The organism is Granulicella aggregans (assembly GCF_014203275.1).
Classification (GTDB): domain Bacteria; phylum Acidobacteriota; class Terriglobia; order Terriglobales; family Acidobacteriaceae; genus Edaphobacter.
This window is the reverse complement of sequence record NZ_JACHIP010000004.1, coordinates 230,687-692,059: the sequence shown is the minus strand read 5'-3', so window position 1 is coordinate 692,059 and position 461,373 is coordinate 230,687. Positions and strand designations below refer to the sequence as shown.

395 protein-coding genes, 6 tRNA genes, 3 rRNA genes and 2 pseudogenes (2 of these 406 only partly in view) are annotated in these 461,373 nt (G+C 60.0%); 184 read left to right on the top strand and 222 right to left on the bottom strand.

From position 1 onward, the window contains the following. Positions 1 to 1,349: the 5' portion of a multicopper oxidase domain-containing protein gene (locus HDF16_RS16715; RefSeq protein WP_184218831.1), read on the bottom strand. It extends 265 nt beyond the left edge of the window; 1,349 of the gene's 1,614 nt are visible here — the first part of the coding sequence; the start codon lies at positions 1,347 to 1,349; its stop codon lies off the left edge, out of view. A 425-nt stretch (positions 1,350 to 1,774) separates the two neighbouring features. Between HDF16_RS16715 and HDF16_RS16710 the strand changes: the two genes are divergently transcribed. Both HDF16_RS16710 and HDF16_RS30220 read left to right on the top strand, forming a co-directional pair. Then, positions 1,775 to 2,521 carry a cyclic nucleotide-binding domain-containing protein gene (locus tag HDF16_RS16710; protein WP_184218828.1) on the top strand — a complete coding sequence of 249 codons (747 nt, stop codon included), beginning with the start codon at positions 1,775 to 1,777 and terminating at the stop codon, positions 2,519 to 2,521. A 425-nt stretch (positions 2,522 to 2,946) separates the two neighbouring features. Then, positions 2,947 to 3,147, top strand: coding sequence for a hypothetical protein (locus tag HDF16_RS30220; RefSeq protein WP_221312812.1), 201 nt, complete (start codon positions 2,947 to 2,949; stop codon positions 3,145 to 3,147). Positions 3,148 to 3,154: 7 nt separating this feature from the next. Here the strand turns inward: HDF16_RS30220 and HDF16_RS16700 are convergent. Continuing rightward, positions 3,155 to 3,230: transfer RNA gene (locus HDF16_RS16700), tRNA-Ala, on the bottom strand. A 268-nt stretch (positions 3,231 to 3,498) separates the two neighbouring features. Between HDF16_RS16700 and HDF16_RS16695 the strand changes: the two genes are divergently transcribed. From HDF16_RS16695 to lepB (HDF16_RS16670), 6 genes are all read left to right on the top strand, one after another. Further along, a complete protein-coding gene (locus tag HDF16_RS16695) occupies positions 3,499 to 4,206 on the top strand; it encodes a sigma-70 family RNA polymerase sigma factor (protein ID WP_184218823.1) in 708 nt (235 codons plus the stop codon). Further along, the gene (locus HDF16_RS16690; RefSeq protein ID WP_184218820.1) at positions 4,203 to 4,922 is read left to right on the top strand and encodes an anti-sigma factor family protein; all 720 of its coding nucleotides are present in this window, start codon (positions 4,203 to 4,205) and stop codon (positions 4,920 to 4,922) included. Before HDF16_RS16695 ends, HDF16_RS16690 begins: the two co-directional genes overlap by 4 nt. A 120-nt stretch (positions 4,923 to 5,042) precedes the next feature. Further along, positions 5,043 to 6,809 carry a hypothetical protein gene (locus HDF16_RS16685; protein ID WP_184218817.1) on the top strand — a complete coding sequence of 589 codons (1,767 nt, stop codon included), beginning with the start codon at positions 5,043 to 5,045 and terminating at the stop codon, positions 6,807 to 6,809. Positions 6,810 to 7,046: 237 nt separating this feature from the next. After that, positions 7,047 to 7,850 (top strand): ribonuclease III, encoded by an 804-nt coding sequence (rnc, locus tag HDF16_RS16680; RefSeq protein WP_184218814.1) that lies wholly within the window; start codon positions 7,047 to 7,049, stop codon positions 7,848 to 7,850. After that, a complete protein-coding gene (lepB, locus tag HDF16_RS16675; protein ID WP_184218811.1) occupies positions 7,847 to 8,749 on the top strand; it encodes a signal peptidase I in 903 nt (300 codons plus the stop codon). The genes rnc and lepB (HDF16_RS16675) overlap by 4 nt, the downstream gene beginning before the upstream one ends. A 125-nt stretch (positions 8,750 to 8,874) precedes the next feature. Further along, the gene (gene lepB / locus HDF16_RS16670) at positions 8,875 to 9,669 is read left to right on the top strand and encodes a signal peptidase I (RefSeq protein ID WP_348641341.1); all 795 of its coding nucleotides are present in this window, start codon (positions 8,875 to 8,877) and stop codon (positions 9,667 to 9,669) included. Here lepB (HDF16_RS16670) and HDF16_RS16665 read toward each other — a convergent pair. Further along, positions 9,666 to 9,863, bottom strand: a complete 198-nt coding sequence (locus HDF16_RS16665) for a hypothetical protein (RefSeq protein ID WP_184218805.1) — start codon at positions 9,861 to 9,863, stop codon at positions 9,666 to 9,668. The genes lepB (HDF16_RS16670) and HDF16_RS16665 overlap by 4 nt on opposite strands. A 46-nt stretch (positions 9,864 to 9,909) precedes the next feature. Between HDF16_RS16665 and HDF16_RS16660 the strand changes: the two genes are divergently transcribed. Next, a complete protein-coding gene (locus HDF16_RS16660) occupies positions 9,910 to 11,556 on the top strand; it encodes an AsmA family protein (RefSeq protein WP_221312810.1) in 1,647 nt (548 codons plus the stop codon). 53 nt (positions 11,557 to 11,609) lie between these two features. On the opposite strand, the gene HDF16_RS31585 is transcribed toward HDF16_RS16660, so the two are convergent. Together HDF16_RS31585 and rlmB are read right to left on the bottom strand one after the other, a co-directional pair. Then, entirely contained in the window at positions 11,610 to 13,649 is a 2,040-nt protein-coding gene (locus tag HDF16_RS31585) for a M1 family aminopeptidase (RefSeq protein WP_184218800.1), read from the bottom strand. Further along, positions 13,646 to 14,470: a 23S rRNA (guanosine(2251)-2'-O)-methyltransferase RlmB gene (gene rlmB, locus HDF16_RS16650; protein WP_184218797.1), complete on the bottom strand. Its 825-nt coding sequence runs from the start codon at positions 14,468 to 14,470 to the stop codon at positions 13,646 to 13,648. Before rlmB ends, HDF16_RS31585 begins: the two co-directional genes overlap by 4 nt. 429 nt (positions 14,471 to 14,899) lie before the next feature. Between rlmB and HDF16_RS16640 the strand changes: the two genes are divergently transcribed. From HDF16_RS16640 to HDF16_RS16615, 6 genes are all read left to right on the top strand, one after another. Then, the gene (locus HDF16_RS16640) at positions 14,900 to 15,682 is read left to right on the top strand and encodes a hypothetical protein (RefSeq protein WP_184218792.1); all 783 of its coding nucleotides are present in this window, start codon (positions 14,900 to 14,902) and stop codon (positions 15,680 to 15,682) included. 13 nt (positions 15,683 to 15,695) lie between these two features. Continuing rightward, positions 15,696 to 16,436, top strand: a complete 741-nt coding sequence (locus tag HDF16_RS16635; protein WP_184218789.1) for a hypothetical protein — start codon at positions 15,696 to 15,698, stop codon at positions 16,434 to 16,436. 79 nt (positions 16,437 to 16,515) lie between these two features. Then, the gene (locus HDF16_RS16630; RefSeq protein ID WP_184219263.1) at positions 16,516 to 17,142 is read left to right on the top strand and encodes an RNA polymerase sigma factor; all 627 of its coding nucleotides are present in this window, start codon (positions 16,516 to 16,518) and stop codon (positions 17,140 to 17,142) included. Then, the gene (locus HDF16_RS16625) at positions 17,142 to 17,540 is read left to right on the top strand and encodes a hypothetical protein (protein ID WP_184218787.1); all 399 of its coding nucleotides are present in this window, start codon (positions 17,142 to 17,144) and stop codon (positions 17,538 to 17,540) included. The genes HDF16_RS16630 and HDF16_RS16625 overlap by 1 nt, the downstream gene beginning before the upstream one ends. A 59-nt stretch (positions 17,541 to 17,599) precedes the next feature. Beyond that, positions 17,600 to 18,145: a zinc ribbon domain-containing protein gene (locus HDF16_RS16620; protein WP_184218783.1), complete on the top strand. Its 546-nt coding sequence runs from the start codon at positions 17,600 to 17,602 to the stop codon at positions 18,143 to 18,145. A gap of 28 nt (positions 18,146 to 18,173) precedes the next feature. Continuing rightward, a complete protein-coding gene (locus HDF16_RS16615; protein WP_184218781.1) occupies positions 18,174 to 19,061 on the top strand; it encodes a LytR/AlgR family response regulator transcription factor in 888 nt (295 codons plus the stop codon). Here HDF16_RS16615 and HDF16_RS16610 read toward each other — a convergent pair. The 6 genes from HDF16_RS16610 to HDF16_RS16585 all read right to left on the bottom strand — a co-directional run bounded on the left by HDF16_RS16610 (position 19,058) and on the right by HDF16_RS16585 (position 24,601). After that, positions 19,058 to 19,633 carry a class D sortase gene (locus HDF16_RS16610; protein WP_221312808.1) on the bottom strand — a complete coding sequence of 192 codons (576 nt, stop codon included), beginning with the start codon at positions 19,631 to 19,633 and terminating at the stop codon, positions 19,058 to 19,060. The two genes, HDF16_RS16615 and HDF16_RS16610, sit on opposite strands and share 4 nt — an antisense overlap. 78 nt (positions 19,634 to 19,711) lie before the next feature. Further along, complete coding sequence (locus HDF16_RS16605; protein WP_184218775.1) at positions 19,712 to 20,560, bottom strand: hypothetical protein; 849 nt, start codon at positions 20,558 to 20,560, stop codon at positions 19,712 to 19,714. 181 nt (positions 20,561 to 20,741) lie between these two features. Beyond that, a complete protein-coding gene (locus tag HDF16_RS16600; RefSeq protein ID WP_184218772.1) occupies positions 20,742 to 22,205 on the bottom strand; it encodes a GGDEF domain-containing protein in 1,464 nt (487 codons plus the stop codon). Positions 22,206 to 22,351: 146 nt separating this feature from the next. Beyond that, a complete protein-coding gene (locus tag HDF16_RS16595; protein ID WP_184218753.1) occupies positions 22,352 to 23,566 on the bottom strand; it encodes a glycosyltransferase family 39 protein in 1,215 nt (404 codons plus the stop codon). A 294-nt stretch (positions 23,567 to 23,860) separates the two neighbouring features. Next, positions 23,861 to 24,241 carry a gamma-glutamylcyclotransferase family protein gene (locus HDF16_RS16590; protein WP_184218750.1) on the bottom strand — a complete coding sequence of 127 codons (381 nt, stop codon included), beginning with the start codon at positions 24,239 to 24,241 and terminating at the stop codon, positions 23,861 to 23,863. A 9-nt stretch (positions 24,242 to 24,250) separates the two neighbouring features. Next, entirely contained in the window at positions 24,251 to 24,601 is a 351-nt protein-coding gene (locus HDF16_RS16585) for an STAS domain-containing protein (protein WP_184218747.1), read from the bottom strand. A 345-nt stretch (positions 24,602 to 24,946) separates the two neighbouring features. Between HDF16_RS16585 and HDF16_RS16580 the strand changes: the two genes are divergently transcribed. After that, positions 24,947 to 25,273, top strand: coding sequence for a DUF2442 domain-containing protein (locus tag HDF16_RS16580; RefSeq protein WP_184218744.1), 327 nt, complete (start codon positions 24,947 to 24,949; stop codon positions 25,271 to 25,273). A gap of 231 nt (positions 25,274 to 25,504) precedes the next feature. Beyond that, positions 25,505 to 26,122: a sce7726 family protein gene (locus HDF16_RS16575; RefSeq protein WP_221312807.1), complete on the top strand. Its 618-nt coding sequence runs from the start codon at positions 25,505 to 25,507 to the stop codon at positions 26,120 to 26,122. Here the strand turns inward: HDF16_RS16575 and HDF16_RS16570 are convergent. The 8 genes and pseudogenes from HDF16_RS16570 to HDF16_RS16540 all read right to left on the bottom strand — a co-directional run bounded on the left by HDF16_RS16570 (position 26,040) and on the right by HDF16_RS16540 (position 33,790). Further along, complete coding sequence (locus HDF16_RS16570; protein WP_184218739.1) at positions 26,040 to 27,134, bottom strand: beta family protein; 1,095 nt, start codon at positions 27,132 to 27,134, stop codon at positions 26,040 to 26,042. The genes HDF16_RS16575 and HDF16_RS16570 overlap by 83 nt on opposite strands. Continuing rightward, positions 27,127 to 27,948 carry an FRG domain-containing protein gene (locus HDF16_RS16565; RefSeq protein WP_184218736.1) on the bottom strand — a complete coding sequence of 274 codons (822 nt, stop codon included), beginning with the start codon at positions 27,946 to 27,948 and terminating at the stop codon, positions 27,127 to 27,129. Before HDF16_RS16565 ends, HDF16_RS16570 begins: the two co-directional genes overlap by 8 nt. A 60-nt stretch (positions 27,949 to 28,008) precedes the next feature. Next, positions 28,009 to 29,955, bottom strand: a complete 1,947-nt coding sequence (gene glmS, locus HDF16_RS16560) for a glutamine--fructose-6-phosphate transaminase (isomerizing) (protein WP_184218733.1) — start codon at positions 29,953 to 29,955, stop codon at positions 28,009 to 28,011. 119 nt (positions 29,956 to 30,074) lie between these two features. Then, positions 30,075 to 30,548, bottom strand: coding sequence for a tetratricopeptide repeat protein (locus tag HDF16_RS16555; RefSeq protein ID WP_221312805.1), 474 nt, complete (start codon positions 30,546 to 30,548; stop codon positions 30,075 to 30,077). Positions 30,549 to 30,599: 51 nt separating this feature from the next. Next, a pseudogene (locus tag HDF16_RS31875) lies at positions 30,600 to 30,662 on the bottom strand (SEC-C metal-binding domain-containing protein); the annotation flags it as partial. 295 nt (positions 30,663 to 30,957) lie between these two features. Then, on the bottom strand, positions 30,958 to 32,298 hold the full coding sequence (fliB, locus tag HDF16_RS16550) for a flagellin lysine-N-methylase (RefSeq protein ID WP_221312804.1): 1,341 nt from the start codon (positions 32,296 to 32,298) through the stop codon (positions 30,958 to 30,960). 231 nt (positions 32,299 to 32,529) lie between these two features. Next, on the bottom strand, positions 32,530 to 33,381 hold the full coding sequence (locus tag HDF16_RS16545) for an alpha/beta fold hydrolase (protein ID WP_221312802.1): 852 nt from the start codon (positions 33,379 to 33,381) through the stop codon (positions 32,530 to 32,532). 52 nt (positions 33,382 to 33,433) lie between these two features. Then, positions 33,434 to 33,790, bottom strand: coding sequence for a cytoplasmic protein (locus HDF16_RS16540; RefSeq protein WP_184218725.1), 357 nt, complete (start codon positions 33,788 to 33,790; stop codon positions 33,434 to 33,436). An 83-nt stretch (positions 33,791 to 33,873) separates the two neighbouring features. On the opposite strand from HDF16_RS16540, the gene HDF16_RS16535 reads away from it, so the two are divergent. Further along, entirely contained in the window at positions 33,874 to 35,058 is a 1,185-nt protein-coding gene (locus HDF16_RS16535) for an acetate/propionate family kinase (RefSeq protein ID WP_184218722.1), read from the top strand. 432 nt (positions 35,059 to 35,490) lie between these two features. Next, positions 35,491 to 37,893, top strand: a complete 2,403-nt coding sequence (locus HDF16_RS16530) for a phosphoketolase family protein (RefSeq protein WP_184218720.1) — start codon at positions 35,491 to 35,493, stop codon at positions 37,891 to 37,893. Between the two features lie 183 nt (positions 37,894 to 38,076). Here HDF16_RS16530 and HDF16_RS16525 read toward each other — a convergent pair whose 3' ends face one another. From HDF16_RS16525 to HDF16_RS16500, 6 genes are all read right to left on the bottom strand, one after another. Next, positions 38,077 to 41,313, bottom strand: coding sequence for a carboxypeptidase regulatory-like domain-containing protein (locus tag HDF16_RS16525; protein WP_184218717.1), 3,237 nt, complete (start codon positions 41,311 to 41,313; stop codon positions 38,077 to 38,079). Between the two features lie 291 nt (positions 41,314 to 41,604). Further along, the gene (locus HDF16_RS16520) at positions 41,605 to 42,432 is read right to left on the bottom strand and encodes a glycosyltransferase family 2 protein (protein WP_184218714.1); all 828 of its coding nucleotides are present in this window, start codon (positions 42,430 to 42,432) and stop codon (positions 41,605 to 41,607) included. Between the two features lie 101 nt (positions 42,433 to 42,533). Then, entirely contained in the window at positions 42,534 to 43,760 is a 1,227-nt protein-coding gene (locus HDF16_RS16515) for a beta-ketoacyl-[acyl-carrier-protein] synthase family protein (RefSeq protein ID WP_184218711.1), read from the bottom strand. A 22-nt stretch (positions 43,761 to 43,782) separates the two neighbouring features. Then, on the bottom strand, positions 43,783 to 44,055 hold the full coding sequence (locus HDF16_RS16510) for an acyl carrier protein (RefSeq protein WP_184218708.1): 273 nt from the start codon (positions 44,053 to 44,055) through the stop codon (positions 43,783 to 43,785). Positions 44,056 to 44,161: 106 nt separating this feature from the next. Next, entirely contained in the window at positions 44,162 to 45,226 is a 1,065-nt protein-coding gene (locus tag HDF16_RS16505) for a type III polyketide synthase (protein WP_184218707.1), read from the bottom strand. A 51-nt stretch (positions 45,227 to 45,277) separates the two neighbouring features. After that, positions 45,278 to 46,150: a hypothetical protein gene (locus HDF16_RS16500; RefSeq protein WP_184218704.1), complete on the bottom strand. Its 873-nt coding sequence runs from the start codon at positions 46,148 to 46,150 to the stop codon at positions 45,278 to 45,280. A gap of 215 nt (positions 46,151 to 46,365) precedes the next feature. Between HDF16_RS16500 and HDF16_RS16495 the strand changes: the two genes are divergently transcribed. Continuing rightward, positions 46,366 to 48,171, top strand: a complete 1,806-nt coding sequence (locus HDF16_RS16495) for a mechanosensitive ion channel family protein (RefSeq protein WP_246409176.1) — start codon at positions 46,366 to 46,368, stop codon at positions 48,169 to 48,171. Positions 48,172 to 48,314: 143 nt separating this feature from the next. Here HDF16_RS16495 and HDF16_RS16490 read toward each other — a convergent pair whose 3' ends face one another. The 5 genes from HDF16_RS16490 to HDF16_RS16470 all read right to left on the bottom strand — a co-directional run bounded on the left by HDF16_RS16490 (position 48,315) and on the right by HDF16_RS16470 (position 54,870). After that, positions 48,315 to 49,988: a hypothetical protein gene (locus HDF16_RS16490; RefSeq protein WP_184218701.1), complete on the bottom strand. Its 1,674-nt coding sequence runs from the start codon at positions 49,986 to 49,988 to the stop codon at positions 48,315 to 48,317. Positions 49,989 to 50,142: 154 nt separating this feature from the next. Next, positions 50,143 to 50,550 (bottom strand): helix-turn-helix domain-containing protein, encoded by a 408-nt coding sequence (locus tag HDF16_RS16485; RefSeq protein ID WP_184218698.1) that lies wholly within the window; start codon positions 50,548 to 50,550, stop codon positions 50,143 to 50,145. 428 nt (positions 50,551 to 50,978) lie between these two features. Next, positions 50,979 to 51,428, bottom strand: a complete 450-nt coding sequence (locus HDF16_RS16480) for a c-type cytochrome (RefSeq protein WP_184218695.1) — start codon at positions 51,426 to 51,428, stop codon at positions 50,979 to 50,981. Positions 51,429 to 51,453: 25 nt separating this feature from the next. Continuing rightward, the gene (locus HDF16_RS16475) at positions 51,454 to 53,700 is read right to left on the bottom strand and encodes a tetratricopeptide repeat protein (protein WP_184218692.1); all 2,247 of its coding nucleotides are present in this window, start codon (positions 53,698 to 53,700) and stop codon (positions 51,454 to 51,456) included. A gap of 255 nt (positions 53,701 to 53,955) precedes the next feature. Further along, positions 53,956 to 54,870, bottom strand: a complete 915-nt coding sequence (locus HDF16_RS16470; protein WP_221312801.1) for an ROK family protein — start codon at positions 54,868 to 54,870, stop codon at positions 53,956 to 53,958. Between the two features lie 200 nt (positions 54,871 to 55,070). Here HDF16_RS16470 and HDF16_RS16465 point away from each other — a divergent pair, with 200 nt between their 5' ends. After that, complete coding sequence (locus HDF16_RS16465; protein WP_184218686.1) at positions 55,071 to 55,346, top strand: hypothetical protein; 276 nt, start codon at positions 55,071 to 55,073, stop codon at positions 55,344 to 55,346. A 203-nt stretch (positions 55,347 to 55,549) separates the two neighbouring features. On the opposite strand, the gene HDF16_RS16460 is transcribed toward HDF16_RS16465, so the two are convergent. Further along, positions 55,550 to 57,265, bottom strand: coding sequence for a SpoIIE family protein phosphatase (locus HDF16_RS16460; protein ID WP_184218683.1), 1,716 nt, complete (start codon positions 57,263 to 57,265; stop codon positions 55,550 to 55,552). A gap of 141 nt (positions 57,266 to 57,406) precedes the next feature. On the opposite strand from HDF16_RS16460, the gene HDF16_RS16455 reads away from it, so the two are divergent. Together HDF16_RS16455 and HDF16_RS16450 are read left to right on the top strand one after the other, a co-directional pair. Further along, positions 57,407 to 59,662, top strand: a complete 2,256-nt coding sequence (locus HDF16_RS16455; RefSeq protein ID WP_184218680.1) for a serine/threonine-protein kinase — start codon at positions 57,407 to 57,409, stop codon at positions 59,660 to 59,662. 13 nt (positions 59,663 to 59,675) lie between these two features. Beyond that, positions 59,676 to 60,050 (top strand): hypothetical protein, encoded by a 375-nt coding sequence (locus HDF16_RS16450; RefSeq protein ID WP_184218665.1) that lies wholly within the window; start codon positions 59,676 to 59,678, stop codon positions 60,048 to 60,050. 17 nt (positions 60,051 to 60,067) lie between these two features. Here the strand turns inward: HDF16_RS16450 and HDF16_RS16445 are convergent, their stop codons facing one another. Then, a complete protein-coding gene (locus HDF16_RS16445; protein WP_184218662.1) occupies positions 60,068 to 61,573 on the bottom strand; it encodes a hypothetical protein in 1,506 nt (501 codons plus the stop codon). 169 nt (positions 61,574 to 61,742) lie between these two features. Next, complete coding sequence (locus tag HDF16_RS16440) at positions 61,743 to 62,600, bottom strand: hypothetical protein (protein WP_184218659.1); 858 nt, start codon at positions 62,598 to 62,600, stop codon at positions 61,743 to 61,745. Between the two features lie 90 nt (positions 62,601 to 62,690). Here HDF16_RS16440 and HDF16_RS16435 point away from each other — a divergent pair, with 90 nt between their 5' ends. The 3 genes from HDF16_RS16435 (at position 62,691) to HDF16_RS16425 (ending at position 67,069) form a co-directional block, all read left to right on the top strand. Beyond that, a complete protein-coding gene (locus HDF16_RS16435; protein ID WP_184218656.1) occupies positions 62,691 to 65,504 on the top strand; it encodes a hypothetical protein in 2,814 nt (937 codons plus the stop codon). Positions 65,505 to 65,518: 14 nt separating this feature from the next. Beyond that, entirely contained in the window at positions 65,519 to 66,127 is a 609-nt protein-coding gene (locus HDF16_RS16430) for a hypothetical protein (protein WP_184218653.1), read from the top strand. Positions 66,128 to 66,220: 93 nt separating this feature from the next. Beyond that, positions 66,221 to 67,069, top strand: a complete 849-nt coding sequence (locus tag HDF16_RS16425; protein ID WP_184218650.1) for a DUF1003 domain-containing protein — start codon at positions 66,221 to 66,223, stop codon at positions 67,067 to 67,069. A 2-nt stretch (positions 67,070 to 67,071) separates the two neighbouring features. On the opposite strand, the gene HDF16_RS16420 is transcribed toward HDF16_RS16425, so the two are convergent. From HDF16_RS16420 to HDF16_RS16405, 4 genes are read right to left on the bottom strand one after another with little or no spacing between them, the layout of a single operon-like run. Further along, positions 67,072 to 68,718, bottom strand: coding sequence for an efflux transporter outer membrane subunit (locus HDF16_RS16420; protein WP_184218647.1), 1,647 nt, complete (start codon positions 68,716 to 68,718; stop codon positions 67,072 to 67,074). Between the two features lie 22 nt (positions 68,719 to 68,740). Continuing rightward, entirely contained in the window at positions 68,741 to 71,884 is a 3,144-nt protein-coding gene (locus HDF16_RS16415) for an efflux RND transporter permease subunit (protein WP_184218644.1), read from the bottom strand. Then, positions 71,881 to 75,255 (bottom strand): efflux RND transporter permease subunit, encoded by a 3,375-nt coding sequence (locus HDF16_RS16410; RefSeq protein WP_184218641.1) that lies wholly within the window; start codon positions 75,253 to 75,255, stop codon positions 71,881 to 71,883. Before HDF16_RS16410 ends, HDF16_RS16415 begins: the two co-directional genes overlap by 4 nt. Next, the gene (locus tag HDF16_RS16405; RefSeq protein WP_184218639.1) at positions 75,252 to 76,508 is read right to left on the bottom strand and encodes an efflux RND transporter periplasmic adaptor subunit; all 1,257 of its coding nucleotides are present in this window, start codon (positions 76,506 to 76,508) and stop codon (positions 75,252 to 75,254) included. The genes HDF16_RS16410 and HDF16_RS16405 overlap by 4 nt, the downstream gene beginning before the upstream one ends. Before the next feature lie 353 nt (positions 76,509 to 76,861). On the opposite strand from HDF16_RS16405, the gene HDF16_RS16400 reads away from it, so the two are divergent. Both HDF16_RS16400 and HDF16_RS16395 read left to right on the top strand, forming a co-directional pair. Next, a complete protein-coding gene (locus tag HDF16_RS16400; RefSeq protein ID WP_246409174.1) occupies positions 76,862 to 78,607 on the top strand; it encodes an amidase in 1,746 nt (581 codons plus the stop codon). Positions 78,608 to 78,873: 266 nt separating this feature from the next. Beyond that, on the top strand, positions 78,874 to 80,184 hold the full coding sequence (locus HDF16_RS16395; RefSeq protein WP_184218633.1) for a glucoamylase family protein: 1,311 nt from the start codon (positions 78,874 to 78,876) through the stop codon (positions 80,182 to 80,184). A 25-nt stretch (positions 80,185 to 80,209) separates the two neighbouring features. Here the strand turns inward: HDF16_RS16395 and ligA are convergent, their stop codons facing one another. Together ligA and HDF16_RS16385 are read right to left on the bottom strand one after the other, a co-directional pair. Then, a complete protein-coding gene (ligA, locus tag HDF16_RS16390) occupies positions 80,210 to 82,330 on the bottom strand; it encodes an NAD-dependent DNA ligase LigA (protein WP_184218630.1) in 2,121 nt (706 codons plus the stop codon). 8 nt (positions 82,331 to 82,338) lie between these two features. Next, a complete protein-coding gene (locus tag HDF16_RS16385) occupies positions 82,339 to 82,794 on the bottom strand; it encodes a hypothetical protein (RefSeq protein WP_184218627.1) in 456 nt (151 codons plus the stop codon). 58 nt (positions 82,795 to 82,852) lie between these two features. Here HDF16_RS16385 and HDF16_RS16380 point away from each other — a divergent pair, with 58 nt between their 5' ends. After that, the gene (locus HDF16_RS16380; RefSeq protein WP_184218624.1) at positions 82,853 to 83,911 is read left to right on the top strand and encodes a metal-dependent hydrolase; all 1,059 of its coding nucleotides are present in this window, start codon (positions 82,853 to 82,855) and stop codon (positions 83,909 to 83,911) included. A gap of 106 nt (positions 83,912 to 84,017) precedes the next feature. Then, entirely contained in the window at positions 84,018 to 84,572 is a 555-nt protein-coding gene (locus HDF16_RS16375) for a DUF6580 family putative transport protein (protein ID WP_184218621.1), read from the top strand. Positions 84,573 to 84,635: 63 nt separating this feature from the next. Here the strand turns inward: HDF16_RS16375 and HDF16_RS16370 are convergent, their stop codons facing one another. After that, positions 84,636 to 86,075 (bottom strand): phytoene desaturase family protein, encoded by a 1,440-nt coding sequence (locus tag HDF16_RS16370; protein WP_246409172.1) that lies wholly within the window; start codon positions 86,073 to 86,075, stop codon positions 84,636 to 84,638. A gap of 14 nt (positions 86,076 to 86,089) precedes the next feature. Next, entirely contained in the window at positions 86,090 to 86,956 is an 867-nt protein-coding gene (locus HDF16_RS16365; RefSeq protein ID WP_184218615.1) for a hypothetical protein, read from the bottom strand. Positions 86,957 to 86,984: 28 nt separating this feature from the next. Between HDF16_RS16365 and HDF16_RS16360 the strand changes: the two genes are divergently transcribed. Together HDF16_RS16360 and HDF16_RS16355 are read left to right on the top strand one after the other, a co-directional pair. Next, positions 86,985 to 87,875, top strand: coding sequence for an alpha/beta fold hydrolase (locus tag HDF16_RS16360; RefSeq protein ID WP_184218612.1), 891 nt, complete (start codon positions 86,985 to 86,987; stop codon positions 87,873 to 87,875). A 9-nt stretch (positions 87,876 to 87,884) separates the two neighbouring features. Then, the gene (locus tag HDF16_RS16355) at positions 87,885 to 88,427 is read left to right on the top strand and encodes a DUF4337 domain-containing protein (RefSeq protein ID WP_184218610.1); all 543 of its coding nucleotides are present in this window, start codon (positions 87,885 to 87,887) and stop codon (positions 88,425 to 88,427) included. A gap of 25 nt (positions 88,428 to 88,452) precedes the next feature. Here HDF16_RS16355 and HDF16_RS16350 read toward each other — a convergent pair whose 3' ends face one another. Further along, positions 88,453 to 89,139 carry a MarC family protein gene (locus HDF16_RS16350; RefSeq protein WP_184218607.1) on the bottom strand — a complete coding sequence of 229 codons (687 nt, stop codon included), beginning with the start codon at positions 89,137 to 89,139 and terminating at the stop codon, positions 88,453 to 88,455. Between the two features lie 350 nt (positions 89,140 to 89,489). Here HDF16_RS16350 and HDF16_RS16345 point away from each other — a divergent pair, with 350 nt between their 5' ends. Next, positions 89,490 to 90,431: a branched-chain amino acid transaminase gene (locus HDF16_RS16345; protein ID WP_184218604.1), complete on the top strand. Its 942-nt coding sequence runs from the start codon at positions 89,490 to 89,492 to the stop codon at positions 90,429 to 90,431. A gap of 258 nt (positions 90,432 to 90,689) precedes the next feature. On the opposite strand, the gene HDF16_RS16340 is transcribed toward HDF16_RS16345, so the two are convergent. From HDF16_RS16340 to HDF16_RS16320, 5 genes are all read right to left on the bottom strand, one after another. Then, positions 90,690 to 90,995: a putative quinol monooxygenase gene (locus HDF16_RS16340; RefSeq protein ID WP_184218601.1), complete on the bottom strand. Its 306-nt coding sequence runs from the start codon at positions 90,993 to 90,995 to the stop codon at positions 90,690 to 90,692. An 82-nt stretch (positions 90,996 to 91,077) separates the two neighbouring features. Next, entirely contained in the window at positions 91,078 to 92,487 is a 1,410-nt protein-coding gene (locus HDF16_RS16335; RefSeq protein ID WP_184218598.1) for an NAD(P)/FAD-dependent oxidoreductase, read from the bottom strand. A 116-nt stretch (positions 92,488 to 92,603) separates the two neighbouring features. Next, positions 92,604 to 95,246, bottom strand: coding sequence for an IPT/TIG domain-containing protein (locus tag HDF16_RS16330; protein WP_184218596.1), 2,643 nt, complete (start codon positions 95,244 to 95,246; stop codon positions 92,604 to 92,606). Further along, positions 95,233 to 96,060 carry a hypothetical protein gene (locus tag HDF16_RS16325; protein WP_184218593.1) on the bottom strand — a complete coding sequence of 276 codons (828 nt, stop codon included), beginning with the start codon at positions 96,058 to 96,060 and terminating at the stop codon, positions 95,233 to 95,235. Before HDF16_RS16325 ends, HDF16_RS16330 begins: the two co-directional genes overlap by 14 nt. Positions 96,061 to 96,273: 213 nt before the next feature. After that, positions 96,274 to 96,474, bottom strand: coding sequence for an allantoinase (locus tag HDF16_RS16320; RefSeq protein WP_184218590.1), 201 nt, complete (start codon positions 96,472 to 96,474; stop codon positions 96,274 to 96,276). Between the two features lie 116 nt (positions 96,475 to 96,590). On the opposite strand from HDF16_RS16320, the gene trxB reads away from it, so the two are divergent. Further along, the gene (gene trxB / locus HDF16_RS16315) at positions 96,591 to 97,568 is read left to right on the top strand and encodes a thioredoxin-disulfide reductase (RefSeq protein WP_184218587.1); all 978 of its coding nucleotides are present in this window, start codon (positions 96,591 to 96,593) and stop codon (positions 97,566 to 97,568) included. A 36-nt stretch (positions 97,569 to 97,604) separates the two neighbouring features. Here the strand turns inward: trxB and HDF16_RS16310 are convergent, their stop codons facing one another. The 10 genes from HDF16_RS16310 to HDF16_RS16265 form a co-directional block, all read right to left on the bottom strand. Beyond that, the gene (locus HDF16_RS16310) at positions 97,605 to 98,612 is read right to left on the bottom strand and encodes a hypothetical protein (RefSeq protein ID WP_184218584.1); all 1,008 of its coding nucleotides are present in this window, start codon (positions 98,610 to 98,612) and stop codon (positions 97,605 to 97,607) included. Positions 98,613 to 98,691: 79 nt separating this feature from the next. Further along, positions 98,692 to 100,245 (bottom strand): MBOAT family O-acyltransferase, encoded by a 1,554-nt coding sequence (locus HDF16_RS16305; protein ID WP_184218581.1) that lies wholly within the window; start codon positions 100,243 to 100,245, stop codon positions 98,692 to 98,694. A 221-nt stretch (positions 100,246 to 100,466) separates the two neighbouring features. Further along, positions 100,467 to 101,636 (bottom strand): glycosyltransferase family 87 protein, encoded by a 1,170-nt coding sequence (locus HDF16_RS16300; RefSeq protein ID WP_184218578.1) that lies wholly within the window; start codon positions 101,634 to 101,636, stop codon positions 100,467 to 100,469. Between the two features lie 40 nt (positions 101,637 to 101,676). Then, positions 101,677 to 104,169 (bottom strand): CHAT domain-containing protein, encoded by a 2,493-nt coding sequence (locus tag HDF16_RS16295; RefSeq protein WP_221312800.1) that lies wholly within the window; start codon positions 104,167 to 104,169, stop codon positions 101,677 to 101,679. A 53-nt stretch (positions 104,170 to 104,222) separates the two neighbouring features. Beyond that, on the bottom strand, positions 104,223 to 105,104 hold the full coding sequence (locus HDF16_RS16290; RefSeq protein WP_184218573.1) for a choice-of-anchor P family protein: 882 nt from the start codon (positions 105,102 to 105,104) through the stop codon (positions 104,223 to 104,225). A gap of 41 nt (positions 105,105 to 105,145) precedes the next feature. After that, positions 105,146 to 105,865 (bottom strand): anti-sigma factor family protein, encoded by a 720-nt coding sequence (locus tag HDF16_RS16285; protein WP_184218570.1) that lies wholly within the window; start codon positions 105,863 to 105,865, stop codon positions 105,146 to 105,148. 86 nt (positions 105,866 to 105,951) lie between these two features. After that, positions 105,952 to 106,560 carry an RNA polymerase sigma factor gene (locus tag HDF16_RS16280; RefSeq protein ID WP_184218567.1) on the bottom strand — a complete coding sequence of 203 codons (609 nt, stop codon included), beginning with the start codon at positions 106,558 to 106,560 and terminating at the stop codon, positions 105,952 to 105,954. 576 nt (positions 106,561 to 107,136) lie between these two features. Beyond that, positions 107,137 to 108,768: a tetratricopeptide repeat protein gene (locus HDF16_RS16275; RefSeq protein ID WP_184218564.1), complete on the bottom strand. Its 1,632-nt coding sequence runs from the start codon at positions 108,766 to 108,768 to the stop codon at positions 107,137 to 107,139. 151 nt (positions 108,769 to 108,919) lie between these two features. Next, entirely contained in the window at positions 108,920 to 109,534 is a 615-nt protein-coding gene (locus tag HDF16_RS16270) for a YqaA family protein (RefSeq protein ID WP_221312799.1), read from the bottom strand. A 41-nt stretch (positions 109,535 to 109,575) separates the two neighbouring features. Beyond that, on the bottom strand, positions 109,576 to 110,145 hold the full coding sequence (locus tag HDF16_RS16265) for a molybdenum cofactor synthesis domain-containing protein (protein ID WP_184218558.1): 570 nt from the start codon (positions 110,143 to 110,145) through the stop codon (positions 109,576 to 109,578). Positions 110,146 to 110,349: 204 nt separating this feature from the next. Here HDF16_RS16265 and HDF16_RS16260 point away from each other — a divergent pair, with 204 nt between their 5' ends. Genes HDF16_RS16260 through miaA form a run of 3 tightly spaced genes read left to right on the top strand, consistent with a single transcriptional unit; the run spans position 110,350 to position 112,497 of the window. Then, positions 110,350 to 111,402, top strand: coding sequence for a TonB C-terminal domain-containing protein (locus HDF16_RS16260; RefSeq protein WP_184218525.1), 1,053 nt, complete (start codon positions 110,350 to 110,352; stop codon positions 111,400 to 111,402). Position 111,403: 1 nt separating this feature from the next. Continuing rightward, positions 111,404 to 111,565, top strand: a complete 162-nt coding sequence (locus HDF16_RS16255) for a hypothetical protein (RefSeq protein WP_184218522.1) — start codon at positions 111,404 to 111,406, stop codon at positions 111,563 to 111,565. Continuing rightward, the gene (miaA, locus tag HDF16_RS16250; RefSeq protein WP_348641340.1) at positions 111,550 to 112,497 is read left to right on the top strand and encodes a tRNA (adenosine(37)-N6)-dimethylallyltransferase MiaA; all 948 of its coding nucleotides are present in this window, start codon (positions 111,550 to 111,552) and stop codon (positions 112,495 to 112,497) included. Before HDF16_RS16255 ends, miaA begins: the two co-directional genes overlap by 16 nt. Positions 112,498 to 112,537: 40 nt before the next feature. Here miaA and HDF16_RS16245 read toward each other — a convergent pair whose 3' ends face one another. Then, positions 112,538 to 113,425 carry a hypothetical protein gene (locus HDF16_RS16245; protein ID WP_184218516.1) on the bottom strand — a complete coding sequence of 296 codons (888 nt, stop codon included), beginning with the start codon at positions 113,423 to 113,425 and terminating at the stop codon, positions 112,538 to 112,540. 206 nt (positions 113,426 to 113,631) lie between these two features. Here HDF16_RS16245 and HDF16_RS16240 point away from each other — a divergent pair, with 206 nt between their 5' ends. Next, positions 113,632 to 114,870: a glycine C-acetyltransferase gene (locus HDF16_RS16240; protein WP_184218513.1), complete on the top strand. Its 1,239-nt coding sequence runs from the start codon at positions 113,632 to 113,634 to the stop codon at positions 114,868 to 114,870. A 58-nt stretch (positions 114,871 to 114,928) separates the two neighbouring features. On the opposite strand, the gene HDF16_RS16235 is transcribed toward HDF16_RS16240, so the two are convergent. The 6 genes from HDF16_RS16235 to HDF16_RS16210 form a co-directional block, all read right to left on the bottom strand. Continuing rightward, positions 114,929 to 116,104, bottom strand: coding sequence for a VWA domain-containing protein (locus HDF16_RS16235; protein ID WP_184218510.1), 1,176 nt, complete (start codon positions 116,102 to 116,104; stop codon positions 114,929 to 114,931). A 121-nt stretch (positions 116,105 to 116,225) separates the two neighbouring features. Continuing rightward, positions 116,226 to 116,492, bottom strand: a complete 267-nt coding sequence (locus tag HDF16_RS16230; RefSeq protein WP_184218507.1) for a CsbD family protein — start codon at positions 116,490 to 116,492, stop codon at positions 116,226 to 116,228. 54 nt (positions 116,493 to 116,546) lie between these two features. Continuing rightward, entirely contained in the window at positions 116,547 to 117,851 is a 1,305-nt protein-coding gene (locus HDF16_RS16225) for a dihydroorotase (protein ID WP_184218504.1), read from the bottom strand. Continuing rightward, positions 117,848 to 118,774: an aspartate carbamoyltransferase catalytic subunit gene (locus tag HDF16_RS16220; RefSeq protein ID WP_246409219.1), complete on the bottom strand. Its 927-nt coding sequence runs from the start codon at positions 118,772 to 118,774 to the stop codon at positions 117,848 to 117,850. Before HDF16_RS16220 ends, HDF16_RS16225 begins: the two co-directional genes overlap by 4 nt. Before the next feature lie 63 nt (positions 118,775 to 118,837). Beyond that, complete coding sequence (gene pyrR, locus HDF16_RS16215) at positions 118,838 to 119,431, bottom strand: bifunctional pyr operon transcriptional regulator/uracil phosphoribosyltransferase PyrR (protein ID WP_281383473.1); 594 nt, start codon at positions 119,429 to 119,431, stop codon at positions 118,838 to 118,840. Between the two features lie 37 nt (positions 119,432 to 119,468). Further along, the gene (locus tag HDF16_RS16210) at positions 119,469 to 120,191 is read right to left on the bottom strand and encodes a hypothetical protein (protein WP_184218501.1); all 723 of its coding nucleotides are present in this window, start codon (positions 120,189 to 120,191) and stop codon (positions 119,469 to 119,471) included. Between the two features lie 236 nt (positions 120,192 to 120,427). On the opposite strand from HDF16_RS16210, the gene HDF16_RS16205 reads away from it, so the two are divergent. The 3 genes from HDF16_RS16205 (at position 120,428) to HDF16_RS16195 (ending at position 126,416) form a co-directional block, all read left to right on the top strand. Further along, the gene (locus HDF16_RS16205) at positions 120,428 to 122,653 is read left to right on the top strand and encodes a glycoside hydrolase family 3 C-terminal domain-containing protein (RefSeq protein ID WP_184218498.1); all 2,226 of its coding nucleotides are present in this window, start codon (positions 120,428 to 120,430) and stop codon (positions 122,651 to 122,653) included. Between the two features lie 6 nt (positions 122,654 to 122,659). Next, positions 122,660 to 123,448, top strand: a complete 789-nt coding sequence (locus tag HDF16_RS16200) for an SDR family oxidoreductase (protein ID WP_184218495.1) — start codon at positions 122,660 to 122,662, stop codon at positions 123,446 to 123,448. A 97-nt stretch (positions 123,449 to 123,545) separates the two neighbouring features. Beyond that, on the top strand, positions 123,546 to 126,416 hold the full coding sequence (locus HDF16_RS16195) for a peroxidase family protein (protein WP_184218492.1): 2,871 nt from the start codon (positions 123,546 to 123,548) through the stop codon (positions 126,414 to 126,416). 128 nt (positions 126,417 to 126,544) lie between these two features. Here HDF16_RS16195 and HDF16_RS16190 read toward each other — a convergent pair whose 3' ends face one another. Continuing rightward, positions 126,545 to 127,645 (bottom strand): aldose epimerase family protein, encoded by a 1,101-nt coding sequence (locus HDF16_RS16190; protein WP_184218489.1) that lies wholly within the window; start codon positions 127,643 to 127,645, stop codon positions 126,545 to 126,547. A 169-nt stretch (positions 127,646 to 127,814) separates the two neighbouring features. Here HDF16_RS16190 and HDF16_RS16185 point away from each other — a divergent pair, with 169 nt between their 5' ends. Next, on the top strand, positions 127,815 to 129,038 hold the full coding sequence (locus tag HDF16_RS16185) for an SGNH/GDSL hydrolase family protein (protein ID WP_184218486.1): 1,224 nt from the start codon (positions 127,815 to 127,817) through the stop codon (positions 129,036 to 129,038). Positions 129,039 to 129,177: 139 nt separating this feature from the next. Here HDF16_RS16185 and ndk read toward each other — a convergent pair whose 3' ends face one another. Next, positions 129,178 to 129,594 (bottom strand): nucleoside-diphosphate kinase, encoded by a 417-nt coding sequence (gene ndk, locus HDF16_RS16180; protein ID WP_184218483.1) that lies wholly within the window; start codon positions 129,592 to 129,594, stop codon positions 129,178 to 129,180. A 134-nt stretch (positions 129,595 to 129,728) separates the two neighbouring features. On the opposite strand from ndk, the gene HDF16_RS16175 reads away from it, so the two are divergent. Then, positions 129,729 to 130,004: an antitoxin gene (locus tag HDF16_RS16175; protein WP_184218480.1), complete on the top strand. Its 276-nt coding sequence runs from the start codon at positions 129,729 to 129,731 to the stop codon at positions 130,002 to 130,004. Between the two features lie 12 nt (positions 130,005 to 130,016). Then, positions 130,017 to 130,412: a type II toxin-antitoxin system VapC family toxin gene (locus tag HDF16_RS16170; RefSeq protein WP_246409217.1), complete on the top strand. Its 396-nt coding sequence runs from the start codon at positions 130,017 to 130,019 to the stop codon at positions 130,410 to 130,412. Positions 130,413 to 130,416: 4 nt separating this feature from the next. On the opposite strand, the gene HDF16_RS16165 is transcribed toward HDF16_RS16170, so the two are convergent. Continuing rightward, on the bottom strand, positions 130,417 to 132,171 hold the full coding sequence (locus HDF16_RS16165; protein ID WP_246409170.1) for a hypothetical protein: 1,755 nt from the start codon (positions 132,169 to 132,171) through the stop codon (positions 130,417 to 130,419). Positions 132,172 to 132,241: 70 nt separating this feature from the next. Between HDF16_RS16165 and HDF16_RS16160 the strand changes: the two genes are divergently transcribed. Together HDF16_RS16160 and HDF16_RS16155 are read left to right on the top strand one after the other, a co-directional pair. Beyond that, positions 132,242 to 133,720 (top strand): glycoside hydrolase family 30 protein, encoded by a 1,479-nt coding sequence (locus tag HDF16_RS16160; RefSeq protein WP_348641336.1) that lies wholly within the window; start codon positions 132,242 to 132,244, stop codon positions 133,718 to 133,720. A 57-nt stretch (positions 133,721 to 133,777) separates the two neighbouring features. After that, complete coding sequence (locus HDF16_RS16155) at positions 133,778 to 136,609, top strand: M16 family metallopeptidase (RefSeq protein ID WP_184218474.1); 2,832 nt, start codon at positions 133,778 to 133,780, stop codon at positions 136,607 to 136,609. A 175-nt stretch (positions 136,610 to 136,784) separates the two neighbouring features. Here the strand turns inward: HDF16_RS16155 and sucD are convergent, their stop codons facing one another. The 3 genes from sucD to sucC are packed head-to-tail and all read right to left on the bottom strand — an operon-like array spanning position 136,785 to position 139,417. Further along, on the bottom strand, positions 136,785 to 137,675 hold the full coding sequence (gene sucD / locus HDF16_RS16150) for a succinate--CoA ligase subunit alpha (protein ID WP_184218471.1): 891 nt from the start codon (positions 137,673 to 137,675) through the stop codon (positions 136,785 to 136,787). Positions 137,676 to 137,692: 17 nt separating this feature from the next. Beyond that, positions 137,693 to 138,241 (bottom strand): hypothetical protein, encoded by a 549-nt coding sequence (locus HDF16_RS16145; protein ID WP_184218468.1) that lies wholly within the window; start codon positions 138,239 to 138,241, stop codon positions 137,693 to 137,695. 3 nt (positions 138,242 to 138,244) lie between these two features. Then, positions 138,245 to 139,417: an ADP-forming succinate--CoA ligase subunit beta gene (gene sucC, locus HDF16_RS16140; RefSeq protein WP_184218465.1), complete on the bottom strand. Its 1,173-nt coding sequence runs from the start codon at positions 139,415 to 139,417 to the stop codon at positions 138,245 to 138,247. A gap of 91 nt (positions 139,418 to 139,508) precedes the next feature. On the opposite strand from sucC, the gene trpD reads away from it, so the two are divergent. From trpD to HDF16_RS16120, 4 genes are all read left to right on the top strand, one after another. Continuing rightward, positions 139,509 to 140,603: an anthranilate phosphoribosyltransferase gene (gene trpD, locus HDF16_RS16135; protein ID WP_184218462.1), complete on the top strand. Its 1,095-nt coding sequence runs from the start codon at positions 139,509 to 139,511 to the stop codon at positions 140,601 to 140,603. A gap of 141 nt (positions 140,604 to 140,744) precedes the next feature. After that, entirely contained in the window at positions 140,745 to 141,098 is a 354-nt protein-coding gene (locus HDF16_RS16130; protein WP_246409166.1) for a YbjQ family protein, read from the top strand. 17 nt (positions 141,099 to 141,115) lie between these two features. Then, positions 141,116 to 141,496: a VOC family protein gene (locus HDF16_RS16125; RefSeq protein ID WP_184218459.1), complete on the top strand. Its 381-nt coding sequence runs from the start codon at positions 141,116 to 141,118 to the stop codon at positions 141,494 to 141,496. 83 nt (positions 141,497 to 141,579) lie between these two features. Further along, complete coding sequence (locus HDF16_RS16120) at positions 141,580 to 142,185, top strand: thymidine kinase (protein WP_184218456.1); 606 nt, start codon at positions 141,580 to 141,582, stop codon at positions 142,183 to 142,185. Positions 142,186 to 142,191: 6 nt separating this feature from the next. Here HDF16_RS16120 and HDF16_RS16115 read toward each other — a convergent pair whose 3' ends face one another. The 3 genes from HDF16_RS16115 to HDF16_RS16105 all read right to left on the bottom strand — a co-directional run bounded on the left by HDF16_RS16115 (position 142,192) and on the right by HDF16_RS16105 (position 146,474). Further along, positions 142,192 to 143,754, bottom strand: coding sequence for a tetratricopeptide repeat protein (locus HDF16_RS16115; protein WP_184219297.1), 1,563 nt, complete (start codon positions 143,752 to 143,754; stop codon positions 142,192 to 142,194). Positions 143,755 to 143,794: 40 nt separating this feature from the next. Beyond that, positions 143,795 to 144,865, bottom strand: a complete 1,071-nt coding sequence (locus tag HDF16_RS30710) for a glycosyltransferase family 2 protein (protein ID WP_184218453.1) — start codon at positions 144,863 to 144,865, stop codon at positions 143,795 to 143,797. 124 nt (positions 144,866 to 144,989) lie between these two features. After that, a complete protein-coding gene (locus HDF16_RS16105) occupies positions 144,990 to 146,474 on the bottom strand; it encodes a S10 family peptidase (protein WP_184219239.1) in 1,485 nt (494 codons plus the stop codon). Between the two features lie 122 nt (positions 146,475 to 146,596). On the opposite strand from HDF16_RS16105, the gene HDF16_RS16100 reads away from it, so the two are divergent. The 8 genes and pseudogenes from HDF16_RS16100 to HDF16_RS16070 all read left to right on the top strand — a co-directional run bounded on the left by HDF16_RS16100 (position 146,597) and on the right by HDF16_RS16070 (position 154,276). After that, a complete protein-coding gene (locus tag HDF16_RS16100; RefSeq protein ID WP_184218450.1) occupies positions 146,597 to 147,127 on the top strand; it encodes a superoxide dismutase family protein in 531 nt (176 codons plus the stop codon). Positions 147,128 to 147,208: 81 nt separating this feature from the next. Continuing rightward, positions 147,209 to 148,054, top strand: coding sequence for an RNA polymerase sigma factor (locus HDF16_RS16095; protein WP_184218447.1), 846 nt, complete (start codon positions 147,209 to 147,211; stop codon positions 148,052 to 148,054). Positions 148,055 to 148,067: 13 nt separating this feature from the next. Beyond that, positions 148,068 to 149,093, top strand: a complete 1,026-nt coding sequence (locus tag HDF16_RS16090) for an anti-sigma factor family protein (protein WP_221312796.1) — start codon at positions 148,068 to 148,070, stop codon at positions 149,091 to 149,093. After that, a pseudogene (locus HDF16_RS31870) lies at positions 149,090 to 149,158 on the top strand (B-box zinc finger protein); the annotation flags it as partial. The gene HDF16_RS16090 and the pseudogene HDF16_RS31870, both read left to right, overlap by 4 nt. A gap of 9 nt (positions 149,159 to 149,167) precedes the next feature. Beyond that, entirely contained in the window at positions 149,168 to 150,463 is a 1,296-nt protein-coding gene (locus tag HDF16_RS16085; protein ID WP_246409164.1) for a hypothetical protein, read from the top strand. A 2-nt stretch (positions 150,464 to 150,465) separates the two neighbouring features. Then, a complete protein-coding gene (locus HDF16_RS16080; RefSeq protein ID WP_184218438.1) occupies positions 150,466 to 152,166 on the top strand; it encodes a DUF4097 family beta strand repeat-containing protein in 1,701 nt (566 codons plus the stop codon). A 208-nt stretch (positions 152,167 to 152,374) separates the two neighbouring features. Continuing rightward, on the top strand, positions 152,375 to 153,223 hold the full coding sequence (locus HDF16_RS16075) for a hypothetical protein (RefSeq protein ID WP_184218435.1): 849 nt from the start codon (positions 152,375 to 152,377) through the stop codon (positions 153,221 to 153,223). Positions 153,224 to 153,295: 72 nt separating this feature from the next. Then, positions 153,296 to 154,276, top strand: coding sequence for a glycosyltransferase family 2 protein (locus HDF16_RS16070; protein ID WP_184218432.1), 981 nt, complete (start codon positions 153,296 to 153,298; stop codon positions 154,274 to 154,276). 94 nt (positions 154,277 to 154,370) lie between these two features. On the opposite strand, the gene rrf is transcribed toward HDF16_RS16070, so the two are convergent. The 6 genes from rrf to tyrS all read right to left on the bottom strand — a co-directional run bounded on the left by rrf (position 154,371) and on the right by tyrS (position 162,275). Next, positions 154,371 to 154,487 (bottom strand): 5S ribosomal RNA (gene rrf, locus HDF16_RS16065). A 174-nt stretch (positions 154,488 to 154,661) separates the two neighbouring features. Beyond that, positions 154,662 to 157,605 (bottom strand): 23S ribosomal RNA (locus tag HDF16_RS16060). A 401-nt stretch (positions 157,606 to 158,006) separates the two neighbouring features. Next, positions 158,007 to 158,082 (bottom strand) — tRNA-Ala (locus tag HDF16_RS16055). A 47-nt stretch (positions 158,083 to 158,129) separates the two neighbouring features. Then, positions 158,130 to 158,206, bottom strand: a tRNA-Ile gene (locus tag HDF16_RS16050). 302 nt (positions 158,207 to 158,508) lie between these two features. Next, a 16S ribosomal RNA gene (locus HDF16_RS16045) occupies positions 158,509 to 160,008 on the bottom strand. The 16S, 23S and 5S rRNA genes sit together here with 2 tRNA genes alongside, the layout of an rRNA operon. Positions 160,009 to 160,991: 983 nt before the next feature. Continuing rightward, entirely contained in the window at positions 160,992 to 162,275 is a 1,284-nt protein-coding gene (gene tyrS / locus HDF16_RS16040; protein ID WP_184218429.1) for a tyrosine--tRNA ligase, read from the bottom strand. Between the two features lie 52 nt (positions 162,276 to 162,327). Between tyrS and HDF16_RS16035 the strand changes: the two genes are divergently transcribed. The 7 genes from HDF16_RS16035 to lpxA all read left to right on the top strand — a co-directional run bounded on the left by HDF16_RS16035 (position 162,328) and on the right by lpxA (position 167,711). Then, positions 162,328 to 163,116, top strand: coding sequence for an SDR family NAD(P)-dependent oxidoreductase (locus HDF16_RS16035; RefSeq protein ID WP_246409162.1), 789 nt, complete (start codon positions 162,328 to 162,330; stop codon positions 163,114 to 163,116). Between the two features lie 21 nt (positions 163,117 to 163,137). After that, positions 163,138 to 163,554, top strand: a complete 417-nt coding sequence (locus HDF16_RS16030) for a DUF2256 and DUF3253 domain-containing protein (RefSeq protein WP_184218423.1) — start codon at positions 163,138 to 163,140, stop codon at positions 163,552 to 163,554. A gap of 512 nt (positions 163,555 to 164,066) precedes the next feature. After that, positions 164,067 to 164,546, top strand: coding sequence for an MmcQ/YjbR family DNA-binding protein (locus tag HDF16_RS16025; protein WP_184218421.1), 480 nt, complete (start codon positions 164,067 to 164,069; stop codon positions 164,544 to 164,546). A gap of 94 nt (positions 164,547 to 164,640) precedes the next feature. Further along, on the top strand, positions 164,641 to 165,447 hold the full coding sequence (locus HDF16_RS16020) for an SDR family NAD(P)-dependent oxidoreductase (RefSeq protein ID WP_184218418.1): 807 nt from the start codon (positions 164,641 to 164,643) through the stop codon (positions 165,445 to 165,447). A 26-nt stretch (positions 165,448 to 165,473) separates the two neighbouring features. Then, positions 165,474 to 166,340, top strand: coding sequence for a hypothetical protein (locus tag HDF16_RS16015; protein WP_184218415.1), 867 nt, complete (start codon positions 165,474 to 165,476; stop codon positions 166,338 to 166,340). Between the two features lie 31 nt (positions 166,341 to 166,371). Next, positions 166,372 to 166,932, top strand: a complete 561-nt coding sequence (fabZ, locus tag HDF16_RS16010; protein WP_184218411.1) for a 3-hydroxyacyl-ACP dehydratase FabZ — start codon at positions 166,372 to 166,374, stop codon at positions 166,930 to 166,932. Continuing rightward, complete coding sequence (gene lpxA / locus HDF16_RS16005) at positions 166,929 to 167,711, top strand: acyl-ACP--UDP-N-acetylglucosamine O-acyltransferase (protein WP_184218409.1); 783 nt, start codon at positions 166,929 to 166,931, stop codon at positions 167,709 to 167,711. Before fabZ ends, lpxA begins: the two co-directional genes overlap by 4 nt. Before the next feature lie 79 nt (positions 167,712 to 167,790). On the opposite strand, the gene HDF16_RS16000 is transcribed toward lpxA, so the two are convergent. The 7 genes from HDF16_RS16000 to HDF16_RS15970 form a co-directional block, all read right to left on the bottom strand. Further along, positions 167,791 to 168,603 carry an SDR family NAD(P)-dependent oxidoreductase gene (locus tag HDF16_RS16000; RefSeq protein WP_184218406.1) on the bottom strand — a complete coding sequence of 271 codons (813 nt, stop codon included), beginning with the start codon at positions 168,601 to 168,603 and terminating at the stop codon, positions 167,791 to 167,793. 115 nt (positions 168,604 to 168,718) lie between these two features. Continuing rightward, on the bottom strand, positions 168,719 to 169,306 hold the full coding sequence (locus HDF16_RS15995; RefSeq protein WP_184218403.1) for a TetR/AcrR family transcriptional regulator: 588 nt from the start codon (positions 169,304 to 169,306) through the stop codon (positions 168,719 to 168,721). Between the two features lie 111 nt (positions 169,307 to 169,417). After that, positions 169,418 to 171,097, bottom strand: coding sequence for a M28 family peptidase (locus HDF16_RS15990; protein WP_184218400.1), 1,680 nt, complete (start codon positions 171,095 to 171,097; stop codon positions 169,418 to 169,420). Positions 171,098 to 171,164: 67 nt separating this feature from the next. Then, on the bottom strand, positions 171,165 to 172,412 hold the full coding sequence (locus HDF16_RS15985; protein ID WP_184218397.1) for an A/G-specific adenine glycosylase: 1,248 nt from the start codon (positions 172,410 to 172,412) through the stop codon (positions 171,165 to 171,167). A gap of 91 nt (positions 172,413 to 172,503) precedes the next feature. Further along, positions 172,504 to 173,166 (bottom strand): YdeI/OmpD-associated family protein, encoded by a 663-nt coding sequence (locus HDF16_RS15980; protein ID WP_184218394.1) that lies wholly within the window; start codon positions 173,164 to 173,166, stop codon positions 172,504 to 172,506. A gap of 39 nt (positions 173,167 to 173,205) precedes the next feature. After that, positions 173,206 to 174,990, bottom strand: coding sequence for a L,D-transpeptidase family protein (locus HDF16_RS15975; protein WP_184218391.1), 1,785 nt, complete (start codon positions 174,988 to 174,990; stop codon positions 173,206 to 173,208). Between the two features lie 69 nt (positions 174,991 to 175,059). Further along, positions 175,060 to 176,274, bottom strand: a complete 1,215-nt coding sequence (locus HDF16_RS15970) for a hypothetical protein (protein WP_184218388.1) — start codon at positions 176,272 to 176,274, stop codon at positions 175,060 to 175,062. A 129-nt stretch (positions 176,275 to 176,403) separates the two neighbouring features. Between HDF16_RS15970 and HDF16_RS15965 the strand changes: the two genes are divergently transcribed. After that, positions 176,404 to 176,841 carry a DUF2251 domain-containing protein gene (locus tag HDF16_RS15965; RefSeq protein ID WP_184218386.1) on the top strand — a complete coding sequence of 146 codons (438 nt, stop codon included), beginning with the start codon at positions 176,404 to 176,406 and terminating at the stop codon, positions 176,839 to 176,841. 73 nt (positions 176,842 to 176,914) lie between these two features. Here HDF16_RS15965 and HDF16_RS15960 read toward each other — a convergent pair whose 3' ends face one another. Continuing rightward, on the bottom strand, positions 176,915 to 177,439 hold the full coding sequence (locus tag HDF16_RS15960) for a 5' nucleotidase, NT5C type (RefSeq protein ID WP_348641335.1): 525 nt from the start codon (positions 177,437 to 177,439) through the stop codon (positions 176,915 to 176,917). Positions 177,440 to 177,476: 37 nt separating this feature from the next. After that, positions 177,477 to 178,256, bottom strand: coding sequence for a zinc ribbon domain-containing protein (locus tag HDF16_RS15955; RefSeq protein ID WP_184218381.1), 780 nt, complete (start codon positions 178,254 to 178,256; stop codon positions 177,477 to 177,479). A 112-nt stretch (positions 178,257 to 178,368) separates the two neighbouring features. Here HDF16_RS15955 and HDF16_RS15950 point away from each other — a divergent pair, with 112 nt between their 5' ends. Continuing rightward, on the top strand, positions 178,369 to 179,022 hold the full coding sequence (locus HDF16_RS15950) for a hypothetical protein (RefSeq protein WP_184218378.1): 654 nt from the start codon (positions 178,369 to 178,371) through the stop codon (positions 179,020 to 179,022). A gap of 12 nt (positions 179,023 to 179,034) precedes the next feature. Here the strand turns inward: HDF16_RS15950 and HDF16_RS15945 are convergent, their stop codons facing one another. Genes HDF16_RS15945 through HDF16_RS15930 form a run of 4 tightly spaced genes read right to left on the bottom strand, consistent with a single transcriptional unit; the run spans position 179,035 to position 181,096 of the window. After that, positions 179,035 to 179,619: a hypothetical protein gene (locus HDF16_RS15945; protein ID WP_184218375.1), complete on the bottom strand. Its 585-nt coding sequence runs from the start codon at positions 179,617 to 179,619 to the stop codon at positions 179,035 to 179,037. Beyond that, positions 179,616 to 180,185 carry a DUF4252 domain-containing protein gene (locus HDF16_RS15940; protein ID WP_184218373.1) on the bottom strand — a complete coding sequence of 190 codons (570 nt, stop codon included), beginning with the start codon at positions 180,183 to 180,185 and terminating at the stop codon, positions 179,616 to 179,618. Before HDF16_RS15940 ends, HDF16_RS15945 begins: the two co-directional genes overlap by 4 nt. Positions 180,186 to 180,213: 28 nt before the next feature. Then, entirely contained in the window at positions 180,214 to 180,588 is a 375-nt protein-coding gene (locus HDF16_RS15935; protein ID WP_184218370.1) for a hypothetical protein, read from the bottom strand. Beyond that, positions 180,572 to 181,096 carry an RNA polymerase sigma factor gene (locus HDF16_RS15930; RefSeq protein ID WP_184218367.1) on the bottom strand — a complete coding sequence of 175 codons (525 nt, stop codon included), beginning with the start codon at positions 181,094 to 181,096 and terminating at the stop codon, positions 180,572 to 180,574. Before HDF16_RS15930 ends, HDF16_RS15935 begins: the two co-directional genes overlap by 17 nt. Positions 181,097 to 181,227: 131 nt before the next feature. On the opposite strand from HDF16_RS15930, the gene HDF16_RS15925 reads away from it, so the two are divergent. The 4 genes from HDF16_RS15925 to HDF16_RS15910 all read left to right on the top strand — a co-directional run bounded on the left by HDF16_RS15925 (position 181,228) and on the right by HDF16_RS15910 (position 185,000). After that, positions 181,228 to 181,797, top strand: a complete 570-nt coding sequence (locus HDF16_RS15925; protein ID WP_184218364.1) for an RNA polymerase sigma factor — start codon at positions 181,228 to 181,230, stop codon at positions 181,795 to 181,797. Continuing rightward, positions 181,794 to 182,411, top strand: coding sequence for a hypothetical protein (locus HDF16_RS15920; RefSeq protein ID WP_184218362.1), 618 nt, complete (start codon positions 181,794 to 181,796; stop codon positions 182,409 to 182,411). Before HDF16_RS15925 ends, HDF16_RS15920 begins: the two co-directional genes overlap by 4 nt. 36 nt (positions 182,412 to 182,447) lie before the next feature. After that, positions 182,448 to 183,185, top strand: a complete 738-nt coding sequence (locus HDF16_RS15915) for a hypothetical protein (RefSeq protein ID WP_184218359.1) — start codon at positions 182,448 to 182,450, stop codon at positions 183,183 to 183,185. 168 nt (positions 183,186 to 183,353) lie between these two features. Continuing rightward, on the top strand, positions 183,354 to 185,000 hold the full coding sequence (locus HDF16_RS15910; RefSeq protein ID WP_184218356.1) for a DHA2 family efflux MFS transporter permease subunit: 1,647 nt from the start codon (positions 183,354 to 183,356) through the stop codon (positions 184,998 to 185,000). Positions 185,001 to 185,027: 27 nt separating this feature from the next. Here the strand turns inward: HDF16_RS15910 and HDF16_RS15905 are convergent, their stop codons facing one another. Beyond that, the gene (locus HDF16_RS15905; protein ID WP_184218353.1) at positions 185,028 to 185,453 is read right to left on the bottom strand and encodes a DUF1761 domain-containing protein; all 426 of its coding nucleotides are present in this window, start codon (positions 185,451 to 185,453) and stop codon (positions 185,028 to 185,030) included. A gap of 212 nt (positions 185,454 to 185,665) precedes the next feature. Between HDF16_RS15905 and HDF16_RS15900 the strand changes: the two genes are divergently transcribed. Both HDF16_RS15900 and HDF16_RS15895 read left to right on the top strand, forming a co-directional pair. Further along, complete coding sequence (locus HDF16_RS15900) at positions 185,666 to 187,960, top strand: DUF6600 domain-containing protein (RefSeq protein WP_184218350.1); 2,295 nt, start codon at positions 185,666 to 185,668, stop codon at positions 187,958 to 187,960. A gap of 110 nt (positions 187,961 to 188,070) precedes the next feature. Next, positions 188,071 to 188,667 carry a putative signal transducing protein gene (locus tag HDF16_RS15895; protein ID WP_221312795.1) on the top strand — a complete coding sequence of 199 codons (597 nt, stop codon included), beginning with the start codon at positions 188,071 to 188,073 and terminating at the stop codon, positions 188,665 to 188,667. Positions 188,668 to 188,743: 76 nt separating this feature from the next. Here HDF16_RS15895 and rpmA read toward each other — a convergent pair whose 3' ends face one another. Both rpmA and rplU read right to left on the bottom strand, forming a co-directional pair. After that, complete coding sequence (gene rpmA / locus HDF16_RS15890) at positions 188,744 to 189,019, bottom strand: 50S ribosomal protein L27 (protein WP_184218344.1); 276 nt, start codon at positions 189,017 to 189,019, stop codon at positions 188,744 to 188,746. A gap of 54 nt (positions 189,020 to 189,073) precedes the next feature. Continuing rightward, a complete protein-coding gene (gene rplU / locus HDF16_RS15885; protein ID WP_184218341.1) occupies positions 189,074 to 189,397 on the bottom strand; it encodes a 50S ribosomal protein L21 in 324 nt (107 codons plus the stop codon). A 449-nt stretch (positions 189,398 to 189,846) separates the two neighbouring features. On the opposite strand from rplU, the gene HDF16_RS15880 reads away from it, so the two are divergent. After that, positions 189,847 to 191,193, top strand: a complete 1,347-nt coding sequence (locus HDF16_RS15880; RefSeq protein ID WP_184218338.1) for an EAL and HDOD domain-containing protein — start codon at positions 189,847 to 189,849, stop codon at positions 191,191 to 191,193. 180 nt (positions 191,194 to 191,373) lie between these two features. Beyond that, positions 191,374 to 193,446 (top strand): S53 family peptidase, encoded by a 2,073-nt coding sequence (locus tag HDF16_RS15875; protein WP_184218335.1) that lies wholly within the window; start codon positions 191,374 to 191,376, stop codon positions 193,444 to 193,446. 63 nt (positions 193,447 to 193,509) lie between these two features. On the opposite strand, the gene HDF16_RS15870 is transcribed toward HDF16_RS15875, so the two are convergent. Further along, the gene (locus tag HDF16_RS15870; protein ID WP_184218332.1) at positions 193,510 to 194,547 is read right to left on the bottom strand and encodes an NAD-dependent epimerase/dehydratase family protein; all 1,038 of its coding nucleotides are present in this window, start codon (positions 194,545 to 194,547) and stop codon (positions 193,510 to 193,512) included. Between the two features lie 74 nt (positions 194,548 to 194,621). On the opposite strand from HDF16_RS15870, the gene dut reads away from it, so the two are divergent. The 5 genes from dut to HDF16_RS15845 all read left to right on the top strand — a co-directional run bounded on the left by dut (position 194,622) and on the right by HDF16_RS15845 (position 201,334). Further along, entirely contained in the window at positions 194,622 to 195,062 is a 441-nt protein-coding gene (gene dut / locus HDF16_RS15865) for a dUTP diphosphatase (protein WP_184218329.1), read from the top strand. A gap of 589 nt (positions 195,063 to 195,651) precedes the next feature. Further along, positions 195,652 to 198,948: a ligand-binding sensor domain-containing diguanylate cyclase gene (locus HDF16_RS15860; protein WP_221312793.1), complete on the top strand. Its 3,297-nt coding sequence runs from the start codon at positions 195,652 to 195,654 to the stop codon at positions 198,946 to 198,948. Between the two features lie 126 nt (positions 198,949 to 199,074). Further along, entirely contained in the window at positions 199,075 to 200,751 is a 1,677-nt protein-coding gene (locus HDF16_RS15855) for a S10 family peptidase (protein ID WP_184218322.1), read from the top strand. Further along, on the top strand, positions 200,681 to 201,187 hold the full coding sequence (locus tag HDF16_RS15850) for a DUF4112 domain-containing protein (protein ID WP_184218320.1): 507 nt from the start codon (positions 200,681 to 200,683) through the stop codon (positions 201,185 to 201,187). The genes HDF16_RS15855 and HDF16_RS15850 overlap by 71 nt, the downstream gene beginning before the upstream one ends. Positions 201,188 to 201,257: 70 nt before the next feature. Next, positions 201,258 to 201,334, top strand: a tRNA-Pro gene (locus HDF16_RS15845). Positions 201,335 to 201,379: 45 nt separating this feature from the next. Here the strand turns inward: HDF16_RS15845 and HDF16_RS15840 are convergent. Further along, a complete protein-coding gene (locus HDF16_RS15840; protein WP_246409159.1) occupies positions 201,380 to 203,488 on the bottom strand; it encodes a phosphocholine-specific phospholipase C in 2,109 nt (702 codons plus the stop codon). A 178-nt stretch (positions 203,489 to 203,666) separates the two neighbouring features. Further along, entirely contained in the window at positions 203,667 to 204,536 is an 870-nt protein-coding gene (locus HDF16_RS15835; RefSeq protein ID WP_246409157.1) for a hydroxypyruvate isomerase family protein, read from the bottom strand. Positions 204,537 to 204,984: 448 nt separating this feature from the next. On the opposite strand from HDF16_RS15835, the gene HDF16_RS15825 reads away from it, so the two are divergent. Further along, the gene (locus HDF16_RS15825; RefSeq protein WP_184218310.1) at positions 204,985 to 206,427 is read left to right on the top strand and encodes a M20/M25/M40 family metallo-hydrolase; all 1,443 of its coding nucleotides are present in this window, start codon (positions 204,985 to 204,987) and stop codon (positions 206,425 to 206,427) included. Positions 206,428 to 206,661: 234 nt separating this feature from the next. Here the strand turns inward: HDF16_RS15825 and HDF16_RS15820 are convergent, their stop codons facing one another. From HDF16_RS15820 to HDF16_RS15795, 6 genes are all read right to left on the bottom strand, one after another. Further along, the gene (locus tag HDF16_RS15820) at positions 206,662 to 208,101 is read right to left on the bottom strand and encodes a hypothetical protein (protein WP_184218307.1); all 1,440 of its coding nucleotides are present in this window, start codon (positions 208,099 to 208,101) and stop codon (positions 206,662 to 206,664) included. Between the two features lie 50 nt (positions 208,102 to 208,151). Continuing rightward, a complete protein-coding gene (locus HDF16_RS15815; RefSeq protein WP_184218304.1) occupies positions 208,152 to 208,457 on the bottom strand; it encodes a hypothetical protein in 306 nt (101 codons plus the stop codon). 334 nt (positions 208,458 to 208,791) lie between these two features. Beyond that, entirely contained in the window at positions 208,792 to 209,970 is a 1,179-nt protein-coding gene (locus HDF16_RS15810; RefSeq protein ID WP_184218301.1) for a YeiH family protein, read from the bottom strand. A 460-nt stretch (positions 209,971 to 210,430) separates the two neighbouring features. Then, positions 210,431 to 211,144, bottom strand: coding sequence for a hypothetical protein (locus HDF16_RS15805; RefSeq protein ID WP_184218298.1), 714 nt, complete (start codon positions 211,142 to 211,144; stop codon positions 210,431 to 210,433). Between the two features lie 143 nt (positions 211,145 to 211,287). Then, positions 211,288 to 211,650, bottom strand: coding sequence for a ComEA family DNA-binding protein (locus HDF16_RS15800; protein ID WP_184218295.1), 363 nt, complete (start codon positions 211,648 to 211,650; stop codon positions 211,288 to 211,290). A gap of 54 nt (positions 211,651 to 211,704) precedes the next feature. Then, positions 211,705 to 211,914, bottom strand: a complete 210-nt coding sequence (locus HDF16_RS15795; protein WP_184218292.1) for a hypothetical protein — start codon at positions 211,912 to 211,914, stop codon at positions 211,705 to 211,707. A 264-nt stretch (positions 211,915 to 212,178) separates the two neighbouring features. Here HDF16_RS15795 and HDF16_RS15790 point away from each other — a divergent pair, with 264 nt between their 5' ends. Further along, positions 212,179 to 212,538 (top strand): hypothetical protein, encoded by a 360-nt coding sequence (locus HDF16_RS15790; protein WP_184218289.1) that lies wholly within the window; start codon positions 212,179 to 212,181, stop codon positions 212,536 to 212,538. A gap of 172 nt (positions 212,539 to 212,710) precedes the next feature. On the opposite strand, the gene HDF16_RS15785 is transcribed toward HDF16_RS15790, so the two are convergent. Then, entirely contained in the window at positions 212,711 to 213,316 is a 606-nt protein-coding gene (locus tag HDF16_RS15785; RefSeq protein WP_184218286.1) for an FmdE family protein, read from the bottom strand. 294 nt (positions 213,317 to 213,610) lie between these two features. After that, entirely contained in the window at positions 213,611 to 214,297 is a 687-nt protein-coding gene (locus HDF16_RS15775; RefSeq protein WP_184218280.1) for a hypothetical protein, read from the bottom strand. Between the two features lie 310 nt (positions 214,298 to 214,607). Here HDF16_RS15775 and HDF16_RS15770 point away from each other — a divergent pair, with 310 nt between their 5' ends. Continuing rightward, positions 214,608 to 215,132, top strand: coding sequence for a bactofilin family protein (locus HDF16_RS15770; protein WP_184218277.1), 525 nt, complete (start codon positions 214,608 to 214,610; stop codon positions 215,130 to 215,132). 73 nt (positions 215,133 to 215,205) lie between these two features. Here the strand turns inward: HDF16_RS15770 and HDF16_RS15765 are convergent, their stop codons facing one another. Beyond that, complete coding sequence (locus tag HDF16_RS15765) at positions 215,206 to 215,649, bottom strand: MarR family winged helix-turn-helix transcriptional regulator (protein ID WP_184218275.1); 444 nt, start codon at positions 215,647 to 215,649, stop codon at positions 215,206 to 215,208. Positions 215,650 to 215,724: 75 nt separating this feature from the next. Here HDF16_RS15765 and HDF16_RS15760 point away from each other — a divergent pair, with 75 nt between their 5' ends. After that, a complete protein-coding gene (locus HDF16_RS15760) occupies positions 215,725 to 216,870 on the top strand; it encodes an FAD-dependent oxidoreductase (RefSeq protein WP_221312791.1) in 1,146 nt (381 codons plus the stop codon). 204 nt (positions 216,871 to 217,074) lie between these two features. Here the strand turns inward: HDF16_RS15760 and HDF16_RS15755 are convergent, their stop codons facing one another. The 5 genes from HDF16_RS15755 to HDF16_RS15735 form a co-directional block, all read right to left on the bottom strand. Then, positions 217,075 to 218,718, bottom strand: a complete 1,644-nt coding sequence (locus HDF16_RS15755; protein WP_184218272.1) for a rhamnogalacturonidase — start codon at positions 218,716 to 218,718, stop codon at positions 217,075 to 217,077. A gap of 61 nt (positions 218,719 to 218,779) precedes the next feature. Continuing rightward, positions 218,780 to 219,241, bottom strand: coding sequence for a DUF3617 domain-containing protein (locus HDF16_RS15750; RefSeq protein WP_184218269.1), 462 nt, complete (start codon positions 219,239 to 219,241; stop codon positions 218,780 to 218,782). 305 nt (positions 219,242 to 219,546) lie between these two features. Next, entirely contained in the window at positions 219,547 to 221,148 is a 1,602-nt protein-coding gene (locus HDF16_RS15745; RefSeq protein WP_184218266.1) for an efflux transporter outer membrane subunit, read from the bottom strand. Then, complete coding sequence (locus HDF16_RS15740) at positions 221,148 to 222,377, bottom strand: efflux RND transporter periplasmic adaptor subunit (RefSeq protein ID WP_184218263.1); 1,230 nt, start codon at positions 222,375 to 222,377, stop codon at positions 221,148 to 221,150. The genes HDF16_RS15745 and HDF16_RS15740 overlap by 1 nt, the downstream gene beginning before the upstream one ends. A gap of 60 nt (positions 222,378 to 222,437) precedes the next feature. Further along, on the bottom strand, positions 222,438 to 225,614 hold the full coding sequence (locus HDF16_RS15735; protein ID WP_184218260.1) for an efflux RND transporter permease subunit: 3,177 nt from the start codon (positions 225,612 to 225,614) through the stop codon (positions 222,438 to 222,440). Positions 225,615 to 225,805: 191 nt separating this feature from the next. Between HDF16_RS15735 and HDF16_RS15730 the strand changes: the two genes are divergently transcribed. Beyond that, on the top strand, positions 225,806 to 226,714 hold the full coding sequence (locus HDF16_RS15730) for a LysR family transcriptional regulator (protein WP_184218258.1): 909 nt from the start codon (positions 225,806 to 225,808) through the stop codon (positions 226,712 to 226,714). Positions 226,715 to 226,720: 6 nt separating this feature from the next. On the opposite strand, the gene HDF16_RS15725 is transcribed toward HDF16_RS15730, so the two are convergent. Further along, positions 226,721 to 227,203, bottom strand: a complete 483-nt coding sequence (locus tag HDF16_RS15725; RefSeq protein WP_184218255.1) for a hypothetical protein — start codon at positions 227,201 to 227,203, stop codon at positions 226,721 to 226,723. A gap of 482 nt (positions 227,204 to 227,685) precedes the next feature. Next, positions 227,686 to 228,303: a hypothetical protein gene (locus tag HDF16_RS15720; protein WP_184218252.1), complete on the bottom strand. Its 618-nt coding sequence runs from the start codon at positions 228,301 to 228,303 to the stop codon at positions 227,686 to 227,688. 192 nt (positions 228,304 to 228,495) lie between these two features. Between HDF16_RS15720 and HDF16_RS15715 the strand changes: the two genes are divergently transcribed. Then, positions 228,496 to 229,035: a DinB family protein gene (locus tag HDF16_RS15715; protein WP_184218250.1), complete on the top strand. Its 540-nt coding sequence runs from the start codon at positions 228,496 to 228,498 to the stop codon at positions 229,033 to 229,035. A 45-nt stretch (positions 229,036 to 229,080) separates the two neighbouring features. On the opposite strand, the gene HDF16_RS15710 is transcribed toward HDF16_RS15715, so the two are convergent. From HDF16_RS15710 to HDF16_RS15695, 4 genes are all read right to left on the bottom strand, one after another. Continuing rightward, positions 229,081 to 230,688, bottom strand: coding sequence for an alpha-amylase family glycosyl hydrolase (locus HDF16_RS15710; RefSeq protein ID WP_184218247.1), 1,608 nt, complete (start codon positions 230,686 to 230,688; stop codon positions 229,081 to 229,083). 168 nt (positions 230,689 to 230,856) lie between these two features. Further along, complete coding sequence (gene gatA / locus HDF16_RS15705; protein WP_432432252.1) at positions 230,857 to 232,299, bottom strand: Asp-tRNA(Asn)/Glu-tRNA(Gln) amidotransferase subunit GatA; 1,443 nt, start codon at positions 232,297 to 232,299, stop codon at positions 230,857 to 230,859. A gap of 97 nt (positions 232,300 to 232,396) precedes the next feature. Beyond that, positions 232,397 to 232,723 (bottom strand): Asp-tRNA(Asn)/Glu-tRNA(Gln) amidotransferase subunit GatC, encoded by a 327-nt coding sequence (gene gatC, locus HDF16_RS15700; protein WP_184218241.1) that lies wholly within the window; start codon positions 232,721 to 232,723, stop codon positions 232,397 to 232,399. 30 nt (positions 232,724 to 232,753) lie between these two features. Next, positions 232,754 to 233,041: a DciA family protein gene (locus HDF16_RS15695; RefSeq protein WP_184218237.1), complete on the bottom strand. Its 288-nt coding sequence runs from the start codon at positions 233,039 to 233,041 to the stop codon at positions 232,754 to 232,756. Positions 233,042 to 233,228: 187 nt separating this feature from the next. Between HDF16_RS15695 and rfbC the strand changes: the two genes are divergently transcribed. Next, positions 233,229 to 233,798 (top strand): dTDP-4-dehydrorhamnose 3,5-epimerase, encoded by a 570-nt coding sequence (gene rfbC / locus HDF16_RS15690; protein WP_184218234.1) that lies wholly within the window; start codon positions 233,229 to 233,231, stop codon positions 233,796 to 233,798. A gap of 64 nt (positions 233,799 to 233,862) precedes the next feature. On the opposite strand, the gene HDF16_RS15685 is transcribed toward rfbC, so the two are convergent. Then, positions 233,863 to 234,459, bottom strand: a complete 597-nt coding sequence (locus tag HDF16_RS15685; RefSeq protein ID WP_348641332.1) for a D-glycero-alpha-D-manno-heptose-1,7-bisphosphate 7-phosphatase — start codon at positions 234,457 to 234,459, stop codon at positions 233,863 to 233,865. Positions 234,460 to 234,560: 101 nt separating this feature from the next. On the opposite strand from HDF16_RS15685, the gene HDF16_RS15680 reads away from it, so the two are divergent. The 5 genes from HDF16_RS15680 (at position 234,561) to HDF16_RS15660 (ending at position 240,766) form a co-directional block, all read left to right on the top strand. Further along, complete coding sequence (locus HDF16_RS15680) at positions 234,561 to 234,779, top strand: hypothetical protein (protein WP_184218229.1); 219 nt, start codon at positions 234,561 to 234,563, stop codon at positions 234,777 to 234,779. 24 nt (positions 234,780 to 234,803) lie between these two features. Then, the gene (locus tag HDF16_RS15675) at positions 234,804 to 237,302 is read left to right on the top strand and encodes a zinc-dependent metalloprotease (protein ID WP_246409155.1); all 2,499 of its coding nucleotides are present in this window, start codon (positions 234,804 to 234,806) and stop codon (positions 237,300 to 237,302) included. A 270-nt stretch (positions 237,303 to 237,572) separates the two neighbouring features. Beyond that, a tRNA-Ile gene (locus HDF16_RS15670) sits at positions 237,573 to 237,649 on the top strand. 78 nt (positions 237,650 to 237,727) lie between these two features. Next, positions 237,728 to 239,191, top strand: coding sequence for an HD-GYP domain-containing protein (locus HDF16_RS15665; protein ID WP_184218226.1), 1,464 nt, complete (start codon positions 237,728 to 237,730; stop codon positions 239,189 to 239,191). Between the two features lie 159 nt (positions 239,192 to 239,350). Next, positions 239,351 to 240,766 carry an HD-GYP domain-containing protein gene (locus HDF16_RS15660; protein WP_184218223.1) on the top strand — a complete coding sequence of 472 codons (1,416 nt, stop codon included), beginning with the start codon at positions 239,351 to 239,353 and terminating at the stop codon, positions 240,764 to 240,766. 181 nt (positions 240,767 to 240,947) lie between these two features. Here HDF16_RS15660 and HDF16_RS15655 read toward each other — a convergent pair whose 3' ends face one another. Both HDF16_RS15655 and HDF16_RS15650 read right to left on the bottom strand, forming a co-directional pair. Further along, positions 240,948 to 241,418 (bottom strand): hypothetical protein, encoded by a 471-nt coding sequence (locus tag HDF16_RS15655; RefSeq protein WP_184218220.1) that lies wholly within the window; start codon positions 241,416 to 241,418, stop codon positions 240,948 to 240,950. Positions 241,419 to 241,486: 68 nt separating this feature from the next. Continuing rightward, positions 241,487 to 242,002 (bottom strand): YraN family protein, encoded by a 516-nt coding sequence (locus HDF16_RS15650; protein ID WP_246409153.1) that lies wholly within the window; start codon positions 242,000 to 242,002, stop codon positions 241,487 to 241,489. A 250-nt stretch (positions 242,003 to 242,252) separates the two neighbouring features. On the opposite strand from HDF16_RS15650, the gene HDF16_RS15645 reads away from it, so the two are divergent. The 3 genes from HDF16_RS15645 (at position 242,253) to HDF16_RS15635 (ending at position 245,620) form a co-directional block, all read left to right on the top strand. Beyond that, positions 242,253 to 243,371, top strand: a complete 1,119-nt coding sequence (locus tag HDF16_RS15645) for a GGDEF domain-containing protein (RefSeq protein ID WP_221312790.1) — start codon at positions 242,253 to 242,255, stop codon at positions 243,369 to 243,371. 216 nt (positions 243,372 to 243,587) lie between these two features. Continuing rightward, the gene (locus HDF16_RS15640; RefSeq protein ID WP_184218214.1) at positions 243,588 to 245,264 is read left to right on the top strand and encodes a CTP synthase; all 1,677 of its coding nucleotides are present in this window, start codon (positions 243,588 to 243,590) and stop codon (positions 245,262 to 245,264) included. Between the two features lie 77 nt (positions 245,265 to 245,341). Next, a complete protein-coding gene (locus tag HDF16_RS15635; RefSeq protein ID WP_184218211.1) occupies positions 245,342 to 245,620 on the top strand; it encodes a hypothetical protein in 279 nt (92 codons plus the stop codon). Positions 245,621 to 245,662: 42 nt separating this feature from the next. Here HDF16_RS15635 and HDF16_RS15630 read toward each other — a convergent pair whose 3' ends face one another. Beyond that, entirely contained in the window at positions 245,663 to 245,839 is a 177-nt protein-coding gene (locus HDF16_RS15630; protein WP_184218208.1) for a hypothetical protein, read from the bottom strand. A 150-nt stretch (positions 245,840 to 245,989) separates the two neighbouring features. On the opposite strand from HDF16_RS15630, the gene HDF16_RS15625 reads away from it, so the two are divergent. The 7 genes from HDF16_RS15625 to HDF16_RS15595 all read left to right on the top strand — a co-directional run bounded on the left by HDF16_RS15625 (position 245,990) and on the right by HDF16_RS15595 (position 253,371). After that, complete coding sequence (locus tag HDF16_RS15625; protein ID WP_184218205.1) at positions 245,990 to 248,209, top strand: S9 family peptidase; 2,220 nt, start codon at positions 245,990 to 245,992, stop codon at positions 248,207 to 248,209. 238 nt (positions 248,210 to 248,447) lie between these two features. Further along, positions 248,448 to 249,104, top strand: coding sequence for a DUF4230 domain-containing protein (locus HDF16_RS15620; RefSeq protein ID WP_184218202.1), 657 nt, complete (start codon positions 248,448 to 248,450; stop codon positions 249,102 to 249,104). A gap of 178 nt (positions 249,105 to 249,282) precedes the next feature. After that, positions 249,283 to 249,567 (top strand): hypothetical protein, encoded by a 285-nt coding sequence (locus HDF16_RS15615; protein WP_221312789.1) that lies wholly within the window; start codon positions 249,283 to 249,285, stop codon positions 249,565 to 249,567. A 43-nt stretch (positions 249,568 to 249,610) separates the two neighbouring features. Then, a complete protein-coding gene (locus tag HDF16_RS15610; RefSeq protein WP_184218199.1) occupies positions 249,611 to 250,648 on the top strand; it encodes an ACP S-malonyltransferase in 1,038 nt (345 codons plus the stop codon). Positions 250,649 to 250,766: 118 nt separating this feature from the next. Beyond that, the gene (locus HDF16_RS15605) at positions 250,767 to 251,243 is read left to right on the top strand and encodes a peroxiredoxin (protein WP_348641331.1); all 477 of its coding nucleotides are present in this window, start codon (positions 250,767 to 250,769) and stop codon (positions 251,241 to 251,243) included. A 4-nt stretch (positions 251,244 to 251,247) separates the two neighbouring features. Next, on the top strand, positions 251,248 to 251,967 hold the full coding sequence (locus HDF16_RS15600) for a polysaccharide deacetylase family protein (RefSeq protein ID WP_184218196.1): 720 nt from the start codon (positions 251,248 to 251,250) through the stop codon (positions 251,965 to 251,967). 120 nt (positions 251,968 to 252,087) lie between these two features. Further along, positions 252,088 to 253,371 carry an MFS transporter gene (locus tag HDF16_RS15595; protein WP_184218193.1) on the top strand — a complete coding sequence of 428 codons (1,284 nt, stop codon included), beginning with the start codon at positions 252,088 to 252,090 and terminating at the stop codon, positions 253,369 to 253,371. 68 nt (positions 253,372 to 253,439) lie between these two features. Here the strand turns inward: HDF16_RS15595 and HDF16_RS15590 are convergent, their stop codons facing one another. The 5 genes from HDF16_RS15590 to HDF16_RS15570 all read right to left on the bottom strand — a co-directional run bounded on the left by HDF16_RS15590 (position 253,440) and on the right by HDF16_RS15570 (position 259,343). Next, the gene (locus HDF16_RS15590; protein ID WP_184218190.1) at positions 253,440 to 253,772 is read right to left on the bottom strand and encodes a hypothetical protein; all 333 of its coding nucleotides are present in this window, start codon (positions 253,770 to 253,772) and stop codon (positions 253,440 to 253,442) included. Positions 253,773 to 253,993: 221 nt separating this feature from the next. Next, on the bottom strand, positions 253,994 to 255,235 hold the full coding sequence (locus HDF16_RS15585; protein ID WP_184218187.1) for a PAS domain-containing protein: 1,242 nt from the start codon (positions 255,233 to 255,235) through the stop codon (positions 253,994 to 253,996). Between the two features lie 118 nt (positions 255,236 to 255,353). Then, the gene (gene hemL / locus HDF16_RS15580; RefSeq protein WP_184218184.1) at positions 255,354 to 256,646 is read right to left on the bottom strand and encodes a glutamate-1-semialdehyde 2,1-aminomutase; all 1,293 of its coding nucleotides are present in this window, start codon (positions 256,644 to 256,646) and stop codon (positions 255,354 to 255,356) included. Positions 256,647 to 256,668: 22 nt separating this feature from the next. Beyond that, complete coding sequence (locus tag HDF16_RS15575) at positions 256,669 to 258,123, bottom strand: hypothetical protein (RefSeq protein WP_184218182.1); 1,455 nt, start codon at positions 258,121 to 258,123, stop codon at positions 256,669 to 256,671. After that, the gene (locus tag HDF16_RS15570) at positions 258,120 to 259,343 is read right to left on the bottom strand and encodes a hypothetical protein (RefSeq protein WP_246409151.1); all 1,224 of its coding nucleotides are present in this window, start codon (positions 259,341 to 259,343) and stop codon (positions 258,120 to 258,122) included. The genes HDF16_RS15575 and HDF16_RS15570 overlap by 4 nt, the downstream gene beginning before the upstream one ends. Before the next feature lie 316 nt (positions 259,344 to 259,659). On the opposite strand from HDF16_RS15570, the gene purM reads away from it, so the two are divergent. The 4 genes from purM to HDF16_RS30705 all read left to right on the top strand — a co-directional run bounded on the left by purM (position 259,660) and on the right by HDF16_RS30705 (position 262,430). Beyond that, the gene (gene purM / locus HDF16_RS15565; RefSeq protein WP_221312788.1) at positions 259,660 to 260,775 is read left to right on the top strand and encodes a phosphoribosylformylglycinamidine cyclo-ligase; all 1,116 of its coding nucleotides are present in this window, start codon (positions 259,660 to 259,662) and stop codon (positions 260,773 to 260,775) included. Next, positions 260,775 to 261,257, top strand: a complete 483-nt coding sequence (locus HDF16_RS15560) for a hypothetical protein (protein WP_221312787.1) — start codon at positions 260,775 to 260,777, stop codon at positions 261,255 to 261,257. The genes purM and HDF16_RS15560 overlap by 1 nt, the downstream gene beginning before the upstream one ends. Then, positions 261,254 to 261,859 (top strand): phosphoribosylglycinamide formyltransferase, encoded by a 606-nt coding sequence (gene purN / locus HDF16_RS15555; RefSeq protein ID WP_184218177.1) that lies wholly within the window; start codon positions 261,254 to 261,256, stop codon positions 261,857 to 261,859. Before HDF16_RS15560 ends, purN begins: the two co-directional genes overlap by 4 nt. 409 nt (positions 261,860 to 262,268) lie before the next feature. Further along, positions 262,269 to 262,430 carry a hypothetical protein gene (locus tag HDF16_RS30705; protein WP_348641330.1) on the top strand — a complete coding sequence of 54 codons (162 nt, stop codon included), beginning with the start codon at positions 262,269 to 262,271 and terminating at the stop codon, positions 262,428 to 262,430. On the opposite strand, the gene HDF16_RS30700 is transcribed toward HDF16_RS30705, so the two are convergent. From HDF16_RS30700 to HDF16_RS15525, 5 genes are all read right to left on the bottom strand, one after another. Then, positions 262,427 to 263,494 (bottom strand): site-2 protease family protein, encoded by a 1,068-nt coding sequence (locus HDF16_RS30700; protein ID WP_348641329.1) that lies wholly within the window; start codon positions 263,492 to 263,494, stop codon positions 262,427 to 262,429. The genes HDF16_RS30705 and HDF16_RS30700 overlap by 4 nt on opposite strands. 54 nt (positions 263,495 to 263,548) lie before the next feature. Beyond that, positions 263,549 to 264,091 carry a hypothetical protein gene (locus HDF16_RS15540; protein ID WP_184218175.1) on the bottom strand — a complete coding sequence of 181 codons (543 nt, stop codon included), beginning with the start codon at positions 264,089 to 264,091 and terminating at the stop codon, positions 263,549 to 263,551. 161 nt (positions 264,092 to 264,252) lie between these two features. Beyond that, entirely contained in the window at positions 264,253 to 265,464 is a 1,212-nt protein-coding gene (locus tag HDF16_RS15535; protein ID WP_184218173.1) for a S1C family serine protease, read from the bottom strand. A gap of 18 nt (positions 265,465 to 265,482) precedes the next feature. After that, complete coding sequence (gene coaE / locus HDF16_RS15530; RefSeq protein WP_184218171.1) at positions 265,483 to 266,151, bottom strand: dephospho-CoA kinase; 669 nt, start codon at positions 266,149 to 266,151, stop codon at positions 265,483 to 265,485. A 2-nt stretch (positions 266,152 to 266,153) separates the two neighbouring features. Then, entirely contained in the window at positions 266,154 to 267,131 is a 978-nt protein-coding gene (locus HDF16_RS15525) for a bifunctional 5,10-methylenetetrahydrofolate dehydrogenase/5,10-methenyltetrahydrofolate cyclohydrolase (RefSeq protein ID WP_184218170.1), read from the bottom strand. Between the two features lie 6 nt (positions 267,132 to 267,137). On the opposite strand from HDF16_RS15525, the gene HDF16_RS31865 reads away from it, so the two are divergent. The 8 genes from HDF16_RS31865 (at position 267,138) to HDF16_RS15490 (ending at position 275,653) form a co-directional block, all read left to right on the top strand. Continuing rightward, positions 267,138 to 267,446 carry a Trm112 family protein gene (locus tag HDF16_RS31865; protein ID WP_432432251.1) on the top strand — a complete coding sequence of 103 codons (309 nt, stop codon included), beginning with the start codon at positions 267,138 to 267,140 and terminating at the stop codon, positions 267,444 to 267,446. Between the two features lie 287 nt (positions 267,447 to 267,733). Beyond that, positions 267,734 to 267,985: a hypothetical protein gene (locus tag HDF16_RS15520; RefSeq protein ID WP_184218169.1), complete on the top strand. Its 252-nt coding sequence runs from the start codon at positions 267,734 to 267,736 to the stop codon at positions 267,983 to 267,985. A gap of 70 nt (positions 267,986 to 268,055) precedes the next feature. After that, on the top strand, positions 268,056 to 270,491 hold the full coding sequence (locus HDF16_RS15515) for a patatin-like phospholipase family protein (RefSeq protein WP_184218167.1): 2,436 nt from the start codon (positions 268,056 to 268,058) through the stop codon (positions 270,489 to 270,491). Between the two features lie 24 nt (positions 270,492 to 270,515). Next, the gene (locus tag HDF16_RS15510; protein WP_184218165.1) at positions 270,516 to 271,343 is read left to right on the top strand and encodes a hypothetical protein; all 828 of its coding nucleotides are present in this window, start codon (positions 270,516 to 270,518) and stop codon (positions 271,341 to 271,343) included. A 44-nt stretch (positions 271,344 to 271,387) separates the two neighbouring features. After that, entirely contained in the window at positions 271,388 to 274,288 is a 2,901-nt protein-coding gene (locus HDF16_RS15505; RefSeq protein WP_184218164.1) for a phosphoenolpyruvate carboxylase, read from the top strand. A 41-nt stretch (positions 274,289 to 274,329) separates the two neighbouring features. After that, positions 274,330 to 274,671 carry a hypothetical protein gene (locus HDF16_RS15500; RefSeq protein ID WP_184218163.1) on the top strand — a complete coding sequence of 114 codons (342 nt, stop codon included), beginning with the start codon at positions 274,330 to 274,332 and terminating at the stop codon, positions 274,669 to 274,671. Next, positions 274,668 to 275,060, top strand: coding sequence for a putative toxin-antitoxin system toxin component, PIN family (locus HDF16_RS15495; protein WP_184218162.1), 393 nt, complete (start codon positions 274,668 to 274,670; stop codon positions 275,058 to 275,060). The genes HDF16_RS15500 and HDF16_RS15495 overlap by 4 nt, the downstream gene beginning before the upstream one ends. Positions 275,061 to 275,098: 38 nt before the next feature. Further along, a complete protein-coding gene (locus HDF16_RS15490) occupies positions 275,099 to 275,653 on the top strand; it encodes a PPC domain-containing DNA-binding protein (protein ID WP_246409147.1) in 555 nt (184 codons plus the stop codon). Between the two features lie 12 nt (positions 275,654 to 275,665). Here the strand turns inward: HDF16_RS15490 and HDF16_RS15485 are convergent, their stop codons facing one another. The 6 genes from HDF16_RS15485 to HDF16_RS15460 form a co-directional block, all read right to left on the bottom strand. Further along, positions 275,666 to 276,388 (bottom strand): hypothetical protein, encoded by a 723-nt coding sequence (locus HDF16_RS15485; RefSeq protein ID WP_184218161.1) that lies wholly within the window; start codon positions 276,386 to 276,388, stop codon positions 275,666 to 275,668. A 31-nt stretch (positions 276,389 to 276,419) separates the two neighbouring features. Next, positions 276,420 to 277,733 (bottom strand): MFS transporter, encoded by a 1,314-nt coding sequence (locus tag HDF16_RS15480; RefSeq protein WP_184218160.1) that lies wholly within the window; start codon positions 277,731 to 277,733, stop codon positions 276,420 to 276,422. Between the two features lie 73 nt (positions 277,734 to 277,806). Continuing rightward, positions 277,807 to 278,607: a GAF domain-containing protein gene (locus HDF16_RS15475; protein ID WP_184218159.1), complete on the bottom strand. Its 801-nt coding sequence runs from the start codon at positions 278,605 to 278,607 to the stop codon at positions 277,807 to 277,809. Positions 278,608 to 278,653: 46 nt separating this feature from the next. After that, a complete protein-coding gene (locus HDF16_RS15470; protein WP_184218158.1) occupies positions 278,654 to 280,249 on the bottom strand; it encodes a flavin monoamine oxidase family protein in 1,596 nt (531 codons plus the stop codon). Positions 280,250 to 280,520: 271 nt separating this feature from the next. Next, positions 280,521 to 281,567, bottom strand: coding sequence for a hypothetical protein (locus tag HDF16_RS15465; protein WP_221312786.1), 1,047 nt, complete (start codon positions 281,565 to 281,567; stop codon positions 280,521 to 280,523). 324 nt (positions 281,568 to 281,891) lie between these two features. Next, complete coding sequence (locus tag HDF16_RS15460; RefSeq protein WP_184218156.1) at positions 281,892 to 282,296, bottom strand: response regulator; 405 nt, start codon at positions 282,294 to 282,296, stop codon at positions 281,892 to 281,894. Between the two features lie 42 nt (positions 282,297 to 282,338). Here HDF16_RS15460 and HDF16_RS15455 point away from each other — a divergent pair, with 42 nt between their 5' ends. Further along, complete coding sequence (locus HDF16_RS15455; protein WP_221312785.1) at positions 282,339 to 283,877, top strand: alpha-amylase family protein; 1,539 nt, start codon at positions 282,339 to 282,341, stop codon at positions 283,875 to 283,877. Here HDF16_RS15455 and HDF16_RS15450 read toward each other — a convergent pair. From HDF16_RS15450 to HDF16_RS15435, 4 genes are all read right to left on the bottom strand, one after another. After that, the gene (locus HDF16_RS15450) at positions 283,871 to 285,037 is read right to left on the bottom strand and encodes a glycosyltransferase (protein WP_184218152.1); all 1,167 of its coding nucleotides are present in this window, start codon (positions 285,035 to 285,037) and stop codon (positions 283,871 to 283,873) included. The two genes, HDF16_RS15455 and HDF16_RS15450, sit on opposite strands and share 7 nt — an antisense overlap. Before the next feature lie 49 nt (positions 285,038 to 285,086). After that, positions 285,087 to 286,259: a hypothetical protein gene (locus HDF16_RS15445; RefSeq protein ID WP_184218150.1), complete on the bottom strand. Its 1,173-nt coding sequence runs from the start codon at positions 286,257 to 286,259 to the stop codon at positions 285,087 to 285,089. A gap of 140 nt (positions 286,260 to 286,399) precedes the next feature. Next, a complete protein-coding gene (locus tag HDF16_RS15440) occupies positions 286,400 to 287,362 on the bottom strand; it encodes a TIGR00730 family Rossman fold protein (RefSeq protein WP_184218148.1) in 963 nt (320 codons plus the stop codon). Between the two features lie 30 nt (positions 287,363 to 287,392). Continuing rightward, entirely contained in the window at positions 287,393 to 287,737 is a 345-nt protein-coding gene (locus tag HDF16_RS15435; protein ID WP_184218146.1) for a hypothetical protein, read from the bottom strand. Positions 287,738 to 287,864: 127 nt separating this feature from the next. Between HDF16_RS15435 and HDF16_RS15430 the strand changes: the two genes are divergently transcribed. Then, complete coding sequence (locus HDF16_RS15430) at positions 287,865 to 288,548, top strand: HAD family acid phosphatase (protein ID WP_184218144.1); 684 nt, start codon at positions 287,865 to 287,867, stop codon at positions 288,546 to 288,548. Between the two features lie 22 nt (positions 288,549 to 288,570). Here HDF16_RS15430 and bla read toward each other — a convergent pair whose 3' ends face one another. The 3 genes from bla to HDF16_RS15415 form a co-directional block, all read right to left on the bottom strand. After that, complete coding sequence (bla, locus tag HDF16_RS15425) at positions 288,571 to 289,473, bottom strand: subclass B3 metallo-beta-lactamase (protein WP_184218142.1); 903 nt, start codon at positions 289,471 to 289,473, stop codon at positions 288,571 to 288,573. A 130-nt stretch (positions 289,474 to 289,603) separates the two neighbouring features. Then, positions 289,604 to 290,608: a S1/P1 nuclease gene (locus HDF16_RS15420; RefSeq protein ID WP_184218140.1), complete on the bottom strand. Its 1,005-nt coding sequence runs from the start codon at positions 290,606 to 290,608 to the stop codon at positions 289,604 to 289,606. Between the two features lie 138 nt (positions 290,609 to 290,746). Further along, positions 290,747 to 292,390 (bottom strand): AsmA-like C-terminal region-containing protein, encoded by a 1,644-nt coding sequence (locus HDF16_RS15415; RefSeq protein ID WP_221312784.1) that lies wholly within the window; start codon positions 292,388 to 292,390, stop codon positions 290,747 to 290,749. Between the two features lie 56 nt (positions 292,391 to 292,446). Between HDF16_RS15415 and HDF16_RS15410 the strand changes: the two genes are divergently transcribed. Further along, complete coding sequence (locus HDF16_RS15410) at positions 292,447 to 294,414, top strand: ABC-F family ATP-binding cassette domain-containing protein (protein WP_184218136.1); 1,968 nt, start codon at positions 292,447 to 292,449, stop codon at positions 294,412 to 294,414. Between the two features lie 106 nt (positions 294,415 to 294,520). Here the strand turns inward: HDF16_RS15410 and HDF16_RS15405 are convergent, their stop codons facing one another. Continuing rightward, on the bottom strand, positions 294,521 to 296,029 hold the full coding sequence (locus tag HDF16_RS15405; protein ID WP_184218134.1) for a hypothetical protein: 1,509 nt from the start codon (positions 296,027 to 296,029) through the stop codon (positions 294,521 to 294,523). Positions 296,030 to 296,123: 94 nt separating this feature from the next. Between HDF16_RS15405 and HDF16_RS15400 the strand changes: the two genes are divergently transcribed. The 4 genes from HDF16_RS15400 to HDF16_RS15385 all read left to right on the top strand — a co-directional run bounded on the left by HDF16_RS15400 (position 296,124) and on the right by HDF16_RS15385 (position 302,689). Continuing rightward, on the top strand, positions 296,124 to 296,942 hold the full coding sequence (locus HDF16_RS15400) for an ABC transporter ATP-binding protein (RefSeq protein ID WP_348641328.1): 819 nt from the start codon (positions 296,124 to 296,126) through the stop codon (positions 296,940 to 296,942). Positions 296,943 to 297,333: 391 nt separating this feature from the next. Then, positions 297,334 to 300,912 carry a TonB-dependent receptor gene (locus HDF16_RS15395; RefSeq protein ID WP_184218130.1) on the top strand — a complete coding sequence of 1,193 codons (3,579 nt, stop codon included), beginning with the start codon at positions 297,334 to 297,336 and terminating at the stop codon, positions 300,910 to 300,912. Positions 300,913 to 301,132: 220 nt separating this feature from the next. Further along, positions 301,133 to 301,687, top strand: a complete 555-nt coding sequence (locus tag HDF16_RS15390) for a hypothetical protein (protein WP_184218128.1) — start codon at positions 301,133 to 301,135, stop codon at positions 301,685 to 301,687. Between the two features lie 207 nt (positions 301,688 to 301,894). Further along, positions 301,895 to 302,689 (top strand): metallophosphoesterase family protein, encoded by a 795-nt coding sequence (locus HDF16_RS15385; RefSeq protein WP_184218126.1) that lies wholly within the window; start codon positions 301,895 to 301,897, stop codon positions 302,687 to 302,689. Here the strand turns inward: HDF16_RS15385 and HDF16_RS15380 are convergent, their stop codons facing one another. After that, positions 302,690 to 303,772: an alkene reductase gene (locus tag HDF16_RS15380; protein WP_184218124.1), complete on the bottom strand. Its 1,083-nt coding sequence runs from the start codon at positions 303,770 to 303,772 to the stop codon at positions 302,690 to 302,692. Between the two features lie 211 nt (positions 303,773 to 303,983). Here HDF16_RS15380 and HDF16_RS15375 point away from each other — a divergent pair, with 211 nt between their 5' ends. Both HDF16_RS15375 and HDF16_RS15370 read left to right on the top strand, forming a co-directional pair. After that, positions 303,984 to 304,550, top strand: a complete 567-nt coding sequence (locus tag HDF16_RS15375) for a TetR/AcrR family transcriptional regulator (protein WP_184218122.1) — start codon at positions 303,984 to 303,986, stop codon at positions 304,548 to 304,550. 38 nt (positions 304,551 to 304,588) lie between these two features. Next, positions 304,589 to 305,623 (top strand): SDR family oxidoreductase, encoded by a 1,035-nt coding sequence (locus tag HDF16_RS15370; protein ID WP_184218121.1) that lies wholly within the window; start codon positions 304,589 to 304,591, stop codon positions 305,621 to 305,623. A 142-nt stretch (positions 305,624 to 305,765) separates the two neighbouring features. On the opposite strand, the gene galU is transcribed toward HDF16_RS15370, so the two are convergent. Then, positions 305,766 to 306,641 carry a UTP--glucose-1-phosphate uridylyltransferase GalU gene (galU, locus tag HDF16_RS15365; protein ID WP_184218119.1) on the bottom strand — a complete coding sequence of 292 codons (876 nt, stop codon included), beginning with the start codon at positions 306,639 to 306,641 and terminating at the stop codon, positions 305,766 to 305,768. A gap of 107 nt (positions 306,642 to 306,748) precedes the next feature. Next, entirely contained in the window at positions 306,749 to 308,539 is a 1,791-nt protein-coding gene (locus HDF16_RS15360) for a DUF885 domain-containing protein (protein WP_348641327.1), read from the bottom strand. A 129-nt stretch (positions 308,540 to 308,668) separates the two neighbouring features. Between HDF16_RS15360 and HDF16_RS15355 the strand changes: the two genes are divergently transcribed. After that, positions 308,669 to 310,330 carry a sensor domain-containing protein gene (locus HDF16_RS15355; protein ID WP_184218115.1) on the top strand — a complete coding sequence of 554 codons (1,662 nt, stop codon included), beginning with the start codon at positions 308,669 to 308,671 and terminating at the stop codon, positions 310,328 to 310,330. A 6-nt stretch (positions 310,331 to 310,336) separates the two neighbouring features. Here the strand turns inward: HDF16_RS15355 and mfd are convergent, their stop codons facing one another. After that, the gene (gene mfd / locus HDF16_RS15350) at positions 310,337 to 314,110 is read right to left on the bottom strand and encodes a transcription-repair coupling factor (protein ID WP_184218113.1); all 3,774 of its coding nucleotides are present in this window, start codon (positions 314,108 to 314,110) and stop codon (positions 310,337 to 310,339) included. Between the two features lie 66 nt (positions 314,111 to 314,176). On the opposite strand from mfd, the gene HDF16_RS15345 reads away from it, so the two are divergent. Both HDF16_RS15345 and HDF16_RS15340 read left to right on the top strand, forming a co-directional pair. Further along, positions 314,177 to 316,582 carry an alpha-L-rhamnosidase C-terminal domain-containing protein gene (locus HDF16_RS15345; RefSeq protein ID WP_184218111.1) on the top strand — a complete coding sequence of 802 codons (2,406 nt, stop codon included), beginning with the start codon at positions 314,177 to 314,179 and terminating at the stop codon, positions 316,580 to 316,582. 102 nt (positions 316,583 to 316,684) lie between these two features. After that, complete coding sequence (locus HDF16_RS15340; RefSeq protein WP_184218109.1) at positions 316,685 to 317,221, top strand: REP-associated tyrosine transposase; 537 nt, start codon at positions 316,685 to 316,687, stop codon at positions 317,219 to 317,221. A gap of 28 nt (positions 317,222 to 317,249) precedes the next feature. On the opposite strand, the gene gatB is transcribed toward HDF16_RS15340, so the two are convergent. Continuing rightward, positions 317,250 to 318,740: an Asp-tRNA(Asn)/Glu-tRNA(Gln) amidotransferase subunit GatB gene (gene gatB, locus HDF16_RS15335; protein ID WP_184218107.1), complete on the bottom strand. Its 1,491-nt coding sequence runs from the start codon at positions 318,738 to 318,740 to the stop codon at positions 317,250 to 317,252. Between the two features lie 85 nt (positions 318,741 to 318,825). Here gatB and HDF16_RS15330 point away from each other — a divergent pair, with 85 nt between their 5' ends. Genes HDF16_RS15330 through HDF16_RS15315 form a run of 4 tightly spaced genes read left to right on the top strand, consistent with a single transcriptional unit; the run spans position 318,826 to position 322,102 of the window. Continuing rightward, positions 318,826 to 319,710: a formate/nitrite transporter family protein gene (locus tag HDF16_RS15330; RefSeq protein ID WP_184218105.1), complete on the top strand. Its 885-nt coding sequence runs from the start codon at positions 318,826 to 318,828 to the stop codon at positions 319,708 to 319,710. A 1-nt stretch (position 319,711) separates the two neighbouring features. Beyond that, on the top strand, positions 319,712 to 321,250 hold the full coding sequence (locus tag HDF16_RS15325) for a hypothetical protein (RefSeq protein ID WP_246409145.1): 1,539 nt from the start codon (positions 319,712 to 319,714) through the stop codon (positions 321,248 to 321,250). 41 nt (positions 321,251 to 321,291) lie between these two features. Next, complete coding sequence (locus tag HDF16_RS15320; RefSeq protein WP_184218103.1) at positions 321,292 to 321,600, top strand: DUF6496 domain-containing protein; 309 nt, start codon at positions 321,292 to 321,294, stop codon at positions 321,598 to 321,600. 19 nt (positions 321,601 to 321,619) lie between these two features. Beyond that, positions 321,620 to 322,102 carry a nucleoside deaminase gene (locus HDF16_RS15315; protein WP_184218101.1) on the top strand — a complete coding sequence of 161 codons (483 nt, stop codon included), beginning with the start codon at positions 321,620 to 321,622 and terminating at the stop codon, positions 322,100 to 322,102. Here HDF16_RS15315 and HDF16_RS15310 read toward each other — a convergent pair. From HDF16_RS15310 to HDF16_RS15255, 12 genes are all read right to left on the bottom strand, one after another. Further along, positions 322,099 to 323,538, bottom strand: a complete 1,440-nt coding sequence (locus tag HDF16_RS15310; protein WP_348641326.1) for an APC family permease — start codon at positions 323,536 to 323,538, stop codon at positions 322,099 to 322,101. The genes HDF16_RS15315 and HDF16_RS15310 overlap by 4 nt on opposite strands. A gap of 117 nt (positions 323,539 to 323,655) precedes the next feature. Next, positions 323,656 to 323,994: an FmdB family zinc ribbon protein gene (locus HDF16_RS15305; RefSeq protein ID WP_184218099.1), complete on the bottom strand. Its 339-nt coding sequence runs from the start codon at positions 323,992 to 323,994 to the stop codon at positions 323,656 to 323,658. A gap of 57 nt (positions 323,995 to 324,051) precedes the next feature. Further along, positions 324,052 to 324,504 (bottom strand): nucleoside deaminase, encoded by a 453-nt coding sequence (locus HDF16_RS15300; RefSeq protein WP_184218097.1) that lies wholly within the window; start codon positions 324,502 to 324,504, stop codon positions 324,052 to 324,054. Between the two features lie 111 nt (positions 324,505 to 324,615). Next, on the bottom strand, positions 324,616 to 326,235 hold the full coding sequence (gene serA, locus HDF16_RS15295; protein WP_184218095.1) for a phosphoglycerate dehydrogenase: 1,620 nt from the start codon (positions 326,233 to 326,235) through the stop codon (positions 324,616 to 324,618). Between the two features lie 29 nt (positions 326,236 to 326,264). Further along, positions 326,265 to 326,483, bottom strand: coding sequence for a type II toxin-antitoxin system HicA family toxin (locus tag HDF16_RS30695; RefSeq protein ID WP_184218093.1), 219 nt, complete (start codon positions 326,481 to 326,483; stop codon positions 326,265 to 326,267). A gap of 5 nt (positions 326,484 to 326,488) precedes the next feature. Beyond that, a complete protein-coding gene (locus HDF16_RS15285) occupies positions 326,489 to 326,689 on the bottom strand; it encodes a type II toxin-antitoxin system HicB family antitoxin (RefSeq protein ID WP_184218091.1) in 201 nt (66 codons plus the stop codon). 85 nt (positions 326,690 to 326,774) lie between these two features. Next, positions 326,775 to 327,959 carry a glutathionylspermidine synthase family protein gene (locus HDF16_RS15280; RefSeq protein WP_184218088.1) on the bottom strand — a complete coding sequence of 395 codons (1,185 nt, stop codon included), beginning with the start codon at positions 327,957 to 327,959 and terminating at the stop codon, positions 326,775 to 326,777. Beyond that, a complete protein-coding gene (locus HDF16_RS15275; protein ID WP_184218086.1) occupies positions 327,959 to 328,339 on the bottom strand; it encodes a hypothetical protein in 381 nt (126 codons plus the stop codon). The genes HDF16_RS15280 and HDF16_RS15275 overlap by 1 nt, the downstream gene beginning before the upstream one ends. 41 nt (positions 328,340 to 328,380) lie before the next feature. After that, positions 328,381 to 329,169 carry a glutaminyl-peptide cyclotransferase gene (locus tag HDF16_RS15270; protein WP_348641325.1) on the bottom strand — a complete coding sequence of 263 codons (789 nt, stop codon included), beginning with the start codon at positions 329,167 to 329,169 and terminating at the stop codon, positions 328,381 to 328,383. Between the two features lie 78 nt (positions 329,170 to 329,247). Beyond that, positions 329,248 to 330,042 (bottom strand): aminotransferase class V-fold PLP-dependent enzyme, encoded by a 795-nt coding sequence (locus HDF16_RS15265; RefSeq protein WP_184218084.1) that lies wholly within the window; start codon positions 330,040 to 330,042, stop codon positions 329,248 to 329,250. Positions 330,043 to 330,174: 132 nt separating this feature from the next. Further along, positions 330,175 to 331,158 carry a ferritin-like domain-containing protein gene (locus HDF16_RS15260; protein ID WP_184218082.1) on the bottom strand — a complete coding sequence of 328 codons (984 nt, stop codon included), beginning with the start codon at positions 331,156 to 331,158 and terminating at the stop codon, positions 330,175 to 330,177. Positions 331,159 to 331,171: 13 nt separating this feature from the next. Next, a complete protein-coding gene (locus tag HDF16_RS15255; protein ID WP_221312781.1) occupies positions 331,172 to 332,092 on the bottom strand; it encodes a ferritin-like domain-containing protein in 921 nt (306 codons plus the stop codon). A 298-nt stretch (positions 332,093 to 332,390) separates the two neighbouring features. On the opposite strand from HDF16_RS15255, the gene HDF16_RS15250 reads away from it, so the two are divergent. Next, positions 332,391 to 332,858: a GatB/YqeY domain-containing protein gene (locus HDF16_RS15250; RefSeq protein ID WP_184218078.1), complete on the top strand. Its 468-nt coding sequence runs from the start codon at positions 332,391 to 332,393 to the stop codon at positions 332,856 to 332,858. 6 nt (positions 332,859 to 332,864) lie between these two features. Here the strand turns inward: HDF16_RS15250 and HDF16_RS15245 are convergent, their stop codons facing one another. Both HDF16_RS15245 and HDF16_RS15240 read right to left on the bottom strand, forming a co-directional pair. After that, positions 332,865 to 334,715, bottom strand: coding sequence for a TonB-dependent receptor plug domain-containing protein (locus tag HDF16_RS15245; RefSeq protein ID WP_184218076.1), 1,851 nt, complete (start codon positions 334,713 to 334,715; stop codon positions 332,865 to 332,867). Between the two features lie 135 nt (positions 334,716 to 334,850). Then, positions 334,851 to 335,546, bottom strand: coding sequence for a ribonuclease HI family protein (locus HDF16_RS15240; RefSeq protein WP_184218074.1), 696 nt, complete (start codon positions 335,544 to 335,546; stop codon positions 334,851 to 334,853). A 142-nt stretch (positions 335,547 to 335,688) separates the two neighbouring features. Here HDF16_RS15240 and HDF16_RS15235 point away from each other — a divergent pair, with 142 nt between their 5' ends. The 6 genes from HDF16_RS15235 (at position 335,689) to HDF16_RS15210 (ending at position 340,908) form a co-directional block, all read left to right on the top strand. Then, positions 335,689 to 336,531, top strand: a complete 843-nt coding sequence (locus tag HDF16_RS15235; RefSeq protein ID WP_246409143.1) for an RNA polymerase sigma factor — start codon at positions 335,689 to 335,691, stop codon at positions 336,529 to 336,531. 121 nt (positions 336,532 to 336,652) lie between these two features. Further along, on the top strand, positions 336,653 to 337,630 hold the full coding sequence (locus HDF16_RS15230) for a HEAT repeat domain-containing protein (protein WP_184218072.1): 978 nt from the start codon (positions 336,653 to 336,655) through the stop codon (positions 337,628 to 337,630). 40 nt (positions 337,631 to 337,670) lie between these two features. After that, positions 337,671 to 338,705: a PDZ domain-containing protein gene (locus HDF16_RS15225; protein ID WP_184218070.1), complete on the top strand. Its 1,035-nt coding sequence runs from the start codon at positions 337,671 to 337,673 to the stop codon at positions 338,703 to 338,705. Positions 338,706 to 338,773: 68 nt separating this feature from the next. After that, the gene (locus tag HDF16_RS15220; protein WP_184218068.1) at positions 338,774 to 339,154 is read left to right on the top strand and encodes a hypothetical protein; all 381 of its coding nucleotides are present in this window, start codon (positions 338,774 to 338,776) and stop codon (positions 339,152 to 339,154) included. A 228-nt stretch (positions 339,155 to 339,382) separates the two neighbouring features. Then, positions 339,383 to 340,378 (top strand): radical SAM protein, encoded by a 996-nt coding sequence (locus HDF16_RS15215; protein WP_184219195.1) that lies wholly within the window; start codon positions 339,383 to 339,385, stop codon positions 340,376 to 340,378. A gap of 95 nt (positions 340,379 to 340,473) precedes the next feature. Then, positions 340,474 to 340,908 carry a hypothetical protein gene (locus HDF16_RS15210; RefSeq protein WP_184218066.1) on the top strand — a complete coding sequence of 145 codons (435 nt, stop codon included), beginning with the start codon at positions 340,474 to 340,476 and terminating at the stop codon, positions 340,906 to 340,908. A gap of 25 nt (positions 340,909 to 340,933) precedes the next feature. Here HDF16_RS15210 and HDF16_RS15205 read toward each other — a convergent pair whose 3' ends face one another. Continuing rightward, entirely contained in the window at positions 340,934 to 341,620 is a 687-nt protein-coding gene (locus HDF16_RS15205; protein WP_246409141.1) for a DsbA family protein, read from the bottom strand. 213 nt (positions 341,621 to 341,833) lie between these two features. On the opposite strand from HDF16_RS15205, the gene HDF16_RS15200 reads away from it, so the two are divergent. Both HDF16_RS15200 and tssD read left to right on the top strand, forming a co-directional pair. Continuing rightward, on the top strand, positions 341,834 to 343,336 hold the full coding sequence (locus HDF16_RS15200) for a TolC family protein (protein ID WP_184219192.1): 1,503 nt from the start codon (positions 341,834 to 341,836) through the stop codon (positions 343,334 to 343,336). A 189-nt stretch (positions 343,337 to 343,525) separates the two neighbouring features. Beyond that, positions 343,526 to 344,017 carry a type VI secretion system tube protein TssD gene (tssD, locus tag HDF16_RS15195; protein WP_184218062.1) on the top strand — a complete coding sequence of 164 codons (492 nt, stop codon included), beginning with the start codon at positions 343,526 to 343,528 and terminating at the stop codon, positions 344,015 to 344,017. Between the two features lie 80 nt (positions 344,018 to 344,097). Here tssD and HDF16_RS15190 read toward each other — a convergent pair whose 3' ends face one another. Together HDF16_RS15190 and HDF16_RS15185 are read right to left on the bottom strand one after the other, a co-directional pair. Next, entirely contained in the window at positions 344,098 to 345,345 is a 1,248-nt protein-coding gene (locus tag HDF16_RS15190; RefSeq protein ID WP_184218060.1) for a dipeptidase, read from the bottom strand. A 128-nt stretch (positions 345,346 to 345,473) separates the two neighbouring features. Then, positions 345,474 to 346,694, bottom strand: a complete 1,221-nt coding sequence (locus tag HDF16_RS15185; protein WP_184218058.1) for a pyridoxal phosphate-dependent aminotransferase — start codon at positions 346,692 to 346,694, stop codon at positions 345,474 to 345,476. 389 nt (positions 346,695 to 347,083) lie between these two features. Here HDF16_RS15185 and HDF16_RS15180 point away from each other — a divergent pair, with 389 nt between their 5' ends. Further along, the gene (locus HDF16_RS15180) at positions 347,084 to 348,661 is read left to right on the top strand and encodes a ribulokinase (RefSeq protein ID WP_184218056.1); all 1,578 of its coding nucleotides are present in this window, start codon (positions 347,084 to 347,086) and stop codon (positions 348,659 to 348,661) included. 87 nt (positions 348,662 to 348,748) lie between these two features. Here the strand turns inward: HDF16_RS15180 and HDF16_RS15175 are convergent, their stop codons facing one another. From HDF16_RS15175 to HDF16_RS15135, 9 genes are all read right to left on the bottom strand, one after another. Beyond that, positions 348,749 to 349,261 (bottom strand): DUF4142 domain-containing protein, encoded by a 513-nt coding sequence (locus HDF16_RS15175; RefSeq protein WP_184218054.1) that lies wholly within the window; start codon positions 349,259 to 349,261, stop codon positions 348,749 to 348,751. A gap of 163 nt (positions 349,262 to 349,424) precedes the next feature. Next, a complete protein-coding gene (locus HDF16_RS15170) occupies positions 349,425 to 351,512 on the bottom strand; it encodes a DUF5054 domain-containing protein (RefSeq protein WP_184218052.1) in 2,088 nt (695 codons plus the stop codon). 75 nt (positions 351,513 to 351,587) lie between these two features. After that, the gene (locus HDF16_RS15165; RefSeq protein WP_184218050.1) at positions 351,588 to 353,999 is read right to left on the bottom strand and encodes a glycoside hydrolase family 2 protein; all 2,412 of its coding nucleotides are present in this window, start codon (positions 353,997 to 353,999) and stop codon (positions 351,588 to 351,590) included. A gap of 44 nt (positions 354,000 to 354,043) precedes the next feature. Then, entirely contained in the window at positions 354,044 to 356,191 is a 2,148-nt protein-coding gene (locus tag HDF16_RS15160; RefSeq protein ID WP_246409139.1) for a beta-galactosidase, read from the bottom strand. Between the two features lie 11 nt (positions 356,192 to 356,202). Then, complete coding sequence (locus tag HDF16_RS15155) at positions 356,203 to 357,849, bottom strand: DUF5597 domain-containing protein (protein ID WP_246409137.1); 1,647 nt, start codon at positions 357,847 to 357,849, stop codon at positions 356,203 to 356,205. Between the two features lie 148 nt (positions 357,850 to 357,997). Continuing rightward, entirely contained in the window at positions 357,998 to 359,218 is a 1,221-nt protein-coding gene (locus HDF16_RS15150; protein ID WP_184218048.1) for a hypothetical protein, read from the bottom strand. Positions 359,219 to 359,220: 2 nt separating this feature from the next. Beyond that, on the bottom strand, positions 359,221 to 360,363 hold the full coding sequence (locus HDF16_RS15145) for a hypothetical protein (RefSeq protein ID WP_246409135.1): 1,143 nt from the start codon (positions 360,361 to 360,363) through the stop codon (positions 359,221 to 359,223). 35 nt (positions 360,364 to 360,398) lie between these two features. Beyond that, a complete protein-coding gene (locus tag HDF16_RS15140) occupies positions 360,399 to 361,703 on the bottom strand; it encodes a tetratricopeptide repeat protein (RefSeq protein WP_184218046.1) in 1,305 nt (434 codons plus the stop codon). A gap of 193 nt (positions 361,704 to 361,896) precedes the next feature. Further along, complete coding sequence (locus tag HDF16_RS15135; RefSeq protein ID WP_246409133.1) at positions 361,897 to 365,541, bottom strand: TonB-dependent receptor; 3,645 nt, start codon at positions 365,539 to 365,541, stop codon at positions 361,897 to 361,899. Between the two features lie 454 nt (positions 365,542 to 365,995). Between HDF16_RS15135 and HDF16_RS15130 the strand changes: the two genes are divergently transcribed. From HDF16_RS15130 to HDF16_RS15120, 3 genes are all read left to right on the top strand, one after another. Further along, the gene (locus HDF16_RS15130; RefSeq protein ID WP_184218044.1) at positions 365,996 to 366,832 is read left to right on the top strand and encodes a hypothetical protein; all 837 of its coding nucleotides are present in this window, start codon (positions 365,996 to 365,998) and stop codon (positions 366,830 to 366,832) included. 337 nt (positions 366,833 to 367,169) lie between these two features. Beyond that, on the top strand, positions 367,170 to 369,287 hold the full coding sequence (locus HDF16_RS15125) for a radical SAM protein (RefSeq protein WP_184218042.1): 2,118 nt from the start codon (positions 367,170 to 367,172) through the stop codon (positions 369,285 to 369,287). A gap of 127 nt (positions 369,288 to 369,414) precedes the next feature. Beyond that, the gene (locus HDF16_RS15120; RefSeq protein WP_184218040.1) at positions 369,415 to 369,981 is read left to right on the top strand and encodes a hypothetical protein; all 567 of its coding nucleotides are present in this window, start codon (positions 369,415 to 369,417) and stop codon (positions 369,979 to 369,981) included. Positions 369,982 to 370,028: 47 nt separating this feature from the next. Here the strand turns inward: HDF16_RS15120 and HDF16_RS31860 are convergent, their stop codons facing one another. From HDF16_RS31860 to HDF16_RS15095, 5 genes are all read right to left on the bottom strand, one after another. Then, a complete protein-coding gene (locus HDF16_RS31860; protein WP_184219175.1) occupies positions 370,029 to 370,223 on the bottom strand; it encodes a PIN domain-containing protein in 195 nt (64 codons plus the stop codon). Between the two features lie 11 nt (positions 370,224 to 370,234). Then, positions 370,235 to 370,450 carry a hypothetical protein gene (locus HDF16_RS15110; protein WP_184218038.1) on the bottom strand — a complete coding sequence of 72 codons (216 nt, stop codon included), beginning with the start codon at positions 370,448 to 370,450 and terminating at the stop codon, positions 370,235 to 370,237. Then, positions 370,423 to 370,611 carry a hypothetical protein gene (locus tag HDF16_RS15105; RefSeq protein ID WP_221312780.1) on the bottom strand — a complete coding sequence of 63 codons (189 nt, stop codon included), beginning with the start codon at positions 370,609 to 370,611 and terminating at the stop codon, positions 370,423 to 370,425. Before HDF16_RS15105 ends, HDF16_RS15110 begins: the two co-directional genes overlap by 28 nt. A 112-nt stretch (positions 370,612 to 370,723) precedes the next feature. Next, complete coding sequence (locus tag HDF16_RS15100) at positions 370,724 to 373,300, bottom strand: hypothetical protein (protein ID WP_184218036.1); 2,577 nt, start codon at positions 373,298 to 373,300, stop codon at positions 370,724 to 370,726. Positions 373,301 to 373,365: 65 nt separating this feature from the next. Further along, positions 373,366 to 374,061 (bottom strand): DUF882 domain-containing protein, encoded by a 696-nt coding sequence (locus tag HDF16_RS15095; protein WP_246409132.1) that lies wholly within the window; start codon positions 374,059 to 374,061, stop codon positions 373,366 to 373,368. Between the two features lie 273 nt (positions 374,062 to 374,334). On the opposite strand from HDF16_RS15095, the gene HDF16_RS15090 reads away from it, so the two are divergent. The 3 genes from HDF16_RS15090 to HDF16_RS15080 all read left to right on the top strand — a co-directional run bounded on the left by HDF16_RS15090 (position 374,335) and on the right by HDF16_RS15080 (position 378,957). Next, on the top strand, positions 374,335 to 375,027 hold the full coding sequence (locus HDF16_RS15090; RefSeq protein ID WP_184218034.1) for a lipid-binding SYLF domain-containing protein: 693 nt from the start codon (positions 374,335 to 374,337) through the stop codon (positions 375,025 to 375,027). A 98-nt stretch (positions 375,028 to 375,125) separates the two neighbouring features. Next, positions 375,126 to 375,839, top strand: a complete 714-nt coding sequence (locus HDF16_RS15085) for a YceH family protein (RefSeq protein ID WP_184218032.1) — start codon at positions 375,126 to 375,128, stop codon at positions 375,837 to 375,839. Between the two features lie 106 nt (positions 375,840 to 375,945). Beyond that, a complete protein-coding gene (locus HDF16_RS15080) occupies positions 375,946 to 378,957 on the top strand; it encodes a PAS domain-containing protein (RefSeq protein ID WP_184218030.1) in 3,012 nt (1,003 codons plus the stop codon). Positions 378,958 to 378,990: 33 nt separating this feature from the next. On the opposite strand, the gene HDF16_RS15075 is transcribed toward HDF16_RS15080, so the two are convergent. Beyond that, positions 378,991 to 380,787: a GWxTD domain-containing protein gene (locus HDF16_RS15075; protein ID WP_184218028.1), complete on the bottom strand. Its 1,797-nt coding sequence runs from the start codon at positions 380,785 to 380,787 to the stop codon at positions 378,991 to 378,993. A gap of 145 nt (positions 380,788 to 380,932) precedes the next feature. Then, the gene (locus HDF16_RS15070; protein WP_184218026.1) at positions 380,933 to 384,256 is read right to left on the bottom strand and encodes a TonB-dependent receptor; all 3,324 of its coding nucleotides are present in this window, start codon (positions 384,254 to 384,256) and stop codon (positions 380,933 to 380,935) included. 528 nt (positions 384,257 to 384,784) lie between these two features. On the opposite strand from HDF16_RS15070, the gene gyrA reads away from it, so the two are divergent. The 5 genes from gyrA (at position 384,785) to HDF16_RS15045 (ending at position 390,419) form a co-directional block, all read left to right on the top strand. Next, the gene (gene gyrA / locus HDF16_RS15065) at positions 384,785 to 387,748 is read left to right on the top strand and encodes a DNA gyrase subunit A (protein ID WP_184218024.1); all 2,964 of its coding nucleotides are present in this window, start codon (positions 384,785 to 384,787) and stop codon (positions 387,746 to 387,748) included. A gap of 32 nt (positions 387,749 to 387,780) precedes the next feature. Then, positions 387,781 to 388,227 carry a PIN domain-containing protein gene (locus HDF16_RS15060; RefSeq protein ID WP_184218022.1) on the top strand — a complete coding sequence of 149 codons (447 nt, stop codon included), beginning with the start codon at positions 387,781 to 387,783 and terminating at the stop codon, positions 388,225 to 388,227. Next, the gene (locus HDF16_RS15055) at positions 388,224 to 388,427 is read left to right on the top strand and encodes a hypothetical protein (RefSeq protein ID WP_184219294.1); all 204 of its coding nucleotides are present in this window, start codon (positions 388,224 to 388,226) and stop codon (positions 388,425 to 388,427) included. Before HDF16_RS15060 ends, HDF16_RS15055 begins: the two co-directional genes overlap by 4 nt. Positions 388,428 to 388,589: 162 nt before the next feature. After that, positions 388,590 to 389,324 (top strand): FRG domain-containing protein, encoded by a 735-nt coding sequence (locus tag HDF16_RS15050; RefSeq protein WP_184218020.1) that lies wholly within the window; start codon positions 388,590 to 388,592, stop codon positions 389,322 to 389,324. Positions 389,325 to 389,333: 9 nt separating this feature from the next. Further along, a complete protein-coding gene (locus HDF16_RS15045; RefSeq protein WP_184218018.1) occupies positions 389,334 to 390,419 on the top strand; it encodes a DUF262 domain-containing protein in 1,086 nt (361 codons plus the stop codon). A 44-nt stretch (positions 390,420 to 390,463) separates the two neighbouring features. On the opposite strand, the gene HDF16_RS15040 is transcribed toward HDF16_RS15045, so the two are convergent. From HDF16_RS15040 to HDF16_RS15025, 4 genes are all read right to left on the bottom strand, one after another. Further along, the gene (locus tag HDF16_RS15040; protein ID WP_246409128.1) at positions 390,464 to 391,306 is read right to left on the bottom strand and encodes a PEGA domain-containing protein; all 843 of its coding nucleotides are present in this window, start codon (positions 391,304 to 391,306) and stop codon (positions 390,464 to 390,466) included. Between the two features lie 106 nt (positions 391,307 to 391,412). Next, positions 391,413 to 391,703, bottom strand: coding sequence for a BrnA antitoxin family protein (locus tag HDF16_RS15035; protein WP_184218016.1), 291 nt, complete (start codon positions 391,701 to 391,703; stop codon positions 391,413 to 391,415). Continuing rightward, complete coding sequence (locus HDF16_RS15030; protein WP_184218014.1) at positions 391,687 to 391,974, bottom strand: BrnT family toxin; 288 nt, start codon at positions 391,972 to 391,974, stop codon at positions 391,687 to 391,689. The genes HDF16_RS15035 and HDF16_RS15030 overlap by 17 nt, the downstream gene beginning before the upstream one ends. A 70-nt stretch (positions 391,975 to 392,044) precedes the next feature. Beyond that, entirely contained in the window at positions 392,045 to 392,479 is a 435-nt protein-coding gene (locus tag HDF16_RS15025) for a c-type cytochrome domain-containing protein (RefSeq protein WP_184218012.1), read from the bottom strand. A 144-nt stretch (positions 392,480 to 392,623) separates the two neighbouring features. On the opposite strand from HDF16_RS15025, the gene HDF16_RS15020 reads away from it, so the two are divergent. Beyond that, positions 392,624 to 393,811: a DUF5715 family protein gene (locus HDF16_RS15020; protein ID WP_184218010.1), complete on the top strand. Its 1,188-nt coding sequence runs from the start codon at positions 392,624 to 392,626 to the stop codon at positions 393,809 to 393,811. 51 nt (positions 393,812 to 393,862) lie between these two features. Here the strand turns inward: HDF16_RS15020 and HDF16_RS15015 are convergent, their stop codons facing one another. Beyond that, positions 393,863 to 395,557: a peroxidase family protein gene (locus tag HDF16_RS15015; protein WP_184218008.1), complete on the bottom strand. Its 1,695-nt coding sequence runs from the start codon at positions 395,555 to 395,557 to the stop codon at positions 393,863 to 393,865. A gap of 368 nt (positions 395,558 to 395,925) precedes the next feature. Between HDF16_RS15015 and HDF16_RS15010 the strand changes: the two genes are divergently transcribed. After that, positions 395,926 to 396,249, top strand: a complete 324-nt coding sequence (locus HDF16_RS15010) for an RcnB family protein (protein WP_184218006.1) — start codon at positions 395,926 to 395,928, stop codon at positions 396,247 to 396,249. 70 nt (positions 396,250 to 396,319) lie between these two features. Here the strand turns inward: HDF16_RS15010 and HDF16_RS15005 are convergent, their stop codons facing one another. Continuing rightward, positions 396,320 to 398,416 (bottom strand): S9 family peptidase, encoded by a 2,097-nt coding sequence (locus HDF16_RS15005; protein ID WP_246409126.1) that lies wholly within the window; start codon positions 398,414 to 398,416, stop codon positions 396,320 to 396,322. Between HDF16_RS15005 and HDF16_RS31280 the strand changes: the two genes are divergently transcribed. Next, complete coding sequence (locus HDF16_RS31280; protein WP_281383472.1) at positions 398,415 to 398,549, top strand: hypothetical protein; 135 nt, start codon at positions 398,415 to 398,417, stop codon at positions 398,547 to 398,549. The genes HDF16_RS15005 and HDF16_RS31280 overlap by 2 nt on opposite strands. Positions 398,550 to 398,614: 65 nt before the next feature. Next, positions 398,615 to 399,718 carry a tetratricopeptide repeat protein gene (locus HDF16_RS15000; protein ID WP_184218004.1) on the top strand — a complete coding sequence of 368 codons (1,104 nt, stop codon included), beginning with the start codon at positions 398,615 to 398,617 and terminating at the stop codon, positions 399,716 to 399,718. Positions 399,719 to 399,721: 3 nt separating this feature from the next. Here the strand turns inward: HDF16_RS15000 and HDF16_RS14995 are convergent, their stop codons facing one another. From HDF16_RS14995 to lpxC, 3 genes are read right to left on the bottom strand one after another with little or no spacing between them, the layout of a single operon-like run. Then, on the bottom strand, positions 399,722 to 400,510 hold the full coding sequence (locus tag HDF16_RS14995) for a hypothetical protein (protein ID WP_184218002.1): 789 nt from the start codon (positions 400,508 to 400,510) through the stop codon (positions 399,722 to 399,724). Between the two features lie 54 nt (positions 400,511 to 400,564). Further along, positions 400,565 to 401,047 (bottom strand): 2-amino-4-hydroxy-6-hydroxymethyldihydropteridine diphosphokinase, encoded by a 483-nt coding sequence (gene folK, locus HDF16_RS14990; protein ID WP_184218000.1) that lies wholly within the window; start codon positions 401,045 to 401,047, stop codon positions 400,565 to 400,567. Between the two features lie 24 nt (positions 401,048 to 401,071). Continuing rightward, complete coding sequence (lpxC, locus tag HDF16_RS14985) at positions 401,072 to 401,989, bottom strand: UDP-3-O-acyl-N-acetylglucosamine deacetylase (protein WP_184217998.1); 918 nt, start codon at positions 401,987 to 401,989, stop codon at positions 401,072 to 401,074. Between the two features lie 151 nt (positions 401,990 to 402,140). Here lpxC and HDF16_RS14980 point away from each other — a divergent pair, with 151 nt between their 5' ends. Continuing rightward, positions 402,141 to 403,292, top strand: coding sequence for a M20 family metallopeptidase (locus tag HDF16_RS14980; RefSeq protein ID WP_184217997.1), 1,152 nt, complete (start codon positions 402,141 to 402,143; stop codon positions 403,290 to 403,292). Between the two features lie 135 nt (positions 403,293 to 403,427). On the opposite strand, the gene HDF16_RS14975 is transcribed toward HDF16_RS14980, so the two are convergent. Both HDF16_RS14975 and HDF16_RS14970 read right to left on the bottom strand, forming a co-directional pair. Then, the gene (locus HDF16_RS14975) at positions 403,428 to 403,991 is read right to left on the bottom strand and encodes a Maf family protein (RefSeq protein ID WP_184217996.1); all 564 of its coding nucleotides are present in this window, start codon (positions 403,989 to 403,991) and stop codon (positions 403,428 to 403,430) included. Then, positions 403,991 to 404,959 carry a D-hexose-6-phosphate mutarotase gene (locus HDF16_RS14970; RefSeq protein WP_246409124.1) on the bottom strand — a complete coding sequence of 323 codons (969 nt, stop codon included), beginning with the start codon at positions 404,957 to 404,959 and terminating at the stop codon, positions 403,991 to 403,993. Before HDF16_RS14970 ends, HDF16_RS14975 begins: the two co-directional genes overlap by 1 nt. A 91-nt stretch (positions 404,960 to 405,050) precedes the next feature. Between HDF16_RS14970 and HDF16_RS14965 the strand changes: the two genes are divergently transcribed. Beyond that, a complete protein-coding gene (locus HDF16_RS14965; protein ID WP_184217994.1) occupies positions 405,051 to 405,758 on the top strand; it encodes a DUF4339 domain-containing protein in 708 nt (235 codons plus the stop codon). Between the two features lie 78 nt (positions 405,759 to 405,836). Here HDF16_RS14965 and HDF16_RS14960 read toward each other — a convergent pair whose 3' ends face one another. Beyond that, positions 405,837 to 406,385, bottom strand: a complete 549-nt coding sequence (locus tag HDF16_RS14960; protein WP_184217993.1) for a hypothetical protein — start codon at positions 406,383 to 406,385, stop codon at positions 405,837 to 405,839. Positions 406,386 to 406,531: 146 nt separating this feature from the next. Then, the gene (locus HDF16_RS14955) at positions 406,532 to 408,331 is read right to left on the bottom strand and encodes a YXWGXW repeat-containing protein (RefSeq protein ID WP_184217991.1); all 1,800 of its coding nucleotides are present in this window, start codon (positions 408,329 to 408,331) and stop codon (positions 406,532 to 406,534) included. Positions 408,332 to 408,744: 413 nt separating this feature from the next. Here HDF16_RS14955 and HDF16_RS14950 point away from each other — a divergent pair, with 413 nt between their 5' ends. Next, positions 408,745 to 411,639: an aconitate hydratase gene (locus HDF16_RS14950; RefSeq protein ID WP_184217989.1), complete on the top strand. Its 2,895-nt coding sequence runs from the start codon at positions 408,745 to 408,747 to the stop codon at positions 411,637 to 411,639. A gap of 213 nt (positions 411,640 to 411,852) precedes the next feature. Here the strand turns inward: HDF16_RS14950 and HDF16_RS14945 are convergent, their stop codons facing one another. The 4 genes from HDF16_RS14945 to HDF16_RS14930 all read right to left on the bottom strand — a co-directional run bounded on the left by HDF16_RS14945 (position 411,853) and on the right by HDF16_RS14930 (position 418,647). Further along, the gene (locus HDF16_RS14945) at positions 411,853 to 412,791 is read right to left on the bottom strand and encodes a hypothetical protein (RefSeq protein WP_221312779.1); all 939 of its coding nucleotides are present in this window, start codon (positions 412,789 to 412,791) and stop codon (positions 411,853 to 411,855) included. 244 nt (positions 412,792 to 413,035) lie between these two features. Beyond that, complete coding sequence (locus tag HDF16_RS14940; RefSeq protein ID WP_246409123.1) at positions 413,036 to 414,436, bottom strand: serine hydrolase domain-containing protein; 1,401 nt, start codon at positions 414,434 to 414,436, stop codon at positions 413,036 to 413,038. Between the two features lie 114 nt (positions 414,437 to 414,550). Next, positions 414,551 to 417,364, bottom strand: coding sequence for a TonB-dependent receptor (locus tag HDF16_RS14935; protein WP_184217985.1), 2,814 nt, complete (start codon positions 417,362 to 417,364; stop codon positions 414,551 to 414,553). 284 nt (positions 417,365 to 417,648) lie between these two features. Then, the gene (locus tag HDF16_RS14930; RefSeq protein ID WP_348641324.1) at positions 417,649 to 418,647 is read right to left on the bottom strand and encodes an SDR family oxidoreductase; all 999 of its coding nucleotides are present in this window, start codon (positions 418,645 to 418,647) and stop codon (positions 417,649 to 417,651) included. A gap of 268 nt (positions 418,648 to 418,915) precedes the next feature. Between HDF16_RS14930 and HDF16_RS14925 the strand changes: the two genes are divergently transcribed. Beyond that, positions 418,916 to 420,220 carry a sensor domain-containing diguanylate cyclase gene (locus HDF16_RS14925; RefSeq protein ID WP_184217983.1) on the top strand — a complete coding sequence of 435 codons (1,305 nt, stop codon included), beginning with the start codon at positions 418,916 to 418,918 and terminating at the stop codon, positions 420,218 to 420,220. A 91-nt stretch (positions 420,221 to 420,311) separates the two neighbouring features. Here the strand turns inward: HDF16_RS14925 and HDF16_RS14920 are convergent, their stop codons facing one another. Both HDF16_RS14920 and HDF16_RS14915 read right to left on the bottom strand, forming a co-directional pair. Next, on the bottom strand, positions 420,312 to 421,016 hold the full coding sequence (locus HDF16_RS14920) for a Fe2+-dependent dioxygenase (protein WP_184217981.1): 705 nt from the start codon (positions 421,014 to 421,016) through the stop codon (positions 420,312 to 420,314). Between the two features lie 164 nt (positions 421,017 to 421,180). After that, on the bottom strand, positions 421,181 to 423,772 hold the full coding sequence (locus HDF16_RS14915; protein ID WP_184217979.1) for a TonB-dependent receptor: 2,592 nt from the start codon (positions 423,770 to 423,772) through the stop codon (positions 421,181 to 421,183). Positions 423,773 to 424,080: 308 nt separating this feature from the next. Here HDF16_RS14915 and HDF16_RS14910 point away from each other — a divergent pair, with 308 nt between their 5' ends. After that, on the top strand, positions 424,081 to 425,292 hold the full coding sequence (locus HDF16_RS14910) for an acyltransferase family protein (RefSeq protein WP_221312778.1): 1,212 nt from the start codon (positions 424,081 to 424,083) through the stop codon (positions 425,290 to 425,292). Positions 425,293 to 425,321: 29 nt separating this feature from the next. Here HDF16_RS14910 and plsX read toward each other — a convergent pair whose 3' ends face one another. From plsX to HDF16_RS14895, 3 genes are all read right to left on the bottom strand, one after another. Next, complete coding sequence (gene plsX, locus HDF16_RS14905) at positions 425,322 to 426,323, bottom strand: phosphate acyltransferase PlsX (protein ID WP_184217975.1); 1,002 nt, start codon at positions 426,321 to 426,323, stop codon at positions 425,322 to 425,324. Between the two features lie 80 nt (positions 426,324 to 426,403). Next, positions 426,404 to 426,589, bottom strand: coding sequence for a 50S ribosomal protein L32 (gene rpmF, locus HDF16_RS14900; RefSeq protein WP_184217973.1), 186 nt, complete (start codon positions 426,587 to 426,589; stop codon positions 426,404 to 426,406). Positions 426,590 to 426,677: 88 nt separating this feature from the next. Next, positions 426,678 to 427,271 carry a YceD family protein gene (locus HDF16_RS14895; protein ID WP_221312777.1) on the bottom strand — a complete coding sequence of 198 codons (594 nt, stop codon included), beginning with the start codon at positions 427,269 to 427,271 and terminating at the stop codon, positions 426,678 to 426,680. A 1,191-nt stretch (positions 427,272 to 428,462) separates the two neighbouring features. Here HDF16_RS14895 and HDF16_RS14885 point away from each other — a divergent pair. Further along, complete coding sequence (locus tag HDF16_RS14885) at positions 428,463 to 428,714, top strand: hypothetical protein (protein WP_184217969.1); 252 nt, start codon at positions 428,463 to 428,465, stop codon at positions 428,712 to 428,714. A 33-nt stretch (positions 428,715 to 428,747) separates the two neighbouring features. Here HDF16_RS14885 and HDF16_RS14880 read toward each other — a convergent pair whose 3' ends face one another. After that, positions 428,748 to 429,320, bottom strand: coding sequence for a thiamine phosphate synthase (locus tag HDF16_RS14880; protein ID WP_221312776.1), 573 nt, complete (start codon positions 429,318 to 429,320; stop codon positions 428,748 to 428,750). 243 nt (positions 429,321 to 429,563) lie between these two features. Between HDF16_RS14880 and sthA the strand changes: the two genes are divergently transcribed. Continuing rightward, positions 429,564 to 430,961 (top strand): Si-specific NAD(P)(+) transhydrogenase, encoded by a 1,398-nt coding sequence (sthA, locus tag HDF16_RS14875; protein ID WP_184217965.1) that lies wholly within the window; start codon positions 429,564 to 429,566, stop codon positions 430,959 to 430,961. 71 nt (positions 430,962 to 431,032) lie between these two features. Then, positions 431,033 to 431,947 carry an ROK family protein gene (locus tag HDF16_RS14870; RefSeq protein ID WP_184217963.1) on the top strand — a complete coding sequence of 305 codons (915 nt, stop codon included), beginning with the start codon at positions 431,033 to 431,035 and terminating at the stop codon, positions 431,945 to 431,947. Positions 431,948 to 431,953: 6 nt separating this feature from the next. Here the strand turns inward: HDF16_RS14870 and HDF16_RS14865 are convergent, their stop codons facing one another. Further along, entirely contained in the window at positions 431,954 to 432,292 is a 339-nt protein-coding gene (locus HDF16_RS14865; RefSeq protein WP_184217961.1) for a PilZ domain-containing protein, read from the bottom strand. Positions 432,293 to 432,429: 137 nt separating this feature from the next. On the opposite strand from HDF16_RS14865, the gene HDF16_RS14860 reads away from it, so the two are divergent. Beyond that, positions 432,430 to 433,068 carry a redoxin domain-containing protein gene (locus tag HDF16_RS14860; RefSeq protein WP_184217959.1) on the top strand — a complete coding sequence of 213 codons (639 nt, stop codon included), beginning with the start codon at positions 432,430 to 432,432 and terminating at the stop codon, positions 433,066 to 433,068. Further along, complete coding sequence (locus HDF16_RS31275) at positions 433,065 to 435,341, top strand: tetratricopeptide repeat protein (protein WP_184217957.1); 2,277 nt, start codon at positions 433,065 to 433,067, stop codon at positions 435,339 to 435,341. Before HDF16_RS14860 ends, HDF16_RS31275 begins: the two co-directional genes overlap by 4 nt. Before the next feature lie 143 nt (positions 435,342 to 435,484). On the opposite strand, the gene HDF16_RS14850 is transcribed toward HDF16_RS31275, so the two are convergent. Then, complete coding sequence (locus tag HDF16_RS14850) at positions 435,485 to 436,396, bottom strand: LysR family transcriptional regulator (RefSeq protein ID WP_184217955.1); 912 nt, start codon at positions 436,394 to 436,396, stop codon at positions 435,485 to 435,487. Positions 436,397 to 436,511: 115 nt separating this feature from the next. Between HDF16_RS14850 and HDF16_RS14845 the strand changes: the two genes are divergently transcribed. Continuing rightward, a complete protein-coding gene (locus HDF16_RS14845; RefSeq protein ID WP_221312775.1) occupies positions 436,512 to 436,910 on the top strand; it encodes a YybH family protein in 399 nt (132 codons plus the stop codon). A 30-nt stretch (positions 436,911 to 436,940) separates the two neighbouring features. Next, positions 436,941 to 437,918 (top strand): zinc-binding alcohol dehydrogenase family protein, encoded by a 978-nt coding sequence (locus HDF16_RS14840; protein WP_184217953.1) that lies wholly within the window; start codon positions 436,941 to 436,943, stop codon positions 437,916 to 437,918. Here HDF16_RS14840 and HDF16_RS14835 read toward each other — a convergent pair whose 3' ends face one another. From HDF16_RS14835 to HDF16_RS14820, 4 genes are all read right to left on the bottom strand, one after another. Beyond that, positions 437,919 to 438,734: a DNA-formamidopyrimidine glycosylase gene (locus HDF16_RS14835; protein ID WP_184217951.1), complete on the bottom strand. Its 816-nt coding sequence runs from the start codon at positions 438,732 to 438,734 to the stop codon at positions 437,919 to 437,921. It lies immediately after the preceding gene. A 9-nt stretch (positions 438,735 to 438,743) separates the two neighbouring features. Then, complete coding sequence (locus tag HDF16_RS14830; protein WP_221312774.1) at positions 438,744 to 439,220, bottom strand: RES family NAD+ phosphorylase; 477 nt, start codon at positions 439,218 to 439,220, stop codon at positions 438,744 to 438,746. Further along, positions 439,220 to 439,630: an antitoxin Xre/MbcA/ParS toxin-binding domain-containing protein gene (locus HDF16_RS14825; protein ID WP_184217949.1), complete on the bottom strand. Its 411-nt coding sequence runs from the start codon at positions 439,628 to 439,630 to the stop codon at positions 439,220 to 439,222. Before HDF16_RS14825 ends, HDF16_RS14830 begins: the two co-directional genes overlap by 1 nt. A gap of 217 nt (positions 439,631 to 439,847) precedes the next feature. Continuing rightward, a complete protein-coding gene (locus HDF16_RS14820) occupies positions 439,848 to 440,087 on the bottom strand; it encodes a hypothetical protein (protein ID WP_184217947.1) in 240 nt (79 codons plus the stop codon). A gap of 87 nt (positions 440,088 to 440,174) precedes the next feature. Between HDF16_RS14820 and HDF16_RS14815 the strand changes: the two genes are divergently transcribed. From HDF16_RS14815 to HDF16_RS31270, 3 genes are all read left to right on the top strand, one after another. Next, on the top strand, positions 440,175 to 441,485 hold the full coding sequence (locus tag HDF16_RS14815; protein ID WP_184217945.1) for an adenylosuccinate synthase: 1,311 nt from the start codon (positions 440,175 to 440,177) through the stop codon (positions 441,483 to 441,485). 22 nt (positions 441,486 to 441,507) lie between these two features. Further along, positions 441,508 to 441,795, top strand: coding sequence for a putative quinol monooxygenase (locus HDF16_RS14810; protein ID WP_184217943.1), 288 nt, complete (start codon positions 441,508 to 441,510; stop codon positions 441,793 to 441,795). A gap of 142 nt (positions 441,796 to 441,937) precedes the next feature. Further along, the gene (locus tag HDF16_RS31270; RefSeq protein ID WP_184217941.1) at positions 441,938 to 442,486 is read left to right on the top strand and encodes a DUF4440 domain-containing protein; all 549 of its coding nucleotides are present in this window, start codon (positions 441,938 to 441,940) and stop codon (positions 442,484 to 442,486) included. Between the two features lie 215 nt (positions 442,487 to 442,701). Here the strand turns inward: HDF16_RS31270 and HDF16_RS14800 are convergent, their stop codons facing one another. Continuing rightward, on the bottom strand, positions 442,702 to 443,268 hold the full coding sequence (locus tag HDF16_RS14800) for an HIT family protein (protein ID WP_184217940.1): 567 nt from the start codon (positions 443,266 to 443,268) through the stop codon (positions 442,702 to 442,704). A gap of 373 nt (positions 443,269 to 443,641) precedes the next feature. Between HDF16_RS14800 and HDF16_RS14795 the strand changes: the two genes are divergently transcribed. Beyond that, positions 443,642 to 445,594: a 30S ribosomal protein S1 gene (locus HDF16_RS14795; protein ID WP_184217937.1), complete on the top strand. Its 1,953-nt coding sequence runs from the start codon at positions 443,642 to 443,644 to the stop codon at positions 445,592 to 445,594. 254 nt (positions 445,595 to 445,848) lie between these two features. Here HDF16_RS14795 and HDF16_RS14790 read toward each other — a convergent pair whose 3' ends face one another. The 3 genes from HDF16_RS14790 to infC all read right to left on the bottom strand — a co-directional run bounded on the left by HDF16_RS14790 (position 445,849) and on the right by infC (position 447,966). Beyond that, a complete protein-coding gene (locus HDF16_RS14790; RefSeq protein ID WP_184217935.1) occupies positions 445,849 to 446,763 on the bottom strand; it encodes a hypothetical protein in 915 nt (304 codons plus the stop codon). Between the two features lie 73 nt (positions 446,764 to 446,836). Next, positions 446,837 to 447,028: a hypothetical protein gene (locus tag HDF16_RS14785; protein ID WP_184217933.1), complete on the bottom strand. Its 192-nt coding sequence runs from the start codon at positions 447,026 to 447,028 to the stop codon at positions 446,837 to 446,839. A gap of 296 nt (positions 447,029 to 447,324) precedes the next feature. Continuing rightward, entirely contained in the window at positions 447,325 to 447,966 is a 642-nt protein-coding gene (gene infC, locus HDF16_RS14780; protein WP_246409121.1) for a translation initiation factor IF-3, read from the bottom strand. A 237-nt stretch (positions 447,967 to 448,203) separates the two neighbouring features. Between infC and HDF16_RS14775 the strand changes: the two genes are divergently transcribed. Further along, a complete protein-coding gene (locus HDF16_RS14775) occupies positions 448,204 to 448,686 on the top strand; it encodes a response regulator (protein ID WP_184217932.1) in 483 nt (160 codons plus the stop codon). A 187-nt stretch (positions 448,687 to 448,873) separates the two neighbouring features. On the opposite strand, the gene HDF16_RS14770 is transcribed toward HDF16_RS14775, so the two are convergent. Next, a complete protein-coding gene (locus HDF16_RS14770) occupies positions 448,874 to 449,134 on the bottom strand; it encodes a hypothetical protein (RefSeq protein ID WP_184217930.1) in 261 nt (86 codons plus the stop codon). Between the two features lie 155 nt (positions 449,135 to 449,289). On the opposite strand from HDF16_RS14770, the gene HDF16_RS14765 reads away from it, so the two are divergent. The 4 genes from HDF16_RS14765 to HDF16_RS14750 all read left to right on the top strand — a co-directional run bounded on the left by HDF16_RS14765 (position 449,290) and on the right by HDF16_RS14750 (position 452,640). Further along, a tRNA-Leu gene (locus HDF16_RS14765) sits at positions 449,290 to 449,376 on the top strand. A gap of 56 nt (positions 449,377 to 449,432) precedes the next feature. Next, positions 449,433 to 450,242 (top strand): indole-3-glycerol phosphate synthase TrpC, encoded by an 810-nt coding sequence (gene trpC, locus HDF16_RS14760; RefSeq protein ID WP_184217928.1) that lies wholly within the window; start codon positions 449,433 to 449,435, stop codon positions 450,240 to 450,242. A gap of 4 nt (positions 450,243 to 450,246) precedes the next feature. Continuing rightward, positions 450,247 to 450,909: a phosphoribosylanthranilate isomerase gene (locus tag HDF16_RS14755; protein WP_184217926.1), complete on the top strand. Its 663-nt coding sequence runs from the start codon at positions 450,247 to 450,249 to the stop codon at positions 450,907 to 450,909. Between the two features lie 117 nt (positions 450,910 to 451,026). Beyond that, the gene (locus HDF16_RS14750) at positions 451,027 to 452,640 is read left to right on the top strand and encodes an EAL domain-containing protein (protein ID WP_184217924.1); all 1,614 of its coding nucleotides are present in this window, start codon (positions 451,027 to 451,029) and stop codon (positions 452,638 to 452,640) included. A 98-nt stretch (positions 452,641 to 452,738) separates the two neighbouring features. Here HDF16_RS14750 and HDF16_RS14745 read toward each other — a convergent pair whose 3' ends face one another. Next, positions 452,739 to 452,897, bottom strand: coding sequence for a hypothetical protein (locus tag HDF16_RS14745; protein ID WP_184217922.1), 159 nt, complete (start codon positions 452,895 to 452,897; stop codon positions 452,739 to 452,741). A 380-nt stretch (positions 452,898 to 453,277) separates the two neighbouring features. Here HDF16_RS14745 and trpB point away from each other — a divergent pair, with 380 nt between their 5' ends. The 6 genes from trpB (at position 453,278) to HDF16_RS14715 (ending at position 458,691) form a co-directional block, all read left to right on the top strand. Continuing rightward, entirely contained in the window at positions 453,278 to 454,528 is a 1,251-nt protein-coding gene (gene trpB, locus HDF16_RS14740; RefSeq protein WP_184217920.1) for a tryptophan synthase subunit beta, read from the top strand. Between the two features lie 26 nt (positions 454,529 to 454,554). Beyond that, a complete protein-coding gene (locus tag HDF16_RS14735) occupies positions 454,555 to 455,442 on the top strand; it encodes a hypothetical protein (RefSeq protein ID WP_184217918.1) in 888 nt (295 codons plus the stop codon). A gap of 78 nt (positions 455,443 to 455,520) precedes the next feature. Beyond that, complete coding sequence (gene trpA / locus HDF16_RS14730) at positions 455,521 to 456,342, top strand: tryptophan synthase subunit alpha (protein ID WP_184217916.1); 822 nt, start codon at positions 455,521 to 455,523, stop codon at positions 456,340 to 456,342. Between the two features lie 63 nt (positions 456,343 to 456,405). Beyond that, positions 456,406 to 456,690, top strand: coding sequence for a chorismate mutase (pheA, locus tag HDF16_RS14725; protein WP_348641323.1), 285 nt, complete (start codon positions 456,406 to 456,408; stop codon positions 456,688 to 456,690). A gap of 67 nt (positions 456,691 to 456,757) precedes the next feature. Further along, positions 456,758 to 457,807, top strand: coding sequence for a 3-deoxy-7-phosphoheptulonate synthase (gene aroF, locus HDF16_RS14720; RefSeq protein ID WP_184217914.1), 1,050 nt, complete (start codon positions 456,758 to 456,760; stop codon positions 457,805 to 457,807). 11 nt (positions 457,808 to 457,818) lie between these two features. Further along, on the top strand, positions 457,819 to 458,691 hold the full coding sequence (locus HDF16_RS14715; RefSeq protein WP_184217912.1) for a prephenate dehydrogenase: 873 nt from the start codon (positions 457,819 to 457,821) through the stop codon (positions 458,689 to 458,691). A 1-nt stretch (position 458,692) separates the two neighbouring features. On the opposite strand, the gene HDF16_RS14710 is transcribed toward HDF16_RS14715, so the two are convergent. Then, positions 458,693 to 459,094: a DUF2809 domain-containing protein gene (locus HDF16_RS14710; protein ID WP_184217910.1), complete on the bottom strand. Its 402-nt coding sequence runs from the start codon at positions 459,092 to 459,094 to the stop codon at positions 458,693 to 458,695. 207 nt (positions 459,095 to 459,301) lie between these two features. On the opposite strand from HDF16_RS14710, the gene HDF16_RS14705 reads away from it, so the two are divergent. Next, positions 459,302 to 459,592 carry a hypothetical protein gene (locus HDF16_RS14705; protein WP_184217908.1) on the top strand — a complete coding sequence of 97 codons (291 nt, stop codon included), beginning with the start codon at positions 459,302 to 459,304 and terminating at the stop codon, positions 459,590 to 459,592. 34 nt (positions 459,593 to 459,626) lie between these two features. After that, positions 459,627 to 460,865 (top strand): threonine ammonia-lyase, encoded by a 1,239-nt coding sequence (ilvA, locus tag HDF16_RS14700; protein ID WP_184217906.1) that lies wholly within the window; start codon positions 459,627 to 459,629, stop codon positions 460,863 to 460,865. Here the strand turns inward: ilvA and HDF16_RS14695 are convergent. Beyond that, on the bottom strand, positions 460,862 to 461,158 hold the full coding sequence (locus HDF16_RS14695) for a hypothetical protein (RefSeq protein WP_184217904.1): 297 nt from the start codon (positions 461,156 to 461,158) through the stop codon (positions 460,862 to 460,864). The two genes, ilvA and HDF16_RS14695, sit on opposite strands and share 4 nt — an antisense overlap. A gap of 86 nt (positions 461,159 to 461,244) precedes the next feature. Next, on the bottom strand, positions 461,245 to 461,373 hold the final stretch of the coding sequence (locus HDF16_RS14690; protein ID WP_184217902.1) for a D-alanine--D-alanine ligase family protein. The gene runs 1,101 nt beyond the window's last position; the window shows 129 of its 1,230 coding nt (coding positions 1,102-1,230); its start codon lies off the right edge, out of view; its stop codon occupies positions 461,245 to 461,247.

Here is a 461,373-nt window from a genome sequence, read left to right as displayed (position 1 = left end):
GGAATACCCAGTGACGCCAGAGTCTGAAACTCGCTTACATCGAGGTCCGAGATCCGCAGCAGGGCTCTCCCGCCAGCGGGAATATTGATAATCGACGGTAGCGGCTGCGAGTCGTGCATTACGCCGTCCGACGAAGGAGTCTGCATCGTTCCCGCAGCAGCCGTATCCGGATAACTCCGTCCGTTCAGCAGGAAATACTTGTCCTTCATGTCCGCAAATCCTTCCGGATTGAAGGTCATGCCCACAAAATGGAAGTTGGGATCGAACCCATGAATCTGGAGCGGATACTCCACGTCATAGGCCGTCGAGCCATCGCCGTCGTTGTAGGCATAAAGGGTGGGCGAATTACTCTTGTTCGCTGTATGAGTGGCCCCATTATCGGTTGGCGGCTGAGGCGTCGTGCAGAGAATATCGCTCTGGCAGCTAGATGCCGTTCGCAAGTCGGTCTGCTGTTTCATAAGCGAGGTGTAAAGGTGAGTTCCGTCCGTCGGCACTCTATTCTGTCTCGGTCGTACATAAAGCTGACCTACCATTCCCATCTGCAGGTGCTCGGGAGGAGTGATGTGGCAGTGCCAAAAGTAGGTTCCCGCATCCGGTGCCAGGTAGTAGTAAGTCATGCTGCCGCCAATATCGACAGCAACTGAAGCGTCCGGCACACCATCGTAAAAAGAAGAAGCGTTTGGATAACCGTGGAAGTGGATCGTATGTTGCTCGAAGAGGTCGGGGCGCATCAACATGCCCACATTGCTCAGCGTAAGAAAGAACTCGTCGTCTTCGTCGATAGCCATCAAGGGCGCCGGCTGGTTGCCGTTCATAACCCCAACGTCCATGATCGGCCGTGGGTCGACGTGACCATCTATCACTCCGCCGTAATCCATATCAGGCGCCAGACCGACCGCTCCGTTATAACCCAGCAGCGCTGGGCCATTCGTCGCGGGATCGCCCACTTGAAGTGGAACTGGGGGCATGGTGTTGTACACGTTCGCGAGTTGTGTACCCGGAAGACCGTTCGAAATGTCGCTCAACCCCGACAGCGGTCCAAACGCGAACATATAAATCTGGTTCCCGTCGCCCATGGTTGCGTACCCATCGCCGCCCGATACCTGTTGGCAACGGATCACGCCGCCGTTGGACGTGTATGTCAATCCAGTACCGTTGGCGGCGGAGTCAGTTATGGTACTGGGTCCTGTGTACGCTGCTCCCGCACCCATAGGCGAACCTGTACCTAACGACGGATGGAGCGATGTAGATGTGGGACACTGCACCCGGAAGGCCTGCGCGTGCGCCATTGCCCCTAGGCTTATAAACATCGACACAACCAGGAACTTTACTTGTGAGCTAGCGCGCATAGGACCTCTCTGTGACATAAGGTTGGAATAAGGCCGAAAATATTCTGGCTTTCCGTGACCCGCAATAGGTTTCGCCGAAGCAGAGCGATGATTGCGCCTAATCGCGGATTGCTCATTGCTTGTGCGCAAGCAAACTAAAAAAATAAAAAATGCCGCCAACCTTTTCGCGACCGGATAGACATGGCCCTGTGCCTGGAGTTAGCAATAGGAAGGAATCGATGTAACTGAAGTAACTAAACCTTGCGGCAGTAACTTACGAAGGTGCGTTGACATTTCGTCGACTTGCGGCTAGCTTCGCTCGCAATGGGCCACATCAAAGTTTTCATCAGTGAAATAGTGACCTTGCGTGATTGTTGAAACATTCAAGTCTGAAGTAACGGAGAAGAGCCTTGGATAACTCGCGTCCACGCTCCAGAAGTTCCCCTGTGGAACCCAGCACCATCCTCTCGTTTGAACAAGCCAAACGGAGTGTAGTAATTGGAGGCTCAGACCTGTTCTCTGGGCTTTCTCAATCTGAGCGCGCCAGAATTTCCGACCTCGCCCGGCCCCGGTCTTTCCTCAAAGGTGACACCCTCTTCTCCCAGGGCCAGCCATTCAGGAAGCTGATACTTATTGAGTCCGGCTGTGTAAAGCTCACCCTTCTTAACAGGCAGGGCAAAGAAGTAATTCTCGCCCTGCGCGGGGTGGGCGATGCGGTCGACCTTCCGATCGGAACTACCCATTCGACCCACTCATGTTCAGCTCAGGCAGTTACTCGCGGGCACGCCCTCACCTGGATGGCCGCTGATGTCGAAGACATGATCGTCAGGTTGCCGCAGTTTACAGAGAATATGTATCTCATCCTCCACCGGCATATGCACGAACTTGAAGAGCGCTATCACGAAAGTGCCTCGGATTCGGTCTCCCGGCGACTCGCCTGCACGCTCATCCGGCTAACAGAGCAGATTGGCATCCCCAACGGCGAAGGGGCCGAAATCCATATCTCCCGCTACGAACTCGCCCAGATGTCTGGCATGACTCTCTTCACTGTAAGTCGGCTCATCTCTAAATGGGCGAAGCTGGGTCTGATTGTGCCTCGCCGCGAAGCACTTGTAATGCTGGATTCGAAACGCCTCGACGACTTGACCTCTTCAGGGGATCCATCCGTTGACGATGCCGCGGCCGCCTTCTGAGCTCTTTCCGGAAGAGGCCATGCCCGGCATCCTTTCCACGCGGCAGCAGTTCGTCTTGAGCACAACCGGTGGTTTCATGTTGCAATTTGCCTGCCTGGAATGTCGCGTTTTGCCAGGCTGCATCTGCAGGTCCATGGGCGTGACATCCGGCCGACGTACACGATACTGTTCGACTGCTTCCGTTCCACTCGATGCCTCGGCGCTCCCGTAGCGGCTTCATGAATTCGAGCAGCTAGCGCCGCACGTTCTACACCAGTGCGCCAATGAGGTCGGGCTTCCGAAGCTGACCTTCTAGATCATCCGGCGCACCATCGCGACGCTGGCTCAGAAAATGGTCACAGTAAGTAAAGGATGTGCAGGATATTCTCCGGCACTCCCGACCAGGAACGACAACCGATGTGTATATGTAGGAGGTCCCAGAGAGCGTGCGGGCGACGGTCATTTCAATCCACACGCAGGTGAAGTCGACCAAGGCAAAGCAACCGGCATCAACCGGCATCGTGAAGGTGACGGTTTCGGCCGAGGAGCCGCTTCTGGCTTCCGACCGGACAAAACCGAAGTCTTTTATCAGGGAAGGTTTTGGAATTTGCGACAAGGTCGCGGAGAGGAGGTGTTCTGAATGCTAGAAATAATTGGTGGACCTGATCGGGATCGAACCGATGACCTCTTCCATGCCATGGAAGCGCGCTCCCAGCTGCGCCACAGGCCCACTCTTGCGGAAGGACTTCTATCATTCTCAGCTACGCCGCCCGTTTCGTCAATCCGCCTTCCTCTGTCACTTTCGAGGCACCCTCAGACTGCGCGGGAACAAATTCCGCCCCCATCGGTGTCTAAGTAAGCAGAGTGGTGCGAGACACTCGGTCGCCGGCGGCGCAGTTCAATCGCAAGTTTTGCCCAATTTCAGCCGCCTCCGGCGCACGTCTCTCGCTCGATTCGACAGACGTACCCCGGAAGCCGTAAGTTAGAGGACACCCGACATGCAGGCGGGCACTACAGTGGCAGATCTAGCGAGCGCAATCGGAATCCGCACCGAGGAAGCATCCCTCGTCGCCGACCTCAAGGCCGGCTCCGAAGAGGCCTTTGCGCAGCTGATCGCCCAGTATCACCAGCCCATCTACTCCCTCATCGTCCGCAGCCTTAACGATCCCAGCGACGCCCCCGATATCACCCAGGAAGTTTTCATTAAGGTCTTCCGCAGCATTCGCAGCTTCCATGGCGATGCCAGCCTGCGTACCTGGCTTTACCGCATTGCGCTGCACGAGGCCTCGAACCAGCGTCGCTGGTGGTCGCGCCACAAACGCCAGGAAGTCACGATCGACGTGCCTGCCGAGTCCGAAGAGTCCGGCGAGACCTTCTCTTTGGCCTCAACCCTGGCTGATCAGGGCGACTCTCCCTTCGACCACGCCTCTCAAAACGAGACCCGCATCCGCGTCGAAGCCTGCCTCCGCCAGCTCCCCGAGGTCTTCCGCACCGTCGTCGTCCTTCGCGAGATTGAAGGCTTCGCGTATGAAGAGATCGCCGAGATCCTCGACGTCAACCTCGGCACAGTAAAGTCACGCCTCACACGCGGCCGTTCCGCTCTCCGCACCTTGCTTCTCGCCCAGGAATCCACAGCCGGAAGCTCACAGATAACGAGTCTGGGCCTGCTGCCGATGAATCAAAGAAACATGGAGTCGGCGCAATGAACCTGAACCCTTCCCAGGAAGTCCAGTTCTCGGACGAGATTCACGTGTGCGATACCTTCCGGGCGTCGTTCTCGGAGTATCTCGACGGTGCGGTCACCGGCCGTGAGATGCACGCCATCGCGACTCACCTCCGCGCCTGCCCGTCCTGCGATCAGGAGTTCTCGAGGCTCCGCGAGATGCAGGCCTCGCTGGCCAGCCTCCGCTCCCTGAAGCCGCCCGCCGACCTTGGATTGAAGCTTCGCGTCGCTATCTCCCAGCAGAAGGCACGCGAAAGCCGCACCTGGGCCGATCGCTTCTCGGTTCAATGGGATAACGCTCTTCGCCCGCTGCTCATTCAAGTCTCAGCCGGATTCGCCGGAACCATCGCCCTCGTCGGCACGATCGCGTTGCTGGTAGGTATGGTCGCTGCTCCTGAGTCCGTCATGGCACACGATGTTCCGCTCAGCGCGATTACGGCGCCTCATTTCCTTTACTCTGCCGCAGCCGAGCGTCCAATCGTCGCCGATCACGACACCACCATTGTCGTCGATGCCGCCATCAATGCGCGCGGCCAAGTCTACGACTACAGGTTCCTCTCCGGCCCCGAAAGCCCCGAGGTCCAGAAGCAGGTCGCCGAGCAGCTCATGCTCAGCGTCTTTACTCCCGCCAGCGTCTTCGGCTCTCCGGTCCGCGGCCACATGATCTTGACCTTCGACGGCATCTCCGTCCGCGCCTAGCCCTCCAAAATCCCCTCAACAACTCTTGCCATCCTTCGCCGTAGGCGGAGGGTCCGTTGCTGCCGTTGCACTTGTTGTTGCCGTTGCATAAGCTAGCTCTGTAGTCGAGAACCCATAACCGTGCCCGCAAAACCCCATCTTCCGCTCCTCGCCTCCGCAGCTCTCCTGCTCACCTTTGCCGCTCAGCTCCCGGCCCAATCATCATCTTCATCCTCCTCGCAGTCCGGCACCGCGCCGCAGGAGGAGAGCCGCTCTACCCCGAAGCGTCCCAGCGTCGAAGCCGGCGGCTCCGCCGTCACCCTCGAGACCAGCGAGCCTCTCTTCTACCTCGCATCCGCACTCAATCTCTGCGGGTATGACGACGGTCTCGACCAGTCTGATCCTGTTCGCGCTAAGGTCCGCGCCGACATCGAATCCGCCGCTATCGCCACGCCCGAGGCTGCCGACTCCCGCCGCGCTCTGTGTGAATACGTCCACACCCACCAGCTCACCGACGCCGGCCTCAACCTCGCCCAGTACGTCTCACTCGCGCTCTACGTCACCCCGCCGCCTGAACTCGCGCCAGCAGCCGACGAGACCGACCTGCCTCCCGACTCCACCCAGGTCGTCAACATCCTTCCGCTGCTCCGCACCTTCGCCGAGCAGGTCCACCTTCACGCAATCTGGATCAAGTACCGCCCGGAGTACGAGGCCCTCATCGACCTCGTCCACGACCCCCTCACCCGGACCATCCTCAACACCAACATCTATCTCAAGCTCCCCGCCAGCAGCTACGACGGCCGTCGTTTCCTCGTCCTGCTCGAGCCCATGCTCGCCCCTGCCGCCACCAACGCCCGCATCTACGGCAATGACTACACCGTCGTCGTTTCGCCCTTGGCGACGCCGCCAGGCACCGTCAAAATGGAGCAGATTCGCCACACCTACCTTCACTATGAGGTCGAGCCGCTCGTCTACTCCCGCGCCACGGCGATGAACCGCCTCCAACCCCTGCTGCGTACAGTGCAGGACGCTCCCATCGACTTCAACTACAAGTCCGACATCGTCTCGCTCATCACCGAGTGCATGATCAAGGCGATCGAAGCTCACACCATGGACGTCGGCCTCCCCAAACCCGTCAGGCCAGAGAGCCACGAACGCGTTGACCAGGAGCGCTACACCGGCGAACTCGCCGTCTACGACCGCCAGACCGAGGCGGCTCGCCGCAGCGCCTCCGACCTCGCCATGCGCCAGGGCTGGGTGCTCACCGGCTACTTTTACGATGCTCTGAACCAGATGCAGCGCGATGGCTCCAGCCTTAAGGACGCCATCGGCCAGATGGTCTACGGCATGGACATTGGCCGCGAAGCTCACCACGACCAGCAGATCACCTTCCTTCCCGAGACCACGCACGACGTAGTCCGCCGCGCCCCGCGCCAGCCCATCGGTCTCGATCTTGCCGAGATGAAGCTCTTCAAGGGCGATAAAGACGGTGCCAGTGAGATCGCCGAAAAGGTTCTCGCCAGTCCAACTGGCGACCACGCCCGCGCCAATTACCTCATCGCCCGCATCAACCTTCTCGACCAGGAACCTGACGACGCCGTAACCCACTTCCACGCCGCGCTAGAGACCTCCCGCGACCCTCGCACCCTCGCCTGGTGCCACATCTATCTCGGACGTCTCTACGACATGCAACAGACTCCCGACCGCAAGAAGGCCGTAGCCGAGTACCACCTCGCCCTCAATCTCCGCGACGACCGCCCCGACACCAAGGCCGCCGCTGAAGCCGGCATCCGCGCTCCCTTCGCCCCACCGAAACGCGAAGCCATGCCTGATACCGACGACAACACCCCCGTCGATCCCACCGGCAAGGCTGAAAAGGACGCCTACAAACCGCCCCCGCCGCAATAAGCCGCTAGGTTCTCCCTCCTCGTCTTTCGATGGAGTCGGAGGATCTGCTGCTGCCGTTGCTTTTGCTTCTTGCCCCACAAAAGAAGCTTGATCTCGACCGTAGCCGAGTTGCATCATCGCTCGGCGCAGTGGAGAGACCCCGCATTGGCATTTCACTTGTCTTCGCCTACACCCTATTCGCTACCCCCTACACCCCGCTTTTCGGTCTAAAGTTAACCAAAGGGGAGAGCCGCTACGATGCCACCAAGAAAATCCACGCGCTCCCCTTTCGGGCACACCTTCCGCGACCCCACCCTCCTCGAGCGCGCCCTCACCCACCGCTCTCTCTCCTACGAAACTAACCCCGAAAGCCTTACCGACACCCAGGCTGATAACGAGCAGCTTGAGTTCCTCGGCGACGCCATCCTCGGCCTCATCGTCGCCGAAGCCCTCTACCGCCGCTTTCCTCAGTCGCGAGAGGGCGAACTTACCCGGCTCCGCGCCTCCATTGTCAGCCGTAAGCATCTTGGCCAGATGGCTGCCCGCATCGATCTTGGCGCGCACCTCCGCCTCGGCAGGGGCGAGGAGCGCAGCGGCGGTCGCGGAAAGTCCGCGATCCTCTCGAACGCCCTCGAAGCCGTCATCGCCGCGATCTATCTCGATGGGGGCTTGAAACCCACCGCTGCCTTCATCGAAAAGAACATCCTTGAACCGGCGTTGCCCGAGATCACTCTCGCCCTTGCAACCCCCAACGGCGTCGGTTCATCCACCTTTTCCGGAGCCGTCGGCGATCACAAATCCGCCCTACAGGAGCACCTCCAGGCCTCCGGCCTCGGCAAGCCCGAGTACGTCTTACTCTCCGAATCCGGTCCCGATCATCAAAAGCGCTTCCATATTCAGGTCGTCGTCCAGGACTCCGCCGGCAATGCAACCACCCTCGCCGAGGCCGATGGCCCGACCAAAAAGGCCGCCCAGCAGGAGGCCGCTCGGCTCGCCTTCCTGCGCATTCTGGCAGACAATCCCCCCGCAACGGCATCCGAAAAGCTTGTGGCCAGTGCATGAGCGATGTTCTTCACAATCCGTCCGCAGCCGTTGCGACTGAAGTCCTAGCCCCCGCAGGCGGCTCCATCGCCTCGACCGAACCCAGCGCCGCCTCCGTTCCGTCCGCCGCGCCAAATCCCCGCTCGCCTGAGTCCCACGGCATGATCCACGCCGTCCAGTCCCTGCTGTACATCATCATCATCGCCATCTTCATCATCACCTTCACCGTCCAGCCCTTCCGCATTCCTTCGGAGTCGATGGATCCGACCCTCCTCGTCGGCGACTTCCTCCTGGTAGCCAAGCAGAACTTCCCCACGACCTCCGGCTCGATCCCGCTGCCCTCCACACCCATCCGCCGCGGCGACGTGATCGTCTTCCACTTCCCCGTCGACCCCTCCATCCACCTCGTCAAACGCGTCATCGGCCTCCCCGGAGACCACCTCCACCTCCACGGAAATCGCGTCTACATCGACGGCCAGCCGCTCCCTGAGCCCTATGCTGTCTACCGTTCCGGCCCCGCCGACCCCTTCCGCGACAACTTTCCCCGGCTCTCCAACCCCGACCCGGACGTCGCCTCCGCCTGGTGGATCCAGATGCGCTCTCTCGTCAACCACGGCGAACTCACCGTCCCCCCACATAGCTACTTCGTCCTCGGCGACAACCGCAACAACAGCGAGGACAGCCGCTACTGGGGATTCGTCCCTGCCTCGGCAATCGTCGGCAAGCCGTTGCTGATCTACTTCTCCGTCAACTCCGCCAGCCGCCCCGACGAAGATGATGACGCTACGCCAGACACGCGTGACCCCGATCCCACACCCCGCGTCTCCGCTCAGCCCATCGTCAAGGCCGCAAAGACCTCCACCCTCGGCGAGATCGCCAACTTCGCCCGCTGGAACCGCGTCCTGCGAGTAGTCCGGTAACCCTACCGCTAACTTGCTGACCAGCTGTCTTTCGCTGACCAGCGTCCTGCATCGGCGATACACTACCTAAGCACCATCGGAGATCCACCGTGACGAAGACCGCCGACCAACCCATCAAGGACGCCATCCTGCCAGCCGAATCGGAACCCGCGCAGGAAGAGCAGGCAGACACCGAGACTCCCCTCGAGTCTCTCGCCTCCATCTGCACCGTCCTCGCCATTGGTCTCTTCGTCATGACGTTCATCTTCCAGAACTTCGAGATCCCCTCGGGCTCCATGGAGAAGACGCTCCTCATCGGCGACCACGTCGTCGTCGACCGCGTCACCCTCGCCCCGCGCACCACCTGGGCACCCTTCCTCGACTACCGCCCCGTACATCGCGGCGATGTCATCGTCTTCCTCAAGCCCAACCCCGAGACCCCCGATCTCTTCCTGGTCAAGCGCGCCATCGGTCTCCCCGGCGACCACATCCACCTCCGCAACGGCATTTTGTATCTCAACGGTGTGGCTCAGGACGAGCCCCAGGCAGCCAAGCCCAACAACAACGGCAGCTACCAGGATGCTTACAACGCATACCGTGATGACTTCCCCAGCCTCATGGCTTCGGTCGATCAAGGCGCGACCGCAAGCTGGTCGCTGGAGATGCCTACGAACGTTGAGAATGGCGACCTCGTCGTCCCACCCGGCAAGGTCTTCGCCATGGGTGACAACCGCACCGAGAGCCTCGACAGTCGCTACTGGGGCTTCGTGCCGCAAGAGAACATCGTCGGTCGCCCCATGTTCGTCTACTGGTCCTTCAACACTCCAGCCGACCAGATCGAAAAGACCAGCGTGGGCGACCGCCTCGGCTTTATCGTCCACATCATCACCCACATCTTCCCCGGGACCCGCTGGAGTCGCACCTTCCACGTCATCCGCTAGCCAACCACAGATCCGAGTGCTTCATCCATCGCGTCTCTGTCGTTCGCGATGGGTGGGAGATTCGTGCGAAACACGAACCGCTTCTGCTTCACAAAGCTCAATACACACTTCCCCTTGTCCTGCTTCGCGTCGTGGAAGCACAGCCTCACCGTGTTTCCGCTACGCGGAGGGTCTGCTGTTGCTCGTTCTCCCATCCCACACCACCTCCCCAAAGAATAGAATTGCCTCTTGAGTACCTTCATGCCCGAGACCTCCACCCCCGCCGAAGCGCCAGCAAGACCCCGCCGCAACTTCTTCTCCTTCGGCTTCGCCCTCCTTTACCTCTTCATCGCCTGCATCATCGCCCTCGCAGTCCTCCCCCCGCTGCTGAACGTCAATCGCTTCAAGCGCCGCATCGTCACCAGCATTAGCACAAGCCTCGGCCGCCCCGTCCATCTTGATAGCGTCACCCTCGTGATTCTTCCCTTCCCCGGCTTCAAGCTCGAAAACTTCGTCGTCGCCGAAGACCCCGCCTTTGGCTCCGAGCCTGTCATCCGCGCCAACGAGGTCCAGGCGACCCTCCGCATCCCCTCCCTCTACAGCAAAAAGGTCGAGTTCTCACGCATCAGCCTCAAGGAGCCCAGCATCAACCTCGTCCACGCGGCCAATGGCCAGTGGAACGTTGAAAGCATCCTCCTCAAGGCCGCCCAGATCTCCGCCGCTCCCACCGCCCAGGCCAAGGCGGGCCCCGACCCGCGCTTCCCCTACATAGAAGCCACCGAAGCCCGCGTCAACATCAAGTCCGGCCTGGAAAAGCTGCCCTTCTCGCTCACCGAAGCCGACTTCGCCCTCTGGCTCCCTCAACCCAGTCAGTGGCGCGTCCGCGTCTCTGGCAAACCCACCCGCACCGACACCAGCGCCTCCGACACCGGCGTCGTCTCCCTCGAAGGCACACTAGGCCGCGCCGAACGCTTCGACCTCATCCCCATCGACCTCTCGGCAGAGTGGAAGAGTGCCCCCCTCGGCGAGGCCAGCCGCCTGCTCACCGGCAACGACGCCGGCGTGCGCGGAGAACTACGCCTCAGCGCCGCGCTACGCGGCACCCTCGGCACCAGCATCCTCAAGACCTCCGTCGATCTCCGCGGCCTGCGCCGCGCCGACTTCGTCCCCGACCGCCCCATCAACCTGCGCGCTGATTGCCAGGCCACCACCGGCGAGACCCTCCATGCCCTCCACGAGATTCGTTGCAGCTGGCCGCCACCCGGCGATCCCACGCTCCTCGCCCTCACCGGCGACCTTCCCAGCCTCCGCGACCCAGCCTCCGCCAGCTTCCAGCTCGGCACTCCGGGTCTGCCTGCGGCCACCCTCCTGCAGTGGCTGCGCGTTGCCAGCCCGCGCGTCTCGCCCGACATTACCGCCACCGGAACACTCACCGGCAGTCTCTCCCGTACAACAGCGGCCAGGCGATCAGTAACATCCTCCGGCCAACTCACACTAACCCCTGTCATCCTCACCGGCGGCCCACTTGGGAAGACACCCATCGCTCTCGGCGGCGCCACCATCTCCTCCGGAAGTCGTGCCGATAGCTTCAACCTGGCGCCAACCTCCCTCGCCCTCGGCGGCAAAGAGCCCGCCACCCTGGAAGGCAGCTTCGACTACGTAGGGTACTCACTCCACCTCACCGGCAACCTCCTGCCTACGCGTCTCCTGGCCCTTGCCGCAGCCGTTCCCCAGTTCGGCGATGGCCTACCGGCCCTCTTCCTCCCACCATCCGCGCCTCAGCCGCCTCCATCGAAGGAACTCCCCATCCACGTCGATCTGACCTCGGTTCGCACCTGGAACGGTGGTCAATCCTGGTCCCGCACCACCCCAACCAAGCCAACCCACGCCAAAACCCACCGACGCTAAACGCCTCTCTGAACTTGCCGTCCCTCTCCCAAGCCGAGCTTAACTCACCCAAATTACTCCGGGATGATCTTCCGCGTGTGGATGTTCTCGCGCAGCTCCGGCACCGTCCCGTCGCCCACCACGACCTCCTCAGGGGTGTCCTGAAAGACGATCCGGATCGCCGCGTTGGAGCGGCCTGGAACCCGCAGCCGTTCCGTCGCCGTGAGCTTGGCGGACTTTACCGTGACCGGAACCTCCGCCGCCGCCGCACCATCGTTGCGCACACTCACCGCCACCAGCCAGCCGTCGGTCTTACCCGACGCAGCTGATGCCGGACGCGGAGCGACGTTCGCGATGCTTAGCTCCGGCAGCCCCTTGTCGTGATAGACCCAGTCGTCGAAGAACCAACGCAGGTCTTCCTTTGACGTCTTCTCCAGAACCTGCTCGAAACCCTCATCCGAAGCGTCCGCAGCCTTGTCCTTTCGGTAGACCTGCAGCGCCTGCTTCAACGCATCGTCGCTCGTGATCGAACGCAACATCCACAGCACCGCAGCCGCCTTCGTCCGGTAGTAGATCTCGTTACTGGCCCCCACCAGGCTCTGCCCCACTCCGGCTTTGTCTCCCTGCGAGAAATCCGGCTCCGCCAACGCCAGCGCCGAGGTCGTCTGATGCAGCCGGTCGAGTCCTGCCTGTCGCCCGTCGTTCGTCTCTACCCAAAGCAGCGACATCAACTGCGCCACGCCCTCATCCAGCCAAGCATGGCTTGACCCAAACCACGCATGAGACAGCGTATGCACCATCACCGGCGTCAGTTCCGCAGGTTCCGCGCCACGTAGCGGCGTCACCAGAAGAGCATCATCTTCGAACGGTTGCCCCTCGTGGTCCAGCACATCGAGCGGCTGCAGCGGACTTGTCCCTAGCCAGTCCATCAGCAGCGGTTGCACCTTGGCCGCCGCCTCCGCATACCGCTGCAGCACTCCGTCCTGGTCCGTCACTGCCCGGATCAGCGCTCCATCGGTGGTCGTCGCAGCCTTCTCCGTGAGAAAGAGACTCAAGCCGCGAAAGCCCATCGGCGTTGCCGAGAACTCCGCCGTCGCGATGCCTTTCCCCTGCGCTACGGGCATGTCGTCGTTGTCACTGACTGCCGCAAACGGCTCTCGCCGCCCATTGAAATACGCCGCGTCGGGAGCGTCGCCCGTATACTCGACCGTCAGCCTAAGCTTAACGGTGGCGCCCTGCTGCCGCAGCTTCGCCCGGCCTACCGAGTCGAACAGCTTCGCGCCGTCGCCCAAAAACACCGGCGCACCCGCCACCGGATACCACATCACGTTCCCATACCCGCGCAATGCCGTCCCACCAGCAGAGACCTGGTCCCAGTCGGCCTTTGCAGCCTCGTCAGTGGGCGCGCCGATCCGCTCCAGCCGTTCCCCCGACTGCGGGATACTACCTGAGTAGATCGCGGTCAGATCGATAGAAGCTCCCGGTGCAAGCGGCTCAGCAAGCGTCAACACCGCCTCGCGCGACACACCGGTGTGATCGGCATCCGTATTGATTCGATGCTGAACGAAACCCCCTACAGCGCCCGAACGCACCCGCAAGGTCTCCCATTCCAGCGACGACGACACCTGCAGCGGAATCTGCTTCAGCGCCACCTTGCCATCGTTCCGCACCGTGAAATTAGCATGTGCTTCAACCGCAGACTTTGCCGTAACCAAGTGCAGATCAAGATCGTAAGCAGTAAACATGACCGACTCGCGCTCCTCATCGGACACGTTGACAACGGCATCCGGGGGCCCGGTCTTTCCGTCCGGCATCGGCTGACTCGAAGACTCACCTGCCGCTTCGGCTGTAGCTGGCTCGGCCGCCGCCGCAGGATCACCCTCCACCGGCGGCGTCTCCTGCCGTTCGAAGATCACCTTGCCCTTGGGGGGCGCGGGATCGCTTGTCACAGGGGCTGTAGCAGTATCCGGAACAACGGGTGCCTGCTGGCTCTGCGCCGGCGGGGCAGCTTCGGTCTGAGTTGGAGCCTTCTCCGGCGGCGTGTACGGAACCGTCTGTTGTCCAAACCCATTTCCCGCCACGCCCAGCAATACTGCCGCTACAAAAGCCTTCACGACCCCAACCCCTTCTGAACCTTCACCTTCTTCGGCGCAGCCACAACCTCCGGAGGCGTCCGTCGCTGCCGCATGGCCTCGTACATCACGATAGCCCCGGCCACCGAGACATTCAGCGAAGACACCGCCCCCGCCATCGGAATCCGCAGCAAGTGGTCGCAGGTCTTCTTCACCAGGTCATGCAGCCCCGCGCCCTCGCGTCCCAGCACCAGCACGCAGTCCGTGCGAAAGTCGAAGTCCATGTAATCCGGCGACCCGCGTTCATCGAGCCCCAGCACCCAAACGTTCTCCTTCTTCAGCTGCTCGAGCGACCGCACCAGGTTCGTCACCTTGGCGATCTTCACGTGCTCGGAAGCGCCCGCCGAAGTCTTCGCCACCGTCGCATTGATCGGTGCGGACCTTCGCTCCGGGATCAACACGCCATCCACGCCCACGGCATCCGCTGTCCGCAGCAGAGCGCCGAGATTATGCGGGTCTTCTACTCCGTCCAGAGCCAGGAAGAACTTGTGCCGTCCTTCCTCTGCAGCCGGAGCGACCTTTGCCTTGCTGCCCTTCTTGCCCGAAGGAATCAGGTCCTCGATGGCAAGATACTGCCGCTCCCGCACCATCGCCAGAACTCCCTGGTGCTGGTCCGTCTTCGCCAGCCGCGTCATCTCGTCGCGCGACTGCGAAGCTACCCGCACGCCTGCGATGCGGGCCAGCGCGATGATCCGTTCCAGCTTCTCGTCCTTGCGCTCCCGCGCGACAATCACGTGGTCCAGCCCGCGCTGCCCAGACTTCAGCGCCTCTTCCACCGGATGAAGACCGTACAAAACTTCCATCCCTCAAGTCTACCGCTCTCGACTCCAACCCCATGCCCATCCGTGGAGTCACAGTCGCTATAAACCCCGACTGATAGTGCGATAGCATGGCTGGCATGACCAACCTGATAGGGGCTTTTCTTGCACTAGTGGTGGCGTTTGCAGCCTTTGTCATTGCGTTCCTGGCGGTCTTCGTACCCATGCTAATAAGTGACATGCACTACGCCCCACACGATGGCCAAGGTGGCATGGGTGGATCTTTTCTCGGCCTACCGACGGGCATATTAGCGGCAGTTGTTGCTGGCGTTTCCTTCTACGTTCGGTCAAAACGACGAAACTTGTTCTCTAATCCGAACTGAGGAGCTCTCCGTTTCCCCTTTGAAACATTGCGAACGACTGCCGCGTCTTCTGCTACGGAACAAGTTGTTGAAGTCGCTGAGGGTTGCACCCATGCAGAGCCTCCCCGCACTCCTTCTCGCGCTGTCCGTCGTTGCCACGCGTCCGGCCATCGCCCAATCCGGTGCACCGACCACGCAACTCCCCACCGGAACCCGAATCCCTCTCGCCGTTATCCGCCCCGTCTGGTCGAAGAGCGTCAAGCCCGGCGACCCCATCTACACCCAGACCACCTTCCCCGCCACCGTCGATGACCACGTCGCCATCCCTTCCGGCACCTACGTCGAAGGCCAGATCGATTCGCTCACCAAGCCCACCCGCAAGCAGAACCACGCCACGTTTGCGATCCACTTCACCAAGATCATCTTCGCCAACGGCTACACCGCCCTCCTATCAGATTCCGCAGCCCGAGCAACGCTGGACATCCAGGCCAGCCCGGCCAACGATCTCCTGCTCGACAACGGCGCGCAGATCGAGATGACGCTTGGATCGGCTCTCACTCTCGACTCCGCACAGGTCGCCGCAGCAATCCCGGCCTCTAAGCCCCTCCAACCCGGAAGCTTCAAGTCCGCCACACTCTGCCGTCCGACGCCCGGATATCCCGGCTCTCCGGGAAGCCCAGACACCGTCATCCCCGGCAGCCCAGGAACGCCATCCACCACGATCCCCGGGGCAAATGGCTCTCCGGACATCACTATTCCCGGAACTCCAGCGACTCCTGCAACCGTCATCCCCGGTTCACCGGGAACGCCGGATACTCCGGGAACATTCTGCCCCTCTCCGCCTCTCGTCCTCTCGAGCAGCGCAGCCTCCCCAACCACAGCCAAGCACGACTAGAAAGCGAACCGTCATGCGCTCCAGTGTCACTGCCACACTCCTGATCGTCTGCCTCGTGTTCTCTCAGCTACCAGCCTCCGCGTCGGGCCAGGCAGCCCAACCCGCGACTGTCACCATCTCTGCAGGAACCGTCATCCCGCTCACCCTTGTCAGCCAGATCAAGAACAAGTCCTCCAAGCCCGGCGACTCCATTCGCGCCGTCGTAGCCTTTCCGGTCACGGTCGGTACACAAATTGCCATTCCTGCCGGAACCTACGTCGAAGGCACCCTGCTCACGCCAGCGCCGACGGTGAAGCACCAGCCCGACCCCGGCGTAAGAATCCACTTCACCCGGCTCGTCTTCGCCAATGGATACAGCGCTTCGCTCGATGCGACCCAGACTGCCGCGCTGGAAATCCCGTCATCCGCTCCATCACCTCAACATGGAACCATGGCGCTCTTCGCCAACTTCGACCCTATCTGCATCTTCCGCTCGATCGGCTTCAGTACGCCCACGCTTCCAAACGGCTGGCGAAGCTGGCTCATGTCGCCCCAGGCCACTCCGCCTATGACTCCCACCCTGCCCAAGACTGGCCCATCACCCGGCATCTTCATCGGCATCACCGCCGGAATCGCCGTCGCAACCATCCTCGCGGCGATCCTGTTCCACCATCGATCCGGCACCTCCGACTTCATCGTCCACGACGCCGGATGGCAGTTCCAAATGAAGCTGGATGCTCCACTCACACTGAATACCGCCCAGATCGTTCCTTAAACTCCACGGAAATCCCCTAAAATTAAGAGAAACCGCGACTTTTGTTCTGAAACCGCCGTCTGATCCTTATATGAAAGCCATGGCCCTACCCCTATCCGCCGCGATGGTCGAGCAGAACGAGCGCGAGAACCTCGCCATTGCACACGGATTGAAGCGGCAGGACCCTGAGCTTTTGGACAAGTTGATCGAGCTCTACCAGCACCGCCTGCTGCGCTATTTGCTGTTCCTGACCGGCAAGCGCGAAGTCGCCGAGGACCTCTTCCAGGAGACCTGGATGCGCGTCCTGCTCCGCGGCGCACAGTACAACGGCAAGGCCCGCTTCGACACCTGGCTCTTCACCATCGCCCGCAATCTAGTCATCGATCTCTCCCGCAAGCGCACCATGGCCAGCCTGGACGAGATGAGCGAGGGCGGCGAGGACGAACGCCCCTTCGAGATCGCCATCGAAGGCCCTTCGCCGCTTGACCAATTCCGCTCCCGCGAGGACTGCGCCGAAGTCGCCGAGGTACTGCTCAAGCTCGAACCGAACTACCGTGAGGTCCTCGTCCTTCGCTTTCACGAGGAGATGTCGCTCGACGAGATCGCCAAGATGACCTCCGCGCCGCTCTCGACCGTGAAGTCACGGCTCTACCGCGGTCTCGCCGCTTTGAAACCGGAGATGGAACGGATCCGCCGGACTCCGCCGGCAACGGGGGTAACCCGCTGATGCAGGATGGAGCTGGACGCGAGACCACACCGAGCAGGCTGGAAGACGCGATCTCTCAGGCTCCGGCTGCGCGAACGGTGCTTCGCGAGATGAATACGAGTGCCAGCTCCGCCATGGTCAACCGGACCCACCGCGTCATCCGGGAACGCGCCCGCACCGTCAAGGAACGCCGCTCGAAGATTCGCAGCCTCTGGATTCCCTTCATCATCTTTTCGTCGCTGCTTATTGGAGTCTGTTTCGCAGTCTGGACCGTCCTTGAAGAGTACGAGCTTTATGCATCCGGCTCGCAGGTTTCTGGCTACCAGGTTGTAGTACCTCTTCTCTGGTCGATTCCTGTTTCAGCCGCGGTGCTGGCCGTGGTATGGTTCCGTCAATCGCGACCCGACACAACTCGTTAGTTCAGCCCGGCACGAGGCATCCCCCAGGAAACATCCAAGAAGTACCCAAGGGAATTTTGATGAGAGCATTCTGGCATCACGAAAACAAAGAGAACGATCGTCAGGAGCCCTCGACCAGCGAACTCAGCCTGATTCCCGGCTGGTCGATCGCGCTCGCCGCCATCGCCTTTCTGGCAGCTCAGTATCTCTTCCACTTTGTTTTGCCTCATCACAAGCCGGACATGCTTCCGATGCGGCTGATGATGAGCTACTCCTGCGGAACCCTGCTTGCCAGCTACGTCCTGATGATCGGCTATGTCAGCCGCGACGTTCGCCGCCGCGGCATGTCGGCCCCGCTCTGGATGCTGATCGTCATCATCATGCCCGGCGGCGTTGGAGCCGTTGTCTACTTCCTGCTGCGCCAACCCATGTTGACGCGCTGCCCACACTGCTCGACCGAGATTGCCTCCACCTTCCACTTCTGCCCGCAGTGCCAATTCCAGATGGCTCCCGTGTGCGGCCAGTGCTTTCGTGGCGTGCAGATCACTGACGTCTACTGCACCCAGTGCGGACATGACTTGGCAGAGGACCACTCGCCCGCACGTCTTCGCGTCTTCCGCGATTAGATCATTCAAGGACTAAACTGGAGATCTGATGGCACCTCAATCCAGTCCGGCCGTAACGCCTGGTCTCAGTGGTCCAATACCCTCTCCGAACCGAATCACCGCCATCGTCGTCGATGACGAACCGCTCGCCCGCCAGGAACTCGTCTATCTTCTCGAACAGGCCGACGGCCTCGAGGTGCTGGCCCAGGGCACGAACGGGATTGAAGCTGTCGATCTCATCCGGTCCCTGCAGCCGGACCTTGTGTTTCTCGACGTCCAGATGCCTGGCCTGGATGGCTTTGCCGTCCTCAAGAAGCTCCTCGACAAGAAGATCGGGCTGCCACAGGTTGTCTTCGCCACAGCCTTCGACCAGTATGCTGTCCGCGCCTTCGAGGTCAATGCGGTCGACTACCTGCTGAAGCCATTCGACCGTAGCCGCGTCCTCAAGACGATTGAGAAGGCCCGGGCACGCATTGCGACGCCTCAGGAAATATCCCAGGAGACGCCCGTCGAATCGGACAGCGAAAGCCGGATCAATGCTCTCTTGAAGTTGATGGAAGAACAGGTCCAGGCACCTCGGCTCTCCTCTCTCAGACCACAGATTGGCAAAGTTGTCGTGCGCGCGCAGAACCGCCTCCTGCTCGTCGATCAGCGCGAGATTTGCTATGCCTCGATCGAAGATGGAGAGATCAATGTCTTCGCCGCCGCAGTAGATGGTCAATCGAACTGCCGCACGCTGGAAGAGTTGATGGACCTGCTCGACCCCGCGATGTTTTGGCGTGTCCATCGATCATTTGTCGTCAATATCCAGCACATTCGCGAGGTCGTTCCGTGGTTCAAGTCCAGCTATCAACTCCGCATGGACGACTCGAAGAAGACGGAGATCCCGGTAAGTCGCGCGCAGACCAAGCGCCTTCGCGAGCTCTTCAATCTCTAGCGCTTCACGTCGTCCGGCGCTACAGATATCAACTCCGCATGCACCACGAATCGCTTCGGGGCCTTGCCGATGTAGCTGAATGGGTAACAGGTGATGAGCACCAGCCCTGGAGTGGACTGGATATCCAGAACGCTCGCCTTATCGGGCGTTACAATCTCGGTGGAACTCACGCGGTAATGATAGGTTCCTATCCGGTCGGTCAGTTGAACATCCATCCCTCTAGCTGCTTTACGAAGCTGGCGAAAGTGAGTGTCGCGGTGCCCCGCAATGCCCACCGTTCCCAATCCACCGGGATACGCCGTTCCAGGGATGTGCCCCGCGCCTTCACTCAAACTTGTAGAGTCGTCGCCAGCCAGCAGCGGTGTGACAAGGCCAATTGACGGGATCTCGACCCTGCCGACAACCTGGGGAGAGACGCCTCCAATGACAGCCCAGCCCTCGCCCTGACCGGGAGCCAGATCCGCTGAACCTGACTCCTTCGACTCCGGCACGAGCTTCTCAGCCGCCTGACGGGCGGAGTGCATTCGAAACCCGACCGCCATGCAGACCGTAAGCAGAATAAGTCCGGCCACCGATAGAAACATCTCAACACGCTGAGCAAAAATGTTTCGCCTTCGGTCCGGCAGTGCCGTGTCGATCATGGCCTGGAATTACGCTTTGCCGCGCGCGAGGCGCAGCGATCCGGCTGTGACCAACATTCCAAATGAAAGAGCCGCCAGTAGAGGCAGGTCGCTCGCAGTCTGAGGAAGACTGGTTGCCACCGGCCTGGGCTTGACCTTCGAGACCCTCGCCGGCGTCGGGACTACGGCCACGGGAGGCGTTGGCCGCTGGCTGGCACTCCGGACTTGCGCTAATTCCTCGGGGGGCTCGTTGCGTGCTACCTGCGTCGTCGTAGCGGGTTCAGCAGGAGCGACGAACCTCTTTGCCGCGATTGCCGGTGTCTCATTCTTCGGCCCAACACGAGTCGCTTCCAGCATCCAGAGCGTGACCACCTCTCGATCCTCCGGCGTTAGCTTTGGATCGGGCTTCCGTCCCTCAGATTCGGGATCGATCGCAGGCACGCTGTAGGTATTGAGCTTTGCCAGGGCGACGGCCTGGTCTTTGGGATAGACGAACTCAAGTGTGTTTCCGCCGGGAAAGGAGAAACCGCGAATCGCCGCAGATCCCTTCGGAGCGTAGGTCCAGAGGATCGGCCCCTGATGGTGAACTGCCACAAAGGGATCGAAATCCGGGTTATGGAGACCGATGAATGTAGCGAGTGCTCGGCCTGCACCGTCATCGACTCGAAGGATGTAGCGATCCTTCAAGTGGTCGAGAATCCTGATCGAATAGGTTCCGGCGCCGAGGACGTGACCTGGAATGGTCGTCTTGGCATCCAGATGAAGAGGTGCCGAGACGAGGACATAGTCTGGATTCTGAGCTAAAGCGGAGGGGGCGGAACAGAGAGCTGGGACAGCCAAAAGGCACGCGGCCAGCACGGAAGGATAAAAGATCTTCATGGGCAACTCCTGGCACAAGCGGACAGGGTTCCCATGGAAACTTGCTCCGGATACCCACATGCACTGGAGAATCGGATGCCGATTCACAGACCGAAGTTAGCGTTGTTGCCTAAGGCCGAAGCGTTGTTGCCTAAGACCGACAGAACGGTAAACGATGCGGAACTTCCTCCTGTACGCACTCTCAAGCACGCATGGGCACAATTCTATGATCAGGATCAGCTCCGTGAACCCGGTTACGTCCCGCAGATTTTGCCTGATAGAGAGCCGCGTCGGCGGCCTCCAGAAGTCTGGACTCTTCTTCGCCGTTCACCGGCTTCAGAGCAGCGCAACCCAGGGAGATCGTCACCTGGCCGTCAGCACCGGCACGATGCGGAATCGCCAGGTCGAGCACGGCAAGCCGGAGGTTTTCCGCGATATGGATCGCCCCCTGCAGATCTGTATGTGGAAGTAGCAGCGCGAACTCCTCTCCCCCGAAGCGGGAGAGATGGTCCTGACCGCGCTGCGTCTTGGCCTGCAGCGCGGTCGCGACTGCCTGGAGACAACGATCGCCCGCGTGGTGGCCGTAGATATCGTTGAACTGCTTGAAGTGGTCGATGTCGATCATCACCAGCGCGAGCGGCGTCCCCACCCGAATGGCACGACTCCACTCCTGCGAGAACCGCTCATCGAGCGCCCGGCGATTCGCAATTCCCGTTAGGCCATCCAGAGATGCAAGCAGCAAGAGCTGCGCATTGCTGTCGAGCAGCTCCGCCGCCATGCGCCGCCGCTCCAGGATCATGATGGAGGCGGGAAAGAGTGCCACCAGGTGGAAGCCGAGGAAAAGCTGGAAGGCGACGTCGCGGGTCACAGGAAGCCCTGCGGGCCATCTGCCGAATGGCCCCATGGCATGGGTTGTCAGATAAACCGAGATAAAGGAGATTACAGCCACGGCCAGTGCAGAACCCGAGAAGCCGAGCATGGAATCAACCAACAGCAGCGTCGGATACAGGAGAAAGAGCAACGGATACTGGCTGACCGAGAAGACAATCGCAGCGCTGGCGAAGGCGACCCCGAGGACCATCAGCGTCCGCCATGCTGTCTTGCGACGAAACAAGCCCCGCATCTCCGGCGAACGGAACGAGAGCGCCAGTGGCATGATCGCCGCGATGCCAAGCGAATCCGCCGTGGCCCAGTCATCGAGCGCCGAGAGGAACGCCTGATGCGTCGTCAGGTGGAAGTACACCGCAGCCATCACACCCGATACGAGCGGGCCAACGACCAGCGCGCAGACGAATCGGACAAAAATTTGCGGCTTGCGCAGCCAATCTTCCAGAACCGTGAATTTAGGAAGGAACCAGGCGCTGAGAGCGACCTCGATGAGCGAGAAGATACGCTGCCAGATGACCGAACCGAGCGCATTGGCATCCAGAAACTCGCCCAGCCCCATTCCCAGCCCGATACCAAGCAGCATCGCTGGCCACTCCGATTTTGGACGGCAGATCAGCAGCGCGATCGTCACGCCGTTCAACGGCCAGAGAATCGTCCATCCCGCGCTGAAAGCAAAAAGATTCAGCCCCGTATCGGCGACGAAGTAGACGAGGAAAAAAATACAAACGAGCTTAGCCCCTCTGAGAGAGGCCACGCGAGTTGGAGCGGCAACGGACAATGGCCCTCTGTCTCCTAGCGCACACAGCTGCGCCGAGTATCGCTCACGCGCTGCAGGATCGGTATGGCACCTTTGGGGATATCTGGATTTCAGTGATGCGCCATTCTAACCCAGTATCGTCTCGCTAAATTGAGCAGGCTCGAGACTTAGGTGAGGCTTATGGCATCAGCCTGCTTGGGCGCGCTCTCACGGACGCGCGGCGAGAGCCGGAAAACTCCAATTGTCGCGAGGATCACGATCACGGGCTCAATGGGCTGGCGGTAGTCCATGGAGGCGTGGGTGATGTAGTAGGTCAACGGGAAACATGCGATCAGAATGACAAATGGCAGCGCCGCTTCCCTGCGCTGTGTCCAAAGACGCCGTGCGCCGCGCAGCATCATCGCCGTGACGCCGGTGCAGAAGAAGAAGTTTGGCAGATCCAGTGGCTCCAGACGGAGATAGGACGGACTGAAGCTCCAGAAGCCGGTCCAGTAGCGAACAAATCGGCGAACGGTCGCCAGCGCGAACCAGAGCGGATGATGCCTGACGAACTCTGCGGCAAGCCGGTGCTTCTCTGCGAGATACCGTATCTCGCCCACGCGCTGGAACTCCGCCATCTCGACCGGGTTGCTGGCCGGGTGCGCCCAGCGGACGTTGGACTCGAAGCTGTCGCCTGAGTTACCGGCGTAGAACTCCAACCAGAAGTTGTCGCGGATGGGAACAGGTGTGCCCATCCTTCGAGAAACATGCACCACCCAAGGCGCGACAACGGCGAGGAGCGCCAGCATGGCAACCAACGTTTTCGCACGCCAGGGCAGGCCTGCCTTGTGGCGCTTTCGGATGACAAGCAGCAGCAGAAGGGGCAGCACCGAAAGAACTGCCGGGTTTACCAGCGCGGTAAAGCCGTAAAGCGCTCCGAAACCGAGCCACCCCCATGTCCGATGGATCTTGTGCAGACGGAGCAGGACCGCGAGGCAGCTTGAGAAGAGCAATGCCGTCAGCGACCACTCCCACACGACGGTAGAGTAGTAGACGGAGAAGGGATAGACCACCCAGGCCCACGCAGCGAAACCAGCGATGCGCGGAGTAGCCGCCGACTTCGCAATGAAGTAGATGGGGATGCAGGTGAGTGAGGAGAAGAGACTGTCGAGGGAGAGGATGACCACGCCTGCATGCAGCGTGTAGATGCCGAAGATGCGGAAGATGCCGGCGAGGAGATACGGAAAGACGGGCGGGACCAGTGCCGTGGGACCGGTGGCCGGCCAGAAGGGCGAACTGAAGCCGTGGCCGTTCGCGATCGAACCGGCGACCCAGCCAAGCTCCCACCCGAAGCTTCCAAAATGTGGACAGGAGTCTTGGAGGCTGCCGTAGATCAACGACACGACGATCATCCGGACAAAGAACGCTACCGAGACCGTGAGAAACAGCAGTGAGGTAGGAGACTTCCGATCATGTCGACGGGCAAGGAAGCGAGCGAAGAGTGATTTCGAACGGGGGCTGGTGCTCTGAAGCTCTAATACCGGCAAACGGAGTCCTTGGTTAGATTCAGATTGAGAGCCCGTGTCAGCAGCCCGGCGAAAGGCAATCTCTGTGCTGATGTTACTCAAATATGAGACGCTCCACCAGAGCAATAGTGATGCACGTGCATCTTGACTTCGCGGATTTGCCTTTTGAATTCAGAGGATAGAACGGTTGTAGGTGTAGACCCAGCAGGCGATCTCAGTGCCCGCATCGGCGCTATCCTGCAGGGTTGCGAGGGTTTGCTGGCGGAGGAAGAGGCTGGCGGCGGGGTCGGAGGTGCGGAAGTCCTCATAGTCGTCGAGGCGGGCGAGGACGGCGGGGTTTTCGGGGAGGATGAAGAGTTCTCCGGAGACGGTGTCGGCGGGGTCATCGCTAAGGACGACGCCGGGATAGGCGCCGAGATCGTAGAGGCGGGCTTGGATGGTGGCCCCGTTTCTCCCTCCGCCGAAGGGCTTCAGGAGGCGGGCGGTGGGGGCGATGGCGGCTGGGGCGCGGTCGGGGTGGAGGGTGCCGTAAATGAAGAGGGGGTCGGGCATCGCTTCACGCTAGGCGACGGTGATGCCATGTTCTTCCGCTACGGCGAAGGTTGAGAGGAGGTTGGTCAGCTTCAGCAGGTTGCGTAACTGCTTGTCGAGATGGAGCAGCTTCAGCTCGCAGCCTGCGCCGCGGGCGTGGACGTAGAGGCGGACCAGGGTGCCGAGGCCCATGCTGTCGACGTAGGTGAGGTCTTTGAGATCGAGGGTCAGGAGCTGGCAGGTGGAGGCGACGTCTTTCAGGTCAGCGTAGAACTCGTCGGTGAGGCCCGCTGTTAGGCGTCCATGGCACTTGACGAAGGCGACTCCGCTCTCACGGATGATGTCGTAGGTGAGCGGCTTGGCGGGTGCTTCTTCGGGCATTGGTGGCTCCGTTTGGTAGAGACAATAGTCCTACCGGAGCATTCTTGCACACTAGCTGTGCCGTCTGTTGCGTCTTTTTTGGATCGAGGACGTGGGTAACCCTCCCCCCATACCTTCTTGTGCAAAATATTCAAACGATGTGGGTTAGGTATATACCACGGGTTGAATTCGGTATGGTTATGCACTCGTCTTTGATGGGAGCAGGTGGAACAGAGAGTCAGGTGTGGGCCGCACGTCTCTTGCTTTTCTTTAAGGAGATCATCGGGTGGATGGTAGCGTCAAGAAGTTTGTTGCGCCGCCCCTGATCTAATTGAAACGAGTTGATGGCAATGGTGGGGACTACGTATGGCTGATTGCACGACGGACGAAGAGATCGACGCGGCGCTGGAACGGGCGAAGGCGTTTGAGAGCTTTCCGCGGATCGTCGAGGCGGTGTATCGGCCTGAGCCGGGGCTTGAGTTCCTGATGCTGCGGCTGAGCGATGGGCGTCGGCTGCTCATTCCGCGCGAGGAGCTTGGGGAGTTGAAGGATGCCACGCCGGAGCAGGCAGTCGATCTGAAGATTGGGCTGCACGGGGTGGATATCTGGTGGCCGCAGTTGGATGATGGACTCTATCTGCCGGATTTTCTGGAGTATCGGTGGGGTAAGGTGCGGGCTGGGGTCGCGGCTTAGTCCGAAGATTTCGGCTTTGAAGCGCTACAAGTTGGAAGGGTTTTCGGTGGAGCGGCCGATGCACTTCGCTACCGCGCGGCGCATGATGTCGTGATCGAGATCAGACCTCGGGCGAAGGCAGCGAAGAAGGGGAGGATTTTGATTGTTGCGGCAGCGAATTCTCGCGAGTACCTCCGAGAGTCCCCTTCGTCAGCTTTCGCCTTTACGTAGTTAGAAATAGTACGATGGGCTATGCGGGATATAGACGTAAGGCGTGCGGTGCTGGCTGAGATGCAACGCATCCATGGCTCAGATCCCGACACCTTGGTCGTTGAGGAAGTTGGGCTATGTCAAGGACTGGCTCGAATCGATATCGCTGTTATCAACGGAAGTGTGCACGGCTACGAACTTAAGAGCGAACGTGACACCCTAGATAGGCTCCCAGCCCAACTCGGCGCATACAGTCAGGCCTTAGAGTTCGTCACTGTCGTTGCAGCTAAGAAACATCTTGCCGAGCTTAAAACCATAATTCCACCTTGGTGGGGAATTTGGGTTGCGTCGCAGAAGGGACAAGTTATGACTCTGACGAACAAACGCGCGGCTCGCCCGAATCCTCAACTCTCGGCACTTGCATTAGCCCAGTTCCTGTGGCGCGATGAAGTTCTTCAATTCCTGGTGGAGCGCCGGATGGATTCGGGATTGAAGAGCAAGTCTCGCCAGCAGCTCTGGGATAAGTTAGCTGCTAACGCCACGCTTGAGGAGCTTAGCGACCTAGTAAGAAAAACGCTTAAGGCTCGCGGTGCGAGTTGGCGATCTGCTCCAAAACAAGAGTTAGATGGTGATTTACACCCACTTTCCTCCATGTCGTAGCATTCCCCGGCCCTTGTGTACCTTCCACGCAATCTGAGATGTATCGATCTCCCCAGCTGAAGTCACGACCGGCATATTCCGGGCGTTCGGTTAGGAGTCGACAGAGTTCGAAATATTGATCAAAGCCGTATTGACGAACATTCCTCGCTTTTAAAATCAGCCAGTCGTCCGCAGTTGTATACCGGATGCTAGCGCTCATCCGCATTTTTCTAGGATCAAGCTCCTTAGTTACAGGATGCGCGATGGAGTAATCACCGAAGATAAGATCGCGCCTCGGCAAGCTAGCTGGCTTGCGTTGCAGAGCTTTCCACAGTTGCCATTCGAGTCGAGGTAAGAGGCTAGTCGACTCAGCATTTACATCACTCAGGTCTTCGGGGAACGAGGCAGCGGCAAGAATAATATTACGCCACTCGTGCTTTCGAGGAATCATAGAAAGAATCGACCTGGCTATAAGAGTCGCCCGGCCAAGATCCGATCCCAGGTCCTTGAGATCAATAATCAAATCCGCAGAAGTAGCTTCGGGTAGGCCCAATCTTGCGATTATCCGATCTACCTCAGAATCTGTTTCAACTTCTTCCCGAAAATCCTCGACAACCAGTCGGACGGCCAACGCGCTTCCCGTGCTGAGGTGATGATTTGCGACAGCTGTCAGATGCTCTTGAGTGCTGCTCGTCAAAATCACTGGCACAACGTCCAGTTCTGCGTTACTGCATCCGCTCAAAATGCCCGCCGACACATTCCCTCCATGATCCAGACGAACACCGTTGTCAAGCGACGACAAATCTAGGAAAAACGGTCTGCGGCCGCACGACCGTTTGAGGCGATCTGGAATACCGGAAACATGCTCCGTAAGGCTCTTGGCCGGCTTACCTACTGCGTGATCGAAGGGAATAGCGGGTGTTTCTATAACAGGCATCAATGCGGTTCTGACATCTCCTGCGAGTTCCTCAAGAGCCGCAAATTCGCCTTCTTTCCCTTTCAGAATCGGCACATAAACAGGTCGGCTACTCATCGTCACCCTCTAACTCAAACCTAAGATTTGTAAACCGTGATGCTCCGATGAGATCGGGAAAGAGAGACAAATGATTGATATTCATTAGATTCAGCGTTCGCAAGCAGTCCAGCCTGCCCGCATCAGGAATCTCAATCTTGATCAGAACCGATTCGTTTGAGTTTTCGAAGAAGTTCGCAACCCATTGTTCAATTGATGTGCCAATCGGTGCTCTCGTGAAGCACCCCCCTTGGCTTACTAAACGCTGGTTCTCATCGTAGAGCGGATCGACGATCTCTATTAGTTGCGGTCTTCCTTTCTCAACGCTCGGCCCATTATTTATCTGCTCCCCAGCAGAAAGCACAGCTGCCTTATTCAATGCGTATACCGTTCTGAATGCGGTAGGATCTGACGCCAATTCTTCAAAAGCGAAATAGGCGGCTGCGAAAGGTGAACGAGTCCAATCGAGTAGCGGCGTCGCTAATCCAAAGTGCTGGCCGAGAGCCCACAATTCGTTTTCAGATAGCTTTGTCGGGCTCGTACCACGACGACCTCGAGCAGCATACCGGAAAGCATCTAATTGCGTCTTGGACTTTTCCTCGAGTGCTTCTGGGCCTGCTGCTAAAAATCCCAATCTACCGAAGAGCCTATCGATTGTGGAACTCAGTGGCCAATCAGACCGGCGCTGGCCGCGCCAAATAAATGAATGGCCCGGAAGCCTTGCAGCTGCTAAGATCTCCGTCTCTATGAGATCAGAGAAGTGCTTCCAACCTTCTAAGCGAAGGGTTCTGACGCCATCCGATGTCTCGACGTGAGTCCAATTTCTGGTTTCCATGGCTGCTCTATGTGTGCAGGATACCTACGATTGAATCGTATAGGACTGTTTATACCGAACTTATTCTACGGTCACGCTCTTTGCCAGATTCCTTGGCTGATCCACATCGCAGCCGCGCCTTACGGCTATGTGGTAGGCGAGGAGTTGCAGGGGGACTACTTCGAGGACCGGGAGTAAGAGCTCCGGGGCCTGGGGGATGTAGATGACGTGTTCGACCAGTTGGGCGATGTGCTCGTCGCCCTCGATGGCTATGGCGATCACGCGGCCGGAGCGGGCGGTGACCTCCTGGATGTTCGAGAGGGTCTTTTCGTACTTCAGGACAGAGGAGGCGTCTGAAGGGTCTTTGGTGGCGATGCAGACGCAGGGGAGGGTCTCGTCGATGAGGGCGTTGGGGCCGTGCTTCATCTCGCCTGCCGGGTAGCCTTCGGCGTGGATGTAGGAGATCTCCTTGAGCTTGAGGGCGCCTTCGAGGGCGATGGGGTAGTGGATGCCGCGGCCGAGGAAGAGGAAGTCGCGGGCGGTGCTGAAAGACTTGGCTAGTTGGCAGCATTGGTCGTCTACAGAGCGCAGTATCTCTTCGATCTTGCCGGGGACTTTCGAGAGTTCGGTGACGAGGTGGATGGACTCTTCCTGCGTGATGGTGCCGCGAAGCTGGGCGAGGTAGAGGGCGAAGACGAAGAGGGCGGTGAGCTGGGCGGTGAAGGCCTTGGTGGAGGCGACGCCGATCTCCGGGCCGGCGTTGGTGGTGATGGTGCCCTGGGCTTCGCGGGTGACGGCGGCTCCGACGACGTTGCAGATGGCGAGGGTCTTCGAACCTTTGGCGATGAGTTCGCGCTGGGCGGCGATGGTGTCGGCGGTCTCGCCGGACTGGGTGATGAGGAGGCCGATGGCGCGGGGGTCGGCGATGGGGTCGCGGTAGCGGTACTCGCTGGCGTAGTCGACCTCGACGGGGAGGCGGGCGAGGCGCTCGATCATGAACTTGCCGGCGAGGCCGGCGTGCCAACTAGTTCCGCAGGCGGCGATGGTGATCTGCGAGGCGGTGCGGAAGTCTTCGGGGGTGATCTGCATTTCCTGAAGAAAAACTTGACCCGTGTCTAAGGAAACGCGGCCTAGCGTGGTGTCGCGGATGGCGCGGGGCTGCTCGTTGATCTCCTTGAGCATGAAGTGCTTGTAGCCGGCCTTTTCGGCCTGGATCGGGTCCCAGAGGATGCGTTGGGGTTTTAGGGGCAGAGGAGCGGCGTTGAAGTCGGTGAGGGTGACGCCGGAGGTGGTGAGGATGGCGACTTCACCGTCGGCGAGGAAGTGGATGTTGCGGGTGTGGTGGAGGATGCCGGGGACGTCGGAGGCGAGGAAGAATTCGCCGTCTCCGAGGCCGATGACGGCGGGCGGGCCCATGCGGGCGGCGACGAGCTTGTTGGGCTCGTGGGCGGAGAGGACACCGATGGCGAAGGCTCCGGTGATGCGCTTGACAGCGCGGCGGACGGCCTCTTCGAGCGGGATGGCGCTGGTGGTGGGGGCGTGGACGACGGCCTCAGCGATGTCGGCGCGGTGGGTGCGTTCGCCGGGCTTGAGGGTGATGCCGCTGGCGAGCTCGATCTCGTCTTCGATGAGGTGGGCGATGATCTCGGTGTCGGTCTCGGAGAAGAACTTGTGGCCCTTGGCGATGAGGGCCTGCTTGAGCGTCAGGTAGTTTTCTACGATGCCGTTGTGGACGACGACCAGGGTGCCGGAGCCGTCGCGGTGGGGGTGGGCGTTCTCTTCTGTAGGCCGGCCGTGGGTGGCCCAGCGAGTGTGGCCGATGCCAAAGGTGCCGTCTACCGGGGAGTTGGCGATGACGGCTTCGAGATTACGGAGCTTACCGGGGGCGCGGCGGAGTTCGAGGCCGTTCGGGCCTCCGGCGACGGCGATGCCGGCGGAGTCGTAGCCGCGGTACTCGAGGCGGCGAAGGCCTTCAATGATGGTAGGGACGACTGACTTGGGGCCGATGTAACCGACGATTCCGCACATAAGGACAGGGTATAGGGTTTGGGGGATAGGGGGTAGGGGCTGTCGGGTGGTGTCTCAGGTTAAGATCGCAGCTTACCGCCGACCACTTCGGCCAAAGCGGGATGATATCCCGCTTATTGTTACAACAGCCAGTCGCTGGGGACCTCATATTTACTTCCCAGCCGGACCGCCACTGCCATATGCGCTTTCGCGCGATGTTCATCTTTGCAGAAGGCGTAAGCGATAGCGAGGTTGTAGTGAGCGTCAGCGTTCTCCGGATCCCGGTCGAGATTGCCGTCGAGAAATTGAATGGCCCTTTTCAATAACTCTTCCTTATGGACTTCGGTCATTTCCCCGCTCTGATAAAGCCGAATGAAGCGGTCCAGGGTGAACTTGCCGAGGTTATACCAAATGGGGGGATAGGTAGAATCTGCTTGATGTCCTCGCCGCAATGCGGAGAACGCTTCTTCCGTTCTTCCCGCCGCTTCGTACTGAATGCCGAGATCATTCCAGATCAATGGATTCTGCGGACTAATTTTCACGAGACGTTCCAATATCTCACTGGCCTCTTGATGCTTGCCCTTGGCTGCGAGCGCCTCCGCAGCCTCACGCAACTCCAGCTTTTCGCTACTGGCGAGGACGAATTTTGTAGGCACGGCGTTAGCTCCGCAGCAAAGCTTCGCGCGCTTTCCGCTCCCACAGGGACACAGATGTTTGTTCTTGCTCATAGCTCCATCATTCAAAATCAATCTTAGGTATCTTACCGATTACAGGGTTGCCATCCAGTGCCGTGCTGACTTCACTAGCGGCTAAGCTTCACGAAACGCCGTAGTGCTAAGCGGAGCCCGGGAGCGTCGTGGGACGACTGGTATCCGCTTTGACAGTTCGCTATCACACGTTCATTCATTCCATGAGGAATAGGGACATTCTTCAGAGGGTGAAGCAAAGACTCTATCTGGGCTTCGACTTGTGATATGACTTCCTGACATCTTCGGGTCACTTCAGCCTCCGATCATAGATCGGTCAGTTCTTCAGCAAGATGGATATTCCAACGAGATTCCCGAGATTGGTTTTCTGCATGAACTCGATCATCGAGTCCAGTGCCGTCGGGTCATGGTCAAGCTCTCTTGCGAACGACTGGATTGTCTTGACGACATGTTCTTCTGAGAACCCCTCTTTGAAGTGTCCGGCGATTCCAATAAGCAAGCCATTGATGATCGCGAACTGAGTCGCCATGAGAATGTATTCGTCGAAGATCGAGCGGGCAACGAAGTCTGCACTCCTTGCACGTCCGAAGGGGAACAGCGTTTTAAACATATGGTTCAGGAGGTAATTTTCAAAGATGTAAGGACGTGCCTCGAAGAAGGGACGGTGGTAGAACTCCTCTGCGTGACGCATCCGTTCGACGTCTTCACCTGGCTTGGCACCCTCCGACGATCCAATGCCTTCAACAAAGTCCCAATAGGTATCGAGAAACCGGGTGCCACATGTTTTGTCCTGAGCGCGCTCGGACACGAACTTGAAGAGAACCCGTAGCTTGAGAGCAAGATCTGTCGGTAGGTTCTCCGTTTCCGAACACCCCCGCTCGGTTCCGACAACACGGTGATAGTCGACTAAAATCGCGAACACTTTCGAGAGGGCGCCGTCGGTGGGGATTTCGTCGAGCTGCTTGCAAAGAGAGCCGATGAGCAAGAGCCGTTCCCATACAGGGCGTGAGCGATCTGTCACAAGCGCGATCATGCATCGGCGCACATCGTGGAACGCTGAGTAAGGCTTGTGACCGTAGCTAGCCTCATTGCTTGTCAGAGTGAAATAGTTGTCTGTTCGAAAAGCGCCAGATAGGAGGTCCGATACGACTTGTGTTGAGTGTGGGACGAGCAAAACGTCACGCGCCGCTTGCGGGCAAGATAAAGAAAGTGAACCTTCCAGTCTGCTGTCTACCAAATTCAACACGCGAGGATAGATCGAACAAGTTGCCGATAGGAGCTGCGGGCCATATTCCTCCTGGATGCCGCACAAACGGCCGGAAGTATAGAACGGACACGCCCCAGAGTCATTACGCGTGATCTGAGCGAAAAGATTGTCATGGGTCTCTGCGGTCTTGACGGACACATATTCCGCTACTACCGATCCTAGCTTTTCAACTGGGAAGTTTTGATACAGGCGGTAAGTGTTTTTATCCAGAGGGATGGTCCAGGTATGACAGCAATCATCTTCACAGCTCGCGCCGATACACTTGAAAGCTCCCGCGTAGGTCGGGCACGTAGGCGCTGGTCCAGCGTCGCCGCTTTGGTTGGCAGGAGGCTTTGCTTGGGGCACTTTAACGTGTCCAACCATAGGTACAAGTGGTTCTGTAATGTCCATGTCCATCGCTCTTGTCTAAGGCTCGACCGTTATGTGGAACAGTGCAATTTTTTCGTTATGACTTGCTTCAAGGAGCGAGACCTGTAACGACAGGAGAGGGCGCGCCACACAGTCGGCCTCTAACCGGATAGACGCGGTTATTCCCAATCCGCTCGACTATTTATTCTTTGATTTCATGACGTCTGTGGCTATTGCTGTGAACGTCGTACCGGTCCCTAGGAGCGGACACTTCTATTCGGTGGGTTTGAAGTCCTTGAAGGGCTGGGTGAAGAACTCGTCTACCTTTTTGTTGACTTCGTCGGCGTGCTCGATGACGGTGGGGTGGCCAGAGTTGGGGACGATCCATAGCTCGGCGTGGGGAAGGTTCTGGTAGATGACCAGGGTGTGCGGGAGCGAGATCACGTCGTGGTCGCCGGCCATGATGAGCGATGGGGTTTGGATGGTGTGGAGCTGGGCCAGGGTGATGTGCGGCTCCCACCAGTCGAGGAGGAAGAGTTTGCGGTCGTTCTTTTCTTTGGGCGTGGTGTAGGTTTTGGTGAGGCCGGTGGTGTATTCGTGCTCCATCTGGTCCCATAGACCAAGGGCGAAGGGGTCGGGGCCTACCCAGAGGTTGGCTCCGGTGGCGACTAGTTTTTTTACTTTCTCGGGGTGGCGCATGGCGAGGAGGAGAGCGTTGATGCCGCCGTCGCTCCAGCCGAGGACGTAGGCGGAGTCGATATGCATGACGTCGAGGAGGGCGGCGTAGTCGTCGGCCATCATCTCGAAGTTGAGGGGATGGTCGGGATCAACGGAGCGGCCTTGGGAGCGACTGTCGGCGAGGATGACCTTATAGTGCTTGGCGAAGTACGGGACGTTGCGGAAGAAGGCAGACATGTCACCGTTGTTGCCGTGGATCATGAGGACGGGCGGGCCTTCGCCGTAGACCTCGGTGTACATCTTGAAGCCGTTGATGTCGTAGAACTTACCGGCGGCGGGATTATGGTCGTAGGGGATGGGCTTGGCCTCCTGCGCGTGGGCCGCGGTACATGCGGCTGTAGAGAGCATGAATACTGTGCTGAGGGCAATCCGTTGCAGCAGGCGCATGGTGACGACTCTCCCGTTGATCGATTGGTGAGATTGTGGCGTGACTCGGATTCTACAGGTGTTTGAGCTCGGTAGTGATTGCGCGGAAGGTCGCATCGCCTACGTTTTCGAGCGTGTGAGGTTGCAGCGCGGAGCCCCACGTGACAACGCCGGCCACACGTTCGATGCCGGAGGTGCGGCTGTCCATAAGGACAGTGCCGCTGGCGTCGCGGCGGAGAATGTCGCTCCAACTGATCAGGTGCAGTGGACCGGGCCAGCGGTGGGTATGAAGCGGCGTTCTTTCGCCGGGCGGAAGGATGGTCTCTACGACGCGGACGGCATCGTTTTCGAAGAGCAGGCGATGGTGTCCGGGGGCGGCAATGAGTGCGTCGAGATGGTCGGGCCAGTCGGATGTTTCAGGCGCAGGCATGATGCGGATTCTAACTCGGCGCGCTGGAGTGCATCGAATGGAGCAATACGACGGTGGTAGGGTGACGGCAGAGGTGTGGCGCGATGCATGTGCTGGTGATCAATAGCGGGTCTTCGTCGATCAAGTTCTCGATGCATGATGTGGAACGTGGGTCGACACCTGTGGAGGTGTATGCCGGTGAGTTGAGTGGGATTGGAGCGAAGCCAGAGTTCAAGTTTCAGGATTCGAAGGGCAAGGACCTTTCGGGTGGGCGGAAGGCCGAGCCGAAGACGGTCGAGGATGCCATTCGCGCGGTTGAGGAGCTGACTTCGGCGGATGGGCTGCCGAAGGTGGAGGCGGTGGGATATCGAGTGGTGCATCCGGGGGCGAAGCTCAAGGGGCACCAGAAAATCACGCCAGAGGTGCTGCAACAGTTGCGGGAGGCGCGGGCGTTTGCTCCGCTGCATGATCCGGTGGCCGTGGAGATGATCGAGGAGATGATGCAGAAGCTGCCGGATGTAGGGCACTATGCGTGCTTCGACACGGTCTTTCACGAGACGATGCCGGAGGGCGCGACGACTTACGCGATTCCCCAGGAGTATCGCGACCAGGGAGTTAGGCGGTATGGATTTCATGGGCTGAGCTGCGAGTCCGTGGTGGCGCAGATTTGCGAGGCAGGGATGGCGATGCCGGGGCGGATGGTGATTGCGCATCTGGGCAGCGGATGCAGCGTGACGGCGTTGGTGGATGGCAAGTCTGTCGATACCTCGATGGGTCTGACACCGACGGGCGGCGTCGTGATGGGAACTCGACCGGGTGATCTCGATCCGGGGCTGCTGATCTATCTGCTGCGGCAGATGAAGGGCGATACGGCTGCGGAGCTGGAGGCGATGTTGAATCATAAGTCGGGGATGGTGGCGCTGTCGGGGATGGCGAACGATATGAAAGCCGTGCGTGCGGCGTCCGCGAGCGGAGATGCGAAGGCGCGGCTGGTGGTGGAGGTATTTGTGCGGAGCGTGCGGAAGGCGCTTGGCGGGTTCGCATTTCTGATGGGAGGGGTGGACGCCGTGGTGTTTACGGGTGGGATTGGGGAGCATGATGAGGCTACTCGGCGTGAGGTGCTGACGGAGCTTGGCGGGGTTGGGATCGTGATGGATAAAACTGCGAATGGCGCGAAAGCAAGCGGGCTGAGGAAGGTGAGTGGGGACGCTTCTGCGACGGCTGTGTTTGTGGTGCCTGCGGAGGAAGATCGGATGATTGCGTGGCATGTGGGCGAGATGGCGGGGTAAAGCAGTTCGCGCCTTCGCGCGAATCGCCCACCCATTCAATATCCCGGCAGAAAGATCCGATCGGTATGGGGGTGTAGAGGGGATGCAGTTCCTTCGACTGCGTCCCTCGCGGTGAAGCATCGCGAGGAACTTCGCTCAGGATGACGGGGTTGTGGCAGTGTGAAGGAAAGAAAGCAGATTCCCTGCGGGAATGACAAGCAAAAGAAACTCATGCAAGCAAGAGCGACAGTACAAAGCCTGACTCTTGTAACCGCTCATTCATGCTCGGCTAGCAAATCGGAGCTAATTTGAAGTTCTGTGACGCGAGTCACAGCGTTCTGTGTTGGACTAGCGTCATATGGATGTAGAAGCAGAGAACTCTGGATTTTCTGCAAGCGCCAGGCGTGAGTTTTCGCCTGCCCACCCCACGGGCCCAAACACAAGGAGCTGCGCATGTCCTCTTTAGCAATTCAAGACGATCTCGAAGTCGAAGTACCCGCACTTACGCAAGAAGAGCTTCGCAAGATGGATGCGTATTGGCGTGCTTGTAACTACCTCTGCGCGGGGATGCTGTATCTGAAAGAGAATCCGCTGCTGCGTGAGCCGCTGAAGGCAGAGCAGATCAAGAACCGGCTGCTGGGTCATTGGGGATCGGACCCGGGGCAGACGTTTACCTGGGTGCACCTGAACCGGCTGATCAAGAAGTACGACCTGAACATGATCTATATCTCCGGGCCTGGACATGGAGCTCCGGCGACGCTTTCGAACTGCTATCTCGAAGGCGTGTACTCCGAGGTGTATCCGGACAAGAGCCAGGATGAAGCGGGGATGCTGAAGTTCTTCAAGCAGTTCTCCTTCCCGGGCGGGATTGGGAGCCACTGCACGCCTGAGACGCCGGGGTCGATTCACGAGGGCGGCGAGCTCGGGTACAGCCTGGTGCATGGATTTGGCGCGGCGTTCGACAATCCTGATTTGATTGTGAACGTCGTGGTGGGCGACGGGGAGGCTGAGACTGGCCCGCTGGCTACGAGCTGGCACTCAAATAAATTTCTCAACCCGATTCGCGATGGGGCGGTGCTGCCGATCCTGCACTTGAACGGGTACAAGATCGCCAATCCTACGATTCTCGCGCGGATTCCGGCGAACGAGTTGGAGATGCTGTTCAAGGGTCTGGGATGGAAGCCATATGTGGTTGAAGGTGACGATCCGGCCGTCATGCATCAGAAGATGGCCGAGACGATGGAGCGGTGCGTGCTTGAGATTCGCGCGATCCAGGAACATGCGAGGACGACCGGCGATACGACTCGACCTTACTGGCCGATGATCATCCTGCGCACGCCCAAGGGATGGACCGGGCCGAAGGAAGTGGACGGGCACAAGGTAGAGGGATCGTGGCGAGCACACCAGATTCCGATTCTTGATCCGAAGACGAACCCGGAGAATCTTGCCAAGCTGGAAGCGTGGATGCGGAGCTACAAGCCGGAGGAGCTATTCGATGAAAGCGGCGCGCTGATTGAAGAGTTGCGCGAGATGGCTCCGAAGGGGCAGCGGAGACTGACGGGTAATCCTCATGCGAATGGAGGGCTGCTAAGGAAGCCACTGGTGCTTCCGGACTTCCGCGACTATGCGGTGGAAGTGAAGAAGCCCGGGCAGATTGAGGTTTCGCCAACCGCTACACTGGCACTATTTCTGCGCGATGTGATGAAGGCGAACATGACGAACTTCCGCGTGTTTGGCCCTGACGAGACGGCCTCGAACAAGCTCGATGGCATCTATGCGGCGAGCCCGAAGACGTGGATGGAAGAGCTGATCGCGCAGGATGCGGACGGCGGCTTCCTGGCCAGAGATGGCCGCGTGATGGAGATGTTGAGCGAGACGACGCTCGAAGGCTGGTTCGAGGGCTATGTGCTGACCGGGCGGCACGGGCTCTTCTCGACGTATGAGGCTTTCGTTCACATCATCGACTCGATGTTCAACCAGCATGCGAAGTGGCTGGAGAAGAGCAAGGCGGAGCTGCGTTGGAGAGCTCCGATCTCGTCGATCAACATCCTGATTAGCTCGGTGGTTTGGCGGCAAGACCATAACGGATTTACGCATGAAGATCCGGGCTTTCTGGACGTGGTGACGAACAAGAGCCCTGAGGTGACGCGGATCTATCTTCCGCCGGATGCGAACTGCGGGCTGAGCGTCGGGGCGCACTGCCTGGCGAGCACGGAATACATCAACGTGATCGTGTCGGATAAGCAGCCGCACCTGAGCTACCTCACGATGGACGAGGCAGTGGAGCACTGCACGAAGGGCATTGGGATATGGGACTGGGCGAGTAATGACGATGGTGAAGAGCCGGATGTCGTGATTGCCAGCGCGGGCGACGTTGCGACGGCAGAGGCACTAGCTGCGGTGTCGCTGCTGCGTGAGCACTGCCCCGAGGTGAAGATACGGTTCGTAAACGTGGTTGATCTGTTCAAGCTGATGCCGGATACCAAGCATCCGCATGGGCTTTCGGATCGCGACTTCGATTCGTTGTTCACCTGTGACAAGCCGGTGATCTTCAACTTCCATGCTTATCCATGGCTGATCCACAAGCTGACGTATCGCCGGACGAACCATGCGAATCTGCATGTGCATGGATACAAGGAGCGCGGCAACATCAACACGCCGCTCGAATTGGCGATCGTGAATAGCGTAGACAGGTTCCACCTTGCGATTGATGTGATTGACCGGGTGAAGAAGCTGCAAGCTACCGCTGCTCATACAAAGGAATGGCTGAAGGGCCAGATCGTCGAGGCAGTGAACTACGCGCATGAAAACGGTATCGACAAGAAAGAGTTCCGTGAGTGGAAGTGGCCGGCCTAAGAGCAACGCCGGCGTGCAGAGCAAAGGCAAAATGCGGGTCTCTACACTACGCATCGCGATAGAGCAGCCATGCTTCGGTCGAGATGACGTTTTTTGACGGGCTCCAGATGTCTTCACAGAAGAGAAAAGCCCCACTCCTTTGCAGGAGTGGGGCTTTTGAGTTGATTCGGGTTGAGGTTTGAGTTAGAAGATGATCTTTCCACCGAACTGAGCGTTGAAAGGTTCACCCGAACCGATACCAGGGGCTCCGTTGTAGTCGCCGATGGTGTCGTTGAGGGTTGCGCTGCCGTTTGAGGGATCGAACTGGCCATTGGGAAGCGCCGCAAAGCTGATGCTGGGTGGAGCGTAATTGATGCGGTTGAATGTGTTGAAGAGCTCAGCGCGCAATTGAACGGTGAGACGCTCATAGACCTTGAAGTTCTTGAACACCGAGAAGTCGACGTCCGAGAAGCCAGGGCCATAGAACTGGTTGCGGCGGAGCGTACCGAAGGTTCCGGCAGCGGGAAGAGCGAAGCTGCTGAGGTTGATCCAAGTTGCATTTGGGCTCTGGCCGTTGATGCCGGTGCGAGCCGATGCGACCTGGTTGACGCGATCGAGGCCTTCGTTGGTTCCGCTGTTGTCTGTACCCGCGAAGATCTGGAAGGGCTGACCGCCGTGGAAGTTCATCAGCGTGTTGACCTGCCATCCCTGCGTGAGAAGCTTCATCCGCTGCGATCCGGGAACCTCGTAGCTTAGGAAGGCAGTGAAGTTGTTACGGGTGTCGTAGTCCGAGTTGCCGTAGTCTCCCTTGAAGTTGGTGCTGTCCTGCGGGAGCGTACCGCGATACTGCGAGACTTCGTCGAGGTTGTGAGCCCAGGTGTACACGGCCTGGGTCGTGAGGTGGTGCCAGTTGCTGACGCGGAGCTGCGCCTGCAAGGAGTTGTAGTTGGCGGTCCCGATGCTCGAGATCTGGTTGATATTGCCGTACTGAGCGTACTGACCATAGTAGGGACGGGTCTGCTGGCGCGCAAAGTCACTCGCATAAATTCCGGGAGCAGCCTGGTTGATATCAAGCAGGCTGAGCAGGTGGCGAGCCGATGAACCGACATAGCCAAGTTCGGCAATGACGTTCTTCGACAGGGTGCGCTCGACATTGAAGGTGTAATTTTCGTTGTAGGAAGGACGGAAGTTCGGAGCCACGGTGAAGACACCGCAAGGCGAGGTGGCCGAGCAGGGATAGCCAGCAGACGACGGGAAGATTGGAACTCCCTGCTGAATGGTGGTGTTCGATCCGCCGTTCGCCGCGCTAACCGAGAAGACGGGATCTCCGCCACCGGGGTTTCCTTCCACTCCGTTCGGGGCCTGGTTGCCAGGGCGATTGTCGAGGAAGGGATTCAGGTTTGGAGTGTCCGCGTACCAGCCGTATCCGGCGCGGAGGACGGTGTTTTCATCCAGGGAGTAGCTGAAGCCAACGCGAGGGCTGATGTTCTTGTAGTACTTCGGATAGAGCGAATCGACCTCAGAACCCTGGAAGGCGAGGCCGTTGGTTGCGGTGAGGGCCGGACGAAAGACCGAGAGGTTTTTGTACTGATTGTGGAGGGGGCCTTCGTAGTCGTAACGAACGCCGTAGTTGATATTCAACTTCTGAGAGACCTGCCAGGAGTCCCCGGCGTTGATGAACCAGGTGTTGACGAAGACCTGACGGTCGGGATCGCCAATGGTGATGCTGGCAGCAGAGGTCTGTCCGGCGAGGAAGTCGGCGAGCGCGTCCACACGGCCCGATCCGCCTGTCACAACCTGAGTGCCATCGAAGGTGAACGAACCGGTCGCATGGCGATGATAGAACTCATCAAGCTGGGCCTGACGGAACTCACCACCGAAGCGGAACTGATGCTTCCCCTTGACCCAGGAGACCTGGTCGGTGAGGTGGCCGGTGATGTCATTACGACCCTCGGGAGGCGTGAGACCCACGGGATCAAAGCCCTTGATGGTGATGTTCGGGGCATTCGGGAAGGTGGCACCGGTGACAAATCCGAGAGCCTGTACATTCTGATTGGTCTTGTAGTCGTTGAAGACCTGGTTGAAGTAGTTGACGCCAGCGAGCATCTCGTTCGAGATGGTGGGCGATATCTGGCGGCTATAGACGATTGCGATGTTCTGAACGTGGATGGGAGCTACTTCGTAATAGGCAAGGAGCTGCGATCCGACGGGAGCTACCTGATTGCCCTGACCGACGAACCAGTGAGCGCTAAGCTGGTCCTTATCGCTGAGCTTGTAGTCCACTTTGCCCAGGCCGTTGTAGCTGTAGCCGAATTCGGGATCGGTGGAGTGGAAGTTGTTGACGGTTCCGGCGGTGTCCGCGGCGAGAACACTGGTTCCCCAGAGATCGTTAAGGACGTTCTGCATGACAGGATTCACTGCGCGGCCCTGCTGATTGAGCAAAGCGATTGCCTGGTTCTGCCAGCCGACGGATGGCTCGGTGGCGGTTCCGGACTCACCAATAACGAAGCGCTGCTGCTCGTAGGTAACGAAGCCAAAGAGCCGGTCCTTGAGGAAGGGGCCGCCGAGCGAGAAGCCGGTGTTGTAGTTGCGGACCTTCTGCTTGGTGTCGGAGAAGGGGCTCTTGGCCCCGAAGAGCTCATTGCGGTTGAAGTAGTAGGCGGTGCCGTGGATGGAGTTAGTGCCAGATTTGAGGGTGAGGTTAACGGTCCCGCCGGGGTTACGTCCGCCTTCTGGGCCGGCCTGGGTCTGAGCAGAGAACTGGTCGACCGCATCGATGGGAAGAATGATGCCGGCGATGCCGGAGACGCCGCCCTGGTTGACGGCGGGAACGTTGTGCCAGAGATCGTTGTTGTCGACGCCGTCGATCTGCCAGTTGACCTGGTTGGCGCGGGTGCCGTTGAGCGATCCGAAGCCGCCGCCGGAGTATCCGCCGAAGCCGGGCGTGAGAGCGATCATCTGGGTGAAGTCGCGGCCGTTGAGCGGAATGTCTTCGACGGTCTTGGAGTCGATAACGGTGTTCTGTACGGTCGAGGTGGTGTCGAGAGCGATGGCGCTTGCTTCAACCTCGATGGTGGTCGCGGACGAAGAAATGGAGAGCTTGACTGGCAGGGTGAAGATGACGCCCGCTGAGACATTAACCTTGTCGGTCTTTACCGTGCTGAATCCGGGAGAAGAGACGACGACCGAATAGGTGCCAAGAGGAAGGTCCTGGAAGAGAAATTCGCCAGCCGAGGTGCTGGGTGCAGTCTTTACCGCGCCGGTGTCTACGTTGGTGATGGTGACGGTGGCGTTCGGAATGACGGCGCCGGAGTTATCGGTGACGGTGCCGTTGACACCGCCGCGATACGTCTGGGCAGTCGCTGTGACCGTCCAGGCGAAGAGCGCGATCAACAGACCGAGCGTGGCGACCTGAAACTTCCTATACATCGTGGGCTTCACGAGTACCTCCTGAAAATGAAAACAGTTTTCCCCGCCGTATATAACGGGTGTTTTTGAGATTGGAATGTAGGGATGCACCAGCTTCTTGGCTGGGTGCTACATAGAAACGGAACGAAATCAGAACCCGGTGCTTACTCGAAAGTGGGGGTACTTGAAAGTTACGTTATGTGAATGAGAGATGAAGCAAAGGTAATTTGATTCGTTTTGAATTGCAAGCTGATTCCGGAGGCGTACGAAGAGGAGCCTGCTTTCGGAATTGCCGGACGAGCGCCAACGTAATCTGCCTGCACACTACTTCGAGGGCGGCCCGGAGCGGCGAAGCTCATCCGTCTTGAGCACGATGAGGTACTCGTAAATGGACTGGAGAGCAGCATAGGTCAGACCGGCCCGGCCATCGAGAATGGCCCGGCGAACCAGCGTCATGTAGAGAAACTTGAGCACCGGGCGAAACGGGAGTCGATAGAAGATGGCCTTCTGATGCAGGCGTCGCTGGTGAAAGCTGCGGTCGAAGAGGGCCGTCTTGAGTGATGGATTGCGCAGGCCCTGCTGGCGAAAGATAAGCTGGGCTTCCATCGTGGAATAAGTGTTGTGCTTGTCCATCCACTGCGCGATTCCCTTGGAGAAGGGAAAGTGATCGAGCGGTGAAGAAAGGTCGCCGATCTCTCCCTTGACCTCGAGAACCTCGTTAATGGCGCGGGTATAGTGCGCGCTTTCGTGGCGAACGAGGCGGATATAGAAGGGCGAGATCTGGGCGTGCTTGAGCCATGTGCCGAAGAGATAGTCGCGGCGCCGGAGGCGGAAACCGGCCATGCCTGCAGGGGCGGTAGCGACAACCTGGAGCATCTCTAAAGCCAGCGGCGGAGCGGCGCGTTCATCGGCGTCGAGCAGAAAGAGCCAAGGATATTTGAAGGGTATCTCGCGCAGGGCGGCGGTGCGATGCTGGGCGTAGTCGTCAAAGGGCCGCTGATGAATGTGTGCACCGGCGGCACGGGCGATCTCGACCGTGCCGTCGACACTGAACGAGTCGAAGACGTGGACGTCATCGGACCATGCAACGGAGGCGAGGCAGGCGGGGAGATCCTGCTGCTCGTTGCGGGTAAGGATGAGGACGGAGATCATGACGGCCTATCGTACTGCTCGACGCATAAAGAAAGAAGCAGATCCTCCACCTTCGCCGAAGAATGACTAGACGTTAGTCGCAGCGGTGATAAACGGTTGGTTCAGCGGTAGCGCTTGAGGGCAACGACCGCGTTCAGGCCACCGAAGGCGAGCGAGTTGGAGAGAGCGATGTCGCGGACGGGATCAGCGGGGCGGGGCTCGTTGAGGATGATGTCGAGGTTGATCGTTGGGTCGACCGTCGTGACACCGGCGTTGAAGGGCAATTGGCCGGTGTGAAGCGCGAGAACGGTGGCGATGGCCTCGACCGCGCCTGTCGCACCGATGGAGTGGCCATGGAGGCTCTTGGTGGAGCTGACGGGGATCTGCGCGGCGCGATCGCCGAAGACTTTGTGGATGGCGGCGGCCTCGACGGTGTCGTTGGCCTGGGTGCCCGTGCCATGGGCGTTGATGTAGCCGACATCGTCAGGTGAAGCGCCCGCATCTTTGAGCGCCTTGCGCATCGCGAGAGCGGCGCCGTCAGACTGTGGCTGGGTGATGTGGTGGGCGTCGGCGGACATGCCGAAGCCGACGATCTCGGCGAAGATGGGGGCGTTGCGAGCGAGGGCAGCGTCGAGACTTTCGAGGACGAGCATGGCTGCGCCTTCTCCGAGGCTCATGCCGTCACGGTCTGCCGAAAATGGCCGGCAGGCGGTGGGGGAGACGACGCGCATGCTGTCCCACGCGCGGAGAAAGCCGAAGGTAAGCGGGGCCTCATGGCCACCGGCTATGGCGGCTTCGGACACTCCGGAGCGAATCATGTGGAAGGCTTGCCCGAGCGCGTGCGTGGAGGAGGCACAGGCAGTGGAGATATTGAGCACGGGGCCGGTGATGCCAAGGTCAATCGAGATGTGACTGCCACCGGCAGAGGCCATGGTGCGCGTTACGGTGAGCGGATGGACGCGGGCGTTGCGGTAGTAGAGCTTCGCGGTCTCAATCTCTTCCGACGAGCGTCCGCCGCAGGAGCAGCCGAGAATCACGGCGATGTCTTCCGGGGCGTAGTGCTTCATCAACTCGCTCTGTTCGGCGGCCTGGCGGGCGGCGACGATAGCGAACTGCGCCGTGAGGTTCGTCGCGGTAACGACGCCGGTGGAGAGGTGCTGGTCGGGGTCGAAGCCGGTGACCGAGGCCATGCGGGTAAAGCGGATGCCGTTCTGGCCTTCAACTGCCTCGGGCAGGATGCCAAACTCTGCGATACCGGTGCGACCGGCGAAGAGGGATGCTTCAAACTCGGGGACAGTAATGCCGATTGGCGTGATGCAACCCATACCGGTGATGACGACGCGCTTCAAGTGGTGATACTCCTGCGAATGATTAGATGGCCGGGGTTGCGAGTTGCACGGCGGCTTGGTGCTGCAGACGGATGACGCCGTCGACGATGTCGCCTACGGTCTTGAGGCTGCCGATGGAGTCGTCGGGAATCTGGATGTTGAAGGTGTCTTCGATCTCGAAGGATATGTTGATCTTATCGAGGGAGTCGATGGCGAGTTCGTCGAAGGTCTGGTCGCGGGTGACGGAGTCTTCGGGGATCAGCTTGGACTTCGCGATGATCGCGATACAACGCTGCTCTACCGTCGCTTCCTCCATGCGTCACGAAACCTTTCCCTAAGTGGGCGTTGCCTGTCGCAGAGCGTCAGAGGCGACGTTCTTTAGGGTACAGCATTGTGCTGAAGGTTCGCTTAAGAGGCGGAACTTACCACTGGAGAAGAACGAGTTCCGAGCAGAAGCCGGGACCCATGGCGGCGAGGATGCTGTAGGTTCCGGGAGCGCCGCGATGCTTCGAGAGATTTTCTTCGAGGACGCAGAGGACGGAGGCAGCGGAGAGATTGCCGACCTCGCGGAGACTCTTCCAGGAGAGGGCAAGAGCGTCTTCAGGCAAGCCGAGGGTGGACTGCATGGCTTCGAGGACCTTGGGGCCGCCGCTGTGGAAGATCCAGCTTCCGATGTCGGAGATCGCGATGTTGTTGGCTTCGAGGAAGCGGGTAGCGTCGCCGAGGAGATTCTTCTCGACGACCTTGGGGACGTCAGGCGAGAGGACGATGCGGAAGCCCATGTCGCCGATGTCCCAGCCCATGACGGTCTCGGTGTCGCGGTAGAAGGTGGACTGGGTGGCGATGACGCGTGGGCCGGGCTGCGACAGGTTCGGGATGACGGCATCTTTGCCGGCGATGACGACGGCGGCGGCTCCATCGCCGAAGAGGCCGCAGGAGATGAGGTTGGCGATGGACTGATCGTCATCCTGCCAGGTGAGGGAGCAGAGTTCAACTGAGAGTAGAAGCGCGATCTGATTGGGGAAGGCCTTGACGTAGTCGGACGCGCGGGCAATTCCTGCCGCACCAGCGACGCAGCCGAGGCCGAAGATCGGCGTGCGCTTGACGTGCGTCGGGAAGGGCAGCAGATTGATGAGGCGGGCGTCTATGGTGGGGCTGGCGATGCCGGTGACCGAGGCGAAGAAGATTGCGGAGATATCGGCAGCGGTGAGGCCGAGGGGATCGAGCGCATTAGCGATCGCGATCTTGGCGAGGGTGACAGCTGCATCGATCCAAGCGGTATTGGTCTGGCCGAAGCCCCTCAGCGTCGGATATACGTCGAGGGGATAGACGAGATAGCGGGTGTCAACGCCGCAGTTGGCGAAGAAGCGCTTGATGAGGCGTGGTTCTTCCATGTTGCCTTCCCAGCGGGCGGTGAGGGCTTCGGCGATCTCTGACTGAGAGTATTTGTTTGGCGGGAAGGCGGTTCCGACGGAAGCGATCTGCATTCTTGTCCTTTGAACTTTTAATTTAGATGGGCGAAGTTATAGGTGCGGCAATTAGTGGATGCGGGCGAGCTGGCGTTCGTAGAGAGTGTTGCCGGGGTATTGCTTCATGAGCGTTGTGAGGATTGACCTGGCCTGCTGGGGATTGCCGTCGCGGATTGCGGCGACGGCGAGCATCATGCGGGCGAAGGGTGCGAGGTAGTGGCCCTGGTTTGCGGTCAGCGTGAGGAGCTTGATTCCCTGCTCCTTGTCGGTCGAGGCGCCGGTGATGCCGAGAATCCAGCGAACGGCTGCGGGCTTGAGGCTGAGCATGTAGTTCTCTACTCCGCTAGCCAGGTAGGCATCGTACATGTGAGGGTCGATCGCTAGCGCCTGCTTCGCGAAGGCGCTAGCCTGCTTGGTGAGCGAGAGGGCGGCAAGGTCTTTCTTGTCGATCATCAACGCATAGTCCGAGCGCATGCCGTAGACGAGGGTCTTGGTGTAAAAGGCGCGGGCGTCTTTGGGATTGCGCTGGAGCGCTGCGTCAGCCAGCTTTTCGGCTTGATTCGTACGGTCATCAAAGGACTTGCGAACGGCTGCGTCGGGGGTGAGCCTGCTGCGGTTGTCGAAGCGGCTCTGGTCGGCGAAAAGCTGGACATCGATGATGTGAAGGCGATCGAACTCGCCGAAGAGGTAGGCGGCGGCATCGGAGGCGGCGGCGAGGCCGTCGTCGGGATGCTGCGCCAGCCACTGTTGAAAGACCTTGTGGGCGGCCGGGAAATTGACGTTATACATGTCGAAGTAACCCTGATCGAGGCCCTGGGAGTGGTCAACGATGGGGGTTGTGGACTGGGCAGGAAGCTGGCCCGGGGGAGCTGCCGTAAAGATAGCGAGGAGCATGGAAGAGACTGTACTGAATACGCGGCCCATCTTCTGGTGCAACTTCATGCTGACTTGCCTCAATTCCATGATGACGGGTCAAGGTTATGGTTCTGTGACCAAGCGGTTAGATGCAGATTTCTCCTCCTGCTCGAAACAGGAGCAAGCGCGGCGTGTTGATCGGCGATTGCAGGCAACCTGCTAGCCTTAAGACGAGCGGATGATCGATGAGTTACGCGAGGGCTGGGTTTCGAATGAAGTGGTTCCTAAGAGATGGGCGGCGGATGCTATTGGCAATCCCTGCGATGGTATTGGTGTTCTGCCTTGTAGGGCTGTATCTGACGCGGGGGGCGATGGCGAACCTCTCGTTCCTGGGTGATAAGAACACAGGGCTGGTCGACCAGCGGCCGTGGCAGACGGTACGGGCGCTGGCGCCGCTGGCGGTCTCGGCAGAGGAGCAGAACTTCGCGCAGGAGGCGGAGCGACTTGCCGACCACGAGGTCGACCAGGCCTTTGCGCAGGCACTGCGCGAGGCCAGCACGCAGGGCAAGACGATGACACCCGAGGCCCAGGCGCTCGCTGCAAAGGTCAGCCAGCTAGAAGATGAAGTGAAAGCGGACAAGGCGCGAGTGGTGGCTCTGGGCGGCGATCCGAAGGCGAAGCTTGATACCGGAACGGCCGCGGCGACCGATAGCGGAAACGACGACCTGGACGCTGCGCAGACACAGCTTCAGCTCGACAGCGACGAACTGGACGATGCGAACGAGAACCTTACCAGGGCTACGGGCGACAAGCGCGGGACGATCCAGCAGGAGCTTTCGGAGCGCGAGACCGCGATGAAGAAGAGCGCGGTGGATGGCGGCGGGAAGACGGCGATCGTCTCAGCGAAGAGCCGGGGGACGCTGGCTGCTCGCATAGCAGGGTGGTTCGATCAGCGCAGCCGGCGAGGGCTGATTCTCGAGGCGAAGCAGCAGGCGGACAAGGATGCAGAGACCTTGAAGGGGCAGCACGCGAGGATCGAGGCGCAGGCAGGAGTTGCAGCGGCAGCAGCGAGCGCGGGCTTGACCACCGCGGGAGTTCCGGCACAGAACGCGCCCAGCGCGAAGACGACAGCAGCTTCGACCGTAAAGCCGACAACGCGCGTCGGCCGGCTGCAGTTGCTGCGGACGCTCTCTGAAGAGCACTCGATTCTGGAAGACAGGCTGGCAACGCAGCAGCAGCTCTCAAAGGTCTATGGCGATTGGGCGGCTCAGGTGGACCGGCAACACAAGATCGTCTTCCACCTGATGCTAAGTTCATTTGCACTGATCGCATTCATCGTTCTGTGCGCGGTGTTAGCTGTCTTTGGAATCGATCTTCTGGTTGATCGCTCGAAGATGGAGCCGCGCCGAATGCACACGATGAAGACGATTGCGCTGCTCGCGGTGCAGGCTGTTTCGCTGTTGCTGGTGCTTCTCGTGGTCTTCGGAACGCCGAGCCAGATGCCGACGATTCTTGGCCTGGCGACGGCGGGAGTCACGGTCGTCTTCCAGGACTTCATCCTTGCCTTCTTCGGCTGGTTCGTCCTAATGGGCAAGAACGGCATCCGGGTCGGCGACTGGGTGGAGATCAACTCGGTCGGCGGCGAAGTGGTCGAGATTACGCTCTTTCGTACCATGCTGATGGAGACGGGCAACTGGACGGACAAAGGCCATCCGACGGGACGGCGGGTCACGTTCATCAACAACTTTGCAATTACGGGGCAGTACTTCAACTTCTCGACCGTGGGGCAGTGGATGTGGGACGAGATTTCGCTCACCATTGCCGCAGGCGACGCCGCTTATAAGACGATCGAGGCGATCCGTGATCGCGTGATCGCCGATACGCGCGAGGATGCCCACCTTGCCGAACAGGAGTGGAAGCTAGCGACGCGGCAGCAGGGGCTGAGCCAGTTTTCGGCGACGCCGTCGGTGGACCTGAGGCCCGGTGCAGCGGGGATCGACATTATCGTGCGGTACGTGACGCGAGCTGGAAACCGGTTCGAGATGAGGACCAAGCTATATCAGGCTCTGATCGACATTCTTCAGTTGCAGCCGGAGAGGCTGGCGTGATTTTGGTTATCTGATATTGCTCAACCGTTTGGGTAGAGAAACGAAATGCGGGAGTCTCTCCTCTTCGCCAAGCGATGCAGCCGCTTGGCTCCGGTCGAGATGACGTTTGTTGGACGAACGCAGAGGCGTCGCTACGACAAGCGTCAGTCGAGGGTGAGGTTGGCGCCCGGAGGCAGAGACGGCTGGAACGCGACGAGATTCTGGTGGACGCGCGAGGCGGTGCCGGAGTCGGTCGCATAGAACTGGACCTCGGCCTCTGCGGCAGAGACCAAGGGTCCAGTGAGCGCGAGTGTGGCGACGTGGGTCCAGCCATTGGGAATCTGATCGGGAAACCACTCCTGGTAGACGATGACGAGGTGGACTCCGTTCGCGGCGACGAAGGCCTGGTAGTCGGCCGGGGACGCATGATGAGCGATCATCAGCCGCGCGGTTTCAGAACCCAGGCCGCCTAGATCGAGCACCGGGTATGGATTGTGATACGAGACCAGGCCAAGGTCATTCACCGCGACAGGCGCACGGTAGTAGCCGTCGATGAACCGGTGCATCTGTAACTGCTGCTCGTAAACATTGTTCGAGGCCTGCGGCACGTGGGCGGTGCTGTTGACGTAACGCGCCCCCACCAGCAGCAGAGCGGCGAAAGCTCCAGCTATGAGGACGGCACGGCTGCGATGGACGACATCGTAGCGCCGCTCGGGGGACATGGCGAAGCGAACGAGAGTCCGCGCGAGGAAGAGGCTCATGAGGCAGACGCCGAGGAGCAGATAGTCCTCGTAGCGTTCGAGCCAGCCGAATCTGCCGGCCACCGCCTGGCCGCCGATCAGGCATAGCAGGGGGAGCGAGATCAGGCCGTTTGGAGTCCACGGGTGGCCGCGCCGGAAGAGGTCCTGGGAGAACCGGGCCGCCGCGAACAGTCCAATAAGCAGGAGCGGAAGTCCGATGGGGTGGCCGATCATGGTGTCGAGCGTCTTCGTAAGGCCGTGCAGGAACTGCTGAGCGCCGCCGCCCATACCGCCTGCGACGACGGACTTCACCATGATCGAACTGGGAAGCGCGGAGAGACCCAGATGTTTCAGGAAGATACTGAATCCTACGATCAGGACCGTCATGGCAGCGAAGGTGGCTAACGCCGTACGTCTGCGACCGCGCAATGCCAACAGAAGGATCGTCCCGATGCTGAGGGCGATCCCCTCGTAACGAACTAAAGGTGCAAGTATCAGGACAAGCGGCAGCCAGCGCGGCATCTGGCGGCGGTCGATGAGTTGAACAGCGCCGTAGACCGTGGCGGCCACCAGAGCAATGTGCAGACTGTGTTCGAGGCCGGTGAAGACAACACCTACAAGGTTGAACGAGATCGCAATGAGCGCTACGGCCGCCGCCTGCGCGAAGGTCGCCAGGTTGTCGCTGCCCAAGCGGAGGTGATGCAGAAAGCGGCGAGTGATCTCAACGGTCGCCAAGAGACAGGCGATGTTGATAAGGAGCGGGAAGTAAGGGTGCAACCGGGTCCCCGATGCGATCGCTAACAGAAAGGGGAACAGGATCGAGGACGACGGAGCCGCGTGCGTACCCGGATAAAGGCCATAGTTGCCATGGCGGATCTGATCGCTGAGGGCGAGATGGATGTAGGGGTCGTCCAGGGTGTAGGTGAAGGTTCCACGATTGATCTTGAGAATCGCCGCGAAGAGAAGCGCGACCAGCACGACGATGACCCCGTACGCGAAGGGTGATGCCAGCCGACGAAGGGTACTCTGTGTTTCTGTCGCTTGCGCTCGATACGGTTCGGCATCGACAGGCTCGGCGAGCCTAAACGGATCGGTCATCAATATCCCTGATCCAGGTAGACCAGGCCCCTCACAACGATACCCGGAATTGTGGCGCGCGGCGCGGACGATGGAGGGATTGACACGCCTCCCTGTTTCCTGCTCCGCCGCCTACGGCGAAAAGCCGGACGACGAAGAGGAACTCGGAAGAGGATTAGAGGTTTTTCAGCAGCTCGGAGAGGGAGACCTTCATCCCCAGCGCAATCACTTCAAGCATCGGCAGGGAGATGGACTTGCGGCCACGCTCGACGTCGCTGATGAAGCTGCGGTCGATGCCGAAGTCACGAGCCATGCGAAGTTGCGTGAGATTGCGCTCGCGGCGAAGCTCGCGGAGCCTGAGGCCGAAACGGCTACTGACATCGAGGGCCGGCGAGTTTGCCGGGGCGCTTGAGGCAGCATCGGGCACGGAGATCTCAGCGGTCCCATCTGCGGACGAGTCTGCGGTGTGGCGCGGCGTCGAGGGGCGTATAGAGTCGCTCCATGAAAAGCTGGAACCGGAAGGCCGGGCGGCTGAGGTCTTTGAGGACTCCGCTACGAATGTCTGAGTCGTTGTAGTTAGCATGGGCCCATTCTTGGTCGAATTTGTTTGAAGCCTTGGAGGCGAAGCGAACAGGAGCCCACTCATCCGCCAGCTGCGAGATCAATCCGATCTAAGCCAGCCAGAAAAGCCCGAGTTACGATGTGATTTCGAAACCCGATCCAGACAAAATTGAGATCTGTTTACGGAAGCTTCTATCAAGCCGCGAGATATTTCCAAGGGAAATCACACAAAGTGACTTTTTTGCTTGAACCCCAGTTACCAGGAGAAATCGGCGCAGAAGCCGTCGTTCGGCTACAGAAGGTAGCCAATTAGCGACAAAGCTTTGTATTTCGAAATAAAAGGGAGCAACTGCGCGGGCAGTGTAAGCCTGGTAACGAGAGGCTGGAGTAACACGATAAATTATTACTTCTGAAAGTTACCCAGCTTGGATAAGCCGATTTGCTTCTGGCTCAGTCGCCCGAATCGTCGTCGGATGGCTTGGCAGGGACAGAAGGAGCGGGTGCCTTTGGGGCGATACCCTTATGCGCTGGCTTGCGCTTTGCGCTGAGATAGTCCACCAGCGACTTGATTTCATCCGGCTGCAGTACATCGCCAAAGGCTGGCATTCCGTTGCCGCCTTCTCGGATCTGCTTTTCGATTCGGCCCTTGTGCCACTTTTTCCCCACGGTGGAGAGATCGGGACCGCGGTCGGTTCCTGTGAGATCGGCACCGTGGCAGTGCTGGCAGCCTTTGTCGTGAAAAACTGCGGCGCCGACGGCCTGGACCCGCTTTGACGAGGCATGGACAGTGTGCGGTGCGGCCGCGAGAAGCAAGCTGAGGAAGATAGCTCCCCCGGCGGCGATGGCCGTTGCGAGGTGGGGGCGGATTATCTGTGGCAGATGGGGAAGGTCGAATCTCATAGGGCCCGAGGAAGTGGTCTCTTCCCTATTGTGTACCACCACCCGCCATGTCCCCCGAGGTCGGGGCAACGGCGTCGACCTTCTTGATCGGAGCGTCTAGCTCGTGGACATGCCAGACGACGCTCTCATTCGCGATCTCGTTGTGGCCGCGGAGGTATTCGAGAGCGTAGGTAGCAGCGGTGGGGTCGTCCTTCTGGTCGGCGAAGATGGCGGCTTGCTCGGCGGCCTTGTCCTTCAGCTTCAGGCGGCGGTAGAGGATGGCGAGGTTGTAGTGCGCTGCGAGGTCGTCGGGGTCGATGCTCTGGACGTACTCGTACTCAGTGCGTGCAAGGTCATACTTGTGCTGCTGATAGTACGAGAAGCCGAGTTCGCGATGGGCGTCGCGGGACTGCGGGAAGAGCTTGATGACGCCCTGCAAGTCGATGATCGCGGTGTCGAGGTCGCCTTCGTTGCGTTCAACCAGAGCGCGATAGTAGAGGGCGCGGGCGTTGCCGGGTGAGAGAGAAAGCGCCTTGGCAAGGCTGGGGCGGGCGTCGTCATACTTTTCCCAGAGGATATCGACGATCGCCTGGTTGGTGAAGGAGTCGGCGTAGTCCGGACGCATCTTCTGGACGTGCTGGAAGGCGGCGACCGAGGCGGCGTACTGCTGCGCGTCGAGCAGAGCGATGCCGTAGTTGTTCCAACGCATCCACTCCTTGTTTTCAAGCTTTGCCTGGGCAGCGTCGAGCGGTGCAGGGGCGTTGTCGCCGATATGGATTGTCCGCGTCTGCGAGACCATGTCGACCACCGGCTGGACGTAGTGCTGCTTGTTCATGCCGAAGTCGATGAAGTGCTGATTGAAGCGGCGGTACTTCACGGTGGCGGTGATAGTCACGTCGCCCGAGGCCGGCAGGTGGAAGGAGTACCGGATGAGCTGCGAACGGCCTGACTGGATGGTGTTGTTGTAGGCGACGACGCGATTGTCCCAGACCTGGTGAAGGCTGTTGAGGCCGCCCTTCACGTTGATGAGGCGGTTGGTGAAGCTGTGGGCGCGCTCGTCGAGTTCGCCATTGGTCTTGAGGAAGCCGCTGTCGTCGATGATCTTGCCGTTTGAGTCCTTGACGGTGAAGGCGACCCAGGACTCGTACATATCGCGCTGCTCGGGAACATGGCTGTGGGCGATGCCCTTGTTCTGGATGATGACGTTGGCGGTGACGAGTTCTTTCGGAGCGACCTCGAAGCTGGTTAGGCCAAGCGGCGCGATGAGGGATTGCGGGTCGCCGGAGCCGGTTTGGGCAGCGACGCCGTCGGGCTGCTCGCCGTGCTCGAGAGCGAAGATGTCGACGTTGAAGACGTTCGCCTGAAGGAACTGCACGATGCGCGTGGCCTGCTCGTCGAAGCCGTAGATCTTCGGGATGACGGTGTTCGCGCCGAGCCAGCGATGCGAGGCGAGTTGGCCATTCTTTGCGCCATAGTCGGCCAGCTTCATGGGCTCGCGCTGCATGTGGCAGGTCTGGCAGGTAGAGACCGAGTCCTTCGTATAGAACGGCAGCGGCGATTGTTTGGCGAAGGAGGAGTTCTGCCACTCATCGTAGAGGAAGATGGCGCGTTGCCATTTGTAGCCGTTCAAGGTTTGCGGCAGGGCGGCCTTGTGGCAGGAGGCGCAGAACTCACTGGTCTTGTAGAAGTCCTTCATCACCGCCTTACTGTGGCGATCGAGGTGGGTGAGGATCTCGGCGTCGGTGACCGGGCGAGTGATGGGCTTGCCGTCTTCGTCGACCATCACGGCGGGAACGCCCATGACGTAGCTTCCGGTGCCGCGGGTGTCGCCTTTGGAGATGGAGTGGCAGACGCTGCAGGTGACGCCGTCCTGGTCGTAGGGTCGCTTCTTCGGTGCGCCTTCGGTGAGGGCGCCGGAGACGAGAGCGATGGGGTCGTGACAGCCCTCGCAGTGGCGGGAGAACTCAATTCCCTTCTCCTTATTCAGAAGGTCGACGTTGCGAAGGTAGTAGGGGACGCGGTTGGCGTTTGAGTGGGCGGACTCACGCCACTGCTGGTGGGCCTCCTGGTGGCAGTGGCCACAGTAGTCGGCGGTGTAGAAGCTTTTGGGGCTGATGAACTCGCCTGTGTCTGTGGTGGCGTTCGAGGGCAGGAACGGCTTGTCTTTGCCATACCGGAAGTTATAGCCGGTTGCGATCTTTTCGCTGAAGGCGTGGCGCGCGGCAGCTGCCTCATCGGCTTCGGTGCCGGCCTTTACCGTGCGATGGACGTCCGCGCCCCAAACCACAAGCATGGTCGCGGCAAGTAGCGCGGCAGAGACGTAAACCAGATGTCTTGAACTGAATCTTGAAAACGACTTGTATCTGCTAGTCAAACCCTGACCCACCCGGTTGCACACCGAAGAATCTTCCGGCAAGTATCCGGCTCCGCTGCTGCCGGAAGATTGCTTCTACGCGTGCTTATGAATGCTATTCCCTGAGTGTAGGGCTGCCTAGGTGGAAACTGGTCTCCACCTTTCGGTGGATGACCAATGGGTGATGCGCGTGAATCACTGCGCGGGCCAGAGCCAGGCAGCTCCTCGCACTCCACTGGAATCGCCGAACTTTGCCGGGACCAGGATCGCGTCCGCCTCGTGGCCAAAGACATACTTCGGCAGAAGGATCGGTAGATTCGTGTAGATGCGCTTGAGCAGCGAGAGACCTCCGCCGAAGACGAAGATATCGGGATCGAGAACGTTGATGATGTTCGAGAGGCCACGGGCGAGGCGGTCTTCGAGCCGGTCGAGAGCTTGAAGTGCCTCGACGTCGCCGGTCTCTGCGAGGGCGACGATTTGGCGGGTCGTGAGTGCCCTGCCGGTGACTTGGAGGAAGTCGCGTGCGACGCCTGTCCCGGAGGCCCACATCTCCATGCAGCCGAACTTTCCGCAGTAGCAGGCAGGTCCAGGGGACTCGTCGGTAGTGGGCCAGGGGAGGGGGTTGTGGCCCCACTCACCGCCGACGCCGTTGGGGCCGGCGTGAACCGTTCCGTCGATGGCGACTCCACCGCCGCAGCCGGTGCCAAGGATGACACCGAAGACGACGTGGTGGCCAGCGGCGGCTCCGTCGGTCGCCTCGGAGACGGCGAGGCAGTTGGCGTCGTTCGCAACACGGACCTCGCGTGCGAGTTCGGCGGAGAGGTCTTCGGCGAGGGGCTTGCCGTTGAGCCAGGTGGAGTTGGCGTTCTTAACCAGGCCGGTCCTGCGGGAGACGCTGCCGGGGATGCCAGCGCCTACGGTGCCAGTAGCGCCGGTCTCTGTCTCCAAACGACGAACGAGGCCGGCGATGGCGGCGATGGTGCCGGGGTAGTCTTCGCGCGGCGTGTCGACACGATAGCGCAACAGTTCCGTGCCTTTGTGGTCAAGTGCAAGAGCTTCAATCTTGGTTCCTCCAAGATCGATACCAATTCTCATCTCGGGGCAGTTCATAGCTCTCCTGAAGCTGGCACGAATTCTCTATCGAAGGCCAGAGCCATGATATCGTTCTCAACTGCTGAATATATCTACAGAATCGCATATTGAAGGGTGGTCCCGCCAGAGTAAATCACCGTTTCGAAGTTGGGCAAGGTTATGGCGATCTATGCTCTGATGGACACGAGGCTGGGCCACGCCCGCTTTTGGATGGAAAGATGCGCCGATTCATCAAGTGGGGCTCGTTGACATTACTGGCTGCGGCCCTGGGTAGTTACCTGGGCGATGCGGTGGTTTTACAGGTGAAGGTGCGGCGAGGGTCGGCTTATCGGGTTGTTCAGGTCGACCAGTTTTTAACCACCCCGTTGAAGGGGCAGAAGAACGAATATGACTATACAGGCCCGGTTCCCGTGACGTGCGTGCGGGCCATGTACCCGCAGCTTGGGTCGCGGCCCTGCTGGTGGGTGGAGCGGCATCGGTCGCAGTGGAATTAGTTTTTCAAACTGCCAAGAGTCATCATGGAACTCGTCAACTCTCTCGGTCATCCTGAGCGGAGTGGCTGGTGGAGATGCCGCAGGTTGAAAGGTCCGGGCGGTTTGAGTGATGTCAACTCTAACGGATCCTTCGACTGCGTTTGGCGCAAATACGCGCCAAACTCCACTCAGGATGACGGCGTTGGAATTCTTCACGGGTCGGATCAGGCGATACGGTCGACCGTGAGGACGGTCTGGTCGTCCTGCGGATGTGCACCTTTGCAGAAGCCGTTCATGGCGCGAAAGAGCGAGGGGACGGGATCCGGGCTGGCGAGGTAGCGGGTCATCTCTTCGGCACCGAACTGGGTACCGCTGGGATCTTCGGCCTCACTGATGCCGTCGCTGAGGAGAACGATGCGATCTCCGGGATCGAGTGTAATGAGTATCGCGTGGAACCGGGCGATCTCGAGCAGACCGACCGGCATGTCCCCGTCCTGGATTGTCTCGACCGTGCCGTTTGCCCGGACGATCATGGGAGAGACATGGCCTCCGTTGACCAGCTCAACCTGGGCCGGATCTCCGGGAAGCAGAGGGAAGGTGTAGCGCAAGATGGCAAGCGTAACGTACTTTTCGACGGGAGCGCGGGAACAGACAAATGCATTGACAGTCTGGACGGTGTTCGCCAGCGAGGTCACATGGGTGGCCTGCGCCGAAATCTGGGCGTGGAGCATGCCCTGCACCATCGAAGCCAGCAGAGCGGCGGGAACGCCCTTGCCGCAGACGTCGCCGACAAGAGCGACAAAGCCATCCTCGACAGGGATGACGTCGTAGAAGTCGCCGCCGACGCCGGTGCAGGGAACGCTGCGGGCGGCGAGGCGCACGCCGGGGAACTCGGGCAGTGTCTGCGGGATGATCTGCTGCTGAATGGCGGCGGCGATCTCCAGTTCCTTGCGGAGCAGGGCGGATTCGCGCTCGGCCTCGATCATGCGCAGGTTTTCGAGCAGCGTTGCGGCTTGGTGGGCAAGCGCCTGGAGGATCTGCTTGCCGGTGCGAGTGAAGTCGTGGGTGATGGAGCGGCTGTCGAGGTAGAGCACGCCAAGCAGGCGGTCGGAGTTCTGGCCGCGCAGTGGGATCGCGACCACGGAGCGGATGGCGTTCAGGATTAGGCTTTCGTGGCCGCGGGCCGCATCAGGGCTGATGTTCGAGAGAATGAAGTCAAGATGCGATTCCGCAGCCTCGCGGACGATGGAGTAGGAGATCGCGGGTCTATCCGACCGTTCGCCATCGATGGGGGCCAGCGGCACGGAGGCGGTGGTCGCGTTTCCATCCTTGTCCTGCCAGCTCTCGAGGCGAAGAGTGTCGGCGGTCGCTCCGAGGAAGACGAAGCCGCGTTCCGCTCCGGTGAGCCGCAGGGTGTATTCCAGCATGGTGCGAAGGACGTCGTTGACCGCGCCGTAGCTATTGAGGCTCTGCGCAGCTTTGAGGAAGAGCGCCAGGGTCTCGAGTTCTGATTGGCCGCCCATGGCCAGGGCAACTTGGGTCTTATCAAGTCCCAGACCAGACCCCGGACCGGAGGACTTGGTGATCTGGGCGAGCAACGTGCGGGTGCTGCTCTCTTCCTCTGCCTGCTCGAAGAGCAGCATGTCGCGCTCCCCAGCATCGGGGAAGAGGGCTATGCGGTCGCCGGGGCGAAGACGGGTGGTCGAGACACGCACGCCGTTGACGAAGGTGCCGTGTCGGCTGGCGGTGTCGCGGAGGAAATAGCCGTCGGAGTCGCGGTCGATCGCGGCGTGCTCGCGCGAGACGTGTGGGTGGCCTATGGTGAGGTGGCAGTCGTGGCCGCGACCCAGCGTGAAGGGCACATGATCCACAGGAACAGTGCGCCGGGTGCCCTCGCTGTGCAGGACAATCTGGGGTGACGATCTGGATGCGGGGGTCATGGCCTGGAGTTACCGCCGGGAATACCCTACGGGCGGGCTTGAATCGGATGGTATCACCGAGGCGTAGTTACGAGGGATTGCGGCATGGTGGCGGTCGATCGAAGGCGAAGTGCATGGGGTCTTATAATCCGATTGACCCGCATGGATGAAGACCGCACGCTCGACATGAATACGCTGCCCTCCACGCCGAGGGACGTTCCAGCGGCGCGCGATGCCTGGGGAAGGTTCAAGCTGCTGGCGCGGGTGGGCCAGGGCGGGTTTGGCGAAGTCTACCGAGCGTGGGACCCGGACCTGGAACGCGAGGTCGCATTGAAGCTGCTGCTGCCTTCGCCAACGGGCAACGGCCAGACAGACGAGGAGTACAAGGCGATGCTGCGCGAGGCGCGGGCGTTGGCGTCGGTTCGGCATCCGAACATCGTCCCGGTCTACGGGATCGACCGGCATGATGGGCGCGTCGGCTTCTGGACGGACTTCGTCAAAGGCAAGACGCTCTCGGCGCTGCTGGGATCGCAGGGGGCTTTCGGATATCGCGAGGCGGTACTGATTGGCCTTGACGTGACGCGGGCATTGAGTGCGGTGCACCGCTCGGGGCTGCTGCATCGTGACATCAAGGCAGAGAACGTGATGCGCGAAGAGGGTGGCCACATCCTGCTGATGGACTTCGGGCTGAGCACGCTGCCGCACCGGCAGGAGGACATTGCGGGAACGCCGAACTACATGGCGCCGGAGTTGTGGCAGGGCAAGACGGCGACCGTTGCGAGCGACATCTACTCCATGGGCGTGCTGCTGTTCTACCTGGTGACGGGCGAGTATCCGGCAAGGCTCGGCGGGCTTTCGCGGGCAGAGGCGACGGCTGCCCTGGCGCAGAAGCGGACGTTGATGGATCTTCGCAGCGACCTGCCAGACCAGTTTTTGCGAGCGGTAGGCCGAGCGATCGAGACCGATCCTGCGAAGCGGTTCAGCAGCGCGGGGCAGTTGTCGGAGGCGCTGGCGGAGTGCATTGGGACGGCGGTGCCTGTAGAGGCTGTTGCTCTGACCCCGCTCCCCGTGGAGCCGCCACGCAATACGAGGCCCTGGCAGTTGAGAGTGGCGGTCGCGGCGCTGGTTCTGGGAGCGGCGGCCTTCAAGACGCCGATGGTGCGGGGATGGCTTCATCTGGATGAGGCATCGAAACATGCGGTCGTGGCGGGCGCTCCGGCAGATATTGACGCGGAGTATTCAGAGGCAAAGGGCCTGCTGAGTAAGTCCTACAAGGACTCGAACCTCACAGAAGCGATAACAAAGTTTCAAGACATCCTGAAGAAGAATCCGGATTTTGCGCTGGCCCAGGCTGGGCTCGGAGCTGCGTACTTTAAGCAGTACAAGAACGACTCGAGCCAAGGGAGCCTGCTGGATTCGGCAAAGAGCGCGACCGACGAAGCGCTGAGGCTCGACCCAGCCAGCGCCCCCGCACTGGTGACGCGGGCGCAGATCGAAGCGGTTGGAGGGAAGACAGATCTGGCGGTGAGGGATGCGAATCAGGCTCTAAAACTCGATCCGAGAAGCGCCGATGCGTATGCCGCGCTGGGCGAGGTCTACCAATCGCAGGGCAGGGGCAAAGATGCGATCGAGCAGATAAAACAGGCGATCGACATTGCGCCTGAGAACTCAATGTGGCCGTTGCGGCTGGGACACTATTACATGCTGGCGGGGGACCTTCAGGATGCGGCGGCGCAGTGGAAGAACTCGGTACGGATCGATCCGCAGAACACCTTCGCGTTATACGATCTTGGTCTCGTGAACATGCGCTTGAACAAGTTAGACGATGCGCGGGAAGACTTCCAGAAGGTATTGAGTCTGCAGCCGGATGCCTATAGCTACCGGGCCTTAGGTACCGTGTTTCAGCTGCAGGGCAATTACACAAGCGCAGCGGAGATGGATGAGAAGGCGATTGAGCTAGACCCCTCGGACTACCAGGCATGGGGAAGCCTGGGTAGCGTCTATATCTGGAGCGGCGACAAACACGAACAGGCGGAAGCAGCCTATCGCAAGGCCATCGAGCTTGCGGAAGGCCAGCGACGGAAGACACCGGAGGACGCAGAGGTGTTGGCGGACTTAGCCAGCCTGTATGCCTCGATTGGCAATGTTGAAAGTAGCCTCCTACTGGCGCGCAAGGCCCTCGGTCTTTCCCCGGATGACCCAAACATCAGCTACTCGGTCGCCTACAGTTACGAAGTTGCGGGGCAGCGCAGCAAAGCCATAGCGCTATTTGCAAAGGCAGTGGCTCGGGGAACACGCGGTAACGAGTTTCAACGAAGCCCGGAACTCGCGAGGCTTCGCAGCGATCCGACGTTTCAAGTCGCGCTTGATAAGGCGAAGGCAGAACTCGCTGTGGACAGCAAGACCAAATTGAACTAACGTGAGGCACACCATGGCGCATACAGAAGTCTTTATCTCGAACGATGCAGGAACGCTGGTACCGAGTCAGCCGTCGGTCGCAGTGAGCAACGGCGATACGCTAGCGTTCTCTGTGTCCAACGCTGGCCCAGTCGTGGCATTCTTTTCACCGGCCGCAATCACCGCACTAACCCCCGCCCCAACCGGACCTATTCCGCTCAATCCGCAAGGCCCCACGGTCTTTACCTTCACAACCTCTGATTCAGGTGCCTACAGTGTCTTCTTTGAGACGACCGTGGATGCCGCAGTTCCCGATTTTCCAGTTACGAAATCGAATTTTCTTCTATTAGAGATTGACACCGACGGAGTCGGTTTTGGAGGCCCCATCAACCACTCAAGGGGTGGCTGACGATTCTCCGTGTGGCCTTAGCCTATTTGGGCTACGCGCAGGCGCACCGCAGGGTCGCCTAGGACGGTGTAGTTGCGGGCGTCGTCGCTGGCGATGTGCATTCGGAGGGCGGCGTTCGCGACTGGGGCTGGGGTAGCGTTGTGCAGCAGGCCTTCGATAGCACCCCAGGTGGTGCTGAAAGAGTCGGCGGCGAGGCCGGCGCGGTTCCCCTGCATCAGGAGTTCGAGCGGGGTGCGGAGTAGCTGGACTTGCGAGGTTCCGCTGGTGTCGACGAAGCCGTATTTGAAGGCGCGGTCGACGTGGCCTATTACGGCTAAGGCTCCGTGGGCGAGCAGCGCCTGTGCCAGCTTCGAAATGAGCGGGGCTTTGGCGATCATTATGGGAGAGCCGTCGGCGTTGGCTGAGTAGCTGTCGATAGCCGGACAGCCGGCGCTGAAGCAGGCGAAGAGAAAGACCATCATGCCGGGGAGGATGTTCTGAGTGGGGATGTCCTCGGCCTGGAAGAGGTCGCCGGAGGCGGCGGGCTGGTTGGGAATCCATGACTGGGTGATGAGCGCGCCTTGCGTGCTGCGCTGATAGGCTATGTCCTCGTCGGTGACGGGTGGTGAAGTTTCGGCTCCATGGGAGCCGGTGAAGAGGACGGAGGCTGCGCCGCGCGTGCCGGTGAGGATGTCGAGCAGGCGGGCCTTGGTGGCGTCGGCGCGCAGGGAAAAGTCGACGCCGAAGCCCCAGTCCTGTCCGAGCGGTGCCTGGGCAATACCGTCGGTGGCCTGGAAGTCTCCGGAGACGGCGTTGGCGAGCATGGTGGTCGCGACGTCGCCCTGGTTGCTGGTGATCCAGACGGCGGTCTGAGCGGGCTGCACAGGCAAGGACGGGGCGGTGGGGGCGGCGGGATCGACCTCCTGCGCGATGACCTGGGCGGCGTAGCGGCCGTAGTCGGCGAGGTCGTCGAAGTAGAGGCGGCCGACGAGCCACTGGGCACTGAGATCGGACTGGAAGCTGAAGGGGATGCGCTCCGGCGAGCCGACGATGAGGACGTAGTAAGGGATAACGCTGGGGACGACGGGAGCGGTAAGTGATGTGCCGTGCTGCTGAGTCCATTGCTGGGCGGTCTGCGATGTTCCGTCGGGATTGAGCAGGACGCCGCCGGTTGCGGGGTCGGAGCCTTCGAAGATGCGGAAGAGCGGCTTGCGTCCCGGGATGGCGCGCTTAGACACCTGGCGCTGGCGGAGGTCGAGCAGGGGCTGAAGCTGCTGCTTGATGGCAGGGTCGGAATCGGAGGCAAACAAGACGGCCCAACCGGTCTGGCAGAGGTTGTTGCGGTCGGCTACGCTGCCGTCGGGGCCGAGGGTCATGACGACCTGGACGCGGGCCAGGGCGGGGCTGATGGGCTGGTCCGATGCCCGACCGGCGAGGATGTGGTCCACGTCGGCTTGTGTGAGTGGCGGGTGGGGAGCTCCGGTGTCGACGCGGACGCCCAGCGGGATTGGGAGAGCGTTCGGGTCGTTGATTGGATCAGGCATCGTTGCTCCTCACTGTTTGCACCTTCTGGCGATCGCGACGGGCGTTCAAGGCTGAAAGGGGCCAGCGGGTAGGGTGTCGCGAAGTCTCTCGGGGTCCTTCGACTGCGTCTGGCGCAAAGTGCGCGCCAGACTTCGCTCAGGATGACGGCTTTAGAACAGGACGCTCATCCTACAGATCGAGCAGGCAGCTTTCTGGGCCGGTCTCAAAGACTACTGGGCCTGTGGATTCAGCGTTTGAACCGCCACCGAGTACAGGTGCCGCAAAGGTGATGTTATCGGCATCTGCGAAGGCCCAGGTTCCGGTTCCAGCTCCCAGATCAGCGCCGGGTGTGGGCTGCCAGGTGAGGAGCATCGCCTTGAAGCCGAAGTTGGCGGCCGTGGGGGGCGTGGTGGCGCTCTCAAAGGTGACGGCGGAGTTGGTGGCGGAGGATGGCTTGACGCTGACATTGCCGCCGATAATGCCGTTGATCTCTGGCGCGCTGAGCGAGACGCCGTTGCCGTTCGAGTCCGTCGCGGTGACGGTAATGGAGGTGGAGCGGATGACCTCGGTGATGATGTAGACCTGTGAGCCTTGGTCGAGGAAGCGGTGCCTAGTCTCGGGGTTGCCCACGTTGAGCTTGCCTTCGGTGAGGTAGTCGCCGATGAGGCCGGTGTCGATGGAGACGGTGGTCACGCCGGTGTAGTTGAACTGGAGGGACTTAGCGTTGGTGTGGCTGAGGTCGAGCGACGGCGCGCTGGCACCGAAGACAGCGAGCGCTCCCTTGAGCAGGTCGAGGCCGAAGCCGAGGTCGAGCTTATTGCTGTGCGTGTTGTTCAAGCTGGCGGCGACGCTGGGTGGGCCGGGGGTGGGGACTGGAGCGGCGGTCTTCCAGAAGGTGGAGATGGTTCCGATCTTGCGCAGCTGAGGACTGGAGCTGTCGTGGGCGAGCAGGTCGAGTGGGGCGATGTCCGTGCGCGGCACCTTGATGACGTTGTAGCCGAGGTCGTTCAACTTCGAGATGCTGGGGTCCTTCTGCTTGGGGCTCATGGCTCGCTCTTTCTCTTGCTGAAGTTCGACACTGGAAGAGTACATGATTGGAAGCGGCCTTCGTGGAAGCGATATGGTAGCGTGATCTCCATGTCGCAATACCGCAAGACGGCGATCGTTCGGCTGGTTTTGCCCAGCGGAGATTCGGGCCAGAGCCTCCCCCTGACGACTGACCGGGCGTATGGGGTCTTCGTCACGATCGACGGGAAAGACTCTCCTGCTGGATACTTTCGATCTCCTATCAACGACGACCAGTGGCGTGACTTCCGCAACAAGCTGAGCAGTTGCAATACCGTCCGTCCGAGCGTGAATGACCCGGCGGCGGACGATCTTGCGTTTCGCAATGCGATGGCGATCCAAGACCTGGGGACAGCCTTGTTCGTAGCACTCTCGGGATTGAATAAGGAGACGGCAGCGTTCCTTTCGCCCGATGGAGGAGTGGCAAGGCGACTGGTGATCCAGACGCAGCGTACAGAGCTTCACCTGTTGCCGTGGGGAGCGATGTGCGATGGCGACGGAAAGCTGCTGGCCTCGCGTGATCTCTCGATTGTGCAGTCGTGGGATGACTTTTCTGACGCGCAGACGGTGACGAAGTCCCGGCTGACGCTGACGCGGGTGCAGGGGCCGGGGACGCCCAACGCGACGGCAAACGCGGTGACGCAGGTGCTGACGCAGTCTGGCGTGATCGACATGGTCAACGCGCAAACTCTTGCAGCGGCGACGGATGTTTTGACGGAAGCCCTGACTGGTCCGGATATTTTGCACGTCGAGGCGCATGGTGATGACACGACCCACCAGGTGGGCGGCGTGAGTTCGACTCGCTTTGCGCAGCAGTATGGCCAGCCCCGGATGGCTATGCTTTGGAGCTGCTTTTCAGGGGCGGCAAACTCGTGGGGAGACTCGCCCGCGTTGTGGCTGCACCGGGATGGAGCGGCGATGGTGCTGTCGTTCCAGGCGGAGTTGCATGTGCTGGATGCCGCGAGCATTTCTCAAGGGTTCTACGGCGAGGTGTTTGGGCCGGCGGCCAGCCGCGATCCGGAGACGGCGCTGGTTCATGCACGTGGCACGAAGTTTACCGAGGCGTTTCAGAACGCTTGCTGGGCTTCGATGACGGTGTATCTGCGAAGTCCGCTGGACCTGAGCGCGCTGCCGCTGAACGGACCCCGCGTGCCAACTTCGCAGTGGGATTTTGCGGCGCTGGCGAGCCCACCTCCGACGCCACCAGCTGTCGCCGCGACCGAGACTGCTCTGCCACCGCCTTCGTTCTCTTATTCGACGCCGCAGGCGCAGAGCAGCATTAGCGTGGCGCTCGGCGATGTGGCAGCGGCGGGCGCTCAGGATAGTGCGGGCGAGCAACCTGCAGCCACGGCGACTGTCGATGACGACCCATGGGTCGCGGTGGAGAAACAAATCTGCACCATGCAGCCGGGATCGTGGAAGCAGATGGCTGAACCGCCGGTGCTCGCCGATCCGGCGGCTCAGATTCCTCTTTGGGTGGCTGCGGGATGGCGTGGCAACGTGATCCGGCTGGACGGCAGCGTCGATCCAATATCGCGCGAAGTCCTCTCCGATCTCGGCCTGCTCAAGTCGCTTCCGGCCAACATCAATGCGGCGGAAAAGCTGGTGTGGTTCTTCGGGAAGATTGCGCGGTTTGGGGCTCCGTTGATTGTGTGGACGAACAGCGAGCCGCTACACATCGAGTTTTTGAAGACGATTGCGCCAAGTCCGGCACTTACGTTTCTTCTGCTGATCGGCCCTGCGCCAGAGGAGACGCTGCCAGGGCTGGTCGACCAGAACCGTCTCGACGATGCCAGGGCGTTCTGCGAGACACTGCCTGCGGATACGGTCTCCGACGAGGTGCTGTCGGCTGCTTACTATGCCTGCGTGCGAGGAGTTCAGCCGGAGCAGGCCAAGCAGTATCTGAACCGCCTCACGAGCTTCCAGGAATGGCTGCTGCTGACCGGTAATCTGTACAGCCGGGATGACAAAAACGCGATGACGCTTGCCGAGCTACTGGAGTTTGGGAGCAGGTTCGTCAGCGGCGATCCAACGACGACGCGGCAGATGGAGTTTTCTCTGTTGCGCAAGCCGGAAGACTTTTACCGGCTGGCGATGAATCAGCCGACAGCTACGAGCTCTCTGCGGGAGACGGCGCGGGGGAAGCACGAACTTGGGTATCTGCTGCAGGAGCAGGGCCAGGCGGGGACGGCCGAGGCGTTCTACCGGCTGGCGATCGCGGACCTGGGAGCTTGCGATGATGCGAGCGAGGGGGCGGCCCACGACTCGCGGTGGTACTTCGCTATGTCGGCTGTGCTGCGCGACCTTGCGGACCTGCTTTCGGAGCGAGCGGACCGGCTCGATGAGGCATTGGCGTTGCTGCAGCGAGCGATGACGATCCAGGCGTTCCGGGGGATGAGTCTGCAGCTTGCGTACTCGGAGACGACGGCGGCGAGGATTGCGCTGACAGGGTGCCACCACACGCTGGCGATCGACCATGCGCTACGCGCTGCGAACCGGATGGAAGAGTGCGTGAATTGGAGTGGCTGGGGAAAGGCGCTGGGGATACTGTTCGACTCGCTGGCCGAGACGCGCGAGACGGCGCGGATGATCAGCCTGGCAAACCTTGCCAACGAAAAGATCCGGGCGACGAACCTGAGCAAAGGCAACATGGAGAAGCTCGAACGGACGTTCAAGTTTGAAAAGGCGAAGGCGCACTGGATCGCCGGCGAGCTGACGGAGGCACGCGACGAGCTGGAGGATATTCACAGAGAGACCGACGAGAACGAAAAGGGAGTAATGGACCGGGAGATTGATCGACTATTGACGTTTCTGCGCGTGGCTCGACCAGCGGTGGAATCTGTACCTCGATCGGTGCAAGCGCCGCGGGCACGCAAGACAATTTGATCGGGGACGGGGCCATGGCGGAGTTTCGACACGCGATCCTTTTCACCGGGCACATGATTGACGCGCCCGGCCGAGTGAAGGAGCGCTTCCCTGCCCGCGCGGAGGATGCGGGACGGCGCGCGATTACGAAATCCGTAGAAAACTTGCTAACGGCGATTGGCCAGGAATCCGTGGTTGGGATTGCGGGAGGTGCCAGCGGCGGCGACATTCTGTTTCATGACGTCTGCGAGAGCTTCAAGGTGCCTACCTTGCTCCGGCTAGCACTTCAGGTTGAAAAGTACCTTGAGACTTCCGTCGCTCCTGCAGGCGGCGATTGGGTGGAGCGATTTCATATGCTGCTCGCTCGACTCGGGCCAGGGGCGATCGCGGTGCTCGATGACTCGGTTGAACTACCTGAGTCTCTGACCGAAGGGGCATCACTGAACATCTGGCAGCGGACGAATCTCTGGATGGTCGATGAGGCGATTCAGCTCGCTCCGCAGCGAACGTTGCTGGCACTGTGGGATGGCAAAGCGGGTGATGGGCCCGGGGGGACGGAGCACCTGGTGCAACTGGCACCAAGTTTCGACATCGACGTCGCGCCCATCATCAGAACGCAAGCCCTGGTTACGCCGCTCGCGTGAACCATGGCAGGAACGATGAGATTCATGTGAAGTAGAACGGGGTTCTCTACAATGGGACGGCCAGCAACCACCATTCATAACGAGGTCCACCAAATGCCCTGTCTTCCCATGGAATTGAAACACATCCCTCTCTTCTCGCTGCTCGATGAGGACGAGCTGGCGATTCTTGCTGCCCAGGTGGAGGTGCGAAAGTTCGCGGCACGACAGCGTATCTACAAGATCGGCGACATTGGCAAGAACGCCTTTGTGGTGATGTCTGGCACGGTGCAAGTGACAACCGTGGATAGCGACCACCAGGAGGTGGTCCTGCACCAGCCGGGCCATGGCGAGTTCTTCGGATTTGCGTCAATGCTGGAAGAGACGCCACACCAGACCAATGCCATGGCGTTGAACGATGTCGAGTGCGTCGAGATCGACCGCAACGACATTTCGGTGCTGCTGCAGAAGAAGCCGATGGCGGGAATGGATCTGCTGACCGTGATCGGACGGCAGTTTCACGCGACCCAGGAGCTGGTTCGGCTACGCGCCAGCAGGAATGCGAATGAGTTGATCGATGAAGACGAGACCTTCGGCGAGAGAATCGCAGACAAGGTGGCGCAGTTCGGCGGATCGTGGACCTTCATCATCGCGTTCGGCATCACGTTGAGCGTGTACACGGCGATCAACGTGTATCTCAGGGGCAAAGCATGGGATCCCTATCCGTTCATTCTCCTGAATCTCTTCCTGTCGATGCTGGCCGCAATCCAGGCCCCGGTAATCATGATGAGCCAGAACCGGCAGGACTCGAAGGACCGTGTCCGCAGCGAGCTTGATTACGAAGTAAATCTGCGCGCTGAGACGGAGATCCAGGCCGTATCGAGCAGGCTGAATCTGCTGACCGATAAGATTGGCGATCTTGACGACCTTCTGCGCGCCGTCAAGCAGGACGGCGCGCAGAAGTAGCGCTACTGCTGAATCGTCGTATCGGGCTTGGTGAGCTTCTGGCTTACCTGCGCGGGGGTTGGGAGTTGGGTGCGATCCCATCCTCCTCCGAGCGCCTGGATCAGATTGACTGAGTAGGTCATCTGCTGAATCTGGAGCTGGGTCACGGTCTGTTGATCGGTGAGTAGAGTGGTCTGGGCGATGACGACGTTCGAGTAGGGATCGAGACCAAGCTTGTAGCGGTCGAGAGCGAGCTGGACGTACTGCTCCGCAGTGACCTGCGCCTGCATCTGCTGGGCGATCTGGTTGGAGCCGATGCGCAGGTTCGAGAGCGCGTCTTCTACCTGCTGGAACGCTGTGAGCACGGTCTGGCGGTAGGTGGCGACGTTCGCGTTGTAGGTTCCGATGTACTGGTTGACCGTGGCGCGCCGGAGGCCGCCATCGTAGATGGTCTCGGAGACGCTGGGCCCGATGGACCAGAAGCGGCTGGAGATGTCGAAGAGATGCTTGAAGGTGGAGCTCTCAAAACCGCCGGTCGCGCTGAGCGTAAGCGCAGGATAGTAGGCGGCGGTGGCTACGCCAATCAACGCGTTCGATGAGGCCATGGTGCGTTCGGCGGCGGCGATGTCCGGGCGCCGCTCCAGCAACTGCGAAGGCACGCCGACGGGAACGGCTGGTGGAGGAATGATGGAGGGCCTTACCGGGATGGTGAAGCTGGAGGCGTTGGTGCCGATGAGAACCGCGATGGCGTGCTCGTACTGCGCGCGGGCGGTGCCGATGCCGATGGCCGTGGCCTGGGCATTCTGAAGTGTGTTCTGTGCTTCGACGACGGAGATCTGGTTATCGACGCCGGTCTCGTAGCGGCTCTTCGTGATGTCAAGGGCGTTCTGGTCGGCGGCGACGGTGTCTGCATAGAGCTTTACCAGGGCGTCCTGTCCGCGGAGTTCGAAGAAGAACTGGGCAAGCGATGCCTGCTCGGTGAGGCGCTCGTTCTCGAGGTCGGCGGCGGAGACCTGGGCGTTGTACTGGTCGCTGCGGATCTGGTTGCGGATCTTGCCCCAGAGGTCGGGTTCCCAGCTTAGATCGAGCGGCAGGCTGCCAAGCGAGCTCTGGCGTCCGGTCGTGGTGGTGACGGTTGAGCCTGTTGTCCCAGTGCCCGTGCCTGTGCTGCCGCTGTTTCCCGTCCCAGTCGAGGTACTGGAATTGGTGAGGTTCGAGGATGAGCGGGTGCGGGTGTACGCGGGCGTTGTGCCCAGCGTGGGATAGAGCTGCGAGCGTGCTTCTGCGATGAGAGCGCGGGCGACCATGAAGTTTTCGAAGAACTGCTTGATGTTCTGGTTATCGATGTTGAGGCGATCTTCGAGTGCGTTCAGTTCGGGGTCGTTGTAGATCTCCCACCACTTGCCACGAAGCATGGCGTCCTGCGGTTCCGCGACCTTCCAGCCATCGTAAGCGGGCGCGGGAACGACCTGGGGATTGGTGGCGTTGATATCAGCTTTGATCACGGCTGGCGGCGGATTGGTCGCTACCGGGAGCTCGCGATAAGCGGGTGGCGCGGTCTGCGCAGCGGTGGGCGGAACGTTGTACTTGGGCCCAACCCGGCATCCGGAGATCAGGCAAAGCAGAGCGACGGAGAGTGCCGTTGCGGTGGGGCGAAGAGCGATTTTCATAGTTGCATTCGATTCGTAAGAGCTAGTCTGCATGGCCGGCAAGCGGACCTCCTGCGTGGAAGCGGCCCTTGCTCCAGCCCCGGTTCTTGACCCAGAGGCGGAGCCGGTCGAGTTCGAGGTAGATGACGGGCGTCGTGTAGAGGGTGAGCATCTGGCTCACGATGAGACCGCCGACGATGGTGATGCCGAGCGGACGGCGGAGCTCTGACCCAGTGCCGGTGCCAAAGGCCAGCGGCAGGGCTCCGAAGAGCGCGGCCATCGTCGTCATAAGGATGGGCCGGAAGCGCAACATGCAGGCTTGGAAGATCGCATCTTCGGTGCTGAGACCTTCGCGCTCGGCCTGCAGCGCAAAGTCGATCATCATGATGGCGTTCTTCTTGACGATACCGATGAGCAGGACGATGCCGATGATCGAGATGACGTTGAGGTCGATCTTGAAGAAGAGCAGGGCCAGCATAGCGCCGACACTGGCCGAGGGAATTGTGGAGATGATAGTGATGGGGTGGACGAGACTTTCATACAGAATGCCGAGCACGATAAAGACGGCAAGCAGAGCTGTAACGATGAGTATCCCCTGCGTGCTGAGCGACTGCTGATACGCGAGCGCCGTGCCTGCGAAGACGCCATGGACACTGGTCGGCGCGCCGATCGTCCTCTTCATCTCCTCGATCTCGACGGTAGCCTGCGAGAGCGGGACCCCTGGGGTGAGATTGAAGGACACTGTCACCGAGGGAAAGAGGCCGGTGTGGTTGATGCTGAGCGGCGTGGTGCCCGACTTCGACGTGGCGAACGTATAGAGCGGCGTGTTTCCCGTGGCTGTCTTGCTGGAGCTGTTCCCGTTGTGGAAGTAGATGCTCTTGAGGCCAGCGGGGCTCTCCAGATACTCAGGCGCGTTTTCCAGGATGACGTAGTACTGGTTGAGCTGCGTATAGATCAGCGAGACCTGAGACTGACCGAAGGCAGCGTAGAGCCCGGAGTCCAGCGACTGTGCGGTCAGACCGAGCCGGGCTGCCGTCGGACGGTCGTAGGTGACAAGCTCCTGGAGGCCGCCATTCTGCTGGTCGGAGTTGACATCCTGAAAGCCGGACAGCTTTCGCATCTCTGCCTGGATCTTCGGAGCCCACACATTGAGATCGGAGACGTTGTCCGCCTGAATGGTGTACTGGTACTGAGCGTTTCCGCCGCGGCCACCAATTCGAATGTCCTGGCCAGCCTGCATGAAGGATGAGGCGATGGGGAGCCGGGCAAGCTTTGGACGGATGCGGCCGATCACCTCGGAGGAGGTGATCTGGCGATCGCCTGGACCCGATCCGATAGGCTTCAGCGAGGCGAAGATAAATCCGCCGTTGGTGGCACCACCGCCGCCGGTGAATCCGATGGAGTGCTTCACTGCGGGATCTTTGCGGATCGTATCGATGATCTGCAGCAGAGAGTCGCGCGTGGCGGGAAAGGATGAGTCCTGCGGCCCTTGAATGCCGCCGAAGATAAGGCCATTGTCCTGCTGCGGGAAGAAGCCGGTCGGCGACTTCTTCACAAGGACGACATTGAATGCGACGGTGAGCAGCCAGACCGTGAGGATCAGCCCGGGGTTGTCGAGTACCCAGTGCAGGCTGCGGCGATAGACCGAAAGCACCCAGTCAAAGAAACGCTCACTAAGGTTATAGAGCCGACCGTGAGTGATGTGCTTCTCGTCCTTGAGCAGGTAGGCGCACATCATCGGCGTGGTGGTGAGCGAGATCACCATCGAAACCAGGATGGCAGTCGACAGCGTGACCGCGAACTCGCGGAAGAGTCGCCCGACGATACCGCCCATCAGCAATAGAGGGATGAAGACGGCGATGAGAGAGATGCTGATGGAGAGGACGGTGAAGCCGATCTCCTGTGCGCCTTTGAGCGTCGCCTGCATGGGTGACATGCCGTCTTCGAGGTGGCGGGTGATGTTCTCCATGACGACGATAGCGTCGTCGACCACGAAGCCAGTGGAGATGGTGAGCGCCATCAGCGAGAGGTTGTCGAGCGAGAAGCCCAGAAGGTACATCACGGCGAAGGTGCCGATGAGCGAGACGGGAACGGCAACAGCGGGAATCAGCGTGGCGCGCCAGTTGCGAAGGAACAAGAACACCACAAAGATAACCAGGACGATCGAGATGAAGAGGGTCTTTTCGACATCAGAGACCGATGCCCTGATGGTGGTGGTGCGGTCCATCATGACATCCATCTCAATGCCATTGGGGATGGAAGCTTTGAGCGCGGGAAGAGCCGCGTAGATACGCTCAACGGTATCGATGATGTTCGCGCCGGGCTGGCGGATGATCGGCATGACCACCGCGCGTTTGCCGTCGAAGTAGCCGGCGGTGCGGGTGTTCTGTACGGAGTCGATAACGTCGGCGACGTCTTCAAGGCGTATGGCCGCGCCATTGCTGTAACCGATGACGATCGGCTTGTACTCCTCGGCGTGGGAGATCTGGTCGTTGGCGAGGATGTCCATCGTCGTCTGGCCGTCGGAGATCTGGCCCTTGGCAAGATTGGAGTTCTGCAGACTGAGGACGGATTGGATGTTCGACATCGCCAAGCCATAGCTGGCGAGCTTGTTGGGATTCACTTCGACGCGGACGGACGGCAACGTTCCGCCGCCAGCGCTGACCTGGCCCACTCCCTGAATCTGCGAGAGCTTCTGCACGATGACTGTGGAGGCTTCGTCGTAGACCTTGTCGGGACCGTACTTGTCGGAGGTCAGCGCCAGGATCATGATGGGCGAATCGGCGGGATTGACCTTGCGATACGTCGGGTTGCCAGGAAGGTTCGCAGGTAGATAGGCGCGCGCTGCGCTGATGGCAGCTTCGACGTCGCGAGCCGCGCCGTCGATATCGCGTGAGAGGTCGAACTGGATGGTGATGTTCGTCGATCCGAGGCCGCTCGAGGAGGTCATCTCGGTGACGCCGGCGATGTGGCCCAACTGACGTTCCAGAGGCGTGGCGACGGAGGACGCCATGATCTCCGCGCTTGCGCCGGGCAGGCCGGCGTTTACGTTGATGGTGGGGAAGTCGACCTGCGGCAGCGGAGCGACGGGAAGGAAGTTGAAGGCGATCGCCCCGGCGATGGCAGTCGCGATCGTCAGCAGTGTGGTCGCTACCGGTCGACGGACAAAAGGCGCGGAGATGTTCATACGCCTGCCTCAGCTTCGGCGTGGGTCGCGTGTTGAGGCTCATTGCCCGTCCGACTTCCTTTGGCGCGCTTCGAGAAGCGGCCTGCAAGGTTATCGAAGAAGATGTAGATGACCGGAGTGGTGTAGAGCGTCAGCACCTGACTGACGAGCAGGCCGCCGACCATGGCGATGCCGAGTGGGCGGCGAAGCTCTGAGCCGATGCCGTGGCCGAAGGCAAGCGGGAGGCCGCCGAGCAGCGCGGCCATCGTCGTCATCATGATGGGACGGAAGCGCAGAAGGCAGGCCTCGTAGATAGCCTCGGTTGAGGACTTGCCGTGCTCACGCTCCGCCTCGAGGGCGAAGTCCACCATCATGATGCCGTTCTTTTTAACGATACCTATGAGCAGCACGATGCCGATGATGGCTACGACGCTGAGGTCCTGCTTGAAGAGAATGAGTGAAAGGAACGCACCCACACCGGCGGAGGGCAGCGTCGAGAGAATCGTGATGGGATGAATGAAGCTCTCGTAGAGCACGCCAAGAACGATGTAGACGGTTACCAGCGCAGCGAGGATGAGAATGGGCTCGTTCGAGAGCGAGTTGCGGAAGCTGGCGGCAGTACCCTGGAAGTCTGCCTGCACGCTGGCGGGCATCTTCGTGCCATTGATGGTGAGTTCTTTCTGGATCTTGTCGACCTTATCGATGGCGCTGCTCAACGACGCACCGGGTGCAAGATTGAAGGAGACGGTGATCGCCGGAAACTGGCCCTGGTGAGTGATCGAGAGGGGCGACGTGGTCGTCTCAAAGTGCGAGAACGCGCTGAGCGGAATGGCATTGCTCTTGGCGGAGCTGGTGGTGCCGGCTGAGCCGGAGCCGCTGGTCGTCGAGGTACTGGTGGTGGACTTCAGGGCATTTGAAGGAGGAGTCAACGACGCTGCGCTGGGCGTGAACAGCAGCGTTCCCGTAAGCGCGTTGGAGCCGGCGGAGGTTGAACCAGAGGCAGAGAACGAAGCTGCCGCGCCCGCGCCGGATGTGCCTGAAGCAGCGTTAGCCTGAATGTAGATGTGGTTGAGCTTGTCGGGGTCGACCTGGAACTGCGGCATGCTCTCGAGCACCACGTGATACTGGTTCAACTGCGTGTACATGGTGTTGATCTGGCGTTGGCCGAAGGCGTCGTAGAGCGTGTTGTCGATAGTGGTTGGAGCGATGCCGAGACGCGATGCGGTGCCACGATCGATGACCAGTTTTACGGCAAGACCACCTGGCTGCTGATCGGTGGCGACGTCTTCGAGTTCGGGCTGCTTCTTCAGTTCGGCGACGAACCTGTTCGTCCAGAGATTGAGCTCAGCCTGGTCGGGATCTTCGAGAGTGTACTGGTACTGGGTACGGCTGACGCGGTCGTCGACCGAGATGTTCTGCACCGGCTGCATGAAGAGCTGAATTCCTTCGACGTTGGCGAGCTTGGTCTGCAGACGACGGATGACATCTGCGGCACTGCGGTCGCGATCTTCGAGGGGCTTCAGGTTGATGGACATGCGCCCACTGTTGGTCGTTGTGTTGGTGCCGTCGGCTCCAATGAAGGACGAGAGACTCTGGACCGCGGGATCCTGCAGGATGACCCTTGCTAGTTCCTGCTGCTTGGCGGCCATGGCCTTGCCGGCGATGGCCGGAGGGGCCTGCGAGATGCCCTGGATGATGCCCGTATCCTGCACCGGGAAGAACCCCTTGGGGATGATGATGTACAGGAAGACGGTGAGCAGAAGAGTAAGTACAGCGACGATGAGGGTGAGGCCCTGGTAGCGGAGAACAGTCCTAAGGGTGCGGCCGTAGAAGTCGATCATACCGACAAAGACAGCTTCGGACTTACGGTAGAACCAGCCCTCTTCAGCCTTGGGATCGTGCTTGAGGATGCGCGCGGCCATCATCGGCGTGAGTGTGAGCGAGACGACGGCGGAGATGATGATGGTGACGGCCAGCGTCACAGCAAACTCGCGGAAGAGTCGACCGACGACATCGCCCATGAAGAGCAGCGGGATCAACACGGCGATCAGCGAGACGGTGAGCGAGAGGATGGTGAAGCCGATCTGCTCGGCTCCCTTGAGAGCCGCTTGCATGGGCGACTCTCCCTCTTCGATGTAGCGCGAGATGTTCTCGACCATGACGATGGCGTCGTCGACGACGAAGCCGGTCGAGATGGTGAGCGCCATGAGCGAGAGGTTATCGAGTGAGTAGCCAAGGGCGTACATCGCGCCGAAGGTACCGATGAGCGAGAGCGGCACGGCGACCGCCGGAATAATCGTCGCCACGACACTGCGGAGAAAGAGGAAGATGACCAGGATGACGAGGCCAATGGTCAGCACAAGCTCGAACCTTACGTCATCGATCGAGGCCTGGATCGGCGTTGTGAGGTCGGTGAGCGTGGTGACATCGATGCCCGCAGGCAGGTTCGCCTTCAGCTGAGGCAGAAGCGACTTGATATTCTTGACGACTTCGATGGTGTTGCCGCCGGGCTGGCGCTGCACGTTGACGATGACCGCAGGAGGGAGGCTGCCATCGGAACTCTGGCCCATCCAGGCGGCCTGGTTGTTATTTTCGATGCCGTCGACCACTTGAGCAACGTCCGTCAGATAGACGGGAGCGCCGTTGCGGAAGGCTACGACGAGGCCTTCATAATCTTTGCTGGTGACCAACTGGTCGTTGGCGTCGATCTGATAGTCCTGGCGCGGCCCGTCGAAGTTGCCCTTGGCGGCGTTGACGCTGTTCTGCGTGAGGGCGGTGCGCAGGCTTTCGAGATCGATGCCGTAGGACGAGAGAGCCGTCGGGTTCGCCTGGATGCGGACGGCGGGCTTCTGGCCGCCGCTGATGCTGACTAGGCCGACATCTTTGACCTGAGAGATCTTGGGCGCGAGACGAGTGTCAACAAGGTCTTCTACCGTCGAGAGCGGAATGTTCTTCGAGGTGACCGCGAGGGTCAGTACCGGCGCATCGGCGGGGTTCGTCTTGCTATAGGTCGGCGGAGCGGGAAGGTTCGCAGGCAGGTAGCTCTGCGCCGCGTTGATGGCGGACTGCACCTCTTCCTCTGCGATATCGATGTCGAGGCTGAGATTGAACTGAAGGACGACAACCGAGGTTCCACCAGAGCTGGTGGAGGTCATCTGGCTGAGGCCCTGGAGTTCGCCAAGCTGGCGCTCCAGCGGAGCCGTCACGGTGGTGGCAACGACATCAGGGCTGGCACCCGGATAGAAGGTGAGCACCTGGATGGTGGGATAGTCCACCTGCGGCAGGGCCGAGATGGGGAGCTGGGTATAGGCAACGATACCCACCAGCAGGATTGCGGCCATCAACAGGGAGGTCGCAACCGGACGCAGGATAAACGGACGCGAGGGACTCAAGGAGCCTGGCTCCCTTTGGCTTCAGGCGCAGCGGCTTTATTGGGAGCAATCTTGACTGTCGCCCCAGGGGCGAGCTTGTCGAAGCCGCTGTTTGCCAGCACATCGCCAGGATTGATCCCCTGTACGGCGGTCGTGTTGCCGTCAGAGACGAGCGCCTTGACCTCTTTCTCCTGGGCCTTCTCACCCTTGGCATCGGAGACGATGACATAGACAAAGGAGGTCGAGCCGTTGTGCTGGATCGCCGAGGAAGGAACCAGCGTTGCATCGTGAAGCGTGTTCACCAGCAGGCGGGTATTGACGAACTGGTTGGGGAAGAGACTGGACGTCTTGTTGGCATAGATCGCGCGACCCTTGACCGTGCCGGTCGTGGTGTCGATCTGGTTGTCGAGCGTGAGCAGGCTTCCGCTCTCAAGCTTGGTGATGCTGGTGCGATCAAAGGCGTCCACGGGAAGTTTCGCTCCCTTGGCAAGCCGCGGCTGCACCTGGCCCAGGCTATCCTCGGGAATGGTGAAGACGACCGTGATGGGCTGCATCTGCGTTACGACGGCGAGCGCCGTGGTGCCGTTCGCCTGAACGACGTTACCGGGGTCCACCAGACGAAGACCGACCTTGCCGGTGATGGGCGAGACGATGTGGCAGTAGCCGACCTGCACTTCGTCGTACTGGACGAGGCCCTCGTCGTTCTTGACCGTGCCTTCGTCCTGTAGGACGAGCTTCTCCTGGTCGTCAAGAATCTGTTTCGCAATGGCGTTGCGGGACCAAGCTGCCTGGTAGCGCTGAAGGTCCATCTTGGCCTGGCCAAGGATGTTCTGGTCCTTCTCGAGGGTGCCTTGAGCCTGCAGCAGTGTTGCGCGATAGCTGCGGTCGTCGATGTCGATGAGCGATTCGCCTTTGCGGACGATCTGACCCTCGCGGTAGTGGACGGCAACGATCTGTCCGGCCACCTGGCTGGTGATGGATGCGGTGTAAACGGGCGTGACGGTACCGATCGCGTCAAGATAGACGCCGATGTCGCCCTTTTGAGCAGTCGTCGAGGTCAGCGTAACGGGACCGCCAGCTCCGGCTCCGCGACCACCGCCGGCCGGCTTGGGCGCGGTCTGCCGGGTCGAAACGAGGTAGAAGGCGACGCCAAAGATCAGCAGTATGATCAGCCAGACAAGAATACGCACGCCGCGGCTGCGGGGCGGTGCAGGCAACTGGTGGTCGAGACCTACGTGAGGTGTCGGGTGGGATTCAATCGGATCGGCAGGCAAATGTCTTTCCTTATCTCGTTGCAGGTATGACGGCAGGGCGATGGTCGCAAGCGATCAGAATTTTACGCGCATTCCTGAGTGCGGGGTTTACGCCCAGCTTCCATTATGGACGATGCAGCCGCCGTGAAAGGACGCAGAGATTTTGAACGTTCACTCGCTTCCGATTTGCCGGTAAAGTCTGTTAATTGTTATGGATGTGATTGAAGCCAAGAAGCTTACGTGTTGGTTTAGATGCCAGCCAGCTAGAATTCGGAGAAAGAATTATGCGGACAGAAGAAAGAAAAATACCTCATTCAGAGCCTACAAGGCGGCAGTTCATGGCGGCCGGAGCGCTAGGGGTGCTTGGAGTTGCGATGACAGACGGTTCAGCGAGCGCCGCACAAAGTACTCCCGCCGCTCCTCCGGCCGGGGCACCGCCAGCGTTTGGGACGGCTCCCGCGGTTGGGCCTGAAGTGTCGCCGGCAACATTTCTTGAGGCGGAGAAGCTGGTGTCGGTCTCCCTGACCGAAGGTGAAAGGGCGCAGGCTGCCGGAAACTGGCGCAACTCCCTGGCACCGGTCTATGAGCGCCGAACAGGGCCGAAGAAGGTTGCCATCGAGTCTTCGGTCGCGCCGTGGTCGCGGTGGGAGTCCGCACTGCCAGGAACCAGCCCAGGGCCAACCGAAAACCGGTTCGTGAGCAGCCGAGTTGAGGCCGGGCCACTGCCTTCCAAGGACGAAGACATTGCCTTCGCTCATGTGACGCAGCTTTCGCAGTGGATCGAGACGCGCAAACTTACGTCGGAGCGGCTGACGAAGATCTACCTGGCTCGGCTGAAGAAGTTCGACCCCACACTGCATTGCGTGATCACGCTGACAGAAGAGCTTGCGCTTGCGCAGGCAAAACAGGCCGATGTCGAGATTGCTGCGGGACATAACCGCGGGCCGCTGCACGGCATTCCGTGGGGAGCGAAAGACCTGCTCGATACTGCGGGGATCCATACGACCTACGGAGCAGAGCCCTTCCGTGATCGGGTTCCGTCTGCCGACGCGACGGTTGTCGAGCGGCTTCATGCGGCTGGAGCGGTACTCGTCGCCAAGCTGAGCATGGGAGCGCTGGCGCTGAACGATATCTGGTTCGGCGGGGAGACTCTGAATCCGTGGCTGCTTGAGGAAGGATCGTCGGGCTCAAGCGCGGGGCCGGGATCGGCGACTGCGGCTGGGTTGGTAGCTTTCTCCATCGGCAGCGAGACCGGCGGCAGCATCGTCTCGCCCAGCATGCGTTGCGGCGTGACCGGGCTGCGTCCAACCTTCGGGAGAGTGCCGCGTACCGGAGCGATGACTCTCTGCTGGTCGCTCGATAAGCTGGGCCCGATGACAAGGGGAGTCGAGGACTCGCTGCTGGTCCTTCACGCGATTACAGGTCCGGATGGCCACGACGTATCGTGCGTACCGTCGAAGCTGGCATTCGACGCGCGGGCGGATATCAAAGGCCTCCGTGTCGGCTATATTCCCTCGTGGATGAAGGAAGCGCCGGCCACGGACGTCGATCGAGCGGCGCTGGAGACGGTGAAGAAGCTCGGCATGACTGCGGTGCCGGTCTCGCTTCCGGACTGGCCCTATGCGTCGCTGAACGTCATTCTCTTTGCCGAAGCCGCAGCGGCGTTTGAGGAGATCACGCTTGATCGTGAGATCGACTCACTGAAGATGCAGGTGCCCGACGCGTGGCCGAATCTCTTCCGGCAGTCGCGCTTTCTTTCGGCGGTCGACTTCGTCCAGGCTGACCGGCTTCGCCGCAAGGTGGCGATGGAGATGGGTAGAGTGATGTCCGAGGTCGATGTGCTGCTGGTTCCTTCGCTGCGTGACGACATTCTGAACATCACCAACGCGACCGGGCATCCCTCGCTTACTCTGCGGGCTGGGTTCGTGGAGGTTTCGGAGGCGCGCAGTGACTGGGCTCCCGATCCAGCGCGTCCGCTGGCAAAGTTTTCTCCTCCGCGCCGGGTTCCCCATGGAATCACGTTGATTGGCAGACTCTTCGACGAAGGCACTTTAGGGGAAGCGGGAATCGCTCTCGAAGCGGCCTTCAACTTAGCAAAAGAACGTCCCCAAAACTTCTAACTTACGCAACTTGCTGACTACAAAGAGGTATGTCCCGTCCAACGACTGGATATACCTCTTTTAGACGTCAAATGCACCGTTGAAGGGATTCCATCTGCTGGTCAGCAGGCATCCAATGTTCAGTTGTGGGACGAATGTTCGATTGCGGGACGCGATGAAATTGGAGCGAATCCTGCTATGTATCCCTGAAGTCTAATCTGCTGGCAACTCAAGGTGGGACGAAGATCCGAGGAAGAGAGACAAGTCGAATCAGTCGCCGAAGCGCAATGGGATTGATCGGGGGCACGGCCCTGTCTACGGTTGCGATGCCGGAAGCGATCGCCGCTGGCCGGACTCAGGTATCCGCAAAGGCACAGACTCCGCCTGTGCGTCTGTCGCGCGAGGACAATGCCTTCCTCGAAGACCTGACGCGCCGAGGCTGCATGTTTTTCATCGAGCAGGCAGACCCCGTATCGGGACAGGTGCTGGATCGCGCGGCGAACAAGGTCTCCACGGGCGACTTCGACAAAGACCGTAGCATCGCGAGCATTGCGGCGACGGGGTTTGGCATCTCTGCGCTATGCGTCGCGGATCGCCGAAGGTACATGCCGACCGAGCAGGTGAAGACGCGCGTGCAGGCCACGTTGCAGTTCCACCTGAACAAGTTGCCGCACCAGCATGGCTTCCTTTTCCACTTCAACAATGTGCGTACGGGCGAGCCCTTCGGCTTCAGCGAAGTCTCCTCGATAGATACGGCGATCTTCCTGTGCGGGGCGCTGACCTGCCGCGCCTACTTCAACGACGGCACGCCCGAGGGCACAGCGATCGGCGAACTGGCGACGCAGCTTTACGACCGCGTCGACTGGCAGTGGATGCTGAATGGCGGAGATACCTTCGCCATGGGATGGCGGCCGGCGAGCGGCTTTATCCGTTCGCGATGGAACCATTATTGCGAACTGATGATGCTTTATCTGCTGGCAATTGGCTCGAAGACGCATCCGGTTGACCCGATCACATGGGATGCGTTTACGCGACCGCCGATGGTTTATGACGAATACTCCTACATCGGCGGAGCTGACCCGCTCTTCGTGCACCAGTTCTCGCACGCGTGGTTTGACTTCGCTAACAAACGCGATGCGTATGCGAACTACTTTGAGAACTCGGTGACAGCAACTGAGGCCCACAAAGCTTTCTGCCTGAGCCTTGGGAGAGGTTACAGCGATGACTACTGGGGTGTCAGCGCTTCGGACTGGGAACATGGATATGTCGCGTGGGGCGGGCCTCCGCTGATGGGACCGGTGAATGGATCAGTCGTACCGTCCGCCGCGGCAGGATCGCTGCCGTTCCTTCCGGCGCAGTGCATCCAGACCCTTCGCGCGATGAAGGACAGGTTCGGCGTCGATGCCTGGGGACGTTACGGATTCTGCGACGCCTTTCATCCGGAGTTGCTCTGGTACGACCCCGATGTGCTCGGCATCGATCTCGGCATCGGAGTGCTGATGGCAGAGAATCTGCGGACGGGTCTCATCTGGAAGACCTTCATGCAGAATCCTGAGCCTGTCGCAGCTATGCAGCTTTGTGGATTCCAATCAGAGTAGTTTCGGTTGCTTGACTGCCCCTTACTCACTTCGCAAGCAATGCGAGCAGTCCAGCCTCATCCAGCAGAGGCACCTGCAACGACGTGGCCTTGTCCAGCTTTGATCCGGCCTCTTCGCCAGCGACGAGATAGCTCGTCTTCTTGCTGACCGATCCCGAGACCTTGCCGCCTGCGGCTTCTATCTTCTCCTTCGCCTCATCGCGCGTAAGCGTAGGGAGCGTCCCGGTGAGAACGAAGGTCAGGCCGGCGAGGGTGTCGGTGGTGACTCGCTTCTCCGCAGTGAATGTGAGGCCGGCGTTGCGAAGGCGCTCGATCAGGGCAATGTTGCGTTCATTCTGGAAGAAGTCAAAGACCGTCTCGGCTACCTTTGGGCCGACATCGTTGATACGGGTCAAGTCTTCGATCGATGCCTTCATCAGCTCATCGAGCGAGCCGAAGGCATCGGAGAGTGCCTGCGACGTTCTCTCGCCAACGTGACGAATACCTAAGCCGAGGAGGACGCGGGCGAGCGGCGCGGTCTTGGAGCGCTCGATCTGCGCGAGCAACGAGTCGGCGGTTTTTTCGCCGATGCGTTCAAGGCCGAGCAGGTCCTCCTTTTTCAACGAATAGATATCTGCGATCGAATGCACGAGCGCTTTTCGGGTCGGCTCTGGTGCAGTTTCGGCCGCGGTTTCAACTTCGGCCTCTGACGCCTCTGCAACACTATGCCCGAGCAGTTGCGCGATGAGCGATTCGCCGAGGCCTTCAATGTTCATCACGCCGCGCGATGCGAAGTGGCGCAGCTCTTCTTCGAGACGCGCGGGGCAGCTCGCGTTCACACAGCGTAGGTCGACCTCGCCCTCTTCGCGGACGAGCGAGGTCTTACAGCGAGGACAGGCGGAGGGAAACTCTATCTCTTTCGTGCCCCGAGGATGGGAGGCGTCTTCGACGACCTCGATGATCTTGGGGATGACATCGCCGCCACGCTCGACCTTGACGAAATCTCCGAGGCGGACTCCGAGGCGAGCGATCTCATCGGGATTATGCAGAGTCGCGCGGGAGACCGTTGTGCCTCCGATGAAGACAGGGTCGAGCTCTGCAACGGGCGTGATCTTGCCGGTACGTCCGGTCTGGAATGCGACGCCGAGCAGCCGGGTAATGCCTCCACGCGCGGGAAATTTATAGGCGATTGCCCAGCGCGGAGCCTTTCCCGTGAAGCCGAGGCGGCGTTGCTGGGCGCGGCTGTCCGCCTTGATGACGACGCCATCGATCTCGTAGCCGAGGGTGTCGCGAAGAGGTTCTGCGGCAGCGATGAATGCTATCACTTCGTCGATGTCCGCGACGGTCTTTGCGTGGGTGTTCACGCGGAAGCCTGCCGCGCGAAGAGCAGCGAGCGCCTCGGACTGCGAGGGCATCAGGTAGTCGCCGTCGCGCAGGAGGAAGTAGGCGTAGAGGTCGAGACGGCGCTGCGCGACGATGTTCGGCTCAAGTGTGCGGATGGTTCCCGCAGCCGCGTTGCGCGGATTTACCGCAGGGGCAAGCCCGGCTGCTTCGCGCTCCTGATTCATCTTTACGAAGGCCGCTTGTGGCAAGACCACCTCGCCGCGCACTTCGAAATCCTGCGGCAGACCAGCGGCTTTCAGCTTCGCCGCTGAGATGGTGAGTGGCACGGACTTGATGGTGCGGACGTTGGAAGTGACGTTCTCGCCGATGGTTCCATCGCCGCGAGTCAGACCGCGTTCGAGGCGCGCCGAGCCGTTCGCTCCGGCGACGTAGTGGAGCGCGAGCGAGAGGCCGTCGAGCTTTAGTTCGCAGACATAGCGGACGACTTCTGTGCTGGGCAGCGCTTCGCGCAGGCGAGTGTCCCAGGCGCGCAACTCGGCTTCGTTGTAGGCGTTGTCGAGCGAGAGCATGGGACGAGAGTGCGGTACCTTGACGAAGCCGTCGGCGGGCTTCCCGCCCACGCGCTGCGTCGGCGAATCGGGCGTCAGCAGCTCCGGGTGCTCCGCTTCAAGAGCCTTCAGGCTGTTCATCAGCGCGTCGTACTGCGAGTCGGTTAGTTCCGGTGCGTCGAGCGCGTAGTAGAGATGCTCGTGGTGATGGATCTCTTCCCGGAGAGCGTTGATCTGGTCTTCGACGGGAGACGCGGAAGTGGGCACGGACGGCATAGGCGAAATTATAGATTCGCGGCGAGGATGGCTTTGACAGGTGGCTCAATCCAGCTCCGCCGGGCTTCGACAGACGCCAGGACATCGAAGTCGTAGAAGTCGCGGAAGACGTCTCTGCGATTGCGATAGGACTGCACAGCATGAGCGGCAAACTCCGCACGGCCAAGGGTCGGATGGGTGGCCCGAACAGCGGCAAGCGCCTTGATCCAGAAGACGGTGATGGTCTCGTGATAGCCACTGATATCTGTATTCTTGCCGCCGACGGCCTCGTTGAAACGGCGCACGCAGAGACGCATATGGCTGATGGCGTTGGCTTCACCGAACATGTGGACATAGCAGGCTCCGGCGGTCAGGTGGCCGGCGTGGGTGAACTCCTCCTTCGGCAACGTTCCGGCTTCGAAGGCTGCCAGGAAGGCGTCAATCTCCAGCTCCGAGGGAGGGCGGGTGTCAGGAAGTATGGGCATGTCTAAAGAATAACGGACACCGCAGGAGGATAACGGAGGCACGCGATATGCTGGCTGCATGGAACCAGTCACCCATTTTCTGACCGGCGCGTGCCTGGCCCGCACCGGGCTGAACCGCAAGGCCGCGTATGCAACGCTGGCGATGACGCTGGCAGCAGAGGCCCCAGACATTGATACTTTATGGTCGCTGGGCGGACCGGTTGTTGGGTTCGAGCATCATCGGGGCTTCACGCATACTTTTTTGGGGCTACCGTTTGAGGCGGCCATCATCGTGGGTGGGGTGTGGATCTTTCACCGATGGCGAACCGGGCGCGGCAAGACGCACCGCTGGCGCGCCGCGACACTTCCGCCGGTGCGTTGGGGACTGCTGTACCTCTTCTGCCTGATCGGGCTGTTGAGTCATATTCTGTTGGACTGGACGAACAACTATGGAGTGCGACCGTTCTTCCCCTTCAACCCGAAGTGGTATGCGGGATCGATCGTCTTCATCTTTGAGCCGGTGATCTTTGCGGTGCTCGTGCTGGCGATGGTCGCGCCCTTCTTCTTTGGCTTGATCGGGAGCGAAGTGGGTGAACGGCGGCAGCCGTTCCGCGGCAGAGGCTGGGCGATCTTTGCGCTGGTGGCGATCGTGGGCGTGTGGGGATGGCGGTGGGTCGAGCAGGACAACGCCATCTCCCTGGCCAGAACTCAGGTGGCGGGTATCAGAGTCTTCGCCAATCCGTATCCCATCAACCCGTATCACTGGCAGGTGATCGCCGAGACTCCTGATGCGTACCACCTCCTAAACGTCGACACTTTGCGCGGCACAGTGAATGAGTCGCCGGAGAAGGATGCTATCTACAAGCCCCCGACCACCCTGGCAACGCTGGCGGCAAAACGGAGCCTGCTGGGAGAGGTCTATCTCGACTGGTCGATGTTTCCCGTGGTCGAGCAGACCGGCGTCGATCCGGATGGCTACACTACGGTCACCTTTCGCGATCTCCGCTTCATGTACGACACGTTTTTGACCAGTGGGAGAATGAACAGCCGAGACAATCCGCCGCTCACAGGGACCGTGACAGTTGGCCCGAATCGGAAGGTCGCGGAGATGGAGATGAACGACCGTCCGCAGAAGTAACGAATTGCCGGTTGACCGGAGACGAACTACCGAGGACAATCAAGACTGGCGCAGGTTTCGGTGTGTTTTGCCATCGGCCAGTCGCCCTCCTTTTGAGGTTCCAACCATGTCCGCATATCTTGTACTCCTGTTCGCTGTCCTCAGCCGCATCCTGCCTCACACGTTTCATGCCGTCGGCATGAACTTTACAGCCGTTGGCGGCAGCCTCCTGTTCTTCGGCGCACGCCGGAGCCGCTGGCAGGCGGTCTTTGCGATTCTCGCGCTGGCTGCGACGGACTACTACCTGACCGTCTATGCCTACAACTTTCCTTTCCATGTGAGCAGCTACCTTGCCACCTGGCTCTGGTATGGCGCGATCTGCCTGCTGGGCAGCGGACTTCTGGCGAAGCGTGCGACCACGTTGCGGGTCATCGCCGGGGTGCTGGCCAGCTCCGTATCTTTCTTCGTGATCAGCGACTTCATGGTCTGGGCGGCTGGCGGGATGTACCCCGCGACGGCGGCTGGGCTCGGTGCCTGCTACGTTGCGGCGATTCCCTTCCTCGCCAACGATCTGATCTCTACGGCTATCGTCGCTGGAGCGCTCTTCGGAGTTCCGGCGCTGGCAAAGGACATCGCACGGACGGTGTGGCTGACGGAAGGTTCGAACCAGCCTCTCGCGTAATACGCGATTCGTTTCATCGGGAAAGGCCGCCATTGTGCGGCCTTTTCTCTTTGGGAAACTCAATCAGGCCAGTTTGAGTTTCTCAATGGCTCGCTTTGCGGCCAGATGCCCGCACATTCCGTGAACTCCGCCGCCGGGAGGTGTCGATGCCGAACAGAGGAAGACCTTCGGCAGACCGGTGCAGTAGAGCGATGGAGTGGGCCGGAAGAGCATCTGCTTCGCCGTCATCGCTCCACCCGAGAGATCGCCGCCGATCAGGTTCGCGTTCCAGGCCTCGAAGTTCGACGGCGTTGTAATCGTACGGGCGAGGATGCAGTCGCGAAAGCCCGGCGCAAAGCGCTCCACCTGCGCTTCGATTGCCTCGAAGTAAGAGGCCGTTGAGCCGTTGCGAACGTGGCAGTAGCCCCACGCAGTGTGTTTGCCGGCGGGCGCTCGGGAGTGGTCGAAGAGGCTGGGTTGCACCAGCAGTACGAAGGGCTTTTCGAGGTCGCGATCAGAGGTCCAGGGCGCGGCCTCAGAGGCGATCATCTCTTCGAGAGTGCCGCCGACATGCACGGTCGCAGCGCGGGAGCAGTCCTTGGCCGTCCATGGGATCGGGTCGCTGAGTGCCCAGTCGATCTTGTAGGCTCCGGGACCGTAGCGGTAGCTCTCAAGCCGGCGACGATACGAAGCTGGCATGGCATCGCCCGAGATCGTCAGCAGCTGCCTGGGCGAGATGTCGCAGAGTATGACGTCGGTGGGATCAATATCTTCGAGGGCGCTTATCTTCCGGTTGAGATGAATGCTTCCACCGAGGCTTTCGAGGTGTTCCGCCAGGGCATCCGTGAGGGTCTGCGCTCCACCCTCCGCGATGGGCCACCCGGTCGTATGCCCGGCTGCGGCGAGCACGAGGCCTACGGCTGATGAGAGCGGGCTTGTAAGCGGCAACACAGTGTGCGCCGCCATTCCTGCAAAGAGAGCGCGCGCCCGTTCGCCTTTGAAGGCACTTCTTGCGAGCGTCGTAGCCGGAAGCATCGCGTAGATACCGAACCTCGCGAGAAGCAGAGGGCTGCGCGGAATGTGAACGACAGGGCCGAGGATCTCGGTACAGAGTGCGGGCCAGTCATTGACCAACGGTTTGATCAGGCTCTTGTACGCGGCGGCATCACTGGCGTTGCCAAGGCCGCTGCATGTCGACGCGAGGTCGTGCTCTAGCATGATTGCCGTGCCGTCATCCAGCGGATGCGCCAAGGGCGCGGGAGGCTCGACCCAGCGATGGCCATGCCGATGGAGTGGAAGCGAGTTGAAAAAGGGCGACGCGGCACCCATCGGATAAACGGACGACCCGAGGTCGTGGCGGAAGCCGGGGAGAGTGATCTCGGCAGTCCGCGCGGCTCCTCCAGGGGTCGAACCAGCTTCGAGCAAGGTCGTCTCAATGCCGGCCTGGGCCATGGTGATCGCGGCGCTCAGGCCATTCGGTCCCGCCCCGATGATCGTCGCCTTCGCCATGCCTGAGTCGAGCATACTCGACACGCCTGCTAGGGGCGCGAGAGCACGGCGGCCTGTTCGAGCGTGGTGCCATGGGGAACCGGGGTGTAATCGGTTTGAACCTCATCCTGCTGCTGACCGATGCTTTTGAAGAGCAGTGCCTTGCCGTCGATATGTACATGGGTCTCGGTAATCTGCCACAGCCTTGGCGCTAGCTGGCGGCGCTCGACCTGGAAAGTTCCACCGCGCAGAAGCCGCCCAAAGAGTCCGAATCCGAAGGTCACATCCTGGGTGAGCCGTCCGCTGATGGTGATGATCCGGTGTTGCGACCTGTCGACGACGACGCTACCATTCATCGCGGCGAGGGCACGGGATTGCAGGGTGGGTGGGTGGAAGTCGGGTCTGGGCTCAAAGTGAAGACGCACCACCGAGGGGTTCTCGGCTTCGATGGACCACGTAAAGGCTTCGGGCAGCATCTCGAGCAGTTCGCGCGCGCTCTTGTCGTCTGCAGCCCCATCCTTCCTCTGTTTCGCGATCTTCGAGCTGTCATGGACAAAGCGGTTGAGACGCTCTTCCTCCTGCGCTGCCTCTTCCGTGGACAGCGGCTTGCCGCTGCGAGAGATGAGCCGCTTGACCGAGCCGAAGTCAGTTTGCACGACGATGGAGACGGTGCCGAGTTCATGTTGCTCATCGCGATACCGCCAGCGCGAGTGGTCATTGTCATCGGCGTCTAACTCAGTCCGAACTGCGACTTTTATGAGGGCCAGGGGATCGTCTATGGGCTGGGCAATGGATGCAGGAGTAGCGACCAGATTCAGGCTGGCGACGACTAAGAGAAGAGCGACCCCGCGAAAGCAATTCACGGAGGAAAGGATGCGACGTGCGGCAGGCAAGTTGGCCCCTGGGGTCAGCTTCATATGGGTTCGACTATAAACTGGGCGCAAGGTGAGGCCGCCAGAACGAGCGACGAACGAGGTTTCCCGGTCGCCGCTGGCGCGGCTGCGATTTCGCATCCTCATCTCGGTGGCGATGCGAGCCATCCTTATCAGAGATGGGATCGCCGGGGTGTTCGTTCGTCCGCCATCTACTCTGCACGCGGGGACCGCGCGGCAGATCGCGATCACCAGTGGATCGCGGCGGCTCGACGGACTCGTCTTGTTGCCTGTGTCGAATTCAAAGGCAGCGGTCCTGATCCTGCATGGCATTGGCGAGCGCCTCTCTTACTGGCGGAAGGCGCAGGAGATGCTGGCGACGAATGGAATCGCTTCGCTGATCTTCGACTACTCCGGCTATGGGACGAGCGCGGGAGCGACGACTCCAGAGAATCTGAGGCAGGATACCCTCGCCGCTTATGACGCGCTTCAAAGGCTGATCCCCAGCACTCGGCCGCCATTCCTTCTTGGGCTCTCTCTGGGAACGGGAGTGGCAGTCGATGCAGCCCCGCACCTGGTTCCAGCGCCTTCGGGCGTGGTTCTCTGCGAGGCATTTTCGTCGTTGCGGAGTGCCGCCCAGGCAGTTCTCGCTGCCATCCCGCTGCCAGAATTTGCGATCCGCGCGCTGGCAAAACTTCTGCCTGATGTCTATCGCACCGCCGTATCAGTTCGGCAGGTGGCATCGCCCCTGCTGATCGTTCACAGCGACGCCGATGAGTTGTTTCCTGTAACGATGGCACATGAGATCTTCTCCGCCGCTCGCGAGGACGAGGGACGGCGCGCGGAACTCTTCGTGCCGCGCAGCTATGCCCACAATGATGCTTACCTGAACCCGGTGCCCGGTTACTGGCAGCCGATACTCGATTTCCTGGTCCCGCCGGATGAGAAGCCCTTGAAGCGCTAAAATGGCCGCATGGAACCTACCGAGATCCAGGAGTTTTCTAAAGAGATGAAGGAAGCGGGTGAGAAGGCTCTGACCAGCGTCTCGCTCGCCATCAGCATCCTCGCAGTACTCGTCGCGATGGTCACCGTGTTGAGCCACCGCAGCCACACCGAAGCGGTGCTGCTGCAGTCGCGGGCCAACGACCAGTGGGAGGAATATCAATCCCGGAAACTGCGTGCGGAGAACCTTCAGGTCACGGTCGACCTGCTGACGCTGCAACCGGTCAACGACAAGGCGGCGACGCAGAAGAAGGTCGACGAGTACACGGCCAAGGTGACCAAGTGGACAGGGCAACTGGAAGAGGACCAAAAGAAGGCCAAGGACCTCGAAGCTGAGGTCGCGGTCGCCGAGGACAAGGCTTCACACTTTGACCTCGGTGAGGCGTTACTGCAGATATCCGTCGTGATGGCGTCGATTACGCTGTTGACGAAGAAGAATGCTTACTTCTTCTTCGGGCTGACGCTGGGCATCGCCGGGCTAGTTGTTGCGGCCCTGGGAGTGGCAATACACTAATCACGCAAAGGCCCGGATGAAGGCGTCAATCCGCGGGCTTCGCGATCACATTCAGATCGACCATGCCGTTGACGAAGTACTGCATCGCGAGCGCTACCAGCAGCAGGCCCATGATACGCACGAGAATGCGGACACCGGTCTCGCCGAGAGCGTTGGATACCTTGTCTGAGTTTCCCAGGACCAAGTAGCAGATCGCAGCGGTGATGAAGATTGCCACAAGGATGGCGACCATCCTCCAGGGGTGATCTTCGACCTGCCCGACCAGCACCATCACGGCCGTAATCGAACCCGGACCCGCAAGCATGGGAATGCCTAGGGGAACGATGCCGGCATCGTCCTTCGAGGTCGCATCCTCGGTTTCTCCCGAAGCCTCCTGCGTGGCGGAACGCTTCGCTTGAAGCATGTCCAGGCCGATGAGCAGGAGGATGACGCCACCGGCTAGCTCAAAGGCTGGCAGGGTGATGCCGAACATCTTGAAGATGTACTGGCCTGCAACGGCGAATGCGGAGAGCACGACCCACGCGGTGAGAGAGGCCTTGCGCGCCATCACCTTGCGGCGCGCCTTGTCTACTCCATCGGTCACGGCAAGGAAGGTCGGCAGCGCGGCGAAGGGGTCGACGAGGAAGAAGATCGAACTGAGAGCGAGCAGCGAAAAACGGACGTACACCGAGTGCTGCAACCCGGAGAGGGAGACACTTGCTGGATCAAACATAAAAATCCTTATTGGGGAGGGACGGGGCCGAATCGTAGAGCTGCTGCCTGTGGAGTACCGGGCTATGCTCTTACTTCGATACTTGTGCCGCTTCTACCTCTGTTGCCGGGCAAAGCCGTCTGGAACGACCGCCACTTTCATTGGATGATGCCCGGTGTCCTTTCGACGCGCACGGACGATCACGACTACTTCTCAAGTATACGGGGCACCTCTGGAGTTCCTGTTACGAGACCGGTAATTTGCCCCCCCGCCGGTACCCAGAAGACCTGGATTTCGTGCGCAGCTATAATGTTAGGTCTAAGACTGACGGATCTCGATACAACTTCCCCGGTACAAATTTAGGAGCGACGATGGCGATACAGGCAACCGACCACATATGGCATAACGGCGAACTCATCCCCTGGGACAAGGCCCAGATCCATGTGATGAGCCACGTCGTCCACTACGGCTCGTCCGTATTCGAAGGCATTCGCTGTTACTCGCAGCCGAATGGCGCGGGTGTCTTCCGCCTGCCGGAGCACATGCAGCGCCTGGTCGACTCGGCGAAGATCTACCGCATGCCGCTGCCGTATACCGCCGAAGAGCTGGCGACTGCAGTAGTCGATGTGATCGAGGCCAACGGCGTAACGCCCTGCTACATTCGTCCCATCGCCTTCCGCGGCTACGGCGAGATCGGCGTCAATCCGCTCCGCTCGCCGGTAGAGGTATACATCGCGAACTTCCCATGGGGTAAATACGTTCCGGGAAATGAAGGTGCGGACGTGTGCATCTCGAGCTGGAACCGTATGGCTCCGAATACGCTGCCGGCGCTTGCGAAGGCTGGCGCGAACTACATGAACTCGCAGCTCATCCGCATGGAAGCCGAGATCAACGGCTACGCGGAGGGCATCGCTTTGGATGTGAACGGCTACCTGTCCGAGGGTTCGGGCGAGAACCTCTTCCTGGTTCGCGGCGACGTTCTCTACACCACGCCGCTGGCGAATTCGGTCCTGAACGGCCTGACGCGCAGCTCGATCCTGCAGCTCGCCAAGCAGCTCGGCATCACCGTGGTCGAGCAGGCTCTGCCGCGCGAAATGCTCTACATCTGCGATGAGGCATTCTTCACCGGAACGGCAGCCGAAGTCACTCATCTGCGCTCGGTCGACCGCATCATGGTTGGTGACGGAACAATGGGCCCAATCACGACGAAGCTGCACAAGGCTTTCTTCGATATCGTGAATGGCCTTGCGCCCGACCGCTATAACTGGCTTACACCAGTGAATGTTAAGGTTGCGGAGACAGTCGGCGCGTAAGCTCTTCCACAAATCAAGAGCGGGATCGGGGCGCACGAGTTTTTCTCGTGCGCCCCGATTGTCTTGCGTTCCGAAATGAAGAATTGATCTGAGGAGAGGATTTTGTCGATATAGATCCAACTGGTAACTGGCCAGTTGGAGTCGAAGGATGAAGATCGAAGACCGTTACACGTTTGGTGCCGCTCTTTTCATGGTGCTAACCTCCGCCGCCTACCTGCTGCTGGCGGGAAAATAGAGGCGGCAATCTGCTTCTCGGAGTTAGAGAAGCTTCCGAAACACCGTCAGCTTCATGTCGCGATCGAGCATCGGCTGCGCCTTCGCCAACGCCGCCTTCGCTCCTTCGCCCGCAAGATGAGCCTCGAGAAATTTCAACTCAGCCCACTCTTCGTAGGTCGAGAAGCTCCCCGGATTTTTCTTGTCTTCGAGCAGATGGTAGAGCTCGCATCCCGGTTCGGCGCGCGATGGGGCGACGATCTCATGCAGAATGACGCGGATCTCTTCCTCGTGACCTGCCTTCGCGATGAACTCCGCTATCACGCTGATCTTCTCGTGGTCGTCAAACATGTGTACTCCATCGGTCATCATCTTTTCCAGCAGTGCTCCCAACATCTTCTTACTACCTCACATATACTCGGATGCAAAAAGGCTACAGGTCGACGTGGACAGCGTTCTCATCGAGCGGCTTCGTCGTCTCGTGGCCGCGATAGACGCCGTCAGAGTAGCCCCAACCGGGAAGGTCTTGCGAGCCGGTGATGAGGCGGACGCCGTCGTTGAAGGTGAGGTAGGTGTAGGCCCATTGGCGGAAGACGCTGAAGCGGTTGCGGAAGCCGATGAGGAAGAAGATGTGCACGCCCAGCCACATCATCCAGGCGGGGAAACCGCTCATGTGGGCCTTGAAGGGCCACTCCACCTTGGCGACGGCGGCCTTGCGGCCGATGGTCGCCATGTCGCCTTTGTCGAAGTAGCGGAAGCCTTTGTCCTGTTTCCCAGCCAGCTTCGCCGAAGCTCCGCCAGCGGCCTGCAGCTTCGCGATACGCTTCGCAGCGTAGGCACCCATCTGCATGGCGGGCTGGGCGACTCCAGGGACCGGCTTGCCATCCTGTTCGACGTGGGCGAGATCGCCGCAGACAAAGATCTCCGGATGGCCCTCGGGATTCAGGTGCGCATCGACCATGACGCAGCCGCGTTTGTCGGTTGGAACGCCAAGCATCTTGCCCAGAGGCGATGCCTGCACGCCCGCTGCCCACAACGTGACGACCGCATCGATCTTTTCGTTGCCAACCATGACATAGCCTGGCTGGACGTCGGTGACATGGGCCCCTGTGCGAACCATGACGCCAAGGTCCTTCAGCTGCCGAAGCGCTGAGGCCTGGAGGTCAGGCGGGTAAGCCGCGAGAATGTGCGGCGAGCCTTCGAGGATGATGACCTGCGCCGAGGAGGGATTGATGTGGCGGAAGTCCTTGGCCATGTAGAGACGGGCGATATCGGAGATGGCACCAGCGAGTTCCACGCCCGTTGGGCCGCCGCCGATGACGACGAAGTTCAGCGCCGGGTGGGTTCCGGTCTCGAGCATCTCGCGTTCGGCGAGCTCAAACGCCAGCAAGACGCGGCGGCGGATCTCGGTCGCGTCCTCGACTGTCTTCAGGCCCGGCGCGAGCTTGGCCCAATCGTCGTGGCCAAAGTAGGAGTGGGTCGAGCCGGTCGCGAGCACGAGATAGTCGTACTCTATCTGCGGGCCGGCCTTGAGCTTGACGCGCTGGTTTGCGGTGTCGATCTCGACGACCTCGTCCATCAGGACGTCTACGTTTTTATGCTCGCGCACGATCGAGCGGATTGGCTGGGCGATATCGCCGGGCGAGAGCACGGCCAAGGCGACCTGGTAGAGAAGCGGCTGGAAGGTGTGATAGTTCTTGCGGTCGATCAAAGTGATATCGACCGGGCAGCCGGCCAGGCCAAGCGTCGCGTTCACTCCTCCGAAACCACCGCCAACCACGACTACGCGGGGACGAACCCGGGCGGTACGAGGCGCTCCTACGGGGACCGCTAAACTTGCCATGCGGATTGCTCTCCAGTGCGCTGGTCGCGCGGTTGCTGTCTGGAGTTTAGATGCGTGCCGCCCGGAAGCGATACAGGCCACGCTGGTTATGCTCGGGATCGCCGAATTCCTTGACCTTACGGAGTCTTCTGCAACATCACCGAAGCAAAGCCCTGGGTTCCGGTAGAGGCAGCGATCACCGCTGTCTGCGGGGAACCGGAGATTTGCTGAACCGTGATTACTATGAGGCCGTTCGAGTCGGAGGTGGCGGTCGCCTGCGACGTGGAGTAGACGGGAGCAACCGGGCATCGCCCCTTATCCGGGCAGACCTGGTAGCCGGAGATCGTTTGATAAACCGTCACTGGCGCTCCGATTACTGGATTACCAGAGCCATCCGTGACCTGAAAGACCACCGGCTGCAGAATGCCGGTCGCGGAGACCGTCTGGGTGCCCCCCTCTATCGATCTGACAGCCCACATAGACGGGTCCACGCCCGTCACTGCAAAGCTGCCGCAGAGGTTTGCCGACGCTCCAATCGCCGCGCAGGCGGAGCCTGTCGCCTGGGTTCCGCCGGAGAGCAATGTGGCGCTCGCCGCGATCGTCGCGAGACCGTAACTGTCCGAGGTGCTCTGCGATCCGATCGGATAGGTCAACGCTGCCGCACTCGATGTCCAGTTGACGGCGATCCCGGGAGCTGCGGCTCCACTTTGCGAGAGGAATGCCAACGGGAAGAGCGGCACCGCCTGTCCGGCGGCGACATAGAAGGCAGGAGTGAGAATGGTCAGTACAGGAGTCTGCGGCAGAGCGGAGCCAGCAGGATATGTGAGTGCGCCGTACAGGGTCGCCGATCCGCCGCTCATGGGATCGAGCACGGTCACATCGGCGGTTGAGGCTGCGTCTGTTCCAAGCGTGGCAAACGGCGGAACGATCGCGAGAATCGTGGTCGAGGTTGCGGCGACGATCTGAGCTGCGGCCCCGCCTACGGTGACGATCAGCCCGGCGCGAAATCCCAGGCCGTTTAGAGTGACCAAGCCTCCGCCTATCGAGGTAGTCGCGGGCGAGATGCTGTCGGCGTAAAGGACGCGCGCGCGAAAGTGATAGTCGGGGCGGCCATCGCCACGCTGGTCAATAATGGCGATGCGCAGCGCGCCGGTGACTGAAGTATCGAAGTTCAATAGCGTAAGACCTGCTGCGATGCTGTTGAATGGCGACACTGCCTGCGCAACGGTAGGCGGAGTGCCAGCAGGATCGCTCTGATTCCACGCACCGATCAGAGGTTGCAGCTTGTTCTCGGTTACAAATGCTGACTCGTCGAGCGCTGTCACTTCTACCGAGAGATTCCGATTTGCCTGCACGTTAACGAGACTCCACGAGGTCGCGCCATAGCCGCAGAGAACATTGGTCCACCATCCCGTGAGGGGAACAGGCGTTGGCGCAGAAGCGGTTCCCAGGGCAGTCGCGTCGCAGGTAGCCTCAGAGCCTGGGACGGCCCAGACGTAGAAGTTTTGTTCGTAGGGCACGACATGGTTGTCGCGCCACGGAAAGACTGGTCCCGAGGGGGTGACGGGTGCTGAGAGATAGGGGCCGAGGCCATACTGCCCGGTGTAGAGCGGGTTAATCGGCTCGCTGGTGATGAATGCGTCCTGGGCGCTGGCGTTCGGCAGCAAGGGTATTGCGATCAGGCTGAAGTCGCCCTCGAGTGGCGGATTGACGTACCCCATGCTGGCGTCGATGGAGCTTGCCGGAGCTCCGGTCACCGGGTTGCCATTGTCCCATCGGTAGAGGTTTCCGCTCACCGCCGAGACGACCGCGCCGCTCTCGACATAAGGGGTCTGCAGGTCCGACCGCCGCACGAGGAGGTTCATCCCCTGCATGCCCTGTCCGTCGCCGAACTCCATCCGCCCGGTGATGGAGCTTGCGTCGCTCAGGGTGTCGGATTTACCCGCCGATGCAGTTCCCTGCGCGATGAAGTAGAGCGCGCTGAGGGAGGCAACGTCGTCTTGACGAAGCGTGAAGGGCGAAGGCTGGCATTGAAAGGTGTAGGGGCCGCAGACCACGTCGATGGGGTGCATGATCGGCCACTTCTGGACTTCGTCCGCCGTTGGCAGTGGCGTGCGTGTGAAGACGTCATCGTTGGTCTGCGACCATGCCAGGCCGAGTACGCGGCCAAAGGCCCGCATCAGTTGATATTGCAGTTGAAGCTGTTGCTCAGGCGCAGATCCAGTGCAGCGACCGTTGAGGATCAGCAGAGCATGCTGGATCGTTCCCGCAGGTGTGATGGAATCGACGCTCTCAGTGACTCCGTTCTGACGGCACTCCAAGGGATCGCTCGCCCCTTGCCCCAGGAGGAGATCGGTGACCGAGCCGTCGGTGTCGTAGATGACAGCGATCTGGATGTTCGCGTAGTTCGAGCTCGAGACATCCGCGGGGAAGATCAGGCCATTTGTGCCGGGGAAGACGTTTGCCGAAGAGACGTGTTCGGCCAGTTGGCCGCCTTGAGCGAGCGCGATGTTCGCTGTTGGAATATTCCATACATTGGCAGCTGCGGAGACGATGGCATCGGCTGCGGCATGGTCCACGTCGGCGCTCAAGTCGCCGGGATCGGTGGAATAGGAGATGTTCGGCGTGTACCAGACGACGGGCTGCGAGGCCACCGAAAAGTACGGCGGCCCGGTGACCCAGCGGGGTCCACTGGCGTACGCGGGCGCGCACGTCAGCCCGGATGCCCAAGCCAATAAGAGAAGCGCGCCCATTGAGGGGCGAACGTCACTTCGAGGCATCTTGCGACCCCGTCGAACTCGCGCAGAGCGCCAGGACATGGGAAAGTGGCTCCGCCTGGGCCACAAGCGGCTCCTGTTTTACCCATGGGCCGGGGAGTGCGTGAACGAGAAGCGGAGTGTCGTTCTGAAGCGCCAGTGGCTTGATCGCGCTGTAGGCCTCCGAGCGTGGGCCTCTGCCTCCTCGTATCGGGATGGAGCCGCGCCCAGGCACGCCGAAAACAATCTGGCTGCGCAATGTCTGCGCCTGGAGCCAGCGTATGTCTACCATCCACTGCGACGCAGGCGAGGAGCCATCATCCGGCCCTGGCGGCTGGCCTCCTCCGCGCAGTGGGATCAATCCTTCTGTGCCGTGCACCGGAGAACTCAGCCCCGCTGAGTCAGATGCGCGCAGCAGCACTAAGAGCCGCTGCCCAATGCGATACCGTCCGGTCCCGCCCGCCCATAGCCCGCCCCACTCCCGCAGGGTGTATACCGAGCCTTGTGCGGGACCGCGCACTGCCTGATCGACGGCAAAGTCCACTTCAACGACGCCTTCGGCGGCGGCCTCGGGAGACCCTGAGAACCCGGTTCGAGGCGGGCGGACCTGCACAACATGGCCCACGAAGATGACGCCCGCAGCCTGCGACATCTGCACAATCAGATCGTCCGGCGTCGCGGGAACCGCATCCGAAGCGAGGACCACAGTGTTCCGGCGATCGCGTGCCTGGGCCGGCGCGGACATACACCCGACAATCTGGTCCACGAGAACGGCCGCAGCCAGAGCCGCGCCTGTGAAGAAAACCGATCTTCCCACTGTCCAGGTTCGAGTAGACAAGCGACACCTCCGCCTGTCTTCAATTCTTAGGGAATAAGAAGAAAGAGCGAAGATACTTTTCGTCTTTTGTGCGCCGGGATTCCCATTCCGGGAACATTGCCGATGCTGGAGACGCGGTTATCCGAGCCGCATACGTCCCACCCATCGCGATGAGACTGCGATGGATGGAGCACCCGAGCTGTTGAGGCCGGGCAGGACTTCTGACGGACTCCCTTAGATCTCCGGGTAGAAGTCGAAAAACGCGTCGATGCTGAGCTTCAACTGGGCCTCGATCTGCTCCCTCGATCCCTCGAGCACATGCATCGTGCAGTGTGCCTCGTTGCCGTTCTTCAACGCGATCGGCGCTTCGCCAACGCTCGCTACTTCTTCCGCCGGCAGCAGCCGCATTCCGTAAACCAAAGTCAGATTCGCCATCTCGTCACCACTTTCCTGTTTATTTTGATTCTTACATCTGCCCTTCGATCCATCCCGTTGCCGTCGCCGAATGAATCCTTTCCTCCCAGCGCGCATTTACACTATGGAAGACCAATATGCCCGACACTATTTCGACGAATCCGACCGCTGCTGAAGTCCGCGACACGGTCATCCTCGGCTCCGGCTGCTCCGGACTCACCGCCGCCATCTATGCTGCACGTTCAAACCTGAAGCCGCTCGTCCTCGAAGGCCACGAGCCCGGTGGGCAGCTTTCGATCACCACTCTGGTCGAGAACTTTCCCGGCTGGCCGGAGGGCATCCAGGGTCCGGAACTGATCGAGAATATGAAGAAGCAGGCGACTCGCTTCGGCGCTGAACTGCGCATGGCTCATCTCAGTTCGATCGACCTGACCAAGCGCCCGTTCGCGCTTAATCTCGGTAAAGAGACGATTCATACGCGGACGCTCATCATCGCGTCGGGAGCGTCGGCTCGCTGGCTGAACCTGCCCAGCGAGCAGGCCCTGATCGGCCATGGAGTCAGTTCCTGCGCGACCTGCGACGGGTTCTTTGCTTCGGGCAAGGAGATTGCCGTAATTGGCGGAGGCGACTCCGCGATGGAAGAGGCGCTGTTCCTTACCCGCTTCGCCAAGAAGGTCACGCTGATCAACCGCAGCGAAAACTTCCGCGCCTCGCGCATCATGCTGGAGCGCGCGATCGCTCACCCGCAGATCGAGTTCCTGCACAACACTGTCGTGGAAGAGGTTCTGGGAGTTGAGGAGAAGGACGTTCGTGGCCTGAAGCTGAAGAACGCGAAGACCGGACAACAGACCGAATTGCCCGTCTCCTTCATGTTCCTCGGCATTGGACACACGCCGAACGCCAGCGCCTTCAAGGGCATGCTGGACCTCGATGACGACGGCTACATTCTGACGCAGGGTAATGTCTTCCCCACGATCAACGGACAGCCTATCCCCGGAGTCTTCGCCTGCGGAGACATTCAGGACAGGCGGTATCGCCAGGCGATCACAGCCGCAGGATCGGGCTGCATGGCGGCGCTTGAGGTTGAGAAGTACCTGGAAGAGCACGGAAGATAAATCACCCCACCCCGCCTTCTTTAGAAGACGAATTGGTCACTTGGTCACAGGCGCTATCGCGGATCGCACGGAGTCGGATAGACTCCGTGTGATCTGCGGTACTGTGTCTGGATGGGTATGGATGTAGCGGATATCGCGAACGAAGGTCTCGGGCGGCAGCACAACGGGTAACGCCGCCGGCAGCGCGTCGTAGCGGTGGTTCAACAAAGCCGACACGTTGGTGCATGAAGGTACGGGAGCCACGAAGTAGAGGACCCTGGTCTGAGGCGACGCGTACTTTTCTCCCAGCGCCTTCACCCAGTCGAAACGGATGTTGTCGAGCAGCAGCGGCGGGAAGGTGCAAGGCGAGGCAAGCACGCTTGGGTCGGTGTTTTCAATGTGCCCGTGAGTCGCTGCCAGAGTCCCTTCCTGACCCTGATGCGAGACCTTATGCATCAGAAACTCCCACGAATCGGCATACAACCTGAGAGAAAAGAGAGCCGCATCCGATGGATGCCAGCGGGCAAAGGAAGAGATCTCTTTGAAGGTTCCCTGCGCCGCGAGCACTTCTTCCCCTTCGAATACCGGGATCGCATCGAATGGCGTGTTTCCGTAGTCGAAGTCCCACGGCGCGAAGTAAAAAACGATGAGCTTCGGGGGCCGGTTGTGCGACAGGTAGCGACGGAGCGTGAGGTCGTCATTGACCATGAGGCTGCCGCGCGTATTCGGGAGGTTCAACACCTCGACTCCGAGATCGGACGACATCTGGCTTGGATCGACTCCTAGCAGGACTGTCGAATCGCCGAACAGGATAACGTCTGCGTCCTTCACGGGAGTCTGGAAGGCATAGTTGAGTGGCCGGGAGTAAAAGGACAGGCTTCGATGCTGGTATGCGTCCGTTCGGACAATCGTCAGGGGAATGATATAGAGCACCGAAACAACGAGGAGTACGTTCAGGAGATAGCGGGTCAATTCCCGCCGGCCCTTGATCGATGAGGACGGTTCCGCCGCTGTAGCCGGTTCCGCCGATGTGGGTCGTTCCGTCGATTGCATCGAAACCGCCACCTCTCCTCCTACAGTATCAACATCCATAACCACGGATATCCCCGTATCCAGGCGTCTTCGACGTCATGATCAAAGCCGCCTAAAACTGAAAATACAAAAAGGTCGAAGGTTGCTGAAGTTCGACCAGGACCATGAAGAACAGAAGACCAACAGCAAGCGCCCATCCAGTTGAAGGCGACCACAGGAAGAGCCGGGGCACACCTTCCTGATTCCACGCCGTCTTTTGAAGCGACGGCTTAAACCTTGTGAGGATCTGCTGGGTGTTGGGTGTGAACCAACCGATGGCAAGTCCCAAAATGACCTCGGGCACCGCGCGGTGCATATTGACGAGAGACATCCAGGCTGCCGGCCCCGATACGCCTGCAGCGCCGAAGCCAGCCATCGCCGCCAGGATCGAGACCGCGCGCGAGACACTGTCGGCGCGGAAGAAGACCAGGGAGATCGTCATGCAGAGAAAGACGGAGCCAACGGAGACTACGTGCTTGATTCGAGCGCGGAGACCGGCCGGGCTCTCCGGCACTCGCCTGGACGGTCGATAGAACTGGCGCCATGCGTTATTGACGGAGAGATAGACACCATGGAGGAGGCCAAAGACCATGAACTGCAGCCCGGCTCCGTGCCAGATGCCGGCGAGGAACATGGTGAGCATGAGCGGCATGACCACGACGCTGATGAAGGCTCCGGGCGTGTTGGAAGCACCTTTACCCTGCTTGCGCCGGCGGCCACCGACCCAGCGGGCGACGGGGTAGTAGATGTAATTGAAGATGTAGCGGCCAAGCGTCATGTGCCAGCGCTGCCAAGCCTCAATGATGCTTGCAGACTTTGCAGGGGAGTTGAAGTTGAGTGGGAAATCGATGGAGAACATGCGTGCCAGGCCGAGCGCCATGTCGGAGTAGCCGGAGAAGTCGAAGTACAGCTGGGTGATGTAGGCCAACGCGCCGATCCATGCGACTGAAATCGGGAGTCGGCCGGGCGCGTGAAAAACAGCGAAGACGATGCCCGCGAAGGTGTCCGCGATTAGGACCTTTTTCGCCAGCCCCAGCACGAACCATGTGCCGCCGACAGTGACATCCGAGAGATTCAACCCAAGCCGCTTGAGTTTGAACTGAGGCATCATCTCGCGATGGTCGAGGATTGGGCCGGCAATCAGATGGGGGAAGAAGGTCACGAAGAGCAGATAGTCAGGAAAGCTCGCCGGCTTTGCGTATCCCTTTTTCAGATCGACCAGGAAGGCTATCTGAGTGAATGTGAAGAAGGAGATGCCGAGGGGGAGCACGACGTCGGCCCAGTGCTTCGAAAGCCCAAAGGCCGTGCTGAGAAAGTTTGCCGACGCGACGAAGTACTTGTAATACCCGAGAACGAGCAGATTTAAACCAATCGCCGCTAAGAGCCACGTACCGGATCCGACACGATTCGGAATGCGGCGGCTGATCAGTGCCGCTGCGAGATAGTTGAGAGCGATAGAGCCGACCAGGAGGATCAGCAGGGACGGCTGCCACCAACCATAAAAGACGAGCGAGATGAAACCCAGCCAGAGCACTACCGCTCGAGAATGCACCCTGCTGGCTAACTCATATCCGGCGAGTGCTACTGGCAGGAAGAGGAAGATGAACTGATACGAGTTGAAGAGCATGAGCCGTCAAATCCCTCGAAGTAGCGTGCACCTTCCCCGTTGACTGCAACTCTCGTTGAGTTCGGGGCGTTTGCCCAAATTCTCTACCGCAGTGTCGTGACACCGCTTTCAGGCAACTGAGGTGTCGTCTTCACCGCTTCAGGCAAAGCAAGCACAACACCGGTTAAGGGTATGGCACCGGGGGCATCCGTTCAACCGGATTCTGACCGAAAAAGCCAATGTTACGCGTAAGTTGTAGACGAATTGGAAGTGCACGATGCCTCTTCTCTGGTCGCCAGCCATGCGATCAATCCCACAGCGAGAACAAGCCGAGGAGTCACGCCGAAGATGCGAACCTGCGAGGGCAGGTAGAGAGGGACTAGAAGCAAGAGTGCGAAGAGCTTTGAGCGCAGTCTTCCGATGGCGACGAGGCAAATGGGGATATACATCACGACACCCATCGTCCAGAGGGTCGTATTCATCGACTGCGAGATCAGCGCCATGCTGAAGAAACCAACCTCGGGAGCCACGCGTTTGAAGTAGAGAAGTAACGCCGCGACCACCGTCAGAACAAATCCAACGAAGATGCCGGCGTTATCGAGCAGGATAAGCGGGTTGTTATAGGAACCGACGAAGCCCGGACTGAGGGACAACCAGGGTCCCGCGAAGGGAGACACCACTGAAGAACTCGAGGACACCTGGGAGTGAAGTGTCGTCAGATTCTGGAGAAAGCTGACATAACTCGAAACGCCAAAGCGCCACGCGGCAAGGAGACTGAGGGTGACCGTGAAGAGAATCGCGGTTGCAGCCGCTTTGAAACGCTTCTCCAGCAGCCACCAGAGCAGCAACGCTGCAGGGAAGATCTTGATCGAGATGGCGACGCCCAGCGGCAGGCCCGCCCAGAACCTGTCGGAGAACCGGTAAGCTACCACGATGCACAGCAGTATCAGCAGATCGACCTGGCCGCGCTGCACGCAGGCAATCGTGGGCAGACCGATACCGGCGAGAATGATCCAAACGGTGGGGATCTCAAATCGTCGACCAAGGAAAAGAAGCACCCAACCCAACCCGGCGATGGAGAGAAGCTCAAATAGAATTTTCGCGGAACTATAGGAAAAATGGCCGAGCGGAGCGACATAAAATAACGCGGGCGGAGGATAGATCCATCGACTTATGCCGCTGTCCGTTGCTACATCGGCAAACTGCGCACCGAAGTTGCGATTGTCGGCATAGGCGTCAAGGTGTGCGGCCGATGCCTTAGCCGCGACGTAAAAGGCCCTGAAGTCCAGGCCCTCACTTCGGAACGCGAGCAAGATTAGCGGAGCCGCGACGAGGATGAGCACCAAAGCCGAGATCAACCGTCCGCGCGGGTGAAGAGAGGGTAAGAGCGATTTTGTTGAGCCGTCTGCCATCTCTTGATTCTGAAGGTATCACCGCGTGCCAGGAACGAAGTCAGCGTCCGGCATAGAGCTGAAACGGAGCCCAGTAAAACGGTCTATTGAAGTGCCCGCCGGAGTGGATAAGAGAGAGTTTGGCCGAGCGCAGGGCAGCGGCCGGTGCCTGCCCTCGACCTAACTCCTGGTACATGGTGCTCATTAATTCGGGCGTAGAGGCGTCACTCACTTCCCATAAGGAGCCGATGGCGTTATGCGCGCCGGCACGCAGGAAGGCCCACGAAAGCCCGACCATCCCTTCGCCAGCAAAGGACTTTGACCCGCTGCTGTTGCACGCGGAGATGGTCACAAGCTGCGCGTCGATAGGATGTTGCAGAATGTCGCGGGCGTAGAGCCTGTATGTATCCTCACCTGCGCCGCCCGGTGAAAGGATCACCGCAGATTCCAGCGGGTCCGTCCGGCTGGCAGTGCCATGGGTGACGAAGTGAATGTACTGAAACTTCTCCGGGCTACTCGCAAGATAGGCCGCCGGAGTCGCTTGCGCACCCTGAAAGATCTTCGCGTTGCCCGGAAAGTAGCTCTCCACTTTTTCCATCTCGAGTGCCGCCATAGGAAGCGCGCGAAACTCTGTGCCGGACGGCGTTGCATCGCCGAAGAGCAGCATCTTCGGCTCGTTCTTTCCGGCAGCGGGCGAGGTGCGGACGGACTCCGCAAACATTCGAATCGATGGTGCTGATAGAACCGTCGCGTCCTCGATCCAGAAGTGCGGAGAAGGCGATGGCACGACGAGAGACTCGAAGTTCAACTGCCCCATTTCGCCATCGACGAATAGGACCACGGGACGATCCTGCCTGAGCTGACCTGCTGCGGGGGTGACCAGATCCCGGTAGAGCGAGGAAGCATCCTTGGCGGCCTCGCCGGTATCGGCTTTCAATGGGTCCTTCAGCGAAAGAATGGCAAGCTTATAGCGCTCGATCGACGGCAAAAGTTCGGACCGTGGGGGCAGAGCGACCCACTGCGTCCGCTCCGGCGTGATGACCCACAGATAGGACTGCCGCTCTCCAAGCCAGTAAAAGAGCAGGCTCGCATTCGCCTTTCGCGCGATCTCGACTTCCTTCAGTTTCGGCGCTGCGGTAAACGTCCCGCTGGGCTGCCTGGCATCCTGCTTTGATAACGACCCCAGCCCCTGCTGCAGGGTGCGAGCGCGGCTCCAATCGGCAGCTTCGAGCGCCTCTTGAGTCTTTCCTTCGCTGACGAGAAGGTGGATGTAGTCGTCGTAGATGCTCGAGGCATTTTCGAGGAAGGTAAGTTGCGAGATCTCCTGGTTCAGATCGGCGCGAGCACCCTCCACAAGTCCAAGAGCCGCCTCGTACGAATGCTGAGCAGAGACCATGTCCCCCTGCGTTTCGTACATACGGCCCAACCCGTGCTCTGCCTGCCACCGCATGGAAGGCTGGCTGTCTGGCGAACTGGCGACCTCTTCGAACAGTTGGAGGGAGCGAGGATAATCACGACGAAGGCTCGCAGCTTCCCCTCTCAGGAGGCTGCAGGTCAAGAGGTCCACGGAGCTTCCCGTCGCGGCAGACATCGAGCTCGCCTGGTTCAGGTATATGTCTGCGGCGTTCGGCTTGTTAAGGCGGATGTAGAGCCGCCCAAGATCCATCGAAGCATCGATCTCAGTCTGTTTCCTGCCGATCTTGCGGGCTAACTCGATAGCTCGCAGATCGGAACGCTCTGCCAAAGTGGACTGCCCGGAGTCAGCATAGGCAAGCGCCGTGCCAGCGAGAATCAGCGAACGCAATCCTAGATCTCCGAGAGACTTGGCCCGGTCTTCCGCGGCAACGTACATCTCCAACGCTTTCTCAGAGTTTCCTAAAGCGTACTGCTCATACCCTTCGCTGAAGAGAGCACGCTGTAGAAGATCGTTTGCGCCGAGCTTAGCGGCGGCTGTGGCGCTTCGACGGTAGTATTCGAGCGCCTCGTCGTGGTGCTCTTCTTCAGAAGCGATATGACCGAGGTTGAGCAGAGCGCTTGCTTCGAGCATGCGATCATGGCTGGCTCGCCCGAACTCCATACTTCGAAGAAACGACTCTTGAGCCTGTGAGGACTTCCCTTGTTCTAACTCATAAAGGCCCTCCGAGAGAAGGACCGTGCCACACTGGCCGGAGCGCGTTGCGCCACAGAGCTTCTGTGCTTCCTGGAGCTTCTCGCCCGCTTCGGGGAGACGGTGAAGCCGAGTCAGGGATCCGACTTCGAGCGCCAACCGCTGGACCTTGTCATCGACATCGACCCAGGGTATCCGGTCGTCTGCGAGAGAGGTCAGAAGCTGCTCATTGAGGCCCCGCCATGCCATTGCGTTTGCCTGAAGAAGTTGAAACCTTCGCCCCCAGGCGGGTTGAGAGAAGATAAACCTTTGGTATCCGACCTCAGCTTCCTTCTGCGCAGCATCAAGATAGCCATGCAGAAACGTCCGGCGCGCATGGTCGAAAAAGGCTGGAGCATTCGCAGGGGCCACATCGGAGAGAGGCAGAACCAGTACAAGCGCGAGCAATGGGATGACGGCGGAGTACCACCTTCGAGGTCTGATTCCGCTGGCCGCCCAGGTTACGGGGCCGTAGCGCCGTTCGTCTTTGCCGACGCCGCTGATGCGCTTCCATGGCCAATGCAGCCCAGAGTCGCGTCGATCATGGTCAACTCGACCGTCGTCTTGTGCGGAACGCCCTTCAGATCGAAGTCGTGCTGCAACAGCTTCACCGTCGCGAAGTGAATCGTCCCGAAGTGGGGAACGAACAGGGCGTGCCCGTATGTCGAGCCCGGGAAGGTCCCCTCGATCTGGTCTACCAGCGAACATTCAATGGTCTCGGTGTAGTTGCCATCTTTGTCTTTACCTGAGACTGCGCCTTGATTGTATAGTTTGTAGCGTTCGAGAGTGGGGTCCTCGAGTTTGCCGAAAGATAAAAGCTTCTCGGCTTGCCTGCCGACACGGCCAATGAATCCGGTGTCTTTCGTGTAATGCCCATCGCCGACGGGCTTGTCCCCGAAGAGATCAATGTTCAGCTTCACGTCCACAGGTACGCCGGCGATGCGGAGGTTCTCGAAGCGTGTCCCAAGAAACGAAATCTTGGGAACATATCCCTCAAGCGGATACTCGGCAAAGATCTGAGCGACGACGCGATCGGCGGTAACAACCTCAAGGATGTTCAGGCCCTCCACCACGGAGGTGCTGACCGTACTCCATCCATGCCCGTCTTTCTTGTCTTTGTTCCCCGCGACCTGGGTGTGCGCGGCGCGGTACGAGACGACTCCCTCGGAGCGGAAGGGCAGAGCGTGCTGCGACAGGTAGCCTCCGGCGGCTTCGAGCGCGGCGACCGCCTGCGGCTCGATCACATGCTTAAGCGGGAGGAGAAAATCTCCGTGAAGCGCCTTCGCTTCGGCGTGATGGTAGTGCGTGCGCTTGACTCCGTTGACGATAGCCGAATCAGACATTGCGGTGTTTTCCTCGGGAGACTCAGGATTGCATGATAACGCTACTTCTTGACTTTGGGGTCAACGACCTGGAGATCAAAAAGGTGTTGTTGGACAGGAACAACTTCACCGGTCGAGTTCACTCCCGATACGGCGAGCTTATAGGTGTCCTGCTTGATGTGGCCGGGCAACCAGATCGTCTGGGTATCTTGCGCGGGGCTGGAGTTCGCCACGGTACGGGTCCAGATCAGTTTGCCGGCCGAGTTGTAGAAGTCGAACTTCCAGGACGCATAGCTTCCGCCCTCCGGAACTTCGACAAGCACGGTGCTTCCCTGCAAGAGGTCGGCGTGAACGACCGGAAGCGCGCTTCGCGTGTCGCCGTGAAGCGGCGTCGGAGCGGGCAGTATCTGGGGTTCGTTCGCGGCAACTTCGAGCGCCGGATAAGTGACCAGATTCTGGTAAGCGATGATGCCGATCAAGCTGGCAAATACCGGCACCATCAATGCAGGACTCAGCCACGCAGGGCGGAGCCACGCAAACCAGTCGCGCTTTGCCGGCTCGGCCTTGGTGGGGACGTAACCGCGCTGCGGCGCGCTCGATGCCTGCATGGTTGGAAGAACCGCTTTGGCGCGGTCGATGAAGGCCGCACCAAGCATCGCGTCGCTCGCGCACTCGGTACAGTCGAAGAGGTGTTCTTCATAGGCGTCGCGCTGCTCCGGGCTAAGCTCGCCCAGGAGATACCGCTCCGACGCCATGGTTTCTAATGCTTCACGGTGATCCATATTTCCTGCTTTCCTGGCAGCACTCTTGGCGCTCCACCCACCCGGAATGAGCCATCCTTCTATTCGCACTGCCTCCGACATAAACATCATGCTTCACCCGTAGCCGGCCCAAAGGGCAACCGGTTTCCGTTCTTCTTCAGGTAAGCCGCCTTGAAGATGTGCTTGGCCCGATGCAGCAGGACTCGGAGATAGTCGCGATCCACGCCAAACTCGCGGCAGACATCGTCGCGATCGCGCTCGTCGAGAAAGACAGCCTTTAGCAGGGAGCGATCGTGGTCGCCCAAATCTTCGAGAACCTTGAGTACCTGTTCCCCAATTTGTTTCGTTTGGACAGCATCGAGGACGCTGCCGCCGGGCGCAACTGGTTCGGGAGATCCCTCTTCATCGAGAGAGTCGCTGCGCGCCGTTTGACGATAGTGCTCTAACAAAACGTTGTTGCAGACAGTGTTTACAAATGGGCCGAGACGGTCAGGCTGTCGCAGCGAACCTTCTTTGCGGATCGCCAGGAGCACGCGCGCAAAGGTCTCCTGGCGCACGTCTTCGATTGCCTGCGGAGAGCGCAGACGCGAGCGCAGCTTCAGGTGCAACAACTCTGTGAAGTAGCAGACGAAGTGCTCTTGCGTCTGGGGGTCTCCGGCACGAAGACTTTCCAGATAGTCTGCATCGAAGGCATGAAATTGCAAGACAGATCCCATCCTTTGAAGAGGCTTCAAGGATAGCATCGCAGGACGCCTGGGGCTGTCGGCAACTGGCTTCATCCCCGGCGTATGTAGTTGTTTCCAAGAGCCCGAAACGGGGGGAGTAACAACAGGAATGGTCTGCGCCACGCTCATGAGCAACTCCCACTCTTTGCCCGGAAGATGGAGTGATCGCACAGCCGCGGTGACAACCAGCGAAGTCTACCGGAAGCATCGGGATCGCTGGGCTTCGCAATGGTTGCTTCAACGGGGCCTGGGCTAACGGCGTCCGTTGACCAGACCAGCCGACAGGCGATGAATGCTACTATCGCCAGCTCCGACATGATCTCTACCGATTCCATCGCGATTCCACTCCAATGCGCCAGCGTGAGTTGGTCCCCCTCTCCAGTGTTGGAAGGGGGACCCGATATCACCGGGAAGGGATTGAGGCTCTGCACCACTCATCCGGCGGCCGATTGCTGCTCAGGTCGGCGACAGAAGGTAGTGCCGCAGAAGCGCAGAGCGTTTCATGAACTGCATTTTTAAATTTTTTGGGCGAGAAAGTGACGGATCTTCGGGGACATGCCGACTGATTTAAAGCGAATTCGGCCGATCCAGACGCGCAATCGGCATCGCATCTTTGCGAGCTAGAAGCGCGAGATACTCCGGAGTCGTCCGCACCTGGCGGAAGGCAACATCGGACTCGAAGCTGAGGAATCCCGGGTCGCGACGGTCGCACGCTACCTGGAGATAGTGGATCGCGCGGCCTTCGTCGCCCGCGATGCCGAAGAGCTGCGCAACAGAGTAAGCAGAGGCATGGCCGCTGTCTGCGAGCGGAGCGTAGCTCGAAGCCAGGTTGCGCAACATGAATACCGGGCCGTGCGTCTCTAGATCTTTGCGCGCTTGATCGAGGAGCGCGACTTTCTCTGCTTCGTTCGACATTGCAGCGAAAGTACGAGACTCCGAGAGGAACTCGGAGTATTCGCCCTGACTGAGATAGACCCTGGATAGATACGAGTGGACCGAGGCGAACTCCGGCTGGCTCTGTGCGACCTGCCTGAGCGCCTGCGCGCCTCGATCAGGATCTTCGGAGCTCAGAATCAGGCCCCGGTCAGCAAGCACGGAGACCGACTGTGGTTCGAGCGACCGGGCCAGATCGATCTGCGCGAGAGCTTCCTTCAGCCTTCCAGCGGAGAACAGCGCCGTCGCGTACCAGTGGTGCGACTGCGAATTCTTCGGGTCGAGTTCGATGGCGCGAAGATATTCCTTCTCTGCCGCAGCCATGTCCCAGTTCCAGAAGCGCAGGATGAATGCGATCGAACGGTGGGCGTCGGGCGACGAGGGATCGAGCACAACGGCTTGTCTTGCGGCAGCCAGGGCGCGTGGATAGGCCTCGGCGTCCGACATATGGCCATACTGGCGTAGAAGAAGATAGGAGTCCGCAAGTCCCGCGTACGCAGGAGCATAGTGCGGATCGTTCACGATCGACTGGGTAAAGAGGTCAATCGCCTGATTGAGGCCGCTCTCTGTCCGCAGATTCCAGAAGTATCGCCCACGCAGGTAGAGTTCCTTTGCCTCAGGGTTGGAATGCGCTATCTCGCGACCGGGTGCATGGAATCTCCGGTAGTGAACGACGGCGAAGCTTGAACCGGCGATGACGCCGACAATCAGCAAGAGCGCCATGCCGTAGAACGCCCATCGAGATTTCTCTACCGGCGGCCTTTGGGGTGGCGATCGTCGCTCGCGGAAAGAACTCGAAGTTAGCAGGTTGGAGAAGCTGCCAGCGTCCTCTTTCGAAGAGGAAGAAGGCATTTGCAATGCTTCGTCCCGAACAGTAGAACCGACCCGCTCCTCTTCTAAGTTGGCGGTAACCGGAGTCAGGAGAATCCCGCCAGGCAAAGACTCGATAATCAACAGCGCACTAGTTACTGGAGAGCTCTCTTCGGCGACAGCCTCTACCTCGGAGGTAATTCTAGAACTCTCAACGGGCACCGCGTCTGAAGCGCGCAACCATCGGTCGAGTTCATCGACGTAGGCGAAGACACCGCTGCGTTCTCCTCCGGGGACCCGGTGGACCGGGAGCCGACGCTCTCGTTCCCAGCGCCGCACGGTTCGCGCATCACGATGCAGGTAGGAGGCAATCTCCTTCCAGGAGTCGAGGCGGACGGAGTCGATTGTGCCAATTGGTGAACCTGGCTGATTGTCCCGGTTGCTGTTCTGGCCCATTGCGTTCGAAATCCCTCAGTTTAGTGACTGCGGAACGAAATCGTTTCACAAGTCTACTAGGGAACGCAGAAACCCCTGATAGAGATTGGCCTGTCGCGACAGCATGACGGCGATCGCCTACCCGCGACGGTAAGCTGTTGATCGTGCGGCTCTAAGCGGGCCGGTCAGCGTCTTCGATCGGAAGCGGCGTGCCGCTACGGCGATCGAAGATCTTACGAGTCACAAACAGAGCGATCACAATGATGATCGCTCCCGCTCCCGCGAGGATAAGGCCGAGATGCACATGGAACGCGTGGCCGATCGTCTGCACGATTGTCGGGCCGTAAAAGACTGTAATTGCCGCCCAGAGGAGGAAACGGAAGAACTTGCCGATGAAGATGGCCGAGAAGAACCACACCGGCTTCATCTCGAAGACACCGGCGGCAAACTCGAAGAGCTTGACCGGCATGGGCGGCGGCATCATGGCAGGGACCATGATCGCGAGGAACTCCTGTTTCTCGAAGCGGTCGCGGAGCTTTTCGTAGCGCTCGCGGTTGACCCGTTTGAGCAGGAAGAGTTCTCCTCCCGCGCGGCCGACATAGTAGGGCACAAGCGAGCCAATCGCCGAACCGAGCGCAGCCATGAACGCGTAGATGACGAATTTGCCATGGTCTGCGGCCACATAGCCGATGACAATGGCGTCGATCGGCATGGGAATCGAGGAGGAGTCGACGATGGCAAGTGCACAAACGCCCCAGACGCCGAGCGGCTTGAGGACAAGCAACATCCAGGCGTTCCATTTATGAAAAAGCGATGCGGGAGCGATCTTCACTTGTATCTATCGATCTTACCTTCATGCGGCAGTCCGGAGGTCAACGCAGCGTGACTTGAGACGATTCCATGCGCGTGGGCGGTCCTGCCTGCAAGCAGATCCAGGGCATGCGGCAACAGAGGAAGCACGGCAGCGAGCGACGTCGTGGCTCCGGCAGGGCTTCCAGGCAGGTTCACGATCAACGTTGAGCCGATCGCTCCGCAGACAGCACGGCTGAGAGATGCGAAAGGCGTATGACGAAGCCCCTCGGCACGCATGAGTTCGGCCAGGCCCTCCACGAGACGGTCGCAGACCAGGCGGGTGGCTTCCGGCGTGACATCGCGTGGCGCAAGGCCGGTACCGCCGGTGGTAAGGATCAGGTTGCATCCAGCAGCATAGCGGCGCAGGGCTGCGGTGATCTGGTCGATCTCGTCCGGCAGGTTTTCGGCGGCGGTGACCGCAACTCCAGCGCCAGCAAGCAGATCGACGACGGCCGGGCCGGAGAGGTCCACTTGTTCGCCCCGGGAGCAGCGGTCGCTGATCGTCAGCACGGCGGCGCGGGTGTCGGGATGAAAGGAAAGAGGCACAGAGGACAGGGTATAGGGTTCAGAGGGTAAGGGGGTAGAGCCGGCCGCCCCCTGTATCGATTAGCTACACCCTAAACCCTGAACCCAACCCCCTGCATTTCCGCTAAAGATGAGAAAATAAGTAGATTCGAACATTTGCGAGAGACCGTAAATCCGACGCCTGAGTAACTTTACCTATCTCCGCCTCGTCAGACAGACATCAACATGCCGACCTTAGAGACGCCGCCCAATCCTGCCCCTCCCTCTTCCAGCCAGCAGGAGGAGAACCGTTCTGGGGAAAAGGTGAAGGCCGGTCGCTTCGGCGAACTGGACCACAGCGACCTCGTCCACCTGCTGGAATCGCTTGACGATGAACGATCCAAGGCGCGGTTCCGCGAATCGATCTACATTTCCCTCTTTTTCTGGTTAACGGTTGTTGTCTTCCTCATCTTCGCGCCGCGCCTGTTTCCGCGCTCACCGGAGTTTGTCGTTCCCATGGGAGATTCGAAGGACCAGAAGTTGACGAGTCTGACGGTTCCACCTGATGTGCAAAAGGCGATCAACAAGGTTCCCAAGCTGAAGCCGATGCCAAAGCCTTCAACTTCCGGCGGCCCATCGGCCCCGGCTCCGCAGGCGGCGACACCTCCAGCTCCACAACCGGCTGCTCAGCAACCCCAGGGACAGCCCCGGCCGTCGCCACAGGCGGCCGCTCCGCCTCCAGTAGTGCAGCAGTCACCATTGCAGCAGCCTCAACCAGCCCAGACTGCCGCGCTTCCATCCGCACCGGCTCCTTCCGCGAATCCAACCAAGCCAAACTTTGGCAATCCGAACACCAGCGCCCGTGACATGGTGCAGCAGGCGACGCGGGCTCCGAGAGGCAATGGCGGCCTGACGATGGGGAGCGGGACGAATGGGCCAGCGGAACATCGTGGACTGGGTACCGGCGTCGATATCCTCTCCGATACCGAGGGCGTGGACTTCAACCCCTACCTGCAGAAGATCATGCGCGAGATCTACGAGACCTGGCTGCCGCTGATTCCCGAAGAGGCGCGGCCTCCTCTGAACAAGCAGGGCGAGACGCAGATTCGCTTCATCATCCTGCCCGATGGCCGGATTGGCGGCATGGCGCTTGAAGGCTCGACGCATGACGACGCGATCAACAAGTCGTGCTGGGGATCGATCACTGGTGTGGGCCAGTTCCCTGCACTGCCGAGCCAGTTCCATGGCCCTAAGCTGGAGCTGCGCGTACATTACCTGGTGAACAAGGAACCGAGGTAGCGTGAAGCCGCGCTCTGATGGCGAACGGCGCGAGCAGGAAGGCCGCGAACGCGTCCGGCAGATTCGCGGGCTGGTTTGGCTGGCGGCGGCGGCGATTGTCTTTGCGGTCGCCCGAGCTGGAGTGCATCGCGTCTTCACCACAGGATGGTGGCGCGTTTGGTAGAGAACCCTCTGATCGTCATCGTTGGAGCTACTGCAAGTGGGAAATCCGGCCTGGCCATCCGGCTGGCGGAGGAGTTCGACGGGGAGATCGTCAGTTGCGACTCGGTGGCTGTCTATCGCGAGATGGAGATCGGTACCGCCAAGCCTTCGTTTGAAGACCGTGCGCGAGTTCCGCACCACATGATCGACGTCGTCTCCCCGGACGAGGCATGCACGGCAGGCGATTACAGCCGGGGCGCTCGAGAGGCGATCGCCGGAGTCACAGAACGCGGCAAACTGCCGATCGTGGCGGGCGGGACTGGGCTCTATCTAAGGGCGTTGATCGACGGACTCTTCCCTGCTCCACCTCGCCAGCCGGAGCTTCGCGATGAGCTTCGCCGTCACGCCGCGGAACATGGAGCGGAGTCGCTGCATCAGCGGCTGACTGCGCTGGATCCGGCGGCCGCAAATCTCATTCACGCGAACGACGTCTCGAAGGTGGTGCGTGCCATCGAGGTAAGCATGGCCGCCCAACAGCCCATGACCGAGATGTGGGAGCAGGGGCGTGACGCTTTGAGCGGATACCGCATTCTGCGGATGGGGCTCGATCCGGGACGCGAACGGCTTTATGAGCGCATCAACCAGCGGGCTGCGGAGATGTTCGAGCGCGGGCTGGTCGAGGAGACGGAACGACTGGTCGAGCGTTACGACTACGATTGCCGCCCACTAAGTTCGCTGGGCTACGCCGAGGCGGTCTCAGTGCTGCGCGGCGAGATGACGCGGGATCAGGCGGTCGGGAAGGCGCAGCAGGGACACCGCAACTACGCCAAGCGCCAGGGAACATGGTTTCGGCGGGACGCGGAGATTGCGTGGCTCCTAGGTGCAGGCGGGGATGATTCTGTGATGGATGAAGCGATGAGGATGGTGGCGAGATGGTGCCCACCCATGCGATGAGACTGCATGGATGGGCACCCAGATTGTTGTGGCGCCAGCTTTAGGAAGCCTGCACCACGAGGTCATCAGCTAATCTAAACCGCACCACGGATTCGGCGGGAATCTCTATATCGCGGTTGCCCGTCAGGCCGCCGATCGCGGTGCCTGTACCTGCACCAGCGAGTCCGCCGACGAGCAAGCCCACTCCTCCGGTGGCTACTCCACCAACCAGCATCCCGAGGCCTGTACCTCCACCGATGAAGGCGGCCGAGCGCTTGCCCTTACCCTTCTTCGTGCGCGTCAGATCATGCGTGTCGAGCGCGTATTGCGAGCCGTTCAACGTAAGCGTGGTCAGACGAAGTTCGAGGATCGAACTGCCCTTGAAGTGGCCTCTGCGATGAGACGCGTCGACGATACCTTCGACGGGAGCTCCGCGAGGAATGATGACGCGGTTGTTGCCATCGACGACGGCCTCTTCGACCTCGCCGGTAAAGTGGTCGCCGGCACGCGTGGTCTTGACGCTGATGTGCTGATCGATTCGAATGGCGAGCGGCGTCCCTGCCTGTACATGGACATCAGCGGGGCGAATCACGGGGTCAGTCGCCAGGTTCGCCGGAGGCGCAGGTTGCGTTCCGGGCTGCGGCGCGGTCGAAGCTGCAGCAACGGGCTGGCCGGGCGTGGCTACTGCGGCGTTGGCGGCGGGAGTCACGGTGGTTGTAACAGCTTGCGTCGTCTGCCCTTGCTGCAAGGGCTGTACGACGGTGGTGCTCACGTTGCCATTCTTATCGGTGGAGACGACCTGCTGGGCCTGGCCGGTTGTGTTCGCCTGCTGTTTGGCTTGATCAAGCGCGGCGTCCTGCTTGGACTTGCAGCCGGCGATGAGTGTGAGAGCAACGGCGAAAGTGGCGATAGAGCGCGTGAAGCGCAGGAATACAAAGGGTGAGTTCATCGTTCGAGCCTCGTGGAGTTCATTTTTGTTCGCTGATGTGAGCGGCTTATGAGTCGTCCATCTCTGTGCCAGATGACGCTTCGCCTTATCAGTCCTTCTGACGAGTTGCGGGCCAAACTCATACGTTCGGCGATGCACAACACTATGTACGATGCACAACGCTCCCGCGCAACCGCCTGCGCCGCAAAAGGTTTACGATTTCATCTATGACGACGACCTTCGAACCCGCGACGATGCCTGCTGTAAAGCGGCAGCAATTAGCCCACCTGACCGCGCAGATGGATGCGCTGAAGCAGGGAGGCACCTACTTCAAGCTGCGCGTGCTGGACGACGAACAAGGCCCGGTGTGCAGCTACGATGGCAGGCGCGTCATCAACCTTTCCTCGAATAACTACCTTGGGCTGTGCGAGCACCCGAAGTTGAAAGAGGCAGCGATAGCAGCGACCCAGAAATATGGTGCGGGTTCGGGCGCGGTACGAACGATTGCCGGGACGATGCGTATCCACATGGAGCTCGAAGAGAAGATCGCCGCCTTCAAGAACGTCGAGGCCTGCGTGGTCTTTCAGTCGGGATTCACGGCCAATGCGGGGACGGTGTCGTCGATTCTCGGCAAGGAAGACTTCATCCTTTCGGACGAACTCAACCATGCCAGCATCATCGACGGCGCAAGGCTTTCGCGGGCGAAGATCAAGGTCTTCCGCCACAAGGATGTAGCCCACGCCGAGGAGTTGCTGCGTGAGATCGAGAACGAGCCGGGACGGAAGCTCATTATCACTGACGGTGTTTTTTCGATGGACGGCGACATCGGGCCCGTCGACAAGCTGGCCGATCTTGCCGAGAAGTATGGCGCGATCATGATGGTCGACGACGCACACGCCAGCGGAGTGCTGGGGCGCAACGGGCGCGGGTCCGTGGACCACTTCGGAGCGCATGGCCGCGTGGATGTGCAGGTGGGCACGCTGTCGAAGGCAATCGGATCGCTGGGTGGCTATGTCTGCGGCAGCCGTGACCTGATTGACTATCTCTACCACCGCGCTCGGCCGTTCCTGTTCTCGACATCGCATCCGCCAAGCGTCGCGGCAAGCTGCATCGCGGCCTTCGACATCCTTGAAAACGAGCCAGAGCGGATCGAGCGGCTGTGGTCGAATACGGCGTACTTCAAGCAGCAGCTTGCGGACGCGGGCTTCGACGTGGGCGGCGTGACTACACCAAAGAGCGAGACGCCTATTACGCCGATCATCATTGGAGACGGACGCAGGACGATGGATTACTCCAAGGCGCTCTTCGAGGCGGGCGTGATGGCTACCGGGATTGCGTTCCCCACCGTTCCCGAGGGCAGGGCGCGGGTTCGGACGATCATGACCAGCGAACACACTCGGGAACAGATCGATCAGGCGCTCGAGATCTTCGTAAGTGTGGCGAAGAAGACAGGCATTCTGTCTTAATTCGCGCATCCCAACGATCCGTCATCACGCGTGTTCACGAGCCACGATGACGGATCGTTTATTTTCCGGTGTAGTAGCCGTCACGGGTCTGGATCACCCACTTCTTCTTGTCGGAACTCGTCAGGCCAAGTTCGAGGCGGTGGTACCCGTCTTCGCTAGCTTCCTTGTCGGGCGTGTAGCCGAGGCGATATTGGGCCCGTAGCTCCTTGCCAATCTCGGCATAGATATCGGCGACAGGTTGTTTCTTGCTGACCTCAAAGAGCCGTCCGCCCGTCTCGTGGGCGATTCGCTCGAGAGTCTTCTTGCCCTCGGCGCGCTGGTCGGGCTCGTTGCTGGGACCTCCACCACGGCGTCCGCCACCTCCACCGCCGCCTGGATAGCCTCCTCCGGGATAGCCGCCGCCCGGATATCCGCCTCCGGGGTAACCGCCACCTCGCGGGTATCCGCCGGGATTATCGTTGAAGGAGTCCCGCCGCGGCGCTTCACCCTTGAAGTAGACGGCGTAGATGATGGTGTCAGCGCGCTGCGCGGCCTCGATGGCGTCAGTAAGCCGTTCCTTCGAGCCTCGATCGACACCGTCCGTTAGTACGATCAGCGCCTTGCGACCCTTCTGTTTGGACATGACCTCATCGGAAGCGAGAAAGACGGCGTCGTAGAGCGTTGTGCCGCCGCGCATTCGATGGGTGCGGCCGTTCTTGTCTGGAGCGGAATCGCCGGTAGTGTCAGTATCAGAGGCCGAGGCGGTCTGGATGTCGAGTTCTTTGAGGCCGGCCTGAAGCTTGGCGCGGGAGCTCGTCAGTTCCTGGAGGAGTTCAACCGAGCGGGCGAACTCGATGACGAAGGCCTGATCCTGCTTGCCGGTCAGCATCTGGTCGAGGAAGGCGGAGCTTGCCGAGCGCTCATCGTCAAGCGCGTTGCGTTGGCTCTCGCTGGTGTCGACTAGAAGGCCAAGCGTGAGCGGCAGATTGTTGTCGAGGTCGAAGTAGCGGATGACCTGCGGCTTGCCGTCGACCTGAAGGCTGAAGTCGGCCTTGGTGAGGTTCTGGACGAGCGCGCCCTTGTTGTCGCGCACGATGACAGGAATGTTCACGAGGCGCGATTCAGCGGTGATGGTCGTCGTCGGAGCAGGCTTGTCCGTCGGGTTGACGAGGACGGGCTTATCGGAATTTTGCGCGACGAGCGGAGCAGGCAGAACGAGAAGGGCGGCGAACGCGAAGCGAAGAGAGCGGTGCATGAAGCTATAGACGGCGAGGTGCGCCGTATGTTGCGGCAGGATTGAGAAGCTTTGTACAAAAGAAGACGGGCCAGCCTGGAGGCTGGCCCGTTGATTTTCGCTTTTCCTGCGCGAACAGGCTTTAACGGGTGACGGCGACTTCGTGGTCGCGCTCGAAGGCAACGGCCTCTTCGGACTTCACTTCAGCGTCATACTTGGCAGCGCGGGCGCGGTCGACGAGGTCTCCGGCGGCATCTTTTACGTTGCCCCAGGCTTCCCGAGCCTTGCCCTTCAATTGGTCTTCGCGGCCCGCATTCTTCAGGGCCGGATCGTTCACAAGGACTCCGGCTGATTCCTCGATGCGGCCGCCGATCTTCTGCAACGTTCCCTTTACGGTGTCGTTATTCATGGCGCACTCTCCTTCTTGCTTTTGTTTGGAGGGGAAAGAGTGGCGGCGGGTTGGCTAGTGGCGATGGACGATCCGGCCTTCGCTAATCGTCGCATGAACACGGCCCAACATCGGGGACTGATCAAAAGGAGTGTTCTTCGACTTCGAAAGCGATTGAGCTGCAGCGAAAGTCCATTCGACTGCAGGATCGAAGAGAACAATATCCGCATAGTTCCCCACTGCCAGACTGCCACGATCCTTGAGACAAACGATCTTTGCGGGGTTGTTGCTCATCAAAGCGACGACGTGGGCCACGGGCAGACCGTGTTCGCGATGGAGAACACGCAACGCAAGTCCCAGCGCCGTCTCGATGCCGGTGATGCCGTTTGGAGCGCGCTCGAACTCGACTTCCTTCTCGTGGGCCGCGTGGGGGGCGTGGTCGGTGGCGATGCAGTCGACGGTGCCGTCCAGAATGGCCTCGATCACGGCGAGACGATCAGCTTCGGCGCGGAGAGGCGGGTTCATCTTGGCGTTCGTGTTGTAGCCTTCGAGAGCTTCATCGGTCAGCGTGAAGTGATGCGGTGCCGCCTCGCAGCTGACGTGAAGCCCCTGTTGCTTGGCCTGGCGAATTGCGGACAGAGCTTTGGCGGTCGAGACGTGTTGGACGTGGAGGTGGGGGCGAAGCCCTTCATCGCTTTCGATCTCGCGGAGGAGAGCGATGTCGCGTTCGACGATGTTCGATTCAGCCTCAACCGTCATACCGCGCAGTCCGAGGCGGAAGGCGACGGGACCGGCGTTCATGCTGCATCCGCCGGTCAGGCGAGTGTCCTCGGCGTGCTGCGAGATAGGCAGACCAAGCCTGGCGGCGACGACCAGCGCGGCTCGCATGACGTGGTCGTCAAGGATAGGCTTGCCGTCGTCGGTGAAGCCCACAGCCCCGGCGATGGCGAGGGCCTCGTAGTGCGTGAGATGTTCGCCCATTGAGCCCTGCGTGGCGGCGGACATGGCGAGCAGATGGATCGCGGAGTTGCGCTCCGGCGCGAGCATCCAGGTCAGGGACTCCACGGTGTCATTCACCGGAACGGTATTCGGCATGGCAACGACGGTGGTGTAGCCTCCGGCGGCGGCAGCGCGGGTGCCGGTCGCGATGGTCTCCTTCCAGGTCTGGCCTGGCTCGCGGAGATGGACGTGAACATCGATGAAGCCGGGGGCAAGAACAAGGCCAGCGGCGTCGATCGTGTCTTGTACTTCGAGTGCGGTGAAACTGCCAGGGTGTTCGATGGCTGCGATGCGGCCATCGCGAACGAGCAAGTCCTTCTGTGTGTCGAGACCGGACGCCGGATCGATGAGGTGGGCGTTGCGAATGAGGAGGTCGGTCATGCTTTTACTCCCAGCGCTCGCACGAGCAGCGCCGTCCGAATGGCGAGGCCGTGACTCACCTGCTCTTCGATGGCGGAGTTGGGACCGTCGGCGACCTCGCTCTGGATCTCCAGGCCGCGGATCATCGGGCCAGGGTGCATGACAAGCGCATTCGGAGCGTGAGCGGCGAGGCGAGCCTCGGTCAGTTGATATCCGTCGATGTATACGCCGAGATCGAGCGAGAGACCTGCGAGGCGTTCCTTCTGAATGCGGAGCATCATCGCTACGCTCGCCTGCGAGAGCGCGCGATCGAAGTCGCGCTCGATCTCAATAGCTGGATGGAGGCCAAGCGCATCTTCGGGCAGCAGAGGCTTCGGCCCGCAGAGAATCACGCGAGCTCCGAGACGCGGCAGCAACATCGCGTTCGAGCGGGCGACGCGGCTGTGGCGGATGTCGCCGGTGATAACGACGGTGACACCTTTGAGGCAGGTCTCACTGGCGGATGTGGCATCGAGGCCGAGACGGATCAGCATGGTGCGTAGATCGAGCAGAGCCTGCGAAGGATGTTCGTGCATGCCGTCGCCAGCGTTGAGCACGGGCAAACCGGTCATACGGGCAAGAAGATCCGGGGCGCCGCTGTAGTTGTGGCGAAGGATGATGGCCTCAGCGCCGAGTGCGCGCAGGGTGAGGCCGGTGTCCTTGAGCGACTCGCCCTTTTCGATGGAGGAGGACTTGTCGCTCACCAGCGTCGTAGTCGCTCCGAGAGACTTGGCGGCAAGTTCGAACGAGGTCCGGGTACGGGTACTGGACTCGTAGAAGAGCAGAGCGACGCGGCGGCCAGCTAAGAGCTTCGCGCGTTCGGCCGCAGAGATGGCTTCAATGCGCGCCGTGGCCGCAAGGATGGAAGAAACTTCAGAAACTGAGAGATGGTTGACGCTAAGCAGCGAGCCGGGGTGGAAGGCGGAGATGGTGCTCGTAGTTGTCAGTTGTTCGTTCTCAGTTGTTGGCTAAGCGGGATCCACAAGTTCAACCAGGATGACTTGCTCCTGGCCGTCGACTTCGTTGAGCTTGACCTCGATGATCTCCCGCTTGGAGGTGGGAATCGTGCGACCGGTGAACGTAGCCTGGATGGGGAGTTCGCGGTGTCCACGGTCGATGAGGACTAGGAGTTGAACACTCTTGGGGCGGCCGTGGTCGAAGAGCGCATCGAGTGCCGCCCGAATGGTGCGACCGGTGTAGAGAACGTCGTCCATCAGGACGATGTCCCGGCCGGTGACGTCGAAGCCGATGGCACCGGGGGTGACGATGGGGCGGGTGCCGGCGGTCGAGAGGTCGTCACGGTAGAAGCTGATGTCGAGTGTGCCGATATCGACCGGCTGCTTCTCGATCTTCGAGATGAGAGCGCCAAGGCGCTGGGCGAGCGGAACGCCGCGGCGCTTGATGCCGACGAGACCAACATTGGCCGATCCGTTATTCTTTTCGACAATCTCATGGGCAAGACGAACCAGGGTGCGTTCGATTTCGGACGACGACATGAGACGCCCTTTTTCGCGGAGTTTTGGCTTGGGCTTCGACTTGATTTCTTCGGTGATTTCGCTCATAAAAGACTCGCCAAATGATAGCAGGTGCAGGATGGGTTCAGGCCTTTCGGCTGATGCGACGGGTGCGCAAGAGGCCTCCGACAGCTCCACCAAAGACCGAGATGAGCAGAACCGCAAAGAGGATCACCCAGAACGAAAACAGCATGCAACCTGTGCGGAACTGAGGCGAATTGAAGAAGGCGAGTTTTTCCGCAGGGATGGATCCGGTCGCTGCGAACTGATCGACCTGCGCCTTCATCCCTAGCGCCATCTTTGCGTCGAAGTCCGCCATCGCGCCAAGTTTGAAGCGGGCGATGCAAAGACCGGCGGAGAGTGTCACCGCAAGGATCGAAACCAGCATGATGCCGACCAGGAGACCGATCCTGGCACCGACACCGGCATTCATCGCGGCAAGTGGACGGCGACGCTGGTAGAGCGCAAGCGTGGTGAGAGACGCGCTGACCACCCAGACCGAACCAATCACCGTAAAGTTCGGCAATCCCGCGGCAAGAAGGCTGAGAGCCGCAGCCACGAGCGAGACAAAGATCGCCCCGCGAAGCGCCATCGGCCAGTCGATACGGTTGGGCCGGGGAGGCGGAAGCGTGCCCGTCGAAGGAGCGCCAGAAGCATCGGTCGACTCGAGCCCGGTCGAGAGCGGCTCGGAGTAATCGGAGAGGAGGAGTTGCGGCGCGCCACAGTGCGGACAGAAGGGAGACCGCATATCGCCGGCGGCTTCAAAGTCCGGCAGATCGCCGCCGCATCGGTGACAGGTTTCACGCATATCTTTTGAGGCTACGCCTGCCGGTCGGCGCGGGCAAGAGAAGTGCGTCCTCGCCGGCACCACCAGTTCTTGAGAAGATCTGCAAAATGCTGCGCCGGGAGCCCGCTGCCGTGACTTAAACGGTTTTAGCAGGTATTTTTTGATTGCCGGGAAGTGGGCACGTTACGCCTGGCCCGCAGCTCGCTATCCTTAGCGGTGAACCCCTTGCTTGTAGGAATACCCGGAGAGTCCAGTCTATGCTTCAGCAGATCAAGAGTTTGTCTTCAGGTGTCGTCTTTGCAGCAGTTCTAGCGGCTGCCCCGGCTGCGATGGCGCAACACGTCATGCATGGAGCAGACACTGCAAAGCCTGTCACCGATCGGCCGTGGATGAAAACCAGCCTCTCGCCCGATGAGCGCGCGGATCTCGTCCTGAAGCAGATGACGCTGGACGAGAAGATCGCCTTGTTGCATGGCAACTCGATGCCGGGATGGCCCGGGCCGAAGTCTCCGTATGCGTATCTGAGCAATGGTGGTGCAGGCTTCGTCTTTGGCGTGGAACGGCTTGGCATCCCGATCATCCAGATGAGCGATGCGGCCTACGGCGTTCGCAGCAGCGGCGAAAATGGCCGCTACTCGACGGCGTTACCCTCACCCGTCGCATCGGCGGCAAGCTGGGATGTCCATGCAGCCTGCGACTACGGAGCACTGATTGGACGCGAGCTCCGCAACCAGGGCTACAACATGACGCTCGGCGGCGGAACCAACGTCACCCGCGATCCGCGCAATGGCCGCACCTTTGAGTACCTGGGCGAAGACCCCATTCTCGCCGGAACGCTGGTCGGAAACCGCATCAAGTGCGAGCAGGCACAACACGTCATCGGCGACATCAAGCACTACGCCGTCAACGACCAGGAGAGCGGACGCAACGAGGTCGATTCCATCATCTCCAAGCGCGCCATGCGCGAGAGCGACTTATTGGCGTTCGAAATTGGAATCCAGGTTGGTGATCCGGCTGCCGTGATGTGCTCCTACAACGCAGTGAACGGCGACTTCGCCTGCGAGAACAAGTACCTGCTGACCGAAGTCCTTCGCAAGGACTGGGGCTTCAAAGGCTTCGTCGTCTCGGACTGGGGCGGAACACATAGCACCATCAAGGCGTCCGAGGCCGGCCTCGACAACGAGGAGCCCCTCGAAGAGTTCTTCGGGCCGAAGTTCAAGGAGGCCGTCGAGGGCGGGAAGATCTCTCAGGCAGCGCTCGACGAGCACGTTCACCGCATCCTACGCAGCGAGTTCCTCAGCGGGATCGTCGACTTCCCCACGAAGAAGAGCGTTCCGGACATCGAAGGCGGATGGGAAACCTCGCGGCACATCGCCGAAGCCAGTACCGTTCTGCTGAAGAATAAGGACGCCGTGCTTCCGCTCGATGCCGCGAAGACACAGACGATTGCGATCATCGGCAAGAATGCGGATATGGGAATGATCTCGGGCGGTGGCTCGGCGCAGGTTGACCCTCCCGGACGGATGCCGGGCAAGTGGCAGGAGCACATCTGGTTCCCAACGTCGCCGCTGAAGGCGATTGAGACCAAGGGCAAGACGATTACTACGAAGTACGCTTCAGGCGAGGACATTGCAGCAGCGGCTAAGCTGGCGAAGAGTTCTGACATCGCCATTGTCTTTGCCTATCAATGGACGAGCGAAGGAATGGACCTGCCGACGCTGTCGCTTGAGGACAACCAGGACAAGCTGATCGCAGCAGTCGCAGCGGCGAATCCGAAGACGATTGTTGTACTGGAGACAGGGACGGCGGTCACGATGCCGTGGGCGGACAAGGTCAGTGGAATCGTCGAGGCCTGGTACGCGGGCAGCAAGGGCGCGGACGCCGTGGCGAACATCCTCTTCGGCGATGTGAACCCGAGCGCCAAGCTTCCCATGACCTTCCCCGTATCGGAGGCTGACTTGCCGCATCCGCAGCTCGTCGTTCCCCCTCCCGGAGCGCAGGGCCGCGAGGCCGTGATGAAGTCCGGCACCGCCAAGCCGACCTTCTCCGTTCACTACGACGAAGACCTGAAGGTCGGCTACAAGTGGTACGACGCGGAGAAGAAGCCGGTCCTCTTTCCCTTTGGCTTCGGACTTTCGTATACGACGTATGCGTACTCTGCGCTTGAGGTGAAGAAGGGTGGCGAGCCTTCAGTGAAGTTCACAGTCCAAAACACGGGAAGCCGCGACGGCGTGGAGATCGCGCAGGTTTACGCTTCGCTGCCGGAAGGCTCGGGCGAGCCGCCGAAGCGGCTGGTGGGATGGAGTCGCGTTGCGCTGAAGGCTGGTGAGAGGAAGACCGTTTCAGTCGCTATCGATCCGAAGTACCTCTCGGTGTACGACGAGGCAGGCGACAAATGGAAGCTGCTTCCGGGCGAGTACACGATGCGCGTCGGCGGATCATCTGCCTCGCTCGAACTGACAAAGACAGTTGAGATGAAGTAGGGCGCGATGGATCTGGGACTAGCGGGGAAGGTCGTAATCGTAACGGGAGGTGGCACTGGCATCGGTGCCGCCATTTCCCATGCTCTTGCAGCGGAGGGCGCGGTGCCCGTCGTCATCAACAACGACAGCCCGGCGGTGCAGGCGAACCTTGCGGTCATGCGCGATAAGGGGCAGGGGTTCGGCTTCCTTGAGATGTGGCTTGACTCGCCGGAGAAGTGCCGGGCAGCGGTAGAGCAGACGGTCGCGGAGTTCGGCCGCATCGATGGCCTCGTGAACAACATCGGCGTGAACGACAAGGTTGGCCTCGAAAACGGAACGCCGGATGAGTTTCTGAAATCAGTGGAACGCAACCTATGGCACTACTACTCTATGGCGCATTATTGTCTCCCGCATCTGAAGGCGTCGAAGGGCGCGATTGTGAACACGGCATCGAAGGTCGGCTACACCGGGCAGGGCGGCACGTCCGGCTATGCGGCTGCCAAGGGAGCGCAATTGGCACTAACGCGGGAGTGGGCTGTCGACCTCTTCCCCTATGGCATTCGCGTGAATGCAGTGGTGCCTTCCGAGGTCGACACACCCGCATACCAGGAGTGGCTGGCGAAGTTCGACGACCCTGCGGGGAAGCTCGAAAAAATCGTCCGAAACATTCCATTGGAGAAGCGGATGACTACACCAGCAGAGATCGCGGCGACGGTGGTGTTTCTGCTATCGCCGGTGTCGGGACACACGACCGGGCAGCATGTGTTCGTCGATGGCGGGTATGTCCATCTCGACCGGGCAGCCACTGCGGAATAATTGGTCGCGTACTGACATAAAAGCCACGCGGCAAATGGTCATCGTCACGACAAAATTGCCTTGACTAGAAGTTCAAAAAGGTGAAATCTCGTGGCCTATGAGAAAGCACCTCAACCCCGCCACTCTGAGCGTCGCCCTGGCTGTGTTGTCTCTTGCCTCTTCAGCCGTTGGCTCCGCTCAAACTCCCGCCGCACCGAATACGAAGCGAGAAGAGTTCGAAGCGCTGGGTGCCTGCGCCAAGGCTGTCACGCAAGGTATCCGGCCCATCGCGACCACTCGCGACTTGCGGTTCCTCGCTAAGGTCAGTGATGAAAACGCCTTGTGCCGAGGCGGCGTACGCAGCGAGATGTTTCGCATGACGCCGTGGGTCGATTGGACCAACTACTGGGGCACGGGCGATATGGCATCACTGCCGACCGGCTTTATCACCCCGAAGGTACCAGCTCTTCGCGGAGTCTCAGGCGCCTTGCTCGATCTCGAATTTGAGCGTGTCGAGCTGATCAAGTTCAACCTCTTCGACAACTCTGAAACCTACAAAGATTACGTGGCTGGCCGCGCCAACATCGATGGGCCCGCGCTGAAGACGTGGCCATCGATGCGCCTGCCGTCTACAAATCCAAGTTATGCTGCAGTTGGCGGAGTCGGAACCCAGGTCTGCAGAGGGGACCTCGTTCGCGGACGGAATCTCACCGGCATCTGCAACGACGTGGTAAATCCGCTCATGGGATCGGTGGGCACACCCTTTGCTCGAAATGTAGAGTTTGAGACTTCATTTCCAGATCTTGGGATCACTCAACTCACGGCGAATCGGCATGGTGGCCGCATCGGCTTGCTGTCCCCTGATCCGCAGGTGATCAGCCGAACTCTCTTCACCCGAACGCAAACCTCCGGCAACAATTGCAGCGCTGGATTCGGCCTGCAGGATAACGCCGCAACGGCTGACTGCGACTACCAGAAGGCCCCTTTCTTCAATGTGCTCGCGGCCTACTGGATTCAGTTCATGACGCACGACTGGTTCTCTCACATGGAGGAGGGCCACAACGCAACCGAGTACATGGATGTAGGGTGCAACACCAAGCTCGTAAACGGGAAGGAAGTCCCCCTTACAAGTGAGGAGGTGGCTCAATACGGCTGCCGCCCGAACGATCGCGTCGATCGCACCTTTGTCCAGCAGGACTCTATGCCGGAGACCTTCACCGCAAACGGCAAGACGTATATGGCGCGAGCTCCTAAAACATTTGCCAACACAAATACCGCGTGGTGGGATGCGTCACAGATCTACGGCTACGATGAGACCTCCGTAAAGCGAGTGAAACGCGATCCGGCTGATCTGGCAAAGCTTCTGCAGGAGCACCTGCCCGGAGCAACCGGCGATCCGGTCACAAGCGGCTATCTGCCACTGCTTCAACCTGGAGATCCTCAACAGCCGCAGTGGGCCGGACAGGAGGCCGTAGGCTTCCCGGACAACTTCACGATTGGTATGAGCTTTCTCCACAATCTGTTCGTCCGCGAGCATAACTCCTTCGTTACCGCGTTCCGCAGGCAGGCCGCTCTTACACCTGGCAATGATTCAGGTCTGCGTAATCCATCCAATCCAGAGCAAGTGATTCGATACAGAGATGTAACGCCGGACGAGTTGTATGCGGCAGCGCGCCTTGTGGTCTCGGCGGAGATCGCCAAGATTCATACCATTGAATGGACGCCGCAGCTTCTCTACAACGACCCTCTCTACAAAGGCATGAACGCCAATTGGAACGGCCTGCTGGGGACCGGAGACCCGCTCGTCTCCGACGCTCTCCGAAACGTGGTGACCAAGGGCTTCGGCACCTCGACAAGCGGGAACGCCGCGACAAAGTGGTACTCCGTGTTTTCGTCCGGCCCGGGTATCTTCGGCCTGGGAAGCACCGCAAGGGGATATGACATCACCAGGCCCGAGAGCATCAATGGCGGTGTCAATCACTTTGGATCGCCGTTCAATTTCCCCGAAGAGTTTGTCTCGGTATACCGCCTGCACCCCTTAGTGCCCGACCTGATCGAATTTCGCGATCTCAACAAAGACCCGAATCGCGTCACTGAAAAGATCTCTGTCATCTCGACATTCGAAGGCCGTTCCGCGGAAGCGATCCGAACGGGCGGCATGGCAAACTGGGGACTCTCCATGGGGCGTCAGCGGCTTGGGCTGTTGACCCTCCATAATCATCCGCAGTTCATGCAGAACATCCTGTTGCCCCGGCTCGATTCCTCAACCCAGAAGATCGACCTGGCGGCACTGGATCTCATTCGCGACCGCGAGCACGGTGTACCTCGATTCAACGAGTTTCGGCGGCAATACGGTCTGCGGCAGCTCACAAGCTATGACGATTTCGTGGACAAGCATCTCGACTCCTCTTCGGCCGCATACAAATCGCAGCAGGAGATCGTCAGCGAGCTCCGGCAAGTCTACGGCACGCATGTCTGCGACAGCTCGAAGATCATCACCGACGCGCAGGTGAACGATGACAGAACGCCAATCAACGATTGCCTCGGCCACCCGAATGGCTCGGTGGTCGACAATATCGAGGACGTGGATACGGTCGTCGGCTATCTTGCGGAGTCGACCCGGCCACACGGCTTTGCCATCTCTGAGACGCAGTTCGTTGTCTTTATCCTCAATGCTTCGCGGCGCTTATTCAGCGACCGCTTCTTTACCTCGAGCTTCCGGCCAGAGTTCTACACCCAGATGGGTGTCGACTGGGTCAACCATAACGGGCCCGGACCAGAGCAGATGGAGAAGGGCACACCAAACGGCTATCGTCAGCCTGTATCTCCGCTGAAGCGAGTCCTCCTCCGGAATATTCCCGAGCTGAAGAACGAGCTTGATCCCGTCGTCAACGCCTTTGATCCCTGGGCCCGCGACCGCGGCCAGTATTACTCGCTCGATTGGAAGCCCCGGGCCGGCGCGGAGACCGATCCAGCATTCAGGCAGTAAATACGCAATGTTTCCCCGCGAAGAACTCTCTTACTTATAAAGACAACGAAAACCCGCTTCCGCCGTGGTCCGAATCAATGGACTGGGCAGAAGCGGGTTTATCAATCGAAGTGCACTACTTCAGAACGCTACTTATCGACGGTGAATGTGAAGATCGTCGTGCTGTGCATGGTCTGGCCGGGCTTGAGTTCCGTGCTTGGGAACTTGGGGTGGTTGGGCGAGTCCGGAAAGTGCTGCGTCTCAAGGCAGAAGCCGGCATTCTTTACGTAGGTGACGCCCGCCTTGCCCGCGAAGGTGCCGGGGATGGAGGTGCCGGCATAGAACTGGACGCCGGGTTCGGTGGTGGTGACGGTGAGGACGCGGCCGGTGGCGGGGTCATGCACCTTGGCTGCGAGGTGAAGGACGCCGATCTTGCCATTGAGGACCCAGTTGTGGTCGTAGCCTCCGCCCAGTTTGGTCTGGGCGTTCGCATTCGGGTCAGCCTTGCCGATGAGCGTCGGCTTGCGGAGATCGAAGGGCGTGCCTTCGACGGGGGCGAGTTCGCCGGTGGGGATCAGGCCGGAGTCGACCGGTGTGTAGTGGTCGGCGTCGATCATGATGTGTTCGCCGAGGATGAGTCCCGAACCTTCGCCCGAGAGGTTGAAGTAGGTGTGGTTGGTGAGGTTGAGGACGGTGTCCTTGGTGGTGGTAGCGGAGTAGTCGATGTGAAGCGCGTCGCCATGGATGGTGTACTTCACATGCGCGGTGAGCGTACCGGGATAGCCCATGTCGCCGTCGGGCGAGACGTGGGTGAACTCGACACCGCCGGGAATCTCTTTCGCGTCCCAGACCTTCTTGTCGAAGCCGACGGTTCCGCCGTGCAACGTGTTGGCGTTGTTGTTGGTGGGGATGGTGTATGCCTTGCCGTCGAGCGAGAACTTACCGAAGGCGATGCGGTTGCCGTAGCGGCCGACGACCGAGCCTACATAGGTCTTGTTGTCGGTGACATAGCCTTCGATGTCGTTGTAGCCAAGGGCGACGTCGGCTACCTTGCCGGTCTTGTCGGCGGTCTTGATGGAGACGATGCGGGCGCCGTAGGTGATGAGACCAACCTCAAGGCTGGCGCTCTTCAGGGTGTACTTATCGACTGCCGTGCCGTCAGGCAGCTTGCCGAAGGAGGCCTTGGTGACTGCGCCGTGCGCCGCGATGGAGGTTGTCATAGTGAGTAGGATAGCGCGTGCCCATTTCATCGTTGGATGTCCCTCAAACGTTTATTTACTGCCAGGATTTGCTTCGGCCGGTAATCGAAGATGGAACGAGACCGGCAGGCACAGTCACTATACGTGATGCATCGAAGGGTAGTGAAGCGCGGGTAGAATGAAGCGGCTGATGTTCGCATGAGATTTTTCGGAGGTTGGGATGAACGGTGTCGGGCGTTCGGTGGTGGGCTTGAGTCTGGCGGTTGCTTTGGGCGTGGGGATGGGTCATGCGGCTTCACCGCAGGACCGCTGGATCGGGACCTGGGCTACGGCTCCGCTGGGTGAAACGAATAAGGCCGACGGACCGGGGTCAGCGGACATGACCCTGCGAGAGATCGTGCATGTCTCGCGCGGCGGCGACAGGGTTCGGGTGGAGTTTACGAACGAGTTTGGAACGGAACCGCTGACGATTGGCGCGGCCCATGCGGCGCTGAGCGCTGGCGGCAGTGAGATCAAGCTGGCGTCGGCGAATGCGCTGACGTTTGGCGGCAAGAGCTCAATCACGATTCCGCCGGGAGCGATGGTGGTGAGCGATCCCGCCGACTTAAAGCTCCCGGCGCTTACGGATCTGGCGATCAGCATCTTTATCCCGACGCAGCCGCTCGCGCGAGTGACGCAGCACACCTTCGCTGACCAGACTAATTTTTCTTCACCAGGCAATGTCGTTGGGGAAAAGACTTTGACTGCCCCGGAGAAGTTCGCGCAATGGAAGTTCGTGAAGGGCGTGGATGTGCTGGGAGCCGCGAACGACGGAGCGATCGTGACGCTGGGCGACTCGATTACCGATGGAGCTTATGCGACGGAGAACGGTAACGCTCGCTGGCCGGACGTGCTGGCGCGCAGGCTCCAGGCGGATAAGAAGTTGAATGGGCTGGGTGTGTTGAACCAAGGCATCGGCGGCAACCGTGTACTGCATGACGGCTATGGGCCTTCGGCCGAGGCTCGCTTCGATCGCGATGTGCTGGCGCAGGCGGGTGTGAAGTACCTCGTCATCATGGAAGGGATCAACGACATCGGCAATGCGACCAACCCGAAGAATCCGCATGATCCGGTGACGGCCGACGAGATGATCGCCGGGCTGGCGCAGCTTGTGGAGCGGGCGCACATCCACGGCATCAAGGTGATTGGAGCAACGCTGACGCCGTATGTCGGGGCCGGATATCAATCGGAGGCGGGAGAGAAGATCCGCGTCGCGGTGAACGACTGGATCCGGTCGAACAAGTCGCTGGATGGATTGATCGATTTCGACATGGTCACGCGAGATCCGGCGAATCCATCGATGTTTCTGCCCGTGATGGATCACGGAGACCACCTGCATCCGGGCGACGCGGGGTATAAGGCGATGGGTGAGGCAGTGGATTTGAAGCTATTCGGCGGGAAGTAAAGCCTACCTCAGCGACTAAAGCCGCGTGGCAGGGGCTGTTTGTGTGGCACGTCTGAAGCCGCGACCTTAAGCGAGACATACGAGCAAAACTGAAACGGCGCGGGAGAGCATTCTCCCGCGCCGCTTCATTTTGCTGCGACTACGCGAGTTCGAGGCCCGCGAAAAAGTATCCGATCTCGAAAGCTGCGGTGTCTTCCGCATCCGAGCCGTGGATAGCGTTCTCTTCGATCGATCCGGCGAACTTCTTGCGAATCGTTCCTTCCTCAGCGTTCGCGGGATTCGTTGCGCCCATGAGCTTGCGCAGGTCGGCAATGGCGTTGTCCTTCTCGAGCACCATCGGGAAGATGGGGCCGCTGGACATGAACTGGGTCAGCGAACCGAAGAACGGACGCGCGGAGTGGACGTGGTAGAAGCCCTCGGCCTGTGCGTTCGAGATGCTGATGCGCTTGATGGCGACGATCTTGAAGCCGGCCTTCTCGAGCTCGGCGAGGATGGCGGCGGTGTAACCCTTGCGGACGGCGTCCGGCTTGATGATGCTGAAGGTGCGCTGTGACATGGTGCTCCGTTTCAGGTTTCTTGATTAATTTGCTCTATTCAGTTTACATTTTACTCGTTAAAACAAGAGAGTAGATACATGGGTATATACTAGGCTTCTCAAGGCAGTCTTGGGCCTTCTCCTGAGGTGGCATCATGCAGACAGTGCGCAAAGCCAAGCTATTCAAGAACGGTGCCAGTCAGGCAGTCCGGCTCCCCGCAGAGTTCCGTTTCGAGGGCGATGAGGTGTACATCTACCGTGATGAGAAGACGCAGGATGTCACCCTTTCTACTCGGCCAGGAGCTCAGGTATGGGCGGACTTCTTTGCCTTTGCGCGAACCGTCGATGTTCCGGAGGATTGGATGAAAAGTCGTCCGATGAACAGACTTCCTGACGAAAATGAAGCTCCGCTATTTCGTGAGGAAGATTGACTCGTGTTGTACATGTTGGACACCGATACGTCGAGCTACATCATAAGAGGCGGTTACGGCTCGATAGAGCGCCGGCTTTCCATAACATCTCCGTCTGACCTGTGCATCTCTGCGATGACCCGCGCAGAGATTACTTACGGACTGAAAGCGCTTCCTCCGCGCCATCGGCTTCATGAGTCTGCGCGGCGCTACTTCAACGTCGTCGCTGTACTGCCATGGAAAGCGGAAGCCGCGGACGTCTACGCGGATATCAAGCACCAGTTGAAAATCGCAGGGACACCTATAGGCGAGTTGGACATGATGATCGCAGCACACGCAGTCGCCGCCAACGCGACATTGGTGACAAATAACACGCGCCACTTTGAACGAATCAAGATGCCGCTGATGTTACAGAATTGGCTGGAATGAGCGCTTAATACTTCCAACTCGTAACGTCAGCCCCAGCGGGTGCGGTCTTCGCGATCCGGTCCATAATCTTCGGCAGGTACATGGTGTTGTAGTGCAGGCGGGAGTAGGCGTTCGACAGCGTCGGGTCGCCGTTCCAGCAGTGTTCGGCGCGGGGGCCGTACAGCACCTCGCCTTCATACGGGACGCCGACGCCCGGGGTACCCGTGGTCTTCAGAAAGTCTTCCATGAGGTAGACGGCGTCATTGAGGAAGTACGTATCGTCGCTGCCGACGTAGAGGTGAATCTTGCCCTGGAGCTTCGGCCCAAGCGTCTTCCAGTCGCGTTGGAGCTTCGCATTCAAGTCGTAATGGTCCTTCCAGTAGGCGGCGACATTGGGGTCAATCTCTCCCGTCTCCTTGTCGAAGATGGGCTGCGGGTAGCCGTCCGCTCCGACTGGCGAGTACACCGCCTGCCAGATGTCGAACTGTTCGCCGGATCTCCCGTGATCGCCTAGCGCGGCTTCGTAGGCGACGTTGTCGCGGACGCTGATCAGCGTGTGGCCTAGGTAATCGCGCATAGCGGGCTGCTCGATCTGCTTCTCCGCACCCTGGATATAAAACATGTTCTTCTGCGAATAGAGGTCGGTCGTCATGTAGGCGTGGAAGTCGACCGGATCAGGGCAGGCGGCGAAGGCGCCGTTGTAAAAGTCAGGATTGAAGAGCTGTACCGCGAGCGACTCCCATCCGCCGGTCGAGCCACCGTAGACGAAGCGAGCCCAGCCTTGGCCGATGCCTCGGAACTGCTTCTCAATCGCGGGAATTAGTTCTTTCTCAATGGCGCTTCCGTAAGGACCCAGATTGGCGGAGTCGACCGCGTACGAATCGTCATAGTAGGGGTTCGCGTGCTGGATCTTCACGACCAGGACGCGCGGAAAGTTGGGGCCACTCCACAGCTTGTACTCGTTATAGGCTTCCTGCTGCTGGATGCGGTTGTAGCCGGCAAGGTGGAAGCGCTGCGAATAATCGGGTTTCAGGTCGGGATCGGGTGGCGTGGTGCGGAAGTCCTCGATGCCGTCGACGAAGTGGTCGTGGAAGATGACGAGCGGGAAGTGCGCCTGTGTGTGTTCATTGAAGCCTTCGGGGACCAGAACAATGGCAGAGAGATACGTCGGCGTACCCCAGAACTTGGTCAAAAGGTCGGACTGAATCTTGATGTGGCGGATGTATTTTGTGTCAGGCTCTGCGGGGATGGGTGGGATGACTTGGTCAAGCGTCAGCTTGATGGCCGCGCCCTTCGGCCCGACATGCAGCTTCACAGGCTTGCTATAGAGATTCCCCGGAGCGATGTTCCAATGCTGGCCTTCGCCGCGATCGGGCGCGAGCTTGATCGTATGACCATCCGCTCGGTGGAAGGTCTCATAGATGTTCAGCACCGCCTGCACGGTATAGTCGCCTTCGGGCACGTCAGAAAGCTTGCGGACGGGATAGCCTGCCGCGGTCGCTTCAAGCTTCATCGGCTGGCCGGGCTTTACGCCATCGACCGTCATGCCGAAGACGATCTGCGAACGCGGGGTGTCATTGATCTGCATACGCGGCTCTTCGCTGGCGTCGTTGGAAAGCAGGAAGAGAAGCCGGCCGTCGAGCGGCTTGGCCGACTGCGCCGCAGGAAACGATACGGTGACCGGCTGAACGCCCCTTCCCTGCGAGGGTGTTTGCGAGGATGCGGCGATGACGAAGGCGGCAAAAATCGCCGGAAGACACGAAAGCACGAGTGGACGCATGCGGAGAGTATACAAATAGCCCGGCATCTGCCGTGACTGCTATTCTTCGGGCGGAATGCAAGGAGTGAGTGTGAAGACGAAGCTATGGACTCGGCGACGGATAGTGGCGACTTCGGTGTGCGCGGCAGTGGCCTCGGCGATGCCCGCAGCAGTGGCGCAGATGCCCGCGCCCGAAGCGCTTGAGGATGCTCGCATCTCCATGGTCACGACGACCGAGGCCAACGCATGGCAGAAGGGCAAAGTCCTCAAGCCCACGTTCCAGTGGGAGTTGCTGAACCTGAACATCGACTCCGCCAAGACAGTGGGACAACCCATGCAGGGCTTCGGGGGATGCTTCAACGAACTTGGCTGGACATCGCTGAGCGCGCTGGATGAGGCCGACCGAGAAAGCGTGATCCGCGAACTCTTTCACCCCACCGGCGGTGCCCGTTTCACCTATTGCCGTATGCCCATTGGGGCCAACGACTATGCCACCGAAGCGTACAGCTACGACGAGACCGATGGGGACTTCGCGCTCAAAAACTTCAGCATCCACCACGACCGCACCACGCTGATTCCCTTCATCCACGCGGCGATGAAGCAGCAACCGAAGCTAAAGCTGTGGGCTTCCCCATGGACGCCGCCGAGCTGGATGAAGCGCAACCACTTCTACGCCGAAGCCAAGGCGTTTGGAGGCATGAAGGAGAATGGCATTCGCCCTGATCAGCTAGGCCACGAAGGCGAAGACATGTTCATTCAGAAGCCGGAGTACTTTAAGGCTTACGCCGAATACTTCGGTAAATTTATCGATGCCTATCGCGTGGAAGGCATCCGCATCGGCATGGTGATGCCGCAGAACGAGTTTAACTCCGCCCAGAACTTTCCCAGTTGCACCTGGACACCGGAGGGACTAGCGCGCTTCGTCCGCGAACTTGGCCCGCAGATGCGGAAGCGCGAGGTCGACATATTCTTCGGCACGCTCGAACGCGGCAATCCGAAACTACTTGAGACCGTGATGGCGGACGAGGAAGCGGTCAACCATATCAAAGGTGTCGGCGCACAATGGGCGGGTAAGAACGCTGTGGCAGCTATCCACGACGCGTACCCGCAGCTTGCGATCTTCCAATCCGAACAGGAGTGCGGTGACGGGAAAAATAGCTGGAGCTACACCGGCTACTGCTGGGAGTTGATGAAGCAGTACTTTCGCAATGGCTCGACCGGATATATGTACTGGAACATCTCCACCGCGGATGGCGGTGTAAGCAGCTGGGGCTGGCCGCAGAACTCGCTTGTCAGCGTGAACCTCGCGGAAAAGACCTTTCGTTACAACCACGACTTTTACCTGCTGAAGCATTTGACCCATTTTGTGAATGTTGGCGCGAAGATGGCGAAAACAACCGGAACATGCGACGACGTGCTCGCTTTCGTCAATCCGGATGGCACGGCTGTCGCCCTGCTGCGCAATCAGCTCTCCGTGCCTCGTCTGGTGCAGGTCGCAGCGGATCGCACGATATTCGCCGTGGAACTTCCGCCGGACTCCATCAGTACGGTTAAGATGAAACTGACGTAAGCACTGCGCCCGTTCGGCAGACCGCCGTCGAATCTGTTTCATCTTTAATGGAGACCTATGAAGAGTTTCACTTCCCCGAAGAGTTTGTTCCGCACCGCTGCATCGCTTCTGCTGCTCGGCGCGGGACTGCCCTGCGTTGCTGCCGATGCACCCGCGAAGCTGAAGCTGCCTGAGCTCAAGTACGAGCGCTTCACCCTGCCCAACGGCCTCGTCGTTTTGACGCATGAAGACCACCGCCTGCCGCTGGTCGCTGTCGATCTCTGGTACCACGTCGGCCCGCTGAATGAGCGCGAAGGCCGCACCGGCTTTGCCCACCTCTTCGAGCACATGATGTTCGAAGGCTCCGAGCACGTCGGCGAGAAGGCGCACATCAAGTACGTCCAGGGCGCGGGCGCGACCGACGTCAATGGCACCACCAACTTCGACCGCACCAACTACTTCGAGACAATGCCGGCGAACCAGCTTGAGCTGGCGATGTGGCTCGAAAGCGATCGCATGGGCTTCCTGCTCGAAGGCCTCGACCGCGTGAAACTGACCAACCAGCGCGACGTCGTCCGCAACGAGCGCCGCCAGGGCGAAGGCTCGCCTTACGACCTGGCTGAAGAGGCCGGCTATCATCTTCTCTTCCCCAAGGGGCATCCTTACTACGCATCCGTGATCGGATCGCATGCCGACATTGAAGCCGCACGCATCGCGGACATTCGCGACTTCCATCAGCACTTCTACACGCCGAATAACGCCAGCATCGCCATCGCCGGAGACTTCAAGCCGGCGGAGCTGAAGGCACTGTTGACCAAGTACTTTGGAGCGATTCCCGCAGGGCCGAAGGTCGAGCCGGTCAACGTCGTCACTCCTGCCATCACCGAGCAGAAGCGCGAGACTGTCACCGACACCGTAAAGCTGACGCGGCTCGACTTCTCCTTCCTGCTGCCTGCCGCATACAAGCCCAGCGACGCCGACGCGCAGTTGCTGAGCCACATTCTTGGCGGAGCGAAGGCCAGCCGTCTCGACCAGGAGCTCGTCTACAAGCGCCAGATCGCACAGGCTGTCGAGTGCTCGGATGACCCGCTGACGCTGACCTCAGTCTTCTCCTGCTCGATCACGGTGAAGCCGAACGTGAAGGCAGACGAGATCGAAGCTGCATTCTGGGAGCAGATCGCCAAGCTCCAGACCGACGGGCCCACGCAGGATGAACTCGACTCCGCCCGCACCGTCGACCTGACCCGTAAGATCACCGGTCTGCAGCGCCTCGGCGGTTTTGGCGGCATTGCCGATACGCTGAACAGCTACAACCAGATCGCTGGCGACCCCGGCTATCTGCCGAAGGACATCGCCCGTTTTGAGGCCGCAACTACAGCCAGCGTTAAGGGCGTCGCCGCGAAGTACCTCAACAAGAACCAGTCTGTCGTTGTGACAACGGTCCCCGGTAAGAAGGTCGTCGACGATGTCCCGCGCAGCCCGGAAGACACCGACGCCACCGTCAAGCTGGTCAATCCCTACACTCCGGACTTTGAAAAGGCGCAGGATTGGCGCAAGACCGTCCCGAAGCCTGGCCCGGAGCTTGCCTTCCACCTTCCTGTGCCCACTACCTTCACGCTGAAGAACGGCCTGAAGGTCTACCTGATCGAAGATTCAAACCTGCCCGTCGTTGCGGCGACGATCGTCTCCCGCGCAGGCAGCGAGGCCAACCCCACAGACAAGCCTGGGCTGGCCTCCTTCACCGCATCCATGCTGGGTGAAGGTACAGAGCTTCGCACCTCTACCCAACTCGCCGAAGCTGCGGAGCGCCTTGGCACTCGCGTCGGCGTCGGTGCCGGTATGGACAGCGCCAGCGGCGGCATCAGCGTACTGAGCAACCATGCAGACGCGGCGCTCGACCTGTTGGCCGATGTCGTTGAGCGGCCCGCATTCCGGACAGAGGACATCGACCGCATTCGCAAGCAGCGCCTCATCGGCATCCAGCAGGAGTCGGATAACGTAGGGGCAATCGCGCAGCGCGTCATTCCGCACGTCCTCTATGGCGATCAACCCTACGGCTTCACCGGCTCCGGAACGACTGCCAGCGTCGAAGGCATCTCTCACGATGAGCTCAAGTCCTTCTGGGCGGGCCACTATGGCCCGGCTGACTCCGCTCTGATCTTCGCTGGTGACATCAAGGAGCGTGAGGCTCGCGAGCTTGCCGAGAAACACTTCGGCGCATGGACGGGAGCCGCAACGGGAGCCGTCACATTGCCTAAAGCGCCTGCTGCTCCGACGCCAGCCGTCATCATCGTGGACAAGCCGGGCTCGCCACAATCCGCGTTGCTCGCAGCAGGGTTGGGCGTGCCACGCACGTCGCCGGACCTCGAAGCCATCCAGGTGTTGAACTACACGCTGGGCGCAAGCTTCGCGAGCCGCATCAACATGAACCTCCGCGAGGTACATGGCTACACGTATGGCGCGCGTTCGGGCTTCAGCCTCTACCGCGAAGGCGGCCCCTTCACCGCTGGCGGCCTGGTGAAGACCGATGTCACCGCCGCGGCAGCGAAGGAGCTGGACTCGGAGTTGAGGCGCATCCTCACCGTGCCTCCGAACGATGCTGAGATGAAGAGCGCCAAGGATGCCTTGGTGCAATCGATCCCAGCGCTCTTTGAGACGACGGCTGCGACAGCTGGTGCGATGTCTTCGATCTTCCTCTATGACAGGCCGCTCGATTACTACTCGAAGCTGCCGGAGCGCTACACGATGGTCAACCTGGGCGATGTGGTGCGCGTGTCGAAGGAGACCATCCATCCCGACCAACTCGTCTACGTCATCGTCGGCGATAAGACGAAGATCGAACAGAGCCTGAAGGACCTCAACCTCGCACCGATCGAGTACCGGGATGCATTGGGGAATGTAGTGAAGTAAAGCAGGGTGTAGGGGATAGGGTTTAGAAGAACATCCCATCCCCTACACTGCCAACAGCAATGGCCCAGAGCATATGCTCCGGGCCATTGTTTTTGCTACACGCTATTCCCTACACCCACCGATCTTCGGGTGCGCCATCCATCGCAGCCTCATCGCGACGGGTAGGACATAAACCCTACCCCTTACCCAGAACCCGCGCCATTGCTTCGCCGATCTCAGCAGGTGACTTCACGACGTGAATTCCCGCCGCCTCCATCGCCTTCATCTTCTCCGCAGCCGTACCTTCACCGCCGGAGATGATCGCTCCGGCATGCCCCATGCGGCGGCCGGGGGGTGCGGTCTGACCGGCGATGAAGCCGACGACTGGCTTCTTCACAAATTCAGCGATGTACTTCGCGGCAGCCTCTTCCGCTGATCCACCGATCTCGCCGATCATGATGATCGCCTCGGTCTCGGGGTCTTCGTTGAGCAGCTTCAACGCGTCGATGTGCGTGGTGCCGATGATCGGGTCGCCACCGATGCCGATCGCCGTCGACTGACCGATGCCGCGCGTCGTCAGCTGATACACCGCCTCATAGGTCAGCGTACCGGACTTCGAAACGATGCCGACCGAGCCTTCCTTATGAATGCGCCCGGGCATAATGCCGATCTTCGCCTTGCCGGGCGAGATGACGCCGGGGCAGTTTGGCCCGATCAGCGTGGACTTCGAGGACTTCACAATCTCCCACACCTTCACCATGTCGAGCGTCGGGATGCCCTCGGTGATGCAGATGACGAGCGGAATATCGCTTGCCGCGGCCTCAAGAATTCCGTCCGCGGCAAATGGTGGCGGGACGAAGATGACCGTGGCGTTCGCTCCGGTCGCGTTTACCGCCTCTTCAACGGTGTTGAAGACCGGCCAGCCTTCATGCGTTGTGCCGCCCTTACCGGGAGTGACTCCGCCCACAACGATGTCGTAGCCAAACTGCTTCGAGTATTCGGAGCAGCCCTTAGCGTGAAAAGTGCCTTCGCGGCCCGTGATGCCTTGAACTATCAAGCGCGTATTCTTATCTACAAGTACAGCCATTAGTTCCTCTTTCTGGGCTATGCTTTGAATAATTTGTTAAACGACTTAGCAGCTTCGCTGCGTTCCTCAACTTCGTCGTTCAAATAGCCTTCAACGATAGCTCTTTTAAGATAAGAAGCCTTAGCTTTGTTTCGCAGATCGGGATTCACGCTGATTGCCGATCCTATCAGCATCGTTTCCAGCCAATGATTTGCTTTGATTCCTAACGAGTCTGTTGGGCGGCGAAACTTGCCTGTTTTGGATTGAAGGGCAAGTAAATAGACTTCAAATTGCGCGTGCGGATCTTCTCTTAGAAACCGGAGAAATGTTGTTTCCTTCTGTTCAAATCGCTTTCTGAATCCCTGCTTATCGGTCAACCCGACGTTCCAAGGTATGCGCTTCCGGCCTTGCTTTACCGTCCAAACATATACACCAATCGCATTAGCGATACCTTCCGGCGTTTTATCATTGTTTCGTTCCACCCAAAATGCGTTCAATGCATCGCGGTGGGTGCTCTCACTGTTGGTGCGGAACGGGAACGGGCCGAAAACTTTATACCTAAGCTTTGAAGGCTGAACTGGCTCCATGATCTATCCTTTAGCTGCGGCGACAGCCAAGTCAGCAGCTTCCTTCATCGTTGCGCCTACTTCGAACTTCAAGCCCGACTCTGCAAGTATCTTTCTACCCTCTTCAACATTCGTACCTTCGAGCCGCAGAATAATCGGTAATTGAACATTCAATTTCTTCGCTGCCGCAACTACCGCAGTAGCCAGAACATCCACTCGCAGAATTCCGCCGAATATATTAATAAAAATTGCCTTCACATTCTTATCGCTAAGCAAAATCCCAAAAGCATTCTCAATCTGCTCCTGGTTCGCTCCGCCGCCTACGTCGAGGAAGTTCGCAGCCTTGCCTCCGGCGTACTCGATGATGTCCATCGTCGCCATCGCGAGGCCGGCACCGTTCACCATGCAGGCGATCGAGCCGTCGAGCTTGATGTAGTTCAGCGCGTACTTCGACGCTTCCACCTCGAGCGGGTCTTCTTCAGCCAGATCGCGTAGCTCCTTCAGGTCCTTGTGCCGAAACATCGCGTTGTCGTCGAAGTTGATCTTGCAGTCGAGCGCTAGCAGCTTTCCGTCCTTCGTCGTGATGAAGGGATTGATCTCCATCAGCGTCGAGTCGGTATCGACGAACGCCTTGTACAGGCCGGTCATAAACTTCACCGCGTCATTGATCTGCGTGGGCAGCAGGCCGAGCTTGAACGCAAGCCGCCGAGCTTGATACGGCTGGAAGCCGACGGCGGGCTCGATGTACTCCTTGTAGATGAGCTCCGGCGTTGCGTGCGCGACCTCCTCGATCTCCATGCCGCCGGACTGCGAGGCCATGAAGACGATCTTCGCGCTGGCGCGGTCGAGCACGAGGCCGAGATAAAGCTCGCGGTCGATCGCCGAACCCTCCTCGATCAGCAACCGCTGAACCTTCTGTCCCGCCGGGCCGGTCTGATGCGTGACCAGCTGCATCCCGAGGATGTCTTTAGACCGCGCCACCGCATCGTCCAGCGTCTTCACAACCTTCACGCCGCCGCCCTTGCCGCGGCCTCCGGCATGGATCTGCGCCTTCACCACGACGGCGGCATTGCCCGCGCTGAAGAGCGACTTTGCGGCGGTCTCGGCCTGCTCGATCGTCATCGCCATCTCGCCGCCTGGGACGGGGACGCCGTACTTGCGAAGAATCTCTTTTGCCTGGTACTCGTGGATCTTCATCGGGGAGCGGTACCGCCTTTTCGCGCGCAATTGTAGCCGGGTAAACGTCTACGCTCCGATACTAGCGGAGGCGTATGAACAGCGGCAACCGATGGTCGGACAGGCTGAGCGTTTATCGGACAGCGCCCTCCTTGCTACTCTTCATAAAGTGATCCTCAGGCCTTACTTGCGCAGATTGATCGAATCTCGAGCCACGCTGACTCGGGAGGAAGCCCGCGACCTGATGCGGCTTGTCCTGCAAATGCAGGCGACCGAGATCGAGATCGCCGCCATTCTCGGAGCGCTCGCGGCGCGCGGAGAGACGGCGGAAGAGATCGCAGGTTTTGTCGACGCCATGCGCGAGGCGGCTGCGATTGTGCTCCTTCATGAAAGCGAGCGGACGCAGTTAGTGGACACCTGCGGCACCGGAGGCGACGGTGCCGACACCTTCAACATCTCTACTGGAGCAGCACTGGTCGCAGCGGCGGCAGGCGCGAAGGTGGCCAAGCACGGCAATCGCGCGGTCACCTCGAAGAGCGGATCAGCGGATGTGCTCGAAGTGCTCGGGATCCCGGTCGGGCTTTCGCCAAATGAGGGTGCCGCAGCAATCCGCAATCATGGCTTCGCCTACCTACACGCGCCCGCGATGCACCCCGCAATGAAGGCGGTGATGCCGGTTCGCCGCGCGTTGGGTGTAAGGACGGTCTTCAATCTACTCGGACCTCTTTCAAACCCCGCAGGTGCGCGGGCGCAGGTGATGGGTGTCTATGCGGCGGATCGGGTCGCAGTAGTCGCAGAGGCGATGGTGCTGCTCGGAGTGCGGCACGCGTTTGTGGTGCATGGATACGTTGACTCAGAACGCAGCGCAGGCATGGATGAATTTTCTATCAGCGCCCCCAGCCTGGTCGCGGAGGTCCGCGATAGCGCGGTTACGCACTCAACCCTGTCGCCGGAGGACGCCGGACTGGAACGATCGCCGATCGCGATGCTTCGCGGCGGTGATGCTTTGGAGAACGCGACTATTCTGCGGGCGGTCTTTGCGGGCAAGCCGGGGCCGTGCCGCGATGTCGTTGTATTGAACGCGGCAGCGGTGCTGGTTACGGCCGGGCTTGCGTCGGATCTCCGCGCGGGGGTGGTGTTGGCACAGGAGACTATCGATGCTGGGCGGGTGTTGCGATTGGTGGAGAGCATCTCGGCTGCGGCCTGAGCTGGTGGCGCTCCGCCTAATTAGGTGCGATGAAGCCGCGCCGAAGATGGGGCACCCAGCCTAAAGGAACTTCCCCGCACACCGCTACGTAGAATGCTGTGCAGGCGGCTCAGGCCGTCCCGCGTATTTAGGAGAGACAAAATGTCTGCACCGCTCGCTGCTCCTTTCAGTCCGTCGATGGTTACCACCGCGCTCGACCTTCCTGGCTTCCGCATCGCGCGGAACTACGGCGTTGTCCGCGGCCTTGTTGTCCGGTCGCGTTCGATTGTCGGTAATGTTGGCGCAACGCTCCAGACGCTGATCGGCGGCAACATTACCATCTATACCGACCTGTGCGAGAAGACGCGCAACGACGCCTTCGTGATGATGATGCAGCACGCGGCGGAGCGCGGCGGCAATGCCGTAATCGCCGTGCGGTATGATTCGAACGAAGTCATGCACGGCGTCACCGAAGTGCTGGCCTACGGTACAGCCGTCTTCGTCGAAGCCTTATAAAACAGGAGATCCCAGTAATGGCGAGAGTGACCGGAATTGGTGGCGTGTTCCTCAAGGCAAAAGACCCGAAGGCGCTTTACGCCTGGTACGCCGAGCACCTTGGCATCAAGATGAGCGAATGGGGCGGGGCGAGTTTTGAGTGGAGCGATGAAGTTCCCGCCGGCACGGGCACGACTGCATGGTCACTCTTCCCGGAAAGCTCCAAACACTTCGGAGATGGCCCGCAGCAGGCGATGATCAACTACCGCGTCGACAACCTCGACGAGCTGATCGAGCAGCTAACCTCCGCCGGCGTAACCATCGACCCGAAGCGCGAGGAAGCCAGTTACGGGAAGTTTGCCTGGATCGTCGATCCTGAGGGTAATCGCGTCGAGCTTTGGCAGCCGCTCGCCGACTAAGTCTTCAACAGCCCATCGGGAAATCATAGCGACTGGCGGAGATTAGGATAGAGAGATATCCCTGCTGAAGGCCTTTCTCCACGATGAATCCAGTCCCACCCGGTCGCATCGAAGTCATCACCGGCCCCATGTTCTGCGGCAAGAGCGAAGAGCTGATCCGCCGCCTGAAGCGGGCGCGCATTGCGAAGCAGCGCGTCGCCTGCTACAAGCCCGACATCGACATTCGCTACCACCGCGACGCCATCGCCTCGCACAGTCTGCACACGCATGAGGCGGTGACGGTGGTGAACGTCGAGCGGCTGCGTGCGGAGCTGTTTCCGATCCTGAATGATGTCGAAGTGATCGGCCTCGACGAGGCGCAGTGGCTCGACGACTCCATCATTCCGCTGACGATGGAGCTGGTACATCTGGGCAAGCGCATCGTGATCGCAGGGCTGGATATGACCTTCTCGGGCGAGTCCTTCGGATCGATCCCGCAACTGATGGCCATCGCTGATGAGGTTACAAAGCTGTCCGCCGTCTGCATGGTCTGCGGCGCCCCGGCCATCCACAGCCAGCGGCTGGGTGCCAGCCAGGAGCTTGTCGTTGTCGGCGCGGCAGGCGTGTACGAGGCACGCTGCAGGAGATGCTTCCTGCCCTATGCAGATGAAGCAGGTTCGGAGCAGTTGGAGCTTCCCGTTGGAAGCTGAACGCGGTTATAGTGCCCGCAACGCGTCGCCCACCTCGGCCACTACGGAACTCCAGTCACCACGCTCTGGCTGCTGAAAGACTCGCATAGACGGATACCACGGGTTGCCGCCGCCGAACTCCGGCCAGCGCCAGTCCGGGGCGAAGGGCAGCAGAAGCCACACGGGGACGCCGAGCGCACCAGCCAGATGGGCGGTCGTATTGTCGATCGTGATGACAAGATCTATGGCGGCAATCTGGGCGGCAAATTCATCCATGTCGCGCAACTGATCAACCTCCGGGTCAACGAAGATCTTGCTACCCAAAGCGGCGATCTCTGCTTCTAACTCCGCCAGATTGCCGTACTGGAGCGAGATAAAGCGCATACCGGGCACGGCAAACAGCGGCCCGAACAGCGCAAGATCCATCGACCTGTTTTCGCCAGTCTTCGCATTGTTCGAAAACCACGACAGCCCCACGGTTCTTTCGCCATTTGCATAGCGGCTGCGGTATTGCTCGCGTCGCGTGGTGTCGGCGCGTAGATAAGGCGAGGACGATGAGGCAAACTCGCTCCACTTCCTGCGATAGAGCCCCGGCAGGCTGCCCAGCGGCAGCTGCGCTACGATCCCCCGTGCCGGGTTGAATCCGGCTTCGCGGTCCGAGATCACTTCGACCTCCGGGAAGGAGCGGACGAAGAGCGGCTGCAGACGCACGTCGCATTCAAGAATGCAGTGGGTGCCGGTGCGAATTACATCAGGAACCGCCGAAGAAAACATAATCTCGTCCCCGATCCCCTGTTCCGGCCATAGCAGGAGGCTGCCCTCAATGGACTCGCCTCGCCATGCTGGCTGAGGATAAGCTCGCATCGGCGTTGCGTGATCAGCCGAGCTCCAGCGACTTTCGTAGGCGGCCCATCCTTCGCGGAACTTCCCTTGCAAAAGCAGTAGCAGTGCCATCGCAAAGCCTGCCCGGGGATGATCAGGTTCGGCTCGCAGCGCCTCTCTAAAGACCGCCAGAGCTCCGTCGAGATCGCGGTTCGCGCGCAGCATCACACCAAGCTCGTGCAGTGCGTCCGCATATCCGGGCTGGAGCGCAATCGCCCGCCGGTACGCGGCTATGGCGAGTTCCGTCTTCAGCTCCACGCGGTATGCGTCGCCCAGCTTCTTGTGGACTTCGGGCATCTCCGGCCGAAGCGCGAGCGCGCGCTGATACCACTCGATCGCATTGCCCGTATCTTTGGCGGCAAGAAAGAGGTGGGCGAGATTCACCTGTGCCTCTACCAGATCCGGTTTGATCATCAGCGCCCGCAGATAGCACGTGCCGGCATCCCGCGCCAGGCTAAGGTGCTGCAAGACGTTGCCGAGATTCAGGTGGTAGGAGGAGGCCCGGGGGTTGATCACGATGGCGCGTCGAATTCGCTCGATAGCGGCGTCGCAGTCGCCAGCCTCGTACGCGATCATGCCCAGCAGATGCAGGCTGTCGGCGTGATTCGGGTCTTCATCGAGCACCTGCCGGTAGCCCCGCTCGGCCTCGGCTGCCCTTCCCTCGCGGTGATGCTCGAGGGCTTGGTCGAAGATCGTCTCAAGGCTCAAGTGCGCTATTTCCGTTCCCTTCAGAATCTTTGTATAGCTCTTAGACCCGGGCGCTTGCGTCAAAGTTTCGGGCACTTCCAGCGATCGCGTCTTTGAGGTGGGCTGCGGCCCGGTCGATCTTCGCCGCTGCAAGCGGAGAACGATTTGAAGCGAGGTAAGCCCGTTGGTATGCGATAAGTGCGTGATCATGCTCGCCTGCCCGCAGGAGCGTATCGCCGAGAGCATCATGCAGTGCGGGTGAGTCTTCCCCGAGAGCGAAGGCGCGCAGCAGACTCTGCCGGGCCTCAGCGATATGATCGAGCCGCAGCAGGCAGATGCCTGTGTAGAGCGGGCCGCGGCCGTCTCTCGGGCGCAGGGCGGAAGCACGTTGTAGGTGCGGCAGCGCCTCTTCCAAGTGGTTCCTCTGCAAGAGCTCCGTAATGCCAAGCTGCAGTTGCGCCTCGAAGCTCTCCGGCTCGTGCGCGATCTTCTCCAGCCCGAGCCGGTGATAGAACCGGGTCTTCGCCTCGGCCGCAGCAACAGAGGTCTCGACGGGGCCGAAGTGGTGGATGGTCAGCGGAGCATTCGTGCGGAGGAGGCCAAGGCGGTCAATGCTACTTGTCACCTGCTCATGAACGCGCTCGCGGAAATAGACATCCGGGTGGCGTCGAAACAGGCGCGTGTGCACGGAGCTAACGTAGCCGGGGTATCGCCGAGCCTCCGGAAGATCGCCGGTGTTGGGCTCAACCGACCAGGCAATTTGATCGAGGTGCAGACGGGCCACATAGTCGCGACGAGGAAGCGTATAGGCATGAACGCTGTTATCGCGAACAAGTCCGGGCAGCACAGACGCAGCCTCAGGGTCGAGCATCTCGTCCGCGTCGAGCACAAGCACCCAGTCGCAGCGAGCCCCATCGAGGACCTGATTGCGTGCGGCAGCGAAGTCATCCTGCCATGGGATCGCGATAACCTCCGCGCCGAAGCTTTCCGCAATTGAGCGCGTGTCGTCGGTTGATCCGGTGTCGCCGATGACTATCCGATCGACCAGAGATCTGGCACTACGCAGGCAGCGTGCAAGCGAAGCACCTCCGTCGCGGACGATCATGGACAGCTCAATGGTCGGGTGTGACATGCCTTCAAACCAGCATCAGGGATGGCAGTATCACTGAGCAACGCCACGAAAGTAGCAGCGAGCGCCACGCGAAGCCCAATACACGTCACGAAGTGACCACCCCGCGCGTAGTGGGCCTTTGCTTCTAATGCTTCTCGACAAGATCCATTACGTCCTTGCGCAGCGCCAGCGAGCTGGCGAGACGCGAGTAGTACATGTGTCCACCAGGGTACTCATGCACCGCTACGCGGGTGGGGTCGCCCATGATCGGAATCTGGCTGACGGTAAGAACCGAGCCCATGAACGGGCAGGAGAGATCCGCCCAGCCATGCGCGATGAGCACGCGCAGCTTCGGGTCAGTGGCGACGGCCGTTCGAAGGTCCGTCGCGGACTCCGCCCCATCGAACGCGCCCCTGCCGCCGGAGCGGTCCCAATTGCGGTTCACCTCAAAGGAGAGCGCGTTGTAGCGGGCATCGGTCTTCCATCCAACGGTGCGAGTGACGAAGTCGACCATTGCGGTCGTCGTCGGCGCGATGATGCTCAGCAGGATGGGATCCTGTGTCTCCTGTGTCGGGTTGTAGGGAAACGGATCGTAGGCGGTGACGTTGGGGTCATAGCGGCTGCCCAGCTTGCCGGTCTCACGGAACTCCTCCCGGAGGAAGGCCTGCGTCTCAAGCCGGCCACCGGACTGTTTGACGAAGGTGGCATCGAGCCCGGTCAGCTCCGTTACTTTCTTCACGACTCGCGGCGTTGCGGCTGGGTCCGAGAATCCCTTGCCCAGATCGACCATGTACTCGCCGCGTGTGTAGTCGATGACAGCGGCCATGTTCTCCGGAGTGAGCTTGCCCTGGCGCTCGTAGTTCGCCGCAACGATCGAGGGCAGCGTAATCATCCACGGAATGGGTGACAGATCTTCTGAGCCGGTGCTTGGGTTCAGCGCGGGAGAGACGAGGACTAGGCCATTTACGCCAACGCCGATCGAAGACTGCAGGTAGCTGGTGAGACGAGGGCCGCGATAGCCGCCGTAGCTCTCGCCGACGATGTACTTGCGCGACTGCAGCCGCTGGTTCTTTACCAGCCAGTCGTAGACGATCTTCGAGAGATAGGCGATGTCCTGGTCGGGGCCATAGAAGAGCTTCTTGGTCTCGTCCATCGCGACCAGCGAACGACTGAAGCCCGTGCCGATGGGATCGATGAAGACGAGATCAGTGAAGTCGAGCCAGGTGCCGGGATTGTCCTTGAGCGTGGCAGGATCCGACGGACTCTGGCCTTCAGCACCAAAGTCGACGCGCTTCGGGCCGATCGCGCCAAGGTTCAGGTAGACGCTGGCGGCGCCGGGCCCCCCGTTGAAGGCGAAGGTGACGGGGCGGTTTGGCGCGTCGATTGTGTAGGAAGTAAAGACGACCTCTCCGACTGACTTACCCTCCCCATTCTTTACCGGCAAGGTTCCAACCGTGGCCGTGTACTTCACGGTCTTACCACCAAGTTCCATCGTCTGCGGAACCGACTTATCGGCCGGAAGGTCATTCAACTGTGGCGACTTCGTCTCCGCCTTAGGGTCTGGCTTCGCTTCCTGGGCGACGACGGTGAAAGGCGCAACGAGGCAGTTGAGACCAAATGCGAGGGTCATGGCAGTTCTGGCAAAGTTCATGAAAGAGAGGATACATCGTGAAGGGTGTCATCAGATTTTGTTAGCGACGAGGCCTATTTCAGCGTTTAATGACATCGAACACACTCAAGGAGAGAAAAAGAATGCGTCTCGCACTGATTGGAATCACGGCCCTGGCCATCGCAACCCCTGCTCTCGCGAAGCCGAAGAACGAGATTGTCGTTCCCCTGAAGACCTCCACCGGCGAGGACGCGGGTACCGCCACCTTCAAGCAGGGCAAGAAGAACCTCACCGTCAAGCTGGACCTGAAGAATCTCCCCTTTGGCGACCACGCCGTCCACATTCACGCCAAGCCGATGTGCGAGGCTCCGGACTTCAAGAGTGCGGGCGGCCACTTCAATCCCGATGCGAAGCAGCATGGGCTGCAGAATCCGATGGGACACCACAACGGCGATCTGCCGCAGAACATCAGCATTGGCGAGACGCACACCGGCACCGCGACCTTCAAGGTCGACTACCTGTCGATGACCGAAGGATCGCCCAACAACATCCTGGCAAACGGCGGCACGTCGATCATGGTGCACGAGAAGGCGGACGACATGAAGACCGACCCGACCGGTAACGCCGGAAATCGGATCGCTTGCGGCGTGATCATGGAGCCGGCCGCAAAGTAAGCCTTTCATTCTGACCTCAAGGTTGTAGAAGCGGCCTTCTGCGGATTGAACCGCCCGCGACGCCCATGCGTATTAGAGCGCATGGGCGTTCTGCATATGGCGATTCCACATTCGATTCCGGTGTCCTCGAACCTTCACGGCATTCTGCCGCGCAAACGCGTAAAGCGGCCCGCCTTCCTTGAGGTAGCAGCGACCGCCGCAGTGTCAGTACCTCCGGTCGCACTGGCATCGGTCGATTCGCAGGCGAGGACGGCCCCCCAGCAAGGTACACTTCTGCCAGCCCCCCCAGTAGAGGTTCAGAACACGTTGGAGCGCACTCCACAGCAGATTGCCGAGCAGGAAGCGATGCAGAAGCTGGTCCGGCAGTGTATTGCCGGCGAGCAGCACGCCTGGGCGCAGCTCGTCGCCAGCCAGCACCGGCGCATCTACGGCATCTGCTACCGCTTCACAAACTCTGCCTGCGACGCCGAAGATCTGACCCAGGACGTCTTCATCAAGGTCTATAAGAACCTGAACAGCTTCGATACACAGAAGGGCAGCTTTCAGACGTGGATGACCACCCTGGCACGCAATCTGCTCGTCGACCACTTCCGCCGAACGCGCCTGGATCGGGCCAGCGACTCGCTGGACGCGAGCCTGGGCAGCGACGACGACGGCCCGACCATCGGCGACCGTTTGATGGACTCCGGCATCTCTCAAGATAAGCATGTTGCCGGTCTCGAATTGAAGGCTACAATTCAGGACGCGCTGAAGCAGCTCTCTCCCGAGCTGCGCGAGGCGGTCATCCTCCGCGACCTCGAAGATATGGATTACAAAGAGATTGCGCAGGTCCTCCGCATCCCGGAAGGAACCGTGAAAAGCCGCATCAGTCGCGGTCGTGGGGAACTGGCAAGGCTTTTGCAACGTATAGAAGGGCAGGTGATGTAACGTGGCCTCAAACATGAATCCGCCAAACCAATTCGGAAGCGCAAAGCCGGCAAGAGGCGGCGAAGGAACCACTTGCGCACAGTGCGAGGCGATGCTGCCCGACTGGATGGACCACGCCGAAGACGGCGAGATGGCGCCGAAGGATCGTGCCGCGTTCGAGCTGCACATTGCCACCTGTCCCGATTGCAGCCAGATGCTTGCCGACGCCCAGCGCGGAGCGGCCCTGCTGCAGATGTTGAGGTCTCCTCGGCCGGAGCCCTCTTCCGCCCTGATGGACCGCATACTCGCCAACACGAGCGGCCTTGCGGGGCCGGCCAAAAGCCGGGTATCAGGCGTAATCGCCATGCCCTCACTCGATGGAGCCGAGGTAGAGATTCAGAGCGTCAACCCGGCCAGCTACATCCTGACCCCGGCCACGGCGCAGCCCACGTTAGCATTGCCTGCCGGCAACGTTCTTCCCTTCCGCAGTCCATCTGCGGCACGGTTCAGCCTCCGCGCCATCACCCACACGATGATGCAGCCGCGGCTCGCAATGACAGCGGCGATGGCGTTCTTCTCCATCGCGTTAACGCTGAATCTCACCGGCGTCCGGCTGAGCCAGCTAAGTGTCAGCGACCTGAAGCCATCGAACCTGCGGCGTACCTTCTATCAGGCCGACGCCAGCGTAGTGCGCTACTACGACAACCTCCGCGTGGTGTACGAGCTCGAGTCGCGGGTGCAGGATATGAAGCGGTCAAACGACAACTCAGAGACGGACGATGCTGCTTCCGGCGCCAAGGCCAGTCCGGACTCTGGAGAGACGAAGGACAAATCGAAGTCGGATCAGCAGCGCAAGAACGCGCCAAAGGCGGGCAGCGGCACGAGCCAGCGGCACAATTACATGCAGCAGAACTTCAGACTAGCGGCATCACAAGACCAAAGCCACCCTCCGCGAAGAGATTCACTCGAGCCAGCTTTGCTCACAAGTTTTCTTGAGCGCAACACATTAGCAACAAGCAATCAGTCGAAAAAAGAAGAGCAGGAAGGGGTGCTGGCATGAACTGCGCAAATCATCAAGATCGGGAACGAGTCGCTTTTTGCCAGAACTGCGGGAAGCCGCTGTGCCAGGAGTGCATGAGAGCCGTTGGCTCGGCCGTATTTTGCGAGCCTTGCCTCGCGGCCAAGCTCGACGCAGCCGGAGCTGTCCCGGCGGGCGGATACAGCTATAGCGACCCGGCTCCCGGCTTTAGCGCGGGTAGCACAGCCGCCGGCGGAGCCTACACCTACCCCGATCCCACGAGTGGCGTTTATACGAGCGGCGTAATCCCTCCGCAGCCTTTTTCCGGAGTTGCAAATCCCATGCTCGCCGGGCTGCTCGGCTTCATCCCGGGTGTCGGCGCGATGTACAACGAGCAGTACGCCAAGGGAATCGTTCACCTCATCGTCTTTGCAATCCTAGTTAGCCTGGCGGACAACCATGGAATCTTCGGCCTATTCATCGCGGGCTGGGTCTTTTACATGGTGATTGAGGCGCATCACACCGCCCGTGCAAGACGCGACGGTCTGCCGCTTCCCAATCCCTTTGGCCTGAACGATCTGGGCGAACGCCTCGGCTTCGGAAAGTCCTGGGGAGTGCCCCATCAGGGTCCCAACGGCGATCCCGCAGCCGCACCGGGAGCAGTTCCACCTGACCCGTACCGCGCTCCGGCACCCGGCGCTGCTTACGCTCCGCCATCTGGAAACCCGTACGTTGCAGGAGCGGTTCCACCCAACTGGTCCTCAGGTCCTTGGACACCTCCGCCGACGCCAGGCTGGGAGCCCTACGCTCCAGTTCCGCCGGTTCCCCCCCAGGTGCCCCTGGACACCCAGGTTCCCTACCCCGGTAATCGTTTCCCTGCAGGCGCGTTATGGCTGATTGGCTTCGGCGCGTTATTTCTCCTCGGGAACGCAGGCCTCTTTCACGGCTTTTCGACACGCCTGTTTCTGCCGTTCCTCCTGATCGGTCTCGCGGTCTTCATCTTCGTCCGGAAGATGACCTCCACGGGTGGCGGCCTTACGAGCGATGGTACCGCGAGCTACCGGCTGCGCGTATTCAGGGCGCTTCGTGGATCGGTATGGATCGCTCTTGTGGGCCTGCTCTTCTTCCTGGACCAGTTCGATATTCTCTCCTGGGGACATAGCTGGCCACTGTTCATCATTCTCGCCGGTGTCATGACGGTGCTCGAACGGGCAGCGTACAGCGCGGCGGTAGCTGCGGGCCCGATGCCCTTCGACCCGAATTATGACCCGAATTATGCGGCTGGATACACCAACTATCCGCCAGCGCCAGCACCACCCGCACCTCCATCATCATCGGTATCGATCGTGCCGGCACCCGAGGACTCCCACGGATTTCACGACTCGGCAATTGACCGCAAGGAAGGAGAGTAACTATGTCTGGCTATCCTCCACCCTATCCACCTCCGGGTTCCCGTCCTCCTTATGGCCCGAACGACTTTCGTGGCGACTGGAAGTACCAGCGTCGCATCCTGAAAGACCAGGCTCGGGCGCAACGCGAGATGTTTCGTGCCCAGCGCGACGCCTACCGCGCACAATATCGTGGGCTTCGTCGCGGCTCAATCGTCGGACCGATCATGGTCATCGCTCTCGGCGTGGTCTTCCTGCTCGTGCAGTTAGGCAAGCTGCCAAGTTTTGCGGTCTGGTCATGGCTGGGTCACTGGTGGCCCCTTCTCCTCATCGGAGTTGGCGTCGTCGTCCTGATTGAGTGGGGCTTCGACCAGACATTCCGCGGAGATACAGGACAGCCCTACGTCCGGCGCAGCCTCGGTGGAGGTGTGATCACCCTGCTGGTGTTTTTAGCCATCGCGGGCGGAATCCACCAGGGAATTCAAGGCAACTTCCACGACGGTCATAGCCTCTTTGGCGACAGCTTCAACCAGGAGAACATCGATCAGTTTCTCGGCGACAAGCATGAGAGCGATCAGACGCTCGATCAGGCCTTTGCGGGCGAGGGCACGCTGCAGGTCGACAACCCCCGGGGTGACGTCACCATCTCGGGCACCAGCGACGACAACCAGATCCACGTAACGGTCCACAAAGAGGTCTACAGCAGGAGCGATTCGGACGCAGCGAACAAATCGGAGCAGTTGAGCCCGAAGATCGACCGCAGCGGGTCCGTCACCCATGTCACCCTGCCAGCTCTGGACGGCGCTCGTGCCGATCTGGTGATTACCGTTCCCTCCGTCTCGTCGAACACCGTAGTTGCCAACCACGGCGATGTGAAAGTGAGCGGGGTGCGCGGCTCTGTGAATATCACGGCGAACCACGGCGATGTTGAACTGAGCGCCATCACTGGAAGCGTCACGACCCACATTCAGAACACCGGATCGGACTTTGCCGCTCACAGCGTTACCGGCCCGGTCACGCTCGAAGGCCGGGGCGGCGGCATCACACTCTCGGACATCAACGGACCTGTCTCGGTCCAGGGCGATTTCTTTGGCGAGACCCACGTCGAACATATTCGGGCCGCCTTCCGCTTTCACACCAGCCGCACCGACTTCCAGCTTGCCCGCCTAGATGGCCAGCTCGACATCAGCTCCGATGAGGATCTCTCAGCCGATCAGTTGGTCGGACCGGTCGTATTGAACACTCGCAACCGCAATATCACTCTCGATCGTGTTGCCGGCGACGTGACGATCACCAACAAGAACGGCAAGGTCGATCTGACCGGCGCACCCCCGCTTGGCAATGTCTCGGTGGAGAATCGCAACGGCGAGGTCACGCTGACCGTCCCTGACCAGGCCGGTTTCAATGTAACGGCGGAGACCACGGACGGCGATATCGAGAACGACTTCGCCCTTCCAGTCTCCGAGAACAACAACCGGAAGTCGATCACCGGGAACGTCGGCAAGGCAGCAGCCAACATCAAGATCACGACCACTCAGGAAGATATCTCCCTGAAGCGCGCCAGCATTGCTCCCTTGCCACCTCTTCCACCCGCTCCGCCTGCCCTGACCGATATGCCCGCGACAGCTCAGCACGCCATCGCCGCTTCACAGAAGACGGCCCGCGAGGCACAAAAGGCCGCTGAAAAGTTAGCCCGCGAAGCATCAAAAGTCGCGCAGCAGCCCTAAACTCTTCGAGCCTTGATTCGTAAAGAGAGGTCTGTTCACACAGGAGCATAACGATGAACGGAACCAACGTTCGCCGTTATGCTCCTGATTCATTAAGTGGGCGCAAACAGAGGAACTCGAACTGGAGTTTTATAATCAGCTGGCACGGATCGTGACACTCGCCCGTCTTCGAGGCTGATCTTCCTAACCGCAGCACATCAGAGGAATCTTGCAAACACTCTACGTCAGATATTGCGCATTTTTTCCGATAACTCGCACCCAGGATATTGCGATCGAGTTATTACTCTCTGTAACGACGTTGGAAGAGCAGGTCTCCCGCTATGCCAACATCACGCTAGTCTTCTATACTCTTTCCGCTTACAAACAGAACTATCTCGATCTATGCGCGATGTTCAGTTTTCCGTCACGAGTCATTGCCCTTGATGAGGAATATCCCGCCGAACTCACAAGATGGGAAGAGATTGCCAACGAGATAAAGCATAAGACCCAGACCGACCACCGCTGCATCATCCGCATGCTCGCCGACTTTCATATTCTTCCCGTCGACCAGCATCGCCTGCTTATCGGTTGCGATGTCTTTTTTCTTAAGGTGCCGCAGGAAGTTCTCGCCTTCACCTGGAACCCTGTGAAGCAGGCTAAGATTCTCTACATGGCCGATATGTTTAGCTTCGGGGGCACCCTCTATAAGCTTCGCCATTATAAGCCGCCCATCCTTGAAGGCCTGCTTGGTGATTTCTATTGCTTGGCTCCTGGAGTTCATCTAACTGAGGAAGCAATCAAAGGCTGTTTGAGGATGATTGATGACTGGCCGGGAGGCGCACATCGATGGGAGCCAATACCTCGCTTTGATGACGCCCATGCCTGTGAACAACAGGCTGCCGCGATCCTCCTTCACCCCTTTGGCGGCCAGCTTTTACCTCCCGTACGTTACTCCCACAACACCATACTGGATGAGCTAGCCGTGATTCATACCCACTCCATCAGCAATATCACGGTCCTTTTGGCAGACAAGATGAAGGCCCGCGCCAGAGAGTTACTTGCCGCTTGGCCTGAATAAATACTGAGTTAGCAACGCTGGGTCAGACTCACGACTAAATACGACAAGAGTAACTAAGAGAGTTATCCATTTATGTCGCAATGTATTCAACTGACCATTGGTATCCCGACATATAACCGCTCCGCCCTCCTGGCTGAGCAGCTAAATCGGCTTAGCCAGGAGGGACTCGGCGATGAAGTTGAGATCCTCGTTTCAGACAACGCTTCTTTGGATTCCACTCTTGAAATAGCTGAGTCCTTTCGTGAGCGGATGGGGCGCCACTTTGTCATCTCCCCCAATGAGCGCAACCTTGGCTTCGACGGAAACATCTTTACCCTCTATAAAAAGGCGCGTGGCCGCTATCTCTGGTTTCTCAGCGACGACGATAGCTTCTTTCCCGGCACCGTCGCCCGACTCCTCCAGGTCGTGAAGTCAGAAAAGGACTGCGGCCTTATCGCGTTGCCCGGTTTCAATATGCTGCCCTACGAATCCCATGAAGGCGGTCACATCATCCAGCTCTTACCTTGGAGTCCCACCGGCAGCGCTGTCTCAATTGTTTTAGGCAAGCGTTTTGGTCTCACTGGAAACGAGTTCGAGCGCTTCGGCCTCGTCTCTGCCACGTCGCAAATCTCTCACTGCCTCGTGCGGCGCGGCGTACGCATCGAAGACGCCGACCGAGGCGGCGGCGTACTGCAAAGCCGCATAGCCAATCTTAATCTCCTCAGCGAGCCCCATTATTACATCCTCTCTGAACCGACTATCAAGCAAGGCGATTGGACTGAAGTCTCCCACACGTTCATGGAGTCCACCTTTTTCGGCATTCGCGAACTCTACAGCAGCCCCGACATGCAATTTACCCGCGAAGTGGTGGACTTCGCCTCAGTTCAAAACTGCCTCTTCGCGATCCGGCTGCTCCACGCCTACTACACCGGCGAAAACCCCACTCACATCAACTTCCCCCCCGTTGGTCGCGGTTTTGCGGACCGTCTCATGCGCCTCTTCGGCGGAGCGTACCATCATCTGGACGCCGCCGTCGAAGACTTGCTGGAAGTCGCGAAAGCACACAAGCGCTAGGACGGCTTTTCTCGAAGCTGCTTTATAGATATCTAAGGATCGATTTGTGACGGAAATAGAAAAGCCCCATCCGAAGATGGGGCTTTCTGTATTATGCCGGCGATCACCTAATCTCCCACACACTTACGCGTGCAGTACCATCGGCCCAACGAGGCTTAACTTCCGTGTTCGGGATGGGAACGGGTGTGACCCTCGCGGTAAACTCACCGGCAAACTTTAGAAATATCGCGCTCGCGATCTTCCACAACTGAATAGATTGGGTGTTCCCAGACGTTTGTTACATTGTTGCGTTTATCCAAAAGTTATAACTACAAAGCTTGTATTGAATGACCCTAGAACAGTGGACAATTCACAAAACGTGAACTCACTGCGCAGAGTAAATTCTATGGACAAGCCGAACGGGCGATTAGTACTGGTAAGCTACATGCATTACTGCACTTCAACCTCCAGCCTATCAAACAGGTGGTCTTCCTGAGCCCTTCATTTCCCTTTTGGGTTGGGAGATCTCATCTTAGAGCGTGCTTCCCGCTTATATGCATTCAGCGGTTATCACAACCGAACTTCGCTACCCAGCCGTGCCATTGACATGACAACTGGAACACAAGAGGTTCGTCCATCCCGGTCCTCTCGTACTAAGGACAGCCCTCTTCAAATCTCCTACGCCCACAGCAGATAGAGACCGAACTGTCTCGCGACGTTCTGAACCCAGCTCACGTACCACTTTAATCGGCGAACAGCCGAACCCTTGGAACCTTCTACAGCTCCAGGATGTGATGAGCCGACATCGAGGTGCCAAACCGAAGCGTCGATATGAACTCTTGGCTTCGATCAGCCTGTTATCCCCGGCGTACCTTTTATCCGTTGAGCGATGGCCCTTCCATACAGAACCACCGGATCACTAAGGCCTGCTTTCGCATCTGCTCGACTTGTAGGTCTCGCAGTTAACCACACTTATGCCTTTGCACTCGACGGTCGATTTCCAAACGACCTGAGTGTAGCTTCGCGCGCCTCCGTTACAATTTAGGAGGCGACCGCCCCAGTCAAACTACCCGTCTTACTATGTCCCTCTTCCAGATAATGGAAGCAGGTTAGAATCACAACAATCGCAGGGTGGTATCTCACCGTTGGCTCCACCAAACCCAAAAGTCTGGTATCAAAGCCTCCCACCTATCCTGCGCAGCAATGGCCGTAACTCATAGTAAAAGTATAGTAAAGGTGCACGGGGTCTTTTCGTCTAGCTGCGGGTAACCGGCATCTTCACCGGTACTACAAGTTCGCCGAGCAACTCGTTAAGACAGTCGAACGATCGTTACTCCATTCGTGCAGGTCGGAACTTACCCGACAAGGAATTTCGCTACCTTAGGACCGTTATAGTTACGGCCGCCGTTCACCGGGGCTTCAATTCAAAGCTTCGCCTTGCGGCTAACCTCTCCTTTTAACCTTCCGGCACCGGGCAGGAGTCAGCCCCTATACGTCGTTTTTGACTTTGCAGAGACCTGTGTTTTTGTTAAACAGTCGCCGTTCGCGTTTCACTGCGGCCCCACCAGGCTTGCACCCAGGGGGCGACCCTTCTCCCGAAGTTACGGGTCTAATTTGCCGAGTTCCTTAACAAGCTTTCACTCGAGCGCCTTTGGATATTCTCCTCGTCTACCTGTGTCGGTTTGTGGTACGGTTCCCAATCTTTCTCCTTAGAGGTTTTTCTTGGCACCATGAAATCAGCTGCTTTCAGCCATACGGCTTACTGCTTTACGCCTCACTGTTAAGTCTCTCCGGATTTGCCTAGAGAAACCAGCTTACGCGTATCGAACCCCATAGTCATAGGAGGTCCAGCTTATCCTTATGCGTCACCCCATCGTGATAACGAATTATTGGGAGGTCCGGAATATTAACCGGATTTCCATCGTCTACGCCTTTCGGCCTCGACTTAGGGACCGCCTAACCCTGAGCGGATTAACCTTCCTCAGGAAACCTTAGACTTTCGGCGTGAAGGGTTCTCACCTTCATTATCGCTACTTATGCCGGCAGGGTCTCTTCTCTAATGTCCACGTATCTTCCCAGTTACGCTTCATCCACGAGAGAATGCTCTCCTACCACGTATCTTTCGATACATTCGCAGCTTCGGTATACAGTTTTAGCCCCGTTGTATTGTCGGCACCGGACCTCTTGACCAGTGAGCTATTACGCTTTCTTTAAAGGATGGCTGCTTCTAAGCCAACCTCCTGGCTGTCTGAGAGTTCCGACTTCCTTTCCCACTTAACTGTAATTTTGGGACCTTAGCTGGCGATCTGGACTGTTTTCCTTTTGACTGTGAAGCTTAGCCCCCACAGTCTGACTGCCGGGCTGGTTGTGATCGGCATTCGAAGTTTGGTTGGATTCAGTAAGCCGGAAAGCCCCCTAGTCCATCCATGTCTCTACCACCGATCCAAATCACCCGACGCTAGCCCTAAAGCTATTTCGGAGAGAACGAGCTATCACGGAATTTGATTAGCCTTTCACCCCTACCCTCAGCTCATCCGAGCTTTTTTCAACAAACACCGGTTCGGTCCTCCAATAGGTATTACCCTATCTTCAACCTGGCCAAGGGTAGATCATCCCGCTTCGCGTCTATTCCTGCCAACTTAACGCCCTATTCAGACTCGCTTTCGCTGCGGCTCGCTCACGCTTAACCTTGCTGACAAGAATAACTAGCCGGCTCATTATGCAATAGGCACGCGGTCAGACATTCCCTTACGGGCATAGTCCTCCCACTGCTTGTAGGCACACGGTTTCAGGTACTTTTCACTCCCCTCAATGGGGTGCTTTTCGCCTTTCCCTCACGGTACTGGTTCACTATCGGTCAGAAACGAGTATTTAGCCTTACGGGATGGTCCCCGTGGATTCAAGCAGGGTTTCTCGTGCCCCGCCTTACTCAGGTACCTGCTTCGAGTCTGGATCGCTTTCGTCTACGGGTCTGTCACCCTCTTTGGATCTCCTTTCCAGAAGATTCGACTAGCAACCAGATTGGTAACTCTACTTTTGCAGGCCCTACAACCCCCGAGACACCGAAATGTCACGGGTTTGGGCTGTTCCGATTTCGCTCGCCACTACTATCGGAATCGAGGTTTCTTTCTCCTCCTGGAGGTACTGAGATGGTTCACTTCCCTCCGTTCGCCTGTTCCAACCTATGAATTCAGTTGGACATACCTAGGTTTTACCTAGGTGGGTTTCCCCATTCGGAAATCTCCGGATCAACGCGTGTGTGCCGCTCCCCGAAGCTTATCGCAGCTTGCCGCGTCCTTCATCGCCTGTTTCTGCCAAGGCATCCACCGTGCGCCCTTAGTAGCTTGACCATAGAATTTACTCGCACGCAGCAGAGTAACAACCCCTGCAACATCGGTAATCTACGTTTTTGATAATTTGTCCACGCCTGTGTCGTACTGCTTCAATCTCAACTTGCGAGATATCAGCAGGTAACACGAAAATAATTATTCTAAAGACACTCAATACTGATTGACAATGTCGCCGCTCAGATACTACCTGAGAAGCTAAATTGCTCAGCCTTGTAGTTATATTTACCCAATCTATTCAGTTGTCAAAAATCGTCGAGCGAGTCGTATAAAACGTCGTCGCTGTCGCGCCCTTGGGCGGCTTGAGCATTCCTGCTCAAGGTTCAACCTCCGTCGCGATGTACAGCGCGGTGGCTCAACCTGAAGCAGATGTGCTTGCTTTGAATCGTTGCCTTATCGAGTGATGGTGGAGCTGACCGGGATCGAACCGATGACATCCTGCTTGCAAAGCAGGCGCTCTCCCAACTGAGCTACAGCCCCATCCTGCGTTACGTCGAAGATCAGAATAACATATCTTCGATATAAAGTGGTGGGCCTGGGTAGATTCGAACTACCGACCTCACCCTTATCAGGGGTGCGCTCTAACCAACTGAGCTACAGGCCCAAACAGCGGCTCGTAGCTTATTGGCTCCTAGCGTTTAGCTAGATAGCTAAAGGCTAGGAGCCTAGCTGGATTTCTCGAAAGGTTTCGAGGACACAGTTGAACGTGCATAGCAGCTACGCCGCTATTGACCATCGGTGTTGACAGATAGCGAAAAAGAGAAGGTTTAGTTCAGGCTCATTCATGCTTGCCGAAGCTCACATGAATGGTACTCGGCAACATCACTATCAAACTCGGATGGTCGTGAGACCAGAGCCGCTCGCGATACGCGAGGCGCTGAAGTGTGCCGAGACGTTCTCTCTTAGAAAGGAGGTGATCCAGCCGCAGGTTCTCCTACGGCTACCTTGTTACGACTTCACCCCAATCATGAATTACACCTTGGGCGGCTGCTCCCTTGCGGTTAGCGCACCGACTTCTAGTGCAACCCACTTTCGTGATGTGACGGGCGGTGTGTACAAGGCCCGGGAACGTATTCACCGTGGCATGCTGATCCACGATTACTAGCGATTCCAGCTTCATGGAGTCGAGTTGCAGACTCCAATCCGAACTGAGGCCGGCTTTTTCCGATTAGCTCACCCTCGCGGGGTTGCAGCGGTTTGTACCGGCCATTGTAGCACGTGTGTAGCCCTGGACATAAAGGCCATGAGGACTTGACGTCATCCCCACCTTCCTCCCCGTTATCCGAGGCGGTTTCGTCAGAGTGCTCAACTAAATGGTAGCAACTGAAGATAAGGGTTGCGCTCGTTGCGGGACTTAACCCAACATCTCACGACACGAGCTGACGACAGCCATGCAGCACCTATACACAAGTCCATTGCTGGACGCCGACGTTTCTGCCGGATTCTTGTGCATTTCGAGCCCAGGTAAGGTTCTTCGCGTTGCGTCGAATTAAACCACATGCTCCACCGCTTGTGCGGGCCCCCGTCAATTCCTTTGAGTTTCAGCCTTGCGACCGTACTCCCCAGGCGGATTGCTTATCGCGTTAGCTTCGGCACGGCAGGATTGGGTACCTGCCACACCAAGCAATCATCGTTTAGGGCTAGGACTACCAGGGTATCTAATCCTGTTTGCTCCCCTAGCTTTCGTGCATCAGCGTCAGTTATTGTCCAGTGAGCCGCTTTCGCCACAGGTGTTCCTTCCGATATCTACGCATTTCACCGCTACACCGGAAATTCCACTCACCTCTCCAATACTCAAGCCCGACAGTTTCGCCTGCAGACTATGGGTTGAGCCCATAGATTTCACAGATGACTTGTCAAACCGCCTACGCACCCTTTACGCCCAATAATTCCGAACAACGCTTGCCCCCCTCGTATTACCGCGGCTGCTGGCACGAAGTTAGCCGGGGCTTCTTCTATGGGTACCGTCATTATCGTCCCCATCGAAAGGAGTTTACGTACCAAGATACTTCATCCTCCACGCGGCGTTGCTGCGTCAGGGTTTCCCCCATTGCGCAAAATTCCCCACTGCTGCCTCCCGTAGGAGTCTGGACCGTGTTTCAGTTCCAGTGTGTCCGTGCGCCCTCTCAGGCCGGATACCGATCATCGCCTTGGTGGGCCATTACCCCGCCAACTAGCTAATCGGCCGCGACCTCCTCCCCAAGCGCATTGCTGCTTTGACTCGTAAGTGTTATGCGGTATTAGCTAAGATTTCTCTCAGTTATTCCCCACTCGAGGGTAGATTAGTCACGTGTTACTCACCCGTGCGCCACTTTACTCAAGACCGAAGTCCCTTTCTCGTGCGACTTGCATGTGTTAGGCACGCCGCCAGCGTTGATTCTGAGCCAGGATCAAACTCTCGTTTAATCTTGGTTTGCTTGCCAACCATCGACAGGGGTCGGGTTGGATCAAGCCTCCCCGGAGCTCGAAAACTCCCGGAGAGTGTAAAACTAGTGAGAATGACTAAACCAAATTTCGTATCATCTCACGACTGGCACGTTCAACTATGTTGTCAAAGATCCGAACTGATTCCGCCTAAGCGGGCAGCTTTGGATCAAGGAACAACCGGGCATAGCCACGGGTGTGTCCTCGAACTTGATGCGCTGTATGTTGACTGGGGGTGCTTGCTGTAACCTTTCGGCTACTTACTCTACTCGGCGCTTATTCAACCTATTCGAGTGTTGCTCAGCATCGTTCCGTCTTGCGCGAACTTTCTAAGATTACTAAGTTTCATCTCGTTTGTCAACCTTTCGTTTCGCTTTTCACTCTCATCCGCCTATGCGGGTAGCAGAGATCGAAGCTACTTATTCAGTCGACAATCGTTCGGCACAGCACAAAATCTCAAAATATCGTAACGACTCTCGAAAGAGGCGCGGAGCACTTAGCTCCAAATTGCTAACGAAAGCCAAAAGGCAATCGCTCAGTTCACTTGCAGTAGCTTGGGCTTGGATTGGGTCGGTCTGGCTTAGCCTAGACTCATAACCACGATCAAACGCTTGGACTGCGCTCCGTCTTCCCCATTACAATCCGCTCTGTACTGCAAGAGCTGGGTGCGAAGCTGCTGTTTGGTACTCACTGAATGTATCAAGCTTCGCAATGTTTTGCAAGTCTCAATCTTCGGCCATCGCTCATTTCCAAACCTGCTCTTTACTTCGTTGCAGTGTGTCTGGCTGTTTGCGACTTCCTGAGATTAGCAGTGGGGCCGGGGTCGCGCAACCCCTAAGTGTTGAAAAGCTGTGCAGGAATTGCCGATAAAGAAGGAATCGTCAATGAATACAGGGTGAATGCGGCCTTCATTTTTCTTACTGGAATTTCGGCCTGCGCCTCGATTGCACCAGAAAGAGGGCAGCCTACGCCCTCTCCCAGGCAACGCGAATCTCTTTCTTCCCTACGCGGATGACGGGCGAGTCCCCAAGTACCCCCATAGCCTCCGCCTGGGCAGTCGTCTTTACTCCATTCAGGCTCACCGCATTCTCCGCCAGCTTCCGCGTACCTTCGCCCGCCGATGCGACAAGTCCGGCTAATTGCAGCAGCTTTGCCAGCTTCACCATCTTCGGGGCATCGGCACCAGCAGATAGATCATGCCGAAAGAGCTCTGGGGTCACGGCGATACGCACCACAAGCGCGTCTTCCGATGACTCCCTCCGCTGGAACTGCCTCGCCCAGTGCTCCGCCGCACCCTCTGCCGCCTCAACTGAGTGAAAATCCCCAGTAATCGTCCGTGCAAGGTCCTTCTTCGCCTGCATGGGATGCAGCGTCCCCGCAGTGACGGAGGCCCACATGGCATCAATCTCCGACTGCCGCAGATCCGTCAGCAGCGTCCAGTAGCGCCACATCAGCTCGTCCGAGATCGACATCAGCTTGCCGTACATCTCGTTCGGCACCTCATGGATGCCGATCGCGTTCCCCAGCGACTTCGACATCTTCTGCACGCCGTCCAGCCCCTCGAGAATCGGCACCATCAGGATGCTCTGCTGCCGCTGGCCAAAGTGCTTCTGCAAGTCGCGGCCCCGCATCAGGTTGAATTTCTGGTCGGTCCCGCCCAGCTCCACATCACATTCGAGCGCGACTGAGTCGTAGCCCTGGGCGACGGGGTACAGCATCTCGTGCATCGAGATCGGCTGCTCCGCCTGGAAACGCTTATGAAAGTCCTCGCGCTCGAGCATCTGCGAGACCGTGAACTGCGCCATCAGCTTGACCATGTCGTAGTAGCCAAGCTTGTCCAGCCACTCGGAGTTGTAACGGACCTCCGTCTTCACCGGGTCGAGGATCTTGAAGACCTGCTCCTTGTACGTCTCGGCGTTGGCGGCGATCTGCTCTGGCGTCAACGGCTTGCGCGTCACGTTGCGCCCGGTCGGGTCGCCGATCAGCGCGGTCGAATCGCCGATCAAAAAGATCACCGTATGCCCAAGCTGCTGGAAGTGCCGCAGCTTACGGATCAGCACCGTATGCCCGAGGTGCAGGTCGGGCGCGGTGGGATCGAAGCCCGCCTTGATGCGCAGCGGCTTCCCGCTGACGATGGAGGCGGCAAGCCGCTCCTTCAACGCTTCGAGGGGAAGGATTTCGGCGGTGCCCTTGGTGATGAGATCGAGCTGGTCTTCTACGGACTGGAACGCTGGCTGTGTGCTTTGCATGGTCGGCTTCAAGTATAAAGATTCGCAAGGCATGTCGTGCCGAGGTGGCTCTTTGGAATCGCAGAATAAAGGCGCAGAACAGTTCGCAAAGTACCCCAGCCTTCAGGACCGTGTCGTCCTCATCACCGGCGGAGCCAGCGGTATCGGCGAAGTCCTCGTCGAAGCGTTCACGCTCCAGGGCGCGCAGGTCGTCTTCCTCGACATCAACGACGAGGCAGCTTCCGCACTGATCGACCGCCTAAGCCCGAACGCGGCACATGCTCCCGTGTACGTCCACTGCGACCTGACGGACTCTGCCCAACTAGCCGAAAAACTCGCTGCGATCATCACCCGGTTCACCACGATCGACGTCGTCATCAACAACGCCGGTGACGATACCCGCCATAAGACAGAGGACGTGACCCCAGAGTTCTGGGACCGCTGCACCGCCGTCAATCTGAAGCACCAGTTCTTCGTCTCGCAGGCCGTCATTCCAGGGATGAAGTGGCAGGGCCGGGGTGTCATCCTGAACATGAGCTCCATCTCGTGGATAATTCCGTCGACCGGCCTGCCCGTCTACGTCGCCAGCAAGGCGGCGATCGTTGGACTGACAAGAACTCTGGCCCACGAACTGGGCCCGCATGGCATCCGCGTAAACTGCATCCTTCCCGGAGCCATCGAGACCGCCCGCCAGCGCGAGAACTGGTACACCGAGGAGTACGTCAACGAGATCCTCGGACAGCAGGCGATCAAGCGCATGCTGCAACCGGAAGAGGTGGCGCGGCTAGCCCTCTTCCTGGCGGCCGATGACTCGAGCGGCATCACCAACCAGAGCTACATCGTCGATGGCGGCTGGGTCTAGGCGATCCGCATCGAAGCACTCATGCCCGACAAGAAACACAAGCCGGAGCGCATCACACCGCACAAGGACAAGATCTGCAAGCGCTGCGGCCGGGCGTTCTCATGGCGAAAAAAGTGGGAGCGCGACTGGGATGCGGTGAAGTACTGCAGCGACGCCTGTCGCGGCGAAAAGGCCGCAGAGACCGATGCCCTACTCGAAGCGGCAATTCTGGAGCTGCTGGCGGAGCGCGGGCGCGATAAGACGATCTGCCCGTCGGAAGCTGCAAAACTCGTAGGAGGCCAAGCCTCGCGGCATAACTGGGAGTCGCTGATGGAACCGGCCCGCGCCGCCGCTCGGCGCCTTGTAGCGGCGGGCAGGATTGTCATCACCCAAAAGGGCGTGGTCGTCGATCCCTCGACCGCCAGGGGGCCCATTCGTCTTCGTCTTTCGAATAAATAACTGTTCTCTGCGAGAACTTCCCAGAGCTTCCCGGCATCGAACCGCGCATGGCTCTGGATAAAACATCGGATTTGGATTCCCGGAAGAGTTCGTCCTGCGGCCTCGTGATTACGATCGCGATCATCATTCTCCTGGCAGTCGGCTATACGGTCTTTCGTACGCTCACAGTTCCAAGGCACGATATCAATCAGACAACACAGCCGACGAAATAGTGCGCCGGGCAGACAGCCGCGACTTCCGTGGGTGAGTCACAGATCAGCATGACAACTGCGAAGAAGTCGGCAAAAAAGTCTGGGACAGAGGAAAATCCCTGCTGGCCAGGATTTGAGCCGGTCCCGGGAAAGAAGCCTCGAACCAAAGGAAGCTGTAAACCCGAGCCAGGCACGCACTCCCCCTCGACCAAACGAGCCACGCAAAAGGCGGCAGCAGCCTCAAAGCTCGCAAAAGCGGGCAAGCCAAACCCAAAGAAGCAAGACCACCTTCGCCCCTAAGAGTGCGGCTATACTCCCGGAATGGACGCCGACCAGGTACGCAAGTTCCTTCTCACCCTGCCTCACGTTGTCGAGACGATGCAGTGGGGCGACAATCTCGTCTATTGGGTTGGCGACAAGGCCGTGGGCGGGAAGATGTTCGTGCTCGTCAACCTCGACAACTTACTCTCCCACGGCGTGATGTCCTATTCAGCCGGCCCCGACCGCTACTCCGACCTGCTGGAGATCGAAGGCCTTTACCCCGCGCCCTACATGGCCCGCATCCACTGGGTCGCCGCCGAGCGCTGGGATGTCTTCCGTAACGCCGAGTGGCAGGACGAACTCCGCGCCGCCCACGCCATCACCTACGCCAAACATCCCGATGAGGTGAAGTCGACGCTCAATCTTCCCGTCGCCCAACTGAAGCGCCTGGTCGCGGAGAACACGGCGATCCGTGCAAAAAAGCAGAAGCCGAGAAGGCAGCGAAGGCCGCAAAGAAATCCGCGAAGAAGAGTGCCGTGAAGGCTGCCAAGAAGTCTGTCCGCAGAAGTAAAGCCTGATCTTTCATGGCACCGTGTAGCTTGCACGGCACCATTCAATTGGATAGCGTCAATCTATGAGCCATTCCTTACCCGGCGTTCCGCTCTCGCTAAATGGACGAGTCGCCTTGATCACCGGGGGCTCGCGCGGCATCGGCGCAGCCACAGTCCGCCTCTTCCGGCAAGCCGGGGCGAAGGTCATCTTCAGCTATCAATCCGCCAAATCGACGGCTGAGGCTCTGGCCGCTGAGTGCGGCGGCACCGAATACTGCGTCGCCATCCAGCAGGATCTCGCCAGCGCAGAAGATGGTCGCGCCCTCGTTGCTGCTGCCGTCGCTGCGTTTGGGAGACTCGATTGCCTCGTTGTCAATCACGGTATCTGGCCATCGCACAATGCGCCCATCGCGACCATGTCCACTGAGCAGTGGCGCAATACTCTCAGCGTCAATCTCGACAGCGCTTTCGGCCTGGTGCAGGCCGGCGTCGCCCAGATGCAGGCCCAACCGGTCTCTGAGGTAACCAGCGCCAGAGGCCACATCGTCCTCGTCGCCTCCACGGCTGCCCAGCGCGGCGAGGCCTTTCACGCCGACTATGCCGCAAGCAAGGGAGCGATGATCTCGCTCACCAAGAGCCTGTCGTCAGAACTCGCCGGCGAGGGCATCTACTGCAACTGCGTCGCCCCGGGATGGGTCGCCACCGAGATGTCGCAGGCTGCCCTGAACGACCCCGATACGTCCAAGAAGATACTGTCGACGATTCCTCTTGGCCGCGTCGGACACGTCGATGAGATCGCCGGGCCCATACTGTTTCTCTGCACCCCCTTCGCCGGGTTCTGCTCCGGAGAGATCTTCAACGTCAACGGCGGCGCGGTGCTTGTAGGCTGAGTGAGTCAATAAAGTTTGGAGTTGGAATGAAGGTTGTACCGAAGCTTGTCGTCCTCGCCCTGACCGCCGCGACCATTACAGCGATGCCGACGCGGCTTCAGGCCCAGGCGTCCGAGATCCCGAGCGCACAAACCGCCGCCCAGAATGGCAGCCAGACCAACGGGGTCGACCAGGATAAGCGCGGCCGCATTCTGCTCGACCAGATGGTCGCCGCCCTTGGAGGGGACGCTTGGCTGAACCGCCGGACAGCGGTCTTCCACGGAAACACCGCGGCCTTCTTTCGCGGACAGCCCAATCTCGGCTCGCCCCCATTCTGGGACTTCAAGCAGTTCGCCGACGCCACCCACCCCGAGGCGGACCGCATCGAGTACACCAAGAAGCGCGATATCGTGCAGATCTACACCGCCGGCAACGGCTATGAGATTACCTACAAGGGCAACAAGCCGCTCCCCGCCGACCAGGTGAAGGACTACTTCCTCCGGCAGAGGCATTCGCTCGAATCCATCATCAACGTCTGGCTCAAGCAGCCCGGTATCGTCGTCCTCTACGAGGGCGCGAGCCAGGTAGAGCGCCGCCAAGCCGAGAAGGTGACGCTCCTGGGCGCCGACAACGACGCAGTCACCGTCGAACTGGACGCATCCAGCCATCTCCCGCTGCGCCGCACCTTCGAGAGCCGAAACGTTCAGTTCAAGGATCACGACGAAGACGTGGAACAGTACGACGACTACCACCTCATCCAGGGCGTTATGACGCCGCTGACCATCAGCCGCTACAAAAACGGCGATCTTGCCAACCAGCGCTTCTATCTCGACGTGAAGTACAACGAGGCGATTGAGCCGACGATGTTCAACACCGACCTCCCGCTGAAGGCCAAGGGCAAAACGAAGAATTAGGAACGAAGAGCAATTTATACTGGTGGCTGCCATGAGCAACCCGACCGAGACAGAAACAGCAGCAACACCCTATAAAACGACGATGGACATCGGCGAGATCATGGCGATCCTGCCTCATCGTTACCCGTTCCTCCTGATCGATCGCGTCATCGAGATGGAGCGTAAGACGCGCATCGTCGCCATCAAAAACGTCACCGCGAACGAGCCCCACTTCACCGGCCACTTCCCCGACTACCCGCTGATGCCCGGCGTTCTGATCGTCGAGGCCATCGCCCAGGCCGGCGGCGCTCTCCTGCTCACCGAGATCCCGGACCGCGACTCGAAACTGATGGTCTTCACCGGCATCGAAGGCGCGAAGTTCCGCCGCCCCGTCGTTCCCGGCGACCAGCTTCGCATCGAAGTCACTGTACTCAACTGGCGCAAGACTGCCGTGAAGATGCTCGGCATCGCGACGGTCGAAGGCAAGGTAGCCTGCGAAGCGACCGTAACCTGCATGGTCGTCCCGCGTCCGGCGAAAGAGGCGGCAAAAGAAGTCGCGAAGCCTGCCGAAGTGGCCACCGTCGTCGCTCAGCCCGAGGTCACGCTCGCGTGAGCATCCATCCCACGGCGATCGTCGCTGAAGGCGCAGTCATCCCGGCAAGCTGCAAGATCGGCCCATTCTGCACGGTTGGCCCGAACGTCCTTCTAGGCGAAGAGTGCGAGCTTGTCTCGCACGTCGTCTTAGACGGGCATCTTACGGTAGGCAAAAAGAACCGCATCTTCTCGTTCGCCTGCATCGGTGTTGCGCCGCAGGATCTGAAGTACGCCGGTGAGCCGACGCGAGTTACGCTTGGCGACAACAACGACATCCGCGAGTACGTCACCATCAGCCGAGGCACTGTCGGCGGCGGCGGCCATACCACCGTCGGCTCCGGCTGCCTCATCATGGCCTACACCCACATCGGCCATGATTCGCATATCGGCGACGGCTGCATCCTAGCGAACTCGGCCACGCTTGCTGGCCACGTCATCGTGGAAGACTTTGCCGTCGTCGGTGCCCTCTGCCCGGTGCACCAGTTCTGCCGCATCGGCAAGTACGCCTATATCGGCGGTGGCACGACGATCACGCAGGACGTGCTGCCTTACTCGCTGACCTCGATCGAGCGCAACAATCACGCCTACGGCATCAACAAGGTCGGCCTCGAACGCAAAGGCTTTACCCCGGAACAGATCAAGACGCTGCGTTCAGCTTTCCGCCTGCTGACGGCTTCGAAGATGAACACCTCGCAGGCGCTCGAAGCCATGCGCGAAAGCCTCGCTGCCGGCGCGGATGAGCATGTGGGCTACCTTGCCGACTTCATCGCGGCCAGCGAGCGTGGCATCATCAAGTAGTTTCGGCCCGTCGGCCATCCATACATTAGCCGCGCTACACAACAGGGGTCTCGGCGTCTCCGCCAAGACCCCCTCTTAGTTACCCACGAACGCCATAACGAGCCGCTGAATGCTTGTGTGAGAGGTTGGGCGCGAGCGCCAAACGCGCAGCGTTGAACTTCTCCCAATCCGCGATTTCCGGCAGAGCCGGAATCGTCACAAGCTCGCCGTGATCGAAGGCGACCAGCGAAGCATCGACCATCTCCTCCGAGCTCATCACGATTTCGGACGGCAGATTCTGGTGGCCGCCGATACCCGCGCGGTTCCAGAACTCAGATGCCGTCGCGCCAGGCAACACAGCCTGAAGTTGAACGCCCTTGTCCCCAACCTCTTTGTGCAGCGACTGGGTAAGATTCAGGACGAAGGCCTTGGTTCCGCTGTAGACGCCATTCAACAGCTCCGGATTGAGAGCGACGATGGACGCGATATTGATGATCGCTCCACGCTTGCGCTCCAGCAAACCAGGCAGCACAGCGGAGGTGAGGCGCAGAAGAGCCGTGATATTCAGATCGATCATGTTCTCCATATCATCGACGTTCGAGTCGAGCAGCGTAGCCACGCCACCGAAACCTGCATTGTTCACCAAAGTCGTGATGGAGGTGTCCGTTCGGAGCCGTTCCTCGAGCTTGAGAAGCTCGGCCTTGTTGGTAAGGTCGGCGGGAAAAGCCTCTACCTTTTGGCCAGTCTTGGCGGCGAGGGAGGTTGCAAGTTCGCTCAGACGCTTGCCATTGCGAGCGACAAGGATCAGGTCATAGCCGCGTTGCGCCAGACGATCCGCATAGACGGCACCGATGCCCGTCGAGGCTCCGGTAATCAGCGCAGTGCCCTTGGAAGAAGTAGTGTGGTTCGACATAGTAGGTCTCCATGGATCGGGATTTGGTGAACCAATTGTCCGGTTCAGGGATAAGAGTAGACCGGTTGGTTCCTGGATTCATTAATCCGTTTATTCGCCATTCTTACCGGAAGAGCTAAGGCTTTAAAAGGACGCCAAAGATGAAGTGGAGGAAGTTCTTCAACGGTCGGCCGCTCTGCTCTGCCTTCATCCGCACCAGCGCGCCTTCGTAGCTGTTCAACACAAACTCCGCCAGCGCATCCGGCTTCACCGAGGGACTCAGGTCGCCTGCCTTCACTGCCTGCCGGAGGACCTCGGCTATCGCATCCTGCCAGGCCGTGTACGTGGATTGAAGTTGAACCTGCAGCTTTGGACTATGGTCTGCCACTTCGAGGCTCAGCCCTCCGATCAAGCAGCCGCTGATCTCCGCCTTATTTCCATAAACGGAGATAAGCTCGTCGAAGTACGCGCGGAGACGCTTGAGCGGAGCGATGGACGTGTCACCAAGAATGCGCTGGGCTCTCTGAATCTCCTGCTCTCCATACCTGGCCAGGAGCTCTCCCGCAAAGACTTCCTTACTGGGAAAGTAATGATAGAAAGATCCCTTTGGAACTTTTGCCAGATCGAGGACCTCCTTCACTCCGGTCGCGGTATACCCGGTGGAGCGAAGTTGCTTGAGCCCGACCTCGAGGAGGTGTTCACGAGTTGTGGCCGATGAAGACATAACCACTTATAATAGACTGGTCGTCTACAACCGTCCACCCCTGATTCCATCTCCGACGCACCCGAAGCCCATACACCGCGCCGAAGCCAACCATACATGGGCATCAAGGAGTTACCGCGTCGGAGTCGCAGTAAGACTGGTTTTCCTCGCCCCCTCAAACTCATCCCCCGCCTTCCACTGCACCGTCGACTTCGCGCTCAACGCCTCCCACCCCAGCTCCATCCCAAACTTCGCCAGCTTTGCATTACTGGTGAAGTCCATGTCCGGCGTGTAGTTGTCGGAGAAGTTGTGATAACGGTGGGCCACGTAGTCATCTTCCTTCGCGAGCCCCCATGCCGCATCGTGCCCGGCGAAGAGCGTACCTTCGCCCACCGAGAACGACGGCACACCGACGCGGGCGAAGCTGAAGTGGTCGCTGCGATAGTAGTGGCCCGCTTCGGGATGCGCATCCGGGACGATGGCGAGATGAAAGCGCTTTGCCGTTGCTTCGACCGTGGGGTAGAAGCTCGTTCGCTCCGAGCCCGCAACGTTCGTCTCTAAGGGATCGCCGAAGGGCTGGATGTCGTCGTAGTTCAGGTCGAGCGCGATCTGCCCGGCGGGGATCGGTGGATGCTGCCCGAGATACTCCGAGCCGAGCAGCCCCTGCTCCTCCGCCGTGACCGCGGCAAAGATGACCGAGTGCGGCGGCTTCAGGCTGGTCTCATTCAACTGGGCCCAAACCCGCGCCAGCTCGATCAGAATCCCGCAGCCGGTCGCGTTGTCGGCAGCGCCGTTGTAGATGTTGTCACCCGCCATGCCGGGAACAAAGCCCAAATGGTCGTAGTGCGCCGAGTACATCAGCGCTTGGTCCTTGCCCTTGCTCTCGCCCGGAAGAATACCGACAACATTCGCTGATTCGAAGGGCCGTACCGTGCTCTGGATATGCGCCTTCAGGTGCACTGGCAATTCAATCGCCTTGAAGCCGCGCTTGCCTGCAGTGGCAATCTCATCGTCCGTTGCAGGCATTCCAGCGGCGGCAAAGAGCTTGTCCGCAACGTCATGGTGAATCCAGGCGGCAGCCTCGACGACCGGCTTGGCATCGTCGGCCAAGAAGGTCTTCTCTCCGGCACCCGAGTTCTGCACCACGCTCCAGCCATAGCTCGCAAGGTCCGTGCGGTGAATAATCAGCGCGCCAATCGCGCCCTTACGCGCCGCCTGTTCGTACTTGTAGGTCCAGCGGCCGTAGTAGGTCAGCGCCTTACCGCCAAAGAACTTCGGGTCGTCCGACGGCGGGTCACCGACGATGATCAGCACTACCTTGCCCTTCACATCAATGCCCGCGTAGTCATCCCAGCCAAACTCCGGAGCAGTCACGCCGTGGCCGACGAAGACGATGGGGGCGTCGATGTCCGCAACTGCTTCGTGCCGCGGGTTGTTGACGACGTAGTCCGGCCCGAACTTCAGATCAATCGGAGAGCCACCCTTTGAAACAAGAGCCAAGGAGGATGAGTCGCGCTTGACCGTCATGCCGAAGAATTTCACTTGCTGGAAGTAGCTTCCGTTGTCGCCCGCAGGCTTCAGTCCGGCGAGCGCGAACTCAGTTGCGATGTACTTCGCCGCAAGCTCGCTGCCGCGAAGCCCTGGGCCACGGCCCTCAAGCAGGTCATCGGCGAGGAAGCGCACATGCGCACGAATCTTCTCGGCGTCAATCGTAGCTTCAGCTTTCGCGACCTCGGGTGGGACCTGCGCCTGGGTGTATCCAAAGATTGAAGCAGTCAGCGCAAGAAGAGCGGTTGCAGTGCGAAGGTTCATAGGGGATTCTCCTGAGTGTTCCATTCTGCCATCTCGCAGCCAAAGCAGGACGCCGGATGCCCGCTATCTAAAACGAATCATGGTCTTCATCCTCGTCGATGACCGGACTACCCTTGCTCGACTGCGAATGAAACCCCGCAACGTGCTTCTCTTCCGCGATAGGAGCGCGCAGAGGCCTAACCGGCATCACATCCAGCCGCTGCAGCACCTTGCGACAGAGGCCAGTCAGCGGCAACTGCAGGAGCGTAGCCGTTCGAATCCAGTGAAGATCAGCTTTCGCGATAGGAACAGCACGGCGCAGCGCCTTATCCGAAGGCCCCATCGGAGCGTAGATGCGTGCGTAGTAGTTCGTATTCGTAATCGCGTGCCGAATCCGCAACAGCGGCTCTCGGCTCGCCATCTCGTCGGCTTCTGCGTCCAATGGCAGCGGCGGCAGTTCGTACATCCCTGCCATCAGGCTTGCCTCTGCAGGCCGCTGCGCAAGCAACACCTCGGTCGCGACTCCGCGCTTGCGCACAGAGAGCAGAAAGGCGACCTCGCGGCTTCTCAGCTTCGCTCGCGGAAAAGTGCTGTGCTCTCCTTTCGTCATGCAAAGCGAGCGCACCGGACAGTGCAGGCAAAGCGGCGCGCGAGGCAGGCAGATCGTCGCGCCAAGCTCCATCATCGCCTGGTTATGATCGCCCGGAGGGTTGCGCTTGGGCCGCCCTACCGCAATCTGCTTCGTCTTTCGTCCTACTCCAGGCTTGGTCGCGGAACCTGCGTCGATCGCTCCTGGAACAAGCTCTTGGGCCGTCGATCGCAGAAAGGCCCGTCCGGCGGCGGTCCTGTCTTCAGAGCGTCCGGTCAGGCGAAGCAGCACACGCTCCACATTTCCGTCGACGACGGCAACGCTCTCTCCAAAGGCAATGCTGGCAATAGCCGCAGAGGTGTACTCGCCGATGCCAGGTAACGTGCGAAGCGCCACCGAATTTGTAGGCAGAACGCCGCCCAGCTCTTCCGTGATGAACTGTGCCGCCTTATGCAACATGCGCGCGCGCCGGTAGTAGCCCAGACCGCTCCACGCGGCGAGCACATCCTGTTCCGGCGCGAGAGCAAGAGCCAGCAAAGTGGGAAATTTGAGCAGGAACTCATGATAGTGCTCGATCACAGAGGCGACGCGCGTCTGTTGGAGCATGATCTCCGAGAGCCATATGCAATAGGGGTCGACCGCACCGCGCCACGGAAGTTTACGCGCATGCACCCGGTACCACTCCATCAGGTTCTGCTGAAACAAGGCTGGATCTACTTCAGGCCCCACTTCCGTACGTCGTCCCATTGACCTACAGTCTCATGCCCTCGGGCAGGTTGCCAAACTTCATACGATGAATCGTGGAACCAAGGCCAGTCTGTAGGACAAAGACAACACATCAGCAGTTTTCATACTTCCAGTTCAGCGATTTGCCTTCAGTAATCCATTGCACAGCAGTCTGAATCCGACGCTCTTTCGTCTCGGCGCGCTTCGCCTCGAGTATCCAATTGATGTACTCACGACGGCAACTCGGAGACAGCGCAGCAAATGCCTTCGTCGCTCCGTCGCTTTGCTTTATTGCGAGAGCGAACTCCGCTGGCGGCTCCACCTCTGGCTTCGGCTTGCGAGTCCTGGCGGGCTTCGGCGCGTCGGTCGCAGTCTCGGTGAAGGCAATCGCCTGCTTGATGTAGCCCAGCATTTCTTTGTTGGAAGGAAGATCAGCTACAGACGTGATGCGGCCAAACGCACCGCGCGATCCCTTCGCGCCGTCCTCGCCTTCGCGGCCATCCTGCTTCATGACCGCAGACATCTCCGCACCCCAGAAGCCGAAGCTGCAGTGCTGTTTAAACGCAGCCATGAAGCACAGCAGAGATCCGCGATGGAGAAAGAACGGCTGTCGCCACTTGATGGCCTCTTCAATCTCAGGCGACGCCCGATGAACCAGTCCTCGCAGATGCGTCAGGATGGGCTGAGCGAACTCCGGCGCATCGGCGATATAGGCGTCTAGCTTCCTCGACTCACCGCGCCCCGCAACGACCTCGGAAATGACCGGCGATTTCATCGCCACAGTCTACCGAAATCACAGCGTGTCCGGCAGAAATTACAGCGTGTCGCCGGGAACCGTCTTTGCTACCACTGGTTCCCGCTTCACCGGATAGGGCATTCCCTTGGCGAGCACCGCCTGCAACTGCGCGTCGTAGCCGTAGATGTCGTCGAAGAAGTGCGTGTCGCCGTCGTCCTCCACGAAGCCGGTGACATAAAAAATAACAATCGGAATCGGCGTCTTTAGGTTGACCTGGTGGTTGTCGGGGCCGCTGTTCATCGTCTCCGTCACCTTGTCGATATCCCAATCGTTGTTATCGCGATCCTTCTGCCCATCGAGCACCCATGCCGCCAGCTTCGCCGGTTCCTGCACGCGAACGCAGCCGTGGCTGAAGTCGCGCCGGGTGCGGTTGAAGAGTTCGGTCGCCGGGGTTGAATGCAGATAGACGTCGTACTGGTTGGGAAACATGAACTTCACCAACCCCAGCGAGTTCTTCGGCCCAGGCTTCTCACGCACCATCACGCCGCCCTGCGAGACCTGGTGCGCTGTGTAGTTGGTGAGGATGTCACCCTTGGTGTTCGTCACCTCGAAGTTCTTGGTGGCGAGATAGTCCTTATTTGTAACGATATGAGGAACAAGTTCCTTCTTCGCAATATCGACCGGGACGCTCCAGTAGGGCCGGAAGACGAGATACCTCATCATGTGCGCGAAGACCGGCGTCTGGTGTTCTCCTACGACCTTGCCGACAACGACCTTCATGGTGAACTCCGGCTGATGCTGCGCGTCATACGCATGCAGCACAAACTCCGGCAGGTTCACAATGATGCGCGCGTTCAGATACTGGTCCGGCAGCCAGCGCCAGCGCTCGAGCGAGTTCTGCAACTGCGTCACGCGGGCAGATAGCGGCACATTCAGCGACTTGACGGTCTGCGGAGTCAGCTTGCCATCCTCGGTGATGCCGTGACGATGCTGATAACGCTTCACCGAGTCGGAGATTGCCTTGTCGTAAATTGTCGTCGCTATCTCGTCCGAAGGAGCATCGCCCTCCAGCTTCAGGCGATCGAGCAAAGCTCCAGCCTCCGCAAACGATTCGCCCACGCTTACAGGCTTCGCTACTACAGTCAGCGGCGCGACGTTCGACTGCGTTTGCTGCTCTGCAAGATCGAGATAGTGCGCGAGCGCTGCCTCTGTCTTGCGGTACTGCTCCGAGTTCGGCTCAATCGAGGTGACCAGCTTCGGCACATCGTCCGCGTCGACAGCCTGGTCTGAGACGAACTCCGCAAGATCGTACTTCTTCGTATTCACGTCGATGTCGAAGTTGAAGTGCGTCGGATTCACGCGGCCGATGTGCAGATCGGAGACGTAGCGCATCACCGCAATCGTCATGGCCACATCGAACTGCGCGAAGTCGTCTTCGTTCTTCCCGGCAAGTTTCTGGATACGGCCGCCCCAGAGGGAGGCATCGTAGTCCTCCGGGTTCAACCCCTTCGCGGCGGCATCGCTAAAGGCCTGGATGAACGCGAGCGCCTGCTTCGTCGGCTTGCCGTCGCGCGTCCAGGCGACTTCATTGTTGCGGTCGTCGTAAAAGGTCGCTACAGCAGGCTGGTAGTCGGAGTAATTCGGCCAGCGCAGGATAGACAGCGTGGGCGACTTCGTCACCCCTTCGATGTTGTCTGCGTAGTCGGTCGTGTTCGGTGCGGAGACCGTCTTGCGATGGCGATGGCAGCCGTCTACAAAGAGCAGAGCCGCGAGAAGAGTTGCAGTCGCAAGGGTGCGAGGAGTTGGGCGGAGTCTTACTGTCCTGATCGAATGCATCTGGGGCTGGCCGCCTGGGATTTTCATGATGTGTGGAGTTTTCTTCGCCCGTGGACGGGCTTTTATCCAACTAGGATGCAGCTTAGCGCATTTCCGCTAGATAGTTCGCGACAAACTGGGCAACGTGTTGAGACAAAAGAGTACCTGGGTCAGAAGAATTACGATGGAAAGCGCGAGAAAGATCCTGCGCTGCTTCGTCTCGAGCGCGTCCGCGAAGACTCCACCAGCGAAGGTCAAGAGGAAAGGCAGCGCCCACAGCCACGGATAACTGACCTGCTGCGTCGTCTGCAGCGCAAAGACGGCGAGCACCATTAACAGTGGCGTCGTATTGCCGAAGTAGCGGCAGCGCTTTACGCCCAGATATAAGACGGCGGCGACGCCGGTGGCAACCGCAATCGGAGCGTTGATCAAATAGGCGAAGAAGCCCTTCACCGCCTCAAGCGAGAACCAGAAGCGCGCCCCACCGCCGGTGAAGACATAGCTGAACGGTGCCAGCCGGAACGCGAACGAGGCAAAGACGATCCCCAGAGCGCCGAGCGCGGAGAAGATCAGAATCTGCATGACATAGCTGCGTCGCCGTTCGGCCAGGTAGAAGAGAAATCCTGCGGCAGCTACAAACCCAACCATCGCCGCGAGCAGATGCGCGCTTGCCGTCAGCCCGAGCGCAAGGATGAATAGGCCAATCCTCGGCTTCCACTTCCTTCGCGGCCCTTGCAGCGCGTGCGCGACGCCGATGGCAGCATAGACCAGCCCGTACAGCCCCCACATCGCAAGGATCTCGTTATTCGGCGAGACCGCGTACCGGATCACCGTCGGGCAGAAGCAGTAGAGCCCGAGCGAGAGGAACGCGCCCTCATCGCCGAAGAGCCTACGGCAGACCCACCACAAGCCGCCGCCCAGCCAGATTGCGAAGAAGACAAACGGCAGGTGCATCAGAAACTTCACGCCGGTCAGGGAGATCTGGTGGCGCATCTCCCAGGTGGATCCGCCCAGCGAACCGCCGACGTACAACCGGTTCTCGGGCTTGCGCAGCTTGTCCGCGCCCACCAGCACCAGCCGCTGCACCGACAGCGGAAGTCCGGCGACGCGATAGGCCATGGTCCCATCGCCGTTCAGGTTGCCGCATGTAGTGAAGTATCCGGCCAGCGGTGAGGGCCGCTCCCACATCTCGCGCCCGCACAGCGCGTAGCGATAGTCAGCCGGCGACAACTGCTGACGGTCGATCACCCACAGGCATTCGCCAAGAAAGAAGAGCAGGAGGAGTGCGGCAATCTGTTGCGGTCGACCGATGTGGATCTTGGGAAGTTTCATTGTTATAAGAATCGCGTGTCAGGGAATCTAGTCTGAAAACCGGCGACCCCGCATTCGAGTGTATCTTGTGCCTCTCTTCAGAACTTCTGACGACGGCCCGTCGGATGTATCTTAAAGGGAAGAGGTGTTATGCAGTCGCTTTCCTTCACTCCCGGCCGGGCCTTCCTTTCCTCCAACTCGACCGCTGTTCCGTGGACCGCAGTCTTCGAAGATGAAGGTGTCGCTGGATACTTCTACGCCTGCGACCGCTCGCAGGAGACGCAGGAAAACAGCATCATGGACGCGATGCTAATCTACAACGTCGAAGCTCTCGCCAAGAGCGACGCCGAGCTGCAGCGCCCCGAGGCCACCCGCATCGCCAGCATCGAGTGGTCACGCGACGGGCAACAGGCAGTCCTCTACCTCGACGGCACCGCCCAGGCGCTCTTCGACTTCCAGCAGCGCTGCGGATACTGCCGCATGGACTTCCCTAACTTTATGGCGGAGAACGGCGATACCTGGCGGAAAAGTTCGCACGCGTGGAACGAGAACGCGCTGCAGCGGTTTGAATCGGCGTTGTACGTCTGAAGTGCAGGGAGGAGTGAAAAGGGATAAAGGAGAAGCCGACCAGAGCGCTTCTCCCTTTTCATTTTTCCCTGCCCTACAAAAACATCGCTTCCACTTCCCGCCAGTTCTTCACGCGCCGGAATCCCGTCACCGCGACATTGTGCGGCGAATCGAAGAGAATTCCCTCCCCGCTGAAGAGGCGAAGCTGCCGAGGATTGTCGTCGATCAGGTAGTCCGCGTGAATGATCGACTTGTTCCCGCAGAAGACGACGTGCGATGGCGGAATGAACGGAAAGTGGCGCTCCAGCCAGCGGTACTTCGGCATGAAGGAGGTTGGGAACTCCATGGCCGCCGTCGCGATAAACACCTCATATTTCCGCTGCAGCGCCTCGAGCACCCGCTGCGCGTCGGGCATTACATCGAGCACCTCGAAGAAGTCCTCCGACCGCAGGTACGCCTCTAATGCCGGGTGGTGGTCGAGCGAGACCACGTCCCACAGCCACTTGCCGTGCAGATCGTCCTTGGTGATCTTGGCATCGTGATCGCGGTTGTAGCGGAGAATGTGTTCGGCGACCGCGTCCGCTATCACCTCGTCCATATCGATCGCAATTCTCTTCAAACGACCCTCGCTCACACTGCCAAAGATACAGGAGTCCCTATAACGACCGGATAATCGACGCCGCGATGCTCTCGACCGGCACCGTCTTCCGCTGCGGAGCGTCCCGCGCCGGATCATAGTACAGCAGCCGACCGCAGCTCTCGCAGGTCATCATCTGATCATCGTTACTGCGGTCGCGAAGATCGTTCCAGCGCTGCGGGCGAACCATCATCTGGCAGACTGTGCATTTCTGGTTTAGCGCCTCGGAGACCGCAGTTCCTTTACCCTTTGCGATGCGATCATAGGTGGAAAGCGCTGCCTCGCTCACATCCGCGCGCACGGCGACGCGCTGCACCTCGACCGCCGCCAGTAGCGTCTTGTCCTTCGCAACCGTCTCGGTAGCCCGGGCGCTCTCGCGGTCTAAAGTCTTGACGGCGATCTCGACCGCCTCGTCCGCCAGCTTCTTTTGCCCGTCGAGCGCCTCGCTGCGCTCCATGCTCTCCAGCTCCGCGTCCTCAAAGCCGGAGATCTTGCTCTTCGCAAACGCGATCTCGTGCTCAAACGCATTTGCCTGCACGGTATTTGCGGCGTTATCCAGTTGCTTGGTGACCTTGGCGATCTTCGCCTGTTGGTCCTTGATATCGGACTCCTGGCCGCGGCGCAGCGCCTCTTCTTTGGCGATGAGGTCGACTACGACCGCACGCTGGCCCTTTACCGCCTCCAGCTTCGCCGTCAAGCTGGCGACGAGCTTGGGCAGCGCGACCATCTCGTCGCGCAGGCGCTTGCCTTCAATGTCGTGGGTCTGCAGAACTATCAGCTTCTCTAGGTCTGGATGCATTACGGCTCCGTGAATCTCTCACCCCCAGCATAAGCGCAATGGGGTTTCGAGCAAACACGTTGCCTTAATTAGCCGGGCAAGTGCCGAGCCAAGGTCTCGATGAGGTGTCAGGATGCGTAAAGTTATTGCCGAGTCCGTGCGGAAGCCGGAAACTGTTGTCATGGATCAACGCAGAGCGAAGACCGTTAGACAGTACGTCGTTTATCAGCTAAAGCTCATTGAATTGCTGCACCTTACGCTAATTAGCTTCCACATGACTGATCACAAGCTGGCACCCGAGAATGTCATGGGGCACGGAGCCGACCGCTTTGTCGAAACTCTACTAGGCTCGGTTGTCACCGCTTTCATGTCTCTGGTGGATCATCGAGATAGCACCAATATCCGCGACATCTGGAGGGAACTGTTTCCAAAGCACTCAAAAGCCATTGATAGGGTGTGGCAAGCTCGCATCGCTCCAGGCGAAGCTGTGATGAAACAATATCGTGATCGAGCTGGCGCACATGGAGACAAAGCCCCTAAATACTTTGCGGCAAAAATTTCCCTGTTTGGAAAGAGGGATGTCGTTCTAAACGCAATGAACACCTTCCTCCGCTTATCTGTGTTACTTCTCAAACGCCAACCAGAAGAAGTGCCCGAACTGAATTCTCAAGTAGAGAGCGTCTTACTCGACATTGAACTCACCTTCCCAAATGGAAGCTTCAATCGCACTTGGCTAAAGCAAATGCATCTTATTGAAGCTGGCAACTTCTCAAAAAGATATTCCTGACCTGAGACGTACCTACTCGCTTCCCGACGAGCCCACCGCACTCCTCTTCTTTTCATCCTTCGCGTCCTCCTCCTTCATCCACTTCGCCAGCTGCTCCGGGTTTAGGGTCATGCTGACCATGTCCAGCTCCCTGCTGGCCTCGCCGCCGTCGAGATCGACCACGATCATCCTTGTATGTTTGCCGTCCACAGCGCCCTGAATATAGATGAAGGAGTCGCCACCATCGGCCTCGTGCTGGCGAACCATGGGCGACCAGCGCCGGCTCAGCCTCTCCTTCACCAGATCACCCAGTCCCGCGCGGTCTGACTCGCCCCACTTTGGGACATCTTCGAACTCCACCACCTTCATCCCCTGAACCCCGCCCTTGGTCACCGAACGGGCGAAGAGGTTCGCCACCCACATCATCGGAACCGATCTCCCGTGGATCTGGTAGCGGTCCGCGATACTTCGTACCAGGCCATCGAAGTCCCGTCGCGCCAGCGCGTCCGAATCATGCGCCGATGCTCCGGCGTTGGGAACGAGCATCAGCACCACGGCAAAAGTGACGCCGGCAAGGATCATCAGGATGCCGTCAGAATACTCAGCGAGCTTTCTCATTTGCCGATTCCTTTCAGCTTGGGGTCGTCCTGCGGAACGCCGTACTTTGCGCCGATCTTGGTCAGCTCACGCATGGTCATGTGGCCCTTCAGATGGACGAAGGTCAGCGCCCTTGGCTCGGCTTCGATCACGATCAGCTCCGTCGTCTGGCCCTCGGTATCGATCTTCACGCACACGCTGGTGCTGGAGTGTTCGCTGCGCTCCTTCACCACGTAGGACCAGCCACCTGCGTCGAGACGCTTCTGGAACTCCGCGAGGTCGGCGAGGTTGTACTCGCCCGCCTTGGCGTACTCGTACTCGCGCACCACGATGAAGTCCATCTTTTTCGCGAGATCTTTCTGCTGCTTGTCCCCGTCGCCATCGCCATCGTTGTCCATGAACTTGCCGGCCATGGCGAGCATGTTCTTATCGAGGTTCACCTCGGTCGACGACTTCGCGCCCTTGGCAAACTTCTCCGTTCCGGCGAACAGGTCGTCCTGTACCTGCGGCTCCATCGCCCGCGCTCCTACGGTCAGCAGCAGAACCGCCGCCAGCCATGCCGCCTTGATTCGTCTTCGTCCGTTCATCGTCTCTCCCCTTAGCCATCTTGTCCGCTTAGCGCGAAGTCTTCGTTCCCGCCTGATCAATCCGCTGCTGCACCACAAACAGCGTGCGCCCCGTAACCTGCATCGCCAACGCGAACTGCTGTGCAGCCTCACGAGCCTTCGCCTGCTCCTGTGCCTGGAGTTGGCGCTGCCGATCCACCTGTTCGACATGATGAACGCCGAAGCCGAGCACGACCGCCACCAACAGCACCGCTGCAACCGCCATCCAGTGGCGCGCCTTTGTCACCGCAATCGGGAAGGACAACAAGCGCCCCTGCCTCGATGCCGGAACCCGCTGCATCACGCGATCCGCGAACCCTTCCGGCGCGTCGACCCGCCGCAGATCGCGCTTCAATCTTGCTTCGAAATCATCCAACTCGCTCACGCTTGAACTCCTTCAACATCACATCCGCCTTGCGCCGCAGCAGCCCAAGGCCGCGCTGCAGATTACTCTTCACCGTCGCCACCGGCTGGCCGAGCAAGGTCGCAATCTCGTCCGGCTCGAGGTCTTCCTGATATCGCAATACAACCGCTCCTCGCAAAACTTCCGGCAAAGTTGAGACCATCTGCTCCAGCCTCACCTCTGCGCCGCCAACGCGTTCGGCGATCGCAGCCTCGTAGCTCTCGTCCCACTGCTCCGCACTCCAGTCCGGCCTAACTGCCTTCCGACGTAGCCAATCTGTCGCGCGATTCGCTGTCACTCTTCGCAACCAGAACCGGACATGGTCCTCCGACTCCATCTTCTTCAACGCCGCATACAACTCGAGAAACGCATCCTGCGCGATCTCTTCCGCCGCTCCCCGGTCGCCCGCTATGCGCAGCGCGATCGAAAACACCATGGACTGGTGCTGCTCGACCAGACTGCGAAACTGGCTCTCGGCGATAATTCCCATGCGGCTTACCTACCTATACGCAAGCTATCGCACCTGTGAATGCAAAAACTTCAAGCGGAGAATGCAAAAGCTTCGAGCGGATGAGAATGTCGCCCGTCTGTCTCAATAGAGGGGCTCGGCAGAAGGGGCTTATGACGTCGTTTGAGGGATACAGCCTGGTGTTGCCGTCCGCGAAAGAAGCCGAGTCGCAGGAGATCAAGTGCGAGATCGACCTGCCGGCTCTCGTCGGGACGTACTCTACCCTGCTCTTCCGGGTTGCGCATTCCGTGCTCCGCAGCCGGAGCGACGCCGAAGATGTCGTCCAGGACGCGTTTGTCAGGGTGCTGGAAAATCGCAGCAAGCTGCCTGAAGTGCGCGAGATGCGGGTATGGCTGGTCCGAATCGCATGGAACCTCGCGCTCGACCGGCGAAGGCGAATCAGGCCCGACCAGATGGACGAGGTCTTCGCGCAGTCGCTGGTCGCAACCGGCACGCCCGCCGACCAGGCCTTGCACGAAGCGCAGCAGATGAACAATGCCCTGCGAGAGATCGAGAAACTGCCAGACGCCGAGCGCAATGTGCTCCTGCTCTCGGCGATTGAAGAGTTGGGCACGACAGAGATAGCCCTTGTGTTGAAGAAAAGTGAGTCAGCGGTCAGAGCTCTGCTATTCCGGGCAAGAACACGGTTGCGCGAGCGGTTAGCGAAAGGAGGCAAGCGATGACAAACGAGCAGATGAATCCAGATGCAGCGATCGACCATGTGCTGACAGGCCTTGCGGGCGTCGAAGCTCCGCATGAGATCGAGCAGAGAGTTTTGAAAGCAGTGCAGCGGCGCGCAGCAGAGCAACAAGGGCCGAGGTTTGCAGCGCTCTCGACATTGATTCATTGGCAGCCATGGGCGGTCGCCGCATGCGTGGTCGTACTGTCGTTCGCTGCGTCGGTAGCCGTGCGTAAACGGCATGAGCCCAGGCACGACGAGGCTGTCCTGAACCAGCACACATTGCCCAATGTTGCGGCCGTGCCGCCGAGTGAAGTAGCGAAAGCGCGGCAACGCCAACCAGCGTACTCAGCTTCGAGCTACAGGAAGAATACTGCGAAGCCGGAGGCCATTAGCGACGAAGAGGCGCTGGCGATCAGCGAGATGCTCGCTCCCAGCAAGCCGGCGCCTCCGCTGCCTCTGACCCACCAGGAGAAGCTGCTCGCAGAAGCTGTGCATCAGGCAGGCCCCACAGACTTGTCCAGCCTGCGATCCGAGATTAGGGACAGGCAGATGGAGTTGAGCAAAGCAGAGTTCCACGACTTCTTTGAACCGCCGCCCGCGAAAGACAACGAATAAAACCCGCGGATCCCGCAACCGAGAGGAACACGAACGATGAGAGCATCGACATTTACCGTGGCCGCGCTGGCCCTTTGTCTGACCGGAACCGCTGTACGCGCGCAGACCGAGGATGCGGCCGCAAAGCCAAATACTTACCCAACCCAGGTCTTCTATCTCAGCAACATCAGCAGTACGACAGAAGCCACCGAAGTGGTGACCCTAATTCGGAACATGCTCGACATGCACGACAAGATCTTTCTCGTGCAAGCTCAGAACGCGCTCTTTGTCCAGGGACCTCCTGACCAGCTTCTGCTTGCGAAGAAGCTCATCGACGATCTCGATCATCCGCGCCGTATCTACCGCCTCACTTACACCATCACCGAGATCGACGACGGCAAGCGTGTCGGCACTCAGCACTACTCCATGGTCTGCGTCTCCGGCCAGCGGACGACAATGAAGCAAGGCAGCAAAATCCCAGTGGCAACCGGCACCGTCTCGGAAAACGGTTCGCCCTCCACCCAGACGCAGTTTACGTACCTCGATATCGGCCTAAACTTCGATGCCACGCTCGACGAATCCGTCAATGGCGTTCGGCTCCGTTCCAAAGCTGAGCAATCCAGCCTCGGCACGGATAAGATCATCGCCGGCATTAATGAACCTGTTGTCCGCCAAGCCGTCCTTGAAGGCACCTCCATCCTCACCCCCGGCAAGCCACTTATCCTGGGTTCACTCGACATCCCCGACAGCAGCCGGCGGATGGATATCGAGGTTGTAATGGACGTCGTGAAGTAATCGTGAATACCACGCTTTCTTCTCAACCCACTGTTTACTAAGCCCACAATCAACGCGTGCTCGGAAAGACGACTTGTAATCGATTCCCGAGCACGGAGTTGATGAGCTTATATTGGGCCGCAATCACTGAATCCCTCCGCTTGCCCTGCGAATCCAATCCGCACAAGCATGGCAACAGCAACCGCTTCACTCTCAGAGCATCAAGCCGCCGAAGCTTTGGCCGACCGCAACTGGCGGCCTCGCGCGAATCCGTGGGCCATCGCGCTCACCGTGACGCTGGCAACGTTTATGGAGGTGCTCGACTCCTCCATCGCGAACGTTGCCCTGCCGCATATTGCGGGATCGCTTGGCGCGTCGCAGGACGAAGCGACGTGGGTGTTAACCAGCTATTTGGTCTCAAACGCCGTGATCCTTCCGGCCAGCGCGTACCTCACTACATTCATTGGGCGCAAGAAGTTTTACATGATCTGCGTGGTCCTCTTCGGCATCAGTTCGATGCTCTGCGGACTTGCGCCTTCGCTGCCGATCCTCATCTTTTGCCGCGTGCTGCAAGGCGCGGGCGGCGGTGGACTCGCACCGTCCGAGCAAGCGATTCTTGCCGACACCTTCACTCCCGCTCAACGTGGGCAGGCTTTCGCTCTCTATGGTTTGGCTGTCGTCTGCGCCCCGGCTATTGGACCGACGCTCGGCGGCTGGATCACCGATAACTACGACTGGCGCTGGATCTTCTTCATCAACGTTCCCATCGCGATCCTGTCGCTCTTCCTGACCAACCGCCTCGTCGAAGACCCACCGCACATCGCGAAAGAGGTCGCCGAATCGAAAAAGGGCGGCCTCAAGCTCGACCTCTTCGGATTCGGTCTCCTCGCCTCGGGCTTCGGCTCGCTCGAGTTCATCCTCGACAAGGGCCAGGAGGACGACTGGTTCGGCTCCAAGGTCATCGTCTTCTTCACTATTCTCTGCGTCACATCGCTGGTCACGCTGATCTTCTGGGAGCTGTATCAACTCAAGATCAAAAACCGCCCTATCCTCAATCTCACGCTCTTCAAGCGCAAGACCTTCGCGATTCCCTTCGTGCTGATGTTTGTCCTCGGCTTTTCTCTTTACGGAACTACCGTCCTGATTCCTCAGATGGTCCAGACGCTCTACGGCTACACGGCAGAACTCGCGGGCCTGGTGATCTCTCCCGGCGGCGTCTGCATCATGTTGATGATGCCGGTGGTTGGTTTTCTTGTGGGTCGAACCGATCCGCGTTATCTCATCTGCTGGGGCTTTTTCATCCTTTCGACATCCATGATCTGGATGCACGGCCTCACCCTTGATGCGAGCTTCAAACACATCATGTGGCTGCGGGTCTATCAGGCGTCGGGCCTGGCATTCCTCTTCATTCCCATCAATACGGTCACCTACACCGGCGTTCCGCGAGCGCAGAACAACGACGTCTCCGGCTTGACCAACCTGGCCCGAAACATCGGCGGCTCGGTGGGTACGGCGTTCGTGGCGACGATGCTCTCACGTGGATCGCAGCGCCACGAAGCTTTGATGGTTCGCAATCTCACCCCGGCCACGCACAACTTCGACGAACGCATCGGCAAGATGAAGGGCATCTTTGGCGGCCACAGCGGTGGCAACAACATGACCGGTGCTGGCACGCACACGGCTCAGGCATACATCTACAACCAGCTGCACCGACAGTCCGCGATGCTCGCCTACATGGACATCATCGCCATCTTTGCCGTCTTCTGCGCCTGCATGATTCCGCTGGTCATTGCCATCGGAAAGACAAAGTCTGCGGGCGACGCGCCGGTTCACTAACAAACCGCTCATCGCACATCGGCGGCTCTACTTCCAGACGGCCAATATCCCGCCAACGATCAGCAGACCTATAAACCAGTAGCCTGCATTGATGGCGAAGAGTCGCGGTGGACGGCTTTCGTAGATTCCCTGGGGGAACTGCGTCGCCGCATAGAAGCCTAGCCAGCTTAGAAATCCCACGAACGCTCCGCCTCCGAAGGACGCCGCTCCCGACCACAGGACGAAGTGGAGCAGCACGAACGCTACGAAGATATCGCCTATAAACGACGACACCATGCCAAGCACAAGCCCCTCCTTCTTGTCGGGGTTGGGCACGATGCCGAGCGCCGCCATCCAGGATTTGGCGAAGAGTGCGGGCGAATACCATACCGCGCCAAGGAACCATAGGATCAGCGCCGAGACCAGCACCGCAATGTAGTTGAAGTGGTGCAGGTGTTGAATGGATGTGTCCATCTGGGCCTCAAGCGGATAGATTTATGCAAAAGGGAGTGCGATGACTCTGTCGCGGGCTCAAGCCGCTGTCAAGGAAATATCGCGACCTACTCGCGATGCGATGGTCCGACCACGTGCTAAATATGTGCACGGCACTACTCTTCTTAAAAACCCGTGTTACATCCCACGTGATACAAACACGGTTTGACGCAGCACTACCGCGGAGGCACGACATGCAGATACGCAAGCTACTAAGGCCCACACTTCTTCTCTCTCTTCTCCCCGCGCTTTTGTCGGCCACGCTCTTCGCCCAGTATGACCAGAGCGACCCACCAGCCTCCATCGCCCGCATCGGATATCTGAACGGCAATGTGTCGTTACAGGCCTATGGTTCCGACCAGTGGGCCGACGCGCCGCAGAACTATCCGATGGTTGGCGGCGACCGCCTCTACACCGGGCCGGGTTCCAGGGCTGTGGTCCAGTTGGGAGGCGCGGAGATGCGCATCTGGCAGGCGACCGACGTCACACTTACCAATCTCTCCGACAACTTCGAGCAGATTGGCCTTGCTCAAGGCGCGCTTCGTCTGCGTGTCTTCCAGATGGAGCCCGGCAGCCAGATCGAAGTGGACACGCCCAACGGCGCGGCCCTCATCAATAGTCCCGGCGACTACCGCATCGAAGCCTTCGCTCAAGGGAGCGATCAGGGAGCCAGCTCTATCCTGACGATCAACTCGGGCAACGCGCAACTAACCGGGCCGAACATCAATCTGCCCGTATCCAGCGGCTACTCGGTCGGACTCTTTGGTCAGGATCCGGTTCAGCTTCAGTACCTCGACGTGCCCGACTATGACAACCTCGACTACTGGAGCATCTCGCTTGACCAGCGCCTACAGAACTCTGTGTCAGCGCGCTACGTAAGCCGTCAGATGGTCGGCTACGGCGATCTCGACGCTAACGGCACCTGGTCGCAGGACCCCGAATATGGCCCCGTCTGGTATCCCAAAAACGTTCCTTACGGATGGCAGCCCTACTCCACTGGCCACTGGGCCTACGTGCAACCGTGGGGCTACACCTGGGTCGATGACGCACCCTGGGGCTTCGCTCCCTTTCACTATGGCCGCTGGTCGCAGCGCGGAGACCGCTGGGGCTGGTTCCCCGGGCCGCCCGCAGTCCGTCCCGTATACTCTCCCGCGCTCGTCGCCTTCGTTGGCGGAGCGCCTGATGAAGGACGCCGTGGCGGCGGTGGCATCTCGATTGGCATCAGCTTCGGTGGTAGCGGCGGTGGCATCTCCGCATGGTTTCCCATTGGCGTCGGCGAGCCCTATGTCCCCTGGTACCGCTGCAGCCCACGCTACGCCCAGCGCGTGAACGAAACGAACGTGAACGTCAACGTGATCCACAACACGACCGTGGTGAACAACTACAACACCTACATCAATAAGACGGTCATCAACAACACGACCATTAACAACACCACCGTGAACAACACGGTCGTGAACAACTTCAACTACTCCAACCGTCGCGCCGTTACCGCGGTTCCGATCAACGCTGTCTCTTCAGGAGCATCAGTCGGTCGGCAGATGGTCCACCTCACGCCGCAGCAGCAGCAACAGGTGGCGCAGGCTCCCATATCCGTCCGGCCAACCGCTCCTCAGCCTGTAGCCGCTCATCCGTCCCTGGTGCCTGCGGTGAACGTCGCTCGGCCGGTGATGCGTCCGACGCTGATGACGCCGACCGGCCAAGCCGCACGCGCCGTAGCCAGCCCGGTCATCGCTCGGCCGGTGGCGGTCAACCAGTTGCCGCCTGCGCGGATCATGCCGCAGACGCCACCACCTCCACCCGCCGCTCCGAAGCCGGTGCAGCAGAACCGGGTCAACGCTCCAGTGAACGCAAGTGCGCCGATCCGGCCTGTCATTCAACCGGCGCCGGTTCAGAGGCCGGTTGGACAGCCCGTACAGCAACCTGTAGCAAGGCCGGTTGCTCAGCCAGGGCAGCAGCCTGTTCAGCAGCCGGTAACGAAGCCCGTCATTCAACCGGGGCCCACTACTAATCCCTCGCCCGTAACGCGGCCTGTTCCACAGCAGCCGGAAGCCCAACGTCCGGCACCTGTAGCCGCCCCGCCGGTTCAGAGACCAACTCCGCCACAGCAGCAGCAACCTCAACCACAGCCTCGGCAGTTCACGCCTCCGGAGCAGAGACCCATCACTCCAACTCCTCCGCAGGTCAATCGTCCTGCGCCGACGCCAACCCCGGCACCAACTCCAGCACCAGTGCAGCGGCCTGCTCCAGAGCAACAAGTACGCCCGGTCCAACCGCAGCAGCGGCCGGTTCCTCCAGCCCAGCAGGTAAAGCCGCAGCCCGAGCCAGTGCGCCCCGCGCCACAGGTTAGGCCGGTGACTCCACCACCGCAACCACAGGTTCAACCGCGACCGATTCCGCCACAACAGGTGAGGCCGCAGCAGAAGCCGGACGACCGGCTCGCGCCCAAGCCAAAGGATGAGCCGAAGCAGGATGAAAAGCCAAACTAAACCCCACTTCAACGGAAGAGCAAAGAGGCCTCGCTTAGACGAGGCCTCTTTGCTTGCGTTCCACCTGTAAGGAACCCGCTGAGCTACCATCGACCTCTATGGATGAAGATTTGAGAACACAGTTTGCCGCAATGTCCGACGACGAGATGCTCAGCCTCGGCACGCAATACGCTTCCCTCACTGATGACGCCCAGGCACTGGTCAGAGATGAGTTCAAGCGGAGGAATCTGGAAACACCGGACGTGGAGGAAGAGCCCCTCCCCGATGCGCTTCTCGGTGTGAAGACGATCCGCCAGTATCGCGATCAGGCAGAGGCGATGCTCGCACGCAGCGCTCTCGAGTCCTCAGGAATTGCATGCTTTCTGCGCGACGAAAACACGATCCGTGTCGACTGGCTCTGGTCCAACCTGATGGGAGGGATCCGACTCCAGGTCGCTGAAGCCGATGTGGAGGCTGCCGAAGCAGTTCTCTCCCAGCCGATCCCCGCAAGCGTTGAAGTCACCGGCGAAGCTGACTTTCGTCAGCCGATCTGCCCAAATTGCGGATCGCTCAACAGCCGATTCAACAATCTCGATGCCAAAGTGGCGGCGACTTCGATTCTGCTGCTTGGGTTTCCCGTTCCCGCTCCACCGGAGAAAGACTTCTGGCACTGCAACGAATGCGGGACGAGCTGGATCGATCAGGAAGACAGTCTCAGCCAGGAGTAGGGCCAGCGTCCTTCCTGCTGCAAACGCAAAGAAGCCCCGGATCTCCGGGGCTTCTTCAATCTGTTGACGAACAAATCTACGCCTGAACTGCGATCACTTCCGCCGGGTCGACGATGACGAAGCGGCCCTTTTGGCCACGATCGCGGAAGCGGACAACGCCCGAGACCTTCGCGAAGAGGGTGTCGTCTTTGCCGCGGCCAACGTTCAGACCGGGCTTCAGCGGTGTGCCGCGCTGACGAACGATGATGCCGCCGCCCAGGATTGCCTGGCCGCCGAATACCTTAACTCCGAGTCGCTGCGCGTTTGAGTCGCGACCGTTCTTAGATGATCCAAGTCCTTTTTTATGTGCCACTGTGTCGCCTCTTTCGCGCCGGCTATCAGCTCGTGCGCTCTGAATTTTGTAAGACTAAGCCTTGTAGGTCTGCCCGTTGACGAGGATCTCGTTGATCTTGACTTCAACGAAGTTCTGCCGGTGACCCTGCATCTTCTTGTACTGCTTCTTGCGCTTCAGCTTGAAGACCAGGATCTTCTCGCCACGGCCTTCGCCAAGCACCTGAGCGGTGACCTTCGCTCCGCCGAGTTCCGACTCGAACTTGCCCTCTTCGCCTGAGAAGGCGAGGACATCAGAGAACTCCATGATGCCGTTTTCGTGAGCGGTGCGCTCAATCTTCAACGTGTCGCCGGGAGCGACACGGTACTGCTTACCACCGGTGCGAATAACTGCGTACATAACGAAAAACCTCAAGCGTGGCAGAAATACGCCGCCGCTTCCTTCAAGAATTGTTCTGCCTGTATCCCTTAGTCCCTAATGGGTATGCCGGGTGGGCGCTCACAGACTGTCTCGTACCGATGCTGGCTCACACTCAGATCGCAGCTTTTACTCCGCCACCATCCAGATTCGCCAGCTTGCAACCAGACACACCAGTTGCAGCGCCAAACTCTATGAGTGTATCGAGGATTGAGCCGCAGGTCAATCCTCGATTGCGCCCGCCCTCTGTCCGGTACATCCGTAACTCTGGACGCCGAAATCCCGCTCTAGGTCGCGATTGGAAAAAAAATCCTGCCGATACTGGCTTTGTCACGGCCTCTCCGCGTCCGAAAGCCGCGTAGTCCCAGGATACCGCGATCCTGCCCGGCGCTAGAAGGCTGCCCAACTCTACCTACGAGGTCTTAGCCGTTATGAACTTGAGCCTGTTCACACCAAGCTGGCGCAGGAAGACCGAGATTGAGACAACGATCGCGATCGATGAACGCGTCAATGTCGTCAAGAACCGGCAGGCCATCGAGGGGAAGAAGAGCGATGAGCGACGCTTCATTGCCAGGCAGCCGATCCTCGACCGGGATCTTGCCGTCTGCGGCTATGAACTTCTCTTTCGCTCCGGTTGGGAGAACCGCTTTGTTGGCGACAGCGACGACGCCACCCGGAAGATGATCGCCGATGGCGCTCTCTATGGCTTCCACGACCTGACCCACGGAACTCCCGGCTTTGTAAACTGCACACGAGAATCGCTGGTGAACGGCCTGATCACTCTACTGCCGCGTTCGACCGTGCTTGAGATCCTTGAAACAGTGGTCGCGGATAAGGACGTTATCGCCGCCTGCAGCCGGTACAAGGCGATGGGATACAAGCTGGCGCTCGACGACTTCCGCATCAATGAGGGTACCCGTCCCCTGGTGCACCTCGCCGACTACGTCAAGGTGGACTTCCGACTTTCGGACGCAAAGGAGCGCCGGAAGATTCTCGAGCTCTTCCGGGGCAGAGAGACGGTCATGATCGCCGAAAAAGTAGAGACGGCACAGGAGTTCGAGATTGCCAAGGCAGAGGGCTTCCAGCTCTTTCAGGGCTACTTCTTCTGCATGCCGACTGTCTTCTCTAAGAAGCGAGCCCCCACGAACGGGGTCAATTATCTGTATCTGATCTCCGCGCTCAGCCAGGGTCACTTCGATGTCGCGCAACTGTCTCTGCTCCTTAAATCCGAGCCCACGCTCAGTTATCAACTGCTGCGTCTGGTGAATTCGGCGTCGTTTGGCGCGCCTCAGCAGATCCGCTCCCTGCAGGACGCCCTTGTGCTCGTGGGCGAAGTGAGATTTCGGAAGCTGATGATGAACGCGATCGCCACCGAGACCTGTCGCGACCGCTCCCGGGAGATGCTCGTCGATGTCCTGCACCGTGCCCGCTTTCTCGAACTCATGGCTCCGTTCACGCGCGAGAATCCCACCGAACAATATCTCTTCGGCCTGCTCTCGATGATGGATGTCATGCTGGGCATGCCAGTCGATGAGTTAATCCATGCCCTTCCACTTCGTGACGACGTGAAGGCTGCCGTCGCAGGAGCAGCGAACTCGGTAAGCACGGGATTGAACCTGTACAAGCATTACCGAAGTGCGGATTGGGCCTACTGCGCGACCCAGGCAAAGATGCTTCACATCTCGGAGACTGACTTGAGCGATCTGTATCGCAAGTCCCTGATACTCGCAGAGAAATCGGTCAACGCCGTTCGTGAAAAAGAAACTCTCGCGAGCTAACTGCCGACCCGCTTTGAGATAGCGGAATAGCTGCCATTGTTTAGAGTTCAGCGGCGATGAGCCAAAATAGAACAAAAATGCGGACAATAGCCTACACCAGTTTTTCCCAATTGTATAGACGGGTCATATTCCATAAGTTACCCTCCCGGTAGCTACCGTGTATTTGGAGGATGTAACTAAATGACCCTGGGCAAGATTTTCTGCTCCACCTTTCTGCTTGCAAGTTCGGCGATGCACGGTTCCGCCCTTCCTGCTCCATCCCGCACCGACGGTGTCACCTTAGCAAATAACCGGCCCAGATTCTCGTCGGCGGTAAGAGTCCTCGGCCCCGTAGAACCCGCCACTCAAGTCGAGGTGTCGATCTGGCTAAAGCCGCACAACAAGGCAGATCTGGATTACGTTGCCAGCGACCTCTACGACCCTAAGTCAGCCAACTATAGGCACTGGTTGACACCGGCAGAGTTCGCCTCGCGATACGCTCCTACGGCTGTTGAAGCTCAGACTATTCGCGATTTCTTTGCGTCCAATGGCCTGACTACCGTAGCCACTGGGCCGAACAACTTCTTCGTGCGCGCCCGAGGCACAGCCGCGGCTGTCGCCAGCGCCTTCCGTGTCACGCTCAACAACTATGAGGTCGATGGAAAGGTCATCCGCGGCAATGTGGAAGATCCCTTCGTCTCTGGCAAGGCCGCTCCCCTGGTGGCTTCAATCTCGGGCCTGGACAATATGGAGTACAGCCATCCTATCGCCGAGAAGACGACCATCAGCAGCCTTCCGATGACTGTCCTACCGCCGACTTCTCCCAAAGAGGGGACGCGCAAGACACTTGGCAGCGCCCCGCCGCCAACGTCGCCATCCGGGACTTCGCTGGCCTTCAACTCCCGCTGCTTCGTAGGCCAGACCTCGCAGACCTTTACGACCAGCGGAAGCCTTCCCTCGGCGACTTATACGGGCAACGAATATACGCCTTCCCCGGCGGGGTGCGGCTACACGCCGGACAATATCCGAACCGCCTACAACCTGAACGGCCTTTATGCTGAGGGATTCGACGGCACCGGCCAGACCATCGTAATCATCGACTGGTGCGGCTCGCCAAATGTGGTGAGTGACGCGAATGCCTTCTCGTCGCAGTTCAATCTGCCTCAATTGACCACCTCGAACTTTACGACCATCAACACCCCCGGGCCCTCCTTCTGCTCAGCTCCAAGCGCAGAGATCAATATGGACGTTCAGTGGGCCCACGCTGTCGCTCCGGGGGCGAAGATCGCTCTCGTCGTTCCGCCCAGCGCAAGCTTCCAGGACCTCGACCAGGCACTCTTCTATGCGGTGAACTATCAGCTGGGCAACGTCGTCTCCGGCAGCTACTTCAGCGAAGAGGTCTTCACTCCGTCTACGGTCCTTCAAACCGAAGAGTTCATCACGGAGACTGCGTCTGTGCTCGGCATCTCGACGAACTTCTCAACCGGCGACGCGGGCGATTTCACGAACGACATGCCCTGGGCTTTCCCGTCATCGGTGGCCGTTCCGGCCGCTTCTCCCTACGCGACCGCGGTCGGCGGGGTCTCCGTCGTGTTGAATACGAACAGCACCCTGGCATACCAGTGGGGATGGGGGACCAACGAAAATGTTCTTGCCCAGCAGGGTAAGGTGACGACTCCGCCCACTGGCACCGGCTTCTTTAATTTCGGTTCCGGCGGTGGCTCAAGCAGCTTCTTCCTGAAGCCATCCTTTCAGTCCAAGCTGCCCGGTAACAGTCGGCAGCTACCGGACGTGTCCTGGCTCGGCGACCCGTTTACGGGAGTCTACGTCGCCATGAGCCAGTCCACGTCCTTGCCAACGCTGCAGTACCAGGTTTACGCCGGAACCAGTCTTGCCTGCCCCATGTTCTCCGCACTTTGGGCGATCGCGAACCAGGCCGCTGGAACGCCGCTGGGGCAGGCTGCGCCGTACATGTACACGATGCCCGGCGCGACCATCACGGACATCCTGCCCATGGGCTTCAGGAGCAACGTCAGCGGAACGGTCCAGACCTCAACCGGAAAGACCGCCTATACAGCCGACCAGATCGCCGCTCCGCTCGAGGGGACAACCGCTTATATCAGTGCTCTCTGGGACTATCCACTGACTCCCAACACGGCCATCCTGCTGACCTTTGGCACGGACACGGGGCTCTCCGTCACCAAGGGATGGGACAACGTGACCGGAGTAGGCGTACCCAACGCTAAGCCTTTCGTCGAGTACTTCGGCCACTAACCGTCTCAACTTAAACATGAAGGCCGAACGCCACCGCGTTCGGCCTTCGTGTCTAAGGCATGCTTATGAGATCCATTTGAGCAGGCGGATGATTCCCATCGGAGCCGCCTTCGAGTGCGCCGAAACATCCGTGCGGGCATGAATCTCGGCACGCTGGGCGGCGTAGTAGCGATACGCCTCGATCATCATCGCTTCGTTGGTTAGAGTGGGAGCCCATCCGAGTTTGGCGCGAATGTGGCCCGTCGCAAAGATGAAGTCCTCGGCGATCATGCGGTAGTGATACGGTCCGAGCGGCGAGACCCCTAGCTTGTGCGCCAACTTCATGGCGAAGATCGTCGGTCCCTTGGGCAGCTTCGCCACTCTTGCCTTCGTGCCGGCGGCCTCGATCACAGACTGATAGACACGACCCAGCGAGACCACATTCTCTGACCCGATATGGAAGAGGTCCGACTCCGTGTAGTTGAGAGTCAGCACGCACGCCGTCGCCAGATCCTGGGCATAGATGAACTGGTAGCGGTTCGATCCTTCGCCCACCACCCAAACCTTGCGCCCATCCTGAATGAATTCGAAGAGGATCGCAAGCAGCCCAAGCCTTCCGGAGTCGATGATCGTCGGACAGCGGATCGTGACCACCTGCAGATCGCGCTCATAGTCCTTCAACAACTCCTCGGCGGCCAGCTTCGATCTGCCATAAAGCTCGACAGGATTGGGGAGTTCGCCTTCAACCACATCGTGGCCAAGGTTGCTGGCCCAGAGGCAGTTGGTCGAGATATTGACCAGCTTGGAGACTTTGAACTCGCGACAGGCGTCGGCGATGTTCCGGGTGCCATCAACATTCGAGGTCCAGAGCATGGTCTCGTCGATTGTGTCGTGGGCAAGCTGCGCCGCGCAGTGGAACACCGCATCGAACTTACCGTGCTCAAAGAGGGAGCGCAGCAGGCCGTAGTCACGAATATCGCCCTGGGTCGTGCCGAGACGCCCATGCGTGTCTACATCAGCGACCAGATCGATGTTGTGGCAGGTGTGGCCCTCGGTCAATAGCCTGCGTTTCAGGATGCCCCCGAAGAAGCCGGAGCCACCGGTAATCAAGATTCTGCTCATTCGTCTATGCCGTCTTCCATTCTATCTGGCCTTGCTTGGAGAGCGGACTGCGAGGTGTCTCGTAAACTGGGCAGATGCACCCTGTCATTCCGATCAAAATTAAGAAGCTGCACCACGAGGCAAAGCTGCCGAAGTACGCCCATACCGGCCCTTGGGGCGACCTGGCGGCCGATCTCTATGCCGTCCAGCCTGCAACGCTCGAAGCCGGTGCCACCGCCCTTGTCAGCACGGGCGTCGCGATCGAACTTCCTTCGGAGTATGGCGCGCTGGTCGAGGACCGGTCGGGCCTGGCCGTCCGCGGCGTCACCACGCTAGCTGGCGTCATCGATCCCGGGTACCGTGGAGAGTTGAAGGTGGTCCTGACCAATCTCTCCACCGCAGCAGTCGAAGTCGCGGCAGGAGACCGGATCGCCCAGCTTCGTCTGGTGCAGCGCATTGAGGCTTCATTTCAGGAAGTCGACGAGTTGGAAGAGGCTCCGCGCGGGTCAGGCGGCTTCGGCAGCACGGGAGCTTAGCCCGCTAAAGCACCCGATGGTATGTACCAATCTATGTACGAACCAGAGACCGTGAGCCGGCTGCTCAAGTCTTAACTTGGGGCGCAGAACGAGCGGAGAAGATGCGCCACTCAGAAATGACATCGTTATCATGAGCCGAAGCTAGCGAGATTACCCCTAACGTAATCGATAACTGCAACTTCTGGTTGATACCTGGCAGTCAGACGTGGCATAGCGCAAGGCAGCGCTCAACCGCGATGCTCATGTCACGCGACTTAGAAGCGTAATCCCTGCGGCCAGCCGCCCCAGACGACAAGATTCACCATGAATTTACGGAGTAACGAAGATTCGAACTACGTCCCATCGCAGTTCACAATGCGAAAGCAATCAAGTCCAGCTCAAAAAGCGTCAAACTGATTCGATAGATAGCGGCGGGCTCTTTTGAAGAGCATTTCTAACTTCGTAGCTCACCGCAGTCTTTGGATCGGGCAACTCTGCAATGGACGCCCGAACCTCAGAGAAATCCGACAGACACTCCATCAAGCAAAGATCCCAAAGGAACCGGATCGTGATCGCGCCACAACGGGAAACAAGTGAGGGCAGTCTGGCCATGCCGCGAGAGGTCATTCTCCGCGGACTGACGCGAGCCTGCGCCCAGGCTTTTCGCTCCCTGGGCATCGTGGTCTGGCTCTCGCTTACCGTGTTCGCAACTTCGAGCCTTACTCCGCTGCACGCGGAGCCTACGCATACCTCCCCTGCTCCCACAGCCATCATGGCCGGTGACGACATCTTTCAGCATCTCGCCGAAGGCAGCGGCCTTACGAGTCAGGTCATCTCGTCCTTCGCCGAGGCCAATGACGGCTTCCTGTGGATCGGAAGCCAGGGCGGGCTGCAGCGATGGGATGGCTACCGCCTGTGGACCTACAAGACGCAGCTCGGCAACCCCACTTCCCTGCCCGACAACCTGACGCAGGTCCTTCACCGCGATCCTTCGGGAACTCTGTGGGTCGGCACCAGCTCCGGTGGCCTGGCCAGCTACGACCAGCATCACGACAACTTTATCCGCTATCAAAAGAGCGTGAATGGGCCGGCTCCAGTGAATGTCCTGGCTATCGAAGACGATGGGCAAGGCAATCTATGGGTCGGCAGCGGCAGCGGGCTTGATCGCTTCGATACATCCACCGCGACCTACAGTCACATGCGGGCGGCGAACAGCGCGGGAAGCTCAATCGATACGGGATCAGTCCTGGCACTTCTCCGCTCGACTGACGGGACTTTGTGGATCGGAACCAACCAGGGCTTGCTGCGCAGCCCCGCCGGCCCCGAACAAGGCCACCTGGTCGAGCGAGTCAAGCTGGCGGAAAGTCGCCAGGACGCAGTCGCGATTGACTCCCTCTTCGCGGACAGCTCAGGAACTCTGTGGGTAGGTACGGATCACGGGATCTATCTCCTCGAGCGAGCGGTTTCGAAGGATCAAGCCGGCGGGTCATCCCCCGCACCCTTCATCGAAGCGACCACAGCCTATCGTCTCCCCGCCGACCGCTCGTTGCCGAGTTCGCTGTTCACGAGCCATATCGTGACGATCAGGCCCGACAATGACGGAAACCTATGGATCGGTACTCAGGACCAGGGGATCTTCATCGTTACGCCTGCGACCTGGGCCGTTCGCCATGTGGGCCATGACTCCACGCAGCCGACCAGCCTGTCCGACGATTGGATAGAAGGGATCTTCCTCGACAGCCAGGGAATCATGTGGATCGGGACTCGGCACGGCGTCAACTACATCGATACGACGCACCGGGCGATTGCCACCTTCCTCGGCGGCGACAGTCCCAACGTCGCTCTCCGCCACCCGGAGGTTTATTCCGTCTTCCCGCGCCGAGACGGGAGTATCTGGCTCGGCTACAGCAAGCACGGAATTGACATTCTTTCGCCGTCCGGACGCAGGATCGCGCAGCTGCCTAACGCCACGGGAACGTCCCCGGCCGAGACGGCCCACGCGCTTCCCGCGGGCACGATGGGCGCTATTCGCGAATCGGCGAACGGCGGTGTCTACATCATCACGCAGCACGGCCTGTACCTTGCGGAAAATGCCGATATTCCCAACGTCAACGCCCCGGACGCCCCCGCTCGGGCCGCTCGCTTCTTCCACCCCCGGCTCACGCGTCTTCCCATTGGCGCGGAGGCCGCGCAGGGACTCTTCCAGGTCCTTCCCGATCACGACTCACGGGGGCACGAGTTCCTGTGGCTGGGCGGGACGAATGGCCTGTGGACCTTCGATCCCTCAGGCAGCGGCCCTGCTGTACCCGCGCATCTCAAGAAGCCACTTACCGACCCAAGAATTCGAGTACTGCTGCGCGGGACCGGCGACGTGATGTGGGTAGGCACGCTGAATGGACTCAACCGGCTCAATACCGCGACCGGCGATGTCGACAACATTCCCGCCGATGAGGCGAATCCCCAGGGCCTGGGCGCGGGCATGATCTCGACCCTTCTGATCGACCGCAAGGGCCGTCTGTGGGTTGGAACCTTTACCGGAGGCATTGACCTGTTGCAAGGGATCGACGCCCAGGGCAGGGCGAGATTCCACCGGATCGTTGATGGTCTTCCGAACGATAACGTCGACCGGCTGTTGGAGGCGGACGATGGAAAGATCTGGGCGAGCACCGATGGCGGCCTCGCGGTCATCGATCCTTTCAGCTACGAGATCCGGGTGCTTGGCCGCGCTGAGGGTGCCTACATCCTTACTTATTGGGACGGCATCGGCGCCAAGACACCAAACGGCGATCTGCTCTTCGGCGGCTCGGGCGGACTGACGGTAGTGCGGCCATCGCTGGTAAAGCCGTGGATCTACCAACCCCCGATCGTCGTCACGTCGGCCCGTATCGGGCAGGTTGACGTTCCACTGTACCGCTTCAACAACGGGCCCAGCGAAGCCCCGGTGTGGATTCCGGCAGACCAGAACAACCTGACCGTCGAGTTTGCGTCGCTTGACTACACGGCGCCAGAACGCAATCGCTACGAGTACAAGATGGAGGGATTCGATCATGATTGGATCCCGGCCGACCCGACCCGCCGAGTACTCCGTTACACGAATCTCCCTCCGGGCCGATTCACACTGCTGCTGCGCGGATCGAACCGTGACGGCGTCTGGTCGCCCGCAAGGCGCATCAACATTCTCGTCCTTCCCACCTGGTATCAGAAGGCCTGGTTCCGTATCCTGGCGGCTGTCGTAATCCTGCTTTGCCTTTTTGGCATCTTCCTGCTCGCGACCGCTTATATGCGCCGCCAGCAGCGAGAGCTGGAACGCCAGGTCGCGCTGCGCACCGCAGAGCTTGAACAGAAGACGGTGGAGCTGAAGCAGAGCCAGCAAAAGCTCGAGCACATGGCCTACACGGACAGCCTGACCGGTCTGCCCAACAGGCGCATGTTCACCGAACACTTCCGCCGCCTGCTCGCGCTGAAGCGCCGTCAGCAGGGAACGTTCGCTCTGCTTCTGATGGACTTCGACGACTTCAAGAGCATCAACGACACCTACGGCCACGACGCCGGCGACGCCGTTCTGAAAGAGATGGCCGTTCGCATGAGTGCAGTGGTTCGAGAGTCCGACTGCCTGGCGCGTCTAGGTGGCGACGAGTACGGGCTTGTCCTCGGCCAGTCTCCCGACGCGGAGGCCACCGAGATGGTCTGCCAGAAGATCGTCGAGAGCTTCGCCGAGCCAATCCTCTTCCGGGGCGCCGAGCTCAGGACCTCTCCCAGCATTGGAGTCGCTCTCTATCCGGCTGACGGGAAGACCCAGGACAGGCTCTATAAGACGGCCGATCTAGCTCTCTACGAAGCCAAGCGCGGCGGCGGCAACAGCTACGCCTGGAGTCCCGGAACATCCCCGCAGGTTCAACTCCAATAGCCAGCGCCTCACTGTCCCTAAACAGATCTAAGACAACTGTCTCCGCCGGATTTGTTACTCTTCAGACTTCAACCCAAGTCAGGCCGCCAGGCCAGCACAGTGATGGGTTTCAGGAGAGAGTCAACGATGAGCAAGTGGTCACGTTCCGTCGGCAGTCTGGTCGCAGCCGCAGTTCTTACGAGCACCGTCCTAATGGCGTCCGCCGAAGACAAGAAGTCGGACAAGAAGGACGAGAAGGTTGTGGTTTCGGGAACTCCCGCCGACAAAGACGCTGCTATCGTCCAGGACTCGACCACCGAAGGTTCGGTGACGCTCGCCGCGGGTGGAACAGTCAACTATCGCGCCGTTGCTGGAACGCTGACAGTAGGTGCGACCGACCAGCAGGACGCCACGCTCGGCCTCGACGGCAAGCTGCTGCCTGACTCCGGCGAAAAGGCTCCCGACAAGGACAAGCCTGAGGACGCTCCTGCCACCGCGCGCATCTTCTACACGGCTTACTTCAAGAAGGACGCCAATGGCGAGAACCGCCCCGTCACTTTCCTCTACAACGGCGGCCCCGGCTCCGCCACGATGTGGCTGCACATGGGTTCCTTCGGCCCTCGCCGCGTGATCACCACCGATACCGAACATGACGCTGCAGCTCCCTACAAGATCGTCAACAACACTTACACCCTGCTCGACGTCAGCGACCTCGTCTTCATCGACGCGCCAGGTACCGGCTTCAGCCGCATATTCGGCAAGGACAAGGAGAAGGCTTTCTGGGGCACCGACCCGGACGCGCACGCCTTCGAGCGCTTCATTCGTCGCTTCCTGACGAAGTACGATCGCTGGAACTCGCCCAAGTATCTCTTCGGCGAGAGCTACGGAACGCCGCGTTCGGCCGTGCTGAGCGCCGACCTGCAGAACATCGACCTAAATGGCATCGTGCTGCTCTCGGCCATCCTCAGTTTCGACAACAGCATTGACGGCCCCGTCCTGAACCCAGGCGTCGACCAGGCCTACGCTCTTGGGCTGCCCACCTTTGCGGCGACGGCGTATTACCACCACAAGCTGCCCACGCAGCCTGCGGCGCTCGAGCCGTTCCTTGCCGAAGTGGAGAAGTTCGCTCTTGGCGAGTACATGACCGCACTCCTGCAAGGTTCCGACCTCACCGACGCGCAGAAGCAGGCCATGGCAGAGAAGCTTCACGGCTACACTGGCCTCCCCGTTGCGTATCTGCTGAAGGCAAATCTTCGCGTCTCCGGCGGCATGTTCTCAAAGGAGCTCCAGACCGATCAGGACACAACCACCGGTCGTCTCGACTCCCGCTACAAGGGCCCGGATATCGACCCGCTGAGCGAGAGTGCCGACTACGATCCCCAGAGCAACGCCATCAGCTCCGCATATATGACGGCGATCAACGCTTACATGCGCAACGAGCTGAAGTTCGGCAAGGACTGGACTTACAAGCCCGGTGCTTACATGGACTCCGACTTCCAGTGGGACCTCCGCCACCAGGCTCCAGGCGGACCTCCCATCGGTTCGGGTGAGGGTGGAACCAACGTTATGCCCGACCTCGCCTACACGATGAAGTCCAATCCCAAGACGAAGGTCTTCCTTGCCGGCGGCTACTACGACCTGGCAACGCCGTACTTCGAAGGCAAGTACGAGATGCACCACCTGCCCATTCCGCAGAAGCTGCAGGCCAACATCAGCTACCACTACTACCAGGCCGGGCATATGATCTACGTCAATGACAACATCCTCCACCAGTTCCACGACGATCTCGCCACCTTCATCAAGTCGACTGAATCAGCACATTGATCTGCTGGCTCACCTTCTCGATGACTATTTCCGGATTCCGGGAACGTCGGTACGCTTCGGGATCGCTGGCATTATCGGGCTGATCCCGGGCGTCGGCGATGTGCTGGGCGGGGTGATTTCGTGCGTGATCGTACTGGCGGCGTGGCTTAACGGGGTGCCGAACGTCACCATTGCCCGCATGGTGGCGAACGTCGCCATCGAGGTGGTGGTCGGAATGATCCCCTTCGTTGGCGACATCTTTGACATCGCCTTCAAGGCCAACCGCCGGAACTACGCCTTGCTTGCGGGAAGCCTGCAGATGGTGCCGCGTGACACCACCCGCGACTGGCTCTTCTTCGGAGCGATCGGCCTCTTCATGCTGGCGCTGACGATGATCCCGGTCTTCCTCATGGCGAAGCTGATCAGCATGATGGTGTTGTCGGGAATGCACCGCTAGGGTTGCCGTCGCCGGGAGTGCAAAACAAGCGGCGGAAATTGGCTGGAAATACGCTATCCTAGAAGAGTGTCGGGGCGTAGCGCAGCCTGGTAGCGCATCTGCTTTGGGAGCAGAGGGTCGGGAGTTCGAATCTCTCCGCCCCGACCAATTCCTTCCCTTCCCTCTCAAATCCTATTTCACTGAACCTGGGCCTCAGGCGAGGCGGGTGTCTCCGTATCCGGGATCGCTTGACGACGGTCTGCCGTCCTCGATATGGCCTGCGAATCGCCTAAGAAGACCGGGTTCGGTTTGTACTGTGACTGATAGATCGAACCAGCCCTGGCTGGCTGAGGCGTCGTGCGGGATGTCGAGCGATTGATGAGGCTGCAGGGTAAGAGTGCGTGGCGCTGCCTTCCCATAGCGATCGTGGATGGTGACCACGGCAGGCTGCGACCCCTTGTTCTCGAGGGCGACCGTACATGACCGTTTGCCATGCACGCCGCGTAGCTTCGCCTCCAATTCGGTGCCAGACTCGTGCGAACCTGAGGCCTCGCAATGAGCTCCGTTGGGACCTTGAACGATGAGGCAATAGGGCGCGTCTACCGCAGTAGTCCAGAGGTCGGAGAGTGTGTCGCCAGATGCGACGGTGTAACGGCGTGGCTCCTGATTTGGCTGGTCTTCGCGATAGACGTAAAAGGCTGCGCCTGCCTTGCCTTGATTGACGAGTGAGAGCTCGACCGAGCGGGCGGAGTGGTCCACCTGGCAATCTACGTAGAACTCGTATGGGAGAGCGCGGGCGGGACGGACTCCGGGCTCCTGCTCTGGCATGGCTTGAACCACCGGCACCTGGTAAGGCTGATGCTGTGAGAGCACGGCCTGCGGCGGCTTAAGCGAGAAGACGCGTCCGGTTGCGGGCTTGTGAGTGAAGTCAAATGCGGAGGTCAGGTCGCCGCAGACGGAACGCCGCCACTGGCTGATGTTGGGCTCGCTCACCCCGAAGCGCGCCTCGAGAAACTGCAGAACCGAGGTGTGATCGAAGACCTGCGAGCAGACCCATCCGCCAGTGCTCCACGGGGAGATGACGAGCATGGGGACGCGCGGCCCAAGGCCGACTGGTTGCAGGCCGGCTAGGTCGGCTTCCGGCAGCTTCGAATCGAAGGTGTGGTCGATATGGTCGACATCGAGAAGCTCGTCGCGGAGACTCTCGGTCAAGCCTGCTGAGACCAGGCCGTTCTTGTTTCTGCCTGCGGGGACGGGAGGCATCGGTGGAACCACGTGATCGAAGAGGCCGTCGTTCTCGTCGTAGTTGATGAGAAAGACAGTGTTGCTCCAGACCTCCGGCGATGCGGTCAGAGCGTCGAGGACGAGGCTGATGTAGTGAGCTCCGTCGGTTGGGGAGGCCTCCGGGTGCTCGCAGTACTTATAGGGCGCTACGATCCACGAGACTTGCGGAAGGTGGCCAGTGACGACGTCGTTGCGGAAGTCGCGCAGGGTGTTGGTCGAGACGCCTTTCTGGACGAGGGAGCTATCGGGCTTCGCTCCTTCGGCGACCTGGAAGTTGGAGAAGAATTCGAGCGAGTTGTCGGTGTAGTTGTCGGTGGGAGTGCCGGGTTCGCCGCTGCCGCCCTGGTAGACCTTCCAGGAGACGTTAGCCTTCTCCAGACGCTCGGGATAGGTCGTCCAGGTGTATCCGTTCTTCTCGCCGCGTTCTTCGATGCCCGGGCCGTTGGGCTTCACTCCCAAGCGATTGGCTGGGTCGATGGTGCCGCTCCAAAGGGCGATACGGTTGGGTGCGGTATTGGCGTGGATGGAGCAGAAGTAGGAGTCGCAGACCGTAAAGGCGTCGGCCAGAGCGTAGTGGAAGCTGACGTCCTCGCGCTTGAGGTGGCCCATGGTGAGGGTGTCCTGCTTGGCGTTGACCCAGCGGTTCCAGTGGCCGTTGTTCCATGCCTGGTGGCCGCTGCTCCAGCCATGATCCGTGCCGGCTTGGTACTCGGTGGTGAGGCGGGGGTTCAGGTAGAAGGGCAGGACGTGCTCGACACCGGGAGTGAGGCCGCGGGCTTGATAGTGCTTGGTGAAGTTGGTCGCGACGGGCTGGTGCCAGACGGAGTTGCCGCCGGGCATCCTGGCCGGACGTGGATCGGCGAAGCCGCGCACGCCGCGCAGGCTGCCGAAGTAGTGATCGAAGGACCGGTTCTCCTGCATGAGGATGACGACGTGCTGAACATCCTGAATGGTGCCGGTGACGCGCTTCGCAGGAATGTTGAGCGCGCGGGCGATGCTGGGAGACAGCATGCTGAGCCCCATGGAAGAGGCTGACATCTTCAAGAACTCACGTCGGTTGTTGACGGGCATCGGTTACCTCAGCCGCTAGTTTAGCGGGCGAGGAGCCACAGATGGTTGCGGGAAGGTTTATGTTTGCGGCTTTGGACTGGATCAACGCAAGCATGGGTTTGATTTGTTCCGGCTGATACAGCGCGCCACTTCTTGTCGCGCAAGGTCACACGTCGCAGAGGTCGACGGCCTGACGGAGCGAGGTGAGCGGGTCGCGGGTGGGGACGAACTCGTGGGCTACGTAGCCGGTGAAGCCTGTGTCTGCGATGGCGCGCATGACGGCGGCCCACTGGACTTCCTGGGTGTCGTCGAGTTCGTGGCGGCCGGGGACACCGCCCGTGTGGTAATGGCCCAGCCATTGATGGTTGGTGCGGATGGTGGCGATGAGGTCACCTTCCATGATCTGCATGTGGTAGATGTCGTAGAGCAGCTTAATGCGCGGAGATCCTACCTCTTCGCAGACGCGGACGCCCCAGGCGGTGTGGTCGCACATGTAGTCATGGTGGTCGCGCTTGCTGTTGAGCAACTCCATGTTGATAGTGACGCCGTTGTCTTCGGCGATGGGCTTGAGGCGCTTGAGACCAGCGACGGTGTTGCGCGCGCCTTCATCGTCGGACAGGCCTGCACGTAGGCCGGAGAAGGTGATGACGTTGGGGACGCCTGCCTTTGCGGCCAGCGGGATGTTCTTGCGGAAGGCGGCTTCGATGGCGGCGTGGTTCTCGACGCGGTTAAGGGCCTGGTTGATCTCTCCGCCACCTGCGTAGCCCATGGTGCAGATGAGGCCGTAGCGCTTGGGGATCTCCCACTCGTCGAGGTTGAGGAGGTCTATGCCTTTGAGGCCCATGGCTGCGGCTGCGGTGCAGAGGGTGTCGAGAGGGATCTTCTGGTAGCACCAGCGGGAGACGGATTGATGGATGCGGTTGTGACGGGGCTTCTCGGCGTGGGCGGCTAGCGGGTTCAGCGGGAGGGTTGCGGCGGTTGCGGCGGCGGTCTGGATGAGGCGGCGGCGGGTCATGGGGTTCGAACTTTGGATCAAGAGAATGGTCTCCGTGGCGGTTAGATGACTTTACTCCTGCAGTGTATGGGTGAGGAAAGACCGCGGGTTCCGTGGCGGAAAGGGGCGAACGGTATGGGTGATGTGCGCGGTGCCGGGGTCCTTCGCTGCGCTCAGGATGACGGGTTCAAAGGGATGGTTGGCCTTGGGACTCTGAGGTGGTGGGGCAAGCGTTGGTGGCAGGGAATGCAAAGCAGGTCCTTCGACTGCGTTCGCCGCGAGGGCGCAACGAACTTCGCTCAGGATGACAGGGTTGATGTAACTCAGGATCACAGGCTGATGGAAGGAGCGCAAGTAAGAGCAAAAGCAGATTCCCTGCGGGAATGACAAACGTAAGGGGTTGTCGACAAAAAATGAGTGGCTCGGATGAGATTATCTTTACATTCACATTTCTGTTTCGACTTGGAGGCCTGTCCTGAATATTCATCGGTTGCGTTCATCGGTTGCGCTGCTTGCGGTTTCGTCGTTTGGTGTTGCGATTGGGCAGAAGCCGCTCTCGGAGACGTATAAGCCGGCGGCGGACAAGCTGATCTCGGCTTCGCTGGCGGATACGGAGGGGTATGCGAACCTGACGTATCTTTGCGACCACATCGGCAAGCGCATCAGTGGCAGCGAGCCTCTGCTGCGGGCGATTGCGTGGAGCTCGGACCTGATGAAGAAAGAGGGTCTCGAGAATGTGACGACGCAGAAGGTGATGGTGCCGAAGTGGGTAAGAGGCAAGGAGTCGGGAGCGATTGTGGCTCCGGTGACCAAGCCGCTGCACATGCTGGGGCTGGGGATGAGCGTGGGGACTGCTCCGGGTGGCATCACGGCGGAGGTCGTGGTGGTATCAAACTTCGACGAGCTGAAGAAGCTGGGCGAAGCGGGCGTGAAGGGGAAGATCGTCGTCTACAACGCTCCGTATGAAGGCTATGGGCGGACGGTGATGTATCGCGTGGCGGGAGCTTCGGAGGCGGCGAAGCTGGGAGCGGTCGCGATGCTGGTGCGTTCGATTACGCCGCTGGCGATGCAGACTCCGCATACCGGGACTCTGGGGTACGACGAGAAGGTAGCTAAGATTCCGGCGGCGGCGATATCGCTGGAGGATGCCATGATGCTGGCGCGGCTGGCGACTGAGGGCGTGCCGGTGAAGGTGCACCTCGACATGGAAGCGCATATGGAGCCGGATCAGGAAGCGGCGAATGTGTTCGGGGACATTGTGGGGTCGGAGAAGCCGGAGGAGATTGTTGCTCTGGGAGGGCACATCGACTCTTGGGATGTTGGACAGGGCGCGCAGGATGATGGATCGGGCATCATGGCGACACTCGAGGCGGTCAACCTGATCAAGAAATCCGGGCTGAAGCCGAAGCGGACGATCCGGATCGTCTTCTGGGTGAACGAAGAGAATGGCGACCGCGGCGGCGAGGCCTATGAGAAGGCTCTGGCGGGCAAGACGGGAACGCACGTCGCGGCGATTGAGATGGATGGCGGAGCGGAGAAGCCGGTGGGGTTCGGGTATGGATCGCCGGGGCGGCGGAGGGCTACGCCGAATGCTCCTCAGACCGGGCCGGAGTTGAGCGAGGCGGAGATGCACTCGCTGGAGCTGCTGAAGGATATTGGAACGCTGCTGAAGCCGGTGGAGGCAGATACGATTCGGCCGGGTGGTGGCGGGTCGGATATTGAACCGCTAATGATGGCCGGGGTTCCGGGGCTGGGCGAATTGACGACGGCAGCACACTATTTCGACTGGCACCACACCGAGGCGGACACGCTGGATAAGGTCGATCCGGTGGAGTTTCGGAAGAACATCGCGTCGCTGGCGGTGATGACGTACGTGCTGGCGGACATGCCGGAGAAGCTGGCCGGGCACAAGGGGCCGGGTACGGAAGATTAAGCCTATAGGCCTATCAGGGCGCAAGTCATTTGCTTTGAGAGGTTTACGAAGAAAAAATCTGCCCAAATCATTGATAACAAAGGAGTAATTCCTTAAATAACTACAAACAGAAGGCTTACTAGCCATTATCGGATATTTGGGAGAAAAGCCCCGGGCGCTTGCCCGGGGCTTTTTGAGTTTGGCGAAATCTGGAGCGGGCCTTCAGCCCTTCTATTCGGGTGTGGTCGCGTCACTCTAGGGTACGAGTTCGAATTGCTGGATAGCGATGTGGGCTCCGGCGCGGGAGCGTTCGGCGGCAGGTTTGAGGACGACGACGATCTCGTCGAACTGCTTTTGGTGGATGCTGCGTGGGATCGGGAAACGCAGGAGTTCGTCGACGGGGGCGCGGTTCAGGGTCGCTTTGCCTTCGCGGCTTGAAGCGAGGGTCTGAGTTCCGAGAGATAGGGTCGTGGAGTCCTTAGTTCGGGCGTTTTTGAGGAGGATCTCGACGGCGATCTCGCCCGGGCGGTCGTCAGCATTGCGTAGGGCTAGGCGGAGGGCGGAGCAGCAGTCGAGGCTGACGGAGGTGCCGAGTTTCTGGTGGGCTTCCATCTCGAGCGGGAGGAAGTCTGTGGAGCGGATGTTCACTTTGGCGGGATCGCCCTGGGTTCGGCGGGCGTCGGGTCGGGGATGGCCGTCCTGCGGTTTGAAGTACCAGTAGACGCCGTCGAAGGGGATGATGACGGGGTGGGCGATGGCTCCGGAGAAGTGCTGCTGGCTGGCGGGTGGGGGCGGGATGAGCTTCTCGTGGGGCTTGGCGGGGAGAACCAGGACTACACCGGAATACTCCGACGCGCGGGAAGTTCTCTGGAGGACGGACTTGGGAAGTACTTCCGCGGGTGGAATGAGGCTGTGACGGATGAAGTTGTCGATGGCGTGAGCGAAGCCGCTGTGCTGGAGGTAGGGAATGAGGGCCATGACGAGGAGGAGGAAGACGACGAAGGAGTCTGCGGCGAGGGGACGAATGGGGATGCGGAGGTTTTGTGATGTCTCGGCGCGGAGGGGATAGATGGAAGCAATGAGGGCGGCGCTGAAGGCGAAGAGCAGGCCGGAGCGGAAGGGATAGTGGGCGACGAGCGCGAGGATGGCGAGCTCAAAGGCGACGGCAGCGGCTCCGGCGGGGAGGACGGTCTTCAGGAGCGGTGGCGGGTCTTCGACGTGGAAGAGATGCGGGGTGAGTTTGGGCTCGCCTGCGATGGCTAGCTGGAGTGCTGAGCCGAGGTTCGAGCGCTTGAGGAAGAGGACGGCAGAGGCGGAGATGAGCGGAGGGACGAGGGATGTCCAGGGGGATCGCTCGCGGGCGAGGACGGTCATCAACGGCAGCCACGCGGTGCTGACCCAGATAGCGGCGATAAGGTAGATGACGGGGAAGGTGAGGTAGTCGCGCAGAAGGCGGCAGACCGACCAGATGGTGAAGGAGTGAACGCAGGCGGCGATCAGCAGGTATAGGAAGGCGAAGAAGAAGACGCTGGGCCAGGTAAGCGACGGCTGCGCGGGTGGAGTGCAGCAGAGGTAGACAGCACCGCCGGTGACGAGGATGCTGCCGAGAAGAGGGATGGTAAGGGCGCCGGGGCTCTGGTCTTCCTGGCGATACTCGGGGTGGCGGTATTCGGGTAGAGGGTGGATCGCGTCCATGGGAGGGGGCTCCTGGGTGCGAATTTACTTGCCTCTAGCTTGCCACGGATTCATGGCTGAACCGAAAACTTTACGGCAGAGACGATGTTGTCTCCGGTGGTCACCCAGGTGACGTCGTGCGGGGCGACCTCTTTGCCGTCGCGGTAGACGTGGAGGTCAGAGCTGCGTGTGGGGCAGGCGACACTTCCCTCCCCCTTATCTCCGACCTGGGCCTGGGTGTCTGCATCCGCGGATGAAGCGCAGGTCAGGGATACGGTTCCTGTATAGCCGTGCGCAACGGTGACATTAAAGGCGCGTTGTTTGTTGCAACTGGCGAGCAGGAAGATGCTGAGGACTACAGGTTTCAAGAGTGTCATGGGTAATGGCAATCCTACACGGAGGGGAGGTTGTGGGATTTGTTTTTTGTGGGGGTAGTTCCAAGTTGGAAGGACAATGCCCATGCGGGGGTTTCTCCACTGCAAAGGCGAAAGCAGGTCCTTCGACTGCGGCGCTGCGCGCCTTTGCTAGGGATGACACGGTTTGGGGCAGAGGGTCCACATCTCATGGGAGAGATAAGGCGATGCACGAAGCCGACAATAAGTACAGAAGCAGATCCACTTCGGGGATGACAAAGAGTCGGCCAAAAGAGTGGGTTGGTGGGTATATCCCACATCTCAGAACCGAGATGTGGGGCACCCGCCATCCAGTTGTCTAGAGGTGGTAGAGGTGGTCGGCTCCTAAGACTAGGGCTAGGGTGATGGCGGCTATGGCTACCTCGCCGAGAGCTCCGACCAGGAATGGTCTTGCGCCTTGTTTGAAGAGGTCGCGGAGGTTGGTGCGGAGGCCTACTCCGGCGAAGGTGAGCAGGAAGGCCCAGCGGCTGAGATTGCCTAGCGCGAGGAGTTGGGGCTTGGTGAAGCCGAAGTGAGCGTAGGCGGCTAGGTGGGGGTAGAGTTTGGGGTCGAGCGTGCCCAGCGTGGCTAGCAGCGAGATCAGGATAAAGCCGAGGACGAACTTGGGGAACTTGTTCCAGAGGAAGGCGGCCTTGTGCTGGAGCTGCGCCTGGTTGGCGGCAGAGGCCAACCCTTTGCGCGCCCATGCGATGGCGTAGCCGAGGACGACGAAGCCGATGAGAGCGTTGCGGCAGGTCTTGGCGAGGACGGCGAACTTGCCGGCGGTATCGGAGTAGAGGGCGCCGGCGGCGGTGGCTTCGGCGGTGTTGTCGACGGCGAGGCCGGCCCAGATGCCGTAGGCGTGGTCGGACATGTGGAGGGCGTGGCCGATGGCTGGGAAGGCGAAGAGGCTTATCGCTCCGAGGGCGAGAATGGCGGCGATAGCGGTGGAGGTGTCCTGCTCGTCGGCGTCGATGGAGCCCTGCGTGGCGATGATGGCGGAGACACCGCAGACGGAGGAGCCGACGGCGAGAAGCGTGGTCAGCTTGTCGCTGAGTTTGAAGGCGTGGCCGAGCCAGGTCATGAAGGCCAGCGACAACGTGAAGGCGATTGCGACCAGGACGAGGGAGATGCCGCCCAGCTTGAGGATGTCGCCGAGGAGGAAGCGCGCGCCGAGCAGGATGATGCCGGCCTTGAGCCAGAACTCATACGTCGCGACTCCAGGCCGGAAGATCTTTGGCAGGCCGATGGTGTTGGCGATGAGGATACCGAAGATGATGGCCCACATGACGTACTCGATGTTAGGAAAGGGGATGTGGTCGGTCTTGGCCCAGGTGTTGATGGCGTGCTCGACGAACTTGCCGGCGTAGCCGACTACGAAGAGGAGGAGGACGCCGGGAATGAGGCCGAGGAGCGATGTCTTCTGCTCCGGGACGGCGTGGGGGGCGTGCGGAGGGTAGGACTCGCGCAGGTCGGGAAGTGTATTGGAGACGGACATTTTTCTTGCTCCTGAACTTATACGTCCCACATCTCAAAGGCGAGACGTGGGCACCCGGTTACCAGGTGATGGTCTTGAAGACGCCTAGTTTGATGAGGAGCGCGAGACCGAGCGAAAGGATGACGGCCCAGGTGTCGAGAGAGAGAAGCGGCTTTCTGGCTTCGGATGACATGAGTTTGTTCCTTCTGGAGTGGCATTTTGGGACGGACTTACGCGAGGGGTCGCGTGGGTGTGGCTCTGAATTTTGAAGGGGATGCGCGGTAGGTCTAGCTAAACGACCGTTTTCTAACGACAACAACAGCGCATGGTCGTGAGGCACAAGGCCGTACAGCGCTGGCAGCAGCGCGAAGAGCGTACGGGATGGCCGATGAGGATCACGATAGCAACGAGTGTTACATGGAGTTGGATGATCGGCAAGTTCCGTGGGTGCAGATTTGGCGATGGTTTCTGCGAGTCTTCCTCACGATGAGCGGTCAGAATCTTTCTGCGCAGAGGTATCGGTTGCGGCCAACCTTCTCATGACGAGTCTTCGAACTCCCCAGATGCCGGGAATCATGGGCAGGATCGCGGTATACATTCCGGGAAAGTAGTAACGACCCGTAACGTCCACCCAGAAGTTCGGGAGGTTCTGCATGAGCTGACCTCGGCCTACGATGGCCTGCACCGATGCGGCCACTGTGGGCTGCACATCGGGCCGCAGCGCCGGAAAGATGAAGTGAGTAAACTCCGCGATTCCAGGACCGATGAAGATGAAGCACATGAGAAAGCCGGCGATGGGAACGCGCCGAAAGAGCCCGAGTGCCGTCAGGGTGTAGAGGATCGGTCCGATGAAGGCGAAGATCATAAGAAACGACCTCTCGCTCCAACTGATATTGAACAAGCGGCTCATCGCCGGGCCAAAGCCGGTAAGGTATTCCTCGATCATATGGACTTCGAGCGCCGCTACGGCGAGGAGAAACGGCGGCAGAACGTATTCAGGATCCATTGGCCGACGAAGATAGGTGACGCTCCACAACACAAGAGCGGCGCTGCCGGAGCCGCCTACGATGATGACGGGTGGCCAGCCAATATATCGGTAACCAGCGATCATTGCAGCTACAAGAAAAATCGTCGCAGCCGTGAGGTTAGCGATCCGAACGGATAACCCAGTGCCAGTTAGTTCCGTTTGCCGCATCGATTCCCTCCCAAGTCAGGATCCTGCTTACGCTCTCCGGAAAACCTGCTGGTAGCCGATGTATTTGCCGTACCTCAGTTGCGGGTCGGAGTACAACTCAGAGTTCTCGGGGTAGCTTACGGGCAGCCGATTCCACGGCTGCGCTAGTGTGCGACCAGACGGGAGCTCACCTTGTCATAGGTATCCTTTGCCAGGATATGACGGCGACGCAGATCGGCCGAATGACCGTAAGGCCGATTTTCGATGATCCTTGCGGCTTCGGCGGAGGTCACGCCGGGGAGCGACTCAAGTGCGTCTTTCGAGGCGTGATTGATGTCGACGGGATCGTTATTGGGGTCGTGGCGGAGGCCATCGCGAATACCGAGGGCGGCCCCTTTGACGTCGCTGGCAATGGTCCGCGTGGCGGCAGCGGTGGAGCGCCGGACGATGTCCTGACTGCGAGGGCTGGAGGTGCAGCCGAGAAGAAGTAGTGGAGCTGCCAGCAGGAGATTAAAATGCGGTTTCATGGACGAATTCTATGCTTTGAGTTGCGCCTGCGGCTGAATGAGTTCATGCGAGCGTTAGCGGTTGGCGCGGTCTGCGGCTACCGCCCCCCAGATCATCGCGATGGGGTGGAGGGCGGCGATGGCCCATCCGAAGGTCACGATGCCGAGGACTACGTAGAGCACCAGCATGATGAGAGCTCCGGGGACGGTGCTGTAGAGCATGCCGAACGGGCCAAGGAAGAAGGTCAGGACCAGGGACAAGAGGACGCTTTTGCGGTTTGCCATGTTTCTAGGATGCGGCAAGAGAGGGTGACCTTGCGACCCTAAATGCAAATGCGGGGGTGTCTCCACTTCGCCGCGCGAGGATGCCGCGCGGCTTCGGTCGAGATGACGAACTTTATAGGGACAGCATGGGGTGATTTGATGAAGCAATGATGCGCCGTTTTGATTGATTGGAGGGGATGTGAGCGCAACACATGGGGGCGGGAAAGTTGTGCGAAACACGTACGACTGAATGTGTGTTCAGTGATGTGTAGCAAGGAGGATGTCATGAACATCGCAAAGCTCAGTGCAAAGGTCGGAAACGTAAAGGGTTTGGTGGCAAAGGTTCTCACGGTTGGTCTTCTGGCTGGAGCAGTTGCGATGGTGGCTCCGCAGAAGGCTGAGGCACAGCAGGTCTACGTGCAGGGCGGTTATGGCTACGCGCAGGATGGATACGGCCGCGGTGGCTATTACGAGCGCGAGCGTGCGGAGGAGTACCGTCGGCAGGAAGAGTTTGCGCGCCGGCAGGCCTGGGTCAGGGACCAGGAGTTCCGGCATGAGCGCTGGGATCGCAGGGACTTCGATCGCGACAGATTTGATCGGGGGCACTATGACCGCGATCGGTTCGACCGTAGAGGTTACCGGTAGTTCCCCATCATCGTGCGCGGTTCGTTGGAGGTGACGAGCGGCGCACGGTGAGAGGGGCACCCGGGGCCACTTCGTGACGGGTATACCGCTTCACGTGGTGCTCCCGCTGGTCGCGGAGAAGATTGACGTTCACAGGGCTGGCTGGGTGGAGGTGCGCAGCCAGCCTTGTTGTTTAAGCGATGGGTTGGTAGTAGCGGGATTCGGGGTGAGCGCAGCCGTGGCAGAGGATCTCGGTTTCGACGAGGACTTCGCGGTCGTAGTTGATGCCTTCGCCACAGACGGAGCACGCGATGCGCTGGGACTTGTAGCCGGGCATCTCGCGGGGGTGGAGCGGGACAGTGACCCATTGCTCGGAGAAGAGATCGGCTTCGGACATCTCGCGATAGGCGCGCATCTGCTGCTCGTTCTTGTCGGCGATGTCGGGGTAGAGTTCGCGGGCGCGTTGCTTGGAGGACTCCAGGGCGGCTATGCGGATGGCGCGTTGCGGGCTGCCGTCGGCGGGTTTCAGATCGATGAAGGTGGCGGCCATCTTGCCCCAGTCGCGGAACTTTAGGGCTCGCTTGCCGAGGCGGCAGCCGGTGACGACAGCGATGGCGTCGGTGGCGCAGCGATCGATCTCGACAAAGGTGACGAGGCGCTTGCGGTCGGCTCCTTTGGGGTCTTCGATGCCGAGGCGGGCGCAGCCGAGCATGGCCATACGGACGCCGAGGATCTGGCCAGCGCAGAGGTGGCCGTGGGCGATCTCGGCGGCGGTAAGGAGGTCTTCGAAGGGCTGCATGTTTCGATGATATGCCGGTGGTTATCGTTGGGCTTCTTGGAACATCTCAGGACAAACCATCTGTATGATCTCCGGATGGGTCGCATAGGACGCATTGCCCTTTCCTTACTTTATTCCTTGATTGCCCTCGTCCTTGCCTATGTATTGTCCTTCTACCTTTCCCTTCTCCTTGATTCCAACTACCACGATGGCTACGGGTTCATTGCTGCAATCGTGATCGCGATCGGTGCGGCGATTGCGACATTCAGATGGTCGATTCGCAGGTTGGGGACCGACACATATCTGCAATAACAGCTACTGATCTTCACCGTCGCCGTCTTCGATGAGGGATGTGGTGCCGACTACGTCGAAGGTCATTGGCGTTCCTCCGGTGAGTTGCAGGGTCGCGCGCATGGGTTGTCGTTGCCAAGTGGCGGGCTGGCAGGGAATGGCGTGGTCCGGTTGAGGCCACGGGGCTATCTGCTTGTGGACTATGGGTTTGCGGGTGCTGATCTGGGCGACTACAGCGAAGAGGCCGCCCTTGGCCGTGGTGGCGACGCCGCAGTAGGCGGCGTAGTCGCGGAACCAGGCTACGTCGGAGACGACGGGATCGAAGTCGGGAAGGTGGAGGGCGGCGATGTGGCCGGTGGTGCGGTCGACAAGTAGCCAGGGGCCAGGCTGCCATACCCAGCGGTCGCCTGATTCATCCGGCAACCTGTCATTAATGCGTAACGCGCGGCGGATGGTGAAGCTGCGGTCGGTGACGTCGTGGGAGTCGCCGGTGGTCCACTCGCGCTGGCGGGAGTCGACGAAGAGGGGGCGGACCTTCAAAGTGGGATCGCCGGGAGACGAGGATTCGGCTGACGGCGGGGTGTAGGGGACTTTTTTGGCTGGGCCGAGGGTGACGGTGTGGAGTTTGGGCGGAGCGGCGAACGTCTGCAACGGAGTGCAGGCGCAAAGGATCAACAGCAGAGGCACAGGAGCGGAGCGGAGGGTCTGCATGGCGGGCAGAGTACGCCGTGAGGGGTGCGGATGCAAGCCAGTGTGGCGGATTTGCACACCAGTGCAGGAAAAGTACCGCACTTTCCACAGAGGTACCGCCGGAGATACCGTATTTCTTGCTATTGCCGACTCAGAGGCTGGCGCCAAGGCTAGTACTGAGGAGTATGGTTTACACAGAAGCGGTGGAACCGCGTGGGCGCGAGACCCATTCACCTGTTGCCGGCTGTGCCGGGGCGGGACCGACATCGACACCCAACCCTGCGAACTTCGCGTGGATACGCAAGCCGCAGAGACGAAAGGACACAAAGATATGTGGAAACCGAATCAGCCTGGAACTGGCAACCCTGCAACACCTGAACCCGTACGCGGTGTCGCGGCCCCCACGATCGAACCCACCCCGACGCGTCCCGCGTCCCCGACGCCGGCTGGCATCCCTGCGGCCGCGACCGGCGAACAGGCGACGATCGGCAAGTCGCTGGTGATCAAGGGCGAGGTCTCGGGCTCCGAGTCGCTCTTCATCGATGGCAAGATCGAAGGCGCGATCAACCTTCCCGGCAACCGCGTGACGGTTGGACGGAATGGCCAAGTTGCGGCGAACATCATGGCGCGCGAAGTCGTCGTGCTGGGCAAGGTGCGCGGGAACGTTCATGCGAGCGACCGTATCGACATTCGTAGCGAAGGTTCGCTGACCGGCGATGTAATTGCGGCCAGGATCTCGATCGAAGATGGCGCGTTCTTCAAGGGCGGCATCGACATTCGTAAGCCAGGTGCGAACGAGGCCAAGGGCGCGGCTGCAGCTGCTCCGGTGGCTGAGCAGGTTCCGGTTACTGTTTAGTCTTTGTAGATTCTGGTTATGGAAGGCCCTGGCGATTGCCGGGGCCTTTCTGCGTGGGACGAGCGATGGGTGGCTAGACTCCTTCCGCATCGGGATCAAGGTTTAGAACGACCCGGCGCAGGAGTTTACAGAGCGTTTCGATCTCCTTATCGCTAAAGCCACGCAGCGCTTCGTTGTTGCCTTCAATCAAGAGTGCGCGGACCTGCGGCAGCTTCTTGATGGCGCGGGGAGTCAGCGTCACCAGGGCACTGCGTTTGTCTTCGGGGTTGACGGAGCGGCGGATAAAACCATCGCGCTCCATGCGTCCGAGGAGTTGCGCCATGGTGGGCTGCTCAATCTTGGCGCGGGCAGCGAGGTCCTTCTGCGTCATGGAGTTCCCATCCTTGAGCATGTAGAGGACAGGCATCTGCGCAACGGCGAAGCCGAGGGGCTGCACGCGGGAGTCTCCCCAGCGCATGAGCAGACGCGACGAGCGGTTGATGAGATGGCCGGGGCGATGAAATATATCCGGGTCCATGGGTGCCTCCAGATAGATAGTAGCCTATATTATTTACATAGCTTGCTATCTATTTTACATAGGGGACTAAAGATAATGAAAAGGCCGAGAGTCGGAATCGTTGGAGGAGGCCCGGGCGGTTTGACGCTGGCGCGGATTTTGCACGTTCATGGAATTGAGGCTGTGGTCTTCGAGCGCGAGGCGATGGTCACGGCGAGGCCACAGGGAGGGTCGCTCGACATGCACGCGGAGTCGGGACAGTATGCGATTGAGTGCTGCGGATTGACGGAGAAGTTCAAACGGATTGCGCGTTATGAGGACCAGGAGACACGGGTGTATGACAAGCACGGGTCACTGCGATTTCTTGAAGACGACGTGGCAGGGCGGGAACGGCCAGAGGTGAATCGCGGGCATCTACGGCAGATGCTGCTGGACTCTTTACCTGCGGAGATGGTGCAGTGGAAGCGCGAGTTGAGCAGCGTTGAGTTGGGAAGAGATGGAGCTTCCACGCTGATGTTCAAGGATGGATCGAGCGAGAGTTTCGACCTTGTGGTGGGAGCTGATGGAGCGTGGTCGAAGGTGAGAGCACTGCTCTCGGATGCCAAACCGATTTATAGCGGCGTGACTTTTGTGGAGCTGGGGATCGATGATGCGGACCAGAGATATCCGGAGCGGGCAAAGCTGGTGGGACGCGGGCTGATGTTCGCGCTGGGAGATTCGAAGGCGATCATCGGGCATCGCGATGCGAATGCGCATATCGGGATCTATGTGGCGCTGCGTGCCGAGGAGGGATGGATTTTCGAGGACGGGCCAGGTGTTTCGTCGATGCGGGCGAGTCTCGTGGGGCAGTTCAGCGGATGGTCGGAGGAGCTACTGGAGTTGATTAGGGGGTGCGATGACAGGATGACGCCGAGAAAGCTGTATGCGCTGCCTGTGGGTCACAGATGGGAACATCGAGAGGGAGTGACGCTGCTGGGCGATGCGGCGCATTTGATGTCGCCGTTTGGCGGCGATGGAGCGAACCTGGCGATGTGGGATGCGGCGGATCTGGCGCTGGCTATCGTGAAGAACGATGACTGGAAGTCGGCCGTGCGGGAGTATGAAGTGGCTATGTGGGAACGGGCGGAGCCGGCTGCTGCTGGAGCGAGTGGGGCTCTTGATGAGGTGTTTTCAGAGGAGGGGTTGGAACATATGGTGGGGCATATGGAGGAGCGGCTGGGGGGTTCTGCGGCTGTTCGGTGAGAGGACGGGCAACGGCAAAGGCCAATGCGGGTTCTCTCCACTTCCCCTTCGTTCTGCTCAAGGTCCGGCCGAGATGACGCCTCTTTCAGGGAGCAAGCCTACGTAGGACGGTAGCGTATTAGCCGGAAAGCGGTTCGCGCTTCGCACGAATGTCCCGCCCATGACCAAAGCGAGTCATGGATGGGGCACCCGATATTGTGGCTGCTAGAAGGATTGGGTTTCGGCGGTGGAGATTTGGGTGTCGCGGGCGGCGCGGCTGAAGGCGATGCGGAAGTCTGCGACCTTGTTGAGATGGAACGCGTGGAGCTTTGCCGAGATGGGTGCGGTGATCGCGAGCATGTCGACGCGGGTTACCTCGTCGAGATAGAACGATGGGCGAAAGTCAGGTTGTTGCGGGCGGACTTCGATGTGCGACATCTCAAGGTTGAAGATGTGGCGAAGGAAGAAGCCCTGCGCGGGCATGGGGCCGAACATCTCAGGGTCGGGGTAGGCGGTGTCCTTTTCGGGCGGGCGTATGGCGGCGGCTTCGACGGGGGCGCCGCCCTTGTGCTCGATGAAGATGTTCGAGAGATGGATGTCTTCGAGGGAGTGGCCGGGGATGCCGGAGAGGATGGAGCAGATGTTCGATCCGCCGTTGGAGCTGACGAGGTTGTTCACGCTGATGCGGCGAAGGGCGCCGACTTGCGTGGACTCTTTGGGGCCGCGTAGACGGCTGCCCAAACGGAAGAAGAGCGGGGCGGAGACGTTGTCGCGCATGGTGATGTTGGAGATGGTGATGTCTTCGCAGAGAGCGCCGTCTTCGCTCTCGAGCGCTAGGCCCTGGCAGCCCTCGAAGACGCAGTTCGAGATGGTGATGTTTTTGAAGCCGCCGTTGGACTCGGTGCCGCACTTAATGCGGCCGGTGCGGTACTTCTGCACGCCGTCCGGGAACTTCTTGAACGTGCCGTCGAGGACGGAGCCGATCTCGTAGCAGCCGGTGACGTAGCAGTTGGTGATGGTGACGTTTTCGGTCGCGCGTGCGTAGCCGAGGGCGAAGCTGCTCTTGGGGCAGATGGCGTCGTCCCAGGGTGAGTTGACGGTGCAGTTGGAGACGCGGACGTTTTTGCAGCAGTCGATGTCCATGCCGTCGCGGTCGGTGTCGATCTTGAGGTTGTCGATGGAGACGTTGTCGACGCCGGTGAGGAGCAGGCCGAAGTGGCCGCCTTTGAGGATGGAGAAGTCGCGGAAGATGACGTTGCGGCAGTTCTTGAGGGCGATGGTCTTGTTGCCTACTCCTGGCTGCTCGGCCTTGAAGGGGACGACTTCGACGACCCAGTCGCGGCCGTTCGAGAGACCCTTGCCGTGGATGAGTCCGGGGCCGGTGATGGCGACGTCGTGGAGGTCTTCGCCCCAGATGAGGGAGTTGTGCCAATGGTTGTGGCCGTAGTCCTGGTAGGCATCGTAGGAGGTTTTGGGTTCCGCGGCGTCGTAGGTGCCGCCGTTGTAACCGGTGGTTTGGCCGAGGAGGGGTGAATCGGCGGCGAGGAGGATGCAACCCTGGGCGAGGTAGAGTGCGACGTTGCTCTGGAGGCGGATGGAGAAGGTGAGCCAGGTGCCTGCGGGGAAGTAGACGGTGCCGCCGCCGGAGGCTGCGGCGGCGGCGATGGCGGCGTTGATGGCGTTGGTGTCGAGAGCCTTGCCATCGCCGACTGCGCCGTAGGTGCGGATATCGAAGATGCTGGCGAGGGTCGAGGCTGATTGAGCACTGTTGGCGCGGGCGGCGGCGTGGGCCATGGGCGGGAGCGCGGCGGTTAGGCCGAGAGGAGCTAGACGGAGGAGGTCGCGACGGGCAGAGTCAAAAGGGGACATTGCGGATGATAGTAGCAGCGGAGAGAGTGGTCTGACCACTCTCTCCGTGCTGACGAGAGACTTATTTTGCGGACGGATCGGAGTCGGCCGGTTTTACATTGCCGCAGTCCGAGCTAAGGAAGTGGCTGGTGGCATGCGTCACGCTTTCGCGCTTCTGCCCGTTCATGGTGAAAGTTGTGTGAGACTCGGTGACGATGTGCTCGGAGTCGGCGAATTTCGCATTGCCGGAGACGTTGACAGTCATACCGGCGCGAACTTCGCAGCTTGCGCTGAAGGTGTAACCGCCGGGCACCTTGGTCGTGTCGATCTTGCAGTTCTCACGCTGCCGGTTCGCGTTGGTGACCATGCGCTGCCAGGTGGCGGGGGTGACGCAACTCTTGATGGTGTCGGTCGAAGGCCTGCCGAGAGAGCCGGAGGTTTCGACGGTTCGCTCCCAGAGGCCCATTTTGATGGGCAGTGGATCCTGGGCGAGTGTTACGAGCGAGCTGACGGCAAGGGTAGATAGAAGTAGTAGAGAGCGCATAAACTTACCTCGGCGCGCGGAGATCGGCTGCCCGCGCAGCGCCGACCATAGTTACAAGGAGTTCGGGACAATGCAAGGGGTGGGAGGAAATTCAAGCGAGAGCACGTCGTCCGGTTAGCGGAAGGATGACGTGGTGAATGTGGCAGGAAGGGTTGAGAGGTTGCGGCACTTGAGCGGTATGGCGGGTCCTTCGCTTCCCACCCCAGCCAGCAAGAGCGCTGGCCGTGGGCCCCGGCTGCGCTCAGGATGACGACAAATACGGTGGTGCAGGTGAGCAGGAGCTACGGCTCCTGCTCATATTGCGCTTAGTACTTGGGCAGTTGGGCTGTGGACCAGCCTCCGCCGAGGGCTTTGATGAGGAGGACGCTGGCGTCCATCTGGCGGCGTTGGATGGCTATCTCGTTGCGTTCGTTCTGGAGCGCGGTGGTCTGGGCGGTGACGACTTGCAGATAGGTGTCGATGCCGCCAACGTAGCGATTGTTGAAGATCTTTACTGCGGCCTGGGCGGCGATGGTGGAGTCATGCTGTTGCTTCGCTTCCAGGATGAGGGTGTGGAGGACAGCGAGGTTGTCTTCGACCTGCTGGAAGGCGGTGAGGGTGGTCTGGCGGTAGTTGGCTGTCTGTTCGTCGTAGCCGGCGATGGCCTGCTGCGAGACTGCGCGGCGGCGGCCGGCATCGAAGAGGGTCTCCGAGAGCGTCGGGCCGACACCCCAGATGTAGTTCGAGCCGTTGATGAGGGTGGAGATCGCGGTGCTCTCGAAGCCGGCGAAGGCAGAGAGGTTGAGTGTGGGGAAGTAGGCGGCGCGGGCGATGCCGATGCGCTCGTTGGCCTCGTTGACGCGGCGCTCGGCGGCGGCGATGTCGGGACGGCGCTCGAGAAGCTCAGATGGCAGGCCGACCGGAATGGGTGGAGGCAGCGTGTCGAGCGGCTGCTCAGCGAGAGTGAAGCTGGCGGGCGGCTTGCCGATGAGCACGGCGATGGCATGCTCGAACTGGGCTCGCTGGATGTTGACGTCCGAGGCCTGAACGCGGGCGCTTTCGAGCTGCGTCTTGGCCTGGTCGACGTCGGACTCGCCGGAGACGCCGCCCTGGAAGCGGTTGTTGGTGATGCGGTAGGCCTCTTCGTAGGTCTTGACGGTGTCGAGGAGGAGCTTCTCGTCGGCGTCGTTGGCGCGCGCTTCGAAGTAGTCGACGGCGAGCTCGGCCTGGAGGCTGAGGAGGGCGGTCTGAAGATCGGCGGCGGTGGCCTGGGCTTCTTCCTTGGACAGATTGACGGTGCGGCGGACGCGGCCCCAGAGATCGACTTCGTAGTTGAGGTCGAAGGGGAGTTGGAGGTCGGCGGTGCCGTTGTTGCTGGCTGGGGCGTTGAAGTAGGGGCGGCCGTTGGACTCGCGTTCGCCTGCGACGGACGGAGCCGCGCCGATTGTCGGGAAGAGGAAGGAGTGGTTGTAGCGGATCTGCGAGCGTGCCTCGACGAGGCGGGCGGCGGCGGCTTTGAGGGTCTGGTTGTTGGCGGCTACCTGGAGTTCGAGGTCGTTGAGTTGCGGGTCGTTGAAGAGGGTCCACCACTCGCCCTTGAGGGTGGTGTCGGCGGGTTGGGCGGACTGCCAGTTCCCTTCCTTGTAGCCCGTCGTTTGCATCTCTTTGTAGTCGGGGGCGAGGGGGGTGGTGGGCTTTACGTACTTCGGGCCGACCATGCACCCGGAGATAGCGACGGTGGCGGCTGTTGCGAACGCGGCTCTTTGAAAAACAGAGCGAAATGTGGGGGCCTCTCCACTCCCGCTGGTCGGTCGAGATGACGTGGTCTTTGGGGCGATCGGAGAAGACAGTCGAGCTTCGCTCGATGCCCACTCATCGCGATAGAACTGCGATGAATGGGGCACATGATTTTTAGTGGTCTTCTGCATTACTTGCCACCTTCGGACGCGGGAGCCTTTGGGTCGGCGATGCGGACCGGCTGACCTTCGGCGATGGAGTCGGAGGGGTCGACGACGACCTTGTCAGAAGGCTGGAGGCCGCTGGCGATCTCGACGGTTGCGCCCATGTCGTTGCCAATCTTGACCGGGACGAGGTGCACCTTGTCGCCGACTACAGTCGCGACTTGAAGGCCCTGGCTGCGGAAGATCAGCGTGTTCGAAGGCAGAGTGAGACTGGTGGAGTGCTGCGGCACTTTGAAGTGGACAAAGACATAGGCACCCGGAAGGAGCTGGCCTTTGGCGTTGTCGATGTCTACTTCAACGTTCAAGGTGCGGGAGGCCTGGTCGATCTGGTTGGAGTTACGGGCTACCTGGCCTACGAAGGGCTGGCCCGGGTACTCGTCGAGGGTGAGGGTGGCTTCGGTGTCGTTGCGGATGGACGCGGAGTAGGCCTCGGGAACGGCGACGAAGACGCGGATCTTGCCGATGGCGGCGAGGTGGAAGAGTTCTTTCGGAACAGTGTTCGCACCAGCTTCGATGAGGGCGCCGACATCGGTGTTGCGGGCGGTGACGATGCCGTCGAAGGGAGCGTAGATGTTCTCGAACGATTGCAGCTGGGTGAGGCGGCGGACGTTGGCCTCGGAGGCGTCGCGGGCGGCACGCTTGGCGGCCTCGTCGCCGGTGGCTACGTCGGTCTCCTGCTTGGAGACGGAGTTGGTCTTGAGGAGGTTGGTATAGCGGGCGGCGGTGGTCACGGCGAGGTCGAGGTTGGCCTGTGAGCTTTTGAGATCGGCCTGGGCGACCTGAAGTTGCTGGTCGAGCTCGGGGGTCTCGATGACCGCCATCAACTGTCCCTTGCGGACATGGGTGCCGATGTCGAAGTACCAGGCCTTGAGATAGCCGCTGGTGCGCGAGTAGATCGGCGTATCCACGTACGCCTGGGTGTTGCCGGGAAGGGCAATCTCGTCGGTCATGGCGGAGCCGGTGGGATGGATGATGGCGACGTCGGTGATGGAGGATTGCTTGTTCTCGGTCTCAAGGACAGCTTCGGAGCGGGAACGGGAGGCGATCCCGAGGACGACAACGACTGCCAGCACGATGACGACGACGATGAGGCCCACCCAGGTCCCGCGGGTCAAGCCGCGCGCGGGCGGTGCGCTCAATACGGGTGAGCCGGCGGGGCTACTCATGTCTGTGTTGGTTCCGTCCAGGTTGTTCATACGTTCCTCATTGAAGCAGTTAGCGAGTTAGCAGGTAGCGAGTTAGCAAATAGCCAGGTCTTAGGCCTGGGCAGCGATCGGGTGTGGCTCCGATGGTGCGGGTTCAACCTGCTTGCGGCGGCCGTGGAGCAGGGCGAAGACGGCCGGGACGAAGATCAATGTGGCGATGGTCGCGAAGAAGAGGCCGCCGATGACGGCGCGGCCGAGCGGAGCGTTCTGCTCGCCGCCTTCGCCCGCTCCGAGCGCCATGGGGATCATGCCGATGATCATGGCGAGAGCGGTCATCATGACGGGACGGAAGCGAGTGGCGCCGGCTTCGATAGCGGCCATGATGGCGTCGCCGTGGTGATTGAGGCGGTCGGTGGCGAAGGAGACGACGAGAATACTGTTCGCGGTCGCGACACCCATACACATGATGGCTCCCATCAACGCCGGCACGCTGAGCGTGGTGCCGGTGGTGAAGAGGAAGATCACGATGCCTGCGAGAGCGGCTGGCAGCGCGGTAATGATGATGAACGGGTCTAACCAGGATTGAAAGTTGACCACGATGAGCAGGTAGACGAGGACGATCGCGAAGGCAAGACCGGCGATGAGGCCGAAGTAGGAGGAGTTCATCGTCTCGATCTGGCCGCGGACACGAAGGAAGCTGCCGCGCGGAAGGTCCTTCTTGTTCGCGTCGACGATCTTCTGAATCGCCTTGCCGACGGAGCCGAGATCGCGGCCCTGGACGTTGCCGTAGATATCGAGCGTCCGGCGGATGTTGTAGTGCGAGATGACCGGCATCTCCGACTTGCGCGAGATAGTGGCCACGTCGGCGAGAATCTCCGGACGCACGGTGGAGGGCGATGAGATGGGGATGTTGCGCAGGTCGTTCAGTGACTGGATGTCATACTGCGGCGACTGCGCGACGATGGAGTAGTTCACGCCGTTCTTGTAGTTGAGGAAGAACTGGGGGTTGAGCTGGGTGCTTCCGCTGAGGATGTTGAGCAAGCTGCCGCCTACGTCCTTCTCCGTAAGACCGCCCTGCTGGGCCTTGGTACGGTCGACATCGACGGTGAGGACGGGATAGTCGTCGGGCTGCTGGATGCGGAGATCGACGAGGCCGGGGACCTGTCGCAGTTGGCTGAGGACGCGGTTGGCTACCTCGCGGTTGTGGGCGATGTCCTGGCCCTCGAATTGGACGTCGATGGGAGCGGGCAGGCCGAAGTTCAGAATCTGCGTCACGATGTCGGACGGCAGGAAGTAGAAGATCGCTCCCGGGAAGGCTACAGGGAGTTTCTTGCGGAGAGTCGCTACATAGTTCGCGGTGGGGTGATGGTCTTCCTTCAGCGAGACGGTAATGTCGGCGTCGCCCGCGCCCCAGAGGCCCGAGGTAGCGTGCTGGGTGTTCAGGGTGCTGTAGGGGAGACCGATGTTGTCGACGATATTGTCGATCTCGCCTGAAGGGATCTGCTGGCGAATGTTCTTTTCGACGAGATCGCAGAGATTTGCTGTCTCTTCGATGCGGGTGCCGCTGGGGGCGCGGACGTGAAGGATGAACGCGCCGTTATCGGTGCTGGGGAAAAAGTTCTGGCCGAGGAACGGCACGAGCGCGAAGGCGCAGAGGCAGGCGAGAAGGAAGATGGGGACGAAGACGAGGCGCATGCCGACGAGGCGGCCAAGAAGGTCCTCGTAGGCGGAGCGGACGTTTTCGAAGATGCGATTAAAACCACGCTGGAACCGGGCCAGGATGTTGTTCGAGGGGACGGCGTGGTGGTCATGCGCTTTGAGCAGGTACATCGCTAGCGTGGGCACCAGCGTCCGCGAGAGGACATAAGAAGCGAGCATGGCGAAGACGACGGCTTCAGCGAGCGGAACGAAGAGGTAGCGCGCGACGCCAGAGAGAAAAAACATGGGCAGAAAGACGATGCAGATACAGAGAGTCGATACAAGGGCTGGGACGGAGATCTGCGCCGCGCCTTCAAGGATGGACTCGTTGAGTGGATTGCCTTCTTCGAGGTAGCGCTCGATGTTTTCGATGGTGACGGTGGCGTCGTCGACGAGGATGCCGACGGCGAGCGCGAGACCGCCGAGAGTCATGATGTTGATGGTCTGTCCGAGCAGGCCAAGGACGATGACGGAGGTGAGGATGGAGAGGGGAATGGAGATGGCGATGATGACCGTGCTGCGCCAGCTTCCCAGGAAGAGCAGGATCATGAGGCCGGTGAGCACAGCGGCGATGATCATCTCGCGAATAACGCCGACGATCGATCCGCGGACGAAGACAGACTGATCGCCGATGGGAGTCATCACCAGCTCTTTAGGCAGGGTGAGCGCGATGCGCGGGAGCAGGGCGCGGACCTGGCTGACGACGGAGAGCGTTGAGGCACTACCGGACTTGAGCACTACCGCGAGAACGCCGCGATGGCCATCCTGACGGACGATGTTGGTCTGGGGGATGCTGCCGTCAGAGACGGAGCCTATGTCGCGCAGGTAGATGGTCGACCCGCTGACCTGCTTGATGGGGAGGTTGGCGAGGCCCTCGATGGTGATCGGCGAGGAGTTGATGTGGATGTCGTACTCGGCCGGGCCGATCTTAGCGGTGCCGCCGGGCTGGGTGACGTTCTGTAGCGCAAGGGCGTTGATGACGTCACTCGGAGCAAGGCCCTTCGACTGGAGCGCCTTGGGGTCCATGTTGATGACGATGGTGCGCTGCTTGCCACCGTAGACGTTGGGGATGACGGCGCCGGGGACGGTGACGAGCTGGGTGCGGACGAAGTTGAGGCCGTAGTCGTTGAGTTGCTGCTCGGAGAGGCCCTTGCCGGAGAGGCCAATCTGGAGGATGGGCACCGAGGAGGCAGAGAAGTTGATGATCTGGGGAGGCAGGATTCCCGGAGGCAGCTGGCGAAGAGTGAATTCCGATGCGCTCGATACCTGCGAGTTGGCGGTGTCAAGACTCGCCCCCGGCTGCAGGTAGATCTTGATGATGACCTGTCCGGCGAAGGTGGTTGATTCGATGTGCTGGATGTTGTCGACCAGCGTAGTAAGGACCTTTTCGTAGGGCGTGGTGAGACGGCCTTCGAGCTCTTCAGGGTTGAGGCCGGTGTACTGCCAGGCTACCGAGATGACCGGGATGTCAATGCTGGGAAAGATGTCCGTCGGCGTGCCGAGGATAACGACGGGCGCCGCAATGAGGATCAGGATCGCCAGAACGATGAAGGTATAAGGCCGAGTTAAGGCAATTCGTACAATCCACATGCTGAGACCTGCCTTGTGCGTGACGGACTTGTGTCTATAAGAATAGACAATCTCGGCAAATGAATGGTTTCGCAGTTTATTCCGAATAGATTGATCGGAAAAACCGTTATCGTTGAGAGAAAGAGCAAGCAACGGCAAATGCGGGGTCGCTGCGCTTCGGTCGAGATGACGCGTCTTTCTTGGGAGTGAGATTGGAACTAAGGCATTTACGGTACTTTTGCGCGGTGGCGGACTCGGGAACCTTTAGCCGGGCGAGTAAGGAACTGCATGTCTCGCAATCGGCGATCAGCGAGCAGATCGCCGATCTGGAGCGCGAGATCGGTGGGGCACTCCTGGACAGGTCGCAGCGGCGGGCCAGGCTGACGCCGCAGGGCGAACTGTTTCTGGCGGAGGCTCGCAAGACGCTGCTGGCTTCGGAGCGAGCGGTCGATATTACCAGGCGATCGCTCAAGGGCGAGGTGGGGACGCTTGCGATTGGCTTCTTCGTGTGGGGTGCGGGCGGGTTCTTCGCGCGAATCATTCGAGAGTATCGCAAGCTGCATCCGGAGATTCGGCTGTCGCTGTACGAGATGCATGCGTGGACACAGACGGAGGCGCTGCTGTCGGGGAAGATAGACCTGGGATTTACGCGACCCTTAGAGGCACCCTTCGACCGGACGCTTCGCGCGGAGTTGCTGTACAGCGACTCGGTGGTGGTGGCGATGCCGATCGATCATCCGCTGGCGGGGGAGTCGGTGCAGATCTCTGCGTTAGCGGCGGAGCCGTTTGTGATGTGCGACCGGACGGTAATCCCGACGCTCTTCGATGGCATCCTGGCGTTGTGTTCGAAGGCGGGCTATTCGCCGAATATCGTGAACTCTTCGTCGACGTGGTCGGGGGTGCTAACGCTGGTGGAGTCAGGGGAAGGGATTGCGATGGTGCCTTCAGGGGCGCGGCATATTCGAACGCCGGGGGTCATCTTCGCGACGATTGAGCCGGAGACGACGCACGTGGGAATCTCGATCGCGTGGAATCCGGAGCATATGGGACCGATCCAACAGAATTTCCTGGAGTTGGTGCTGGCGAACCGAGAGCGGATTCGGGAGTCGGGCGGATACTGAGGCGAGTTAGTAGGTAGACACGCGACCGAGGCTGGATGCGCTGCGGCTGTGCATGGCGAAGAGATCGCCGCGCGGGGCAGATGGGAAGGCCAGAGGAGACGAGTTCTCTTCCAGATCTTCGAGACGTTCAGCTACGAACCAGATGAGGCGTGCGAGTTGCCACCGGGCACGGAGGACGCCCAAAGCCTTGCCGAAGAGAGCGGCGGCGAGGCAGACGAGCAGGTTCGCGGTGAGCATGGTGACCGGGTGGACGGTGAAGAAGGCCCAATGCGCGGCGTCGAAGAGGATGTAGCCGACGAGCGAAGCGATGAGGGCAACGGTGCAGAACTCGTTGCCGGACTCCGATAGCTGGCGGTTGAAGCGGGCCTGGAGGTTCTCCTGCTGCACGACGGAGAAACTGGGGAGGGCGAGGACGATGTGGGTGCCGCGACGGAGCCAGAGGGATCGCTGGAGCGAGGTAGGGCCGGTGATGGTGTGGGTTGCGGGCATAAGTTTCCTGTTCGGGCGGGAAAGGCCGCTCGGTTTCAGGAGAGTAGTGCGCGGTGGCTATGGATCGTATCGCTGACGATGTCGAAAAATTATGGTGTTCTGGAAGAACGGGATGTAGCTACGTTTCCCATAACCCCGTTTCCCGGGAGTAAGCTCTTGATTGACGGGGCTTATCTGAGCATCGCGACTGGCTTTGATCGGAGTTAAACGGCACAAGTGTTCTCCACTTTCTTTCTGCTCGCCTTCGGTGTGCTTTGGATAGGCTCCGGCATTTTCACGTGCATTAGACCGCATTCCGTCCTGCGCAGAACGCAAGCGCCTTGGACCGCGCTTCCGCAGTGGGGCATGCGAGCAGTTGGTGTTCTCATCTTGGCGGGCGGCGGCTGGTTGCTGTATGCCGGTATCGCTCATATCCGCTAATTAGCATCATTGCCGGAAGGTCGGTGTTGTCGGCAACTTCGTAGGAACCGCCGTCAAGTGATCTAGAGTCTGGAAGCCTCCTCCAGCTTTTTCGAAGCTCCATCTTTGTTTCCCATTGCGGTTAGCACTTGGGCATGGAACATCAATTCGCGTTTCAGTGTGTACGAATACGGCCGAGCAAGATCTTGGCCAGCCGGACCGGCAAGCGCATCACGTTGAAACTTCTCCGCCTGCTCTAGGTCGGTATCTCCACCGGCCAGGTCACCCACGTCAGCTTTAGCCTGCCCTCTGATGTAGTAGGCTGCGCTCGAACCTGACCCGTCATCAAACCCCATCCGTACGACGGCCACAGCCTTGTCGCCAGCCTCGACGGCTTCTCTGTACTTCTGAGCCTGAATGAGCGCTGTGGCGTAGAAAACGTATGCTCCGCGCCGCGTAATCGGATGCGTCTTGCGGTCAAACTTGTCTGCCTCTTCCGATACTCTCTTACAAGCTGGAACGGCGTTTGTGGCGTCGCGTTTGGCAACTAAACTGCGGCACTCTTGGTCAAGCGCCATGTACTGTTGTGTGACGCTGTCGTCAGGAGTGGTCACCTTGGCTGTGACGGCCACATCCTGGCAAAATATGGCACCGGGACATCCAACAAGAATCAGAGCAGCGGAAAGGATGTTGGCTTTCATCGGTCGATTCTAGCAATGCACATGATCTCCATAACGGGCGTGAATGGGTAGGTTCTGAAAAGTCGTCGTTATGGGCAATCGTGCCTAATTGGCTCTATTAGACGGCGCGAAATTTATCGTGTCTTCGAAGCTAGATAGCCCGGCTTTCGCGAGACGCCAACGGACCACGATTGCGCTATAAACTCAATCTGCATGGAACAGGATCTTACCGCGACACTCGCGCTGCTTGCTGCGACTCCGGACACATTGGACGCTCTGCTACGCCACCTACCCGAAGCTCTTATTCATAGCAACGAGGGCCCGGGCACCTGGACGGTCACCGAAGTGCTTGCCCACCTCATCCACGGCGAGCGCACGGACTGGCTGCCACTAGTCGAGATCCTTCTCCGAGCGGGTGAGTCCGAAACGTTCCCCATCTTCCAGCGCGAGGGGCATCTAGGCGATTCGCGCTCCGTGACCGAATTGCTGACCGAGTTTGCAGAGTTGCGCGCCGCTAGCATCGCTCAGTTGCACGCGCTCGGTCTGACGCCGCAGGACCTTGAGCGGCGTGGGCGCCATCCGGTTTTTGGCTTGGTTACGCTCTCACAGTTGCTTGCTACGTGGCCGACGCATGACCTTAGCCACCTGCATCAGATCTCGCGCATTCTGGCCTCGCAGTATCGCGAAGCAGTCGGCCCGTGGAGCCGGTACCTCGGTGTGCTGCATTGTGACGGGCATAGCGGAAAGGCGTGAACGAAACCCATCGCTCTGCTATGGTCCCTAGAGTTTGCGAGCCTATCAGTCGAGGGCGATGAGGAGGCCTTCGCCGGCTTCAATCGTGATGGGGCCGCCGACCGGAGAGCCTGCGCCGTCCATGATGGTGGTGAGGACGATGTGGCCTTCGTCGCAGTTGACGGTCTGGACGTCGTGAGCGAGGTTGAGTAGGACCTGGAAGCGGTCGGGTGAGTTGGGGTGGGTGCGGGTGTAGCTGAGGACCCCGCGTTTCGAACGGATGTCGTGGATTTCGCCTTCGTGGATGGCGGGGTGGGCGCGGCGGAGCTCGATGAGGCGGCGATAGAGGGCGAGCATCGAGCGCGGGTCAGCGGATTCTGACGCGACGTTGGTGGCGGGGTGGTCTGGGTTGATCGGGAGCCACGGGGTGGCGGTAGTGAAGCCGGCGTTTGGTGTGGCGTCCCAGAGCATGGGGGTGCGTTCGGGGTCGCGGCCCATGCCTATGCCGGGTTGGTTCTTCTCCGCCGGGTCTTGCACTTGGTCCGGCGAGATCCGCCCGTTGGTCATGCCGATCTCTTCGCCGTAGTAGATGGTGGGCGTGCCGCGCAGAGTGAGGAGAAGCATCGCGGCGGCGCGGGCCTGATCTGCACCGATGCGGCTGGCGAGGCGGGACTGGTCGTGGTTGCCGAGCACCCAGTTGGGCCACGCTCCTCCGGGCAACACACCTTCATATTCATGGATGAGGGCGGCGATGGGGTCAGCGTTCCAGTCGGTCTGGATGAGGCGGAAGTTGAAGGGCATCTGCGCGCCGTCGAGTTGGCCGTTTTCCTGGACGCCGTAGTAGCGGACTAGCTCTGGCAAAGGCAGGTAGATTTCGCCGATGAGGACGCGCTGATCGTATTTGTCGAGGACGGCTCGCATCTCGGCGACGATGGCGTGGGTCTCGGGCTGATCGGCGGTGTAGGTGGGAAGGACACTCCAGAAGCTGGCCGCGCCGGGGTGCCACTCGGGGTTGGGGAGGTTGTCGCGGAATTCGGGATCCTTGATGAGGAGCCAGAGGACATCCATGCGGAATCCGTCGACTCCCTTATCGAGCCAGAAGCCCATGGCGGCGTAGATGGCGGCGCGGACCTCAGGATTATGCCAGTTGAGATCGGGCTGCTCCTTGAGGAAGGAGTGGTAGTAGAACTGCTGCGTGGTGTCGTCCCAGGTCCAGCCGGGGCCACCGAAGTTGCTCATCCAGTTGTTGGGGACGGAGCCGTCGGGTTTGGCATCGTGCCAGAGATACCAGTCGCGCTTGGGGTTGGTGCGTGAAGAGCGGGACTCGAGGAACCATGGGTGCTGGTTGGAGGTGTGGTTGGGAACGAAGTCGAGGATGAGCTTTAGTCCTCGCCGATGGGCTGAGGAGATCAACCGGTCGAAGTCGGCGAGGGTGCCGAAGATAGGGTCGACGCCAGTGTAGTCGGCGACGTCGTAGCCGAAGTCGGCCATAGGGGAGGGGTAGAAGGGGGAGATCCAGATAGCGTCGACGCCGAGGGAGACGAGGTGGTCGAGGCGGGACTCGATGCCGGGGAGGTCGCCGATGCCATCGGCGTTGGAGTCCTGGAAGGAGCGCGGGTAGATCTGGTAGACGATGCCGTTTTGCCACCAGAGGCGTGGCTGTTGGTCGGACATGAGGGACCTCGGTGGAGGGTTTACGTCCCACTCATCGCGAGAAAGCCGCGATGAGTGGGGCACGGAAGGTTTGTGGGGATTCTGCCCACATCTCAGAATCGAGATGTGGGGCACCCGCCCCCGGTCTAGAAACGCAGATTCCCTTCGGGAATGACAAACAAAGGTACCTTACTGGGCGGATTCTACGGCTGCGCCTACGCGGAGGACAGTGGACTCGTCAAAGTGTTTGCCCATGATCTGGACGCCGATGGGTAAGCCCTCGGCGGTGGTACCGCAGGGGACGGAGACGCCACAGATGCCGGCTAGCGAGGCTGCTACGGAGTAGATGTCGGCGAGGTACATGGCCATGGGGTCGTCGGACTTTTCGCCGATTTTGAAGGCGGGCGTAGGCGTCATGGGACCCACGATGACATCAACCTGCATGAAGGCTTCGAGGAAGTCTCGGGTGATGAGGGCTCGGACCTGCTGGGCCTTCTTGTAGTAGGCGTCGTAGTAGCCGGCGGAGAGGACGTAGGTGCCGAGCAGGATGCGGCGTTTGACCTCGGGGCCGAAGGCTTCGTCGCGGGTTTTCTTATACATCGCCGACAAATTTGCTGGCGTTTCCGTCCGGTGGCCGAAGCGGACACCGTCGAAACGCGAGAGGTTCGAGGAGGCCTCGGCGGTGGCGATGACGTAGTAGGTGGGAACCGCGTACTTGGTGTGGGGGAGATGGACGGGGACGATGGTGCAGCCTGCGGCCTTTAGCTGGTCGATGGTCTTTTCGACGGCGGCGCGAATCTCGGGGTCGAGGCCTTCGCCGAAGTACTCGGCGGGGACGCCTACCTTGAGACCGGCTACGGGCTTGGTCAGTGCGGTCACATAGTCATCGGCGGGGCGGTCGGAGCTGGTGGCGTCGAGGGAGTCCTGGCCTCCGAGGACGCCGAGAACGGTGGCGGCATCCTTGACGGAGTTGGTGAAGGGGCCGACGCGATCGAGCGAGGAGGCGAAGGCGATAAGGCCGTAGCGGCTGACTCGTCCGTAAGTGGGCAGGAGCCCGACGACGCCGCAGAAGGCTGCGGGCTGACGGATGGAGCCGCCGGTATCGGTACCGAGGGTAGCGGTGGCGAAGCCTGCGGCTACGGCGGCGGCCGATCCTCCTGAAGACCCGCCGGGGACGCGGTCGAGGGCGCGAGGGTTGCGGACGGGGCCGTAGGCGGAGTTCTCATTCGAGGAGCCCATGGCGAACTCGTCGCAGTTGAGCTTGCCGAGGAGGATGGCACCGGCTGCGTCGAGTTTTTTGACGGCGGTGGCGTCGTAGGGGGGCATGTAGCCGGAGAGGATCTTCGAGCCTGCGGTGGCAGGGCTGCCCTGCATGGTAAGGACGTCCTTGATGCCGACCGGGACGCCTGCGAGGAGAGGCAGCGGATCGCCGAGGGCGGCGAGGTCGTCGATGGCGGCGGCTTTGGCGAGGGCGCGGTCGCGGCTCAGGGCCAGGAAGCTGTTGATCTGCTTTCCGGATAGGCCGTCTTCTGCGGCGATGCGGGCGTAGTGCTCTTCAGCGATGGAGGTCGCCGTTGCAGTGCGGTTCTCAATAGCCGCGCGGATGTCGGCGATGGTCAATGTCTGTTTCAATTCGGTAAGTACGCTCAATCTCGCTATTCCTTGCTCGCTGACTTGTGGGGTCGCTGACTCGCTCAACGCTTTACCTGCTAACCCGCTGACTGCTGAATTACCGCTCGATGACCTTGGGGACTTTGAAGAACTTGCCGTCGGTTTCGGGGGCGGAGGCCATGACGGCGGCGCGGTCGAGCGAGGGTTTGATGGCGTCGGGGCGGAGGGTCTCGCCGTGTACATGCACTTCGCTGCCCAGCATCTCGCCGACTTGCGCCATGGGTGGGACGCCGGTGGTGTCGAGTTCGTTGAGCTGGGCGATGTAGCCGAGGATGGCATTCAGATTGTGCTGCATGTGCGGCAGTTCGTCGGCGGTCAGCTCGAGGTTGGCAAGCTCAGCGACGTGGCTTACATCTTCCAGCGTTACGACTGCGGTTTCGCTCATCTTTCTTTACCCTCTATTACTTGCTCTTCGTTATCTCTTTTTCAGTTCAAAGTGTATCGCGGTGACCTTGACCTGGGCGATGCGGGCGAGCTCGTTCTGGAGGATGGAGCGCATGGAGAGCATCTGGGAGAGCCAGGCGGCGTCGGAGACCTCGACGGTGAGGGTGCCTTCGAAGAGGGCGACGATCTCGCCGTGCTCGGCCATGGCGCGGCCGCAGGCTACCGGCCAGGCGGCGGCGAGGCGGTCTTCGTCGGAGAGGGCGTTGAGGCTGCGGCCGAGATTGCCGCGAAGCATCGTGCGCATGTTTTCGAGGGCCATCGTTAGACCATGGTAGACGCTGTGGCAAGATGCCCACATCTGGCACCCGGTCACGGCTCCCGGCTGGCGAGTTTGGGGCAGACCCACTCATTCGCGATACGGCTGCGAATGAATGGGGCAGGGATCGTACGGAGAGAGTGCCCGGAAGTGGCATTGGCCGTTGATCGAGGGACTTTACAATTGCGGGATGGAAGTTGTGGATACTGCGCTTGCCGATGTGAAAGTCCTGCGTCCGCGCCGATTTGGCGACGATCGCGGCTGGTTTGCCGAGATGTTCAATCGCGAGGCGTTCGCGAAGCTGGGGATTGATCGCGAGTTTGTGCAGGATAACCAGTCGTTTTCGCGCAAGGGAGTTTTGCGCGGATTGCATTACCAGCTAGGCAAGCCACAGGGGAAGCTGTTGCGGGTGCTCTCCGGGCATATCTGGGACGTGGCGGTGGACCTGCGGCCGGATTCGCCGGAGTTTGGCAAGTACATGGGCGTGCATCTGAAGCGCGAAGATCCGATGGATGCGGTGGAGATGGTATGGATCCCGGAGGGGTTCGCTCACGGGTTTGTGGTGCTGTCTGAGACGGCGGAGGTGCTGTACAAGACGACCGATCTTTACTATCCGCAGGGGGAGCGGTGCGTTCTGTGGAATGATCCGGCGTTGGGGATCCCGTGGCCTCTGGATTTGCTGGATGGGGAGCCGCTGGTGAGTGCGAAGGATGCTGTTGGGGTGTTGTTGAGGGATGCGGATTTACCGGGTGGAAAGTAAAGACCACGGGCGGTATACGTCCCACCCATGACGATGAAACTGTCATGGATGGGGCATTCGAGCTCTAGCCGTTTGTGCGGAGCCAAAGCTCTACTTCGGCCAGGGTGGTGACGGGGAGATAGTTGCCAAGGCAAGCGGTTTCGGTGACGGCGATGAGGAAGGCCTGACGGAGACCGGCGGCGTTGGCGGCAGCGATGTCGGTGCAGCGGTCGCCGATGAGAATGGAATCGGCTAGCGAGAGGTTGAGGTCGGCGGCGGCGCGGCGGAGCATGCCGGGGCCGGGTTTGCGGTCTTCGTGCTCGCGCTTGTAGTCGCCGATGCCGTGTTCGGGGTGGTAGGGGGAGAAGTAGATCGCGTCGAGCGTGACCCGCTCGCGGACGAACTCCGCGCGCATCCAGTGCATGAGGGAGCGGAAGTCGTCTTCCGTGTACATGCCACGCCCGATTCCGGCCTGGTTGGTGACGACGACCAGTTTGTATCCGAGCGATTGCGCGGTGCGGCAGAGGGAGAAGATGCCGGGGACGAAACGGACGTCTTCGCGCCGCCAGAGGTAGCTGGCCTCTTCGTTGATGACGCCGTCGCGGTCGAGGAAGAGGGCTTTTCCCTGGGGGTTGGTGGCGGTCCCACTCATTCGTGATGAGACCACGAATGAATGGGGCACAGATTTTCCAAGTGCTTTGAGATGCGATCGCGCATGATTCGATTCTATTCGGGAGCAACGAAGCTTGGGCCGGACGACTCCTACGCTCTAGGAGAACAAATATGGCGACAGCAGAGAAGACGAACGAGACTTCGGCGCACCAGCCCGCGCAGCACAGCGTGGGCGCGACCCCTTCGGGGCCGAAGGGGGATAATCCCGCGACCGCCGGGCCGGGAAAGACGGATGTGAACTCCAATACGCCGGAGAATGGGGCTGGTCACATCAACCCGTCTGCTCCGGAGGATGCGAATATAACGCCGGGATCGATGCCGGAGAAATAGCCCGGGGCATGTTACAAGAGAGCGATGCCGCGTCTATCGCTCTCTCCCCTTCTCTGCAGGATGTTTTTGCCGTCTGCCGCATTGGCTCTTCTACCGTGCGCTCTTTCGGCTCAGGGTGTTGCCACGCCGAACGCGCAGCCCTCGATTGCCGCGAAGACGGCCTCGATGAGGCACCTCACGGGACTGTTGCCACTGGATTGGGACGCGGCGACGGGCAGGCTTTACCTCGAAATTCCAAAGCTATCTCAGGATTTGCTGTATACCGATTCCCTGCCGTACGGAACGGGCTCGAACGATCTTGGGCTGGATCGCGGCCAGATTGGTCCGGGACGAATTGTCAGGTTCGAGCGGTCGGGGCCGAAGGTGCTGCTGGTGCAGGCGAACGAGGCTTTTCGGAGCAGCGCGGCTGATCCGGCCGAAGTGCTGGCGGTGAAGCAATCGTTTCCGGAGTCAGTGCTGTTTGGGTTTACGGTGGCGGCAGAGGACGCTAACGGTGAGGTGCTGGTGGATGCAACCGACTTCTTTGTGCGCGACGCACATGGAGTGGTGGAGACCCTGCAATCACTGGAACAGGGGACGTACAAGGTGGATCCGACGCGGTCCGCGATTGCGCTCGATGCGACTAAGGCATTTCCTAAAAACACCGAGGTCGAGGCGATTCTAACCTTCACCACTGAAGGAGCGGCCAAGGGCGAGTTCGTCAAGAACGTCACGCCCGATGCTCATGCGATGACGGTGCGGGAGCACCAGAGCTTCATCGAACTGCCTCCTGCCGGGTTTGTGCCGCGGAAGTTTGATCCGCGCGCGGGGTACTTCCCTTCCAGCTATCGCGATTACAGTGTGGCGCTGGGCGAGAGCCTCGATCAGAAGTTCATCCTGCGGCACCGGTTGGTGAAGAAAGATCCCGCGTGCGTGAAAGACTGCGAGCCGGTTGCGCCGATCCAGTACTATGTCGATCGCGGAGCGCCGGAGCCGATACGAACGGCGCTGCTCGAAGGTGCGCGGTGGTGGAACCAGGCGTTTACGGCGGCGGGATGGAAGGATGCGTTCAAGGTGGACATACTTCCTGCGGACGCTGACCCGATGGATGTGCGGTACAACATCATCCAGTGGGTGCATCGGTATACGCGCGGCTGGAGCTACGGCGAGGCGGTCGCCGACCCGAGGACGGGCGAGATCATCAAGGGGAACGTCACGCTTGGGTCTCTGCGCGGGCGGCAGGACTACATGATCGCCGAGGCGCTCTTGTCTCCCTATCCGGACGGCAAGGCGCTGCCTGCGAAGAACGATCCGATGCTCGCGATGGTGCTGGCGCGGATCCGGCAGCTATCGGCGCATGAGACCGGGCACACGCTGGGGCTGGCACATAATTTTGCCGCGAGCAGCTTCTCGCAGTCGGCGAGCGTGATGGACTATCCGCACCCTTATGTGACGCTCGATGCGGCGGGTATACCGGATGTGAGCCATGCGTATGCGGTGAATATCGGCGCGTGGGACAAGGTGGCGATCGACTATGGCTACCGCGATCTTCCGGCGAATGCGGACCAGCCGACGCTGAGCAAGCCGATCGACGCGGCGCTGAAGCGGGGGATGTACTTCATCACCGATGAAGACGCGCGGCCGTTGGGCGGAGCGCATCCTCATGCTCACCTTTGGGACAACGGAGCGGATGCGACGGATGAGTTGAACCGCGTTCTCGATGCGCGGGCGGTGGCGCTGAAGCGGTTTGGCGAAGGGGCGATTCGAAGCGGCGAACCGATGGCAGAACTGGAAGACAAGCTGGTGTTGGTGTATCTGCTGCATCGCTACCAGACCGAGGCGGCGGCGAAGGTGATTGGCGGGCTGGATTATCGCTATGCGCTGCGTGGGGATGGGCAGACGGTCACCGAGATCGTAAAGCCGGAAGAGCAGCGGAAGGCGTTGGCGGCGGTGTTGAAGACGCTTTCGCCGGAGACGCTGGAGCTGCCGGAGAGTTTGCTGAAGATCCTGCCTCCGATGCCCGCTGGGATGGAGCGGACGCGGGAGTCATTTGCCTCGCATACGGGATTGACGTTCGATCCCATCGCGGCGGCTGAGTCGTCGGCAGACCTTACGCTGGGGTTGCTATTTCATCCGCAGCGCGCGAGCCGGTTGGAGGTAGACCACGCCCGCGATGGCGGCGCACCTTCGCTCAACGAGGTGATCGATCAGACGCTGGCGGCGACGCGGCCTGATGCAGAAGCGGGAACGATGAAGGCGCTCATCGCCGATGCCGTCTTTCTGCGAACCGTTGAGGCGCTGCTGCGACTGGCTGCGAATCCCGCGGCTTCGTCGGTCGTGCGGGCGACCACGATTGCGCGACTGGACGATCTGAAGCAGAAGGCCGATGTGAAGATTCCCGTTTACGCTTATGCCGTTCGCCGGATCGAGGAGTTCGATCGCAACCCGGAGAAGTTTGCGCCGGTGAAGGCGATCGAGGCTCCGCCGGGGATGCCGATCGGGGATGATGACGAAACGTTGGTCGGGTTTCAGGCAAAGAGGTAGGCGGATGTAGCACCGTTGGTGGAGCGGTTGCAACTTCGGCGTGATAGTGGAGCGATACAAATGCGGCGAGAGTAGTAGGGAATACAGATGAAAGGGGCTTCCACCTTAACTGCACCCTGCACTTTGGCGAATGCTTCGCCGGACTCCAGAGCTTCGTATCCGCAAGCAGGACAACTGAACGACAACTGTCCAGCCGCAATCTCTGCGGGATGAGACCCCACTTGGCTGACAAAGCCACCAGCGACCATGAAGCTGTAGAATCGGATTTACGGGCCTATAGCTCAATTGGTTAGAGCATCGGACTCATAATCCGCTGGTTCCAGGTTCAAGTCCTGGTGGGCCCACCACCCTGCCTGCAACTCCCTAGACGTCAAGCACGCGAATCCGTCGCGTCGACCCCGCTATATTTCGGGGCAGGAATCTTTTTGATCTTCCGCGACTCAACCAGCATTGCGCGACCCCAGGTCTTCCGGGAAGAGACCGGCCGCATCGACATGCCAGAGCTGATCTCCGCGCTGTCGTACGCGCTCGACCTGACGGAGGGGGCCGTTCCCGGCCACGCCTTACGGAGTTGCGTGCTAGGGATGCGGATCGGGGCGAAGGCGGGGCTCTCGCAGGCTGAACTGAGCGATCTTTACTACGCGCTGCTGCTGAAGGACATTGGCCAGACCAGCAACGCGGCGCATATGAGTGGCATCGTGGACGGGCAAAGCCACATTCACCTGGCGCAGAACCGCCGCGAGAACTGGAGAGGGCTGCACGCGACGACCCGGCTTGGGATCACTCCTCGCGAGTCGATACGGCGAAGCCTGCTCGCGGAACAAAGGGCCATTGCGGACATTGGGCTAGCTTCCTCGAATGAGCCATTCGACCTGCTTGCCAGAATCGGGCGACCAGTAGAGCCGGCTCCTGTTCCGCAGGAAGACGCGTTCACACCGAGTTGGGACCGCAGCGCGGGGATTATCGCCAAGATAGGCCTGAGCTCCGCGACAGCAGAGGCGGTTCGGGCGATCGACGAGCGCTGGGACGGTACGGGACAGCCAGGGCGCTGGCTGGGCCACCGAATCCCCATGCTGGCGCGGATTGCGGCCATCGCGCAGCACCTCGATGTCTTTGCGTCCGACAAGGGTCCGGACAATGCGATTGCGGTGATGCGGACGCGGAGCGGCAAATGGTTTGATCCCGATCTGGTAAAGGTTGCGGCGTCGTTGCATCGCGACCAAACACTATGGCGGGGATGCCTGGATATCCTGCCCGAGGCGGAGACACGGGCAGCGGTGTTGGAGCTGGAGCCGAGGGCCGGGTTGAAGCTGGGACCGGAGAGGATTGATCGCATCTGCGAGGCGTTCTCCGACGTGGTCGACGCCAAGTCGCCGTTTACGGTCGTCCACTCGCTGGGGGTCGCGGACTCCGCCATGATGATCGCGGAGACGATGGGGCTTTCGGCGAAGAGGACACAGTTTGTCCGTCGGGCCGCGCTGCTACATGACCTGGGCAAGCTGAGGATTCCGACGGCGGTACTGGAGAAGCAAGGCAAGTTGACGGCAGAGGAGTTCATGCTCGTCAAGCAGCACCCTGCACTGACGAAGAAGATTTTGAACCGGATTCCCGCGTTTCGCGAGTTGGCGCAGGTGGCCGGCTCCCATCACGAGAAGCTGGATGGAACGGGTTACCCAAACAATCTCCGCAGCGAGGATCTATCGATCGAGACCCGGATCATCGCGGTGGCGGATGTGTACACGGCGCTCTCGGAGGAGAGGCCGTATCGCGAGAGCCTCGACCTTGCCCAGATCACAGCCATCATGTCCAAGGACATTCCGGGCAAGCTCGATCCTCAGAGCTTTGAGGCGTTGTTGTCCGCACTAAAGATGGACCGGGCCACAGCATGAGTTTCAGAAGACCGTTCGATTTTAGAAACCGACCGTAGATTGATCCCTGTTGGTGAGGCCAGATACACCGAAGTACCGGGACCTCATCATTGCTCTTAACCTCGCGCCGATGATCGCTTCATGGCGCCACACCGCAGAAGACATCGATCAGGAAACCCCATGATGCTGACCGCAACTGACGCCACGTTTGACCTTGACGCCCACCACGCTCAGACCATCGACATGCCCGAGATTATCTCGGCCCTCTCCTTTGCGCTGGACTTAACCGAAGGCGCTGTCGCCGGCCATGCGCTGCGCAGTTGCGTGCTGGGCATGCGAATCGCAGCCGAGGCGAGGCTGAACGAGTTTCAGCAGAGCGACCTCTATTTCGCGCTGCTGCTGAAGGACGTTGGGTGCAGTAGCAATTCGGCGCGCATGTGTCAGATTGTCGGCGGCGGCGATGACCGGGCGTTGAAGGCGGGCGTGAAGCTGGAGGACTGGACGCAGCCGGGCAAGCCGAAGCTTTCGACGTTGAAGCTGATGTGGAACAACGTGCTGCCGGACGGCAATGCACTGGAACGGGTGCTGCGCATCGCGCAGATTGGGCGCGCCCAACACAAGAATAACGAAGAGATGATCGGCCTTCGCTGCGACCGCGGCGCGAAGATCGTGGCAAAGATCGGGTTGGGACAGGCGACGGCCGAGGCGGTACGCTGCCTCGATGAGCATTGGGACGGCACCGGGTATCCAAGCGGCTGGCGTGGCGAGCGCATCCCGCTGCTGGCGCGGATCGCTGCTGTGGCGCAGCATCTTGACGTGTTTGCGACAGAAAAGGGCACGGAGCAGGCGATCCTAGTGTTGGAAGAGCGGAGCGGAAAGTGGTTCGATCCGGAGCTGGTGCGGGTTGCGGTGTCGCTGCACAAACGGGGGAAGCTGTGGTCTAACTGCCTGGCCGGCGATAGCGAAGGCACGACGCGGGACACGGTGCTCGCCTATCAGCCCTCCGATACGGTGCCACTGGGCGCGGACAAGATCGACAACATCTGCGAGGCGTTCTCCGACGTGGTCGACGCAAAGTCCCCATTCACCAGCCGTCACTCCATGGGTGTCGCGGAGGCGGCGCTAACCATTGCGAATTCGATTGGCCTCTCCGCCGATCGGACGAAGTTGATCCATCGGGCGGCGCTGCTGCATGACCTGGGCAAGCTGCGCGTGCCGAACTCCATCCTGGACAAGCCGAGCAAGCTGACGAATGAAGAGTTCAGCGTGGTGAAGGAGCATCCGGCGCTTACGCAGCAGATCCTGGAGCGCATTCCCTCTTTCCGGCTGATGGCGCAGATAGCGGGAGCGCACCACGAGAAGCTGGACGGAACCGGATATCCGAATCACCTGTCGGCGGCAGAGCTTTCGTTGGAGTCGCGCATCATCGCGGTCGCCGACGTGTATGCCGCGCTCTCGGAGGAGAGACCGTACCGCGAGAGTCTGGACCTTGGCCAGGTGAGCGCGATCATGCGGAAGGACATTCCCACGAAGCTCGACCCGGAGTGCTTTGAGGCGCTGCTAACGGGTCTGCAGACAGCTAAGATTCCGGCGTAGGGAACTCGGTTCAGTTGAATAATTTGGTGGCGGTCCCATGCATCGCGATGATGCTGCGATGAATGGGCCACGGACTGTATGAGGCTCGCGGGTAAAGTGAAAATGCGGGGGCCTCTCCACTCCGCTGCGCTTCGGCCGAGATGACGTTTCTTACGTGCGAGCGGGTTGCAGAAGCTTCCAGTTAGTAGACGATCTCGTTGGGGAAGTAGTCGAGCGTGCCGTCTTTGCTCTCGCGCTTGACGAAGAAACGCTTCTTCCCGTTGATGGTGACGGCGACGACAACACCGGTCTTGTCGCGCTTGGAGACGTCGATGTGGAAGGTCTTTACCGGGCCGCCCCAGTCGCTGGCGGTGCTCCAGTCTTCGGTGAAGCGTTGCAGCTTGTAGTCGTACTTCTGCGGATGCTGTTGCCAGTCGGCGTCGTTCTCCCAGATGCCGTAGGCCTTGGCGTAGTCGCCGGACTGTACTGTTTCCATGAAGACCTTCACGTGGTGCTCCACGGGAAGGTTGGTGAAGAACCAGCCATGGCCGAGCACATAGCCGAGGACGGCAAGGACCGAACCCAGCAGAATTGCGACGATTGCGCCAACGATCACGTTGCGCTTGAGGTTTTCGCGGGCAGTGTTATAGGCGGGGGCGTTCAGCAGGGTCATCTCGGGGCCTCAAACTTATTAGACACCGAAGCGCGGCTGTCTGTTCCATCAGGACGATGGAGTTCAGATCAATAAGGGAAGGCCGAGGTGAAGTGCTCAATTTCGGGTGCGACGCGACCGGCGGCTGCCGGGGGCAGGTAGACAGCAACGACGTCGAAGCGAATGGGGATCTGGGATCTTGTGTGCTCGGCGAAACGCTTGCAGAAGACGCGAGCGAGGGAGCGCAGGACCCGCTGCTTGTGCTGGTCCACGGCGAACTCGGCGGGAACGATGTGGCGGCCGGTGCGGGTTTTGACTTCGATGAAACAGAGGCAGGGACCGTCCCAGGCAACGAGGTCGACATCGCCAGGGAGACGCGGTGTCTGCCAGCGGCGGGCAACGACGGTGTAGTTACGATTTCGCAGGTAGAAGAGAGCTTCCTCTTCACCGTGGAGACCGGTGAGCAGGTGTGCCGGGGTCTGGCTGGCGCGGCCGAGTTTTGTGGCTAGAGAGTCGATGCCGTGAAGCAGACTCTGCTCAATTCCGGGGGCCGGGTGCGAGTGCAATGGCACGGCCTTTGTATCCATCGGCATGGATCGCGACATGATCGCCTCCGAGGTTCTGGTGGCGTTTAGCATAGTCCCGGTGCGGCGTGGTTGGCGAGAAAAGTTTGCGGCGGGCGGCTCATTTCTCCGAAAGCCGGATGGCGACAGGAGTTCGTCAAAGATCGGCGATCCGTTCGCTTTCCGTGGAGGGAGGTTGGCATCCGTATCGCACAAGGGGCAGATACACTCGAGTAAAAGGCCGACGTTCCAGGCAGCACCTGCTTCCCGGAGGCGGTCGAGGTGGGCCCCCTTGAATACGCGAAAGCATCATTCTCAAAAAGTCGGAGTGGTTCTATTCCTGACTATCACTGTGGTTCTGTTCTTTATCCTTGAGCAATTCGCATCCATCCTTCTTCCCGGCCGTCTTATCCTGGCTCAGCTTCTCGCGGCTTTCGTCGCGGCACCAGTCTCCTTTGCGCTCAAGAGCCGACTTTCGCCTACTCCATCGCGGCACGCCGATACATTCCGCAATGTTGCGGAGAACAACCTCGACGACTTTTACATCTTTGAAGGAATCTTCGACGCAGCTGGCGAGATCGTCGACTTCCGCTTTGGCTTTATCAACCTCGCCGCGGAACGCCGCCTTAGAACTCCGCGCGAACAGTTCCTGGGAAAGGTCCTCTCAGAGGTTCGCCCCTACGCGGTCTCGTCCGGCGTTCTCGAACGCTACAAAGAGGTCGTGCGCACCGGGGTTCCCTACGTCGACGAGATTTTCATCGATGACGACACGATTCACGCCACCTGGATCCACATCCAGGCGGTCAAGATTGGCAATAACGTCGCTGTGACGAGCCGCGACTTCACTGAGCGCAAGAAGATCAGTGATCACGTCAATTTTCTAGCTCACTACGATCAGCTCACCGGCCTTCCCAACCGGACGTTGCTTTATGCGCGGCTTAACAATGACATCTCACGGGCTCGTCGCGACAACCATAAGGTCGCCGTCTTGATGGTCGATGTCGACCATTTCAAGGGCATCAACGACACCCTTGGGCACGCCGTCGGCGATGCCCTGCTGTCCGCCCTGGCAAAGCGTCTGCTGGCCTCGGTTCGCGAGACCGACACCGTCGCGCGGCTGGGCGGAGATGAGTTCATCATCGTTCTGCCGGATTTCAAGAGTATGGAGGAGGTCGACCGGTGCGCCCAAAAGATCCTCGAAGCCGTATCCGCCCCCATTAACATCGGAGACCGTCTGCTGGTCATCACGGTCAGCATAGGACTCTGCATCTATCCCGACTCCGGCCTCGAAGTTGAGCAGATCCTGCAACATGCGGATACGGCGATGTATACGGTCAAGGCGAATGGGCGGAATGGCATCTCGCCTTACTCGGGGCAGAGGCGAATTGCGTCGCCATTGCTTCCCTCGTGAGGCGTTTTGGACTCGCCAAGCAGCGTCTTCACCTTCCTGCGTAAGCCTGCCATCCAGCATCGGGTATCAAGTGTTCTCTGGGGGCTCGGACGCGGCGGACGTGGGGAGCGGCAAGATGCGGACGGCTTTTCCTCGTTGCGTATGGCACGCTACCCTGCCATACTTAGGAGTGCCCATCCTGCACAAACTTTCCCAAGAAAATATGAGGTCGCGGACATGTCTGCAAAGTACATCTTTGTAACGGGCGGAGTCGTGTCTTCACTCGGTAAGGGACTCGCGGCAGCCTCGATTGGCTGCCTGCTTGAGGCCCGTGGAATTAAGATCAACCTGATGAAGTTCGACCCCTATCTGAACGTCGATCCGGGGACGATGTCGCCCTTCCAGCATGGCGAGGTCTTTGTGACCGACGACGGTGCAGAGACGGACCTCGATCTCGGTCATTACGAGCGGTTTACCCATGCCAAGCTGACACGGGACAACAACCTGACCACGGGGCGGATCTACGAGCAGATCATCACCAAGGAACGGCGCGGCGACTACCTTGGCAAGACCGTCCAGGTGATTCCGCACGTTACGAATGAGATCAAGAACGCGATGCGTAAGATCGGCACGGACTGCGAAGTCGTGATCGTCGAGATCGGCGGAACGGTGGGCGACATCGAGTCGCTTCCCTTCCTCGAGGCGATTCGGCAGATGCGGCAAGATCTCGGCCGCGAGAACACATGCTTCGTTCATGTCACGCTGATTCCGTGGATCGCGGCGGCGCAGGAGTTGAAGACCAAGCCGACGCAGCACTCCGTAAAGGAGATGCTGTCGATCGGAATCCAGCCGGATATTCTGCTGTGCCGCTCGGACCGTGCGGTGCCGCGCGAGATGCGGGCGAAGATTGCGCTGTTCTGCAACGTGGAAGAGCCGGCTGTGATCGCCGCGCGTGACGTGGAGAGCATCTACGAGGTTCCGCTGACGTTTGCGAACGAGCATGTCGACGCGCTGGCGCTGAAGTACCTGAAGATCGAAGCTAAGGAACCCGACCTGAGCAAGTGGAAGGACATTGTCGAGCGCGCTTACAACCCGAAGGATGAGGTCTCGATCGCCATCGTCGGAAAGTATGTGGAGTACGAAGATAGCTACAAGTCGCTGAAGGAGGCGCTGGTGCACGGCGCGCTCTCGCAGAACTTGAAGCTGCGCGTGACCTGGATTGAGGCCGAGGGGCTCGAGACGAAGGACGAAGAGGGCAAGCCTAGCATGGCGTACGAGTCGCAGCTTGCGGGCTTCGACGGCATCCTGGTTCCGGGCGGATTTGGCAAGCGCGGCATCGAAGGTATGTTGAACGCGATTCGGTACGCTCGTGAACAGGAAGTTCCGTACTTCGGCATCTGCCTGGGAATGCAGACGGCTTGCATCGAGTATGCGCGGAATGTCTGTGGGCTGAGCCAGGCGAACTCAGGCGAGTTCGATCCTTCGACGCCACACCGGATTATCTACAAGCTGCGCGAACTGACCGGCGTCGAAGAGATGGGTGGGACCATGCGTCTGGGCGCGTGGACGTGCGTGATGGAGCCGGATTCGCTGGCCGCGAAGGCGTATGGGACGACCGAGATCAGCGAGCGCCATCGGCATCGGTACGAGTTCAATCGCGAGTATGAGGCGCTGCTGGTTGGCGGCGGTCTGAGACTGACGGGGACGACGCCGGATGCGACGTATGTGGAGATTGTGGAGATCCCGGGGCACCCATTCTTCCTGGGCTGCCAGTTCCACCCTGAGTTCAAGTCGAAGCCGCTCGAGCCGCACCCGCTTTTCAGGGAGTTTGTGACGGCGAGCTATAAGAACCGTAAGCCGTTGATTACGGTTGGCGAGACGCCGCATGAGGCGGTTCCGGCGGCTAAGGCTTAGATGTCCTAAGAGAGACTTGGCGGAACAAGAGCTGTACCTCAGCGGCTGAAGCCGAAGCGCAAAGAAGTATCTGCGACATGGCTGAAGCCGTGCCCTTAAGCGGAGCGCTTTCCAGGGTCCTGACAAGGTACGCTACTTCTTCGGCTGAGGATCGTCCTGCATATGATCGCCGTGGGGACCGTGATAATTTTGCTTTTCAGGTGGTCGTCGATGCCCTGCAAAAGCAGCGCATGCATCGTCGTACCCTCCTTTGCAGCCTTGATCTTGAGGCTTCGATGGATGTCATCAGGAATATTGATCGTCAGCCGCATCTATCTAACGCAAATAGAAATGCTGCGTTTTTCGACCGCATCTAGCGTGAGGTGCTGGGTAACGCCCGTTTTGGTGTAGGCCATATTTCAGGCGACCTTGTGGGAGTTGCCGCGCGATTTCAGGGAAGACTGGGACAAACTTTCGCCCTCGTCGCGAAGCGGTGTTCGCAGCAGCCTTGCCAGCAGCTCAATGCAGGGAACGGAGAGCGCCAGCACGGCGAGGATTACCACGGAGATGACATAGGCGACAAGCGTGTCGGACATGGGGAGGGCTCCAATTCTGCCACGCGGTCCGCTCTTGATTGGTGAAGTTGCCGATTCGATCCGGGGGGCAAGAAAGGGTGAACGGGAGTGGCGGATCGTTTCATCCGAAGCGAGTTTTGGAGCAGCAGCCGTTAGACTTGGATCACTCTTATGAGACGATTTCTTCCTCTTGCCCTGCTACCGGCCGTATTTGCGGTCTCTGTCTTCGCTCAAACGCCTGATCACGCTACTCGCACAGTGGAGTTTGCGAACAGCAACCCGACCGGGAATCTGCCTCGCGGCGGTAGCTGGAGTCCCGATGGGAAGCGGCTGACGTTTATGGCGACGGATGCGAGCGTGGCGGGTGCGGCGGGCGACATTGTTCAGGTCGACGCAGCGACGGGCAAGGCCAGTGTGCTGGCGACGAAGGCGCAGTTGGATGCGTTGACTTCGGATGCAGTCAACGAGAAGGACAAGGACCATCGCGAGCGGTATGGGATGTCGAGCTTTCTTTGGGCGGATGACTCGAAGCACCTGCTGCTGGATAAGGGTGGGAGGCTGTGGCTGTATTCGATCTCGGACGGGGCCGGGACGATGATCGTCGATACCGGCGCAGGATCGGGGAGCGACGCGAAGTTTTCGCCGGATGCGCGATCGGTGTCGTATCTGCGCGGGCACAACCTTTATGTGCATCCGGTTGGGAACAAAGACGGGAATGAGACTGCGCTGACGACGGACGGCAGCGATGCCATGCTGAACGGCGAGGTGGACTGGATCTACCTGGAAGAACTCGACGTACGGAGCAACTACTTCTGGTCGCCGGATTCGAAGGCGATTGCGTACCTGGAGATGGACGAGGCGAAGGTGCCGCAATTCCCTATCGTCGACTGGATTCCAACGCACGCGGGCGTGGATATGCAGCGGTATCCGCAGCCGGGCGATCCGAACCCAGCTGTGCGGGTGGGCGTGGTTTCGGCGAAGGGTGGAGGGACGAAGTTTATCGAGGTTCCGTTCAGCGCGGGGAATGACTCGATTCCTCGATTTGGGTGGGTGGATGCGGAGACAGTCTTTGTTGAGGTGCTGACGCGAGACAACCACAACGAGAATCTTTACTTTGCGGATGTGAAGTCGGGTAAGTCGCGGCTGGTCTATTCGAATACCGACGCGAAGTATCTCGATGAGAACTATGACGTTACATTTCTGCCGCATGGGCGATTTCTGGCTGCGAGCTGGCGGGACGGGCATACACACCTTTACCTGCACAAGTTCGACGAGAAGCATCCTCTGAATGCGGATTCGGTGTTAGAGCGGCAGTTGACCTCGGGCGATTTTGAGGTGGAGGGCTTCGACGGTTTCGACGAGAAGTCTGGGACGGTCTTCTTCACCTCGAATGAGGGAACGCCGCTTGAGAACAACCTGTGGTCGGAGAAGCTGGACGGTACGGGGAAGCGCAAGCTGACGAGCGGCAACGGGGTACATCACGCGATGGTGTCGCCGGATGGGACACACTTCAACGATGAGTTCAGCACGGCGACTACGCCGCCGGTGGCGAGTGTGTGCGCTACGGGTTCGGAGAAGTGCGAGACCTTCTGGCGGTCGAAGACGATTCCGGCGGCGACTGGAGTGACTTCGTCGATCGTCACCCTAATGGCGGCGGATGGGAAGACGAAGCTCTATGGGAAGTTGACGCTTCCGACGAATTCGGCGGTGGGCAGCGTGCCGTTGGTCGTGAATCCTTATGGTGGGCCGCTGCCGACGGCTTCGATCCGCAACGACTGGGGCGGGGGGAATCTTTTCAACGAGCTTATGGGGCAGCATGGATTCGCTGTGCTGGAGGTGGACAACCGGGGCATGGGCGGGCGTGGGAGAGACTTCCAGCAAGCGGCGTATCGGAACTTCGGGCCGGTGCAGTTTTCCGACCAGATGGCGGCGCTGGATCAGACGCTGGCGAAGTATCCGCAGCTCGACGCCAAGCGGATTGGTTGGTGGGGATGGAGTTGGGGCGGTAGTTTCGCGCTCTATGCGATGACGCATACCGACCGGATCAAGGCGGGCGTGGCGGTAGCTCCGGTGACGGACTTCCGGAACTACGATTCGATCTATACGGAGCGATACCTGGGGCTACCCAGCGAAAATGCTGCGGTCTATAACGCCGGGGCGGATGTGGCTGCGGCGAAGAGTCTGAAGGGTCGGGTGCTGATCGCGCATGGGACGGGGGATGACAACGTGCATATTGCGAATACGATCCAGTTCATTCAGCCGCTGATCGATGCGGGGATTCCCTACGATCTACAGCTCTTCCCGAGGAAGACGCATTCGATTGCGGGGATGGAGTCGCGGAGCGAGCTGTTTCATCGGATTCTTTACCAGTTTGAGACGTACTTGAAGTAAGAGCTTTAGTGGAAGAAAACGTACCTCAGCGGCTAAAGCCGCACGGCGAAAGCATGGCTGAAGCCATGCCCTTAAATTCTTGGTGCGTAGCCAAGCGGCCAGCAGAGCTCAGTCGGCAGGAAGTGCAGCCGCCTTGGTGCATTGCGGAGACTGCATTTTGGCATCGCGTACTCTGGAGCAAGCATGCAGTCCGGGCTGCATCTAAAAGAGGGTGAATACTCCTTATGATAGTGAGACGATGACCACGCAATACAAGTCGGGGCGCAGTTCCGGGGGCGGGGGCGGATTCTTCCTGTTTCTCTTTGCTCTGGTGTTGGGCGGAGTCGCTCTGGCGCTGTTCATCCGCCACGCTACGGCTGGGCCCATGGCGAAGGTTGCAGCGCTGATCGCCGGCCGGACGACGACGATCGACACCTCGGTACCGGCGGTGGTCGAGAAGATTCAGCGGCTCAGTCGGTTGGAGACGGTCGTTTACTCGCTGGACACGGTGGTCGAAGGCAACAAGACAAACTCGGTGCTTCCGGATGTTCTGGTCGGCGATAAGCTGCTGTTGATCGTGCATGGGCAATCGGTTGCTGGGATCGATCTGGCGCAGTTGAAGCCTGAGGACGTAAAGATCGACTCTGCCGCGCAGAGCATTCATGTGACGCTGCCGGCTTCGCAACTCTTCGTGACGACGCTCGATAATCAACACACGCGCGTCTACCAGCGAACGACCGGCCTGCTGGTGGCGGCGGACCAGAATCTGGAGTCCGACACGCGGGCCAAGGCACAGGATCAATTGCAGCAGGCGGCGCTTTCAGACGGCATTCTTGATGCGGCGCGGAAGAACGCACGGGCAACCGTGACGGTGCTGCTCTATTCGCTGGGATTCCAAAAGGTGGATGTGAACTAATTCCGCTTTTGGGCTATGGCGCATCTGATGTTGAGGGCGCAGCGTTATTTGTGTTGAAGAATTCCGAAACGCATCGGAACATACAGACACCTTTAACAAGGGCAGCCTTGCCCCGGCACGGTTACCTGGAGAGGACTCCGAGATGGAAAGCTGCTGCCAAGTTGTACCTGGAGACGATATGATCCTTGGCATGAGGTCCCCTAAGACACGCCGGCTGTTTGGCAAAAAGTTCGGCAGAAAGATTGAGGCTGTTCCTGTGACCCTCCCCCTGCCGTTCGAGAAAGAATCTACGCTGTTCAAGACTGTCGGCTGGGTCTCTGCCGGACTGGGCGCGGTGGCGCTCGGGCTGGTAGTTGGCAACGAAATCCGCCAGCGCTACAAGTTCAATCGCCGCACGCCGTATGACAACTACGGTCACTCGGCTGATATGTCTTACGACATGGACTCGGGTCTCGGGGTCTAGGGACGCCAGCAAATGTAACCGGGTCGCGGTATCATCGACTTCGATGAATGCGATGAAATTGGCCTATCTCTTCCCTGGCCAGGGCACGCAGATCGTGGGCATGGGCCGCGATCTGTACGAAAAGTTTCCGGCTGCGCGTGCGGTATTCGACGAGGCCGATGGAACTCTCGGCTTTTCTTTGTCAAAGCTGTGCTTCGAAGGTCCGCAGGAGACGCTGAACCTTACAGAGAATACTCAGCCGGCGATTCTTACTGTCTCGGTCGCTGCCGAGCGCGTATTGACGCCCTTGCTGGCAGAGCATGGCATCACGGCGTCGTTTGCCGCTGGACATTCGCTTGGTGAGTACAGCGCGCATGTAGCAGCAGGCACTTTCAGCTTCGCGGATGCGGTTCGCACTGTTCACAAACGCGGTCGGTTTATGCAGGAGTCGGTGCCGGCGGGCGAAGGCGGCATGGCCGCGATCCTTGGGCTGGCTGAGCCAGTCATCAACGACTGCTGCGTTCGCGCCTCCGACGAGTTGACGGAACCAGCCGCGATGAATCCGGCCGATCCAATCCAGCGGGCCGAATCTCCGAACAGCGCCGTAGTGGCGCCGGCGAATCTGAACTCGCCTGACCAGACCGTCATCTCCGGAAATCTCGCTGCGGTGGAGCGGGCGGCTGCTCTGTGCAAAGAGGCGGGAGCGAAGCGGACGGTGATGCTGAAGGTGAGCGCTCCGTTCCATTGCGCGTTGATGGCTCCGGCGCAGCGGCAGTTGATGGTCCATCTCGAGGGCGTGGCCTTCCATGATGCGAAGTTCCCGATCGCCTGCAACGTGGATGCGCGGATGATCTATCGCGAATCGAACTCCCGCGACTGCCTGGTGCGGCAGGTGACGGGCGCGGTGCGATGGGTGGAGTGCGTACAGTTGCTGGTGCAGCAGGGCGCGACACACTTCGTAGAGATTGGGCCGGGCAAGGTGTTGAACGGACTGCTGCGGAAGATCGACGCTGAGAAGATTGGATTGAATGTTGAGGATGCGGAGTCGCTGGAGAAGACGATTGCGGCGCTGACGACTCCTGCTGAAGCTGTGGCCGGGTAGAACGGACTGATTGGGCAGAAAGATTAGAGCGGATTGGGCATGATGAGCGATCTCGGGATCTTTCGACTTCGCGCTACGCTCAGGATGACGGAATTTACAGCAACGATTTTGGAGAATAATGATGCAGGCAGGCGATCTGGTAGAAGATTTTACGTTGCAGAATCAGGATGGCGAGGACGTCTCGCTTAGCCAGTTCAAGGACAAGCCCGTGGTGCTGTTCTTTTATCCGCGCGCGGACACGCCGGGATGCACCATCGAGGCTTGCGGGTTCCGCGACACCTTCGAGAAGCTGCAGGCTGCGGGAGCGGTGGTGCTGGGGATCTCGCGCGATACGGTGAAGGCGCAGAAGAAATTTCAAACCAAGTACGAGCTTCCGTATGCTCTGCTGGCAGATCCGGATATGGTGCTGATCCAGCGCTACGACCTCCTGAAGAACAAGAGCATGTACGGCAAACTGGTGAAGGGTGTGGAGCGTTCGACGTTCGTCATTGGGCCGGACAAGGGTGAAGGCCAGCGGCTGCTGCATGTGTACTCCAAGGTGAAGCCCGAGGGCCACGCTGAAGAGGTACTGGCGCTGCTGGAGAAGGCGAAGTAACGCCATGGTGACCCTCACGAACGCGGCGGAAGTTGCGGCGGTCGCGGGGCTTGCTGTCGGCGGGTGGTTCTATGCGGCGCTTTATCCGACATCGCAGATCTTTGGACGCGTAGTGATCGCGGGCAATGATCCCGGCGAGATTGCTCTGACGTATGACGATGGGCCAAACCCGCTGGCGACACCGAAGCTGTTGGACACGCTGGCGAGGGAGAATGTGACGGCGACGTTCTTCCTGATTGGTGACTGGGTGAAGCGTGAGCCAGCATTAGTGCGGGAGATCGCCGCGGCGGGACATACGATCGGCAACCATACGATGACGCATCCGTGGCTCTCGTACTGCGGGGCGGAGCGGGTCCGCAGAGAGATCAGGGACTCGAAGGCGATCATCGAAGACACGATTGGAGCGCAGATCAGGCTGTTTCGGCCGCCGCACGGGGCGCGGAAGCCGGTGGTCTTTGAAGTGGCGCGCGAGCTTAGGTTGGCGACGGTGAACTGGAACGTCTTGACCTATGACTGGCTCCCGCAGCAGCAACCGCAGCGCATGGTCGAGTGGGTGCGGACGGGCGTGAAGCGGAACCGGGCTCGGGGCCGGGGGACGAACGTGTTGATGCATGATGGCGGACTAGGCCAGCCGAGGATGCATAGCGTGATCGCGACCGAGACGATCATTGCGGATGCGAAGGCGTTGGGGATGAAGTTCGTCACTCCGCAGGTCTGGGTGTAATGCCACTACTTCCCGCTGCGCGCGGGGCGGTCACTTCGTGACTTGTATACCGCTTCGCGTGGGCACCGATTTATTTTGCGGCGTTGTGGCTTCGCTGTCGATCTAAACTGGCTAGCGACCATGTCTACAACCCCAACCACTCCGGCGGCGATGCCTGAACCTCTCTCAATGGGCGCGGTGCTGCGCATCCCTGTGATGCGCCGTCTCTGGTATGCGCAGATCGTCTCGAACTTCGGCGACTTCCTTGCTCTGTTTGCGGTCATAGGCTATCTGACCTTCACCGCTCATGCGAATCCGCAGCAGATTACTGGCGTACAGATCGCGTACCAGCTGCCGATCGCGGTACTGGGGATTCTGGCCGGTGTGTTCGTCGACCGCTGGCCGCTCAAACCAACGATGATCGCGAGCGATCTCTCGCGGTCGGTACTTTGCCTGCTGTTGCTGCTGGCGCACAACATCTGGGGTTTCTACGCGGTTCTGGCTGCGATCAGCGTGGTCTCGAGCTTCTTCAGCCCCGCTCAAGGAGTGGCGATCCGCTCGGCTGTGCCTTTGCATGGTTTGCGCGCGGCGAATGCGTTGATGCAACAGGTGCTGTTCCTGGCGAGGATTGCAGGGCCGGCAGTCGCGGCGGCCCTGGTATCCACCTTTGGCGCGAACATCTGCTATTGGGCCGATGCTGCCAGCTTCGTGGCGTCCGCCTGCCTGATCGCCACGGTGGCGCTCTCGCGACCCGCGGAGGCGATGGCGGCGGCGGTGCTCGATCCCGCGGATAAGGCAGCGGAGCAGAAGGGCGTCGCGAAGGTCTGGGCGGACATGAAGCAGGGTGTGGACTTCATTGTGCATCATGCGGGACTGCTCTTCGTGATCCTGGCACTGGCTTCGGGAATGTTTGTGCTGGGATGCTTTGGGCCGCTGATCGCAGTCTATGTCCGCGATATTCTCCATGGTTCGACGAGGGTATTCGGTGCCGCGAGTGCCATGATCGGGCTCGGGATACTGATCGGCATCAACGTGCTGAATGCCTTTGGCAAAGGGATGAAGAATACGGTGCTGGTCTACTCTGGCCTGAGCGGAATCGCGGCCGGGCTGCTGATCCTGACGTCGGTCGGCTTCGTGTGGACGACGATCGTTGGCAATCTCATCATCGGCTTCTCAGTGGCGGGGATTATCATTCCCGCGCAGACGATGATCCAGCAGGAGACGCCGCCGGCGTTGATGGGACGGGTCGGGTCGACCGTGATGTCGACTGTGTTTACAGGGCAGATTCTGGGGCTGATAGCGAGCGGTCTCCTGGCGCAGTATGTGGGCGTGCGGCAGGTCTTTGCGATTTGCGCCGGGCTGCTGGTGGTGCTGATCTTTATCGGCAAGTTATGGATGGAGCCGAAGGGCGAGGCGGCAGCGTAAAGCTAAGAGCAATCGATGACGAAGAAGGCCGCCTACTCGGGCGGCCTTCTTCGTCTTTCATAGATCGATTAGCGGACGCGGGCGTTGTGCTTGTCGCGATAGATGCGCTTCGACTCTTTATTCTGCTGACGGTTGATGGTCTTGCGATCCTGCCTGGTCAGGTGCCCGTTGTCCTGGGCGCGCATGCCGCGCTCTTCCTTGTTGATGCCAGCTTCCTGGTGCTCGATATGCCCGGTCTCGCGAGCGGTAAGTTGTCCACTCTTCACGCCGTTGCCGATGCGCTGCTGCTGGTCGGCCTTGCGCTGGTTGATGGTGGGCTGGGCGGGAGCCGGGGTCTGCGCAAAGGTACAGACGGGAGCGAGGATAAGTGCTGCAGCGAGGAGAGAGTGCTTGAAGTTCATCGGATTGGCCTCCGTATTATTGCGGCGCTTGGATCATGCTGCGACCGCTTACGAAGGGAATAGACACGATGGTTCGAGGTGTGTTGCGGCAATCGCAAAAAGTATATTTTTGTCGTTTGACGCAACTGTTCGTGAAGGATGGGGTAGCGAGGCTGTGTCTTTTGTCTCCCGACGGCACAGGCAGATTGCAGGTCAGACGGGTAGGAGCGTAGTAGCTTGGCTCAACCGGCGGGGGCATTCTTTGATTCAACATCGATCGAAAATCGCTCTTTGTGGGTCGCAGCCGCCGTGTAGAGAAGCATACGAATCGACCGGATGATGCGCCCCTGTCTTCCGATGAGCCTTCCAAGATCGCTCTTTGCTACTCGGAGGATGAACTGAGTTCCAGCGGCTTCGGGAACAACCTCCAGCTCGATCTCCGATGGAAACTCCGCTAACAGGTTTGCGGTTGCTGCAACAAAGGTGGTGACGGACGGTGGGAGTGAATCCAAATCACTGCTTGGGTCACTGGTCGGAAATAGATTGCGAGGGAGAGTCGTCACGGCTTCATTCTTCTCGGAGGTAATGTCCAGTTTCAGGCCCGTGACGCGGGAAGGACGGCCGTTTTCGTCATAGACACAGCGTCCTCTGGACTGAATCCAGCGATAGGAGTCGTCTGCCTGGCGAACGCGATAGTCGACGGAGAAGTCCTTTCCGGTTGCGATGCAGGCCATGACAGCATTATTGAGAACATCGATATCTTCCGGATGGAGCAAACGCTCATAGGCTCGATGCGGCGCTCCGGCTGCGGCGGCCTTTGGATCAATTCCATACAAGCTGGCTATCGTCTCATCGCCGAAGACAACGTTGTCTCTGAGGTGCCAGTCCCAGACCCCCACGCATCGGTTCACAGAGAGCGCCATCCGCAATCGCGCATCGGATTCAGCGAGAGCACGCATGGCCAGGACGTTTTCTGATATGTCTTCAAGCGTCCTAAAGATGCCAGCGACTTGTCCGTCTTCGTAGATCGGGCTCAGGGAATAATTGACGAAGACATCGACTGATCTGCCGTCTCTCCGGAACCCGTATGGGACGCTTTCGCCGTGAAAGGATTGTCCCGAATCCATCACAGATCTAAAGCGCTCCTGCTCTACCTTTGACCAGAACGGGCCCCACAGCGCTTCGACGGACAGCCCAAGGACTGCCGGTGGCTTTGCGCCCATCATCCGCAGGCTGGGGTCGTTGCAGATAAAGATCAGCTGTGGCCCCCAATAGACCGCCGCAGGGATCGGCGAACTAAGGACCACATTGACTACGGCGAGGAGAGTAGGCGACCACTTGTCGATAGAGCCAAGCGGCGATGTCTCCCACGCGAAGGAGCGTATCTCTTCCGCCATCTCGCCAATACCATAGATATGGCTGGAGGCAGCGCGCCGCGACCCCGCTTCCTCCACATCACGATCGAAACGACCGGTATTTTCCATGCCATCAATACTGCCTGCGCGTAAAGTGGCTGGCAAGTTTTTCCCGAAGATTTCAGAGATGTTCAACTCGCATCACTTACGCGAGGAGGTAAACGTAGGGTTTGACTGCTCCGGACCCCTAGAGACTTAGGGCCTCCCTTGCGGCTTGGAGGATGAGGTCTACTTCGGCGGCGCTGTGGGCAGTGCCTACGAAGGCGGCTTCGTATTGGGATGGGGGTAGCCACACTCCGGCGTCGAGCATGGCGCGGTGGAACTTCGCGAAGGCGGCGGTGTCGGAGGTTGCGGCGGTATCGAAGTTCGTGACCGGCGTGCCCGTAAAGAACCAGGTGAACATGCTGCCGATTCGGTTGGTGGTGAGCTTCACGCCTGCGTCTTCGGCGAGGGCGGCTACTCCGTTGGCGATAGCAGCGGTGATGGTGTCGATCTGCGGGTAGATTGTGTCCTTGTGGGCGATGAGGTGCTTCAGCGTAGCTATGCCTGCGGCCATGGCGAGGGGGTTGCCGCTGAGTGTTCCGGCCTGGTAGACGGGACCTAACGGGGCGAGAAAATTGACGATTTCAGCGCGGCCGCCAAAGGCTCCGCAAGGCAGGCCTCCGCCGACGATCTTTCCGAGCGTGGTGAGGTCGGGGGTGATGCCGTAGAGGCTCTGCGCGCCTCCTAGAGAAAGCCGGAAGCCGGTCATGACCTCGTCGAAGATGAGCAGAGCGCCGTGCTCGTGGGTGAGGGTGCGGAGGCCTTCGAGGTAGCCGGGCGCGGGTGGGATGGTGCCGGCGTTGCCGACGACCGGCTCGACGATGATGCAGGCGATCGCGCCGGGATGATTGGCGAAGGCGAGGCGGACGGCGTCGAGATCGTTGTAGGGCAGAGCGAGGGTGTGCATCGCGGTCTCTTCAGGGACGCCCGCCGAGCCGGGGATGCCGAAGGTTGCGACTCCCGAACCTGCCTTGACGAGCAGCGCGTCGGAGTGGCCGTGGTAGCAGCCCTCGAACTTGATGACAAACTTGCGACCGGTGTATCCGCGGGCGAGTCGGATGGCGGACATGCAGGCTTCGGTGCCGGAGGAGACGAAGCGGAGGCGTTCTACCGAGGGAAAGCATTTTGTAACCAGCTCGGCGAGGTCGGCTTCGCCAGCGTGGGACGCGCCAAAGCTAGCGGACTTTGCGGCGGCGGTATGGATGGCTTCGACGGCGGGCGGGAAGGCGTGGCCAAGGATCATGGGACCCCAGGAGCCGAACATGTCGAGATATTTGTTGCCGTCGGCGTCGTAAAGGTACGCGCCTTCGGCGTGGGTGACGAAGGGCGGGTCGCCACCGACGGCGCGGAAGGCACGGACGGGGGAGTCGACGCCGCCGGGGAGGAAAGATTCGGCACGGAGCTGGAGGGCGCGGGAGTTGGTGGTGAGGCGCGGCATGAACCCAGTATAGGGAATCAGGCTACTGCACTGTCGCGTCGAAGACTCCGGTTTCGATGGTGATGCCATGCTTCATCTGGATGATGACGCGGTAGGCACCGGGGGTGGGGAAGCCGTAGGGGAAGTCGACTGCGGGCGGCGTCGGGCCGGTGGACATGCCTTCCATTGCGCCCATGCTGCCGTTGGCGATGTCGAGCGCCGCCATCGCGGCGGAGCCTTCGGGATGGGTGTGGGCGAAGACGGTGCCGTCGTCTTTTACGAAGGCGGCGTGGCCCGTCATGCCCATGTACGGCTGCATGTCTTTGGCTGGCGTGCCGTCTGGTGCGAGGAGGCGGAAGTGCAGGCTGTAGGCGGTGCTCGCGGTCAGGTTGGCCGGCTTGTCCCAGACCATGATGCAGCCGTCGGGGAGCTTGTAGCTCGCGCCAAGTGGGCCGGAGGAGATGGGGGCGGGTGTGGCAGAGGCGTCGTCGGGGCCGGCGGGTGTGGCGGCGAGGCCAGCGGGGACGTCGATGGTACTGACCAGCGTCTCGGGGAATCCGTTGGCGTGGACTACGTCGCCGTAGAGCTTGTAGGTGCCGGGAGGCATGACAGGCAGCGACATGCGGAAGTCGCCGCTTGATACCAGTTCGGGGTGGAGATGGAAGACGGCGTCCATCTGCGGTTGGCGGATCGCGTAGAGGTGCATCAGGTGGTTGTGGTCAGGGAGGAAGTCGGAGTTGGAGCGGTCGTTTCCGCTATAGTCGGCGGAGTAGCTGGTGCGGAAGGGCTTGACGGTCAGGTCAAGCTGGTCGCCGGAGAGCTTAGCCTGAGTGACGAGCGGGTGGTAGATGTCTTCGCTGTAGTCGGCGGCTTCTACGTTCCACCACTTCGCTCCCTCGTAGACGAGGAAGACCATGACGGCGAGGCTGGCGGCGAGGGCGATGAGGCCTCGGCGGCGGAGCGATGGCGTAGGTGTGGCTCCGGGAGCGAGGCGTGATTCGCGGATGGCGGCGGCTACGACTCCCGCCATGGAGACGACCAGAAAAACACCAAGGAGAGCGAGCGGGATGCCGAGGCTGCGCTCCATCTTGAGGGTCGAGAGCGCGACTGCGGGGACAGGGATGGAGGTGGCCTGGTGGCCGCTGGGGCCGTCGATGGCGAAGCGGACCTGCCAGGAGCCGGAGGCCATGAGCCAGACTCCGCCGGTGTAGAAGTTGGGGTCGGTGTCGGAACGCTTGAGGATGTCAGCGGTAGGCGGATGGCTGGCGGCCTCGCCGGTGAGGGGAGTGGGCGTGATGGAGAGAGTCGTGATGGGAGCGCCGGTGGCGCGGACTTCGACTGTTGCGACGCCGGGGATGACGACAGGCGGGCGGATGGTGATGAAGAGCTTGTAGGGGCCAGCGGAGACCTGCTCGAAGACGTCTTTGCTGCCGAGGTGGGCGTGGGCAGGCGGCACAGCGATAAGCGCGAACAGGAGAAGCAGCCAGAGCCGCTTCATCGCTGCACCGTCTTCATCCAGCCACCGAAGCGGAGGCCGGCCCAGGTGCCAATCATGCCGTAGACGCTGGCCCAGGCGAGGGCCTTGGCAAGCACGATGCCGGTGGCGGGGTGATAGAAGAGGCGCAGGCGGGAGAAGTTATCGGCGCGGGCGTAGTAGCCGAAGTAGCCGGTGCCGAAGAAACGGTTCTCGCTGGCCTTCGAGAGCAGGAAGTTGGCGAAGGACCACTCCACCGCGACCAACAGGCCGGTGAAGACGATGCCGGAGACGATAGCGATCTGCCACGCCTTCCAGTTGCGGGTGCGCTGCCAGAGGAGATCGAGCGCGAGGGCGGGAACGATGAGCAGCACCGGGAAGTTCGCCGGCACCATGTGCGTGACCGGGTAGTAGACCGGGCCGAGCTTCGGCGTGGCTGGAAAGAGCGGGAGGATGAGGATCTCCGCGATGGTAAAGGCCATGTAGAGAGCAGCTGTGATGGTCGAAGCCCAGGGATGGCCGGAGGCGCGGGCGATCAGCGCGAAGACGATCGGCATGGCAATGCCCATGGTGATGTACGCGAGGCGGGAGTGGAGTTGCACGTTGGCGGTGAACTCGAAGAGGAAAAACATCTGGCCGACGACCATGAGCCCGCCGAGGTAGAGGAAGAGACCGCGGAGGCTGAGGTAGCTGGACTCGCTTCGAGCGTCGGCGTGGGCACGGTTCATCGCGGCGAGGATGAGGAACATGATGCCTACGGCGACTCCGCGGATGCCGAGGATGAGCAGCGTGTGCGGCGGGCTGACGATCTTCACATCGAGACCGTAGGCCGCGTGCCACCAGTTGTCGAAGGGCGCGGAGACGATCATGGCGATGCCGCCCCAAGCGGCGATGAACGCTCCGAGGGGAGCGCGGAAGCCGAGGACGTTGACGGAGACATCTTTCAGGGCGGCTGACTTGCCGAAGGTGGTCGCGAAGATCAGATAGCCGCAGATGACGGCGGCGATCACCCCGCAGGCGTAGATCGCCATATGCGCGGGCGTGAGAAAGGAGTCGCGACCGATGGAGCGATGCCAGGAGACATCCCACGCACCGCCGATGGACGCGGAGGTGACAGCCGCAACGCCGAACCAGATGTACCAGGGGACGGAGGCCGTGCGGCGCGTGGCGATTGCTCGAGGCGAAGTGGCGGCTGCGTATTCGGACGCGCCTGCTGGATGAACGGAACCGACGGAGGTAGACATGCTGGGTGCCTCGTAATCAGTGAAATTTGGGGCCCGCGCTGGCCTTTATCGTATACCTGCCGCTCATGCGGAAGCAGACTGCGACTGGCGCGGTGCACGGTTGTGGCGGCACATCCGATTCCGGCATTGACTCGTATACGAGACACCCAGGGGATAAGTTCATTGCGAATTGCGGCGCAAGCCATTGAAAGACCGGAAGCGCGAGCGTATTTCCGGGGATTTGACGGACTACTTTTACAAGTTTCCAGCTCCCTCCCTGCTAGACTTGAGCTTCCTTACACACGCGGTTCGCGAACATTTGAGAGGTAAAGCTCCCTTGCCGGACGAGACAATTTCAGCCCTTCCTGAGGCCCTCCCGCCTTCTGAGTCGCATGATGCTGCACCGAAGACGCGCAGCAAAGCTGCGTCTGTAAGCTATGCCGATGCCGGCGTGGATATCACCAGCGGTGAACGGAGCAAGCAGCGCATTAAGATGCTTGCCCGGAAGACGTTTAACAAGCAGGTCCTGTCGGAGATTGGCGGATTTGGCGGGCTGTTTGCGCTGGATCTCGAGAAGTTTCCGCAGCCGGTGCTGGTCTCCTCGACCGATGGCGTCGGAACGAAGTTGAAGGTCGCCTTCGAGCTCGGCATCCACCATACCGTCGGGCAGGATCTTGTGAACCACTGCGTGAACGACATCGCGGTGCAGGGCGCAACGCCGCTGTTCTTCCTCGACTACCTGGCGACGGGCAAGCTGGCGGACATGACTGTCGAGACGGTCGTTCAGGGCATCAGCGAGGCCTGTCGCGCCAATGGCTGCGCCCTGATTGGCGGCGAGACGGCGCAGATGCCGGGCTTCTATGGCGATGGCGAGTATGACCTTGCAGGGACGATCATCGGCGCGGTGAATCGCGACAAGATCATTACGGGAGCGAATATTCAGATTGGCGATGTGCTGCTGGGGCTGCCTTCGAACGGGCTGCATACCAATGGCTACTCGCTGGCGCGGAAGCTGCTGTTTGAGGTGGCGAAGTACGGCCCCGATCAATACGTCAATGAGTTGAAGGACAAGACCGGCGCGGCGCTGATGCGGACGCACCGCAGCTATCTGGGCGTGATCAAGAAGCTGACGGCGGCGGAAGTTGTAAGCGGGATGGCGCACATCACCGGTGGAGGCATCACGGACAACCTGCCTCGGATTATTCCGAAGGGCATGGGCGCGGTGGTCGACCTGGCGAGTTGGACGGTGCCCCCTCTGTTTGAACATCTGCAGCAGCTTGGCAATGTGGACCAGGACGAGATGATGCGGACGTTCAACATGGGCATCGGGCTGATCTGCGTGATTCCGGCGGAGCTGGTGAAGAAGACCAAGGCGATTCTGAATCGGGCGAATGAGCGGCACTGCATTATTGGAAGGATTGTTCGGGGCGAGCGGAAGGTGACGTACAACTGATGCATCCGGCATCGATATCTGGGGTAGTCCCAATCGACCGGATGCGTGCCGAAGATGAAGAAGAGCAAGCCCTCCTTCATGCACTCTTTGAGAAAGCGAAGCAGTTCTTAATCAGCCATGAGTGGTGCTTCGGCGTAGGCGAAGCATACTTCGGCGACGGAATAGGCGGAGTCATTGGGATATTCCTCTTAGAGTTGGCACCAGTATCTGACAACGTCGATCAGTGGCTATGGGTAATAGTCGGTGACATACCCTCGGCTTATCTCGTGGTCGACGAGTGTCCAACGCCTGTTGAAGCTTTAGAGACCTACATAGAGCTCATGCGCGAGTGGGTTGCATTGGCTTATGAAGGTAAGGCATCTCCTGAAGTTTTTCCGGTCGTAGCTGCACCGACGCCTGAACATGCGGAAATGCTTGATGGACGACTTAAGACGTTTGAAAACTGGATCGAAACGGAATCGTTAGGAAGAAGATCACATTGAAAAAACTAGGTATTCTCCTCTCCGGACGTGGTTCTAACTTTCTCGCGATTGCCAATGCGATCCGGCTTGAAACCATCAAAGATGCTGAAATCGCGGTAGTGCTCTCGAACAAGGAAGATGCACCGGGGCTCGCGGTTGCGCGGGAGATGGGTATTCTTGCAATCGCTATTCCCTCCGCAGGCAAAAATCGCGCGGAGCACGATGCCGCGATGATCTCGGAGTTGCAGGCCAACAACGTCGATCTGGTCTGCTTGGCGGGGTATATGCGGATCATCTCGCCGGAGTTTGTGGCGGCGTTTCCGGACCGGATTCTGAATGTTCATCCTTCGCTGCTGCCGTCGTTTCCGGGACTTGAGGCGCAGACGCAGGCGCTGGAGTTTGGCGCGAAGGTGGCTGGATGCACGGTCCACTTTGTGGATGAGCACGTGGACCACGGGGTGATCGTGCTGCAGAAGACGGTGGCTGTGGAGGATGACGATACGGCGGAGACGCTGTCGGGGCGGATCCTTGAGCAGGAGCACCTGGCGTATCCGGAGGCGATTTCGCGGGTGGTGAGCGGGGAGTATCGCATCTTGGGACGGCGGTACTTGAAGGCCACCTAACGGGTGATAGAGCGCAGGAATGGCGATGGTAGGCTATCGCTACGGAGTCTGCCATGGCCACCACAGCACTGATCTCTCTCGCTGCGTACATGCAAACCACGTACCGGCCCGATCGTGAATACATCGATGGAGAAGTGCGGGAGCGCAATGTCGGCGAGTGGGAACATGTACGGCTTTTGGCTCTATTTGCAGGCTGGTTCGGTTCGCAAGAGACGAATTGGAGCGTAGTGTCTGCGATTGCGTGGCGCACGCAGGTCTCTGAGACCCGGGTGCGGGTTCCGGATTTGGTGTTGGTGAAGATAGGGCCGCAACCGGATGTGTTGGTCTATGCTGCGGCACTTATTGTTGAGATTCTTTCCCTGACGATACCTACGCGGACACCCAGGAGCGCGCCGCGGACTATCGCCGCATGGGTGTCCATACGGTCTGGATCATCGACCCGAAGACACGCACAGGGCGCTACTGCGTCGATGACTCTTGGACGGCGGCTGAGCGGCTGATTGTTCCTGGCACGCCAGTCTTCGCCGATCTCAACGATCTGTTTGCGAAGCTCGACCGCAAGCAGTCCTAGAACTGCCGCCCGTGGGTCTCGGGCACAGCGAACATGAGTGCTCCTAGAAGGAAGAGCAGCAGCATGTAGCGCACCATGGTGGGGGTGCTGGGCTTCTCCGGGGCAAAGCCGGTGAAGGTGCGCCACGCCATGCCGCCCGCGATGAAGAGGAAGACACCTTCGTGCAGGATGGCGTAGAAGACAATCGCCGCGACGAGGATGAGGCCGCGCTGGGTGCGGTTGAGGGCGTGGGTGGCCTGGGCTCCGTCGAGACCGAGGAGGGGCACCAAGTTGATGAGATTGATCCAGGCACCGGTGTACGCGAGCGCGGCCCATAGGGAGTTGGTGGTCTCGGCCTCCTGCGGGCCGATTGCACCTCCGCGAGCGAAGTAGACTCCCGCGCAGACTGCGGCGGCGAGCAGACCGAAGAAAGGGCCGGCGAGGGCGATCGCTGAGAGGGTGTCGAGATCGACGCCCATGCTATACCAGCGGACGTAGGCTCCGAGACCGGGGAGAAAGACTGGCAGATCGACCTTCAAGCCTCGGCGGCGAGCGGCGACGTAGTGGCCGAACTCGTGGATCATGATGGAAAGCGTGAAGCCGAGGCCGAACTTCCATCCAAAGATAGCCCAGTAGAGGCCGAAGAACGCGAAGAAGCTGAGCAGGAATTTGAACTTGAAGATGACGAAGATGAGCGACTTCGCCTTGGCCAGGAAGAAGACGATCGGGGCGAGTGGGCCGAGGCGGCGAGTCCACTTGGCTTTGCTTTCTTCGGCGGCTTTGCCGCGATCGTCGATCGCCTGGATGCGGGCTTCGATGCCTTCGACCTGCTTGGTTCCGGCGGGAATCCATTCCAGCATGGAGGTCCAGGTGGCGCGGGCTTCGGCCCACTTCTGCTGCTGCTCCTGCTGGGTCGCTATCGATGCGAGCAGGCGCAGGTGGCTGGAGTAGACGATAGTCTGGCAGTCCGGGCAGGCGAGGGTACCTTCGGGCAGCCAGTGGCTGCACTGCGGGCAGTTGTGGATGGGCTCGGGTGTGGCGACAGTCGGATTGGGTGGAACGGAAGATGCTGTGGCTTCAATCACGGAGTTCGGCAGAAAAGGCCTCTGGCTCTATGTTATCCGTTTCTCAGCGGCTGGCTACTGCGGAAGACGTCGGTCAGCAGTCATGCGCCAGGCGAAGCGGATGCCGATGAATAGGATGAAGAGGCCGATAAGGCCACTGCCGACGTTCCGTTGAAGCCTCAGAATGGGCGACGCGATGCCGTACTCAGCAAGCGCGAACATCCCACGGGCACCAATATGAGATAGGTCGGCACCTTTTTTGTGAAAGGCCCAGAGTATCTCGGGAACTGCAGCCATCGACACCCCGATGTAAGTGAGCACGGCGGAGGCGATCTGGAACTTTCGACCGCCCAGTCCCTGCGTCGCGTGAAGCATCGCCTTGCCTACGAGATAACCTACGCCGACGGCGAAGTAGCCGATCACGATGTTTGTGAGGATCGTAAACGCGGCGTAGAGAATGCTGCCGACGATGGCGGCTGCAATGCCATAGGTGATGGCGTGGACAAAACGGACGTGGTCGGCACGTTCTTCGAATGTCTCGACGTCGCCGCTGACGATCTGGTCGGGATGCTGGCCGACATATTCAGCTTTGTCGAAATCGGGCAGGTTGGAGGACATCAGTTTTCCTTCGCGTGCAGGGTGAGTTTCGCGAAGGATAGCATCGCTGCCCGTAAGGCTAGCAATAAAGATTCGGTAGAGGCAGGTGTCCTGCCGGACGGGCCCGCTGCTCGCGGGGCGGTCACTTCGTGACTCGTATACCGCTTCGCGTGGCAAAAACTTTAGGTTTGCTGGCCGGGGGCGGCTGCGTCCTTCGCATCGCTGAGCGTTACCTTGATCTCCATCTTTTTCTGTCCGCGAAAGATCGTCAGCGTCATGACGTCGCCGGCACGGTGCGAGTTGATGGCGGCGGAGAGGTCCTGCGCGTTGGTGATGTCCTGCCCGTCGGCTGCGACGATAAGGTCGCCACCCAGCATGACGGGCGTGTTGCCCTGGTAGACACGCTGGGTTCCACCTTTGAGGCCAGCTTTCTCGGCTGCGCCGCCCGGGACGACCCTCTGGACGATGACGCCATAGTCGGCGGGCAGGCCGATCTGCTGGGCTACGTCGGGGCCGATGGGGAAGATGACGACGTCGAGCGACGGACGGCGCACGCGGCCATACTTTTCGAAGTCGGAGAGGACCTGCTTGGCGGTGTCGATGGGGATGGCGAATCCGATGCCGGAGGACTGGTCGGCGCCGTTGCTGGCGATCAGGGTGGTGATGCCGATGACCTCGCCGCGGGAGTTGAGCAGCGGGCCGCCCGAGTTGCCGGGGTTCACCGAGGCGTCGGTCTGGATAGCGTCTTCGATGGGGTTGCCCTGCGGGCCTTTGATTGACCGGATAGCTGAGATGATGCCGCGGGTCATCGTCCCGCTGAGGCCGAAGGGATTTCCGATCGCATAGACGCGCTGGCCAACGATGAGGCCGGTGGAATCCGACAGCGTCGCCGGGACAAGATTCGGAGCATCGATCTGGAGTAGGGCGAGATCATGATTCTTGTCGACGACGACGACGCGGGCCTTGTACTTGTGCTTGTCGGAGAGAGTGACTTCGACGCGCTGGGCGTTGTCGATGACGTGGTTGTTGGTGAGGATGTGGCCCTGCTTGTCGAGGATGAAGCCGGAACCCTGGCCCTGCTGGGGTACGGAACCGTAGAAGAAGTCGAAGGCGACGGCGGTGCTGGTGATGTTGACTACCGACGAGAGCGCCTTCTTGTAGACGGCGATGTTCTGCTGCTCTTCTGTGTCGAAGGAGGGAGCGGCGGAGGCTTCGGTGAGCTCGAAGGTGCCATTCGGGCCGGTGGCGCTGGCGGTGCGGGTGGCGTCCGGTTCAGGGATGTTCAACGCACGATGAACCATGGGAGCGAACGCGCCGCTGGAAACGAAGTGCGTGGTGACGTAATAGAAACCCGAAAGCAGCAACAGAACCAGCAGAACGCGGCGCAATTTCATGGCTTTATTGTAGCGATTTTAGGGGTTGGTTGAGTTTTGGGCGGCTACGAGCAACAGGGGCCAGAGTTGGTCAACCTGCCATTCGAGTTCGGTAAGCGCGCCCTTGTTGGTCAGCACGTAGTCGCAGAGCGACGCCTTCTGTTCGTCGGGGATTTGCTGGGCGATGCGGCGGTGTGCTTCGGCCTCGAGCGCCGCGTGCTCCGTGTCGGGGAGCTGCCGTCCAGCAGCGGTGCGGGCGATGAAGCGGGCGATGCGGAGCTCTTCCGGTGCAGTGATGAGGATCAGCTTATCGAAACGTCTGCGCCAGCCGTCTTCGCCGCCAAACTTTGTCTCGAAGATGAGCGCGGATTCGACGATGACAATCGCGTGAGGATCGCGGGCGAAGATGGCGTCACACAGTACGGTCTGCCGATCGATCGTCGCTGGATGGACGATGGAGTTCAGTTCCTCAACGCGGCCACCCGAGAAGGCGAGCTTCGCCAGAGCAGGGCGGTTCAAGGTGCCATCCGAGAGCAGAATGCCCGGGCCGAAGCTGGCTACGATGGCGTCGAAGACGGCCTCACCGGGCTGCATCAGCAAACGGGCAATCTCGTCGGCGCTGAGAATGTGAGCGCCAAGCGCCGCGAAGAGGGAGGCGGCGGTCGACTTGCCACTGCCCAGCCCCCCTGTCAGCCCGACGCGGAGCACCTCTAGGCCTTCTTGGCTGGCAGACCGCGGCGCAATTTTGCAGCGGTTACCGTGTTCTGCATCAGCATGGCGATGGTGAGAGCTCCGACACCACCGGGTACAGGCGTGTAGGCTCCTGAGACCTTGAAAGCTGCCGGGTGGATGTCACCGACTACAACCGATCCGCGCTTGGCGAAGGCCTCGAGACGGGTTGGATCGTCGCCGAAGAAGTCCTGGACCTCCGCCGGTTCAGTTACGCGGCTGATGCCGACGTCGATGAGCACAGCACCGGGCTTGACCATGTCCTTCGTCACGAAACCGGGACGACCGATGGCTGCGACCAGGATGTCCGCACTCCGGGTGAAGCTGGCGAGGTCCTTCGTCTTGCTGTGGCAGACGGTCACCGTCGCCGAGGCGTTGATGAGCATCACGGCGGCGGGCTTGCCCACGATGTCGGAACGGCCCAGCACTACGGCATTTTTGCCCGCAACGGGAAGGTTGCTGCGCTTCAGAATCTGCATGATGCCGGCGGGCGTGCAGGGCGCGAGGCCGGGCTGGCCGCTCTGCAGGCGACCGGCGTTGATGGGATGGAAACCGTCTACGTCCTTTTCCGGTACGACGGAGTCCAGCACGCGGCGGGTGTCTACATGCTTTGGCAGCGGAAGCTGGATGAGGATACCGTCGATCTCGTCGCGGGCGTTCAGGCTGGCGACCATGGCCAAGAGCTCTTCGGTGGTGATCGATGCTGGCGGCGTCGCCATCTCGCTGTAGATGCCGAGCTCGCCGCAGGTCTTTACCTTGCTTCGGACGTAGATTTGCGAGGCGGGGTCTTCGCCGACCAGGATGACGGCGAGACCGGGCTTGATGCCCTGGGCCGCAAGCTCCTGCACTTCGACGCCGACTTCGGACTTGATCGAACCGGCGATGGCTACTCCATCTAGAAGGAGAGGAGTGGATGGAGTATCAACGCTTGAAGGGCTCAACTGTTCAGAAAGGCTCATGTGTGTATGGTATCGCGACAGGGTCGAGCACTTCAGAGCGGGTTCTACAATAACGGGATGACCGCATCCATCGGCAGGCAGGAGTCGCGACTTCGGTCGCTTGATCAGCATCTGACCGGCCTGCTTCGCTGTCCGGTCTGCCGGGGATCGCTTGCGGTCACAGATCTCCCGCCTCACCAACGGATCACCTGCCTGCAGTGCGGACGCTGCTATCCCGTCTTGGACGACCTTCCGGTTCTTATACCGGGGAGGGCGTCTCTCAACCCTCCGGCAACCCCAGACCCATCCCCAACGGACGATACCGCATCACACTGAGGGTTGAGCGTTACGAAATTGCTCTTCGATCGCGATGAATGCTTCCCGCTTCTCAAGAGGGGAGGCGATTCTCCCGATATGCACTCCAATAAGTACGTTACGGGCCTCGTCGCCGGTAAAGGGGGCTGCGTCTATCGAAGCTTTTCCATCTTTGGCAAGTTCAGCACATGAAACTTCCAACCCGTCAAAATCCCTCTACCAGAGCTGCAATCCGAACCCGACTAAACGCTCGTACACCTATAGCCGGAACAGGCGAACACAAAATATTCTTCCCAGAGGCGACCCATATGGCACATCTCCCCGCTTCGATCACCATTGAAAAGTTCCCCACTACAGAGCTGTCCGAACTCCGAGAAGAATTGTTGCAGGCGGGACTGGACTCCCGGCAGTCTGCGGAGCTGATAAGTAGCTTTCTCACGATTCGCGGATACGGCGTATCCCTTGACGAAGCCTCAAAAGCAGTAACTGGTCATGAGGTCTTATTTGGGCCTCTGCAGCGGATGCAGGAGACCCTAGAGAGGGTCGCAGTGCTGATGTAGAGAGCTGGGCGGGATCGACCTGGATGGGCAGGCACTGGCAGAGTCCATCAAGATTCTCTAACGTCTGAGGATGGGTTCTTTTCTCTCGCCTGCACCGGCTCGATGGCTGACAGGTTGCCAGTACCTGATTTTCTTCGCATGTACCTGGGCATCGTTCGCGTGCGCTCAAGGACAAAACGCGCCGACTCCTGTTACAGCACAGCCCACTCCCAGTTCGGCTAGTTCGGCTGCGTCTGCGACCGGTGAAAAGCACGATACGCCAGCGAACCCTTCATCTCGGCAGGCGGGACCGGCTGCGCAGGGGGGTTCGACCAAAGCGGCTGCGGGTGGCGTTTCTTCTCCGCCATCCACCGCTGCTGCCCTTCCCCCTGTAAAGCCAGTTGGCCGGCCATCGATCGGGCTTGCTCTGGGAGGCGGCGGAGCTCCAGCGATGAGCGAGATCGGCGCGCTCGAGTGGTTCGAAGAGCACCACATCCCCGTCGACATGATTGCTGGAACCAGCATGGGCTGCATGGTGGGTGCCCTCTACTCTTCCGGAAAGACTATCGACGATTTGAAGCGCGTAATGGACGATGGAGTCTTTAACTCTGTCTTCCGCTTCCAGTCTTCCTTCCAGAGCCGCAGTTTCCGTCGCCGCGAGGACAGCCGCGACCTGCCCAATGCGCTGACGATTGGATTGCGACACGGCGTCTCCTTCCGTAACTCGCTGCTGACTGATCAAGGGCTGAACGCCTTCCTGGATCGACAGTTCCTGCGCTACTCCGACCAGACCGACTTCAACTCAATGCCTATCCCGCTGCGCTGCCTGGCCACCGACCTCAACGACGCCAAGACGGTGACGTTTGCGCGGGGCTCGCTTCCCGACGCGGTGCGGGCGTCAGTATCGCTGCCGGGGATCTATCGGCCCTTTGCGATGAATGGCCATGAGTACGTCGACGGCGGTGTGCTCGAGAATCTTCCCACCCAGACGATTCACACCATGAAGGCCGATGTGGTGCTGGCGGTCAGTCTCCCGCTCTCGCCCGTCGGCAAGGGGGACCTCGACTCCATCGTCGGCGTGCTGCAGCGCAGTTTTTCCGTCGCGATCGAAGACAGCGAGGCACGCTCGCGCAAGCTGGCCGACGTTGTGATGACACCGGATATCTCGGGCTTCGGAGCGGCGGATTATCTGAAGACGATTGACTTGGCGAAGCGGGGATACGCCGCCGCTGAGGCGCAGAAGGCGGCGCTACTGAAGTACACTCTGCCGGACGACCAGTGGGCCGACTACGTGGCCGAACGTCAAGCTCGACGGCGAGGACCGGCGGGAACCATTCTGCGGGTTCGGGTGAAGTCACCGAACAAAGACCTGACCCGCGCCGTGGAGCGCAGCTTTCAGCCGCTGATCGGGCAGCCAGTCAACACCACCAAGATCGATGGACTGCTGGACGAAGTTCGCGGCGACGGGCGCTATGACGCGGACTATAGCGTGAGCTACGACCCCGCATCGGAGACGCAGCCGAGCATCCTGGTCACAGTGGCGGACAAGAAGATGGGGCCGCCGTTTCTGCTGGTGGGCGCGAACGTCGAAGCGCAAACCGGCGGCGTCACGCGAGCAACGCTGGAAGGTATCCTGCTCGACCAGGACCTGGGCGGATATGGCTCTGAGCTGCGCACGCATATTAAGGCGGGCTTCCTGACCGAGTTGAACAGCGAGTACTACCGGGCGCTGCCTGCCTTCGGAACCTCGCACAGTGGGAGGCTCTTCGCCGCACCACGCATCGACCTGTTGCGTGAGCCGTTCTACATCTACCAGAACCAGCGTCGTATCGCTGAGCGCCAACTGGAGAACGGCGGAGGCGGGGTCGACATTGGATGGAGCAACAAGGGCAGCCGCGAGTTCCGCCTGGGATGGGAGATGGCAGGAATTCGCTGGGAGAGTGTCGTTGGCACGGACGGGCGGCCGGACATCTCGGGGTCGATGCAGCGCGTGCGAGCGCAGTACATCTACGACAATGAAGACCGGGCACTGGTGCCGCAGTTCGGTCTGCACTCGGTCACGCGCGTGGGGTATCTCTACAACGCTACCGAGAGCGAGAACGCTCCGGAGATCACGACCAACAATACCTATGCTCACCAGGTGGGGAAGAACCTCTTCGTGATGGGCGGGCAGGCGGGGACCCTCTTTAACAGGAATGTCGCGGAGCCGTTTCGGTTTACGCTGGGCGGGCCGTTGAAGCTTTCGGCCAGCGCCATCGATGAGTATCGCGGGACGGACTACTACCTGCTCCAGCCGTCGTTCCTACGCCGCATCGCAACGCTGCCACCGCCGCTGGGGCAGAGCATCTACCTCGGGCTTTCGTACGAAGCTGGGCAGATGTACGCTCCGCATACGCCGACGATCACGCGGCAGAATGTCCTCTTTGGCATCGTCGCGGAGACACCGCTGGGGATCGTCACGCTGGCACCGGCGATCGGGGATGGTGGACACCGGAAGTTTGTATTTACACTGGGCCGGTTCTTCTAAAAGCAGATGCGGATGGAGGCGCCGATGAAGACCGTCAAGCTGATCTCCTTCCATCCCGACGTATCGGGCCATGCTGCCCTGCTCAAGCAACCCGGTGCCACCGTGGACTCTGCGCCGTTGGTTCGCACCTCCGCCGTGGTCGGCGAGATGGCGAACCTTAATCCAGCCGCCCTCGTGCTCGATCTCGACAAACTCCCCTCCAACTCGCGCGAGATTGCTCTCATGCTCCGTGCAAGCAAATTGGCGCGGCACATCCCCATCCTCTTCGCCGGGAAGCTTTCGCCGGATGCCGATGGCTCGCTGCCCGACAAGTTCGCTCGCCTCCGGTCTGAACTTCCCGACATTCCCTACACCACGTGGCCTGACGCGGCGAAGGCTCTTGGCGCGCTACTTAGATCTCCGGCTACCAGGCCACCCATCGTCCCGGCCCAACGCACCTACACGGCATCGCTTCCTCAGAAGCTCGGCATCCTCTCCGTCTCAGACAAATCAAAACCGAAGCCGAAGCAGATCGCACTGCTGGCTGCGCCCGACGAGTTCCCTGCTCTGCTCGGCGACCTTCCGGAGACGGTCTCGTTCACGACTCGCATCGGCGCGAACACCCACCTCGCCATCTGCTTTGTCCGCTCGCTGGGTGACCTTCCCGGCCTCTTCGACCTTCTGACCTACAACCTTCCGGAAGGCGCCTCCGCGTGGGTGGTCTATCCCAAGGGCGCTCCGAAGCAGCAGCGCGAGCTCAATGAGAACGACGTGCGCAAAATTGGCCTCGCTTCTGGCCTTGTGGACTACAAGATCTGCTCCATTGACGGCAACTGGTCGGCGATCAAGTTTGCGCGGCGCAAGAAGGGTTGACTGCCGGTCATCGCCGAGCTGCCGCGACGGGTGATAATCATTGCATGTCTTTGTGGACCCCGACTGACTGGCCCCAGCGCCTTGCCGAACTGCAGGCTGCCAAAGGTGAACTGAAAGAAGCTCCTCTGCGGCGCGATGTCCGCTCGCTGGGAATGTTGCTAGGCGATGTGCTGCGCGAGCAGTCCGGCCCGGCGCTCTTCGACGCGGTGGAAGAGCTTCGCCGCACAGCTATTGGGCGCCGGGAAGCGGAGCAGTCCGGCGACTCCCAGGCCGCTGCCAGCAGCCAGCTGCAGCAGGCGCTGTTCAGCGTTCACAAGTACGCCGATGACCCGCTGACGGCGTATCAACTGGCTCGCGCCTTCAGCCTCTACTTCGAACTGATCAACCTTGCGGAGACCAATCACCGCAAACGCCGGAGGCTGGCGAACCAGCTCGATGAGACGAGCTCGCGAGAGAACACGATCCAGCGCGGCAGTCTGCGTGGGACCTTGCGCCAACTGAAGGCAGCCGATATCTTGCCGGATAAGGTCCTCGACCTCCTGGACAAGGTGTGCATCTACCCGGTCTTTACGGCGCACCCGACGGAGGTCGCGCGGCGCTCCGTGATGTTCAAGCGGCGACGGATTTCGGATCTGCTCGAACAGCTCGACCGCGTCCCTTTGCCTGCGGCGCAGATGGATGCCCTGGAACGCGACCTTACGGCCGAGATCACGGCGCTGTGGCAGACCGACGACGTGCGCAGCGCACGGCCCACGGTGCGCGATGAGATTCGCATGGCGCTCGACTACTATGAGTCGTCGCTCTTCGACACGCTTCCGGTGCTGTACAAGGAGGTCGCCTCCGCGCTCTCAGCCGAGTATGATCTGCTGCCCGAGATCACCGAACTCCCCATCCTGGTGCGCTTTGGATCGTGGATAGGCGGCGACCGCGATGGCAATCCGTTCGTCACACCGCCGCAGACCCGCGAGGCGCTGGCGATGTCGCATGACCTGCTGATGCACCACTACCTGCGCCGCATGCAGACGGTCTTCGACCAGCTTGGCAGCTCGACGCAGCAGGCGCCGGTCTCTGACGCGCTGAACGCAAAGCTGGAGGAGTATCTCGACAAGCTGCGGACGGCCAACCAGAACGCGCTGGCCGAGCGCTTCCCGATGGAACGCACGCGGCTGCTGCTGGCCTGCATTATGATGCGGCTGGGGGGCGTGGCGCAATCGAGCGCGCAGTTGACGATCGCGCAAGGGCCACCGGCGCTCGCGCCGTATACGCGGGCTGCCGACCTGCTTGCCGACCTGACGCTGATCCGCGAGTCGCTGGTCGAGAACCGTGGCGTGCGGCTGAGCGAGCTTCTGATCGATCCGCTGCTGATGGAGGTCCGCACGTACGGGCTGCATCTACAGGCGCTCGACATACGTCAGCATGCGAAGGTACATGCGAAGGCCATCGAAGAGCTTGCAGCCTGGAAGCAAGGTGGAGATTCGTTGGAGCTGCCGCCATCGCTCTCCGCGCAGACGCAGGAGGTGCTGGACACCTTTCGCACCATCGCTGATCTGAAGCGACAGTATGCGCCGGAGGCGATTCGCCAGTACGTCATCAGCGGCGCGACGTCGGCTGAAGATGTGCTCCGCGTGCTTTGGCTGGCGAGGCTGGGCGGCGTGCGCGTTGAGGCTGCTACGGATGAGGCTGGCTGCGACCCGGGGCTCATGCCAGTTCCGTTGTTTGAGTCCATTGAAGACTTGCAAAACGCGCCCGCAATCTGTCGCCAGCTGTGGACGAGCGAAGCCTACAAGCCGCTGCTGGAATCTTGGGGCCACCGGCAGGAGGTGATGCTGGGCTACTCCGACTCAAACAAGGATGGCGGCATGATCGCCAGCACCTGGGAGATCTTCAAGGCGCACCGGGCGCTGCATGATGTAGCTCGCGAGTGCGGCGTGAATCTGCGGCTCTTCCATGGTCGCGGCGGCACGGTGGGCCGCGGCGGTGGACCGACGCATCGCGCCATCTTCGCGCAGCCGATCGACAGCTTCAACGGCGAGTTGCGCATCACCGAGCAGGGCGAGGTCCTGAACTGGAAGTACTCCGACGTGGTCCTTGCGGAGCGCAATCTGGAGCTGATGATCGCCGCCTCTCTCGACGCGCTGGCGCGTCCCGACGCGATCCTGCAAGGTGTCGCCGCAGCCGATCCGGCAACGTATGTGCCGCGCTTTACTGGCGAGCTTCTTCCCGCGTGGGAAAAGATCATCGACGAGCTGTCGGAGACTTCGTATAACTTCTACCGTGCGGAGATCATCGACAACCCGGAGACTTTCACCTACTTCGAACAGGCCACTCCGATGGCGGAGCTCGAACACGCCCGCATCGGATCACGGCCTGTGCGCCGCACGGGCAAGCGGACCTTTGCCGACCTCCGGGCCATACCGTGGGTCTTCGGATGGATGCAATCACGACAGCTGGTTCCGGCGTGGTTTGGGGTCGGACACGCTCTTGAGCGATTCGCTAGCCGCCCCGGCGGCCTCGCCCAGCTTCAGAGCATGACGGCGAGCTTCCCGCTTTTCATCGACGTCGTCCGCAACGTGGAGGTCGCACTGGCGAAGGCGGACTTCGGCATCGCGCGACTTTACGCTTCGCTGGTCGAGGATGAGGCGCTGCGGAAGCGGGTCTTCTCGACGCTGGAGGCGGAGTTCCTGCTGACGAGGAAGATGATTCTCGAGATCACCGGGCAGACGACTCTGCTCGAACGCAACCCGGTGCTGGAGCGCTCGATCCGGCTACGCAACCCTTATGTCGACCCGATGTCGCTGATCCAGGTGGAGCTGATTCGTCGCAAGCGGGCGTTTGAAGGGGCGAATCCTGAGGCCGATCCGAATGCGCCTGAGGCTGAAGCGCTGAACCGGGCGATTACGGCGACAATCAATGGGATCAGCGCCGGGCTGCGAAATACGGGCTGATGCTGGTTGTAAGCTGCTTTCTCCCGGAGTAGCCTCTATCTATGGCGACGCCTTCGAACATCTCGGCGACAGACGCGGCAGGTGCGACTCCATCAAGTTCGCCCGAGCCTAAGACCTTTTCCGTCACGCTTCCGGCGGACCTCGCCGCTAAGGCGGAGGGTCTTGCCGAGCGCGAGGGACGAGAGCTGAGCGAGATCTTCACGGAGGCATTCCGGGAATACTGGTCGGAATATGACTTCCGCAGCTTGGAGGATGTTCGGGCCTACGCCGCGACCCGCAATCCGCACGGGTACACGGAAGAAGACATTCCCCGGCTTATCAAGGAAGCCCGTGCGGAAGAAGCCGCCGCATTGGCGGCGAGAGAGACTGCTAAGGCGTCTTGATCGTTGTCATCGACACGAACGTCTGGATCTCTGGCCTTCACTTTCGCGGTGGGTCGCCATCGCGCGCCCTTGATCTCGCGTCAGAGCGAGACACGATTGCAATCTCCGACGATCTTGAAGCCGAGATATTCCGTATTCTCATTACAAAGTTTCACTGGCCGGCGCGAAGAGTGCGGCAGGCGCTCGACGTGGCCATGAAGAGATCCATTCGTTGCGTGTTACAGCACAATGTCCACGTATGCCGCGACCCCAAGGACAACATGTTTCTTGAATGCGCCACTCTCGCCCGCGCCGATGTCCTGGTGACGGGGGACAATGACTTGCTCAGCCTTGGGAGCTATCTGGAGACCCGCATTCTCACGCCTTCCGAGTATCTCGACCTCCCGTAAGCCCAGCCGCGCATCTATCCTGATACACAGGAGCTATCATGCGCCTCATATCCCTCGCTCTTCTGATTGGCATCGCCACTCCTGCGCTCCCTCAGCAGCCTCCACCCGGCATGATCTCTCCCTCTCGTCCGGTCGCAAAAGGCATGGCTCCGGGGATGAAGTTCAAGCTGGTGCATACGGGCACGGGCGAGCGCGTCTACGCCATCATCTTCAGCAAGGGGGATGAAGTCATCAGCGGCTTGACCGACTTTGCGCGCCAGAACCACATCAGCGACGCTCACTTCACCGCCATTGGCGCCTGCGAGAGCGCTCTGCTGGCGTGGTTCGATATTCCGCAGAAGAACTACAGGCCAATCCCGGTGAACGAGCAGAGCGAAGTTCTCGCCATGACGGGCGATATCGCCGATTATCTTGGACAGCCTATTGTCCATGCGCACTCGGTGCTGGGCCGCTCGGACGGCTCGACGCGCGGCGGGCATACCTTCGAGCTTCATGTGAACCCGACGCTCGAGGTCTTTCTGATGGCGGACGATATACCGCTCGGCAAAGTGCAAGACCCGGGTGGGCTGAAGCTGATCGATCCTACCGAGTAAACGTCAGCAACCTCAGTGGATCGAGACGACCTTGTTGTGCTCGAACGTCACATCCACGGGATGTCCCTGATCGTCGAAGTTCACCGTGCGGTTGCCGACGTCCTGGCTCTGGCTCTTGCTGACCTGGCCGAGGGACAGGGAAACCTGGCGCTCGCTCATCCCCAGGATGACCTTGTGCGCGTCTACTGCGGCCCAGTCTTCGGCTGGCCATTTGTAGAGCGTGTGCGGGTCGTCGTAGAAGAAGATCTGGTCGGTCAGAAAGGTGTAGGTTCCGGCGTCGCGATAGCCCACAGGCACGGCGTACTCGGCGGCTGGATCAGAAGACTTTGGCAGAGTGATCACCAGCAGTACCTGGCGGTCGCCACCGGGGATGCGGTAGGTCGCGGACTTGGGGGCGACTTGCTCAAAGGCGTCCTTCACGATCAACGGGTCGGCACCGAGCAGAATGCCTGCGGACTTTGAGTAGTCCGCCTTGTGGTTCGCATATTTGAAGTAGTCCATCTGGCCGCCAGCGGAGACCCAGATCGTCTTGCCGACCAGATCCTTGATGTCCTTCATCGAGTCGGGGCGCATCTGCTTGAAAAAGACGAGGTCGTCAGGGTCCATCTTCGCCTGGGCGACTTCAACCGGCTTGGCCTCTTCGTGCCGGCTCTTGTAGATCATGCCCACGCGCGCGCCGACGGCGAGTATCAACACTACCGTCGCTCCAATCGCTGCCTTCTTCCCTGTATCCATCCATCCCCCGTAGCTCTGTTGTACAACGATCTTATTCTGGCTCGGCGACGCTGAGTTCCAGATCCGCGCTGCGCAGCGATTCCGCCGTAAGTTGATCTGCCCGTCGCAATGCCGGGAACAAAACGCTAGCTGCGCCGGTGACGATGAGCGACCCTATGCCGCCAATCACCACCGCCCGGACCGCTCCCCACCAGTGCGCGGTGAGACCACTTTCGAACTCTCCAAACTCGTTGGATGCACCGATGAAGAGCCAGTTCACCGCGGAGACCCGGCCACGCATCTCTGGCGGCGTCGCAAGCTGAAGGACGCTGCTGCGGATGACGACGCTGACCATATCGCTTGCTCCGACCAGCACCAGAGCGATGAGGCTGATCCACATGGTCGTCGACAATCCAAAGACGACCGTGGCCGCGCCAAAGACTCCCACGCAACCCAGCATGACTTTACCGGCATGGTGCTTGATGGGCCGCCACACCATGGTCAGGCTGACGACCAGCGCGCCGACCGACGGCATCGCTCGGAGCAGGCCGAGGCCTTGCGGACCGGCGTGAAGGATCTCGGTCGCATAGATCGGCAGCAGCGCCACCGCGCCGCCCAGCATCACGGCGAAGAGGTCGAGCGAGATGGAGCCGAGCAGCAGCTTGGTCTCCCACACGTAGCGCATCCCGGCCAGCATCGTGTTCAGGCTGAAGGCCTTCTTCTCGGTCTTCTCGACCCGCGTCCGGATCATCGAGACGAGGACGATGAACAGGCCCAGCATCATCAGCGTGAAGGTGTAGACGATGGCCGCGCCGTTCATCTTCGCCATCGATCCAACCAGCGGCAGTGTGAAGAGCAGGCCGCCCACCGCCGGGCCGGCCATGTTGGCGATCTGATAGATGGTCGCGCCCCAGGTGATCGCGTTGACGAAGTGGTCTTTCGGCACCAGGCTCGGCACCATCGCCGAAGATGCGGGGCCGCTGAAGGCCCGTCCAAGCCCAATCCCTACAAGGACGGTGTAAATCGGCCAGATCTGTTGAATGCCGTGGAGCGCAAACCACAGCAACATGGCTGTGCAGACGAACTGGACGGTGTAGCAGATGAGGATGATCTTGCGGCGGTCGTAGCGATCGGCAACGTGTCCCGCGGCCAGCATGAAGAAGAGGCCGGGAAGAAAGAGGGCGAGACCGGTATAGCCAAGGTCGAGGGCCGAGTGGGTGATCTGATAGACCTGCCACGCGACCGCAACCGACTGCGCCTCCGCCCCGAGGATCACGAAGAGCCGCGCGCTCTGGTACAGCCGGAAGTCGCGTGAGCGAAACGCGCTTCCTATCTCAGACTCAGCTTCGTTTGTAGCGACAGCCATGTCTTATGTTTTCACAAGTCAATGAATGAAGAGCTACGACTTCGAATGAAGAGCTACCGCTTCGAATCGAGAGTTACGCCTTTGGCAATTCCAGCAGCCGTTTTACCAGGGCGGAGAGCCGGTCGAGGTCGGTCGCCGCCTGCTGGGCCAGTTCCTTCGCGTCTCCGCCACCCGCGCCGCCGGCCGCGAGATACAACAGATTCGTCAGGCTCTGCAGGGGATTGTTGATCTTGTGGGCCAGGTCATTCGCCATGGCTGCGGCGGCGGTAGCGCGCTCTCTTTGCATCAGCAGCTTCTGTTGCCGCTGCTGGCGCACACCCATGGCGGCAAAATCAGCCAGAAACTGCATGAGGCGCACATCTTCGCTGTCGAAGGCTTCGTCCCGGCCGTGAGCCATGATGAAGATCGTCCCACGCGTCTGCTCCACCTGCCAGGGGAGGAGGATGCCGTCGGTGACGAGTGGAGCGACGACGCCGAGGATGTCGAAAAACTTCTTCGAGACGCGAAAGAGCTGGGGCCGTCCACGCTCCAGGCAGACGCCGCAGGCACTGGGATTGCGCGGCAGGATCGCGTCAAGAAAACCTTCATAGTCTCCGGCGGTGGCTACCCACTCGTAAAAGGCGTCTTCCGAGCCGTCCTCGCGCTCGATGCTGATCCCGGCGCTGTCGGCTCCGCAGAGGCTTACCGCCGCCTTCACCAGCTCCTGCAGAATCGTTGCGGGACGTTCAACGAATGCACTCGCCAGACGCTTCATGCCTTCCATCTGCAGCGCGGTGTCACGAGCATGCAACGCGCGGCGCGCAAACGCGGCATCGGCCTGAAGGTCGATGACCTCCAGGCCGGTATCAGCCGGATTCAACACAACGCCGTTCATAATCTGTCGATTATGCGATAAATCTATCCCTGAACGCTATCTATTGCTAAGCCGGCAGTGCTCCGTCGTAACCTGCCAGCCGCGCCGCTTTCACCTTGTCGCTGATCATATCCACGGCCCGGCGAGCACTCAGAGCAGCGCCCTCCTGCCAGCCGACGATGTGGCTGGCGGTGTCGCCGGCAAAGTAGATGGGTCCGTCGGCCTGGATCACCTTCTCGTAACCCTGCTTGCCGCCGCCGTAGGTCTGGATCCAGGAGCCTTCGTTCCACTTCACCATGCGCCAGCCGCAGTAGATTGGGTTCGTCAGTTCCTTGCCATGGCCGGGGTGGAGTTTTTCGATGGTCGCGCGGGAGGCTGCGAACTTCTGCTCCATGGTCATGTCGGAGAAGCCGGCTACCTGCGACTCGTCCATGTATCCGGCGACCACGATGCCGGTGGGGTGCATGAGACGTCCGCTCGGGTACCAGACCGGGCTTGGACCCTGCGCGACGAAGGAGAGGCCGCCGTAGATGTTGTAGTCCTGCTCCCAGAAGCGCCGCGATTCCCAGGCGACCTTCAGGGAGTGGCCCATCTTGCTGCCGTCGATCACGGATTTCATCTCTGGAGAAAGATCGTTCGGAGTCTTCTTCAGGATCGAGAAGGGCAAGGTGGAGATGCAATATGCGGCTTCAAGCTTCTTCGCCGTTCCGCCCTGCGTGTAGGAGATCGCGACGCCCTTGCTGGTCTTGCGGATCTCGGTCACCGGCGAGCTGTATTCGACGATATCGCCGAGAGACTTGGCGAAGGCGAAGGGAATCCGGTCCATGCCGCCGACCGGCTGCATCATCGTCGCCTGCCAGTCGTTGGCCTCTTCGTAGAGGAGGCCATTCCAGAAGTTCTCGTCGAGCAGAACGTGCATGTCCATGGGGGTTTCGTTCACGGGTTCCTGGTCGCCCGCTCCCGGGTACACCTTATACCCAGCGCGCTCCGAGCCGGCATATTTGCCTGACTTGTCGAGCGGCCCATAGACACCCAGAAATGCGACCATCCGCTCGCGATCTTCCTTGGTGATCTCGGCGTCCAGCGCTCCCTGGTTGATACACTTCGCCAGCAGTTCGGAGACGTGGCCGCGGGTGTCGTTTACCGCTTTGCGCTGCACCACCGGCACGCCGCCGTTCGCCTTGTCGTTCTGCAGTAGCGAGGAGCGAGTGGTGTTGATCTCGACTTCCATCGGCACGTTAAGCTCGCGGGCGTAGCCGAGCATGGTCCAGTGGGTGCTCGGAAGGCGCGCTGGGCCGAGATTCTGGTAGTTGCCTTCCTCCCACTTGATCTCCTGCACAGTGCCATCGGTGAACTCCACCTTGGTGCCCTTGCGGCCGGTCCAGTTGCGTCCGCCGGGACGCTCGCGGGCCTCGAGAACGGTGACGTCGTAGCCAAGTTTGCGGAGTTCGTAGGCGGAGACGAGGCCTCCGATGCCTGCTCCGAGAACGACCACCTTCGTTCCCTTACCAACACCCGGAGCGGCATGGATGGGCTCCGCCAGCACGCCCTTCATCGGCAGCAATCCCAGCGATTGCATCGTCGTAAACGCAGCGCCGTATCCGCCAGCCTGCCCAACACGCATAAGAAAATCGCGCCGTGAAATGCCCCGAGCCAATGCCATGGTTCACACCTCTAAGATTTTTTAAAAGGAAGGCCGCATGCTATCAAGAGAGTGAAAAGACACCGAAGCTCCCGCGTCATGGCAGGTGGACCGGGACTCTTTTGAGGTAACAGGTGGTACCCCAATCTTCGGGTTCGGTTACAGATTTGTCAATTGGGGAAGCGGAGGGGCTCTGAGGTTGGACTGCGTGGTCGTCGCTTCCTATAATCCCGTTTCCAGGGCACAACGCGGATCAGATACTTGCCGTTTCACGTTTTGACCTGGGTTGGTTTCAACTTGGCGATGCACCGGGCAATGTTTCCATCTCGATCCGAATCTGAACGAGCTGACCGGAACCGTCTATGTCCCGATACACCTGAAACAGTCCATCACCCCACGTTGTCATGAAGTTGCACACCTTCTCCCCATCTATTTCCGTTGTGCTCGATTCTGTGGGACTGCTTTCTCTAATTGGCCGCATTACTTGCCAGTGGTGGGAGTGAGGACGGTAATCAACAGCGATCTTGAGAGAATGTTTGTCCCGATATTCCTGAACTGCAATCCCCTTCCCCGTAGCTGTCTCAGTTGGAAGATCAACCCATCCGAACTCCCTGCTTCCAACACGCGGAGCATGGAGGGTCGCCGCGATTCGCTCGGCATCCCGCCCCCAGAACAGAAAGTCAGCCATTCCATCGAGCGACTCTTCGTGCTTCCAGCCCCCTAGCACGTCCACATCTGCGATCAGAATGCGGGCATAGTCAACGCCGACAAGACCAACCTCGTGTGACTGAACGTACCGCTTGCCCGGCTGGCACTCAACGATCACTCGTCGCCACCTGTCCGGATTTTGCTCATCACCGCGTTCACCCACAACCCGGAGCGGCGTCGCCGTCGGAACTCCGCTCACAGCCGCAGCCCATACGCCGTGAAACTGGATTTCCCCAGCGCCCTTGCCCTGCTTGATGGCAAGGTCAACCCGTTGGCGGTGCGAAATACGCGGGTTCACAACTTCAAAACGAGCATCCAGCTTTTGCTCTCTAACGAAGCTATCCAACTTGTTTCGCAGTTCCAAGTTCGTGGGTGGCTGGTCATACACGTAAAAGGGGTTCCAAGACATGCCAAGCAACTGACCTACACGTTCGGCGTCCGCGCCGACGATTCGGAGATCGACGAACGTGTTGGCCGTCGCGGTTGCTCCATCATCCGAGAGAACGCCGTCCGGCATTTCGGGGACTCTGTCATGCGACCACAACCTCAAATAGCCAGTGTCGATGAGCAGCAGAATGCCTGAGCGTGAAGTTACGATTCCGAGTTCTTCGAGGGGGAGCATGACGGTCATTTTATGATGGCCACCATCGTTGGCGTGTGGTCGGCAGCAATCCGTAAGTCCAAACGACCTAGAAGTCGTTGTTCTCGGCAATCTCCACGTTTCAGCCACCCAAGGCGCTAATATGCCAGGAATCCTTGTCTGCCGGAACTGCGGACATTAGAACGCCTGTTAAGCGAAGTTTCCGAATGAGGCCAATCCCTAGAGCCGCCGTGGCACCCCCCCCCCAACACGACAAAGATCGTGCTAAATCGAAGGGGGATCTGTCGTCGAAATGGACTACCAGGAAGAAGTAGCCGTTGCTGAATAAAGAGGCTTTACAGGAGCCCTCTGGATCTAGGAGTGCTTTGTCTCCGATTCGCTCAGAGCTTCATTCGTTCGCTCGATGGTGGCGGTCGCTACGGGCTGCAGCCTCTGAAGGACTTCCAGGAGGCTTGCGGGGCTGAACGATTCGACGTGGTAGTCCGCGGGTCCGCAACTGCCGTGGGCACCGACTGCGATCACCGCAAGACCTGGCTTGATCTGCTTTAGCTTCGAGACGAGATCCGGACAGTCAATGCCATCCACATGTTCATCGACGACTGCTCCATTCACGGCCGGATAGGCCGCAAGCGTCTCAAGCGCTTCTGCCGCACTATAGGCCGTGATGACATTGAACTTTGCGGTTTCGATCACAAGCTTGCGGCTGGAGATGCCGCTTGAAAACTCCCGATCTACAACCAGAAAACAGGGCCTGAGCATCCTCACATTATGGGCTACTGGCCCGTAGTTGCATAGGATTCGATGGAACTCGCGAACCCGCTCGCTGCTCTCCGTTCTGTACACTTAGCCAGTAGCCTCACCGTGCTGCGAAGGATCAGCCGGCGAGCGCCCTCTGCCCTTCCCATGAACAAACCTGTGCTGAAGCTCTCGACTCGGACCATCGCCTGCATTGCGATGCTGCTCGCCTTCTCGTTGCCCGCACGAACCTACGCCCAGACCCTCGCAAGGCCTGGGTGGGTGGGTTCGGGTATGACAGCCCAGACGTGGTTCAAACATGCCGTGCTGTATAGAGTCGACACGCGAACCTTCGCCGGCGCCGCAGGTGATCCTGAAGGCACTCCGGGCACGCTGAAGGGGATCGCGGAAAGGCTAGACTACATCCACAACCTGGGCGTCGACGCGATCCTGCTGGAGGACCTCGCTCCGTCTACGGGTGCTACTGGCACATCTCCGATCGAGCCTGCTCTGGGTACGGTCGATGACTTTGACGAGCTTTCACTCCAGGCGAGCAGGCGAAACCTTCGCATTCTGCTGACGCTCTCGCACCCGGACCCGGCGCTGGCCCGCTACTGGCTGACGCGCGGGGTCGCCGGATTCTATCTTCCCGGCGATGCCGGATCCCCTGCCGTGGCGGCTATCCGCAAGCTGCTGCCAAGCTTTGTCGGCCAGCGCATCCTCATCACGGACGGGGATCTCTCCGGTAACGCCGGAAGGGCCGCAGCCAACGAACTCCAGCTCGATCCAGCCCTGCTGAAACTCCCAGCGGCTCCTTCAGCAAATGCGGCCGCGGGACTAAGAACCGCGCTCGAAGGAAGTCAGTCGCTCGTGCATACCGGCTCCCCAGCCATCGCAACCGATGCCCAGGGACTTCCGCGAAGTGCAGGCCGCTTTGCGTCCCCGTCGGCGGAGCGTGATGCGGCGAAGATGATCGCCGCAGTCCTTCTGCTGAATCGCTCGGTGCCGGTTATCTACGCGGGCCAGGAACTTGCGGTTGATTCGGGGATGGCGATGATGCCGTGGGGCAAGCCCCCCGTTGCAGAGACCGAACCAGCGGTCGAAGCCGCGACTCCGGCACCGGTTCCACCTCCGGCGGCTCCTTCACCATCGTTTGTTGCCTCTGAGCACTATGTACCCTACGTTGCGCCGGTGAAGCCGGTAAAGGCCGCCAAGCCTGCGCCGCCCGATCCCGCGACAGCAGCGGGGCAGGAACTCAGCCCAAGCTCCGTGCTCAGCTTCTATCGCCAGCTGATCCAGCTGCATCACGGCAGAAGTTCGGTGCGGGATGGCGATGAGGTGCTGCTGAACTACGACGGTGCCAACGCGCTGGTGTGGGTGCGAAAGACAGCTAACCCCAGCCTGACGAATCCTCCGTTGGTGGTGGTTTGCAACCTGTCGGCAAATCCTCTGAGCCTTCCGCTCAAGACGGACCTGGCCAATCTGCATCTGCGCGGCAGTTTCTTGCGTTCGGTGCTGAATCCGGATACGCAGAAGGTGTCGATGGATCTCAATCCCGTCGTCCTGCCAGCGTTCGGCGTCTATGTCGGCGAGCTGCGCTACTGATTCAGGACGGTTTGGTAGGCGTCGTAGACCCGTCCGAAGACGGCGTCCCAGCTACAGCCGAGAGCGTACTCGCGGGCGGCGAGGCGCATCCTGCTCAACCGATCCCGATCGGTCGCCAGTGTGGCTACGGACGCGGCAAAGTCCTCGTCCTTCTCCACGAATCCGGTGAGTTCGTTGGTGACGATGTACTTTGGGCCTCCGCCAGGCGTGACGACTGCGGGGACGCCACTGGCGAGTGCTTCGAGGACGACGTTTCCGAAGGTGTCCGTGTGCGAGGGGAAGAGGAAGATGTCCATGTCGGCGTAGGCCTCGGCCAGGGCCTCGCCGCGAAGTACCCCGGCGAACTCAGCCTCGGGAAGCTGTTCGCGCAGAAGAGCTTCATCTCCGCCCTGGCCAACAATCAGGAAGCGTACCTCGATCTGCATCGCCCTCAACTGCTCGGCGACGCGAACCAGAAGAGCGATGTTCTTTTCGATCGAGAGCCTACCGACGTAGCCGAGGGTGAGGTTTCGGTCTTCCGGCGCGCGGCGGCGCTTTGCAGGAGTGAAGAGGCTGGTGTCCACACCGCGCTGCATCAAGTGGCAGGGCTTGCCGGTGGCCTTCTCGAGCATGGCGCAGAGTTCGACGTTGGGCGCGAAGAGCACCTTGGCAAGACGATAGAAGTTCGCGGTGGCCGCGAGCGTGGCGCTCTCGATGCCGCGCTCCGCGCCGGGAATGCGTTCGGCCGGCAAGAGGCCGGTCAGACCACGCATGCGTTTAGCGAGGTACTCGTGAACGTTTGTGTGCCAGGAGGCAGCGAGAGGGAGACCCATCTTCCACGCAAAAATCGCACCGAAGATGCCTAGCTCGCTGGGGCCGGTGACGTGAATGATGTCGGGCTTGAAGAGTTTGAGCTGCCACTCGATCGCGTCGTGGTGCCGCCAGAAGATGGCATCGAACTCGAGGTCTTTTTCGAGCCGGATGGAAGTGCGGCTGCGCATCAGTTCGAGCGAGCGTACCTCGCCGGTCTGTACAACCGACTGGTCGCGGTCCCCTGCCCGAACGCAAAGGAACGGAAGGTTCCCGCGCATCGCATACGCCTCGAAGTTGCGGCTGGTATGCGCGACGCCGTTGACCTCGTGGAACGAGTCGGGAAAGTAGGCTACGCGAGGCACGGGCATCGCCTAAGACTACCTTGCGCCGCTTGAAAGCACTGTGAAGAAGTAACGCCTATGCGTCGAGTTCGGCAAGGGCGGCGCGCATCTCTCCGGCGTCGCTCCAGGCCATCTTCAGGCCGCGCGCGACCGGACGCGCCTCCATCATGCGCACGACATTCATCGCTCCCGTAACCACCCGGGGCACGACGTTGTCCTTCCAAAGGGTGGAGAGCGGACGGACGATGCCGTTGGAATCTGGATGAAAGACGCGCTCATCCCACGTCCGCATGCCTTCGGGAAAGTGCGGGTAGTCGCGGATCGCGTCGAGCGTTCCTTGCAAAATGCGGTGCTTCCAGGGCTCGCGATACTGCGGCATAAAGAGGGTGTGGCTGATGCGCTCGCGGCGAACTTCGTGGACGAACTCCGTGAAGCTGGTGGCGTTGGTCAGGTTCACGTTGGCGTTGGGCTCGATGCCATGACGGTCGCCGCCCGAGATCGTGATCTGGTTCCACTTGCCCGCGAGCACGGTGACGGCAGCGTTTTCCTTCCAGGTGCGCAGGCCGTTGAGTTCGAGCGCATGGATGTACTGGCCGTTGATGGCGAGAAACTCGTTGACCGAGACGCCATGTTTGTCGCCGCCGACGCGGTAAAGGTCCCACAGCGGGTGGTTGAAGATGGTGAGGACGCCGGGGATCTCGTCGAGTTCGGCGAGGATCTGGGTGAGCAGCTTAGGGTCGCGTCCGGCGATCGGCAGGGCGGTGAACTCGGCGAGGCGCTCCTGCCAGGCGGTTCCAGTCGCGCTGGGCAGATTGTGTACTCCGAGATGAAAGGCGGTCGGGCCGAAGGGGACGGTCCACTCGAGCGAGACGGGAATGTGCCGCGCGGAGTTGAGCGAGCGCAGAAGCATGGGCGCGTTGATGTCGTCGTGGTCGGAGAGCGAAACAAGCCCCGGAAGCTGAAGCAGATTCTGGATCTGCTGCTCTTCGAGGTCGAAGGCTAGCTTCGGGGTCAGTGGCGGAGTCCAGTAGCTTTTCGTGTATTGGGGACGGATGCCGGTCTTCTCGGCGGAGCGGTCCTCCGCCCAGCGCATGATGGGCATGAGCCACGGCCAGTCCTGGCTCATCTCCGCGATGAAGTCCAGCGTCTCCTTGGACTGATTGGTGTGGCTGTGGAGCGATACGCCTGTCTTGAAGCCCTCGGCTGCCTTCGGTTCCCGCCAGAGATAAGAGATGCTGGTATTGCCCATGCGCCGCCCCCAAAGTGCAACCGTTTGAGAATCTACGCATTCAGTATCCGGAAGAGATGTGAAGCGAACGTGACTGCACTGAGAACGGTGCTTCAAAATCCGGTGAACGGAACCAAATAGGGCACCTGCAACATTTACCGCTAGCGTGTCTTGGCGATGTCCGGTCCGAGAATCTCCTGCACGGAGCGCTCAGGGGTCTCGGGGATGGCTTCGCTGTGGCCGGCGTCGAGATGATGTTCGATGAGGCCGGCCTTGAGGAGTTCAAAGGCCTCCTCCGGTGTGTCGACGTACTGAAAGAGGTCGCGGTCCTTCATGGCGATCGCACCTTTTTCCGCCAGCAGGTTCAGGTTGATGACATTCTTCCAGTAGTCCGGGCCATAGATGAGGATAGTGATCTTCTTCGCCAGCTTGTGAGTCTGCGAGAGGGTCAGCAGCTCGAACATCTCGTCCAGCGTGCCGAAGCCGCCGGGAAAGACGACCAGCGCCTTGGCCAAGTAGGCGAACCAGTACTTACGCATGAAGAAGTAGTGGAACTCGAAGTTCAGCTCTGGCGTGATGTAGGGGTTCGGTAGCTGCTCGAAGGGAAGCTTGATGTTGAGGCCGATGCTCTTGCCGCCAGCCTCGTAGGCTCCGCGATTGGCGGCCTCCATGATGCCGGGACCTCCGCCGCTGGTGACGACGAAACGGTGCCGCCGACCAGGGAGTGTCTTCGACCAGGTGGTGAGCAGGTTGGCGAGTTTGCGGGCGTCCTCGTAGTAACGGGCCATCTCGACAGCGGATTCGGCAAGCATCAGCTTCACGTCACTGGCTTCGCCGCTTTCGACTTCGTCGGGGCTGGCGGGCTGCTCGGACGGCGGTGCGGGAGTGGCCGAGCCAGTGTTTTCAAGAAGTTGCAGGGCCTCGCTTGCCTCGTCGAGAGCCCGGAAGCGGGCCGATCCGAAGAAGACGACGGTGTCCTCGATGCGCTGGCGGCGAAAGCGCGCCATGGGCTCTGAGTATTCGGCCATCATGCGGAAAATGCGGCCGTCGGGCGAGTTGATGAACTCGCTGTTCTCGTAGGCGAGAGGAGCTCGGTCGATGGGGTCAGGCTTTGGTCGCGACATATCTGCCAATCCTAATGGGTGGCTTTCGCCTTAGCCACGCGACTCGCGGTAGTGGATCGCCTCGGAGATGCCAATCCAGATATCGAGCGCGCCCAGGCCGGAGATAAGGCCGCGAATCGCGCCGTTGTGCAGGATGCTGGCAAGCTGGGGGCGGGCGTCGATGAACATGTTCTGGTCCCACATGCGCGGCCACCACGGCAGCACCATCACCAGCACGCCCAGATAGACGCAGAATAAGACCAGTACAAACAGCGACATACGCTGCAGCCAGACGGGAGCGCCGGTCGAAGACTCTGCCCGCGGCGGAGGCGCAGTGATTGTGGACGGGGCCGCCTGGGGCTCCTGCTCGGGGAAGAGTTGTGGCTGTACCGGCATCGATCTCCCACCCCGAAGATACCAGACGGAGGCGGCGAAGACCGTACCGGGACATGACGTTTGCTGCGAAGGCACAGACTCTGAAGGTGTTAGGCTTTCTGAGAATTTACCTGGTGGAGTGAAGATTATGCGACGAATTCTTCTGGCGCTTCTTCTTTGTTGCGGGCTGAGTGAAGGACAACAGGCGGTCGCCCCGGTTGCGGGCGAGCCGGCGAACCTTGGTGCCATGAAGGCGCGGCTGATCCAATACCATGCCTGCACGGAGCCGGATTGCTACGTCCCGCAGATGGAACGGCAGGCCGAACTGGCGAGCCGGTTTCTGAAACAGAGCGTCGCAGCGGCACAGCCGAAGGACAAGCTGGCACTGGTGCTGGATATCGACGAGACCTCGCTCTCGAACTGGACCGTCGAACTCCATGATGACTTCGGATACATCCACAACGATTCGGACTGGTGCATCGCGCTGCATTGCAGCCCGGCGATTCCCTCGACGCTGCGGCTGTTTCACGAGGCGACGAAGGCGGGAGTGGCTGTATTTTTCATCACCGGTCGCCCCGAGGGCCAGCGCGCCGACACAGCGGCAAACCTGAAGGCCGAAGGCTTCGATCACTGGCAGGAGCTGTACCTGCGGCCCGCTGACCATCCGAAGTCGCAGACGACGATCGAGTTCAAGTCTGGTGAACGGGCAAAGATCGTTGCGCAGGGTTATCGGATCGTACTGAATGTCGGTGACCAGCTAAGCGACCTCCAAGGAGAGCCCCAGGCGGAACACTCGGTGAAGCTTCCGAATCCGTTCTACCTGATCCCCTAGCTAAGGAGCAGGAGTTGGTGGGCTACTTGCCGTTCTCCTTCGCGATGCGAAGGTCGAGCTGATGTCTTGCATTCTGCGCCAGCTCCCTGCACTGCCCGGGATTGACCATGGGGTCGGGCGTCACGCCGGCCTTGCGCTTCTCCAACTTGTCCCAGAGGTCCGCCACCTCCGGATGAGCCGTGAGCAGGACATCGCAGGGAACGGTTTCGAGGAAAGCGAAGCTCTTCTCGAAGTCCTGAATCGCGTGGGGGTTGGTAGGGTTGTGGGTGAACTTGTAGTTGTCGGAGGAGACGGCGCTGACACTGTCTGCATAGACCAAGCTGTGACAAACACTGCCCTCGCAGGAGGTCCACGTCCAGCTTGTTCCGCCAGGGGTATGGCCGGGCGTGGGATGCGAAGTCAGAGCAAGCGGGCCGACATGGACGGTCTCGCCTGGGGTGAGCACCTTCACGTTGGCGACCTTATCGAGCGGCAGAAGGATCTCAAACTGCGGGTCGGCAGGATCGTTCCTGCCTGTCGAAAGGACCGTGGCGCTGGAGGGGCTGGCCATCACGGTCGCGCCGGTCATGCGCTGAAGCTCAGCGATGCCGCCTGCGTGGTCGAAGTGGATGTGCGTGCTGAGGATGAACTTCACGTCTTCTACCCGGAAGCCCAGCGAGCGAATGTGGGCGGCGATCTGCGGAGCGGACTCGGAGATGGCCCCATCGATGAGGATGTGCCCTTTTGGCGAGGTAATAAGGATCGAGCTGATGCCGTGCGGACCGACGTAATACGTATTGCCGTAGATGCGAAAAGGCTCCTGCGGCGTGTTCCACTTGGCGCAACTGCTGCAGTTTGGAGTGGGTGTCTGCGCGGGTAGCAGAGCTGGAGAGGTCATCGCAAACAACAGCGTCAGGGGAATTAAAGCAGCGCGGGGAAGATTCATGGGGTAGTCCTGAAGAGACGTGATCCTCCGATCCTAGATGCAGCCGAGCCTGCGTCCCGTTTCCACAGGCCTCGGCGGGTTGGCGATTCGGATTCGCGCATCTTGCGTACCGCCTGAAAGAAGATAGGTACTAGTTCGTGGCTGGCCAGACGGTATTCAGCACCGCCGCGAGGCGACCGCCCGCGAGAGCAAGCTGGCGGCGGATGACTGGCTTCTCGCTGGCGATGTAGGTTGCGCCAGCTACTTCGTTGAGAGGCGCGAAGTTCGATGAGACTCCGAGGCACGAAGTAAGCATCGCGGGATGGGGGTCGACCGGGATCGCCGCTGCCAACTTCTTGTAAGCCTTCGGACCAGCCAGCTTGTGTGACGCAATCGCCCAGGTTTCGAAGTCGGTGTCGAAGTTCACATGCTTCGACTTCGCGGTCTTGATGGTCGACTTGTAGCTGCTGGCGATGGAGTCGGCGAAGGCCTTGGTGAGCATGTCGCGATTTGTTGCGTTCTCGACGCCGGTCATGGTCTCGATGATGCTGCTGTCCCAGATCGAATGCAGGTTCGGGCTGTAGCTGCCATTGGGATTGCCCTCTTTATCTTTGCCCTGCGAGGTGGTGCGGGTGAAGCCGGGGAGGTCGAAGCTGACCGGCACGCAGTTGCCGCCTCGGTCACCATTGTCGACGACGTGCAACGGCTGATGCTCATCGCCCATAAAGTGAATGACGAACATGAGGGCCTGCTGTCGCGCGACGCGGTCGGCGCTGGTGTCCTGCAGGATGGCGACCTGCGTCTTCAAGGCGGAGACAACGCAGCCGGCACCGTCGCAGAACTTGGGCATGGCGGCGGTCTTGTCCGCAAGCGGGACGTCCCAGAAGTGCCAGCCCGCGTTCGCGTCGGTGCGCGAGTCATCGGGCCATGTGGCATAGAACTCCATACTGCCCAGCTTTGTGACTGCACAGAAGCGCTTGAAGTCGCCGTAGGTGACATCGGAGAGGAGGTCGGCGACCTTCGCCGTCGCGGCCGGGTTCAGGTTCTGCGCCGCGATGTAGGCGACAACCTGGTGGCCGGTGCAACCCCACGCCCAGCTCTTGGCGGGCACAAGGGCGAAGAGGACGAAGACGATGGCGGCAATCGAACGACGCATAAGAGCTCCGTGTGAGTCGAGTGTGAGTGACTGGCGCTCGCTGCGGTGCCACGCCAATTCTAAAGTAGCCCACCCGTTGTCGCCGCGCAGCGACAAAATGGCCAGATGCTCACAAAATTTACATACTGAGGATGGCGACTAGAACATCTTCTTCATGTCGATGCCGAAGTGCGGATCGGCTTTGGTGCCCTTGATCGTGATGGGAATCTCTAGACCAGCGCCGTTCTTCTTCAGCAGCGGATCGACCGCCTTGAGCAGCATGCTCTTCCATCCTGTGGTCATGTGCGAGGCGGTGGCATCCGTGCGAACGACGCCCTGGAAGTCAAAGCTGTTTCCGGGCAGCGTGTACGTCCCCTCCAAGCGAATGACCGCACCGGGGATGGTGTAGTCGAGCGTCGAGAAGTGCATCGTCCCGTTGGCCTGGGCGAACTCGCCGCTGACGCTGGAGGCTACAGGAGTGGCATCCTGCGCATTGGCTGCCTTCGGATTGCCCTGGGCGCGCATGCTCATCTCGTTGATCTTGAGTTGCATGGATGGGTTGCCGAAGGACGCCTGATCGACGCTGAAGGTTCCGGCGAGCTTCATGCGCTTGGCAACCGTCTCCTTGCCCGGCGGGATGCTGAGCTTCTGGTGGAGCGAGAGAAAGCCTTCAAGGACTGGCGGCGCAGTCTTGGTCGCGAGGGTGAGCACATCCTCCATGCGGCCCTTGTTCATGACCACATCGAGTTCGATGTCGTGGCCGGTGACGCCGGTCTCTGGAACTCCGACCCGCATCACCGATCCTGAGCAGTGGAAGACGGACTTCTGGAGCCGCGCATCGACGCGGGTCAGCGTCGTGTCGCCTGTCGTCCCGTTGACGATCGCGGTGAACTCCGTGTGCAGCGGGACCGGGTGGTCGCTGATGTCGAGACGGAAGTCCGGGACATCGGTCACGCCTTCAACGTTGATGTGATCGAGCTTGCCCTTGAACTTGCCCGTAGAAGAGAGGATGCCGGCGATGCCCTTGAACGGGCCGAGATCGGCGTTGGTGAAGGAGTAATCGCCGTCGATGGGGGTGTCACGCGGATCGTCCGCCTGCCACGGCCCGAAGTGGCCGGTTGAGTGGATCTGGCCAACGGGACGGGCGTTGGTGAGGACGGCGTCGTAGAGCAGAGGCTTGCTGGCGCCAACATCGGTGAGGGTGATGTTCGCGAGATTGAAGACGAGCGGGAGCTTGCCCGGCTTGGTGGTCTCGATGACGAGGCGGGAGTTCTCGCAGATGATCTTGTCGAAGACGAGGCTGATCTTCGGCTGCTTCTTAGGGTTGGGATTGTCGAGGTGGCGCGGTATATGGCCCATGCCGTGCGGGGGGACGTGAAGATCGAGGCCGGTGACGTGGACAGTAACGATGCGCGTGGTGGGTTCGAGCAGCGCCTTGAAGTTGGTCTCAAACTCGAAGTGGTCCACGCTGATCATGGGAGCGGGATTGTTCGGGTTGGCATCCGGCTTGGTGGGACCGGCGAGGTAGAGGATACGCAGGCCGGCACCCGTGGCGTGAATCGTGGGGCCGATGTCGAGGTGGAAGGAGTCGAGTTCGACGGGGCTGTTGAACCGGGCGGAAAGCGAAGCGACGATGCGGTCGCGCAGCATCTGATCGGCGTGCGCGCGGAGATATTTGTACTTCGCCCAGAAAGCGATACCGGTGACCGCTCCGGCGACAACTACTACCGTGATCATGATGAACCACCACCGCCGCCAAAGAGGTTTGTGCCGCGTTTCCATCGGCGCCGAGCTGCCTTCCATCGATTCTCTCCCTTACCGATTAGGATGCACGTCTATCGGATGCGAAAATAGAAGAAATGCTCCAACTCTCACAAGCTGGCAAACGTTTTGGCCAGAAGCTGCTCTTTGAAGACGCGAACTGGCTGATCACTCCTGACGAACGCACCGGCCTGGTCGGTGGCAACGGCACTGGCAAGTCTACCTTGCTCAAGATTATCGCTGGGGTCGAATCGCTCGACTACGGAACGCTGACGCGTGTCAAAGGCATGACGCTCGGCTACCTGCCGCAGGATGGCCTGGCCATGCGCGGCAAGACGGTCTTCGAGGAGTGCCACTCGGTCTTCGACCATTTGTATGCGCTCGAAGCCGAATCGATCGAGCTGACGCATATCCTTTCCGACAAAGACCCGAAATCGAAGGAGTACCTTGCGGCGGCGGAGCGCTATTCGGACATCGCCGACCAGTTGCATGTCCACGACATCTACACACTGGACTCGCAGGTAGGCGCGGTGCTGGGCGGGCTGGGCTTTTCGAAGGAAGACTGGGAGCGCAAGACGGAGGAGTTCTCCGGCGGCTGGCAGATGCGCATTGCTCTGGCCAAGCTGCTATTGCAGAAGCCTTCCCTGCTGCTGCTCGACGAGCCGACGAACCATCTGGATATCGAGTCGCGCAACTGGCTCGAGGACTATCTACATGGGTACGAGAACGCCTTCATCCTGATCTCGCATGATCGCTACTTCCTGGACGTGACCGTGAACAAGACGGTCGAGATCTGGAACAAGCGGATGCAGACCTATCACGGCAACTACGAGAAGTACGTCACGCAGAAGGAAGAGCGCAAAACGCAGCTGCTGAATGCGTATAAGAACCAGCGCGACCGCATCGAAGCACTGGAGGCGTTCATCAATCGCTTCCGCGCACAGGCGACTAAGGCGAAGCAGGTGCAATCGCGCATCAAGGAGCTCGAAAAGATCGAACGCATCGAGATCCCGGAAGACGAAGCGACAATTCACTTCACCATTCCGCAGCCGCCTGCATCTGGGCGCACGGTCATTGAGGTGAACCACCTGACGAAGGTTTATCCGCGGCCTGACGGCAGCGATAAGACGATCCTTGAAGACGTGAGCTTCCAGATTGATCGCGGCGATCGCATTGCGCTCGTAGGCGCGAACGGCGCGGGTAAATCGACCTTGATTCGCATGCTCGCGCTGCTTGAGGGACCGACCTCCGGCGAGGTCAAGATGGGGCACAACGTGCTCGCGGACTACTTCGCGCAGGACCAGTACAAGGTGCTCGACCACAACGCGCAGATGCTGGACGACATCAGCGGCATTGCTCCCAAGGTTCCGCAGACCGAGCTACGCAGCCTGCTGGGCTGCTTCATGTTCTCGGGCGACGATGTGTTCAAGAAGCTCGGCGTGCTCTCAGGCGGAGAGCGCAACCGTTATGCGATGGCGAAGATGCTGGTCTCTCCGGCGAACATGTTACTGCTCGACGAGCCGACGAACCATCTCGATCTTCGCGCGAAGGACGTGCTGCTGGATGCGATTCGCAACTTCTCGGGCACGGTACTGTTTGTCTCGCACGATAGGTACTTTATCGACGGGCTGGCAACGCGGGTCTTCGAGGTAGAAGATCGTCGCGTGCATATTTATCCGGGCAATTACGAGGATTACCTGTGGCGAAAACAGGGCGGCCCGGAGAAAGTAACCGTAGCCATTACAAATTCATTTCAAGCTCCTGCTGCAGTTACAAGTACGCCTGCGCCTGTTGTTGCACCTGCACCGGCGGCTTCCGCAGTGAAGCGGTTGAATCCGATCAAGTTGAAGCAGCTTGAGGACCGACTTGCGTTTGCGGAGCTGGAGATGCCTCGGCTGGATGATGCGATTGCTGCAGCGGAAGAGAAGCTAGGGGCGTATACGACCGCGGAGGACGCTTCGAAGAACGCGAAGGAGCTTGAGTCGCTGCGGGAGCAGCGCACGAAGCTGCTGGCGGAGTGGGAAGAGGTCTCGTTGACGCTTGAGGAGCAGGCTACGGCGGTTTAGTGCTGCGTGGCAGCTTTGTATAAGGCGAAGGCGAAATGCGGGGGTCTCTCCACTGCGCATCGCGATAAAGCTGCGATGCTTCGGTCGAGATGACGTCTTGGTTTTGCTATTGCGTGGTGCCGGTGAGGAATATCTGCTCGGGGCGTGTTGCGATCACACGGTAGAGAGCGAACTGCCGGGCGCTCTGACCGCGTAGCTCAAAGAGCAGGCTGGCGCGGTTGGATGCGTCGGCGTCGACGGCATCGACGATCCTCATCCATGGCGTACGGTCGAGGTGGGCGGCGTCGGTGACGCTCTGGATGGCGGGCTTCAGCTCACCGAAGGTATCGCGCTGGGCCACGATGGTGACGTAGCGGAGCGTTTCGCCCTCACCATCGGTGTGGGCCGTGTAGACATACGTGGCGGCGCCACCATAGCTGAGTGTATAGCCGTTGAGCTGCTCGTCAAGAAGGGGTGTTGTGGGGGTGACGCTTTCCGGCACTTTGGCATGGCGGAGCTTGCTGATGGGCTTTTTCGCTGCAGTTTTTGCAGGCGGCGTCGCAGGCTTGGCAGCCGGCGCATTGGTGGCGGCATAAGCAGTAAGCTGCGCCTGAGCGAGTGCCTGCATCTTTCCGAGGACCGTGGTGCGCTCTGCATCGTCCTCCCACGGGCGGGAGAAGTCATGCACAGGACGATTGCTGGCGTCCGAGACGGCAACCGCCTGGTTAAGGCCCAGTGGGACGCCCTTGATCAAGGGAAGGTCGCCTTCGACCAACTCCTGCTGACCGCGTCCCCGGCGCAGAGTCGGGCGGTCGGGATCGTCGTTCAACGAGGTGGCAAGGCCTCGTGCGCTCGATTGGTCCGCCTCCTTGCGCGCCTTCTTCGCCTCTTCCGGCGAGCGCTTGCGTAGCGTCGGACGGTCGGCATCAGGCGAAGGGTTTCCCGATGTCACCGGAGGTGGAGGCGTCTTGTCGGCGGTAGTGTCGGTTGGCGCGGACTTGTCGTCAGTGGCCGCCGGCGAAGTCGCATCTGGCTTCTTGGAGAGATGCGGCCGGTCGGGATCATCTGGCGGCGCGGGCGAACCACCAACAGGCGAACCAGCCGTGGGAGTTGCGGAGGACTTAGATCCGGCCTCGGTATGGTCGACGCGACGGGCGAAGGTTGGCCGGTCGGAATCTTTGTCCGCTTTATCGCTGGTGATCGTCGCGGTGGCCGTTGACGGCTTCAGAGCAGCCCCCTTCTTCACCTTCGGCACGGCAAACTTCCCATATCCCACCCAGCCATCGTCGAACCTGTCTGTATCGCCGACCGGCTTCAAACGGCGGGCGGAGATCAGTTCAAGGTTGCCGCCGGGAACGCCCGACTTATCGACCTCGTAGATAGTGCCGATGTCGAGCGCGAACGGAACGGGACGCGAAAGGTAGACGCCGGCATCCTGGAACTCGTCGTCGATATAGAGACTCACGGGGATCAATCGGGTTGCGGTGGGCTTGGTCCGGTCGCCGATCCACTCGTAGACACCGACGGCGCGCACGACGTCTTCCGGCTTCGCCACCTTGTGCATCTGGCCATGCAGATGGCCACGCAGGCCAACGGCCGGAAGTAAGGCAATCGCGAGTATGAACTTCTGCCGCATAGACTCCCCAGAGTAGTTAGACGCAATTGCCACGCAGCAGTCTCGCGGACCTGCGGCAGAATTCGGCAGCCGGATTTTGCTACCATTCAGCCCAGTGCCCGAAGCGATCCTTACCGTCGACGACCTTTCCATCGAGTTTGCAGGCGCAGGCCGCAAGGCAGTCTCCAATATCTCATTCTCGATCAATGAGGGTGAGACGCTGGGGCTGGTGGGCGAGTCGGGATCGGGAAAATCGGCGACCTCGCTGGCGCTTCTGCGGCTCTTGCCGCCCGCCGCAGGCATGACAGGCCGGATCGCCTTCCGTGGCCGCGACCTGCTGACGCTGAGCAACGAGGAGATGAGGCGCTATCGCGGCAAGGAGATCGCGATGATCTTCCAGGAGCCTATGACCGCGCTCAACCCGGCGATGCGGGTGGGCGAGCAGATCGCCGAAGCGATCCGTGCGCATCATCCCGAACTGGGGCGTTCTGCGGTGCGGGATCGCGTGATCGAGTCCATGCGGGAGGTTGGGATTCCCGATGTGGAACGGCGCGTGCGCGACTATCCGCACCAGTTCTCCGGAGGCCAGCGGCAGAGGATTCTTATCGCCATGGCCATTGTGAACCGGCCAAGGCTGCTGATTGCGGACGAGCCGACGACGGCGCTCGATGTGACGGTGCAGGCGCAGATACTTGCGTTGCTGCGCCGCCTCACCGACGAGTACAAGCTGGCTATGCTGTTCATCTCGCACGATCTCGCTGTGGTCAGCCAAGTGGCGGACCGGGTCGCCGTGATGCAGCATGGACATATCGTTGAGCAGGCCGAGGCAAGCGACCTCTTCAGGGAGCCGAAGCAACCATATTCGCAGAGGCTGCTCTCCGCTGCTCCGACCATGACAACCGACCGTGGGAAACCGCTCGCCGCGAGCTCTTGAAAGCGGCAGCTATTCTCTTCGGAAGAAGAGTTCATTGACACGGCGTTCATGTTGGACTAGTTTTTTCTTATCCAAGTAAATCCGGAAATGCAGTTGTCTCCCATCGCGCTTCTTTGAAGCGGCTTCCACTTTTCTAACGGAAGCCACGGAAGATCAACCCAAAGCTGTTTGACCTGTGGTTCGCAGGCCCCGCTGTCGCATTTCCCTCGATGCTCCTACCAGACGGCTTTTGGCCCGAAGGCAAGGATGCCATCTCTGGCACAGTCGACCATGAAGTCGACCTCGCTCCAGCACATCTGAACTTTCCCACACCCAAGTCTCACCGCGAGAGGCTTTCGCCTCCTCATGACTGAAATCACAGCTTGTTTTGCCCCTTCTGGAGGACATTTCCATGGCTCTGACCCTGAAAAATCAATGCCCAAATCGACGCCAAGATCCACGTCACCTTTTAACGATTCTGATCGCGCTTCTGATTGCGGCTCCCAGCCTCTGGGCGCAGTCCAACTATGGCGCGATCCGCGGCATCATCACCGACGCGCAGGGCGCAGTGCTGCCGAAGTCGCAGGTTACACTGACCTCGACAACTACGTCCATTGCGCGTTCGACGGTATCGAACGGGGCGGGCGAGTACACGTTCAGCGCCGTCGATCCAGGCAGCTACTCGGTCACAGTGGAGATGTCGGGCTTCCAGAAGCTTGAACGTAAGGGGATCATCGTCGACTCGGGCAACACGATTCCGCTCGACCTGACGCTGACGATCGGTTCGGAGGGGCAGACGGTCGAGGTGAGCGCCTCGGAACCTCTGATCAACAACGGGACGTCGTACAACGGGCAGTTGATCGACTCGCAGAAGCTCCAGAACCTGCCCAATCCGGGCCGCAATCCCTTCCTCTTCTCGAAGCTCGATAACAACGTGACCCCGGTCGGCGACCCCCGGTTTGTCCGCTTCCAGGACCAGAGCGGATCTTCGACCATCTCGGTTGCGGGAGCTCCGTTGAGCTCGAACAATTATTCGATCGACGGCGTTCCGATCACGGACTTCTCGAACCGCGCGGTGATCATTCCGTCCATCGAAGCGGTGGAAGAGGTGAAGCTCCAGGCCAACACCTACGACGGCGAGATCGGTCGTACCTCGGGCGGCATGTTCAACACGACGCTGCACTCCGGCTCCAGCACGCTGCACGGCGTGCTGCAGGGCGAGACCCGCCAGACCAACTGGGGCGCGAACCTGTACTTCAACAACCGCACGCCGTACAAGGATCCAAAGACGGGCATCACGCAGCCGACGACTCCACGCGGAGCGGCGGAGTTCTACTCCTACGTGGGGGCCATCGGAGGCCCGATTCCGCTGCCGCAGAAGCTGGGTGGCCGAAACAAAACGTTCTTCTGGATCGCAGAGGAAGGCTACCGGCAGCGTTCGCCTCTGACTGCTGCGAATGCCTTCGCTGTGCCAACGGCCAAGGAACTGGCCGGCGACTTCTCGGAGATAGGTAACGGCGTCGTCGATCCTGCAACCGGAGCCTGCGGTACCGGCACGAACGGCGTAGACGCCCGTTGCATCTATGACCCGCTCTCGCCCGCCGCCGCCCGCACCACCTTCGCCGGAAATATCATCCCGGCGAACCGTATCAACGCGGTCGGACAGGCTCTCCTGAACGCGTACCCCAAGTCAAACACCGCCCTGAACACCTACACGGCCACGAACTTCAACGGCGGCGACACGCTGGGCGATCGTGCTGATGAGTTCAACGGCAAGCTGACCCACCAGTTCGGCGAGCGCTGGCTGGCTGACTTTTACTACCTCCACTATGGATCGAAGGAACCCGGCGGCAACGCGCTGACCACGCAGGCTGGAAGCTCGAGCTCCTACCTGCTCTACCGCAAAGTAGATGCTATCGGCATCCAGAACACTATCACCTTGAACCCGACGACACTGTTGACGGTCGGATTCGGATTCAACCGCTTCCCGAACGACACGCAGGACATCAGCAAAGGATTTGATCAGTCAACGCTGGGCTTCCCGTCTAACTACGTCTCGGCGCTGGCGAAGTCGGGCTTCCCGGCCATCACGGCCGATTCGGGTCTTGCCAATGAAGGCACCTCCAACTCGGGTCCTGCTGTCTACTTCTCACGCAATACGGTTGTTGGCTTGTCGAAGAGCTTCGGCAAACACAGCCTGAAGACGGGCTACGTCTACCGGGCTATTTCTCTGAGCTTCAAATCGCTCTCGACCACCGATGGCACCTTCGCCTTCGACAGCACTCTAACGGCCGCCACCGCCCCGGTTCCCGGAACCACCAAAGCGCCTAGCGGCCAGGGAGCGACGGCGGCGGATATGTTACTCGGCTACCCAACCTCCGGTTCGCTGGTCATCCCGGCACCGCTCGCTATCACTACGGCCTACCAGGCAACTTACCTCCAGGACGACTGGCGCATCACACCGAAGCTGACGCTGAACTTGGGCTTCCGCTACGAGTATGAGCCTGGCGTTCATGAGCGCAGCAACCACTACGCAGTCGGCTTCGACCGGACTGCAACTTACAGCGCCTTCGGCTCGGGCGTAAGCGCGACCGGCGGTGTCGAGTTTGCGGGACAGAACGGATACGCGACCAGCACCGGCAAGATGGGCAGCAAGTACTCGCCGCGCTTTGGCTTTGCCTATGGCTACAACGATAAGACCATCATCCGCGGCGGCGCGGGCATCTTCTATGCTCCGCTGGTGTATGCAGGATCTGCGGCCCTCGCTCCGGGCTACGTTCTTACAAACAGCATCCCTTCGCAGAGCGGTGTGCCCACGGTGAGCCTCAGCAATCCGTTTCCGAACCTCAAGACTCAGGCTACAGGCAACACCAATGGTCTGAGCCAGAACATTGGAACCACGCTGACCGTGATCGACCAGTCCCGCCGGGCTCCGCTGTACGAGAGCTATTCGTTCGACGTTGAGCGCGAGCTTCCCTTCAACATCGCAGTCAAGGTCGGCTATGTTGGAGGCCACGGCCGCAATCTTCCGAACAGCGAGAACATTAACCAGCTCCCAGACGGCCAATACGCTCTCGGTTCGGGACTTACCACCAAAGTGGCCAACAAGTACGCCGGACTCGGCAATTTTGGCGCGGGAACAGTCAACACCTACCAGACGCTGCTTCCCTTCCCTCAATACCAAGGCATCACGGACTCGCTCAGCATAGGGCGCTCGGACTACAACGCTCTCGACGTGAAGGTGCAGAAGCAGATGAGCCATGGGCTGACCGTACTCGTCGGATACACCTGGTCGTCGAACTGGGACAACATCTGGGGAGCCTATGGCTCTTCGAACACGCTCAACCCCGGCAACAACGGCCCACAGGACATCTACGACATCTCGAAGGAGTACGCTCGGGCCACCAACGATATTCCCAACCGCTTCACGGTCGCCGGCACGTACGAGCTTCCCTTCGGGCACAACAAGCAGTTCCTTGGCGGAGCGAACCGCTGGCTGGATCTCGCTGTCGGCGGATGGAAGTTCAACGACATCATGATCATGCAGAACGGCGGTCCGCTGGCTCTTACGCAAAGCACCAATAGCAACTCCTCTTTCGGCAACAGCACGCAGCGGCCGACGATCGTGCCGGGAGTCAATCCCTGCTACAGCGGCTCGCCTGAGACCCGGCTCGGCGGCGCGGGCAATAAGTCCTACTTCAACCCTGCGGCCTTTACCACTACACCCGCGTTCCAATACGGCAACCAGCCCCGCGCCAGCAACTGCTACGGTCCGGGATACGTCAATACCGACCTGTCGCTGAACAAGGACTTCACGCTCACCGAGCGCGTCCATGCCGAGTTCCGCGCCGAGGCCCTCAACGCCTTCAACACGCCCGAGTTCAACGGCCCCAGCCTGGCTGTCGACTCCGGCACGACCAACGCCGGCAAGATCACCGGCACGCTCGGCTTTCCTCGCCTGGTCCAGCTTGGTGGCCGCCTGACCTTCTAGGCAGCACTTCTTCAACAACCGGCACCAGAACAGAACGGAGCGAGGGGAATATTCCCCTCGCTCCGTTTCTTTTGTTGGGGTCAGTGCATGTAGCACAGAGGTGGAGTGCGCCTGATGAACTCGAAACGAAGTGCCGATGATGGGTAGGCATCCTGGCGAGTGAAACTGCCACTCCTGACGCTCGATCCTGTGATGGCGAACTCGAAGGGAAGAGGTGCCTATGTTCAGCGAAACCCAGTCCCTGCGTCAGCTATTCCACAAGATTGTCGCCGATTGCTACTCTCGCTACACCGGTCTGCACGACGCCGAGTTGACCTCCTACATCGCTGATGTGCTCTCGGACTTCGCCGACCTGGACCGCCTCTACCGTATGCGCGATGAGGCAGGCACTCCCATCGAAGAAGTATCGAGGATGCTCGAGGCCAGCGATCCCGTTTACGGAACGGCTCCTTCGTTCATCGCCGAACGCAGTATGCGCAAGCACATCGGCGACTACTCGCTCTTCCACGCAGGCATGTATCCAGAGATCTTCCGCTCGCAGGATCGCCACGAAGGCGAACTCTACCAGGAGATGGTTCAGGCTGGCCGGAGCAGCTACTACATCGTGAGCCAGTTCAACGTCTTCGAGTACGCCGCGGAAGCCGAGCTGTTTGCGCGCCTGGCGGAGAACTTCGAGCTATGCGTGTATGGGTTGAACAAGGTGCGCTGCGAGTTCGATCGGCTCTGCCTGCGTTCTGGAGCAGAGCTGGGGCAGTTCGAAGAGCACGCAGCCTAGGCTAGAAGCCTATGGTGGTGGGCTGACCCTTCGCAGGGTGACGTTTTACGTCCCACCCATCGCGATACAGCTGCGATGGATGGGGAACCCGATCTTTGTGGGCTTGACCATGGGTGCCGCTCTTCTTTCAGAGGAGCGCTTGCTTTCCCCGCACGCGAAATCCCTATAAGCTAGAGACTTCGTGCTCTCCCCGGCATGAGCTTGTCTATGCGCGCACTCGTCCTCTCCGATATCCACGGAAATCTCGAAGCCCTGACCGCCGTCCTCGACGCAGCGGGAGTGACGGACCAGCTCTGGAACCTGGGCGATGTGGTGGGATACGGCGGCAGCCCGAACCAGGTCATCGATAAGGTGCGTCCGTTGTCGCATCTCGTGGTGCGCGGCAATCATGACCGAGTCTGCTGCGGGCTGGCGTCGGCGCTGGGGTTTAATCCAGTGGCACGGGCTGCGGCGATGTGGACCCAGAGCGAGCTTACGCCGGAAAACCTGGAGTGGCTGAAGGCACTGCCGCAGGGACCGATCCTTCCACACTACGCTTCCAATTCAGACCCGGACGAGGCTGCGGAAGAGGTTGATCTCAACGTGAGCTGCGTCCATGGCTCGCCGCTCAACGAAGACCAGTACATCCTGAGCATGCGCGACGCTTGGGCACCGCTGCAGCAGATGATCAGCGATGTGACCTTCTTTGGACATACGCATGTGCAGGGCGGATTTTCGAGCAGCGGAACAGAGTGGCGAGAGATCCGGCCAGCGTACCGTTCGCGCAAGGACGCTGAATCCTGGACGGTCAAATTGACTTCCGACTCGCGTCATCTGATCAATCCCGGATCCGTCGGGCAGCCACGCGACTTCGACTGGCGCGCCGCCTTCGCGATCTACGACTCTGATTCGTTTGAGGTCACCTATCACCGCGTCCCCTACGACCTTACTTCGTCGCAGGGAAGGATCCTGATGGCTGGCCTGCCGGAGAGACTTGCTGCGCGGTTGCGCGAAGGGCGCTAGCTATACTCCGACCGTCTCAGGCTGCAGCGATGGATAGTCCGTGTAACCTTCCGAACCGTGCGAGTAGAAGGTCTTTACGTCCGGGACATTGAGCGGCGCACCCTTTGCGAAGCGGATCGGAAGATCAGGGTTGGCGATGAAGAGCTTGCCATAGGCGACGGCATCGGCCTTGCCCTCGTCGAGAAGGTGCTGGCCGCTCTTCTGGTCGAGCGCTTCGTTCGCAACGTAGACACCGCCAAACTGTTGCTTCAAAGTAGGTCCAAGCGAGTCAGGCCCGACAGCTTCGCGGGCGGCGATGAAGGCGATCTTCTTCTTGCCAAGCTCGGTTGCGAGGTAGCCGAAGGTCGCGGGCAGGTTGGAATCCGAGATGCCATGGACGCCGCTGCGCGGAGCCAGGTGCATACCCACGCGGCCCGCGCCAAAGACGGAGATTGCAGCGTCGGTGACTTCAAGGTGCAAGCGGGCGCGGTTTTCGATCGGACCGCCGTACTCGTCGGTACGATGGTTGGTCCCGTCCTGGAGAAATTGGTCGAGGAGGTAGCCGTTCGCGCCGTGAATCTCGACGCCGTCGAAACCTGCGGCCTGGGCGTTCTCGGCTCCGCGGCGGAAGGCTTCGACAACGCCCTTCACTTCTTCAAGAGTGAGCGCGCGCGGTGTGACGAAGGGCCGCTCCGGGCGCAGGTGCGAGACGTGACCGGCAGCGGCGATGGCCGAAGGCGCAACGGGCGTCTGACCGCTGAGGAAGACGGGATCGGAGATACGGCCCACATGCCAAATCTGCGCGAAGATGCGGCCGCCAGCGTGACGCACAGCCTTCGTGATGGGCTTCCACGCCTCAACCTGGTCCTTGGACCAGATACCAGGAACCTGCGCGTAACCGACGCCGAGTGGATCGACTGGCGTGCCCTCAGAGATGATCAGCCCTGCCGAGGCGCGCTGCGCATAATACTCCGCGATGATGGGCGTTGCGACGTGATCCGCAGTGCCGCGGAGCCGGGTCAGCGGAGCCATGATGACTCGGTTGGGGAGGTGAAGGTCGCCTAGCTGGATGGGGTCGAGAAGGTTCGGGGTGTGGTTTGCCATGTCCGGGATTGGATGAGGCCGGCTCGATATCGGATTCCTGAAGGAGAGCGTTAAGCACTAGTCTCTGTAATCCGGGTTCTCAAATTTTGACCACACAATATCTGACACATGCTTGTGATGAACCTGAGAAAGGGCCTCCCTAAGAGAGTCTGCAACCTGGTGTTGTCAGGACCAGCAGGCGTTCAGAATCCAGACGTGGAACAATCAGATCATGGCAGCCAAAACTAAGCCGTCCAAGCGCGACGCTATCCTCGATGCCATGCTCGACATCGTCGTTGAGCGCGGCTTCCACGACGCGCCTATGTCGCTCGTCGCGCAGCGCTCGGGCGCGAGCGCGGGAGTCATCTACCATTATTTTCCGAGTAAAGAAGCGATCATCCAGGCCCTCTACGAGAGCATTAGCGCCCTCAAACGAGCGAGCATCCTTGAAGGTTTCTCCCTCGAACAGGATCCGCGCGATACCTTCATTCAGGGTTGCCTTAACACCTATAGCTTCTATCGCAAACATAAACGGGAGATGCGTTTCTACGAGCAGTACAAACACGCCGGCTTTGCCTGCTCCCCCGAACCCTTGGAGAAAGACGAGCGCGCAGCTGCCTTCTTTCACCGCTTCTCGAGCCGGTCCAAGGGCGGCGTCCTCAACGAGTGGCCCGCCGAAGTTCTCAACGAACTCACGCTGAATCTCATCGTGCGCCTCGCCGGGCTGCCGCGCAAGCTGCCCGACGCGCTCTTACGCGAGATCGCTGACAATATGTGGGAGACGGTGAAGGCAAAATAATAGAATGAACGTTCGGTCTATCATGTACACTCGACTTTATGAGTGAAGACCTCGTCCTCGTTACCGGCGGCTCTGGCTTCGTAGCCACCCATTGCATCGACCAACTCCTTCGCGCCGGATACAAGGTGCGCACGACCGTTCGCTCGCTCACGCGCGAACCCGATGTGCGCTCCATGCTCAAAGCCGTAGGCGCACCAAGGCTGGAGGCGCTTACCTTTGCCGCCACTGATCTCGGCGCGGACAAGGGATGGGCAGAGGCTGCAGCCGGTTGCCGCTACGTGCTTCATGTGGCCTCACCGTTCCCGCCACGTGCCCCAAAGCATGAGGACGAACTCATCATTCCGGCCCGCGAAGGAGCCCTCCGCGTCCTGCGTGCGGCCCGCGACTCGGGCGTCGAGCGAGTCGTGATGACGTCATCCTTCGCCGCGGTCGGTTACGGCCACAAGCCGCGAACTGCTATTTTCACGGAAGCTGACTGGACCGACCTGACGGGCTCCGGCGTCGCAGCCTATCCCAAATCCAAGACCATCGCCGAACGTGCCGCATGGGAGTTCATCGCTCGCGAAGGCGGCGCGCTCGAGCTGACTGTCGTCAACCCTGTAGGCATCTTCGGACCTGTTCTGGGTGCCGACTACGCGCCGTCCATCCTCATTGTGAAACGCCTGCTCGACGGAGCGGTCCCTGCCTGCCCGCGCCTCTCTTTCGGCGTGGTCGATGTCCGCGACGTAGCAGACATCCATCTTCGCGCGATGACTCACCCGGCCGCGAAGGGAGAACGCTTTCTGGCCCTGGCCGGGGGCGCCCTGTCCCTGATCCAGGTGGCCAGGATCCTGAAAGAGCACATGGGCGTCGCCGGTCGCCGTGTTCCTACCGGCGAGATGCCCGACTGGATCGTGCGCTTTCTAGCGCACTTCGTCTCGGATATGAAGATGATCGCTCCCGAGGTCGGAAAGCAGAAGAACATCTCCAACGAAAAGGCACGCAGCATCCTTGGTTGGACACCACGTTCCAACGAGGAGGCCATCATCGCGACAGCGGAGAGCCTTCAGCGTCTTGGCCTGCTCAAGAAGTAAAGGCTCCGGCGATGGGTCACGACGTCATCACGCTCAATACTTGTTCGCATTGGCTTAGCGGCAAAACGACATGTCCTCGCTTGAGGGCGAGGACATGTCGTGGTTCGGTGTGGCAAAGATAGCTGGTTTCTCAGAGCAAGCCTTACACCGGAAAGCTCTTAAGGAACTCGCGGAAGCCTGCACCGAGCTGCGGGTGCTTCAGGCCGAACTCGACCGTGGCCTTGAGGAAGCCGAGTTTGTCGCCGGCGTCGTGGCGCTTGCCTTCGTAGCTGTAGCCGTAGACCTTCTCGTGCTGCATCAGGGCCTTTATGGCATCGGTCAGTTGGAGTTCGCCGCCCGCGCCGGGGGTGATGCCTTCGATCATCTCGAAGATGCGTGGCGTCAGGATGTAGCGGCCGATGATGGCGTTCTGCGAGGGAGCTTCTTCAGCCTTCGGCTTCTCGACCATGTCGGTAACTTCGAGGAGACGCGGGTTCGACGCGACCGGCTTGACGGCGAGACAGCCGTAGGCGGAGATGGCCGCGCCTTCGACGACCTCGGAGCCAAGGATGGTGGACTGGGTCTCGTTGAAGGCTTCGACCATCTGCTTCATGCAGGGAACCGTTGCATCGACGATGTCATCAGGCAGAAGCACGCAGAAGGGCTCGTTGCCGACGACTTCCTTCGCCATAAGAACAGCATGGCCGAGGCCGAGGGCTTCGGGCTGGCGAACATAGATGATCTTGGCGAGCTTCGAGACGGAGCGGGCGATCTCAAGCAGCGCGGTCTTATTCTTCGCGGCGAGCGAGGCTTCGAGCTCCGCCGACTTGTCGAAGTGGTCTTCCATGGTCGTCTTGCCGCGACCGGTGACGATGATGATCTCGGTGCAGCCCGCAGCCACAGCCTCTTCCACGCCGTACTGGATCAGCGGCTTATCGACCAAGCAGAGCATCTCCTTCGGCGTGGCCTTGGTTGCGGGCAGAAAGCGCGTGCCCATACCGGCGGCGGGAAAGACGGCTTTGCGAATCTTCATAGGCATGAGATGCAGGTTCCTTTGCTGTATTAGGGGGAGTGGGCGATACCTATCTCCATGCTAACAAAAGCTCGATGACACGGGTGTGAAACCTTTGTCGGAGAAAGCACCTTCTACAGCACCGGCGAATCATCCTGCAGCATCGCTTTGCGGATGACCTTTATGGGAGCGAGTCCCTGCAACATAAGGTTGTCGTGAAACTGTTGCAGATTAAACGCTGCTCCCTGCTTCTTCTTCAGGTCTTCACGAAGCTTCATAATCTCGAGCTTACCCAGCGTGTAGTAAAGATAGGTCGCATCCGAGGTGCCACGCTTGGTCTCCATTAATCCGACCGACTTCGACTGATAGCCATCGGTGACGAAGAAGTCGACTGCCTGATCGATCGTCCAGGGCGTGTTGCCGGGTTCACCCTGGCCAGTATGAAGTTTGATCGCAGCGACAAAGCGGGCATCGCGGAGAAGGGCATCCTGCAGCTGGCCGAGGCGGATGAGCTTCGCTTCCCGAACCTGCTCCGGTGTTGCACCTGCCGGGGCAGCGGCATAGCCCTGGTCGAGCATCATTTGCTCGCAATAGTGCGCCCAGCCTTCAATGTTCGAGTTCGCGCCAATGAGTTTGCGGACCTTTGATGGGAACCTGTCCTGAAAGAGGAACTGGACGTAGTGGCCGGGATAAGCCTCGTGCACGCTGGTGCTGACGATGGTGCCGACGTTGAAGGCGGCCATGTGTTCGGCGATGTGCTCCGGAGTCCAATCCTTCTCCGGCAGGGTTACGTTGAAGTACGCCTTCTTCGAGTGTGTCTCGAAAGGTCCTGGCGAGTCCATCGAAGCCTGGGTCGTGGCCCGCATGAACGGAGGGGTCTCTTCAAGCGTCGGTTCGACCTCGCTGGGGATGGTGATGATGTGATTCGCACGAATGAACGTGATCAGCGAAGTAAACGTGTCCTGAAAGGAGCCCAGCAGCTTCTCCGGTGCAGGATGAATGGTTGCGAGTTCAGCGAGCACCTGCTGCGGCGTCTTCGACGGATCAACTTCTTTCGCGATCCGGGCGAACTCCGCCTGGTTCCGATGCATATCGGCATAGCCCACCTCAAGCAGGCGGTCGAGCGGGATGTCGACCATCTCGTCGTAGCTGAGCTTCTTCGCGTAGGTCTCCGCGCCCAGCTTGTAGTCTCCGTTAGACCTCGCGAGAAGGTCGGACTTCATCCACGCCGCGTAACTCCTGAGGGCTTCGATGACCGCCACGTTGGACTTCGTGAATGCGACTTTTGTTGCAGTGTCGGTGGCGTCCGTGAACGCCGCCGGAACGTCGTCGGAGAAGAAGGAGATGATTCCGTCGATCTGTTCGAGCGCGATCTCCGTGAAGATCCGGGGCGGGTTCTTGAGGTTCTTCCGGGCTTCCAGCAGAGCTTCGGGCATACGCTGCTCACGTGCGACCAGGGACTTCAACCGGGTGTTGGGAGGCGCGTAATTGCGGCTCATAAGGACGAAAGCGGAGTTTGCGAGGCTCGAAGAGTAGGTGTCGGGATTCTTCTCCAGCGGCCGGATCACTTCAAGCTCGAGCAGAGAGGAGTGGATGCTGTTGAGAAGGATCTCGCGGTCCGCCGCGACGGGAAGATCGAGCGCGGCGGGGTCGATGGCAGCAATCTTCGCCTCATAACTCTTGAGGGCGGCTACCTGTCGCGCAAGGTTGGCAGCGGAGTAGTCTTCAAGTTGTGCATCATATTGATGCAGACCTGCGGAGGTTCCCGCCGTGGGCGAGAAGTGAAACAAGACTTCGCTGAAGTACTGGTCGGCGACGAATTGAAACGTTTGAGGAGCTCCGTCGGCGGAGATTCTCTGGGAATTGCTCTGAAGTGCAGGGAGAAGCATGGAAGCTCCAAGCAGGAAGATGGAAAATCGCACCATTGAATGCATGTCCTCTTAGGGAAGTCTATGGGATTATGGTTGGGAAGAGAATCGCAGCGAATGTTCTAAACGCGACGGACGATAAGAGTTGTGTAGTACCAGGACTCAGTTTTACCGGGGCTAAGAAGAATGGCGGCTTCTGTAGTGCAGCGAGGGGGCGACACAAGAACGGCAAGCTCGCTGCTGCGCGGGAATCAGATGCCCATGTGGATCTACGACCGCGAGACTTCGCGCTTCGTAGAGGTAAGCGAAGGAGCGTTGCGTCAGTACGGCTATACGCGCGAGGAGTTCCTGGCGCTGACGCCACCGCAGTTGTTCGCCACGGAAAAGACCTCATTCGTTGAAGCCAAGAAGAACGGCCATTCAGGCCGGGTGGCGAAGCACCGGCGCAGCGACGGCACAAGCTTTCCCGTGCGCATTCACTCCAACGCCCTGATCTACAACGGTCGCTTATCGCGCCTGGTAGTGGCTTCTCCGACAGATGTATTGCTTGAGAGTTCTCCTGTAATGCTCCCCACCCGGAGTAGCTGGACGATGGGCCTGACCGACCGCGGCCTGCTCAAGCAACGGGCGGCAGAGGCGCTGGCCCATGCCGACCGGAGGCGTCGCCGGGTTGCGGTTGTGTCTATGGACATCGACCACTTTGCCGAGGTTGCCGAGCGGCATGGAGACGCCGCCTGCGAGACCTGCATGGAACGAGTAACCTATTGGCTCCATCGCAGGATCCGCGGGATGGACACGGTCGCCCGCACGGGAGTTCATGGATTCACAATTGTGCTTGCCGAGCTCGACCACCACTTCGACATCTACCGCGTAGCGGAGGCCCTGCTCAAGATCTTTGCGGAACCAGTGAAGGTGGACGATCAATCCATCATCCTGTCCGCCAGCGTCGGCATCGCAGTCTATCCCGACGACAGCCGCGAGTTCGAGCGCCTGGAACACGCGGCAGACACGGCGATGCACCAGGCCCGCGCAAGTGGAGGCCATCGCATCGCCATGTTCTCGCTCGAGTCGAAGGAGCGGACGGAGCTTGCGGCCTATATCCAGGAGGCTCTGAAGGCGGGCAGCTTCCGGCTGCACTATCAGCCGCAGTACTCGCCCACGGGAACGGTGTGCAAGTTTGAAGCCCTGCTGCGTCTGCCCGGAAAGAATGGAGGCTTCGTTTCTCCCGACCTCTTCATCCCTGTGGCAGAAGAGACGGGCATGATCGAAGAACTGGGGATGTGGGTGATCGAAGAGGCGTCGTGCCAGCTACGGACATGGAAGTCCTGCTTCGACAGCACCGTTCCGATCGCGGTGAACGTCTCTCCACTGCAGTTGAAGAGTGCCGGATTTGCTCAAGCCGCGTTGGACAAGATCCGGGGATGTGGGGCGGATCCCGCATGTATCGAGTTCGAGATCACCGAGCGCGCCGTACTGAACTTCAACGAAGCGCTGGAGCCGATGCAGCAACTCGCCCGCGCGGGCATCGTCTTCGCAGTCGATGACTTTGGCACGGGGTACTCCTCGCTGCAGCACCTGCACCGGCTGCCCATCTCGGTGCTTAAGATCGATCGCTACTTTATCAATCGCCTTGGGGTGCAACGTGATGCCGATGCGATTGTCGAAGCGATCGTTTCGATGGCCCACGCTCTTGGCATGAGTGTCGTCGCCGAAGGGGTAGAGACTCAGCAGCAACGAGAGATCGCAACCTCCATGGGATGCGACACCATCCAGGGATTTCTTTTTTCCGCCGCGATCGAAGCGCAGTTCGTTCCACTCCTGATGGGTTGGCCGGAAGAACGCGGATAAGCCGGGTCAGGCCGCGGATCGCGACGTATCCAGCGAGTCGAGCAGAGCCCGGGTCTCCGCAAGAACGTCTTCAGCCTTCGCAGAAGTAAGCGGCCAGCGCAGTACGCCCTGAGGCGTAAACTGCGCGCCTCGCTTGGCGTTGCGGCTGATGAGACGCATCAGGACGCCGGGCTCGACCATGCGATCTTTCGCCGGGGCCACACCAGGCGCGGTTGCGGGGGCACCGCCGGCCAGCTTCTCCGCGAACTTGATGTTGAGCATCTCGACGAATGCCTTTTGCGGGACCTTGATCTGATTGCGCCCCGTGCCCTGGATCTTCGGCGGACCAGTCTCGATCTGGGTACGCTTGCGGTCAAGCTGGGCGATGCCAAGCTGCTCGCAGTGCAGACGGATCTCCGCTGCGGCGAGAAGGTTCAGCACTGCATCGGGAGGCGTGCCGTAGCGATCCTGCAGCTCGGCACGAACGTCGGCAAGCGCGGCGAAGTCTTCTGCACCGGCAATCCGCTTGTACATGCGCAGCCGCTGGTTCTCCTCAGGTATGTAACCGGAGTCGATACGTACTGAGATGCCGAGATTGATGCTGACGCCCTCGTGCGCGGGCTTGTCGGCCTCGCCCTTCATCTTGCGCACGGCCTCTTCGAGCATGGTGGTGTACATCTCGAAGCCAATGGACTCGATATGCCCAGACTGTTCGCCGCCGAGCATGTTGCCAGCACCGCGAAGCTCCAGATCCAGGGCCGCAATCTTGAATCCGGCGCCGAGATCCGAGAACTCTTTCAACGCCGCAAGACGGCGGCGCGAGATCTCCGTGAGCTCCTTTTCCGGCGGGATCAGCAGATAGCTGTAGGCACGCCGATTCGAGCGGCCAACACGGCCGCGAAGCTGATAGAGCTCGCTCAAGCCGTGGCGATCCGCACGGTTGATGATGATCGTGTTCGCCAGCGGAATGTCGAGGCCGTTCTCGATGATGCTGGTCGCGACGAGCACGTCGTACTCGTGGTTCATGAAGGCGAGCATGACGCGTTCAAGCTCGGTCTCCGGCAACTGTCCATGCCCAATCACGACACGTGCAGACGGAACAAGCTCACGAATCTTCGCCGCAAGTTCGTAGATCGTCTCGACGCGGTTGTGGACGAAGTAAGTCTGGCCGCCGCGCTCCATCTCCATCTCGATCGCCGTGCGCACGAGCTTCTCATCGAACTTCGCGACGATGGTCTGGATGGCCATGCGATCCTTCGGCGGCGTTTCAATCACGCTCATGTCGCGCAGCCCTATGAGAGACATGTGCAGCGTGCGTGGGATCGGCGTGGCAGACATCGCGAGCACATCGATGGACGCCCGCAACTGCTTCAGCTTCTCCTTGTGCTTCACGCCAAAGCGCTGCTCTTCATCGACGATCAGCAGGCCAAGGTCCTGGAACTTGAGATCTTTCGAGAAGATCCGGTGCGTGCCGATCAGGATATCGACCTTACCCGCGGCGACCTTCTCAAGAATCTCCTTCTGCTCCTTCGCCGTGCGGAAGCGCGAGATCATCTCGATGTTGACAGGGAAGTTGGCGAAGCGGCGCTTGAAGGATTCGAAGTGTTGGAAGCTAAGCACCGTAGTCGGCGTGAGCACAGCGACCTGCTTAGAATCCTGCACCGCCTTGAAGGCAGCGCGCATAGCCACTTCAGTCTTGCCGTAACCGACATCGCCGCAGAGCAGGCGGTCCATCGGCTGCGTCGATTCCATATCGGCTTTGATGTCCGAGATGGCGGAGAGCTGGTCGTCGGTCTCGTTGAAATCGAAGGCGTCTTCGAACTCGCGCTGCATATTGGTGTCGGGAGAGAACGGCGTTCCCTGTGCGGCCTTACGCTGCGCATAGAGAATCAGCAGCTCGGCCGTCATATCGGCCATCGCCTTTTTGACGCGCGCCTTGGTCTTCTGCCACGCCTGCGTGCCGAGCTTGTTCAACTGCGGCGCGGGGCCGGTGTCGGTCGAACGGTATTTCTGGATCAGGTCGAGGCGAGTCAGCGGGACGTAAAGCTTTGCCTGATCGTCGAACTCGAGGATCATGAGCTCGAGCGGAGGAGCATCAGGCTCTTCGATTACGCGCAGGCCAGCGTACTGCGCGATTCCGTGCTCGACGTGGACAACATAGTCGCCAACGGTGAGGTCGCGGAAGTCTGAGATGAAAGCCGAAGTCTTCGACTTGCTCCGGCGCACAGGTCGAGCCGTGACGTCGGCATCATCGACGAGGTCCTGCGCTCCGAAGATGACTATCTGCCGCGCGGTCGCCTTGTCGAGGTCGAGCACCTGCACGCCTGCCGCTATCGTCGTCTTCACGATGACAGGCGTACGCAGATCTCCCCCGAGATAACTTGATTCGGAGTAGACAGTGGATGAGCCCGGCGCATCGTTGCGCGAGCCGAGGCGGTACGGGACCTTGTACTCCTGCAGTAGCCCGGCGAGACGTTCGACCTCGCCCTGATTATGCGCCGTAAGCAGGATGCGCGCGTCCTGCTTCATCAACGAATTCAGCGCATCGATGAGCGCGGGAATGCTGCCGTGGAAGCGCTGCGTGGGCCGTGTGCTGAAGTCGACTTCTGAGAGGTCCGAGCGATCCCCATCGAGCACATCGACCAGGCCGAGCTGATCGAGCTCACAGCCGCTGAAGGCGCGCATGCGGTCGTCGAGGTCCCACGGCGAAAGATAGATATCTTCGGGCCGGACGAGATTGCCGATGCCTGAGCGCTCGTGCCTCTGCTCGATCTTGTTCCACCAGCGCTCGCCCTGGTTCTTCACCATGGAAGGCTCTTCGATGAAGACGCGTGGCTTGGGGCCATCGCCTGAGGCGAGCAGATCGAGCAGCGTGCTGGTGGCTCCGGCGACGGGAGCGAAGAACTCCCACCCGGGGAAGATCGTGGCTTCACCTGCACGAGAGCTTACGTGCGTGAGAAGTTCGTTCGGCTCTTCGCCGCCTTCGATCGCTGCTCCTGCTGAACCTGCTCGAGTGAGGCGCGCGTTGATCGCCGTAAGGAGCTTCTCGGTAACGGGAGTTTCAGTAAGCGGCAGAAGAAGTACTTCTTCAAGCTGCGAACTTGATTGCGTGAGCGAACGCTGCGTGTCGGGATCGAACTTGCGCAGCGACTCGATCTCATCGCCGAAGAAGTCGATGCGGATAGGGCGGTCGGTCTCGGGGCCGTAGACGTCGATGATGCCGCCGCGCAGCGTGACCTGCCCGGGCATTTCCACCACGTCGACCTTCGTGTAACCGACGGAGATGAGGTGCTCAACGAGCATCTCGGGGATGTACTCTTCGCCGCGTCGCAGATGCAGCGCGAGCGCCTTGTAGTACTCGCGCTTGAAGAGCTTCATGCAGGCGGCTTCGAGCGGCACGATGACGAGCCGTGCCGGCTGCGACTTCGGGGCGTTGGCGATTTTCCAGAGCGTGGCCGCGCGATGCTCCTGAATCTCGGGATGCGGCGAGAGATTCTCGAAGGGCAACACATCATGCGCAGGCAGGCGAAGGACGGCCTCGGCGGGCAACGCTCCGGTAAGTTCGCAGGCGCTGAGCACGGCGGCGTGCAGCGCTTCGGCGGCCTTGTTGTCCGCAACGATGATGACGCAAGGCGCATTCGCCGCCTTCACGAAGGACGGCAGGTAAAGCGCCCGCGCCGTAGCGGTCAGCCCCGAGACACGCCTTCGCCCGGTGCCAGCGCTCAGATGGCGCTGGACACGTTCAGAGGCGACTGAGTGTTCGAGGTCCGCAAGCAGATCGCGGACAAAAGGAAGGACCATGCCGAGTTCAAGTTTATCAGCGGGCGAGGCTTGACATTGCCGCTCACAGCTTGTTCGATGCCTTATATGAAATTGTTTGCTATCTGGAGTGTTCTGGGCGTTGGAGTCGCATTCGGCGTGGCTGCTGGGCAGGCACCGTCGCCTACCCCGCACAACTTTACCGCCCAATGGATCACGGCGGCTGGCGCTCCCGGGCATAACCCGGTCGTGCTGCGCCTGCGCAAGGAGCTGACGCTCGCGGCTGTCCCCGCGCACTTCGTGGTTCATGTCTCGGCCGACAACCAGTTTCTACTGATGGTGAACGGCAAGCGGATCGGCTTTGGGCCGTCAGTCGGCGACGTGCAGCATTGGCGGTACGAGACCTACGACCTTGCCCCGGCGCTGCACCCCGGAAAGAACCTGATTGCAGCGACAGTATGGAACCTCGGCGACCTGGCTCCTATCCGGCAGATGAGTTCGCGGCTTGGGTTTGTAGTTGATCCGGATACGGCTACGGAGAAGGCCATCGCGACCAACTCGTCGTGGATGGCGAAGGTAGACGCGGGGTACAACTTCCCCTCGAAGACGCCGGGGCTTGGCGACAACTACTACGTGGCCTCTCCGGGTGAGGAGCTTGACGCTGCATCCCTCGACTGGCAGTGGAGCAGCTCGGAGGACAGCAGCGCAGGATGGCAGCCGGCTGTCACAGTCGGGGGCGCGGTGACGAGAGGAGTTCATTCGGAGAGCAACTCGTGGCTTCTGGTGCCGGATACGCTTCCAGCGATGGAGGTCTCTGCGGCTCCAGCGGGAAAGGTGGTTCGCAGTACCGGGATGGCTGGTGCGGCCAGTTTTCCATCTGGGTCGGCCGAAGTTCCTGCGAACAGCCACGTAACGCTGTTGCTCGATCGCGAGACGCTGACAACCGCGTTTCCTACGCTTACTGTCTCCGGAGGCAAGGGAGCGAAGGTGAACGTCACCTACGCCGAGGCACTGATGGACGACGCCGGCAACAAGGGCAATCGCAATGAGATCGCAGGCAAGCACATCGTCGGAATGATGGACGAACTTCTGCCCGATGGAGGCGAGGCACGCGCGTTCACGCCACTCGACTGGCGGACATGGCGATACATGCAGATCGACGTGACCACGACGGCTCAGCCCCTGCGTCTCGACTCGCTTTCACTGATGTTCACGGCGTTCCCGTTCGAGCAGCGGGCGAAGTTCGCAAGTGACGACCCCGGCCTCACCGACATCTGGAACGTCGGCTGGCGCACGGCGCGGCTCTGCGCGCACGACGCCTACATGGACACGCCCTACTGGGAGCGGCTGCAGTACGTCGGCGACACGCGCATCCAGACGCTCATCTCCTACACCAACGCGGGCGACGACCGTCTCGCGCGCCAGGCCATCGAGGCCTTCCACGCGTCGCTGCTGCCCGAAGGCATTGGGCAAAGCCGGTATCCCTCGCGGCATCTGCAGGTGATTCAGAACTTCTCGCTGCTGTGGATTGGGATGGTGCACGACTTCTGGTACTTCCGCGACGACCCGAAGTTCGTGGCCGCGCAGCTTCCCGGCATCCGCGGCGAACTGAGCTACTTCCGCGAACGCCGCAACGCCGACGGCCTGCCCGCGCTGCGCGACTGGTGGCCGTTTGTGGATTGGGCGACCGGCTTCCCCGGCGGCGATTCGCCGATGCTCGATGGCGTGAGCGCTTCGGGTGCGCTCTTCTATCTGGAGGCGCTACGCAATGCCGCCGAGATGGAGGCTGCGCTCGGCGACGCCGCCCTGGCACGCGAAGATGTGGTGGAGGCCGAGCACGTTCGCGCCACGGTGCTGGCGAAGTTCTGGTCGAAGGACGAAGGATTGATCGCGGACACGACCGAGCTGAAGCACTTCAGTCAGCAGGCGAATGCGCTCGCGGTGTGGCTCGATGTGGTTCCTGAGGCCCAGCAAAAAGATGTGGTCACGCGCATCTTTTCTGCGACCGACAGTGGCTTCAAACTGGCAGCCGGACAGAAGCCGCTGCCCAAGGAGTTCTCACCCGCCTCGAACTACTTCCGCTTCTACCTGGCGAAGGCGCTTGTTCATGCAGGGATGGCCGACCGCTACGTCGAGACGCTTGCGCCCTGGCGGACGATGCTCTCGGTCGGCCTGAGCACATGGGCCGAGCAGCCGGAGCCGACCCGCTCGGACTCGCACGCCTGGAGCGCGCATCCGAACATCGATCTCCTGACGACGGTGGCTGGAATCATGCCTGCGTCGCCGCAGTTCAAGACGGTCGTGATCTCTCCGGCTCTGGGATCGCTGAAACATCTGAGTGTCAGCTACCCTTCGCCGCATGGGGAGATTCTTGCCGAGTACACGGTGAGTGCGGAAGGGACTAGTGCGAAGGTGACGCTGCCTGCCGGGGTTACCGGTACGTTGCAGTGGGCTGGGAAGAGCTATCTGCTTGCTGCTGGCGCGAATGCTGTGACGCTACCGCCGCTTCGTTAGACTGAGCCAAAACTCTGTGCCCCATTCATCGCGCCTTTGTTTCATGCGATGAGTGGGTCTCGCCACAAATGCTGATTTTCAATTCGGCGCTATCATTCCGCCATGCCCTACGGCCTTACAAGGTATCAGCAGGCGGAATCGCTTCACTTCCTCACCTTCAGTTGTTACGAGCGAAAGCCGTGCCTGACAGACCCTGTCGCCAACAAAATCGTTGAAGAGATTCTTGAGCGAACTCGTGCGAGGCACGATGCCCTCATCTATGCCTATGTCCTGATGCCAGAGCACGTCCACATCCTGATGAACGAGCCGCCGAAGATACAGGTGGCAATGTTCCTGAAAGCTTTCAAACAAGAAGTTTCGAGGAAGCTCAAGGGAGCTCGAAAGCAGTTCTGGCAGACGAGATACTTCGACCGCAATCTTCGCGGTGAAGATTCCATGGCAGAGGTTATTCGCTACATTCATCGCAACCCTGTCTCTCGCGGGCCGGTGACGCAACCGGAAGAGTATCGGTGGTCCAGCTACTGCCAGTACGCTACCGGGGTTCCGGGTGTGGTTCAGATTGAGTCGGAGTGGCTGGCTGCGACGAGAGATCGTGCCGCTGCTAAGACCCACTCATCGCATGAAACAAAGGCGCGATGAATGGGGCACAAATTGGGGTACAGGTTGTTTAGAGGGCCCCGAGCGCGTCTAGCTTCTTTGTGACAAGTTCATTCAAAATCGCTGGATTAGCCTGCCCCTTCGACACACGCATTACGTTACCGACGAAGAACGCCGCGACTGTCTTCTTGCCGCCGCGATACTGCTCCACCTGTTTGGGGTTGGCGGCGATGACCTCGTCGATCATGGCTTCGATTGCGCCGGTGTCGGAGATCTGCTTCGGCTTGTCGCGTTCGTAGATCTCGGGGAAGTCCTTGCTCTCGGCGAAGCTGGTGTCGAAAAGCTGCTTCAGCATCTTGCTCGAAAGCTCGCCTGATTCGGCGAGGTCCGCGGCCATCACGATGCCGGCAAGCGAGACCGGGGACTCGTCGAGCTCGAGGCCGGCGAGGCGGAGGCGCATGGTGATCTCGCTGGTCAACAGGGACGCGACGCGGCGCGGGCTCCTGGCCTTCTTCGCGGCGGCTTCGAACTGGTCGGCGAAGGCAGCGCTGGCGGTGAAGGTGGCGGCGTCCTGGGCGCTGATCTCGTAGTCGGCGATCATGCGGGCGCGGCGGGCTTCGGGAAGCTCGGGCATGGACTTCAGAATCTCGGCCTGCCATGCGGCTCCGACGACCAGCGGCGGAAGGTCAGGCTCGGGGAAGTAGCGGTAGTCGTGCGCGGCTTCCTTGCTGCGCATCGAGTACGTCCGGCCCTCGGCATTGTTCCATAGGCGCGACTCCTGCACGACGCGGCCGCCGTCTTCGATCACACCGATCTGGCGCTCGATTTCATATTCCACAGCAGAGCGGATGTAGCGGAAGCTGTTCACGTTCTTGACTTCGGCTTTCGTCCCGTACTCTTTCGCGCCTTTGAGCATGACGCTGACGTTGGCATCGCAGCGCAGCGAGCCTTCTTCCATGTTGCAGTCGCTGACGCCGGTGTAGAGGAGGATCTCCTTGAGCTTGGTGAGATACTCGAAGACCTCGTCGGCGGTACGGAGGTCGGGTTCGGAGACGATCTCGACCAGCGGCGTGCCGCAGCGGTTGAGGTCGATGTAGGTCTTCGAAACGGAGTCGGCGAAGCCGTCGTGGATGCTCTTGCCGGCGTCCTCTTCCATGTGCAGGCGGGTGATGCCGATGCGCTTCGATGCGCCGGTCGCGTCAGGGACATCAAGCCAGCCGTTCTCCGCGATCGGCTTGTCGAACTGCGAGATCTGGTAGCCCTTGGGCGAGTCCGGGTAGAAGTAGTTCTTGCGCGAGAAGACGCTGGTCTCGCGAATCTCGCAGTTGATGGCCCGGGCCGCAAGCACGGCGAACTCGACCGCCTTACGGTTCAGCACGGGCAAGGCTCCGGGCAGGCCGAGGCAGGTGGGGCAGACGTGGCTGTTGGGGTCGCCGCCGTACTTGTTCACGCAGCCGCAGAAGGCCTTGGACTCGGTGAGGAGCTGGACGTGGACTTCGAGCCCGATGACGGGCTGGTACTTGGCGAGAATCTCTGGGGAAAGCAAGGTGGCGGTCGACATAATCAGCTTGATTCTACCAAGCCGCGCGTCTCGACCGAGGATTCCGCATCTGACCGATTTGAACCGATAGTCAGCCAGGAAACTCATGCCATTTCGCAGACGACACACACAGACCGCCGCCCCGCCCCAGGCTCAGGACGCCCAGAAGCACTTGGAGCGCCCAAGTGCCGAGGAAATCTATGAGCAAGTTGCCAACAACGCCCGGCAGGAGCTCGGCCGGTCGACTGTCTCCCTGATCATCTCGGGATTTGCAGGCGGAACATTCATGGGCTTGTCAGCGCTTGGGACGGCGATCGCACTCGCCATGCTGACACCTCCCGGAACGCAGCCCTCCGGATCAGTTGAATTCATCGCAAAAATGTTTTACCCGATCGGATTTATCGTTGTTATCTTGGGCCGCTCGCAGCTCTTCACTGAGAACACACTTTACCCTGTTGCGCTGGTGCTTTCTGAGAAGCGGCACTTCTGGAACACAATGCGGCTCTGGGCAGCTGTATTGCCCTCAAATGTCGTGGGAGCCTTCGCTTTTGCGAGCCTCGTGTCACTTACCCATGCGCTGAAGCCGGAGTTTGTACAGTCGCTCGCCAAGCTTGGGCTTGAGGCGGCGCACAATCCCACATCGGCGATTTTCTGGAGCGGTGTGATGGGTGGATGGATCATCGCGCTGACGGCGTGGCTGGTCTCGGGCTCGCATTCGATCACCGGCTCCGTCATGATTATCTGGATACTGACGTTCGTCGTTGGGTTGGGAAGCTTCGCGCACTGCATCGCCACCAGCGGTGAAGTGCTTGTCGCAATCCTGATCCATCAGGCGGCGTGGACTGCGTATCCGGCATGGTTTTTTCCAGCAGTAGCCGGCAACATCTGTGGTGGAGTGGGCATGGTCACTATCCTTGAGTACGGGCAGGTCGTCTATGGCGGAGATGCTGAAGCTGAGGCCATCGCCGCGCCGCAGAAGCAGGATCAATAGCATGACCGTAGGTTCACAATTTGGCCGGACGATCGCGAATGCCAGCTCAGTTGCCATCCTTATTGCGATGATGGGCTGCCGTGGAGACCAGAGATCGCATCCTGTCCCGGAGACACCAATGCCGCCAAAGACCGTGCTGCTGGCGCAGATGATGCGGGAGCTTTCGGATAAGCCCGGCTTTACCGAGGCCTTCATCGCTCAGATCGACAAGAGCGGGAAGAATGGGCCGGCAGCGATGACGCCACCGCTGATAACGCGGCTGCGTGAGCTCATCCTGGGCAAGGACTGGCAGCGTCTCGATCGCTTTCCGGGATGGACGATGCGCGAGATCAACCCGACCGTGCGCGTTGTGGGTCACTTTGCCGGGAAAGATGCAGCGCTGGAAGGAATGTCAGAGAGACATCCGGGAGCGTCAGCATCGGCCAAAGAGACGCAGACCAAGCTGAAGGAGTTTATCGATCTCGGCGATCATTCGCTGGAGAAAAAAGAGACGATTTCACTCGATGAGCGGTCGCATCTGCCGGGCTTCTCGTCCAAAGGCCTGGTGAGTGCGCTTGGAGACGGCGTGGTTCGTGGTGACGACGCCAATCCTGCGATTGCTCCACTTCACGCGGAGAGCCAGCGACTCGCGGACGTGTTGAACCGGCTGGCGATGAATGGGGTCGAGGGATCTGCTCCTGCAGTGGTTACAATCTCGGGGAAGTCGGTGAAGACGCCGGAAGAACTGATAGGAGCTCTTATGCAATCCGGCCACGACGTTCTAGTTTCAGATGCGCGATACTTCGCGAACTTTGGGCATTTTCACTACCAGGGCAAGGATGTGATGATGCCGTTCTGGGTGAATTCAGAGATTGTTGTTCCGGGGACGCACCGGCCGCTGCTGGTGCCGGTAAGCCACGCGGAGTACGAGTGGACTGTGAGTGGGCCGAAGATTAACGCGCGTGTCAGCTGGTACTACGGGGTGGATGGCAAGGCGGAGTTCCGCGTGATGGACACGCTGGATCAGGCATGGGTGCTGGGTCGTCACGCTCATGAATATCGCGACGCCGATGCGCTCGAGGTGACGAGGCTGATTGGCCTCTTCACGATCGCTTACGCGCATCAACACATCGCCCGACCGGCGATGCCATTCGGCGGCTACTATGGTCTCGGTGTCTGCCAGGACACTGTCGCTGCGATCGAAAAGAAGATGACAGGAAAAGCGACGCTGTTTCCCAACACCGCAGACTCAAGTCTCTTCGATGACCCGAACGATGCAGAGGTGAACCGCTTGATTGCTGCGATCCCGAAGGATCGAGCCGGGAGTCTGCCGGAGCCGGAGCGGATCTTCGGCTCGCTCCCAACGGACGATCTGTCCGCCATTACAATCCCCGGGCTTTCCGCCGATCTGATCGCGGCGCACCAAGCGTGGCATGACGGCAAGCTTCAGCGCACAACAAGCTGGCGGCATCGAGCTTTCATGGCGCTCCTTTGGTTCCTTGGAGTAGTCGCTTTGGTAACTGCGGTGTTCAAGGCTCGCAAGAGGCTTCATGCAACTTGAAGATCGCGTTGGTGAGTCTCACTCAGCGGAGGCAAAACCAGATGGCTACGAAGAAGGCAACGGCAAAGAAGTCCACGGCGAAGAAGACAAGCGCCAGGAAGTCTGTAGCCAAGAAAGCTTCAGCTAAGAAGTCGGCTGCAAAGAAAAGTGCCGCGAAAAAGACCACAGCGAAGAAGTACAGCCCGGCAGCTGGAAAGAGTGTCGAGCGCGAGATGACGGCGATGAAGCAGGGCAAGCTGGAGAGCGGTCGGAGCGGCAAGAAAGTAACGAATCCCAAGCAGGCCATTGCGATCGGACTCTCTGAAGCTCGCAAGGCAGGCAAGAAGGTTCCACCTCCGCCTAAAAAGTAACGCTTGCTATGCTGGAGGCATGAGCGAGCCGAGCCTGGACCTTACTGAATCAGAGCGTCACCACGCGATGTTGCAGGTCGCCCTGAAGGAAGCGCGGATTGGGCGCGAAGAAGGGGGCGTGCCCGTAGGGGCGGCACTCTTCGATGGCGAGGGCAAACTTCTGGGCTCCGGTCATAACCGGCGGGTGCAGGAGAACGACCCGTCCATTCACGGCGAAACGGACGCCTTCCGCCGTGCTGGACGCCAGAAAAACTATCGCGACGCGACCATGGCCACTACGCTTGCTCCCTGCTGGTATTGCAGCGGGTTGATCGTGCAGTTCGGCATTGGGACAGTGATCGTAGGAGAGAGCCGCACCTTCGCTGGTGGTGTGGAGTGGCTGAGGACGCTTGGGGTCAAGGTGATCATCCTGGACTCGGCTGAGTGCCGCACTTTAATGGAGGGGTTTATCCATGAGCATCCGGAGATTTGGTACGAGGATATCGGCGAATTTCGGAGCTAGACGAGCACCGGTCGCCGCTTCGCGCTCACCAGATACCAGCCTGTCCCACAAGCTAAATAAACTAGATAAAGATAGGGTAGCCAGTTGTAAGGCCGGTCGGGGACGGGATAGAGTGTGCCGGCGAGTGCCAGCACCATCGCCAACGTCGCTGCGATCGATAGAGCCAACGTACCGCCCGATAGCCGTCCGGTGTGTTGCTTCAGGTAGATGGGCAGAGCGACAGCTGCCAGACCGTACGCCGTGATGAAGCCGTAGACAGAGAGCGATCCCATCCAGCCGTAGATGTCGCGGCTATCGAAGCCTCGCGCGGCCAGATACGTCACGGGCAGCGCCATGGCCAACCCGATCGAAAGCACGGCGAGGTGAGGCGTTGCATTCTTGCTATGCGCCACGCCGAACGAGCGGTGAACGATACCGTTCTGCCCCATGCGCATCATCACCCGTGCAGCTGCGGTCAGGCAGGCTAGGGTGCAGGCGAACATGCTAACCAGAGCGCCGAGGTCGATGAAGACTCCCAGCACGCCAACGCCCGCGAGCCGTGCCAACGACCGCATGGGCGCGGTAGATTCGCCCAGGTTCTGGTTGAGCGCGTGCATGCCAAGGGTCTCAAGATAGGCGCAGAGGATGAAGAAAAGTCCCGCAAATACGGCGCTCTGGATCACCGCACGCGGGATGGTCCGCAGCGGGTTGACCGCCTCGGTGCCGAGACTGGTTGCGCTTTCGAAGCCGACGAAGCTGAAGATGGCAAGGACGACTCCGAGGCGAACGCCTGAAGCAGAGACGCCGGTGAGATGAAACTGGCCGGGATCGACATGCAAGCCGTTGCGCCACAGTAGCAGCGCCAGCACGATTGCGATCATCAGGACAGCGGCAGCCTCGATCCAGAGCATCAGCCGGGCGGAGACCTGTACATCGCGGTAGGCGGTGAAGGTGGCTCCGCCGACGCAGAGGATCGCCATCAGGACTGGTGGCGCGGGGCGATGCAGGAACTCCAGTGCGAAGACGTTCGCGTAGTTGATGAAGCCACCGACCACGGACATTCCAGTCGCCGCGTAGGCCAACAGCATCGCCCAGCCAGCGATGTCGCTGACGATCGGCGGAAAGCATGACGTTGCGTAGGTGTAGAGCGAGCCCGAACAGGAGGAGTACCGCGCGAACTTGCTGACGACGAAGGCCATCAGCAGGATCGCGCTGGTGGCGAAGAGATACGCAAGCCAGGTTCCGTTGCCGGCGAGCACGAAGACCAGTGGCACGGTCATCGTCGGCGAGGCAGTGGGCGCGATGGTGGAGATGGATTGCGCAAGCGTCTCCATGGGCGAGAGCACGCCGGAGCGCAGACCGCTGGCAGGTTCAGCTATCGGTTCGACAGTTGCGGAGATGCCCTGCTCCATCTGGTAGTTTCCCTCGGCGTCGGAATCTGAGGCTGGATAAAGCACTTCCCGGCCACGGCAAGACGCATGGCGAAAAACTACTCTTCGATACGGGAGTTGCTTAGAGCATAGCCGATCTTAAGACTGCGGCCAAAGATCAAATTATTCGGCTGCCGAAGTGGCTTAGGGCTTGCTTACCGGAGCGGAGGCCGCTGGCGCGGCAGGAGCAGCAGCGGGTGCCGGAGTGGATGCGGGGCTGCTGTCACCTGACGGCTTGCTCTCGGACTTCGTGGACTCGCTACCCTTGCTGCCGCCTTCGCTTGATCCGCTGGCCGCTGGCTTGGCATTGCCGTAGCCATCGGCGAACCAGCCTCCGCCCTTGAACGAGATCGCAGGCGCGGAGAGGACTCGCTCCAGAGGGCCACCGCACTTGGGGCAGATGGTGATCTCGGGGTCGGAGAACTTCTGGATCTTCTCGGTGCGCTTATGGCAGGCGGTGCATTCGTACTCGTAAAGAGGCATTGTGCGTCGTTTCCCTTGCTGCGAGGTGCTGTCTTTAGTTTAGCGCCTCATGCAAGATCAAACTTCGCCGATGCACTCGTTCCAGAGATCCGGGCGTCGCTGCTGAAACTCGGCGATCAGGTCGATGCACTCCTGCGAGTGGAGATCGAGGATGTCGATTCCCTGCTCGCGCAGCCATTTGGTTCCGCCCTGCGCGTTGACGGAGTCGCCCACGATGATCTGCCGGAAACGGAACTGGTAGATCAAGCCGGAACAATACCAGCAGGGAGCAAGCGTGGTGACGAGGATGGTGTCGTGCCAATGGGGACGTCGGCCCGCTGCGCGGAAAGCATCCGTCTCGCCGTGGAGCGAGCCGTTGCCCTCCTGAACGAGGCGATTGCGGCCAGCGCCGAGCAGAGTTCCGTCGACGTGAAACACCGCGCCACCAACGGGAACTCCGCCCTCTTCATTGCCGATGAGGGCTTGCTCGAGAGCTACGGAGAGCATCTCGGATGGGTTGAGGATTGCCATGTGAGGAAGCTAACACAGCTCCTTGCCGTAGCGGCCTCAGATGAGCTTTCAGATGCACTTATGCCCGTCAGAGGCCGACGGGCATAAGTGGTGTAGGTCCGAATGAACTGCTTATAGCTTGCCGAGCTCCACCAGTCGTACGCTTGCAATGGCCTCGATCTTACGGAGCGCCTCGATAGCCGCCGACGCCTCGCTCGCATTGGAAACATCGATCTGCACGACCGCGAGTGCCTGTCCCTGCGGCACACGCTGGGAGCGAACGGAGCGTCCAAGCGCGAAGTTCGCAATGTTCAGCGAGTGCTCGCCAAGGATCGTTCCGATGCGGCCAATCACGCCGGGAACGTCGTGGTTGCGGATGGCGACCAGCGTGCCGTTCAGCGGCGCTTCGATATCGATGCCGTCGTAAGCAAGCAACCGTGGCGAAGTGCCGTGCAGCACGGTCGCCGAAGCGCTCACGTCGCCATCGGAGGAGTGCAGTACCAGCTTCAGTACCGAGCCCGAGCCGCCGGTGACGAACTCCTTCTTGTCTTCCTGGATGCGGATGCCGCGATCGGCGGCGATGGCAGCGGCGTTAATGCGGTTCACTGGGTCGCCGCTTGGATCAGAGTGGGCAAAGATGCCGGCAATCGCCGCGTTCCGCACCAATTCCGTCTTGCCTTGAGCGATTCGGCCCGAGTAGGTGATCTGGATGTTTTCAAGATTGCCCGGCGTGGCGTGCGAGAGGAAGTGGCCGAGGCGCTCCGCCATCTCGATGTACGGCGCAAGCTCGGCATACTCTTCATGCGAGAGCGATGGAAGATTGACCGCGTTCTGGACCACGCCAAGCTTGAGATAGTCGCGCACCTGGCATGCGAGCTGGATGCCGATGGCTTCCTGCGCCTCGTCGGTCGAACCCGCGATGTGGGGGCTGAGAAGAACATTGTCCAGGTTGAAGTAGGGCGAGTCCTTGAGCGGCTCCTGACGGAAGACATCGAGCGCCGCGCCGCCGACCTGACCCGACTTCAGACCTTCGACCAATGCTTCATCGACGATGAGTTCGCCGCGCGCGCAGTTGATGATGCGGACGCCCTTCTTCATGATGGCGATGGAGTGCGCGTTGATCAGGCCTTCGGTCTGAGTGGTCAGGCCGACGTGCAGCGTGAGATAGTCCGAGCCACGGAAGATGTCGTCGATGCCGACGAGGGTCACATCGTTCTCGCGCGCGATCACCGGAGCGATGAATGGATCGTAGCCGATGACGTCCATGCCGAAAGCGTTAGCCCGGCGAGCTACTTCAAGCCCGATGCGGCCGAGACCAACGATGCCGAGCGTCTTGCCGCGCAGCTCCGAACCCTGCAGCGACTTCTTGTCCCACTTGCCGGAGTGCATGGTGCTGTTGGCGCGGGGAATGCTACGGCCCATCGAGATCATCAGGCCGAGCGTTAGCTCAGCGACAGCAACGGCGTTCGCTCCCGGCGTATTCATCACCACGATGCCCTGACGGGTGGCGGCATCGGTATCGATGTTGTCGACGCCAACACCGGCGCGGCCAATTACGCGAAGCTTCGGGGCATGCGAGAGCAGAGCGGCATCAGCTTGCACGGCCGAGCGGACGACAAGAGCGTCGGCGTCAGCAAGCTCTGCGGCCAAGCCATTCTTGATCTGGTCAGGGGTGATGATCTGCCAGCCGGGTTCCTCTTGAAAGACGGCTAGGGTGGCGGGCGAGACTTTTTCGGCGAGAACGATCTTCATGTTTTCCTATTTTACTTTCAGGGTTGGGGCTAAAGGTCTTCAGGCTTGAGACCCGTCTGCTTCGCTATCCTGGCCAACATCTTCGGCCCGATTTCGTCTGTGTCATGAAAAGCCCAGGTAAATTCAGGAAAGCCGGGCCGTCTGAGTTGCTGATGCGAGCTGCCTTTGACCACATGATCTTCCACCCAGCCAATCCGGAGAAGCGCCCGGTAAACCTTACGCGCCTTCGAGCTGGGCCAATGGCTCACGTGATCTATGCCACGGCAAACTGAACGCGCTTCATGGTCGTATTCTCGCGTTCCATCCTGTCAGCAAGGACGCGGAGAGCCATAGCTTCGACCTTCGACTCAGCCTCTGATTTGGAGACGCCGTAGGCCATGACTCCGGGAAGTGAGACAATCTCAGCGATCCAACGTCCATCGTCTTCCTGCTCAAACTCGATCTGAAACTCCATAATGCGTCCTCATCTGCGTGATGCCTTGACGACTCTAGTGTATCTGGAACGAAATCCGAGTAGCGTAGCCGGGTTACAAGAGCGGCTAGACGAAGAAGTGCGGCACAAAGCTGCTGAGATTGTCCGTGATCGGCCCGGCAGATTCACGAATGCCCAAGCCGCAACACTCCTGGTCGACCATCCAAAGGCCGAGTACCGGATAGCGCAGATTGCCATCCGTCTCTTCGAAGACGACCTCCGGCGCGAGCGCCTGGCAGATCGTTCTGCCGCCAGTGTAGGGACCGTCGGTCTCGATGGCCTGCGAGTCCGGCCGCACCAGCGTGATATTCGCTCCCTCGCGCGAGAACAGCGGCTTGCGCACGTAGCTGCTCATGCCGTTGGGCGAATCGAAGTAAGCTTCGAGAAGATTCGGGTGGTTCGGGTAGAGCTCCCACAGGATAGGCAGGATGCCCTTATTCGAGAGCAGCATCTTCCAGATCGGTTCGATCCAGCGGACAGATTGATACGTGTCGAGCGCGTGCGTGCCGAACTCCTCGCCCAGCATCGTCTCCCACGGATACAGCTTGAAGATCGAAAACATCTGGTCTTCGTTGGGATCGAGGAAGCCCTGCAGCTCGTCATTCCACCCAATCTCCGACATGAACATCTGCAACGTGGGGATGCCTGCCTGCTCGGCGGTATCGCGCAGATAGACCGTCGTCAACTGGTCTTCGGGATAGTCGAGCGCCGCAAAATAGACCGGCTTCGAAAGATAGTTGTCGAGGTCCTTCCACTTCGCGATCAGCTTGTCATGAATCGAGGTGAATTGGTCGCGATTCGCCGAGACCAGCGACTCCGGCATCTCTTCCAGCCAGCTCCACTGCACCACTGCCGCTTCGAGCAAGGAGGTAGGCGTGTCGGCGTTGTACTCCAGCAGCTTCGGAGCTTCGCCGCTCTCCGCGCCTGCCCAGCTGAAGTCGAAGCGCCCATAAATCGCAGGCGGCTCGTTCTCCCACGCCCACTCGATGGCTGGAATAGCAGCCCACGGAATGCCGAGTTCCTCATAGCGCTTGTTGTCGATGATGTGCTGCGCCGCGGCGAGGCACATGGTCTGCATCTCGTTGCCTGCAGCCTCAAGCGTGTCGATCTCGGCTGCGGTGAACTCATACGCACTCGACTCATCCCAATAGGGGCGGTCCATGCTGTCATCGTCGGGCGTGTGATAGACCAGGCCGACGGCCTCAACCTTCTGCTGCCAGTTCTCTCGTGGATCGATTGCAATGCGACGCATTATTCTCCCGCTCCCCCGCCGTGCCCACCACCCTCGCCTTCACCGCCAGAGCTGTGCGAGAACGAACTGCCAAAGCCGCCACGCGCTGTAGTGGAGTACGACCGCCCCGGGATCGGCGTAAAGCCACCTCCGCCGACGACGCTGCCCAAGCCGTAACCGCCGTATCCACCGTAATAGTAGTGGTAAGGCATGGGAATAAAGATGAATCCGCCGTGACCATCGGGCCGCTGCACCTGCCCCGTCTGCTGGCAGAAAGACTGGTCGACGACCTTGTTGTTTTCATCGACACAACGCTGCATCTCCTGGTGATGGCAGCCAGCGAGCATCGCCATGGCAGCAGCGGCGACGAGAGGAGCGGCGACTTGGGTTGAGCGCTTCATAAGCAATTTTTCTACCGAGGACAGGGTATCAGGACGGGGAACTAATTCGACTTCGGAAGTACCTTGATCTCGAAGACCTTCGGCCATTGCTTGCCCGTCACGAAAAGCCGGTCACCCTTCGCATCGTAAGCGATGCCGTTGAGAACTGACTCAGAGTTGACTCTTTGGTCGTCCGGCAGAAGGCCGCTCAGATCGATCCATCCGAGAATACGTCCGTCCTTCGGCGAGATCCTCGCAATGCGGTCGGAGTGCCAGATGTTCGCGTAGATCTCGCCCCTCACCATCTCGAGCTCGTTGAGTTGATCGACGGCGCGCGTGCCATCCTTCACGACAATGTGGTGCGTCTCTTGAAACGTTCGCGGGTTGCGAAAGCGAAGAGTGGAGCTGCCGTCGCTGGTAATGATCTCGGAGTCCGTTCGAGTCATGCCCCAGCCCTCGCCGTCGTATTTGAACTGTCCGACGACCCGGAAAGAGAACCTGTCATAGACAAAACCAGCATGGGTCTGCCAAGTCCAGCCGAGGATATTGGGGCCCCAGTCGACAATGCCTTCGCCGAAGTAGTTTGGAGCAAGACTGATCTGCTGAACGGGCTTGCCCGTAGCGGGCGTTATCGCCAGCACCTCAGAATGGCCTTCGAGTCCGGTGCTCTCGTAGAAGAGGCCGTTGAGATAGAAGAAGCCTTCGGTGTAGCTTGAGGTTGAGTGAGGATAGGTCGCGACGACCTTGTAGGTGTAGACAGCCGCTGCGAAGCACTGTGCCGAGACGACGGCCAGAAGAAGAAGCAAGCGGATTCGAAGGACGCCACGCAGATAGGCTCCAAAGATAGACACAGAACTTGGAATCGCATTTGGGAAATCCCACGTCTCAGAATCGAGACATGGGGCACCCGCGTTTATTGACACAACTGTTTATCCACGCCCGTCCGAAACCTTTTGCGCCGCGATCCAGTCGAGCGCGGCACCCAAAGCTGCAATCAGCGCGACCGGCGGCGTGTAGGCCATCTCGCCGTGCGTGGCGCTCTTGCGCTGCTTGCGCAGGTCGAAGTAGTAGCGCGGGTTGTAGCTCGCCTCCATGCGGTCCCAGGCCTTCTCCGAGAGGGCGAGAAAGCTTAGCCCGGGCGAGACCTTCAGCGTCTGCGACGCGCCAATCAGGGCATCGATCCCCCAGGCATCCACCTGGAGTTCGGTCGTGCCCAGCGCGGCGATGGCATCGACCACCAGCAATGCCTCGCTCTCGGTCTCCTTCAGCAGTTTCGCAACGGCCTCTACCGAGTGCTGCACGCCCGTCGAACTCTCCGTCGACTGCATGAAGACGCAACGCGTCTCCAGCTTCAACTTCGCCTTGATCTCGTCCAGCGCAAACGTATCGCCATACGGTGCTGTGACCACATCGACGGCGCAGCCGAAGTTCGCCGCCAGCGTCGTCCAGCGCTCGCCATACTTGCCGGCAGATAAGACCAGCACCCGGTCGCCTGGAGAGGTGAGGTTCGAGACGGAGGCCTCCATCGCACCCGTGCCCGAGGCGGAGAGACAGACGACGTCGTTCTCGGTGCCGAGGAACTCCTTGAGCTGAGAGAGCACGCGGAGGTAGAGGGCGCGGAACTCCGGCGAGCCGGGGTGCATATCGGCGGCGGCCATGGCTTGCTGTGCGGCGGGAAGCAGAGGAGTGGGGCCGGGTGTAAAGAGGCGGGTCTTGCGGATCATGCCCTCATTGTATCGAGGCCGCTTCAGAGATGAGTTGATGCGGAGACCCACCTGATCGCGGGCTCTCGAAGCAAAAAAAACGGAGACGCCGCCCAACTGCGGCCGCGCCTCCGGGTGCGAAAATTGAAAGCCTTACTTGATCGTGCCGTTTAGGCCAGCCGGGTAGAAGACGCCCTTGTTGCCTGCGCCGCCGCCGGTAACGATCTGCAGCACCTGTTGCGGTGTGCGGGCAAATCCCTGGCTGTAGCTGGTAGCGGCGCTGCTCTCGCTGATATCGACATCGACCAGCGTGGTCACAGGGTAGGTCGCCGACGTCCCCTGCAGAGCGACCGTCGTGTTCATGATGCCGAAGTCGTCCTGCGCGAGCGGTTTGCCGCCGGGGTTCGCCAGCGCCGAACGAGTCGCCGAGATCTTCTGCGTGTAGTCAAGCAGAGTTCCCGAACCCGCATCCAGCCGGTTGATCGAAAGACGGACGAGACCAGCGTGATACGCCTCGACCGCGTGAATCCCGACGGCTGCGGTAAGGGTTGTCTTATTGCTGATCGATCCCGCTGCACCGTGATACGCCGTGACCCCTACGTCCTCGAAGATGTACGCACCGATGAGGAAGGTCGCGTCACTGGCGAACGGATCAAACGCCGGCCCAATGCCTGCGGCGGCAGCTAGCGTGTTGAACGAGGTGTACAGGTCGATGTTCGGCATCGAGACCGCTGCGGAGCCAAGTTGGGTTTGCAGGAAGCTGACGTGCTTGCCCTCTTCAATAGCCGTCTCTGCCGCATAGGCAGCAATGGCTGTATCGACAAACGGGACCTTCGCGAAGTTTGGTTTCAGAACTACAGTTCCGCCAGTTCCACCGTTGACGCTGATCGGAATCGGCGTCGCCAACTTGTCGATGGTGACGCCGGAGACGGCGAGGTTGTAATACTGCGCCTCGAGGTATTCGAGGTTCAGCGCGAAGTTGAGGATGTCCGCATCGGTCAATGCGGTCGTTTGCGCATTCGCCTTGGTCACTCCAGCAACTGCAAGACCGGCAAGAGCGGCTCCGCCCAAGGAAAGCATCTTGCGGCGGCTCTTGACGATGACTTCATCCAGTATCTGTGTCTCTAAATTTGCCATGGGGTCCCTGTCCTTATGCCGTGGTTACGGAGATGTTGCCGTTGAGTCCGTTGGGGAAGAATGCGCCGCTCTTCACGCCCGCACCCGGAGCCGTGCCGTAGACGATGTGCAGCACGTTGTCTGTCGTACGGGCGAAAGCGATGGCGTTGGTCGAGTCAGCCGCGACGATGCTGTTGATGCTCAGCATCGTCTCGTTGCCGCCACCCAGCTTTCCGCGCAGAGCCGAAATCTGGTTCGCCGCGGTCAGGTAACCCTGAGAAGCTCCAGAGACCGAGGCTGCACCAGCGATGATGGTGCGAATAATGCCAGCGTGATAGGCCTCGACCGCCTGAATACCGGCGGCGGCACTGAGATTTGCTACCGACGTAAGAGCAGCTGCTGCTCCGGTGTACGCCGTAACGCCAACATCTTCAAATGCGAAGGCGCCAACGAGGAACGAGTTCTCATCCGCGAAGGCGTTGAAGGTCGATCCGATGCCTGCAGCCGATGCAACCGCATTGAAGCCAGCCGTCAGGTCGATGTTGGGCCGAGCGACCGCAGATGAACCGAGCGCAGTGCGCAGCAGACGGACGTGATTCAGTTCATCCTGCGCGATCAGGTTGGCATAGCTGGCATAGGCGGCGGTCGCAAAGCTGACCTGAGCTCCACCTGTAACGGTCCCAGCACCTGATCCAGCGTCGGTAGACGAAAGTCCATTGCCCGTTGCGGCGCGAAGATAGAATTCGGCTTCGAGATATTCAAGGTTCAGCGCAAAGTTGAGGTAGTCCGCATCCGTAAGCGTTGTGGTCGGCGGGGTTACCGGCGGCGGCGTGGTGGTTGAGGTGCTATCGCCGCATCCCACAAGGACGGCAGCGGCGGCCACGGTACCCGAACTCACAAGAAAGTTCCTGCGCGAAAGGGCTTTATCTACAAGCTTTGTCAGTTTCGTTTCCACAATATGCCTCTCCTTGTAACGAGTGCGTTGTGACGCAGTGCCGGGCTGTCGCCGGGAAGCGTGTCGGCGCGGCGTTACGTGATCAACCAGTGATGTTGGGGGCATGAACAACGTTCACCGAGCCCTGGCAGGCTCGGCTTGAAACAGGCCCGGTTACAGGTGGACTACTCCACCTTCTGCTGTGAAGACGGCAGTCACGTTACAGCGGATTGGCGGAAAGATCTCTTATTTCGCATCCAAATAATGGTTGCCCGCGTAATCAAAGATTCTCCCCTGCCAGCGATTTAGAATTGATCCCATGACAATTGCCGCGAAGATACAGACCGACATCATCACCGCGATGAAGGCCAAGGACGAGCACAAGCTAACCACGCTGCGTATGGTGAAGTCGGCGATAAGGAACAAAGAGATCGACAAGCGTGAGCCGCTGACCGATGCCGAAGAGGCGCAGATCCTGACGACGCTGCTGAAGCAGCGGCGTGAGTCGGTCGAGTCCTTCACCAAGGGCGGGCGGCCTGAGCTCGCGGCGAAGGAGCAGGTCGAGATCGCAATGATTGAAGGCTACCTCCCGCAGGCGGCCAGCGAAGACCAGATCCGCGAAGTAGTTCAGGGCGCGATCGGGACCCTCGCTGAAGCTGGCACCAAGCCCGGCATGAAAGACATGGGAGCGGCGATGAAGGTTGTGCAGCAGCGCATCCTCGCCGATGGCCTTCGCGCCGACGGTAAGCTGGTCAGCGAGATCGTCAAGGCCGAACTGGCGAAGTAGCTCTCTTTACCTGCCGGGCCTGCTCCAGACGTAGGCAACGCCGCCCATGATCGTCCGTCCCGGCAGGGGAACCGCCGGAATCTCCTGGTAGCCGGTATTGGAGAGATTCATGAGCCGGAGATACGGCTGCACCCTACCCTTGCTTCGGGCAATTGAGAGGTCCCACAGCGGGTAGACCGTATGCTGGGTCCGCTGCACGGCCGCGACCTGCGTCCGCGCGATGACCTGGTGCAGAAACTCACTACTCCAGGAGAAGACCGCCCGTTGTGCGGCGTAGTTGTAGGCGTACTCCGAGATAAGTCCCGCCGGTGGCGAAGCCGCCCTCACCGCAGTGTAGGAGAGACCGATCTCCTGCGATCCGGAGAGCCGCACGAGCGCGCTCGTCTCCGCACCGGTGAAGTTCAAGTGATCGACGTTGATCGCCTGCCACTTGTCGGTCAACGAGTATTTGCTGTAGTCGATGGCGTTGTGTTGATTCAACTGGAAGCCCGTTGCGGAGATGCGGAAGCGGCCTCCGGGCGTCCAGTCGAGGCCACCCTCGTAGCTCCACGAGGTCTCGGGCTTGAGCTTCGGGTTGCCGATCGTGGTTGGATCGGAGTAGTTGAGATCGACGTAGGTAGGCAGGCGAAATCCATGCCCAGCGGCACCTCTCAGCCGCAAGCTGCCTGAGAGACGGAACGCTCCGGCAAAGCTCGGCGAAAAGACGCTGCCACCGCCGCTTAGGACCTCTTCGCGTGCGCCGACTGTCAGTGAGAGGCGATTGAACTCACGCAGCGAGAGATTCACGTAGCCCGCGCCCTGATTCCTTCCGTGGTGGCCCAGGTTGGAGCTTGCGATGGTGTCGGCTTCGGCCTCAAGTCCGTAGGAGACAGTGCTTTCCTTGCCTAGACCGTCACTCCGGCGAAGTGCGCCTTCCCAGTTGGTGGCGACGTGGTTGTTCTCATAGATACTCGGCTGGCCATCGAAGAGAACGAACAGATCCGTGTGCTTGAGGTACGCGAAGTCGAGCGCGGTCTTCGGCCCCAGTTGCTGCTGCACAGACGCGAACCATCCCTTGGTCCGCTCCCACGAGGGATAGGGCCCGTAGAAGAGATTGGCTCCGTAGGGACGGTCGCTCCCCGCTACCAGGATGTCCGTCGTACCTAGAGCACTGTGATGCAGCCAGGTCTCGGCAGCGACCGCGTTCGAGTGATACCCGCGGTCGTTGCTCCCGCCGGAGTAGAAGCCGTTCGAGGTGTCGCGGCTACCCGTCAGTTGTCCATCAACAGCGCTCAAATGAAGGTCCGCCTGGAGGTGCTGCTCTTCGCTGCCGAGGTTGCCGAATCCCGCCTTTGTCGCAACGGAAGTTGCCCCTGGCGGCCGCGTGATCAGGTTCACCGCACCGCCGATCGCGTCCGAACCGTAGACCGTCGAGCCTGAGCCGTGCAGCACATCGATCTTCGCGATGGCCTCGAGCGGGACAGGGATGTCGAGGTTCAGGTGCCCGGTCTCGGGATCATTGATGCGCAGGCCGTTCACCAGCACCAGCGTCTGCTCGAAGGTGGTGCCACGGATCGAGAGGTCAGCCTGCACTCCGTTACCCGCGCGGGACTCCAGGTTCAGCGCAGCGTCCTGCCGCAGATAGTCCACCGGGCTATTGAAGAGCATGGGATGCTCGCGGAGGTCGAACTGCACGACGGAACGGTCGGGCAGGTCCTCCGAAAAGAGCATGGGCTCAACCGTGGTCACGTCGATGCTCAGCTTCACTTGCGGTACAGGAACAGGGGCTGGAGACAGGGGAATGGGAGCTGGCTCCTGAGCTATTGAAGCCGTTGAAACGAAAGGGCTGAGGCACAACAGGAACAACGTCGAACGCATGGAACTCACTTCAATGAACGGGGAGATTGAATGGGAGAAAGGTTCGAAGCTCATGGGCCGTACGAGCTTCCTCGGGGTCCTTCGACTTCGTTCGTCGCGTAGGCGCCGAACTCCGCTCAGGATGACGGTCGTTCATTACTCGCGGATGATCTTGACGAAGATGCCTTCGGGCAGTCTATCCTCGCCGAGGATATGGATGACGCCATCCCGGGTGAAGCCGCGCAGCATGGCGCTTGAGCTGGCAACCTGCGCAGGCGCGGCCTTTTGCGCGTAGGCGATGGGCACCGGCGGGGCAGTAGCGCGGTCGGGGTACGGCGTAGCCTTTGGGGCTGTCGCTGGTGCGGAGCCTGGCTTCTTCATCCCCCGATCCATGGCCTCGTTCGCCAGCCGGTCAGCGTCTTTATTCTTGTGCCGAAGCGCGTGACTGATCTCAAACCCGTCGAGTTTGGCGATTCGCCGCTTCGCCTCATCGTAGAGCGGCTTCAGATCGGGACTCTTGACCTGGTACTTGCCCTGTATCTGCTTCACCATCAACTCGGAGTCCGAGACCAGCTTCATTCGCGAGTGGCCATGGTCGATCGCGTACTGTAGGCAGCCCAGCAGGCCGGAGTATTCGGCGAAGTTGTTTGTTTTGAAGCCGAGAAACTCCGAAAGCTCGGCGATGACGCTGCCATCCGCCGCCTGAATCAGCGCGCCATAACCCGCCGGGCCGGGATTTCCCCGCGCTCCGCCGTCACAGTGGGCGGAGATCCACGCGCCGGAAGAGCTACGGCTGGACTGACTGGATTGATCGGAGAAGAGGGAGCTGGAAGGGGTGGAGCGGGTGGTCATGCTTCCAGTCTACCGAACTGAAAACTCCCCAATTCCACCAGTCGATCTGGTGCAAAAAATATTTTCGCGGACGCTCACTTTCCACAGCAATCCGGGTCTATTACTGTGAACGAACAGTTCCTGACTCCGGAGTCGGAAACAGATGAATGTAGAAGCGTTAGGCCTCACCCCAGACGGCGAGTTCGCCCTCCAGACCACCTCACCCCCGGTATCCTCGCGGGCGAGCCGAGTAAGCCCCTTCGCTCTTGCACTTGGAGCGCAACCCGCACTGCTGCGCAATTCGGCCACGTTGCCGGTAGAATCATTGCCAGCGATGCCGAAGATCGGGACACACTCGGAAGAGCGTCACCAGCGCTCGGGACGCGGTGGAAAGCTCACCCAGGCGCAGATGGATGCGCGTGCCCTGCAGCGCACCGAGGATGACGAACTGATCCGCGAAGCGCAACGCGGAGAGCGCGCCGCCTTCGATTCCCTGGTCCGGCGCTACGATCAATCAGTTCTCCGCCTGGCGCTGCATATGCTCGGCAACGAGCAGGACGCGCAGGATGTTCACCAGGAAGCTTTTATCAAGGCGTATCGCCACCTGGGGAACTTTCGCTTCGAGTGCTCTTTCTACACCTGGCTCTACCGGATCGTGACGAACCTGTGCCTCGACCAGCTTCGCCGCCGGAAGTCACGCCGCGAAGATCCTGCGACCGTGCTTGACGCCAGCGGCGACGAGATGGACCTGATGGCCAACGTTCCCGACACCAGGGCGATGGCGAATCCGGGCCGCGAACTGGAGCGCAAGGCGATGAGCGAGTCGATCAGCGATGCGTTGAACCAGTTGACGCCGCGCGAGCGCACCGTCTTCGAGCTGAAGCACTACCAGGGTTTGAAGCTGCGCACGATCGGCGACATGTTGAACACGACGGAAGAGACGGCAAAGAACACCCTTTTCCGGGCAACAAGAAAACTAAGGCTCAACCTGGCGAACGTCAGGTAGCGAGTAGATCGAGATTTACCCGGCGCAATCTCCACGCCGGCTTGAAACGAGATGACGAAGGGCGAGCAACACAGACCCGACGCATAGCGGTACATCTTTGAGGCTGAAGAGGCGGAAGCAAATGAAGTGCGAGATTGCCCAACAAAATATGGTCTTTGCCGGGTACGGCGAACTCCACGACGAACAAATCGATGGCCTTGAAGAGCACCTGGCGGGCTGCGAGGCCTGCCGGCAGGAGTTCGAGTCGCTGAAGCTGATGCAGGAGCAGCTTGCCCTGTATCCGATGCTCGAGCCCTCGCCGAACCTGCTTGCGCAGTCGCGGATGCGGCTGGACGAAGAGCTCGACCAGATTCCGCCGCACGGATTCCTTACCCATGTGCGGAGTCTCTTCTTCGGCTCGCTCGCCAACATCCGGACGTCGCCTGCACTGACCGTTTTGCTGGTCGGCGCCGGGTTCTTCGGCGGATACTTCACGTTTCAGTACCAGGCCGCCAATTCGCCGCGTCTTCCCGGCGCTACCCACATCTCAAACCTGGCCAACAGCAGTGTCGCGAACATCACCGGCATCGTTCGCACGCCTGACTCCGAGATCATCCAGGTGAACTACAACAAGGTCGTTCCCGAGACCGTCCAGGGTTCGCTCGACGAGCCGGAGATTCGCAAGCTGCTGATGATGGGATCACTCGATCGCGGTACCGGCAACGTACGCGAGAGTTCTGTTGCCCTGTTGGCCAGTGAGTGCAAGGCCGGCCATCGCTGCCTCGCGTCCGGTCGTGGGGACGCCGCCGACAGCGAAGACATCCGGACCGTCCTGATGGTGGCCCTGCGCTACGACCAGAATCCGGCGGTCCGCCTTTCGGCTCTCGAAGGTCTGGAGCCCTACGTGGCCAAGGACAAGCGTGTTCGCGACGCCATACTCGAATCGATGGTGCACGACACCAGCATGACCGTCCGTCAGGCAGAGTTCAAAGCCATCCCGCCGGTGCAGTCCGATTCGAGCGTGCGCCAGGTACTTCGCAAACTCTCTGTCGAGGACGAGAACCCGTACATACGGACCGCCTCGTTCAACGCATTACAAAGTTCTGGTGATATTCAGTAATCTCCGGCAGTCTATATCCATTGAAATGTCCGACTCTGCCATGAAATCGACGCTCACACCGACAAGACAACCGAGCTGGACGGCGGGAGCCGCAAAGCTCACCATCACGCTTGGCCTCCCGCTGCTTTGCACAAGTCTGGCTGCGGCGCAACGGGTGCATATTAGCCTCGCGGCGTTTCCCCTCGGTGGACATGGCGGAGCACGTGGCGCGGCTGCCGCACCCGCGACAGCACCTCCAGGCTTCCTCGGAATCGGGTTCCGCGACGTCACCGAAGACCGACTGACGCTGCTCAAGCTGAAAGAAGCGCGCGGTGCGGAGGTGATCCAGGTAGATCACGACGGACCTGCCGGAATCGCCGGTCTGACCGAGCACGACGTCATTCTCCAGGTAAACGGCCAGTCAATCGAGGGCGAGGAGCAGCTTCGCCGCATCCTGCGCGAGACTCCGGTGGGCCGCAACGTTACCCTCGTCTTCAGCCGCTACGGCCAGCAGCAGACGCTCACCATGCAGACCGCCGATCGCGCGGCGCTCGAACGCCAGGCGTGGGATCAGCACCAGAGCGTGCCCGACCCTTCACACTCCTCAAGCTTCCATGGCAATAGCTTTATGGGCGGATCACCGCTCACCAATGCGCCCATCACCGCTCCTCCCGATCCGCATGGGCACAGCCTGATCCCGTCGATGCTGTTGAACTCCTCCTATACGGGCGTCGTGCTGGAGATGATCGGTCCGCAGCTTGCGCAGTACTTTGGATCGCAGGGTGGCAATGGCCTGCTGGTGAGAAGTGTTGACCCCAACAGCCCGGCCGCTGCCGCTGGGCTGCGCGCCGGAGATGTCGTCGTCCGCGCCAATGCCGTTATCGTCACAGGCACAAGCGAGTGGTACAAGCTGGTGCGGGGCAACCGGGGCAAGCCTGTCGCGGTCGTGATCATGCGTGACCGGCAGGAAGAGACCCTGGTGCTGGTGCCCGACTCCAAGAAGCGCTCCAGCCTTGAGAATCCCGGGCTATGGCAGTCTGGCGCTGACGAACAGGCGCACGCGGGCACGCCCGGCGGTCTGTCAGAGATCAACTGATCCCGATCCTCCCGGATGGCGTACACTTGCAGCATTCCGAACTAACTTGAATGCGCTCCGGAGGATCCATGAAGTCTCTTCTCAAGCTCAACATTGCGGCAGCCTGCGCGTTTACGTCCATCGCCGCCTTTGCCATCGACGCCACCCCGAAGACTGTCACCGTCGATGGCTGGATCAGCGAATCGGGCTGCGGCGCCGAGCACGCCAGCGTCAAGGGTGCCAACCCCGGATGCGTCACCAAGTGCATCAAGGAAGGCGCAAAGCCGGTCTTCGTCGATGACGCCAAGCAACAGGTTTGGAGCATCGACAATCCCGACTCCATCAAGGGCCACTACGGACACCACATCCAGTTCACCGGCACCGAAGACGCTACAAAAAAGGAAGTCCACATCACCAAGGTGACCATGCTCGCCGAGCAGGGCGCGAAGACTGACACCATGATGAAGTAGTTCGCCTCTTGATCACGTCCCGGAACCAAACGCCCGGGTGCCCCATCCATGCGCAGTTTCACCGCGCATGGGTGGGACGTAAAACGATCGCCCTGTGCTACGCCTGACAAGCGGACATTCCACGCTGCATGTAAAATTAGAGCCATGGCTTCGCAGACTCAGGGCGTGGATACTCCCGCCGTTCGGACGATCAAGACCGTCAAACCTTCGAGCAAGAGCACCCGGCGCATGAAGGCCGTGACCCGCAAGCTCCGCGAGCTAGGCTCGATCGGCTCCGCCCTGGCCTCGACCGGCCACCCGTACATGGCGCACATCGTGCCCATGCGGCGCTGCAACCTCGCCTGCACCTACTGCAACGAGTACGATGATTTCTCCGATCCCGTCCCGGTCGACGAGATGCTCCGGCGCATCGACCACCTCGGCCGTCTCGGCACCTCGGTCATCACCATCTCCGGCGGCGAGCCGCTGCTGCATCCGGAGCTCGACCAGATCATCGCCCGCATTCGCAAGACTGGCGCCATCGCCGGCATGATCACCAACGGCTACCTGCTAATGCCCGAGCGCATCGAGCGCTTGAACAAGGCCGGCCTCGACCACATGCAGATCTCGATCGACAACGTCATGCCCGACGAGGTCTCGAAGAAGTCGCTCAAAGTTCTCGACAAGAAGCTGCAGATGCTGGCCGAGTACGCCGACTTCCACGTTAACATCAACTCGGTCGTCGGCGGCGGCACGCCCCCGCAGGATGCGCTGATCGTCAGCGAACGCGCTCTGGGCCTCGGCTTCAGCTCGACCATCGGCATCATTCACGATGGCAGCGGTCAGTTGAAGCCGCTCGGCGAAGAAGAGCGCAACGTCTGGGACAAGGTCCGCAACCTCACTCGCCGCAGCTACTCCCGCTTCAACCACTTCCAGGAAGCCATCGCCAACGGCAAGCCGAACGACTGGCGCTGCCGTGCGGGCGGACGTTACCTTTACATCTGCGAGAACGGCCTGGTGCACTACTGCAGTCAGCAGCGCGGCTACCCCGGCGTTCCGCTTTCCGGCTACCAGACGGCGGACGTGAAGCGTGAGTTCCTGACCGAGAAGAGTTGCTCCCCGAACTGCACCATCAGCTGCGTGCACCAGGTCAGCTACATCGACCACTGGCGCGCGCCGCAGACCTCGCAGATCACGCCGGGATCGACATCGCACGGTTCGCCCGAGCTCGTCCAGATCCGCTAGCTTCACACAAATGCTGTAACGGCGCTCCACGGAACCGCACTCTTGCGGTGTGAGCCTGTTCGATCGTAACGACTCGCTCACAAAGGAGATTCGTTATGACAACCGCAACTCACCCCGGCGCCACCAAAGCGCCTGACACCGCAGCCTTCAATCACTGGGTCAAGTCCGCACTCACCGACCACTCCCGCGCTTCGCTGCTGAAGCACGACTGGCGCAAGCTCGCGATGGCTGAACTGCCGCTCTCTGAAGCGCAGCATGAGCACCTCGTAGGAATTCCCGTCGCCGATGCAACGGCTCTACAGGCTGCGATTGCCCAGGTTGTCGACTTCGGCGGCACCATCCACATCGAGCGCGCCTCAGAGACCAGCGCCGGAACCCTGGTGGTAAAGTCGGCCTCGAAAGTCGGATCCAAGTCCGTGACCGTCGAACAATCGCTCGAGCCCAACCTAAGCGTCGGGATCTTCCACTGCACCTTCAACGCACACTGCCGGAACTGGCACTGCGGCTGGGGTCCATCAAAGAGCAAGTAGGAAGTCGCGAAGAAGCGCTCCTTGTTTACAGCCCGGACTGCTTCTTCGCCGCAGCCTTTACGGCCGGCTTCGTCACAGGAGCCGGGCCCGCCTGGGCCAGCGCCTGGTCTATCGTCTGATAGAGGTAGTTCGGATCCATGATCTGCGTCCAGCCCTTCGTTGTGACCACGAAGATCGTCGGTGTCTGGCTCAGGCCGATCCGTTCGCCCAGCGTCTCGTCGGCCTGCACTTCGGCGCGGAAGAGACCGTTCGGGTCCATCACGAACGGCATGTTCTGGCCGTGCTGCTGAAACCACCGCCGGGTGAAGTTTTCGAGATCGTCCTTGCTGGCAATGGCTGTCTGAGAGGCAAAGACATCGCGGCGGAAGTCGTCGGCCACCTTCGGCGAGACTTTGTCCTGAAGGTAACGGGCGGTAATGGCCGCGTCGAAGCTCCAGACGTGCATCTTGAGCGGAAAGTCATGACGTACCAGCGGAATCTTATATTTATCGATCGCGGCGTGGACGATAGGCGCGGCGTGCGCGCAGGCTGGGCACTCCAGGTCCTCGAACTCATAGATCGCAACCTTTGCTCCTGCGGGCGGTTTCACCATCGACGTGTCGCGAAAGCTGTTGCCTTTGCCCGGAGGCACCGCGTTCTGGGCCAGACCGGACAGGCTGGCTGTGGCGAGCAGAGCAGAGGCGAAGAGAGCGCGGGCGATCGATCGGTTCATGGCATTTAGACGCATAAGGTTCCTGTTCTTCTCCAGCAACTCTCATTTTAGATGGAATCGTAAAGACGCAACAGTCTTGGGATCTTCTTTGGCTGCGCAGCGATCATGCGACAGCAATTGCACTGGAAATGAGGCATAGCGACTACAGGCGGAGAGATCGGAGAATGAATTTCGCAACCTCTACCCTTCCGTGGCACTCTAACTAAAGTGAAGATGAGATCGCGCGGTACCTCCACAACAACTTACGGGATCTCCCAGGCCGTGACCGCACCGGCTCTGGCGCTTGCCTTCGGCGCGGCCAGCCTGCTGGCGCAGGTTCCTGCCGCGCAGGCGACCGCAGACCTGCCTCAGGCCCCGACACCGAGTGTCGCGACTTTAAACCGCACCCTTTCTGCGGGAACCAACGGATTTCCCATCCTTACCACCACTCCTGGCCCGCTTCGCCTCAGCCTGGACGACGCCATCCAGCAAGGGATGGAGTACAACCTCCAGCAGGTGCTCGCGCAGCAGAATGAGCGGGCGATCCGTGGTGAAATTCTAACGACGGGCAATGCTCTCCTGCCCAACCTGACGGCCCAGTTCAAATCCACTGCGCAGGAGCTGAATCTTGCCGCCATGGGCTTCAAGCCGTCCTCGCTCGCTGGTCTCAACATACCGGCAGGCGAGTTCTCCGAGATCGTCAAGGTAAACACCACCGCCGCGCAGGTGAACGTCAGCCAGGCGCTCTTCAATCTGCCGGCGTATGAGTTCTACCGTGCCGCGCAAAAAGCCGAGCTGGTCGCCCAATTGAACACCAAGCTGGGACGCGGCAACGTGGCGCTCAGCACCGGCACGCAATATCTTCAGTGCATCGCCGACGCCTCGCAGATCGCGAACGCCATTGCCCTCGAAAAGTCAGACGAGGTAGCCCTGCGGCAGGCGACGCTCTCGCACGATGCAGGCGTTGGGATCAACCTCGACGTGCTTCGCGCGAGGGTGCAGCTTCAGAACCAGCAGCAAGTCCGCATCAGCGCGGAGAACAAGCTGGCCAAGGACAAGATTGCCCTCTCCCGCCTGATCGGTCTTCCAGCAGACCAGGAGTTGGAGCTGACCGATACGGTGCCCTTCGCCGAGCTCGCCACCATGACCCGGCCCGATGCGCTCACGCTCGCCTTTACGCGGCGGAAGGACTACCTCGCTCTCCAGGCCCAGCTTGAAGTCGCCCAGCGGACGCAGAAGGCAGTCCGCTACCAGCGCCTCCCGACCCTCTCCGCCAGCGGCTTCTATGGTGTTCTGGGCGAGACCACCGGCCTCTACCACGGCAACTTTGTGGCCGCCGGCAAGCTACAGTTCCCCATCTTCCAGGAAGCCGCGCTTCGCGGTGAAACCGAAGTGGCGAACGCGCAGATCGACAAGGTCCACCAGCAACTGGCCAGCGTCAAGGCCGACATCGACCAGCAGATTCGCTCCAATATGCTGGACGTCCAATCGAACTCGGACCTGGTAAAGGTCGCCAGCAGTAACGTGGAGCTCTCCAAGCAGGAGCTCTCGGATGCCGCCGACCGGTTCTCGGCCGGTGTCACGGACAATCTTCCCCTGGTCCAGGCAGAGGCAACACTGGCCGCCGCACAGGACCGTCTGGTGCAGAGCGAGTTCCAGTACAACCGGTCGAAGCTCGCGCTGGCCCGCAGCATCGGCGTGGTCGAGACGCAGTACAAGACCTACCTGGGACGCTAATGGCTCCGCGCAAGTCGCAAAATCATCCCCTTTTAGTTTGATAAAAACAGCGGTCTTTGGATTTCGCTCGTGACCACTCCGCTTGACTTCGCATAAGATGGGTGGCTCTCGGAAGAGAGCAGCCGAGGCACCTTCGTCGCTCCATGTGTACGAAGCAACTGACACCACATCGAACTGAGGGGTTACAAGATGGCAGTCAACGCGTATCTGACGCTCAAGGGCCAGCGGCAAGGACTGATTGCGGGGCCAGTCACTGACAAGGGCCGGGAGGACAGCATTGAGCTTCTCTCGTTCTCGAACAAAATTGTAAGTCCGCGCGACCCGGCCTCCGGCCTGCCGACTGGGGTTAGGCAGCATCAGCCCATCTGCGTTGTCAAGGAGATTGACGAAGCCTCCACGGCGTTGCGCAGCGCCTTCGTCGACAACGAAAACCTCACCTCGTGGGCGCTGCAGTTCTGGACCGCCGGCGCGGTCGATCCCGTGATGGATACCGAGATCTACACGATCCGCCTGACGAACGCGAGCATCGCCTCAATCCGTGAGTTCCTGGTCGAGAGCGAAGACCCCGCAAACAACGGTCTGCCGCTGCGCGAAGAGATCACCTTCACCTATCAGAAGATCGAATGGATCTGGACCGAAGGCGAGACCACGGCCGAAGACGATTGGCAGCAGCAGGCGTAGGTCGCGATGAGATCCATCTCGACCGAAGCGACGGACGGAACCACCTTCCGTCGCGCAGTCGAGAGCCGCATTCCCTGCCGCTACTTCTCCGCGTACTTAGTCTCGATCGCCGCAGTGGACTTCAGTTCCCTCGCCCGCTGCTCAACCGCGTGCATCACCCGCAGCAGATTGCCGCCGTAGATCTTCTTGATGTCCTCCGCCGAGTAACCCTTCTCGAGCAGCGCCCGAGTAAGCGCCGGGAACTTGTCGTAAGAATCAAGCTCCTTGGGCACGCAGCCCACACCGTCGAAGTCCGTGCCGATGCCGACGTGGTCGATGCCGCCCACCTTCACCGCGTGGTCGATCTGCGCGACGACATCGGCCAGCGTTGCCGGCGGAATCTTGCCGCCCATCGAAGCCTCAAGCGCCTCCATGGCCGCCTTCTTCTGCTCCGCATCCTGGATCTTCAAGACCTCAAGATACTTCGCCCGCATCTCGTTCATCAGCGGCTTCGACTTGTCGTAGTAGTCCTGCGAGAGGAAGTCGCAGCCAAAGTTGATCTGCATGGTGCCGCCCTTCGCAGCCAGCGCCTTGATCATCTCGTCGGTCATATTGCGGGTGAAGTTCGAGACCGCGCGACAAGCCGAGTGTGACGCGATGATCGGCGCACTGCTGGTCTCAAGCGCGTCATAGAAGGTCTTGTCGGCAACGTGCGAGATGTCGACCATCATGCCCAGCCGGTTCATCTCGCGAACGACATCCTTGCCGAACGGCGTCAGCCCGTTGTGCTTGGGCACGGAGGTGTCTTCGACATCGCCCTGCGAGTCGGCCCAGTGATTCGTGTTGAAGTGGGTCAGCGTCATGTAGCGCACGCCGAGCGCGTAGTAATCGCGCAGCAGCCGCAGCGAGTCTTCGATAGCGTGGCCGCCTTCAATGCCCATCAGCGCGGCAATCTTATGTTCCTTATGCGCGGCGATGATCTCGTCAGCTGTCGTCGCAAAGACAAAATCATTCGGGTGTGCCGCGACCACGTCCGTCTTCACCGTGTCGATCATCTCTAGCGCCCGGTTGGCCGCGTGATTGTCCTTCACATACTCCGCGCCAACGTACACAGCAAAGAACTCCGCACCCAGATAGCCCTTCATCCGCGGCAGGTCAGTCTGGCCGCTCTTGTTCGGTGTCGCGATATCGTAGCCCTCAACGGTGCGCGAGGTGACGTCGTTGTGTGTGTCGATCAGGATCGCCTCGCGGGTGATCTTCGCAACCTCGGCGTCGGTGACTTTGTGCTGGGCAAATACCGGAGAGGCGATCAGAAGAGCGGCGGCAGCAAGACGTGTGAGGCTGGGCAAGGCGGTTCCCTTTCGTACTTGTAGTGGATAACGCCGATGCCCCGGCTGCGTGAAGGCCGGGGCATCGATGGAGATTGGTGGAATCCCACGTCTCAGAATCGAGATGTGGGGGCACCGCGTTTGTGGATCTACGCGAGGTCGGGCAGGCCGTTGCCTTCGAAAGGATTGTGGAGTCCGGCAGTCGCCGGCTTATCCATGACTTCTTTGAACGCGACCTTGAACTTCGCCATGTCGTCGGCGCTGCCCACGGTGACGCGGACCATGTTCGGCCAGATCGGCCAGGTGCGCCCGATGAAGACGTTCTTCGCCTGCATCGCCGTGATGACTTCGCGTCCGTTGCGACCGGTGTCGATCATGAAGCAGTTCGACTGCGACGGAATGAACTTGTAGTTGTTCTTTGTAAGGAAGTCGAAGGTATCGTTGCGGATGTCGCCGATGATCTTCTTCCGCGACGGAACGAGTTCCGCATCGAGCAGGCTGACGTTCGCAGCCGCGGAGCCGGTGATGGGCATCGCGTTCTGGCCGTAGGCCTCGAGCTTCTTTAGCAGGTCGGGACGGCCTACTGCGAAGCCGCAGCGGATGCCAGCCATGCCGTATACCTTCGAGAAGGTACGCAGGACGATCACGTCCTTGTCCGCGGCAACCATGTCGAGCACCGAAGGCGAATCCGAGAGATGGATATAAGCTTCGTCGACGAGCACGATCGCGCCCTTCGGCTTGTTGGCTACTGCCCAGGCGATGTCTTCCTTCGAGGTGAGTGTGCCGGTCGGGTTGTTGGGGTTGCAGATGTAGATGATGCCTGCGTTGGGGTCCGCGGCGACCATCGCCTTCACGTCATGCGCGTAGGTCGAGGTGAGCGGAACCTTGGAGATCTTCGCGCCGGAGATCTGCGCGGCGCGCATGCCTGCTTCATACGACGGGTCGCCGGTGACGAAGCCTGCGGTAGGCGAGGTGAACGCGAGAGTCGTGAAGTGCAGCGGCTCGGAAGAGCCAGCGTAGACCGCGATGTAGTCCTCTTTGAGGCCGTTCTGCTGAGCGAAGGTGGTGGTCAGCTTGGCTGTCTCGCCGTCGATGTCGTAACGGCCACCCTTGTGAGCGATGGCTGCGATGGCTTCGCATGCCGCTTTACATGGGCCCAGCGGGTTCTCATTCGCGTTGATCAGCACCGCGCCTTCGGGGAAGGTCATGCGGCGACGCGGCTTGGCTGCGGCCTTGCCCGCAGGAGCAGCCTGCATCGCGGCCTGCGCGAAGTGAGCTTCGGTGAAGATGGGCATGGCTGCTGCGGCGGCGCCCGCAAAGCGCATGAACGAACGGCGTGATACGCCAGAGTTGAGTCGGCTGGAATTCATGGAATGCTCCTTGAAATGCAGAATCAGAGTGCGGAATCGTGAGAATCGGAACTTTGCTTAAGCGGAGTCGGCAAAACACTGTCGGAACACTGGCCGAATGCTGCGAGAGCTTCTTCAATCGGAGGAGAAAGGGTCTTCACACTGAAGAAATGAATTGTAGGGTGGGAATCGGAGTTCGCGACGGCGGGGTCTGATTTCTCCGGAGTGAATTAACTGTAGCTCACATGGACATCTTCTTCAAGGAATGTCAGAAATGAGCTCCGCAGTTCGTCTTTGCGCGTGCGATTGGAGGATAAGGATAGGCAACAGCCCGTCGTTCCTGATAGTTTGGTAAACGCTTACTCGCGCCGGACAAAGACCAGACCGGCCAGAGAGCGGAGGAACCAAACGTGGCGATTGTTGCAGGTGTGGACTTTGGAACTTTGAGTGTACGGGTGACGCTGCTGGACAGCGAAAAGGGACGGCTGGGGACGGCCTCGTCCGAGTATCCGCTGAACCGGAAGCGCGAAGACCCCGACTTCGCCACCCAGTCGCACGAGGAGCAGATGAAGGCACTCGTCCGAGCAACCCGCAAGGTCCTCGAAGAGACCGGCGTGGACGGCCAGCAGGTGGCCGCAATCGCTCTCGACACCACCGGCTCCAGCGTCATCCCGGTCGACGCGAAGATGCAGCCTCTGAACGACTACTACCTCTGGTGCGACCACCGGGCGCTCGAAGAGGCACGCCACATCACCTCGCTAGCACGCTCCGAAAAATTGGAAGCCATCGAGTGGTGCGGCAACGTCTACTCGCACGAATGGGGCTTCGCCAAACTCCTGCACTGGCTGCGCCACAATCCCGACAAGCGCGACAAGTTCGCCACCGCGCTCGAACACTGCGACATGGTCGCTGCAACGCTCACCGGCGTCACCGATCCGAAGCTGGTCAAGCGCAGCATCTGCGCCATGGGCCACAAGTGGATGTGGAACCCGAAATGGGGCGGTCTCCCGCCGCAGTCGTTCTTAAGTAAACTTGACCCGCTCTTCGATGGCATCCGCGAGAAGCTCGGTGGCGAGTACCTCACCTCCGACCACATCGCCGGCCATCTCTCCGAACCCTGGGCCACCGAGATGGGCCTGAAAGCAGGCATTCCCATCCCCGTCGGCGCCTTCGACGCACACTGGGACGCCATCGGCGCGGGCTGCAAGGAGGGCGACGTGGTCAACGTCGTCGGCACCTCCACTTGCATCATCGCGATGGCGAAGACTGCGGAGCTTGTGCCCGGCGTCTGCGGTGTCGTTCCCGGCAGCGTCGACCCTGCGCTTACCGGCATCGAAGCGGGACTCTCCGCCACCGGCGACATCTTCGAAGCCATCGCAAAGCGCGCAGGCGTGAAGGTCCGCGAGCTCGCACAGGGTCTCGAGACTTATAGGGCAGGCCAGACCGGTCTGCTCCGCCTGAGTTGGGACAACGGCGACCGCACCGTGCTCGTGAACCCCGAGCTTGGCGGCGTCACCTTCGGCTGGAACCTGCTGACCACCGCGCAGGATGAGCTTTACGCGGCCATTGAAGGCACCGCCTTCCACACCCGCATCATCCTCGAGCGCATGGCCGAGCACGGTGTACCCGTCGAGCGAGTCATCAACGCAGGAGGCATCCCGCAAAACAATCTCGTGCTGAACCAGATCTACGCAGACGTCCTCGGCAAGCCCGTGCTGGTTCCGGATGGAACGCCCACCAGCCTCGGGTCAGGCATCTTCGCGCTGTTGTCAGCCGGCGTCTTCCCGTCAGTTCAGGCTGCACAGGAGAAGATCTGCCTCCCCTTCAAGACCTACTCGCCGCAGCCCGGAGCCGTCGCAGTCTACGAGCAGCTTTACCAGCTTTACCGCTCCGCCTACTTCGCTCTCGGCACGCCCAATGCGGAAGCCCTGCCACTTGGCAAGATTCTTCCGGAGCTTCGCCGTATCGCGGCAGCATCCAGAGCCTAGAGTATTTCGTTGCATCAGGAAAAAGCCCTCCATTGTCGGAGGGCTTTTCGTTGCTTACTGTTTTTCGTTGCTCATTTACGACTAAGACTAAAGCTTCTTCTTCAAGTCGTAGGCCATGTTCTTGTGCGCCGCGACAGCGGTTTTCCCTTTGATCACAGCCGAGCGAAACTTCACGTCCTTGGTGTCCTTCGCCTCGCTGGTGAACGCGCTCAGTGCCTTGGCGTGGTCCGAGACCATGTCGCTCATATACTCCTTGTCGAAGTCAGCGCCGGATAAACCGTTGAGCTTATCCAGACTCTTCTGATGGTCAGCATCCGGCCCCTGTGGAGCGGTCAGTCCCCAGGAGTCAGCGAAAGGCTTCATATCGCTGGTCATCTTCTCGTGTTCTGTGACCATCTTGTCGGCGAACGCTTTTACTGCCGGATTGGTAGCTTTATCGGACGCAAGCTTGCTCAGAGCGATCTCGTTCTGATCGGACTGAGCTGCGGTTGCGAGAAACTTCTTGTCGTCATCCGTTGCCGCGCGTGCGGCAACAGGAAGCAGGGTTGCGGAGATGCTTGCGGCCAGAACGGCGCACGATACAAAGGCATACTTCTTCATGGTGATTCTCCATAAATCAAATTCGTTCCCGCGGGCGAAACCTGCGCTCTTGCAGGTCAAACGCTCTCGGTTGCAATGTGAAAGATGGAGAAACGACCTCTGCGGTTGCTCCGCCAGAGGCGTGCAAGCATCAATCGATACAAGCTATGTCTTCTGCGCGACGCTAAGCATTTGCACGGAGCGTAAACCGGTAGAGCCAGTCGCCCGAAGCCCACTGCGGATAGTTCGTGCCCCAGGCGTTATTGAAGAGGCAAACGTGAACTCCCTGGCGCAGACTGGGGAGCTGCCGCGAGAAGTTCAGCGGCGAGCGCGTGCCCAGCGCGACCACCGGGGCATCATGGCTGGTGATCTCCAGACTCTGACCGCTCCCTTGCCGCAGCCTGATGGGCCCATTCACCGCGTGCATGGCACGGCCACCGCCGCTCACAACATCGGAAGAGGAGACATCCTCACCGACCTTGTTCAAGCAGCATTGAAGCGGCTGATCCGCAGGCAGGTTGAAGGTGAACCACAGCGCCTCCGGCATGCGATTCGCAGCCTTGTTTATCGTGGTCAAACGAACATCAATCGTTGGCTCACGGTCAGGCAACGTGAGCTCCATGTAGAACTCCGCCGGCCACGCCACGCTACCTAGGGCCGTTGCCTTGTCGTCAGCGATCTGCATGTGAAGCACGATGCGCACTCCGTCTCTATCGTGCGACGAGAAAGAGCCGACAAGCTTCGGGTGCCACTCCTGCGATACTGCGTTGAAGTGCTCGATATTCGGTTTGCCGAAATCGCGCGGAGCCCAGTCCGCCTTGATCTGCACATAGCGGTCGAGATAGTCCGCGAACTCCGCCGCCGAAAGCGTTTGGTAAGTCAGCAGCGCCATCGGCGCTTCAGTAGAGGCCCAATCATGCTTAGCCCCATGCGCAACGAGGCTGGTGATTGCACCGCTCTCCGGATCGATCTGCAGCGTGAAGTGTTTGGCTTCGATCTTGTTCGTGAGTTCGAGCGGCTTCAGTCCATCGCTCGCAGGTACGCTTACAGCAATCTCTTTCAATCGCGCGGCAGCCTGTTCGCGTAGATCTGCAGGCAACGCAGCAATACCAAGATCGATATCGTCTCGCTTCTCCTGCCAGCTTGTCGTCATCGTCTTATAAGCTGGCTGATCGATGACCGCGGCGAGGTCTGCCGGACGATAGTGATCGTTGTCGAGATAGCTCTTCGTGTCCGTGCCCCATGTATGCTCCACCGCAAGCAGCAGCCGCCGCAGAAGCTGCCGGTCAGTCGAATCGCCTACATCAAAGTGGCGCTCTTTGATCCATTGCTGCCGCAACCGCGCGACCTCGCGAAATCGCGCAACCTTCGCCGGATCACTGGGGATGCCGTAGATCCACGTATCGCCGATCTCTCCTGTAAACACGGGCAGTTGCGCACGGAACGGCTCCATCGCAGTGGCAACATCGCTGAGCGTCGAAGCTTCCACGCTTGCACCGGGAAACTGCGCTCGAAGCTTCGCATAGATGGCTTTGATCTCTTCGATCGTGTGCGGACCGCTGTTGTCGTTGCGAACCTCTACAGCGACAGCAAGGTCCGAGCCGGGAATCTGTATAACGCTGCCGTAGTCGTGGCGATGATAGATCATCGCCAGCGAATGGCCCCCTTCATCGCGCCACAGAAACGCATCCGGCACGTCCGGTGGAACGCTGGCGGCGTTGATGCCGATGTCAAGCATGCGCACTCCAGCAGCCTGTAGCGGAGCGATGATGCCACGCGTATGTCCCGGCACATCGGTCATCTTCGCTCCGATCGTCTTGCGACCAAAGCGTGCATCGAGATCGGCAGAGAGACCCAGCGCGCCCGCGATCATCGAACGGTCAAGCATCTCCGTCTGCCAACTGAACGGCAGCGCATGCCAGGTGATATCGCCCGCATGAATCGCAGCTTCCATCGCTTTACGTTGCGCGGGCGTGGCCTGGTCGAGATACTCGTACAGCAGCCACGATCCAGTGGTCCAGATGTAGCGATCGGAGCCAGCCGCGCGCATCTCCGCAGCCCGCGCCATAGCAGCCGGATAGTACTCATCGAAGTACTTCCGCATCACCTGCGCCTGCGTCTGCGTGAACCCGACATCGAGATGGCACTTAAAGACGATGAGAACGCGCTTGACAGGTGTTGTATCCGGAGCGGCAGATGCGAAGAGACGCGACCGTGAACTGCCCGCAGCGGCTGCGAGCGTGGCAAGCTTCAAGACATGGCGGCGTTGCATGGAAACACCTCGGCAAACAGTAAGGGCGTCGGCCGGAGGTACCGGCAGACGCCCATAGAAAACGTCCGGACAAGCTTACACGGTCTCAGCAGGCACTGAGGAGAGCTTGAAACTGACGCTTTTCGAGCCCAGCCGCGGATGCTTTGCCGTGAGCTTGACAGTACCTGCCACCTCCTTCGCACGCACCCACACAGCACCTGTTCCACCAACGAGCGAGAACGGATTTTCGCCAATCAGTTCGCCTGGGCCTTCCAGCGTGAACTCGATCGGGTCGTCAGCGTAAGTGCGGATCGCATCGAACTCGTCGGTCACACGAAGAACCACACGTGTGGTGTCCGCCCCATCGGCCATGAGCGATTCATCGTCAGGCAGCAGCGTGAACTTCTTGTTCGCTCCATCGCCCGAGAGCGACTTCGAGATCACCTGCTTGCCGCCGATAAAGCCATCGATGCGCAGGTCGCCCCAGAACAGGTCAATCTTCTTGAAGTCGATCTCGTCCTTCTTGAGTACGAACGGCGCGTACTTCAGGTGCTCGAACTCCTTACGATCCGGATCGGCCTCCGCTGCGAGCTTCCACTCAGCCGTGGTGTTACCTGACTCGCGTATGAAGAACTTCAGGTGTTCGCAGTTGGAGCAGACGACCATCTCGCTGAAGCCGACGGACTCATCACTGTTGGCCCAGTGAAACGCGGGCTCAAGAACGATCTCCTCAGCCGGATCGCACTGCGACTTGTAGAAGCCCGCAGCCGGCTTGTTCTCACGGAAGATGTCGATGACGCCGTGATAGCAGAGACGATCGCCCGCACCAAAGTTCGCGTGCGTGTTGTAGTCGAAGGCGCACCAGCCAATTCCGCCTGCATACTGCGGGTCCGACGCAAGCTGATTGTGAATGCGGGCATGGCGCAGCGTATGTTCACGCTGACGCTCGTCATCGTCGGTCGTCTTCGTCGGATAGGTGTGGCCCACGAACTCCGTGTTTAGATACTTCCCGTGAACCGGCTTCTTCAGCGGGAAGCCGAAGTCATTCATCGTGAAGACATCTTCAAGGAACTCAGACTCCTGGAAGTAGCGGATGCCGCCGGTCTGGCGCGTCGTGTCGAGCGCATGCGCGAAGGCATTAGTGCGAATGTAGAAGTCGTGATCGTCCTTCGACTCGTTGATGCGAACGCCCCACAGGATAATCGACGGATGGTTCCAGTCGCGGCGCACCATGCGGCCAACGTTGTCGATGGCAACCAACTTCCATGGCTCAGGCCCAATGTGCTGCCAGCCTGGAATCTCTTCGAGGACTAGCAGCCCTATCTCATCGCAACGGTCGAGAAAGTGGCGTGATTGCGGGTAGTGAGAAGTGCGTACGAGGTTGCAATGCAGCCCCTTGCGCAGGATGTCGGCGTCCCTCTTCTGTACGCGTGCAGGCATGGCCTGACCAACAAAAGGGAAGGTCTGGTGACGGTCAAGGCCGCGTAGCTTGACGATCTTTCCATTCAGCGAGAACCCACCATCGGTAAACATAGCCTCGCGGAAGCCGATGCGGCGCGAGTCTACATCGATGACTTTGCCATCCTTCAGCAACAGCACATGCACGGTATAGAGATTGGGGTCCTGAATATCCCAGAGCTTGATGCTCTTGAGGTCCTTCAACGTGATAGTGTGCTTGGCCGGATCAGTCGTCGTCTGCGTGCTCGCGTAAGGAGAGGCCGATGTCTCGGGGTCTTTCGCAGCAGAAGGATCAGCCGCAGTGTTCAGCGCAATCGTCTGCTCCTGCCGCGCAATCTCTTTACCGTCCGCATCGCTCAGCTTGACGACGAGCGAATACGAGCCGTCAGCGGATTCAGCGGCGATGAAGCAATCGACATCGACGAACGGTGACGAGCTGAGAACGTTCTTCGGCGCGGCAAAGATGTTGTCGATGTAGGTCGGCGAGACGATTCGTAGCGAGACCTCGCGGTAGATGCCGCCAAAGGTCATGTAGTCGATCTCATATCCGAACGGCGGAATATCGGCGCGTTCGGTCGAGTCGAGATGCACGACCAGAACGTTCTCGCCCTCGGCCTTCAGATACTTCGTCAACTCGAACGAGAACGGCGTAAAGCCGCCCTTATATTCGCCGAGGTTGTGGCCGTTGATGTAGACCGTCGACGCCGTCATAGCGCCTTCGAAGTCAATGAAGACTCGCTTGCCTTTGGCAGCGGCGGGAGTCTTGAAGCGACGGCGATACGTCGAGACGAACTCGTACATCTTGTCGTCGAAGTTATGCCACGGCATCTTCACGTTCGTATGGGGAATTACGATACGCTCGAACTTCGAGTCGTCGAAGCTCGGGGCATCGGCACCGCTGACCTTGGTCGGGTGATAGCGCCAATTCCGGTTGATAGGGAGAACGGTACGTGGGTTCTCCATCGATGCAGGCGCGGCGAAGGCGACTGCAGGGAGCGTGGTTGCGGCTGCGACTGTGGCTGAGGTCTTGAGGAATTCCCGTCTACGCATTTCGATCTTTCTCCAAAATGTAACTAAATAGGTTGCAATTATGCTTACTTGACTTCTTCGACGATGACGAGGTCCCAGGGAGCAATATCCACGCTTTGCGCGGCCCCTATAGACTTACCTGTAAGCAGGTCGGTCCCGGCCTGCTGGTTGTAGGTGAAGCTCTGCTTCTCGCTGGAGTAGTTGATGAAGTAATGCAGCGTATTTCCCTTGCCGTTGACGCCGCTCTTCTCACGGATCGGCGCGGGCAAGGTGTTGGGATTCGCTGCGATGTGGGCATCTGCAAGCGCCGCCAGGACGACCTGCTCCTGCAGCTTGTCGGTGAGCAAGGTGCCTTCGTAGGTCAGAGTGCCGGAGCCAAACTCGTTCCGCGTGATCGCCGGCCACTGTCCGAAGAAAGGGTGATCGTAGAAAGCGAGAGGCTTCGCGTGCTCAAGCTTCAAAAACTCTGCCCAATGCGAGACCTTATTCTCGTCCCCAAGTTTAAATGGATCATCCTTAAGCGCGAGAGGCTTTTCGAGATTGGAAAACTCCTGGTAGCTGAAGCCCGCAGCCTCGCGCAATGGCCCCGGCGCCATCACCCAACGGACTGCGGAGTTCTCGTTGGCGAAGCCGGACTTGAAACACATCAACATATGACCGCCGCCCTTCACATAATCGGACAGCCGCGTGAGCAACGCGTCGTCTGCAATGTAGAGCGGTGGAACAACGATCAGCTTGTACTGCGAAAGATCAGCCGCAGTCGCAGTTGGGAAGACAAAGTCCGCGCCAACATTGGCGTTGAAGAGAGCGCGATGAAGCTGATGCACCAGAGTGCTGTAGTCAGCGGTAGTCCGCCCCATCGCCCAGCCCTGGCGCGGTTCCGATGCAAAGGGCATGAAGTCGAGGCCGTTCGCCGAGTCAACGCTGTAAAGAATCGCAACGTCGTTCTTGATCTTCAGATTGACGAGTTGCGGGCCAATCCTCTTCAACTCATGTGCAGTCTTCGATACCTCCGCATAGGCGCGATTGGGTTCAAGATCGTGCGACAGGACACCCTTCCAATAGGTCTCCTGTCCGGCGTGAATGGAAGCCCAGTGCCAGTACTCGACCATGTTGGCGCCACTTGAAAGATGCGTGTAAACATCCAGACGAAGCTGACCATCATAGGGTGGGTACTGATAGGACGATGACCAATCGGTGGTCTGCGCGTTGGTCTCAGTGACGAGATAGTTCATGTGCTTCAGTGAACGCGAGTAGTCGCCTTGCTCGGCTTGATTCTGCCCGTCGAAGTGATCTTGAGTCGCGTGATATGGGTTGTTCGCGACCACATCGAGCGACTTACTCACTTCAAACTCATTGACGTCGCGCCTCATCGCGCCGCCAAAATCCTGCGTGACAAACTGGTTCGGTCCGCGGTATTCACGCACCAAAGCAGCCTGCCACGCGAGAAAATTCGTAACTCGCATCTGCGACCAGCGCGTCCATTCCAATTTGTAACTCGTGCTGATCGTGCCGTCGCGCGGCGGCATGTTCTCCCAGCCGTTTACATCTTCACCCCAGTAGTTCAGGAACCACGCCTTGTTCAGGTTGTCGGTGGTTCCAAACTTTTGCTTCAGATGATCGACGAAGCCAGTGAAAACATCGTTGTTCGAAGCACCGTAAGATGACGTCTCGTTATCGATCTGCCAGCCAATCACGTTGGGGTTGTTCTTGTAGTGCTCGACCATATTGCGGATCACACGCTGCGCATAGAAGCGGAAGGTCGGGTTGTCCGTATCCATGTTCTGCCGCATGCCGTAGAAGGTCTGCGCTCCACCCAGCGGCCGCGCCAGCATCTCAGGATGCTCGTGATACATCCACGTCGGGATGGAGTACGTCGGCGTGCCCATGATTACCTTGATGCCAGCCTTGCCCATCGCATCGACGACGCGATCCATCCAGGCATATTCGAACTTACCGTCCTCGGGTTCCCACAGGCTCCAGGTGGATTCGCCCATGCGGACAACGGTGATGTCGGCGGCCTTCATCAGCGCGATGTCCTTATCCAGTCGTCCCGGCTGTAGATCGGCGGGCATGTATTCGTTGTAATAGGCAGCCCCGTACAGGACATCGTTCATCGCGCCGACAGCGGGCGTCTTCTGCGCGACTGCCGATGTTGCGGCAGACGACACAACGAAGACAGCAAGAGTTGCAGCAATGCGAAAGCGGTTCATCAATCGTTCTCCTAGCGGGCGGCGAGTTCGCCGGTCAATGGCAGTGAGTGGAGGCGGATGCGAACCACCTGTCCAGGAGCTCCGGCATGAAATTGCAGGCCACGGTCGGTCTGGTCGCCGTTCCAGATGCGCGTCATCTTCCACACACCGTTCTCGTAGTTCCCTTCCTCTGCGCGAAGAATCTCAAGCTGCGCATTGTGAGCCTTCGCATACTCCGGCGAGAAGGTGAAGCTGACGCTGGCATCAAAGCCCGTCGCTAGAAACTCATACTCGCCGGACTTGCCGTCAATCTGCGCAACCAGGGCGCGGCCATGCGAGTCCGATGTGCCCGGTGGAACTTCACCATCCTTCTGCGGAAAGCCAAACGAAGTCGTCGCAACCACATCGCCAAAATGTAACTGCTCGCGTGCCATTCCCGGATCTTCGACCGCCGTCTGTAGCTCGCCCTCGAGATTGAACTGCGCAATCTCGCTCTGCATCGGCCCGATCAACGCATAGTCTGCCGAGAGGAAGTCCGGCATCTCGTGCTTCTTCAGCGTCCAGTCCGTGTAGTCGATACCGAAGGGCGAGAAGCCGATAGCGCCATGACCGAGCGCGTAGAAGAAGTAGCGGCCAAAGTTCTTCGCGATACCCGTCTCCGGTACGAAGAATGCGTTATCCGAACGATGATAAGCCGCGACCACGGAATGATAGAAGGGCACGTCATCGGAGTAGAAATCCGGCGCAAGCACATCGATGTTCGGTGCAGCGGCCTTCCAGATTGCGATGCTCTGCTGCTGCGCTCCGCCGCTGGGATACTCCTGTCCCGCGCTGGCCTTATCGCGGTTTTCAAGCGCGTGCACCGGATACGTCACCCACACGTTGCAGTACATCGGCAGTGGATACTCTGCCTTCCCCGCCTTCGCGACCTCATTGATGTAGCTCGAAGTCGCATAGGCCGCGAAGCTCTCATCAGCATCCGCTCCGAAGGTCTGCGACCACGTTCCCGTCTTCGCCGTGTGCAGCGTGGAGGTCAACGCCTCAGGCACCGCGCCTTCGAAGAGCTTCTGCGCGGCGGGCGAATAGTCGCGCACCGAGCCGACTGAGCCTGACTCGTTTTCCACTTGAATCATGATGACGGTGTGCTTGCTGCCGTCGATCTCCTTCACGTGACGCATCAGCGCAGCGAAGGCGTGCTTGTCGGCTTCAAGGTTGTTGGTCGAATGGGGCGACATCACGTCGAGCAGCTTGCCGTAAGCCGTTTGCTCACGCGGATACTTGATGGGGTCGGTCTTGACCCACTCCGGTACGTAGTGGTTCTGACCGTTCTTCCACGTCCCGAACCACAGCAGCACGAGATGAAGGTTGTGTTCGCGCGCTCCCTTCACCAGCAGGTCGACGTTGGCGAAGTCGAACTTGCCGGGCGTCGGCTCCATCAACTCCCAATACACAGGCGCTTCGACCGTGTTCACGTGAAGGTCGGCGAGGGCGGGCCACACGCCAGGAAGCGTGCTTGCCCAGGAACTCGAGTTGTTGATCTGCGCACCGAGCACAAGGAACGGCTTGCCATCGACGGTCATAGCAAAGTTGTCGCCGCGCTTTTCGACATGGGGCATCTGCGCGTTAAGCGTAAGAGGAAGGGCAAGAGTGGCGGCGAGGAAGATCCTGCAGAGGTTCAAGAGTTCGCTCCTGTGTTCATCGGTGAAACGTTTTCGCGGCGGAAGGCTTTGGATTTTTGGACATACCTACTAAACGCTATCGAGATAATGAATGTAAAGGCTTACATGGAAGTTTTCATACGCCCAGTCATCGGGTTATGCACGGCCTTCAGGCGAGAAGCCGAAGCACTCCAGCAAGGTTTAGGGATGAGTCCGACACCGTGCCTCGCGGCAGGTCCGGACCGATAGCGATTGCCTGACTATGGCCTTCAAACCAAGCAAGAAAACGCGACTGGTCTGAACCTGGGAGCCGCTGGAGATTGAGCCAGGTGTAATACGCTCCCATATCGGCGTCGATCAGTGAGCCTTCGGGATCGGACTTCGGGCCTCCACCTTCAATCGGAGCGCCGCTGAGCATCGCATTCATGGGCTGCTGCTCCTGCCGGGGGGCGTAGCGAAGGACAAGTGTGGAAGGCTGGGCGCGGCGTAGGCACTCGCGCCCGGCCCACTGAACGAAGGTAGTCGAGAAGATCTGCGTACCCGAACCCTGCGTCAGCAGACTGAGCTGAAAGTGATTCAAAACTTCGCGATCAGATCCAGTTGCCAGGCCTACATCCTGCGGCTTCATCTGAGCCAATAGCGAGCGCAACGCTTCCGGGCCGGAGGTGCCTGAGCTGATCGTCTGCTGCGTCCTGCCAAGCAAGGCGCTTCTCGCCGGTGCCAGGGCGTCGTAAGAGATCTGCGTCAGGCCGTTAGTTGGCTCGGCGGTGCCACCATCGACATACCAATGGGCAAAGGCGGCCTTCTCCGGGTTCTTCTGCGCTCGCGCAGAAGCATGTGCAAGGATCGCGTCGACTCCACCATCCGGCTTGATCTTCGTGAAATAAGTCCCGTGCGCCCGGAGCTTGCTGAACGGGCGGAAGCTGGTCTGTTCCACTCCCTTGCCAACGATGACGATTGCGAGCCGCGGCATAGCGGGCGCCGGCGTGGGGGCGGCCTCCGCAAGCTTTGCCGTGTAACTGTCCGCCGCCGCGTGGAAGGCGTCCATCTGCTGGGTGCTCCATAGCCACGCCGTCAACTGCTCGAGAAACGAAGACGGCACGTTGACCCAGTCGATCGCTTCGAGGTCCGCGCTCAGCCGAAGCCCTGCGAACTCCTTTGTGCGGTCCGCCAACTGAGCGGGCGACATGGCCCCAAGCCACTGCACCTGCCGATCGATCTGGGCGCGCTCGGCAGGTAGTTTCCAGTCGAATCCAATCACCTCGTTCAACAGACTTGGAAGTAGCGACAGGGGCACTTGCTGCAGGATCGTGAGGTGTTCCGTTGCGAAGGCGCGTGCCCGCGGCGGGTAGGCAGCGAAGTCTGCGGGCTTCAACTGTGTGGGCAGCATGGCTACAGCACCTCCCGCAGCGGCGATCCCTTGGCGTAAGTGGGAGAGAAGCCGAGCAGACTCCCCAGCGTCGGTACCAAGTCCAGCGAGTCGACCGGACGGTCCACCACCGCGTTCTGACGCACTCCCGGCCCAAGCACCATCATCCACGTGGTCCGGGACAGAGCGTCGCCGGTGCGGTGATGCTGGAAGCCGTTGCCCCCCGGAGAGATATCGGAGTCGCGGCCGAAGTCCGGGAGGATAAACATCGTCGTCTTGCCCTTGTACTCCGGATCAGTCTCGATCGCCTTCCAGATGTCGCTGCACAGCCGGTCGGAGCGCCGGATGCCATCGAGATAGAGCGAATACGCGCCAGAGTGCGCAATGTCGATATCGTGCAGCGTGATCCAAAGCAGGCTGGGCGAGAGCTGCCGCATCAACTGCCGCGCTATAAATACCGACAATTCGTCGGGACTCGCGAGCGATCGCGCATGAGACGTGAAGTCATCCACCGACAGCTTCAAGATGTCGGCTACCTTCTCGATCTCCGCATCGTGCGATCCGCTGCCACCGCCCACAGCAGAGGTATAGAGTGGCGACTCGTAGTTATCGCGCAGCAGGTGCTCGTAGTCGTTGCCGGACTTGCCACCCATCGCCGCAGCGAGCAGTTGCTTCGGCAGCAAGACCTCCGCGCCAAGCTCCGGCCCGAAACCACGGCGATCGCTTGCGCCAATGCGGTTGAAACCGTTGCTCGGAGCCACGATCCACGCATCGTGCGCGGGCCGCTTGAGGTCCTTTCGAAAGTACTCAAACACTGTCGGGTTGTCGGGCGGCGTCTGCGCGAAGTTGTTGAAGGTCTCGTAGGCTCCTGTGGCCAGCGAAGCCGTCGCCACATAGTGCCCCAGGATGCCGTGGTTGATGACCTGCGTAAAGAATGTGCTCTGCGGAATCAACTCGCTGAGCATATGTGGAATGTTCTCCTGGCCTTCCGGAGCGAAGGTCTCCTCATCGCGGGCTCCGCCGCCGAACGTGACCACAACTGCCTTTTGCCCGCGAGGAAGCTGCTGTGCCCGCAGCGGCAAAAATCCACTCAAGGAGGTCGCTGTGGCCGCGCCGATTGCGGTGCGCAGAAACTCACGACGGTCCCAGCCTCGCTTCGCTCCCATCTCGCGAAGCGTTGCGCTCAGGTTCTGCCCCGCGTTCAGTTGGATTTGACGAGAAATGTCACGACCTCCTGAAGGTGCGTATTCACGGTGTCCTTCGCCTGCTGCGTGTACTTCTGCTGCAGTGCAATCTCCTGCTGCGCTTCGTCCTTCTTTCCAAGATGCGCATAGGCCCGCGAAAGCCGATAGTGCGCCTCGGGGTAGGTAGGCCGCAACTCGATGGCCCGTTTCAGAGGAGCGACGCTCTCCAGCCACTGCGTCTGCGATTGCTCGAGCACCGCAAGCTGGAAGTGCGCTTCGGGAAGTTTCGGATCCGCCGCAATCGCCTGGTCAAGAAGCCGCTTCACTTCGGGCTTGTCCTGCTCTGCAGACGGCCTATGCAGCAGGCTCACCGCCGCAAAAGTCGCCGCCTGCGCGTTCTCCGGATGGCGATGAGCAAACTCCGAGAGCCCGTTGCACTGCGCACTCGCGTCCTCCGCGATTGCCGAGCAACTCCTACCCAACAAATCCGCGTACAGCGCGTTCTCGGGTTCCTTCTGCAGCAGGTCGGAGAAAGTCACGACTGCCTCCGGGTAGTGCTGGCCGCCAAACTGAGCAATGCCCTTCGCGACCTCGAAGTGCTTGCTAGCGGGGTATCGCGAAGTGCCGAAGTCAGCCATGGTTACCGCCTCATCCCAGGTCCAGTGACGCATCAGCTCGATCGTAAGGGCGTAGAGATTGGCATCGCTTGGGTTCGACTTCGCAGCCGCCTGATAGTGCGCGATGGCCTGCTGAAAGTCTCCCAACTTCTCCTCAATGTCCCCGGCGAGAGAGTCCGTCTGGTCGTTGGCCGCTGCTGCCGGAATGCGGTCAAGCGCGGCCTTCGCCTCTTTGATCGACCCTGCGTCAAACAGCGCGAGCGCAAGGTTGTATTGGACCGTAGCGTCCGCGGGCTGCAATGCAGAGGCAGCGGCAAAGGCCTTCGCCGCTTCCGCAGGTTGAGCTTTGAGCATAAGAGCCTGGCCGAGGTTCGACTGCGTTGCTGCGTTCTTCGGATCAGACTTGAGCGCGATGCGAAGCTCCACGATAGCCTCGGCTGGCTTGTTCAACTTCAGGTAGGCAGCGCCAAGATTGGCATGGGCGACGGCTTCGTGAGGAGCCACTGCGCAGGCACGTCGAAGATACGGAAGCGCCACATCCGTGCGCTCGCTCTCCGCATAGAGACTGCCTAGAGCCTCGTTAGCCTGGTAGCTCGCCGGGAAGCGCACAGCAAGGTCCAAAAGTAAGGGCTCAGATGTCTTGAGATCGCCCTGGTCGTATGCGTCGAGGGCGCGCTTGAGTGCCGACTGATCGGCCGAGGACATAAGATGTTTCGCGGAAGATTGGGCCGAAACCGAGGAATCCAGAGTGAGCGCAGTCAGAATGATTGCCAGGAACCTTGAGGCCCTCAAAGACACGCGAATTTGAGGTCGAGACATAGATAAAAGTCCTTGGCGGATGCGCCCCATTTTCAGGACGCATCCGCCTTGGATTCTAGTGCAGTGGATTGGTTATCGCCTAGAACGTGTACTTCAGCGAGAACTGGAAGAAGCGAGAATCAGGGGTGTTCGCCTGGAAAGTACGAGCACCGGTGATCTGACCGCCGTTCTGGCTCACGCCGTTGTTGCTGGGCGCTCCGTAACCCGGAGTGTTCAGCAGGTTGAAGACGTCCGCGCGGAACTGAAGGTTCTGCTCGCGGAAGGTGGGGAAAGCCTTGAACAGCGACATATCGGTACGGACGTATCCAGGGCTGTAGGTCTGTCCACGAGCATCTCCGACATAAGCAAACGCCGCAGCGCCGGAAACCGTGTTCGGAACCTTCGTGCCGTCAGAATAAACCGCATTCGAATAGCCGATGTCGTCGGACTTCGGATTAGTGAAGGAGCAGGGGTTGTACCAGTTGATGACGGTACGAACCTTGGTTGGGCACGTAATGGTCTGGTCGCTTGCGATATTCGGTGATCCGCCGCTTTTGAACGGATCAGCGATTCGCTTCGCGTTGATACCTGAGCCTGAGGGGCTGGTGTAGGAGTCGGTTACAGTGGTGGTGCCATCCGGATTCTTGATCGAGTCGGTAAATCCGCTGGAGCTGATGGAGATTGGCTGGCCCGTCTGAGCACGGAACACCAGGCTGCTTGACCATCCGCCGATCGCATAGTCTGCGATGCCGCCGCTGTTGAGGTACTTACGGCCCTTGCCGAATGGAAGCTCGTAGTTGCCGTTGACCGTGAGACGGTGACGGACGTCGTAGCCCGGAGGCCCGTAGTCTGCACCGAGACCGAGAATGTTAAGGCTGCGGTAGCCGTTGTCGTTGCTGCTGCCGAGAGGTGTTGGAGCATCATCAAGCGCATGCGACCAGGTATAGGTCGAAAGGAAGCTGAGGCCGTTGGTGAGTCTCTTCTCCAACTTACCCTGGAGCGAGTTGTAGTTAGCTGACGCACGGTAGGCGGTATAGGAGAAACCACCGAAGTGCGGGTAGGGCTGTAGGGGATTAATCTTGTCCCCAGCTGCATCTACATAGCCACTGAAGCCATTCGGAGTCAGCGCTACTTGTCCGTTGGGGTTCGGGAATGTCTGCAGGTGGCGGGAGACCGCACCTACATAACCCACCGAAGCAACCAGTGAGTTGCTGATACCGTATTCGACAGTCAGGTTGTACTGTTCGCTGTAGGGAGTCTTGACCTTCGCATCACCACCACGCAGCGTGGGCTGCTGGATGGCATTGAGAAGTCCCTTAGAGATGGCGTTGGTGAACCCGTTCTCGAGCGTAAAGCCGTTGTTCTTGCAAGATGCGCCAGCCGAACAGCTTCCGGCCGCGAAACCCGAGTCGAACTCGAACGGGAAGTTCTCGCCGAAGTTGGGATAGTAGCCGGTGCTCTCGAGACCGCCGAAGAAGATACCGTAGCCTCCGTGAACAACAGCCTTGTCGGTCACCTTGTAGGCGAAGCCCACGCGTGGTGCCACGTTGGATTTCTGCGGTTCGACCAGGTAACGGTTCTTGGTGTAAGTGAGCGCGATGTTGTCAGCCGCAAGAAGCCGCGTGAACGCCGTTGGCAGCGTGACGCCCTGCTTGCTGATCGGTATGCGGTATTCGCCAGTTCCACCGCTCGCGATCGGGCCATTGGTCGGCACGAAGGCAGCTTGGTTGTCGTGACGCTCCAGGTATGGAGTTGAGTAGTCGTATCGAATTCCATAGTTCACTGTGAGACGCGGACTGGCCTTCCAGTCGTCCTGCACGTAGAAGGCACGGTTGAAGCGGACGTCATCGGATGTAAAGACATTCGAGATGGCCGCGCTGTTCATGTTATTAGTCAGGAGGTCCGCGATGCCGAAGCCTGTATTGCTGGTTCCGACCTTGCTGGTATAGACGCCGGTGTAAGTGTAGGTACCGCGGGGTTGGGTTGGCTGCGAGGTAGAGAACCGGATGCGCTGAATGTTTACGCCGGCCTTGAAGGTATGGTTGCCCTTGACCTTCGTGACATTGTCGAGAATCTGATAGACGTTCTCGTACTCATTGGTGGCGTAGAACTGTGGCGAACCGAAGTTGGAGAGTCCGCCTACGCTGAAGAACGGCAGACCGCCGTTGTTCTGAGCGAAGGGAATGCCTCCAAGACCCAGGCTGGTTGCCAGTCCGCTGTTGTTCGCGTTCTCATGCAAGCCGGCATAGTGGCCGTAGTTATAGCCAAAACGGAATTCATTCGTAAGTGTCGGAGTGAAGATGTGGGTCTCGCTGCCGGCGAAGTTTTCGCCAAGGCTCACGAGCTGGCCCGTGTCACCAAAGCCGCCACCATCCAGAACCGATCCAAGAGCTGCAGGGTGCGTGGATGGTTCATGGTTATAGCTGTAACGCCCAAATGCCTGATCCTTCGACGTGATGTTCCAGTCCATACGGGTGTCCCACTGGAAGGTGTTATCCAGGGTATTGGTCTGGCTGGTGAAGTTGTTATAAGTCTGGCCAGCCGCACCGATGTTGGGATTCGGGAAAAGGCTGAGCAGCTTCAGGGCTACCGGATCAAGCGTGACGTTTGGATCAAGATCAAGCCGGTTGCCTGCAACCAGGGCAGACCCGTTTGCATTCGGGTTTGGATCGTACAACTGGATTGCCGCGTTGCCGCTTGTGAGCGCCGGATTCAGAAGCTCGCTGAAGTCTCCGGTACGCTCTTTGGCGGTGGGAACGCTCAAGCCGGAGTGCGTCTCGCCGAAGACGATGCGGTCTGCTTCTACGTCGCCGAAGAAGAAGAGCTTGTCCTTGATGATCGGAAGACCGAGGGTCGCACCGAACTGGTTCTGGCGGTACTTCGCGATCGGAGACTCACCCTGGAAAAACTCGCGAACGTCGAAGGCGTCATTACGAATGTATTCCCAAGCAGATCCATGGATGTGATTGGTGCCCGACTTGATGGAAGCGTTTACAACAGCGCCCGCAGAATGGCCGAACTCTGAGCTGTAAGCACCTGTCTGCACTTTGAACTCAGCCAGAGCATCCGGCGGAGGACGTACGACGTAGCTGGCACCGTTAAAGAAGTCGACCACGTTTACGTTGTTGTCGACGCCGTCCATGATGTAGTTGTTCTGCTCAGCGCGCTGGCCGTTCGCGTTGAAGTCGCCACCTTTTTGTCCGCGAGCTCCGTTAGCGGGAGCGACACCGGCGGTGAGCTGCGCGATGAAGATCCAGTTACGTCCGTTTAGAGGGGTGTCGTTGATCGTCTTCGACTCGATAACCTGGCCGGACGAACCTTCTTCAGTCTGAAGCAGCGGTGGTGCGGAAGTGACCGTAACTTCAGTGTTCTCAGCGCCATTTTTCAGAGAAATCTGAAGCGAGATGCGGTCTTGAACGTGCAGGGTAACGTTTTCCTGGGTCGTCGTTGAAAATCCCGGCGCAACCGCGGAGACGGTATATGTGCCGATCTTCAAGGGCGAGAAGACGAAGACGCCGCTGCTGTCGCTCGTTCCCTTAAGGACGAGGCCCGAGTCCGTGCTGGTTACCGTCACGGCTGCGTTTGGAACTACCGCGCCGGTCGAATCCGTTACTGTTCCGGTGATTGCGCCCTGGTCAGCCTGCGAGAACGCTGGCTGGGCCGCAAAGATCGCCACACAGAGGCATAAAGCCATCTGCACAAACTTGCGTAGTCTCCCAAAGGTCGTACTGTTGCTCTTTATCATTTTTGGTTCTTCCTTGTTGTCGACCGTCTGTGGTTGGAGCGTTTCCGTCGAGTTCGCATTCCTGCTCGATCCTTCTGCTGCCATTGGGCGCAACTCTTGAGCGGACCCTGGCTACAGGCGATTTTGACGGAACTTTTCCAAGCAGGCCGAACCGTATTCCTGTTCGCGGTTCGCTGTCAAGCAACTTTTTATGATAGCGATACCAATTGGAATTTCTGCAATGTAACTGGTTTCATTTTGCCTTCCCGGCTGAGCGAAAGCATCGAAAAACACCGTGCCAGCATCCTAATGAACGCGATTACAAAACGTCGTCGCCAGACTGCGTAAGCAGCCTACGCAATCCAAAATTCACAGAGTTTCTGCCGGGAACCGGTTCCCCTTCTATCCGACTTGCCCGTCAACTGGTTTCTATGGACTGACGCGGCTTACCATTGAAATTATCTAAGGAGATTCATTGCTCGATACGGCATACCGGAAGACCCGGACCGCAGCTCGATGGAGCCTCAGCCTGGCGGCCCTATCTCTCTCAGCGGTCACGGTTGCACTTGGGCAGTCCAACTCGCTGGAACTACCGCAGTCTCACCTATACATGACAGGGGTTGCGGAAGAACTCCCTGACGCTCCACAACCTCAGGGCGAACTCTCCGCAGGCATCTCGTCGAGCTCTACTGAAATAAACCCTGCTGGAGCGCCCACACGGACTCCCAGGTTCACTCCGAAGCCGCTCGCCCCGCTCTACAACAAGTACATTGAACCCAGCCAGCGCGCGCAGCCTCTGACCGGGTTCGGGACGAAACTCGTCTTCGGCGCTGACCAGATCGTCTCGCCCTACTTTTTGATCGCCGTCGTGTCCTCAGCCGGATATGAGCATGCGACCAACGGAAGCCCGAACTTCGGCACGGACAAGGGAGCCTTCGGCCAGCGACTCGGTGCCGCCGCGATCCGCGACGCATCGCAGTCTATCTTCTCCGATGGCCTGATGCCCGCAGTCTTTCATCAGGATCCCCGCTACTATGTCAGGGGCCAGAGCCACAACGCATTTGTCCGTGGAACCTACGCCGTATCGCGCGTCTTCATCACCAAGACTGACAGCGGAGCCAACGCACCGAATTACTCGCTCTTTGCCGGTCACGCCGCAACGGCGATTCTCCAGAATGCCTACTACCCGGACGTGAACCATGGCGTGGAAGAGACGGCCAAAGGCTTCGCAGGCTCGTTCGCGGGAGCTGCTCTCAGCAACGCAGTGCGCGAGTTCTTCCCTGACCTCTTGCATTTGGCGCATCTCGAATAGCCTCAACGCTTTCGGCCTCGAAGGCATCTATTCCCAGCCATGTGCCTTTTGGCCAGCAAAATCGAATCTGCAGGTCAACCCCTGTCTGTCGCCTTTTAATGCAGAATCTTGCAGCCCAGCCTTAATTGCTTCCGATGGCCACCGCGCCTACGTAGGCTAAAGGATGTAGGTTGGCGTGCATATGCAATAGAAAGAACCACATTGCCCACTCCCGCATCAATTATCAGTGCCCTACAGTTATGACAGGCCTCCGATACAGCACGGCAGGATCCGGGCCAGTCACTTCAGAGCCGCAAGCGTCACACTATATAGATTCAAAACGGAGACAGAGACAAACATGGCGAAGCCAGCAAAATTGATGGAGAAGGCCCTCGTTCTGGGAGCCAAAGGAGGTTGGGCAGTCTTCAACAAGCTCAACTCGATCAGCCCCAACGCAAGCTTTACCCCCAAGTGGAGCGACAAGCCCCTCCTCAAGAGCTACCAGAAAGAGAAGCCGCCTCTCGGCTGGCCTCGCACGACCGACTCTCTCTGCCCGAAGTGCATCCCTGAGATCCGCCAGCAGATCGTGGACGGCAAGCTGCCCCACGAGATCCTGCTCAACGAGAAGGTCGGCGAGATCAAGGCGCAGATCATCGAGCGCGATGGCCAGATCCTAATGGTTAAGGACTGCCCGATCCACGGACACTTTGAAGACGTCATGTCGATTGACACCGCCTTCTTCAAGCACCTCGAGGAAGTGTTCCCCGGCCGCGACATCAAGGCGCACAACGACGAGAAGCTGCACAACCACGGCACCTCGACCGTGACGCACGGACGCGGCTCGGTTCTCACCATCGACCTGACCAACCGTTGCAACATGATGTGCGACCCCTGCTTCATGGACGCCAACCAGGTCGGCTTCGTCCACGAACTCACGTGGGACGAGATCAAGACCATGCTCGACAACGCGGTCACCATCAAGCCCAAGCGCCAGATGTCGGTCCAGTTCTCGGGTGGCGAGCCCACGCTCAGCCCCTACTTCCTCGACGCTGTTGCCTACGCCCGCAAGGTCGGTTACACCTCCGTGCAGGCCGCGACCAACGGTATCGAATTCGCCAAGTCCAAGGAGTTCTCGAAGGCTGCCGCTGAAGCCGGTCTCCGGTACGCTTACCTCCAGTTCGACGGCATCGGCAACGCTGCCAACTCGCACCGCAAGGTCGGCAACGCGTTCGACGTGAAGCTCCAGGCCATCCACAACCTGCACGAAGCCGGCGTCGACATCGTTCCCGTAACGACGATCATCAACGGCATCAACAACGAGCAGGTTGGCAACATCATCAACTTCGCGCTCGACAACCCGAAGAAGATCAACTTCCTCAGCTTCCAGCCGGTCAGCTTCACCGGCCGCGACGAAGACATCTCCGACGAGCGCCGCAAGGCACAGCGCTACACGCTCTCGCACATGGCGCACGATGTGAAGAACCAGACCGGCCTCGGCGAGCCCGTCCGCGACTGGTTCCCGATCTCCTTCATGTCGACCTTCTCCGACTGGGCCGACCTCGTCCACGGACCGAACCACGACTGGGGCCAACTCTCCTGCGGCTGCCACCCGAACTGCGGTATCGGCATGGCGCTGATGATCGACAAGGAGACCAAGGAAGCCGTTCCGGTGACCGCGTTCCTCAATGCCGATCGTCTCGCCAAGGACGTTGCCCGCATCAACGACGCAGCTCGCGGCAAGTGGCTCTCGATCATCGGTGTCTCGCTTGCCCTGCTCCGCAACTACGAGCCGGTAAACGCTCCGACCCACTTCAAGATCAAGGACCTGCTGCAGAAGTTCGACAAGTGCTTCGGCGCGACCGGCAAGAACTACGGCAAGGTCACGGCGGACCGCACGATGGAAGACATCAACATGCGCCGCGCCGATCGCTGGAACTTCCTCTTCATCGCCGGCATGTGGTTCCAGGATCTCTTCAACTACGACTTCCGCCGCACCGAACAGTGCATCATTCCTTACGCCACGCAGGAAGGCGAGATCAGCTTCTGCGCGTACAACACCGGCGTAGGCTGGCGCAATATCATCGAGAAGATGCACATGACCTCTACCCTCACCAAGTGGTACGAGGAGCATGGCCGTCATGAGATCTTCGCCGGCGGTAAGAAGGTCGGTCTCGAGAAGGAAGCGAAGTACGATCTCGTCATCAACGAAGCGCACGTCAACGCGGCGGCCAACGATACGTTCGACAAGAGCGGCATCGCCAAGAACGCCCGCGAAGAGAAGATCCGCGCTCGCGACCTGAAGATCAAGCAGGATGCCGAGAACGCCCGCATGGCCAAGCTCTACCGCAAGGAGATTCTGCAGGAGCCCGACGCTCCCGCAGGCTTCATCTCCATCGGCGAGATCAAGCCAGCCGCCCCTGTTGCTTCTAAGGTCGAAGTGGTTCAGAACATCGAAGAGACCGTCTCCGGCGACTAGTGCTGCGTACGCCAATCGCGCTTCGCGCAAAACCTTGAACTACTGCAACAAGTACAAAGGCCGCCAGCAATGGCGGCCTTTGTACTTGGATAATTGCCGACCACCTACTTCACATCTAAGATGGCGTATGACTTTCGATGGAGACGTCTGGGATACTTCCCGCGCGATGTATGAATCAGAGCCCGGATCGCAACCTAGCAATTTGCGGTCGCGAATCTACCTGCTAGCGCTGTTGCTTTTTCTTATATCTTCCCAATGCTCTATCGCTCAGTCCATACCCCTCATTAAGGCGATTCACGTCAAACTGCGACTTTCAGAAACTGTCAGTTCCGCAAACGCTAAAGTCAGACAACCTGTTCTGCTCGAAGTTCTTGAGCCGGTGCAAGAAGACGGCAAGACGATCATCGCTGCGGGAGCCCAGGCCCACGCCATCGTAACTACTGCCAGACGAAGCGGGCACAATCATCGCCAAGGTCGACTTGTGTTGACTATCCAGACCGTGAATCGCACCGACGGCAGTCAAGCCAAACTGAAATCCGCGACCGTCGAGACAGGCAGCGGAAAGGGCGAAATCATATTTGGGCCTTGTACGTTCCCTCTTCCTACTAACCCTGTTGGGCTATTTCGCAAGGGAGATGATGTTGTTTTGACGAAGGGAACGGTATTGGAAGCCACAACCTCTCTTTCCAACTAATCAAAGTAGAATTCTGATTGCCGCTCCAACCGACGCCGCCTTCAGAACTACACACCCAACTTCTCAAAGTGCTTTCGGTTCAGCGTCGCCACTTTTACCCCATGCATCTTTGCCGTTGCCGCGATATACGCGTCATTCACTCCGGAATGAAACCCTCTACGCTCCGCACCACTAAGAATGCGCCCGCACGCATCTGCTATCTCCGGGCTAACCGGAAAGATGCGGTCTTTGTACTCGGACAGAAGTCCTTCGCTTAACCAGAGATCGGGTGATTTCTCTTCTTCCTAAGCGGCATCATCTCAATGCCCTCGCGTATCTCTTCGATGGTCACAACGCTCAGGTAAACAGCTTCGTCCCCGCAACCAGCTAGCCATTCAATGACGCTCGCGATCGGATCTTGTTTCGCTAGCTGCGAGATGACGTCGGTATCCAACAGGAAGCTCAAAACTTCAATGGCCTCGTCTTCCACTTCCGAGACGGAAGCTCCAGATCTGAGTCTCGCAGCGGAGAGTTCAGCAAGAACTCAGCCATGCTTTGCTTCGGCTCTGCCCGCTCAAGCCACTCTTTCTTCGACACGATCACGACCGCGTCCTTGCCGCCCTCGGTGACCTCCTGCGGGCCTTCGGTCATGGCCTTCCGATCACTTCACTGAACTGCGCCTTGGCCTGCGCCACTCCCCATGTACCCATAGCCGCCGACCTCCGCTAGATGACGATTCTAGTTATAAAGACCAATAGTCATTTCATGTCAGATGGAGGTCCAGTGTATGGGCACCGAAGCCTTCCACGATAAAGGCAAGTTTCGTTGACGATCCAGAGGTTTGGAACTGCGGACTCTGTTCTTCGCCATCAACCACAGTGAGCTTCGCAGCCATGCCCGGCGGCAGCGGAATAGCTACCTCGAATCGCTTTGCCGAACCGGTAAAAGCGACCTCTATCCGTCGCGCGGAGGAATCAAAGCGATACCGGTAATGAACATAACCTCGCGAAGCCGGATAGCGCACAGAGACGGTCGCGTTATTTACGCCCGAAGATAGCCAACGGGGCGTCAGGGCTACGTGGCTGAACGCTGCTCCCTGGTCCCGCACGCCTGCCAGGCCTTCAATGAGCGCTGCCGTTAGAGCAGCGGCACCCCAGTTATTGGGCATGCCGAAGGAGATATCGTTCCACGGAGGCAAATGCATCGCCGCATCGGAGAGCGTCAGGCCGAGCACCATCCACTTCGCGTCGGTCTCCAGGCAATCGAGATCGATGGAGGCGATCGCCTTCTCTGGATGCGGATGCGAGAAGCCCGCAACATATACGCCAACATTCCCGAACTTCTGATTGGCGCCGCGCCACGCGACTTGTAGCCGGTCCGGGGTCGCCGGCCCGGAACGATCGTCGAACTGCCCATCGGTCGGTCCCCACCAGTGACCTATGTTCACTCCTGCCCTGATGTACTCGGTGGACGAGCTTCCGTCGGCATAACGTAAGGTGAGACTGCCTACAAGATCGTCGCCACCCTTGGTATGCAGCAGGTAGAAACTTCGAGCGCTAGCGTTGATCGGGATACTCACATGCCGCGCAAATCCTTCTGTGCTGGAGATAGCAATGCAGACACGCCGCGCGTTGGTCGCTGGATCGATCAAATCGAAAGGTACATCGCGAAAGTTCTGCATGCCGTGCGGCATTTTGCGCAGGTCATTCTCCGGCTCACCCATCCAGCCCACCACGCCGGGCCTTCCGGCTCCCGTATCCGCGTTTGCAAGATCGCGCAGATTGATTTGAGAGAACGTCCGCGCTGGCGCTTCCGTCGACTTACCCCGCAGTATCGCTGGAACGAAGCCGTGGTTCGCCCGAGCCAGGGTCGCATAGCGATGCAGGATATCTAATCCATAGGACTCAAAGCCGTGCTGGAATGCGCCCAACGCAAGCTCCCCTGCCACACAGGACATCACACCGCCGTTCATGTACTCCCACTTCGCATTTTCGCTCTCAAACCCGCGCTCAAACGGCGGATAGATCGGGTAGAACTCGCCTGGCGAAGTCGAAGGCATCTCCTTCCGAATCCGTTGATAGGTCCGCACGATGGCAGAACATCTCTCCGCGCTCATGCCATAGTTCAGGCTGTACGCGTTCGAAAGCGAGACCTGGCGCGCAATATCCACTCCGAGATCTAGCTTCAACGTCGCATCTTCGGGAACCCAATGGGTAAAGAACTCACCGTTCCAGCAAAGCGCGTTCAACCGTTCCTCAAGCTCCGCAGCGAGAGCGAGAAACCCCAATGCTTCACTCTCACGGTCTGCAGCGTGGAGCATCTCCGCCAGCTTCCGCAATCCGCTGATGAGGTGCGTGTTGTCGCCAAAGAAAATCCCGAAATGCGTCTTAGTTAAATCGATAACCATCGGATCGCCACCAACTAGATTGCTCTCGCTGGCGCAAAGAAAGTCCCAGGTGTCGACAGTGAAGCCACGCTTCAGTAGCTTGAATCTTTCGGACCACCGATAAGGGTCAGAGGTCGAATAATGCACCGCACGAATCGCCGCATCGAGCCTGGAGCTCATCCACGGCGTATCTCCCGTGGTCTTCCACGCGGTGTGGATGCTCTCGATCAGATACGCTTCAACGTGATTCTCAACCGGTGCTCGGCGTAGGAGCAAGCGGTCATCTTCAATGCGCCGAACAAAGCCACCGTAGCCGAATCGGCGCTCCCAGTCAGTCTCAGCGGGCGTGCAGGATTCGAAGTTCTCCCACACCATTCCGTCTTCGCGCTGATTCGCCACATAGAAATCGACGCTCGACTTCACCTCGGGCCAGAAATAGCGCATGCCCTTCATGGTGTTCGTGTTGTCCATCACCCATGTGTTGAAGCCGGTGTAAACCGAGTCGACATTACGAACGGCGCTGACGGGACCATCGCTGAACATCGTCCACTCGAGATCCTTCAGCAGGCGCTTGAACTCGCCGCCTTCATCTTCAATCTGCGTCTGGCAGTCGAGGTGGAACAAGCGCCTCGCGAGCACGCGACCATCGGTATCGATCAGAGAGACGCTGTGCGTCCCCAACGCCCCGGCAGTCGCAAACTGAAACGACCTCGCAGCGGCGGCTCGAAAGTAAACCTGATGATCGCCATCACAGACCTCGAGCCGCCCCATCGCCACCGAGTCGACACGGATCTCATCCAGCGGACGAAAAGGAGATGAAGGTTCTGGCGAAAGCTTGAGTCGCTCTTCATGACTCTCAGCATCGCTCTCAGGTATCGACGCCGAGGCAGCGTCCAGCGCCAGGCCGTAGCCCGATAGCGGCAAAGACTTCAGGAAGCTGCGCCGTGTTGTCATCGAGCCTCAGCGCCAAGCATACTGGGTTTTCTGAAACAGGGCTTTTACATGTCTTAAACTGAATCCTAGTTGCCGTAATGATGAATCACAGCCCGCCGTCCGTGCCCGTGGCGGTGCACCGCTGCAGTCCGCAAGCGAGTCCGGCTGTGCGTTTCGCCAAAAGACCACGTCCTCACCGGCCCCACATCCACATGCACAAACTGCGACACCGGATAATACCCCACGCCGCCCGCCTCAAATGACTCCGCCGTATCCCGCAGCTTCGCCGTCTGCACTCCCGGCACGCGAATGTCGATGGCCTTGGCCTCCATATGCTGGCTGTGCTCGGCAACTCCGCTCGCTGCCGTCCCACGGCGCAGGAATGCATTGCTCCAAGGTGTGCGGTAGCCGCAGACAATGTCGATAATCCCATTCGGCTTGCCCAGTCGCGCCATGATGCCATGCAGCAGGTCGAACTCCTTCGGATCGTAGTGGCTGGCGTCGTCCGTGCGATGGTCGCGCAGGAAGTGGTTCAACTGCGCAATCGCTTCCGGGATGTAGGTGTCGCCGATGCGGTAGACCACGTCCAGGCTCTCGCCCGTATGCAGATGGTGGAGGTGCAGGCTATAGACCTTGCCTGCCAGAGTCGAGCTCATCGGAGCGTCTATCGAAGGTACGACCGCTGGCAGGTCAGCCGACTGCGACTGCGCGCTGTTGCTAGCTACGCCCAACGCAAAAACTGTGGCCACCGCCACCACAAACATCCGTGTTGCAAAACGCATCGGCAGGCTCCGAAATTGAAGTTCACAAATGGCAAATCGGAATCGCCATTCACTCTCTTCAGTTTACAGCAGCATGAACGGCGGTTGGACTGGGCGTATGTAACACTTTTGTCCCCTGATTCCCGAATGCCGACTTGCGCCGTTTTCGTCAATTTACGGTGGGCGGGCAAAATACCTTCGTGAAGCTGGAGCGTACGGCGCATCCTATGGTGTGTAGCCTGCCAGACATTCTTTCTCAATGGGATGTCCGCAGGCTGATTCGACAGGAGATCTATGAAAACCATCTTGTGGGCAACCACGCTCGCTGTGGCATCGGTAGCCACGATGCCGATTCACGCTGAATCCAATCTGTCCGATCTGAACACCCGTCTCGCGGCCGCGACGCAAGTGGTTCATGAGATTGAAGCAACTCCCGATGGCGGAGTTCCTGACTACATCGTCAGCAAGGCGACCTGCATCGCCGTCATTCCCAGCGTCAAGAAGGCCGCCTTCATCGTCGGCGGATCGTACGGCCAGGGCGTCGTTACCTGCCGCACGCCCAAGGGCTGGAGCGCTCCGGTCTTCATCCGCCTCGCAGGCGGCAGCGTAGGCTTCCAGATCGGCGGCCAGGCGACTGACCTCGTCCTCGTCGCGGTTAACGACAAGGGCTTCCAAGACCTTCTCCAGAGCAAGTTCAAACTCGGCGCTGACGCCGCTGCCGCTGCCGGCCCGGTTGGCCGCAACGCCTCCGCTGCAACCGACCTGAAGCTGAACGCGGAACTTCTCACCTACTCGCGTTCGAAAGGCCTGTTCGCGGGCATCGACCTCAACGGTGCGGTCGTCTCGCAGAACACCGACGACACCAACGTCTTCTATGGTGGAACCGCCAAACCCTTCGCAGACATCCTGCATGGTGCAGTCATCGTTCCCACGGGAGCGAAGGCCTTTGTCCGCACCGTCGCCAAGTACTTCCACTCCGTAAAGTAAGTGTTCCACGTCACACAGAGCCGCATGGGCAAATCCCATGCGGCTTTTGCGTCCCTCGACCAGTCCTGCGTGAAGACACTTTGTGGCACCCTAAAGCTATGACCCTCGATCCCATTCAGCTCCGCGTTCTGGGCGCGCTCATCGAAAAAGAGATTACGACGCCGGAGAACTATCCGCTCTCGTTGAACTCGCTGATCTCCGCCTGCAACCAGCGTTCGAGCCGGGACCCGGTACTTGACCTCACCGAGGATGAAGTCCGCCAGGCCGTGCATTCGCTGGAAGACATGGAAATTGTCTCTCCGGTTCGTGATTCCCGCGTGCCAAAGTATGAGCACCGCATCCGCACCGTACTGAACCTTCGCCGTGACGAGACGGCGATCCTCTGCCTCCTGCTGCTGCGTGGCCCGCAGACTCCAGGCGAACTTCGGGGCCGCTCCGACCGCATGTACACCTTCGACGACATTGGTTCCGTGCAATCCACGCTGGAGCGCATGGCCAGTCGAGGAGCTAGCTCCGCGCCGGACACCCCCTCGGATCAGTCGTCACCGCTCGTGGTCCAGCTCGCCCGCCAACCCGGCTCACGGGAGTCACGCTACGCGCACCTGCTCGGCGGCCCCGTCGCAGCCGCTCCGCCGCAGAGCATCCCATACTCCTCCGCTCGCTCCTCTGCCTCCGGAGAGTCGTTCGAGGACGAGCGCCTGGCGGGGCGGATTCAGGCTCTTGAAGTCGCGCTCACAGCGTTGGAGGCACGAGTTGATGCCATGGAGAACGGTAGGCTCGAGGCTTCAAACGAAGGCATGCCACCAGCGTAGAATCCTGCTAATTCGTCTATGCTGGGTACGATAGCGATAGAGAAGCGCCACACGGCAATGTTCGCGCGAATATTGACATTCCCCGGCTACAAGGGCTCTGGCATCGATGGAGAAACATCCTGCATCACTTGAATTGAACTCTGCCGACGCGAAGTCCGCCCGCATGGAGGTGCAGATGACATCCCTGCTGGAGCGGTTCTCCGACGGCGTACTGATGATGGACCGCGAGTGGCGAGTGACCTACGCCAACCCAGCGGCGATGCGCATCAGCCGGCTCCGCCCGGAAGATCTAAACTCCCGCACCCATTGGCAGCTGTATCCCGAGACCGTCGGTACTGTCATCGAGCGAATGTACCGCGACGTCATGAATGGCGGCGACGATGCGCTGATCGTTTATTACCATGAACCATTCGACGTCTGGCTTGACATCAACATCTTCTCCATAGAAGAAGGCATTGCGCTGCACTACAGCGATGTCACCAGCCGTAAGCGCGCGGAGCAGGCTCGCGACGAATCGATGCGCAAGCTCGAACAGGTCATGGCGGCGATCACGGACTCTGTCGTCTGCATCGATCGCGAATGGAACTGCACCTTCGCCAACGATGCCGCGTTAAAGATCCTGCAGACAGACTCGCTCATCGGCGAGAACCTCTGGACGCGGTTTCCCGGCAACAACGACGAGCCCTTCGCCTCTAACTACCGCGCAGCAATGGACCAGCGCATCAGCACCGAGTTCGAGGCCTACTACCCCGAGCCACTCGACATCTGGTTCCGCGTCAGCGCTCATCCTTTCGAAGACGGCATTATCATCTTCTCCAGCGACATTACCAGCCGCAAACGCGCTGAAGCACTGCGCGAGACGACCGCCCGCCGCCTTAACCAGGTCCTCGAGGTCACCACCGATTGCGTCTTCACCCTGGATCGCGAATGGAGGTTTTCCTTCCTGAATGGACGCGCAGCCACGGTCCTTTATCGGGACGACCTCCTGGGAAAAAACATTTGGGACGAGTTCCCCGCCGCTATCTCCTCGGACTTTGGCCTCTACTACCACCGGTGCATGGACGAAGGCATCGCCAGCGAGTTTGAGTCCTTCTATCCGGAGCCGCTGAATCGTTGGTTCTCGATACAGTGCCGCCCGTACGACGACGGCATCGCAGTCTACTTTCGCGACATCACAGAAAAGCGTGAGCTCGACCAAGTCTTTCGCCAGCAACGCGACGTGATCACCTTCGTGCAGCAGTCGGCACGCATCGCATTCTGGACCCTGGAACTCGCCACAGGCAAGCTGGAGTTTGATGTCGGCTCCTATCCGGTCTATGGTCATCCACTCGCCAAGCTCAACAGCGCCGCCGCCTTTCGCGCGATCATCCATCCAGCAGATCAGGAACAGGTCTCTGCCGACGTTAGACGGGCAGTCGAATCAGGGGGCCTGGTAGTAAATGATTTCCGTGTCATCGACGATCAGGGTCAGACACGCTGGCTCGAGGCCCGTTCCCAGGCCGTTGTCCTCGACGGCACTCCTGTCCGCCTTGGCGGCATGACCATCGATGTCTCCAACCGCAAGCAGAACGAAGACGCGCTCGCCGCAGGCGAGGAAAGATATCGCGTGCTCATCGAGCTAAGTCCCCAGTTCGTCTGGGCCGGGTCTCCTAAAGGAGAGGTCACCTACGCCAATCAGGGGTTCCTTGACTATCTCAGCTTTGCCATGGAAGATCTCGCGGGAACCGGCTGGCTGCGGGCCTACGACCCGGTGGATCAGCCGAGGGTGCTGGAGGCATGGCGAGGCTCCGTCCTCTCGGGCGAGGCCCTCGAGATTGAAGCGCGCCTGATCAACGGGAAGACCCGCGAGGCCCGCTGGTGGTGGATTCGTGCCCTGCCACTTCGCGACGGAGCAGGAATCATTGTCAACTGGCTAGGCGTGGCGGTAGACATCCACGATCGCAAGACCGCCGCAGACGAACTCCATCTGAGGCAGCTTGAGACCGAACGCCAGCGTGCCGAACTCGAGACCGTCTACCGCACCGCTCCCATCGGCCTCGCACTCTTCGACCCCGTCGAATTCCGTTACCTCCGGCTCAACGATCGCCAGGCTCAGACCGTTGGCCTGCCCGCAGACGAGATCCTTGGCCGAAGCGTGACCGAGATCGCTCCCATTCCCGGGTTGAATGAAATGTTCCAGCAGGTCGCCCGGGGCAAACCGATCCGAAACGCGCTTATTGAAGGCGCAACTGCCGCGCGGCCTGAAGAACACCGCTACTGGAACGTCAACTACTTCCCCGTCTTCAATTCAGACGGCACAGTACGCGCCATCACCGCCGCCTCGCTCGAGATCACAAACCAGAAGAAAGCCGAGCTTGCCCTGATCCAGAGCGAGAAGCTGGCCGCCGTAGGCAGGCTCGCAAGCTCCATCTCGCACGAGATCAACAACCCGCTCGAAGCCGTGACCAATCTGCTCTACCTGATCGCGCACGAACCGGAGTTACCGCTAACAGCGGTCCAATACGTCGAAATGGCCCAGAGCGAACTTGCGCGAATCTCCGAGATCGCCAAGCAGGCCCTGCGCTTCCATCGCCAGGCTGTGAGCGCCACCTCTGTAACCGCAGAGGCGCTGGTGAGTACCGTCTTGAATCTCTATCGCGGCCGACTCGTCAACTCCAACATCGCCATCGACGCAAGCTATCGCACCACGAAGCCGGTCCTCTGCTTCGAAAACGACATCCGTCAGGTGCTAACCAATCTCATTGCCAATTCAATCGATGCGATGCGTCTCGGTGGCAGGTTAATCGTAAGGGCGAACGACGCAACGAGCTACTCGACAGGATACCCGGAAGGGCGACCGGGAATTCTTATTGCGATCGCCGATACCGGTCACGGCATGTCCAAGGCAGTCCTTGATCGAATCTTCGAGCCTTTTTATACAACGAAGGCCCTGAACGGCACCGGGCTCGGCCTCTGGATCTCCCAGGGCATCATTGAACGCCACGGAGGCTATCTCCGCGTTCGCAGCAGCGAAGAGATCGCCCACCGTGGAACTGTCGCCACCATTTTTCTGCCTCACCGAAGCGCAGGAGAGATCGAGAACCTCAATCTCCCCCAGGGCTCTATCGTCCCCATTTGATGAGGTCGTTCGCGCATCGCTGTCGACTGCCCTCTATTCGCCGGGGGACTTCCGTTCACTCCTCTTGATCAAGGCATCCAGATGACTCTGCGCATCGGGTGCATCCGGCTTCGCCGCCAGAACGCGCCGGTAGTAGCCGGTCGCCTCCTCGGGGTGCTCGAGCGCTTCAGCCGCAATGCCCCGCAGCATGTCGTCCTGCCACTCGGGATGCAGCTTCTCATCGCCGAAGGCGGTCCAGACATCGACCGGCACCGTAGACGCAACGACTCTCACCGTCATCGATGCCACAGCAGCCCGCGGAAATGCAGGGTCGATCGCGCGAAGCACCAGCCTGTACGTTCCCTCACGCAGGTTCGATGTGTCCACCGCGTAACCCGACACCAGATTCCCCACGGCGTCGGCATCGGCAGTCGAAACATCCTGATCTTCCTCAATCCGGCTCGGATCTCCTGACGACAGTGCAATCGATCCCAGCGTGTAGTGCACCTTGATCAAGCGAGGAGCGGCTTCAGGTTTCGGGCCGGACGCCGTCTGAGCTGGCCGGGGAAGCCAAAGCTGATAGACCAGCGGAAGCTTGTCGCCCTGGTGCAACTCGATCAACTGCTCTCCTCGCGGCGGAAAGCGCAGCCCTGCCAGCGTGAAGGGCAACTGGTCCCTCGTCGTCTGGAGCGCATGGCCCTGGTAGACGATCAGACCGGAGACGCCAAGACTGTCCGGCTGAGGCACAGGAACGACAACATGCTGAGAGGCGCGGAACGATTCACGCGAGATCTCGTTCGTCAGGATCGTCTCGATGACATAGCTGCCCGGGACCAGCGGAAGCCGGCCCTCCGCCGCAAACAGCTTGGCCTTTCCCGCGGCCGTACCGGCGGCAGATGTGACTCCAGTCAGGTGATCGCTCCTCTGATACACCGCCTTGCCGCCCTCCGTCAGAACATGCGTCTCGAGGGTCATCGCGTAGCCGGTTTGCTTATCTGGAAGGACACCGATCAGTCCGCCATCGGGCTGCTCCTTGCGCACAAGGTAGTGCACCGAACTCAGCCCGCGGCTGTCGCGGAGAACTGCCGTCTGAAGCTCCGTCGCGTTGAATCCGGTGAAGATGCGGCTGGTTACGACCTCGCGCGACGCCTCACGTTGCCGCTCGATCCGCTGCCGCTCCAGCTTCTGGTCCGGCAGGCTGCGGATCATCGACAGCAGGATGTCGGACTCCATCGAAGGATCCGGATGATCGATGTTGATCGGTTCACTTGGGATCAGGCTTACCATCGCATGTGTCGCCTCTGCTCCCATGGACTGATCGATTGTGTGCAGCGCCTTGGCATCGTCATGCGGGTCGTTGGTCACGATCTTCGACGGCCCGTCGCTTCGTGGCGAATAGAGCTTGTAGTCCTCCACCTCGCTGGGTTTGTAAAAAACGACGTTGAAGGTAGGCGGCAAAGCCGGTGTATTGGCGTAGTAGAACCAGATCTCCACCGGCCGCGTGCTGATCCCCTGATGGAAGTTGGACTTCTGCTGCGGCGGCCCCAGCGTGATGTAGACGCGTCCCATGTCGGTCCGCCATCCATCGTTGTAGCGGTCATCCCCGAAGTTTGCGCGGGCGTAAGCCAGCCGCCGGTAGTGCTCTTCCTTAAAGGTGTTGATCGAGCTGTGCGGGGTCGGGTTCCGGCTCTCCCAAAACAGCTCGATGAAGTGCTCTCGCTCACCATCTGACTGGAGCTTAAGGAACTCGCGCCGCTCCTCCTGCGTGATGATGTACGGAACATCCTCCTCGATCCATTGCCGGAAGTACGGCGGCAACTGCTTCGGACTGACAGCATGAAGCGATGGCACTGGAACCAGCCACGAGCAGCAAAGGATCAGAGCGGAAACGAAACGGAAGCGGTGCACGGCGGGGTACCTCACAAAAAAGACAGAGGAGAGCATCGCTCCCCTCTGTCCATTTTACTAAGTGATCAGTTACGACGCTGGTTTCCGGTTAGAAGCTCAGCACGATGTTGAAGCGTGCATGGAAGGGAACCAGGAACGCGGTTGGCTTGCCGTAGTCGGCATTTGGAGAACCAGGAGCAGTATCCAGGTTCTGGCTCTTGGTGACCAGTGGCTGGCTGTTGAAGATGTTGAAGCCATCGAAGCCGACCTTGACCGTGTACTTCTCCATGAAGTTCATGCTGTCCGAGATGCTGACATCGTCGTACAGATTGACCGGCGTGCGTCCCAGCGTGCCACGACCGCCGACCGGAACTTCTCCAACGTCGGTGTAGATCGGGTGGCTGGCGTACGCGCTGAGCGGGGTTCCGGAGAGGCCATGAAGCCAGGTACCGACGGTAACACCATTCAGCTTGCTGACGTAAGGAGTGTCCTTGCCGATCGTGTAGCTCACGAGGGCGTTGGCTACGTTGGCACGGTCTTCGTTCAGATATCCACGTTTGAACTGGTCACCGAGGATACCAATGGCACCCTGAGTGAAGTCAAAGAGCGAGCTAATACCAGGGTCGGACTGGCCGTTGTCGTTGCGGTAGAAGCCCTCGTAGTTACCCCAGAGCTTGGCATACCGGTAGTTGACGATCGCCTGCCAGTGGTGGCTGAAGCTCTTGTCGAACTCGAGTTCCAGGCCCTGGTAGTGGCGACGCGGATCAGCAAAACCATCCGCCTTTCCGTCAGCTCCAAGTGCTCCGGCAGCAGCGGCATTCGTGATGCAGCTACCATTGAACGGAGTTCCATCGAAGTGCTGGAAGAAGCCGCCATTCGCTACCGACGTATCGTTTGCCGCAGTGCAACCCGCTACTGGGGCGACATAGTTCGCCTTTTTGACCTGTCCAGGAGTCAGGCCGCCATTGGCAGCAGCAAACTGCGCGGGCGTGTAAGTGACCTCGTTCTCATTTACGAAGAAATCGGAGCTGGCAGTAATGTTCGCGATGCCGCCGGCATAGCTGCCATCTACATTCGACCCCTCAGGTGACTGAGAACCATTGTCTTCCACGATGCGAGCGAACTGACGGTCGATGTAGCGCGCCTTGATAATCATTCCGGGCTTGAGCTCGTGTTCTACGCCCAGAACGTATTCGTCCGCATACTCCATCTTCGTGCCGGGAAGGATGCCTTCACCGGTGGAGGATGAGAAGCTCGGTGCACCGAAAGCTCCGGCAATCGTCGACTTCTGAGTGCCGTTGAGTACGGTAGACGTGTTCGGGGTGACCGCACCCGTCGTATCCGTAACCACGTTTCCGCTGGCATCGGTGGTCGGAGCGAAGATGAACTTGGTGTCATCCTTCTCGTTGCCGAGCTGACGGATCGCCGCGTCGAGCGGAAGCGGATTCTGATACTTCGAGAAGGCGAAGAAGATCTTATTCTTACGGTTACCGAACGGATCGATGCTTGCGCCTACACGAGGTGACCAGTTATCGCGCCAGTTGTACTTCAGTATCGATCCGCCGTAGGTCTGCTGTTCCCAGCGAATGCCACCATTGATGGTGACGTACTTGTTCGGCGAATAGATCTCATTTCCGTAGGCTGACTTGTAACGGTCGGAGGCTGCAACCACCGAACCGCCGTAGGTTCCACGAACCTGCTGGAGATAAACGTCGGTGTTCTTGTAGTGGCCGCAGTAGGTGCAACCGGAGGCTCCTGCGGCGTAGGGTGTCACTCCGTCTGCTTGATAGACAGGCAATAAGTAGTATGTCGAGTTGGTGAGCGCGCCAACCGCAGCGGCGGGCACATTGCTGAAGAGGGAAGTGATCGATGTGCCGTCCGCGTTCGTTCCAGGGATTGCAAAGCTGGTGCCGCTTCGCAGCGTGGAGTTTGCGAAGTCGACGTGGTTATAGAAGTATCCAACCATCGCCGTATGCTTACCAAAGAAATTCCCGTTCGCCTGCAGTTCGCCAGTCAGGGTGTAGTTCGCGTCCTTGGTCTTGTAGTAGGTTCCAAAACCGTACGGGGTGAAGGGCTGCGTCACCCGGTCGCTGATCGACGGGAGGTTTTGCAGCGGAAAGTCGTTGAAATGCTCGGTGCTATACGCATACGCTCCAAATCCGGTCAGTCCTTTATAGAGGACGGAGTTGACGCGCGCGATGGAGTTACGGGTACCGTAGTTGTATGAGTCGCTGACCGCGGCAATGCTGGTACCGGAGAAGCTGGTGTCAACACCAAGCGAGCCCGTGTTCGGTGAGGCGTTGTGCCGCGAAGGATCGCCGTAGGACGAGAACTCAACCACGGTGTTCGCAAACGGAGTGAAGGTTAGCTTACCCGACCAGCTGAGGGCTGTCGTGCTCCGCGCATGCGGACCAGCGGCGTACAGAACGGCAGCGGGGTCAGCAAGTTTGATGTCCTGGGTCAGCGTGGGGTCGAACGCGCCGAAGAAGAAGACCTTGTCGCGCAGGATGAATCCGCCGAAAGTGGCGGCTCCCTCATACTGAGGGCTCGACAGGGTCTGCGCCGGGGTGTTCACCACATAGTTGTACTGATAGAGCTGCTTGCGGCTGGCAAATCCCCAGCCTGGCTGCAGGTATCCTTCGAGCGAGCCATGGTACTTGTTCGTACCCGACTTAGTCACGATCTCGACGATACCGCCGTCGCCCAGGCCATACTTCGGCTCGAAGGCGGCAGTCTTTACGTCTACTTCCTTGACGAACGTCTGGTTGATGCCCGTGCCGAGCGAGCCGTACTGCGGGGTGTAGACACCCAGACCGCCGTACGCCTGGTCGGTGATGGTGACACCGTCAGCAGAGTAGTTGTTCTCAAGTCCGCTCGATCCGCCGATCGAAGGATTCGCCGTACCGGTTCCGCCGCCGCTGACGACACCCGGCGCAACGTAAAACGCACCCGAGACGTTACGCGGGAGCGGCAGGTCCTTGATAAAGGTGTCGGAGAGCTGCGTGTTGACGGAGCTGTTCTCGACGTCAATCGCGGTCGCGCCACCCTCTACTTCAACGGTCACTCCAGCATCGCCGACCGCAAGAGAAGCGTTCAGGGTTGCGGTGTGGTCGATGGTGACCTGGTTATCTTTGGAGATGAATGTCGTGAAGCCGGCTGCCTTCACGGTCATCGTGTACATGCCCGGAGTCAAACCACGGGCCTCATACTGCCCCTTCGCATCGGAGACCAGATTCAAAGTGCCTTGCGGGCCTGCGAGAGTGACCTGCGCATTCGGCACGGCGGCGCCAGTGGAGTCCGTTACGCTACCGGACAATCCGCCGCTGACCGCGTTGTTCTGCTGGGCGTAGGCCAACGGAGCGGCTACGACGGCAGCGCCCATTAGGCTTGCCGCGAAAACGGCCTTCCGAAGAAACGAGAGAGAAATCAACATCTAGTGAAGCTCCTTGAAAGAAGGTAAGAAGATCGCCTGAGTCGGAGTTCGTCAAGCAAGTTATTTGGCCCGGCCGGAAGCGGGGACAGTTCTGTCTGAGAGGTTCAATGCTTTTGGTAAGTAGAGAGCAATTACATGGCCATACCGACGAGGCGAACCAGAGATCCTTTGCCTCACTAGAGTCCAACGCACAATCCCACTTCTCAGGGATATGGAAGTCATTGGTGGGATTTCGTCCGGCGCTAACTGCCTCATTGCAGAAGCTTGAATTCAACGGACCCGAAGTTCAGAGGGACACTGAACCACTGGACCGCAGTAGGCCAGAGGTGGGGCAAGGCGCGATCGTTGCAGGAGAGCCCAAGTCGCCACATCCGTTTTCAGAGAGCCGCTCCGCCGGATTCTCCAAAAAATAATATCCTCGTGCCGATTTTGAAGAGTCTGACGCCAACCCTTGATCGGAAGGGTTAAACTCCAAACCCAACCAACATCTATATGGAGCCCCTTCTCCACCTATAATAGAGAGTGACTATGGCTGACGAACTGTTTCCCGAAGACCCGAACAAACTCCCCGACCCACAAGACGCCGCATCGAACGCTCCTCCCGCCGCAGGCTCCCCGCCTGACGATGGTGGTTCCACCGTTAAAGGTCGCGGCGCCGCCTTCATGCTCTCGATCAACATCGAGGACGAGATGCGCCGCAGCTATCTCGACTACTCGATGTCGGTCATCATCGGCCGCGCCCTGCCCGATGTCCGCGACGGCCTGAAGCCGGTGCATCGCCGTATCTTGTACGGCATGCAGGAGATGGGCCTCCAGTTCAACAAGAAGTACACCAAGTCCGCGAAGGTCGTCGGCCACGTCATGGGTAACTATCACCCCCACGGCGACTCCGCCATCTACGACACCATGGTCCGCATGGCGCAGGACTTCTCGCTCCGCTACCCCATCATCGACGGCCAGGGCAACTTCGGCTCCGTCGACGGCGACCCACCGGCCGCCATGCGTTACACCGAATCCCGCCTGACCCGCATCGCCGGCGAGATGCTCGCGGACATCGACTCCGACACCGTCGACTTCGTCCCCAACTACGACGAGTCCACGCAGGAGCCGTCCGTCCTCCCGGCACGCATCCCGAACCTCATCATTAATGGTTCGTCCGGCATCGCCGTCGGCATGGCGACCAACATTCCTCCGCATAATTTGAAGGAAGTGGTCAACGCCGCCATCGCTCTGCTATCGAAGTCGCCTCAGGATCACCGCAGCGATCTCGACCTGGTCCTCGAGCACGTCATGGGCCCGGACTTCCCCACCGGCGGCTTCTTGTTCGGCCGCACCAATATCCCGAACGCCTACCGGACCGGTCGCGGCCGCTTCATGATGCGCGCCAAGTGCGCCATCGAGAACATCTCCGGCGGTCGCCAGGCCATCATCGTCACCGAGATCCCCTACCAGGTCAACAAGTCGAAGCTCATCGAGCGCATCGCCGAGCTCGTCAACGAAGGCATCATCACCGACATCGCCCGCGACGAGTTCCGCGATGAGTCCGACCGTGACGGCATGCGCATCGTCATCGGCCTCAAGCGCGGCGCCGAGCACCAGATCGTCCTCAACCAGCTCCACAAGCACACCCAGATGCAGGAGTCCTTCTCGATGATCTTCCTGGCCGTCCACAACGGCCAGCCGAAGGAACTCCCACTCGACAAGGCCATCCGCGCCTTCCTCGACCATCGCGTCGAAGTCGTCCGCCGCCGCACCGCCTTCCTGCTGGCCAAGGCCCGCGAGCGCGAGCATGTCTTGCTCGGCTATCAGATCGCGCTCGACCACCTCGACCAGGTCATCCGCATCATCCGCCAGTCGGGCAGCCGGTCGGAAGCCCGTGAGCGCCTGTTCCAATACTTCAGCGGCAAGACGATCGATCTGCGCGGCACCGAACTCGCCGGCGTAACCCTCGACCCAGCCAAGTACGGCGTGGACATGACCTTCTCCGTCACCGGCACGCTGATCCTCAGCTACCGCCAGGTCGACGCCATCCTCGAACTGCAGCTCTATCGCCTCACCCAGCTCTCGATCGACGAACTCCTCAAGGAGCTCTCCGAAGTCCGCGCGAACATCGCCGAGTTCGAGTCGATCCTCGCCTCGCAAGCGAAGCTGCGCGCCGTCATCGTCAAGGAACTCGAAGAGGTCCGCGACAAGTACGGCGACGCCCGCCGCACCGTCATCATCGACGAGACCGCCGAGCTCCAGCTCGAAGACCTCATCGCCGACGAGCAGGTCGCCGTCACCGTCTCCAACACCGGCTACCTCAAGCGCACGCCCATCTCTATATATAGGCAGCAGCGCCGCGGCGGCACCGGGCGGATGGGGATGAAGACGCGCGAAGAAGACTTCGTCGCACAGCTCATCGTCGACTCGACCCACGCCTACCTGCTCTGCTTCACCAACACCGGCCGCGTCTACTGGCTCAAGGTCTACGAGATCCCCGACATCTCCGCCGCCGGCAAGGGCAAGGCGATGGCCTCGCTCATCGACCTCCAGCCGGGCGAAAAAGTCGTCACCATCCTTCCCGTCCGCGAGCTCGCCGAAGAGGGCAAGAACATCCTCTTTGCCACGCGCAACGGTACGGTCAAGAAGACACCACTCAAGGACTTCTCAAACGTCATGGCCCGCGGCATCATCGCCATCGGCATCGATAAGGACGACGAGCTCATCACCGCCCGCATCACCGACGGCCAGCAGGTCATCTTCCTCGCCACCCACGACGGCATGGCCATCCGCTTCAACGAGCAGGACCTTCGCCCCATGGGCCGGCCCGCCTACGGCAACAAGGGTATCGACCTCCGCAAGGGCGACTACGTCGTCGGCGCGGCGGTCACGCCATCGGACGCCAGCCGCCAGGCCAAGCGCCGCGAACTCGCCGAGCAGAAGGGCCTCGCCGACGCTCTCAACGCCGCAGTCGCCGAAGCCGGCCTTCCCGCCTCGGCTCCCTCTTCAGCGGACGCTTCTTCTCCCTTGTCCTCCTTCCGCGAAGCGGGAGGACCTGCTTTCGCTCCCAAGCCCGGCCAGGAGATCCTCGGCTCCGATGTCACCATCTCGGCCGCCGCGCAGGCCAAGCTCGACAAGCTCGACAAGCAGCTCGGCCTCACCCCCTGCCTCATCCTCTCGGTCACCGAGAACGGCTTCGGCAAGCGCACCGACGTCGACGAGTACCGCCTCCAAAGCCGCGGCGGCAAGGGCGTCATCAACGTCAAGACCTCGGCCAAGAACGGCAAGGTAACGGGCATCAACCTGGTCGACGAGACCAGCGAACTGATGGTGATCAGCCAGTTCGGCAAGATCATCCGCATCGACACCAAGAGCATCCGCGCCGCCGGCCGCAGCACCATGGGCGTCAAGCTCCTCGACCTGGAACCCCAGGACAAGGTAGCCGCTGCCGTGGTCATCCCACCAGAAGAGGCAAAGGTGCAGCCGGAAGAAGGAACGTTGTTGCAGTAACGTATCTTGCAGGTTAGATTGAGCAGGCCATCATGCGAATCTACTTCGATGCCTGCGCGATCAACCGTCTTACGGACGACCTGACACAACAGCGCGTTAGTGATGAGGCGAAGGCAGTCGAATTGGTATTTCGCCTCATCACCGACGGCAGCGCGGAGATGGTTGCGAGTACGGCGCTTCGGCTCGAACTCAGTCGCAACGCGGACATTGAGAAACGCTCCGACTCAATGCAAATGCTGGCGCTGGCAGGATCACTTATCGACTTTCTTCCGCCTATCCGTCTTCGTGCGGACGAGTTCGAGCGATCAGGATATGGTGCCTTCGACGCGGTTCATCTTGCTTCCGCAGAGTACGTCTCGGCAGACATTCTGCTTACCACCGACGATAGATTCTGTAAACTAGCGTTACGTCGTGCCGGACAGCCCACAGTCGACGTTGCGAATCCGTTGGATTGGGCGCGAAAGACAGGCTTGCTATGACACCGGTTCAGGCACTCACCGACGAGCAGTTTCAACAACACGCCCTCGCCATCCTGGGACGCGAACTCGGTGTAGACGGCCTCGCCCGCTTCCTCCGCGTCTACCGCTCTGGTAAGGGAGACTACACCGCTGACCGCCACAAATGGCTTGGCGGAATCACGGTCGCCGACATAGCCCGCGAATTGAACTCTGAAGGCTGACCGATATCAATTCGGCAAATCAGCCGCATCGACATCGATAGCATTCGCAGCTCCAGGGTTGGAACTCCTCGACTCTCTCGCTCAAAAGACAAATATTGAACTCTGCAGAACTGCGATAGGATGGTCGCACTATCGATAACTGAATTGTCAGGGGAGATGCGCTTGAGACATCCAGAATCGCCGCTGACGTCGATCGGCGAACTCGTTGCAAATCTACGGCGCGACTTGGCTGGGTACGGCGGCCCTGTTTGGTACAGAGGCCACCGCAGCGTAGGCTGGCGCCTGGAGCCCAAACTTCTTCGGCCCCCTGCGACCGAGTCGGAGACCCACCTTATTAATAGGTTCAAACAACATGCCTCTCTTCTTTTGCCCCATCACCCTGGCAACGAGTTTGACTGGCTGTTCTTAATGCAACATCACGGTCTTTCCACCCGTCTGCTTGATTGGTCTGAGAATCCGCTAGTTGGGCTCTATTTTGCCGTTGAACAGGACGTTACTGAAGATTCCGTATTGTGGATGCTTTTACCAACCGTGCTCAACAGTAAGAGTAATATCCGACCGGCGTTCGAGCATGAAATTCCTTCTTTTGAAGATGAAGAACTAAAGAACTATCTTCCGAGTACAATTTCGCGCGAGATACGCTCGCGCTTAAATCCCGTCGCTGCCATTGCTCCTCGAAACAGCCCTAGAATGCAGGCCCAGCAAGGCGTTTTTACGATCACACATCGCGACAATGTTTACATCGACGAGGTGGGAGAGCCGAATACCCGCGATCACATCTGGCGCTACCTAATTCCAGGCGTCGCAAAAGCAGACCTTAGGGCAGATTTACGTCGTCTAGGAATCACAAAATTTTCGGTCTTTCCGGAACTGAGTAGCATCACCGCAATTGTTTGAGAGGATGCGATGTCCACCTTACGCACATATCCGTTGGCAAATAGCGCGATCCTGAGACTCAATTCAGAGCGTGCCTTCATTAATGCCGCGCCCGACTATCAACGAGATGGGGACGTCTGGACCCTCGAAAAGAAACAGCTGCTTATCGATTCCATAATTAATGATTACGATATTCCGAAGCTATACTTTCACGCGCTCTCGCCGACTCAAAAATCATCTGATGCCGGGAAATTCGACTACGCAATCATCGATGGGCGTCAACGGCTCGAGACGATTTGGAGTTTTATAGATGGAAAGTTTGCGTTAGCGGATGACTTTATATACTTTGCCGATCCCAAGTCTGCTTTGGGCGGCCTCACGTACACAGAGATCGCCGACTTATTTCCACGGATAAAAATTCGGTTCGACTCATACAGCATTCCTGTTGTCTGCGTGGAAACGGAAGACATCGACCTAATTGAGGACATGTTCTCAAGACTTAATGAGGCCGTGCCGCTAAACGCTGCAGAGAAGCGGAGCGCGATTGGTGGCCCGATGGGTCAAGCTATAAAGGATGTGGCCGTGCATCCATTTTTTCTAGCCAAAGTTCGGTTTTCGGATTCTCGCTATAGACACCGTGAAGTGGCCGCCAGATTGCTGTTTCTAGAATATAGCCGCGAGATATACGGAAAAATTTTGGACACAAAAAAACCATATCTCGACGATATGGTACGTAAAGCCAAGAGCGAAGAGTACAACGGGACGGATAGGCTGCTCAAGAAGGTTCTTAAGACTCTGAATGTTCTTAGTCCGGTGTTCACTGATCGTGACTATCTTCTCCGGTCTCAAGCTATAGTTCCAGTTCTATATTTAACGGCCGAACTTGCCGACGAGCTGAAAACTATTGAACTTTTCCAGCGGAACAAGATTTCGGAGTTTTACGAAAGGCTCGAAGTCAATCGTAGAGCAGCGGAATCCGATATATCCAAAGCTGACTTTGAATTGCTCGAATTCGATAGGATGTCACAGCAGGGCACGAATGATGCGGCATCAATCCGCGAAAGAGCTCGGATATTGGCTGACCATCTGCACATCAATAAGACAGCGCGAAGTTAGCTAGCCGCCGATCGTTTCGACCTTGTGCTGGCTGGTGGCAAGAACTACTTCGCCACCATCTCCGCATTCAAGTGAACCGACCCACTCCCCACCGTCATGCTGCGAGTCCAATCGGCATACCCGGTCTTTTTCACGACGATGTCATGCTTGCCAGCGGTAAGGTTCAGCGTCGAAGGCGTGTTGCCCATGAAGCTGCCATCGACCTCAATATCGCAGTTGGGAACGCTGGCATCCACGGTGACTGCAGCCGGGGCTGCGGCGGTGGCCGTCTCGGTGGACGACGCCGCAGGAGCGGGCGTGAACTTCGCCATGTCGAGCTTCATGTCGCCTTCGACAAAGGCCGTCACCTCGGTCCCCTTCGGGATCGTGATGTCCTTGCCGTGGATGAACAGGAACAGCGGGGCGGCGGGGAAGAAGACGATCGCCGTCGCCACCATCGCTCCCGTCATTGCGCCGACATGGCCGCCGCCCTTGTTGTCCTGCACCGCACGCAGTTGAACCTTTTCGCCGTCGGAGAGGCGGGCGGAGTCGACATTGACGTTCAGCTTGCCGCCCCGGCCCATGCTCTTCTTCGTGCTGGCCTCGGTGACGGTGGCCACGGCCTGCGCTCCCTTGGGCAGCACGATGACGCCCTGAACCAGCACATCTTCCGTAACCTCAAACGGAATCTCCTGGCCGGTCTTCGCGTGTGCCGACGAGATCGTCTCCGCCAGCCTGAGCTTCACCGCCGTGCCATCCAGCAGAGTGTTCGGAGCAGGCGGAACGCCAGCAACCTTCTCAGTTTTTACCGGGGGTGTAGCAGAGGATGGTGAGGGAGCTTGTGCGAGGGCAGGATCGCCCATTGCTAACGCAAATACCAGGGGACACACTACGAGCAACTTAACCAAGGCGATCTCCACGGTGAGCCAAGTCGAACAGATTGAAGGGACGCTTCAAACTATCCCACTTCCGCCCTCGAGAACAAGCGTGGAGTTCAGAATGCAAAATGTCCGGCTAAACTTGCTTCAACTCCGCCAACATTCGCTCCCGGAGCATCCGGTTGACGCGGGTCTGGTAACCTTCGCCATCTCTCTTCAGCCAGGCAAGAACATCCGCGTCGAGGCGTAGACTGACGGCCTGCTTCACTGGCCGATAAAACTTGCCGCGAACAGCGTCCTTGAACGCATCGGGCGGCAGTTCCGGAATGTCCGAAAAGTCGATGGGCCGATCCTTCAAAGCGCGTAGCATCTTTCTCTGCTCCTCGGTGATCTTCGTGCCGGGCTTCAATTCATAAACCACTCTCATACCGTCTCCTCTCCTGCGGGGTGGCATCGCGGGCTGAGATGATGCGAACCAGCTCAACTCCATCTTCATCATCGCCGAGTAGATGAACGACCAGCAGAAGCGCCTCGCCCTCTACCTCGCCGATCGTCCGCCAGCGTGTCTCGCCGTCTTCAGCCCAATCCGCTTCCATCACGAACCACGGATCAAGAAAAACGAGCACCGCTGTGTCGAAGTCGATGCCGTGCTTCTTCAGGTTGCTCTCGGTCCTCCGGTCGTCCCATTCGAAGCGCACGAAAGCCGCCTATACATTTATGTATATACAAAAATGCAGGCCCACGACAATCGAGTACGGTACGAAGTGCTTACGGCTTGGGCGCATCCTCAGGCATGATCGCTCCAGCCTTCACCCACTGCTCGACCGTAGCAATGTCGGCGTCAGAGATCTTCGGCTTGTTCGGCGGCATGTCCTTGGGGTCATCTTTTGGCCCTTCATGACGAATCAGCTTCACCAGCACGCTATCCTCCGGATGTCCGGGGACGATCACCTTGCCGCCGTGGCCACCCTTTTCCATGCCGGCCTTGGTGTCGAACGTCAGGCCACCGCGATGGTTCACGCCGCCGTGGCAGCGATAGCAGTTGGCCTGGAAGATGGGGACAACCTTGTCGTTATACATCTTCAGCGTGGCCGCGTCAGCCGCTGCCTGTGGAGCAGCCGCAGCGCTCACCCGCGCCGGATTACCCGTGAAAGCCGCCATCGCCAGTCCTGCCACACCGAGACCCAAGAGAATCCGCCGCATGCTTGCCCTGCCTTGTGAGATTTTCTTTTAGTATACGGGCGACAGTGGGGAAAGACGCGGCGTACCGGAATCGTCACTTACGAACAGCTTCCAATAGAGCTAGAGTTGGAATTGCTCTGGCGTCTCCGCGCCTCCACAACTTGAATGCGCGCGAACGCCCCCTTCCCCGTCCTGCTGGCGCTTACCGGTGTTGTGTCTCTCATCGGACTCTTTGCTGCGCCTGGTTCTCTGCTCGCTATGACGCGCCAGCCGATGCGCGTCTCTGAGCCGCGAAATACGAGGCTTTCGCCCTCGCATCGATCTCGATCCCAGGCCGTAAAGTCCCGAGCTGCAAAATCAAAGCCTACAAAACAGCGCAAGCCCGCCCGCGAGACCGCTCCAGCGAAGCGTCACGTAGAGGCCGCACGTCATGCGGCAACCACCCGCCGTGGAAGAAAGCTTGAACGAACCTCCGCTCCAACCAAGCAGGAGACCGCAGCCAGCAAGCGAGTCCATGCCTGGGTGCGCGAACAGCACAAGAGCTCCGAACCCGCACCGGAGCCGAAGACCAAGGCCACCATGTCCGAGGCGACCGGCCCCGCCTCATCCTCCGAAGTGATGGGCACTCTCGACGCGGTCACACCCCCGCCCGCCGGCATTCCTACGATGGCCAGCATGATTCCCACGGAAGACCTCGCCGCGCAGCCGATGATCCTGCCTTCGCTCTACGACAAGCGTGGCCGGTTAGTCGTGCCTCCAGCACTCAAGGGATCGCACGATATCCTCGTCCATCAGAACCTCATGGCCGATAGCGACGGCCTCGACCGCATTCGCGACGATGAAGACCTGACCAGGATGCGGAACGCCCGGATGCTCTCCCCCATCCCGGAGAACGCAACCTTGCACGTGGATGACCGCCTCCCCGCAAACCGCCGCTACTGTCGTCCCTGGACTGCGGTCTTCCTCGATACACTGGCCCGACAACATTACGCGCGATTCCAGACGCCGCTCCAGCTTACTTCTGCGGTTCGGACTGTCGCCTTCCAGCAACGCCTCATCCACACCAATGGCAACGCCGCGCCAGCGGAAGGTGATACTGCATCGCCCCATCTCACCGGTCAGGCCATCGACATCGGCAAGAAAGGCCTCACCATGGCGGAGATCGCCTGGCTGCGCGGCTATCTTCTGCCGCTGGTGCAGCAGGGCAAGCTCGACGTGGAAGAGGAGTTCCAGCAGTCCTGCTTCCATATCAGCGTCTACAAGAAGTACATGCCGCAATCTGCAGCGACACGGCGCGTGATCGCAACGACGCACCGCGAAGGCGCGGACGTGCTCGGCGAAAGCCTGCGCTAAAGGAAACGGAGCTGCGCTCGCCATGATCCGGCGAGCGCCACCACCCCTTGTCTACGCCGTGGCAAGCTCGCCTGTTTCCACCAGCTGTGCCTGCAAAGGCGCCCCATTTGTCCCCAGCGCATGCAGGAACATCTCCCGCAGCCCAAAGACTCCGTTGATCGCCAACGAAGGCTTCCAAAGAGGATCGGAGCTGATGTAAGAACTGCTGTCCGATACCAGAAGCCCAAGGAAGGTCTCGGCGACGATCGTGCCTCCCACTGGTCCCAGCTTGCGAGTTGGGATTCTTCTCTTTTCCAGGTTACCTTCCTGATCCAACGCATGTACCGTAACATGCGATTCAACCGTTTCCGCCAGGATGTACGTCCATAGCGGGCAGTTCTCCTTGAAGGCATCGCCCTGTACTACCTGGTCGATGGGGATCTGCGCGGCAATGTCGGCCGGATCAGTGGTGAACTTGCCAAGCTTGATCTCCGAGTCCTTTAGCGGAATTAGACCCATCGCTTTGGCCACCGCCTGCCCAGTCGGCAGACGCATCCGCCAGCCGCGCTTCAGGTTCAGCTCTGCAAGTGGGTTTGGCGGATTGGGATTGGCCGGGGTTGGCGGATCGGGTGGAAGGGCGTCCGAGACCGAGGTGGGCAGGAACTTCAGCGGATTTACCAGCGACGTGTCGATTTTGTAGGCCAATTGCAGCCGCAGTTGGTTCTTCGCATCAGACAGGTCGTTCGGATCACTGGGGAAGATGCCGTAAGGCAGGGGCGTAATGTCGATAAACCTCCGCCAGTCGATAGCCCATCCCTCGGTCATCGTGCGAAAACCACGCAGATTTGGGGCGGGATCGCGCGCAAAGATCGGGATCAATCCCACCGCGTTGTTTAGCCGATAGCTCGGCCGCACCATAGAGTGCCCGAACCGATAAGCTGCAGCCGAAAACTCCAGCGGCATGAACCCCTCGTTCTTCGGATGAAAGTATTTCAAGTGGATCGCCTGCACATCCGGCTTCTTCTGTTCCGATCCCGGAAGGATCGCCTCCAGCACCTTCTCCGCCACAATCTTCGGCAGGAAGTCATGCACTAGAATCCACTGGTAATGGAATCGCACCTCCTGCTGCACCTGCTCAAACGTCAACCCCGGGTTTGCGTCCACGACCGCGTTGTGAAAGCGGTGCCATATTCCCTGTAGCTGCGAGACAATCGCGTTCTCGTCGTTACGCGGATCACCGATCAGTGCCCGGGCAGCGCTTCCCGGCAGTTGCGGCTGGTTGCGCTGCAGGTCGCGCGCGCCAGAGTTCACCTCCGGTGCCCCGGCTAATGGCTTACCCAGGATGAACTTCTTCGTGCTTCCCTCATACAGGTAAGGCTGGTCATCCGGTCCGCGGCCATATAGGTTGTCCAGGTCAAACCGCGGCGTACGGTAATCCACCAGCGCATCCGGATCATTCTGCTTCTGCAAACTGCTCGCGGGGTCAAAGGTCAGGTCATGGTCGATAAACTGTCCGAAGTAGGTAAAGGCGGCCGGAATTCCACCTTCCTCGGGATCCGGGCCGTCCTTGATGTCGTCGGGATCGGCCGACATCTTATTGGCCAGCAGGCTGAGATTGGCCTCCGTTGCAGCGTCGTTGATCCCGTACTCTCCTGCGGGCAGGGCACGGAAGATGCGCCCGAACGGACCGTCAAAGTTCACGGAGGATCGGGAAAGGTTGGCTCCACGCACTCCGCCGTGCGGGCGTGCGGTCTTTGGCTGGCTCATGTCAGTACCTTCCTTGGTCAGGTTTGGGAAGACAGGTCTGCTGGGGAAAGAGCCTCGCACCGGGGGCACCTGGGGCACACGGCTTGAGACGCAGCGATGAGGGGCCCGACGGAGTCTGGAAGAGAGGAAAGAAATCCATGGCGGAACAGTTCGCCGCTCTGATTCTGCTGGCGCTGCCACGCCACAAACTGGCCGTGCGATCTAGTGCAGGCCGCGCCGGGAACGTTTCGTGCCCAGCCGCCTTTATTTCCGGGAGAGACCAGCATCCTATTCGCTCTCGAGCCCGACGTCTACACTTTGCGACGTGCCGGCCGTCTGGCGAACAACACCCTCTAGGACTGTGGCATCACACTCAGCAAGAGGGCCCCATGCACACTATCCGCAAGCTTCTCGCAGTATCTGTAGTTGCCACCGGTCTTATCGGGGGCTCGCTTTTCGCCCAGGATCATCATGACGAACATCACGACGATCACCATCAGAACCATCCCTACGTCCATCATGAAGAGTGGAAGCATGGTTATCACATGAACCACGATGACTGGAATCGCGGTGAGCGCATCGACTACCGCACCTACCATCTGCGCCAGCCGCCCCGCGGTTACGAATGGCGCGAAGTAGACGGTAATTACGTCCTGGCTGCCGTTGCAACAGGCATCATCGCGTCTGCGATCATCGCCTCAGCCGCTCACTAATTTTTCGCAACAACAAAGCCGGAGCGCCGCGATGGATTGCGGCGCTCCGGCATTGTTACGTGGTGCGTTGCTATTTTGAAGGCACGACCGGTGTAGCCGGAGCAGGCGCGATCCCAAGATACTTGTCGTACCAGCCCATCCAGCGCACGAAGCGGTCCTTCACAAAACTTGGCCTCTGGAAGCCATGGAACTCGCCCGGATAGACAATCAGCTCTGCAGGCGTGCCAACACTCTTGAGAGCCTGGTACATCTGCTCCCCGCCCTCGAGCGGCACGTTGAAGTCTTTGTCGCCGCCCATGAACAGTGTCGGCGTCTTGATGCGATCGGCATGAAAGAAGGGATAGGAGAGCTTCAGATAAAGCTCGGTGTTCTTCCACGGCGGCCCAATCTCGTTCTCGTACTGCTGGATGTATTCGTCGATGCCGTAGAGCACGATCAGATTACCCATGCCCGCGCCGCTCGATGCTGCCTTGAAGCGGGTGGTGCTGGCGATGGAGTAGTCCGTCAGGATGCCTCCGTAGCTCCATCCGCCGACGACCAGCTTGTCCGCATCGATCCTTCCCGTCGCAATCGCCGCGTCCACCGAAGCCATCAGGTCGATGACCTCCTTATGCCCCCAATCAGCGTTGATGGCATAGCTATACGCGTGGCCGCGTCCGGTGCTGCCACGGTAGTTCACGTTCAACACAGCGTATCCATGCCCGGCAAAGATCTGCCGGTACGGGTCGAACTCATGCGCATCTTGTCCCGTCGGGCCACCGTGGATGAACAGCAGCATCGGCACCTTCGTGCCAGCCTTGTAGCCGACGGGCATCGTCAGCAGGCTATGCACATCATTGCCATCCGAAGTCTTCGCCGAAAGCTCCTCCGTCGTCGCAAGGTTGAGCGATGCGACTACCTCATCGTTATGCGAGGTCAGCTTGTGCAGCGTGCCACCTTCAAGCGAATAGATCTCGGGATCGGTGGAGTCGGTCGTCCACAGCAGAGCGACGTGGCCTGCCTTCTGCGTAAGCCCACTGGCAGATCCCGACTCACGGACCAGCCGCTTCACGGCACCGCTTAGCGAGACCTCTGCGGGATAGTCGAGACGGTCATCCTGAATCGTTGTGAGAATCGACTTGCCATCCACCGAGAAGACCGGCCCGCTGGTCCAGTTATCCAGCGACTTCGCCACCAACTCTGCGTTGCCCGTTGCTACTTCGACAGTCGCCAATTGCGGCATCTCGTAGATCGAATACTTCTCTGACGTGCCCTTCCGGTACGCGATCATCGCGCCATCGGGCGACCACGATAGCGGCCCCTCATCCGCGCCGATAAACGTCGTTAGTTTGCGAGCATTCGATCCAGCCTTCGCATCGACCACGAAGACATCGCTGTTCACAGTGCGGTCAGGATCGGGAACGCTCTGGTTGCTGACAAAGGCGATCTTCGATCCATCGGGCGACCAGACAGCCTGCGACTCTTCGTACTTCTCATCTAGCGGATGATCTTTATCCGGCTGCGTCCCAATCAGCTTCGAGAGCTTCTTCGACTCCACATCGAAGAGATAGAGGTGGTCCTTTTTCTCCGTCAGATAGCCTTCAACATCTTGCTTGAAGTGAAAGCGGTCCAGCACAATCGGCTTCGGCGGAACCGGCTTGCCACCCTTCTCCGGCTCGGGCTCGTCCTTCACCTGGAGACCCAGCAACAGCGTCTTCGAGTCCGGCGACCAGCTATATCCGCCGAGGTTCTCCTTCACCTCCGTCAACTGCCGCGCCTCGCCGCCGCGCCGGTCAAGCAGCCACACCTGCGATCCCTTCGCCTTACCCTCGCGCGAGCTGGTGAAGGAGAGATACCGGCCATCCGGACTCCACTGCGGGTTGCCGGCGGACTCCTTGCCGTAGGTAAGCTGCACGTCGTTCTGGCCATCGAATCCGATCATCCAGAGTTCGTTCGTACGCTTGTCTTCCTCCGTGTTGATTCGCGAGACGGTATAGGCGATCAGCTTGCCGTCGGGCGAGAGAACGGGCGATCCGACCCGGACAAACTTTGCCAGATCGTCTGGCGTCATGTTGTGCTTCGCGGTCTGTGCGGCTGCCGCGAAGGGCAACGCCAGAGAGACCAACAATGCCGACGTTCCGAAGCGCAAAACAGGACGCAACAACACGGAGAGGGACAGATTTCGCATGACGCAAAGTCTAGCAGAGCGCGACTGGCCAGAATGGCGTCACCTGCGCGTGGTCAACAACTCTCCCGGTCCGATTGGGCGCGGCATCGATCGCAATCTGCAAGGACGCATCGTAGTTGTACTTCCCCAGTAACGCGGATAGGCTAGCATTCTTTTCGGAAGCAACAACGCCCTGCACCTGTCAGGAGTCCTACCAGAATGCGCGTCCTCGAAAGCAGACTCCTGCTGCTTCTGTCGATCGGAATCGGAGCCGCAGCTCCCGCACAGACTATTGGCATAGCCCCCGCCGATAAACTGCTCGCCGACGGCCACTATCGCCGCGCCGAAGTCGCCATCCGCGCGGCGCTGGCCCGCACACCAAACGACGCACACTACCTCAGCGATCTCTCCATCGTGGACTGGGCCTTCAATCGCCTGGACTCCGCCATCGCCAACGGCGAAAAGGCCGTCGCCGCTGACCCGCGCAGCGCCGAAGCCCATGCGCACCTGGGAGACGCTCTCGGAGCGAAGCTCGCTTCCAGCAACGCCGGCACCTTCGAGAAGATCGCCCTGGTCCACCGCTTCCGCAAAGAGGTCGACAAGACGCTCGAGTTCGACCCCAATGACGTCGACGCGCTCCAGGACCTCGCTCAGTTTTACTGGAACGCCCCGGGGATGGTAGGCGGCGACAAGAACAAGGCCCGGCAAACGGCCGACAGGCTCTTCCCCATCTCGCCCTTCCGCGCCGCCACAGCCCGCGCGGACTTCCTGAACGACGACACAAACCTGCCCCGCCGCAACGCTGCCGTGATCACAGTCTGGCGCACGGCTGTCGCAGCAAGGCCTGACGACTACGAAGCTCGCGCGGCCCTAGCGGCTGCCTGTCTCGAAGACCCCGCTCGCTTCGGCGACGCGGAGACAGAGGCTAATCGAGCCGTTGCGATAGACCCAACCCGCGTCAACGCCTGGAGCACCCTTGCCACCCTCTACGCGAAGATAGGACGCTGGGCTGAGCTCGACGCAACGCTGAAACAGGCCCGGGCAAAGGTGTCAGATGACCGGACGCCCCAGTATCGCGCCGCAGTCGCGATACTCACCAGCAACGCCACCGCCCAACTCTCCCTCGCAGAGACATGGCTCCGTGACTATCTAACCCAGCCGCCGGAAGGACAGGCACCCTCGCACGCCGGCGCCCACTGGCGCCTAGGCCTCGTCCTCGAGAAGCAGGGCCGGAAGGCCGATGCCATCCGCGAGTTGCAGACAGCGGTGCAGATGGACGGGTCACTGGATGCGGCGAAGAGGGACCTGAAGCGACTCACGTAGTGATCACGGCGTTGCCGTCCCGTCCGACTCCTTCTTCTTCGAGCCGAAGAACTTCCACGCCAGCCCAATCCCGGCCGCAAGCGTCGACAAGATCCACTGCCAGTTGTGCTGGACAAAGCCCGTAATAGCCCCAACAGGATCGACCGAGACCGCAATCTCGCGATCTACCGTAGTGAAATCGCGCGATATATTCTTCAACTCAACCACGGCGTCGAGATGCAGGCGCAGTTTGCCTGAGTGCTTCGGCGATACCGTCCACTGCCACTCTGTCGGCGTCGTTCCACCCACCACCTGCTCTTCGGAGCTGAGTGGCGTTATATCGAAGTCGGCACTCTTCAACGTCATCTTCATCTTGACCGAGACGGGCGTGCTGGCAGTAGTAACCGTCTCACCATTCTGGCCAAGCCCCTGGGTCAGTGCTCCGCTGTCCATCTGCTCCGAACCGATACGGGCGGTGACCGTCTGCGACTCGCCCGTCTTCATCCTGGCCGGCGTCGCATAGGCAAGCTTGCCCTGCTTCAGGTTCTGCAGGCTCTGCTCGATCAGTTCATCTTCGGTAGGCTGCGTGTCGACAGACGCAGGAGAGCGGCTGGGCGTGCGATCACGATGGTCATGCCTCACAGGCTCATCAGGAATTCCCCCACGAGAATCGCCGTTTGAGCTGTCATGCGGCTGCGGAGTCCCGACCGGGTAATCGCGTGGTGCCTTGCTGCACGATGAAATCAGCAGCACCGTGCCTGCAAGTAGAGCGAGGCTCATCGGAAGACGCAGGGATCTCAATGTCACGGACATGCCACCATCCTGAATGGCAATGACTATACCCCATGGCCGCAGCCGTACTGGAGATTACTCGCTGTCTTTAAGGCCGCGAAGCGACTCGTCGACCGTTCTCCCTGAGACGGGGTCGACCATGTCCGCAGCAATCTCCGCGAGTGGCTCCAGAACGAATCGCCGCTCCCACATCGCAGGATGCGGAAGGGTGAGCGTGGCCGTCTGCATCACTTTCGTGCCAAAGAGCAGCAGGTCCAGGTCGATCACCCTCGGCCCCTTCGCCACCGTCGACGACCGATCCCGCCCCATCGTCTTCTCGATCGCCAGGAGACCCTCAAGAAGATCATGCGGCGCAAGCTCTGTCTCGAGCAGCACAGTGGCGTTCAGAAAGCGAGGCTGATCCAGATAGCCGACCGGCGCTGTGTCATAAAAGCTGGAAACCGCTACGACTCTCCCGACACTGGCAAGGTGTTCGATTGCAATCCGGAGGTTCGCGGCCCTGTCACCGACGGGCGAGTCCAGGTTTGATCCAAGAGCGACTGCCGCTGTTTCTGTCAACGATTCCGACCCGGTCACAAGGAGCTAAGCAATCGCGGAGACAAGAGAAGCCTGCGCGTGGCTCTTTTCGGGAGCAGGCTCAACATAACCGTAGGCAAGTTCCCACGCTGAACGATCTGCCATCAGCTTCTTTACCAGCGCCGTATGCATTGCGTGTCCAGCGCGCTCGGCGACGACGCGGCCCTGAATCCGCTTCCCCGCCAGCGCCAGGTCGCCGATCAGGTCCAGCACCTTGTGCCGGACAAACTCATCCACAAATCGCAGTGGTCCGTTCTCAATTCCCTTGCGCGTAAGGATAATCGCGCAAGCCTCGGAAGCCCCACGGATCAGTCCCATGTTGCGCAGCATCGGCTCGTCTTCCTTCCAACCGAAGGTGCGTGCCGGAGCGATCAGGTCGGCATAAACGCCGCCCTCAAGGTCGCCAGAGAAAGTTCCAAAGCCGATCGGATCAGGGAAGTCGATACGGTACTCAATGGAGTAGCCAGAACCCGGATACACCCCGATAAACTTGCTGCCGTCTTCCACCTCAACGTCCTTCAGTATGCGGATGTACTCACGCTTGCGTCGCTGCTGTTTCAATCCCACCGTCTTGAACGCCTGCACGTAGGGCAACGCGCTCCCATCCAGGATCGGCACCTCAAGATTGTCGATTTGCACAATCACGTTGTCGACGCCATAGCCGATAAGGGCGGAAAGAAGATGTTCGGTCGTGGAGATCAGTACGCTCTGCCGCATCAGGCTGGTCGCATAACTTACCTTCGCGACGTTGCGGCCAGTAGCTGGAATCTCGAAGTTGTCCAGATCGGTACGTCTGAAGACAATGCCTGAACCGGCGGGCGCCGGAATCAGTTTCATCGAGACCGGGGCTCCACTGTGAAGTCCGATGCCTTCAAAGGCAATCTCGGAACGAATTGTGTGCTCGAAGTGAGCTTCGATCGCCACGCGCTAAGATTCCTCAGCAACAACCTTCTAATTCTAGAATCTTTGTTCCATGTTTACATGTGTCCGAAAAGCCACACTCTGCAGTCAGAATGAGCCATTCCCAAGCACTCCGCGCTATTACTAAAGTGCGTGACTGCTATAGGATGCGGTCATGAAGAAGGTTGAACTGGAGCTTCGTTCACTCGCATCAACAATCGCATCCAGCAACATCTGGCTCACAAAGAACCTCCGCACGCTCGTTGAGATCGAGTCCCCAAGTGACGATCCTGCAGCAGTAAACCGCGCTAACGACTTCGTCGCGGAGTTGGCCAAGGCCCTCGGCGCAAAGGCAAAAATACACAAACAGAAGCACTTCGGCCACATCCTCGAACTCCACTTTGGCCCTCAACGCTCGAAACAGAAGCCCCTCCTTCTGCTCGGCCATCTCGACACCGTCTGGCCCATGGGCACTCTCAAGTCCATGCCCTGGCGCGAAGCCGACGGGAGATTCTGGGGCCCGGGCGTGCTCGACATGAAGGCCGGCGTCATCATGGCCCTCACCGCGCTCCGATCCCTGCGCGAATCCGACGCCCTCACCCGCCCGGTCACCCTACTCCTCAACAGCGACGAAGAGGTCGGCAGCACCGTCTCCCGCCCCATCACCGAGAGCCTCGCAGGCGAGTCCGCCGGTGTCTTCGTCCTCGAACCCGCCCAGGGCCTCGCCTACAAGACCGCCCGCAAGGGTGTCGGCGAGTACCGCCTCCACGTCACCGGCGTCGCCTCCCACAGCGGCGTCGACTTCGACCGCGGCCACTCCGCCATCCGCGAGATCGCCCGCCTCGTCGAGACCGTCTCCGGCTTCACCGACCCAACGCGCAAGCGCACCGTGAACTGCGGCGTCATCGGCGGAGGAACCCGCTCGAACGTCGTCGCCGCCGAAGCCTTCGCCGAAGTAGACGTCCGAATCGCAAAGGCCAGCGATGCCGCGCGCGTAGGCAAACTCTTCCGCAGCCTGAAGGTCACCGACAAGGCCTGCCGCCTCACCGTCGAAGGCGGCATCAACCGCCCTCCCATGGAGCGAACGTCCGGCACCGTCGCCCTCTTCAAACAAGCCCGCCAGCTAGCAGCAGAACTCGGTTTCACCCTCGACGAGGCTTCGACCGGCGGCGGCTCAGACGGCAACTTCACCTCCGCCCTCGGCATCCCCACGCTTGACGGCATGGGCGCGGTCGGCGATGGCGCACACGCCGCCCACGAGTCCATCGTGATCGAACACCTAACGCCGAGGACCGCCTTACTGGCAGCGATGATCGCCACGACCTAGTGTAGTGCGCCAGAAATCCTGACCTCCCCAGCAGCTCGGGTGCCCCATCCATACTCGCGTCTTTTGCGAGGATGGGTGGGACGTAAGCGGCTGGGATAACCGCCGTATTGCATGACGCACAACCACCAGCTTGCCTCAGCGCTGCAACTCCGCCAGCATCGCCGCAACCCGCGCCAGCGGCAGCCCCACCACGTTGAAGTAGTCCCCCGAGATCCTCGGAATGAACTTCGCGGCACGCCCCTGAATCGCATACGCCCCGGCCTTGCCCATCGGCTCACCGGTCGACACATAGGCCGCGATCTGCGCGTCCGTCATCGAGCTGAACTCGACCTCGGTCACCTCGGCAGCCACCATCGGTGGAGCGCTCGCCGTAACGATCGCCACTCCCGTGATCACCTGATGCGTCGTCCCCGCCAGCAGACGAAGCATCCGCGCAGCATCGGCCTCATCCACCGGCTTTCCGAGTATCTGGCCACAGACAACGGTCGTATCCGCGCCCAGTACAACCAGCCGCGAGCGATTCGCATGACGCGCAAAGACCGCCGCCGCCTTATGCTCTGCGAGCCGCTTCACATAAGCCGTCGGGTCTTCCGCGAGATGCGGCGTCTCGTCGATGTCCGCCGTCTCAACCTCGAACGTCAACCCAATCTGTTCCAGCAGGTCCTTGCGGCGCGGAGAAGCAGAAGCCAATATCAGCATCAGTCGAGATCAACCGAGATCACACAGCCCATGTGGTGAATCTCTCCGTGCGCCAGCGTGATGCTCGCATCGGCGGCGTTCGCGCTCTCGATGCAGATCATCCCTTCCCAGCCGCCCGGCTCCATATCGGCCATCTTCGCCGTCAGTTCGGTCCAGGGGTTCCACACGATCGTCGTCGACGAGTTCGTCTTGGCTACCTTGATCTTCCGCTTGTTGCCCTTGTCGTCGATCACGCACGTGCTCTGCGTGTCCAGATACACGCGGTCGGTATCGCGGGTCAGCACCAGCGGATCGTCCACCTGCGTCTTCTGCGCGCCGCCGTCGCGCTTGTCCAGATACTCCACGTTATGCAGTCCGGTCACCGAGGTCTCGCGCACATCGCCCACCGCAAAGTACGTATGGAAGGCCTCTTCGTAGACCAGCGGCGTCTCGGCGTCGCTCACGACCGAAAGCTTCAAGTGCAGTTCGCGACCGATTACGAGGTGGAATACCACGCGGAAGTGGTCAAATCCCAGCTTGCGCGACGTCTCGTTCGGTGTCAGCAGCAGGCTCATATGCAGGTCGTCGCCAGCCAGCGCTGCGAAGCCGAACTCCCACTCCTCTGTGCGCGCAAAACCATGCGCCGGTCCCGGCTGCCCGTCGTGCCGGTCGCCAAACCATGGAAAGATCACCGGGATCCCGCCACGGATTGCCTTGCCCTTCTTGTACGCGGAGTTCCCGCTGGTAAACAGCACCGGAGCCGTCCCTGCTGGCTGCCACTCCGCCACATGGCCGCCTTGCAGATAGATGCTGGCCGAGGCGGAAGGTGTCGTGATCACAGTGCGGGTCAGCTCGCCGTGCTCCTCAAAGACAAGCACACCAGGGATTCCAAAGTTCTCATTGAGCGAGGCGATATCCATAGGAATAAGAGTGTAGCCGCTTTGCTGTTTCAATGGCAGTTGTGCGGATCGCGATAGCCGTGTTCTCATCGGTTTGATTGCCACGAGAAAAACGCTTACCCGCGCTCTTCCGTGCGCAGAGGATCTCCACCCGATCTTCCAGAATATTCAAGGAGCGTTCATGGTTTACCAGATCAGCCGCGGCGGACAGACCTACGGCCCCTACACCCTCGCCGACCTGAAGCGCTACGTAGAGTCCGGCCACGTTCTGCTCACCGACATGGCCAAGGGCGACGAGATGCCCGAGTGGGCGACCGTCGCGCAGACCCTGAACCCATCGGGCGTTCCCTCCGTCCAGCCCTCGGTTCCCGCCGCCGATCCCGCATATCAACCGGCCTACGCGCCTCAGCCGACCTATGCTCCAGTTATGGAATACCCTGACCCGCCGAATCTTCACTGGGGCCTGGTATTCGTCCTCGATATCATCACATTCGGAATCTTCCAGATCGTCTGGAACTTTATCCTCTCGGCCTGGATGAAACGTGTCCAACCGAACAGCCAGGCCATGCTCTACTACATCGGCGGATACGGCCTGCTGTTCCTGAATACCGGCCTGTCGATCCCCATTTACATCGCGATGATGCACCACACCGAATACCACAGCAATTTTGGCCTTAGCCTTCTCGGAATCATCGCGTGGGCGCTACGCCTGATGGCCCGCTTTAACATGAAGAACTCGCTCGAAGAACACTTCAACACGGTCGAACCTATCGGCTTCCGCATGAGCGCAGTCCTTACCTTCTTCTTCGGCGGCCTCTACATCCAGTCACAGTTGAACCGTATTAACGAAATCAAGCAGGCTATGCGCCACCAGCAGTTCAATCGCTAGGCCGCAGTCAGCCGCGAAGCTTCGTCATCTCGACCGAGTCAAGTGGAGAGACGCGCCGCATTTCGCTTTTTCGTTGGTCTACTTCTGAGGCGCTGTCTGCTGCGTAGCCGGAGTCTGAGCAGGAGGTGCCTGGGGTAGCGTCTGCGCGGGGCCGGGAGCATCTTGGATGCGCGGAGTTTCGCTGGTTGCCGTGGGCTGTACCGCGGGATCACCCGCCAGCGGTTGCGATCCCGGCCCCGGCGCATCCTGAATCCTGGGCTCTGCCTGCTGCGCCTCGCGCTCCTTCACAACGTTACCCGTCGTGATTGCGTTCTGGCGTGCGATCTCCGCTGACTGCGCCTTCTGCTGCGCAAGAATCTGGGCATCCCGGCTTCGCTGTGCTGCATCTGGTGCGACCGTCTGCAAGTCTGGAGTTGGCGACGCCGTTGCCGTAGGAGCGTAGCGTCTCCGCGCCCTGCGGTTTGCCCTGCGGCGGGCTTTAGGTGTGTTTCCGTCCGAAGGCGCGGCGGGCGACACGGACGATGAAGCCTGGTCTGGCGCGACGTTTGCCTGTGCGGCAGTTTGGCTTACCCCGGGCTGCACGACAACTTCCGCCATCGCCATCAGGACAACGAACCGCAATATCACTCCCGGTCTCCAAAGCATCACAGTTCACCTCACATCGCTCATCAATTGGATGCTCGTGCCCTGAAGCCCGGCCCGCCGAGTCCAAAAAAAATGCTGGAACGGGGAAATGATCTACCCCGTTCCAGCTGTTTTCAGGAGGAAACTCTCTACCGGTGGCCGTGTGGTTCATTATGCGGTTCGGGATGAGATTGAGGTGCAGCAGGATGCGGCTGCTGCGCCTCAGGATGGGACTGCGGCTGAGACCTTTGCTGCTGTGCTTGCGGCTGCGGACGCGCCTGTTGTACCTGCGGCTGTGGCCTTGGTTGCTGCACCTGGGGCTGCGGTCTGACTGCCGGTTGTGGCTGTGGCCGCACCGTCTGCGGCTGTGGTCTAGCAGGCTGCGTCTGTGGTCTCGCAGGCTGCGGCTGCGGTCTGGCAGGTTGCACCTGCGGCCGTGCAGGCTGCTGCGCAGGCGCTGGCCGCTGAGGAACCGCCCTCTGCTGCTCCTGCGGTCGTGCAGGCTGCTGCGGTGCCACCTGACGAACTGGTGCCTGCGCGGTGGAACGGTTTGCAGGTTGAGTGACCTGATTCTGCGGCTGGTTTGGCCGAACCGGCTGGACCGCATGATTCTGCTGATTGTTGTTAAAACTTCCAGGACGATTCTGCTGTGTTGGCTGTGGTGTTGGCTGTCTCTGCTGCTGGTTCGGCACAACCTTGTTGTTTGCCTGGTTCGGTGCTGCGCCAGGAACTGGGCGCGCTGCATTGTTCGCGGGCGCTGCCACAGGGTGAGCAAATTGTTGCTCCTGCCGTAACTGCTGCTGCACCGGAAGCGCGCGGTTGATCTGCGCTGTCGTGTGCGCTGGAGCTACTATGCCCCGGTCAGCGTGCAGCGGCTGTACAGCAGCTACCATGGCTGGACGTCCCTTATTCTCCGCGAAGAACTGCTGCCGGTTTCCGGCAGCCTGCTGCTGGTGTTGGATCTGCGCCTGCATCGGAGCGACACGCTGCTCGCGCAATACGGCAATCTCCGCAGGACGCGGCCGCACCTGAATCCCGCCTCGTCCGCCGTTGTAGCTCACGTTATTGACTGTTCTATTGTTGATTGTCGTGTTGTTGATGACCGTGTTGTTGATCACCACGTTCCGCTGGTAGACGTTGCGGATCGCCCGGTCATTCACGCGATTGCACTCGCGGTTGTAGTAGAAGTTGTCGCCGTTCCAGTACCCGCCCTGGTATCCGGTACCGAAATATCCGAAACCATAGTTGATTCCGCCATAGAAGCCGATATGCGCGGCCCAGAATCCGCGATGATAGCGGTAGCCGTTGCCATATCCACCCCAGTAGCCGGGGGTCCATAGCGCGCCCGTGTAAGGCGGCTGCGCCCAGGCTCCCGGAACCCAGTAATAGCCCTGAGGAGCGTAGCTCCAGTAGCCCGGGGTCCAAAGATAGTTAGGATCGGGGGCCTCTGGCTGCTCGTAGGTTGGTAGCGGCGGCGGCGGCTGAGGTGCGGACAATGCATCCAGAGTCGCGTTATAGCCGGTCTCAGCGTCGTAGTCGTCGTTGTAGTTCTGGCCGGAGTTCTGATCGGAGTATCCCTGGTTATATCCCGGATCTGCCTGCCTGCTGGAGGATGGAGCCCGGCGCTCAACCGGAGCAGGGCTTGAATAGGCCTGCTGAGTTGGCTGAGCCTGCTGCGAATAGCCCGCCACCTGCGTAGGTCCCTGCGCAGGCGCCTGCGCCGCTGTTTGGGTTCCCGACTGGTCGACCGGAGCCGAGTTCGCTGCAGTCGGATCGGGAGCATTCGGGTCGTTTGGGTTGACCGCAGTGCTGCTATCGGCCGGATTCGCAGTAGTCGAACTCTTGCAGCCCGCGAGGGTCATCGACACCAGCGCGGCACCCAGCGCAAGCCGGGGAAACAGAGAGCTTCGGGAAGGTAACTGCCAGTTCGAGATATTTGTGAGGCTCATCGTTCTCTCTTTCTCCTACGCAATTCTGTGAGATGCACATGCGTTCTCTCACGGCGAGACAGGGAGGTGAATTCTTTCCTTCCACTCCGCCGGAGAAGAGAACCCCATCCGCAAATAAGAGTTCCGCGGGCACCATGGCCCGTACTTTCGCACCGGCCACAACTGGAGTTATGCTGATCTGGAGCGAGGCTGGAATGAACGGTACGATTCGAACCAAGCGATTTCGCCACGGTCGCCCCGACCGGGGTCGCTGACCTGCATCTCGCCGGCGCTTCGCCGCGCAGACCCACTCCCTCCCAATCGATCGCACCGCCTGCAAATTTCAGATATCCCCTTCTCACCGAGGGGCCGCCCACCCAACTTCATCATTCCCGCTCATAATTAAGAGCGCAGAAGTTCAGGAGAGACTCGCAATGCCGCAGAATCATCCCAACTCCTTCCAGAGTGCCGCCACCCTCACCTCCGGCGCCTCGACCGTCCACTACTTCAGCCTTCCCGCTCTCGAATCGCAGGGCGTCTCGCTCGCCCGGCTTCCCTTCTCGCTCCGCGTCCTCCTTGAAAATCTCCTTCGTTGCGAAGACGGCCGGACCGTAACGGCAGATGACATTCGCTTCCTGGCAGCATGGGACCCCAAGGCCGAACCCTCCCGCGAGATCGCCTACATGCCCGCGCGCGTCCTCATGCAGGACTTCACCGGCGTCCCAGCCATCGTCGATCTCGCCGCCATGCGCGACGCCATGAAGGCGCTCGGCGGCGACCCCGAAAAGATCAACCCGCTCCAACCCGCAGAGCTCGTCATCGACCACTCCGTGCAGGTCGATGAGTTCGGAACGCTTCACGCCTACGACTTGAACGCCGCCTTGGAATTCCAGCGCAACCGCGAGCGCTACGCCTTCCTCAAGTGGGGCCAGACCGCCTTCAACAACTTCTCCGCCGTGCCACCCGGCATGGGCATCTGCCACCAGGTCAATCTCGAGTACCTCGCCCGCGTCGTCTTCACCACGTCACCCGACGCCGGAGGCAAGGTCTTCGCCTATCCAGATACCCTCGTCGGCACCGACTCCCACACCACGATGGTCAACGGTCTTGGCGTGCTCGGCTGGGGCGTCGGCGGCATCGAAGCAGAGGCCGCCATGCTCGGCCAGCCCGTCTCCATGCTGCTGCCGCAGGTCGTCGGCTTCCGCCTCACCGGCAAGCTGAAGGAAGGCACCACCGCCACCGACCTCGTCTTAACAGTCACGGAAGCGCTTCGCAAGCATGGCGTCGTTGGCAAGTTCGTCGAATTCTACGGCCCCGGCATCTCCGAGCTTCCCTTGGCCGACCGCGCCACCATCGCCAACATGGCCCCCGAGTACGGAGCGACCTGCGGCATCTTCCCCGTCGACGCCGAGACCCTCCGCTATCTCCGCCTCACCGGACGTACTGAAGAACACATCGCTCTGGTCGAAGCCTATTGCCGCGCCCAGGGCCTCTTCCACACGCCCGACGCCCCGGAAGCCGAGTACTCTGCCACCCTGTCTCTCGACCTGAGCACAGTCGAACCCAGCGTAGCCGGCCCCAAACGGCCACAAGATCGCGTCCTGCTATCCGGCGCTGCCGCCAGCTTCCAGCAGCAGCTCCCCGCTCTCCTCGGCCCCGCCGGCAACAAGAGCGCAGCTCGCCAGATGCTCCGCTGGGAGGGCGAAGGCGGCACCGCCAGCTTGCGCGGCGACGTCACCAGCGGCAAGGGCGCAGCCTCGCCAGCGCCCGAAGGCGGCGACTCCGTAGCCGTTGAAACCCTCCCCGTCGAAGCTCTCAAGGTCGCTCCCACCAGCATCGCCGAACGTTTTGGAGTCAACCCCGACCCCTACCTCGACCACGGCAGCATCGTCATCGCCGCCATCACCTCCTGCACCAACACCTCGAACCCCTACGTGATGATGGCCGCCGGCCTGCTCGCCAAGAAAGCCGTAGAAAAGGGACTCCGCACACCGCCGTGGGTCAAGAGCTCGCTCGCTCCCGGCTCCCGCGTCGTGACGGATTATTACGTCAAAGCCGGCCTCATGAAGTATCTCGACGAGCTCCGCTTCCAGGTCGTCGGCTACGGCTGCACCACCTGCATCGGAAACTCCGGCCCGCTGCCCACCGACGTCTCCAAAGCCATCGAAGACCACGGCCTGGTAGCCGTCTCCGTCCTCTCGGGCAATCGCAACTTCGAAGGCCGCATCTCTCCCGAAGTTCGCGCCAACTACCTCATGAGCCCGCCGCTGGTCGTCGCCTACGCGCTCGCCGGACACATCGGCCACAACTTCGACACCGACCCGCTCGGCCGCGACAAGGACGGCTCACCCGTCTTCCTCAAAGACATCTGGCCCACCCAGGCCGAGGTGGCGGAGACGGTCGCATCGTCGATCGACTCAGCCATGTTCCGCCACCAATACTCCACCGTCTCCGACGGCGACCAGAACTGGCAGAACCTCAAATTTCCCTCCGGCGAGACCTACGGCTGGGAGCCCGACTCCACCTACATCCGCAAGGCCCCGTACTTCGACGGCATGGCCGCCAAGCCCGCGCCAGTCCAGGACATCCACGCCGCCCGCATCCTCGCCGTCCTCGGCGACAGCGTCACCACGGACCACATCTCCCCCGCCGGCTCCATCAAGCTCAACGGCCCCGCCGGCAAGTACCTCACCGAACACGGCGTGAAGCCTGCCGACTTCAACAGCTACGGCAGCCGCCGCGGCAACCACGAAGTCATGGTCCGAGGCACCTTCGCCAACGTCCGTCTCCGCAACAAGCTCGCCCCCGGCACCGAGGGCGGCGTCACCCGCCTCTTCCCCGACGACGTCCCCATGTCGATCTACGATGCCAGCGTCGAGTACGCGAAGCGCACCATCCCGCTCGCCATCCTCGCCGGAAAAGAATACGGCTCCGGCTCCTCCCGCGACTGGGCCGCCAAGGGCCCGCGCCTGCTCGGCATCCGCTTCGTCATCGCCGAAAGCTACGAGCGCATCCACCGCTCGAACCTCGTCGGCATGGGCATCTTGCCGCTGCAGTTCGAGCCCGGCGAGTCCGCCGAATCGCTCGGCCTCTCCGGCCAGGAGCTTTACTCCGTGGGAGCCGAGCCAGGCGAACTAGCCGCCATGCTCGACGGCAAGTTCCCCAACGGCAAGAACATCACCGTCACCGCCGAATCCGATACCGGCCACACCATCGTCTTCCCAGTCACAGTACGCATCGACACACCGCAGGAGATCCTCTACTACCAGCACGGGGGCATCCTGCAGTACGTGCTGCGGCAACTTGCGGGAACTGAATCACGAGCGTAGTCCACTTCCAAAAGTGAGATATGGCGGTGCTGGTAGCGCCCCCATATCTCACTCCAGGTGACCGCCATTGCAGTCTTTAGGACAGCAGCTATAGGTTGAAGCTGGTGAAATCCCATTTTCAAGGCGCAATGCTTTACCGCGCCGAGTCGTCCGTTTCAGGGAAGACCAGATGACCTGGTACCGCTTAGAGGGCGTGTCTAAGTGACTACAAAGCTAGAATGCACCGGTGTAATAGGCACCCGGAAGGCCCAGTGACGCAACACGTAGTTGAAGTTTGTCGTCAATCGCTTTGCTGGGGCTGTGGAGCGTTAGCGCTTTAACGCTCGCCGGAAGGCGATTCAGAATTTCGCTAAGCTCGACATTTGTCATCCCAATGCGGAGGCTTTCTAACGAGTCGGCATCGTCGATACCGACTACATGTGTGAGCCTTTTGCAGTTGAAGACGGAAAGCCGCTGAAGCTTGGTCAATGGACGGATGTCTAACTCGTTTAATCTCAGCTGATCTTCAACAGTCAAACGCTCCAGCTTCGGAAACAGCGCTACGTTGATCTCAGACAACCCGAGGACTCTCAGGATTTCAAGTCGCTCTAAACCGTCATGAGCTAAATCATCAACGTTCAGCCGACCACCCAAAATGTACGTCAGAGCTTTCAATGACGCGATTGATTTGATGAACGAAAGCGACTTCTTCTTCCCAATCCCGCCTAAGGAAAGCTTTTGCAGTCTAGGCAGAGTTGCTATCGACTCAATATGGCGAGTATGCCCGTTGATGAAGAGCTCTTCGAGTTGAGCGTAAGACTCCATTGGTGCAAGATCAATGTCATTCTTGTGCGTCGGTGCCAGTACAAGCCTTCTGAGCCGTCTTAGAGCTTTGCTCCCCAACAGCCGTGGAAAATTAGCTCTAAAAACACCGAAAGCGAACTCCTCCAACCAAGCAAGCTCATCTAGAAACTCCAAGTGAACTGCGTCCGTTAAGCAGTCGATATTGAGAGATCGAACCAACGGAAGATGGCGAAGAGTTTGACAGTCAAATTCTGAACCGTAATGACCGTAAAACCTGACATTCAATCTCGCACCAAAGCGTTCGCACATCGCGTTCACTTTGCGCAGGGCCATCTCGTCATAAGCGGCTGAGTTCGAAAATTGAAGCACTACAACTTCTACGCCAGACTCAAGGAGCGAGGCTATCTGAGTCTCGTCTGGCGACGCTGGGTTCTCAATGCGGTGGAATCTCATTCTGGGCTGAAGATCACTCTTATCATAGTTGATGTAGCGGAAACACCTCATCGTCACTCTGCCGCACTCTTGTCCATGACAACTCCGGTCGTCAAGAGGAGACCACTGCAAAGTTCACTTAAGAGTGACCGGCTTCGCCAAGCAAGAGTGGATACCATCCTCAGGGCTCAATAAGAAACTGTTCCAGCTTCCCATCCGCCTGTGTATAAATCGTCAGCGTCACCGTCTTCTCTCCAAACTTCACCGTAAATGCCCGGAAGGTCATTCCCCCGCGCAGTTCCTTGGAGCGCTGCGTCACCTCTGTAATTTTCCCGAGCGGTGACAGGCTTGATTTGAAGTCATCAATCGCCTCCTGCGAGAAGTAAAAGTTGCAATCATCGGTGAACAGTGCGCGATTGATCTGCCCCATTGCAAGCCCTTGAAGGATGATCTTCGCCTGTGCATCGGCGCCTCCTTCGTCCACGGCAGCTGCCCGTGAAGGCAGCAGCATCGGCGTAATCGCCTTCGCAATCTGACTTGCCGCAGAGCTCGCCTCCTGATTCGTCAGCACCGCAATCGCGATCCGGTCGTCCGGCAGAACGACGTTCTCCGCAACAAATCCACCCACCTCGCCCGAGTGCTCAATCTCCCTATGTCCATTGCGGACGCGCACATCCACGCCCAGCCCATACCCCGTCGGCTTGCCGTCCTTCAACCGCACGTCGGCGAAGAAGTCGTCATAGCTCTTCGGCGCGAGCACACTTCGATTCATCAGCGTAATGTCCCACGTCAGCAGGCTCGCCACCGGCATCGCCAGGTCACCATCGCCGAAGTACCATCCGGGCGCTTCTAATATCGCCGGACGCAGCGGCCCCAGCGCGTTCCGCATGTATCCCGTCGGCTTCACCTTTGCCTGATCGACATTCAAGTTCAACGCGTCCTTGATCCCCGCTGGCTCCAGCACCCGTGTCTTCAGAAACTCCGCGAACGGCATCCCACTCGCCTTCTCGACGATCAGCGCGGCCAGCACAAAGTTCGTATTGCTGTACTGCCACTGCGTCCCCGGATCGAAGTCCAGCGGCTTCTCCGCCCACTTGTGCACCACGTCGATCGGCCTGGTCGGCTTCGTCCACTCCGGGATGGTGTAGTCCTGTGGCGCATAGTCTTCGTAGCCGCTCGTATGTGAGAGCAGCTCGCGAATCGTCACCTCGTTCGCCCGCGTCAGCTCCGGAAAAAACTTGCTGACCGTATCGTCGAGCGTCAGCTTCCCATCCTGCTGCAGCAGCAGAACCGCACTCGCCGTGAACTGCTTCGAGATCGATCCAACGGGATAAGCCATCGCGCCCGTCGCCTTCAAGGACGGAGACAAGCGCGCATCGCCATAAGCCGTCGTCAGCACGATCTTCCCGTCGATCACGATGCCCACCGCAGCGCTCGGAACTCCGGTATCGGCCAGCACCTTGTTCGCTGCGGCGTCGATCATCGAGCGCAACGTCGGCGTCATCTCGGGAGACGCGCAAAGCGCGGGGTGGACAGAAGTGCATAGCGCCGGAACAAGCAGCAGAAGTGGAAGAATTCGCATGGAGAGATTCTATTTGCCGAGCCAACCTGTACGACACCACCATCGCATTCAAAAAAACAGAGGCGTGCCGAATGTCTGGCACGCCTCTGCCCTGCTGAGTTGCTCTGGAGCGAACTACTTATTACTGCGTGGTGACCAGCGTAGACCGCCGCCGAAGGTCGGCTTGTAGAACTCGCGTTGCACCGGGTTCTCGTTGCTACCCTGGTAGAACCCGAAGACTTCGTTGTTCAGGTTCAGGCCATAGGCAACCGCGGTAAAGCCCATCGGCAGCCGATACGTTCCCTGCAGGTCCACCTGGAGATGCGAGTTGAGATACAGGTCTCCGTTGGGTCCCTTGAAGCCGCCACCTGAGCCGGTCGTCGGGTCGAACGCTCCGCTCGCGTTCGAGTCCGAGTAGTTATAGGCGAAGATGTTGGCATCGTTGTAGCTCAGCCCCAGACGCACCGAGAGTCGCTTGCGGTCGTAGGTCGGGCTCAGATTCCACGTATGCGGAGCCTGGCGCAGCAACCGCGGGTGGTCGGTGCGGTCGATGTTCAGCTGTGTGCTGCCATCAGGTGCGGTCACCAGGACCTGCGCCGGCCACGTTACGCGCGATGACGTGTAGCCATAGTTCGCCGAGACCCCCGCACCGCCCAGCAGTCCGGGCAGCCAGGTGAAGTGCTGCTGGTAAGCGATCTCGAAGCCGTAGTCGAACGCGCTTCCCGCATTCTGCGGCTGCGACTGAATCGTGCCATCGCTCAGCGTCGTATTGAGCGCAACAATAGGCGTGGTAAGCCGCTTGTAGAATCCGCCCGCCTGCAGAAGACCGACACCGTTCAGGTTCTGCTCATACAGCACGTCAAAGTTGTCGGCGTGCTCGGCCTTCAGGTTCGGATTGCCGATGCTCGACGTCGTCCGCACCCCACCCGGCGAGACCGTCGCAAACGAGACCAGGTCGGCGAAGTCCGGCCGCGAAAGCCCACGGCCATAGACCAGCCGCAGGCCGGTAGAAGGCGTAAATCCGTAACGCACCGAGACGCTAGGCAGCACGCTCAGATACGACCCGTTATTGGCAATGTTGGGTGCCCCGGGAACCGTCGTGCCATTGTCCCTGTCGCTCGTCTCCTCAAATCGCAGGCCGCCGACGATGCGGAACTTGTTGAGGTTGATCGTATTCATCACGTACCCGGCGGAGACCTTCTCGTTGAAGTCGAAGTTCGAGCCAAGTACGTCAGGGTTGTTGGGGTCCGCGATCTGAGGATTTCCCGCTACGTAGGCGCTGACCTTGTCGAAGGAGGCGGTCGGTCCGAACTTGTAGCTACCCGAGTAGTAGTTCGGGTCCGTGAAGTCACCCACAAGACTCGACAGCAGCGGGGCATCCCCCGCCGGCACCGTATAGATGTCATCCTGGTTGGCGAACTTATGCACGTTGCGGAAGCGGCCTCCCACTTCGATGACGCCAGCATGGTTGCCCAACGTGTAGCTGGTCGCCAGCGACCCGCCAAACCCCAGGTCGACCTCAGGGTTGTAGTAGTTGTTGATTTCCTCACCCGTGTAAACATACTGCGAAGGATCGTAGATGTTCACGCCCTGCGCGGTCAGCCGCGGCACCAGAGGATTCGAGTTGTCCAGCGAGTAAGTAAAGTTGTTCAGACTTGAGTCCGCCGTAGGAGCGAAGCTCGCGTTCGCATATCCCTTGTCGCGCGTCCGGCCGACCGAGCTCTCCACATCCCACGAAAACAGCGACTGCGCAATCACATGCCGTCCGCCAAGCTGAATACTGCCAAGGTCCTGTACCGGGCGGCGAATCTGAGCTCCGAAGCTCACATTCCCTGTACCAGGAGCAGGCGAGAAGTCCGCCTGAAACGCGGTCGTCTGGCTATAGTCCCAGCGGTCCCCATAGTTGTGGAAGAGCGCGTAGAGACCCTTCAGATAGATGCTGGACGTCTCGTTGAACCGATAGTCGACCGTCCCAGCCACACCGAAGCGGTTGCGGTAGTAGCGATAATCACGCTCGTCATAGCCACCGAGATAGATGGGACCCGGTTCAACGTCGTTGATGCCGCGACCGTTCCAGTCGTACGATGCCCCAGCCAGGATGCCCAACTTCTTGCCTTCGAGGAACCGCCTCCCCAGTGTCCCGTCGAAGGAGTAAACCGGGCGCCCGCCGATGATCGGCGTATACCCGCCCGTCGATTCAAGATAGGCCGTCGGCCGGTCAACTGCGCTCTTGGTCCTCAGATCCACCGATCCACCGATGCCGTCGCCTTCCATGTTCGCCTGCAGCGTCTTGTTGATCTGCACCGACTCCACCAGGTCCGCCGGAATGATATCCAGCTTCACCTGGCGAACCGTCTCGGCCGACGCGATATTGACCCCGTCGATGGTCGTGTTCGTCAGACGAGGCTCAGTCCCTCGCACTTGCACGTACTTACCCTCGCCCTCGTCGCGCTCCAGCGTCACGCTCGCAAGCCGTCCGATCGCATCCGCCACGTTCGCGTTCGGAAGACTCGTGATGATGTCCGCCGGCAATACGTTGATGATGTTGTCCGCGTTGAACGTCCGATTGACCGACTCCGCCTCGCCACCCTCGCGCCCTGTATAGACGTCGACCTGCTGCGTGTTCGAAGCGACCGCCAGCGTCGCGGAGACGCGCACGGACTGTCCCGCATTCACCGTCATCTGCTGGGTCGACGTCTTGAAGCCAACGTACGAGATGGTCACCGCATATTGCCCGGCGGAGAGGCCGGTGAAGGCGAACTGGCCCGTCGAATCCGAGACCAGCGACGCGCCTCCTGGGCTGAGCGTGATCTGCGCCCCTTGCAGCACTCCGCCCTGGGCGTCGAGAACGGAGCCAGTCAGCGTTCCGCGTCCCGTCTGGCTAACTGCGGAGTGGGCGACGGCAAACAGTAAAAGCGAGGTCGCAGCAATCGTGCGAGGGTATGGCATGGAAGCTCCTTGTGCACCGGCTCTGGGGCGCACGTGCGCGCCATGCTCTCGTCCGTAAGTCGCTCAAAGGAGCGCGGAGTATCCAGGCTGATGCAGATAGGACGAAGCTAGGAGGAGGGGATTAATGGCATGTTGCGGGCACATGAATGTAGCGTAAACCCCATATTATGAACGAAATATCATCGGAAGTTCATCACGGCTCGGTGAATTTGAACGAAGGTTTCACACTTTCTTCAGCGAGACTTAAGGTTCGCCTTGAGATTCATCCGAGATGCAGTTCCACGCTAGCCGAAAGTCACTCCGGTGAGCTCTTCGCATCGTCTCCAGAGCCGCCCCGACACTGCTTCGTCCAGCGCCTGCGGTGCGACCTCTGCCTCTCCCACGTCGCCGCCGCGCATCTCCCGGAAGCCCTGCGGCCCATAGTAGCCGCCCGACCGCGCACCACGAGCCGCCGCCGCATAGATCGTCGGCAGAGCGCCATCGAGAGCCGTACCCAACAGCGCTCCGATCAACGGCCCCACAACCCGGCGTATCACCTTCTCCACGGGATTGTAATCACCCACCTGGAAAAGATTTGTGTTCGCCACACCAGGATGAGCGGCAATCGATTCGATCGTCGATCCTTTAGCCCGTAACCTGCGGTCAAGCTCGAAAGCCAGCATCAGGTCGGCCAGCTTTGTCTGCGCATACGCCCGCATGGGCACATAAGAGCGAGTCGACTGCAGATCTTCGAAATCAATCCTTCCGCGCTTGTGGGCAATCGAGGCAACGATGACAACTCGCGGAGCCTGCGGCACTACTGCCGCCGAGGCCGTCACCGACATCTCCAACGCAGGCATCAACAGCCCCGTAAGGGCGAAGTGCCCCAACACATTCGTCCCGAATTGCAACTCGAATCCGTCCTTCGTCTCCAACCGCTTCGGGGGTGCCATCACGCCTGCATTATCGATTAGCACGTCGAGCGGGAGCCCGCGCTCGAGTTCACGCGCTGCAAACTCCCTTACGGAATCGAGCGATGCAAGATCGAAGACGCTCAACTCCACGCTCGCAGCAGGCACCTCGGATCGCAGCCGTTCCACCGACGCCTCACCCTTCGTCCGGTCACGTGATCCCAGCAGAACATGCGCCCCCGCACGCGCAAGTTCACGCGCCGCAGGATACCCAATGCCACTATTCGCTCCCGTGATCAGGATGCGTCGGCCGGTCTGATCCGGCACCAAACCAGCAAAGAAATCGGTGCGCCATATTGCGTCAGGCGGTAAAGATGCGGCGTTTTGTTTCACTGGATTTCTAATTCCTTGTCCCGGATGGGGCCCTTGGAGGTTCGGCGAGGAAAATAAATTCCCCGAAATCCATACCTTGCATCTTACCAATGGTAACTTTTGACAAAGTGAATCGTCACCAACTATGCGCGTGACCTTCTTATCGAATCGAGCGAATCGCTGGGGTCTGGCCCTTGGCTTGGTCTCAGTTTGCGTTACTGCTTTCCTGCTTCACCGGTTCCAACATACCGCGGCGACCAATTCGTCGCACGCGGAGGCTGGCTGGTCGTTGAGCATTGTCGCGGATATGGTGCTGACAATCAGCTACTTCATCCTCGCCGCGGCCTTCCTCTCCATGTACAGCAAGTCCAAGGGACTACTGCAGATTCGCGGCATCTTCCTGATCTTCGCGCTCTTCATGTCCATCTCTGGTGTGACCCGCATCATGGGGCTGCTCGCCTTGTTCCGCCAGGACCTCGACTTCTCCGCCCAGGCCGAGATGATCTCCGCCACCCTCGCTGTGGTCAGCGCCGGAATCATCGCCGCCCTCGTAGGACGCACCCGCGACTTCCTCGCCACCACCCGCAGGAGCCAGCAGAACGAAGCCCGCTTCATCGCCGCCTCCGAGAGCAGCCTTGAGGCCTTCTACACACTGCAGTCAGTTCGCGGCAGCGATGGTCAGATCATCGACTTCGAGTTCACCTACCTAAACACCAACGGCGAGAAGCTCATCGGCCTGCCCCGCGAGGAGATCATCGGCCAGTATCTCTGCGCGCTCATCCCCGTAAACCGCAGTGGCGGTTTCTTCGACGAGTACAAGCAGGTCGTCATGTCTGGCGAGCCCATCGTCCAGGAGTTCCCCATGGAACTTGATGACGACATCCCGCGCTGGATCCGCCACGAAGTCGTCCGCCTCGAAGACGGCATAGCCATCTCCGCCGCCGACATCACCGAACGCAAGCTATTAGAACAAGCGGCGCAGTATCGCGCGCAACACGACGTTCTCACTGGCCTGCCCAATCGCAGCCTCTTGAACGACCGCGTCCAGCAGGCCATCGACCGCGCCATCCGCTATAAGAACAAGGTCGGCCTCTTCGTGGTCGACATGGATATGTTCAAAGAGGTCAACGATACGCTCGGCCACGCTGCCGGCGACCTCGTCCTCGTAACCGCCGCTCAGCGCCTCCGTGAGTCCGTCCGCGGAACTGACTCCGTCCTTCGCATCGGCGGCGATGAGTTCATCGTTGTCATGCCCGACGTGCAGCAGGAGGCCGACATCCGCCGTGTCGCCGCAAAGGTCACCGCCGCGATCGCAAATGGCGGTCCGGAGGGTCTTGAGAACATTCGGATGAGCTGCAGCATCGGCATAGCCATCTATCCCACTCAGGCTGCCAGCTCAGATGAACTCTTCTCCCGCGCCGATGCCGCTATGTACGAGGCCAAGCGCCGAGGCGGCGGATGCTTCGAGGTCTACAGCGAAGGCACGCCAGGCTTCTCCCCTCAGCCTCGCCCCCGGCGACGAGTTCCAGGGGCCCGCCCGGCCCTTGTCGTACCCCGCAGGCCCAAGCCCACGCCGCTCTTTCCCGACGCCTAAGTCCCCTCAATAAAGAACGTCATCTCGACCGAAGCCTTGCGGCCCCATCGCAATGCGCAGCGGAGAGACCCCCGCATTTCGCCTTTCGGCTCTACATCTCCGACCACTGCCGCAGCAGATTGTGATAAACCCCGGTCAACTGCACACCGGTCTGCGCGATCGCTGGATTGCCCCCCGATGCCTGCGCCGCAACGCCAGCAAGCCGCTGAATCGAAGCGTCGAGATCAAAGAGCAGCGTTCTCTGCATATCCTGCCGGACCATGCTCTGTATCCAGAAGAAGCTCGATACGCGTGCCCCGCGGGTCACCGGCTCGACCCGATGCAGACTCGTCGCTGGATACAGCACCATATCTCCCGCCGGAAGCTTCACGCTGTGCGTTCCATACGCATCTTCGACGACCAACTCGCCGCCGTCATACTCATCCGGCGCGGTCAGAAACAACGTCGCTGAAAGGTCGGTGCGGATTCGCTGCCCCGTGGATGCAATCTGACGGATCGCCGTATCCACATGAGTCCCGAAGGTCTGCCCGCCGCTGTAGCTGTTGAACATCGGCGGGAACACCCGCAGAGGGAGGGCCGCCGACATAAAGAGCGGCGACCGCGCGAGACCCTTCAGCACCATGTCTCCCAGGGCAACAGCGATAGGGCTGCCCTCTGGGATCTGCATGTTGTTCTTCACTTCGCGCGCCTGGTAGCCGGCAGTGACCTTGCCGTCTACCCAGTTTGCCTCGGCCAGCGCCTTACGCGCTTCGGCCACTTGTTCAGCGTTAAATACCTCAGAAATCGTGATCAGCATCTTGGCAACTTTCTATTTGTAATTTCTGGAGTTACTTGAATCGATATGCAACCAATCAGGTTACGTACTAAAGGGGTGAGTCCCACATCTCAGAATCAAGATGTGGGGGTACCCAATTTCTCATCTCGGATATTGGCGCGAAGCGCGTGCGCTCCATGCAATGGCTAAAACTTGAAGTTGACCCCGACCTGAGCGTTCAATCCAGCACCGGGGATCAGGTGGCTGGGGTGAGGCTGGTCGATATAGAACTTGTTCGTCAGGTTGTAGACGTTCGCCTGAAGGTCGAGGCGGTCGGTCAAGGGGCGGCGAAGCATCGCATTGAAGACCCAGTAGCTAGGCACAGCCTTCATCGCAACACTGGTGACGGTGTACGTCCCGTCCGCGTTGGCCGAGTAGCCTGTAGGGACATACGGCACAGTCGAACTGGCAGTGCGAGCTGAAAGTGAGTTGCCGCCGAAACCAGCGTTCAGGCGCCCTGGAAGACGATGCGTCACGAAGAAGTTGAACGTCTGCCTCGGAACGTTTGCAAGCGGATAGCCGATGGAAGCCGGAAAGAGCTTCGAGTACGTAACCGCGCTATCGAGATAGGCGTATCCCAGGATCACATCCGTCCCTTGCGGCAGCTTGCCGACCATGCTCATCTGCGCGCCCTTCACGAGTTGATTGCCCGCAAGCACAATGTTGTTTGAGTTTGTGGGGTCAGTCTCTCGAGCGTTGTCTTTCGTCGTGTGGAACCACGCGCCATCGAGCATGAGCTTGTCGTGAAGCAAGCTATACTTTGCGCCCACTTCATAAGTCTCGTTCTCTTCAGGTGGAAGCAACTTCGTAGCAACGCTGAGTGAAAGCGACTCGGCAGAAGGATTGAAGCTGGTGCCATAGTCGAAGTAAACGCTGCCATGCTGAGTCGGCTTGTAGACGAACGCCGCGCGATAGGTAGGCTGTGTAACCACCTGCTCCTGCGGCGGAATCGCGGCGCTGACAGCTCCTCCAGTCGGCGGAGCCACGGGCTGGTAGGAGTTGAAGTTCGTATCGAAGTAGTCCCATCGCACACCTCCGCTTGCCTCGAAGAGCCGGCCCAGGTGGATGGTATCGACGAAGTAGACCCCCGCGCTCTTCGACGTGGTATGCACGATCGTGGAGATATATCCGGTGCCGCCGAAGCTGTCATGGGGGTTCGGGTGCAGCAGGCTTGTCGAAGGGACACTGTTGACACTGTTCAAGGTATAGCTCGTGCGGATCGGGTTCGACACTTCGCGACCGCCTTCTGCACCTCCCGCGAAGTTGTTTCCGATGCCCAGAACCTTGAAGCGCGCGGTCAACTCTGTCTGGTCCCAGAGATCGCCTTCCACACTCTTGATCTGAAGCTGATTCCGATTGACGGCGATCGTAGCTGGATCGCTCGCCGGCGTGTAGCTACAATGTTGCTTGCTATTGATCGAGGAGGTCGGGAAGTACTTTGCTGCGATGACACCACCTACCGGCACACTGAACGCAGCATTCGAGCAGATCTGCGGCTCGGTAATCTGCGCCTGACGCGGGTAGTTCGCCCATCGCGCGATCGAGTGCAACGCAACGTTTTGGCCGAAGTCATGGTCCACCTTACCCGTAAGAATGTCGTCGCTGGTTCGAAGATAGTTCTGGTCCGGGAAGCCGAAGTAATTGTGGCGACTCGTAGGCGCTACCTTCGAGAAGAACCAGGGCAACCCATAGTCCGGCGTATCGCTCTCCGTGAAGTGGAAGTAGCTGACCGTGTACCGCGTCTTCGAGTTCATCCCGAAGGTGATCGAGGGTGCCACGCCATAGTGCCGGTTCTCCGCGTACGGCCGACCCGCAACTCCGCCCTCGGTAGCGACGACGTTCATCCGGAACGCAGTCCCATCTCCAAGGTCAGGCAGCGGCTTGTTGATGTCGGCGGTGATACGCCGGGTGAGGTCTGTCCCGAAGACCGCTCCTACCTTGACGAAATCCTGCGCCTGCGGAACCTTGCTCTCCTGGTTGATCACGCCGCCCGTTGACCCGCGGCCAAACTGCACACCGGCCGGGCCTTCCAGCACCTCGATCTGCTCGTAGTCGAAGCTGTCGCGGTAGTAGCTGCCGAAGTCGCGAATGCCATCGAGGAAAATGTCGTTACGCGCCGTGAAGCCCCGAATCGTCAGGTTATCGCCCTGCGCGCCGGACTCGCCCGCAGCCATGCTGATACCGGGAACGTTGCGGAGCGCGTCACGCAACGTCGTGTTGCCCTCATCCTCGAGCACGAACTTCGGCACGGCCACAACCGTCTGCGGCGTGTCCAGCAGCGGCTCGGTGAACTTCGTCATCGCAAGAGCATCGGGAAGTCCCGCACTCACGTCCACCGAGTCCGCGTGCTGGCGAATCCCAATCACCAGCGACCGCGCATTCACACCCGCCGTGGCCTCAAGCCCCGTCCCGGCAAGGATCAGCTTCAGCGCCTCCTCATTGGTGTAAAGCCCGCTAACACCATTGCTGTCGAAAGGGGCCAAAGTCTTTCCGGGGAGGGAAGTAGAGATGGTGAGCCCAGTCAGAGCCTCATACGTCGCAATGGCACCATCCAGAGGACCGGCCGGGATATTGAACTGCCGCACCGGCTTGGTCGTCGCCGGAGGCTCGCCAGCCGCCAATCCATCTTCGTTCGGTGTACTCGCCATGGCCGGGCGGCCAGCGCCCATCACGGTGTATGCCGCCAGTGTTCCAAGTGCGAGCCAGGGGCTCTTCCGGGTGTTCAGGATCTCTTGCATTCGTACTCCTTTGTACGGCCGTGCGGGCGTACAGACGTGCGGGGTCGTTCGGGGCAAGTGCCCCGTTTTCAATATCCGACTGGAATAGTCTGGATTGCTCTCAACCCAATATACGACAGCATCAGTCCGAGATCAACCCGTAACCGTTTTTCGTGTTCCCTGCATGCGAGATCGAGGCAAATGACGGCGAGCTCCGCGCCACATCTTCAAAACTTTAGTTCTTCGACCGCGGAAGCCTTGCCGGAACCTGGGCCGCAGATGAGCTACACTCGCGCAACCACGTTGTGAAAAGCGCATCAAGGACACTTATGAAGTTGCGTCACCTTCTTTTCGACCCGTTTCGGAACGAGCAACAGGCACAGGATAGGATCCACCTTGTCGAACTCGATTCGCTACGTGGCCTGGCGGCAATGTCCGTGGTGCTGCTTCACTTTCTCGAAGGTTGGCTGCAGACTGCGCCGCCAGAGTATGTGAAGTACGTCGTCTACATCCCGCTGCTCACCAGTGGGACCGCCGCGGTCATGATGTTCTTCGTTCTCAGCGGTTTCGTACTTACACTGCCGCAGATGACGGCAGAGCCGCCGGGCTACGCGGCTTACGCAATACGGCGCGTCTGCCGCATCTACCTGCCTTACCTTGCGGCTCTGGCTTTCGCAGCGCTCTGCTGCTGGCGATACCACGGGATGGAGATGTACGGCGAAGGGTTCAAACTTTCCTGGCGTGAAGCCCCTTCGCTTCCTCTGATGGCGCAGCACATCGCCTTCCTTGGAAGATACGACGTCTATGCCTACAACACGCCGGTCTGGTCTCTGGTCCACGAGATGCGAATCTCGCTGATCTTCCCGCTCCTGTGCCTGGTCAGTCTCCGTCTCAGGCCCTGGGTGGCTTTCCTGATTGCACTTTCGCTACAGGTCGCAGCTCGCCTGATCGACCGCTTCTCCGCTCCCTACACCGGTGCCGGATATCCCGGAGTGCCTTCTATCTTCTGGTCGTTGACGATCGCCTTCTGCGGAATCTTCCTCGTTGGGTCGATACTCGCCCGCCACCGGACCACGATCGTCGCGCGGCTCGAACGCCTCCCCTCGTGGCTTCTCAACGTCCTGCTGGTCGTCTCGCTGGGGCTCTATCAGTACAACGCAGCGCTTCACATACCGCGGTTCCTGCGCGACTTCACCGCCGGCCTCGGCGCGGCTTACTTCATCATGCTGGCTCTCGTACCAGGTGGATGGCTATCCCGGACCCTGCGTCTTCGCCCTCTACGCTGGCTCGGCAAAGTCTCCTACAGCCTCTACCTGATACACATGCCGATCCTGATGCTATTGGCAATTGTTCTCTACGGAAAGGTATCGCCCGGACCTTCAGTGGTTCCATTTGTGATGCTGTCGCTGCTTGCTGCAGCAGCCTTTCATCGATGGGTGGAGATGCCTTCGATGCGTCTCGGCCGAACGCTCGCACAGATGGTTGATCGCCGCAGCAAGTCACCCGCAAAGAAAGAGGCCGATGCGGTCAACGCGACCTGAAGAAGCTCCGAAGGAGTACAAAGTACGACTTAGTGCCCGTTCATGGCGGCTTCAATCTCGGAGTTCACCTTGGCCTGCGCAAACTCTGCCGCCACGCGAATGCCGTTCATGATCGCCCGGTCGTTCGACGACCCATGCCCCACGATGCACACCCCGCGCACACCCAGCAGCGGAGCTCCGCCGTACTCGGAGTAGTCGAGCCGCTTCTTAAAGTCGCCAAACGCCTGCCGCGACAGCAGAGCGCCCACCTGCGAGGTCACAGTAGACTTCAGCGACTCCCGCAGCAGCGAGCGAAACAGATGCGCCGCGCCTTCAACTGACTTCAGCGCCACGTTGCCGACGAAGCCGTCGCACACCGTCACGTCCGTGTTGTTGTTGAAGAGATCGCGCCCTTCCACATTGCCAATGAAGTTGATGGGGAGATTCCGCAGCAGCGGGAGCGTATCGCGCGTCAGCGCATTGCCCTTCGAGTCTTCCTCGCCGATCGACAGCAGCCCAACCCGAGGATTCGCTATGCCCAGAACGTCCCGCGCATAGATCGATCCCATCACGGCAAACTGACAGAGATTTTCGGGCTCGCTATCGACATTCGCGCCCACATCCATCAGAAAAGACGGGCTTCCCGAGATGGTAGGAAGGATCGTCGCCAGCGCAGGCCGATCGACCCCGGCCAACATCCCGAAGACCATCTTCGCCGTTGCCATCGCCGCGCCGGTGTTGCCAGCGGTAAAGAACCCCGCCGCTCGCCCTTCGCGTACCATCTTCACGCCAACGCGCATGGACGAGTCACGTTTGCTGCGAACAGCCGAAGCAGCCTTGTCCGTCATCGTGATCCACTCGGTGGCGGGCACGATGAACACAGGTAGCTTCTGCCCCTTCAAGTGCGAGCGTAGGACAGGGCGAACGATATCTTCGGGGCCAACAAGATGCACCCGCACGTCAAACTGACGGGCAGCAAGAATTGCCCCGCGAACCTCAGGTTCGGGGGCCTTGTCGGAGCCCATTGCGTCTACAACGATGTCGATTGGCATCAGCGGGCTTTATCTATTTCCACGAATCCGGGTGCCCCACATCTCGACTCTGAGATGTGGGATCGAACCGGCACGCAACCTTAGCTTGCCTGTGCGACTGCGACCACTTCGCGGCCCTTGTACGTTCCGCACTTCTTGCAGACGCGGTGGGGCAGCTTGCGCTCGTGGCAGTTCGGGCACTCGGAGGTGCCGGTGGGGGTCAGGAAGTCGTGGCTGCGGCGCTTCGCGGTGCGCTGCTTGGAATGGCGCCGTTTCGGATTAGGCATTGCAGTTCCCTTTCGGTCTGGTCCCGGAAGCGCTCATGAAGAAACGAGCGCGTCGCTTGGGATGACCATGAAAAATCAATATATGCAGCTAGTTCTTGAGCTTGATCGTGCCTGCCAGACCGGCTAGAGCATTCCACCTTGGATCGGCCGGAGCCTTCTCACAGTTGCAGGACGCGCTATTCAGATTCTGACCACAGCTCGGACAAAGTCCCTTGCAGTCCGGCGTGCAGAGCGTGCGATTGGGCAAGGAAAGAAGCACCTGCTCGCGCACGACATCCTCAAGCAAAAGACCGCTCTCTTCATAATACCCGATTTCTGTCTCGTCGACGGTAATTGCTCGCTCGCCGGACACGGCATCCGCGCTCGCAGGCCGGAAGATCAGGTCAAAGTTCCCCGAAAGTGGCACCGGAACAGGATCGAGACACCGCGCGCACAGCACCTCGAAGTTCGCGGTGTAGTCCGCCCGCAGCCGGATATCGTTCACGAACTCGTGCGATCCACGATGCTCGACGATCAGATCCGCCTGCCCGTCAACCGGCATCGCGCCGATCTGCGAGATATCGACCGCATAGTCGATCACACCGGGAGCGATGGATTCGTGAATCTGAAGCGACTCTTTTTCGAGATCGAACGGAGTGATGAGCACAGCTTTAACGGTACGGAGAATGGGGGTGCGGGTCAAATGCGTGCCTGCTCGTACGACTGCTCACTTCCCAGCTAAGCAGTCGCCCTCCAGCCCCAGGCAGAAATCCCATCACTGTCCGGTGAGTGCCTCGATGCCAATCGGCCGGGACAGAGAGGACACAGCTGCCCAAGGCTTCCGGAAACGCCGTTTTCAAGGCACGCTGTCGGTTCGGAAAATTGATAAGCTGCACTTCAGCTAAGGCGTTGAATACGAGGTCTTCACTGTTGCCCCACATAAATCCGAAACTCATCCTGTTCGTCGCGTGTTTGGGTACCTTTATCGCATCAGGATTAATGCAGAAGAGAGCCGTGGACAAGTGGACTCAGAGTACCGGACGTGCCCCTCTGATTCAGAGGGGCCGCGGAAGCTGGGCTGCCTACATGAGGGAGAACAAAGTTGATATGCCTGACGAGCTTATCAGGGTGATCTCGATCTGGAGTTGGGTCGGTCGTGCCGCCTTTGTAGTCTTGTGGATCAGCATCGTTTTTGATGTCTGGATCTTGCCACACCTCGGACAGTGATCAATAACGATGAATCTCTCCGCCCGCAAGATTGTCGCCCTCATTTCACAGTAGTCCCGTTCATTGCCGCCCGGTCGCTAAACGGTACCCTGCCGCAAAGTCGATGTTTTCGGCAACATCGGTGGCAGCGGTTAGGTTCGACAGATTAGGGGTGAGGGCAAACGAAAGAGTTCCACAGAAGAAGACCAACCGCGTAGCTCAATGCCCAGAGCAGGGCGAGCGGAAGGAGCTTCCATCTGCGCTCGAACCATCCCCACTGTTTATTGCCCTCGACCCTCCAGGCGACAACGAGGAACGCCGCACACCAACCAACAAGAACCACATTCGCTGATGTCGGCATGACACGAATTATCTATCAAGGAAGCACGTTCCACGGTTCTCCCGGAAAGTCGATGTTAGCGGCAGCTTCAATTCTCACGACGAGGACACACCGATACGCTCATCGAAGCGTTCCCGGTAAGTTCTTCCTCACAGTGATGTCCGGGCTGAATAGTCGGAACCCGCAAGCCAATCTGTCGCCCGCACCCTAAGGATTAGAGCATTCAAAGAATTAAAGCTTTTCGCATGGCCTGTCGATTGCCTCGAAGGGGGTGAAAGCACTTCGGCCACACGAGAGATGAAAAGCGGTGTGAGATCGGCAAGGAGCACAACCGAGCAGGAGGCATCCATGCACATTCATGCGAACAACAATCTGTTGCTGGCATCCATCGGGGCCGGCCGGGAGGAACTCAGCGAGATCCAAGCCAAGCGGGCAGCGGAAGTGCGGAAGAGGCTCGCGTCAGCCTCCCGCCTGGCGGACGATTCTGATTCTGAAGTCCTGCTCGGCCCCGCGCCCCGCGTCGAAGCGCGTGACTACGAGGCGGAGCCGCAATCTGGAGACGAGGACTCCTTTGGCCGCCTCTTTTCCGTCAAGGTCTAAAGGCCGTCCTAATCTTGATTCGAACGGCGAGGCTCAGCGGAACAGCCGTATCCCCGCCACGCCCTTCGCTCCCGCATCGACGCACGCCTGCGCGTTCTCCAGCGTGACCCCGCCCAGTGCCAGCACCGCTGTCGGACCCGCCACGCGACAGATTTCCGCAAGCCGCTCCAGCCCCGCGCCCGCAAGCTCTTCCCCACCCGTAAGCCGCTTCCCAAAAACCGGGCTGAAGAGAACCAAATCGGCACCCTCCCCACTCGCCCGCTCAACCTCCGCCAGCGTATGGCACGCGACACTCACGATGGCCTCGCACCCCGCAAACACCCGCCGCACCTGCTCCACAGTGAGCTGTTCCGGGCCCGATGGAAGATGTACACCATCGGCCCCCGCTGCCAGCGCCACATCCGCTCGTCCGTTCACAAGCACCCGCAAAACGGGTCCGGTTGCCCTCGCACCCTCACGCGCAGCGGTGATGATCCTCCTCGCAACGCCGATGAGTTCCTTAGCTTCGAGGTCTTTCTCGCGCAACTGGAGAAAATCGACGCCCTCCGCAGCCAGCCGCTTCGCCTGGTCAACCAGCCCGGCGAGGGGGTCGGACCCGGGCGGCAAGTTCAGCTCGTTTTGGCCGGAACGGCGATCGGTGATGGCGTATCGAAACATTACTTTTTGGGAATGCACCCTGTGTTGACCGTAAGTCCGGCCTTGGCAACTGTGTTATTTTTGGACAGTATACGAGTGGAAATCAACGTCGCCGCGTCAAAGCGGCGATAACTTCGTCCGGCCTTGAGATTCAAGCTCCGCCGGGCACTACCAGTACCCGAAGTCGCAGGTGCAGGAAGAGCGCCACACCGCATGAGTAGTGTTTACGATCTGATCGTCATCGGTTCCGGACCAGCCGGACAGCGGGCCGCCATCTACGGCGCGAAGCTTGGCAAAAAGGTCGCCCTCATCGAGATGCGAGAGGTAGTCGGCGGAGCCTGTATCAACACCGGCACCATCCCCTCGAAGACCATGCGCGAGGCCGTCCTTCACCTCTCCGGATACAACTACAAGTCCATCTACGGGATGAACTACCGGGTGAAGGAACGCATCACCATGGCGGACCTCGCCTTCCGGGTTCAGCACGTCATCAAGACCGAAGTCGACGTCACCGAAGCCCAGCTCTCACGCAATAACATCGAGATGCTCGTCGGCACCGCCAGCTTCGAGGACGCCAACCACGTCCGCGTCACCAACTCCCGCGGCAGCACCATCTACGAGACCAAGAACGTCCTGATCGCGACCGGCACCAAGCCCGCCGCTTCGGCCAAGGTGCCGATCAACGGGACGAGCATCATCAACAGCGACCTCGTCCTCGACCTGCCCTCGCTGCCCAAGACGATGATCGTGGTCGGTGGCGGTGTCATCGGCGTCGAGTACACCTGCATGTTCTCCGCCCTCGGCGTCCGCGTCACCCTGATCGAGCGCCGCCCCCGCCTGCTTGAGTTCGCTGACCAGGAGATCGTCGAAGCCCTCAGCTACCACCTCCGCGACTCGCGCGTCACCATGCGCCTGAACGAAGAGGTCGAGAGCGTCGAAGAGATGCCCGACGGCACCGTCGTCGCCAATCTCGAGAGCAAGAAGAAGCTCCAGGGCGATGCCCTTCTCTACGCCGTCGGACGTCAGGGCAACGTCGACGAACTCAATCTCGAGAAGGTCGGCGTCAAGGCCGACTCTCGTGGTCGTATCCCCGTCGACAAGGACTTCCGAACTACCGTTCCGAATATCTTCGCCGGTGGAGACGTCATCGGCTTCCCTTCGCTCGCCTCTGTCTCCATGGAGCAGGGCCGCATTGCCGCTGCCCGTGCCTTTGGCGACGAGACCGTTCTCTCGAACCCGAGCTTCTACCCCTACGGCATCTACACCATTCCCGAGATCAGCTTCATCGGCAAGACCGAAGAGCAGTTGACCGAGGAAGACGTTCCCTACGAAGTCGGAGTCGCCTACTATCGCGAGATTGCGCGGGGCCAGATTCGCGGCGATACGACCGGCCGCCTGAAGATCATCTTCCACCGCATGACCCACACGATCCTCGGCGTCCACATCATCGGCGAGGGCGCCAGCGAGCTGCTTCACATTGGCCAGGCCGTCATGGCGCTGGGCGGAAAGCTCGATTATTTCGTCGAAACCGTCTTCAACTATCCAACTCTCGCAGAATGTTATAAAGTAGCGGCTTTCAACGGGTTGAACCGTGTGAGCAAGTTCGACTAGGCACCCCGGCTAAAGTCGCACGAGCAACACTGGCAATCCGAACGGCTCTCCTAAGCGGAGTAGGGATACCTATGGCGAAGATAATTGGCGTGACCTTGGCAGAACGCGTTCAGGCGGCACTGGTAGTCGACCACAAGCTCTCCGGTCCGCTGCAATGCTTTCCAGATGATGGCGGCGAAGACGACGGCGCCCTCATCGAGATGCCCACCGACGACCTGGTCAAGATGCTGTGCGAGCAGATCACCTGCGCCGCAAAGGGGGCTACGGATATCTCCGCAGTCGGCGTCGCTCTGCCCGGATACATCCGCAACGGCGTCGTCGAAGACTCTCCGAATCTTCCCCAGCTCAAGGGCGCGCGTATCGCGGAACTCCTGACCCTCAAGCTCGCCGAGCACGGCCTGTCGAATGTCGCCGTCAACGTGATGAACGACGCCGACGGCATGGCCGCCGGTCTCGCCGCCACCCGGCAAAAGCTTGATCGCCTCATCCGCGTCTGGACCCTCGGCATCGGCATCGGCTACGGTCGCTACCCCTTCATCGAAGGCGCGTGGGAAGGCGGCCACAGCGTCGTCTCGCTCGACGACAAGGAGCGCTTCTGCGGTTGCGGCGGTCGCGGCCATGTCGAAGGCATCATGGGCCATCGCGCCATGCGCCTGCGCTTTCTTGACATGGAGCCGGAAGAGGTCTTCGAGGCCGCCAACTCCCCCAATCATCCCGACAAGCGTTGCCTCGAGTTCAAGCGCCTATGGCACAAAGCCCTGGCCGCAGCGACCGCCACCGAGATCCATCAGGAGGGCGCCGGCAAGTTCTTCATCACCGGCTTCAACGTCCGCTTCCTCGACCTCCCCATGCTGAAGGACTACCTCCAGCAGATGGTCAAGATGAGCCCCCTGCAAAGCTACTCGCTCGAGATCGTCAAAGATGATGCCGAGACGAGGGTCATCGGATCAGCAGTCTCCGCCGAGCAGGCAGCCGCGAGGGGCTGACCTGCGTTACGCCGCGACTTCGCGCTTCTTTCTGGTCCCGACAAAAAAGCTGCTCTCGAGGAACTGAAGCGCCACATCGTTTCCTGAGACGCGGACCACCTCGCCACGCCCCCAATGCGCAGGCGCACCGTTTTTGATATCGACTTCAGTCTCGGCGAAGTCGCACATGATCACGTCTCCGAGTTCCAGTGAAATCGGCTCCGCGAAGCGCAGCAGAGCTCCGTTAGAGTTCAGATTCACTGTCATCGCCGGGTTTGGCAGCGGCCAGTCCCGCAATGTAACACTCGTCCCAATTTCGATTGGAAGCCTGACCTCGGCCCTTTTTTCTTTTCTAAAGCCATTCATAGATCCAGTTCACCCTTCGTTCAACCAGCCCGCAGGCTGCATCGCTACATCCATCAAGTTATCGGCCCCGCGCGGTAAAAACATCCTCCATGCAGCTGAGAGGAGACCAACTTTTGTGGGAGTCGATATGATGTGGCGTGCTCGCTGAGCCCCAATTCGCCGTGCTCTCACGCAACTCCCGGCGGGCAGGCTGGCGCCTCGCCGCCGCTATGTTGCTCCTCGGAGTTTCAACGGCGGCGCTCTCGCAGTTCGGCGCAACCGCCAACGGCAAACCCCTGACGACGCTCGCACCCCCCGGAACCCGCGCCGTGGCCCTCTTCTTTGTCGCATCCGACTGCCCCATCTCCGACCGCACCTTCCCCGAGATGAAGCGCCTCCGCGAAGAGTTCGCCGCACGCGGCGTGAAGTTCTACTTCGTCTACCCCAACTCCACCGAGCACCTCGACGACATCACCACCCACCAACGTGCCTTTGATCCCAGCGGAGAGATTCTCCTCGATCCAAACGGCGATCTCATCCGCCTGACCCACGCCCGCGTCACTCCCGAAGCCGCCATCCTCACACCCTCTAAAGCCGGCTGGCAGTCCATCTACACCGGCAGATTCGACGACCGCTACATCCACCTCGGCCTCGAACGTCCACGGCCCACTCACATCTTCGCCGAGGAAGCCCTTAGCGCCGTCCTCACCGGCAAGGCCGCCCCGAAACCCACCGGAACCCCAGTCGGCTGCTCCATCGTCAATCCCGCCACCACCGGCTCAATGGGAAGCCATTGAACCTCCCCACCCTGACCGGCCACGCAAGCCGGGTGCCCCATCTTCGCGACGGCGTCATCGTCGCTAAGGCGGGCATTCGCGCCCGCGCGAACCGCCTCCTCCGCCCCAAATCCGTCAACCAGAGCGAAGTCCCATGCAGCGCTCCTGCATCCACCCCACACCCCGTCATCCTGAGCGAAGTCCCTCGCAACGCCTCACCGCGAGGGACGCAGTCGAAGGACCTGCATTCCGGCTCACATCACCCCGGCCGTCCTCAATTTTCCGCATTCAGAGCTTCAATCACCTTCCTCGCCCTCATCGCAACCACGCTCTCCGCCCACGCCGCTCCACCCGAGAAACCCACCTGGCGATCCCAAATCGCTCCCATCATCTACGCCCGCTGCACGACCTGCCACCACACCGGCGGCTCCGGCCCATTCCCCCTCACCACCTACGCCGATGTAAAACGTTACGCCTCGGTCATCGCTCCCGCCGTAGAGACCCGTTACATGCCACCTTGGCTCCCGGCACCGGGCCACGGCGACCTCGCCAACTCCCGCCGCCTCACCGACTCCGAACTAGCTCTCATCCGCCAGTGGATCGCAGCCGGAACCCTCGAAGGCGACGGCCCTATCCCCACCCCGCCCACCTATAACGCCGAATGGCAGCTAGGCCCGCCCGACCTCGTACTGGAGACCGACAGAGCCGTGGATGTCCCAGCGACCGGCACCGACCTCTTCCTCAACGTCATCCTCCCCAACCCCGCCAACGGCACCCACTGGGTGCGCGCCATGGAGATCAAGCCTGGCTCCCCGCGCATCGTCCACCACGCCAACGTCCTCATCGACCGTACGGCATCGCTCCGCCGCGCGCATCCACAAGACTGGCAGCAAGGCATCCCCGGCATGGACATCAACGTCGACTCCGGCGACAACTTCGACCCCGACAGCCACTTCCTCTTCTGGAAGCCCGACTCCACCGCCCTCATCGAACCCGAAGGCATGCCCTGGCGTCTCGACGAAGGCAACGACCTCGTACTGAATCTCCACCTCAAACCCTCCGGCAAGCCTGAATCCACCCGCATCCGCATAGGCCTCTACTTCACCGACAAGCCCGCCACCCGCCACCCAATGTTGTTGCAGCTTCAGCACGACGCCGCCCTCGACATCCCCCCCGGCGACCCCAGCTTCCCCATCGAAGACTCGTTGAAGCTCCCCGTAGCCGTCGACGTCCTCGGCATCTACCCCCACGCCCACTACCTCTGCAAACGCATGGAGGCCTGGGCCACCCTCCCTACAGGCGAACGCCGCGACCTCGTCCTCATCACCGACTGGGACATCAACCGCCAGAGCGTCTACCGCCTCGCGCACCCACTCCCGCTACCCGCCGGCTCCGTCCTCCACATGCGCTACCTCTACGACAACTCCGCTGCCAACCCCCGCAATCCCCACACTCCTCCCATCCGCGTCCGCGCCGGCAACCGCTCCGAAGACGAGATGGGCCACTTCTGGATCCAGGTTCTCCCTCAACCCAGCCCCACCATGACCGAAACCGAGGCGCGCGAATCCCTGGAACGCTCCTGGATGGAATCAGTCCTCCACAAGTCCCCTCAGGACCCCATCGCCCTTTACAACCTCGCCTCGCTCGACCTCGCCGCAGGCAAGCCCGCCCAGGCCGCCGATCTCTACCGCAAACTCCTCGCGGAAAGGTCAAACGATCCACGCACCCTCACCGCCCTCGGCTCGGCCCTCGAAGCCAGTGGCGACCTGCCGACCGCCCAGACCCAATTCCGCGCCGCCCACGCCGCCGACCCCACCTACGCCGACGCCACCTTCGACCTGGCGGCCCTCGACCTCCGCATCGCCACCCAAACCGAATCCTCCCCCAGCGCCGACGCCGATCTCACCGAAGCCGAATCGCTCTTCCTCCGCTTCCTCGCCGCGCACCCCAACGACCCCGACGCCGAGCACCAGCTGTCCCTCCTCTACGCCGCCGAAGGCCGCCTGGCCGCAGCGGTCGCCCACCTCCAGCGCTGGCAGTCCCTCACCCCCACCGATCCCGAACCCCACCGCGCCCTGGCCCAGGTCTACATGCAGATGGGCCAGCTCCCCGACGCCATACGGGAACAAAGATCCGTCCTCACCCTCCTGCCCAACTCCTCCAACGACTGGAGCGATCTCGGCGTGATGCAAGCCCGCTCCGGCGATAAGCCCGCAGCCCGCAACTCCCTCGAACAAGCCATCCACCTCGATCCCACCAACCAAGCCGCCCAAAGCAACCTAGCGAAACTCTGAGACTGCCGCCAATAAGCTGTCATCACGACCGAAGCGGACGCCACACCGGCTACCAAAAGAAGCGTCATCTCGACCGGAGCGACGCGCAGTGGAGAGACCCCCGCATTTCGCCTTTGTTCTTGCTGTCGCTCTGCTCGCCACCCTCAACTCGGCAGCTTCGAAAACAGCGTAGGCGTAACCTCCGCCGCGAACTCCTTGAACACCCGAACCGCCCGGGGCACATGCCGGTTACCCAGGTGCAATAGCCACAGATCGAACGTGGAAAACCTCCACTTCGGCATCACCTCCACCAAATCGCTCTTGCGCGAAAGCCCCGGCTGAAACACCGGCGGCAGCTCCCCAATCCCCACCCCCGAAAGAATCGCCGGCAAGACTCCCGCATAGTCGTTCATCGAAAGATAGGGCTGAAAGTGGATCGTCTCCTTGTCCTTCCCGTTCACATGCGTGAAGCTCCACCGGTTCTCCGGCTTCCAACGCGAGAACGCCAGCAACCGGTGCCCGCGCAGATCCTTCGGCGTCTTCGGAGCCTGGCACCCCTTCAGATACTCAGGGCTAGCCAGCAACTGGTGCCGATAACTAAGCAACTTCCTGGCAACCAGCGATGAGTCCCGCAACGCTCCGATCCGGAAGACAAGACCGATCCCATCCGCGATGTGGTCCACCAGTCTCTCCGTGATCAACACCTGGACCTTCACCTCCGGATATCTCGCCTGAAATCCATTGATCAGCGGCGCAAGCAGCGAGTCCGAAATACTTGGCGGCGCTGAGATACGCAGCGTTCCGGCAACCGTCGCCAGGTGATTCGAAGCGATATCGGAGACCGCTTCGCTCAACTGCGCCCCCCGCTGAGCATGCTCCAGCACCTCCGATCCCACATCAGTCAGCCTCAGTCTGCGCGTGGAGCGATCGAGCAGCCGCACGCCAAGTTGGTTCTCGAGCTCCGCAATGCGACGGCTCACCGTGGAGGTCGGCATCTTCAGCCGCCGCGCCGCCTCGGAGAAGCTGTTCGCCTCCACAATCTGCGCGAAGATCACCAGCGAGTTCAAATCAGCCATTCTGTGATTATCCCAAATACAGGAAAGTAATTTTCGTTTTATCCCCCTACTGGCGCGAAGCGTAAGCCGTTACAGTTTGATCTGCATCTCCCACCCACCGCTAAACGGAGCCACTTTGAATCACGAAGAAGAAAGAATCAGCAGCGTCCTTCTGAAGTACCAGGACGCACTCAACGCCTCCAGCACCGAAGCAGTCATGAGTCTCTACGCGTCCGATGGCGTCTTCATGCCGCAGCACTTTCCTTCCAGCGTCGGCTCAGATGCAGTCCGCCACGCCTACAACGCCGTATTCCAAGCGATCGAGCTCACCGTCAGTTTCACCATTGCCGAGGTGATCCAGGTGGCCCCCGACTGGGCCATCGCCCGCACCAACTCAGCAGGGACGGTCAAGGTCCACGCAACCGGCGAGACCAGCATCGAAGCCAATCAGGAGCTCTTCGTCTTCAAAAAGGATCAAGGCGCGTGGCAGATTGCGCGCTACTGCTTCTCCACCACCAATCCCCCGCGTTCTTAGCCTTAACTCGTAGCTCCTCAAGGACCCGCTATGCCCACCATGAAAGCCGCAGTCATCCGCCAGCCCGGCGGCCCTGAAGTCCTCAAGATCGAGAGCCTCCCAATCCCCACGCCGAAGCCGGGCGAAGTCCTCATCCGCGTCAAGGCCTTCGGCCTCAACCGCTCCGAGCTCTTCACCCGCCAGGGCCACTCCCCCAATGTGAAGTTCCCACGCGTCCTCGGCATCGAAGCCGTCGGCCTCGTCGAAGGCGCCCCCGGCGGAGAGTTCGCAAAGGGTGCTACCGTCGCCACCGCCATGGGCGGCCTTGGCCGCGAGTTCGATGGCGGCTACGCCGAGTTCACCTGCGTCCCCGCGAAACAAGTCCAGGAGATCAAGACGCCGCTTCTCTGGGGCATCCTCGGGGCCATGCCCGAGATGCTCCAAACCGCATGGGGCTCGCTCTTCCGCTCGCTTCGCCTCCAGAAGGGCGAGCGCCTGCTGATCCGCGGCGGGACCACCTCAGTTGGCCTCGCCGCAGCCGCCATCGCCAAGAACCACGGCGCGCTCGTCGCCTCGACGACACGCAACCCCGCCCGCGCCGACCTGTTGAAGACCAGTGGTGCAACCGACGTCCTGATCGACGACGGAACGATCGCAGGCCAGGTCCGCCAGCTTTGGCCCGAAGGCGTAGACAAGGTGCTCGAGCTGATCGGGACAACTACGCTCAAGGACTCCCTGCGCTGCACCAAAGAAGCTGGCATCGTCTGCATGACAGGCATCGTCGGCAACAAGTGGTCCTTCGACGACTTTGCCCCAATGGAGGCGATCCCCACCTCGATCTGCCTCACCTCCTACGCCGGGGAATCGTCGGACTTTCTACGCACGCCGCTTGACGATCTCGCAACGCAGGTCGCTGCCGGAACCCTGCACATCCAGATCGGCCAGACCTTCCACCTCGACGACATCGTCGAAGCCCACCGCTACATGGAAGAGAACAAGGCGGGCGGCAAGATCGTCGTCCTGACCTAGCTACTTCTGGCAGTTCGCACAGAAATGCGTGCTCCGCCCACCCACCACAATCTTCTTGATAGGAGCCCCGCAGACCAGGCAGGGCTCCCCCGTCCGCATGTAAACCTTGTGCTCCAACTGGAAGAACCCACGCACGCCATCCGCATCCACGTAGTCCGACACCGAAGATCCGCCCAGCGAGATCGCATGGGTCAGCACCGCGACCAGCGCCTCCCGCAGCCGCGCAAGCTCCGCCCGAGTCAGCCGTCCCGCCTGCCGCTTCGGCCTGATCCCCGCCCGGAACAGGCTCTCGTCCGCATAGATATTCCCAACCCCATGCAGCAATGACTGGTTCAGCAGAGCCGCCTTGATCGCAGTTTTCCGCCCGCGAAACAACGCGACGAAATCTTCCAGCGGAATCGTCAGCGGCTCTTTGCCCGGGCCGGTATAGCCCTCTTCAACCTCACTCGCCACCGAGAGCCGCCCGAACCTTCTCGCATCGACAAACCGCAGCTCCTTGCCGCCGCTCAGCCCCAATACCGCGTGCGTGTGCGGCGGCAGTGGCACCTCAGCTTCTGAGACCAGCAGCCGCCCAGTCATCCCCAGGTGCACTAGAAACTGCGTCCTCTTGCCAGCCCTGCGAAGATCGCAAACGATCGTCTTCCCCACCCGATGCACCCGCTCAATCCGGCTGCCGGTCAGCACCTCGGCGATCTCCTGCGGCGGCGACTTGAACGTCTGCGGCTTGTTGCTCGTCCACACCGACAGAATGGTCTGCCCATGCACCCTGGCATGGACACCATTAGCAACCGTCTCGACTTCGGGAAGTTCAGGCATAGATCAACACTACTTGCTCAATTGAAACAGACGCCGGTCGTAGGTGATCCTCTTTGCCCATTCAATCTTCAGCGAGTTCGCGTCCGGATGAAGCGGATTCAAGAGGTAGTTCCACGATTCCGGCGAAGGAATAGAAGGCACACGCAGCAATGCCGACGACCGGTCTGCCAACCAGGCATCTCCAATCCTCTGGGTTGAAACTGTAACGTCTGGATCGATACTCGACAGCTGATCCGGCGTGAGATCAATGCTGGCGATGCTGTCGACCGATGCGATTCTGATGAGTTGAAAGTCTTCGGGATAGAGGGCCGGATCACTGCGGAGGTTGACAAGCACTTCAATCAGCGCCACCGCTGGATGCTCGGCAAGATAGACAATCCGTTTGCCCTCACCCACAGTGTGCCAACGAGCGCTGGCGAATTCGGCACCAATTCCCGAAAGATCAGGGAACTCGCTGATGCGCCAAAGCGCCAGGGGGGCTTGCATCAGGTAAACATGCCTTCGGAGATCTGCCAGAGCATTGACTCCACGACCTTGCCTCCGGCTTCAGTCCTCAGCAGGCTAAGAGCCGTTCGATCACCCAGCCGATCGTCCTTCCCACGCAGCCACCGAAGGCTCTTCTCGCGGTTTCCGAAGACCCTCTCTGAAAAAGCAAGAATCTTGGCGAAGCGAAGCACCCGCTCGGTCTCTTCAATGGTGAGGTTCTCGTTTCGCGCCTTACGATGCTTGAGCGTGCGGTGGGGGATAACAGCGGCCATCTCGGTGAAGGTCAGGCCACTCTCGCGAAGCAGATCGAGACTCTCAACCGGCATGCCCTTCTCGACAGCCTCGGCAAAGGCAAAGCCCAAGTCGGGTGAGACGCCGATGTAATCCTTGAGGCCAGTTTGAGTAGCCATAGTAACCTCTCATGGACATTATGCCATGAGCAAGTGTGGCAGCCTGTCTAATGAGCGGTTGTGGGAGGCCATTCACGTTCCAATTCGAACTCGCCCTCAGCCTCTATCGAGATGCTCGAAGCACGAACGGTCGTGGTTGCGAACTCGTCGCTGAGCTCCATAGAGAGGCGCACTTTCCCAGAGTACCCTGCGGGAAATGGAATCAATCCATCGTCCTTCACGCTATCGACTGACAGATGACCGTCAATGGCGTACGGTTTGTGGTCTGGAATCGAGCCTCAAGAACCATCTCCGTGAAAGCCATTCTCACGCCTTGCCACCCGCTTACGCCGGTATCGATCGCAGGTCTGCCATCCGACCTGAAGACGACAGCGCGAAAGAGGATGAAGCCGGTGCCATCTGGAAATCGCTCATACTTCAGCACAACCGAGTCATGCATCTCCATTGCCGTGTTCATTCCGGATATCCCTCAAGCGGTGAGTATAAGATGAACTATGGGCGTTGAGACTATCTCGCGCACCTACCCTCCGGAGCAATTCCTCTCGTGACTCAGCGCAAATCAGCAGTAATTCTTGGTGCCCAATGGGGCGATGAAGGCAAAGGCAAGATCGTCGACGTGCTCTCGGAGAAGTTCTCCGTCGTGGCGCGCTACGCCGGTGGCCACAACGCGGGCCACACCGTCATCATCAAGGGCAAAAAGTTTGTGCTGCAGCTCATCCCCTGCGGCGTCCTCCGGCCGGAGTGCAAGGGCGTCATCGGCAACGGTGTCGTCCTCGACCCCATGGCCTTCCTCAATGAAGTTAAGAAGCTCAAGGACGCCGGCCTTCCAGTAGATGAGCAGCTCTTCGTCTCCAACCGCGCCCAGGTGATTCTCCCTTACCACCGCATGATCGAGCTCGCCGCCGAGAACGCTCCCGGCCGCACGAAGATCGGCACCACCAGCCGCGGCATCGGTCCCGCCTACGAAGACAAGATGCACCGCAGCGGTCTCCGCGTCGTCGACCTCCTGAACTCCGCTCTGCTCCGCACGCACATCCAGAACGCCTGCTTCGAGAAGAACACCATCGCCCACGCGCTCTTTGGCACCGAGCCGCTCGACCCCAAGGCGATGTACGAGGAGTACGCCCGCGCCGCCGAAAAGATCGCGCCCTTCGTCACCGACACCGCCGTCATGCTGAACGACGCCCTCAAGAATGGCGAGAAGGTGATGTTCGAAGGCGCTCAGGGAGCCCTGCTCGACATCGATCACGGAACCTATCCCTTCGTGACCAGCTCCTCAGCGACAGCAGGCGGCGCAGTCACCGGAACCGGCGTTGGCCCGACCAGCATCGGCACCGTCATCGGTGTCACCAAGGCCTACGTGACCCGCGTCGGCGAAGGCCCGTTCCCCACCGAGATCCACGACAACTCCGCCGACCTGCTCCGCGCCCGCGGCCAGGAGTACGGCGCCGTCACTGGTCGCCCCCGCCGCTGCGGATGGCTCGATCTTCCGCTGCTGCGCTATTCCAACATGATCAACGGTACGGAATGGCTCGTCGTCACCAAGATGGACGTCATGGACGAGTGCGCGGAGATCCCCGTCTGCACCGGCTACAGGATCAACGGCAAGATCACCGACGTGATCCCCGCCGACATGCGCGGCTTCGAGTCCATTCAGCCCATCTACACGACCCTCAAGGGATGGAACTGCTCCACCGAGGGCATCACGGAGTTCGACAAACTCCCACAACTCGCGCAGGATTACCTTCGCTTCGTAGAGAAGGAATCCGGCGCGAAGATCGGCATGGTCTCAACCGGCCCCGATCGCGACCAGACCATGGTGCTGCCAGAGTTCGAAGAGCTGCTCCGGAACTAAGACGGGTATAAGAGGAAATTTTATGGTGAGCTTCACAGTCCGGCTGCGTTTCGATCAAGAGCATCACGAACAGGTAACCGAGCAGCTTCGCGCCCTTACTCTGGCTTCGCGCCAGGAGCCCGGCTGCGTCAACTACGTCGCCCACTTCCTCGAAGCGGACTCGACTACCGTCCTCATCTACGAGCAGTACAGAAACGATGAAGCGCTCGAGTTCCACCGCAACACCCCGCACTTTCACCAGTACGCAATCGGCGGTTTCTACCAGTTGATGCTGGAGCGGCAGATCGAAAACCTTACCGCTATAGTCTGAGCTGCGTCAAAACGACATCCTGGCCATCGATCAGGGAAGCGGCTTTGACTACCTGACTGGGATAGGGCTACGATCCGGATACGTTATGTCTCTTGAAACTTCCGTCGAAGTGTGGGGTCGACTGAAACAGGACAGAGCCCCCGTGGAAATCGCCAGGTCAATCACCAGGTCAATCGCCAGATCGATCGATCACGGAACTAAGCGTGTACTCGCGATACTGCTGCTGGCGGTCGCAGTCCTCGGCATTGCAGGCATCGCCCACGCGCAGAACGCCCACAAAGAACACAAGCGCGACTACAAGCGCGAGATTGAATTGGTCGAGCAGCAATGGCGGACCGCTCAACTCGCTGGCGACGTCGCCACCATGGACAAGTTGCTGGCCGAAGACTACTTCGGCATCTCCAACAATGGGCAGCTGAACAACAAGACCCAGCAGCTCGAACGCCTGCAGAAACGCACCCTTGTGCTAACCAAAATCGACGTCTCGGATGTGAAAATCAAGCTCCTCGGACGCGTTGGAATCGTCACATCGCTTGCCCAGCTCGAAGGCACCAACGACGGACGGCCGCTTCAGGGACTTTTTCGCTACACGCGCATCTACAAGCGCTACCCCGACGGCTCCTGGAAGATCACCAACTTCGAAGTCACCCACGTGCCCAACAAGGGCGAACGCGGCGGCCCAACCGACTAGGCCTTCGAACACCGGCCGCGAACGGCAGCGGAATATAGCCGAGAAGCAGCCAAATGTAGCGGAGTAGCAGCGGGCTTCAGCCTGCGGTAACTGCGCCACGTTCAACGGGGCTTTAGCCCCGGAGCCGGACCACCGACGACTTCCGGCTTTCCGCTCGAAGTCGCATGCTCCTAAAGGACGGCCCGCCGAGGAGACTTCTCTGCATTCACGGCGCTTCATGCCTCCCCGAACGCCTCCCGCAACCTCTCCCAGGTCACATCCAGGCTCTCCGGCAACACCCGCGTCTCACTTAGCACCGTCATGAAGTTAGTATCCCCACTCCACCGCGGAAGCCCATGCAGATGAATATGATTGGCGACCCCCGCCCCAGCGGCCTCCCCCAAATTCAACCCAAAGTTCAGCCCATCCGGCCGATAGACCGCACGCAGGCACCTCTCGATCGACTGCGCCAGCGCCATCATCTCCCCGGCCTCGGCAGATTCCAGAGCCGCCAGCGAATCCGTATGCCGATAGGGAACCACCATCACATGGCCGGTCGAATAAGGGTAGGCATTCAGGCATATATAGCAGAAGCTGCCTCGGTGGACGACGTGCGCCGCCTGCTCGGCCTGTTTTGCCTCCATCCCTGAAGCGATCGCAAACTCGACTGCGGCGATCATATTGCAGAAGACGCACGCATGGTCGCCCACCCAGGCGTCGAGCTCGACAGGTACGCCCTTGCGAAGGCCTTTTTCGGCGCGGCTAACATAGCTATAACGCCACGGAGTCCAGAGACGATCCATAAAAGAAGGTTACAGCAGCCAATAGCCGGGAATCGTTCCCAGCAGCCCGGCTCCCCCCATCCATGCCGGGTTTTGTGAAACCCGCATCAAAATATGCTTCTTCTACCCGCAAGCCAGCGATTAACCGCCCTATTTGCATCACCGGCGCAGCGTATCCGGTTGACTACCACGAATCAGGGGCATATGCTTTTGATTGAGCTACCGCGTGTGGGATCCAAGTGCAGGCAGCCCCTCTGCAAGACATGTCCACTCTCCGATTGACATATCTGAACCCGGAATCATATCAAGCAGCCCTTCTTATCGGGAACTCCACCGATGGGCCTTGTTCCGGGATCGCAGAGCTTGAATCTTGGACCCCGGAGTGCGCATCATCATGGTAGACGACCATAATTCTGACTACAACGAAGGCAAACCCCTGAGCACTGAAATCGAACTCCTCTCGCCCGAAACGACAGTCGAGCATACCGACCTGTCACTTGAATCCACCCCTAACCCAGCCCAGCACGCCGAAGCCACCGAGACCCATGGCACAGTAGCCACCCTCGCAGCCGGTGAAGAGTCCGCAACGAGCGAAGAACCAGACTACGACGCAGCAGACTTTGCTGCCGCCCTGGCCAACTTCGATCGCGAGCAGGCTGCTGAGACGGCTGCTGCTGCCAACCTGACGACCGAAGAAGTGATCGTGACCGGTACGGTCGTGAAGATCACCGACAAGCACGTTGTTGTCGACATCGGACTCAAGTCCGAAGGTCTGATCCCGCTCGAGCAGGTTCTGGACGCCGCTGGCGTATCCAAGTTCCAGGCCGGCGATACGGTTGAAGTCGTTGTCGAGCGCGAGGAGCCGGAAGGCGGCTATCTCGTCAGCTACGACAAGGCGCAGCGGTTGAAGGTGTGGGACAAGCTCGAGCAGGCCGCGAACGATAAGGTTCCCGTCAAGGGAATGGTTCTCAGCCGCGTCAAGGGCGGTCTGACCGTCGACATCGGCATCAAGGCGTTCCTTCCCGGATCGCAGGTCGAAGTACGTCCCGTCCGCAACCTCGACGGCTACATCGGCACCGAGATCGAAGTCCGCGTCATCAAGCTGAACAAGAAGCGCGGCAACGTCGTCATCTCCCGCAAGGAACTGCTTGAGGAAGACCAGAACGCGAAGAAGTCCGTCACGCTCTCGACCCTCGAAGAGGGCAGCATCCTCACCGGAACCGTGAAGAACCTGACCGACTACGGCGCATTCGTCGATATGGGCGGCCTCGATGGCCTGCTCCACATCACCGACATGAGCTGGGGCCGCCTCACTCACCCTCGCGACCTCGTCAACGTTGGCGACGAGATCCAGGTCAAGGTCCTCAAGTTCGACAAGGATAAGCAGCGCGTCTCGCTCGGCTTCAAGCAGCTCACGCCTGACCCGTGGCTCGATGCAACTGAGCGCTACCCGATCGGTGCCCAGGTTCGTGGCCGCATTCTTTCGGTCACTGACTACGGCGCGTTCGTCGAGCTCGAGCAGGGCATCGAAGGTCTCGTCCACGTCTCTGAGATGACCTGGTCCAAGCGGATGAAGCATCCGTCGAAGATGGTCAAGCCCGGCGATGAGGTCGACACCATCATCCTGAGTGTGAACCCGAACGACCGCCGCATCTCGCTCGGCATGAAGCAACTCCAGGACAACCCCTGGGAAGCTCTTGAGGACAAGTACCCGACCGGCGCCATCATCGAAGGCCGCGTTCGCAACCTGACCGACTTCGGCGCCTTCATCGAGATCGAAGACGGCATCGACGGCCTCGTCCACGTCTCGAACCTGAGCTGGACCAAGCGCATCAAGCATCCCTCTGAAGTTCTGAAGAAGGGTGAGAAGGTTCGCGCGATCGTCCTCGGTGTAGAGCCGGAGAACCGCCGCCTCTCGCTCGGCGTCAAGCAGCTTCAGCCGGATGTCTGGGACACGTTCTTCGCCCAGCACCGCGTTGGCGACGTCATCAAGGGCAAGATCCTTCGCACCGCGCAGTTTGGAGCCTTCGTTGAGATCGCTGAAGGAGTCGAGGGCCTCTGCCACGTCTCTGAAGCAGCCGATGCGACCGGCAAGCCGGTTGCGCTCGATGTTGACTCAGAGCACGAGTTCAAGATCGTCAAGATGAACCAGGAAGAGAAGAAGGTTGGCCTCAGCATTCGCGCAGTCGGCGAAGAAGCCAGCCGCGCCGAAGTGGAGAGCTACAAGGAGCGCGAGAAGTCGCCGAAGGGATCGGGCAACTCCGGATCTTCGTCTTCCTCCTCGTCTTCAAGCAGCAGCACCACTCTGGGCGACCTGATCAACTGGAAGAAGTCCGAACGCGAGTAATTGCACTCCTGCGCAAAGGTAAAGGCCATCCCGATTGGGATGGCCTTTACCTTTGCGCTAACAAACGATATCGGGAAAGCAAGCAGGAGTCTTGGAACCTGCCTCGAAAGACATCATCCTGTCCGGACAAGAACAAACACGTCGTCTTGACCCAAGCAGAGATGACACGTCATCTCGACCGACCAGCGGGAGTGGAGAGCCCCCCGCATTTCGCTCTTGACCCGTCTTTTGCTGGCGACTCCCTGCCGGCAACCTCAGGCAGCGTCGGTGGAGCGCGACGGCAGAACCCCGGGCCATGCCGTGGTCGTGTTCATCTTGGCCGAAGCCCGGCGCATGATCTCAATCTCGGCAGGAGCAAGCATATCCGGCGGAAGCCCCGCAATCGCGACATGCCCAGGGCTGTCACCCAGGACCTCTGAGATCTGGTTCCAGCGCAGGAACGGCGAAGTGGTGGGCAGCGTGATCAGGCGGCGCTTCGGCTCCGGCATCGCAAAATAGATCGTCCAGGTGAGGAGAGTGAGGCAGATCGCCCCACCGCTGATCAAACTGAATGCACCGTACATGCTGGAGTTGACATTGTTGATCCAAGCGGACTGGACCATATCCGTCGTCGCCATCACACCCAAGCCCAAACTTACGCCAAAGATTCGGCTGCGATAAGACAGCCCCATCGGACGGATCGCGAAACAGACGAACAGCAGCAGACAGAGAATCAGGATGCTCTGCGTGCGCTGCATCTGAGAAACGAATCCGATGAGGTAGTTAACCTTTGTAATGTGAGGAGCGAATGCGGAACCCAGGGCGACGAGGACAGAGATTCCTGCCACCCATTTGAAGACCAGCATCCCCAAAGTATGAAGCCCCTTCAAGGGAGCCATCGCGAGGCGATACATGCTGCAGATCACGATCAGCATGAAAACCGATTCGACCGCAAATGCCGTCCAGTACGTGTAAAAGTAATACACATACGCTGTCTTCGTGCTGATCACCGAACCGCCGAGGGAGTCTATCGTCCACTCGGCGGTGAAGAAAGCTACTCTTGCAAGTAAAAGGGTCGCCAGATAACCGTAGGACTTGACCGCTTTCGCCCGAAGCAAGGCCGCAACTGCAATCAGGCAAAGGAGTGGATCGCAATACCCTAACAGTTTGACCGCGTGCGCGAGTGTCATGCGTAGCTCTCCTCACAGCATTTCGTAAAGCAAGTCTACGCGAGGCTGTGAGGGAAACGGTACTTTTTTTAGCTTACTTACCCTTATTCGCAGCCATGCCGCAGTCAGTGGTTCCATCTGGCGGGCAGGTCGGAACGGGCATGAAGGACGAAGAGGTCATCGACGAAGCGGCGATCGTGCGGGCGGAGGCAGACGAAGTCTTGGTGGAGGCTGCGGCACCGGTGAGGGCGAGGACGACGACGAAAGCGCGGACGATGTTCTTCATGGTGTAGCTCCTTATGGGTAGGGTCAAACAAAAGTTGTAGACAAACTCAATATTCAGAAGATAAGATCGTATCGTCCATAAGTCCAATAAAATCATATATATAGCTGAATAATTAACGCCTGCGATTACTAACGTAATGCCACCATCGCGCCATGGCGAAACTTTCCATGAACCGAACCGCGCGCGCGTTGCACGGATTCACAAGCACGAAAAAGGCCACCCGGATTAGCGGGTGGCCTTATGTTGCTAGAGGCTTTTAATTTTCGGAGTCGACGAGTGAGCGATCGCTCAGATATCTATGCCTCGACCGGAGTTTCGACTGAAGTCGCCTGGGGTGCCGTCGCAGGCTTCTTCACCACCGGCTCCAGCTTCTTCGAAGGAGCGATAATGGCGTGCAGCGTGGTGCCTTCCATGCGTGGCATGAACTCCACCAAACCAGCATCGCCGATATCGAGGATCAGCCGGTTGATAATCTTGTAGCCCAGATCGCGGTGAGCCATCTGGCGCCCCTTGAAGCGCAGCGACGCCTTCACCTTGTCGCCTTCGCCGAGGAAGCGGACGGCCTGGTTCTTCTTGGTCTGGTAGTCGTGCTCGTCGACGGTCACAGAGAACTTGACCTCCTTGACGACGATCACCTTCTGCTTCTTACGCGCCGCGCGTTCGCTCTTGTCCTTCTCGTAGAGGAACTTGCCGTAGTCCTGGATCTTGCAGACCGGAGGCACGGCATTAGGAGATATCTCGACAAGATCGAGCGACTTTTCGCGCGCCATCTTCAGGGCATCGAACGGAGCCATGACGCCAAGCTGCTCGCCATTTTCGTCAATGACGCGGATCTCGCGAGCGCGTATACGCTCGTTGGTACGGATAAAAGACTTCGCGGAACGCTTATCAATCGGTGGAATAATTTGCCTCCACAGCCGAGCCCGCAGGCTGGCCATGCGTGGTTGAGATTTAGGCGCACCCACTTCAGGTTGCACCGCACACTAAAGTGTAGCATTCGGTACGTCCCGCCACAGGTTACCGACAGTCGAAATGCCCGCAAAGACACGGCCGCTGGCAAGGCCACAGGAATGCAACGATTGGACATTTGGGCGAAGAGACGGGCAAGATGAGAAACGCCGCTAAATCACGCGCCAAAGCGCGTAGCAGGCGAAGGGCTTGAGAAAGGTCAGGAAATGAAACGCAGGATCCTGCTTGTAGATGATGAAGTAGCCGTACTGTTGACGCTGAAGGCAGTACTTGAGATCAGCGGCTTCGATGTAGATACCGCCGCATCGGCCCGCGAGGGCAAGGCCAAGCTTCGCAAGTTCGAGTACAGCATGGTCATCACGGACATGCGCATGGAGAGTGAAGACGCCGGCGTCGACGTAGTAAAGGCCGCCCGTGCCGCCGCCTACAATCCCGCCATTGCCCTGCTCACCGCGTTTCCCACCGACGAAGATGGCTGGCAGTACACCGGCGCCGACAAGATGCTGGTGAAGCCTATGCAGACCCGCATCCTGCTGCAGCAGATCGAGAAGCTGCTCGAGACTCACGAAGCCAAGAAGGCAAAGGCGACGGGCGTTGTTGCAGTCCCGGTAAAGGCCGTGCGCAAGTCCGCGCCGAAGAAGGCAGCGTCGAAGCGAGTCGGAACCACCAAGCCAAGTCCAAGGAAATAAAGCCGCTTCCGCCACCAGCGAGTGTAGTACATCAGAAACCCTGGCCGGCCCTAACAGTTCGGGTGCCCCATCCATACTCGCGTCGTTTGCGAGGATGGGTGGGACGTACGCGGCTGGGATAACCGCCGCCCTGTCTGACCCACGCCACCAAGCCACTCGCTAGCCAGCGGAAAACTCCCGCAAGGTCTTACTTTGCTGTGTGCGCCTTCACAAACTCGCGCAGCGCCAGATTGATATTCAAGGCCTTCTCCACGCCGCCATCCAGCATCCGCAGCCAGTCAGACGCCGGCTCCTTTAGCTCCACAGTCCCCAGCAGATAGCTGGTCTGGACCAGGATCTCCAGCGCGTTGCTCAGGTCGTGCGCCAGCTTGCGGATTCCCAGCGCCACCTCCTCCGGAATCATCTCCTTCGTTTCGGCAGAGGGCAGGGGCATGTTCGAGTCAGTCATGGAGGCCACTTTCTGTTCGGAAGTTCTTCGCAATCAATTGAACGCGAGTTCAGTGTAGGCGAGCGGAGCCTCAATTGACAGCACCGGCAGGGTTTGACACACTAGAGGTTCACGGTTGAAGGCTTCAGCACTTTGCTGAGACGCTTTTACAGCGTGCCGTAGTGGCGGAATTGGCAGACGCGCATGGTTCAGGTCCATGTACTCGCAAGGGTGTGGGGGTTCGAGTCCCCCCTTCGGCACCAAAGATTTTTCTCTCCAGCTTCAAACCCGTCTCGATTCAGAAGACAAGAGCGAAGGCATGGCGACCCAGCTTGACCAGATTCTGGCGCGAACCGCGCTCGATGTAGCAGAGCGTAAGGCAGCAGCCGATCTTCCGGCCCTCGAGCGCCGGGCCGCAGCCCACCAGCCGCGCGGATTCGCGGCAAGCCTCAAAGCCATCTCCGAAGCAAAATCTCATCCCGCAGTCATTGCGGAGCTAAAGAAAGCCTCGCCCTCTCGCGGTGTGATCCGCCCGTCATTCGACCCCGAGCCGCTCGCAAGGGCGCTCGAAGCCGCCGGAGCCGGTGCGTTATCCGTACTGACCGACGAACCCTTCTTCCAGGGCTCTCTACGCAATCTTGAAATAGCCTCTGCGGCAACATCGATCCCCTGTCTGCGCAAGGACTTCATGGTCGACCCCTTCCAGGTCCTCGAAGCCCGCGCCTCGAACGCCGACGCGATTCTTCTCATTGTCGCCGCGCTTACCGACGCCGACCTGAAGCTCCTGAGCACCGAAGCCTACGCCTACGGCCTGGACGTCCTCTGCGAAGTCCATGACCGCAACGAACTCGACCGCGCCATCCAGATCGGCTGCCAGATGATCGGCGTCAACAGCCGAGATCTCCGCACCTTCGTCATGCACCCGGAGATCCAGGTTGAGTTGGCCGAGACCATCCCCTCGAACGTCGTCCGCGTCGCCGAGAGCGGCATCAAGGGCCGCGAAGACATCGACCGCCTCACCACTGCCGGCTATGACGCCTTCCTCATCGGCGAGACTCTGATGCGAGAGAGCGATCCCGGAGCAACGCTCAGTGCCCTGCTCGCCCGCGAAGCGGCAGTCCTGGCGTAGCCCCATGTGGATCAAGATCTGTGCCAACACGAACCTTGAAGACGCCCTCCTCGCCGCTGAGCTAGGTGCCAATGCCGTCGGCTTCGTCTTCGCGCCCAGCAAGCGCCAGGTGACCCCTGCGCAGGTTGCTGCGATCACACCGCATCTGCCTTCTACACTCGAAAAGATTGGCGTCTTCATGACGCGCGACGAGCAAGAGATCGTCGAAACGTTCCGCCTCACCGGCCTGACCGGCGTGCAACTGCACGGCGGCCTCGACCTTGATCTCGCGCGTGATCTGCGAAAAGAGCTTGGCGACGCCGTCACGATTATCCAGACGATTCACTGGACCGTCGATGGCGAAGCCAACAATGCGGAAGAGGTTCGCAAACAGTTGCGGAAGATCGCCCAGGAGGCGGCCATCGACAGCGTCTTGATCGACTCGAAGAACGCAAAAGGCGCGGGCGGAACCGGCGTCAGCTTCGATTGGGCCGCAGCGCGCGAAGCGTTGGCGGATTATTCAGGCAAGCTGATCGTGGCAGGCGGTCTGCGCCCGGAAAACATAGCTGCGGCCATCGCCGCCTTGAACCCCTGGGGTGTTGATGTCGCCAGCGGAGTCGAGGCGGCCCCAGGACAAAAGGATCGCGAGAAGCTGCTGCGCTTCATTGCAGGCTCTCAGCCTAGATAACATTTACTGTAGGCGCGCAGCCCATCCCTTGGGGCATCAAGCCCAAATCAGTAATTCGTGTAGGCTGTAAGCGTCAGTCTCAAATAAAAATTCTGAAATCCAGTCATAAGGCACGAAATGATTTCGGATCTGGACACGTTACGCAGAGCTATTGAACAAAACCAGATTGTCCCGTGCTTTCAACCCCTTACGGCGTTGCGAAGTGGCAAAATTACGGGTTTTGAGCTTCTCTCGCGGTGGCTGCATCCGGACTGGGGCCTCGTCCTCCCGGAAAACTTCATCCCCCTGGCTGAACAGAACGGCCTCATCTGGGAGCTTACCCAGCAGGTCATGAGCAAAGCCTTTGCCGCGGCCTCACTGCTCGCCAGCCCCCTCTTGCTCTCGGTAAACATCTCCCCTCTCCAACTCCGCGATGCCACGCTGGTAAACGGAATTCGCGACCTCGCTGAGGCCGGAGACTTCCCCCTTGACCGCCTGATGATTGAGATCACCGAGAGCGCCATGGTCACCGATCTCAGTCGCGCCCTTGTCGTGGCAAATGAGCTCAGAGCCATGGGCTGCAAACTCGCGCTCGATGACTTCGGCACCGGATACTCCAGCCTTGCCCAACTACAGGTCCTTCCTTTCAACGAGTTGAAGATCGACCGTGTCTTCATCAATGCCATGATGAAGACACGTGAGAGCCGCAAGATTGTGGCCTCGATCATTGGCCTGGGACACAGCCTCGGACTGGTAACAGTCGCCGAAGGTGTCGAAACGGAGGCCCAGGCCGACATGCTGATCTGGCTCGGCTGCGAACAAGCGCAGGGCTGGCTCTACGGTAAGGCTGTACCAATCGACGAGATCACGGGCTTCGTCGTCGCCGCCCCTCGCCCCATCTCTCCCGGAATGGCAAGCCCAGGCGAGGGTTGGGCAAGCTCCAACCTGCAGGCGCTTCCCGCCCAGCGGCTCTCCCAGCTACAGGCGATCTACGATGGAGCTCCTGTAGGCCTGTGCTTTCTCGACCGCAATCTGCGCTACATCAGCCTCAATCAGCGGCTCGCGGATATCAATGAGATTCCTTTGGTGGATCACATCGGCAAGACCGTGGCCGAAGTGCTGCCAGAGCTCTTTCCCCGCATCGAGGCGTACCTGGCTAGAGTGCTGAAGGGAGAATCCATATCCGAAACCGACATCTCCATTCCACCCAAAAGCGATAACGACTTGGAGAAGACACTCCGGGTGACCTACTACCCCGCCTTCGACGAAGCGGACGAGGTAATCGGCATCTCCGTGGCGGTGCTGGATGTCACGGGCGAGAAAAACGTCGGAGACCTGCCCATGGCGGGTGCAGGTTACGCCACGGCCCTGGCGAACCAGACTACCGTGTTGACCAACGCTGTAGACGCTCTGGCGCAGACCGTTCAAGCGAGTTCAGGCTGGGTGCGCAGCATTCAGGAGATCAAGGCCTATGCGCGCAACCTCGGTTGGATGGAAGCTCTGCATCCGGATGACCTGGAACCCACGATTAACACGATCAAGGCCGCGCTCGAGACCAAAGCGCCCGTCGACATCGAATACCGCGTAGGCGACTTCGAAGATAAGTGGAAGTGGATGCGCTCCAAAGGCGTGCCACGGTTCGGACCGACGGGCGAAGTCGTTCGCTGGTACGGCACCGTGGAAGAGATTCACGATCTTAAAGTCAAAGCAGACCAGCAGATGCCGGGAAGATCGAGTAATCCCGGAACCTGAGATCGATTCTGTTGTTTGGATCAGTTTGGGATGGGGGTGAAGCTGGCCGGGCCCGGCCTGTCGAAACACGCGGAATATCCGCGAAAAAACGTTAGTGATTAGTGGTGCGGCTGCGACTCATGAATACGCGCGTGGGGAGCGCGATCGTGCATCGTCGAACCATGCTGGTGAACGCTGGGTGTCTGCGTACGGGCCACTGCGAGTACGGGACTAACGCCAGCAACCAGTGCGAATACGAGTGCAATTCTCAGTTTCATATTCTCCTCCATTGCTGCAGATAGGACGCGCGAACGTGATGCTCGGATTCATGATTTTGTTGTGCGGGCCCATAGAAATTCGTTACAGAATCTCAGAAATTTGTTTCACTCCCACAAAATTTCAGCCAGGTGAGCTTGCGAGACTATTGGCGAGGAGTGTATCGTCGACTTCAAGATGACTTTTGCCTCCAGCCGCTTTAGCTTTACCTCCCGCTACTGGCGCTCCTTTTGGAGCCCGGACGCGGCATCGGCGGAGTAGCTTCATCTGAGACACGAGTAACGCTTCAGTTGAATCGACATCCACACGAGCCGCGACCCTAAAGGTTGCGGTTTTTCAGTTTTAGACCTGCATTTTTTGATTTGGTTTAGAGGAACTTCTGATGAGCGTTGCAGCAGCGATAACGGAAGAGAAAACGTCCCCAGCCCAAGCTACGGCCGGTCGCTTCGGGGCCTACGGCGGACGCTACGTACCCGAGACCCTGATGGCGGCACTCGAAGAGCTCGAAGTGGCCTATGCCGCCGCGCAGGCCGACCCCGCATTCCACGCCGAGCTCAATGGCCTGCTCCACACCTACGCGGGCCGCCCCACGGCGCTCTACTACGCCAAGCGCCTCAGCGAGACCCTCGGCGGCGCAAAGATCTACCTCAAGCGCGAAGACCTTCTCCACACCGGCGCCCATAAGATCAACAACGCCCTCGGCCAGGGCCTGCTCGCAAAGCGCATGGGCAAGCAGCGCATCATCGCCGAGACCGGCGCGGGCCAGCACGGCGTCGCTACCGCCACCGTCTGCGCTCTCCTCGGCCTCGACTGCGTCATCTACATGGGCCAGGAAGACATGCAGCGCCAGGAGCCCAACGTCTACCGCATGAGGCTGCTCGGTGCAGAGGTCCGCGGCGTCACCGGCGGCTCCGCTACCCTGAAGGACGCCATCAACGAGGCCATGCGCGACTGGGTCACCAACGTCCGGTCCACCTACTACGTCCTCGGCAGCGCCCTCGGATCGCACCCCTACCCGACGATGGTCCGCAACTTCCATCGCGTCATCAGCATCGAGGCGCGCCAGCAGATCCTCGAGGCCGAAGGCAAGCTACCCGACGCAATCATCGCCTGCGTCGGCGGCGGATCGAACGCCATCGGAGCCTTCTACGAGTTCCTTCCCGATACCAGCGTCGAGTTGATCGGTGTCGAAGCCGGCGGCCGAGGCACGGGCCTTGGCGAACACGCCGCCCGCTTCCAGAAGATCGGCGGAGGCACCCCCGGCGTCCTCCAGGGCACGTACTCCTACGTCCTGCAGAACGACGCCGGACAGATCTCGAGCACGCACTCGGTCTCAGCGGGATTGGACTACGCATCTGTCGGCCCGGAGCACGCGATGCTCCACGATTCGGGCCGCGCAAGCTACGTCTCGTGTTCCGACGATGCGGCCCTCAAGGCCGTAGTGACGCTCTCACGCACCGAGGGAATCATCCCCGCTCTTGAATCGGCCCACGCGGTGGCAGAAGCGATCCGCATCGCGCCAACCCGCTCACAAACAGACATCATCATGGTCAACCTCTCAGGACGCGGCGATAAGGACATGGGGATTCTCGCGCGAGAACTTGATCTGAAGGGAGCTTCAGACGTCTCCTAAACCATGGAAGCTGAGGATAAGCCCAAATGTATTCACCAGAATTAGAAGGCAACGAACAATTCCAGTTGATGGGTTTCCCACCGTTCCCACGGGCTGTCTTCATCGAGTCCCAAAGGATTGACGCGTGCATGGATTACGCTCTACGGAATCATGGGGGACGCATCGCGATTACTCCGCTCGGCGGATTCGAGCTCCCAGATATCTCTTTCCTTTCACGTTTTCCATGGGTCGAGGAACTCCATATCCAACATGCTGACATGATCGACATCTCCAGCGTCGCCGCTCTCGGACACCTTCGCTACCTTCTCATTTCAGGGAGAGCAAAGCAGCCGCTCGACTTAGCGAACTTTCCTTTACTGAGAGAACTTCGAGTTCAGTGGTGGCCGAAATTGCGACTCGGTGAATCACTGTCATCATTACGGACACTATCCTTGAGCAATTACTCTCCCGCGAATCGCGATCTCTCTGGTCTGCCCGAAATGCCGCATCTCGAGGATCTGGATCTGGTTCAATCGCGCAATCCGACGCTTTCAGGGATTGGTCGCTTCACAAGTCTCAAGAGGCTGACGGTGGATTATTTTTCTAAATTATTCGATATATCTGCGCTCAGCGCCTTCGCGGACGGCGTTCTGGAAACACTGGAATTTGGGAATTGTCCAGCACTCGCGCACCATGATCAGGTGAAGGTCATTCGGTCGCTAAAGCGACTGGCATTTAATAAATGTGGAGAGATTACTTCTCTCAAGTTTCTAGGCGAATTGCAGGCATTGGAGAGCTTTTCCTTCGTGCGCACAAACATCGGCGACGGTGATCTGACACCCTGCTTGAAGCTTCGGTTTGCAGGATTTTTGAACAAGCGTCATTACTCTCATCGAAGCTCTGACTTTCCCGACGCGGGCGTTTCGGCGATCTGAATCCGCAAGATGCCTACCGCACCATGAATGAAACAACCGCACGGCTGAAGGCAATACTGAGATTGGAAACCATTATCTATGGCGATTAAATTTGAAAAGAAACCCGGCATCGTCGCCTACCTAACCACCGGCGACCCCGACCTCAACACCACCCGCGACATCGCCCTCGCCGCCATCGACAACGGTGCCGACGTCATCGAGCTCGGCGTCCCCTTCTCCGACCCCCTCGCCGACGGCCCCGTCATCCAACGCGCCAGCGAACGCGCCGTGGCTCGCGGCGTCCGCCTCACCGACGTCTTAGTCGTCGCGAAGCAGATCCGCGAAGCCCGCCCCAACGCCGGCCTCGTCCTCTTCTCCTACCTCAACCCAGTCGTCCGCATCGGCATCGAACCGCTTTGCCGCGAGGCCGCCGACGCCGGCATCGACGGCATCCTGCTCACCGACATGATCGTCGAAGAGGCCGACGAATATCTCGAAGCTCTGCGCGCCAACCAGCTCGCGCCTATCTTCCTCGCCGCGCCCACCAGCCCCGACCGCCGCTTGAAAGCCATCGCCGAGGCCAGCCTCGCCACCGGCAAACCCGGCTTCGTCTACGCCATCTCCCGCGTCGGCATCACCGGCACGCAGACCCAGGTAGCCGACGACGCCGAAGACCTCGTAACCCGCCTGCGCCAGTTCACCAAGCTGCCCATCGCCGTAGGCTTCGGCATCTCGAACTCCATCCACGTTGCCGCCGTAGGCAAGTTCGCCGAAGCAGCTGTCATCGGCAGCGCAATCGTCTCGCTCATTGAGAAGACCCCGCCCGAGGAGGCAGCAACTGTCGTCGGCAGATTTATCTATAAGCTCCGCGATGGCGCAGGCCCATCACAACAATCGGGCATCCGCGCTGCATATCGGTAAGCAGGTATCCCAGTATGATGGGCGTTGCGGATTTCAACCTTCAACGTAGAGGGATAGTGGCAAATGAGTGAGACAGGGAGCACAGAGTTGGAGCTGGCAGACTGGCGAACCAAGATCGATGCAATCGACGAGCAGATCGTGAAGCTCATCAGCGAACGGGCAGCGGCAGCAACCGCCATCGGCGAAATCAAGCATCGCAGCGGCCTCGCAGTCTATGAGCCGCAGCGCGAACAGAACGTCTTCGACCATGTGAAGCGAGTGAACCCCGGCCCGCTGCCGGACCAGGAGATGCAACACATCTACGAGCGTCTGATCGATGTAATGCGGTCGCTGCAGAAGAAGAGGTAGCAACAAGATTCAGTTTCATAGAAAGAACCGCAAGGGACTAATTAGAAAGAAAGCAAGGACGCGGCAAATGATCGTAGCGATGCAGGACCAGGCTTCCGACGAAGCCATTCAAAATGTGATCGAGCGGATGGTTGAGCTCGGGTTCAACGTTCACCGCACCACCGGCTCGGTGCAGACCATCCTCGCGGGTGTCGGCACACCCAGCCACTTCGATGTGTCGGAGTTCAAGGTGCTGACCGGCGTCCACGATGCCTACCGCATCTCCTCGCCGTACAAGCTGGCCGGTCGCAGCTTCCGCCCCGAAGGCACGCGCATCACCTTCCCCAACGGCGTCGTCGTCGGTGGCGAGGAAGTCATCATTATGGCTGGCCCCTGCTCGGTCGAAAATCGCGACCAGATCCTCACCTCCGCCCGCCAGGTCGCCGCAGCCGGAGCCCAGTTCCTCCGCGGCGGTGCCTTCAAGCCGCGCAGCTCGCCCTACAGCTTCCAGGGCCTCGGCCTCGAAGGCCTCAAGCTCCTCCGCGAAGTCGCCGATGAGACCGGCCTGCTCGTCATCACCGAGGTCATGGAGATCTCGCAGATCGACGTCATGCTCCCCTACATCGACTGCTTCCAGGTAGGCGCACGCAACATGCAGAACTTCAATCTCCTCCGCGAACTCGGCTACGTCCGCAAGCCGGTGCTGATGAAGCGCGGCATCGCCGCCACCATCGAAGAGGTCCTCCTCTCGGCCGAGTACATCCTCTCCGGCGGCAACTACGACCTCATGCTCTGCGAGCGCGGCATCCGCACCTTCGAGACCTACACCCGCAACACCATGGACGTCTCCGCGATCCCCGTCCTCAAGAAGCTCACCCACCTGCCCGTCTTCGCCGACCCCTCGCACGGAGTAGGCATCCGCGACCTCGTGCCCCCAATGGCCCTCGCCTCAGTAGCCGCCGGTGCCGACGGCCTACTGATGGAGATGCACCCCAACCCCGACAAGGCCATGTCCGACGGCGCACAATCACTACGTCCAGAGCAGTTGACGGAGCTGGTGAAGAAGCTCAAGCAACTCGCGCCAGTAGTAGGCCGGACTATCGCCGAAGGTGTGACCGCAACGGCCCCGGCCAAGTAGTCGCGAGACGAATGATCCAGCGAATCGTCATCATCGGCACGGGCCTGATCGGAGCATCGACAGGCCTCGCCCTTCGTGCAGCGAAATTCACCGGCACGATCGCAGGCTTCGACGCAAGCGGAACAGAACTCGCAGCAGCGCTCGAAAATGGCGCAATCGACACCGTCCTGCATAGCCGCGCCGAGACGATTACCGCTTGCGAGAGCGCCAGCGTAGTCATTCTCGCCGTTCCCGTCCTCGCCATCCTCGACTGGATGCACCTTCTCGCACCGGTCCTCAAACCCGGCCAACTCATCACCGACGTAGGCAGCACCAAACTCCAGATCACCGACGCCGCCACGCGGCTCTTTGCAGGAGTACAGGCAGCGACGTTCCTCCCCGGCCACCCCATGGCTGGCAAAGAGTCCGGCGGCGCAGCCCTCGCCGAGGCCACGCTCTTCCACAACGCGATGTGGCTCTGCACGCCACCCACGGAACGTGAGCCTTCAGCCATCGAGCAGGAATGGCGCAGCTGGATCGCCAAATTCGGCGCACGCACACTCGATCTCGAAGCCGCCCATCACGACGAACTCTGCGCCTGGGTCAGCCATCTGCCGCAGATGCTCTCGACCGCCCTCGCCGCGCTCCTCGAAGACACCTTCGGCAACGATCCCGCGCGCCGCGCCGAGATCGACGCCATCGGCGGCCGCGCCCTACGCGAGATGACACGCCTTGGCGCGAGCCCTTACAGCATGTGGCGCGACGTAGCCCTCTCCAACACCGATCCCGTCGCCGCAACCCTGCTCGCACTCGAACAGCGACTCCAGCACATTCGCGAGAACCTCAAGACTCCCGAGTTGCGCGAAGAGTTTCTGCTGGCCAACAAGTTCCGTGAACGACGGTAGGCTAAGCTCCTCCGCGCCGGATGAAGCTACGATCCAGCCGCACCGCAATCGCAATCGCCACAAGATAAGCGACGACATCCCACCACGAAAAGTACCGGCCCAGCAGCAGCGATCCCGCGAGCGTACGCCGGAACGCATCCAGCACCGACTCATGGTAGAGCTTGAAGAACTCCACCAGCGCCGCGATGACAGCGACGAAGATGCCAGAAGTAAGCGCGCTCCACACCGGTGCAAGCGCAGCGACGATCCAGTAGATCATCATCGCCCACAGCATCGATCCGCCATACTTCACGATCACGTAAGGCAAGCCCATGGGGACGCGGCGCAGCACGAGGCCAAGAACGATGGTCAAGATAAGCAAAGCGAGATAGGCAGAGCGGCGGGGATTGGTAGAGGATCGCATGCGTGTTCTAGATACATGCTAACAATGCCCGCTACGCGCGGGGCGGTCACTTCGTGACGCGTATTGGGCTTCGCGTAGTGCTCGCGCTGCTCGCCAAATAAAGTCTATGCCGACCAAAGGAAGGCCCATGCAAAGCGGTATACAAGTCACGAAGTGACCGCCCCGCGCGCAGCGGGCCTTTTTGTCTTTCCAGTAATCTAAACAAGCATGAAGCTGACCATAGCAGCGATCCGTTCCGGCACCGACCCCATCGGCAAGCTGCCCCACGCCGCCTTCCATCGCTGGCTTGAAGATCCCATCTACTGCCAGAAGTGCGACGCCGCCTACAACCTCGTCGTCCCATGGGACGACGCCGTGAGCAAATTCTTCGAAGACCAGTCGCGGCCTTTGATCATGCTGCTCCGCAAAGCCGTACAGCTTGGCCACGGCAACAACCACCGCGTCTCCCACTTCGAGACCTCAGGCGTTGTCGTCCGCAGCATCACGTCCGCGAACTGATGCGAGGCAAGGCCGCTTCACGTAACATCGGAAGATGATCACCGAAGCCACCAGCATAGGTCTAGACGACGTCCTCGCAGCACGGGAGCGGCTGCGTGGCTCGATTTATTACTCCCCCTGTCCGCATTCGGTGATGCTCTCCGCCCAGACCGGGCAGGAGATTTACCTCAAGCTCGAAAACCTGCAGATGACGGGCAGCTTCAAGGAGCGCGGCGCGCTCAATCGCATTGCCCTTCTGACGCCGGAGCAGGCCAGCCGTGGCGTCATCGCCGCAAGCGCAGGAAATCACGCCCAGGGCGTCGCCTACCACGCAACCAAGCGCGGCATCCGCGCACTCATCGTCATGCCTCTCGCAACCCCGCTGGTCAAGGTGACGGCGACTCGAAACTTCGGCGCGGAAGTCCTGCTCCACGGCGCGAACTACGACGAAGCCTGTGAAGAGGCGACACGGCTCTCGGCAGAACAGAACCTCACCTTCATCCATGCCTTCGACGACCCAGCCGTGATGGCCGGCCAGGGCACCATCGGCCTCGAGCTGCTCGAACAGATCCCCGAGCTTGAGGCAGTCGTAGTGCCCATCGGCGGCGGCGGCTTGATCGGCGGAATTGCCTGCGCCATCAAGCAATCGAAACCCTCCGTCCGCGTCATCGGCGTGCAGACCTCGCGCCTGCCTTCGATGCAGATCGCCATGGAACAGGGCCACCCTGTCACCATCGATCCTTCGACCACGATCGCCGACGGCATCGCCGTCCGCCGCGCAGGCGAAGTGAACTTTCCCGTAGTCCAGCAATATGTGGATGAAATCGTCACCGTCGATGAAGACGAAATCGCCTCCTCCATCCTCGTCCTGCTCGAACGCGAGAAGACGCTCGCCGAAGGTGCGGGTGCTGCGGCTCTTGCCGCACTGCTGCAGAAAAAAACTTCGCTCTCTGCTCGCTCGCTGCCGGCTCACACGGCTGTTCTCGTCTGCGGCGGCAACATCGACGTCACCCTACTCTCCCGCATCATCGAGCGCGGTCTCGTGCAGGATGGCCGCATGATCCGCCTGCGCATCCACTTGCTCGACAAGCCCGGAGCGCTCGCGGAACTCACCGCCCTGATGGCGAAGTATCGCGCCAACATCGTAGATACCCTCTACAACCGCGCCTACTACGGCGTGAACCTCGGCGACACCACCATCGACATCACGCTCGAGACGCGCGGCCGCGAACAGGTCGAAGAGCTCTTGGACGCGCTCACCACTGGCGGCTATAAGTTCAGCCGCGTTCTTTAGCTCGCGTGTGCGGCACCGCTGTTTGTACGGACGAACAGCGTCTGCGTGGCCCGCGCATTCAGTTGCCGGGCAAGCAACGTGGCGTTCGTCACCGAGGCCATCAGTTCGTGAAGCTCCTCACCTTGCCTGGGCCGCTCGTGCACCATCTCAAGGTCGGAGTGGAACTCCTTGAACCGGTGCAGCTGTACGATCTGGTCATCAAGCAGAGCCATGCAGGCCTTCATCTCGAGTAACTCGATCTCTTCCCGTTGCTCTTTCGTCAGGCACGCTATGGAATACAGTTCGTCGCTCATAGCGGCGATCTTAGATCGCCCCGACGGAAAGCTTTATCCCACGCTTGGGGTACGCGAATTTCGGACATCCCTGCAGTACCACAAGGCTACTCGCGGCTGAAGCTGGTCTCCGCCTTTTCCTTCTGCCGCTCGACAGCAAGCTGAATCAATCGGTCGATCAGCTTCTTATAAGGCAAACCAGAGGCCGCCCACAGCTTCGGGTACATGCTGATCTT

Excerpts from the sequence above, each read along its gene's own strand:
- HDF16_RS14705 (WP_184217908.1), top strand. The coding sequence starts at position 459,302 with ATGAAGCTGACCATAGCAGCGATCCGTTCCGGCACCGACCCCATCGGC.
- mfd (WP_184218113.1), bottom strand. The coding sequence starts at position 314,110 with ATGGTCCTTCCTTTTGTCCGCGATCTGCTTGCGGACCTCGAACACTCA.
- pheA (WP_348641323.1), top strand. The coding sequence starts at position 456,406 with ATGAGTGAGACAGGGAGCACAGAGTTGGAGCTGGCAGACTGGCGAACC.
- plsX (WP_184217975.1), bottom strand. The coding sequence starts at position 426,323 with ATGCCAATCGACATCGTTGTAGACGCAATGGGCTCCGACAAGGCCCCC.
- HDF16_RS15415 (WP_221312784.1), bottom strand. The coding sequence starts at position 292,390 with ATGGAAGGCAGCTCGGCGCCGATGGAAACGCGGCACAAACCTCTTTGG.
- HDF16_RS15510 (WP_184218165.1), top strand. The coding sequence starts at position 270,516 with ATGAAGACCGTCAAGCTGATCTCCTTCCATCCCGACGTATCGGGCCAT.
- HDF16_RS15025 (WP_184218012.1), bottom strand. The coding sequence starts at position 392,479 with ATGCGGCGGATTCTCTTGGGTCTCGGTGTGGCAGGACTGGCGATGGCG.
- trxB (WP_184218587.1), top strand. The coding sequence starts at position 96,591 with ATGCCCGACACTATTTCGACGAATCCGACCGCTGCTGAAGTCCGCGAC.
- HDF16_RS15380 (WP_184218124.1), bottom strand. The coding sequence starts at position 303,772 with ATGGCAAACCACACCCCGAACCTTCTCGACCCCATCCAGCTAGGCGAC.
- HDF16_RS15605 (WP_348641331.1), top strand. The coding sequence starts at position 250,767 with ATGATGCAGGCAGGCGATCTGGTAGAAGATTTTACGTTGCAGAATCAG.
- HDF16_RS15475 (WP_184218159.1), bottom strand. The coding sequence starts at position 278,607 with ATGAACGGCGTTGTGTTGAATCCGGCTGATACCGGCCTGGAGGTCATC.
- HDF16_RS15800 (WP_184218295.1), bottom strand. The coding sequence starts at position 211,650 with ATGAAACCGCATTTTAATCTCCTGCTGGCAGCTCCACTACTTCTTCTC.
- HDF16_RS16565 (WP_184218736.1), bottom strand. The coding sequence starts at position 27,948 with ATGGAAACCAGAAATTGGACTCACGTCGAGACATCGGATGGCGTCAGA.
- HDF16_RS15560 (WP_221312787.1), top strand. The coding sequence starts at position 260,775 with ATGCATCCGGCATCGATATCTGGGGTAGTCCCAATCGACCGGATGCGT.
- HDF16_RS16415 (WP_184218644.1), bottom strand. The coding sequence starts at position 71,884 with ATGAACATCTCCGCGCCTTTTGTCCGTCGACCGGTAGCGACCACACTG.
- HDF16_RS15185 (WP_184218058.1), bottom strand. The coding sequence starts at position 346,694 with ATGAATTCCAGCCGACTCAACTCTGGCGTATCACGCCGTTCGTTCATG.
- HDF16_RS14955 (WP_184217991.1), bottom strand. The coding sequence starts at position 408,331 with ATGAGCCTCACAAATATCTCGAACTGGCAGTTACCTTCCCGAAGCTCT.
- HDF16_RS16130 (WP_246409166.1), top strand. The coding sequence starts at position 140,745 with ATGTCTGCACCGCTCGCTGCTCCTTTCAGTCCGTCGATGGTTACCACC.
- HDF16_RS16485 (WP_184218698.1), bottom strand. The coding sequence starts at position 50,550 with ATGCTAACTACAACGACTCAGACATTCGTAGCGGAGTCCTCAAAGACC.
- HDF16_RS16445 (WP_184218662.1), bottom strand. The coding sequence starts at position 61,573 with ATGCCTGATCCAATCAACGACCCGAACGCTCTCCCAATCCCGCTGGGC.
- HDF16_RS16020 (WP_184218418.1), top strand. The coding sequence starts at position 164,641 with ATGAGCCATTCCTTACCCGGCGTTCCGCTCTCGCTAAATGGACGAGTC.
- HDF16_RS16625 (WP_184218787.1), top strand. The coding sequence starts at position 17,142 with ATGCAGGATGGAGCTGGACGCGAGACCACACCGAGCAGGCTGGAAGAC.
- HDF16_RS14770 (WP_184217930.1), bottom strand. The coding sequence starts at position 449,134 with ATGACTGACTCGAACATGCCCCTGCCCTCTGCCGAAACGAAGGAGATG.
- trpC (WP_184217928.1), top strand. The coding sequence starts at position 449,433 with ATGGCGACCCAGCTTGACCAGATTCTGGCGCGAACCGCGCTCGATGTA.
- HDF16_RS15715 (WP_184218250.1), top strand. The coding sequence starts at position 228,496 with ATGGAACAGGATCTTACCGCGACACTCGCGCTGCTTGCTGCGACTCCG.
- HDF16_RS16500 (WP_184218704.1), bottom strand. The coding sequence starts at position 46,150 with ATGAAGTTGCACCAGAAGATGGGCCGCGTATTCAGTACAGTCTCTTCC.
- HDF16_RS15910 (WP_184218356.1), top strand. The coding sequence starts at position 183,354 with ATGGCAACAGCAACCGCTTCACTCTCAGAGCATCAAGCCGCCGAAGCT.
- HDF16_RS15540 (WP_184218175.1), bottom strand. The coding sequence starts at position 264,091 with ATGTCCTCCAACCTGCCCGATTTCGACAAAGCTGAATATGTCGGCCAG.
- HDF16_RS15955 (WP_184218381.1), bottom strand. The coding sequence starts at position 178,256 with ATGCATCCAGACCTAGAGAAGCTGATAGTTCTGCAGACCCACGACATT.
- ndk (WP_184218483.1), bottom strand. The coding sequence starts at position 129,594 with ATGTCACAGCGCACCTTCAGCATCATCAAGCCGGACGCCGTCCGCAAG.
- HDF16_RS15920 (WP_184218362.1), top strand. The coding sequence starts at position 181,794 with ATGACAAACGAGCAGATGAATCCAGATGCAGCGATCGACCATGTGCTG.
- HDF16_RS14795 (WP_184217937.1), top strand. The coding sequence starts at position 443,642 with ATGGTAGACGACCATAATTCTGACTACAACGAAGGCAAACCCCTGAGC.
- HDF16_RS16355 (WP_184218610.1), top strand. The coding sequence starts at position 87,885 with ATGGAACCTACCGAGATCCAGGAGTTTTCTAAAGAGATGAAGGAAGCG.
- HDF16_RS16660 (WP_221312810.1), top strand. The coding sequence starts at position 9,910 with ATGCCCGAGACCTCCACCCCCGCCGAAGCGCCAGCAAGACCCCGCCGC.
- HDF16_RS15950 (WP_184218378.1), top strand. The coding sequence starts at position 178,369 with ATGCGTAAAGTTATTGCCGAGTCCGTGCGGAAGCCGGAAACTGTTGTC.
- HDF16_RS15755 (WP_184218272.1), bottom strand. The coding sequence starts at position 218,718 with ATGTCCCCTTTTGACTCTGCCCGTCGCGACCTCCTCCGTCTAGCTCCT.
- HDF16_RS15355 (WP_184218115.1), top strand. The coding sequence starts at position 308,669 with ATGGCGGCTTCTGTAGTGCAGCGAGGGGGCGACACAAGAACGGCAAGC.
- HDF16_RS15345 (WP_184218111.1), top strand. The coding sequence starts at position 314,177 with ATGAAATTGTTTGCTATCTGGAGTGTTCTGGGCGTTGGAGTCGCATTC.
- HDF16_RS16395 (WP_184218633.1), top strand. The coding sequence starts at position 78,874 with ATGGGATTGATCGGGGGCACGGCCCTGTCTACGGTTGCGATGCCGGAA.
- HDF16_RS16545 (WP_221312802.1), bottom strand. The coding sequence starts at position 33,381 with ATGCGCCTGCTGCAACGGATTGCCCTCAGCACAGTATTCATGCTCTCT.
- HDF16_RS14830 (WP_221312774.1), bottom strand. The coding sequence starts at position 439,220 with ATGCAAGCCCCCCTGGCGCTTTGGCGCATCAGCGAGTTCCCTGATCTT.
- HDF16_RS16210 (WP_184218501.1), bottom strand. The coding sequence starts at position 120,191 with ATGCGTGAAACCTGTCACCGATGCGGCGGCGATCTGCCGGACTTTGAA.
- sthA (WP_184217965.1), top strand. The coding sequence starts at position 429,564 with ATGAGTAGTGTTTACGATCTGATCGTCATCGGTTCCGGACCAGCCGGA.
- HDF16_RS15625 (WP_184218205.1), top strand. The coding sequence starts at position 245,990 with ATGAGACGATTTCTTCCTCTTGCCCTGCTACCGGCCGTATTTGCGGTC.
- fabZ (WP_184218411.1), top strand. The coding sequence starts at position 166,372 with ATGAGCAACCCGACCGAGACAGAAACAGCAGCAACACCCTATAAAACG.
- HDF16_RS16630 (WP_184219263.1), top strand. The coding sequence starts at position 16,516 with ATGGCCCTACCCCTATCCGCCGCGATGGTCGAGCAGAACGAGCGCGAG.
- HDF16_RS15080 (WP_184218030.1), top strand. The coding sequence starts at position 375,946 with ATGGAGAAACATCCTGCATCACTTGAATTGAACTCTGCCGACGCGAAG.
- HDF16_RS15215 (WP_184219195.1), top strand. The coding sequence starts at position 339,383 with ATGAAGGCCGTGACCCGCAAGCTCCGCGAGCTAGGCTCGATCGGCTCC.
- HDF16_RS15875 (WP_184218335.1), top strand. The coding sequence starts at position 191,374 with ATGACCCTGGGCAAGATTTTCTGCTCCACCTTTCTGCTTGCAAGTTCG.
- HDF16_RS15360 (WP_348641327.1), bottom strand. The coding sequence starts at position 308,539 with ATGGTGCGATTTTCCATCTTCCTGCTTGGAGCTTCCATGCTTCTCCCT.
- HDF16_RS15055 (WP_184219294.1), top strand. The coding sequence starts at position 388,224 with ATGACACCGGTTCAGGCACTCACCGACGAGCAGTTTCAACAACACGCC.
- HDF16_RS16260 (WP_184218525.1), top strand. The coding sequence starts at position 110,350 with ATGCCGACCTTAGAGACGCCGCCCAATCCTGCCCCTCCCTCTTCCAGC.
- HDF16_RS16470 (WP_221312801.1), bottom strand. The coding sequence starts at position 54,870 with ATGAACTGCCCCGAGATGAGAATTGGTATCGATCTTGGAGGAACCAAG.
- HDF16_RS15020 (WP_184218010.1), top strand. The coding sequence starts at position 392,624 with ATGCGCGCGAACGCCCCCTTCCCCGTCCTGCTGGCGCTTACCGGTGTT.
- gatB (WP_184218107.1), bottom strand. The coding sequence starts at position 318,740 with ATGTCGACCGCCACCTTGCTTTCCCCAGAGATTCTCGCCAAGTACCAG.
- HDF16_RS15525 (WP_184218170.1), bottom strand. The coding sequence starts at position 267,131 with ATGAGCCTTTCTGAACAGTTGAGCCCTTCAAGCGTTGATACTCCATCC.
- HDF16_RS16095 (WP_184218447.1), top strand. The coding sequence starts at position 147,209 with ATGGGCGTTCTGCATATGGCGATTCCACATTCGATTCCGGTGTCCTCG.
- HDF16_RS15575 (WP_184218182.1), bottom strand. The coding sequence starts at position 258,123 with ATGAAGCGGCTCTGGCTGCTTCTCCTGTTCGCGCTTATCGCTGTGCCG.
- HDF16_RS16015 (WP_184218415.1), top strand. The coding sequence starts at position 165,474 with ATGAAGGTTGTACCGAAGCTTGTCGTCCTCGCCCTGACCGCCGCGACC.
- HDF16_RS14850 (WP_184217955.1), bottom strand. The coding sequence starts at position 436,396 with ATGGCTGATTTGAACTCGCTGGTGATCTTCGCGCAGATTGTGGAGGCG.
- HDF16_RS15120 (WP_184218040.1), top strand. The coding sequence starts at position 369,415 with ATGACTTTCGATGGAGACGTCTGGGATACTTCCCGCGCGATGTATGAA.
- trpB (WP_184217920.1), top strand. The coding sequence starts at position 453,278 with ATGAGCGTTGCAGCAGCGATAACGGAAGAGAAAACGTCCCCAGCCCAA.
- HDF16_RS15200 (WP_184219192.1), top strand. The coding sequence starts at position 341,834 with ATGAGATCGCGCGGTACCTCCACAACAACTTACGGGATCTCCCAGGCC.
- HDF16_RS15585 (WP_184218187.1), bottom strand. The coding sequence starts at position 255,235 with ATGGAAAATACCGGTCGTTTCGATCGTGATGTGGAGGAAGCGGGGTCG.
- HDF16_RS14995 (WP_184218002.1), bottom strand. The coding sequence starts at position 400,510 with ATGTCCGTGACATTGAGATCCCTGCGTCTTCCGATGAGCCTCGCTCTA.
- HDF16_RS15235 (WP_246409143.1), top strand. The coding sequence starts at position 335,689 with ATGAATGTAGAAGCGTTAGGCCTCACCCCAGACGGCGAGTTCGCCCTC.
- HDF16_RS14865 (WP_184217961.1), bottom strand. The coding sequence starts at position 432,292 with ATGAATGGCTTTAGAAAAGAAAAAAGGGCCGAGGTCAGGCTTCCAATC.
- HDF16_RS15230 (WP_184218072.1), top strand. The coding sequence starts at position 336,653 with ATGAAGTGCGAGATTGCCCAACAAAATATGGTCTTTGCCGGGTACGGC.
- HDF16_RS14745 (WP_184217922.1), bottom strand. The coding sequence starts at position 452,897 with ATGAAACTGAGAATTGCACTCGTATTCGCACTGGTTGCTGGCGTTAGT.
- HDF16_RS15165 (WP_184218050.1), bottom strand. The coding sequence starts at position 353,999 with ATGCGTAGACGGGAATTCCTCAAGACCTCAGCCACAGTCGCAGCCGCA.
- HDF16_RS15970 (WP_184218388.1), bottom strand. The coding sequence starts at position 176,274 with ATGAAACTTCCCAAGATCCACATCGGTCGACCGCAACAGATTGCCGCA.
- gatC (WP_184218241.1), bottom strand. The coding sequence starts at position 232,723 with ATGAGCGAAACCGCAGTCGTAACGCTGGAAGATGTAAGCCACGTCGCT.
- HDF16_RS16275 (WP_184218564.1), bottom strand. The coding sequence starts at position 108,768 with ATGGGCCAGAACAGCAACCGGGACAATCAGCCAGGTTCACCAATTGGC.
- HDF16_RS16440 (WP_184218659.1), bottom strand. The coding sequence starts at position 62,600 with ATGAGCCCCAAGCAGAAGGACCCCAGCATCTCGAAGTTGAACGACCTC.
- rlmB (WP_184218797.1), bottom strand. The coding sequence starts at position 14,470 with ATGGAAGTTTTGTACGGTCTTCATCCGGTGGAAGAGGCGCTGAAGTCT.
- HDF16_RS15035 (WP_184218016.1), bottom strand. The coding sequence starts at position 391,703 with ATGAGAGTGGTTTATGAATTGAAGCCCGGCACGAAGATCACCGAGGAG.
- HDF16_RS14710 (WP_184217910.1), bottom strand. The coding sequence starts at position 459,094 with ATGCGATCCTCTACCAATCCCCGCCGCTCTGCCTATCTCGCTTTGCTT.
- HDF16_RS16330 (WP_184218596.1), bottom strand. The coding sequence starts at position 95,246 with ATGCCTCGAAGTGACGTTCGCCCCTCAATGGGCGCGCTTCTCTTATTG.
- HDF16_RS15735 (WP_184218260.1), bottom strand. The coding sequence starts at position 225,614 with ATGTGGATTGTACGAATTGCCTTAACTCGGCCTTATACCTTCATCGTT.
- HDF16_RS15745 (WP_184218266.1), bottom strand. The coding sequence starts at position 221,148 with ATGCAGAAGACCACTAAAAATCATGTGCCCCATTCATCGCAGTTCTAT.
- HDF16_RS15630 (WP_184218208.1), bottom strand. The coding sequence starts at position 245,839 with ATGTCCGACACGCTTGTCGCCTATGTCATCTCCGTGGTAATCCTCGCC.
- HDF16_RS16570 (WP_184218739.1), bottom strand. The coding sequence starts at position 27,134 with ATGAGTAGCCGACCTGTTTATGTGCCGATTCTGAAAGGGAAAGAAGGC.
- HDF16_RS15485 (WP_184218161.1), bottom strand. The coding sequence starts at position 276,388 with ATGGATACAGGGAAGAAGGCAGCGATTGGAGCGACGGTAGTGTTGATA.
- HDF16_RS16090 (WP_221312796.1), top strand. The coding sequence starts at position 148,068 with ATGAATCCGCCAAACCAATTCGGAAGCGCAAAGCCGGCAAGAGGCGGC.
- HDF16_RS15285 (WP_184218091.1), bottom strand. The coding sequence starts at position 326,689 with ATGGAGTTTCAGATCGAGTTTGAGCAGGAAGACGATGGACGTTGGATC.
- HDF16_RS15775 (WP_184218280.1), bottom strand. The coding sequence starts at position 214,297 with ATGCAGACCCTCCGCTCCGCTCCTGTGCCTCTGCTGTTGATCCTTTGC.
- HDF16_RS15205 (WP_246409141.1), bottom strand. The coding sequence starts at position 341,620 with ATGAACCGATCGATCGCCCGCGCTCTCTTCGCCTCTGCTCTGCTCGCC.
- HDF16_RS15175 (WP_184218054.1), bottom strand. The coding sequence starts at position 349,261 with ATGAAGAAGTATGCCTTTGTATCGTGCGCCGTTCTGGCCGCAAGCATC.
- HDF16_RS15655 (WP_184218220.1), bottom strand. The coding sequence starts at position 241,418 with ATGACCCTGCTGAACGCCCCCGCCTATAACACTGCCCGCGAAAACCTC.
- HDF16_RS15985 (WP_184218397.1), bottom strand. The coding sequence starts at position 172,412 with ATGGGACGACGTACGGAAGTGGGGCCTGAAGTAGATCCAGCCTTGTTT.
- HDF16_RS15245 (WP_184218076.1), bottom strand. The coding sequence starts at position 334,715 with ATGCGTTCGACGTTGTTCCTGTTGTGCCTCAGCCCTTTCGTTTCAACG.
- HDF16_RS15100 (WP_184218036.1), bottom strand. The coding sequence starts at position 373,300 with ATGACAACACGGCGCAGCTTCCTGAAGTCTTTGCCGCTATCGGGCTAC.
- HDF16_RS15490 (WP_246409147.1), top strand. The coding sequence starts at position 275,099 with ATGCGCCTCATATCCCTCGCTCTTCTGATTGGCATCGCCACTCCTGCG.
- HDF16_RS15250 (WP_184218078.1), top strand. The coding sequence starts at position 332,391 with ATGACAATTGCCGCGAAGATACAGACCGACATCATCACCGCGATGAAG.
- HDF16_RS16585 (WP_184218747.1), bottom strand. The coding sequence starts at position 24,601 with ATGCCCGAAGAAGCACCCGCCAAGCCGCTCACCTACGACATCATCCGT.
- HDF16_RS16105 (WP_184219239.1), bottom strand. The coding sequence starts at position 146,474 with ATGACCCTCGCATTTGGTCTCAACTGCCTCGTTGCGCCTTTCACCGTC.
- HDF16_RS15455 (WP_221312785.1), top strand. The coding sequence starts at position 282,339 with ATGGAACTCGCGAACCCGCTCGCTGCTCTCCGTTCTGTACACTTAGCC.
- HDF16_RS14820 (WP_184217947.1), bottom strand. The coding sequence starts at position 440,087 with ATGAACACGGCAATGGAGATGCATGACTCGGTTGTGCTGAAGTATGAG.
- HDF16_RS14935 (WP_184217985.1), bottom strand. The coding sequence starts at position 417,364 with ATGCCATACCCTCGCACGATTGCTGCGACCTCGCTTTTACTGTTTGCC.
- HDF16_RS30705 (WP_348641330.1), top strand. The coding sequence starts at position 262,269 with ATGGGTGTCCATACGGTCTGGATCATCGACCCGAAGACACGCACAGGG.
- HDF16_RS15480 (WP_184218160.1), bottom strand. The coding sequence starts at position 277,733 with ATGGCTGTCGCTACAAACGAAGCTGAGTCTGAGATAGGAAGCGCGTTT.
- HDF16_RS15325 (WP_246409145.1), top strand. The coding sequence starts at position 319,712 with ATGACCGTAGGTTCACAATTTGGCCGGACGATCGCGAATGCCAGCTCA.
- HDF16_RS16465 (WP_184218686.1), top strand. The coding sequence starts at position 55,071 with ATGCGCCGATTCATCAAGTGGGGCTCGTTGACATTACTGGCTGCGGCC.
- HDF16_RS16145 (WP_184218468.1), bottom strand. The coding sequence starts at position 138,241 with ATGGAGCCAGTTCAGCCTTCAAAGCTTAGGTATAAAGTTTTCGGCCCG.
- HDF16_RS15460 (WP_184218156.1), bottom strand. The coding sequence starts at position 282,296 with ATGCTCAGGCCCTGTTTTCTGGTTGTAGATCGGGAGTTTTCAAGCGGC.
- ligA (WP_184218630.1), bottom strand. The coding sequence starts at position 82,330 with ATGCCGTCCGTGCCCACTTCCGCGTCTCCCGTCGAAGACCAGATCAAC.
- HDF16_RS15870 (WP_184218332.1), bottom strand. The coding sequence starts at position 194,547 with ATGAGCAGAATCTTGATTACCGGTGGCTCCGGCTTCTTCGGGGGCATC.
- lepB (WP_184218811.1), top strand. The coding sequence starts at position 7,847 with ATGAGCGATGTTCTTCACAATCCGTCCGCAGCCGTTGCGACTGAAGTC.
- HDF16_RS15430 (WP_184218144.1), top strand. The coding sequence starts at position 287,865 with ATGCGACGAATTCTTCTGGCGCTTCTTCTTTGTTGCGGGCTGAGTGAA.
- HDF16_RS16305 (WP_184218581.1), bottom strand. The coding sequence starts at position 100,245 with ATGCTCTTCAACTCGTATCAGTTCATCTTCCTCTTCCTGCCAGTAGCA.
- HDF16_RS16530 (WP_184218720.1), top strand. The coding sequence starts at position 35,491 with ATGTCCTCTTTAGCAATTCAAGACGATCTCGAAGTCGAAGTACCCGCA.
- HDF16_RS15260 (WP_184218082.1), bottom strand. The coding sequence starts at position 331,158 with ATGGCAAATTTAGAGACACAGATACTGGATGAAGTCATCGTCAAGAGC.
- HDF16_RS15000 (WP_184218004.1), top strand. The coding sequence starts at position 398,615 with ATGCGCGTCCTCGAAAGCAGACTCCTGCTGCTTCTGTCGATCGGAATC.
- glmS (WP_184218733.1), bottom strand. The coding sequence starts at position 29,955 with ATGTGCGGAATCGTCGGTTACATCGGCCCCAAGTCAGTCGTCCCTACC.
- gyrA (WP_184218024.1), top strand. The coding sequence starts at position 384,785 with ATGGCTGACGAACTGTTTCCCGAAGACCCGAACAAACTCCCCGACCCA.
- HDF16_RS15070 (WP_184218026.1), bottom strand. The coding sequence starts at position 384,256 with ATGTTGATTTCTCTCTCGTTTCTTCGGAAGGCCGTTTTCGCGGCAAGC.
- HDF16_RS16430 (WP_184218653.1), top strand. The coding sequence starts at position 65,519 with ATGGCGGAGTTTCGACACGCGATCCTTTTCACCGGGCACATGATTGAC.
- HDF16_RS16535 (WP_184218722.1), top strand. The coding sequence starts at position 33,874 with ATGCATGTGCTGGTGATCAATAGCGGGTCTTCGTCGATCAAGTTCTCG.
- HDF16_RS15470 (WP_184218158.1), bottom strand. The coding sequence starts at position 280,249 with ATGGCATTGGCTCGGGGCATTTCACGGCGCGATTTTCTTATGCGTGTT.
- HDF16_RS15160 (WP_246409139.1), bottom strand. The coding sequence starts at position 356,191 with ATGAACCGCTTTCGCATTGCTGCAACTCTTGCTGTCTTCGTTGTGTCG.
- HDF16_RS16195 (WP_184218492.1), top strand. The coding sequence starts at position 123,546 with ATGAGAAAGCACCTCAACCCCGCCACTCTGAGCGTCGCCCTGGCTGTG.
- HDF16_RS15750 (WP_184218269.1), bottom strand. The coding sequence starts at position 219,241 with ATGCGCTCTCTACTACTTCTATCTACCCTTGCCGTCAGCTCGCTCGTA.
- HDF16_RS15990 (WP_184218400.1), bottom strand. The coding sequence starts at position 171,097 with ATGAACCTTCGCACTGCAACCGCTCTTCTTGCGCTGACTGCTTCAATC.
- HDF16_RS16245 (WP_184218516.1), bottom strand. The coding sequence starts at position 113,425 with ATGAACTCACCCTTTGTATTCCTGCGCTTCACGCGCTCTATCGCCACT.
- HDF16_RS15710 (WP_184218247.1), bottom strand. The coding sequence starts at position 230,688 with ATGTCCGACCAACAGCCACGCCTCTGGTGGCAAAACGGCATCGTCTAC.
- HDF16_RS16340 (WP_184218601.1), bottom strand. The coding sequence starts at position 90,995 with ATGTTTGACGACCACGAGAAGATCAGCGTGATAGCGGAGTTCATCGCG.
- HDF16_RS15210 (WP_184218066.1), top strand. The coding sequence starts at position 340,474 with ATGACAACCGCAACTCACCCCGGCGCCACCAAAGCGCCTGACACCGCA.
- tyrS (WP_184218429.1), bottom strand. The coding sequence starts at position 162,275 with ATGCAAAGCACACAGCCAGCGTTCCAGTCCGTAGAAGACCAGCTCGAT.
- HDF16_RS15785 (WP_184218286.1), bottom strand. The coding sequence starts at position 213,316 with ATGCAGCCCTTCGAAGACCTCCTTACCGCCGCCGAGATCGCCCACGGC.
- HDF16_RS15615 (WP_221312789.1), top strand. The coding sequence starts at position 249,283 with ATGATCCTTGGCATGAGGTCCCCTAAGACACGCCGGCTGTTTGGCAAA.
- HDF16_RS15140 (WP_184218046.1), bottom strand. The coding sequence starts at position 361,703 with ATGTCCTCGGCCGATCAGTCGGCACTCAAGCGCGCCCTCGACGCATAC.
- HDF16_RS16635 (WP_184218789.1), top strand. The coding sequence starts at position 15,696 with ATGCGCTCCAGTGTCACTGCCACACTCCTGATCGTCTGCCTCGTGTTC.
- fliB (WP_221312804.1), bottom strand. The coding sequence starts at position 32,298 with ATGGACATTACAGAACCACTTGTACCTATGGTTGGACACGTTAAAGTG.
- HDF16_RS14835 (WP_184217951.1), bottom strand. The coding sequence starts at position 438,734 with ATGCCTGAACTTCCCGAAGTCGAGACGGTTGCTAATGGTGTCCATGCC.
- HDF16_RS16335 (WP_184218598.1), bottom strand. The coding sequence starts at position 92,487 with ATGGCAAGTTTAGCGGTCCCCGTAGGAGCGCCTCGTACCGCCCGGGTT.
- HDF16_RS16400 (WP_246409174.1), top strand. The coding sequence starts at position 76,862 with ATGACAGACGGTTCAGCGAGCGCCGCACAAAGTACTCCCGCCGCTCCT.
- HDF16_RS14870 (WP_184217963.1), top strand. The coding sequence starts at position 431,033 with ATGGCGAAGATAATTGGCGTGACCTTGGCAGAACGCGTTCAGGCGGCA.
- HDF16_RS15465 (WP_221312786.1), bottom strand. The coding sequence starts at position 281,567 with ATGACCGTCATGCTCCCCCTCGAAGAACTCGGAATCGTAACTTCACGC.
- HDF16_RS15820 (WP_184218307.1), bottom strand. The coding sequence starts at position 208,101 with ATGGACGCGATCCACCCTCTACCCGAATACCGCCACCCCGAGTATCGC.
- HDF16_RS15385 (WP_184218126.1), top strand. The coding sequence starts at position 301,895 with ATGCGCGCACTCGTCCTCTCCGATATCCACGGAAATCTCGAAGCCCTG.
- HDF16_RS15620 (WP_184218202.1), top strand. The coding sequence starts at position 248,448 with ATGACCACGCAATACAAGTCGGGGCGCAGTTCCGGGGGCGGGGGCGGA.
- HDF16_RS16280 (WP_184218567.1), bottom strand. The coding sequence starts at position 106,560 with ATGGGATCTGTCTTGCAATTTCATGCCTTCGATGCAGACTATCTGGAA.
- HDF16_RS16620 (WP_184218783.1), top strand. The coding sequence starts at position 17,600 with ATGAGAGCATTCTGGCATCACGAAAACAAAGAGAACGATCGTCAGGAG.
- HDF16_RS16000 (WP_184218406.1), bottom strand. The coding sequence starts at position 168,603 with ATGTCGAACCACACTACTTCTTCCAAGGGCACTGCGCTGATTACCGGA.
- HDF16_RS15945 (WP_184218375.1), bottom strand. The coding sequence starts at position 179,619 with ATGAGAAAGCTCGCTGAGTATTCTGACGGCATCCTGATGATCCTTGCC.
- HDF16_RS16230 (WP_184218507.1), bottom strand. The coding sequence starts at position 116,492 with ATGAATAACGACACCGTAAAGGGAACGTTGCAGAAGATCGGCGGCCGC.
- HDF16_RS16320 (WP_184218590.1), bottom strand. The coding sequence starts at position 96,474 with ATGGCGAATCTGACTTTGGTTTACGGAATGCGGCTGCTGCCGGCGGAA.
- HDF16_RS15535 (WP_184218173.1), bottom strand. The coding sequence starts at position 265,464 with ATGAAATTGCGCCGCGTTCTGCTGGTTCTGTTGCTGCTTTCGGGTTTC.
- rfbC (WP_184218234.1), top strand. The coding sequence starts at position 233,229 with ATGGAAGTTGTGGATACTGCGCTTGCCGATGTGAAAGTCCTGCGTCCG.
- HDF16_RS15095 (WP_246409132.1), bottom strand. The coding sequence starts at position 374,061 with ATGCGTTTTGCAACACGGATGTTTGTGGTGGCGGTGGCCACAGTTTTT.
- HDF16_RS15915 (WP_184218359.1), top strand. The coding sequence starts at position 182,448 with ATGAGAGCATCGACATTTACCGTGGCCGCGCTGGCCCTTTGTCTGACC.
- HDF16_RS16420 (WP_184218647.1), bottom strand. The coding sequence starts at position 68,718 with ATGAAAATCGCTCTTCGCCCCACCGCAACGGCACTCTCCGTCGCTCTG.
- HDF16_RS15170 (WP_184218052.1), bottom strand. The coding sequence starts at position 351,512 with ATGCAACGCCGCCATGTCTTGAAGCTTGCCACGCTCGCAGCCGCTGCG.
- HDF16_RS16200 (WP_184218495.1), top strand. The coding sequence starts at position 122,660 with ATGGATCTGGGACTAGCGGGGAAGGTCGTAATCGTAACGGGAGGTGGC.
- HDF16_RS15940 (WP_184218373.1), bottom strand. The coding sequence starts at position 180,185 with ATGAACGGACGAAGACGAATCAAGGCGGCATGGCTGGCGGCGGTTCTG.
- HDF16_RS14920 (WP_184217981.1), bottom strand. The coding sequence starts at position 421,016 with ATGCTGATCACGATTTCTGAGGTATTTAACGCTGAACAAGTGGCCGAA.
- HDF16_RS14825 (WP_184217949.1), bottom strand. The coding sequence starts at position 439,630 with ATGGCTACTCAAACTGGCCTCAAGGATTACATCGGCGTCTCACCCGAC.
- HDF16_RS16025 (WP_184218421.1), top strand. The coding sequence starts at position 164,067 with ATGGACGCCGACCAGGTACGCAAGTTCCTTCTCACCCTGCCTCACGTT.
- HDF16_RS15790 (WP_184218289.1), top strand. The coding sequence starts at position 212,179 with ATGAACATCGCAAAGCTCAGTGCAAAGGTCGGAAACGTAAAGGGTTTG.
- HDF16_RS15225 (WP_184218070.1), top strand. The coding sequence starts at position 337,671 with ATGAAATCGACGCTCACACCGACAAGACAACCGAGCTGGACGGCGGGA.
- HDF16_RS16225 (WP_184218504.1), bottom strand. The coding sequence starts at position 117,851 with ATGACCGACCTCCTCATTCGCAACGCCCACCTCATCGATCCGGCGTCC.
- HDF16_RS14975 (WP_184217996.1), bottom strand. The coding sequence starts at position 403,991 with ATGCTGATATTGGCTTCTGCTTCTCCGCGCCGCAAGGACCTGCTGGAA.
- HDF16_RS15370 (WP_184218121.1), top strand. The coding sequence starts at position 304,589 with ATGAGTGAAGACCTCGTCCTCGTTACCGGCGGCTCTGGCTTCGTAGCC.
- HDF16_RS15815 (WP_184218304.1), bottom strand. The coding sequence starts at position 208,457 with ATGACACTCTTGAAACCTGTAGTCCTCAGCATCTTCCTGCTCGCCAGT.
- HDF16_RS15275 (WP_184218086.1), bottom strand. The coding sequence starts at position 328,339 with ATGAAGCGCTCAACCCAAGTCGCCGCTCCTCTCGTCGCCGCTGCTGCC.
- HDF16_RS15740 (WP_184218263.1), bottom strand. The coding sequence starts at position 222,377 with ATGAACAACCTGGACGGAACCAACACAGACATGAGTAGCCCCGCCGGC.
- HDF16_RS16155 (WP_184218474.1), top strand. The coding sequence starts at position 133,778 with ATGAAGAGTTTCACTTCCCCGAAGAGTTTGTTCCGCACCGCTGCATCG.
- HDF16_RS15125 (WP_184218042.1), top strand. The coding sequence starts at position 367,170 with ATGGCGAAGCCAGCAAAATTGATGGAGAAGGCCCTCGTTCTGGGAGCC.
- HDF16_RS16070 (WP_184218432.1), top strand. The coding sequence starts at position 153,296 with ATGTCGCAATGTATTCAACTGACCATTGGTATCCCGACATATAACCGC.
- HDF16_RS15650 (WP_246409153.1), bottom strand. The coding sequence starts at position 242,002 with ATGTCGCGATCCATGCCGATGGATACAAAGGCCGTGCCATTGCACTCG.
- HDF16_RS15240 (WP_184218074.1), bottom strand. The coding sequence starts at position 335,546 with ATGACCACCCGCTCCACCCCTTCCAGCTCCCTCTTCTCCGATCAATCC.
- HDF16_RS16190 (WP_184218489.1), bottom strand. The coding sequence starts at position 127,645 with ATGAAATGGGCACGCGCTATCCTACTCACTATGACAACCTCCATCGCG.
- trpA (WP_184217916.1), top strand. The coding sequence starts at position 455,521 with ATGGCGATTAAATTTGAAAAGAAACCCGGCATCGTCGCCTACCTAACC.
- HDF16_RS15675 (WP_246409155.1), top strand. The coding sequence starts at position 234,804 with ATGCCGCGTCTATCGCTCTCTCCCCTTCTCTGCAGGATGTTTTTGCCG.
- HDF16_RS14735 (WP_184217918.1), top strand. The coding sequence starts at position 454,555 with ATGTATTCACCAGAATTAGAAGGCAACGAACAATTCCAGTTGATGGGT.
- HDF16_RS16695 (WP_184218823.1), top strand. The coding sequence starts at position 3,499 with ATGCAGGCGGGCACTACAGTGGCAGATCTAGCGAGCGCAATCGGAATC.
- HDF16_RS14755 (WP_184217926.1), top strand. The coding sequence starts at position 450,247 with ATGTGGATCAAGATCTGTGCCAACACGAACCTTGAAGACGCCCTCCTC.
- HDF16_RS15405 (WP_184218134.1), bottom strand. The coding sequence starts at position 296,029 with ATGCGGCAGAAGTTCATACTCGCGATTGCCTTACTTCCGGCCGTTGGC.
- HDF16_RS16270 (WP_221312799.1), bottom strand. The coding sequence starts at position 109,534 with ATGTTGCTTGTCCTCAAGCCGCTCGGCGTCTGGGGCGTTTGTGCACTT.
- HDF16_RS16575 (WP_221312807.1), top strand. The coding sequence starts at position 25,505 with ATGCGGGATATAGACGTAAGGCGTGCGGTGCTGGCTGAGATGCAACGC.
- bla (WP_184218142.1), bottom strand. The coding sequence starts at position 289,473 with ATGAATCTTCCCCGCGCTGCTTTAATTCCCCTGACGCTGTTGTTTGCG.
- HDF16_RS16285 (WP_184218570.1), bottom strand. The coding sequence starts at position 105,865 with ATGGATCACCGTGAAGCATTAGAAACCATGGCGTCGGAGCGGTATCTC.
- HDF16_RS14965 (WP_184217994.1), top strand. The coding sequence starts at position 405,051 with ATGGTTTACCAGATCAGCCGCGGCGGACAGACCTACGGCCCCTACACC.
- HDF16_RS16460 (WP_184218683.1), bottom strand. The coding sequence starts at position 57,265 with ATGACCCCCGCATCCAGATCGTCACCCCAGATTGTCCTGCACAGCGAG.
- HDF16_RS14800 (WP_184217940.1), bottom strand. The coding sequence starts at position 443,268 with ATGGATCGTCTCTGGACTCCGTGGCGTTATAGCTATGTTAGCCGCGCC.
- HDF16_RS14940 (WP_246409123.1), bottom strand. The coding sequence starts at position 414,436 with ATGCGAATTCTTCCACTTCTGCTGCTTGTTCCGGCGCTATGCACTTCT.
- HDF16_RS15805 (WP_184218298.1), bottom strand. The coding sequence starts at position 211,144 with ATGCGGCAAACGGAACTAACTGGCACTGGGTTATCCGTTCGGATCGCT.
- HDF16_RS16350 (WP_184218607.1), bottom strand. The coding sequence starts at position 89,139 with ATGTTTGATCCAGCAAGTGTCTCCCTCTCCGGGTTGCAGCACTCGGTG.
- HDF16_RS15520 (WP_184218169.1), top strand. The coding sequence starts at position 267,734 with ATGGCACATCTCCCCGCTTCGATCACCATTGAAAAGTTCCCCACTACA.
- HDF16_RS15440 (WP_184218148.1), bottom strand. The coding sequence starts at position 287,362 with ATGTCGCGACCAAAGCCTGACCCCATCGACCGAGCTCCTCTCGCCTAC.
- HDF16_RS15320 (WP_184218103.1), top strand. The coding sequence starts at position 321,292 with ATGGCTACGAAGAAGGCAACGGCAAAGAAGTCCACGGCGAAGAAGACA.
- HDF16_RS15305 (WP_184218099.1), bottom strand. The coding sequence starts at position 323,994 with ATGCCTCTTTACGAGTACGAATGCACCGCCTGCCATAAGCGCACCGAG.
- HDF16_RS15135 (WP_246409133.1), bottom strand. The coding sequence starts at position 365,541 with ATGATAAAGAGCAACAGTACGACCTTTGGGAGACTACGCAAGTTTGTG.
- HDF16_RS15850 (WP_184218320.1), top strand. The coding sequence starts at position 200,681 with ATGACAACATCCTCCACCAGTTCCACGACGATCTCGCCACCTTCATCA.
- HDF16_RS15515 (WP_184218167.1), top strand. The coding sequence starts at position 268,056 with ATGGGTTCTTTTCTCTCGCCTGCACCGGCTCGATGGCTGACAGGTTGC.
- HDF16_RS15840 (WP_246409159.1), bottom strand. The coding sequence starts at position 203,488 with ATGTCAGCCTCTTCCATGGGGCTCAGCATGCTGTCTCCCAGCATCGCC.
- HDF16_RS14970 (WP_246409124.1), bottom strand. The coding sequence starts at position 404,959 with ATGAGAACACGGCTATCGCGATCCGCACAACTGCCATTGAAACAGCAA.
- HDF16_RS15860 (WP_221312793.1), top strand. The coding sequence starts at position 195,652 with ATGCCGCGAGAGGTCATTCTCCGCGGACTGACGCGAGCCTGCGCCCAG.
- HDF16_RS15105 (WP_221312780.1), bottom strand. The coding sequence starts at position 370,611 with ATGACCGAAGGCCCGCAGGAGGTCACCGAGGGCGGCAAGGACGCGGTC.
- hemL (WP_184218184.1), bottom strand. The coding sequence starts at position 256,646 with ATGCCGCGCCTCACCACCAACTCCCGCGCCCTCCAGCTCCGTGCCGAA.
- HDF16_RS16605 (WP_184218775.1), bottom strand. The coding sequence starts at position 20,560 with ATGAAGATCTTTTATCCTTCCGTGCTGGCCGCGTGCCTTTTGGCTGTC.
- HDF16_RS16170 (WP_246409217.1), top strand. The coding sequence starts at position 130,017 with ATGTTGGACACCGATACGTCGAGCTACATCATAAGAGGCGGTTACGGC.
- HDF16_RS15410 (WP_184218136.1), top strand. The coding sequence starts at position 292,447 with ATGCTCCAACTCTCACAAGCTGGCAAACGTTTTGGCCAGAAGCTGCTC.
- HDF16_RS16240 (WP_184218513.1), top strand. The coding sequence starts at position 113,632 with ATGACGACGACCTTCGAACCCGCGACGATGCCTGCTGTAAAGCGGCAG.
- HDF16_RS31865 (WP_432432251.1), top strand. The coding sequence starts at position 267,138 with ATGGTATCGCGACAGGGTCGAGCACTTCAGAGCGGGTTCTACAATAAC.
- HDF16_RS15595 (WP_184218193.1), top strand. The coding sequence starts at position 252,088 with ATGTCTACAACCCCAACCACTCCGGCGGCGATGCCTGAACCTCTCTCA.
- HDF16_RS15220 (WP_184218068.1), top strand. The coding sequence starts at position 338,774 with ATGAAGTCTCTTCTCAAGCTCAACATTGCGGCAGCCTGCGCGTTTACG.
- HDF16_RS16480 (WP_184218695.1), bottom strand. The coding sequence starts at position 51,428 with ATGAGATTCGACCTTCCCCATCTGCCACAGATAATCCGCCCCCACCTC.
- HDF16_RS14790 (WP_184217935.1), bottom strand. The coding sequence starts at position 446,763 with ATGACACTCGCGCACGCGGTCAAACTGTTAGGGTATTGCGATCCACTC.
- HDF16_RS16385 (WP_184218627.1), bottom strand. The coding sequence starts at position 82,794 with ATGCCCATACTTCCTGACACCCGCCCTCCCTCGGAGCTGGAGATTGAC.
- HDF16_RS14910 (WP_221312778.1), top strand. The coding sequence starts at position 424,081 with ATGAAGTTGCGTCACCTTCTTTTCGACCCGTTTCGGAACGAGCAACAG.
- HDF16_RS31280 (WP_281383472.1), top strand. The coding sequence starts at position 398,415 with ATGACGCAAAGTCTAGCAGAGCGCGACTGGCCAGAATGGCGTCACCTG.
- HDF16_RS16370 (WP_246409172.1), bottom strand. The coding sequence starts at position 86,075 with ATGCTCGACTCAGGCATGGCGAAGGCGACGATCATCGGGGCGGGACCG.
- HDF16_RS16290 (WP_184218573.1), bottom strand. The coding sequence starts at position 105,104 with ATGTCTGATTCGGCTATCGTCAACGGAGTCAAGCGCACGCACTACCAT.
- trpD (WP_184218462.1), top strand. The coding sequence starts at position 139,509 with ATGGTCGGACAGGCTGAGCGTTTATCGGACAGCGCCCTCCTTGCTACT.
- HDF16_RS15765 (WP_184218275.1), bottom strand. The coding sequence starts at position 215,649 with ATGGACCCGGATATATTTCATCGCCCCGGCCATCTCATCAACCGCTCG.
- HDF16_RS15420 (WP_184218140.1), bottom strand. The coding sequence starts at position 290,608 with ATGCGTCGTTCGATTGCCGCCATCGTCTTCGTCCTCTTCGCCCTTGTG.
- HDF16_RS16165 (WP_246409170.1), bottom strand. The coding sequence starts at position 132,171 with ATGCGTCCACTCGTGCTTTCGTGTCTTCCGGCGATTTTTGCCGCCTTC.
- HDF16_RS15995 (WP_184218403.1), bottom strand. The coding sequence starts at position 169,306 with ATGTCTTCATCGGCCACAACTCGTGAACACCTCCTCGAGGTCGGGCTC.
- HDF16_RS16205 (WP_184218498.1), top strand. The coding sequence starts at position 120,428 with ATGCTTCAGCAGATCAAGAGTTTGTCTTCAGGTGTCGTCTTTGCAGCA.
- HDF16_RS15600 (WP_184218196.1), top strand. The coding sequence starts at position 251,248 with ATGGTGACCCTCACGAACGCGGCGGAAGTTGCGGCGGTCGCGGGGCTT.
- galU (WP_184218119.1), bottom strand. The coding sequence starts at position 306,641 with ATGCCTATGAAGATTCGCAAAGCCGTCTTTCCCGCCGCCGGTATGGGC.
- HDF16_RS16235 (WP_184218510.1), bottom strand. The coding sequence starts at position 116,104 with ATGCACCGCTCTCTTCGCTTCGCGTTCGCCGCCCTTCTCGTTCTGCCT.
- dut (WP_184218329.1), top strand. The coding sequence starts at position 194,622 with ATGCACCCTGTCATTCCGATCAAAATTAAGAAGCTGCACCACGAGGCA.
- HDF16_RS15265 (WP_184218084.1), bottom strand. The coding sequence starts at position 330,042 with ATGATCCGCAAGACCCGCCTCTTTACACCCGGCCCCACTCCTCTGCTT.
- rpmF (WP_184217973.1), bottom strand. The coding sequence starts at position 426,589 with ATGCCTAATCCGAAACGGCGCCATTCCAAGCAGCGCACCGCGAAGCGC.
- HDF16_RS15445 (WP_184218150.1), bottom strand. The coding sequence starts at position 286,259 with ATGGGCAATACCAGCATCTCTTATCTCTGGCGGGAACCGAAGGCAGCC.
- HDF16_RS16665 (WP_184218805.1), bottom strand. The coding sequence starts at position 9,863 with ATGGGAGAACGAGCAACAGCAGACCCTCCGCGTAGCGGAAACACGGTG.
- aroF (WP_184217914.1), top strand. The coding sequence starts at position 456,758 with ATGATCGTAGCGATGCAGGACCAGGCTTCCGACGAAGCCATTCAAAAT.
- HDF16_RS15925 (WP_184218364.1), top strand. The coding sequence starts at position 181,228 with ATGACGTCGTTTGAGGGATACAGCCTGGTGTTGCCGTCCGCGAAAGAA.
- HDF16_RS15395 (WP_184218130.1), top strand. The coding sequence starts at position 297,334 with ATGGCTCTGACCCTGAAAAATCAATGCCCAAATCGACGCCAAGATCCA.
- HDF16_RS15570 (WP_246409151.1), bottom strand. The coding sequence starts at position 259,343 with ATGTCTACCTCCGTCGGTTCCGTTCATCCAGCAGGCGCGTCCGAATAC.
- HDF16_RS15300 (WP_184218097.1), bottom strand. The coding sequence starts at position 324,504 with ATGGCAATCCTCAACCCATCCGAGATGCTCTCCGTAGCTCTCGAGCAA.
- HDF16_RS15725 (WP_184218255.1), bottom strand. The coding sequence starts at position 227,203 with ATGCCCGCAACCCACACCATCACCGGCCCTACCTCGCTCCAGCGATCC.
- sucD (WP_184218471.1), bottom strand. The coding sequence starts at position 137,675 with ATGGCTGTACTTGTAGATAAGAATACGCGCTTGATAGTTCAAGGCATC.
- HDF16_RS15390 (WP_184218128.1), top strand. The coding sequence starts at position 301,133 with ATGTTCAGCGAAACCCAGTCCCTGCGTCAGCTATTCCACAAGATTGTC.
- HDF16_RS15015 (WP_184218008.1), bottom strand. The coding sequence starts at position 395,557 with ATGAGCCAGCCAAAGACCGCACGCCCGCACGGCGGAGTGCGTGGAGCC.
- HDF16_RS16475 (WP_184218692.1), bottom strand. The coding sequence starts at position 53,700 with ATGCTTGTGGTTTGGGGCGCGGACGTCCATCGCACGGTAAAGGCCGGC.
- HDF16_RS16365 (WP_184218615.1), bottom strand. The coding sequence starts at position 86,956 with ATGAAGCTGACCCCAGGGGCCAACTTGCCTGCCGCACGTCGCATCCTT.
- HDF16_RS15060 (WP_184218022.1), top strand. The coding sequence starts at position 387,781 with ATGCGAATCTACTTCGATGCCTGCGCGATCAACCGTCTTACGGACGAC.
- HDF16_RS16510 (WP_184218708.1), bottom strand. The coding sequence starts at position 44,055 with ATGGAGGAAGCGACGGTAGAGCAGCGTTGTATCGCGATCATCGCGAAG.
- HDF16_RS16640 (WP_184218792.1), top strand. The coding sequence starts at position 14,900 with ATGCAGAGCCTCCCCGCACTCCTTCTCGCGCTGTCCGTCGTTGCCACG.
- HDF16_RS15330 (WP_184218105.1), top strand. The coding sequence starts at position 318,826 with ATGCCATTTCGCAGACGACACACACAGACCGCCGCCCCGCCCCAGGCT.
- HDF16_RS15660 (WP_184218223.1), top strand. The coding sequence starts at position 239,351 with ATGATGCTGACCGCAACTGACGCCACGTTTGACCTTGACGCCCACCAC.
- HDF16_RS15085 (WP_184218032.1), top strand. The coding sequence starts at position 375,126 with ATGACCCTCGATCCCATTCAGCTCCGCGTTCTGGGCGCGCTCATCGAA.
- HDF16_RS14810 (WP_184217943.1), top strand. The coding sequence starts at position 441,508 with ATGGTGAGCTTCACAGTCCGGCTGCGTTTCGATCAAGAGCATCACGAA.
- HDF16_RS15640 (WP_184218214.1), top strand. The coding sequence starts at position 243,588 with ATGTCTGCAAAGTACATCTTTGTAACGGGCGGAGTCGTGTCTTCACTC.
- HDF16_RS15505 (WP_184218164.1), top strand. The coding sequence starts at position 271,388 with ATGTCTTTGTGGACCCCGACTGACTGGCCCCAGCGCCTTGCCGAACTG.
- HDF16_RS15435 (WP_184218146.1), bottom strand. The coding sequence starts at position 287,737 with ATGCCGGTACAGCCACAACTCTTCCCCGAGCAGGAGCCCCAGGCGGCC.
- HDF16_RS15810 (WP_184218301.1), bottom strand. The coding sequence starts at position 209,970 with ATGTCCGTCTCCAATACACTTCCCGACCTGCGCGAGTCCTACCCTCCG.
- HDF16_RS14950 (WP_184217989.1), top strand. The coding sequence starts at position 408,745 with ATGCCGCAGAATCATCCCAACTCCTTCCAGAGTGCCGCCACCCTCACC.
- HDF16_RS16080 (WP_184218438.1), top strand. The coding sequence starts at position 150,466 with ATGTCTGGCTATCCTCCACCCTATCCACCTCCGGGTTCCCGTCCTCCT.
- HDF16_RS15145 (WP_246409135.1), bottom strand. The coding sequence starts at position 360,363 with ATGGGAGCGAAGCGAGGCTGGGACCGTCGTGAGTTTCTGCGCACCGCA.
- HDF16_RS16505 (WP_184218707.1), bottom strand. The coding sequence starts at position 45,226 with ATGCAGATCGCTTCCGTCGGAACCGCCTTCCCGCCAAACAAATACTCT.
- HDF16_RS14715 (WP_184217912.1), top strand. The coding sequence starts at position 457,819 with ATGATCCAGCGAATCGTCATCATCGGCACGGGCCTGATCGGAGCATCG.
- rplU (WP_184218341.1), bottom strand. The coding sequence starts at position 189,397 with ATGTACGCAGTTATTCGCACCGGTGGTAAGCAGTACCGTGTCGCTCCC.
- HDF16_RS15855 (WP_184218322.1), top strand. The coding sequence starts at position 199,075 with ATGAGCAAGTGGTCACGTTCCGTCGGCAGTCTGGTCGCAGCCGCAGTT.
- HDF16_RS15340 (WP_184218109.1), top strand. The coding sequence starts at position 316,685 with ATGCCCTACGGCCTTACAAGGTATCAGCAGGCGGAATCGCTTCACTTC.
- HDF16_RS15930 (WP_184218367.1), bottom strand. The coding sequence starts at position 181,096 with ATGGGAATTATCGCCGAGAGCCAGTTTCGCAGTCTGGTCGAGCAGCAC.
- HDF16_RS30710 (WP_184218453.1), bottom strand. The coding sequence starts at position 144,865 with ATGTCACACCCGACCATTGAGCTGTCCATGATCGTCCGCGACGGAGGT.
- HDF16_RS16175 (WP_184218480.1), top strand. The coding sequence starts at position 129,729 with ATGCAGACAGTGCGCAAAGCCAAGCTATTCAAGAACGGTGCCAGTCAG.
- HDF16_RS15010 (WP_184218006.1), top strand. The coding sequence starts at position 395,926 with ATGCACACTATCCGCAAGCTTCTCGCAGTATCTGTAGTTGCCACCGGT.
- HDF16_RS16495 (WP_246409176.1), top strand. The coding sequence starts at position 46,366 with ATGCTATTGGCAATCCCTGCGATGGTATTGGTGTTCTGCCTTGTAGGG.
- HDF16_RS15280 (WP_184218088.1), bottom strand. The coding sequence starts at position 327,959 with ATGCGTCGCATTGCAATCGATCCACGAGAGAACTGGCAGCAGAAGGTT.
- HDF16_RS16425 (WP_184218650.1), top strand. The coding sequence starts at position 66,221 with ATGCCCTGTCTTCCCATGGAATTGAAACACATCCCTCTCTTCTCGCTG.
- HDF16_RS15635 (WP_184218211.1), top strand. The coding sequence starts at position 245,342 with ATGGCTGAAGCCGTGCCCTTAAGCGGAGCGCTTTCCAGGGTCCTGACA.
- HDF16_RS16435 (WP_184218656.1), top strand. The coding sequence starts at position 62,691 with ATGTCGCAATACCGCAAGACGGCGATCGTTCGGCTGGTTTTGCCCAGC.
- HDF16_RS14980 (WP_184217997.1), top strand. The coding sequence starts at position 402,141 with ATGAAGAAGGTTGAACTGGAGCTTCGTTCACTCGCATCAACAATCGCA.
- HDF16_RS16540 (WP_184218725.1), bottom strand. The coding sequence starts at position 33,790 with ATGCCTGCGCCTGAAACATCCGACTGGCCCGACCATCTCGACGCACTC.
- HDF16_RS15695 (WP_184218237.1), bottom strand. The coding sequence starts at position 233,041 with ATGGCCCTCGAAAACATGCGCACGATGCTTCGCGGCAATCTCGGCCGC.
- HDF16_RS15770 (WP_184218277.1), top strand. The coding sequence starts at position 214,608 with ATGTGGAAACCGAATCAGCCTGGAACTGGCAACCCTGCAACACCTGAA.
- rnc (WP_184218814.1), top strand. The coding sequence starts at position 7,047 with ATGCCACCAAGAAAATCCACGCGCTCCCCTTTCGGGCACACCTTCCGC.
- HDF16_RS16450 (WP_184218665.1), top strand. The coding sequence starts at position 59,676 with ATGGCGCATACAGAAGTCTTTATCTCGAACGATGCAGGAACGCTGGTA.
- HDF16_RS14840 (WP_184217953.1), top strand. The coding sequence starts at position 436,941 with ATGCCCACCATGAAAGCCGCAGTCATCCGCCAGCCCGGCGGCCCTGAA.
- HDF16_RS15975 (WP_184218391.1), bottom strand. The coding sequence starts at position 174,990 with ATGAAAATCCCAGGCGGCCAGCCCCAGATGCATTCGATCAGGACAGTA.
- HDF16_RS15760 (WP_221312791.1), top strand. The coding sequence starts at position 215,725 with ATGAAAAGGCCGAGAGTCGGAATCGTTGGAGGAGGCCCGGGCGGTTTG.
- HDF16_RS16125 (WP_184218459.1), top strand. The coding sequence starts at position 141,116 with ATGGCGAGAGTGACCGGAATTGGTGGCGTGTTCCTCAAGGCAAAAGAC.
- HDF16_RS15315 (WP_184218101.1), top strand. The coding sequence starts at position 321,620 with ATGAGCGAGCCGAGCCTGGACCTTACTGAATCAGAGCGTCACCACGCG.
- sucC (WP_184218465.1), bottom strand. The coding sequence starts at position 139,417 with ATGAAGATCCACGAGTACCAGGCAAAAGAGATTCTTCGCAAGTACGGC.
- ilvA (WP_184217906.1), top strand. The coding sequence starts at position 459,627 with ATGATCACCGAAGCCACCAGCATAGGTCTAGACGACGTCCTCGCAGCA.
- HDF16_RS15500 (WP_184218163.1), top strand. The coding sequence starts at position 274,330 with ATGGCGACGCCTTCGAACATCTCGGCGACAGACGCGGCAGGTGCGACT.
- HDF16_RS14695 (WP_184217904.1), bottom strand. The coding sequence starts at position 461,158 with ATGAGCGACGAACTGTATTCCATAGCGTGCCTGACGAAAGAGCAACGG.
- HDF16_RS16085 (WP_246409164.1), top strand. The coding sequence starts at position 149,168 with ATGAGAGCCGTTGGCTCGGCCGTATTTTGCGAGCCTTGCCTCGCGGCC.
- HDF16_RS15980 (WP_184218394.1), bottom strand. The coding sequence starts at position 173,166 with ATGAAATCGCCGGTCATTTCCGAGGTCGTTGCGGGGCGCGGTGAGTCG.
- HDF16_RS14915 (WP_184217979.1), bottom strand. The coding sequence starts at position 423,772 with ATGCAAGAGATCCTGAACACCCGGAAGAGCCCCTGGCTCGCACTTGGA.
- HDF16_RS16300 (WP_184218578.1), bottom strand. The coding sequence starts at position 101,636 with ATGGCAGACGGCTCAACAAAATCGCTCTTACCCTCTCTTCACCCGCGC.
- HDF16_RS15610 (WP_184218199.1), top strand. The coding sequence starts at position 249,611 with ATGAATGCGATGAAATTGGCCTATCTCTTCCCTGGCCAGGGCACGCAG.
- HDF16_RS16520 (WP_184218714.1), bottom strand. The coding sequence starts at position 42,432 with ATGATCTCCGTCCTCATCCTTACCCGCAACGAGCAGCAGGATCTCCCC.
- HDF16_RS15450 (WP_184218152.1), bottom strand. The coding sequence starts at position 285,037 with ATGCCCGTGCCTCGCGTAGCCTACTTTCCCGACTCGTTCCACGAGGTC.
- HDF16_RS15720 (WP_184218252.1), bottom strand. The coding sequence starts at position 228,303 with ATGAAAGCCAACATCCTTTCCGCTGCTCTGATTCTTGTTGGATGTCCC.
- HDF16_RS16375 (WP_184218621.1), top strand. The coding sequence starts at position 84,018 with ATGTCCGCATATCTTGTACTCCTGTTCGCTGTCCTCAGCCGCATCCTG.
- HDF16_RS16590 (WP_184218750.1), bottom strand. The coding sequence starts at position 24,241 with ATGCCCGACCCCCTCTTCATTTACGGCACCCTCCACCCCGACCGCGCC.
- HDF16_RS15045 (WP_184218018.1), top strand. The coding sequence starts at position 389,334 with ATGTCCACCTTACGCACATATCCGTTGGCAAATAGCGCGATCCTGAGA.
- HDF16_RS15965 (WP_184218386.1), top strand. The coding sequence starts at position 176,404 with ATGCAGTCGCTTTCCTTCACTCCCGGCCGGGCCTTCCTTTCCTCCAAC.
- pyrR (WP_281383473.1), bottom strand. The coding sequence starts at position 119,431 with ATGAGCGAAATCACCGAAGAAATCAAGTCGAAGCCCAAGCCAAAACTC.
- tssD (WP_184218062.1), top strand. The coding sequence starts at position 343,526 with ATGGCAGTCAACGCGTATCTGACGCTCAAGGGCCAGCGGCAAGGACTG.
- HDF16_RS16380 (WP_184218624.1), top strand. The coding sequence starts at position 82,853 with ATGGAACCAGTCACCCATTTTCTGACCGGCGCGTGCCTGGCCCGCACC.
- HDF16_RS14775 (WP_184217932.1), top strand. The coding sequence starts at position 448,204 with ATGAAACGCAGGATCCTGCTTGTAGATGATGAAGTAGCCGTACTGTTG.
- HDF16_RS16120 (WP_184218456.1), top strand. The coding sequence starts at position 141,580 with ATGAATCCAGTCCCACCCGGTCGCATCGAAGTCATCACCGGCCCCATG.
- HDF16_RS14785 (WP_184217933.1), bottom strand. The coding sequence starts at position 447,028 with ATGAAGAACATCGTCCGCGCTTTCGTCGTCGTCCTCGCCCTCACCGGT.
- HDF16_RS16100 (WP_184218450.1), top strand. The coding sequence starts at position 146,597 with ATGCGTCTCGCACTGATTGGAATCACGGCCCTGGCCATCGCAACCCCT.
- HDF16_RS14885 (WP_184217969.1), top strand. The coding sequence starts at position 428,463 with ATGCACATTCATGCGAACAACAATCTGTTGCTGGCATCCATCGGGGCC.
- HDF16_RS15375 (WP_184218122.1), top strand. The coding sequence starts at position 303,984 with ATGGCAGCCAAAACTAAGCCGTCCAAGCGCGACGCTATCCTCGATGCC.
- HDF16_RS15005 (WP_246409126.1), bottom strand. The coding sequence starts at position 398,416 with ATGCGAAATCTGTCCCTCTCCGTGTTGTTGCGTCCTGTTTTGCGCTTC.
- HDF16_RS16455 (WP_184218680.1), top strand. The coding sequence starts at position 57,407 with ATGGATGAAGACCGCACGCTCGACATGAATACGCTGCCCTCCACGCCG.
- HDF16_RS15795 (WP_184218292.1), bottom strand. The coding sequence starts at position 211,914 with ATGGCAAACCGCAAAAGCGTCCTCTTGTCCCTGGTCCTGACCTTCTTC.
- HDF16_RS16580 (WP_184218744.1), top strand. The coding sequence starts at position 24,947 with ATGGCTGATTGCACGACGGACGAAGAGATCGACGCGGCGCTGGAACGG.
- HDF16_RS15590 (WP_184218190.1), bottom strand. The coding sequence starts at position 253,772 with ATGAACTTCAAGCACTCTCTCCTCGCTGCAGCACTTATCCTCGCTCCC.
- HDF16_RS15905 (WP_184218353.1), bottom strand. The coding sequence starts at position 185,453 with ATGGACACATCCATTCAACACCTGCACCACTTCAACTACATTGCGGTG.
- HDF16_RS16490 (WP_184218701.1), bottom strand. The coding sequence starts at position 49,988 with ATGACCGATCCGTTTAGGCTCGCCGAGCCTGTCGATGCCGAACCGTAT.
- HDF16_RS16345 (WP_184218604.1), top strand. The coding sequence starts at position 89,490 with ATGGCGATACAGGCAACCGACCACATATGGCATAACGGCGAACTCATC.
- HDF16_RS16030 (WP_184218423.1), top strand. The coding sequence starts at position 163,138 with ATGCCCGACAAGAAACACAAGCCGGAGCGCATCACACCGCACAAGGAC.
- HDF16_RS14750 (WP_184217924.1), top strand. The coding sequence starts at position 451,027 with ATGATTTCGGATCTGGACACGTTACGCAGAGCTATTGAACAAAACCAG.
- HDF16_RS15900 (WP_184218350.1), top strand. The coding sequence starts at position 185,666 with ATGCAGATACGCAAGCTACTAAGGCCCACACTTCTTCTCTCTCTTCTC.
- HDF16_RS15680 (WP_184218229.1), top strand. The coding sequence starts at position 234,561 with ATGGCGACAGCAGAGAAGACGAACGAGACTTCGGCGCACCAGCCCGCG.
- HDF16_RS16185 (WP_184218486.1), top strand. The coding sequence starts at position 127,815 with ATGAACGGTGTCGGGCGTTCGGTGGTGGGCTTGAGTCTGGCGGTTGCT.
- HDF16_RS15880 (WP_184218338.1), top strand. The coding sequence starts at position 189,847 with ATGAACTTGAGCCTGTTCACACCAAGCTGGCGCAGGAAGACCGAGATT.
- serA (WP_184218095.1), bottom strand. The coding sequence starts at position 326,235 with ATGAAGATCGTTCTCGCCGAAAAAGTCTCGCCCGCCACCCTAGCCGTC.
- infC (WP_246409121.1), bottom strand. The coding sequence starts at position 447,966 with ATGGCCAGCCTGCGGGCTCGGCTGTGGAGGCAAATTATTCCACCGATT.
- HDF16_RS16615 (WP_184218781.1), top strand. The coding sequence starts at position 18,174 with ATGGCACCTCAATCCAGTCCGGCCGTAACGCCTGGTCTCAGTGGTCCA.
- HDF16_RS16690 (WP_184218820.1), top strand. The coding sequence starts at position 4,203 with ATGAACCTGAACCCTTCCCAGGAAGTCCAGTTCTCGGACGAGATTCAC.
- HDF16_RS15150 (WP_184218048.1), bottom strand. The coding sequence starts at position 359,218 with ATGCTGCCCACACAGTTGAAGCCCGCAGACTTCGCTGCCTACCCGCCG.
- HDF16_RS15090 (WP_184218034.1), top strand. The coding sequence starts at position 374,335 with ATGAAAACCATCTTGTGGGCAACCACGCTCGCTGTGGCATCGGTAGCC.